Below are 352,446 nucleotides of genomic sequence, written 5' to 3'. Positions count from 1 at the left end.
CGCCGCCGGTGAAGGGGGTTCTAAGCCCACCAACCAAGACCCGCAACCCCTTTTTCAATATTTCAGGGAACCACAGGGCGTTTTCTTACATAACCAAACAAAAACAATAGGTTACTTAGAATTTTTTCTTTGGAATTATCGCTGAACCACCGCTCAACCCGCCCCGACACCCACATCAAACCGGCTTATCCACAGACTCAAGCCACTTACCCACAGAGACAGACAGGAATCAAACCCGACCCGCGCAGCCACCCGCCAGAACGAGTCATCGAAAACCAACGACAAAGAGCGCCGGACATCAGTCCAGCGCCCTCCGTTTGCACCCTCGCCAAAGCGGATCACTCTGCAGCGATCGTGCTTTTTGCCTTTTCCACCCGGACAGCCGAGAACTTGAATTCCGGGATCTTGCCATAGGGGTCAATCGCGGGGTTCGTCAGGATATTGGCGGCGGCTTCGACATAGGCGAAGGGGACAAACACCATATCCTCGGCGATCGCCCGGTCTGCCCGCGCCATGATCTCGATCGATCCACGCCGGGTCGACAAGCAGACCATTTCGCCAGGTTCCACCCCAAGGGCACGCAGGGTTCTGGGGTGGAGCGAGCAATTGGCCTCGGGTTCGACCGTGTCCAGCACCAAGGACCGACGCGTCATTGACCCTGTGTGCCAATGTTCCAGCTGCCGACCGGTGGTCATGATCATCGGATAGTCCGCGTCCGGGGCTTCATCTGGGGGGATGACACTGGCCGGGGTGAACTTCGCCCGGCCTTCAGGCCGAGGGAAGCCATCGCCAAAGACAATCGCCTGCCCCGGGTCGGTCTCGTGCAGCGACGGATAAGTGATCGTCTCGGTCTCCAGACGCTCCCAGGTGATATTGTCCAGCGACGACATGTTGAGCTTCATTTCGGCAAAGACCTCGGACACGTCACCATAGTGCCAGGGCAGACCAATGCGCTGCGCCAGATCCACCGTGATGCGCCAATCTTCGCGCGCGTCGCCGGGCGGCGCGACAGCCGGGCGGACCCGCTGCACCTGCCGGTTGGTGTTCGACACCGTACCGTTTTTTTCATAAAGCGTGGTGGCCGGCAGGATCACATCGGCGAAGTTCGCCGTCTCGGTCAGGAAGATGTCCTGCACCACCATCAGTTCCAGCTTGGCAAAAGCGGCGCGGGCGTGATCCACATCCGGGTCGGACATGGCCGGGTTTTCGCCCTGAATATACATCCCCTTGATCCTGCCCGCGTAGACCTCATCGACGATCTCGGTCACGGTCAGACCTTTTTCATTGGAGAAATCGCCGCCGCCCCAGACATCGGTAAACCGCTTGCGAATGCCGTCATCCATCACTGACTGGTAATCCGGCAGGAACATCGGGATCAGGCCCGCATCCGATGCGCCCTGCACGTTGTTCTGGCCCCGCAGCGGATGAAGGCCGGCGCCAGGTTTGCCGACATTGCCGGTCATCAACGCCAGAGAAATCAGGCAGCGGGAGTTATCCGTCCCATGAATGTGCTGACTGATGCCCATGCCCCAGAAAATCATACCCGCCTTGGCGCCTGCAAATAGGCGCGCGACTCGGCGCAACTGGTCCGGCTCGATACCGCAGATTTCGGACATGGCTTCGGGGGTGAAGGCGCGCAGGTGCTCTTTCTCCGCCTCCCAGTTTTCGGTCCAGCGGTGGATATACTGGCTGTCGTACAGCTCCTCTTCAACGATCACGTTCATGATGGCGTTCAGCATCGACACATCGGCGCCGGGGCGGAACTGCAGCATTTCGTCGGCGTAGCGCCGCATGCCAACGCCGCGCGGGTCCATCACGATCAACTTGCCGCCGCGTTTGGTGAACTGCTTAAAATAGGTCGCGGCGACGGGATGGTTCTCGATCGGGTTGGCCCCGATGATGATAGCCACATCCGCATTGACGATCTCGTTGAAGGTTGCGGTCACAGCCCCCGAACCGACGTTCTCCATCAAGGCCGCCACCGACGAGGCGTGGCACAGACGGGTGCAGTGGTCGACATTGTTGTGCTTGAACCCCTGGCGGATGAACTTCTGGAACAGATAGGCCTCTTCATTGGTGCATTTGGCCGAGCCGAAGCCGGCAACGGATTTCGGGTCAGCCTCGCGCAAGCGCACCAGCCCTTTGGCGGCCACCTCCAGCGCCTCGTCCCAGCTTGCTTCGCGGAAGTGGGTCATCAGGTTGCCCGGATCCACGTTGAGCCCCTTGGCCGGCGCGTCGTCCCGGCGGATCAGCGGTTTGGTCAGCCGGTGCGGGTGGTGGATATAGTCAAAGCCAAAGCGGCCCTTGACACAAAGGCGGCCTTCGTTCGCCGGGCCGTTGATGCCCTCGACGTATTTGACCTTGCCGTCCTTGACCTTCAGCGAAACCTTGCAGCCAACACCGCAGAACGGGCAGACGCTCTCGGTTTCGGTGTCAAAGTCCATGTGGTCGCCAACCTGGTTTTCGTCCACCACGGTGGCCGGCATCAGCGCGCCGGTCGGGCAGGCCTGGACGCATTCGCCGCAAGCCACACAAGACGACGCCCCCATCGGGTCGGCGATATCAAAGGTCGGATAGGCATCGTGGCCCCGCCCCGCCATGCCGATCACATCGTTGACCTGAACCTCGCGGCAGGCCCGCACACACAGGCCGCAGGAAATACAGGCATCAAGGTTGACGCTCATGGCGACGTGGCTGTCATCCAGCAGCGGGATACGCCCCTCTTCCAGCTTGGGGAACCGTGACTCTGAAACGCCATTCAGCGCTGCCATGTCCCACAGATGTGAGGACTTGTCGTGCGCGGTCTCCTGGACCGGCTGGTCGGCCACCAGCAGCTCCATCACCATCTTGCGGGCATTCGTTGCGCGGGCGTTGTTGGTGGTGACCACCATGCCCTCGGCAGGTTCCCGGATGCAGGAGGCCGCCAGTGTGCGCTCGCCTTCGATCTCGACCATGCAGGCGCGGCAGTTGCCATCGGGGCGATAGCCCGGTTGTGGCTTGTGACACAGATGCGGGATCTTCAACCCGCGCCCGTTGGCCACTTCCCAAATGGTCAGCCCCGCCTCGGCCGTAACCTGGTTCCCGTCGAGGGTGAATGTAACTTGCGTCGACATGGCTCAGATCTCCTCGGGGAAGTGTTTCATGGTCAAGCGGATCGGGTTCGGGGCGGCCTGACCCAGCCCACAGATAGAGGTGTCGATCATTGCGGCGCTCAACTCTTCCAGCAGGGATTGGTCCCATTTGTCCGCCTGCATCAGCTTGACAGCTTTTTCGCAGCCGACCCGGCAGGGGGTGCACTGCCCACAGCTTTCATCCTCAAAGAAGCGCAGCATGTTCAGCGCCGCATCACGGGCCGAGTCCTGATCCGACAGGACCACCACGGCAGCCGAGCCGATAAACGACCCATGCGGCTGCAACGTATCGAAATCGAGCGGGATGTCATTCATATGGGCTGGCAACAGGCCGGAGGACGGGCCACCGGGCTGATAGGCCTTGAAGGAATGCCCGTCGAGCATGCCGCCAGCGGCCTCGATCACGTCCAGAATGGTGGAGCCTGCGGGCAGCAGATGGACGCCCGGCTGCCTGACCCGGCCGGAGACCGAGTATGAGCGCAGCCCCTTGCGGCCGTTTTTCTCGACCGAATTCAGGCATTCCGGCCCCTCGCGGTTGATGCGCGCGATCCACAGCAGCGTTTCAACGTTGTGCACGAGAGTCGGACGACCAAAGATCCCGACCTGCGCCACAAAGGGCGGACGGTGGCGCGGCTCGCCGCGTTTGCCTTCGATGGATTCAATCATCGCGGATTCTTCGCCGCAGATATAGGCCCCTGCCCCACGGCGCAGATCAATATACCCGGCCTCGACGATTCCGGCCTGTTCCAGCGCCGCGATCTCACGCCGCAGGATCTCCAGCACCGCCGGATATTCATCCCGCATATAGATAAAGGCCTTTTCAGCCTCCACCGCCCAGGCGGCGATCAGCATGCCCTCCAGGAACAGATGCGGCCTGCGTTCCAGGTAATAGCGGTCCTTGAAGGTGCCCGGCTCGCCCTCATCGCCATTGACGGCGAGGTAGCGCGGCCCCTCGTTGGAGCGCACGAACCCCCATTTCTTGCCCGACGGGAAGCCCGCGCCGCCAAGGCCGCGCAGACCAGCCGACAACAGCTTTTCTTGCACCGCCTCCCAATCGCCCGTCCGGCGCAGATCCTTCAGAACGGAATAGCCGCCCTCGGAGTCGTAGGTGGCAAAACTCTCATACTCGGGCAGATGCGCGTGGGTGTCAGCGGCAGCAATCGCCGCCTCAACCTTTGCCACAGTGGCCTCGTCAATGTGGTTGTGACCGATCTCCAGCACCGGCGCCATGTCGCAGCGGCCCATGCAGGGCGCGCGCAGCACGCGCACCTCAGCGGGGTCCATCCCCGCCTCAAGCGCCTGCTTCAACTGCGCGGCCCCGGCCAATTCGCACGACAGCGAATCGCAGACCCGGATGGTCAGCGTCGGCGGTGGCGTTTCGCCCTCCCGAACCACATCGAAATGAGCGTAGAAACTGGCGACCTCATAGATCTCGGCCTGCCCGGTGCGCAGCTCTTCTGCCAGTGCACGGATATGGGCGGCGGAAATATGGCCGAACCTGTCCTGCACCAGATGCAGAAACTCGATCAGCAGATCGCGATCACGCGGGCGGTCGCCCAGCAGATCGAGGATGTCGGAATGGGCCTGATCGTCAAGCTGACGGCCCTTGGGGGTTTTGCGCCCCTTGCCGCGTCCAGATTTCCAAACGCCGGATGTTGTGTCCAGAGGTGCCACGGGTGTCTCCCAGATCAGGTGCCTTTGATCCGCAATTCCACTCCGGTCTTCATCGGTCAAATCTGAATACACAAAGGCGCAATAAGCATTGCTTATGATGCGTCGGCGGCGATCACATCTTTCAGCGCCCGAATCGTAGTCAGCTCGGTTTGTCGCTCCACCGATGCCAGACAAATGGGTCGGGTCGGCTCTGGCGTGATCAACCGCAGAACGCGGGTTCCCTCCAGCGGCCCGAGCGCATCGACCAATGCGCGCGGCAAAATGGTCGCCACGGACCCGGCACGCGCCATCACGATTGCCGCCATGAACCCGGTGGATTCCGACATGACCTCCGGGCGCAGGTCTAGTTCGTTGAAAATCCGATCCAGGATCCGTCGGTTCTGCATCTGTGGCTCCAGCAGGCTCAGTGGCAGGCCCGCCGCCTCCGTCCAGGTGATCTCATCCCCCGAATCTGCGACCATGCCTTCACTCGCCAGAAGAACGTAAGCCTCGTCGTAGAGGGGCAAAAGGCTGATATCGTCCCGCCCGAGGCTATCGCTATAGGTCACACCGACATCAATGGTACCATCATAAAGTCGCTGCTGAATACTGAGCGATGTCGTGACCTCGATCCGAGCAAGAACGCGCGGATGGGCCTGGTGCAACCGATTGATCAGCTGTGCCGCATAGGAGGTCGCGGTCGGGACCACACCCAGGACCAGCGTACCGGTCACGTCGCCGCGGGCGGCGGCGATTTCCTGATCCAGCGCCTTGGCCCCATCAAGGATGCCGCGCGCCCGGTCGACAATCATCTGGCCTTCGGCGGTGAGACCCTGAAACCGGTTGCCCCGCCGTACAATCGGCAGGCCCAGTTTGTCCTCAAGACTACGAATGCGCATGGAAAAAGCCGGCTGCGACATGTTGCAGGCCTCAGCGGCCTTCGCAAAATGGCGGTGGCGCGCCAATGCGGTCAACAACTGCAGGTCCTTGATTTCAATCATCGCGCCTCATCTTTCTCAGGCACCCGCATGCGGCGCAAGCCGGGCGCCTGCCCTCTATCGACGGCTGACCGTCAGATGAAGACGCTACACGTTTCAAAAAGGCACGACAATCTCTCGCCAAGACCGCGCCTCGCGGCATGTAACGTCACCTCTGCTAGAGCACTGATAAAATTTCATTTCTGGTGATCTTCCAAGCACCTCATGACGCGAATGCGGGCGCCGATTAATCGGCTGGTAAACTCTCTGCGATAGCCATTTGAGAAGGATCTTCACCGATGCCGCCGGCATGAAGGAGTTAAATCGTGCGTTTTGTAGTTTCTGTCGCAGCCCTGCTGCTTGGTTCTTATGCGTTTGCAGACGAATTCACCCCAAGCCTCCAGGCTTATCTGGATAATGAAATCAGCAGTTGGGCCAACAGCCCGGAAATCGTTGCCGCGATCAAGGCCCAGAATGAAGCCAATCAAGGCCTGACACAAAGCCAGGTCGACGCATTGGACAAGGAATGGCGCGCGAATGTCGGCGATCCGGCAAGCCCGCTGATCGAACCGGTCCTCAACAACCCGGTCGCAGACTCCCTCCGCGCCCGGATCGAGGCATCGATGGGCGCCATGACAGAAATATTCCTGATGGACCAACACGGCCTCAACGTTGCGGCGTCAGACGTGACCTCCGATATGTGGCAAGGCGACGAAGCCAAATTTCAGGATACCTATGCCAAGGGTGCCGGAAGCGTTCACATCAGCGAAGTCGAGCTGGATGAATCGACCCAACAGTATCAAGGCCAGATTTCAGTGACGATCGTCGACCCTGAAACCGGCGCGCCCATTGGTGCGATCACCGTCGGCGTCGACGCGGAAAGTCTTCTTTGATCCTTTTGATGTCAATGTAACGGGACGGTGCGCTTCATGCCGACACTGGCGAAACACAAGTCGAAACTCAAAGGCATGTCCGTATTTGCCAAGATTGGAACGCTGATCGCGGTTGCGACGCTCGTTACCGCGACCTTTATTACCATCGCGAACAAGGCGATCATCGACAAAGCGGTTCAGGAAGGCGTCTATTCGCTTGGCGCCAACGTGACCAGTTCCATCGCCTCCCGCAGCGGTGGGGCAATCCGGTTCGGGGATGTGGAAAAACTGACCAACGACCTGCAATCGGTCATCGAATCGTCTGACGGACGGGCCCTCTACGGTGTTGCCGTCAACATGGATGGGGAGGTACTCTCGTCCTTCGGCACCGCAAATGAGAGCGAAATTTCGGACCTGACGATCATTGCCCATACGGCTGCGCAAACCGGCCTGGCGGAAACCACCGGAGACGGCAGTTTCGCGGCAGCCCCTGCAACGACCTCCAAAGGCGCCTCCGTCGGAGGGGTTGCCATGCTCTGGTCCAGCAAAGCGGCAAAAGCAGCTGTGTTCAAGGACCAGTTGATCGCCTATGCCCTTGGAACCGGGCTTGTCCTGCTCATGTGCGTTTCCTCCGGGACATTGCTGCGCCGCATCATTAGCAGACCGCTCAGGGACCTTGGTAAGGACATCGATGTCATTGCCGAGGGGGACTATACACAGCCAGGCAAACATCTGACCCGCGCGGATGAAATCGGCCGCATCTCACGCAATGTCGAAAACCTCAAACAACAGTTGGCTATGGCCCGCGAGCTTGAGGATGAGCGGGAGAAACAGCGCATCGTGCAGAAGCATGTGGTCGATGCATTGAACCACGCGCTGAAACAAATGTCCGATGGCGATCTGACCCATGCCATCAGCGAACCCTTTACCGAAGAGTATGAAACGCTGCGCCGTCATTTCAACTCTACCCGGGCAACAATGGTCAGCATTATCGACTCTGTGATCGAAAGCTCCGAGCGCATTCGCGCCAGCGCCGAAGAGATCAGCGTATCGTCCAGTGATCTCTCGCAGCGAACCGAAAGCCAGGCTGCCACTTTGGAAGAAACCGCTGCCGCGATGGAAGAACTCAACGGAAGCGTGCGGTCCGCCGCAGAAGGCGCCCGTCAGGTCGAGGGCATCATGGAAGACGCGCGTTCCACCGCCCAGGAAAGCAGCCGTGTCGTTTCCGACGCCGTCAACGCCATGTCTCAGATCGAAAGCTCCTCCAGCAGGATTTCTCAAATCCTGACCGTGATCGACGATATTGCCTTCCAGACAAACCTGCTGGCTCTGAACGCCGGCGTCGAGGCGGCTCGGGCGGGCGAAGCCGGTCGCGGCTTCGCGGTGGTTGCATCAGAAGTCCGCGCGCTGGCCCTGCGGTCGGCCGACGCGGCCCAGGAAATCAAACATCTCATCGTCGAGAGTACCGAACAGGTTGAAGAAGGCGTGCGACTCGTTGGCCGCACCGGCGAAGAGTTGGAAAAGATCATCGGTCGTGTCGGGACCATTTCCAGCCACGTCAGCGGCATCGCGACCGGTGCCGAAGAACAATCCACCACGCTCAACGAAATCAATGGCGGCGTGTCACAGCTCGATCAGGTGACCCAACACAACGCAGCGATGGTGGAAGAAACCACTGCCGCCAGCCAGGTCTTGCGGAACGACGCCGCCCAACTTGCTCGCGTCGTCGCGGTGTTCAAGACGGATGGAACAGTGCGACGCCTCGATCGCAGCGAGAGCGAGGCGTCAGCCCCCACGATTGCTTCGGTCGAAGAACAAGATATTTCACTGGATCAGGATCTTGGGGCCTCAGAGGATTGGACCGACACGAATGAGCCGGAAACACCGCAGCCGAACGTCCTGAAACAGGCCTCTGGCTGGGACGATTTCTGAACCAGCTTTAATCCGTCATGATCCTGCGCCGACGACAGTTCTAGAATCTGACCGTCGGCGCCTTGTTTCCAGGTGCGGTTTCTCAAAGAAAACACGTTCCCTGAACCGATGCCACAATGCGTAACCGGCCCACCTTAATACGCCTTCGGGATGAGTTCCTCACCAAGCACTTGTTCGCCCGCCTGCGCCATCCCCGGGAGCGGATCGCGGTCATTCATCGAATGGTCAGGAACATGCCCGACTTGCTGAACTGCCCCAAGAGCTCTGGCAGACTGACCACAGACCCACCGTTCCTATAGGCGCATGCGGCCGAGGGAGATAAAGCAGTATCCGTCGATCTGAAGCCGAAGTTTATTCAGCAAAGACGTGTACGAGCTCTCGCAGCCCCCCTTATTGACGATCCAAGCGCCCCCTCGGCCCCTCTCGCTTTTTGGATCGACGCCGGACACGCCCCCACTCGCCGCAGTCGTTGTATAATTGATTTACGATGAAGGCCTGGCCAGACTTGTCGGCAAAGTCCCCATCATTACCGAAGTTGCCGTCTCCAGTTTACCCTCACAACCGGAACAGGCTGCTCGGCACCCAATAACACGCAGGGACCTCCGGCTTACGGCCCTTTGCCCCATTCCGCACCCTCCCCTCCTCTTCGGTATTTGAAACAAGTTGGAGGTTTGCCGCGCCGCAAGATCACAACTCCGCCGCATTTCGAACCCATGTCCGCCAAAGTCGTAAGAGAAACATGAACTTGTAGCTGACAAGAGCTTCCTCCGGTGCCGTGTGTTTCTGCCCCCACCAAGTGCACGGCACCGGGGTCATTCCAGGCACTTGCTGCATATGGGAGCGACCCGCGTTCGGTCTGTCTGAAACGCACAGCATACCCGACATTTTACGATTGCCTCCCGCCGCAGGACCTCTAGGCTTCGCGCCAAAGACCGGAGGACCTAAATGCGTGATTTTCAACTGCCAGGCCGTTCAGCCGTTTTTGCTCAGAACGGAGTTTGTGCAACATCACACCCATTGGCGGCGCAAGCCGCAATAGATATCTTGAAACGTGGCGGCAACGCGATGGACGCGGCCATCGCGGGCGCGGTCCTGCTGGGGATTTGCGAACCACAGATGACCGGCATCGGCGGCGACTGCTTTGTGCTTTATACCCGGCCGGGCGACACAACGGTTCATGCGCTGAATGGATCGGGCCGCGCACCGGCCGCGGCCACAGCGGAACGCCTGCGCAGCCAGGGGCTGACGACGGTGCCGCTCACGTCCGCCGACGCCGTCACCGTGCCGGGCGCAATGGACGCGTTTTGCCATCTGTCCGAAACCGAAGGCGTGCTTGGGCTTGATGCGATTCTGGCCCCCGCGATCCACTACGCCGATGAGGGCGTACCAGTGGCACCCCGCGTCGCCTTTGATTGGGGCAATGATGCCGAAACGCTTCAGGGCAGTGCGCGGCAGCGTTACCTTTTTGACGGCAAGGCGCCGCAGGTCGGTCAGATCTTCCGGGCGCCCGGCCAGGCAGAGGTTTTGCGCCGGGTGGCCAAGGACGGTCGCGATGCCTTTTATTCCGGCGAAATTGCCGAGGATATGATTGCGGCGCTGACCGCACAGGGCGGCCTGCACACGCAGGACGACTTTGCCCAAACCAGAGCGACCGCGACGACCCCCGTTTGTGGCCAGTACAAGGGCATCGACCTGCTGGAGCATCCGCCCAACGGACAAGGCGCGACCGCGATCCTGATGCTGAACATCCTGAAACATTTCGACATTGCGGGAATGGATCCATTGGGTGCCGAGCGCGCCCATATCGAGGCCGAAGCGGCCAAGCTCGCCTATGACGCCCGCAACCGTTTCATTGCCGATCCGGACCATATGTCCCGGCTGGATCATATGCTAGCGGCAGAAACAGCAGCCAAGCTTGCTGCATTGATTGACCCGAAACGGGCCATGGCCGCACCAAAAGATGTGAGCGAAGCCGTGCACAAGGACACGATCTATATCACCGTGGTGGACAAGGACCGGATGGCGGTCTCGCTGATCTATTCCATTTTCCATGGCTTTGGATCGGGTATTGCGTCCGACAAGTTCGGCATCCTTCTTCAAAACCGCGGCGCGGGGTTCTGCCTGGACGCCGGACACGCCAACGAGCTGGCCGGTGGCAAGCGCCCGATGCACACCATCATCCCCGCGATGCTGGCCGACGGCGGCCGGGTGACCATGCCATTTGGCGTTATGGGCGGAGCCTATCAACCCAATGGTCATGCCCGTTTCGTGTCGAACCTACAGGATTTCGGCATGGATCCGCAGGCCGCGATGGACGCGCCACGGGCGTTTTCAGATGCCGGTACGTTCAAACTGGAACGTGGTTATTCGGACAAGGTCCGCCGCGATTTGACCGAGATGGGCCATAAGGTCGAGATCCCGACGACCGCCATCGGTGGATCGCAGGCGATCCGCATTCATGAAAACGGTGTGCTGGAAGGGGCAAGCGACCCGCGCAAGGACGGCTGCGCGCTCGGCTACTGATCCTGGGGCGAACGAGGGTCTCCGTCCCGCCGGGAGGCCCTCGTTTCGCTGTCTCAGTTCAGCGGAAATTGAAGCTGGTAATTGCCATCGTCAAACCCGGTGAACATATCATGCACATCGGGGTGGCTGACCGGCTCGCCAGAGTAATCCGCAATCAGGTTCTGTTCAGACACGTAAGCAACGTAATAGGTCTGATCGTTTTCTGCGAGCAGGTGGTAGTAGGGTTGGTCTCTGACCGGGCGGCTGTCCTCGGGAATGGCTTCGTACCATTCCTCGGTGTTCGAAAACTCTGGATCCACGTCAAACACCACGCCCCGAAAGGGATGTTTGCGGTGACGCACGACCTGGCCAAGATTGTATTTTGCGCGTGTTCTCAGCATGTTTATTGGCCCTCTTCTATCCCTCTCATAACGTTTTCTGCCCTTGGTTGTCCAACCTCAGCGGACAGTTTTTATCGAAACAGTCTGTCAGGCTGTCTCATACAGTCCGGCAAAGCTATAGATTTAAACAAACTTTTCGTGATCAATGGCGCCCGCCTGGACCAGTCAATGGGGATTTCTTCCCACGCTTGATTTGAGTAGACTGAAAGAAAACACAAAGGCAGAGGCAAATGAGCAGAATCATAAGTGCCCTGGCGCTCCTGTTGACGTTATCCGCTTGCGGAGGAGGCTATAATTCCCCCCCGCGCAACCTGGACAACGCCTGCAGCATCATCACCGAGCGCCCCAAATATCTCCGTGCATTCCGCGCCACAGAACGGCGGTGGGGGGTGCCCGTGCACGTCCAGATGGCCACCATACATCAGGAAAGCAAATTCGACGGCGACGCGCGCACGCCTCATAAATATGTGCTTGGCATCATTCCAATGGGCCGGATTTCCAGCGCCTATGGCTATGGTCAGGCCCTGGATGGCACATGGGATGACTACAAGGCGGCGACCGGACGTCGCTTTGCCCGCCGCGACCGGATCGACGACGCCACAGATTTCATGGGCTGGTACATGACCCGCAGTTTTCAGCGCAACGGCATTGCCCTGGGCGACGCCCGCAACCAGTACCTCGCCTATCACGAGGGGCACACCGGGTACGCGCGCGGCAGCTATCGCAGCAAAAGCTGGCTGATCCGGGTCGCCAGCAGCGTCGAGGCCCGTTCCAACGCCTATCGCGTGCAACTGGAGGGCTGTCGGAAGTTTCGCTGACAGCCTGCCAAGGTGTGCGACTTAACGGTCGCGTTTCTGGCGTGAAATGCTGAACAGGCTGGAGCTGAAGCTCATGCCTGTTTCCATTTCGCCAAGGATCACGGTTGTCTCCTCGCCGGCGCTGCCATGGATCACCCATTTGCGCAGCTGTACCGGCTCATCCGTGAACATCAGCTCGATACTGCCATAGTCCGGGTTTTTCGGGTCCTGCGCCCGGACCACGGTCGACACGCCGTCAAACCCGTGCCCGACCACCATATTGGCCTGCGCAAGGTTCACGGTCCGCGCCAGGATCAACGACAGCGGCGTACGGCTGAGTGGATAGGTTTCCGGCGGTTGATTTGACTTTGGGTCCATAATCGCCACCGTGCCGGCCTCGGCCAGAACCAACCCACCGTTTGGCGGATCATATTCGAACCGAACCTTGCCGGGTCGCCGGATATAAAGCTGACCGGTGGACAGGCTGCCATCATCATTCACCTGGGTGAAATCCGCCTGCGCAGTCGTAAAACTGTTCAGATAGGCCGAAATCTCGTTCAGGCTCAGCTTTTCCGCCGCAGATGCGGTGGCAGCGGCCAATCCGGATGCGCCAAGCGCAAGTGCAAAGACAAACTGTTTCATACCACCTTAGATATACGCCTTTGCATCAATGTGAAGAGGCCGGGCAAATCACCCGGCCTTTTATCGCTCATTGCTCGGGAACGAGAATTTCCCTTTTGCCGACATGGTTTGCCGAAGACACCAGGCCTTCTTCCTCCATTTGTTCCACCAACCTCGCAGCTTTGTTATAGCCGATGCCAAGTTTGCGCTGGATATAGGAAGTGGAGCATTTGCGATCCTTGATCACAATCGCCACGGCCTGATCATAGAGCGCATCTTCGCCGCTCGTATTGCCGCCGGTGTTCAGTCCGAGCACGGCGTCGATGTTTTCGGCCTTGTCGTCATCCGGTCCGTCCAGCACGCTGCCGACATAGGTCGGCGGGCCGAACTGTTTCAAGTGGTTCACCACTTCTTCGACCTCTTCATCGGACACAAACGGGCCATGGCAGCGGATGGTTTTGACCCCGCCCGCCATATAAAGCATGTCGCCCATCCCAAGGAGCTGCTCTGCCCCCATTTCGCCAAGGATGGTGCGGCTATCCACTTTCGAGGTCACCTGGAAGGAAATCCGGGTCGGGAAGTTCGCCTTGATCGTGCCGGTGATCACATCCACCGATGGGCGCTGCGTCGCCATGATCAAGTGGATGCCCGAAGCCCGCGCCATCTGCGCCAGACGCTGGATGCAGGCTTCGATTTCCTTGCCCGCCACCATCATCAGATCGGCCATCTCGTCCACGATCACAACGATATAGGGCAGCGTCTTGGGTTCGAACTCTTCCGTCTCGAACACGGGTTCTCCGGTGTCGTCGTCAAACCCGGTCTGCACGGTGCGCGAGAACAATTCGCCCTTGGCCAGGGCTTCTTTCACGCGCCCGTTGTAGCCCGCGATATTGCGCACGCCCATCTTGGACATCTTGCGGTAGCGGTCTTCCATTTCGCCGACGACCCATTTCAGGGCCACAACGGCTTTTTTGGGGTCGGTCACAACCGGCGACAGCAGATGCGGGATGCCGTCATAGACCGACAATTCCAGCATCTTCGGGTCGATCATGATCAGGCGACATTCGTCCGGTGTCAGCTTGTAAAGCAGCGACAGGATCATGGTGTTGATCGCCACGGATTTACCAGACCCGGTGGTCCCCGCGATCAGCAGGTGGGGCATCTTGGCGAGGTTGGCAACCACACTGTCGCCGCCGATGTCCTTGCCCAGCGCCAGTGGCAGGTTCTGGGTGCCATCGCCGAAATCACGGCTGGCAAGAATCTCGCGCAGAACGACCTTCTCGCGATACTCGTTCGGCAGTTCGATCCCGATCACCGAGCGCCCGGGCACGGTGGACACCCGTGCCGACAGGGCCGACATCGAGCGGGCAATATCATCCGCAAGACCGATAACGCGCGACGCCTTGAGCCCCGGCGCCGGTTCCAGTTCGTACATGGTAACAACGGGGCCAGGTCGGACGGACACGATCTCGCCCTTGACGCCGTAGTCATCAAGGACCGACTCCAGCATCCGGGCGTTTTCTTCCAGCGCTTCGTCGCTCAGGTGCTGCCGTTCGATGTTCGACGGGTTGGTCAACAGCGACAACGGCGGCAATTCAAAATCGCTATCCGCCTCGTGGAACAGGTTTGGCTGCGCCTCGGCGCGGGCGCGGGTAGAGGGTTGAATGGGTTTGCGCTGCGGCTGTTCGACCACCGCCTTGCGCGGTTCCGCCACAGGAATGTCCATCGCCGGTTTCGGCTCGACCCGTGGGGTGATCTGAATGCGCGGCTCCGGGGCGGCGCTGGCCTGCTCCGGTTCGGTCACCGGCGCGCGCAGGACTGGCTCCTGAGGCAGGTCCTCTGTCGGCACCTGATCGGCAAGGAACGCCTCGGGCATCGCAGGCACCGCCACATCGTCAGAAGCGGTCGCGCGCGGGGACGGCGCAACCGGGATCGTCGGTGCGGACGGCTGGGCTGTGTCTTCAATCGGGGTCGCCGCACCAGAGGTGGGATTGAAAATCAACGGCTCGGCCCGTTTGCCGCGCCCCTTGGTCAGCGGCAGGCTCTCGTCAGGTTGTGCGGGCGCCGCCTGCGAGCGGCGAATACGAACCGCATTGGCAATTTTCTGCGCGATCCGTTCGTCACCCGGTGCCTCCGCCTCAAAGGCGAGCGGCGTCGGGTCAACCAGCTCAGGCTCCGGCATCTGCACTGGCTCGATGCGGCGGATCAGGTTGGTGGCGCGGCTGAACAGCCCGCCCCGATCCTCACCCGCAGTCACCATCGGGGCTTTGGGCGCGATGGGCGCCTGCGGATCGTCCGGCTGCGCATGCATCCCGAACTGCGGCTCTGCGCGGGCAAAGTCGCGATCGGTCATCGGATCGCTGTAGATCAGCGGCTCCTCTGCGCCATAGGTGCTCTCGGCCCGGCTGACCCGCTGGGCATCGCGCCGGGTTTTCCAGTTTTGCGCCGCTTTCATCCCGCCGCTGGCCCCCTGACCAAGCGCACGTGCCAGCGCCGCATAGGCCAGGATCAGACCAAGCAGGAGGAACCGGCCGAAGCGCAGCAATTCCGGGCGCGTGAACCCAAGCACAAAAGCGCCCAGCGCCAGCATGCCAAGGGCCGTCAGGAAGGACAGCGATTTCACCAGAAACGCAAGGCTGAACGGCAACAGCGCCAGCAACCCGCCCAACGCGGTATTGCCGATCATGCCCCCAAGACCGAAGTTATGGAACGCCCGCCATTCCGCCGCCGGCACCAGGGTTTCGAAATGGAGCGCGACGACGATCAGCCAGAACACCAGCATCAACGACGGCCACAGCACCCGCTCTTCTCCCTTGTGCAACAGGAAACGCGCCCCCCAGGCAAAGAGAAACACGGCAATCGCCCAGGATCCCTTGCCAAGGAAGGTAATCAACAGGAACGCGATCGAGGCCCCGGTCTGCCCAAGCATGTTCTGGACGGGCGCATCGGTGGACACCATCCAGTTGCTGTCATCCGGCGTGTAGGAGCCGATCATCGCGGCCACCAGCAGACCCAGCCCAAACAGCACAAGGCCGATCAGCTCCTTGCCACGTTTTTCAATGGCCGCCTGCATATTGCTGTCGAGCAACGGATCCCTGCTTCGGGTCTGAAATGCCATGCCTACCTCGGTTCCTTTTGCGGGGCCCTTGGCTGTTTCGCTCTTGGATCAGCCCCACGGTGGTGTTTCGTCTTGTTCTTGGCCCGCCCCCGACAATACGCCGGGGCGGACGGTTCGTCTTGTCAATAAAGGCAGCGCCTCAGCGTCAAAAGCGCCTGCTGCGTCTCTTGCGACGGTGCGACCAAGGCGACGCGAATGTAGCCCTGACCCGGGTTCTGCGCCCCCTCGCCCTGCGCCAGATAGGCGCCCGGCAGCACGCGGACCCCCGTCTCCTGCCAGAGCTTCAGGGTCGCCGCCTCGCCATCCGCGACCGGCAGCCAGAGGAAGAACCCCGCTTCGGGCGACATATACCCGTCGAGACCGGCAAAAACCTCGTCCGCGATGCGATATTTTTCCTGATATTGCGCACGGTTTTCCACCACATGCGCCTCATCTGCCCAGACCGCAGCGGCGGCGGCTTGTAGCGGACCCGGCATCGGCGCCCCGGAATAGGCGCGCAGTTTTTTCACCTGCACCAACGTCTCCGGCCCGCCTGCCAGCAACCCAGAGCGCAGGCCCGGCAGGTTTGACCGTTTGGACAGCGAATTGAACAGCACCACCCGCTCCGGGTCCGCACCGAGCGCATCCGCGACGGTCAATGCCCCCTCTGGCGCCACATCGCGGTAGATTTCGGAATAGCATTCATCCGCGAAAATCTTGAAGTCATGCTTTTCCGCCAGCCGGATCAATTGCTCCCAATAGGCCCGGCTGGCCACCGTGCCCTGCGGATTGGCGGGCGAGCAGATATAGGCCACAGCGGTCCGGTTCAGCACGTCGTCCGGCAGGGCGGCATAATCCGGCAAATGGCCGCTGGCCTCGGTCGCGGGCACAAAGACCGGCTCGGCTGCCACCGAAATCGCGGCGATCATATAGACCTGGTAGAACGGGTTGGGGATCAGAACGACAGGTTTCTGTCCGTTCTTTTCCTCCGGGCACAGCGCCATTGCGGCGTTATACAGCCCCTCACGGGTGCCGTTGAGCGCCATCAGACGGGTGGCAGGATCCAGCGTCACGCCATAGCGCAGCGCGATCCAATCCGCCATTGCGCCGCGCAGCGCATCGCTGCCTTCGTTCGGCGGATAGCTGTTAAACCCGGCGGCGTTGTCCATGATCACATCGGTGACCCAGCCCGGAAAAGCATGTCGCGGTTCGCCAATGGTCATTTGCACCACGTCGCCGCCAGGCGCGTGGTGGTCCAACAGCGCCCGCAAGCGCGGGAACGCGTAGGGCGGCAGGTGGGAAAACCGCTCGGGAAACTTCATGTCTGTGCCTCAATACCGGGATCGTTGTCGCCCCGTTTGGCCGTCAGGGTACAGGCCAAACGGGTTTGCGTCCAGCCACTGTTGGCGCCTGCGCAACAGTGTTGCTTTCAGGCCAATGCGGCCTCGACCCCTGCGCCGATCCGCAACAGCGCCTCTTCGCAATCGGGTTGCCCGATCACTTGCAGCCCGCAGCTGGGACGCCCCGTCGGCAGCGACAGGGCGCAGACCCCCATCAAATTGGCAACGCGGGTATTGCGCAAGGCCATCAGGTTCGAGGTCACATAATAGGCGTGATCGCTTTCCAGCCGGGCAAGGTTCGGCGGCAGGATCGGCGCCGCCGGGGCAAGCACTGCGTCATAGCCGGCAACCGCCTGATCCCAATCCAGACGCACCTGTTCCAGCTTGGCCCAGGCCGCGACATAATCGGCGCCCGAAAACTCCGCCCCGGTGCGGAACCGGGCCAGGATTTCAGGGAACATCAGCTGCGGCATCGCCTCGATCACGTCTTTCCACAGCCCATAGGCCTCCGTGGTGAACAGGATTGGGCTCAGCCCCATCGCCTCGGGCAGCGTCGGCACCTCCAGCGGAACAATCTCGGCACCCCCATCCCGCAGACGATCCAGGGCCATGGAATGCGCCGCAGCGACCTCGGGGGCCAGATCCTCCTGCACGATGGTGCGCAAATCCGCAAAGCGTTTGCCTTCGACCGAGACCCCGTCGAGATCGGGCGCCGTCGTGGTGCCCTCAATCAGTTGCAACAGCAGTGCGGCGTCCTCAACCGTCCGCGCCAGCGGGCCAATGGTGTCGAACTTCAAACAGAGCGGCACCACCCCTTCCAGACTGACACGCCCCGCAGTCGTCTTGAGCCCGACCAGATCGTTCCAGGCCGCCGGGATCCGCACCGATCCGCCAGTGTCAGACCCGATCGCCCCCGCCGCAAGCCCAAAGGCGACAGAGGTCGCCGCCCCGGAAGAGGACCCCCCCGGAACCGCCTCGCGATCATTGATGCAGGGCGGCGTTTTCTTGATCGGGTTCAAGCCCAGTCCCGAAAACGCCAGTTCGCTCATATGGGTTTTGCCAAGGCAGACAGCCCCCATCGCCGTGGCGGTTTCCAACACCAGCGCATCATGGTCCGGCACCCGCCCTTTCAACAGGTCAGAGCCGGATTCGGTCGCGACGCCGGCGCTGTCGAACAGATCTTTCCAGCTGATCGGCACCCCGTCCAGCGGCGAACGACGCAGGCCAGCCGTCGCGCGGTCCTGCGCGGCGCGCGCTTCCGCCAGCGCCCTGTCGCGGGTCACCTGTGTGTAGATGGTGTTGGCCACCGGATGGCTGTCAATCGCGGCCAGATAGGTCTCTGTCAGTGCCACCGGGTCGATCTCACCCATTGCGATGCCACGCCCCAGCTGCGCGGCGCTCATCTTCAGCCAGTCCTGCATGCCCATGCCTCCCTTTCGCGGCCACCTCAGAGGCCGAATGTCGTGGTTCGCGCGTACCGTAGCCGCCTCGCCGGTGCGGCACAATCCTGCCCGGCCCCGCGATGGACAACGCCCGACGCCACACGGGCCATCGGCACAAGCTAGCATCTGCGACAGCTTGCCCATGGACAATTGGTTCAGCGACAGCATAGTGCCGATATGACTGACGCACGAAATATCCTGATCGTGGGCGGCGGCCTGAACGGCCCTGCCCTTGCGCTCGCGCTGACACAAGCCGGCCATTCCGTGACATTGATCGACGCGCTGCCGGCACCGGTGCGAACCGAAACGGATTTTGACGGCAGGTCATACGCCCTGGCGCTCGCCTCGTCGCGGCTTCTGTCGCAGATCGGTGTCTGGGCACGGCTGGAACAGCATGCCCAGCCGATGACAGAGATCAAGGTCAGCGACGGCAGCGCCGGGCGTGGCGCCGCGCCGTTGTTTCTTCATTTCGAGGACAGCGATCTGGACGAGGGCCCGATGGGCTACATGGTCGAAGACAGGTATCTGCGGCGCGCCCTGTGTGATGCGATGGCCGAGGTGCCCGGCCTGACGCAGATCTCCGGGCGCCGGGTCGTCGCACAGGCGGCGGACGCCACCTCCATCACCCTGACGTTGGACGACGCGACACAGATCAGCGGTGCGCTGCTGGTAGGGGCCGATGGCCGACAAAGCGGCACAGCCAGCCGCGCCGGGATCAAGCGCACCGGCTGGGACTATGGGCAAACCGCGCTGGTCTGCGCCGTCGCGCATGACCTGCCGCACCACGGTGTGGCCCATCAGTTCTTCATGCCGCCCGGCCCGCTGGCCATTCTGCCACTGCCCGGCAACCGCAGTTCGATTGTCTGGAGCGAAACCCACGCGGAAGCCGCCCGGATCGAGGCGCTCGACGATCCGGCCTATCTGGCAGCGCTGCGCCCGCGCTTTGGTGATTTCCTCGGAGATATTGCGCTGGCAGGCCGTCGGTTTTCCTACCCGCTGCAGCTGAGCCTCGCCAATTCCTACTATGGCGAACGGCTGGTGCTGGTGGGCGACGCCGCGCATGGGTTGCACCCGATTGCCGGCCAGGGGCTGAATGCAGGGCTGCGCGATATTGCCAGCCTCGCCGAAGTGCTCACCGATGCAGCCCGCCGGGGCGAAGACCCATCCAGCCCGCTGGTTCTGGCGCGGTATCAGCAATGGCGCCGGTTCGACACCACCTCGCTCGCTGTGGCGACTGACGGTTTCAACAAGCTGTTTTCCAACGACAATCCTGTCTTGCGCGCAGCCCGTGACATCGGCCTTGGCCTGACCAACGCCTTGCCCGGCCTGCGTCGAAGCTTCGTCCGCGAAGCTGCAGGGCTGACTGGTGATGTGCCAAAGCTCCTACAGGGTCGCCCGCTCTAGCCGCGAGCAGCGCCCGGCCAACAGCCGTCACCCCGGCGACCGGCACGGCAAGGCCAGCCCCCGGGCGCATCACTCCAGCGTGCGGGCCTCGTCCGTCAGCATGACCGGAATGCCATTGCGGATCGGAAACGCAAGGTTCGCCGTGCGCGAGATCAACTCTTGCGCCTCCGCATCATACTCCAGAACACGCTGGGAGACGGGACAGACCAGCGCCTCCAGCATGCGGCGGTCAAAAGCGGCAACTCTGTCGGTCCGGTCAGTCATTGTAGTTTCTCCTCAAGAGAGCCCCCGCGGAGCGCAAATTCCATCAATGTAACAAGCGTTTCCCGCCGGGTTGTCAAGCTGGGCGCTTCCAACAGCGCCTGCTTGTCCTCGGGATCGAAATCCAGCAGCATCGAGAGCGAATTGACCAGCAATTCATCCTCTGCCTCGTCCAGCGCGCCCCAATCCGTGGACAGCCCCCCCGCCTCCAGATAGCGACCCAGCAGCGCCATCAATGCGCTCCGGTCAAAGGCGTCATCTCGTTCGGTTTTCCCCAGATCCGCTTCGAACCCGGCCCAATCTGCAGTGCAGCGGCGGTAGGGGGTGAAGCCGTCGATTTCCTGTTTCACCCGGTAGCGCGACACCCCGCAAAGCGTGATGAAATAGCGGCCGTCTTCGGTTTCTGAGAATTGCGTGACACGTCCGGCGCAGCCGATGGCCTGCAACCCGGTGCCGTCGCCCGTCCGACCGCCATTGGGCTGGATCATGCCAATGACCCGTTCCTTGGTCTTCAGAACGTCTTCCAGCATCTGCAGATACCGGGGTTCGAATATGTGCAAAGGCAACTTTGCCCGTGGCAGCAAAAGCGCCCCGGGCAAAGGAAATATGGGAATCGTTTCCGGCAGATCTGCGACTTTTATCATGGCTGATAACTTAGCGCCTCCGCCGCTTCAGGCAAATATCAGCGAACTCAGCTTGCGACGGCCATTCAGGACCACGGGATCATTGGGTTTCAGCGCATCAAAGATCGTAAAGAGCTGCGTCTTGGCGGCCCCCTCATTCCACTCCCGGTCGCGCCGGAACAGCTCCAGAAGCTCTGCAACCGCGGCCTCCGTCTCGCCCGCCGCATGCAAGGCCTGAGCCAGATCGAACCGCGCCTGATGGTTCTCTGGCGCCGCCTCGACGGTCGCGCGCAACTCGGCCACCGGACCGGCATTTTCGGCCTGCCGCGACAGTGCAATCTGCGCGTGGGCCGCTTCCAGCTCGGGGGCCGCCGAAATTTCGGCCGGCGCGCCATTCAGCACCGCTTCGGCCTGATCCAGATCGCCAAGTGCGATGTGGCAGCGCGCCAGACCACCATAGGCGGCCGGGTTCTTGTCATCTTCGCCGATGATGGCGGCAAAAACCTGTGCGGCATCTTCGGCCGCGCCGTCTTCCAGCATCTGTTCCGCCGTTTCCAGCGCTTCGGACAGGCCCCCATCCGCCGTGCTGCCGGCCGCCTCGGCAATGCGCTTGAGGAACGCATCAATTTCCGACTGCGGCTGTGCGCCCTGAAACAGATCCAGCGGCCGTCCCTGGTAGAATGCGACCACGGTCGGAAGCGATTGCAGCGGCAACCCCTGCTGCGCCAGCGCCGCCGTCAGGCGCTGGTTCTCATCCACGTTGACCTTGACCATTTTCACCGTGCCCTTGGCTTTGGTCACCGCCGCCTCGAGCATCGGGCCCAGGGTCTTGCAAGGACCGCACCAGGGGGCCCAGAAATCGACGATCACCGGCACATCCATGGAGGCATCGACAACGTCCTGCATGAACGTCTCTTCGGTTACATCCTTGATAAGGTCCGTTGCCGAAACGCCTGCGTTTCCACCACCCAGAATATCCACCATGACTCTGCTCTCCTTCATTCGAACTTGCCACCTATATGGAAGGAGATGCGCCAGAAACCAAGAGAGGAGTTTGCCCTCGATGCCAGAGCGCCCGACATCTTCTCCCCTCCATGCTCCAGAGGGGCCGACGCCACCTGCAATCCACATGCCACATGGCGGCGGGCCAGGCGCGTCATCGCCCGTACCCGCGCCAGTTCGCGGCCAGTTCGCGCAACGTCAAACGTGCCCGGTTTTGGTTCCGCGACCGCCCGCCGCGCCCTGGCGCGGCGCCCGGCCCAACGGGGGCAAGGGCATCTTTGATGCCCGCGCAACGGGCGGGGGCCCCCCGCCCGCGCTTCGGCTATGCGTCGGTCACAGGTCGAAGGTGGCGAAAACCGGTGCGTGGTCGCTGGGTTTTTCCCAACCGCGCGCGCCCCGCAGCACCCTGCTGGAATGCGCCGCCTTGGTGATATCGGGCGTGGTCCAGACGTGATCCAGACGGCGCCCCTTGTCCGCTGCATCCCAATCCTTGGCCCGGTAGCTCCACCAGCTGAACAGCTTGCCCTCGGGAATGTCATTGCGGGTAACATCCGCCCAGCCGCCAGCCTCCATCACCTGGTTCAGGTGCTCCACCTCAACCGGGGTATGGCTGACGATCTTCAACAATTTCTTGTGGTCCCAGACATCGTCCTCACGCGGCGCGATATTCAGATCTCCGACCAGCACCGATTTTTCCGGCCGTTCCGCATGAAACCAATCCCGCATCTCGGTCAGGTAATCGAGCTTCTGACCAAACTTGATGTTTTTCTCCCGATCCGGTTCATCGCCCCCCGCCGGGACATAGAAGTTGTGGATGGTGACGCCGTTTTCCAACCTTGCGGCCACATGGCGCGCATGTCCCAGGCTGGCGAAATCCATATCGCCCTGATCCACGATCGGCAGGCGGGACAGGATCGCAACGCCATTGTATCCCTTTTGGCCCCGCGCAACCATATGGGTGTAACCCAATGCGCGGAAGGCCTCGACCGGGATCTTGTCGACCGGGCTTTTGCATTCCTGCAGGCAAAGCACATCCGGCGCTTCTTCTTGCAGCAGCTTCAGCACAATCGGCTCCCGCAGGCGGACCGAGTTGATATTCCAGGTGGCGAGGGAAAAGGACATGCAGACTCTCATTCTTGACACAGGTTGGCCGGATATTGCCCGCCAGACGGGCCGGTGACCAGTGCTGCATCGCCGCTTTTCTGCGCATTCGCTCCACCAGCCTGCTTAGGGTCTGCTCCGGGGCCGCAAACCGAAAAAAAGGCCGGGCACGAGGCCCGGCCAGTCCAACAGGGAGGATGCATATCATAACCCGGATATGCACGGGGTCTCTTGTCCAGTCTGATCCGTAAACGCATCAGGTCACGAATTTGTTCCCGCGCCGCGCCCGCCTAGACAACCAGGCGATAGCCGCCCGACTCGGTCACCAGGAGGCGCGCATTTGACGGATCCGGCTCAATCTTCTGGCGCAGACGATAGATATGGGTCTCCAAGGTGTGTGTTGTAACCCCTGCGTTGTATCCCCAGACCTCATGCAGCAGCACATCGCGCGGCACCACGCCATCATTGGAGCGATACAGGAATTTCAGGATATTGGTTTCCTTCTCGGTCAGGCGGATCTTGCGCTCGTCCTCTGTCAGCAGGATCTTCATGGCCGGCTTGAACGTATAGGGGCCGAGCACGAACACCGCGTCCTCGGATTGCTCGTGCTGCCGGAGCTGGGCGCGAATACGCGCCAGAAGGACCGGGAATTTGAACGGCTTGGTGACGTAATCGTTGGCCCCGGCGTCCAGCCCCAAAATGGTATCAGCATCGCTGTCATGACCGGTCAGCATCAGGATCGGCGATTTCACCCCTTGCTTGCGCATCAAACGGCACAATTCGCGTCCGTCCGTATCCGGCAGTCCGACGTCCAGGATGATGAGATCATAGATGGCTTCTTTGGCACGCTCCATCGCGCCCTGCCCGTCGCTTGCCTCGAAGACATCGAAATCTTCAGTCATAACAAGCTGTTCGCTCAGCGCCTCGCGCAGATCTTCGTCGTCGTCCACGAGCAGGATTTTCTTCAGCTGTGCCATGGGTCATCTCCTGTTGTCTTGCCAAACAGATGTGAGCGCACTCACGAAAGAACAAGCTTTGCCGCTGTTGTCTCACGTCGACGTGTCCAACGGCACGTAAATATTTCACTTTTGCAGCAATAGGGCGTAGGAAAAACCTCTGATGTTACAGCCGGGACCCCGACGTCATGAGCCTACTGCCCACCATGCTAGAACGGATCGCCCGCGCTCGGATTGATCTGAGAATGGGTCTGCCCGTGGTCCTGACCGCTGCGGACAGGGCCGTGCTCGCCATCGCAGTCGAAAGCCTGACGCCCGCGCGACTGGCGGATCTGCGCGCCCTGGGTGCGGTCACTCTGGCCCTGACCGCACGGCGCGCGGCAACCTTGAAAGCCCGCGTCTACGACGATGGGCTCGCCCGCATCCCTGTCCCTGCGGATGTCGATCTGGACTGGATCCAGGCGCTTGCGGATCCGGCGGATGATCTGAACACCCCGATGAAAGGCCCCCTGTCCAGCCTGCGCGACGGCGCGGCGGACCTGCCCGCCCTGGCGCTGGCCCTGACGAAATCGGCGCGGCTGTTGCCAGCGGTCGCTTTCATTGACCTGCCGGATGCCGGCGGCTTTGCCCTGCGGCACGATCTGACATTGTTGCCGAAATCCACCGCCGAACCCCTGTTGAATTCCAGCTCTCCCCTGCATCCGGTGGCCGCCGCACGCTTGCCGATGTTCGCATCCGAGGTCGGACGTTTGCATATCTTTCGGCCCGACGATGGCGGCGAGGAACACTATGCGATTGAAATCGGACGCCCTGATCGCAGCAAACCCGTTCTGGCGCGGCTGCATTCCGCCTGCTTCACCGGCGATGTCCTCGGGTCGTTAAAGTGCGATTGCGGCCCGCAGCTGCAAGGCGCGCTGGCGCAGATGGGACGAGAAGCGACCGGGGTCTTGCTCTACCTCAATCAGGAAGGCCGCGGCATTGGGCTTGCCAACAAGATGCGGGCCTATTCGCTTCAGGATCAAGGCTTTGACACTGTCGAAGCCAACCACCGCCTGGGGTTTGAAGATGACGAACGCGATTTTCGCCTCGGCGCGTCAATCCTGCGGGAGCTTGGTTTTTCCGCCGTGCGGCTGATGACCAACAATCCCGGCAAGATCGCGATGATGCAAAATACTGGAATCGCCGTCACCGAACGGGTGCCGCTCAAGGTCGGAGAAAACGCGTTCAACCGCGCCTATCTGGCGACCAAAGCCGCCAAATCCGGGCATCTGCTATGACCCCGGCAGATCTGGTTCTCACTCCCGGTGGCCTGCGTTTTCAGGGTCGCCGCATCCCCTGCACGATCGGCAAGGGCGGGATTCGTCGCCACAAGCAGGAAGGTGACGGCGCCACCCCCGTCGGCACCCATCGGATCGTGGGCATGCTCTACCGACCGGATCGCATGCGCCCCCCTCAGGACTGCGCGCGCGCCATTCGGCCCGGGGACCTCTGGTCCGATGACATCGCTGACCGCGACTACAATCACATGGTGCGGGCCCCGCATGACTTCAGCCACGAACATCTCCGCCGCGCGGATCCGCTTTATGATCTTGTGTTGCTCACGGACTGGAACTGGCCTCATGCGATCAAGGGACGCGGTTCGGCGATTTTCATCCATCAATGGCGCAGACCGGGATACCCCACCGAAGGCTGTGTCGCCGTTTCACGCCCGGACCTGCGCTGGATCGCGACGCGGCTTACGGCCAATACCCGGCTTATTGTCCGGTCACGCTGACCCGCTTCGCGCCCCGAAAATCGCGGAGCCAACCCGCACATGCGTCGCGCCAAGGGCAATGGCCGTCTCGAAATCACCGCTCATCCCCATGGATAGCCCGCTGAGACCATTGCGCGTTGCGATCTTCGCCAGCAGGGCGAAATGCAGGCTGGCCTCTTCCTCCGCCGGGGGAATGCACATCAGCCCCTGGATCGGCAGATCCAGATCGCGACACTGCTGAATGAATGCATCCGCATCTTTGGGGAGCACCCCGGCCTTCTGCGCTTCTTCGCCGGTATTGACCTGAATGAAAAGATCCGGACAGTGGCCGGTTTCCTGCGCCAGCCGCGCCAGTGTGGTTGCCAATTTCGGGCGATCAACGGAATGGATGGCCTCCGCCAGCTCCATCGCCTGGCGCGCCTTGTTGGTCTGCAAGGGGCCGATCAGATGCAGCTCAATCCCGTCAAAACGGCTGCGGAAATCCGGCCATTTGCCGGCCGCTTCCTGCACACGGTTTTCCCCGAACACACGCTGGCCCTGGTCCAGGATCGCCTCGACGCGGTCGTTGGGCTGAACCTTGGACACGGCAATCAGTTTGACAGAGCCGGGCGCACGATCCGCGGCAGATTCGGCGGCAGAAATTCGGGAAGTGATCTCGGTCAGGGACATGTCGGCCTCATAGCAACGTTTGGCCGGAAGAAACACCGTTTATGCCCAAAAGAAAAGGGCGAGCTCGAAAGAGCCCGCCCCAAGAACCGTGTGGTTCCAATCTCCAATTAGAAGGAGAAGGTCACACCGAGGTCTGCTTTGGTCACGTCGTTGAGCGAACCAACACCACCGGCGAGGGTCACGCCGCCGCCGAGGCCGTGGCGGAAGCCCAGACCGTAGGAAGTGTCAGCGTTGTTGCCACCGTCGGACACAACCGCGCGGATGGAGGTCGCGGAGGACACTTCGTAGTTCAGGGACGCACCGATGGAGGTGTCGGTCTGGTTGTCGCCGTCACCAACGATGACAGAGTAACCGAACGCGCCTGCGGAACCGGCCAGGTTGATTACCCAGTAGTCGCCGGAGGAGTCAGTGTCGGAGTAAACCGCGCCAACGGACATGCCGCTGCCGAAGGTGTAACCGAGACCCAGTTGCATCTCATCGTCAGCTGCAACAGCTGCGGTGGTGGTGGTGGTGTCGCCGTTGGAGTCGGTGGTCACAACAGCCGCCTGAGCGCGTGTCTCTTTGTAGGACAGCGATGCGGAGAAATCACCAACGGTGTAACGCGCTTTGATGGTGGTCGCGTCTGCGTCGCCAGCACCGAAGCCAGTTGCCGGGCCGTTGAATGCGTTGTTGTGCTCGAGGAAGGCTGTGAAGCCTACGCCGTAGCCGAAGTAGTCAACCTGGTCACCGGAGTCGAGAACGTTGGAGACGTTACCAACGTCAACACGCAGGCCGCCGAAGGAAGCTGCGAAACCAGCTGCGCCCGGGCCACGACCGGAGATGTCGTTGGCGTGGGAGTCTTCGTTTGCTTCCAGACGGAAACGAACTTCGAGTTTAACGCCGGCGTCGGTTTCTGCGATACCGGTGATGTTGACGCGCATACGCTGCTCAACACGGGTCTCGTTGTCGGTTTGCGACTCGTCGTATGCGAGACCAAGACGTGCGGAACCGCCGATGGTCAGCTCAGCCGCAGCAACACCAGCAGAAGCGATCAGTGCGGTCGAAGCGAAGAGAATCTTTTTCATGGTTTTCCCTCGGGTTTGAATTTCGAAAGAAGCAGTTGGCTACAAGCCTCGTCGCTCCTCAAGTACGCACATCCTCTCGCTTGTTTTGGGGTCGTGGCGCAAGCGTGTGCTGAAAGTCGAAAACCTTTCGTCAACAAATTGATGCAACCGTGCCACAGTCCCTTCCGAGCCATTCCGTGCCCAGGCGGCACAGCCCTGCCGCCGACAAGAATAGGCTTGTTGGCGCAAGTCGCCTTGTCTAGGAGTAATACAACAGCAAATTCAGGAGCGGGCCCGGCCAATATGCGTGGTATCACGACCTTAGTCCTTATTTCTTCTCTGTCATGCGTGGCCGCCTGCGGCGCGATGCGTTCCCTTGATACAAGCACAGAGGTCAATGACCGCGACACCATCGTGCTGGCCGGCGAGGGCCGCGACGCACGGGAAGAGCGCACCACCATCTGGGAGGCCTTTGGTCCGAAAAAGAACGAACAGCGCGTTCAGGTGAACCGCTATCTCTGGGCCGCCAGCCTGGAAGTTCTGGATTTCCTGCCGATCCAGTCGGTGGACCCGTTCACAGGTCTGATTCTCACCGGCTATGGCACGCCTCCGGGGGGTGGCCGGTCCTATCGGGCCACCGTTCACATCAAGGATCCCGCGCTTGAAGCGCGTTCGCTCAACGTAGCACTGCAAAGCCGGGGCGGCGCAGTCAGTGACCAGACCGCACGTGCGGTGGAAGATGCGATTCTGTCCCGCGCGCGCCAGCTGCGCATCGCTGACAAGAAGATCTAAGTCGACCCGCACTGGAATAGAGAACGAATTACACGTATCAGAAACGCCGGGTCACCACCCGGCGTTTTCATGCAAAGGACCGCTAAGATGTCTCGTTACGAAGCCTCGGAAATCGAAGCTAAATGGCAAAAGGCCTGGGAAGAGGCCGGGATTTTCCAAGCAAAGACCGACCGGAACAAGCCCAAATACTATGTGCTGGAGATGTTCCCCTATCCCTCTGGCAAGCTGCACATGGGCCATGTGCGCAATTACACGATGGGGGACGTGATCGCGCGCTACAAGGCCTCCACCGGCCACAACGTGCTGCACCCGATGGGGTTTGACGCCTTCGGGATGCCTGCGGAAAACGCCGCCATGGCCTCGGGCGGGCACCCCAAGGATTGGACCTATTCCAACATCGACACCATGGTCGAGCAGATGAAACCCCTGGGGCTGTCGCTCGATTGGTCGCGTATGTTCGCCACATGTGACCCGGAATACTATGGCCAGCAGCAGGCTCTGTTCCTTGATTTTCTTGAAAAAGGTCTGGTCTACCGCAAGAACGCCGTGGTGAACTGGGATCCCGTCGACATGACGGTGCTGGCCAACGAACAGGTCGAAAACGGCCGCGGCTGGCGGTCTGGCGCCCTGGTCGAACGGCGCGAGCTGACGCAATGGTTCTTCAAGATTTCCGACTATTCCGACGAGCTGCTGACCGCGCTTGATACGCTCGACAATTGGCCCGCCAAGGTGCGCCTGATGCAGGAAAACTGGATCGGCAAGTCGCGCGGGTTGCAGTTCGGCTTTGAACGCACCGACGGCGGCGCGGCGATCGAGGTCTATACGACTCGCCCTGACACGCTGATGGGCGCGAGTTTTGTCGGGATTTCCCCCGATCACCCGATTGCCAAAGAGCTTGAGGCCGAATCGCCCGAGGTCGCGGCCTTTGTCGCCGAATGCCGCAAGGGCGGCACCACCGAAGAGGCCATCGAAACTGCTGAAAAGCAGGGCTATGACACCGGTATCCGCGTCAAACACCCGCTGGACCCCAATTGGGAACTGCCAGTCTGGATCGCCAACTTCATCCTGATGGATTACGGCACCGGCGCGATTTTCGCCTGCCCGGCGCATGATCAGCGCGACTTTGAATTCGCCACCAAATACGACCTGCCGATCATTCCGGTGCTGGAACCCGTCGAGGGCGCAGGCGCGCTGACAGAGGCCTATGTGCCGACGAAAGCCGAGAAAGTCCGCTATGTACGCGGCTTTGCAGGTGCGGAGGAGCAAACCGGCGAGGACGGCGTCAACACCGCCGTCGACAAGGCCGAAGCCGAAGGCTGGGGTCAGGGCGTCACCAAATTCCGCCTGCGCGACTGGGGTCTGTCCCGTCAGCGCTATTGGGGCTGCCCTATCCCTGTGGTCCACTGTCCCGATTGCGGCGTGGTGCCGGAGAAGAAAGAAAACCTGCCCATCGCCCTGCCCTATGACGAAGACGGCGCGGCGATTGATTTCTCGGTGCCGGGCAATCCGCTCGACCGTCATCCAAGCTGGCGCAACTGTGCCTGCCCTGCTTGTGGCAAACCCGCCCAGCGCGAAACCGACACGATGGACACCTTTGTGGATTCGTCCTGGTATTTCGCCCGTTTCACCGCTCCGCGCGCCGAAACGCCGACGGATCGGGACGCGGCTGAGTACTGGATGAACGTCGACCAGTATATCGGTGGGGTCGAGCATGCGATTCTGCACCTGCTCTACTCCCGCTTCTTTGCCCGCGCGATGCACATCTGCGGCCACCTGCCCGAGAGCGCAAAGGAACCCTTTGACGCGCTGTTTACCCAAGGCATGGTGACCCACGCGATTTACCAGACCGAGGGCGCAAATGGTCGTCCGGTCTACCACTACCCCGAAGAGGTGGAGCTGCGCGACGGCAAGGCCTTCCTCAAGGAGGGTGGCGCAGAGGTGAAAACCATCCCCTCGGCCAAGATGTCGAAGTCGAAGAACAACGTGGTCGACCCGCTGCACATCATTTCTGCCTTTGGTGCGGATACCGCGCGCTGGTTTGTGCTCTCTGATTCGCCGCCCGAACGGGATGTGGAATGGACCGCCTCTGGCGCAGAAGCCGCCTACAAGCATCTGTCGCGGGTCTACCGTCTGGCCACCGATGCCGCAGCCGCAACCGGCCCCGGTGAGGGCGACGAGGATCTTCTGCGTGAAATGCACAAGGCGATCCGCGACGTGACGCTGGGCGTCGAAAGCTTCGGCTTCAATGCCTCGATTGCGAAACTCTACGGGTTCACCAACACGCTGGCGAAATCCAAGGCCGGGGCCGAGGCCAAACAGACCGCCGCCAAGGTTCTGGCGCAGCTGATGTCGCCAATGACTCCCCACCTGGCCGAGGCGATGTGGGATATGCTGGGCGGCGACGGGCTGGTTGCCAACGCGCCCTGGCCACAAGCGGACGAGGCCATGCTGGTCGAGAACACCGTGACCATGCCGATCCAGATCAATGGCAAGCGGCGGGCCGAAATCACCGTCGCCAGCGATCTCGACAAGGCAGAGGTTGAAAAACTGGCGCTGGCACACGAAGCTGTGCAACGGGTGCTTGATGGGGCCACGCCCAAAAAAGTGATCGTTGTCCCCGGACGGATCGTCAATGTCGTTGCTTAACCGACGCGGGTTTCTGACCATCTGGCTGACGCTGACCTTCAGCGTTGGCCTGGCGGCCTGCGGATTTCAGCCGGTCTATGGCCCCGGCGGCGCCGCCTCTGCCCTGCGCGAGCGGGTGCTGGTCCAGGCGCCCGAATCTATTGGCCCCTCCACCGATGTGGACGCCTATTACCTTGTGCGGCAGCTGGAAACACGGCTCGGACGGGCGCAGGCGCCTGACTTTCGCCTGGATCTGACCCTGACGACCCGGGAAATGGGCCAAGCGATCACCGCCGACGGCAACATCACGCGGTATTCTCTGACCGGTGAGGTCGGCTACAGCCTGACGCGCCTGTCCGACGGGCAGGTCGCCGCCAGTGGCGAGATCAGCAACTTTTCCGGCTATTCCGCCAGCGGCACCACGGTCCAGACACTCGCCAGCGAGAAAGACGCCCACCAGCGACTGATGGTCATGCTTGCCGACCAGATCGTCACCCGCCTTTATGCGTCCCCTCAGCTGGGCGGAGCAGCGGCGCAATGAAGCTCAGCCCGCGTGAGGCAGAGGGCTATTTTGCCCGTCCAGACCCCAAAAAAACCGGGCTGCTGATCTATGGCGGCGATGCGATGCGTGTCGCGCTGAAACGGCAACAGATGCTGGCCGCCCTGCTGGGGCCTGCCGCCGAAGAGGAAATGCGCCTGACGCGGATGCCGGCTGCGGACCTTCGCAAGGATCCGGCGCAGCTGCTGGATGCGGTCAAGGCAGTGGGGTTTTTCCCCGGCATCCGCGCGGTTCTGGTCGAGGATGCCAACGACAGTGCCACCCCGGCGATCGTCACCGCCCTTGGGGAATGGCAAGCCGGGGATGCGCAGATCGTTGTCACCGCCGGACAACTCAAAGCCACCTCGAAACTGCGCAAAGCCTTTGAAACCCATTCCCAGGCCTATGCCACCGGGATCTATGATGATCCGCCGTCGCGGGCCGAGATTGAGCGCATTCTGGGCGTCGCCGGGCTGAGCACGCCGCCCAACGACAGCATGTCCGTTCTGACCGAGATTGCGAATGAAATCGGACCCGGCGATTTTTCCCGCATGATTGAAAAGCTCAGCCTCTATAAACATGGCGATGCCGGACCGCTGACACTGGACGACATCAGCGCCGTCGCACCGCAATCGACCGAGGCGGCGGTGGACGATCTGTTGAACGTGGTGGCCGAAGGACGCAGCGCCGAAATCGGGCCGGTCCTGCGCCGGCTGCAGGCGCAGGGCACCAATAGCGTTGCGCTTTGTATCGGGGCCACACGGCATTTTCGCACGCTCTATGCCATTGCAGCACATCCCGGCGGCCCCGCCCAGGGCATCGGCGCCCTGCGCCCGCCGCTATATGGCAAGCGCCGGGATCGCATGTTGCGACAGGCACAAGGCTGGGGCGCGCAAAAATTGCAGCTGGCTCTGACGATTCTGACCGACACCGATCTGCAACTGCGGTCCGCCGGACAAAGCGCGCCCGCACTGGCCCTGACGGAGCGGGCCTTGATCCGCCTCGCGATGCGGGCAAATTCTCGCTGAAACCGCCGCTGCGGAGCTTGGTCAAACCTGCACGCGGGCGCTTGACCTGGCGCTCCGTTGTCGCAACTCTGCCGCAGCTCTAGGGAGGACAAGTGATGTACAAGGTAATCGGCGCACCCCTGACCCGCACGTTTCGCGTGCTCTGGACACTGGAGGAGCTGGGGCTGGACTACAGCCATCAGCCCGCCAAGCCACAAAGCGATGAGGCGCGCAGCTACGACGCCGCCGGCAAGGTGCCAATCCTGATCGAAGGGGAGGCGGTCATCACCGATTCCCTCGCCATCATGACCTATCTCGCTGACAAACACGGCAGCCTGACAGCACCCGCAGGGACAATCGCGCGCGCGCAACAGGACTCCGTCATCAATCTGGTCAACGATGAGCTGGACGCGCTGCTCTGGGTGGCGGCGCGGCACAGCTTTGCCCTGCCCGAAGAATGGCGCGTCCCTGCGATCAAACCCTCGCTCAAATGGGAATTCGCCCGCTCGATCTCCCGCGTCGAGAGCCGCCTGACCGGGGAATACCTTGCCGGCGACCGCTTTAGCATCGCCGATATCCTGCTGACGCATTGCCTGAACTGGGCCTTCGGGGCCAAGTTCGAAATCGAAAGCCCGGCCCTGCTGGCCTATGGCAAGCGGATGCGCAGCCGCGCGGCGTTTCAGCGCGTCGCGGCCTTGTCCAAGTAGCGCGCGGCGGCCTGACCGGCCCAGCGCCCGGTCGCAAAACACGCGGTCAGAAGGTATCCGCCGGTCGGCGCTTCCCAGTCCAGCATCTCGCCCGCGCAAAAGGTGCCGGGGCGCGAGCGGAGCATGAGCCCGTCGTCCAGCGCCTCCTGCGCCACGCCACCCGCGGTCGAGATCGCCTCGTCCAGCGGTCGCAGGCCCGCGTGGGCAACGGGCAGCCTCTTGATAAGCTGGGCCAATGTTTCCGGATCCTGCGGCAGCGGGCGGCCAAACTCCTGCAGCAGCGCCGTTTTCACCGGGCCCAGCTTCAGCACCCGGCGCAAGTGGTTGGCCCATGTGGTCTTGCCGCGCGGCCGCGCCAGACGATCGGCTATGTCGGCAGCACTGCGGTCCGGCACCAGATCGAGATACAGCGGGAGCCCCTCTCGCAAGGCCGGCGTCAGGGGATAGAGCCCGCCTCCTTCGAGGCCACGGGCGGATAAAATCGCCTCCCCCCGCGCCTGCAGCGGACCCGCGTGCCACGCAACCGATTTCACCGCCGCGCCAAAATGCGGTGTCATATGCGGACTCCAGTCCAGCGCAAGAGCGGCGTTTGCGGGCGCGAACGGCGTCAGCCGCACGCCCTGTTCGGCCAGGATCACAGCCCATGCGCCATCCGACCCCAACCGCGCCCAGCTGGCGCCCCCAAGGGCAAGCACACAGGCGCGGGGCTTGACCAGCTGCACCCCCGCTGGCGTCTGGAACCGCAAGGCATCCGCCTCCCACCCCGTCCAGCGCCAGCCGACGTGGCGCACCACGCCCTGCCTGTCCAGCTCGGCCAGCCAGGCGCGCAACAGGGGCGATCCCTTCATGACCGTTGGGAAAACCCGTCCGGTAGAGCCGGTAAACAGGGTCTGCCCCAGCGCCCGCGCCCAGTCCTGCACCGCCTCCGCGTCAAAGGCGCGGATCATCGGTTCCAACCAGCGCTGTGCCCCGCCGTAATGGGATAACAGAACCTCGATGGGCTCGTCTTTGGTGAGGTTGAGACCGGACTTGCCCGCCATCAGGAACTTCCGGGCCGGAGAGGTCTTGGCCTCCACCAGCATCACCCGGTGGCCGGCCTGGGCAAGTTCACCTGCGGCCATCAGCCCCGCCGGGCCGCCACCGATCACCACTGCGTCTGCTTCGTTCATGCGTCTTTGCTTTCTCGCAAGGGTGAGGCCTCAGACCTCGACAAGCCATTTCGGTGATCTGAAAGAATCGTCCTTCGACCGGCACCCTCTGACCTGACACCCCCAAATTTCCACCATACTGGAGGCTCCGCCACTATCACGGATCACGATTCCACCATACCGGACACAATGCCATCATTACGGAATCCGGCAAGGCGGGGCCGGTTTCATTCCAAATCGCTGCCCTCCGCGCAGCTCCGCAGGATCGCCCGCGCCAAATCCGGTGGCGCATTGAGGGCGGCCTCTGCCAGCTCTTCCGCGACGGTCATCAGATCCTCCGGCGCCACGATCCTGTCGATCAGACCAAAGTCATAGGCCTCCGTCGCGCTGAGCTTTTGCGCGGCGGCCAGCACCAGTTTTGTGCGGGACGGACCGACCAGCGCCCGCATCCGCCGCACATCGGAGGGCTGAGGCATATAGCCCAACTGCATCACCGGATAGAACACCCTGGCGGTTGGAACCGCGATGCGGAGGTCGCAGGCCAGCACCATGCCATTGGCGCCCCCAGCCACGGTGCCGTTCAGGGCCGCGATCTTGAGCGCGGGCAAGGCGGCGAGCCGGGCCGATAGCGTCTCCCACAGGGGAGAGGTCGCCAATCCGGCCTTCGCGGCCGCCAGATCCGCGCCACCGCTGAACACCTTGCCCGCACCGGTCAAGATCAGCGCGCGGGCCTCTGCCGCGCGTTCAACCGTGTCGATCAGCGCCTCCAGCATGTCCGGCGTGAGGGCGTTTGCCTTCTCCGGCCGGTTGAGCCGCAGGATCCAGAGACCGCGCTCCGTCTGGCGACATTCGATCATATCAGGCCGACGCGTTTGCGAATGGTCTCGTCGCGCAACGAAATCTCGGTGCCGACAAAGGCGTCCGCATCCGCGCTGCACATCCACAGCAAGGTGCGGGCCGGCCAATCCGCCGGAATGTGATCTTCCCAGGCGAGTTTGCTGACAGGGTTCAGGCCGCTGGCCTTGATGTCGCGCTGCATCTGGGTGGCAACGGTGCCCGGTGACAGCCCCATCACCCGAATGCCATTGTCGCCTTCTTCAAGGTGCAGGGCCTCGGTCAGCATGGCCGCCCCCGCCTTTGAGGTGCAATAGGCGCTCCAGCCCTCCAAGGGACGTTGCGAGGCGCCGGAGCCGATGGTGAGAACGCTGCCACCCCCGGCCGCCTTGAGATGCGGAAGCCCCGCGTGCATCATGTTGAAGACACCGGTGATATTGACGTCAATCAGCTGCCGCCATGCGGCGGGCGATGCATCCTGCAGCCGCGCGATCGGGTCGATCAAACCGGCATTGCAAATCAGCACATCGAGGGAGCCGAACCGTTTGCGCGCGGCGTCAAATGCCGCCTCTACCGCCGCGTAGTCCGACACATCGCAGGCCAGAACCAGCGCTTTTTCGCCGATCTCGGCGGCCAGATCCTTCAGGGCCTCGGCACTGCGGGCCAGAAGCGCCACATTTGCCCCAGCCGCTGCAAAAACCCTTGCTGTGTCTGCCCCGATGCCCCGGCTGGCGCCCGAAATAACAACTGTTTTATCTGCCACGTTCATAAACCGTCTCCCATCCATCGTCTTTAACCGTGTTAGACTGCAAAGGGGGGACGGGTCCAGAGAATGGCTCCTTGACCGCACGCACGCGAACGCAGAGGTTCGCCCCAGTCTTCGTTAGGAAAGGTTCGTCCATGTCTTTTTCACCACTTCGCTGTTCGGGCCTGATTGTCCCGCTGTTTCTTGTCGCGCAGGCGGCGCAGGCGGATCTGAGCGCCCAGGATGTCTGGTCCGACTGGAAGGATTACTTCGCGTCGTCCGGCTACGATGTGTCGGCCACGGAAACGCCCTCTGCCGTGTCGCTGAAACTGTCTGACATCCAATTGTCGCATGAAACCGAAATGAGCAAAGCCACGGTCAGCATGGGGTCGCTTGAGTTTGTCGAAAACGGGGATGGCACGGTCAACGTCCTGTTCCCGGCCGAGGTTCCGATCACATTCACGACGGCGGTTGAGGACGACGAATTCAGCGGCCGGTTGATCTATGCCCACGACGGCAAGCCGATGATCGTGCGCGGCGATCCCTCCCGCATGACCTATACCTATCAATCCGAGGTTGCGTCCCTGGCCTTTGCGGAATTGATCATTGACGGCGACAAGGTGCCCGAAGACGACTTTAGCCTGACCATGGACCTGTCCGATGTCGCCTCGGAAACGGTGATGTCGAACACCGATGCGCGTGCCTACGACCAAACGTTGACCGCGGCCGCGCTCAACTATCAGTTTCAGTTCATGGACCCGCTCTCGGACGACAGCGCGAATGTCAGCGGCACCATGTCGGGGCTCGACTTTTTCGGCGGCATGTCGTGGCCGGAAGTCGCGGACCCGACTGACATCGCCGCATTGCTCAGGGCCGGGGCCACGTATATCGGCAAATTCACATACGCCGACGGCAATATGAATGTGCAGGGGACAGACGACGGCGACAGTTTTCTGATGCAGGCCCAGTTTCAGGGCGGCGAGAGCAATGTCGCCTTTGGTTCAGATGGTCTGAGCTACGACGTGGACCACAACGATATGACGCTGAGCGCGGCTGGATCGCAAATTCCGTTGCCGATTTCGCTGTCGATGAAGCAGTTCGGTATGAATTTCGCGATGCCACTGACGAAATCCGACGAAGATCAGGATTTTGCCCTGGGCGTGGCCTTGCGCGATTTCGCAGTGCCGGAAATGCTTTGGTCCCTGATCGATCCGACCGGCGAACTGCCCCATGATCCGGCGACCTTGGTCCTCGACCTGAGCGGGGCCGCAAAACTGTTCGTCGATCTTGTGGATGACGCACAAATGGCCGCGGTCGAAAAGGGCGAGCTGGCACCCGGCGAGGTGACCTCGCTTGATGTGAACGAACTGCTGCTGTCGGTGGCTGGGGCGGAACTGACGGGCACCGGGGCCTTTACCTTCGACAACAGCGATCTTGAAACCTTTGACGGCCTGCCGGCCCCCTCTGGTGAAGCCAACCTCAAGCTGGTCGGAGCCAACACATTGCTGGACAAGCTGGTCGACATGGGTCTTCTGTCCAACGAGGACGCGATGGGGCCGCGGATGATGATGGGCATGTTCTCTGTGCCTGGTGCCGGCGAGGACACGTTGACCTCCAGGATCGAAGTCACCGAGGACGGCAAGGTGCTCGCAAACGGTCAGCGGCTGAAGTAGGATTACCCTGCTGGTTTCGCCGGTCTCGCAAGGGCCGCTCCGTCCGGGGCGGCCTTTTTTATGGCGCACGGGCCTTGCGGTACGCGGAGGCTCTGTCTAGCTCTTGTTCATTCCTGCTCACAGGCGAAGGTGCTCATGACCCACACTCCGGAAACCCTCTGTCACGCTCTTTTGGATGCAGCGCGCAAAGCGGGCGCTGATGCGGCCGATGCGATGGCTGCCGAGGGCAGCTCTCTTTCAATCGAAGTGCGCGATGGCGCGTTGGAGCACGCGGAGAGATCCGAAGGCGTGGACATCGGGGTCCGGGTCTTTGTCGGCAAACGTCAGGCGCAGGTTTCATCGTCCGACACCCGCCCCGAAACCCTGACGGCCATGGTGGAACGGGCGGTCGAAATGGCACGGGAAGCGCCGGAAGACCCCTTTGCCGGTCTGGCAGATCCCGATCAGCTGATCCGGGACTGGGACCTTGCGGCGCTGGAGATGGCCGACCCCGGTCCCGAACCCGCCCCGGATGCGCTGCAAAAGGACGCGCTGACGGCCGAGGCCGCCTGTGCGGCGATTGACGGCATCACCCAGGTGCAATCCGCCGCCGCCGGCTATGGCCGTCACCAGATCCACCTTGCGGCAAGCAATGGGTTTTCCGGTGGCTACACACGGACCAGCCGGTCGGTGTCCTGTGTCGGGATCGCCGGCACCGGCACCGGGATGGAGCGCGACTATGACGGCGATTCTCGCATCTTTCAGACCGATCTGCGCCCCGCAGAGGACATCGGCCGCACCGCCGGCCTGCGCGCCGTCGAGCGCCACGGCGCCCGCCGCCCCAAGACCGGCGCCTATCCTGTGGTGTTTGACGAACGGATCTCATCCTCCCTGATTGGACATTTGCTGAGCGCCAGCAACGGATCCGCCGTCGCCCGCGGGTCGAGCTGGCTGAAGGACCGCCTCGGCACAGCCGTCCTGCCGGCCGCGCTTTCGCTGATCGAAGATCCGTTCCGCCCGCGCCAGACCGGCTCTCGTCCGTTTGATGGCGAAGGTCTGGCGACGCAGCGCCGCGCGATTGTCGACAACGGCGTTCTGACCGGCTGGACGCTGGACCTTGCCTCGGCCCGCAAGCTGGGCCTGACCAGCACCGGCAATGCAACCCGTGGCATTGGGTCGGTGCCGTCCCCGTCGAACTGGAATATCTCGATGACGCAGGGCAGCCAGAGCAAATCTGACCTGTTGCGCGACATGGGTACCGGACTGCTGGTCACCTCGATGATCGGTTCCACCATCAACCCCAACACCGGCGACTATTCGCGCGGGGCCTCCGGTTTCTGGGTGGAGAATGGCGAGATCGCCTATCCCGTCAACGAGGTCACCATCGCCGGCAACCTGCTGGACATGCTGAAAACCCTGGTGCCGGCCAATGATGCCCGGACGTATCTGTCCCGCATCGTCCCGTCCTTGCTCGTCGAAGGGATGACACTTGCCGGAGAATGATCTGTCTCTGCTTGTCTCGGCTGCGCGCTCTGCAGGTGAAATTGCGCTGCAGTATGTCGGCACGGAGGCCCGTAAGTGGGACAAGCCCGATGGGGCGGGCCCGGTCACCGAAGCCGACCTGGCGGTGAACCGGTATCTGGAGGATCATCTGAAAGCCGCGCGCCCCGACTATGGCTGGCTCTCCGAAGAGAGCGAGAATGAGCCAAGCCGTTTGTCCTGCCGCCGTGTCTTTGTCATCGACCCGATCGACGGCACCCGCAGTTTTGCGGATGGGTCGCGAACCTGGGCGCATTCGCTGGCGATTGTCAAAGACGGCGAACCGGTGACGGCCGTTGTCTACCTGCCGCAGCGGGGCCTGATGTTTGAGGCCGCCGCCGGTCAGGGCGCCGCCTGCAATGGCACGCCGGTCGCGGTCAGCGCCACCAGCGATGCGGAGGCCTCGCACGTGTTGAGCGCAACGCCCACCCTGGAGCCGCAGCATTGGACCGATGGCCAGCCGCCGGCCTTTCGCCGCAGCCATCGCCCATCGCTTGCCTACCGGATGGCGCGGGTGGCGGATGGCACCTATGACGCCATGCTGACGCTGCGCCCCACCTGGGAGTGGGATATTGCCGCCGGTGCCCTGCTGCTGCAAGAGGCCGGGGGATGTGTCTCGGATCGCAGCGGCGCGGCGCTGCGGTTCAACCGACCGGACGCGCTTCAGAACGGGGTTGTGGCCGGCGGGCGGGCCCTTCACCGGCAGCTTTTGTCGCGTCTGGTCTATCACACGGCGGAAGGCGACAGCTGATGCCGAGGCAGACCGACGACCTGGGCGTCAGCCTGACGCCACCGCTCCGGCCAAAGGGCGAAGTGGTCTGGGCCCATGCAACCACCCAGGAACGGTTGATGGGTCTGTGCGACGTGGGCAACCGGCTGAAGACGATGCGGCCCGACCTGTCGCTGATGCTGACCTGGGAAGAGGAAATGCGCCCGACGCAATTGCCCGAAGGCTGCGATATTCCGCTTGGCGTGCTGACGATCGAACAGCCCAATGACGTGCGTGCCTTTCTCGATCACTGGCAGCCGGATCTCTGTGTCTGGGCCGGGGGGCGGATGCGCCGCCTGTTGATGCGCCAATTGCGGGACCGGGACGTGCCTGCCCTGTTGATCGACATCGATGTCGAGGAACTGCCGGGCCGGGCCTCGCGCTGGCTGCCGGATCAGCGCCACCGGTTGCTGAACGGATTTTCCGAAATTCTGGTTCCAAACCCGGAGGTCGCGGACCGGCTGCAGCGCGCGGGCGTTGCCCCGGCCCGCATTCGCACGCTTGGGCGCCTCTACCAATCCACCAGCCCGCCAAACTGCAACGACGAAGAATTGACGCGACTGCAGGCGCACTTTGGCAGCCGGCCCCTGTGGCTGGCGGCGCGTCTGTCGCTGACCGAATTGCAGCCCATCCTGAACGCCCATCGTGCGGCGCTCCGGCTGCTGCACCGGCTTGTTCTGGTGCTGACGGTTGATACGTTCGAAGACCTTGATGCCGCCCGGCGGGCCTTGCGGAACACCGGGCTGTCCTTTGCCGACTGGGACACCGGCGAAGACCCGGACGATCACACCCAGGTGGTGATCGGTCTGACCGAGGATCTGGGTTTGTGGTATCGGCTGTGCCCGGTTGTGTTCCTTGGCAACAGTCTGATCCGGGGCGCGCAGGGCAGTAGCCCGCTGGATGCTGCGGCGCTGGGATCGGCGATCATCCATGGCCCCGGTGTGGTGTCCCATGCGAGGGCCTATGATCGCCTCGCCGCAAGCGATGCCGCTGTCCGGATCTACGGCGAGGAAGACCTCGCCGAGTCGGTTCTCCGGCTGTCCTCGCCGGATCAGGCGGCGGAAATGGCCTTTGCCGGCTGGCAGGTGGTGACGGAAGGAGCCGCGATGACAGATGCGTTGCTGGAAAAGGTGCAGGATATTCTGGACCAGAACGAAGCCCGCCATGCGTCCGCCTGAGTTCTGGAACATACCGCCGGACCGGTTCGATGTTCGCAGAGCCCTTCTGGCACCGCTGGGCTGGCTCTTTGCCCGCGCCACCGCTGCCCGGCTGCGCCGTGGCACACCGCTGCGTGTTGCTGTTCCGGTGGTTTGCGTCGGCAACCTGAATGCAGGTGGCACCGGCAAGACGCCCACCGTGATCTGGCTGCTGGAACATCTGGCGCAGCTGGGTCACACGCCGCATGTGGTGTCACGCGGCTATGGCGGTGCCCTCGACGGCCCGGTGCAGGTCGATCCCGGACGCCATAAGGCATCTGATGTCGGCGACGAACCCTTGCTGATGGCAGCCTTTGGCGAAGTTTGGGTGGCAAAGGATCGCGCTGCGGGTGCCGCGGCCGCCGCGCAGGCCGGCGCCAGTGTCATCCTGTTGGATGACGGATTTCAGAACCCGTCGGTGGTCAAGGATTTCTCGATCGTGGTGGTGGATGCCGCACGCGGGTTTGGCAACGGGCGCTGCCTGCCCGCCGGCCCCTTGCGCGAACCGGTCGATACCGGGCTGAAACGCGCCGATCTGGTGCTGAGCCTCGGCGACGAGACCGCGCAAACCGGTTTCGCCACACAATGGCAGGGGGCGATAGCCGTGCCGCATGTGACCGGATACGTGGCCCCCTTGCCCACCGGCATGCCCTGGGCCGGGACCAAAGTGCTGGCCTTTGCCGGCATCGGCTACCCGGAGAAATTTTTTGCCACACTGCGGTCACTTGGCGCGGATCTGTGTCGGACCGAGGCGCTGGACGATCATCAGTCGTTGTCGGCTGCGCTTTTGACCCGGTTGGAACAGGACGCCCAGCGCCTGCGGGCGCAGCTGGTCACAACGGAGAAGGATGCCGTGCGCCTGCCCGCCGCCTTCCGTCACAAGGTCATCACCCTGCCGGTGCGCTTGCAGATCCCCGAGGCCGAGGCCCTGCTGGACCGGTTGAAGACAATTGCGCCGCCTCCTCGGTGAGAGGAGCCGGCGCAAAGCAATTCCCAGAAACTGCGCGGTGCGCGCTTAACCGTCGAGCTCGGCCTCGATCAGGGCCTTGATTTCGGGGTAGGGCTGGTTGGACATCTTGGTGCCGTTCAACAGGAACGACGGGGTCGAGCTGATGTCATCTGCGGTGGCATTTTCCTGATACCAGGTCACCAGCGTCTGCGCCTTGGTGGCGTCTTGCATACAGACATCCAGCTGTTCGTTCTCCAGTCCGGCCAGGCGACCGATCTTTTTCAGCTCGTCAACGATTTCACCCGGCCCACCGGCACGGGTCCATTCGGACTGTTTTTCAAAGATCATATCGGTGATGCCAAAGAATTTCTCCTGGCCACCGCAGCGCGCCACCATCGACGCCCAGAGACCGAAGCGGTCGAAGTAAACCTCGCGGTAGACGAATTTGACCTTCCCGGTCTCGATAAAGTCCGCCTTGAGTTTCTTGTAGGAATCCGCGTGGAAGCTGGCGCAATGCGGACAGGTGTAGGAGGCATACTCGATCAGCGTGACCGGTGCATCCTCGGCCCCTTGCGCCATTTCGACGATCGTAGAGGTGTCGATGTCGGCCGCATCGACGGCTTCCTGCGCTTCGGCCATGCCGACGAGGTCCAGATCCAGCAGACTGGTTTCACCGGTGCGGGTCATGTAAGTGTTGATGGCATAGGCACCAGCGGAAATGGCAACTGCCGCGCAGATACCGGTCATGAGACGGGTCATTTCTACCCCTTTCGAGTTGTTTTTTGTCGTGTCAGTACATTGCGCCCAAGCCGTTCCAGGGCCGCGCGCAGCTCTTCGTTCTCAACGCCTGTGGTTCGTTTCTGTGCTTCGGCGATGTCTTCTGGCGCGGGCTCAACGGGCGGGCGCACTTTCGGCGCATAGCGAAAATCAACCTGGCCTTCGGAAAACCCTATCGGGGCTGTCTGGGTGATATGCAGCTTTGAAATCGCGTTATACCCATAGACCGCATTGACCTTGTCGCGCAGGGCGGTTTTTTGCATTTCGAGCATCGGCGCATAGGCCCCGGTGGTCAGAACCGTAAGCGTCGCCCCCATGCCGCCGCGCCCATAGCCGACCTTGACCGGGCGGGCCATGGCGGCCAGTTCCGGGCCGACGATCTCTTCCCAATGGGTCAGCAGCCGGGACACGGCAAAGCCACGGCTTTCGCCGGCCTTGCGAATCTGGTCGTTCAGCAAGGAGCCTGTGCGTTTGAAACCGCGTGTGGTGGGTCGTCTGAATGCCATGACTGTGGTTTTGCGTGACTGTTCGCCCTATTGTAAAGGGCCGGCGTCGAGAGACCAGCCAAACCCGTGACCAAAGGATAAAGAATGCGTGACCTCGCTCACTCCGCCGATGCGCTGAGCCGCGACTTGCTGGACTGGTACGATGTGCACGCGCGGGCGATGCCCTGGCGTGTCGCCCCCGCCGACCGGGCGCAGGGCGTGATCCCCGATCCCTATCGCATATGGCTGAGCGAAGTCATGTTGCAGCAGACCACGGTGGCCGCTGTCAAAGACTACTTTGAGCGGTTCACCCGGCGCTGGCCGACCGTCACCGATCTGGCGGCGGCACAGGACGCGGATGTCATGGGGGAATGGGCCGGGCTTGGCTATTACGCCCGTGCCCGCAACCTGCTGAAATGCGCAAGGGTCATCAGCACGGAGCGGGACGGCAGGTTTCCGGACAGCTACGAAGAGCTGATCGGCCTGCCCGGTATTGGCCCTTATACGGCCGCTGCGGTGGCGGCGATTGCCTTTGACCGCCCGGAAACGGTGCTGGATGGCAATGTGGAGCGGGTCATGGCCCGCCTGCATGATGAACACGCGCCGCTGCCGGGGGTGAAACCGATCCTCAAGGCCCATGCCGCCGCGCTGACGCCGCAGCATCGCCCCGGCGATTACGCCCAGGCCGTGATGGACCTGGGCGCGACGATCTGCACGCCGAAGTCGCCGGCCTGCGGGATATGCCCCTGGCGCGCGCCCTGCCGCGCCCGCACCGAAGGGACCGCAGCCGACCTGCCCCGGAAGACCCCAAAGAAACCCAAACCCACGCGGCATGGGATTGTCTATATCGCCCGGTCAGAGTGCGGTGACTGGCTGCTTGAACGTCGCCCCGACAAGGGGCTTTTGGGCGGGATGCTGGGTTGGCCCGGCACGGACTGGGAGGCGGCCCCCAGCGAGGCGGCACCCTTTGATGCCGACTGGACGCCCGCGCCTGCCGAAGTCCGGCACACCTTCACCCATTTCCACCTGATCCTGCAAATCCGCACCGCCACATTGCCCGCCGGGTTTGTCACAGAGGCAAACCAGGAACTGCTGCGGCGGCACGATTTTCGCCCCTCCGACCTGCCGACGGTCATGAGAAAGGCCTATGATCTGGTGCGGGACACCCTGTGCTGAACTGCCCTCTTGGGTTGGCCGCTGAACCGGTCTAGGCTCCGGCTCAAAGCCTTTGACCTTGCGGAGTTCCCCCCCCATGGCTCAGTTCATTTCTGCAGAACATTTGCGTGGCTGGCGTCATGCCATGCCGTTCTGGATGTCCCTTGCGCTGTTGCCATTGGTCTGGATCGCCGGGGTGTACGGCGGGTGGTGTATCCTGTTGCCCCCGCTGGCGACCTGGTACCTGTTTGCGGCGCTTGACGGGGTGCTTGGGCTGGAACTGGACAACGCCGATCCGCAGACCGCCGAGTCCGATCTGACCTGGTACATCCGCCTGACAACCTTTTGGGTGCCCCTGCAATTGCTGACCCTGTTCGGCCTGATCGCCTATGTCAGCCAGAGTGCGCATCTCGACAGTCTGGAAAAATTCGGGGTGTTTTTTGGCATGGGCGTGATCACCGGCACGATCGGCATCAACTATAGCCACGAGCTGATGCATCAGAGCAACCGGCTGGAGCGCTGGATGGCAGATATCCTGCTGGCCTCCGTTTTGTATTCGCATTTCCGCTCTGAACATCTGCTGGTTCACCATCGCTATGTCGGCACCCCGCGCGACCCAGTCAGCGCCCGCTATAACGAAGGATTCCACCGCTATTATCCCCGCGTTTTATGGCAATGCCTGACCTCAGCCTTTCGGGCCGAAGCCGCCCTGTTGCGCCGCAAGGGATTGCCCTGGTACCACCGGCGCAACCCGTTCCTGCGGTACTGGGCCCTGCAGGCCGGAATGCTGGCGCTGGCACTTTTGCTGGGCGGCTGGACCGGGGTGGCGCTGTTTCTCGTGCAGGCGGGGGTGGCGATCTGGCAATTGGAGCTGGTCAACTACATCGAACACTACGGGCTGACCCGCAAACACCTGGGCGAGGGCAGATACGAGCATATCAAGCCCCACCATTCGTGGAACGCGGCGCAAAAGGCATCCAACTGGCTTCTGATCAATTTGCAACGGCACTCCGATCATCACTACAAGCCGGATCGGCGGTTTCCGCTGCTGCAGAACTATAGTGATGCGGAGGCCCCGCAATTGCCGTTTGGCTATCCGGTCATGACTGTGGCGGCGATGATACCGCCGCTCTGGCGTCGGGTGATGAACCCGCGTGTGCGACGCTGGCGGCAACGCTATTATCCCGAAATCACCGACTGGGCGCCCTATAACAAGGCGCACAACCCGATGCCCCGCTGACGCGGCCAAGGCAGGCCGGTTCCGGGGGGATCAGGACGGGCGCTGCAGCGACCAGACCGACATCACGTCAGAGAGGCCGCGAATTTCCTGGTCCGGGTGAAAGGTAAAACCCTCCAGCAACACATCCGCCTCACCTTCGGACTGAACCTGCGTGCAAAGCGCGTCGCTCATGGCGATCCGGGCATTCAGCCGGCGGGTCATCGCCTCCAGCCGCGAGGCGACGTTAACCGCCGTTCCGATCACCGCATATTCCAGACGGTTGGCCCCGATATCCCCCTGGACCGTCTCGCCAAAATGGATGCCGATGCCGGCCTTGATCTCCGGCTCGCCGCGGGCGACGCGGTCACTGTTCCACTGTTCCAGTTCCCGGCACATGGCCCGCGCGCAGGCCAGGGCCCGAGAGGCGTCCTTCTCTCCCGGCAGGGGCGTGCCAAATGTCGCCATGAGACCATCGCCGAGATATTTGTCCAGGGTGCCGCCATGGCGAAACACTTCCTGTTCCATGCGGCCGTGAAAGCCGCGCAAGAGTTCGATCACCTTGACCGGATCCTGATCTGCCGCAAGTTTGGTAAAGCCGACGATGTCGATGAACAGGACCGCGATGTTTTCCATCCGCACCTGTTTCAGCGGTTCATCGTTCTGGCACAGCTGATCAACCACATTCGGCGAGAAATACCTGGACAGGTTGGCCTGCTCGCGCGCCAGCTCCGCGTTGCGTTCCAGCATCACGTAGAACCGCCGCGTGGATTGCGCCAGAATCGCCGCGACCATCAAAAAGATCATCGCCTCCTGAATGCGGAACCGGAAGCCGACATCATTGGGATCAAACATCTCCATCACATGCGGCCAGTCCGCCAGGGTGCTCTGCATCAGCTGGCCCAGCTCTTCGTTCGGGGTCATGAACAGCCAGACCAGAACCGCCCCGCCCAGCCAGATCACGCTGGCCCAGATGCCAATCCCCAACACGGTGCGCCAGCTATAGGCGAGCGTCCCGGTGGCAAGGATGAGGTAGAAATACATGAAATTGTCGTACCGATAGTTCATCGGCACCGAAATGTCCTTCATGTCCAAGGGGTTGGGCGCGACCATGCCGATTGTCATCAGCGTCAGGTCAAGCATGATCAACCCGACTTCGGCGCTGGATCGTCCGACGCGCGCGAAACGGCGAATAAAGAAACCATTGACGCAGAGCACCGCCAGCAACCCAACATAGTAGAGCTGTGAGTAATGCGGATAGGAAATCACCAGAAAGACCGCGACGATCGGCATGATGATCCAGCGCGCCAGAACCGCCATTTCCACCCCGTGGCGCTTGTGCTCCTCCAGCGCCTCGCGGATGTATTTCCTGTCCAAAGCCGCATCCTGCAGGATCGGATCTTCGGGACGACGGGCTGGTGCCACCGGTCCGGTTATGGTGGCCTCGGCCATCCTGCCTTCTCCTTTGTGTCTCGATCAACTCTGCCTTGCGAACGTAAAATAGGCAGCTGCCCCGCAAGTTGCACGCGCGATCCCTGATTTAACCCAAAAAACCCCGCCGGAAGGGCGGGGCAAGGTGCGACGCGCCGTGTCATCCAGCGGCGTGCCGTCGGCGTTCGATTGGACGAGACCTCAGGTTTCAGGCCTGAAGCTCGGCCCTGATCTGTTGACGGAGAACATCAATCGGGACGGTCTTGCCTTCCCGTTTGAAGCACCAATAGGTCCAGCCATTGCAAGACGGCGCATTTTCCAGATGGGCACCGACCTGATGGATCGAACCCTTGATATTGTCGCCAATCAAAGTGCCATCCGCCCGGACCTTGGCCTTGTGCCGCTGGTTCATCGAATAAAGCTCATCGCCGGGGCGCAGCATGCCGCGCTCGACCAATTGCCCGAAGGGGACACGCGGCTCTGCCCGTTTGGAGGCCGACACCTGCAGCGCGTCGCGGTCAAATTTGCGCACCGACCGGATCCGCTCGTGCGCGACCTTGCGATAGGCCTCTTCGCGCTCGATACCGATGTATTCGCGCCCCAGCATCTTTGCCACCGCGCCCGTTGTGCCGGTCCCGAAGAAAGGGTCCAGCACCACATCACCGGGGTTGGTCGATCCGACCAGAATGCGGTGCAACAGCGCCTCTGGTTTCTGGGTCGGATGGGCTTTTTCGCCGTTGGCATTCTTCAGGCGTTCATGGCCGGTGCAGATTGGCATGACCCAATCGGACCGCATCTGGATCCCTTCGTTCAAGGCCTTCAGCGCCTCGTAGTTGAAGGTGTATTTGGCGCCTTCTGATTTCGACGCCCAGATCATCGTCTCATGGGCGTTGGTGAACCGCTTGCCACGGAAGTTGGGCATCGGGTTCGATTTGCGCCAGACCACGTCGTTGAGGATCCAGAACCCTTCGTCCTGCAGCGCCGTGCCGACCCGGAAGATGTTGTGATAAGAACCGATCACCCACAGCGCGCCGTTTGGCTTCAGGATGCGCCGGGCTTCTTTCAGCCAGGCTTTGGTGAAGTGATCGTAGACACCGAAACTGGAAAACTGGTCCCAGTCATCGTCGACCGCATCGACCTTGGAGTTGTCAGGACGGTGCAGCTGTCCTTTGAGTTGGAGGTTATAGGGCGGATCCGCGAAGATCATATCGATCGAGTTGGAGGGCAAACCCGCCATAACCTCGATACAGTCGCCATCTAGAATCGTGTTTAACGGGAGCGCCGTTGCGGCGCCCGTCGTGATGGTTTTGTTCATTTGCTCTGCCTCGATAACCACGGCGCTTATGCACTCATTCTGGTTGTCCACAGGATGAGTCATCCCGGATTCGAGGTCAATTTGTTTTTTGAATCAGTGATCTGCGGTTCACTCTTGATACAAGATATTGTGCACCGGTTTAAACGACCGTCTATGGTGAGGGGTGACCCCCAGTTTCACTAAAGCTTCACGATGTTGTTTCGAGGGGTAGCCTGCGTTTTTCTCCCAGCCATATCCGGGAAACTGTTGCGCTAAATCCACCATGATCCGATCGCGGCATTCTTTTGCAAGGATCGAGGCCGCGGCAATCGACAAGGATTTGCCGTCCCCCTTGATGACGGCCTCGGCGGGGATCGCCAGATCACGAGGGATCAGATTGCCATCCACCAGGAGGAAATCCGGGGGCGGATCCAGCGCCTCAACCGCCCTTTGCATCGCCAGATGCGACGCCCGCAGGATATTGAGCTGATCAATCTCTTCAACGCTGGCGTGGGCGACGGCCCAGACCGCCCGCGTCTGGATCTCCGCCTCGGCCAGGGCGCGACGCTTTGCGCTCAACTTCTTGGAATCGTTCAGACCGACCGGGAGGTTGTCGGGGTCCAGGATAACAGCGGCGGCGGTGACTGGCCCGGCCAGGGGGCCGCGGCCAACTTCATCGACGCCGGCAATCCGCAGATAGCCCCGCGCCCGCGCCGCGTCTTCCAGCAAAAGATCAGGATCGTTCATGCCCTCCACAAAGCGGATCTGCACCGCCAAGGCAAGAGGGACAGAACGTCCGGACGCGGGCAAACCATCCCGCGTCCAGCCTCGCATGTCGCATGTCGCCTTGGTGCTCTCAGCCGCGCACCAGGCGGTAGCCCCGGCGTTGCAGACAGACCGGATTGTATCCCCGCACCTGCTGGTGGCGGTTGTCCAGTTGCACAAAGCAGGCGTCGGGCAGATCCGAAGCATGACGATACGTGTGGCGCAGGCAGCGCGCGCCAAGCACGGAGCGATCCTGCCCCCAGGCCCGCACGGTCCGAAGACATTGGGCAGGCAAATCATATCGGCGCACGCTTGGCGGCAGCGGCTTGGGCTTTGGTTTCGGCTGCGGTTTCGGCGTCACATGCGGCGGGCGATGGCGATCCTTGTTGTGGTCATGGATCGCGGCGCCGATCAGGCCGAGCACAGCAAGGCCCGCGATAATCTTGCCGACATCCTGGCTGTCTGCCCGCGCCGGAGCCGCCGAAACCCCGGCGACCGCGACCGATGTCGCCAGGATGAGAGCAATGAACTTGCGATGGAAATTACTGGGGCGTGCTGTCCGGTGGGTCATCTCAATTCTTCCTGTCTGATGGATACAAAACCGGCTGCGGGCAACCGGATGTACCCAGCCTGGTTTCCCCGGCTTCAGACAGGCAATATCGGCGGCGTGTTATCGGATATCACCGCGACATACCGGTGTTGATATTGAATACCCGCGCCGATCCTTCCATGGTTCCGGCATGAGACACATGACACGCACCCTCTCCCTTGTTCTGCTCCTTGCAACGGTTGCGCAATCTGCCGTCGCTGCGGACTGCTATGCCGATTACAAAGCCAAGCAGGACAAACCGCTGAAGCTCCATTACGGCGTAATGCAGCTGGCAGGCGACTGCTCGAAACCCGCCGCCGGGAAAGAGATCGCCAGACGTTTGAACGACGCAGGCTGGACACTGTTGAGCGTCCAGTCAATCTTTGGCCCCGATGGCCTCGACAAAAGGAAATCGGATGCCGGATCCTACTTTCTCCGTTTCTGAAGTGCGCAACGCCGGTGCCCGTGTGGTGGCATTCGGGATCGCCGCCATTGTGCTTCTGCTTGGTATTGCCGGGACGGTTCTGTTGCTGACCTTGCCTGACGCCAATGCGTTCAACGCCCGGGTGGAACGGCTTTTTGTCGAAACGGACCTGACCGGTCCGGCCGAAATCCGACTGCTGGAGATACTGGCCCAATCCGGCACGGCCTTTGCCGACACATTGGCGAGCTACCGGATGGTGATCTTTGTTCTGCTGGTTTTTGCAACTGCCATGATGATTGCGGCGCTGGTCGTGCTGGCGATGCTGGTGATGCTGAACCGGCGCATGGCGCAGATTGAACGGGCCGGCATTCAGGTCACGGAGCTGCTGATCAGCCGCGAGGAAAACACCGTCTACCTCAACAACATGGGGTTCAAACTGACCCAGGCGGCGATGGAAACCCTGGCTGTTCTGGCGGAGGCGCGGCTGGATGACGATGTGCTTTCAGGGGCCGAGATCGAAGCGGTGGTGACCGGTCGCAACAGCACCGATTGCGAAGAGGCCGCCGGCGCGACACGAATCAAACGCCTGCGCGACACGCTGGGCAACCAGATGATCAGCGAATTGCTGGTCAAGAACATTGCCCGAAAGGGCTATGTTCTGGCGATCAACAAAGACGTCATCCGGATGGTCTGAGGTCGCGTTCAGGGCGGGCGCAGCCTGGCCAGCAACCGCGCTGGCCGCAGCCTTTCTGCCCCAACGCGGTGCGCGGCGTCATCCCAATATTGGCCGTTGCGCGCGACGACCGGGTGCCGTCCCACAGAAGTGAGCACGGAAGGGGTAGAAATTTGTCCTCCCTGGCCCCATCTTAGGTCCATTCTTATAGCTTGAGCACACCCTCATGAACATTCAGGTCAAGCCGCGCAGCGGCTATGGTATACTCGTGGAGCAACTGGACGGTCCCGTTGCTGCCTATCACGGTGACACGTTGCTCGCGCAGAGCAACCGGGCCAAAGTGATGTATGAAACCCGGCTTGATCCGGTGGTTTACTTCCCCAAGGACGATCTGCTGGTTGGCCTGGACCAGACCTGCGGCAAGACGACGTTTTGCCCGTTCAAGGGCACCGCCCATTTCCGCGATCTGATTTTGCCATGCAAGACAGAGCTTTCAAATGCCGTCTGGAGCTATGACGACACCCTGCCCGAGGCGCATCAGATCCAAGGGCATATCGGATTTGTGCCGGACATGCTTGACCGGCTTGAATTGGGTCACAACCGGCTGCAACCGCCGGATTATGGCAATATTTCCGGCCCCTTGGTCGATTGGCTCCTGCGCGAAGCCGCCTTTCTTCCGACCCCCGAAGACTTCACCCTGGCGCTTGTGGACAAGCTCCGCGAACAGGGACTGCCGATCAGCCGCCTGACCATCCTGGCCTGGGCCCTGCATCCCCGCATCGCCGGCCATCACTATCTGTGGGAACGTGGCGAACCCGGGGTCAAAACGTTTTCACCGTCCTACGAAATCCATGAAAAGCCAGAGTTCAAGAACTCGCCCCTGCGGCATGTGTCCAGAGGGTTGGGAGGATTGCGCTATCGGTTGACGGGGAATGTTCCCTCGGAAGACTTTCCGATCCTGAAAGACCTGCGCGACAAGGGCGCGACCGATTACGTCGCGATGCCGCTTCCGTTCTCGGACGGGCGGATCAATGTGCTGACCGCCGCCTCGGATCAGCCCGAAGGTTTCAGCACCGCCGATCTGGGGCTGATTTTCGAATGCTCCGCTGTGATCGCCCGTTTCTATGAGGTGTTCATGCAACGCGAAAACGCGCAGGCAGTTCTGGAAACCTATGTCGGCAAACGCTCCGGCGCCCGGGTTCTGGGCGGCAACATCCGGCGCGGCGATGGCGACGAGATCGACGCCGCCATCATGTTCTGCGATTTGCGTGGATCGACCCTGCTGGAAGAAAAGCTGAGCCGGGAAAAATATATCGGCCTGCTAAATCGGTTCTTCGAGACGACATCGGATGTGGTGCACGCCCATGGCGGCGAAGTCCTGAAGTTTATCGGCGACGCGGTTCTTGCGGTCTTTCCGGCGGGGCAGGACCCCGCAGAAGCCCGCGCCCAGGCGCTTGCGGCGGCACGGGCGATTGTCGCCGCCTTGGCGGAAATCGAACCCTGCCCGTCCCTGCCCCATTTGGATTGCGCCATCGGCATTGCTTCCGGGTCGGTGCTTTATGGCAATATCGGCTCGCAGGAGCGTCTGGATTTCACCGTTATCGGCCAGGCCGCGAATATCGCCGCGCGGCTGGGCGATTATGGCAAAGTCTCGGGCCATCGCATTGTTGTATCCCGTGATATCTTGACCGAAACGGCAAACGTGACCCCGCTGGGGCATGTGAAATTGCACAATGTCAGCACCCCGGTGGAGAGTTTCGCGATCGCGGCCGACATCTAGACCGCCGTCATTGCCACGCTGGCAGCTGGCATCATCTGGTGGCGTCTGACCGGCCTGATCCGGCTTGCGAACTGCGGCGGCCGCCCCCGATGTATTGGCCGGGCAGGACATGTGCAGGCCGGGAACCGCTGCCAAGCCCTGGCCGTTTCGTTCCAATTTGCAACATTTTCGCCCCCTGCCCTGCCTCTGGATCGGGTAACAGATTAACGAATTTGTTGCGGTTGTCGGCATAGTTTCGACTGCGTTCCGCCAGTCACTAACCAAGCCGAGTATCGAGTTTTCATGCGTCCAGAAGTGATCAAGACCATCGTTCTGTGTGGCGCACTGCCAGTCATGGCCAGCCTTTCCCTGGATATGACCTGGCCAGACTGGCGCTGGATGAACTATCCGACCCATGCCGCGCTGGAGGCTCTTGGCACCGTCTCGGCCTTTGCCATTGCCGCATTCATCCTGATCCTGCTGCGCTATGGGGAGCTACAGCGGCCCTATGTCTGGATCGCCGCCGGATTGGCTGGCATGGGGGTTTTGGATGGCATCCATTCGCTTCTGCATGTCGGTCAGCCCTTTGTCTGGACACAAAACCTGGCAAGCCTGTTTGGCGGGCTGATGTTTGCCGCTGTCTGGCTGCCGGAGCGCTATACCCCAGACCGCCAGGCGACCGCCCTTGTGCTTGGCAGTGCCGTCTGTGCCGCCGTCATCGGGCTGATCATGCCAGAGCCCGCAACACCCCTCCCCGCCAACCTGTCAGAGGGTTTCTTCGCGGCCCTCCCGGCGGTGTTGAGTGTGGTCGGCGGGATCGGGTTTCTGTCCGCCAGCGCCTATTTCCTGCTGACACCAACGGACAGTGGCGATGCGGCCAGGGCTGTCTTTTCCACCTATGCCTTTCTCTTTGGTGTCGCCAGCATCCTGTTTGAGATCTCGACCCTTTGGGGCGCAACCTGGTGGCTGTGGCATGGGCTCCGAGCGCTGGCCTATCTCGTTGCGTTCAGGTACTTTTTCGGCATCTTCAACGCCCAGATGCAATCGCTGAAATCGACAGAGGATCGCCTGCAAGACGCCCTGGCGAATATTTTCGAGAACACGTCAGAGGGCATTCTGATCATCGATCATGCGGGGTTTGTCGGCAACGCCAACGCCGCCGCACAGACCATGTTTCAGCATGACCTCGAAAGTTTCAGCAGCCAGACGCTGGCGGATGTGCTCCCCGACATCGCTGGGCTGGACCCGACCCAATGGGCCGAGGCCCCCACCATCGACGGCTTGCGTCACGATGGCACTGCTTTCCAGGCCGAAGCCTCGCTCAACCCGCTCCACGCCGGTGGCCCCTATTCGCATTTCATCATCGTGCGCGACATTTCAGAGCGTAAACGGGCGGAACAACAGGTCTTCAACCTGGTGGACAAGTTGCAGGCCTCCAAGATCGAACTGGAACGCTCCAATGCGGAACTCGATACCTTTGCCTATGTGGCATCCCACGACCTGCGCTCACCGCTCCGAACGATCCAGAACGCGGTGCAATGGCTTGAGGAAGACCTGACAGAGCATTTCACCCAGGATACCCGCGATACGATGGACATCATCCTGCGCCGAACCCGCCGGATGGAGCAATTGCTGGAAGATCTGCTGCTGCATTCCCGTATCGGACGCAACCCTTCCAGCTCCGCATTGATTGCCGGCCCGGACCTCATCCGGCTGGTGCAGGATCTAGTGCCCCAAAAAGACGGCTTTCGCATTTTTGCCGACAGCACGTTTGATGAGATCCTTGTCGAGAAAACACCGCTGTTGCAGATCCTGCTCGGCCTGGTTGGAAACGCGATCAAGCATCACGACGGAACCTCGGGCTCTGTGTTTCTGAGTGTGAGCGAAACCGAAGACGCGCATGTTTTCACCGTCACCGACGATGGCCCCGGCATACCAAGCCGATACCATGACAGAATTTTCGAGATGTTCACGACGCTGCAACCCCGGGACAAGGTCGAAGGCAGCGGCATGGGGCTTGCCATCGTCCAGAAGTATGTCGACGTGGTCGGCGGCGCCATCTCGGTCTACTCCGAAGGACGCGGCTGCCGCTTTACCCTGACCTGGCCCAATGCGCAAACCTCCCGACAAGAACTTGACCGCAGCGCCTGACCCCAACCGAGCCAGATCACTTGTGACCATCAGACGTGACGTATCTCTTTGATTTAATGGTGACCCCGGCAGGATTCGAACCTGCAACCTGCCCCTTAGGAGGGGGCTGCTCTATCCAGTTGAGCCACGGGACCATCGCGAAACCCGATAGCAAATCGTCCCCGATACCACAAGCACGACCCGCGATCTGCGAGACCCATTGTGTCGCATAGCAGGACTGGCTAACTTCATAGCAACAAAGCAAAGAGGCCAAGCACGTGACCAACGACAACAAGCGCCCGCTAACGCTGCGCGACGTCTCCGATGCGACGGGCGTGTCTGAGATGACCGTCAGCCGCGTTCTGCGAAACCGGGGTGATGTGTCTGAAAAAACACGACAAAAGGTCCTGGGCGCGGCCAAGGAGCTTGGCTATGTGCCAAACAAGATCGCCGGGGCATTGGCCTCCAAGCGGGTCAACCTTGTGGCGGTCATTATTCCGTCGCTGTCGAATATGGTCTTTCCCGAGGTTCTGACCGGTATCAATCGGGTTCTCGAAGATACCGTTCTGCAGCCTGTTGTCGGCGTCACGGACTACCAGCCGGAAAAAGAGGAAAAAGTCCTCTATGAAATGCTCTCCTGGCGCCCGTCCGGCGTCATCATTGCGGGGCTTGAACATACCGAACCCGCCAGGGCCATGCTGGCAGCATCCGGTATCCCCGTGGTCGAGATCATGGACACCGACGGCAAACCGGTCGATGCGATGGTCGGCATTTCACATCGCCGGGCCGGGCGCGAGATGGCCCGCGCGATCCTGAAGGCGGGCTACAGTCACATCGGGTTCATGGGGACCAAGATGCCGCTGGACCACCGGGCGCGCAAACGCTTCGAAGGCTTTACCGAGGCATTGGCGAAAGAGGGAGTCGAGATCGAGGATCGCGAATTCTACTCGGGCGGGTCGGCTCTGGCCAAGGGGCGCGAGATGACGCAAGCCATGCTGGAACGGTCGCCAGAGTTGGATTTTCTGTACTATTCCAATGACATGATCGGCGCGGGAGGGTTGCTCCATTTGCTCGATCAGGGGATCGACGTGCCAGGTCAGATCGGGCTTGCGGGCTTTAACGGAGTAGAGCTGCTGGCGGGCCTGCCCCGCCAATTGGCCACGATGGATGCCTGCAGACGCGAAATTGGCATGAAGGCGGCGCAGATCATTGCAGCCCAGCTCGAAGATTCTCCCGCGCCGTTTGAGAAACACGTCACGTTGACCCCAACGATCAGCTACGGCGATACGCTGAAACGCCGCTAGGCGGGGCGTTGGTCCGCAGGATGTGAAACGCGCAGACCGCTGGTTCTGCGCGTTTTCTTTTTGCGCGATGGCGTCAGTAGAGCCACATCAGCGGCAACAGCGTGATCACGGGGAACAGCACCAGCAGGATAACCCGCAACAGGTCCGAGGCGACAAAGAACATCACCGCTTTGTAGGTGTCGACCATTCGTGACTTTGGATCCATCGCATTGATGACAAAGAGGTTCATACCGACAGGGGGCGTAATCAGCCCGACCTCGACGACGATCAACGTGAGAATACCGAACCAGATCGCGACGTATTCCGTTTCCAGCCGGTTGGCGATGCCACGGGTGACACGGATACCGAGCTCTTTCATCTGGTCGCGGGTGAGTTCACTGCCGGTTGCGATCGCGTCCTGAATGGACGCCAGCATCTCGGCCCCCATCCCCTCTGGCACGCCCAGACGGAGCACCTCCATCGCCGCGTCGGCCTGCATCGCGGGCAGCGACACCAACCCGAAGTCCATCGCTGAAATCACCGGATAAAAGATCGGGATTGTCAGGAGGATCATCGACAGGCTGTCCATCAGACAGCCAAGCAGCAAGTAAAACACCAGGATCAGCGCCAGCACCACCCAGGGGCTGAGGCCCTGCCCCACGACGAAATTTGCAAGTTCCTGCGGGACCTGGGTCAGCGCGAGGAAGCCGTTGTAAAAGCCTGCCCCCAGAACGATAAAGAAGATCATGGCAGTTGATCGGGCCGTGATCATGAAGCTTTCCGTCATGGACCTGCGCGTCAGGCCACCGTTCAGGAAGGCGATCAATCCGGTTCCGAGTGCGCCGACGGCCGCACCTTCGGTTGGGGTGAACCAGCCCGCATAGATGCCGCCAACGACAAGTCCGAACACCAGCAGCACCGGCCAGACCGCGATCAACAGCGCGAACCGCTGGCGCCAGGGGATCGCAGATCGCGTGCCCGCGCTTTCGGGAAAGAGGCGGACGTAGACGGAGATGGCGATCACATAGCCGATGGCCGCCAGAATGCCCGGAATGAAGGCCGCGAGGAAAAGCTTGGCGATGTTCTGTTCAGTCAGGATGGCGTAGATCACCAGCACCACGGATGGCGGGATCAGGATGCCGAGCGTCCCGCCGGCGGCAAGGGTCGCCGTGGAAAATCCGCTGGCATAGCCGTAGTTTTTCAACTCTGGCAGCGCCACGCGCCCCATGGTGGCAGCCGTCGCAAGAGAGGAACCGCAGATCGCGCCAAAGCCGGCACAGGCGCCAATGGCGGCCATGGCCACACCGCCCTTGCGATGGCCGATGAAACCTTCCGCGGCCTTGAACAGGGCAGAAGACATGCCGCCCAGCGTCGCGAACTGCCCCATCAAAAAGAACATGGGGATGATCGACAGCGAGTAGGATGAAAACGTGGAATAGGTTTCGTGTTTCAGGCGCCCAAAGGCGACGACAGTATCGCCGGTGACCATCACCAGCCCGCCGAGGCCGACCAGGAACATGGCCAGCCCGATCGGCACGCGGATAAAGATCAGTGCCATAAGAACCGGGAACGACCAGATGCCGATTTCAAGCGCGCTCATGACTTGGTCTCCTCGACACCGTCCCAGATCCGTATTTCGCCTGTGAACGCCTCATAACTGCGGACCCATGCCATATAGACCCCGACAATCGCTGCAACCACAGCGGCCACCAGGCTGGCGGCATAGGCCCACCACACGGGAAATTCGAGAAGGAAAGAGGTCTCTCCGTTTTGAAACTTGCTCAACGTGCCAGCCGCCAACCGCCATGCAATCAGCAATAGCACCAGCGCAAAAACGATCTCGGTGCCCATCCTCAACAGCCGGTTCACACGGGGAGACAGGTTGGTGACAAAGACATCGACCGACGCATGCCCCGCGGTGATCTGGCACAGCGGAATGAACGAAAAGATGGCAAAGGCGACCCCTGCTTCGACCAGCTCGAAGTCACCGTTCACAGGGCCGATACGGGCCGCAAGCCAATCGGCGAGCTGCGGCATGGTCGCTTCCATCCAGTCGCTGTGGAAAACGCCGTTCAGCAGTCGCCCGGCGATAGAGACACAGGTCAGAAGTATCAGCAGCGTCAGCACGGCGCATCCGATCATCGCCAGGGTCCGTGCCAGCGCGGTCATGTAGTTGTGCATGCCTTTGCCCACCTTTGTAATCTCAGTATCCTTGCATGCGACGGGGCCCGCGCTGCTCAGGCAAGGCGGGCCCCGTCAATGGAGGTGTCGATCAGTTCTGATACTGCGGTGTGTATTTTTCGATCAGCATGTTGGCTTCGTCCAGAAGCGCCTGCCCATCGATGCCGCGTTCAGTCATATCGGCCAGCCACTGGTCATAGATTGGCTGCGCGCGTTCGCGCCAAACGGCTGTTTGCTCTTCGCTGAGGCTGATTACATTGTTGCCCAGATCCAGCGCATTTTCACGCGCGGGCAGGTCCGCATCCGCCATCGTGCCACCGGCAAAGACAGACATCTCCAAACCGGAATTGTCGTCGATCACCTGCTTGAGATCGTCAGGCAGGCTGTCATACTTGTCCTTGTTCATCGCCAGCACAAACGTGAGCGTGTAAAGGGCGCGCCCCTCGAATTCGGTGTGGTTCTCGACGAGTTCTGGCACCTTGAGCGAGGTGGTGACCTCCCATGGAATGGTGGTGCCGTCGATCACACCCTTGGACATCGCCTCCGGGATGGCTGGAACCGGCATGCCGACGGGCGTGGCCCCCAGCTCTGTCAGCAGCGCGTTGACCGACCGGGAGCCGCCGCGAATTTTCATCCCCTCAAGATCCTCGGGCGTCTCCACCGGGTCCGAGGTATGGAACATGCCCGGACCATGCACCCAGCCTGCCAGGATTTTGAAATCCTTGAATTCCGTATCCAGCCAATGCGCTTCCATCATGTCCCAGTAGGCATGGCTATGCGCCCGGGCGTTGGTCATCAGGAAGGGAAGTTCGAAAACTTCGGTCGAAGGAAACCGTCCGGGTGTGTAGCCGACAACGGTCCAGACGATATCCGCAACCCCGTCCTGAACCTGATCGATGAGTTCTGGCGGCTTGCCCCCCAATTGCATCGACGGGTAACGGTCGATCTGAATGCGATCACCCGATGCGTCTTCGACCTTGTCAGCCCAGACATCAAGGATCAGCTTGGGCACATTCGCCTGGGCGGGCAGGAACTGGTGCATCTTCAGTGTCACCTCCTGCGCCGCGACGGGCAGCACGCCCATGGTTGACACCGCCAGCGCCGCTGCGGCACCAAGAATTGTTCTGCGACTGGTCATGCATTTCCTCCCTTTGACCGGGAACCTTTGCAGCTCCTCCGCGCCAACCATATCCTATGTCACTGGAATGTCTTGCCCGATTTTGGGGCAGACCCCATCCGGACAAACGCAGGTTTGGCAAGGCTCCCGTGCTCAGGGCTATTAGACGCTTTTGTAACTATCAACGGAAGACAGGATGCAATTTTGTGACGCGCGCAATCGTGGAAGTCATTGATCCGGCACGGGTCAGGTCGTGGCCCCGACACAGGCGTTTGGAACGGAGCCTTTCATCCAATGGATCGACAGATCATCGGCCGAAATCGGTCGGCTGTAGAGAAACCCCTGCGCTTCGGTACAGCCCAAGGCGATCAATCGGCTTTCCTGGGTCCGGGTCTCGACACCTTCGGCAATGACATCAATGCCAAGGCTGCGGCCCATCGCGACAACCGCGGCAACGATGCGGTCATCTTTGACATTGTGGGGCAGGTTCGTGATGAACCGGCGGTCCAGTTTAAGCCGACCAATCGGCAGATCCTTCAACAATGACAAAGAAGAATATCCGGTGCCAAAGTCGTCGATTGCCAGACTGATGCCGATCTCATGCAATTCGCGGATCAGCTCAAACGACGCGTTCATCCTCGGGAAAATTGTGCTTTCCAAAATTTCGATTTCGAGGCTGTGCGGATCGACACCGTGACGCGCCGTTGCCGTTTTCAGATCGGTCGCAAAGTCCGGGCTCAGCAGCGAGATCGCCGACATGTTCACCGAAATCTTCATCGGGGTGTAGCCCCGGTCTGTCCAACGGCCGATCTGGGCGCAGACCTCTTTCATCACGAATTGATCAATTGCGGCGGCAAGCCCGACGTCCATCGCCAGCGGCACAAATCCCCCCGGCAGCAACAGCCCCTTGGTCGGGTGCTGCCAACGCAGCAGGGCTTCGGCACCGACACATTGGCCGGTGCGCAGGTCAACCTGCGGCTGGTAGTACATGGTCAGCTCACCCGCCGCGATCCCGCGTTGCAGGTCATTGACCAACTGCGCGCTTTTCTCGCTGCGCTGCTCCATTGCCTCCGCATAAAAGGAAACCTGCCCACGACCCGCTGTCTTGGCATGACAAAGCGACGCCTCGGCGGCCTGCATCAGACTGCGACGGCAAATGCCATCCTTGGGAAACTGAGCAATTCCAATACTGGCGCTCAGCCGACAGGCCAATCCATCGACAGCCACATCCTCGCTCAGCGCGGTGGCGACCTCCTCGGCCAATTGGCTGAGCAGGCTGGGATCGGACACATGTTCGACCAGCAGGATGAATTCATCATCACCGATGCGCCCGACCTTGAGGTTCGGCCGGGCGATCGAACGCAGGCTGCGGGCCAGACGCGCGAGCACCTGATCGCCGACCTCATCGCCAAAAATCGCGTTTATGTCCCGAAACCGGTCCAGATCAATGACCATAAGCGCCAGAGATCTATTGGTGGATTGCGCGCGCGCGATGGCACTGTCGATTTCGGCGTTCATCGCCTGCCGATTTGGCAACACGGCCTGACTGCTGGCATGCAGGCTCGGCTTGCGGTTAAACTCGGCCCCGGCTTCCGGCTTTTTCTGGCGTTGAGAATGAAATTCGTAAGTCGCAGTCTGGTCTGCGTCTTTGCGCGCGGTGACCAGGATCACATGCGCTTCTGCCGCGCCACTGGGGTCAAGCGTGCGGGTCTCTCCCGACCAGGATCCAGAGGATTTCGCCTCGACCAGGACCCCTTCCCAGAACGCCTTTCCAAACCCCATTTTGTGCAACGCCCAAATGGGTCGCCCAAGGATTTGCGACAGGTTCAGATCAACATCCTTCTGGAACCGTGGATTGGCGTCGATCACCCGCGCCTCGGCATCCAGAAGCGCAACGCTTTTGAGATCCTCCGGCGACAGGCCAGCCCCTTCGGATATGGCAGCGGGTTTCATCCGGACGCGGCGGATGCGCTTTAAAACCTCGGCGATCAGAAAGAACAGAAACACTCCCGCACAAAAGACATACAGAAGGTTCACAGCAGCAGGCAGCGGCGACAGAAACGCCTCGTCAAACGAAGACTGAGAGGCAAAGGAAGGCGGATGCGGCACAGCGTCATCGAACTGCTCCGTCTGCGTGTCCAGCCTGTTTGAAAATTGCGCGTGTCCAGCCTGAGCCGAGAGACCAACCGGCAAACTGACAGCGAAAGATCGAAGTGAGAAATCGGCAATTTCTCGTGATCTCCGCTTCCAGAAGCGCCGCATGATCTCCTCCCCCCGCCAAGCTAAGGTTAACAAAGCTTAACAAGCCGGGAGGGTCTGTCAATCATAGCTTGATCCTGACTGCGAAAGTTCAGCTATTTTATTGATTTCTTTCCTTTTCGCAGTCTGCACTTTCGTATTTTTTATGACCGCTTAGACGTCAGGAAATTGACCTGAAGGCTTGCGCTGGAACGGTGGGCGCGGTGTTGAATTATTATTGACTGATCAATCAATAAACACTAGATGTACGTTTCAACGACCACGTTCAGCTTGCCTCTCGACGCCGATAGCTGACAATTTCCAGCGCGAGACGCCCGGCGAACCAAATACCTCGTTTCCCTGACGTCTCGGAACGACCGAAAAATCTGGAAGGTCTCGCATGCCAACGCCGAACATATTGATCATCATGGTTGACCAGTTGAACGGAACCTTGTTCCCGGACGGCCCTGCGGAGTGGCTGCATGCGCCCAATATCAAGGCGCTGGCGGAGCGCTCGACGCGGTTCAGGAATTGCTACACCGCCAGCCCGCTCTGCGCGCCGGGGCGGGCCAGTTTCATGTCCGGTCAGCTGCCCTCTGCCACCGGCGTTTACGACAACGCTGCTGAATTCGCGTCCTCCATTCCCACCTATGCGCACCACCTGCGGCGGGCGGGCTATTACACCTGTCTGTCGGGCAAAATGCACTTCGTCGGGCCGGACCAGCTGCATGGGTTCGAGGAACGACTGACCACAGATATCTACCCGCCAGACTTTGGCTGGACGCCGGATTATCGCAAGCCGGGCGAGCGGATCGACTGGTGGTATCACAACATGGGCTCGGTTACCGGTTCTGGTATTGCCGAAATCTCCAACCAGATGGAGTTCGACGACGAGGTCGCCTTTCACGCGACCCAGAAGATCTACGATCTGGCGCGCGGCAAGGATGCCCGCCCCTGGTGCCTGACTGTCAGCTTCACCCACCCGCATGATCCCTATGTGACCCGCAAGAAGTACTGGGATCTCTATGAAGATTGCGAGCACCTGATGCCTGACGTCGGCGATCTGGGCTATGACAATCAGGACGCCCATTCCAAGCGGATCTTTGATGCCAACGACTGGCGCAACTTTGATATTTCCGACGACGATATCCGGCGGTCTCGGCGGGCCTATTTCTCCAACATCTCCTATCTGGACGACAAGATCGGCGACGTGATGGAGGCCCTGCGCGCGACCCGTCAGGAGAAAGACACCATCGTGCTCTTTGTCGCTGACCATGGCGATATGCTGGGCGAGCGGGGGTTGTGGTTCAAGATGAGCTTTTACGAGGGGTCGTCCCGCGTGCCGATGATGATCGCCGCGCCCTCGATGACGCCCGGTCTGGTGAGCGACCCGGTGTCCAACCTGGATGTCTGTCCGACGCTCTGCGATCTGGCGGGCGTCAGCATGGACGAGGTGATGCCCTGGACCGCAGGAGAGAGTGTCGTACCGCTTGGACAGGGTGGCGTGCGGACAACGCCGGTTGCGATGGAATACGCCGCCGAAGCCTCTTATGCGCCGATGGTGTCGCTCCGGCAGGGACGCTACAAACTGAACTTGTGCGCATTGGACCCGGATCAGCTCTTTGACCTGGAGGCCGACCCACATGAGCTGACCAACCTCGCAGGCTCTGCCAACCATGCCGAGGCAGAAGCGGCCCTGAAGGAGATCGCCGCAGCGCGTTGGGATCTGGACCGGTTTGACGCCGATGTCCGCGCCAGCCAGGCCCGGAGGTGGGTCGTCTACGAGGCGCTGCGCCAGGGGGGATATTTCCCCTGGGACTACCAACCCCTGCAAAAGGCCTCCGAACGCTACATGCGAAATCACATGGACCTCAACGTCGTCGAAGAAAACGCCAGGTTTCCAAGGGGCGAATAACCCGTGCTCCCGATCTGGCAACGAGGGCCGCGTGCGCAACCGCACGGGTGACCGACGCGCCCTCCGTCAGTTCAGTGTGTTGCCCCGGCTCTGCGGGGGGGGGCGTGCTGCATCCCGGCGAGACACCCCGCCGGGACCTGCGCGTTTCGCTCAGATCAGATCGTCGAACGCTACGGTCTGGTCCGCAAAAACCAGCAAATCTATATCGACCAACCGGTCGCGACCTTCATAGACGCCATCCGCACCACCGTCTGCCGCATCCGTAACGATCAAACGGGTGACATCCTCGTCTCGGTACTGGTCAAAATAGATCATTGTCTGGAAGCTGAAATCGGCAAGATCACCGTCAAAATATGCCCGATCCCGTGGCGCGCTGCCGCCGTCATCTCCGCCGCCGCCAAAGATGTCGTCATCGCCGATGCCGCCGTACAACCGGTCGTTGCCATCGCCACCGATCAAGGTGTCATAACCGTCGCCACCATACAGAACGTCGCGCCCATCGGAGCCGAACAACCTGTCATCATCGTCTTCGCCCAGAAGGGTGTCCTGACCAGCGCCGCCATAAAGGGAGTCATCGCCTGTCCCCCCTTTGAGCAGGTCATCGTTGCCCATGCCCTGCAGCCGATCCATGCCACCTTTGCCGACCAAGACATCCGCCCCGTCGCCCCCGTTGAGCGTATCGTCGCTGCGCGAGCCCAGCTGGATATCGGCAACCCGGACCGTGAGGTTGTCAAAAGACGCAAATGCGGTCTCGGCCCACAACTCTGTCCCGTTCCCGCCTTTTTTCACAACAACGCTGCCGCCATCGCCGCGGGTGAAGTTGAAGGCATCGATATTCCGGTTAAAGTAGGCGTAGTCCTGTCGCGGATCGTCGCCAAACAGATCCTGCGCCGTCAACGCCTCATCAAAGATCTGCAGATCACTGATCGTGCCATCAAAATAGCTGTGGATGTTGTCCACCTCACCCGGCATATTGTTTTTGCCCGCAGCACCAACGATGAGGGCTTCGGTGTTCTGTGTCAGATCAAAGGCGATTTCCGTATCGTAGGCGACCCGGGCGCCGTTCAGGTACACTTCGACCCCATTTTCGCCAAAGCTGAGGCTGAAGTCATAGTCCTCGCCGACCGAAACGGCATTGCGCGTCACAAGGTAGTAGCTGTCGGTCGCGTCCTGGAACCGCACAACAAGCTTGCCGGTCATGTCGAGGTCAACAGACAGGTGGCCCCCGTCGCCATTGTCAGAAGCGTCTTTGGAAATCAGCCCCTGGTATCCGGACAGGCTATCGACGGTGAACCGGAATGCGATGGTGCCTGCGGACAACGCCAAGTTGTCGGTGTGGTCAAACACATAGGCCGCGCGGTCCTCGGCAGAAAACTGCTGGAGCCCGGTCAACCCAAAAACGCGATCACTCGCCCCTTGATAGCTGAAACCGTCAGAGTTCAGACGGCGTGATCCAGGCGCGGAAATCGTTCCCGCCTCGGCTCCATAGTCAAGCGGCGCAAGCGCCTCGTCCAGATCGTCGATTGTACGCACGATGCCATAGGCCGGGCCGGCCGTATGTTCGATATCCGACATCCGCACCAGATCGCCATATACGGTGATTGTGCCAAGCCGGTCGTCGTTATGGGCGCCGCCGTTGTTGCCCTGATCGGAGTAGAGTTCGATGACCGAGTGGTCCATCACACCGTTGCCATCGGCGTCGCCATAGGTGATCGAGGCGATCTGCGTCGTGTGCCCTTCAATCACCAGGCGGTCGCCTTCTGCCCGGCTGTAGTCTTTGACCACATCGTGACCCAGAACATCGACCCAGTGGTCGTGCAGATTGTCATTTTCCCCGGCGACCCCGTGCCAGTTGATCGTGCCATCCGCGCGGGTGTGCTTTTCAATAAAGCGTTCCTTGGCATTGATCAGGGTCTGGAAATAAAAGATGTCCGCGCCCTTGCCGCCGATCAGAAGGTCGTCCGCAGGAATAGGTTGATCCGGGTAAAGCTTGCCATCTGTCAACTCGTTCAGCGGGTCGCCTTCATCGCGATCCGGGTCGTAATAGATCGCCCCTTCGCGCCCATCTGCGCGGCTGATGAGCAAATCGTCGCCGCCGCCGCCCCGCAACGTGTCCTCGCCATGGCCGCCGTCCAGCACATCGCGGCCGCCGCCACCGACGACGACATCATTGCCATAGCCGCCTTGCAGGACATCTGAACCGCCCCGGCCCAGAACCTTGTCGTCGCCGCCACCGCCATTGAGGCCATCGGCCTCACCGGAGCCCCGAAGCCGGTTGTCGCCCCCGGTGCCCATTTCCATGTTCAGACCGCCCGCGACATGGCCATGATGGTTCACGCCGTAATCCGCGAGGATGTCGAGAAACGTATCGCTGGCGCCGTGCAATTGGCCAAAAACCGGTGCAAGGGACGCCATGGCTGCAGCCATCTGTGCCGACATCATCATGCCGGCAGAGGAGTCTGTCGCGACTGCCAGTTGTTCCGCACTGTCGAGCTGGCGATCAAAAATCATGACATCGCCAATCGTCCCCTGGAACAGGGAATGCGCATCGTCATCCTGGTCCGACCGCCAGGACCGCGTGCCGCCAACAACGATGTCATTGGTGTTGAGTTCGATACCCTGTTTGAATTCCGGGTCTGCGCCAACCAACCGACCATCAAGCCAGATCATCAGCCCGTCGTCCCCGAATGACAGTGATACGTGATAAGATTGCTGCGGCGACAACAGCACCTCAGGCACCCGAAGGTATTCCGTTTCGCCGCCCCCCGACTGGGTCACGACAAGCGCGCCATCCTTGACCCACAGCGTAAAATCACCATCGGTCTCTCCGTTTGCGTCCTTGGACACCAGGGCAACATCCCCCGGCAAACGGTCCATGGAAAAACTGAGCGAGATTGTTGCCGATCTCAGGGCATAAATATCAGAATGTTGAATATTAAGTAGGTCGTCCTGTGCACCGGTCAGAGTACGCTGGGTTCCATTGGAGTAGATCGGATTGGGCGTAGTCACCGCCATGTTCAGGTTCTCCTTGCTCGGCTGAGGTCGCATTTGCGGTTCTACCGCGCAATCTCGTAGTTATCGTGGCAGCAAAACGAAATCTCCCGCCGCGCCGGACTATAAGCGGAAAATTGCAACTACATTCTAAATGTCTGAAACTAAGGAGAATGACGCTGTAGCTAAAATTTTAGCGGTGCAGATTGTGGCGAGACTGCGGCGAAAACTTGCCACAGCGGGCGAAAATGCGCCGATTTTGCGGGTTCCTGCCGCAATTCCGACAGGGCCGAAACGCAGCTGCTCAACCAGGAGGTACTACCAATATCTGCGAATGCTTGAAATTTCATCGCTTTGGGCTGGCGCACCTCGCTGATTGATACTCAACCACAGGACGTGTCCGCCAGGCCTCGGCCAAGATCCCGCTTCAGCACGGGGCAGACAAAACAAAACGTGGCCCGCAACAGGTGCGGACCACGCTCGATTTTTTCTGGCAGGATGCTTTAGAACGGGCTTTCCGGGAAATAGAAATCCTTGGCATTTTCCGGCGTAACGCGCTGGCTGCCGATGATGAACCGGCCGGTCACAGGGGTATCAGAAACCATGGCCAGGGCCGTCAGTTCGATCGCCGTGGCAATCTGCGCGGGCGGATAGGTCACATTGATCGGCAGCTGAGGATCACCATCCATGATGCGTTTGATGATTTCCTTCATGCCGGCACCGCCAACGACCCACATTTCCTTGTCGCGACCAGCCTGGGCAATCGCTTCGAGGACACCGATGGCCATATCGTCATCCGACGCCCAAACCGCGTCGATCTTGTCGTACTTGGACAAGAAGTCTTGCATCACGTTGAAGGCATCATCCCGGTTCCAGTTTCCGTGCTGCATGTCCAGCACGTTGATGCCGCTGCCTTCGATTGCTTTTTCAAACGCCTCGACACGCTCATTGTCGAGCGTGGTCGGAATTCCGCGCAGAACAACAATGTCGTCGCCCTCGCCAAGTTGCTCGACGAAATATTCGCCGGCTTCACGACCAAAACCCGGGTTGTCGCCGGCAACATAAAGATCCTCGATCCCCGGAACAGACAAGCCCCGGTCAACGACGGTGACCCAAATGCCCTGCTCCTTGACCGCCTGAACCGGCGCTGTCAGGGGCTCGCTTTCGAACGGCAGCACAACCAATGCGTCGATATTGCGGGTGGCAACCATGTCTTCTACGTCGTTGACCATCTTGCCCGCATCGCCGGATGTCGCGAGGACAAATTCCAGCTGCGGATAGGTCGCTTCCAGACGCTCAATCGCTTCCCGCGCATGAAAGTTCAGACCCCCCATGAATCCGTGGGTCGCTGAAGGGATCGCGACGCCGATGGTGTAGCTCTCATCTTGCGCGGCAACTGCGCCCGCACTTGCGAGCCCTGCAACCAGCGCCGCACTCTTCAGGAAATTCCTGCGTATCATGTCATTTTCCTCCCAAAAATAGCCGTTTAATCGGCCGACTTGCGTCCCCGCTGCAGAACAACAGCGAGGATCACGATCACACCTTGGATCGCACCGTTCAGATACGGGCTGACGATCGAGGCGAGATTCAGAATATTGTCTATCAAGCTGAGGATCAGGACACCGGTCACGGTGCCCCAGACGCGGCCCGATCCCCCTTTGAGCACGGTGCCGCCGATAATCACGGCTGCAATCGCCTCAAGCTCCCACAGGACCCCGGTAGACCCCGAAGCCGATCCCAGGCGCGGCACATACATGATGGTTGCCAGCCCGACCAGCATCCCCAGGAGCACATAGGTGCCCATGCGAATCCGGTCGACCTTGACCGCGGAATACCGCGCCACCTGTTCGTTCGCGCCAAGCGCGGCGCAATACCGCCCGAACGGCGTATGGCGCATTGTCAGTTCTCCGAGAATGGCAACCAGTGCAAAGACCAGGATGGGCCAGCTGATGCCAAGAAGGCCATCATAATAGACGGGCCGGTAGAAACTGCGGGCCGCGTAATCCAGCGACAGGGTGCCACCATCGGCCAGCCATGTGGTCAGGCTGCGATAGATCCCCATCGACCCCAGCGTCACAATAAAGGCTTCGATCCCGACCTTCGATATCAAAAACCCGTTTAACAGGCCGGCCGCCAACCCTGTCACCAGGGCCACCGCCATTCCAGCAAGCACCAGCGGAACGCCGATCCCAAGCACCGGTATCAACGCATTCATCGCCAGGATCATCACACCGGCGACAAAGGCGGCCATTGACCCGACCGAAAGATCGATGCCGCCAGCGGTGATGACAAAGGTCATGCCCACCGCAATGATCCCGATAAAGGCGGAGCGGGCCAGAACGTTTGTCACGTTTCCATAGCTCAGAAAGTTGCTGTTCAGGAACGCGCCCAGCAGAATCAAGGCGACCAAAGCCAGGACCGGGCCAAGGACATGCAGGTTCACTTTGCGCTCACGCACCGGGTTCGGGGTGGCTGTCGTCTCAGTCATGCGGTTTCCTTTTGATCTTCTGCGACGCCCATCGCCAATCTCAGAATTGCGTCTTCACTAATTTGAGAACCGGTCAGTTCGCCGGCTATATGTCCACGTCCCATCACGACAATCCTGTCCGCCAGTCCGATAACCTCCGGCAGTTCGGACGAGATGACGATGACGCTCTTGCCACTGCGCGCCAGCTCGGCGATGAAATCGTAGATTTGTTGCTTGGTGCCGATATCAATGCCGCGGGTCGGTTCGTCGATGATGACAATCTGCGGGTCTGCCAGCATCGTCTTGGCCAACAGCAATTTCTGCTGATTGCCCCCGGAGAGGCTGCCGACCGCGACGGTCCGGTCCTTGGCGCGGATATCAAACTCCTCGATCGCCTGATCCAACGCGCGCTCCTCGGCGACACGATCTATTTTCAGGCGACCAAACCGCTCCAAGGCCAGCAAGGTCAGATTTTCCCTGAGCCCCTTCCCCAGCAGAAGCCCCTTTTCCTTCCTGTCTTCGGTCAGATAGGCCAAGCCCGCCTTGCGCGCCGCCTGAACAGAACCGAACGGCACCGATTTGCCATTGACCTCGAGCGTGCCTGTCGCGGCACGCAAGCCGGCGATGGCTTCCATCAATTCGGTCCGCCCCGCCCCGACCAGGCCGGAAAATCCGAGAACCTCGCCGCGCTTCAGGCGAAAACTGGCCCCTTCCACCAGCCCCGGCACGCTGACATCCCGTGCCTCCAACACCACATCCGGTTGGGGGGTTGGCTTCTGCGGAAAGAGATCGCTCAACTCCCGCCCGACCATCGCCTCTGCCATGGCATTTTCACCAAAACCCTCTGCGGCGCGGGTCAGGATATGGTGTCCATCGCGCAGGACCGTCACCCGGTCCGCGATATGCTGCACCTCGTCAAGCTTGTGCGAGGTGAAGAGAACGGCTGTTCCTTCTGACCGCAGGCGGTCAATCTGCTCCAGCAGGATTTCTGTTTCCCGGTTGGTCAGCACCGCCGTCGGTTCATCCATGATGAGAACCTTGGCGCGCCGCCCCAATGCCCGCGCGATTTCCACCATTTGCCTGTTCGGGACCGACATGTCCTGAATGCGCGTACGTGGATCGACGTGGCAGTTCAGACGGGCAAGCAGGCTGCGCGCTTCCTCCAGCATGGCGCGATGATCCAGGAAAATGCCGCGCCGACGTTCCCGCCCGAGAAAGATATTCTCGGCCGCGGACAATTGCATGGCGAGGTTGAATTCCTGATGGATCATCAGAATTCCTGCATCTTCGGCGCTTTGATGGCCGTTGAATTCGACAGGTTCGGATTCCAGTTCCAATCGACCGCCAGAGGGCGACAAAAAGCCCGCAAGAATCTTCATCAATGTGGATTTTCCGGCGCCGTTTTCCCCGATCAGCGCGTGCACTTCACCCGCACGCAGGGAAAAAGGCACGCCATGCAGCACCTGGACCGGCCCGAACCGACGTGAAATTTCAACGGCCTCAAGAACCGTCGGCGGCTCCCGACCCGACGCCACAGGTATAGACCCGGCCATGGCCGGGGTCTGTCGTTTATTTGCCGCCATTCTCCTCCCCACGCTCTTGTCGAGCGCGCTCCCTGGTTGTAGGTTGGCTGTAATCGTTTACAGGAGCACCTTTGCAAAAACCGTAATCGTTTACAATAGTTTTTCGATGAGGCATTCTGGGCGCCGTCAAAGGAAGGTCCATGGACAAGAAAATCGCCACGATTCAGGATGTTGCCGCAGAAGCTGGCGTTTCAACGGCAACCGTCAGCAGGACCTTGTCAAAGCCTTCGGTGGTCGCCGAAGCGACTCGGGAGGCTGTACTGGCTGCCGTAGAGCGGACCGGCTATCGGATCAACGCCACTGCCTCGAACCTCAGGCGGCAACGAACCGGGAGCGTCATTGCCCTTGTTCCCAATCTCGCCAACCCGTTTTTCTCGCAGATTCTGGCCGGGATAAACTCTGTTCTGCACCCGGTCGGCTATGGGCTTTTGGTTGCTGACACGCAGGCTGGGCCAAATCTCGATGATCGTTTGTCAGGCTACCTGCAGTCCGGCATGGCGGACGGGCTGATCCTGTTCGACGGCACCCTGCCGGTCGAGCCGCTGACGACACCAGGCCGCCCACCGGTGATTCTCGCCTGCGAGTGGATGGATGACGACCTGCCGTCGGTGCGGACCGAAAATGCCCGTGGGGCCTCGCTGGCGGTGACTCACCTGCTTGAAATGGGGCACAGGCACATCGGCCACATTACCGGCCCAAAGGGCAATGTTCTGTCGCAAACCCGGTTGAGCGGCTACGTTGAAACCCTGTCGCTGCACCAACACGAACAGCGTGACGACTGGATCTTTGACGGCGATTTCAGCATGGACTCCGGTGCGGCGGCTGCCCAGAAATGGCTACAGCTGAAAGACAGGCCCACGGCCTTGTTCTGTGCCTCTGATGAGATGGCGATTGGTTTCATGGGGGCGGTACAGCATCAGGGCATCCGGGTGCCGGAGGATGTCTCTCTCGTCGGTTTTGACAACATCGAGGTAGTCGGTCATCTGTCCCCTGCCCTGACAACGATCCGTCAGCGGCGCACGCAAATCGGCGAACAGGCCGCTCGTCTGCTGCTGGACATGATCGAAGCCGGCACATTGACCGGCGTTTCAGAGATCATCGAGGTCGAACTGATCTGTCGCGACAGTGTGGCCCGCATTCCAACCTAGGTGGACGAAAAAAGGCCGCGCATCATTTGCGCGGCCTCCCACAAGGGTCTTTGAACAAAGCACCAAAGCCAGATCAATGCTCACAAAGCGGCGTTGAACAGCTCTGTCAGGTTCTCTTCGGTCAGCGCAATCGGGTTACCGCCGCAGCTCGGGTCGATGATCGCGCCCTTGACCAGGTCCGGGATCGACGCCTCTGTCACCCCGAGATCGGACAAGGACCGTGGAATGCCAAAGCTGTCGTTGAACGTCTGGACAAAGGATTTGAACCCGTCAAACCCACCCTCGATCCCGAGGTAAGCGGCCGCCGAATTGAAACGATCCGCGATTGCCGGGGCATTGAACGCCAACACCGCAGGCATACAGACCGCATTGGTGGTGCCGTGGTGCGTGTTGAAATGGGCCCCGATCGGGTGGCTCATGGCGTGGATCGCGCCAAGCCCTTTCTGAAAGGCCGTCGCCCCCATGGCCGCGGCTGACATCATTTGCGCCCGTGCCTCGATATCGGTGCCATCCGCATAGGCCCGGGGCAAATAGTCCTTGACCAGCCGCATGCCCTCCAGCGCCATGCCCTGCGACATCGGGTGGTAATGCGGCGACGAAAACGCCTCGACACAATGCGCAAAGGCATCCAGGCCGGTCCCGGCGGTGATGAACTTTGGCATGCCCACGGTCAGCTCCGGATCGCAGATCACCACGGTCGGCAGCACTTTGGGGTGGAAGATGATTTTCTTCTGATGGGTCACGCTGTCGGTGATGACCGAAGCGCGCCCGACCTCAGAACCGGTGCCCGCTGTCGTCGGCACCGCAATGATCGGCGCAATTGCATCGGCATCAGCCCGCGTCCACCAGTCGCCAATGTCTTCGAAATCCCAGACCGGACGGGTCTGACCCGCCATAAAGGCGACCATTTTGCCAAGGTCCAGACCCGAACCGCCACCAAAAGCGATGACGCCGTCATGCCCACCCGCCTTGTATGCCGCAACGCCGGCCTCCAGGTTCTGCTCGTTTGGGTTCGGGTCGACCTCGGAAAAAATCCCACGCCCCAGCCCGGCCGCCTCGAGAATATCGAGCGTCGACTGTGTGACAGGCAGGCTGGCCAGCCCTTTGTCGGTCACAAGAAGCGGTTTCTTGATGCCCGCCTGAGCACAGGCTGCCGCGAGTTCCTTGATCCGGCCAGCGCCGAACTTGATTGCGGTCGGATACGACCAATTGCCGGTGAGAGACATGGATATTGCCTTTCGTCAGTGGCCCGCAGGCCAGAAATAGGGGGAGAGACCGAACCTGTAGGGGTCCGGAGACGCGTGTCAGCCCGTCACCTTTTTCAGGTGATAGGATTTTGGACGGGTCAGGTTCTGATAGCCGATCACCGACAAGCCGCCACCGCGACCAGTGTTCTTGCAGCCGGTCCAGCACAGTCCAGGATCCAGATAGTCGGCCCGGTTCATGAACACGGTCCCGGTCTCGATCTGGTCGCCCACCGCCTCCGCGCGCTCCAGATCCTTGGTCCAGATCGACGCCGTCAGGCCAAACTCGCTGTCGTTCATCAGCGCAATCGCTTCCTCGTCCGAAGCAACCTTCATGATGCCGACGACCGGGCCAAAGCTCTCGTCGCGCATCACCCGCATCTCATGGCTGACATTGGTCAGGATCTGCGGCGTCAGATAGGCGCCGCCATCATCTGCCGACATGGTATCAATGTGGGCCACGGCGCCCTGCTCTACCGCTTCGGCGATCTGGTCACGCACCTCCTGGGCAAACCGCACATTGGCCATCGGGCCAATCGTGGTCTCTTCGTCCAGCGGATTGCCAAGCCTGTACCCGTTGACCACGGCCACCGCCTTTTCAACGAAACGGTCGTAAAGGCTTTCATGGACATAGATCCGTTCGATCCCGCAGCAACATTGGCCGGAATTGAACATCGCGCCATCAATCAGCGTATCAACGGCCGCATCGACATCGGCGTCGTCCATGACATAGCCCGGATCCTTACCGCCCAGCTCGGTGCCAACACCGGTAAACGTGCCCGCAGCGGCCCGCTCCATCGCCTGCCCCCCGCCAACGGATCCGGTGAAGTTCACAAAATCAAAGGTCCTTCCGGCAATCAGCGACGATGTGGTTTCATGATCGAGGAAGACGTTCTTGAAAACATCCTCAGGCACGCCCGCACTGTGGAAGGCCGCGGCCATGCGCTCACCAACCAGCAGCGTCTGGGTGGCATGTTTCAGCACCACGGCATTCCCGGCAATCAGCGCCGGCGCAACCGTATTGATTGCGGTCATATAGGGGTAATTCCACGGGGCGATGACAAAAACCACCCCATGCGGAATGCGCTTGATGTAGCGTTTAAAGGTCGCATCTTCTCCGACCTCGATATCGGCCAGCGCCTCGGCGGCAATCGCAGCCATATGACTGGCCCGCTCGTTAAAGCCACCAAATTCACCGCCGAACCGGACTGGCCGCCCCATCATATGGGCCAGTTCCGGCACGATTTCATCGTTCATCGCGCCCACAGCGGCGACACCCGCCATCACCAGATCGACACGCTCCTGCAACGGGCGCGCCGCCCAGGCCTTCTGGGCCGCGCGCGCAGCCGCAACTTCGGCCTGCGCGGCCTCTTGGCCCAATGTCTCGCGCGTTGCAAAAACCGATCCGTCGATCGGCGAAATACACTTCAATGTCTTGCCCATAGGCCCACTCCTCCGAGGGCGCGTTTCGCGGCCCCGATTTCCTTCATCTTTTCCCAAATACCTCGGGAGCGCGAGGGCTGGCCCTCGCAAACCCCTGCAGCAATCAGGCTTTTTCAATTCCGCGCGCGATCTCGTAATCGGTCACCACGCGGTTGAATTCTTCGATTTCCCACTCGGCCGCACGGGCGTAGTGGGTGATGACCGTCTCGCCAAAGGCCTCTCGCAGCATGTCAGACCCCAAAAGCGCCGCGCGGGCCTCCTGCAGCGTGCCCGGAATATGTTCGCGCGCCTCGCCCGCATAGGCATCGCCTTTGTAAGGCGCCGACAGCTCCAGTTTTTCCTCGATGCCTTTGAGGCCGGCAGCCAGCATCGCAGCTTGCGCCAGATAGGGGTTCATATCCGCCCCCGGCACCCGACATTCAACCCGCACGCCCTTGGTTCCCTCGCCACACAGGCGGAAAGCAGCCGTGCGGTTGTCGACCGACCAGACCACCTGCGTCGGTGCAAAGGTCCCCTTGGCAAAGCGTTTGTAGCTGTTGATGTAGGGCGCCATGAAATAGGTGTAGTCACCGGCATATTTCAGCAGACCCGCCATGTAGTGATCCATCAGCCTGGACTTTCCAAGCGGCGCGCCCTCGTCGAAAAAGGCGTTCTTGCCGTCCTGCCACAGCGACTGATGCACATGCGCGGCAGAGCCGACGCGGTCCTTGTGCCATTTTGGCAAAAAGCTCGCCGCATAGCCCTGCTGATGCGCGATCTCCTTGATCCCGTGCTTGGCCAGCGTGTGATGATCGGCCGTCGCCAGCGCCTCGTCATATTTGACGTTCAGTTCTTCCTGGCCCGCTTCCGCCTCGCCCTTGGACCCTTCGATCGGGATGCCCATGGCACGCAGGTGGTTGCGGATCGGGCGCATCACCGGTTCCTCCTTGGAGGTCTGGAAGATGCTGTAATCCTCATTGTAGTTAGAGACCGGCTGCAGCTTGAACCCATTGCGCGCGATCTCGTCATGGGTACCTTCGAACAGGAAAAACTCCAGTTCGGTTGCCATCACCGGCGTCAGGCCCAGCGCCGCGCAGCGCGCGATCTGCGCTTTCAGCATCTCGCGCGGGGAATGCGCAACCGGCGCGTGGCTGTGGTGGTCAATCACGTCACACAGCACCATGGCGGTCCCTTCCAGCCAAGGAACGGGCCGCAACGTCGAAAGGTCCGGCTTCATGATGTAGTCGCCATACCCGCTTTCCCAGCTGGTCGAGGCATAGCCGTCCGGTGTCGCCATCGCCAGGTCGGTGGCCAGCAGATAGTTGCAGCAATGGGTCTCGCCATCCGCGATGTCGAGAAAGGCCTCCGCGTGGAACCGCTTGCCCATAAGCCGTCCCTGCATATCGACGATACAGGTCAGAACGGTATCAATCGTGCCGTTGCCGATTGCAGTTTTCAGGTCGTCAAAGGTCATGGATACGGGCATGGAGATCTTCCGGCAAAGGTGGAAACTGTGAGACGAGGGCCCGGTCAGGGGCCCTCGCGTTTTAAGTTTGCTCGAACAAGCAAGGCTTAGCCAAAGGTATAGGGCGGGCCAGCCTGACCGATCACATCGTTATAGTCACGGAAGATCTGGACGATCTTGGCGTTGATTTCGCTCTCGCCCGCGATCTCGGTCCAGAACTCCTTGGCGGCCTCTTCGACCTGCACCCACTCTTCCTGCGGGATCGACCGCAGCTTGAGCTTGTCGCCGGTGGCGCGCAGACGTGCTTCGCCGCCCCAATACCACTGGTTGCGATAGGTGTGGCCTGCTTCGATCCCCGCCATCACGATGGCTTTCAGGTGATCGGGCAGATCCGCCCAGACACCCTGGTTCACGAAGAAGGAGCCGATCCAGGCACCGGAGATGTTGTTGGTCAGGAAGTAGTCGGTCACATCTGCCCAACCGACGGTATAGTCTTCGGTGATGCCGGACCAGGCCATGCCGTCCAGCTCGCCGGTCTGCACCGCGACCTCTGCATCCTCGTAGGGGATGGTGACCGGCACAACGCCGAATTTGGACAGGAAGCGACCCGCTGTCGGGAAGGTATAGAGCTTCAGACCTTCGAGATCGGCCAGCGATGTGACCTCTTTCTTGGTGTTGAAGTTACAGGGATCCTGACCGGCGGCAGACAGCCACTGCACACCAACCTTAGCGTATTCCTCGCGCCAGATGTCCGCCAGACCGTATTGGTCAAACAGCACCGGCACATCGAGCGAATGCTTGGTCGCGAGTGGGAAATACCCACCAAATTGCTGCAAGGGTGTCGGCGACGCCATGGAGTCATCGTCAGAATGCACACCGTCAATGGTGCCGCGCTGCATTGCCCGGAACAGCTCGCCCGTGGGGACCAGCTGGTCGGCGTAGAACAATTCGATTTCCAGCTCGCCATTGGCGGCGTTGTTGATGTAGTCAATCGCCGGTTTGGTCACATGCTCGCCCAGGGCGGCGCCGGCATAGGTCTGAAAACGCCACTTGATGGCGGTGTCGGCTTTGACAATTGCAGGTGCGGCGAGCGATGCGGCGCCCCCGACAGCTGCCGTGCGCAGGAATGAACGTCTGGTGGTCATGTTAGTCTCCTAAATGTTGGATTAAACGCTCCGTTGTCGGAGTTCTCGGTCTTATTTGTTGTAAACATATTCCGGCAGCCAAAGGGCGATCTGCGGAAAGATCATGATGATGGCAAGCGCTCCCACCATAATGGCGACGAAGGGCACGATGGAGCGGTAGATGTCCATCAGGGATACTTCTGGTGGGGCCATGGCGCGCATCAGGAACAGGTTATAGCCAAAGGGCGGTGTCATATAGGCGATCTGGGTGGTGATCGTATAGAGCACCCCATACCAGACCAGATCAAACCCCAATGCACCAACCAGCGGCACATAAAGCGGCGCCACGATCACCAGCATGGCCGTATCGTCGAGGAACGTCCCCATCACGATAAAGGACAGCTGCATCAGGATCAGGATCACCCAAGGGTCCAGCCCCAGCTGGTCGGTGAACAACGTATCAATGGCCTTGACCGCACCCAGCCCGTCAAACACCGCACCAAACCCAAGCGCCGCGAGGATGATCCACATGAACATGCAGGAAATCGCCAGCGTTTGCCGTGTACAGACTTCCAGCGTTTTCCAGGTCATCCGGCGTTTCGCCAGCGAGGCCGCAAGCGCGGTCAGCGCCCCGATAGCAGAGCTTTCCACCAGGGAGGTCCAGCCGTTCACAAAGGGCACCATCATGGTGGCGAAGATCAACAAGGGCAGCGCCCCGGCCCAGAGCAGGCGCAGCTTCTCCGCCCGCGGCACGTCCTGCGTGTCCTTCATGGCGGGGCCAAGATGGGGTTGGAATTTGCAGCGCAGCCAGATGTAGACAATGAACAGGGCCGCCATCATCAGCCCCGGCAGAACGCCCGCCAGCCAAAGCTGGCCAACCGGTTGCCGCGCGATCATCGCATAGAGCACCAGCACCACCGAGGGCGGCACCAGAATGCCCAGGGAAGAGCCCGCCTGAATGACCCCCGTCACCATTGTCTTGTCATAGCCGCGGCGCAGCAGTTCCGGCAGCGCAATTGTCGCCCCGATGGCCATGCCCGCCACAGACAGACCGTTCATGGCCGAGACCAGCACCATCAAGCCGATGGTGCCAATGGCCAGTCCGCCATTGATCGGGCCCATCCAGACGTGAAACATCTTGTAGAGATCATCCGCCAGCCGGCTTTCGCTCAGCACGTAGCCCATGAAGATAAACATGGGCAGCGTCAGCAGCGGATACCATTTCATCAGTTTCATCGCGGCGGCAAAGGGGATGTCATACCCGCCCACGCCCCACAGCAACATGGCCGCAATCGCGCCCACGGCACCAATGGCACCAAAGACCCGCTGCCCGGTGAAGAGCATCAGCATCATCGAGGCGAACATGAAGATGGCGATATATTCCTGGCTCATGCGTCACGCTCACTTGGGATGTCGTGCCCTTTGATGCGGGCAATGTCTTTGAAAAGTTCGGAGAAGGCCTGCAGCAGCATCAGAAAGAACCCGAGCACCATGATGGATTTCACCGGCCAGATATAGGGACGCCACGCGGTGGAGGACCGCTCGACAAAACCGATCTCCTCGGTTCCGCTCACCAACCCGCCGAAGAAGCCGATTGGATTGGTCCCCCAATATCCCAGTGAATAGGCGGTCGACCCAATCCCGCCATAGAGCAGGATCGCCAGATAGATAATCAGGAACAGCACGGTGAAGGCATCAAACCAGGCTTTTCGCTGGTTGGTCCAGTTGTGATAGAACAAATCCATTCGCACATTGGACCCAAGCTGGATCGAGTAGGGGCCGCCGAGAATGTAGTAGGTGACCATGGCGAATTGTGCCGTTTCCAGGGTCCAGGGGGACGGAAGCAGAAAGGTCTTTGTGAAGGAAGACCAGAGCAGGACCGCCATTATTCCGAACAATCCCCACATCATGACCCGGCCGATCCGGTAATTTACCGCATCGACAACCCGCACGTAGCCCAGCATGGCGTTGATCATGCAAATACCTCCTCTAGGGTGGTCTTGATCCAGGGGGCAAGCTCTGCCGCCCAGGCCGCTTGCTGCTGCGGCGTGGCAATCAGATCATTGCGGATTTCCAGCATGACATTGAGCAACCCATTGTCGCAGCCATGCAGGTCAAGCGTATGCGCAACCCCATCGCTGGCACTATAGGGTTCGTTCAGGCGCACGTCCCATGTGGTCCCTGCCGGCTTTTGCGCCAGCATCGCCTTGGCGAAACGGTCATCGCGCCCATGCAGCAGGCCCAGCTCTACCGCGCGTTGGGCGCCTTTGAACACTGGCGTAAAGCTATGCACCGTAACCAACAGACGCAACGCGCCCTGTCGCGCGGCGATTTCCGCTGCCAGGGCGGCGCGGAACGGTTCGTATACCGCCTCCACGCGCTGCGCCCGCGCCGCGTCGCAAAGGTCGCGATTGCCTGGAATGTCGAAGATCTCTGATGTGACCGGCACCGCCGTCGGCGACTCCGGCGGGCGGTTCAGGTCATAGACCAACCGCGAGATACATCCCTCGACCATCGGAGCCCCCAGCGCCGAAGCCAGCTGACGCGACACGGCAAGCGCGCCCGGATCCCAAGCGATATGACTGGTCCGCGCGGCCTCATCCAGGCCAAGACCCGTCAGCTCCGGCGGAATCCAATTCGCTGCGTGCTCACACACCACAAGCACCTCGGCCGAAACCACGGACGGGGTCTTGGCAAAGGATGGTCCAAACGGAAGGGCAAATTTGTCAGTGCTCATACTGTAGCATGCTCTTCAGCCTGCTTGCTTCTGTCAATATACTTTCTGTAAAAATCCTTTCATCAAAAGTTGACCTGTAATAATATGCGAAAAATCTGTTCAGGAGGGGCGGCCCATGCCGACGATTGCCGAGAAGCTGAAATCCCGCGAATTAGACCTCACCCGCGCAGAACGTCAACTGTCCGCCGCGATACTTGAAAACTATCCGATTCCCGGCCTGGGCAGCATCACCGAACTGGCCGATCTTGCTGAGGTGTCCACCCCGACGGTCGCTCGCATGGTCCAGAAGCTGGGGTTCTCCGGCTATCCGGAGTTTCAGCATGCCCTCCGCGAGGAACTGCGCGAGATCATCTCCAATCCGGTTGAGAAGCGGGCAGAGCATGCGCCGGCCCTGCCCGAGTCGCATATGCTCAATCGCTATGCTGTGGGGGTCTACGACAATATCCGGGCGACACTGGAAAACGTGACTTTGGCGGAATTCGACGCGCTGTGTGATCTTCTGGCGGACACGGATCGCCGGGTACATATCGCCGGCGGGCGGCTGAGCGGCACGCTGGCGCAAACCTTCTACCTCCACCTGCAGATGATCCGGCGGGACGTTTTTATGATCCCGCCCCGCGCCTCCTGGGCGCATTCTGTTCTGGATCTGCTGCCGGGCGATACCTTGATCCTTTTTGACGTCCGGCGCTATGAAAATGCCACGCTTCTGCTCGCTGAAATGGCGCATGAACGCGGCGTCGATGTGGTCTTGTTCACCGACCAATGGCGCTCGCCGATTCAGAAACTCGCCAAATACACCTTTGCGGCCCGGATCGCGGTGCCTTCCGCCTGGGACTCTGGTGTCGCCCTGTTGCTGCTGGTGGAGAGCATGATTGCCAAGATCCAGGAAGACCACTGGGAAACGGTAAAGGCGCGCACGGACGAGCTGGAAAAGGCCTTTGACCGCACGCGCTTGTTTCGCAAGTTCACCTGAGGTCTGTTCGCCGCCCCTTTGCCGCGCTAGGTTCTGCGCTGATCCATTCGCAAGAGCCGCCCCATGTCTTTGACCACATTCCGCATGTCCGCGCAGACCTGTATCCGAACGCCCGACGTCGCCGGGCTGGCAGAGCTGACCGAGGCGTTGCGGACAGGAAAATCTATCCTGGCCCGGCCCGGAGAGAACCCCATTTCCGCCAAGGCCGAGCCGCAGCAAAAACTCTATTGTCAAAGCTCAGGCTCCACCGGGTTTGCCAAGACGATCCGCCGGGCACCGGAAAGCTGGACCAAGAGTTTCGAGATCGACCAACAGCTGTTTGGCCTGTCGGGTGCCGATACCTTCGCCAGTCTTGGTACGCTGTCGCATTCGTTGACGCTGTTTGCCGCGGTCGCAGCCTGCCATTTCGGGGCAGATCTGGCGATGCTCGGCGGCGCCGGGCCGCGGGCGCAACAGCAGGGGCTGGCAGAGTTTGCCGCCTCAGTCCTCTATGCGACGCCCGCGCAGCTGCGCCTGCTGGTGCGGGCGGCGGGCGCAACCCGCTTGCCATCGCTCAGGCTGATCTTTTCCTCCGGTGGCAAGCTGAACGAAGACCTGCGATCCGCCCTTGGCAGCCTGTGCCCCAATGCGCAGCTCTATGAAATCTTTGGAGCCTCTGAAACCAGCTACATCACCCTTGCCGGGCATGATGTCGCCGCGCACTCTGTCGGGCAGTCCTATCCCGGCGTCGAGATCCGCATTGCCGATCCCGATGCGCAGGGCGTGGGAGAAATCTGGGTGCAAAGCCCCTATTTGTTCGAGGGGTACGCGCAAGGCAGCAGCGCCGAAACCCGCTGGGATCGCGGCTGGCTCAGCATCGGCGAGATGGGGCGCCTTGATGCCAAGGGAAACCTGTTCTCCAGAGGGCGGCGCAACCGGATGGTGACCGTAGCGGACAAGAACGTCTTTCCGGAAGAGATCGAAGCCGTGCTGCTTGCGACACCGGGCGTGGTTGGCGCGGTCGCCCTGGGGCTGCCGGACCCCATGCGCGGGCACCGGGTTGTCGCTGTCATCGAAGGCACGGCCGACGCGGCCACCCTGCGCCAGCGCTGCCGAGACCAGATTGGCGGTCATGCGGTGCCAAAGCACATCCACAGGATCGACAAAATCCCGATGCTGCCAGCCGGCAAACCGGATCTGCAGGCGCTGAGGCAGTTTTGGGAGGAAGGCTGATGCCCCTTATCGTGGCAGCGCGGCGCAGCGCGGTGATGCCAAAAGGCGGACAATTTGCCCATTTAGAGCCACATGATCTGGTCACTCCCGTCCTGAAGGCCTGTCTCGCGGATGTAGATCTGGCCCCTTCGGACGTTGACGAGCTGATCCTGTCAAACGCCCTTGGCGGTGGCGGCAACCCCGCCCGCCTTGCGGCGCTCGCAGCCGGACTGCCCGACCGGGTTGCCGGGCTCAGCATCGACCGGCAATGCGCGGGCGGGTTGGATGCGATCCTGCTCGGCCACGCATTGGTGGCGGCAGGTGTGCATGATGTCGTTGTTGCCGGCGGCGTGGAAAGCTATTCCCGTCGCCCGCTACGGGCGCGCACATTTGCGGACGGACGCACGCCAGAACCCTATGATCAGGCCCGCTTCACACCCTGGGCCTCCAAAGACCCCGATATGGCCGAAGCGGCGGATCAACTGGGACATCGTTTGGCAATCGGACGCGCGGAACAGGACCAGTGGGCACAGCAAAGCCATGCCAAGGCGCGTCGGCATGGCGCGGACCGACAGGCGGAAATTGTTCCGGTCGGAGGTGTCACCGACGATGCCTTTCTGCGCGACCTCACGCCGCGCATTTGCGCCCGCGCGCCGGTCGTCACCGGCAGCATTACCGCTGCGAATATGGCCGTGGCCGCCGATGCCGCCGCCTGTGTTGTCATTGTCAGCGACAGGCGAGCACGAAACCTGAACCGGGCCGGGCTGCGCCTGCTGCAGGGGGCGACACGCGGCAGCGATCCACTGCAGCCAGGCCTGGCGCCACTCGTCGCGATCAAGGAGGTACTGGCGCGCGAAGGGATCGACCCGTATGCGCTCCACCGATCTGAGATCATGGAAGCTTTCGCGGTTCAGGCCCTCGCTTGCATCAAGGGCGCGCAGCTGCGCCCCGACAGCGTAAACCCGGCGGGTGGCGCATTGGCACAGGGCCATCCTGTTGGCGCATCCGGCGCAATACTTGCCGTCAAGCTCTTCCATGGCTTGCAACCCGACGACGGTCCGGCCCTCGCTGCAATTGCCGCGGCAGGTGGGTTGGGCAGTGCGGCCCTGTTCAAGGCCGTGCGCGCCGCGAACTGAAAAAGGGCGCCGTGACACACGGCGCCCTCTCGTCATGATCCGATATCGCGGATCAGTTCAGATCGAAACGATCCAGTTCCATCACCTTGACCCAGGCGGCGACAAAGTCTTTGACGAATTTGCCCGCATTGTCGTCCTGGGCATAAACCTCGGACAACGCCCGCAACTGCGAGTTGGAGCCAAAGATCAGGTCGGCACGGGTGCCGGTCCATTTCGCCGCACCGGTTGCGCGATCACGACCTTCAAACACCTCGCCAACGCCGTCGGTCGCCGTCCATTCGGTGCCCAGATCGACCACATTGACGAAGAAGTCGTTCGTCAACTGACCCTTACGGTCGGTCAAAACCCCGTGGTCACTCTCGCCATAGGTTGCGCCCAGCGCCCGCAGGCCACCAACCAGAACGGTCATTTCCGGTGCCGACAGGGTCAGCAGTTGCGCCTTGTCGACCAGAAGCTCCTCGGTGGAGACCGTAAACCGCGATTGCGCATAGTTGCGGAAGCCGTCGACCTTGGGTTCCATGACATCAAAGCTTTCGATGTCGGTCTGCTCCTGGCTTGCGTCTGTGCGACCCGGCGTGAAGGGAACCGCAACGTCAAAGCCGGCGTCCTTGGCCGCCTTTTCAACGGCTGCCGTGCCAGCCAGCACGATCAGATCGGCAATCGAGACCTGTTTGTCGCCGCTCGCCGTGCCGTTGAACGCAGACTGGATACCTTCCAGAACCTGCAGCACCTTGGCCAGTTTCGCGGGTTCGTTAGCCTCCCAGGACTTCATCGGCTCCAGACGGATGCGTGCGCCATTGGCACCACCGCGTTTGTCCGACCCGCGGAAACTGGAGGCAGACGCCCAGGCGACATAGACCAGCTCCTGAATCGACAGGCCAGAGGCCAGAATATCGGCTTTGAGCTTTGCGATATCCGCATCGTCGATCAACGTGTGATCCACGGCGGGAACCGGATCCTGCCAGATCAGATCCTCGGCGGGAACGTCCTTGCCAAGGTAACGCGCCTTGGGGCCCATATCCCGGTGGGTCAGCTTGAACCAGGCGCGCTTGAAGGCGTCGGCAAACTCTTCCGGGTTCTCGTGGAACCGTTTGGAAATCGGGCCATAGATCGGATCCATGCGCATCGCCATATCGGCGGTGGTCATCATGATCGGGACCTTCTTGCCGGATCCGTCAACCTCTGGGGCGTGGTCCTCGTCCTTCAGGTCCTTGGCATGCCAGATCCAGGCGCCCGCCGGAGATTTGGTCAGCTCCCAGTCATAGCCGAACAGCACATCGAAATACCCCATATCCCATTGGATCGGGTTCGGTGTCCAAGCGCCCTCGATGCCTGAGGTGATGGTGTCGACGCCCTTGCCGGATTTATGCGACGACAACCACCCCTGGCCCATTGCCTCGATCGGGGCCCCTTCTGGTTCGGGGCCGATGGCCTCGACCGGACCATTGCCGTGGGCCTTGCCAAAGGTGTGACCCCCTGCCGTCAGCGCAACGGTTTCCTCGTCGTTCATCGCCATACGGGCGAAGGTCTCGCGGATATCCCGCCCGGAGGCAATCGGATCCGGGTTGCCATCAGGGCCTTCCGGGTTCACGTAGATCAGACCCATCTGAACGGCCGCCAGCGGATCTTCCAGTTCGCGGTCGCCGGAATAGCGCGCCAGCTCGTGGTCGGAGGTGGCGAGCCATTCGTCTTCGGCGCCCCAGTAGATATCTTCCTCGGGTTCCCAGACATCGGCCCGACCCCCGGCAAAACCGAACGGCTTCAGCCCCATGGATTCGATGGCGCAGTTGCCTGCCAGGATCATCAGGTCAGCCCAGGACAGGGCATTGCCGTATTTCTTCTTGATCGGCCAAAGCAACATCCGTGCCTTGTCCAGATTGCCATTGTCCGGCCAGGAGTTCAGCGGCGCGAACCGCTGCGTGCCGGTGCTGGCACCACCGCGACCATCGGCCGTCCGGTAGGTCCCGGCAGAGTGCCAGGCCATGCGGATCATCAAGCCGCCATAGTGGCCATAGTCCGCCGGCCACCAGTCCTGACTATCGGTCATCAGGGCAAAAAGATCGTTTTTCACCGCGTCCAGGTCGAGCGCCTTGAAGGCTTCAGCATAGTCGAAGTCTTCGCCCAGCGGGTTCTGGCGCGCCTGATGTTGATGCAGAATCGCCAGATTCAGCTGGTTCGGCCACCAGTCGCGATTTGAGCGACGACCGTGATTTGTGTTGGCTCCGGAAAAGGGGCAGCCTGTGGCGCCGCTGTTTTGTCCGTCCATGTCTTCCTCCAGAATAGGTCCGTGGTGGGGACTGAGTTTCAGTGTGGGTCTACCGACGAGAACGCCTGCTTGGTAGCACGAATCTGCCGCCGTGGAATCGACCCTCGGGGACTTCTTACCAACAATTCAGAATTATTCTAAGTTGCGTTTTATGATAGTTCCGATAGGTTTTTCCTATGATGAACATCACCTTCAAACAGCTTCGTTACTTCGAAGCTCTGACCCGGCATGGCCACTTCGGGCGCGCCGCGGATGACTGCTCGATTTCCCAGCCTGCCTTGTCTGTTCAGATCAAGGAGCTGGAGGAAACGCTCGGGGTGGTGCTTTTTGAACGCAGCGCGCGCCAGGTACGGCTGACAGGGTTCGGACAGGAATTTGCCGAGCGGGTGCGCGACATCCTGCGCGCGGTCGACGAGCTGGGCGATCTGGCCCGGCTGGCAAAGGATCGCATGGTGGGCCGCTTGCGGATCGGTGTCATCCCGACAGTGGCGCCCTATCTGTTGCCGACGCTGATCCATCAGCTAAACGCCGTTCATAGTGGCCTGGATGTCCACATTCGCGAAACCTTGACGCAGAAATTGATCGCGGAGCTGCTCGAAGGGCGGCTCGATACGGCGATTGTCGCGCTGCCGGTGTCTGAACCCGGCCTGGTCGAAACCGCGCTGTTCGAGGAAAAATTTGTCCTGGTCCGCAGCGCAACCGATGCCAGCGCCCCGGTGCCCTCTCCCGAAGGCATGCGCGAAATGAAACTGCTGCTGCTCGAAGAAGGCCATTGCTTTCGCGATCAGGCCGTATCGTTTTGCAACTTTCGCTCACCGCTGCCGCGCGACGGGCTGGATGGCAGTTCGCTGTCGACCCTGGTGCAGATGGTGGGTGCGGGCATCGGAGTGACGCTGATTCCCGAAATGGCGGTCCCGGTCGAGACACGGTCGGCACCTGTATCGCTGGCGCGGTTCCAGGGCGACGAGCCGAGCCGCACAATCGGGATGATCTGGCGCAAGACCAGTCCGCTGGCGCCACGGCTCCTGGAAATTGCAGACGTCGTGCGCCAGGCTGCAGACCAGCTTCGTCAGCAGAATACGCATCTGCTGCCCGCCCGCCCGGTTTCGGCCGCTTAGCTGTCCCAGCGAATGCAGAGCTCTTCGCGAAACGCGAAACGCTCCAGGTGACGTACGACCACCGCTTTCCATCGCTCCAGATCGCCACGCGGACCCGTGCTTGCTGAAATCAGCAGCTTGTCAGGGTCTGCGATCATATCCACACGTTCGCCGCTTTCAAACACCACGGACCCCGAGTCCGGGGTGAACTCTGCTTTGGCCTTGTGGGCCCAGTGTTTGCACAGCTGTTGCAGGTATTTGCCCGCATGGGCCGTCTCGGCAGAGCCCTTGGCGTTCTGGTCAGGCAACAAGGCCAGCGCTTGCCGCGCACTGGCCCGCATATTGCGCGCAAACACGGTCACATCAATGTCGGTCGCGATAAAGGTCGCGCCGAGATCGCGACATTTGCGCTGCAACGCCACATCAAGCGTGAGAATACCCGCCGCCTTGCCGCTGGCGACAATCCGTTTGATCGCGTCCAGCACCGCCGCCTGCACCTCCGGTGCGTTGGTCTGACCGATGAACCCCATGTCGGCTGCCAGATCAGAGGGCCCGATGAAAACGCCGTCGATCCCCTCGACCGCCAGAATATCATCCAGCGCATCCATGCCCAGCTTGTTTTCCACCTGCGCCAACAGACAGATCTGGTCCCGCGCGGTGGTCAGATAGTCCCCAATGCCGGAGAAATCCGACGCCCGCGCCAGCGCCGCGCCAACCCCGCGAATGCCATGCGGTGGATAGGTCACCGCCGCCACCAGCGCCCGGGCCTGCGCCCCGCTTTCGACCATCGGAACCAGCAGGGTCTGCGCGCCCGCATCCAGCAACTGCTTGAGGATCCAGGCTTCGCCAATCGGGGGACGCACCACTGCATGCGCCGAACGGGCCGCGATCACCTGCAGCTGCGCCACGATGGAGCGCAAATCGTTCGGCGCGTGTTCGGCATCGACGACAACCCAGTCAAACCCGGCGCCCGCGCTGATTTCGGCGATATATGGATCGGCAAGGCCCAACCAGCAGCCGACCTGAAGCGCCCCATCGGAAAGGGCCTGTTTGAACGGGTTTTTCGGAGCTGGCATATCTTCTACCTACCTAGTCAAAAGAGACGGAGACCGCGCCGAACTCGGCAAAGTCTGCATGAATGCGCGTGCCCGAAGGACATTCCACCGGGCGGATAAAACTGCCCGACAGAATGATCTGACCGGGTTCAATGCTCTGACCGTACTGCGCCATGCGCCGGGCCAGCCAGACCACGCTTTCGACCGGATCATTCAGAACCCCGGCGCCAAGGCCGGTTTCCTCGACCGCGTCGTTGCGACAGGTTATGGCACCAACCCAGCGCAGATCAAAGGCATCCACCGCATGTTTCTGCTGGCCCAGAACGATCCCCGCATTGGCGGCATTGTCGCTGATCGTGTCAAAGATCTTGCGCGTCTGGCCAGTCTTTTCGTCCGCGCGGACGATCCGGGTATCCAGGATTTCAAGCGCAGGACAGACATAGTCCGTCGCCGCCAGGACATCCGCACGGCTGACATCGGCGCCACCAATTGCGGATTTCATCACAAAAGCGATTTCCGCTTCGATCCGGGGCTGAATGAACCGCCCCGCAGGCACCCGCGCGCCGTCTTCGAACGCCATGTCGTCAAACAGGATGCCGCTGTCAGGAATGTCGATGTTCAACGCATATTGCATCGCCTTTGATGTCAGCCCGATTTTCCAGCCGATGACACGGCGTCCCTCGGCCTGCTTGGCACGAAAGATGGCGGTCTGGATGGCATAGGCGTCATCCATGGTCATGCCCGGATGGCGCAACGTCAGCAAACCGATCTGCAGGCCGGTCTTTTCCGCCTGCAACAGGTCCGCAGCAGCGCGCGCGTGGTCTTCGGGGCTCATACCGCTTCGTCCTCCACCGTGTTGCGCAGGATGCCGATCCCATCCACTTCGACCTCGACCACATCGCCCGGTTTGAGATATTGCGGCGGATCGAGCCGCGCCCCGGATCCCGTCGGTGTGCCGGTGACAATGATGTCGCCCGGCTCCAGCGTCATGAAGGTGGAGATATATTCGATCTCGCGCCGGATCGGATGCATCATCCGGGACAGCACATCGTCCTGGCGGACCGCGCCATTCACACGAGTCACAATGCGCGCCTCATCGAGCTGCGCCGCCTCGGTAAAGGGCACCAGCCACGGCCCCATGGCGCCCGACTTGTCCCAGTTCTTGCCTTGGGTGACGTTGAACTTGGCATGGCGGACCCAGTCGCGAATGGTGCCTTCATTGCACAGCGTCAACGCCGCAATATGGTCATAGGCGTCGCTCTGTTTGATCCGGCGTCCCCCCTTGCCGATGACAATGGCCACCTCGCCTTCGTAATCGAGCGTTTGGTTCTCCGGTGGCCGGATCAGCGGGCGGTCATGCCCGGTGAACCCGCTGGCAAACCGGGGAAACAGCGACATGTATTTGGGCTGGGCGCTGCCGTCCTTGTATTCCGCATTGCGGTCGGGGAAATTCACCCCGACGCACAGGATCCGCCGCGCGTTGGGCAGAACCATCTCGTAGGTGACATCGCTGTGGGTCACGGGCCTTCCCTCTGCAGCCTCGGCCAGCTTGCCCAACCCATCCGCCTGCACCGCATCAAACAGCGTTGACCATTCGGGGAACCTGTCGTTCAGGGCAATCAGGCCCGCATCGGTGACGGCGCCGTAATAGGTGGCCCCCTCAGAGCTGTAGGTTGCGAATTTCATTCGGTCACTCCTGGGCACACTCATGGGGCGATGATGGGGCTGGCTTTGATGGTCGCGTCCTGTGTCGCGACCCCGGCAAAGGCGCTGCCGTGTTTGAACCAGCTCTCTGGCGCCGCCGCTCCCCAGAGCGTCTGGCGCTGCGGGTCCTTCAGGTCCCACTTGATCGGCTCCAGATCGGGATCAACCGTCTGATAGTCCGAACAGTAGATCTCTATCCGGTGACCATCCGGGTCCAGCACATACAGAAAGAACGCATTGGAAATCCCGTGCCGGCCCGGTCCACGCTCGATATTGCCGACATAGCCGGTCGTCGCCATCAGATCCAGAAGGTCGATGATGTTCAGCGGCGTCGGCACCCAGAAGGCAACGTGATGCATGCGGGGGCCGGTGCCATTGGTAAAGGCCATGTCATGCACGCCCCCCTTGCGATGCATCCAGGCCGCCCAGAGCTTTTTGCTGTCCTCATCTTCCGTGTATTCCGTCACCCGGAACCCAAAGTCGGAATAAAAGGCCACCGAGGCATCAACATCGTTGCTGAAGCAGTTGAAATGGTCGATCCGCAGCGGTTTCACCCCACGATAAAGCGCGTATTTCTGGTGGATCGGTGCCAGCCGGTCCATCTTGTGATAAAACTCCAGCGGAATTCCCATGTTGTCCGAGGTCAGCAACGTCCGGCCCTGATAGGCGCGGTCGACCCATTCGGTCGGTCGGCCCTTGGCCTTGAAATAGGCCTCTGCCTTCTCAAGGTCCTCCTCGTCAAACGTCTTGAAGCCCAGGACCTCCACCGTGCCCGGCTGGTCCGATTGCTGCAAGATCATGCAGTGATGGCCCCGCTCTTCCATCGCGCGCAGATAGACATGGCTGTCACTCTCATCCGTGACCTGAAGTCCCAGGATCTCGGTGTAAAAGGTCCGCGACGCGGCAAGATCCTGCACGTTCAGACAAACATGGCTCAGGCGGATCGTATTGAAATCGGGGTACAGATTTGGGGCGGGAACGGGCATTGGAGCCTCCTCAGATCCAAAGGTTCAGGTCGTATGGCAGAGGTGCACCCGGCACCGTTCAGGCCGGGTGCGGTCCGCCGTGTCCCATTCAGCTTGCGCCAAGCCTGGGGATTTTGTGCTGGCCGGTGGCAAAACCGATGTGTTTTTGTTCCATGTAGAACTCGAACGACCAATCGCCGCCATCCCGGCCGATGCCGCTGGCCTTGACGCCGCCAAAGGGGGTCGGCAGGTGGCGAACGTTCTCTGAGTTGACCCAGATCATCCCTGCCTCCAGCCGGTCAGTGAACCGCAGCGCACGGGTCAGATCGTTTGTCCAGACGTAGCCGGTCAGCCCGTAGGGAATGTCGTTGGCAATCTGCAGCGCTTCGTCTTCGGTCGCGAACGGGATCGAGGTCAACACCGGACCAAAGATTTCCTCCTGCGCGATCCGCATATGGTTGCGGGCCTCGGTGAACAGCGTGGGCCGGACAAAATAGCCCTCATCGCCGACCGTGACACCCCCAGCCGCAATCGTCGCGCCCTCTTCCTTGGCGATGTCGAAATAGCCGGTGACCTTGTCAAAATGCTCTTTGGTGACCAGCGGGCCGATCTCGGTCGCGGGATCCAGCGGATGGCCGACCTTGATGTTGTTGACCCGCTCTATCAACCTGGCTTCGAATTCGGCGCGCACGGTGTCCTGAATCAACAGCCGCGACGACGAGGTGCAACGCTCCCCGTTGATCGAATAGATCATGAAGATCGCCGCATCGAGCGCCCGGTCCAGATCGGCATCGTCAAAGACGATCACCGGGTTCTTGCCGCCCAGCTCCAGATGGTTGCGTTTTAATGTGTCCGCGCCCTGTTTGGTAATCAGGCTGCCGGTGCGGGATTCCCCGACAAAGGCGATCGCCCTGATCCTGGGATGTTCACAGAGCGCCTTGCCCGCCTCCTCGCCAAACCCGTTGACGGTATTCAGCACGCCGGGCGGCAGGCCTGCCTCCTCTGCGATCTCAACCAGCAGACGCGCGGTCAGCGGCGAGGCCTCCGCCGGTTTGTGCACAACCGTGCATCCCGCAGCCAGCGCCGGGGCAATTTTCCAGGTGGACAGCATGAACGGCGTGTTCCACGGGGTAATGACACCAACCGGGCCAATCGGAACGCGGGTGGTGATATTCATCAAAGTTGGTGACTTCAGGTGCTGGCCATCGCGCGCTTGCACCACCTGGTCGGCAAAATAGCGAAAGTTTTCCGCCCCGCGCAGGGCCGCTTTGGACATAAACCGATAGGCCTGACCGGTGTCCCAACACTCGCAAAGCGCGATTTCCTCAGCCCGCGCCTCGATCCCTTCGGCGATCCGGATCAGGATCTTTTTGCGCTCCAGCGCGGGCATGTCCCGCCATGCTGCAAAGGCGTCATGGGCCGCCATCGCGGCCGCGTCAATGTCTGCCGCCACGCCCCGGGCAACGTCGCAGATCACGCTTTTGTCCACCGGCGATGCGGACTGGAACACGCCCTGCGTTCCGGGCACGTCGCGGCCCGCAATCCGGTTCTGGATGCCCGTCGCGCGAAACCGCGCCAGATAGCCTTCCAGTTTTTCCAGGTTCTCTTTCAATACCGTCATACCGGGCCCTCCAGGTGATCTCTTACAGTGCCGAATTTCGGGGACAGATCCGCATCAATATCGCGCATCTCCGCCGAGAGCGCGATGGACCGCGTTGCCATCACCGGCGCCATGAACAGCTTGAGCACGGCGAAAATCCGGTTCACCGCATCCTTTTTGACATCCAGTGGCCGCCCAGCCCGCAGCCGGATCGACAGGTCAATGAACCCATGTTTCGGATCGCCATCCGCCATTGCAACATGATCCACCCGGATCGCCCGAACCCGGATGCCGGCCGTCGGAAAGGTTTCGATCTGCGCGGCTTCGGCCCGGATCGCTTCACAAAGTGCACCGATATTGACGGCGCCCTCAAGATTGCTGGAGTATTCGAGCTGAAAGTGGGGCATGTTGTCCTTAACATATCAATGATTGCTAAGTTAAATAAATCCATGTGGAAAAGTCAAGTGCATTTGGGCATAGGGAGGCGAGATTTGGCAAGGTCCGAGACGCTATGAAAAATGAGCTACCCTCAACATCCCGCTCGTTGCCGATTGCATTGATCCGGGCCCGCGAAGGTGTGATGGCCCCTATTCGCGACATGCTGAGCGCAACCGGCCTGACCGAGCAGCAATGGCGCGTCCTGCGGGTCCTGGCGGAATTCGGGCCGCTCGACTCGTCGACCCTGGCCGACCGCGCCAGCCTGTTGTTCCCAAGCCTGACACGCATTGTCTCTGCAATGGCCAAGCGAAACCTGATCACCCAGACCCGCGACAGTACGGACCGCCGCAGGCAAATCATTGAAATTGCCGAAGCGGGCCAGACCCTCATCGACGAATACGCCGATGAAGCAGCGCAAATCGCGGGCAGCTTCAGGGCGCGCCTTGGCGACGAGAACTACGAACAGCTTCTTGATCTGCTGGCGATGCTGGACCCGGCCCAGCGCGATTAGTCCCGTGTCATTCGACGGTGACGACTGCCTTTCCTTGCGACGACGACGTCAATCTTCAAATGGCCATGGCCCCGGGAATATGCCGGTGGGGATAACATCCGAAACCAGTCCCGCTCCGGGCTGCTCAACCCATCGATGGAGCGTGACGGCGCCAGGCTCTAACACGAGGTGGGGATCCAGCCCGGCCCGATGATCGGTCAGAACCGCATGGCAGGTCGCCGGGGAGATCTGGCAGGTCACCCGCCCGAGCTGCCCCGCGACCGCCCGGTGAACATGACCAGAGACCATGCGAACCGGTCCGGGATGCGCCTCAAGCCGCGCGATGACCCCGGCACCGTTGCGCAGATTGTCGGCATCCATCGCTGGAATGCCTGTGTGAATGTAAGGGTGGTGGGTGGCCACGATGGCGGGTTGATCGCCAATGGCCGAAAGCGTGGTGTCGAGAAACGCCATACCTGCGTCGCAAAGCATCCCGTGATGAGCACCTTCCAGAAGCGTATCGAGCCCGATCACCGAGAAGGGGCCGAAATCCCGGACCCAGTGCAGCGGGCCCGCATCGGGCAACCAGGACGCACCTGCCAGGGCCTTGCGCATCGGGTCACGCTGATCATGGTTGCCGGGAATGGCAAGCCACGGCAGGGCCAGCTCGTCCATGATCGACAGGAAATGCGCGTATTCTTCGGGCGTGCCATGATCGGTCAGGTCACCGGTGACGATCGCGCAATCGATCCCGCCCCAATGCGGCAGCTTGGCATTGATTGTCTCGACCGCGCGGCGCAGGGCTTCAGCGGTATCGGATCGGCTGTAGGCCAGCGCGCCGGGGGACACGATGTGCGCGTCAGTGATCTGGATGAAACCGGGCATCAGGCGGCCACCTCCCTCGGCAGGACCAAAAGCGCCTCGGGCGGTATAGAGAGACGGACCTCATCCCCCGGCCGTGGGGCGCTGAGACCGGAATGCAGGGCGAAAAGCGGCCCCGTCATCACCCCTGCAAGCGAAATGCGATAATGTGTGCCAAGGAAGGTCACGGTCTCGACCCGGGCTGTGAGAGGTCCCTGCGGATCGATGCGCACATCCTCGGCACGGACCAGCACCTGTTGGCCGCCCGCCACCTTCGGCAGACGCAGGATGCCGCCCAAAAGCTGAAGATGCGCACCTTCGACCTGCCCCTCCAGCGGCATGGCGTCGCCGACAAAGCGGGCCACGAAGCTGGTGGCAGGGTTGCGATAGAGCGCTTCGGGCGTGCCAATCTGCGCCACCGCGCCCTGGCTCATCACGGCCACACGATCCGCGATGGCCATGGCCTCGTCCTGATCGTGGGTGACAAAAATGGCGGTGATCCCGAACTGTCGCAAAAGCAGGGCCAACTCGTCGCGCAGCTGTCCCCGCAGCGCGGCGTCTAGGGCCGAGAGCGGCTCGTCCAGCAGCAGGACGCGGGGTCGCGGCGCCATCGCTCGGGCCAGCGCGACACGCTGCCTCTGGCCGCCCGAAAGCGCGGTGATGGCGCGGTCCGCGTAGTGCCCAAGGCGACAGAGGTCGATGACCTCGGCCACCCGCGCAGCGATCTCTGCCTTTGGCAGCTTCTGCATTTTTAGCCCATAGCCGATATTGCCGCGCACCGACATGTTGGGAAACAGCGCGTAAGACTGGAACACCATGCCGATTTTGCGGCGCTCGACAGACTGCTGGGTGACGTCCTCGCCGTCAAAGATGATGGACGCACCGGGGTCCGGCGTCTCGAGCCCGGCGATGATGCGCAGCAGGGTGGACTTCCCGCAACCGGAGGGGCCGAGCAGAGACAGGATCTCACCCTTGGCGATTTCCAGGTCGGTGGGCCGCAGTGCCGTGGTGCCGCCGGGAAAGGTCTTGGCGATATTGCGGAGTGTCAGAGTCATTTCATGATCCTTTGCGCGCGGGCGCTGGCCCATTGCATCGCCATCAAAAGCGGCACGATCATCACGAAGAAGACCAGCGTATAGGCCGAGGCCACTTCGAGCCGCATGGAGGCATAGCTGTCGGCGAGGCCAACGGGCAGTGTCTTGAGGTGGGGGGTGTGTAGCATCCAGGTCAGGTTAAACTCGCCGATGGACAGCGTGACCACGGTCAGTGCACCGGCCAGGATGCCAGGCATGGCATTCGGCACCACCACGTCGATGAAACGTCGCGCTGGCCCCGCGCCCAGCGAGGCGGCCCCCTCTTCCAGTGTCTTCAGGTCGATGGCGGCCAGCACCGACACGACAGAGCGGACCATGAAGGGCAGCGTATAGAGGATGTGGCCAACCAGGATAAACGTCCAGCTGGTGCGGAACCCATGAAACGAGCCGAAGAGTTGCAACAGCGCCAGAGCCAACGCGAGGCCGGGAATGGCCAGCGGCAACGAGATGAACTCTTCCAGCATGCGCGTGGCCCGGCCCGGATTACGCGCCAGCACATAGGCTGCGGGCACCCCGATGATCAGCGTTCCGGCCAGGCAGGCCAGTGCCAGTTTGATCGAAAGGAAGATGCTGTCAGCATAGAGCTCCCAGACCTGACCGATCCATTTCAGGGTCAGGCCCGAGGACAGACCGCGGAAGTAGTTGACGGTCAGACCGGCCAGAATCGACTGGATGATCGGGATCAGCAGGAAGGCGCAGGCGAGCAGCGTGACAAGCAGCGGAATATGGCGGGAGAGATGTCTCATCGGTTCAGCCCCCTGCCGCCACGGCGCTGCCCGAGAAGCTGCGCGCAATCAGCAGCATCGCCCAGGTCACCACCCCCAGCACCACCGACAGCGCCGAGGCCATGGCGATATTCGCCGACAGGGTGAATTCCGTGTAGATGACCATCGGCAACACGTCGATGTCGGTCGCCAGGGTAAAGGCCGTCCCAAAGGCCCCCATGGCAGTGGCAAAAGCAATGGCACCGGCCGCGATCAGCGCCGGCGCAAGCGCGGGCAGCAGCACATCCGTCACGATCCGCCACGGCGAGGCGCCGAGCGTGCGCGCGGCTTCCTCAAGCGCGGGGTCGATCTTTTCCGCGGCGGCCATGACCGTCAGCAGCACCCGCGGTATCGAGAAATAGAGATACCCCAGGAACAGCCCGAAGATCGAATAGGCAAAGACCCAATGCCCGGGCAACAGCTGGTTCACCAGACCCTGTCGGCCACCGAGCAGGATGATCATGAAGCCCACCACAACGCCGGGAAAGGCCAGCGGCAGGGTCAGGATCGACAACAGCGCGTTGCGCCCGGCGAAACGATTGCGCACCAGAAACAGCCCGGCGGTGGTCGAAATCGCCAGCGCAGCGACGGTGACGGCGAGCGAGACCGCAACCGTCTGCACCAGCGTGGACAGGTAGCGCGGCGTTTGCAGGATCTGAAGGTAGATCCCCCAGCCTGCCTCGCTTTCGCGCGATGCAAGGATCAGCCGCCCGAGCGGGATCGCCAGAAACGCCAGAGTGAAGATCGCCAGTGGCAACAGGCAGAGGAATATGAAGTGTCGCTGTGTCATCTTGGGTCCGATGCGCAAGAAACCGGGCAGGGAGATCTCCCTGCCCGGCTCACCGATGCCGGTTACTTGACGTCGTTGAGGTAGCGCTCACCGAATGCAGCCTGTGCGCGCTCCATCTCGGCGTAGTCGACCGCCACGGCCCGCTCGTAGTCGGAAGCAGGCAGGAACTTCTCGGCCACCTCTGCCGGCAGATCGACCGGGCGGGCCGGTTGCAGGTAGGCGTTGGTCCAGATCGCTTGACCCTCGTCCGACAGGATGAAGTCCAGCACGCGCTTGCCAGCCGCCTCGTTCGGTGCGCCGGCCACGAGGCTCATGACATAGGGCACACGCACCGAGCCTTCGCAGGGCAGCACGAATTCAAAATTGCCGTCTTCCTCGTATTTGCCACGATAGGCGTTGAAGTCGTAGTCGAACAGGATCGGGATCTCGCCAGAGACGACGCGCGCATAAGACGTCTGTTTCGGCACGATCGGATCGTTCTCGCCCAGGGTGTTGAAATATTCGATGGCCGGATCGAAATTGCCCAAATCCCCGCCGTTGGCCAGGTTCACCGCCACGGCGCCCGCATAGCCCACGAAGGCAGAGGACGGATCGAGATATCCCACCATGCCGCGGTACTCCGGCTTGGCCAGGTCTGCCCAGCATTGCGGCACCGGTGCCCCGGCCAGCGCATCGACGTTCACGAACAGGCCCAGGGTGCCGTAATGGATGGCGAACCACTTGCCCTCAGGGTCCTTCAGGCCTTCGGGGATGTCGTCGAAACCTTCGGGTTTATAGGGTTGGACGACGCCTTCGGTGCCTGCTTTGATGCCGGTGGTCACACCGTAATAGGCCACGTCGGCCACTGGCGACGCGCGTTCTGCCAGAAGCTGGCTGAGGGTCTGACCCGAGTTCTTGTTGTCGTGCGGCATCTGGATGTCGAGCGTCTCGTCGATAGCTTCGAGCATCGAGGCCCAATCCGCCCATTGCGGCGGGCAGTTGTAGCAGATGGCATCCTCGGCCAGAGCGGGACCGGCGATCGCGGTTGCGAAGAACGCCGAAAGAACGGTATGTTTCATTGGTTCATCCTTGTTTGAGATCGGTCTTGAGCGAGTGAACGGACGGCGGCCAGGTGGCACCCTGGTCGTCGTCGCGGCTTTCCACGCGAGGAGGAGCAAGTGTGCCCCCCGCGCGAAAATTAAAGGGCAAGGGCGGCTGCTGGATGCACGCCCCCCCTTGCATCAGGTCCAGCAAGGTTCGCGCGGCCTGACGCCCCATGGCATCCGGCGCGGTTTCGATTGTCGTCAGCGGCACCTCGAGCAGGCGTCCGATTTCAATGCCATCGAACCCGACCACCGAAAGATCACGGGGAACGCGCTTGCCCATCAGCTGCGCGGCTTTCTGTACCGCAATCGCGAGAAAATCGTTCGAGGCGAAGACTGCGCTCAACCCGTCGAGCGTGGCGAGGATGCTGGACAAAAGCTCAGGCGTGTTGGCCTCTGCCTCGCTCAACTCGATCAGCGCAGGATCCGGCAGGCCGCGAGCCCGGCATTCGGCATGGAAACCGGCATAGCGGTTTCGCGACCGATCCGAGGTGGCAAAGCGCAGCGCCAGAAAAGCCGTGCGCCTGTGGCCCAGGTCGGCAAATCGGCGTGCGACCTCACGGGCGGCTTCGAAATTGTCCACATGGGCGGTGGGCAGCCCATCAATCGGGTCATGGAACATGAGCGATACCGGCGTCCCGCGCTGGCGCGCACGCTTCAGCATGACGCTGCTGTCCGGCGCAGCCATGGTGACGATCAGGCCGTCCACCTCTTTCGCCAGCAGGGTTGCAATGGCGTCGTTGTCGGCATTTTCGTCATAGTTCGAGCTTGCGATCAGAAGCTGATATCCGCTACCCGTCAGCGCCTCCTGCACGCCCTGAACCGCCTCGGCAAAGACGGGGTTGGCGAGCGAGGGTACAAGGCATCCTATCGTCATGCTCCTGCTGCTCTGCAGGGCTCGCCCGATGGCGCTGAAGGAAAACCCCAGTTCGCCCGCCGCCTTCTCCACCCGTTCGCGCACCTCGGCGCTGGCCGGGCCGGAACGGTTGAGCACCCTGCTGGCCGTCGCGATGCCGCAACCGGCCTCGCGTGCGACGTCCTTGATCGTGATCTTCTGCCTCGTGCTCACGCGATTCATCCATGTGAAAACGTTTCCACCGCTGGCTAATGGAAGTTCGTCACAGGAGTGTGACAGCACGCCCCAGGTGCGGACCCGTTTCTTGCGCATTGCCCTGGTCGCGTCCCGCTAGCGCAAGAAACGGGTCGCTGGACCGCCGAGCAATGCCCTAGTCGATCAATGTCCAATCATCGAAAGGCAAAAAAATGGAACTCAAAGACAAAACCATCATCGTAACCGGAGCGAGCAGCGGGATTGGGGCAGCAACTGCACTTCTGCTCGCCTCAAAAGGGGCCAATGTCGTGCTCGGAGCCCGCAGGAAAGCTGAACTGGATCAGTTGGTTGGGCAGATCACACAAAGCAACGGCAACGCTGTTTGCCTTCCCGGTGACGTGAGTGATGAGACCTATGCGGCGGCCCTGGTGCGTTGTGCTCAGCAGAATTTCGGCGGCCTCGACGGCGCATTCAACAATGCCGGAATGATGGGAGATATGGCGCCCGTCCCTGACATGAAAACCAGCAACTGGCATGATGTTATGGCCGTAAACTTGAGCAGCAGTTTTTACGCGGCAAAATACCAGATACCTGCACTGCGCGAAAATGGTGGCGGGTCTATCGTTTTCACGTCCTCATTTGTGGGACACACAATAGGGTTGCCCGGCATGGCAGCCTATGCCGCGTCAAAGTCCGGCCTTGTCGGCCTGACACAAGTGCTGGCGGCAGAGCACGGCACGGAAAATATCCGTGTAAACGCCCTCCTTCCAGGGGGCACCATGACGCCAATGGCAGGCGAAGACGCTGGTTTTCACGAGGTCGTACGCGGTTTCCACGCGCTCAAGCGGATGGCAGAGCCGTCAGAAATCGCACAGGCGGCACTGTTCTTGCTCTCTGACAGCGCATCTTTTGTGACTGGCAGCGCCATGATCGCGGATGGCGGAAACTCTATTTGCAAAGTGTAAGTCAGCCAGAGCGGACATCGACGGAAATATGTCGATGTCCGTTTTATCCAGAGTGTCGCCGCTCAGGCACGGCACCGAGCGCGGGCTGGTCTGCCGACGGATCTGTGGATGATGGGCATCAGGGCGGGTGCCGTGACGGAAGCAAAGGATCTTTGCACGGATCCTTACCTGCTGCGCGATGCGGCCCAGCACCAGGAAATCAACACCACAAGGAGATACTCGTGGCCGCGCTCCGACTCAGTCAACACCGGGGTGAAGCTTTGGCAAGGGCGCGGATAACCGGACCATTCGGAATACAAACGATCCAATACCGAAACACCCAACAAGCCCGAAAGCTGTTTAAGTCATTGATTTGAGTGGTGAGCCGTGCAGGATTCGAACCTGCGACCCACTGATTAAAAGTCAGTTGCTCTACCAACTGAGCTAACGGCCCACTCTCTGGTGAAGACTTAAACCGGTCTTCGCGGATCGCCCTTAGAGCGGATTAATCTTAGAAGATCAAGCGCTTATTTCGGGCCAGAACCATGCGATCTTGGCGACCGTACCGTTCCGATAGGGGGGGCTTCTACGGCCAAGGCCAAAGGGGGTCAACCCCATTTTTCAAAGTTTTCGCAGCAATCTCTGGATTCATTATCGCCGCAGGTCTATATGCGGCCCATGACCTCCCAAAGAGACCCTCAGATGTTGCCGTTCATGAAAATGCATGGGCTTGGAAACGACTTTGTTGTCGTTGATTCCCGTGCTGCCCAACTTGAGATCACCACAGCCATGGCCAGGGGAATCGCTCATCGCCGGTTCGGGCTGGGCTTTGATCAGCTGGCTATCATCTCAAACGCGCGGCCCGATAGCGACGCGGACGCACATCTGACCTTTTACAACGCCGATGGGTCCACCTCCGCCGCCTGTGGCAACGCCACGCGCTGCATTGCCCGGCATCTGATCGACGAAACCGGCAAGACCGCGCTGCATCTGACCACGGATCGCGGCGATCTGCGCGCGCAGGAGGCCGGCCATGGGTTGACAGCTGTCAACATGGGCCCGCCGCAGCTCGATTGGAACGAAATTCCGCTGGCAGAGGAAATGGATACGCTCGAACTGCCGATCGAGGGTGGACCGACGGCAACCGGAATGGGCAATCCGCACTGCACTTTCTTTGTCGAGGATGCCGACGTTATTCCACTGGAAGAGTTCGGCCCCCGCTACGAGCATCATCCACTCTATCCCCAGCGCACCAATGTGCAGATCGCCCATCTCGTCGGGCCGGATCACCTGCGCATGCGCGTCTGGGAACGCGGTGTGGGCATCACCCTGGCCTCTGGCTCATCGTCCTGCGCCACCGCTGTCGCGGCCGCCCGCAAGGGCCTGACAGGGCGCAAGGTCCGCATTGACCTGGATGGTGGCACCCTCTGGATAGATTGGCGCGAGGATGGCGTCTGGATGACCGGCGAGACCATGCATGTGGCCTCTGGCAGCTTTACCCGTCAATTCCTCGAAAGCCTCGGTCAATGACCAACGCCCCCAAGTTCACCACCCTCGGCTGTCGTCTCAATGCCTATGAGACCGAAGCGATGAAGGAACTCAGCCGCCAGGCCGGGCTGCAAAACGCCGTGGTCGTGAACACCTGCGCGGTGACCGCCGAGGCGGTGCGCAAGGCGCGTCAGGAAATCCGCAAGCTGCGCCGCGACAACCCGGATGCGCCGATCATCGTCACCGGCTGTGCCGCCCAGACCGAACCGGAAACCTTTGCCGCGATGGAAGAGGTCACACAGGTTATCGGCAACACCGAGAAGATGCAGCCCGAGACCTGGCAACGCATGGCGCGCGGTCCGGATTTCATCGGCGCCACCGAAAAGGTGCTGGTCGATGACATCATGTCGGTGACCGAGACCGCGAGTCATCTGATCGACGGGTTCGGCACCCGCAGCCGCGCCTATGTGCAGGTGCAAAACGGCTGCGACCATCGCTGCACCTTCTGCATCATTCCCTACGGGCGCGGCAATTCCCGTTCCGTGCCCGCCGGTGTCGTCGTGGACCAGATCAAACGTCTGGTCGACAAGGGCTTTAACGAGGTGGTGTTGACCGGTGTCGACCTGACCAGCTGGGGGGCAGACCTGCCCGCCACGCCGAAACTCGGTGATCTGGTGATGCGGATCCTGAAACTGGTGCCAGACCTGCGACGGCTGCGTATTTCGTCCATCGATTCGATCGAGGTGGACGAGAACCTGATGCAAGCCATCGCAACCGAATCTCGCCTGATGCCGCATCTGCATCTGTCGCTGCAACATGGCGACGACATGATTCTGAAGCGGATGAAGCGGCGCCACCTGCGCGATGATGCCATCCGCTTTGTCGAGGACGCGCGACGTTTGCGGCCCGACATGACTTTTGGGGCCGACATCATTGCCGGCTTCCCGACCGAGACCGACGCCCATTTTGCAAACTCGCTGAAACTGGTCACCGAATGCGACCTGACGTGGCTGCATGTCTTTCCCTACTCCAAACGTGAGGGCACCCCGGCGGCCAAGATTCCGTCGCAGGTGAACGGATCGGTGATCAAGGAACGCGCGGCGCAATTGCGCGCGGCCGGCGATGCCCAGGTGGATCGCCATCTTGCGGCGCAAGTGGGACGCCAACATTCCGTTTTGATGGAAAACCCGCATATGGGGCGCACCGAACAATTCACCGAAGTCAGCTTTGCCGTGCCACAGACCGAGGGCGCCCTGATCGCCACACAGATCACCGGCAGAACCGCGACTCAGCTGGTCGCCTGACCCCGGGGACCGGACGGAAGCGATGGCGCTCATCCTCTTCCTCCACGGCGCCTCGAGCAGCGGCAAATCGACACTGGCGCGGGAGTTGCGCAAACAGGCGGACCGGCCCTTTCTGCACCTCTCTATCGACCATCTGCGCGACAGCGGGGCCTGGGATCGTGCCGCCTATCCCAATTGGCAAGCGGCGCGACCGGCCTTCTTTTCCGGGTTTCATCGCGCCGTGGCCGGGTTCGCGGAGGCGGGCAATGACCTGATCCTCGAACATATCCTCGATACCGCAGGCTGGCGGACAGAGCTGCAAACACTGCTCGCCGGGCAGGACCTCCTCTTTGTCGGGGTGCAGACCGGCCTTGCGGAGCTGCAGCGGCGCGAAACGGCACGCGGTGACCGCCCACAGGGCAGCGCTGCCCATGACTTCGCGCAGGTGCACCGGGGGCTGTCATACGACATCACGGTGGATGGTGCGGCATCGGTCACAGCAAATGCGACCCGCGTGCTGGAGGCGCTGAAACCACCGCGCCCGGTCTCAGCCTTCTTTGACGCCGGCTGATCCCTGCCGCCACTGCAGGCCCGCGAGGCCCCGCCAAACCCCGGCAGGGCCGAGACACGACAAACAAAGACCCCCGCACCTTATGGCACGGGGGTCTTTCAATTCTCAGCGATTCAGCAGTCGATCACCGGGTTCAGGCGGTCTTTTTGCCCTTGTGCGGTGCCCAGATACGCTTGTTGGTCAGGTAGAGCAGCACGGAAAGGACGGCAAGGAACAGCACGCCGACAAAACCGGCTTGCTTGCGCGCCATCATCTTGGGCTCTGCTGTCCACATCAGGAACGCCGAGACATCCTCGGACAGGTGATGCAGATCGTTGGCGTGACCGTCAATGAACTCCACCTGCTCATCCGCGAGCGGCGGTGCCATGGAGATCCAGCCACCGGGGAAGGCGGTGTTGCCATAAAAGGTGGTGCCGGCTTCTTCTTTGGTCTCACCCGTGTAGCCGGACAGCAGCGACGCGATATATTCCGCACCGCCCATGCCCTTGAACAGCTGGTTCAGACCCAGGCCGTAGGGCCCGTGAAACCCGGCGCGCGACTTCGCCATCAGGCTCAGATCCGGCGCGCCAACGCCGTTGTTTTCCGGAAAGTGGTCAACCGGAGTTGCCGGGCGGAAATCATCCAGCGCGGCGTCAAATACTTCGAAGTTATCAGCCGCATAGGCACGCACCTGATCTTCGGGCAGGCCGGGGCCACCCTCGTCAGAGAGGGTGCGCAGCGGAACCTGCTTCAACCCGTGGCAGGCAGAGCAAACCTCGGTAAAGATCTGCAAACCGCGCTGCAGCTGGTTTTGGTCGTAGGTGCCAAAGGGGCCTTCGAACGAGAAGGCAAAATCCTCCACGTGGCCCTCGCCCCCAGCCGCAAAGGATACGGCCGGGATGAGCGCCAGGGCAAAGGCAGCACCGGTTACAAGGTTCTTGAACATGGGTAGCTGTCCTTCTTCTTACTCAGCAGGAGTAGCTTCGGATTTCTTGCCATAGTGGGCGTCGAAATCTTCTTCGATGGTGGCGGGGATGGCATCCGGTTTCTCGATCACGCCAAGCAGCGGCAGGATCACCAGGAAGTAGCCAAACCAGTAGGCGGAGGCGATCAGCGAGAAGGACGCATAGGGTTCTTCTGCAGGCATGGCCCCCAGCCACATCAGGGCGAAGAAGTCGATGACCAGCAGCAGGAACCACCACTTGAACTGCGGGCGATACTTGCCCGACCGCACCCGAGAGGTGTCCAGCCAGGGCGCCAGCGCCATCACCGCAATCGCACCGAACATCGCCAGAACACCGAAGAATTTCGCATCGACGATGCCGCCGGTCACGAAGGACGCGAACTGCACGATCCAGACTTCGGAGGTGAACGCCCGCAGGATCGCGTAGAACGGCAGGAAGTACCATTCGGGGACGATATGCGCAGGGGTCTGCAGCGGGTTGGCTTCGATGTAGTTGTCCGGGTGACCAAGGTAGTTCGGCATGAAGCCGACAATGGCCCAGAAGATCAGCAGCACCACGGCGAGACCCAGGAAATCCTTGATCACGAAATACGGCCAGAAGGGCAGCGTGTCTTTCTTGGCTTCTTCCTTGGAGCCACGACGCACCTCAACACCCGTCGGGTTGTTGTTGCCGGTGGTGTGGAAGGCCCAGATATGCACGATCACCAGCGCCGCGATGACGAAGGGCAGCAGATAGTGCAGCGAGAAGAAACGGTTCAGCGTCGCATTGTCCACCGCGGGTCCGCCCAGCAGCCAGGTCTGGATCGGCTCCCCGATCAGCGGGATCGCACCGAACAGGCCGGTGATCACGGTCGCACCCCAGAAGGACATCTGACCCCAGGGCAGAACGTAGCCCATGAAGGCGGTGCCCATCATCATCAGATAGATCAGCATGCCGACAATCCAGGTGATCTCGCGCGGGGCCTTGTAAGAGCCGTAGAACAGGCCGCGGAAGATGTGGATATAGACGGCAACAAAGAACAGCGAGGCGCCGTTCGCGTGCAGATAGCGGATCATGAACCCGCCGTTCACGTTGCGCATGATATGCTCAACGGAGGCAAAGGCCAGATCAACATGCGGCGTGTAATGCATCACCAGCACGATGCCGGTGACGATTTGCAGCGCCAGACAGAACGCCAGGACGATGCCCCAGATCCACCACCAGTTCAGGTTCTTCGGTGTGGGGATCATGATGGTGTCGTAGATCAGACCGACGATGGGCAGGCGGCTGTTCAGCCACTTTTCTGCGCCCGTCTTCGGCTCGTAATGGTCGTGCGGAATACCAGCCATTCGCGCGTCTCCTTATCCCAGCTTGATGGTGGTTTCGTCGGTGAACTCGGCCACCGGGATATGCAGGTTCTCGGGCGCCGGACCTTTGCGGATCCGGCCTGCGGTGTCGTAGTGGGACCCGTGACAGGGGCAGAACCAGCCGTTGAACTCGCCCGCGCCATCGCCAAGCGGCACACAGCCGAGGTGGGTACAGACACCCATCATCACCAGCCATTCGCCGTTTTCGTCGAGGGTACGGTTTTGATCCGCCGCATCGGTGCCCGGCTTGTTCGGGTTTTCCGAGGACGAATCGATCAGATCCTGCATCTCGACAGCCCGCGCCTGGTCGATCTCTTCCTGGGTGCGGCGGCGGATGAACACCGGCTTACCGAGGAACATGACGGAAATTTGCGTGCCAACGTCCACGCCTGAGATATCCACTACGATGGAGGACAGGGCCTGAACATCGGCCGAAGGGTTCATCTGGTTGACCAGGGGCCAAACGGCGGCGCCCGCGGTGACTGCCCCTGCGCCAGCTGTGGCGTAGTAGAGGAAATCTCTCCGGGTTCCTTCGTGGTCTTCTGCGTGGGACACGAGGTTTTCTCCAATTCCAGCGCCCGTTTAGGGCAAACATGCGCTTACACCGCATCGTGATCGCGGTGACTCAGCCGCGTGTCTAGCGATGCAAACCGGGTTCGTCTAGCGGTCAAAGCAGCGCATGTCGTCCCGAAAGGCGTATCTTTCACGGAACCGTTGCATTGCTGCGCCTGTGTCGAGCCTGTTGCAGGTCCTATTTGCCACTTCCGGTTTAAGAGCAGGTGAAGCCCCGCGTCAAAGGATATCCGGGCGTGTCGCCTGCATGGCCGGGCGCGATTCGTAGGCCGCAAACCAATCTGTCAGCTGCGGATTGCCCGCACGCCACCCTGCATCCGGGTGACGAAAATCAATATACCCAAGCGCCGCTGCCATCGCCAACTGGCCAATGTTGACCGGTCCGGTCAGCGACGGCATCCACCGGGCTTCGACGGCGGATACCGCGCCGAGGATCTTGCGACGCTGGCCTTCCAGCCAGTCATCCCATTGTTTTTCCACCGGACGCAGGCGTTTTTCATAGGCCATGGACACGCCGGCATCCATGATCCCATCCGCTGTGGCCTCCAGAACCTTCATGTCCCAGCCGCCTTTATAAAGCGCGCCCCCCGCCCGGTGGTCGAGGAATTCGCAGATCACCCGGCTGTCATATAATGTCGGACCGCTGTCGCGCAGCAATGCCGGGATCTTGGCCAAGGGGTTGCTGGCCGCCAGTGCCGCATCCTGTTCGGTTACGGTTGTGCTGACCTGCAGCAACTCCACATCCTCGGTCTGACCGGTCTCGTGCAGGACCAGAACCACTTTGCGGACAAAGGGAGAGGCGGGGGAATAAAACAGTTTCATGATGCGGGAACTCCCTGATTGGCGCGAGCTTAGCGGGGGGATCGCCGCTTTGGGAATGGGCTATCGCAAAAAACTTCGACAAGCGGATCTATCGGTCCGGCGTGGCCCCCAGATAGGCCCGGAGCGCGGGCGGCGGGCTGTCCAGAATCGACGCCGTGGCGGCCGGAGGATGCGCCCGCCCGTCAGCAACCAGCACCACCTCGCGCGAAATACGGCGCGCGTCCTGTGGGTCGTGGCTGACCATCAGCAGGGTTGCCCCCGTCTCTTGCGCAATCTCGGAGACGAGATCCAGCATCTCGGATTTCAGCGCCGGCCCCAGGGCGGCAAAGGGTTCGTCAAGCAACAGGAGCGCGCGGTTCTGCACCAGAACCCGCGCCAGGGCTGCCCGGCTGTGTTGCCCGCCGGACAGGGCAGCGGGTTTGCGCCCCTCCATGCCAGCCAGCCCCACCCGCGCAAGGGCCGCCGTCACGCGCGCCTCTTCCTGTGGGCTGAGGCGGCGATTGGGATCAATCCCGAGGCCGACGTTCTGCGCCACCGTCAGATGCGGAAACAGATTGCCATCCTGAAACAGCATCGCCACAGGGCGCTCTCCGGGCGGCTGGCCTGTGACATCCTGCCCCTGCCAGCTGATCCGCCCGGCGGCGGGCGGCACAAAACCGGCCAGCGCCTCCAGCAAGGTGGATTTTCCCGCCCCCGACGGGCCGATTACCGCGACCTGGGCACCGGGCTGGATTTCCAGATCCGCCTGCAGGCGAAATGTGCCCTTTCTGAGATCCAGCGCCTCAAGCTTCAGCATGCCACCGCCCTCCGCGATCCAGGAGCCAGAACGCCCCCATGGACAAGACAAACAACACCAGCGCCGCCCCCTGTGCGGCCTCCATCCGGTAGGCCCCCATCAGACGGTAGACCTGCAGCGGCAGCGTGGCCACTTCGGGATCGGCAAAAAGCGCGATGACCCCCAGGTCCCCCAGCGACAGCGCCGCCGTCAGCCCCGCCGCAAAGCCGATCTGCGCCCGGCACCGGGGCAGCAGAACGCGGCGCCAAAAGGTTGGCGCAGACATGTTCAGCGCCAGCGCAAGCCGGCTGTTCTGCTGCAGGACCTGGCGCACCCGTGGCACCAGGATGCGCAGCGCAAAGGGCAATGCCATCACCATATTGACCAGCGCTGTCACCGGCACAGCAAACACAAACGGATCCGCGACAGGATAGACCAGCACAAACAGCCCCGTGCCGATCACCAGCGGTGAGGCGGCCAGACCGAGAATGCCCGCAACTTCGCCGGTTTTATGATGCCCCAGACCGATACTGACCGACATCGGCAAGGCAACCCACAGCAACAACAGCGTGCTCAACGCCGCCACCTGCACCGACACCCAGGTTGCCCGCCAGACCGAGGTCGGCAGATCCAGCAGACCCGGCGCGCCGGCCGCCACGACCGCCAGCAGCGGCAGCATCAGAAACAGGGTTGCCAGCCCGATCCAGAAACCGTCGATCGTCCGCGCCCATCGCCCAACCCCGTCCCAACGCGCCACCGCCCGGTCGAGACCGGCGCCAAACCCGTCGCCCACCGGCACCCGCAAGGCCAGAAGCGCCGCCGCCACGGTCAGGACAAGTTGCACCCCCGACAGCATCGCGGCCCGGCCAAGGTCGAAATCAAAGTGGAAGGCCTGATAGATCGCCAACTCCAGCGTGGTGGCCTTTGGTCCGCCCCCGAGGGTCAGGGCGACGGCAAAACTCGACAGGCAGATCGCAAACACCACGGCCGCCGCGCCCGGCAGGACCTGCCGCAGCATCGGCACCTCCAGCAACTGCCACATGGCGCGGGGGCCTGCGTTCAGCTGCGCGGCCAGACGGAACCGCTCTGCCGGGATTTCCTGCCAGCCTTGCAGGATCAACCGGGTGGCCAATGGCAGGTTAAAGAACACATGCGCGATCACCACCCCGTGCAACCCATAGATCTGAATCGGCGCCAGCCCGAACAGCGCCAGCCCGTCGCTGACCCAGCCCGACCGGCCAAACACTGCCAGCAGGCCAAGGATGGCAACAATCACCGGCAGGATGAAGGGGGCGCCCAGCAAGGTAATCAGGGCCCGCCGACCAAAAAACCGCCGCCGCGCCAGGGCACGCGCCACCGGCACCGCCAGGGCGACGCTGAACAGGGCCGACAGGCTGGCCTGCAGCAAGGTGAACCGCAAGGCGGACCATTCTGCCGCGCCAAGTCCCCTGCCCTCTTCCGCCCGCAGCGCCACGGCGACTAGCGTGCCCAGAACCAGAAGCGCCACCCCAAGGGCGGCGCAGGTTCCGGGCCAGCTTGCAACCGGCCGCAGGATTACTGGCTGAGCGCTGCGAGCCATTCGTCCAATGCTTCATCCCGCACCGCCGCGGCCTCATCCTCGGGCAAGAGCAACGCTTTTTGCGGCGCTACCAGCGTTTCAAACCCCTGCGGCAGCCCATCAGACGGGACCACCGCCGGATACATCCAGTTGGTGGTGGGAATGATCGACTGGAATGCATCCGAGACCATGAACTGCAGGAACTGGTCCGCCAGCTCCGACTGATCGCTGGCGGCCAGCTTGCCGGCGACCTCGACCTGCATGTAGTGGCCTTCGTCGAATACGGCTGCGGCCTTGGTGTCATCCTCTTCGGCAATCAGGTGATAGGCCGGCGAGGTGGTGTAGGACAGCACCATGTCGGCTTCGCCCTCCAGGAACAGACCATAGGCCTCTGACCAGCCTTTGGTGACCGTGACGATATTGTCGCTGAGACCCTCCCAGATTTCCGGGGCCTCGTCGCCGTAAGCCGCCTTGACCCACATCAGCAGCCCAAGACCGGGGGTCGAGGAGCGCGGATCCTGAATCACGATTTTGGCGTCACTGTCGCCCAGCGCCTTAAAATTCGCAGGCGCCGCCGCATCGGCGTTGTGCACAAAGGCGAAATACCCCCAATCATAGGGCGCGAACTTTTCGTCCTGCCAGGTCATCGGCAGCGCGTAGTCGGCGGTGACAGAGATCGGCGCGAACAGGCCGGTTTCCTTGGCAGCGGCGGTCAGGTTGGTGTCCAGACCCAGCACCACATCCGCATCCGAACGCGCGCCTTCCAGTTTGATCCGGGCCAGCAGGGCCGCGCCATCGCCGGCGCCTACGAATTTCAGATCGCAGCCACAGGTGGCCTCAAAGGCCTCTTCGACCGCCGGGCCGGGGCCCCATTCGGAGACAAAGCTGTCATAGGTATAAACCACCAATTCCGGGGTCTCTGCCACAGCCGCCGTGGCCACGACAGCGCCCAGAAGGCTGCTCGCAAGTGAGAGGGATTTCATGTCGTCCTCCAATGCGGCGGCAGGCAAGGAGACGATCGAGGCATAGGCCGCCTTTGGATCCGAAACCTTCCCTCCGCCGGTATGATCCGGTTCAGGTTCAGCGGGTTCGCCAGATGGCATCTCAGCGCAGTTGACTACGCACCCCGAGGTGGCTCGGACCCTAGGGCTGCCGGGATGACAATGCAAGGCGGGGAATGCGGCTCTGCTGTCCAATGGGACGGATCGGCGGCAATGACCGGCATAGGTCAGCAACTCTGACCCATTGTTTCGCGCGCGAAACAAAAGGGGAGTCCTTCTGTCCTTTCTTACCGGTTAATGCGGCGATCTCTTTTCCCGCGCGCCCTTTGCGGGTAAAGGGTCTCGCAAAGGAGACCCGCGCGCATGTCCATGAACTCTTTCGGCCACCTCTTCCGTGTCACCACCTGGGGCGAAAGCCACGGACCCGCGCTGGGCGCCACCGTGGACGGCTGTCCACCGAATGTGCCCCTGGAGCCGGAGATGCTGCAGCACTGGCTGGACAAGCGTCGCCCCGGTCAGAACAAGAACACCACCCAGCGCAAGGAGCCGGACGCGGTCAAGATCCTCTCCGGTGTGTTCGAGGGCAAATCCACCGGCACGCCCATTCAGCTGATGATCGAAAACACCGATCAGCGGTCCAAGGACTATGGCGACATCGCGCAGACCTTCCGCCCGGGCCATGCGGATATCACCTATTACCAGAAATACGGCAACCGCGACTATCGCGGCGGCGGACGCTCCTCGGCGCGGGAAACGGCGGCAAGGGTGGCCGCAGGCGGTGTCGCGCGCGAAGCGATCAAATCCCTGGTGCCGGGGCTGGAAATCAAAGGCTACATGACCCGGATGGGCGAAATGGAAATCGACCGCGCCCGGTTTGACTGGGCGGCGATCGACCAGAACGATTTCTGGATCCCGGACGCCGATGCCGTTCAGGACTGGGAAGACTACCTGCAGGCCCTGCGCAAGGACCACGATTCCGTCGGCGCCGTGGTCGAGGTGGTCGCGCGCGGCGTACCCGCCGGCATTGGCGCCCCGGTCTATGGCAAGCTCGACACCGATCTTGCCGCCGCGATGATGTCGATCAATGCGGTCAAGGCGGTGGAGATCGGTGAAGGCATGAATGCGGCCCTGCTGAAGGGGTCGGAAAATGCCGACGAGATTTTCATGGGCAACGATGGCCAGCCCGTTTACGCATCCAACCATGCCGGCGGTATCCTGGGCGGAATTTCCACCGGGCAGGATGTGGTGGTGCGCTTTGCGGTCAAGCCGACCTCCTCGATCCTGACGCCGCGCCAGTCGATCCGCAAGGACGGGACGGCGGCCGAGGTCATCACCAAGGGCCGCCATGACCCCTGCGTGGGCATTCGCGCCGTGCCCGTGGCAGAGGCGATGATGGCCTGTGTCCTCCTCGATCATCTGCTGCTGCACCGCGGCCAGATCGGGGAAAATCAAGGCCTTATCGGGTAGCGCCACCTCATGTTTGCGATCCTTGGGATTACCTTTCCGATCTATGCGGCGCTTGGGCTGGGCTATTTCCTGGTCTGGAAGGGTGTTTTTCGCCAACAGGACATCAAGAGCCTCGGCGCGTTTGTCTTCAACGTCGCATTGCCGGGTCTGATCTTTACCACCCTGGCGCAGCGGGATCCTGTGGAGGTCTTCCAGGCCGCCTATGTGCTGCCCTACCTGATTGGCGGGCTGCTCAACATCGCGGTGTGTTTCGTATTATTTTCCCTGCGCGGGTTTGACCCCATGCGGCGCGCTGTCGGTATTATGGGGTCGACCTGCCCCAACAACGGCTTTGTCGGTTATCCGGTGATGTTGCTGGCCTTTCCCGAGATTGCGGGCGTTGTTCTGACGCTCAATCTGGTAGTGGAAACTCTGATCCTGATCCCGATTTGCCTGATGTTGATGGAAGCTGCCTCCGCCGATTCGGCCCAACCATTGGGATACAGGTTACGCCGCATTCTGTGGAACGTTCTCAAAATGCCAACCATGATGGCATTGATGACCGGTCTCGCCATTGCTGTGCTGCATCTTCCGATACCCGCCCCGGTGTTTCGATTCACGGATATGGTCGCCGCCTCGGCTGGCGCGGTCTCTCTGGTGGTCATCGGCGGCTCACTGGCAGGACTACCCTTGCGTGGCAACAAGAGCCTCGCTGCACTGGCGACCCTGGGCAAACTGGTGATCCATCCGGCCATCGTCGCCTTGGTCGCGGCGGGCTTTGCGGTGACCGGGCTGCTCGATATTTCGCCCGACATTCGGACCGCGCTGATCCTGTCGGCTGCCATGCCGATGTTTGCCACCTATACCATCTTTGCCCAGGCCAAGGGACATGAGGGCGCGGCGAGCCTGGCCTCGCTGTCGGCAACCATTCTGGCGTATTTCACCCTCAACGGGCTGCTCTGGCTTCTGACCTGAGCGCGCAACCGGGTCAGTCGTGCTGACCCAGACACTGACTGTGATCGCCCAACGCGGTGAGCACCTGACAGGTACCGCCCGCGCCGTCGACGCACAGATGGGTGATCCGCTCCAGCTCCGTTTCCAGCCTGCGCAACCGGGCAATGCGGGCGCGCACTTTTTCAAGCTGCGCCCGCGCGAGTTCATCCGCTGCGCGGCAATCCTGCCCCAGCTCGCCATTCAGCGCCATCAGCTCCCTGATCTCTTCCAGACCAAAGCCAAGATCGCGCGCGTGCTTGATAAAACCGAGCCGCTCCAGCCCCGCCTGATCATAGCGCCGCTGGTTGCCTGCATTGCGGGTCGCGGGGGCAATCAGGCCGATCTGTTCATAGTACCGGATGGTGGGCACCTTCACCCCAGTGGATTTTGACAATGCGCCGATGGAAAACATGGGTCGCCCCTCTTGAAGCTCTAGTGGCTAGAGGCATTAGGTTGCTCTCGAATCAAAGAGATCTCAAGGCAAAAGGAGCGGGATCAATGGCCGGATGTTGCGGACAGGACGCCCAGTTTGAGGGTGTTTCAAAGGATTACAAACGCCGTCTCTGGGCGGTGATCGCCATCAACGCGGCGATGTTTCTGGTGGAAATGTCCGCCGGCGCGGCCGCGGGCAGTCAGGCGCTCAAGGCTGATGCGCTTGATTTTCTCGGTGATGCGCTGACCTATGGGATTTCGCTCGCGGTGATCGGCGCATCTGTGCGAACCCGGTCGCTGGCCGCGCTTGGCAAGGGGGTCAGCCTGTTGCTGATGGGGCTCTGGGTCTTTGGCTCCACGGTCTGGCAGGTGTTTGTCATCGGCGTGCCCGAGGCCCAGATCATGGGCGGGATCGGGGCACTGGCCCTGGCCGCGAACCTGGTGTCGGTCCTGTTGCTCGTTTCCTACAAGGATGGCGATGCCAACGTGCGCTCGGTCTGGCTCTGTTCTCGCAATGACGCCATCGGCAACGTCGCGGTGATGATCGCCGCCTTGGGGGTCTGGGGCACGGCCACCGGCTGGCCGGACCTGCTGGTGGCCGGGATCATGGCCGGATTGTTCCTCAATTCCGCGATGCAGATCCTGCGTCAGGCCCTGCGGGAATGGCAACAGGACACGGCATCTGGCCGGGCGCGGACTCCAGCGGGCTGAGGCCTGCGGGAAGCCCGTTCCCGCCAGCATCGGGCGCTATATTAATGTACCAATCCTGCGCCGGCCGCTTGCCAATCTGCAAGGATCGGCGCAGGGTCCGCGCATGGCAAAAAGCTTAACATCGCATCGACCATTGCTGGCAATCAGTCTCAAGGTGATCGCCATCGGCCTGTTCACCATCATGTCCGGGCTGATCAAGGAAATCACCCAGACGGTGCCGACGGGACAAGCGGTGTTTTTCCGGTCCTTCTTTGTTTTGCCGGTGATTTTTGTCTGGCTCGCGGTCCGGGGCGATCTGTCCAAGGGGCTCAGAACCAAGAGCCCGATGCTGCATTTCTGGCGCGGGTTGGTGGGCACCTCTGCCATGGGGCTGAACTTTGCCGCTTTGTCGATGCTGCCGTTGCCCGAGGTGACCGCGCTGGGCTATGTCACGCCGATTTTCACCCTGATCCTCGCCGCGCTCCTGCTGGGTGAACGCATTCGCATCATCCGCATCAGTGCCGTCGCCATCGGTCTGGTTGGCGTCCTGATCATGCTGTCGCCGCGCCTTGGAGGGGCCGAGACCCTGCAGGATACCGCGCTGATCGGGGCGCTTCTGGTGCTTGGGTCTGCGGCCCTACGGGGGTTCGTTCAGATCCATATCCGAAAGATGGTCCAGAGCGAGGAAACCTCCGCCATCGTGTTCTATTTTTCGGTCACAGCGTCGTTGCTGTCATTGCTGACCTTGCCCTTTGGCTGGGTGGTTCCCGATGCACCGATGTTGCTGCTGCTGATCAGCACCGGTTTCATCGGCGCGCTGGCCCAGATCCTTGTGACCTCGTCCTATCGCTTCGCCCCGGCGTCATTGCTGGCACCCTATGACTATGTCTCGATGCTGTTTGCACTGGTGATCGGCTACGTCTGGTTTGCAGAATGGCCATCGCTGGTGATGCTGGCCGGCGCTGCACTGGTCATCGCGGCCAATGGCATCGTGGTCTGGCGCGAAAGTCGGCTCGGGCTGGAACGAGGCAAGGCAAAACCGCTGACCGATCCAAAAGGCGGCTAGGGGTCACTGCTGCTCCAACCGGTCGCGCAGCGCGTGAAGCCGATCACGCAGTGCCGCCAGTTCGTCAAGATCCTCGCCCATTGCGTCCTGCACACAGGTGGTCAGCGCGCCAGCGTGGGATTGCAGATCCCGGCCTTTCGCGGTCAGCGTGACAATGAGGCTGCGCTCATCCTCGGGGTTGCGCTGACGGGTCACCAGCCCCGCAGCCTCCATCCGTTTCAGCAACGGCGTCAGCGTGTTGCTGTCCAGTTGCAATTCCGCGCCGAGATCGTTCACCCGCCGCTGGTCCCTGTCCCAAAGCGCAACAAGCACTAGATACTGCGGGTAGGTCAGCCCAAGCGGCGCCAGAAGCGGGCGATAGAGGCGGGAGATCGCATGGTTCACCGCGTAAACGGAGAAACAGAGCAGGTCATCGGTGGTCAGGCTACGGTCCATCGGATGAGATTAGGTCTGACACGATTTAATCGCAAGCGGTTGACATTGCGGGATCGGGCCCCACATTAATCGCACACGATATAATCGCCTACGATTTCAAATCACAGAGGAGTTCCCGATGTCTGTTTCCCCCGTTTATACCGCTCATGGATCCGCAACCGGTGGCCGGGACGGCCAGGCCGAGGTGGCCGGCACCGATCTTGTTCTCGATCTGGCGCCGCCAACCGAAATGGGCGGATCTGGCAAAGGCTACAATCCCGAGCAGCTCTTCGCTGCGGGGTATTCCGCCTGCTACATCGGCGCGATGAAATTCGCGACGACGCAGGACGACAGCCTGCCCAAAGTGCCGGATGACGTCTCGGTCGAAGCTGCCGTGGGCATCGGCCCGCGCGACGAAGGTGGGTTTGGACTGACCGTCAACCTGAAGGTTTCCCTGCCGGGCGTCGACAAGGCCGCCGCCGAGCGCCTGACCGAAGCCGGCCACAAGATCTGCCCCTACTCCAACGCGGTGCGCGGCAACGTGGATGTCACAACCGAAATCGCCTGACGTAGACCGACCCAGGTGTGCGCCTGCGGCGCGCACGCCCCGGGAGGTGAAAACCGCTGACGGCGCAACAGGCGCCAGAACGGCACCGCAGGTGCGAATACAGAAAAAGCGCGGGGCGGATGCCGCGCGCTTTTGCCGTTTAACAGCGATGATGGATCAGCTGCGGACCAATGCCTCGTACTCTTCAGCGATCTCGCGGGTCATCTGGCCGACTTCGAATGTGTAGGGGCCGATCTCGCCCACCGGGGTCACTTCTGCGGCGGTGCCGGTCAGCCAACATTGCTCGAACCCGTCCATTTCTTCCGGCATGATGTGGCGTTCGTGGACGGTGATCCCCTTGTCCCGCAGCATCTGGATCACGGTCTGGCGGGTGATCCCGTTGAGGAAGCAATCCGGCAGTGGCGTGTGAACTTCGCCATCCTTGACGAAGAAGATATTGGCGCCGGTCGCCTCGGCCACATATCCGCGATAGTCCATGAACAGCGCATCCGAACAGCCCTTGGCCTCGGCCTTGTGCTTGGAGATGGTGCAGATCATGTAAAGACCCGCCGCCTTGGCATGGACGGGGATGGTTTCCGGCGAGGGGCGTTTGAACTCTGCAATATCGAGCTTAGCGCCCTGCATCTTGGCATCGCCATAATAGGCGCCCCAGCCCCAGACGGCGACAGCCATCCGCACCGGGTTCTTGGCCGAGGCCACACCCATATCTTCACCCGAGCCGCGCCAGACCACCGCACGCACATAGGCATCGGTCAGGCCCGAGGCCTTGAGCGTATCCGATTTGGCCTTTTCGATGTCGTCCACCGAATAGGGCATCGGCATATCCAGGGCCTTGGCCGAGGCGATCAGCCGTTCGGAATGGGCGCGGCTTTTGAAGATCTTGCCGTTGTAGGCCCGTTCGCCCTCAAAGACGGAAGAGGCATAATGCATCGCATGTGTCAGAATGTGGACCTTGGCATCGCGCCAGTTCACCAGTTCCCCATCCATCCAGATCAGACCGTCACGGTCTTCGTATCCAGCCATTCTGCGTTCCTCTTCAGCGCCGTATCATTTTCGGTAATTGCGCAATACCCTGCAACTTCAGTCACATAATTGCGCCAAACCCGCGACTCGATACATCTCGGGTCTTGGAATGTCAACAATGCTGACATAAACTGCCCGGCAAAACAAAGGAGAGGCGACATGTCTGACGGGCGGTCCGGATCGGGGTTTGGTGGCGAAAGTCTGCTGTTCCTGACCGATGAACAGCTGCGCCAGGGGATCGAGGCGATGTTCTTCGCCTACCAGGGGTTTACCGCCGATCCTGATCGCATTCTGGCCGAGCTGGCCTATGGCCGGGCCCATCATCGCGCGATGCACTTTATCAATCGCGCCCCCGGCACCACGGTCAACAATCTTCTCAGTATACTCGGCGTTACCAAACAGTCCCTGAACCGGGTCCTGCGGGCGCTGGTCGAGGATGGGCTGGTGGACAGCCGGGTCGGGACCCTCGACAAGCGAGAGCGCAATCTCTACCTCACGGACCGGGGGCGCGAGCTGGAACAACGCCTGTCCGACGCCCAGCGCATTCGCATGCGGGCGGCCTATAAACAGGCCGGGCCCGAGGCGGTGCAGGGGTTCAAGAAAGTACTCGAAGCCATGATGGATGCCGATATGCGCCGTGCCTATGCCGACCTGCGCGAGGCGTCGCAATGACCACTGGCGACGCGCATCTGCTGATTGTCGATGACGATGAGCGGATCCGTGACCTGCTGAAGAAATTCCTGGTGCGGGCCGGGTTCCTGGTGACCGCGGCCCGCGATGCGGCCCATGCCCGCCGGGTTCTGTCGGGGCTCGATTTCGACCTCATCGTGCTGGATGTCATGATGCCGGGCGAGGACGGCCTGTCCCTGACCGCTGCGCTGCGCGAAACCCGGACGACGCCGATCCTGTTGCTGACCGCCCGCGGCGAAACGGGGGACCGGATCAAGGGGCTGGAGGCCGGCGCCGACGATTATCTGCCGAAACCGTTTGAACCCAAGGAGCTGTTGTTGCGGATCAACGCGATCCTGCGCCGCATGCCGGAAAACCGCCCCGAAGAGGTGACCCCCAAGTTTCTGCAACTGGGCGCGATCCGCTACGATATCGAACGGGGGGAGATGTGGCAGGGGGACACTCTGGTGCGGCTCACGTCGACCGAGGTCCAATTGATGAAGATCTTTTCAGCCCAGCCCGGCGAGGCCGTGAGCCGCGCCAAACTGGTCGAAGATCTGGGTCGCGACCGGGGCCAGGCACAGGAACGGGCCGTCGACGTCCAGATTACCCGCTTGCGCCGCAAGATCGAGTCGAACCCCAAGCAGCCGCAATACCTGCAAACGGTGCGCGGCGCGGGCTATATGCTGGCCCCGGATTAAGCGCGATCATCGCGGTCATCGTCCCTCCTGCCCCACCCGCTGCGGCCCGTGCGGTCTAACGCTGATCTAACGGTGGCCCCCTTGCATTGCGGCGGGCAAACAGAGATCGTTTCCCGACCGTTCAAAAGGGAAATTCCATGACCACCGCGCTCCTGACCCACGCAGATTGCCTGTCTCACAAGACCCCGCCGGGTCACCCGGAGCAGGTGGCCAGACTGGAACATGTGCTGCATGCGCTGGAGGGGCTCGACCTGCAACGGGTCACCGCGCCAATGGCTGCCGAAGACGATCTTCTGCGCATTCATCCGGCACGCTATCTGGACGATCTGCGCCGCGCCCTTCCCGGCGAGGGGATCAAGCAGCTGGACTCGGATACATGGATGTCGCCCGGATCACTCGACGCGGCCTTTCGCGGCGCCGGTGCGGCGGTGCGGGCCGTGGACATGGTGCTGAACGGCGACGTGGGCAATGCCTTTTGCGCCACGCGCCCGCCCGGGCATCACGCCGAGACCGAGACATCCATGGGGTTCTGCCTGTTCGGCAACGCAGCACTGGCGGCGAAACATGCGTTGGATCACCACGGGCTGAAGCTGGTCGCGGTGGTGGATTTCGATGTGCACCATGGCAACGGCACCCAGGATTTGCTGTGGGATGAAAAGCGCGCGCTGGTCATCACCTCGCAACAGATGCCGCTCTGGCCCGGCACCGGCGATCCGGAGGAAGACGGCGCCCATGGCAACGTGATGAACCTGCCGCTGGCCCCGGAGAGCACCGGCGCGGCAATGCGCGACGTCTATAGCGAACAGGCATTTCCCCGGCTCCGCGCCTTCAAGCCGGAGCTGATCATCCTGTCGGCCGGATTTGACGCCCACAAGGATGACCCTTTGGCGCAGCTGCAATGGGAAACAGAGGACTTCCGCTGGCTCACGGCGCAACTCTGCGCCCTTGCGCAGGACCTGTGTCAGGGTCGTATCGTCTCGACTTTGGAAGGCGGATATGATCTGAACGCGCTTGCCGAAGCCGCGAAGGCGCATGTGGAAGAATTGATAAAGGCCGCGACATGACTACCGAGACACCCGTCACCGATATGAGCTTTGAACAGGCGATGCAGGAACTGGAACGCGTTGTGGACCAGCTGGAACGCGGTGACGTGGCGCTGGACAAATCCATCGCCCTGTACGAGCGCGGCGCGGACCTGAAGAAACGCTGCGAGGACGAACTGAAGCGCGCCGAGGAAAAAGTCGCGGCGATCACGTTGGATGCCGGCGGCCAGCCCAACGGCACCCAGCCGCTCGACGCGGGCTAAGCGTCGTGTCAGCAGGGTTTGCCGCCGCGCTGAAAGAGGCGCAGGCAAGAATTTCGTCTCAGATTGACCAGCGCCTGTCGCCGTCTGACCGGCTGCATCAGGCGATGGCCTATGCGCTGCGCGGCGGCAAGATGCTGCGCGGATTTCTGGTGCTGGAAAGCGCCCGGCTGCACCATGTGTCACCTGAGGCCGCGCTGGAGGCCGCTTTGGCGATCGAATGCATCCATGCCTATTCGTTGGTGCATGACGATCTGCCCTGCATGGACGACGATGATCTGCGCCGGGGCCAGCCGACCCTGCATCGCAAATGGGACGAGGCCACCGCCGTTTTGGCCGGTGACAGCCTGCACACCCTCGCGTTTGAACTGCTGGCACAGGAAACGGTCGGCCCGCATGCGCTTTTGCTGATCCGCAGCCTGGCGGAGGCGGCGGGTCACAATGGCATGGTGTCGGGCCAAATGCTGGACATAGCCGCGGAAAGCACGCAAACCCCGTTGACGCTGGACGAGATCACGACGCTTCAGGCGCGCAAGACCGGCTGCCTGATCGAATGGTCTGCCTGCGCCGGGGCGCGGCTGGCCGGGGCTGACAGCACGGCCCTGCGACACTATGCGCAGGCATTGGGGCTGGCGTTTCAGATTGCCGACGACATCTTGGACATTGAGGGCGACGCCGCGACCGTGGGCAAGGCCGTGCGCAAGGATGCCGAGGCCGGCAAGGCCACGTTTGTCTCCCTGCTGGGCCTTGCGGGCGCGAAAGCCCGCGCACGGGAACTGACAGACCTCGCCTGCGCGGCCCTGTCACCCTATGGTAACGCGGGTGAGACCTTGAAGGATACCGCCCGCTTCGTTATTTCGCGCGACAACTGACCCGCGCCAAAGGAGCCAGGAACAATATGACCGACCGGCCACAGACCCCGCTCCTTGACCAGATCGCATCCCCTGCGGATCTGAAACGGCTGACCGACGGACAATTGACCCAGGTGGCGCATGAGCTGCGTCAGGAAACCATTTCGGCCGTGTCCACCACCGGCGGCCACCTCGGCGCCGGGCTTGGCGTGGTCGAGCTGACCGTGGCGCTGCATGCGGTTTTTGACACCCCCAAGGACAAGCTGATCTGGGACGTGTCGCACCAGTCCTATCCGCATAAGATCCTGACCGGGCGCCGCGACCGTATCCGCACCCTGCGTATGAAAAACGGTCTCAGCGGCTTTACCAAACGCAGCGAGAGCCCGTTTGATCCGTTCGGCGCGGCGCATAGCTCCACCTCGATCTCCGCCGCGCTTGGCTTTTCCGTTGCACGCGATCTGGGCGGCGTCGTCGAAGAAGGCCTGGGCGACGCGATTGCGGTGATCGGCGATGGCGCGATGAGTGCCGGCATGGCGTTTGAGGCCATGAACAATGCCGGTGCCCTCGGCAAGCGTCTGATCGTGATCCTGAACGACAACGAGATGTCGATCGCGCCGCCGGTGGGGGCGCTGTCGTCCTACCTCAGCCGTCTGTATACAGAAGCGCCGTTTCACGACCTGAAGGCCGCGGCCAAGGGGGCGGTGTCCTTTTTGCCGGAACCGTTCCGCGAGGGCGCGAAACGCGCCAAGGATATGCTCAAGGGCATGGCGATGGGCGGCACCCTTTTTGAATCCCTCGGGTTTTCCTATATCGGGCCGATTGACGGGCATGACATGAACCAGTTGTTGCCGGTGCTGCGCACGGTCAAAGCCCGCGCCACCGGCCCGATCCTGATCCACGCGGTCACCAAAAAGGGCAAGGGCTACCGCCCGGCCGAGGTGGCACGCGACAAGGGCCATGCAACGGCAAAATTTGATATGGTCACCGGGGAGCAGAAGAAATCGCCCTCCAATGCACCATCCTATACCTCTGTCTTTGGCGAAACCCTGGTGGCGCTGGCCGCGCAGGACTCCAAGATCTGCGCCGTAACCGCCGCAATGCCGGATGGCACCGGGCTGAAACTGATGGCCGAACGCTATCCGTCACGCACCTTTGACGTGGGCATCGCGGAACAGCATGGGGTGACCTTTGCCGCCGCCCTGGCCGCTGGCGGGATGAAGCCCTTTTGCGCCATGTATTCCACCTTCTTGCAACGGGGGTACGATCAGGTGGTGCATGATGTGGCGATCCAGCGCCTGCCGGTGCGGTTCGCCATTGATCGTGCCGGCCTTGTCGGCGCGGATGGCGCCACCCACGCGGGATCCTTCGATATCGGTTTTATGACCAACCTGCCTGGCATGGTGGTGATGGCCGCCGCCGACGAGGCAGAGCTGAAACATATGGTCGCCACTGCGGCCGCCCATACCGATGGCCCCATCGCCTTTCGCTACCCGCGTGGCGAGGGCGAGGGTGTCGAGATGCCCGACCAGGCCCAGGTGCTGGAGATTGGCAAGGGCCGCATGATCCAGACCGGCGCCCGTGTCGCGATCCTGTCCTTTGGCACCCGCCTGGGCGAGGTTAAAAAGGCCGCCGAGGCACTCTCTGCCAGAGGCATCACGCCGACGATTGCGGACGCGCGTTTCGCCAAGCCGCTGGACCGCGAGATGATCCTCGGGCTGGCGGACGATCACGAGGCTCTGATCACCATCGAGGAAGGCGCTGTCGGTGGTTTCGGCTCCCATGTGGCGCAGCTGCTGGCCGAAGAGGGCGTCTTCGATACCGGTCTGAAATTCCGCTCCATGGTGCTGCCGGATACTTTCATCGACCAGTCCAGCCCAGCGGATATGTATGCCAGTGCGGCAATGAATGCAGAGCATATCGAGGCCAAGGTGCTGGATGTGCTGGGCGTCGCCCAGATCGGCGAGAAACGGGCCTAGACCGACGCAACCCGTTGCCCCTGCCCCGGCCGCCTGTCACTCCGGCGACCCTGTCTCCCCGGCCACGATGCTGGCGCGCCAGTCCGCACTTACACCCCCGGCGGATCCGCGGGCGGGACAAAGCGGTCCATGTCCTCGACCTCCAGTACCGCCCGCAGCCCACTGCGGTAATCGGGGAACAGCAAGCGCACGCCGAGTTCATCCTTGATGCGGTCATTGCGCACCCGTTTGTTTTCCCCGTAGAAACTGCGCGCCATCGGGCTCATCCCCGCCTCGTCAAAGGGGACCTCGGCCGGCATCGGCAGGCCCAGAAGCTCTGCCGCGAAGCCCAGCACATCCTGCGGCGGCGCGGGTTCATCGTCACAGACATTGTAGATCGCGCCCGGATCGGGTCGCGCGATGGAGGCCACAAGCACCTGCGCGATATCGTCCACATGGATGCGCGAAAACACCTGCCCCGGTTTGACTATGCGCCGCGCCCTGCCCGACATCAGCTTGGCAAACGGGCCACGGCCGGGGCCGTAGATGCCGGCCAGGCGAAAGATATGCAGCGGCAGGTCAGCAATGGCCTGCCATCCCGCTTCGGCCTCGACCCGCAGGTCGCCGCGTCTGCTGGCCGGAGTCAGCGGCGTTGTCTCATCCACCCAGGCGCCGTTATGGTCGCCATAAACCGCTGTGGTCGACAGGTAGCCAACCCACTCCAGACCGGGCAAAGCGGCGATATCTTCGGCCATCGAGGCCAGCACCGGGTCGCCCTCTTCGGTCGGCGCGATTGACAACAGGACGTGGGTCACCCCCGAGAGCGGAACCGGGTCGCCCGGCCAGGTGCACAGCGTGACACCCGCCATCGGCGCGGCCTCCGCACGGTCCCGTGTGGTGCCGATAATGCGCCAGTCTGGTCCGGCCAGCGCTGCGGCCAACGCCCGCGCCGTATAGCCGAAACCGATACAAAGGAGGGTCTTGTGGCTGGATCTGGTCATATGCGGACCATGCGGCGCGTCCGGGCCGGTTGCAAGATGCTCAGCACATCCGGCGCCGAAAACCGGCCCATTTTCCCCGCCCTCGCGATGATCTGCCACATCAGACGTCACCCCGGCGCCGGCCTCGGTCGTCCGGACGCCGCGCGCCAGCGCGGCGCCAGGCCCAACGGGTTTGATCGTCCGCCAGGGCGGTGAAACCGGGCGGGAGCCTCCCCCCCGACGCGGCGCACTCAGGTCTCCCGACGGGCCGTCAGCGTCCCTTCCAGACCGGGTCGCGTTTTTCGGCAAATGCCTTGGCCCCCTCAAGGTTGTCCTCGGAGCCATACAGCACATCGACCGTGCGCAAATGCCGCCCGGTCACCCGGTTCATGGCGTCCTGGAACTTTGAATCCTCGGCGTCGCGCACGATTTCCTTGATGGCGGCGTAGACCAGCGGCGGGCCAGAGGCCAACAGCCGTGCAAGCTCCCAGGCGCGGTCCATCAGCTGATCGCCGGCCACGATTTCATTCACCAGCCCCCAGCGATGCGCTTCCTCGGCGTCGAACCATCGTCCGGTCAGCAACAATTCCATCGCGATATGGTAGGGGATGCGTTTCGGCAGCTTGATCGACGCGGCATCCGCCACGGTGCCGGAGCGGATCTCCGGCAACGCAAAGCGCGCATGATCCGCCGACAGGATCATATCCGCCGACAGCGCCAGTTCCAGCCCGCCGCCGCAGGCGATGCCGTTTACCGCCGCGATCACCGGTTTGTTGAGGTCACGCAGCTCCTGCAGACCGCCAAACCCTCCAACGCCATAGTTCCCGTCCACGGCGTCGCCATCGGCCGCCGCCTTGAGATCCCAACCGGGGCAAAAGAACTTCTCGCCGCCGCCGGTGACAATTGCGACCCGCAAGGTATCATCGTCGCGAAAGGCCTGGAACGCCTCGCCCATCAGGACCGAGGTTTTCAGGTCGATCGCGTTGGCCTTGGGGCGGTCCAGCGTTACTTCGAACACGCCGCCCTCACGACGGGTCTTCACCGGGTTTTCATCAGTCATCGCAACAGGTCCTTTCTGCGCATCAGCGCGTCCGCAGCCACCGCATCCGTCGGGGTGCAGAGCAATGGGTTGATTTCGATCTCCTCCAGGCCGTCCGCCTCTGCGATCACATAGGCCTCGACCGCGCGGATCGCGCGCAGGATTGCGGAGCGGTCGGCCGCGGACGCACCACGATAGCCGGCCAGAAGGGGCGCGATTTTGAGCCCGTCCAACGCCGCATTCAGCATCGCATCCGTTGCGGGCAAGAGGACAGAGGCACTGTCCTGCAGGATCTCGGTCAGGGTCCCGCCGGCGGCCAGCGTCATGACAAACCCATGGGCGGGATCCTTGACCACTCCGATCAACACCTCCGCCACGGCGCCGTCGATCATTTCCTCTATCAGGAAACGGTCTGTCGGCATGGCAACAGCGGCGTCGCTGACTTCCTGGCCGGAGCGAAGGTTCAGCTTTACCGCGCCGGCCTCCGTCTTGTGGGCGATGCCTTCCCCCTTGAGCACCACCGGATAGCCGATATCCGCCGCAACGGCGCGCGCCGCGACAACCGTCCGTGCAGGCTTGGCCCGGGGCACACGCAGGCCAAAACGCGCCAGCCAGGCTTTGGCCTCCCCTTCCGGCACCAGATCCGGATCCGGGGCGGTCCTGGTCGGCAACAGCAGCGGATGAACCAGCTCGGGCAAGGGCAGGCCCGCCGCTTCGATGGCGTTTATCGCCTCTGGAAGGCCCAGCATCGGCACCACTCCGGCGGCGAGCAACTGTTCGGCGACCGCCTCTGGCAGCAGCTCCGGCAAGGTCGCGAGCATGGCGATGTTCTGGCCTGTGCGTTGCCGCACTGCGATGGCAGACTGGATCGTGCAGTCCCAGTCCGAGGCGTCGCAGCGATCCGGGCGCGGAAAATCCACCACCAGAATTGTCAGCGCAAGTTGCGGGTCGACCATGGCGGAAAACGCCCGGGTCATCGCCTCCGTGTCGCGCCAGATATAGGTGTGGTAGTCGAGCGGGTTCGCCAGCGCCACCATCGGCCCCAGCGCCGCCCGCAGGTCGGTCCGTTGCCGGTCATTCAAGGGCGGAAAGCTGACGCACCGGCCCTGTGCTGTATCGGCCGACAGGCTTGCCTCGCCCCCTGAACAGCTGATGGTCGCAATGCGGGTCGATGGCAACCGTCCCGCCACATGCAACAACTTCAACGTTTCAAGAAACGACGGAAGGTCATGAAGACGCGCAATGCCGAGCCGGGCCAACAGCGCGCCGGCGCCAGCGTCACCGCCAGCAAGCGACGCCGTGTGGGATACAGTCGCCGCACGCGCCTGCGCTGAACGCCCGACCTTGAGCGCGACAATCGGCTTGCCGAGCGCACGGGCCTTTAGCGCCAATGCTTCAAACGCGCGCAGATCGCCAAAGCCTTCGATATGCAGCCCCAGCGCGGTCACGCGGTCGTCTTCCAGCAGCGCCTCGCCTATGGCGGCCAGGCCGGTCTGGGCCTGATTGCCACAGGTGACGACATAGGCCACCGGCAAGGCACGCATCTGCATGGTCAGGTTGACCGCGATGTTGGAGCTTTGGGTGACAATGGCAACGCCGCGGTCGGCCCGTTTGCCGCCATGCTGATCCGGCCACAGGAGCGCACCATCAAGGTAGTTGATGAAGCCGTAGCAATTCGGGCCCAGAACCGGCATTTCGCCCGCGGCCGCAATGAGCTTGTCCTGCAGCGCCGCCCCCTCGGCGTCCTCTGCCTCGGCTTCGAGGAAACCGGAGGCGAAACAGACCGCCCCCCCGGCGCCCCGCACCGCCAGCGCCGCGACGATCTCGACCGTGGCAAAGCGGTTCACGCCAATGAAACTGGCGTCCGGCGCCGATGGCAAGGCGACAACATCCCGAAAGGCAGGCAGGCCTGCGACCTCCTCCGCCTTGGGGTGCACGGGCCAGATCTCGCCTTCGAATCCCATCTTGCGACATTGTTCGATCACCGCAGCGCACCAGGCGCCGCCACCGATGACGGCAATGGATTTTGGCCTGAAAAGCCTATTTAGAGACAGCATAAGACCCTATTTTCTCAAAGTTTCGCCATCCAGATGCCCAAGGCTCTGATCCGGGTTGATCCGATCTCGCACCCGGGTTTTCAGTTCCTTGACGTCTGGAAATCCACCATCCCGCTTGCGCTCCCAGATCACTTCGCCATCCAGCGTGATCTCAAAACTACCGCCAATTTCACCGGGAACCAGGGTGACGCCCCCCAGCTGCTCCTGAAAGGTGGACAACAGTTCCTGGCTCATCCAGGCCGCCCGCAGCAGCCAGTTGCAGCCAATGCAATAGGTGATGGTCACATTGGGTTTTTGGATGGGATCGGTCGGGGTGGACATGGGTTAGCCTCCTAGCTGTCGCAGCATCTCGCGGCTGATGATGTGCCGTTGGATTTCACTGGTTCCCTCCCAGATACGCTCCACGCGAGCATCGCGCCAGATCCGTTCGAGCGGCAGTTCGTCCATCAGGCCCATACCGCCGTGAATCTGGATCGCCTCGTCCGCGACCATGGCGAGCATTTCGGTCGCCTTCAGCTTTGCCATCGACATATCGCTTTCGGTGACCGTGCCTTCGTCGAATTTCCAACCTGCCTCCCAGGTCAGAAGGTTCGCGGCTTTCAATTCCATCGCCATATCCGCCAGCTTGAAGGACACACCCTGAAACTTGCCGATCTGCTGGCCGAATTGCTTGCGCTCTGCGGCGTATTCCACAGCGTGTTGCAGCGCGCGTTCGGCCCGGCCCAGACAGGTTGCGGCCACTTGCAGACGGGTCGCACCGAGCCACGTATTGGCCACCTCGAACCCTTTGTCGACCTCGCCCAGAATTGCGGCGGACGGCAGGCGGCAGTCGTCGAACTCCAGCACGGCATTTGTGTAGCCCCGATGGGACACGTTGCGATACCCGTCGCGGACCGTGAAGCCCGGCGTGCCCTTGTCGACAAAAAAGGCGGTAATCTTTTTCTTCTTGCCGCGCGGGGTTTCTTCCTCACCGGTCGCCATGAAGACAATGGCGAAATCCGCCACATCGGCGTGCGAGATGAAATGCTTGGTGCCGTTGAGGACCCAGTCGTCGCCGTCCTTGCGCGCCGAGGCCGTCATCCCGCGCAGATCAGAGCCGGCCCCCGGTTCGGTCATCGCCAGACAGTCCCATTTTTCACCCCGGATGCAGGGAAAGAGATACTTCTCTTTCTGTTCATCGGTGCCGGCCAACAGGATGTTCGACGGGCGCGCAACGCCGGTCCAGTGCAACGCGTAGTTGGCGCGCCCCAACTCCTTTTCATAGAGCAGCCAGGAAAGCGTATCGAGACCGGCACCGCCGACCTCCTCCGGCATATTGGCCGCATACAGTCCGGCCTCGATCGCCTTGGCCTGAATCTCGCGCACCAGATCCATGTCCAGATGGCCACTGCGCTCGATCTCCAGCTCGTGCGGGTAGATTTCATTCTCGACAAAGGCGCGGGTGGTTTCGACGATCATCGCCTGTTCTTCTGTCATGCCGAAATGCACGGGCGTCTCCTGTTGATGTGTTCGCTTGCGGCTCAGGGTAACCGCACCCTAGAGTGGCGAACATGCAGAAACGGACAAATTCATGCAGAGATGGACAAATCATGTCGCGGCGGTGCAGCAGGTCGATGTCCTGTTGTTCGACGATTTTTCCGCCCATTGCCTCGCCAACACGGTAGAGCCGATGCGCGCGGCCAATACGCTGGCCGGGCAGGCGCTTTATCGCTGGCGTTTTGTGTCGCTGGATGGCGGTACGGTCGTCTCTTCCTCCGGTATGGAGGTCACCGCCCATGCAAGGCTTGCCGACTGCGGCGGGGACCTGTTGGCGATCATGCCCAGCTATCACTTTTTACGCCACGACACCGTAGAGACCCACCGGGCCTTGCGGGCGGCGACGACGCGCTATGGCGGTCTTGCGGGATTTGATACCGGCCCCTGGCTGATGGCCTCGGCCGGGCTGCTCGATCAGCGACAGGCGACGATCCATTGGGACGAAATCGCGCGGCTGGAAGAACGCTTTCCCGAGGTGGAGGTGCTGCGGGCGCGCTATGTGCGGGATGATGACCGGATCACCTGTACGGGCGCGCTTGCGGCATTTGATCTGATGCTGGAGCTGATCGGCGACACCCATGGCCAGGCCCTCCGGCTGGAGGTCGCAACACTGTTCATGAGTGCCGAAAGCGCCGGTGCCGCACCAGAAGCGATGCTGGCACGACATCGCGTTGTTGCACGGGCGATCGGCGTGATGCAGGCCAACCTTGAAACACCCCTCACCATCCCGGAAATCGCAGGGCGTATCGGCCGCCCGCGCAAAGATTTAGAAACCCGCATGAAGGCGGATCTAGGAGCAACCCCAGCGACCGTCTACCGCCGTTTGCGACTAATTCAGGCGCGAAAGCTTTTATTAGAGTCTGATATCAGTGTCTCAGAGGTCGCGATGCGGACCGGATACGACAACCCAAGCGCGCTGACCCGGGCCTTCAAGTCGGAATTTGCCACCACCCCGCGCGCCCTGCGGGGGTCACAGCGCTGATCTCTGCGCAGTTGTCCTATCCGGATCGCTTGCGGCAGCGGCGTTTGGATCTGACAAAATCAGCAGTAAAAAGACAAAACAGGCTCTAATAAGGGCACGATGCTCTCAATGACCTGCCAACCCGCATCCCGGACATCCCCCAGTCTCTGTGCCCGAGAGAGGCGATGCGAACGCTTGGGGACCGCGTTGTCCAAGGGTCCGGTATTTGTGCTGGGTCATGTCACTGTTATGATCGCGGATTAGGGGACTTGCACCCTCGTACGCAATCATTAACAGTAGGCCATGACACACAAGACCTTTCCAAGCTGGCCCGACGTCGCCCCCCAACTGATCGAAACCGCCGCCGGACGCGCGCCCGCCGACATGGTGATCCGCAATGGATCCTGGGTGAATGTCCACACGCGTGAAGTGCTGGACCAGCACGATATTGCGATCAAGTCAGGGCGGATCGCTTATGTGGGCCCCGATGCTTCGGCAATGATCGGTCCGGATACCCAAGTGGTCGAGGCCGAGGGACGGTACATGATGCCGGGGCTTTGTGATGCGCATATGCACATCGAAAGCGGCATGCTGACACCAGCGGAATTCGCCCGCGCAGTGATTCCCCACGGCACCACCTCGATGTTCACCGACCCACATGAGATCGCCAATGTGCTCGGTCTTGAGGGCGTGCGGCTGATGCATGACGAGGCGCTGCTGCAGCCCGTCAATATCTACACGCAGATGCCCTCCTGTGCGCCCTCGGCGCCCGGACTGGAAACCACCGGCTATGAGATCACGGCCGAAGATGTGGCAGAGGCGATGCACTGGCCCGGGATCATCGGCCTGGGTGAAATGATGAACTTTCCCGGTGTTGCCATGGGCGACCCCAAGATGCTGGCAGAGATCGCCGCGACCCAGCGCGCGGGCAAGACGGTCGGCGGGCATTACGCCTCTCCCGATCTGGGGCCGGATTTTGCCGCCTATGTTGCCGGCGGTCCGGCAGATGATCACGAAGGCACCTGCGAAGCGGACGCGATTGCGCGCATGCGGCAGGGCATGCGGGCGATGGTGCGCCTGGGATCGGCCTGGTACGATGTCGAGGCGCAGATCACCGCGATCACTGAAAAAGGGTTGGACCCGCGCAATTTCATCCTCTGCACCGATGATTGCCACTCCGGCACTCTGGTCAATGATGGCCATATGAACCGGGTTGTGCGCCACGCCATCGAATGCGGGTGCGACCCGCTGATTGCGCTGCAGATGGCCACAATCAACACGGCAACGCATTTCGGCCTGGAACGCGAGATCGGCTCCCTCACCCCGGGACGACGGGCCGATGTCATCCTGACCTCTGACCTCCGCTCGCTGCCGATCGAAGTGGTGATTGCTCGCGGCCAGATCGTCGCGGAATCAGGCTCTATCAAGGTGGAATGTCCACATCTGGACTGGCCCGAGAGCGCCAGAGGGACGGTGCATCTCGGCCATGAACTGGCGGCTGGCGATTTCGAACTCGCCGCACCGGACGGGGCAAATTCTGTCACCGCGAATGTGATTGGCGTGGTTGAAAACCAGGCCCCGACCAAAGCGCTCAAAGCGGAGCTTCCGGTGGTGGACGGTTTGGTTGAAGGGCGCGACGACATCTGCCAGATTGCACTGGTCGAACGGCATCAGGCGACGGGCGGTGTCACCAACGCCTTTGTCTCCGGCTTTGGCTATGCGGGCGATATGGCGATGGCCTCCACCGTGGCCCATGACAGCCACCATATGATCGTCGTCGGCACTGACCGCGCCCAGATGGCGCTGGCGGCCAACCGGCTGGCGGAGGTCGGTGGCGGCATCACCCTGTTCCGCGACGGCAAGGAGCTGGCGCTGGTGGAGCTGCCGATTGCCGGCCTGATGTCTGACCGGCCCGCAAGCGAAGTCGCCGCCAAGGCGCAGAAACTGGTCGAGGCGATGCAGGCGTGCGGCTGCACCTTGAACAACGCCTATATGCAGCACTCGCTGCTGGCGCTGGTGGTGATACCGGAACTCCGGATCAGTGACCTTGGGCTGGTGGACGTGCGCACCTTTAAGAAAATTCCAGTAATCGAGCCTTTTAATGAATGACATAACTTCCCCCGACGTCCCCGCAAGCGAAAGCTTTACCGATCCAAAAGCCGCGGTTGCGCGGTTGATCGCGCTGTATGATACGGCCACCAACTTTCTTTGCGACCAGTTCATCGCCGCGATGAGCGCGGGCGCCGCGCCGGGTTGCCGCATGCGCGCCTTCTACCCCGAGGTCCGTTTCACGACGACGACCTATGCGCAGGTGGACAGCCGCCTCAGCTTTGGCCATGTGGCAGACCCCGGCACCTATGCGACCACGGTGACGCGGCCGGAGCTGTTTGCGCATTACCTCGAACAACAGATTGGCCTGTTGATCAAGAACCACGACCAGCCGGTCACGGTTGGCGTGTCCAACACGCCGATGCCGGTGCATTTCGCGGTCGCCTCGCGCCCCGGTCTGACCGTCCCGCAGGAAGGCGCGGCGCGTTTCCCGCTGCGGGATGTCTTTGATGTGCCGGATCTGGCCACCACAAACGACGACATCGTCAACGGCACCTTTGTGCCTGTGAACGGTGTCGGTGCGCTGTCGCTCTTCACGGCGCAGCGGGTGGACTACTCGCTGGCGCGGCTGGCCCATTACACGGCCACCGATCCGGATCATTTCCAGAACCACGTGCTGTTCACCAACTACCAGTTCTATGTCACCGAATTCGAGGCCTATGCCCGCGCGCAACTGGCTGACCCCGACAGCGGCTATTCCAGTTTCGTGTCCACCGGCAATATCGAGATCACCGAGGCCGATGGCGAATTGCCGACCTCGCCCAAGATGCCGCAGATGCCGACCTACCATCTGAAGCGCAAGGACGGGAATGGGATCACCCTGGTCAACATCGGCGTTGGCCCGTCCAATGCAAAGACGGCAACGGATCATATCGCGGTGCTGCGGCCGCATGCCTGGCTGATGGTGGGACACTGCGCCGGACTGCGCAATAGCCAGGCTCTGGGCGACTTCGTTCTGGCCCATGCCTATCTGCGTGAGGATCACGTGCTGGATGACGACCTGCCAGTCTGGGTGCCGATCCCGGCGCTGGCGGAAATCCAGGTCGCCCTGGAAGAGGCGGTGGCGCAGGAAACCGGCCTTTCCGGCTATGACCTCAAGCGGATCATGCGAACCGGCACTGTGGCCAGCCACGACAACCGCAACTGGGAGCTGCGCGACCAGTCCGGGCCGGTGCAGCGGCTGAGCCAATCGCGCGCCATCGCGCTTGATATGGAAAGCGCCACGATTGCTGCCAATGGCTATCGGTTTCGGGTTCCCTACGGCACCCTCCTGTGCATCTCTGACAAGCCACTGCATGGCGAGTTGAAGCTGCCGGGCATGGCTTCCGACTTCTACCGCACCCAGGTTTCCCGGCATCTTTTCATCGGGGTCAAGGCCATGGAGCAGCTGCGGACGATGCCATTGGAACGGCTGCACAGCCGGAAACTGCGCTCTTTTGACGAAACCGCCTTCCTGTAGGGGCGAAAATATGCTGTTTTCCACCGAAAATCGCTTGATTGGCGCTTGATCTTGGTCGCTACGCGTTGTGTTGTCCCACAACATAACGCTAATGTTACGCGATGAGGCCCCACCACGTCGGGCAGTTTCAAGGAGAGCAAAGTAATGTCCAAACCGATGACCAAAACTCAGCTTGTGGCAGCACTGGCTGAGGAAATGGACAGCGACAAGAAGACCGCTGGCGCCGCGCTGGATGCCGTCTGCAACTTGATCACGCGCGAAGTGTCTGGCGGCGGTGCCGTGACCCTTCCGGGTGTCGGCAAGATCTACTGCCGCGAGCGTCCTGAGCGCGAAGTGCGCAATCCGGCCACCGGTGAAAAGTTCATGAAAGAAGCGGACAAGGTCGTGAAAATGACCATCGCCAAGGCGCTGAAAGACAGCGTAAACGGCGACGCCTGATCTGTCTCACGGATCTGTCTACAAAGCTTCGGGGCTGCCCAATCGGGCAGCCCTTTTGTATTGTACCAATCCCCCTGCAGGCTCTGTTCACCGCCAGAAGAACTGGCTAGCGTGCCGCCAAGATCCAGACCCGGAGACCTCCGGCACCAGAAAAGGGGCGAAGAATGGACCTGAAATCCGTCGCGATGGGGCTGGCCTTTGCCCTGATGTGGTCCTCTGCGTTTACATCCGCCCGGATCATTGTCGCCGACGCGTCGCCGCTGTTTTCTCTGGCGCTGCGGTTCCTCATCTCGGGGATGATCGGTGTGATGATTGCCCGTGCGATGGGGCAATCATGGCGGCTGACGCGCCCGCAATGGAAAGCAACGATCCTCTTCGGGGTTTGCCAGAACGCGCTCTACCTCGGGCTGAACTTTGTGGCCATGCAATGGATCGAGGCGTCGCTGGCTGCGATCATCGCCTCGACCATGCCGCTGCTGGTGGCGTTGGCCTCCCTGGCCTTCTTTCGCGAGACGATCCGCCCGCTTGGCGCCCTGGGGCTGGTGGCCGGAGTGCTTGGCGTGATGCTTATTATGGGCACCCGGATAAGCGCTGGCGTCGATCTGCTCGGCATCACCCTCTGCGGCGTCGGTGTGCTCGCCCTGACTGCTGCCACATTGGCCCTGCGCGGTGCCACATCTGGCGGAAACTTCATGATGGTTGTGGGGCTGCAGATGCTGATCGGCTCCGCTGTGCTGATCCCGGCGGCGCTCGTCTTTGGAACCATTCAGATCACCCCCTCCTGGCCGCTGTTGTTCGCCTTTGCCTATACCACTTTTGTCCCTGGCCTTGCGGCGACGCTGATCTGGGTGATGCTGCTGAACCGGATCGGGGCCGTCCGTGCAGCAACGTTTCACTTTCTCAACCCGGTGTTTGGTGTTGCGATTGCGGCCCTGTTGCTGGGCGAAAGCCTGGGCTGGCTCGACCTGATCGGCGTCGGGGTTGTCACCCTTGGCATTCTGGCGGTGCAACTGTCCCGCCAACCCCCACGTTCGCGCGGGGTGGCGCCGCAATCCGCACCGGGATGACCCCTGCGCAGGGATCACGGGCTGTCATACCTTGGTGACCGCAATCTTCTACTTGTGGTTCCGGGTTTGAAAGCGCAATCTGCGACCCCATCTAATGGTGCACAAGACACGGTGGGAGGGCCCCATGACGACATTTTTCAAAGATCCCGACGCAATCGCTGCATTGTCGGAAGAAGCGTTCTACGTCACGCAACAGTCTGGCACCGAGCGGCCGGGCACGGGCAAATTGCTCAACAACAAGGAGCCCGGTCTCTATGTTGATATCGTCTCGGGCGAGCCGCTGTTTGCCTCGGCCGACAAATACGAATCCGGTTGCGGTTGGCCAAGCTTCACCAAGCCGATCAAACCCGCCCATGTGCAGGAAATCGAAGATCGCAGCCTTGGCATGATCCGGACGGAAGTCCGCTCCACCCATGGCGACAGCCACCTCGGACATGTGTTCCCGGACGGTCCCGCCGACCGCGGTGGCCTGCGGTATTGTATCAACTCCGCCTCGCTTCGTTTTATCCATCTCGACGACATGGCAGACGAAGGCTATGGCGACTACATCAACCAAGTGGAGGATCACAGATGAGCAAGACCGAACGCGCTGTACTCGCTGGAGGGTGCTTCTGGGGCATGCAAGAACTGATCCGCGCACGCAAGGGCGTGATTGCCACGCGGGTCGGCTATACGGGCGGTGATGTTCCCAATGCGACCTACCGCGACCATGGCACCCATGCCGAAGGGATCGAGATCATCTATGATCCCGAACAGACCTCCTATCGCGAGATGCTGGAATTCTTCTTTCAAATTCACGATCCCACGACGGAAAACCGGCAAGGCAATGATCTCGGTGCCAGCTACCGCTCTGCGATTTACTATGTCGATGCCGACCAAAAGGCGGTGGCCGAAGATACCATCGCGGATGTCAACGCGTCCGGCCTATGGCCTGGACAGGTCGTGACAGAACTGGAACCCGTCGGTGCGTTCTGGGAGGCGGAGCCGGAACATCAGGATTATCTGCAACGGCTTCCAAACGGGTATACCTGCCATTTCATCCGGCCGGACTGGGTGCTGCCCAAACGAACGGAAGCAGCAGAATAGCCCTGTTTAGAGCCTGATATTGGTCTTTTCAGCCCTCCCCTGCACGGGCGAGGGCCGTTCTTTATCGTGAGAGGCGTTTCTCAATCCTGTGCCACGCGCGGGCGGGCGCTAGCCTCTACTGTCAGGACCGCTTCGACAAAAACCTCGCGCGATTCGACCTGAGCGGTGCGAATGTCCCGGCTAACATGGACGTGGATCTCTCCGGCACCTGCGGCGGTCACGGCGGCAACGACCTGCTGCCGGAGTGCCTCTTCCATGGCGTTCAAAGCAACGGCGCTTTCGCTAAAATCTTGTGGGCCCTGGTCAAAATGCACCCGGAACCGCCCCTCGGACGGGGCTGTCACGGTGCCACTACGCCGCTGGGTGATCCGCCCGACCACCGCGCCAATGGCATTGGCAACGTCCGCATGTTTGGGCAGGACCATGTTGCAGCCCAATCGTTTGCCCACCGCAGGATAGTAGGACGAGGCCGACGCGCCGAGACCAATCACATCCAGATTAAGCCGCGCATCCAGCGCGATGACACCCCGATGTTGCGCCAGCCCGCGATGCAGCAGGATATGCCGAGCGAGCAATTTGGGATCGCCGGGGATCAACTCTTGTTCTTCGGAAAAAACAGTCTCTAACAACGCCAAAGCGGTCTGTTCGGTCAGCTGATCCACAATCATCCGCGCAGCCGTCTTGGCATCTTGGGCAAGGCGGTCGCCGCTGCCCACGCGGCGGCGTGCAAAGATCTCCAGCGCTTTTTCGGCGGCATCCCGGTCCCAGTCGGCGGCTTTGTTCAGCACATGGCTCGCATCAGTGGGCGTGACACTTGCGACCTGAACCAGCCCGCGCTCCACCAGGCGGTTCAGCGCGCCCTGCTCTCTTCGGCTGCGCAGTATCGCCCCCATCGGATGCACGCCAACACCGATACGAGCCAGGATCTCGGCATCCCGTTCAGCGAGGCCCATGGTGGGCTGGTTGCCGACGTCACGCACAAAACGGCCATCATATTCGCCAACAACCGTCGCCCGCATCTGCGCATCAAGGGCGGCATGCACCACGTCTGGCGCGTCGGCCGCGATCAGCGCAATCGGCAAAACCCGGCGGGGTCCAAGCGTTACGCCACCGGACAGCCCATCGCTGTTGAGATGCACCTGACTGTCCCCGCCCAGGCCAGACGTCCGCATCGCCACTGCTTCGACCATCGTCCGAAATCCACCGACCTGCGCGCCCTCCGGGTCGATTTTAGGCAGCCCCCCTTCGATCAATGCAATGTCTGTCGTGGTCCCGCCTATGTCGCTCACCAATGCGGTATCGGCGCCGGTCAGCCAACGTGCCCCAACAATAGAGGCGGCGGGACCGCTGAGGATCGTTTCGATCGGGCGCAGACGGGCCTGAGCGGCAGACATCAACGCGCCGTCGCCCCGTACCACCATCATCGGTGCCTCGATCCCAATCGAGGTCAGCGTCTCTGCCGCGCGCCCGATTAACCGGTCGATCATGCCGACAAGCCGCGCGTTCAGCACCGCCGTCAGCGCCCGCTTCGGCCCATTGAGCTTTGCGCTCAGCTGATGGGAACAGGTGACAGGAATCCCGGTACGATCCTGTATGAGCCGCGCCACCTCAATCTCGTGAGCCGGGTTACGAGTCGCAAACAGCCCCGCAACGGCAAAGCCACTGACATTGGCTTTTTCAGTCTCTAAAAAGGCCAACAGCGTCTCTGCATCAAGCGGTGCCGCTTCGCTGCCGGCATGGGTGTGGCCGCCGCTGAGGATCAGGGCAGGATCGCCTTTCAAAGCGTCACTCAGCCCATGCCGATCCAGATCTTGCTCGGCAAAGCCAATATAGATCAAGGCCACGCGACCGCCCTGACCCTCTACCAGCGCGTTCGTCGCAAGCGTCGTCGACAGCGCCGCCATCGAGACCTCGGCAGGTCGCACGCCAGCCTCAGACAGAACCGCCTGGACCGCACCACCAATCCCGACAGCCAGATCCTGCCGGGTTGTAAGCGATTTTGCAGAGGCCACCACCTCGTTTTCGTCTCGGATCAGAACGGCATCCGTGTAGGTGCCTCCGGTATCGACCCCAAGCAACAGCGACATTGCGACCTCATTTCCGTCTTGCTGGGTCCGGTTTAGCGTCCAGCGGCGTCACGTCCACTCTGTTTGCGTCATGACAGGCGCATGACCGCCCATTGTGCCGCATCCGCGACCGTGGGGTCTGGATCCGCGCACAGCTCCTGGGCCACGGACCGCAGCCGAGCCTCGCCCGAATTGCCGATGGCATAAAGCACGTTGCGCACAAACCGGTCCCGTCCAATGCGTTTGATCGGTGACCCGGCGTAGCGAGCGCGAAACGTCGCATCGTCCAATCGCGCCAGCTCGGCAAGCGGCGGCGCGACAGTCCCCTCGCGCGCGGCATAGCGGACGTCCGACGCCGCTACGGCGAATTTATTCCATGGGCACGCGGCCAGACAATCATCACAGCCATAGATCCGGTTCCCGAGCTTTGCCCGCAGGTCCTCTTCTATCGGGCCCTTGTGTTCGATGGTCAGATAGGAAATGCAGCGTCGCGCATCGAGCTGGTACGGCGCGGGAAAGGCATCGGTCGGGCAGGCCGAGAGACACGCCCGACAAGACCCGCAATGGTCAGGCTCTGCTGGATCAACAGCCAGCTCCAACGTGGTGAAAATAGACCCTAAGAAGGCCCAATTCCCCCAGTCTCGACTCAGGAGGTTGGTGTGTTTCCCCTGCCAGCCCAGGCCAGCGGCTTGACCCAGGGCCTTTTCCGGCACCGGCGCGGTGTCCACGAACACCTTCACCTGGGTCGCGTCGCCCGCCTCGGCGATCAGCCAGCGGGCCAGCCGCTTCAGCCGTTTCTTGACCAGATCGTGATAGTCCTTGCCTCGCGCGTAGACCGAGATTGCCGCCCGGTCCGGCAGGCCGACCACATCCATCGGATTTTCGTCCGGAGTGTAGCTCTCAGCCAGCATAATCACCGATTTTGCCTCCGGCCACAGGGCTGCAGGGTCCGCGCGCCAATTCACCCGTTCGGCCATCCAGGACATCTGGCCATGAAAGCCGGCGTCGAGAAACGCGTCCAGCCGCGCCGGCACCTCCGGCACGTCCCAGGGACGACAGATCCGTGCAGAGACAAACCCTTCGGCGCGCGCCTCGGCGACCAGCCGCTGTTTGAGATCCGGAGTGTCCGTCATCTGGAAAACCCCCTTCGGAATCCGCCATCGCACCCAATTGGGGATCAGAAATCGAGATCCGCATAGTGCGAGGGTGGCCGATAGCCCGGCACCTGATCGGCCAGAATGGAGCGAAAGGCGGGGCGCGATTTGATCTTGGCGTACCAATCCTTGACCACGGCAGACCGGTTCCAGTCCACATCAGAGATGTAGTCGAGTGAGGAGAGATGCGCCGCGGCCGCAAAATCGGCCAAGGTCATGTTGTCGCCCGCCAGCCAGCGGCGATGGTCCAGCAACCACGACATGTAATCAATGTGGTACTTGATCGCTTTGGCGCCCGATTTCACATTCGTGCTGTCGGGATAGCCCTCGCCGGTCATTTTCTTGTTCACGCGCTCGTACAAAAGCTTTGAGGTGACCTCGTGGTGAAACTTGTCGTCGAACCAGCTCACCAAACGGCGCACTTCCAGCCGTTCGGTGGCTTTCTTGGGCATCAGCGACGGGTCCGGGCGGGTTTCTTCAATGTACTCACAGATGGCGGCGCTTTCGGCCATCAAGATCCCATCGAGCCGCAACACCGGAACCTTGGCCGCAGGATTCCGGCGCAGAAAATCTGCGTCCTTCTCCCAATACCGTTCTTCGACAAGCTCCACCTCGATCTTCTTTTCCGCAAGGGACAGGCGCACCTTGCGACAGAAAGGGGATAGGGGGACGTGGTAGAGACGAGCCATGGCTGTCCTGAGCTCTCCGAATTTGAGGGGCGTATTCTCCAGCAATGCCTTGCTACGGCGAAAACTTCAATGCTGGAAACACGCCGCACGCCCATCACGTTCTATCGTGGCGGCCCCATCGGCAATCTGGCGAGCCCTTTTGCGCATGAAATCGCCGGGCTGCGCGGCCGAGCGTTTTTTCGGATTGGGCAGAAGTGCCGCGATCAAGGCCGCCTGTTGCGCGGTCAGCGCGTCGGGCGTTTTGCCGAAATAATGATCTGCCGCCGCATTGGCCCCAAAAATCCCTTCGCCCATCTCGGCAACATTCAGATAGACCTCGACGATGCGCCGCTTGCTCCAGGTTGCTTCGACCACTGGCGTGATGAAAGTCTCCAACGCCTTGCGCAGCCAACTGCGGCCCTGCCACAAGAAGACATTCTTGACCACCTGTTGGGTGATGGTCGAGGCCCCGCGATTTGCGCCAGCCTCCAACGCGGATCGGATGGCATCGACATCGAACCCCCAATGTTCGCAAAACCGCGCGTCCTCGGCCGCGACGACGGAGCGTGCCAAAACGGGTGCGATTTCCTCGATCGGGACCCAGCTTCGTTCGACGCTGCCAAGGCGACGGTATTCGGTCCAGATCGTATGGGTGACGGGCGGGTTCACAACGGAGAACAATGCGATCAGCAGCAACAGGAACACGATGCCGCCCAGGAGGGTGCGCAGCACCCATCGCCGTAAACGCAGGATGGTCGCGCGCAGGCTGAACCGCGCGGCGTTCGATTTGGAGGACCGGGACGTTTTCTTGCGCGCTGCCTTTGCCATGCCCCTCTATAGAACGGAGACCGGAGTGGCTCCAACAGCGAAAAGCACGCCGTCGGCATCTTGCTGCTACATGCGCCCCTGACAACAAAAAGACCCCGCTGGCCTGGGGCACAGCGGGGCTTAGGTTCAGGAATAAGAAGAACTCTTATTCTCGGGGATGGTGTCAGTTACTCGGCAGGGACTGCCGATTGTTCGACTGCGATCGGATGCGCCAGCTTGTTCAGCATTTCCTTGGGGCAGATCTGCAGGAAGTTCGACTTCTCGCTGTCCCAGTGCTGCAGGATTTCGGCGGCTTTGCGGCTGCCTGTTTCCTGCTGGTGCTGCTCGATCAGCGTCTTCAGTTCGGCTTCCCAATGGTCAACGGTGACCGGGCAGGTGACGATGCTTTCCATGTTCATCAGGTCCTGTGCCGTCCCCGATGGATCATAGAGATAGGCCATGCCACCGGTCATCCCGGCGCCAAAGTTTGCGCCGATGGTCCCGAGGATCACCGCAACGCCGCCGGTCATGTATTCGCAACCATTGGTACCGCAGCCCTCGATCACCACCTTGGCCCCCGAGTTCCGCACGGCAAAGCGTTCCCCGGCGCGACCGGCCGCAAAGAGGTACCCATCGGTGGCGCCATATAGGACAGTGTTGCCGACGATGGTGTTCTCCGAGGCCTGCAGCGGGCTGACCTGCGGCGGACGCACCACAATGATGCCGCCCGACAGACCCTTACCGACATAGTCGTTGGCGTCGCCGGAAACCTCCAGTTTCAGACCCGGCGCGGCAAAGGCACCCAGCGACTGACCGGCAGAGCCTTGCAGCTTTACCGTCAGATGGTCGGGTTGCAGTTTGTTGCGCATGCCAAAGTTCTGCACGATATGGCTCGATGTGCGGGTGCCCACGGTACGATGGGTGTTCTGTACTGCGTAGGACAGCTGCATCTTCTCGCCGTCCTTGAGGAACCGCGCGGCGTCGCACACGATTTCCGCATCCAGCGTATCGGGCACCTCGTTGCGCGGCTTCTCACGGTTGTAGACGATGCTGGCAGAGCCATCGACGGTGATCAGCAGCGGGTTGAGGTCAAGATCGTCGAGATGCGCGGACCCGCGCGAAACCTGCGCCAGAAGATCCGCACGACCGATCACCTCATCCAGGCTACGGGCCCCGATAGAAGCGAGGATTTCGCGCACTTCCTGCGCGTAGAAGGTGATCAGGTTCACCACTTTATCGGCGTTGCCGGTGAACTTGCCCCGCAGAGCCTCATCCTGGGTGCAGACACCGACAGGGCAGGTGTTGGACTGACACTGACGTACCATGATGCAGCCCATCGCGATCAGTGCGGCGGTGCCGATGCCGTATTCCTCGGCCCCCATCATCGCCGCCATGACGATGTCACGACCGGTCCGCAGGCCGCCGTCTGTCCGCAGGGTCACACGCCCGCGCAGATTGTTCATCGCCAGAACCTGATGCGCTTCGGTCAGGCCCATCTCCCACGGCAGGCCGGCATATTTGATCGAGGTGGCAGGCGATGCGCCGGTGCCGCCGTTGTGACCCGAGATCAGGATCACATCGGCCTTGGCCTTGGCCACGCCGGCTGCAATCGTGCCAACGCCCGAGGAGGACACCAGTTTCACCGTCACCTTGCAGCGCGGGTTGATCTGCTTCAGGTCATAGATCAGCTGCGCCAGATCCTCGATCGAGTAGATATCGTGGTGCGGCGGCGGTGAAATCAGCGTCACGCCCTTGGTCGAGTGACGCAGACGGGCGATCAGGTCGGTAACCTTCATGCCCGGCAGCTGGCCGCCCTCACCGGGTTTGGCGCCCTGTGCGACCTTGATTTCCAGCTCTTCACACTGGTTCAGATACTCGGCGGTGACACCAAAGCGACCCGAGGCGACCTGCTTGATCTTGGCCGACGGGTTGTCCCCGTTGGCTTCGGGTACGAAATGCGCCGGATCTTCGCCACCCTCGCCCGAGTCGGACTTGGCACCGATGCGGTTCATCGCAACGTTCAGCGTCTTGTGCGCTTCGGGGCTGAGCGCGCCCAGCGACATGCCCGGCGTGACAAAGCGTTTGCGGATCGAGGTGATGCTTTCGACCTCTTCAATCGGGATCGCCTTGCCCAATGGTTTGATGTCCAGAAGGTCCCTCAGATGGATCGGCGGGTTCGACTGCATCTTGGCCGAATACTGTTTCCACAGCTCAAAAGAGGCACGGTTGCAGGCCATCTGCATCATGTGCATCGAGGTCGCTTCCCACGCGTGGGTCTCGCCGGATTTCCGCGCCTTGTAGAAACCACCGATAGGCAGGATGCCTTCCGGCATGTTCCAGCCCTTGGCGTGGATTTCTTCTGCCTTGACCTGAATACCCGAGACGCCGATGCCGGAAATGCGCGAGGTCATGCCGGGGAAATATTCCGCGACCATGGCACGCGAAAGCCCGACGGCCTCAAAGTTCAGACCACCGCGATAAGAGGAAATAACCGAGATCCCCATCTTCGCCATGATCTTCAGCAGGCCCTGGTCGATGGCCTCACGGTAGCGGGCGACGTTTTCGCTCAGCGTGCCGTCCAACAGGCCGCGTTCAATCCGGTCTGCCAGAGAATCCTCGGCCAGATAGGCGTTCACAACGGTCGCGCCACAGCCGATCAGAACCGCAAAGTAATGCGGATCAATGCATTCTGCCGACCGCACGTTGAGCGAGCAGAAGGTGCGCAGGCCCTGACGGATCAGGTGAGAGTGCACGGCGGATGTCGCAAGGATCATCGGCATCGCGACCTTGCCCACGCCAGAGAACTGATCGGTCAGAACAATATGCCCGGCCCCGGAGCGAACGGCCTCTTCGACCTCTGACCGGATGCGGGCCAAGGCGGTATGCAGCGACTTCTCGCCGGGAGCGAAGGTACAGTCGATTTCTGCCAGTTTGGCACCGAGGTTTTCAACCAGATTGTCCCACTGCGCGTTGCCGACAAAGGGGCTTTCCAGCACCACGATTTCGGTCTGGGAGCTGTCCTCGTCCAGCACGTTCTTGAGGTTGCCGAACCGGGTCTTCAGGCTCATCACCCTGAATTCGCGCAAGGAATCGATGGGCGGGTTGGTCACCTGCGAGAAGTTCTGGCGGAAGAAATGGCTGAGCGGGCGGTACTGTTTCGACAGTACGGCAGAGGGGGTATCGTCCCCCATCGATGCAAGGCTCTCCTTGCCGTCTTCGGCCATCGGCGACAGGATCTGTTCCAGTTCTTCGATGGTATAGCCGGCAGCGATCTGGCGGCGGCGCAACTCTTCGCCCGAGAACAGCGGTGCTTCGGACACGCCCCCCAGCACCTCGTCCAGGTCGTTGACCTTTTCGACCCAATCGCCAAAGGGCAAGGCGCGGGAAAGTTTGTCCTTGATTTCAACGTCGTGGTACAGCTGGCCTTTTTGCATGTCCACGGCGAGCATCTGGCCCGGGCCCAACGCGCCCTTTTCGACCACGGTGGCCTCGTCGATGGGCACCATGCCCGCTTCGGAGCCGGCAATCACCAGCCCGTCGCCTGTCACCACATAACGCATCGGACGCAGGCCGTTGCGGTCAAGACCAGCACAGACCCAGCGGCCATCGGTCATCGCAAGGGCTGCGGGACCATCCCAGGGTTCCATCACGGCGTTGCAATAGGAATACATGTCGCGCCAGGCCTGAGGCAGCTCTTCGGCCTGTTTCGACCAGGACTCGGGCACCAGCATGGTCTTCGCCATCGGCGCAGACCGGCCGGCCCGCACCAGAACCTCGAACACGGAATCAAGCGCGGCAGAGTCAGACGACCCGTTCGCCACGATCGGTTTGATGTCTTCGGCATGGTCGCCAAAAGTTGCGCTTGCCATGCGGATCTCATGGCTTTTCATCCAGTTGAGGTTGCCCTTCAACGTGTTGATTTCGCCGTTATGCGCAAGCATGCGGAACGGCTGTGCCAGCCACCACTGCGGGAACGTGTTGGTGGAATAGCGCTGGTGATAGATCGCAAAGGCGCTCTCGAACCGCGCATCCATCAGGTCGGGGTAGAACACGGCAACCTGCTCGGCCAGCATCATGCCTTTGTAGATGATCGACCGGCAGGACAGCGATGCGATATAAAGCGCGCCAACCTGCGCCGCGGCCGCGGCCTTTTCGATACGGCGACGGATGACATAAAGCTCGCGCTCAAACGTTTCCTCGTCGACCCCTTTGGAGTTGGAGATCAGGATCTGCTCGATCTCCGGGCGGGTGGCGTTGGCTTTTTCACCCAGGCAGGTCACATCCACCGGCACATGGCGCCAGCCGTAGATATAGTAGCCCATGCGCAGCACTTCGGCCTCGACGATGGTCCGGCAGGTTTCCTGTGCACCGAAATCCGTACGCGGCAGAAAGACCTGCCCAACGGCCATCAGCTCGTCCTTGCGCGGCTCGTGACCGGTACGCTTCACCTGATCGTGGAAGAAGGGCACCGGAATTTGCACGTGGATACCCGCGCCATCGCCGGTCTTGCCATCCGCATCGACAGCCCCCCGGTGCCAGATCGCGCGCAGGGCGGCGATGCCGGCATCCACAACCTGACGGCTTTTGGAGCCATCGACGGACACCACGAGGCCAACACCGCAGGAAGAATGCTCTTCCTGTTCGGAGTACAGCCCGTTTTCAGCCATCCATTTGCGCTTTGCCTCTTCGGCGCGGACCCAGCTCTCATCGTATTTGGTCATTGTCTTCTCCTCTGCCTGGCGGTGGCGCCGCGCCTTGTTTCAGGGGCGCCCGACCGCTCGGAAAATTCCGTGAATTACTCGGCCGCGACAGCCTGGGTGATGTTGAACCGGTCAAGGATCGCCTCGGCACAATCGCGCCCGTCCTTGATCGCCCAGACCACAAGGCTGGCACCGCGCACGATATCGCCGACCGCATAGACACCGTCCAGATTGGTTGCCCCGGTGCGGAATTCTGCCTTGATCGTCCCCCAGCGCGTGACTGGCAGGTTCGATTGGCCCCAAAGGGTCGGCAGGTCCTCGGGTTCAAAGCCAAGCGCCTTGATGACCAGATCTGCGTCTTCAACGTAATCCGCGCCCTCGATCACTTCCGGGGCCTGACGCCCAGAGGCATCCGGCTGACCCAGACGCATTTTCTGCACCATAACGCCCGCGACCTTGCCGTCTGTGTCGGTGAAGCCTTTGGGCGCCGAGAGCCATTCGAACACCACGCCTTCTTCTTCGGCGTTTTGCACTTCGCGCTGCGAACCCGGCATATTCGCCCGATCGCGACGATAGAGACATTTGACCGAGTTCGCGCCCTGGCGGATGGAGGTCCGCACGCAATCCATGGCGGTGTCACCGCCGCCGATGACGACGACGTTCTTGCTCGCGGCGTTGTAGGTTCCGTCCTCATACTCCGGCACGCTATCGCCAAAATTGGCAACCCGGTTGGAGGCGGTCAGGAAATCAATCGCCTTGACGATCCCTGTCGCCCCGGAGCCGGGCATGGTCAGGTCACGGGATTTGTAAACGCCGGTGGCAATGATCACCGCATCATGTTTTTCGCGAATATCGTCAAAGGACATATCCACGCCGATATTGCAGTTCATTACAAAGGTGACACCGCCGTCTTCCAACAGCTTGTTGCGACGCATCACCACGTCTTTTTCCAGTTTGAAGCCGGGGATGCCGTAGGTCATCAACCCGCCCGCGCGATCATAGCGATCATAGACCGTCACCTGAACACCCGCCTTGCGCAGCATGTCCGCCGCCGCCAGCCCGCCTGGGCCTGCGCCGATGACACCGACAGATTCCGGGCGCTCGACTCGCGGCGCATTTGGTTTCACCCAGCCTTTTTCCCAGGCGGTGTCGGTGATGTATTTTTCGACAGCGCCGATCGTGACGGTGCCATGGCCGGATTGCTCGATCACGCAATTGCCTTCGCACAGGCGGTCCTGCGGGCAGATGCGACCACAAATCTCGGGAAAGGTATTGGTGGCCTGGCTGGTGGCATAGGCCTCTTCCAGGCGGCCCGTTGCCGTCAGATGCAACCAATCGGGGATGTTGTTGTGCAACGGACAATGGGTCTGACAATAAGGCACGCCGCACTGGCTGCACCGGCTGGACTGCTCTTCTGCCTTCGCCGCCGCGAATTCCGCATAGATCTCGTCGAAATCTTCCCTGCGTGTTTCAGCAGTTCGCTTCTCGGGCATATCGCGACTAATGTTCACGAATTTCAGCATCGGTTGCTTGGCCACGGCGGAACTCTCCTTCTGGCTGGCGGCGATCGTTCAGAACCTTCAAATTCGATAAACGTCAGCAATGCTGACCTATTTTCAGGCCTCTCCGCTTTGAATACCTCTTTTGGAGCTATTGTACAGAATTTTTAGATCCGATTCGGACCTAAATTGAGACTTCCTATTAAAATCAACAGGCCTATACATAGAGTTATAGCAAATTCCCTTTTACTCCAGCACCTTCGGACGACTGATCCATGCCCGTGTTTCAATTAATACTTGTTGCCCTGATTCAGGGCATAACCGAATTCTTGCCTGTTTCTTCCTCAGGTCATCTGATTCTCCTGCCTCAGCTCACCGGTATGACGGACCAGGGTCAGGCCATTGATGTCGCCGTGCATGTGGGGACGCTGGCCGCCGTTGTCCTGTATTTCTGGAGCGATGTCCGTCAGGGGCTGGCCGGGCTGCCCAGAGCCTTGACCGGCCGGCTCGACACCCCGGGCGCGCGGCTTGCCATGGGGTTGATCGTGGCCACCATTCCGACGGTCATTTTTGGGGCCTTCCTGCATTTTACTGGTCTAAGCGACGCGCTGCGCTCGATGGCCGTGATCGGCTGGACCATGCTCGGTTTCGGGATTGTCCTTTATGCTGCGGACCAATGGGGCAAGACCCACAAGACGATGAAGGACTGGGGATTGCGCGATGCGTTCATCATGGGGCTGTGGCAGATGATTGCGCTGATCCCCGGCACATCGCGGTCCGGCATCACCATCACCGGGGCGCGCCAGCTCGGCTACAGCCGCGAAGATGGCGCCCGGGTCGCCATGCTGATGTCGATCCCGACCATCATGGCCTCCGGTCTCCTGCTTGGGACCGAGGTGGCGCTGGATGCCAATACCGCCCTCATGCGGGACATGGGGATCGCGGCCCTGCTGGCCATGCTGTCGGCCCTTGCTGCACTCACCATCATGATGCGCCTTCTGCGGTCGGTCAGCTTTACGCCCTATGTGATTTACCGGGTCCTGTTGGGCATTGTCCTGCTGGCAATTGCCTATAGCTGAAACAGGACCGGCGCAGGGCTAGGCTCCCCGCGCCGGTCACAGCATTACAGTATGGCAGTGGATGCCGGGTCAGGCATCGCCCCGCAGGTGACGAGCGGATTTGGTCAGCTCGTCATATTGACCACTCGGGCGGAATTTCCACAGGTAGTCCGGCAGCACCGACCCCATGGACACGGGCTCGATCCCGAGGTCAGAAATCCCCTTGGCAGTGTCCGCCACAACATTGTCGGACTGCAGGCTTTTCAGCTGATCGCGGGTCAGCAGTGAATTGGTGAACAGCCCGAACGAGGCGGATTGCGCAAGATCAAAGCTGAATGCCATCAGACCTGCGGCAAAATTCGGCAGCGGCAGCACCAAACGGCGGCGATTGATGACCTTGAGCATATCCTGCATCAGGGCAGAGAACGTCTTGACCTCCGGGCCACCCAATTCATAGACGCCGGGCTCCGATTGACCAAGAACGCCGGCAACAGCGGCCTGGGCCACATCGTCAACATAGATGGGCTGGAATTTCGTGCCACCTGCAGCGATGGGCAGAACCGGACCAAGGCGCGTCATCGCCGCGAACCGGTTGAAGAACTGATCCTCAGTACCGAAAATCACCGATGGGCGCAGGATCATCGCACTCGGGAAGGCCGCAAGAACCGCAGCTTCGCCTTCTGCCTTGGTGCGCGCATAGTCGCTTTCACCGTCGGCATCAGCGCCAATTGCAGAAAGATGGACCAGGGTCGCGACGCCGCCCTCGGCGGCGATCCGTGCGATACGGCCCGCACCTTCGGACTGAACCGCCGTGAAAGTATTCTTGCCCACCTCGTTCAGCACGCCGACACAGTTCACAACCGCGTCCGCACCCGCCATCACTGCCGCGACCGAGGCGTCGTCCCGGATATTACAGAACACAGGTTCGACCTGGCCCGGAACGCCATAGGGCTTCACATGCATCGCCTCGTTCGGGCGACGCACCGCAACGCGAACGCGCCAGCCCGCCTTGGCCATGCGGCGCGTAATATAACGACCGACAAACCCGGACCCGCCATAGATGGTGACCAGTTTGGACATGACTTGGCTCCTCTCGCGCTAGCTGTTGTCCCGATCTACCGCCCCAAGCCCTTTCAAACAAGGCGCAAAACGCCACGCGCAGGCCTCATCCCTGCGGAAACGGCCCGGACGCCACAGGATTCTCCGGAAAAACCGAAATATCCGTTTGACGCGTTCTGCGACTCGGATTATACGCCGCCCTCACGACATCTGTGCCCAGATGGCGGAATGGTAGACGCGCTAGCTTCAGGTGCTAGTGTCCGCAAGGACGTGGAGGTTCGAGTCCTCTTCTGGGCACCACTCTTTCCCAATCAAAACCCCCAATCGCAAATTCATGACCCTGAGTTTCGCTCGGGGAAAACCATCGCGAATTCTGCGGCTTATCCCGTCCCGCAAGGCGCAGTCTTTTGCGGCCTCAGTCAATTTTCCACTTGCAGCCGAGGCTGAACCTGCCTAGAACGCCTCACACCTCATCTGTGCCCAGATGGCGGAATGGTAGACGCGCTAGCTTCAGGTGCTAGTGTCCGAAAGGACGTGGAGGTTCGAGTCCTCTTCTGGGCACCACCCCCTACACATTGCCGAACAGCTCGCTAGACTGTCCCTCAGGTTTCAACACAGGGATGGATAACATGCAGGCAAACCTCGATCATTGGCCGGATCGCGTGGATATGGCTGCGGCTTTTCGCTGGACGGCACGGCTGAACATGCATGAGGCGGTCGCCAATCACTACTCGCTGGCGGTGAATGAGGACGGCAGCCGCTTTCTGATCAATCCGAATCAAAGCCATTTCAGCCGGATCAAGGCCTCAGATCTGCTAGAGGTCGATGCCAACGACCCCTCCACAATGGATCGCCCCGATGCGCCGGACCCTACTGCCTGGGGGCTGCATGGTTCCCTGCACCGGCTTTGCCCACACGCGCGCTGCATCATGCACGTGCATTCGATCCATGCCACCGTGCTGGCCTGCCTCGAAGACAGCACCCTGCCGCCGATAGATCAGAACTGCGCCACCTTCTTCAACCGGACCGTCATTGATGACGGTTACGGCGGGCTTGCCTTTGAGGATGAGGGCGCGCGCTGCGCGTCGATGCTGACGGACCCGAAGGTCAAGGTGATGATCATGGGCAACCACGGCGTGCTGGTCATCGGCGCGACTGTCGCAGAAACATTCAATCGGCTCTATTACTTCGAACGGGCGGCAGAAACCTATATCCGCGCGCTGCAGACCGGCCAGAAGCTGCGGGTTCTAAGCCCGGAGGTGGCGGAAAAAACCGCGCAGGAACTTGAAGACTACCCGGATGCCTCTCCCGCCCATCTGGCAGCGCTCAAGGCCATTCTGGACGACGAGGGTTCGGACTACGCCAAATAGCAGGGCTATCCCGAACAGCACGCAACCCAAACAAAAAGGGGTGCCAACGCACCCCTTTTATTCGTTCCGCTCGTAAAGGACCGGCTCAGGCGGCTTCTTCACCCGGCTTTTTGCCCAGGATGATCATCGACAACAGATCGTCATCCGTCACATCCTCAATGTTCACGGTGCCGACCAATTGGCCGTTTTTCATAACCGACGCGCGGTCACACAGCTGCATCACGGCATGCACATCGTGGTCGATCAGGAAAATCCCGATGCCTTGTGCCTTCAGCTGCTGGATCAGCTCCGCAACCATCTGGGTTTCATGCGGGCCAAGGGCAGCCGTGGGTTCATCCATGATCAGGATGCGGGCGTTGAAATAGACCGCACGGGCAATCGCGACCGACTGTCGTTGACCGCCCGACAGGGCTGAAACCGGCTCGTTGAACTTGCGAAAGTTCGGGTTGAGGCGGCCCATGATCTTGCGGCATTCGGATTCCATCGCGGCATCGTTCACAAGCCCCGTCCCGGTGACGATCTCGCGCCCCAGAAAAAGGTTCGATGCCGCATCGAGGTTGTCCGCCAGCGCCAGCGTCTGGTAGATCGTCTCGATGTTATGGCTGCGGGCATCGCGGGGATTGGTGATTTCCACCTTGTCGCCGTTGATGCGGATTTCACCGCTGTCCATCTGATAGGCACCCGAAAGCACCTTGATCAGGGTCGATTTTCCGGCACCGTTGTGGCCAAGCAGGCCAACAACTTCGCCCGGATGCAGGTCAACGCTAACCTGATCAACCGCCTTGATCCCACCGAAGGAAACAGAGATGTCTTTCATCTCGACCATCGGCGTTGCGCCCTGGGCGCGGAGTTCCTTGGGAGTGGTCATCACTTGGCCCCCACACGTTTGCGATAGACGATGTCGATAAAGACGGCTGCAACCAGCACGGCGCCGACAACGATGTTCTGGAACGGCGCGTCTACACCGACCATGGCCATGCCGGACTGAAGGCTTTGCATGATCAGCGCGCCGAGGATGGCGCCGTAGATGGTGCCAAAGCCACCCGACAGCGCGGTGCCGCCGATGACGGCTGCCGCAATGACCCGCAGTTCGTCCAATGTGCCGATGTCGTTGGAGTGGTTGGCCAACCGGGCCGAGGCCACAACCGCCGACAAGGCGCAGAGAAAGCCCATGATGCTGAAGACCTTTACGGTCAGCATACGCGTGTTGATCCCGGACAGCTCTGCCGCGTCGGGGTTGCCGCCGGTGGCAAAGATATAGCGCCCAAGGCGGGTGCGGCGGGCAATCACAGTCATCACAATCGCCACGGCGATCAGGATCAGCACCGAAATCGGCAGCCCGTAGCCCATGGTCAGCCCTTCGGGCATCACCTGGCCCTTGGCTTCGAACATACGTTCCAGGCGGCGCGACGGAATATCATAGGCGTTGAGGACGGCAACAAAGCCAAGGATCGCCCCCGATACCACCAGCCCCATGACGATCTCGGCCCAGACAGGTTTGACCGGGAAATCATGCGCCAGCTTGGCGCGACGGGAATTCCACAGCACCATCAGCGCCAGTGCGGTGGCGATCAGCCCCAGGATCCAGCTGAAGGTGGTGCCAAGGGTGCCATTGGTGCCCCCAAAGATCATGAAGGTGGAATCGAGCGGGCCGATGGTCTGGCCATCGGTCATGTACCAGGCGACGTTGCGCCAGACGAGAAACCCGCCCAGCGTCACGATAAACGCCGGGATCGTCAGATAGCCGATCATCCAGCCGTGAAAGGCGCCAATCAGGGTTCCGGTCGCCAGCCCGACGATCACGGCGACAATCCAGGTGATCGGATGGTTCAGCCCAAGACCAAGCACATGGGGCAGCAATTCGGTCTGTGTCATCGCCATTACGGCGGAACAGGTCGCCAGCAGGGCGCCGACGCTGAGGTCGATATGCCGGGTGACAATCACGAACACCATGCCGGAGGCCATGATCGCAACCGAAACCGTCTGGATTGTCAGGTTGAAGATGTTGCGCGGCGTCAGGAAACGCCCATCTGTCACCAGGTTGAACCCGATACAGAGGATGATAAAGGCGCCAATCATACCCAATAGCCGTACATCCAGCTCCAGTTGCTGGAAGACATTGCGCTTGTTTTGGGGAGTGATTGGCTGAGACGTGGTGTCGGTCATGTCCGGCTCCAGTATTCAGCGATTTGAGTAGCGAGGGGGGGGTGCCTGCGCCCCGGGACAGACCCGGGACACAGAACGAGGTAACTTTAGGTGATCAGTTGCAAGGTGCCGGGCCGCCGGACACACCCTGGCAGAGGGCTTCCTGCGTGATCCAGCCGGCGTCAACAACGGCCGAAAGGTTGTCCTTGGTCACCGGAACCGGGGCCAGGAACTTTGCCGTCATGGTGGTGCCTGCCGGAGAGGTCCAGGAGGTTGCGCCATCAACGTCCGCCATGGCGGTGCCACCGGCGAGCGCAACGGCGATGGAGCCTGCTTCGGCACCGAGGTCACGCGCGTCTTTCCAGACGGAGACGGTTTGGGTGCCCTTGGCAACGCGGTTCAGAGCAGCGTGATCGCCATCCTGACCGGAGACTGGAATACCTTCCATGCCCTGTGCGGTCAGAGCCGCAACAACACCGCCTGCGGTGCCGTCGTTGGACGCCACAACAGCGTCGACCTTATTGTCGTTCGCGGTCAGGATCTGTTCCATGTTGCGCTGCGCGTTGGCGGGCAACCAGCCATCGGTGTAGGCTTCGCCGACGATGGTGATGTCGCCGCTTTCAACAGCTGCGTTGATGATTTCCTGCTGGCCACCGCGCAGGAAGTCTGCGTTCGGATCCGTCGGAGAGCCCTTGATCATGACGTAGTTGCCCTTGGGCATCGCCTCGAACACGGCACGGGCCTGCATCCGACCCACTTCGACGTTGTCGAAGGTCAGGTAGAAGGCGCGTTCGTCTTCGATCAGGCGGTCATACGCGACAACCGGGATACCCTCGTCCGCTGCGGCCTGCACGGCGGGACCAATGGCCTGTGCGTCTTGCGCGAGGATGATCAGCGCATCCACACCCTGTGCGATCAGGCTCTCGATATCGGCGAGCTGTTTAGCGGACGACGACTGCGCATCGGCAGACAGATACGCCGCGCCGGCTTCGTCGAGCGCACCAACGATGGCTGCTTCGTCGGTCTTCCAGCGTTCTTCCTGGAAGTTGGACCAGCTGACGCCGATTGTCAGATCCGCAGCAAAAGCCGAGGATGCAGCGAATGCACTAAGTGCGATAACGGAAAGTCCGTTCAGAAATTTCATATTTTCCTCCCTTGACGTACGGGTCCGTTTCTTGCGTGGCCCCGTAAAGTAGATCCTGTGTAGCAATGTTTTTTTTGAGTTTCAAATTAAATCATGTATCCTTTCCAAATGGAGGCGCGTTTGGGGGGATTCATGATGGTAAATCATGATACTTGGGTGGCGTCCCATATAGGAGGAGGACCAACTTGGCACGATCAGGAAAGCTGTCGTCGACTGGCGATCAGCGGGAAAACGGGCGTCAGCAGATTCTCGATGTGATTCGCACCGCAGGACACATCGCGCGAATCGATATCGCCAAGGCGACCGGCGTCAGCCCCGCCACAGTGACCGCCATCACGGCCGAATTGCTCAGCGCCGGACTGATCGAGGAAGTTGCACCGGATACCACCTCAGAGATACGGCGGGGACGGCCGCGTGTTGCCCTGAAAATTCGCGGCGCAGCACATCGCATTGCCGGCCTCAAGGTGGCGCATCACACGATCTCGACCGTGATCACCGATTTCGTCGGCAAGGAATTGGCGAGCCACGAAATGCCGCTCATCAAGGGCAGGATGCCGCTGCCCGAGCTTTGCGCCCAGATCCGGCGGGCGCTGGAATTCACCTGTCAGAAGGGCGGGTTTGTGATCGAAGACCTCTCGGGTGTTGGGCTGGGCCTCGCTGGGATGGTCGATGCCGAACGCAAGTTCGTCTATTGGTCCTCGTCGCTGGAGGAGCGCAACGTCGACCTTGGCCAGGCCCTGGCCGAAGTGCTCCCCTGCCCAGTCTTCCTCGACAATGATGCAAATCTGGTCGCCAAGGCCGAACATCTGTTTGGCGAAGGACGGACCTGCGATAATTTCATCGTCATCACCATCGAACATGGTGTCGGCATGGGCATTGTGATTGATGGCAAGATCTACCGGGGCAAACGGGGCTGCGGCGCGGAATTCGGTCATACCAAGGTTCATCTGGAAGGCGCTCTGTGCCAATGTGGCCAACGGGGCTGCCTCGAAGCCTATGTCGGGGACTATGCCCTGCTGCGGGAAGCCAATATTTCCAGCGGCAACGAACGACACACCAGTTTGCTGTCCCTCTTCAAAGCCGCCGAAAACGGCGATGCCATGGCCAGATCCGTACTGGACCGCGCACGCCGGATGTTTGCCATGGGGCTTGCGAATGTGGTCAATATCTTTGATCCGTCAAAGATCATCCTGGCCGGCGCGCGGATGACCTTCGATCACCTCTATTCCGACAAGGTCATCGAAGAAATGCAGCAATGGGTCGTCCATGTTGATGCCCCCCTTCCCGAAGTCATCATCCACGACTGGGGCGACCTGATGTGGGCCAATGGGGCCGCCGCCTATGGAATCGAAGAAGTCACCTCTCAAACTGTGAAGGAATTCGCAAATGCTGCGGCCTGACCCCTTTTCGCTTTTGCTGATATCACTGGCCGGGAGCGTCCACGCAGAACAAAACCTTCCGACCTTTGCCCCGGTCCAGATTGCAGAGCATGTTTATGACGGCGGTTGGGAACACTACGTGGGCGGCGGGCTTGCGGTCTTTGACTGCAATGGCGACCAGATGCCGGACCTGTTTGCGGCCGGTGGCGCAAACCCCGCCGCGTTGTTTGTGAACGCAACCCCGGAGCCATCGGGTGACTTGTCCTTTGCCAGGCAAACGCCGGACCCGCTCGCCCTGACCGGTGTAACCGGCGCCTACCCTCTGGACATCAACGGCGACGGCATTCTCGATCTTGCCATACTGCGCGCCGGGCCCGATGCCCTGATGCAGGGCTTGGGAAATTGCCAATTCACCCCGTTTGCCGACCTCGGGTTTACCAGCGCCGAGCAATGGACCACGGGGTTCTCCGCCACCTGGGAGAAAGGGAACACGCTTCCGACGCTCGCCTTTGGCACCTACGTGGATCGCAGCGATCCGGATGGGCCGTTCGGCACGTGTGACGATACTCTGCTTTACCGTCCCGCCGATGGCAGCTACCCCGACGCACAGGCGCTGTCGCCCGGCTTTTGCGCACTTTCGGTGCTTTTCAGTGACTGGAACCGCAATGGGCAGGCCGACCTGCGGCTGTCGAATGACCGGCATTACTACGTTAAGGGCGGTCAGGAACAAATGTGGGCGATGGAACCGTCGCCCAGGCTATATACGCAGGAAGACGGCTGGCGGCCCTACGCGCTCTGGGGCATGGGAATTGCATCGCGCGACATCACCGGAGACGGATTTCAGGACGTCTATCTGACCTCGATGGGCGATCAGAAATTTCAGGTGCAGGACCCAAGCGCAGGCGGCCCGGTCTGGACCGATGTTACCTATGGCTATGGCACCACGGCGCATCGCCCCTATACCGGTGGCGATGGTCGCCCGTCGACAGGCTGGCATGCGGCCTTCGGCGATGTGAACAACGACGGGCGCGACGATATTTTTGTGACCAAGGGCAATGTCGAACAGATGCCGGACGCGGCGCTCAAGGATCCCAACAACCTGATGCTGCAACAGGCCGACGGGCGCTTTGTCGAGATCGGAACAGAAGCCGGCGTGGCCAGTCTGCACCGGGGCCGTGGGGGGGCGCTGGTGGACCTCAACCGGGATGGGTTCCTGGACATCGCCGTGGTGAACCGGCGCGCACCGATGGAAGTCTGGCAGAACGCGGCCACGACGGAGGGCAACTGGCTGCTCCTGCGGCTCGATGCGCCGGGGCCAAACACACGGGGCATCGGCGCCTTTGTCGAAGTCGAGGCAGACGGGCATATCCTCACCCGCGAGGTCACAGTCGGCGGCGGTCATGCCGGCGGCGACATTGGAGATCTGCATTTCGGTCTCGGCCATGCAACCGACGTCAAGGTCCGGGTCCTGTGGCCCGACGGGTCGGTCGGAGCATGGCAGCCAATCCCGGTCAACCAGCGGCTGACGCTGACGCCCTAGGCCCTAGCGGTCGACGGGCAAACCGCTGGGCACGGCGTCTGGAACGCCGAGCCGACCCGCAGCGGCGACATCATCCGTTAAACTGGACAAGAACGACACAATATCGGAAATCTCGGCATCCGTCAGCTGAATTGACGGCAAGGCCACTGCGGCGGCGAGAACAGTTCTTTCGGACTCATTATTATGAACACGCCAATCCTCCTTGCCCTCCAGTTCGGGCAAAATCGCCTCGGACTGGGGATAGGTGGTGAGGCTCGCCACCGGATCGACATGGTGACGGACAATCGCGTCCAAGGTCTGAAAGGCCCCCGTGTGCCCATAGGGAGCGGTCAGAGTGACGTTTCGCAACGAGGGCGTGCGAAAGGCAAAGGCATCCTCGGCCGCGCCAGTCACCCGAATCCGGCCTTCGTCCCGATTGTGCGCTTCGAACCTTGCCGCCTTGCCGGGGCCGAACTGCGGCACCCCCAAGGCGTGAAACCCATGATCGGATTGCAGCCAGCCGCTGTGGCATTCGCTACAGCGCGCAGCGCCATAGAATAGATCCATTCCGCGCAGGGCCGCGTCGGACAAGACGCCCTGACCCAGCATATAGGCATCAAAGGGGCTGTTGTCGGCGCGCCATTCAAAGCGAATGAAATCCGCCATTACATTGGCGATATCGGCAAATGTGATTGGCGCGCCGCGACCGAGCACCGCGTCAAATCGGCTGCGGTACTCCGGGATGTCGGCGACACGCGCTGAAATCCGGTCCCAGGCACCGCCGGGAGTGGAAAGCTGCCCGAGACGGACTGCTTCTGCCACTTCGTTTTCCGAATAATGCCCGGCCATCTCGTCAGCGGACAAGACCGGGAACATGGCCTGAGCCGACAGGGCGTCGTCGAAACCTGCAACCATATCTTCGCCCAGAGGCGTGCGAATTCCACCGGGATGATCCGGGTGATCCTCAAGACGCCCATCATGGAACATCACTGTGAATTCAGGTGCTCCGAGGTTCCACAGGCCGGGCGCGTTGCGCGGAATGCGTTGTTCGGGGAGGTTCTCTGGATCGGGCTTGCGTTCGGTCCCAAGCCCCACGCCCCCTTCGCCAAGTCCGAGCGAAACCGCGTCTCCCGTCCCGAATTTCGGGTGATGGCAGGTGGAGCAGGCAATATTGCGGTTGCCGGACAGAATGGGATCGTAAAACAGCAGCTGCCCCAGTTCGACCGCTGCCATATCCGGGTCCGGAAAAACCGGCCGTGGCCCGAGGTCCGGTTTGTCTGCCGCCTGGGCGACGGGCGCGCACAGCAGCGAAAGAAGAGCAAATAGACGCATCAGATCCACCCGAAATCCAGTCTGAGTTTCTGCACATATGGGCTTTCCGGCGTTGCGATCACGCTCGGAAAATCCCGTTGGTTGACCGCATTTGGAAACCCCTGCGGTTCAAAACAAAGCCCCATCGCCGGCCCCAGAGCCTGCCCGGGCAAACCGCCCTGGTGCGGGTCGAGCGAGGTCGCCGTGTAGATCTGTGCTCCGACCTGATCACTGGTCACGACCATCTGCAACCCGGTTGGCGCTGTCAGCGTCGCCACGGGCAAGCCCCGGTCCCGATCCGGATCAAATACGAGATTTACATTGCTGCCAAGATGCGTCGGGTCCAGCGCGCCAAGGCTGCGCCCAAACCGCATGTCATAGCGGGTGCCATCCAGCTCTGCGATCTCACCGTTCGGGACATTGGTGTCATCCGGCAACAAATAGCGGCTTGCGTCCACCTGAAGCCGATGGTCCCAGATCGGCGAACGACCCCCGGTCAGATTGTAATAGTTGTGTTGTGCGAGGCTGATCGGTGTTGGCGCGCTAACCCGCGCGGTCATGTCGTATTCTACCGCCAGCCCATCGAGCCGCACGGTGACACAGAACGCCACATCACCAGGAAAACCGTTTTCACCCGCCGGCGAGTCGTAGCGGAACCGGGCCTCGGTGTCCGAAATCGGCTCCACATCCCAAAGAACCCGCGCCAGCCCCCGGGGGCCACCATGCAGTTGATCGTTGCCTTCGTTTACGTCGAGGCGATAGTGCGTTTCGCCCAGCGCAAACTGGGCGTTCTTGATCCGACCGGCCACCCGGCCCGCGATCACCCCGAGGTATCCGGGATTGTCAAAATAGGCAGCCGGGTCGGAAAATCCCAATACAAGCGGCAGGTCCGCACCGTCCTGAAGGAGACGCAGATCGCGGGTCACCGCCCCGAGGTTCAGAAGGCTGAGGGAGAGCGCGCCATTGTGCAGGCGCACCTCCTTTAGCATCTGCCCCTCATGCAGGCCGTGATTGACGATCTGCGCCATGTTCATTCAGACGAACCTGTTGAGGACATTTTCCAGATATTCCTGCCGTCCGGAGCGTGGTTTCGGGTTGATCCCGTCGCCTTCCACCTTGGCAACAATGTCTTCGAGCGACAGCTTGCCGGCCAGCATGTCCTGCGCATCTGGACGCTGCCAGCCTGCGTAGCGCTCGGTCACGAAGCTATCCATGGTGCCATCCTCGATCATCGCGGCGGCGGCCTTCAGCCCACGGGCACAGATATCCATGCCGCCGACATGTGCCATCAACAGGTCTTCGGGGTCGATGGACTGACGACGCAGCTTCGCGTCAAAGTTGGTGCCGCCGGTGGTGAAACCGCCGTGTTTGAGGATGTGATAGTAGGCCAGCGCCACTTCGGGCGTGTTGTTCGGGAACTGATCGGTATCCCAGCCAGACTGGTAGTCGTTGCGGTTCATGTCGATGGAGCCAAAGATGCCCAGCGCCTGCGCTGTCGCGATCTCATGCTCGAACGAATGGCCCGCCAGAATCGCGTGACCCTGTTCGAGGTTCATCTTCACCTCGTTTTCGAGCCCGTGACGCTTCAGGAAGCCATAGACAGTGGCTGTGTCATAGTCGTACTGGTGCTTGGTCGGTTCCTGCGGCTTGGGTTCGACCAGGATCGCACCCTTGAAGCCGATCTTGTGCTTGTATTCGACCACCAGGTTGAGCATGCGCCCCAATTGCTGGTCTTCCTGCTTCAGGTCGGTGTTCAGCAGTGTTTCGTAGCCTTCGCGCCCGCCCCAGAGCACGTAGTTTTCGCCGCCCAGGCGATGGGTGGCATCCATGCAGGTCTTGATGGTTGCGGCCGAAAACGCAAAGACATCCGGGTCAGGGTTGGTCGCCGCACCGGACATGAACCGCGCGTTGGAGAACAGGTTGGCAGTGCCCCAGAGCAGTTTGACGCCGGTTTCTTCCTGTTTCTTCGCGAAGTAGTCGACGATCTCGTTCAGGTTGCGGGTGTTTTCGGCAAAATCCGCCCCCTCGGGACGCACATCGGCATCGTGGAAGCAGTAATAGGGCGACTGCAGCAGCGTGAACATTTCAAACGCCACGTCCGCCTTCAGCTTGGCCGCTTCCATCGAGTCCTTGAACCAGGGCCGGTCAAAGGTCTGACCGCCAAACGGATCGCCGCCTGGCCAGACAAAGCTGTGCCAGTAACAGGTTGCAAAGCGCAGATGGTCTTCCATCCGCTTGCCCAGAACAACCTCGTCCGGGTTGTAGTGGCGGAAGGCCAGCGGATTGGTGCTGTCCTCGCCTTCGTATTGAATTTGCGAGATATCGCCAAAAAATCCAGTGGTCATGTCATCAGTTCCTTCATCTTCGGGTAGAGGGCGCGGTAGCGGTCATAAGAAGCGTCAAAGGCTTCGGCCAGCTCCGGGCGTGGATCTATGGTGTGAGAGGTGGGCGGTGCGGTCATGACACTGGCCAAATCCGCACCTGTGGCGGCCATGGCCAGGCGCGCCGCACCGAGGGCGGCACCGAATTCGCCCTTGTCGGGCAGGTCCAGCGGGATGCCGAGCACGGTGGCCAGGGTTTCGACCCAATAGGGCGATTGGGTGCCACCGCCGACCGCAAGCAAGCGGGTCAGATCGGTCTGCGTCCCTTTAAGCGCCTCCAGACAGTCACGCAGGGCAAAGGCGACGCCCTCCATCACGGCTTGGGTCATTTCGGCCGGACCATCGCCAATGTCGAGCCCCACGAAACTGGCGCGGATGCTGGCATCATTATGCGGTGTCCGCTCGCCGGACAGATACGGCAGGAAGGTGATTGAAGAGGGTTTTTCGATCCGGCTCGGCAGTCGCTCGGCCAGGGTGGCGGGGGTCTGCCCCAGCGTGCGCGACAACCAGTTCAGGCAATCGGTCGCGGCCAGAATGACGCCCATCTGGTACCAGGTCTGGGGCACCGCATGACAAAATGTATGCACGGCCGAAGCCGGATCGGGGCGATAATGTCCCTTTGCCGCCAGCAACACACCGGATGTCCCGAGGCTGACGAACCCTTCACCCTCGCGAAAACAACCTGCGCCGCAGGCCGCCACGGCATTGTCGCCGCCACCGCCAGCCACAACCACAGCGGCCCGAATGCCCCAGTCCTGCCGGAGCGCGTCACGCAGCGTGCCGCCGGGAGCGGAGCCTTCGACCAGCTCCGGCATCTGATCCCGGCGCATGCCTGACGCCTCAAGAAGCTGCGAAGACCAGTCGCGCGCGCCCACGTCCAGCCAGGACGTGCCGGCGCTGTCGGACATATCGGAGATGAACTCGCCAGTCAGCCAGTAGCGGACATAGTCCTTTGGCAACAGCACTTTGGCGATACGTTGAAAGATCTCTGGCTCATGCGCCTTGACCCAGGCCAGCTTGGGCGCGGTGAAGCCTGGAAAGACAATATTGCCAGACAGGTCCCGCACGCCGTCGGTTCCATCCAATACGGCAGCCTCCGCCGCGGAACGGGTGTCGTTCCAAAGGATGCAGGGCCGCAAAACCTTGCCGTCACTGTCCAGCAAGGTTGCCCCGTGCATGTGACCACTAAGCCCGATACCGCGCAATTGCGCCAATGCGCCGGGGTGAGCGGACCGCAGAGCCGCGACAGCTGTCTCACAGGCCGTGATCCAGTCCTGCGGATCCTGCTCGCTCCACCCGGTGTGAGGGTGTGAAACCCCATAGGATGCATCCGCCACGCCAATGACATTGCCGCCCTCATCAGACAGCAACGCGCGCAGCCCCGACGTTCCCACGTCAAGACCCAAATACATAGTATCTCCTCCCAATCGCCAGCTGCGCAGGCCATTTGGCCCCACACAGATTTATTTCGGCAGGTAAAATAAAACAGAGGTGACAATCGTTGTCAATCTGCCTTAGATCGAAATGGAGCCCTCAAATGCAGATTTGCGCCGGTCCCTGTTTGCGGTTACGGCGCTGTGATGCCGCGCGGCGCCCTGTTGAGTTCAGACCTCAAAACTCCTATGTCCAGAACACCCGTTCCTGACAACAAGCGCCGAGGACAGCCACGTGGCCACCCATCTTTATCAGCACGACCTGCCCGACGGTCTGGATCTTGGGTCAGCTGTGGCGATTGATTGCGAAACCATGGGGCTGCATCCCCATCGCGACCGCCTTTGCGTCGTGCAATTGTCCAGCGGGGACGGCGAGGCGCATCTGGTGCAAATCGCCAAGGGACAGACGAAGGCCCCCAATCTCGCGCGTCTGTTGACGGACCCCGCTGTCCTCAAGCTGTTTCACTATGGCCGGTTCGACATCGCTGCCTTGTTTCATGCCTTTGGAGCTTTGGCGGCGCCGGTCTATTGCACCAAAATCGCAAGCCGTCTGGTGCGCACCTATACGGATCGGCATGGGCTGAAAAACCTGACCCAGGATTTGCTGGGGCTTGATCTGTCGAAACAACAGCAGATGAGTGATTGGGGCGCCCACACCCTGACCCAAGCGCAGCAGGATTATGCGGCATCCGACGTGTTGTACCTGCACCGGCTGCGTGACGCGCTGAACAAACGGCTGGAGCGGGAAGACCGCATGGCGCTGGCGCAATCCTGTTTTGATTTCCTGCCAACGCGCGCGCAATTGGATCTGGCCGGCTGGCCGGAAACGGATATCTTTGCGCATTCCTGACAGGGTTTCACCTGTCGCTTCGAATTCTTCATGCACCGCTGACACAACAGGATGGCCAAGAGATGGATCGCTACTCACGCATCATTGCCCTCCTCAAGGTCGTGTTGCCGCTGGCGGCTGTGGCGCTTCTGTCCACCTTGTTTCTGATCGCGAGGCAGGTCGAGACAGATCCGACAATCCCCTTTGCCCAATTCGAGATCGAAGACCGGCTTCGGAATCAGCAGATCACGGCACCGTTCTTTAGCGGCACAACCGAATCCGGACATGAGATCACAATTGCCGCCGCCAAGGCGGTTCCGGATCAGGAACAAGGCGTCGCCTCTGCGACCGACCTGGAAGCGGAAATCCGCACATCTCTGGGGAAAAGCATCCTGCTGCTGTCCGACGCCGGAACGGTTCACCCCCGCAACGACACCGCAACGCTGACTGGCAACGTGCGGGTTCTGACCTCGGACGGAACGCGGGTCGAAACAGAAACGCTTCTGGCGCGGCTCAGCGCCTCGGAAATTCGCAGCCCCGGACAGATCACGGCCACTGGCCCCTATGGCGATTTTACGGCTGGCGCGATGCGGATCTTCACAAATTCGATGAAAGGTGCCGTGCATATTGAGTTCACGGACGGCGTCAAGCTGGTGTACGATCCAGCAAAAGAAGAAAGATAACCTGTGCAACGACTCGCTTTTGTTTTCTGTCTCGGCCTTGCTGCCCTCTCTCTCGCCCCGGCCGCCGGCGCGCAGGGAACCGACATTTCCTTTGGCGTCCTGAAGACGGACACCTCGCAACCTGTCGAGGTCACAGCGGATGGGTTGAACGTCAATCAGGAAGACGGATCCGCCCTGTTCGAAGGGAACGTTCTGATCATGCAGGGCGATATGCGGCTGAGCGCCGATAGCGTGCTTGTGATCAACAAGGGCGAAGGCAGCAGCGGCATCGAACGGCTTGAGGCACGGGGCAATGTGCTTCTGGTGAGTGGCGAGGATGCCGCCGAGGCAGGCGAAGCAGATTACGCCATCGACAGCGGCACCGTCGAGATGCGCGGCGACGTGTTGCTGACCCAGGGCACACGAACATTGGGCGCGGAACGAATGCTGGTCAATCTGGCCACCGGCAATGCAACGCTCAGCGGACGCGTGCGCACCACCCTTTCCGGCGGCTCCAAGAACTGATGCCCCGCCCCGATCTGAAAGTAACCCCCGGCAGTTCTGGCCTGCGCATTGAAAAGATGCGCAAAAGCTATCGGAAAAAAGTCGTCATCCGCGACGTCTCCATGGAGCTGAACCGGGGCGAGGTGGTGGCGCTGATGGGGCCGAACGGATCCGGCAAGACAACCAGCTTTTACACGATTGCCGGACTTGTCTTTCCCGAGGCCGGCACGGTCAGCATCGACGGGCAACCCGTCACGAATCTGCCGATGTACCGGCGGGCACGGTTGGGGATCGGCTATCTTCCGCAGGAAATGTCGATCTTTCGCGGGCTTTCGGTCGAGGATAACATCTCGGCGGTGCTCGATATTGCTCTGTCGCAGGAACACAAGCGCCGTGAGCGGCTCGAAGAATTGCTGTCCGATTTCTCAATCGAACATTTACGGCGCGCTCCGGCGCTGGCGCTCTCTGGTGGTGAACGACGCCGGGTGGAAATCGCCCGCTGCCTGGCTGCGGATCCCAAATATCTACTCCTTGATGAACCTTTTGCCGGTGTCGATCCGATTTCGGTCGGGGATATCCGCAACCTGGTGGCTGATCTGAAGACTCGTGGCATCGGTGTGCTGATCACCGACCACAATGTGCGCGAAACGCTCGAAATCGTCGACCGCGCCTATATCCTGCATGATGGGCAGGTGCTGATGTCCGGCACGCCGGAAGAAGTGGTCGAGAACGAAAATGTCCGTCGCGTCTATCTTGGCGATAATTTTCGCATCTCTTAAACGCTATTTGTGACAATTTTCTAAGCAAAGCCTCGCTGATCCAGGGGGTAACCCGGAAAAATGCGCATGGAATTGCATTGACTCCGGCGGGCGATTGTCATCGAATTGACGCATGGCAAATGTGCAACCCGCTGCAGTCACCCATTTGGCCCTGTGTCCAGGGTCCGGTGCGCTGCTTGTTGCACACGCGGCCCATCCTTCCTGGCGTTCATAACACGGCGACCGCAGGTCAACTGCGTGTTTCCCTATGCATCCAGGCTTAACATTAAGGAGATCACATGCGTTACAAAGTCAGCGGAAAACAGATCGACATCGGCGAATCCCTACAAACCCACGTAGAGACAGAGCTGAGCGCGGTCTTGGAGAAATACGCCGGTCGGCCGACCGATGCCCAAGTCGTCTTCTCCCGCCACGCGCATGAATATGTCTGCGAAACCATTGTTCACCTATCGACTGGCCTGACCTGTCAGGCCAAGGCGCATGCCACTGAAATCTATATGTCCTTTGATGGATGTCTGGAAAAGATGGACAAGCAGCTCCGGCGGTACAAGCGACGGTTGAAAGATCACCACCGCGACCGGAGTGAGCCGGTTGAACTTATGGGAGCCAGCTCGTATATCCTCGCCTCTGAACAGGTAGATTCCGAAGTCGAACCGGACTCGTTGCAGCCTATCATCGTCGCTGAGATGGAGACCAAGATCCCGTCTCTGTCCGTTGGTGAAGCTGTGATGCAGATGGAACTGGCGGGATCTCCTGTTTTGGTGTTTCGAAGCGACACCAAAGATGGATTGAACGTGGTGTATCGACGGGACGATGGCAACATCGGCTGGATCGAGCCGTAAGGATTTGCGAAGGGGCCATACCACGGCCCCTTCACCCCGAATGGAGCAGAGCAATGCAGATTTCGAACATCCTCAAACAAGAGGCCGTGCGGGTCATTGGTGCAGCTTCCAGCAAGAAGCGCCTGTTCCAGGAAATCGCCGAAGTCGCCAATTTCGCCCATCGGCTGGATGCGCAAACCACTGTCGAAGCGCTGCTCGACCGCGAAAGCCTTGGCCCGACGGGTGTCGGGCACGGTGTTGCCCTGCCCCATGCGCGCCTGAACGGGATCGACCAGGTGGTCGGAATCTTTGTGCTGCTGGAGAAGCCGCTGGATTTTGGCGCCGTTGATCGCCAGCCGGTCGATATTGCCTTTGCTCTTTTCGCCCCGGTTGACGCGGGCGCAGAACATCTGAAGGCGCTTGCGCTTGTGTCCCGCACCCTGCGGGAACAGAGTCTGTGCACGAAATTGCGAGCGAACCCCGATCCCACAACGCTTTATACAATCCTGACAGAGAACCAATCCGTTCAGGCCGCCTGAGACCAGGATCCGGGCCTCGCCGTCGGTAACGCGCGTCGCGTCTAGGCCCAGGTTCCAAAACCGAAGGTCAGGTAGTCGCGCATGTAAATGGTCCGGCACAGCTCCTCGAGATCCGGATGATAGATCTGGCTGAGGCTGATCGGCGTATCATCCAACGGCATAGCCACGGAGGGGGACACCTCTTTGCCCAGTTTCCGGGCCAAACGTGGCAGGTCGTCCTGAAGTTCTGTGTCGCGCAAGATCAAATCCGGCAGGGCCAGTTCTGCAAACCCGTTCACGATCTGCGTCTGGCTGGCCCAGCTGGCATCGACCCGGATCGCGGTTTGCCCCGCCAGATTGGCCTTGAGAAATTCCAAAAACTGCGCAAACGCGATCAAATGCTGCTTGGCGCCGTAGGTGCCGTCAATCTCCTGCTCGGGAATATCCAGCTTGAACTGACGACGGAGCGTATTTCGGATCTGACGCAGGCTCCCCGGTCCCTTGCAGAGGATCTTGGTGCAAAACGCCGTATGCGCGCGTGCCAAAGGATGTCGCACCACAGTAAAGCTGCGATGACCGGGCGACGCGCGTCGCCACTGCCGCAGCTGTTTCTGGTTCATGCGCGTGGGCAGTGCCTCGGCCGAGACGCCATCAAGCTGAGCCAACCAATCCGTGACAAGATTGTCGATGCCGGTCTGTGCCGGCATAAACATCAGCGGCGTTTCAGCTCCGAGCACATAGGACGGCACGACTGGTCCGCGACGTGGTTCGAAATTGGGCGTGCGCGACAGGTTGAACCGGTCCACGCCCGCCAGCGCCTCGACCATCTCGTCCGGGTTGCTGACCTTGGAAATCGCCGGCGCGGGGTTCTGTCGTTTCAACGTATCGTCCAGCGCATCAAGGCGCGCCGATACACCTAGCCATTTTGCCAGACCGTTCATCACCTCCACATCCTGCAGATCCTCATAGGCGAGGTAGAACCCGGTTTGACCGGACCGCTGCAGGCGATTCAACAAGGTCACCTGAAACTGCTGCAGGGCGTCGACATGCGTCGCGAACTCTGCCGCGTCAAAAGGCGCACTCGCGTCCTTGCGGCGGGTGACATTGGTCAGCTTCCACTGCCCGGTCGCCTTGGCGATTTTCCAGGAAACATAGCTGTCGAGCGGATTGCGCGTGAGAATGATCTTGGCAACAGTCTCGTCATCGAGAATGGCATCCAGAACACGAGGGTCGTGATCGTGGAAATACCGGAAGCCACCGAGGCCCCCGGGCGCCGCACGGACGGCTTCAAGCAGCTGATGGGGATCGTTGTCGCGCATCTCCTGCGAGATCCCCAGCACCTCTGTCCGGTTGGGGTAGCCGATGAAATGCGGGTTGAACGCCTCACCATGACAACGGACCCCTTCGAGCGCGTTCAGGTTGGTTTCGAGAAAATTGGACCCGGTCCGCATTTCAGCAAAGACCACAAAGGAGGAAAAACGGTCAGCCATCGAGATCTATTTCACCAGGTAGGGTTTGCGGGGGCGTTGAGACGTTTGCGCCGGCGTAGGGTCGACCGGGAAATCGCCCATCAAATAGGGATGCATGCCCTGGTTTTTCAGGTTCTGCAGGAATTGGCCAAAACCAACAAGGTCGACCATTTTCGGAGCCTCGCTCAGGTGGCTGTTGGCAAGGGGGCCGATTTCATCGACGATGGTCTGCAGGTTTTCCATCGGGGCCTCGACAAACTCCGCCATACTCCAGATCCGAATACGGGCGGATACCCATTTTGACCGCAAGAGCTGCAGCTGATCAGATTCGATCTGCTGCAGGCGCGCCGCTTCGCGTCGGAGCTCAGTAAAATTCGCGTTGGACTTGAACAGCGGAATCGCCCAGGCGCCGGAGATGACCGAGATCTGTGCATTGGCGTCGCGGGCCATGAACCAATTGGCCTTCTGCGTATCGCGCGGTCCGAACTGAAAACATTGCCGCTCGCCCCGGGTGTTCCAGATCAAGTTGGACAAAAAACGTTCAGGATTATAGTCCCGCGACCTGGCATTGTCGCTGAGACAGCCATTGAACAACTGCTGATCATCCGAGAACACCGCACGCTCTGGCGCAAACAGATGGCCATGAACGCGGGCGCCGGTGGCCCGGGCAAACCAGGGTTCAAAATTCTCAAACAGTTCGGAGAACCCCTGCAGGATCGAATAGGGGCCAGAGGTCATCCCGTTTTCCGCACCTACATCAGGATAGCGGCTTTGCATATACAACCCTTTTCGCCCCCGCGTCCTGCGCTCGACAGCCTTGGCGAAAATCCGGTCAATTTTGCCCGGATTGGGCTCCGTCCGCTTCATCGCGCCTGACGCATCGGTCAGGAACGTCCGGTAGAGCCGGTCAGCCTGAGGCCAGATCTTACGCGCCACAAAACAATCGGACCGCCGCAGAAGTTGCAGGTGATCATCGTAGAAAACATGGGGTTTGCCCTGAAAATCAAACTTCGACAGGGTCAGGGAACGGCTTTCGATCTTGCTGGAGTATAGCCGTGCAAGCGTTTGGTAATAGCTTTCGTCCGGGATCCAGACCCGCCGGAAATAGGCATCATATGCCTTGCGGTTGGGATCTTCCAGGATGGCGGAAAGCGTTTGTCGCGTCAGGCACCACCATTGGCTGCCCATATGCGGGATCAAGCCATAGGGAATACGACGCCGGATACCGAGTTTGCGCTGCAGGGAGACATAGGCGTCAAAGGTCCTGCGCTGACGTTTCCATGAAAACGGAAACCGCAGGGTGAAGCGTTCGGTGCTGAGGCCCCCAACAATCCACGGCACATCGGCAGTGGTTGCGCTCTCGATGAAATCGGTGCGCGGGCGCGCCGCCAGATAATCAACCAGTTCCTGAACAGGGCGCAGAGGCAGACAGGATCCGGAGGCCAGAAAAACGTGCCGGACATCCGCGAATTGAGCCAGCATCAACTCGGACGCGGATTGAGAGGCCGCGACAATTCCCCAGGTACCCCATTCGCAGCGATGGCGGTTGGAAAACCGCACCAGCGGATCCTTCGTGAATTTGACCTTGAAGGCGCGAAACCGCGCATCGTCCACTTTGCGATCCACATGCAGGACAACCGGGCACCCGGCCGCCGTCCAGTGACGCACGACCTGTTCGGCGCGTTCCAGCGCGGTATGAACCAGCATGACGATGCCGACGCTGCTCATGCCCAATTGCCTTTTGACATCAGGCCGAGGATCTCCAGCTGGCGCCAGTTGATGTATTTCTCGCTCCATTTGCACCAAAGATCGGGCTGCGTCTTGAGCGTTTCTGCATAAGCGGCATATTCCACTGATCCCGCGTAATGCTGACGCCGCTTCAGTTCCTCCTGCGCCTTGCCGCTGAAGGTATCGAGAAATTTCGTATGCAGCAGAATGCCGCTAGCCTTTTCGCCGCCATCCGTTTCATAGACCTGATTGAGACCGCGCGGCAGCAATGCATGGGTCGAGCTGACATAGGCGTATTTGCGATCCCATTTCACCAGGGGTATTTTGTTCAGCGCAGGCGCCTGACGTGGTTTGTCGCCAAAGAAGACCCGCGCACGCGGCCCGCCCTGTATCCACAGATTGCCATAGGTGGCGTTGCGGGAAACGGTATAGTTCCCGCTGTCGAACCAATGGGCAATCTCCAACGGGTTCTGGCCGGCCTTGTAGGGAATTTCGTCAATCCGCCCCTTGGGATAGACATCCAGCAACATCGCCGAAAAACTGCGCAGCTGAGAAGAATCCAGCCAATCCGTCAGCGCCCGCACGGGCCGTGTGTCGCAGAAGGGATAGACAAAAAGCTCGTCTGGATCGACGATCAGGGACCAGTGCCCGTGGGCATATTTACGCAACAGGAAATTGCACCAGTCGACACCAAAGTTCGACGCCTTGTAACTGCCCTTCGTATGCCAAATCGATACATCGTCCATCTCACCCAGATAGCTCTGCATGCCGTCATTGGAGTCGTTGTCGACAAAGAGAAAGTGACTGACGCCTAGATCGCGATAATATTTTAAAAAATACGGGAGGCGGATCTTTTCGTTGCGGATCGTCGAGACAAGCAAGATGTCCTTGGGACGGATCCGGGACGTGTTGTCCTGCACACAGCGAAGCTCCCGCGACTTTCGCAGGGCGCGCAAAATCCGGCGTTTTCGCCGGAGCCGCATCCGATAAGAATCCCAAAGCCCCAAATTAAGTTCCTTGCCTTTCGGGACCGGCCCCTTGGCCCCAGCACGGACAGCATTGCATCCGCACAAGTGCGCGCAATATGTCACGTCCCTGTTTTGGAAACAATGCGTTTAGAATTGGTTACGCTGTCCCCTCGCGGGACGCTGACCAATCCATCGGACGACACAATCCAAGGGCAGCCAGCTGCTCTGGGCTCTCATAATGCACAGCCTCGGCATGCCACAGGTCAGGTCCCTGTGCCAACTCCCGATAGTAGTCATCAAAAAGATCAGGGTTGTGGAAATGCTGGCGCCGCTTGCGTTCGCTAGGGGATTTTTCCACCACCTCGGGCAGAAATTTCGTATGCAGCAGGACAGCCGAGGGCACCGGTCCGCCGGGCCCATCATATAGCGCGTTCAACTCTCGCGGCAGCGCGGCATGGGTGGAATTGGTATAGGCAAATCGGCGATTCCAGCGGATCAGCGGTATTTTGTTCAGAGTCGGCGCCTGGTCTGGCGTCTCGGCAAAAAATACGCGCGCCCGCGGCCCGCCTTGAAGCCAGAGATTGCCCTGCGGCGCCTGCCGGACCATTCGATAGGGCTTGGCATCAAACCAGCGGAGGAGGTCTGTCGGTGCCTGTTGAGCCTGTTCTTGGTGTTGATTCAATGGGCCTTTGGGAAACAGGTCGAGCATCAGCGCGCCCATCCCGCCCTGCCCTGAGCGATCCAGGCAGTCTGTCAACTCGCGCAGGTCGTGGCGTTCCATGCCCGGGTAAACGAACAACTCGTCCACATCGACGGTCATGCACCAGCGACCATGGCCATATCGCATCAGCAACCAGCCGGACCAGTCCAGTCCGAACCTGCTTTCGCGGTAGCTGTCCGATGTCTGCCAAAGCGACAGGTCTCCCCTTGAGGCTTCGGCCTGCAAATACGCAGCACTGCCATCATCGCTGCTGTTGTCAACGACGAGGAAGTGATCGGCCCCCAGCCGACGGTAGTGCGCGAGGAAAGACGGCAATCTTTTGATTTCGTTGCGCAGAACCACAACCACAAGCCGGGAGTCGCGCGACATCTGCGCGGTATTGTCCACGATGTTCTGTAGCCGCCTGCGCGCCCGAAATGCGCGCCAAAGACACCGCCGCCGCTTCAGGCGCAACCGATACGCTGCGCCTGTCGAAATCGCCGGGAGCGGCAGTGCTGTCACATTATTTCTCGTAGTGGCCGCTTTGATGCCAGCGCCAGGCGTCGGCAATCATCTGGTCCAGTGTCGAGCGGCTCGGCTCCCACCCCAATTGTTCGCCCGCACGGGTCGAACCGGAAACCAGTTTTGTGCAGTCACCCGCACGGCGGGCGCCGATGCTATGAGGCACGTCCTGATTGGTGACGGCGCGGGAATGTTCGATCACTTCCATCACCGAAAATCCGGTGCCGGTGCCAAGGTTGAACACTTGGCTGCCCTTGCCCTCTTCGAGCCACTTCAGACCCAACACATGGGCATCGACCAAATCGCAAACATGAACATAGTCGCGAATGCAGGTGCCATCAGGGGTATCGTAGTCGGTACCAAACACCGTCAGCCCAGCCCGCTCGCCACGGATCGCCTGGATCATCAGAGGGATCAGATGCGTTTCCGGCTGATGGAATTCGCCCACCTCGCCATCGGGATCGGCCCCGGCCACGTTGAAATAGCGGAAGATGACCGACCGCAACCCGTATGCAGCTTCGAAATCCTTGAGGATATCCTCAACCGCACGCTTGGAAGCGCCATAGGCATTCAGCGGAACCTGGGGCGTGTTTTCGTCCAGCACCACGTTGTCATGCTCGCCATAGGTTGCACAGGTCGAGGAAAACACAAAATCAAGGCATCCGGCCGCGACCGCTGCTTCGATCAGGTTGAGGGAGCCGCCGACGTTATTGGCCCAATACTTGCCCGGCTGGCTCATCGCTTCACCGACCTGGCTGAGCGCCGCGAAATGCATGACAGCGGCGGGTTTGTACTTTTCAAACACCTCATCCAGACGGGCGCGATCTGTCAGCTCTCCCTGTTCAAAGGGGCCGAATTTGACCGCATCCTGCCAACCGGTCACCAGATTGTCGTAGGTAACAGGGACATGCCCGGCCTTTTTCAATGCCTTACAGGCATGAGAACCGATATATCCTGCGCCGCCGGTTACAAGAATGTTGGCCACTTTTGATCGTCTCCCTGGGATCGGAAAAATGAGTTTCGACTATACTAAAAAGCTGCCCCCTCGTAAGGGAGCAAGCTGAAGATCTTGTGACAGGTCCAGACTTATTCGGCTGCGCGACTGACTTGTGCAACGTCAGTGATGTAATCCATCAGATCATCGCGCAATTCGTCGCGGGCCAGTGCAAAATGCACCGTTGCCTGCAAGAAGCCCGCCTTGGAGCCACAGTCAAACCGCTGGCCTTTGAACCGGTAGCCGTAGACCGGGACGTCATTTGCAATGTCCTCGGCGATGGCATCGGTCAGCTGGATTTCACCGCCGGTGCCCTGCTTGCGCTGGTTCAGGTTTCGCAGGACCGACGGAGACAAGATATATCGCCCGATAACCGCAAGGTTCGACGGCGCGTCTTCTTTCTTGGGTTTTTCAACCATGCCGTTGACGGAGACCACGGACCCCATGTCTTCCTTCACGTCCAGAACACCGTAGGCAGAAGCTTTCTCGGGCGCGACTTCCATCGCCGCGACCATATTGCCACCGGTTTCTTCGTAGGCCTCGACCATCTGCTGCAAGCAGGGTTTTTCCGCCGCAATCACATCGTCGGGCAGAATGACCGCAAAGGGTTCATTGGCGATCAGACGACGCGCACACCAGACTGCGTGCCCGAGACCCAGCGCCTTGTGCTGACGGATGTAGGCAATCGCGCCAGAGTCCATATTGGTGTGCTTCAGGATTTCCAGAAGGTCGTCCTTGCCCTTCCGGCGCAGTTCCTGTTCGAGGATCGGGGCGTGATCGAAATAATCTTCGAGGGCGCCCTTGCCACGCGAGGTCACAAAAATAAATTCTTTGATCCCGGCAGCGCGGGCTTCATCAATTGCATACTGAACCAATGGCCGGTCGACCAACGTCATGATTTCCTTGGGCACTGACTTGGTTGCAGGAAGAAAGCGCGTACCCAGTCCCGCCACAGGAAAAATTGCCTTTGTAACTTTTTTGCGCATCTCTACTCTCAATTCTAAATATCCTATTGAACCGGGGCCGTTGAAACTTTGCAATCGGCCACAACAGTTCTGTTTCTCACCACACTCGCGCCATGGATCGGTTGGGAGCCACCTTACCGATCATACCGCACCACAAACTAAAGATAGCATGTAAAATCTTATAAAAATCTAGGGAAAACCAGTTATTCAACGCTCATTTTCCGCATCATAGTCTCAATCTTTGGCACATCCTGAGGATTGTTCAGCTCCCAGAACTCTCGCCCCCTGGCTTCAACCTCAACGCAGAGGATCTTGCGCCCATTTTCAAGGAATCGCAATTGTTCCAGACCTTCCAATGTCTCTAACGGTCCCGTTGGCCATGCCGGATAGGCCGCCAGGGCGTCCGGGCGATAGGCGTAGACCCCCACATGGTGGTACACCGGGGTGGGCGCCTCAGCCGCATAGGTCTGGGAGGTAAAGGGCACGACTTCTTTCGAAAAGTAGAGCGCGCTCATATCTGTGGCGAAGACAGCCGTGGTGCCGCCCACGCGCCCGGCCTTGCGATCATCCAGCAGGCTGTTCAGTGTCGCGCCGTCACATTGCAGAACGGGTGTCGCCAGTTCCATTTCCGGAGCATTGCGCAGACCGGCGATCAGATCCTCGACAAACCAATGGGGGGTCAGCGGCGCGTCGCCTTGCAGGTTGACGACCACCTCATACCCCACCCCAAGCGCAGCCTGGGCTTCGGCGCAACGTTCAGTGCCATTGGCGCATTCGACCGAGGTCATGACGACTTCGGCCCCGAAGCCCTCCGCCGTCGCTTTGATTCTGTCGTCGTCCGTCGCAACCACCACCCGGTCGACGCCCGCGACACTCTTTGCCGCACGCCAGGATCGTTCGATCAAGGTGCGCCGTTCGCCAGTGGCCCCTGTCAGCTCGACCAGAGGTTTGCCCGGATATCGAGACGAGGCATAGCGCGCCGGGATGACAATCAGGACTGACACTCAGGCCTCTTTAAGGTCGACAGCAGGGGCAAAGGCGATGAAGAACGGGTTGGCAAATCCTTCCTTGCCATAGACCAGCGGGCTGTGGTCGTCGAACCGTACGACCTGACCGCCAGCGCCGTTCAGAACCGCATGACCGGCAGCGGTATCCCATTCCATCGTGCGGCCGACACGCGGGTAAAGATCCGCCTCGCCCGTGGCAACAAGACAGAATTTCAGCGACGAGCCGGCGCTCTTCATGTCGCTGACGTTGTATTTGTTGATGTAATCGTCGGTCGCCTGATCCCGGTGGGATTTCGACGCCACAACCAGAAGCGCGCTGTTGTCACTGTCCGCCACCCGGATCGGAGTGGTCGCACCGGGCGTTTCAATGTCAAAGGGCCCCGCCTCTTCGACAGAGGTCCCGTCAGCCAAGGTATAAAACATACGGTCCCGCGCTGGCGCGTAAACAACACCACGGGTGGGAACGCCTGCTTCGACCAGCGCGATATTGACGGTAAAGTCGCCACGACGATTGATGAATTCCTTGGTTCCGTCCAACGGATCGACGATGAGAAATGTATCGCCCTTGATGGAATGGGAGGCCGACTGTTCTTCGGTCACGAGCAGCACGTCCGGAAACGCTTTCCGCAGGCCTGCGGAGATCAGCGCATCTGCGGCTTCGTCCGCTTCCGTGACCGGGCTGTCATCAGATTTGACCTTCACGTCGAAATCATCGGCGTTGTAGATCTCCATGATCTTCTGCCCTGCTTCCAGCGCAAGACGGCGGGTGACGACGATCAGCTCATCATAATTCACGAAAAAACTCCCAAGGGACTATATGTTGCCACAATGATTTGCGCTTCTTATGATCGCTTAGCAATGGATCAGCAAGATTTCCATGGGATGATAAGCGACCAACTGCTGAAATTGAGGTCATGTTTCAATACCGCACCGATAGATCGGCGCTGTCGCGCGCCATAACGCTGGGTGAAGTTGTCTTTCACTCGATCGTGCGAAGCGTGCGTTCGAAGCACAACAATGCCTTTGTCGCCCTTGGCATGAACATCGTTCAGGCGGTGATGTTCGTGATGTTCTTCTATTTCATGTTCTCGGTTCTCGGCATGCGCGGCGGGGCCATCCGTGGTGATTTCCTACTTTACATGATGTCCGGTGTCTTTCTGTTCCTGACCCACACCAAAACGCTGGGTGCGGTAGTTGGGGCCGAGGGGGCATCCAGCCCGATGATGCAGCACGCCCCGATGAACACAACGATTGCGATTCTCTCGGCGGCGCTTGGGGCGCTTTACGTGCAGATTCTATCGATGCTGATCATCCTCTTTGCCTATCATGTGGCCTTTACCCCAATCTACATCGAGGACCCGGTGTCGGCATTTGGCATGCTGTTGCTGTCCTGGGCGTCCGGCGCGGCGATTGGCCTGGTGCTCTATGTTCTGAAACCGTGGATACCCGGTGCGATCGGCATCATCTCGACGATCTATCAGCGGTCGAACATGTTGTTCTCCGGCAAGATGGTACTCGCGAATTCCCTGCCCGGCTACATGCTGCCAATGTTCATCTGGAACCCCTTGTTTCACACCATTGATCAGGCGCGGGGCCATATTTTCATCAATTACAACCCCAAGGTCACTTGGTGGGAATATACCGCCTGGCTCGCCTTGATCTTTTTTGTTCTTGGGTTGATGGGCGAATTCTACACCCGCCGGGCGGTGTCCCTCAGCTGGAGCGCGCGTCGATAGACAGGGCGCCGCACTTCAATTTTACTGGTCAGATCCCAGGCGGACAAATCAGGTCACGACCCGCATTGTCAGGTTGACCCGACCGCCCTTTGGCAAAAGCCGCGAAGATTTGAACCGGATCCGATCGACCCCGTGGTAGGCCAGTCGCGCCGCGCCGCCCATCACCACCACATCACCGGAACTCAACCAGAGAGATTCGGTCTTCTCCTTGCGCGTGGTGCCACCAAGCCGCAACAGACCATCGTCCCCGAGTGAAATCGACACCACCGGATAAGAGAAATCCGCCTCGTCCTTGTCCTGGTGCAGGCCCATCCGTGCACCCTCACCATAGTAATTGAACAGACAACAATCCGGCAGCCTGTCGCCCCCAACCAGCGCGGTCCAGATCGACAGCACCTCGGACGGGATGGCCGGCCAGGGCTTGCCCGAGGGGTGACACGCGACATAGCGGTATCCGCTTTTGTCGCTAAACCAACCGAACGAGCCGGCCGAGGTCATCCGCACCGACATTTGACCGCCCCCGGGCACCTCCGGCGAAAAAAGCGGGGCCGCCTGGAGCACCGAACGCAGGGTCTGGATCAACGCCCTTTGCTTGCTCGGCGACAGAAATCCCTTGTGGATTTCGAATCCACGCACTGTCAGTTGTGCCATTAGCCTAATCTTAACTCCGTTTATCGCAAAAGCGTCCATATTTGCCTGTAGCGGGGCAATCGCGCGGTTGCAGGGGTCATTTTCGCTCCCTATATACGCCGAGAAGCGGTTCGGGTTGATACCCTACCGCAGCTGAATCGGGGCCGGAATGCCAAAACGGGTTCTGGCTTCGGGTAATCGCCTTGTGAAGTAAAAGGGATCGAACACAATGAGCAAAGTGATCGGGATCGACCTCGGTACAACCAACTCCTGCGTAGCCATCATGGACGGCTCGCAACCCCGCGTTATCGAGAACGCGGAAGGTGCACGCACCACCCCCTCCATCGTCGCCTTCACCGATGAAGAGCGCCTTGTTGGCCAGCCTGCCAAACGTCAGGCCGTGACCAACCCGGACAATACCATTTTTGGTGTCAAGCGCCTCATCGGTCGCCGGTTTGATGACAGTGACCTCGCCAAGGACAAGAAAAACCTGCCGTTCAACGTGATTGACGGCGGCAATGGCGATGCCTGGGTGGAAGCCAAGAGTGACAAGTACTCTCCCTCCCAAATTTCCGCCTTCATCCTCGGCAAGATGAAGGAAACCGCCGAAAGCTACCTCGGCGAAGATGTGACCCAAGCGGTCATCACCGTTCCGGCCTATTTCAACGACGCCCAGCGTCAGGCCACCAAGGACGCGGGCAAGATCGCCGGTCTCGAGGTGCTGCGGATCATCAACGAACCGACCGCGGCTGCGCTGGCCTACGGCCTCGACAAGGCAGACACGCAAACCATCGCGGTCTATGACCTCGGCGGCGGTACATTCGACGTCACCATCCTCGAAATCGACGATGGCCTGTTCGAAGTCAAATCCACCAACGGCGACACGTTCCTCGGCGGTGAAGATTTTGACATGCGGATCGTGAACTACCTCGCGGATGAGTTTAAAAAGAGCCACGGCGTCGATCTGACAAAAGACAAGATGGCGCTGCAGCGTCTCAAGGAAGCTGCCGAAAAAGCCAAGATCGAACTGTCCTCCTCCAGCCAGACAGAAATCAACCAGCCGTTCATCTCGATGGACCCCAGCACCGGCCAGCCGCTTCACATGGTGATGAAGCTGACCCGCGCCAAGCTGGAAAACCTGGTCGGCGACCTGATCAAGAACTCCATGAAGCCCTGCGCGGCCGCCCTGAAAGACGCCGGCCTGTCCGCGTCCGACATTGACGAGGTCGTTCTGGTCGGTGGTATGACCCGGATGCCGAAAGTCATCGAAGAGGTGACAAAGTTCTTTGGCAAGGAACCGCACAAGGGTGTGAACCCGGACGAAGTGGTTGCCATGGGTGCCGCCATTCAGGCCGGCGTTCTGCAAGGCGACGTGAAGGATGTGGTTCTTCTGGACGTGACCCCGCTGTCCCTGGGCATTGAGACCCTCGGCGGCGTGTTCACCCGCCTGATCGACCGCAACACCACGATTCCGACGAAGAAGTCGCAGGTCTTCTCCACCGCCGAGGATCACCAGAGCGCCGTGACAATCCGCTGCTTCCAGGGTGAACGCGAAATGGCGGCCGACAACAAGATGCTCGGCCAGTTCAACCTCGAGGACATCCCGCCGGCCCCACGCGGCATGCCACAGATCGAAGTCACCTTCGACATCGACGCAAACGGGATCGTGTCCGTGTCCGCCAAGGACAAAGGCACCGGCAAAGAGCAGAAGATCACGATCCAGGCCTCTGGCGGTCTGTCCGACGAAGACATCGAAAAGATGGTCAAGGACGCCGAAGACAACGCCGAAGCGGATAAGGAACGCCGCGAGCTGATCGAAGCCCGCAACCAGGCCGAGAGCCTTATCCACTCGACAGAAAAATCTGTCGAGGAGCATGGCGACAAGGTGGATCCGACCACGGTTGAGGCGATCGAACTTGCTGTTGCTGCGCTGAAGGATGACCTTGAGAGCGACAAGGCCAGTGCCGAAAAGATCAAATCCGGTATTCAGAACGTGACCGAAGTGGCCATGCGTCTGGGTGAGGCGATCTACAAAGCCCAGGCCGAAGAAGGCGACGCGGAAGAACCCGCAGCCGCTGACGACTCCGCCGCGAATGGTGCAGACGATGATATCGTTGATGCCGAATTCGAGGATCTGGACGACAACAAGCGCTAAGGGTGCACCTTGGCCAAAGGTGGGCCGGTCCGTACCCCGGACCGGCTCTCTTTCGTTGAGGCAGAAGGGATTTTCCGATGTCAAAACGTGATTACTACGAGGTGCTTGGAGTCTCCAAAGGAGCCAGCGCCGACGAAATCAAAAAGGGCTTTCGCACGAAAGCCAAGGAACTGCACCCGGACCGAAACTCGGACAATCCGGATGCTGAAGCGCAATTCAAGGAGGCCAATGAGGCCTACGACATCCTGAAGGATCCGGAACGCAAGGCCGCCTACGACCGCTATGGTCATGCGGCGTTCGAAAACGGCACCGGCGGTGGCGGCGGTGGTCGCCCCGGAGCAGGACATCCGGGCGGCGATTTCTCCTCCGCGTTCTCTGATGTCTTCGACGACCTGTTCGGAGATTTCATGGGCGGCGGCGGTCGCGGCAATGCCCGTCAGCGCGCGTCGCGTGGTGCAGACCTGCGCTACAACCTGCGTCTCTCTCTCGAAGAAGCCTTCTCCGGTCTGCACAAGACGGTGAATGTCCCGACGTCGGTCAGCTGTTCCTCATGCGAGGGGACCGGCGCCGAAGGAGGCGCAGAGCCTGCCACCTGCCCCACATGTTCCGGCATGGGAAAAGTGCGTGCGCAGCAGGGGTTCTTTACCGTTGAACGCACCTGCCCGACCTGTTCCGGACTTGGTCAGATGATCAAGAACCCGTGCAAGACATGTCATGGTCATGGTCGCGTGGAAAAGGATCGCTCGCTATCGGTCAATATCCCGGCCGGCGTCGAAACCGGCACCCGGATTCGCCTCGCTGGCGAAGGCGAGGCTGGATTGCGTGGTGGCCCTCCGGGCGATCTCTATATCTTCATCGAGGTCGCGCGCCACGAGTTGTTCGAACGGGAAGGCAATGACCTGCATTGCAGGGTTCCGGTTTCGATGGCAAAGGCCGCGCTTGGGGGGGCCATCGAGGTTCCGACCATTGATGGCGGGCGCGGTCGTGTCCAGATTCCCGAAGGCAGCCAGTCCGGTCGCCAGATGCGGCTGCGCGGCAAAGGCATGCCCGCCCTGCGTGGCGGCGGTGTCGGCGATATGTTCATCGAACTGGCCGTCGAAACCCCGGTAAGTCTGACCGCCCGCCAGAAAGAAATCCTGCGCGAATTCGATGATCTCTCGGAAGAGAACAACAACCCAGAAAGCCGCAGCTTCTTTTCCTCCGTCAAAAGCTTTTGGGACGGAATGAAGGGCTGAACCAATTGGCCGGGCCAGCCTTCTGGCCCGGCTCCCCCTGTAAAACGCCCCACGGGGCGTTTTTCTTTTTTCTAGCTTCACGCTTCACAGCCGACCGGTTAACGACTCGCTAACCAAGGTGAAGCCACCATGGACCCATGGGAAAATCGGGTCATTTCGAGGAACACATGCGATCGCTGTTTGACGACAGTGACGAGGCCCCTGCGGCTCCAGTCCCGCAAGGGCGTCTGCCCTCCTATATCAAGGACCATCGCGCCCGTCTGCGCGACCGTTTCATGAGCGGCGGCGCAGCGGCGATGCCTGACTACGAGCTGCTCGAGCTTATCCTGTTTCGCTCGATCCCGCGCAAAGATGTCAAACCGCTCGCCCGACTTCTGCTAAACCAGTTTGGCGATCTAAATCGCGTTATCAGCGCGCCACCTGAACGTCTGGCGCGTGTGTCGGGCGTTGCGACGGCAGTGATTTGCGACCTGAAAATCCTCGAGGCCGCTGCCCAGCGCATGGCCCGCTCCCGCGTCATGCAGCGTCAGGTGATTGCCAGCTGGGATGCCCTTCTGGACTATTGCCACACCGCAATGGCGCATAGGGAAACAGAGCAGTTTCGCGTGCTCTACCTCGACCGCAAAAATGTCCTTGTGGCGGATGAGGAACAGGGGCGTGGAACCGTCGATCACGTACCGGTATACCCGAGAGAAGTTGCCAAACGTGCCTTGGAACTGAACGCCAGCGCGCTGATCCTGGTCCACAATCACCCCTCTGGCGACCCAACACCGTCGCAAGCGGATATCTCCATGACCCGAAAAGTGGACGCCGCCCTGGAGGCGCTTGGCATTGTGCTGCACGATCATTTGATTATCGGCGCGTCAGACGAGCTATCCTTTCGGTCCGAAGGTCTTTTGTAACCGGCCTCAGCGCGGGCGACGCAAGACACCCGCAGCCGGCAAAAGGCCAACCTCCGTCTCGACAGGCGTGGCATTGTGGTTGAACCAGAACTCCTCCGTTGCAGTGCGGCGGGTGCGCACGCCGACCGGCAAATCACGCATCTCCAGACCCGCCGCTTGGCCAAGGACTTTTAGCAACCGATCCATTCCAACCGGGTCGAGCCACGCCCCGCAATAGGTCATACTCCCATCACGCACCGCAACCGCAGCACCGGAATCGGTTTGCAGCAGCGGCACCGCAGAACCTTCCAATTCCTCGACATAGTGCATGACGGCGCCGCCCCCTGCCAAAGGCCGCGGTAGATCGGGCCGCAGGCTTTCGACCCGCGCGACGGTTACATCCAGACCAGGCAGGTCCGGCGGTAGCGGTGAGGTCGGGATATTGAAATGCGCATCGCGCGCACCGCTGCGCGGACCCACCAGGATCTCCGCGTCACTCTCTGACAAGGCCTGTTTCAAGTCTTGCGGCATATGCATCAGGCCGGGTGCAAGGATCAAACGATAGCCCGAGAAATCCCGCGTTTCTGCCGGCAGGATATCAATCGTCACACCAAGACGGCGCAGCGCCTTGTAGTGATCAAGGATCAGACCAAAATAGCTCAACCCTGCGCCATGAGGTTGGGTCGACCAAGCCCAATCGGCATCATAGTCAAAGAGGATCGCGACAGGTGCTTGGGACGGTTGCAAATCCGGTGCATCCCGAAGCTCTTCGGCCACCTGGCGGGCTTCGATGATCGCAGGCGCGTCCTTGTGATCCGGTCGCACCATGCCCGCATGCATCTGCTCCTGCGCAAAGGGGGCCTGACGCCAGCGAAAATAACACACGGCCTCGGCCCCGTGGGCAAAGGCCTCCCAGGTCCAGAGCCGAACCATTCCCGGCAACGGCGACGGATTGTACGGCGCCCAATTCACAGGCCCGGGCTGTTGCTCCATCACCCACCAGCGGCCACGCCCGACCGCGCGGTACAGATCGTGATGCAGGGCCTGAAAATCCGGGTCCCCTTGCTGGGAAAAGGCACGTTGCTCCGCCGCGCTCGCGCCCGCCCGATCCTCCAGAAACCCAAGCGGGTAGCTGTCCCAGGTGGAAATTTCCAAATCCGCACCGAGCTTGAAATGGTCGAAATCCGTCACGCGACCCATGAAATTATGCGAAATCGGCGCGGCAGAGTGTTCCTTGATGATCTCGACCTGGGCCCGATTGAACGCAATCACCTGGTCCGAACTGAACCTTTTGAACGCAAGAACATGCGCTGGGTTCGGTTCTGTCACCGTGAGGTTGGGCAGACCGATTTCGGTAAAATCCCGATACTCCATCGACCAGAACACATTGCCCCAAGCGGCATTCAGGGCCTCGATGTCGTCGTCAAAGGCCGTGCGCAACCACGATTGAAATGCCCGACCAGCTGCATCTGAATAGCTGATCACCGTATCATGGCAGCCATATTCATTATCTGTCTGCCACGCGGCAACATGCGGATTGGCCCCGTAGCGCTCTGCCATCAGCCGCGTGATCCGCTGGCTTTCCGCAAAATACCCTTCATGGCTGAAGCAATAGTGCCGCCGCGACCCAAAGCCGCGTTTTTGACCAAATTGATTAACGGCAAACATATCCGGATGACGCTCCGCCATCCAGCGCGGCGGGGTCGCAGTTGGCGTTCCCAGAACAACCTTCAGGCCCCTGCTGCCCAGAACCTCGATCGCCTGGTCGAGCCAGTTCCAGCACAACTGCCCCGGAGTCGGCTCCAGTCGCGACCAAGAGAACTCACCGATCCGCACCCAGGTCAATCCGGCCTCCGCCATGCGCGTGGCATCGCTTTCCCAGATGTCGGTCGACCAATGTTCCGGGTAGTAGCAGGTTCCAAGGGTACGTTTCATCAAAATCTCACAGGATCACTGGGTGTTCGGGTTGGCCAGAGGCGCCGGTGGTAACGACGAAGGTGCATCCGGCGGGCGCTACGTCGATACCGTCAGCGGCCGACGTAATGTATAGCGTCGAAAGGGTCGTACCGCCGAATGCGGGGCATGTCGTTTGGGGCGTCGGCAGGGAAATCGTCTCTAATACGGCACCATTAGGGTCGTAACAGACCACGCGCCCTGCCCCCCACTGAGCATTCCAGAGATTTCCGTGACGATCCACAACAGCGCCATCCACGCCGAAATCCTCTGCACTCAGGTCCAGGAAAACAGTCGGATCGCCCTCGGGCCAGCCATCCTCCGCCGCCAGAGATTGCCGCATGATGCGCCCGACCTCTGTATCGACATAATAGGCACAGCTCCGGTCCGGCGCGAAACAGATCGCATTGGAAATGGTCACATCGGGCACAAGTTGACGTAGTTCACCGCGATAGAACCGATAAATCGCGCCGGCCTTGGGGTCCGCATTGAACCCCATCGTACCGATCCAGAACCCGCCCCAAGGGTCGGCTCTGCCATCGTTGGACCGTGTTGTCGGATTGTCCGCTTCCAGCGGGCACAAAAGAGTACGCTTTTCGGTCAGCAGATCAAACTGCCAAAGCCCGGTTTCGCTGGCCAGCAGGAGCGTGTCCCGATCCACCCAACCCGCCGCAGAGTGACATTCGTCAAACTGCCAGGTGCGTTCTGCGTCACCCTCCTTGGAAATCATTTTTTGGCCGAGAATATCGAACCAGAACAGCTGATTGCGCACAGGATGCCACAGCGGACCTTCACCGAGTTTACAGGGAACGGAGCTGAAAATTTCCACAGTCACAATGCGACCTCGTCATAAGCTTTGACCAGCGCCCGTGCATTGGCCGCGACCTCTTTGGCGCTTTGTCCCGGTTTATAAAGCGACGTGCCAATCCCGAACCCGGTGATGCCCGCCGCCTTCCATTCCGCGAAATTGCCGGGTCCGACACCGCCAACGGCATAGGTCTTGGTGTCCTGAGGCAACACGGCCTTGAGCGCGGTAAATCCGTCGACAGCCAATTTGAACGCCGGAAAGAACTTGAGCCCATCCGCACCGGCGCGCAGAGCGGAAAAGGCTTCGGTCGGGGTCAACACGCCGGGGTAGGACAACATGCCGGCCGCCTTGGTCGCCGCGATCACATCCGGATTGCAGTCCGGAGAGACCACCATCTGAGCGCCAATATCCTTAAGCCGTTGCACAGCGACGGTATCAAGCACCGTCCCCGCCCCGATCAGCGCCTGGTCCGAGGCGTGCAGGATCATTTTTTCGATGCTCTCAAACGGACGCGGAGAGTTCAGCGGCACCTCGATGCGCGTAATCCCCGCCTCCAGCAATCCATTCGTAACCGCTATGGCGTCCTCGGGGGGCAACCCGCGGAGAATTGCGATAATCTCTCGGCTCATATTCTGTTCCTTATGTCTTTGGCGCCCGAGCGGTCCGCAGCCCCGCAAGCGTGATCTCTTCGGCATCGGCGACGATCGTTTCGGCCCCTTGGCTTTGCAAGGCGACCGCATATGCTCTGGCAATCTCATTTTCGCCAACGATCACCACGGTCTTGTCTTGCCAGTTTCGTCGCATATCCTCGATCTCCAGCCCCAGCAGGTAGCCCGAAGCCCGCGAGCGGGCGATAATCGGGTCCAGATCGCTCAACAAAGCCTCTGCGCGCAGTCGGAACAACGCATTGGCGATCCCATGCGGCGACTTGATCGCAGCATGGCAGCCCGCCTCAAATGCGCCTTGGTCCCAGCCTTCGGTCGCAACAGAATGGCGCAACACCGATTGCTTGCTCACCAGTTGAAAAAGCTCTCCGGTGAGGAAAGTCGCAAAATGGGTGATCTGTCCGGCGCGCACCGAAACCCATTTGGTATGCGTGCCCGGAAGGCAAATCACCCCGTCCATCTCCGGCTCTGCGGCGAGAACACCGGCGATCTGGGTCTCTTCGCCCCGCATCACATCCGCCGGGGCGTGCTGCATCACGCCCGACAGGATGCGCACATCGAGCCGCTTGTCCGCTGTCACGACCCGGGTCGCTGTGTCGACGGAGGGGGGCGCACATGGGGCCACCAGATAAGGCGCCTCCACCCAACCCTGCCGGGATCCTGCCATCCCACAGCAGATGACCTCCAATTGTTCGCGCCCCTGAATATACGGCTCTAACAAGGTCAAAAGTGTCTCTTCATAGGCCGTGGGGGCCAAGACACCCATCCCCTTGTCAGAGTCAATTCTGCACAACGGACGGTCATCATCATCCATTGGCCATATGCGAAGATGCGACGTGCCCCAGTCAACGGCGATCCAGCTTGGCGTGCTGTGTGGTTCTTGGGTCATCCCGACACCACCACTCCGCCGTCGACCACCATGGCCTGGCCCGAAATCATTCGGCTCGCTCTGGATGCCAGAAAGAGAGTGGATTCGACGATGTCTTGCGGGGCGAGGTGATCCTTGAGGCACTGACGGTCGAGATGCGCGGCGAGCGCCTCCGGCGTGGCCCATTTGTCGAGTTGTTTTTCAGTTAGCACCCATCCCGGTGCCAGCGCATTGACGCGAATCCGGTCGGGGCCAAACTCTCGGGCAAGACTGCGGGTCAAACCATTGATGCCTGAATTGGCTGTGGTGTAGGCAGCGTATCCGCTATTGCCCATCATGTAGCTAATCGAGGTAAAGTTGACGATGGCGCCGCCACCCATTTTTTGCATTCCCGGAACCACGGCCTGGCAGGCAAAAAAGTAAGCCTTGAGATTGATCGCCTGCGACCAATCCCAGAACTCTTCGTCCACATCCAGCGTGGCATGGCGCTGATCGTTGGCAGCGTTGTTGACCAGCACACCAATGGGGCCATGCGCCTCTGCCGCCTCGGCAATCGCCGCCTTTAGCCCGGTGACATCGGTAATGTCGCATCGAATAAACAGCGGGCGATTTCCAGTCTCGCGCGCCATCCGCTCGACAAATGGGCTGGCATCCGAGCGCCCGACAAAGGCCACCTTGGCCCCCTGCCGCAGGAATCCCTCGGTCAGCGCAGCCCCGATACCGGATCCCCCGCCAGTGATGAAAACAGAAGCCCCCTCAAGGTCATGAAATGTTGCGTTCAGGTCCATTTCAATGGCTCTCCCTCGTAACGGGGCGGGTGTCTTTGCCCACCAGAAAATCCAAATCCGCACCCTTGTCGGCCTGCAGGACGTGATCGATGTACAATTTTGCATAGCCGCGGGTGTAATGCGGTGCGTCAGGGGTCCAGTCCGCGCGACGGGCCTCCATTTCCTCGGCCGAGATCAGCAATTCCAGCTCTCCCCCGGAGGCAGAGACCCGAATGCGATCACCCGTCTTGACCAGCGCCAGCGGCCCGCCCGCCTGCGCCTCAGGCGAGACATGCAGGATGACTGTGCCAAATGCGGTGCCGGACATGCGTGCATCCGACACGCGGATCATGTCTTTCACCCCTTGGGTGACCAGCTTGCGAGGGATCGGCATGTTGCCAACTTCGGGCATCCCCGGATAGCCCTTCGGACCACAGCCCTTGAGCACGAGGATGGTCTCTGCGGTGACGGGCAGATCCTCACGGTCGATATTGGCTTTCATGTCCTCGATGCTCTCGAACACAAAAGCCTCGCCTTCGTGTTCAAGCAGGTGATCCGATGCGGCGGAGGGTTTCACGATCGCCCCGTTGGGCGCGAGGTTACCGCGCAGCACCCGCAGGCCAGCAGCGGGCTTCACCGGTGCTTCGAAGCTGCGGATAACGTCCTCATTGAAACACTCTGCGCCATCCGCATAGGCGGTGATGTCACCGCCCAGGACCGTCTTTGCGGCGCGCAGATGCCCGTTGTCCTGCAACTGCTTCAGCACGACAGGCATGCCGCCCGCATAACAGAAATCTTCCATCAGGTATTTGCCGGAAGGCATGCAATTCACCAACAGTGGGATTTCCGACCCGATTTCAAAATCCGTCAAATCGAGATCGACTCCGACACGGCCCGCAAGCGCCAGGAGATGCACCACCGCGTTGGTTGACCCGCCCACCGCAGCATTGGCGAGAATACCATTCACAAAGGCGTCTTTGGTCATCACGTCAGACGGTTTCAGGTCCTCTTCTACCATCTCGACGATCCGCTTGCCGGTCAGATGCGCCAGCGCCATGCGGCGCGCATCAACCGCAGGCAATGCAGCATTGGTTGGCAGCGACATGCCCATTGCCTCAACGATCGAGGCCATGGTGGAGGCGGTGCCCATGGTCATGCAGACCCCTTTGGACCGGCTCATGCCGGATTCGGCGTTCATGAAGTCTTTCAGGGTCATCTCGCCCGCGCGGACGGCCTCTGAGAATTTCCACACGTCGGTGCCAGAGCCAATATCCTTCCCGCGATATTTGCCATTCAGCATCGGTCCGGACGACACCACGATGGCGGGCAGATCGACCGACGCGGCGCCCATCAGCTGGCCCGGCGTTGTCTTGTCGCACCCCCCAAGAAGAACCACACCGTCAATACCATAGGCACGAATGGATTCCTCGACATCCATCGCCAGAAGGTTGCGAAACAGCATCGCCGTCGGCTTCATCTGCGTCTCGCCAAGGGACATCACCGGAAACTCCACCGGGAACCCGCCCGCCTCCCAGACGCCACGCTTGACGCCTTCGGCCAGGTCCCGCAAACCGGAGTTACAGGGTGTCAGTTCCGACCACGTGTTGCAGATCCCGATAATCGGTCGTCCGTCAAACGCATGATCGGGAAACCCCTGGTTTTTCATCCAGGACCGGTGAATGAACCCGTCCTTGTCCAGCTTTCCGTACCACCCTTTGCTGCGGCGATCTTTCGTCATAGTTTTTCTCCCTCGATCACCCAGATCGTTTGCGGAAATTGCCACGGCAGGGTCAATCCCTGCTGCATGAGGACGTCACCACCAAGCACCATCGGACCGTCCTTCAGGGCGGTTGAGCCGCGCGAAAGATGGTGAAGATCCTCCCGATTGACGAGATTGATACGATAGCGCGCCTGTGGATCCAATTGGGTCAGTCGCAATGGTCTAGGCATGATCTGCCGAGCGGCCTGTGCGCGGCCCGCAAAGACCACAAACTTCGCCCCATCCTGGGCAAGCTGCTGTTCTGCAACCACCGTCGGATCGGCCGCATCCAAACGCAAGATATCGGCCATCAGCCGCCAATCCCGGTTCGTTTTCCACCATGTGGTTACCCGGCGCAGCACATCGGCCTCTTTGTCGGTCAATTCTCGCGGATCCATCTCAAAGCCAAGGTGGCGCTGTGCTGCGACCCAGGCCCGCATTGGCATGTCAATCGTCCGCCCCGAAGTATGGCAGGTCCGTGGCCCCACATGAGAGCCCGTCACGGACATCGGCAGAAGCAACGCCGCATCATGCTGAATGCGCAGCCGTTCCAATGCATCGTTGCTATCCGAAAGCCAGACCCGCTGCGTCAGGCTCAGAACACCCGCATCAATCCGTCCCCCACCCGACGCGCAGCTTTCAATCTCAACTTGGGGAAATTTGTGCCGCAGCTCCCGGAGCAACGCATAAAATCCCTCTGTCTGTTCGGCATCCGCAATGGGGAGCAATCGGTTGTGATCCCATTTCAGATAGTCGATCCGGTAGTCCGCCAGAAGCGCTGAGATCTTTTGAAAAAGATACGCGCGGACCACTTCCATCGACAGGTCCAGCACCCGCTGCTGTCGCCCCTCTATCTGGTCAACCGGCCCCAGAATCCAATCGGGGTGCGCGCGGGCGAGATCGCTGTCGAGGTTCACCATCTCAGGCTCGACCCAAAGACCAAAGACCATACCAAGCTGCTCAACATGTTCGATCAGCGGGGTCAGCCCGTCAGGCCATTTGCGCCGGTCGATTTCCCAATCGCCCAGCGAGGAACTGTCATCATCCCGCTTGCCGAACCAGCCATCGTCCAGAACGAAACGCTCCGCGCCCAGATCGGCCGCACGCTCGGCAATCTCTCCGAGGACGCTGAGGTCGTGCTTGAAATAGACGGCCTCCCAGCAGTTGTAATGAACCGGGCGCGGTGTTTCCGGCTTTGGCCAAACCACCACATGGTCACGAAGCAATCGCTGGAACGCCACGGCGCAACCGTTGAAACCATGTTGTGACACCGCAAGATAGAGCGGCGCCGTGCGGAACTTGGTTCCCGCCGCTCGCGTCCCCGTCGCGTGCCCCCATTGGATTTGTCGCCGCCCCGACGGCATCTCCTCCGCCAGCATCACATGCCCGCCGGACCAGCCGTAATGCATGGCAAAGACTGTGCCTTGGGTATTGGATGCCCCTGTTTCGGGGAAATAGGCTAGGGGCGGATGCTCATGTCCCGACCGGCCTGAACGCGCCTCACGCTTGTGAATGCCAGCCCGCCACCGGGCACGTTCCATTTGAAACTCGCCGATCCAGCGGCCAGAGAAGTCAACGATCTCCTGCCCCATTTGCGGCCCCGGAAGCACGGGGGCGGCCAGATGATGCAGGGTAACCTCGTCGTCGCTGATCAGCGTGGTGCCAGCCACGATCGTTTCACCCAGCACCTGGACATCAAAGATCAGGGTCAGCCTCTGGTCGTGATCACGGCAGGTAAAGGTATTGCCGTTTGCTTCTTCCAATCGAAACCGAGGGTAGAGCTGCGCCCCGTCCCGATAGACCACCATGCCCGGCTGGCCTTCAAACGACCGAGAGGTTTCGGGACATAGGGACAGTGGCGGCAATTGGTCGATCATGCCGCCCGTCACCTCTTGTTCGCAGGCACGGGCCAGTGCTGCGAGGTCCGTCTCCGGTTGCAACGCAGGGCCCCAGTAGATCGCGCCGGGAAGACCGCCATCAGACGCGAGAACCAGGGTTTGCCCCGGCGCATCAATCCGCCAGAGTTGCAACTCTTCGCTCATTTGACAGCCCCAAGGGTCAGACCTGCAATGAAATGTCGCTGCATCAGGAAAAACATCGCCACCGGCGGCAGGGCCGCGACAATCGAGCCCGCGCTCATCAGGTGATAGGCGGCACGGTATTGCGCGTTGAACGAGGTGATCCCCGCCGTGACTGGCTGGCTCTCTGCGCCCTGGGTCAGGACCACTGCCCAGAAGTAATCGTTCCAGATGAACGTAAAGATCAGCACCGACAATGCTGCAATCGCGGGCTTCATCAGTGGCAGCACCACGAACCAGAAGATCCGCCACTCTGCCACCCCTTCAACCCGCGCGGCCTCGATCAGCTCAAACGGCAAGGCACGGATAAAATTCCGCATGAACAGGGTGCAGAATCCGGTTTGAAACGCGACATGGAACAAAACCAGACCCGTCTTGGTATTGTAGAGCCCCATATCCAGCGTCAGATCACGAACCGGGACCATCAAGATCTGAAACGGCACGAAGTTTCCCGCTACAAACATGAAGAACAACAACAGGTTACCGCGAAATTTGTACACGCCCAGCGCAAAGCCGGTCATGCAGGACAATGCCACAGCACCGATCACCGTCGGCACCGTGATCAGTACCGAGTTCAGCAGATAGCGCGGCATATCGGATGCGAAGAAGACCTTGCCGTAGTTCTCGAACCCTTTGAACGAAGATGGCCAGCCCCAATAGTTGCCGGTGGTGAAATCCACATCCGGCTTGATCGAAAAGACCGCCACCGCGATCAACGGCAGCAACCACAGCACCAGCGCCATCGGCACCATGGCCTGATAGGTGGCGGCCCAGGCGGACGAGGATTTCTGAATTGGACGCGGGAACATCAGCGGCCGCCTTTCTCTTCTTCGTACATCGACCACAGGAAGTAGGCGATGAACAGGAGCATGATCAGGAACAGCACCACGGCAATGGCCGCGCCATAGCCCATGCGGAACCCATATTCAGACAGGGCTTTTTCAAACATGTAGAACGACAGAACGCGCGAGGACCCAAACGGCCCGCCATTGGTCATGATGGAAATCAGGTCAAAGGACCGCAAAGCGCCAATGATGGTCACCACAAATGCGATGAATGTTGCCGGTCGCAGCTGAGGGATGATCACGTACCAAAGCATCTTGAACCCTTTTGCGCCATCCAAACGGGCCGCTTCGACCTGCTCCGGGTCTACGGCGTTCAATCCGGTCAAATAAAGGATCATGCAATAGGCTGTCTGCGGCCAAAGACCTGCAAGGATGATCCCGTAAGTCACCAGGTTTGGATCGCCCAGGACATTCAGCGTCCCAAGCCCAAAGAACCCGAGGATTTGGTTCAGCAGACCGAATGTCGGGTCATAAAACCAACTGAACACCAGCCCGACGACCACTTGGCTGATCACGAATGGAAAGAAAAACAACGACTTATACAGTCGAATACCAACGACATTCTGATTGAGGAACAACGCTATCGCCAGCCCTGCAGGGATCGCCAGAAGATACATCAGCAACCATTTGAGGTTGTTCCAGATCGAGACCTCAAAGGCGCGGTCATCGAGCAGTTCGATGTAGTTTTCAGCGCCTATATAGACCGGCTCGCCGAGCCCATCCCAACGGTAGAAAGACAGGTTGAAACTCTGCAGGATCGGAAAAATCACATAAAACAGAAAAAACAGGACCCCCGGCAACAGAAACAAGAATGGCGCCAGCGCCTGCCGGTTGCGGCGAATCCAACCCGGAGCGCCGTCGGAGTTCGGCATCATCGTATCGGCCAAAGGAGTACCTCCCGGAACATCGCACCCGAACCAGTGTTACCTGGCATGTCGGGCAGAAAATTTCGTCCCTCGCTTGGCGGTCGCGCCCTCGGGTCACGGCGTCAAGCCAGGACACGGGCGAAGGAAACATCCTCCGCCCGGCCACATCACACTCAGTAAATCCGCTGGCGTGTTTTCTCGAGACGGTTCAGGATGTCGTCCAGGTTGTCCGGAAACACCATGAATTCCTGGAACCCTTCCATCGCGACCGATGCCATTTCAGCCGGCGCGTCGCGATCAAAGAACTGCGCGATCCCGCCTGGGCTGTTCGCTGACAACATGTCAAAACCCTGGTTCAGCATCTCGTCATCGTCCACCGATGAAGACGCGTTCACAGGGAGCTGGCCCAATGCATCGCCGGAGTTGATTTCGGTCTGCACGTCAGCCGAAACCACATACCGCAGGAACTCACGCGCGGCTTCCTTGTTCTGCGCGCCCGACGGGATGTGGAATGTGTCGGTTGGCGCATCTTCTGCCAGTTCAACATCCGGGTTGATCACCGGGAACTGATAGAAATCGAGCTGATCTTCACCCAAGCCCGCTTCGCGCAGGGGGGCAACCGCAAAGTTCCCCATCAGATAGGCCGCAGCATCGCCGTTGACCATGAATGGCAGCGCTTCCTGCCAGCTGTAGGACTGGTGGTTGTCGATAAATGCGCCCATGTCGATCAGTTCGCGCCAATTGGCAAAGGTCGCCTTGACGCGGTCGTCTGTCCACTCGACTTCGCCATTGGTCAGCGCCATGTGGAAGTCATAGCCGTTGGTGCGCATATTGAGGTAGTCAAACCACCCGCCGGCCGTCCAGAGGAACTTGGACCCGATGGTGAAGCATTTCTTGCCTGAATCCAGGATCTTCTGGCAGTTTGCTTTGAACGCTTCCCAGTCTTTGGGTTCTTCCAGACCGAGATCTTTGTAGATGTCCTCGCGGTAGTAGACGCCCCACTGGTAGTAGGTATAGGGCACGCCCCATTGTTTGCCATCCAGGGTCATCGCGCCCTTGGTGGAGGCAAGGTTGTCGGCGATTGCAGGCTCACCCCAGAGATCCGACACGTCCTCGAACAGGCCGGCAGAAACGTAAGGACGCATCCGGTTGGCGGCATACCAGTTGGCGACATCCGGCGCGTTTGCGGTCAGGAAGTTGCGGATTTGCGTCTTGTAGGCTTCGCGGTCGATGACGGTCAGTTCAACTGTCAGATCCGGGTGCAGGGCATCAAAATCCGCCGCCATTTTTTCCATCACCGCGCGCGGTGCCGGGTTCGACATATCCGAGAAAATTTTCAACGTCCCGGTCAGCTCAGCAGCCTGTGCGGATGCAGCCAGTCCAACGACCATTGCAAAACCTGCGGCCGTTCCTTTCAGAAACTTCATGGTATCCTCCCTATTTTTGATGTTGGCTTGGTTCCAAATAATGAAACATCTTTCCAACTATTGAAACCATGGGGGAACCGGTCTATGAATGTCAACAGTCTGTTCACCTCAGCGGGAACTGACGTGAGGGAGGACAACCATGACCACGCCGCAATTGCCGCAGCGCAGCACCGATGGAACTGTCGGAAAAGCATTGGAGATTCTGGATCAGGTTGCTGAGTTTGGTCGTCCGGTCCGTTTTGCCGAATTATTGGCAAACTCGCCCCACCCTAAGGCGACTCTGTACCGGTTACTTCAGACCCTGACGAATCAGGGGATGCTCCGTTTCGACGAACAGAGCCAAGCCTATGCGCCGGGCCTCCGCCTCGTTCGACTGGCGCATGCGGCCTGGCGCCAAAGTTCGCTCGCCCCCTTGGCACGGCCGCATTTGGACGCGCTGTCAGAAACGGTTGGCGAAACAATCCACCTCGCGCAGCTCGACCAGGGGCAGGTGCTCTATGTGGACAAACGCAACGCCCAGACCCCGATCGAAATGTTCAGCCAGGCGGGCAAAATTGGCCCCGGCTATTGCACCGGAGTCGGCAAGGCGATGATCGCCCATCTGGACGCCGACGGCCGCGAAGATGCGATCCGCCGGCAGGCATACCTTCGACACACCCCGCAGACCCTCTCGACAGAGGCTGAATTTCGGATCGAACTGGAGGCCATCCGGGCCGAAGGCGTGGCATTCGACAGAGAAGAGCACGAGCCCGGGATCATCTGTATCGCTGCCCCGATCCTGTCCGCCAATGGCCGGGTCATGGGAGCAGTCTCCATTACGTCGTCGCTGCAGCGGCGGTCCTTGGAAAGCCTCGACACGCTGCGCCCGCTGTTACTGAAAACCGCAAACGATATCTCGGAATCCGCCGAAAGCTGGCAGTTTCCCACCTGAGGAGGACCGACGTTCTGGGCAAAACGCTCTTGCGTCGCAGAAAGGATCACGAAAATGACCGGCGTCACGCTGACAAATACCATCAAGAAATATGGTGAAGTCCAGACCATCCACGACGTAAATCTTCAGATTGAAGACGGCGAGTTCTGCGTCTTCGTCGGCCCGTCCGGGTGCGGAAAATCCACCTTGCTGCGAATGGTGGCCGGGCTGGAAGAAACCACATCCGGCCAGATCCACATTGGTAATCGCGATGTGACCAATGTCGATGCCGCCGAACGGGGCGTTGCCATGGTGTTCCAGTCCTACGCACTTTATCCGCATATGACGGTCGAAGAAAACATGGGTTTCGGCCTTAAAATGACCGGCCATCCAAAAGCCGAGATCACCAAAAAGGTGTCTGAGGCCTCCCACATCCTGAAACTGGACGATTACCTCAAGCGCAAACCAAAGGCGTTGTCCGGCGGGCAACGTCAACGGGTTGCGATTGGACGCGCCATTGTGCGCGGGCCCGAAGTCTTCCTTTTTGACGAGCCGTTGTCGAACCTCGATGCCGAGCTGCGTGTCGACATGCGGGTTGAAATCGCCCGTCTGCACAAGGAAATCGGCGCGACCATGATCTATGTAACGCATGATCAGGTCGAAGCGATGACGCTCGCAGACAAGATTGTGGTGCTGCGGGCCGGGCGGGTCGAGCAGGTCGGCAAGCCGATGGACCTTTACAATGACCCCGACAATCGCTTTGTCGCGGGGTTCATCGGTTCGCCTGGGATGAATTTCGTTGCGGGTCAGGTGACGGACAAAGGTGTCGAGATCGCCGCGCTCGGTGGTCGCGTTGTTGCACCCAACGTCACCTTGCCCCCCATTGGCACGGAGGTGATTGTCGGTCTGCGTCCGCAATCCATAACCCTCTCAGCAGGGGATACCGCCCAGTTGGAGCTACGCGAACGCTTGGGCGCCGTGGCCTATGACCATCTTATCTGCACCGACGGTTCCAAACTGATCGTGGAGACACGGGGCGAGGATATGCTGGAAGAAGGCACCTCGGTGAGCCTGTCATTCAACGACGCCGATGTATTCCTCTTTGACAAGGAAACAGAGGCCCGGTTGCGCTAACGTTGACCGATCAAGGCCTGGTGCCGGGATGCGCCGGGCCTTGATTTTCAGCGAACCCAGACCTCCACGCGGCGATTGGCCTGCCGCCCCCAGGCGCTATCGTCGCATGCGATCGGCAACGCCTCGCCAAAGGCTTCGGTCTCGATCGAAATCCGATCCAGATTGGCCGTTTCTGCGGCTTTTTCAACAGCTTTCCTGACCGCCTCTGCCCTCTGTTGGGCAATCTCTCGGTTGCCAGCGGCTGGCCCCTCCCCGTCTGAAAAGCCGACAAACACCAACCGTTTGCTGTCATAGACGCCGGCCTCAACCTCGCGCGCCAACAATTCGATGTTGCTTCTCGATTGCGCATCGGGCCGTGACGAGCCGGCCTCGAACCGGAACGACATGGTCAACCGTTGCAACCCGTCGAGGGTTGTCACCATGCGTTGCAGTTCTTCCAGCGGAATGTCCGGCCCCGCGGATTTGATCGCGTTGGTCAACCGTTCCCCCTGCAACGCCATCGGGATACGTTCCGCCGCCTGATCGACGAAACCCGCACGTCGGATCACGATCTGAGCCGACGGCCCACGAAGATATGTCAGGAAATCGCGCGCCACCCGCGGCAGACGGCGGGCCGGCAAATAAAGGAACATGGGCGAGGTCAGGGGATAATCTTCCGTCTTGATCATCCGCCGACCGGCGCTGAGCGTAAAACCACAAGGGCCCGACAGAGTCAGCATGCGGGCCGTACCGGTCTCCGCAAAGCTGGCCAGACCAATTGCAAATGGATCGGTGACGACGCTCCGGACCAATGTGCTGCCTCGGTCATGTCTGCGGATCCCATCCGTGAGGCTCAACACCGCAGGGCCAAGAAGTTTGTCCTCGACCGCCTGCGCGAGACCTGCGCCTTCAACCGGTAAATGAACGGAAATCGGCGCGTCCGGTCCACCAAGCTCGATCCAGTTGGTGATCTGACCCGCGTAGATTTCCGCCAATTGCGTCAAAGAGATCCGCTTCACTGGGTTCGAGGGCGCCACAATGGGAACGATGGCATCCAATGCCAGGACACGGCCGCGATTGGCGCCGGACAGGTCGCCCATTCCCGCCTCTTTGGCGAGCACCCGCTCTGCCTCTCTGATTTCGCGCAAGGCCATCACCACGTCGGCCTGATTAGCCAGAAGATCGGCGAACCCTTCGTCTGTATTGCTGACATAGAAGTTGAACCGAGCCGCCGCACGGCCATCCCGCGACAAGGTATATTCGAACTGGCGCGCATCAAATTGCGTGCGCGCAGTCTGATAGCCGTTGCGCAGGGCAAAACCTTCAATCAAGGCAGGCAAAAGTACTTCTGCCATCGTCGATGATCCCGAAAGGGTCACCTCGGCCACAAAATCCGAAAGGCTCGGACACCCCGGGCCGTCGCACCGCACACCAGACCCATCAACGGTCAACTCACCGAATTGGGTGTCTACCCGATAGAATTCTCCATCGAATCCCAGCAAGTTCCCAACCACTTCGATCGCGCCGTCGGGCGATGAAAGGGTGACATCCTGTGCAATCGTCGGTCTGGATAGGCCAAATAGGCAGAGTGCGACGCAAATCGCCGCACGAAAATAACGCATGAGAAATCCCGGTGTATCGCCGTTTAGTTGCCGGTGAGTCTCAGCGTTTCCACAAGATTATTCAACACAAGAAAGTCGCCTCTCGCCGAACAGTCCGGCATGGTAAGCGAAAGATCCTGCACACGTATCTCGCCACGACGATGTTCAAACAGTTGCGCCACAACAGTCCGATCACAATTCTCGGCTGTCACCTCTGCTTCGACTGAAATTGCGACGGTTGAATTGGATTTGGGGGCTTCAGTCATCGGAAGGGAATAGATTTGCGCAAGATAGGGCGCCACCTGCGCCGGATCACCGAGCGATAACACCTGCCCCGCACCAAGGCCCGGAATCGCACCATGCCACACATGGCCCGCTTCGCCATAGGTCGCGCCAAATTCCAGGGCGTGGAGTTCAAACCCATTCGCCCCCTGCCACTGCAAGATCACGCGGTCGATGTTCTCCAGTCCGACGATCTGCGTCCTGGCCTCGAAATCCTGGCCAAACGGAAAATCAGCCAGCGCAACCGCATGCTCTGCAAGCGCGGGAAGGGTGCCCCTGTAGCGCCCCGCATCGTCAAGCCTCTGCGTCACCATCAGGCCCGCGTGGTGGAGCGTGAACCGCTCCCCCGCGTGACAGGGCGCGTCGATGTCCACCTGCATCAGCGCCGCAGGCATCGACCTGAGCTGCATGTCCCCGACACATCGCTGTGGCGTGTGTGACGGCTCCTGAGGTGGCGAGAGAGAGGGATCATCGGTCGGCGTCAGGGATGTGAAGGCCACATCCTGAAGGTCCAGCTCAGCCGTGTCAGGCTCAGCCGGGATTCCCGGAGCAAATTGCCGCGTCTCCTCCACAACCGTGTGCCGGAGATCCGCACGCTTTTGCATAAACAAACCAGTGGCCAACGCGCAGACAACAGTCGCTGCGACAGTAAGGGCCGTTACTCGTATACCCATCCTTCTCTCCTCACCCTGAAAGGTTAAGAAAGTATGACCATACAAGGCGGCTAGACTAAGGCAGCGCTCCGAAACAACCGTGGTTTTGGCATATTCAGGCCGGATTCAAATGACTTACCGAAGCGCTACGCCAGTTTACCATGACAATGTTTAAACTTTTTCCCGGACCCGCAAGGGCATTTGTCGTTGCGCGACGGGTTGCCCCAGGTGGTTGGATCATCTTCGACGAATCCCTCTTTCGGGGCCTCAACCGGCGCATCGGAGTCCGATGGTGTCGGCTGGGCCCGCAGCCCCTGACGCGCCGCCATCTGCATCATCATCTCTCGCTGCTCCTCCTCGCTGAGGGGACGCACACGCGACAGTTGCTGTGTTACTGCTTCCCGCAGGGAATCGAGCATGGTCTCAAAAAGCTGGAAACTCTCGTTCTTGTACTCGTTTAGAGGATCGCGCTGCGCGTAACCGCGGAATCCGACAACGGACCTGAGGTGTTCAAGCGTCAGGAGATGCTCCCGCCATTTGGCATCAATGGCCTGCAACAGAACCTGCTTTTCGATGTTGCTCATGCCTTCTTCACCAAAGGCTGCAACTTTTTCGGCCATCAACTCGTCCGAAGCCGCAATCAGCCGCTCGCGAATTTGATCATCGTCGACGCCCTCTTCGGCCGCCCAATCCGCAACCGGGGCATCAATCCCGAGCTTTTCCTTCACCGCCTCTTGCAGTCCAGCGGTATTCCACTGATCTGCGTAGGTTTTTGGCGGCATGTAGACATCCAGAAGATCGTCGATCACTTCGTGACGCATGTCGGTGACGATTTCGTTGGTATCAGTTGACGCCATGATCTCGCGGCGCTGACCAAAGACAACTTTCCGCTGATCGTTCATCACGTCATCGAACTTCAACACGTTCTTGCGCATATCAAAGTTGCGACCTTCGACCTTTGCCTGGGCACGCTCCAGCGACTTATTCACCCAAGGGTGGATGATCGCCTCGCCTTCTTTCATGCCAAGGCCGGACAGCAGTTTGTCCAGGCGTTCGGATCCGAAGATCCGCATCAGGTCATCTTCAAGGCTCAGGTAGAACCGCGTGCGACCGGGATCCCCCTGACGCCCAGAACGACCGCGCAGCTGGTTGTCGATACGCCGGCTTTCGTGCCGTTCAGATGCCATGACATAAAGACCGCCTGCATCGAGAACCTTTTGCTTTTCTTCTGCGTGTTTGGCTTCTTCTTCCTTGCGCAACGCCACCGGATCAGCGTCTGGATTTGCTTCCAGGGCATCCATGACCTTCAGGTCGACGTTGCCGCCAAGCTGAATGTCAGTGCCCCGGCCAGCCATGTTCGTGGCGATTGTCACGGCGCCAAAACGGCCCGCTTCGGCGACGATCTTGGCTTCCTGTTCATGATGACGCGCGTTCAGGACATTGTGTTCGATGTTCTCCTGCTGCAGCAGGTGGCTCAGCAGTTCTGACTTCTCAATCGAGGTCGTCCCCAACAGGACGGGCTGTCCCTTTGCGTGGGCTACCTTCGTCTCGGCGATCATGGCTGCGTATTTTTCGCTGGCGGTCCGATAGACCTGATCGTCCTCGTCCACCCGGGCGATGGGACGGTTGGTCGGGACCTCTACGACACCCAGGCCATAGATTTCATTGAACTCTTCTGCCTCTGTCATCGCCGTGCCGGTCATACCGGCCAGCTTGTCGTAAAGGCGGAAGTAGTTCTGAAAGGTCACCGACGCCAGAGTCGTGTTTTCCGGCTGGATCTGGGTGCCTTCCTTGGCCTCGATCGCCTGGTGCAGCCCCTCGGAAAGCCGCCGACCCGGCATCATGCGACCGGTGAATTCGTCGATCAGAACAACGTTGCCATCGCGTACGATGTAATCCTTGTCGCGCTGGAAGAGTTTATGCGCACGCAGTGCCTGGTTGACGTGGTGCACCACCGTGGTGCTTTCCGGATCATAAAGGCTGGCACCCTCATCCAGGAGCCCCGCCGCCAGCAGGGATTGTTCGAGGAATTCGTTGCCCTCATCGGTAAAGGTCACGCCCCGGGTTTTTTCGTCAACTTCGTAGTGCTCATCATTGAGCGTTGGAATCAGTTTGTCGATGGTCTCGTACAGCTCGGAACGGTCTTCGGCCGGGCCGGAAATAATCAGGGGTGTCCGTGCCTCGTCGATCAGGATCGAGTCGACCTCATCGACGATGGCAAAGTTGTGATACTTTTGGAAAACCTGATCGAGCGAAGGCTTCATGTTGTCGCGCAGATAGTCGAAGCCAAGCTCGTTGTTGGTCGTATAGGTGACGTCACACCCATAGGCCGCCATTTTCTCCGCTTCAGGCTGGTTAGCGTAGATCACGCCGGTGGTCATGCCCAGCGCATCGAAAACCTTGCTCATCCATTCGCTGTCGCGTTTGGCAAGGTATTCGTTCACCGTGACAACATGCACGCCTTTGCCGGTCAGGGCGTTCAGGTAGGCCGGAAACGTCGCAACAAGGGTTTTGCCCTCGCCGGTTTTCATTTCCGAAATATTGCCCTGGTGCAAAAAGGCGCCACCCATCAGCTGGGTGTCAAAGGCGCGCAGGCCAAGGGATCGCCGGGCCGCTTCGCGCACGTTGGCGAAGGCTTCCGGCAAAAGGTCGTCGAGGCTCTCGCCGCCGAGTGCGCGTTTGCGCAGCTCTTCGGTCTTTTCCTTCAGCCCATCGTCACTCAGCGCCTCAAAGTCAGGCTCCAGCGCATTGATCTTTGCAATCAGCGGCCGTGTCGCCTTTACCTTGCGGTCGTTCGGCGTGCCGAAGACCTTTTTGGCGAGTGTTCCGATACCCAGCATGTGCGCTCCAAAAGTCTAGTTCTCGACCTATGTGTGCGGCAGGCTTGCCCGCCGTGTTCTCAACCCATAAACAAAGGTGGAAAGACGGTCCTGCCACAGGCCTCATGGCGATGTAAGGGGCAGGAAAATAAGTGTCAACGCCGCGACCCGTCGCGGCACCAAGATAGGATGGTTTCCATGCGCAAAGGTCTCACTTTTTTGCAGGGCGTCGTGATCGCCGCTGTTGTTGGCGTCGCGGTTCCGGCCGTGGCCGAGCAACATGCCAACAGTGTCGTCGCAAAAGTGAATGGCGAAGAAATCACGGTCGGGCATATGATTGTGGCGCGCACCAAGTTGCCGGCGCAATATCAAAGCTTGCCGGATGACGTGTTGTTCAATGCTCTGCTGGATCAGCTGATCCAGCAGACCGCCCTCAAACAGCAATTGCACGGCGATATGCCCGAGCATGTCCGGCTGACCGTCGAAAACGAAACCCGGTCTCTGCTGGCCTCCGAAGTGATCCAGTCGATCATGGAACAAGCCCAGAATGAGGATGCCATCCGCGACGCCTACGATGCCCGCTATTCGACTGGGGATGGCGGCGATGAATTCAATGCCTCGCATATCCTTGTCGAGACCGAGGCCGAGGCATTGGAAGTCAAAGCACAGATTGACGAAGGTGCCGAATTCGCCACCATTGCCAAGGAATCCTCGACGGGTCCGTCCGGGCCAAACGGTGGCTCGCTCGGGTGGTTCACAAACGGCAGCATGGTGCCCGCATTCGAAGCTGCGGTTGCAGAAATGCGTCCGGGCCAGGTGTCCGACCCGGTTGAGACGCAGTTTGGCTGGCATGTCATCAAGCTGAACGAGCGTCGCAAGCTCGAAGCCCCGGACTTCATCGACGTGCGCGATGAAATTGCTCAGGAAATTGCCCGGGATGCGGTCGAGGATCGGGTGAATCAACTCACATCCAATGCCCGGATCGAACGGTCCGGTGTCGAGGAATTTGACCCCTCCATTTTGCGCGATTTGAGCCTGATCAAGAACTGACCAGCGTTCAACCTTAGCTTCTAGGAACACCGATATGGCAAAAACAATGCCCCGCTCTCCCCTCGCTCCCGCCGGGTTTCCGGCTTTGCCGGAAATCGCCGGGGTGCGTTTCGCAGCTGTCGCGGCCGGGGTCCGATACCAAGGGCGGACCGATGTCATGCTTGCAGTCATGGACCCAGGCACATCTGTTGCGGGCGTTTTCACCCGCTCGGCCACCCGGTCCGCGCCCGTTCTGGACTGTCAGAGCAAACTGGGCGGCGCGCCCACCAAGGGCGCAGCGATTCTGGTGAATTCCGGAAACTCCAACGCTTTTACCGGGCACTACGGGCAGACCTCTGTCTCCGAGATCACCGCTGCGGTGGCCGACATTTCCGGCGTCCCTCAGGAGCGGGTTTTTACCGCCTCGACCGGCGTGATTGGCGAGCCGCTGCCCCATGATCGGATCGTTGCAAAGCTTGAAACCCTGCATGGGGCCTTGGCAACGGATGCGCTGCAATCCGCAGCCGAAGCGATCATGACGACCGATACCTTTCCCAAAGGGGCAACGGCCGCGGTCGAAATCGATGGCAAGACGGTTCAGATTTCCGGCTTTGCCAAAGGATCCGGTATGATCGCGCCCGATATGGCGACAATGCTCGTCTATATCTTTACCGATGCGGTCTATGAACAATCCGCATTGCAGGACTTGGTTTCGGATTTGAACGAGACCTCGTTCAATTGCATTACCGTCGACAGCGATACCTCCACGTCAGACAGCCTAATGCTGTGTGCAACCGGCGCCTCCGGCGTCGATGCGACCGGGAACGCCAGCTTTGGCGAGGCGCTTCGTGGCGTGATGCTCGATCTGGCACATCAGGTGGTGCGGGATGGCGAGGGTGCCACCAAATTCGTTGAAATTCAGGTCACCGGCGCAGCTACCGATGCAGATGCCAAGGTTCACGGGCTCTCTATTGCCAACTCCCCCCTGGTCAAGACCGCCTTTGCCGGTGAAGATCCGAACTGGGGTCGCATCGTGATGGCCATCGGTAAATCAGGCGCTCAGGCTGATCGCGATCTGTTGTCGATTTCCTTCGGAGACATTCTGGTCGCAGAAAAAGGTTGGGTTTCCCCCAGCTACCGCGAAGAGCTGGGTGCCGCCGAGATGAAAAAGGACGAGATCACAGTCAAGGTTGACCTGGGTCTGGGCACAGGCAAGGCGACAATCTGGACCTGTGATCTAACCCATCAATACATCACGATCAACGCAGACTATCGGTCATGACCGAACCGAAGAAACTGGTTCTGGTCTCGGCGGTTGCCCTCATCGACGTTGAAGGCCGCATCCTGTTGGCGCAACGTCCTGAGGGGAAGTCCATGGCCGGGCTGTGGGAGTTTCCCGGCGGAAAGATCGAACCGGGGGAAACGCCCGAGGCCGCTTTGATACGGGAATTGCTAGAGGAACTGGGAATCAACACCTGGTCCAGTTGCCTCGCGCCGCTGACTTTTGCCAGTCACAGCTACGACAGTTTTCACTTGCTGATGCCCCTGTTTGCCTGCCGCAAGTGGGAGGGCATACCGCAATCTCAGGAAGGACAGACATTGAAATGGGTGCGTGCCAAGGATTTGCGGGACTACCCGATGCCTGCGGCAGATGTTCCCCTGATCCCGATCCTGCGGGACTGGCTGTAACTGCCTGATCCGGGCGCACTGCCACGCGCCATGCCCGTTAAAACCAAAAACGCCCCCGGCCATCGCTGACCGGGGGCGTTTTTATGATGATCGTCGAGGATCAGTCGAGGGAGCGGGTGACTTCTTCGCGTTCGAAAATCTCGATGACATCCTTGGCGCGGATATCGTCGTAGTTCTCAAATGCCATACCGCATTCCTGACCGGACTGGACTTCGGCAACTTCGTCCTTGAAGCGCTTCAGCGTTTTCAGCGTGCCTTCGTGCACAACAACGTTGTCCCGCAGCAGGCGAACACCGGCAGAGCGGCGCGCCACACCTTCGGTTACCAGACAGCCCGCAACCTTGCCGACGTTGGACACTTTGAAGACGTCCTTGATCTCTGCATAGCCGATGAAGTTCTCGCGGATCTCCGCAGAAAGCAGACCGGAGGCCGCAGCTTTCACGTCGTCCACCAGATCGTAGATCACCGAATAGTAACGGATCTCCACACCCTTCTGGTTGGCTGTGTTCCGCGCAGAGGTATTGGCCCGCACGTTGAACCCAAAAACAGGGGCGCCGGAGGCTTCGGCAAGACCAATATCGGTCTCTGTGATCGCGCCAACGCCCGAGTGCAGTACCCGCACGCGCACTTCGTTGTTGCCGATTTTTTCCATCGCTTGAACGATGGCTTCGGCGGAGCCCTGAACGTCGGCTTTGACCAGGATCGGCAGTTCGGAGACGGTTTCGTCGTCCTTTGCCTTCTGCATCAGCTGTTCCAGGGTCGTCGCCGCACCTGCCGCGGCGCGTTTGTCCTTGGCCGCCTGTTCGCGGTACTCGGCAATTTCGCGCGCCTGTGCTTCGGTCTCGGTGACGTTGAGCACGTCGCCCGCTTCTGGTGTCCCGTTCAGGCCCAGAACCTCGACAGGAACCGAGGGTCCGGCTTCCTTGACGCGTTCGCCCTTGTCGTTGATGAGCGCGCGGACTTTACCGTATTGTTCGCCGACGACAAAGATATCGCCCTGACGCAAGGTGCCCTTCTGGATCAGAACGGTCGCAACCGGACCGCGACCCACGTCGAGCTGCGCTTCGATCACCGCACCCTGAGCGGCCCGATTCGGGTTCGCTTTGAGTTCGAGGATCTCGGACTGCAGCGCGATTGCTTCGAGCAGTTCGTCCAGGCCCTGCCCCGTATGGGCGGAAACTTCGACGTCCTGCACTTCACCGGACATCGCTTCAACGACAACTTCATGCTGCAGCAACTCTGCGCGCACTTTTTGCGGATCGGCTGCCGGTTTATCCACCTTGTTGATCGCGACGATCATCGGAACCTTGGCGGCTTTGGCGTGGTTGATCGCCTCAATCGTCTGCGGCATGACCGAGTCGTCTGCGGCAACGACCAGAACCACGATGTCTGTGACCTGTGCCCCGCGCGACCGCATGGAGGTAAAGGCAGCGTGGCCGGGCGTATCAAGGAAGGACAACACAGCGCCGCTGTCGGTTGTCACCTGATAGGCACCGATGTGCTGGGTGATCCCGCCGGCCTCGCCCGCCACAACCTTCGCATCGCGAATGGCGTCCAGCAGAGAGGTTTTACCGTGGTCCACGTGCCCCATGATGGTGATCACAGGTGGCCGCGATTTCAGCTCATCGTCGTTGTCTTCGATTTCCTTGATGACGTCCTCGACGTCGGAATCCGATACACGCACGACCTTGTGGCCAAATTCTTCGATGATCAGCTCGGCCGTGTCGGCGTCAATGGTCTGGTTCTGCGTGACCATCATCCCCATGTTCATCAGGGATTTGACAACATCACCGACACGTTCGGCCATACGGTTCGCCAGTTCGGAGACCACAATTGCCTCTGGCAACTGCACGTCACGAATGACCTTTTCCCGCTCGATCTGTCCCATGGCTTTCTGACGCGCACGCTCTTGCTTACGCTTCATCGAAGCCATGGAGCGCTGACGGCCGCCCTCGCCACCACCGGTGGCCTGGCTGAGTGTCAGTTTGCCGGACCGGCGACCTGCGTCGTCCCGACCCTTGGCGCTCCGACCACGTTCTTCGCGTTCGCGCTCTGCCTTGCGAGGCGCGGCAACACCGGGTTTCGGTGCACCAGGACCACCCGCCGGGCGGGCCGCGGCAGGGGCGTTGGCCGGTTTGTCAGAAGCAGCAGGGCTTGCGGATTTTTCAGCCGCAGCCCGTTTGGCCGCGTCTTCTTCTTCCTTGCGCTTGCGTTCTTCTTCTTCAGCCTTCTGGCGGACGCGTTCTTCAGCTTCGCGCTGTTCGCGTTCCTTGGCTTCGATTTCCGCACGACGACGCTCACGCTCTTCAGCGCGGGCTTTTTCTTCGGCTTCGCGCTGCGCGATTTCACCCGCCTCGCGGGCTTTGGCGGCTTGCAGCGCCTTCAGTCGGCGTTCCATTTCCGCATCGCTGATGCCTGCAGGGCGTCGCGAAGCGTCGCCAGCAGCAACGCCACCGGCGCCACCCTTGCCAGCGCCCGGCTTGGGGACAACCACGCGCTTGCGCTTGGTTTCCACCACGACATTCTTGGTCCGACCGTGGCTGAAACTCTGTTTGACATTCCCGGGCCGAGACCCACCACCACGCAGACCCAATGTCTTTTTGCCGTCACTATCGCTCATAAAGCTCTTTATCCTTCCGTGCGGCCCATGCCGCCCTTTTCGCGCAAACCCTGCAATCGCTGGGCTTCCTCTACAACACGTTGGCTGAGTCCACCAGAGGAGAGCGCGGCATGTATGACAGTTTCGCGCCCAAATGCCATTCCAAGCTCGTCCGCCGTCAGGCATCCGATGTATTTTCCCCGATGTGGGGTGCTCAGTTTGGACTTCCCTCGTCCGGAGCCATCAGAGGCCTGGATCAGAACCCGGGCTTCCTCTTTGGCCAGCCAATCCTTGACCTTTTCATACCCTCCGATCGCATGACCCGACTTTCGGGCCAGGCTGATCAGCTCAATGGTGCGCCGCAACACCTGGCGCGCCACCTCATCTACGATGCCCTCTGGCACGGTAACCTGTGCCTTGAAGCCCCGGGCAAAGAGCTTTTTCTTCACCGCCAATTCCAATGCGGCACGGTTGGCGGACACATAGACGCCACGCCCGGGGAGTTTCCCCAGAATATCGGCGACGACCTGACCGTCCGGTGCCATCACGAACCGGATCAAATCGGATTTGGCAAATGTTTCGCCTGTGACGATACATTTGCGCTCCGGCCCGTCTTGACGGTCTTTTTCTGCACCACCGCGCGTCATTTAAGTCTCCAGTAGGAGGGGGAAGCCTATCAGGCTTCCGCGTCCTCTTCCGCCTCGGCTTCGAGGTCTTCTGCGCCTGTCTCAAGTTCGGCCGGATCGACCCAACCCAGCATGATGCGGGCCGTCATAACCAGCTTCTGTGCCTCTTCGAGGCTCATGTCGAAGGGCTCGAGAAGTCCATCGTCCTTCACCCGCTCGCCGTTGACCGTGGTCCAGCCGCCTGCCAGTTCCCAGTCCGCGCAAGTGGCAAAGTCATCCAGCGTCTTGACGCCATCCTTGGCCAATGCTTCGACCATTTGGGGTGTGAGACCCTCAAAGTCAATGAGGCTGTCCTCGGCGCCAAGTTCGCGCGCGGTATCGAGCGCTGCCTTGGCCTGTGCTTCCAGGTAGTCGCGGGCACGGGCCTGCAACTCTTCGGCCGTGCTGTCATCGACACCGTCGATCACCAGCAATTCGTCCACTTCGACATAGGCCACTTCTTCGAGGTTGGTGAACCCTTCGGAGACCAGAAGCTGTGCAAAGAACTCGTCCAGATCCAGCGTTTCCATGAAGAGGCCGGTCCGGGCTTCGAATTCCTTCTGACGGCGGGCGGATTCTTCTTCCTCGGTCATGATGTCGATATCGAGGTTGGTCAGCTGCGACGCCAGACGCACGTTTTGGCCCCGACGGCCAATCGCCAGCGAGAGCTGCTCGTCCGGAACCACGACTTCGATCTTGCCGGCCTCTTCGTCCAGAACCACCTTGGAGACTTCCGCAGGTTGCAGCGCATTCACAAGGAAGGTCGGCTGGTCTTCATTCCAGGGGATAATGTCGATCTTTTCGCCCTGAAGCTCGTTGACCACCGCCTGCACGCGCGACCCGCGCATACCGACACAGGCGCCGACCGGATCAATCGAACCGTCATAAGAGACCACAGCGATTTTCGCGCGCGAACCGGGATCACGGGCCACGGCCTTGATCTCGATGATCCCATCATAGATTTCCGGCACTTCCATCTTGAACAGCTCGGCCATGAACTCTGGAGCGGTACGGCTGAGGAAGATCTGCGGCCCGCGGGGTTCACGACGGACGTCTTTGATGTAGCAGCGGATGCGGTCGTTCGGGCGGTAGCTCTCGCGGCCGATTTTCTCGTTCCGGCGCAGGATCGCTTCGCCAGAGCCGACATCGACGATGACGTTGCCGTATTCTTCGCGCTTGACGAGACCATTGATGATGGTGCCGTTGCGGTCCTTGAATTCTTCGTACTGACGATCCCGCTCTGCTTCGCGTACCTTCTGAAGGATCACCTGCTTGGCGGACTGGGCGGCGATCCGCCCCATTTCCACTGGCGGTACCTCTTCAGAGAACGTGTCACCGACGGCTGGGTTCTCCAGATACTGGCGCGCCTGTTCGACGGTCAGTTCAGACTGGTAGTTTTCCAGTTCCTCATCGGCCACCACGGTCCGCACGCGGGTAAAAGTCGCCTTGCCCGTCTTGCGATCAATCGAGACGCGAATGTCCATTTCGCTGCCGTAGCGGCTCTTGGCTGCCCGAGCGAGGGATTCTTCCATCGCTTCGACCACCAGACCGGGATCGATCATCTTTTCGCGCGCCACGGCCTCGGCGGTTTGCAACAGCTCCAGCTGGTTTGCAGAGGTGATAGCCATTACTCGTTCTCCTCTTCGGACCCTGTGGTCCCTTCTGCGGACCCTTCGGTCTCGATGTCGTCAAAGGTCTCTTCGTTCAAAACGCCAGCGGCCTTGCGCTGACGCAGCATTTCCTTGATCAGATCGTCTGTCAGAACCAGCTTGGCATCGCTCAGCCAGTCGAATTTCAGACCAATCGTCACCTGTTCGCCCTGTTCTTCAATGTTGATGAGAACTTCGTCCTCTTCAACACCGGCCAGTTGTCCCTTGAACCGCCGACGACCGTCGATCAGCTCTGCGGTTTCCAGCTTGGCCTCGTAGCCTTCGAACATATCAAAGTCTTTGAGCCGGGTCAGCGGACGGTCGATGCCGGGGCTCGACACCTCAAGCGCATAGGCATCAAGGATCGGATCTTCCACATCGAGCGTCGCACTCACGGCATTGGAAATCGCCGCACAATCATCGACTTCGATGCCACCATCAGGGCGATCAGCCATGATCTGCAACGTTGTCGTTTTGCCAGACATCAATCGAATGCGGACCAGCTCGTAGCCAAGATCCTCGATAACCGGGGTGATGATCTCAGCCAGGCGCCGGTCGATCGCGGCTTTGGCAATAAGGTCGTTGCTCATCAGACTTCCAAACACAAAAAAACGGGCGCGCGGCCCGTCGAAATTAATCGTTGGTGCTTCAGGCCCAGAGCCCGACGCGCCGCTGTTGAGCGACGATATACGCGGGCAAGCCCGGATTTGCAAGCCCTACCTCAAAGGCGGCAGATCAGCTTCGTTCGAGACGGGTTTTCATTTCCTCGGCAAAGGCTCGCGTGCGCGCCTGATCTGCGCCACCGATCACAAGGTAACCAACCCCGTCAGACACCCATGAGGTCGCTGCCAACCCCTGCGCCATCCGATCGCTAAAGGCGCTGTCTGCATTCGCGGTCTTAATCACGCAAAGCGCAAAAGGCGTGCCATCTTCGCCAAGATAAGCCATTTGCATGAGCGGTTTGTTGTTGAAACCAAGCACCTGCGCACGCCTGAAATCCAACCCCTCAACCGAAGTTGCGGCTGACAATTCGACGCCACTGCGGGTTTGGAATTGCGCCAGCACACCCTGTGCCACCTCCGGGTCCTGCGTCGTCTGGACAACGGTTTCGGTCATATAGAGCGACTGATAGCTGGCAACGACGTCAATCCAACCGGGCGCGGTCGCCTGAGGCTGCAACAGGTATCCACCTGAAATTCCTATACCAAAAGCGAGAACGACCGAAGCCACCAGCCGAAGGGGCATCGCGGTTCGTCCCGGTGTCGGGCGTTCGATCACCGGCAAACTGGCAGGCCCCAACCGCTCGATTGCGAAGGCCTCTCGCAACGCGTCCATGGGGAGCATCAGGGAGTCCAACCGGCGCGACAGCTCCTGATCGGTTTCCAGCGCGCGATCAATACGGTCAGCCAGCTGCGCATCCGCCTCCTGATCGAGGTAGGCAGTCAGCTCTTCGTCCGAGATAGATTCGTTAGCCTTCGTCATTGTCCAGCCTCCACCACAGACAACGCGCCTGCGACTTTCTTTCGCGCGCTGGCCAAACGGCTCATTACCGTGCCGATTGGGATACCCAATGTGTCAGCCGTCTCCTGATAGGTAAAGCCTTCGACATATGCCAGAAGGACGACAACACGCTGCCCCTCTGGAAGCGCCCCTATCTTAGAGAACACCTCAGCCAAGAAAATATTCTCTTCTGATGTCGCAGAATCATCTGAAATTTCGGTTTCTTCGAGCGCGACGAGGCCGCCGCCTGTGCGGACCGCGGTCGCGCGGATCTCGTTCAGCCACAAGCGGTGCGCCATCCGGAACAGCCAACGATCCAGATGCGTCCCAGCCTGATAGCTTTCGTGTTTTTCCAGCGCCCGCAAGCACGTCATCTGGGCCAAGTCATCTGCGCGATCGCGCTTGCCGGTCTGAACAAGGCAATATCGCCAGAGACGGGGATAGATCGGCTCTATCCCGTCCCGGATCTCATCAAGAGAAGATTTTTTCCAAAGGCCGAGAATAATCTCTACTCCAACCGTATTTTCAAATGTGACGTGTCAAAACGAAATGACGCCACCATAGGGCTAAGATCCGATTTCACTCAACATCAACTTTGCCCGACCGACTGTATCGCACGGCCTTGCCCAGAAAACAGACCGTTCGTCACGCCATCCACCAGCGCTCCGCAATGCGATGATCGTCAAAGGACGCACGTTTGGAAATGCGCGACGGCAGCGCGATTTTCTGCGAGGCCGCCAGCACCATGTCAGATTCTGATGGATAGTAGGAGAACTCGCTTCGGTTCGGGAGCCCGTCTGGCAGCGGAAGCGCCGCAATATCGACATAGCCGTCGCGAAGGGCTTCGGCGCGCACCCCGGCGTCGGGGATAACGACAAACTCCAGCGCATCAAACCACCCGGCCAGACCATCCTTGTAGTGCTGGTCCACCCTGAGCGCCCGAAGATGACGATCTTCTTGCGCTCTTTCGACCCGGTACAGACCGGTTCCGGTCATCTCTGACAGGGGCGCAGTCACCTGCCCGGCCGGCGCGATGATCAACCCCGCGTCTGCCAGCCTGTAGGGCAAGTCCGGATTTGCGTCATGCAGGCTAAGGACAACATCGCCGTCGCCCGACACTTTCAAATCCCGCAAACCTTTCAAGGACGCATTTCCACTGTGGACATGGGCTTCCAGCGAAGACGCGACATCCTCCGCGGTCAAATCAGCGCCATCGTGAAAGGTAATGTTCGCCTGAAGTTCAATCCGCCATTCGCGGGCGGTAACATCGCTTTCCCAAGCTGCGGCCAGCTCTCCCCGCAAAAGCCCGTCCGGTGCGACCTCGGTCAACTGATCGTAAATGGCGCTACGTGCAATGCGCGACAACAGCTCCCCCTCGCGGGGAACCGCCATCCGAAGCACCCCACCCCGTCGTGGCTGATGCGCCAGCGACGTACCCGTCGCGGCAAGCAGCGCAGCCGCGGCACCAGTGGCAAAAAGCGCACGACGATCCAGTCGCTTCATCCGGAAAAATCCTCTGCCAGCTGATCCATTGCTTTGACCAATGCGGCACTGATGCCCGGTTCAGAAAGGGCATGCCCCGCGTTGCGCACCATGATCAGGTCGGAGTTCGGCCATTGCTCGTGGATGCTGTAGGCAGAGGCCGGCGGGCAGATCATATCAAACCGGCCCTGCACGATAATCCCCGGAATATGCGAAATCCGACCCATATTCGCCAGGATCTGGCCATCCATATGTAGGAACCCCGCGTTAGAAAAATAGTGATTCTCAAGCCGGGCAAACGCACGTGCGTAGTCTCCGGGGCTCTCGCCCGACATGCCGTTGGAATAAACGGACGCCAGTGCATTTTCCCAAGCGGACCAAGCCCGGCCAAAGCGGACCTCTTCGTCTCGGTTTCCCGAAAACAGGCGCTTGTGATAGGCGGCGATCAGATCGCCCTGCTCATCTTCGGGCACAAGAGCGGTGAATTTCGCCCAGGTTTCCGGCCAGAACTTCCCGGCCCCACCACCGTAAAACCAGTCGAGTTCAGCCTGGGTCATCAAAAAGACGCCGCGCAGAATCAGATGTGTGACCCGATCCGGGTGGGTCTGAGCGTAGATGAGCGCAAGTGTCGCACCCCAGCTGCCGCCAAACAGAATCCAGCTGTCGATCTCAAGCAGATCGCGGATCATTTCCATATCCGCAACCAGATGCCAGGTTGTGTTGTCTTCGCAGGAGGCATGCGGACGAGATCGCCCGCATCCGCGTTGATCAAAAAGGACAATTCGATAGACACGAGGGTCGAAATAACGCCGCATCGCCGGGCTCGTCCCTCCGCCAGGGCCCCCGTGGCAGACGATGACCGGAACACCGTTGGGGTTGCCGCATTGCTCGACATAAATCCGGTGCCCCTGCCCAACATCCAGCATCCGCTGATCAAAGGGTTCGATCGGCGGATAGAGAAACTGAACGGCGCGCTTTTGATCCGGGTATTTGTCCATTACTGACCTAACTGACGACTAGACGTACAAGAAAACACACGGAGACAGGAATGCAAGCGCAACAGTCCACGGTTGACCCTTCCGAAGTCGCCAAGTTCGAAGCGATGGCCGCTGAATGGTGGGACCCGAACGGAAAATTCAAGCCTCTGCACATGCTAAACCCCTGTCGGCTTGACTACATTACCCGCCAGATCGCGGGTGAATTTGACCGGGACCTGTCCGCGCCTGCGCCTTTTGCCGGCCTCAGGCTCCTCGACATCGGTTGCGGCGGCGGGTTGCTCAGCGAACCCATGGCACGGCTTGGAGCGGACGTCGTTGGCGCCGATGCAGCAGCAGGTAATCTGCCGGTCGCCCGTGTCCATGCGGAACAGTCCGGGCTTGCTATCGACTATCGTCACACCACCGCCGAAGCACTGGCCGAGGCCGGTGAGCAATTCGATATCGTCCTCAATATGGAAGTTGTTGAACATGTCGCGGAGCCGCTGAGCTATCTCACAGCGACCCAGCAACTCTTGAAGTCAGGCGGGTTGCAAATCTGCTCTACATTGAACCGCAACCCCAAGAGTTATGCAATGGCAATCGTCGGCGCTGAAATCGTGATGCGCTGGTTGCCACGGGGCACGCACGACTGGTCGAAGTTCATCACACCTGATGAATTGTACGATTTGCTGAGCCAGGCCGGCCTCACGCCCGTTGACCGCAAGGGATTCGTTTTCAACCCGATTCTGTGGAGTTGGTCAATTTCTGAGCGCGATTTGAGCGTGAACTACGTCACAGCCAGCACAAAACCCTAGGTTGTCCCTTTGAACCGGCCTTGAAATACGGAATAACCTCAAAACACTTGCCTTCGAAGGTCGCCTATACTTTAGTATACATCAGGCATCCGAAGGAGGCGTTGTCTGTGTTTGGCAACCTGCATAGGGTCGCCGCTACGCACCGCCTAAATTGAGACAAGCACACCACACCACTCGCTTGGTTCTTCCGGCAGGACGCGTATTTGGGGCGCATTCACACCACTCACGGCCTCACCAAAGAGAACCCGCACACATCCGGGATTCTTCGTATCTGACGCGTCGGTTATTTTGCCGACGCGTCAGTCTTCCGCTTCCAGCTTGACCCTAAATTCGCGCAGGATGGGCAATGCGGAACGGACCCGGTCTCCGCCAAGTTCGGAGACCACTTCGGAAATCATAGGAATGATCGATGCAAGCGCCGCATCCCGCGCTTTGCGACCCGCGGGACTGATCGCGACCATTTTGCGACGTGCATCATCCCAGTCCGGCCGAACGTGAACGTAGCCTGCAACTTCCAATTTGTTGATCGTATTGGTCATCGCGCCCCGTGTGACATGAAATGCCTTGGCCAGTTGGGCCGGTGATCGCTCCAGTCCCGCGCGGGCGAGGTGGTTCAGAACCGAGAAATGCGACAATTCCATTCCCTTGGGCAACGCCTTGCTCAGCCGGGAGCGCGCCAGTTGATCCGCCATCAGGATCTCACTGAACAGCGAAATAGCAAGGGAGTGGTTCTCATCCATCAGGGTTCGTCAAACTCTCGGTCATGGGTGAGCGATGGCACCCGGCTTCGTGCCTTTTTCACCTCTTCAAGGTCGAGGTCAACGCATGTCACCCCCGCTTGTGTACCGGCATCGGCCAGCACTTCCCCCCAGGGGGACACCACGAGCGAATGGCCATAGGTCTTTCGTTGGCTGCCGCGCGTGGCAGGGTGCGTTCCCGTTTGAGCTGCCGCCAGCACAAAACATCCCGTTTCGATGGCCCGGGCCTGAAGCAGGCTGTGCCAATGCGCTGCCCCTGTCACAGGAGAAAAGGCTGCCGGCACCGTCAGGATCTCTGCACCGGCCTGCGCCAGCTTGCGATAAAGCGCCGGGAAGCGCACATCATAGCAGATGGTAAGACCAATGCGAGCAAAGGGCGTATCCGCGACGACAGCCTTCGTCCCCGGACGATAGCCATCGGATTCACGGTAGGTTTCGTCCTGCGAGACTGCGACATCAAACATATGGATCTTGTCATAGCGGGCTACGATTTCGCCCGCAGGAGAGATCAGGAATTGCCGGTTGGCAAATCGTCCATCCGGGTCCTGTGTCTTGAGCGCCAGTGACCCGATCGAAATCCAGATCCCGTGCTGGCTTGCTGCCTGCCGCAATCCGGACAACGTCGGATCGTCTGCTTCAATGCTCAGGACCTCCTGTTGACGCGCCCGGCTTGTCGACAGGCAATTTGTCACTTCTGGTGTCAGAACAAACTCAGCACCCTGGCCGACGGCCTGCTCAATCATCTCACAGACACCAACGAGGTTGTCCGCGGGACTGTCCGAAGACGTCGTCTGAAGCAGAGCAGCGCGCATTGTTGACATCAAGCCGCCAACAAGGGGTCGAGCTTGCCTGCGCGGTCGAGCGCATAGAGGTCGTCACAGCCACCGACGTGGATCTCACCGACAAAAATTTGCGGCACGGTCCGACCGCCATTTGCCCGCGTGATCATTTCCGGTTTACGATCAGGGTCCGCAAGGATGTCGATCTCGGAAAACTGTACGCCCTTCTGGGTCAACAAACGCTTGGCAGCATGGCAAAAACCGCAAAGCGGCGAGGTATAGATTTCAACCGGTTGCATATCGGTCTCCCTTCGATTTTGTTCACGGGTCTTGCGCGATGTGGGGCCGTTTTACAAGCTTTGCCAGTGTTTTCACAGTGCCGTGACCCGAGCGAGGACGACGACGCTCACTCTCTTTGCACCGGCAGCATAACATGCCCGTGCACAAGCAGAGAGCGTGGCGCCACTGGTCAGCACATCATCCACCAACAGGATGTCGCGTCCCGTCATCCGTTCCCCCATGCGGGGGTGCGGACGGATGGCGTCTGCCAGTAGATCTGTTCGCTCCTGACGGCTGCGCCCCTCAAGCATCGGGGTCTGAACGGAGCGTATCAATGAATCCGGGACCCAATCGCAGCCGGCACGCGCGGCCAGGGCCTGCGCCAATAAGGCCGATTGATTGTAGCGACGGCGCAGCAACCGGGACCAATGCAGAGGGACCGGAACCACCAAGGGGGCGGGTTCCAGGAGTGCCGCCGCAGCCCGGAGCATCCAGGCCGACGCAGGATGCGCCAGGTCGGTTCGGTCGCCATGTTTGAGCGCCAGAACCAAACGTCGCCCCTGCCCTCCGTATACAAGTGCCGCCCGCCCTTGCGACCAATCCCGCTGGGACATGGCGCAGTCGTCACATTCAACAGGCTGCCCGTCATCTTCACCGGCGACCGGCACGCCACATCTGTCACAGACAAGCCCGGATATGAATTCCGTTTCCCGCCAGCAGGCGCTACACAATCCAAAATCACTTTCGACCAAGCCGCCGCAATTCAGGCAGCGCGCTGGGTAGACAAGAGTAACTGCAGTTTGAATCCGCGCGCGCAACGTCATAGGTACACCTCATGACTCAAGAACCGATGGCTCATCCCCAGATCTTTGACCACGATACACTTCGCCTGCGCCGCGCCCGGCGTCAGCCGGATGCGATGTTCCTGCACGATATGGCCAGAGACGAGGTCGAGGATCGCCTCAGCATGGTTAATAGAGTCTTTACCAAGCCTGCGATTGTCGCGCCTTTTGCGGAACCCTGGGAGGGAATGCTGCCCGGTGCCAAACTGGTTCCTGACAGCGAGGTGATAGATCTCAAACCGGGATCTCACGATGTGCTGGTGCATGTCATGGGGCTGCACTGGGCCAACGATCCTGTTGGCCAGCTGATCCAATGCCGCAGAGCCCTGCAAGACGATGGATTGCTGCTGATGGTAACCCTTGGCGGACAGACCTTGCATGAACTGCGGTCCGCGCTGGCGGAGGCCGAGACCTATATCAGCGGAGGCCTGTCCCCGCGCGTTGCCCCAATGGGGGAGATTCGCGATCTTGGGGCGCTGTTGCAACGTGCGGGTTTTGCCCTGCCTGTCGCCGACGTGGTGCCCTTGACCGTCCAATATCGCGACCTGACCCACCTGATGCACGATTTGCGCGCCATGGGAGAAACCAACACGATGTCCGCCCGACTGCGCAAGCCGACACCGAGGAGCCTCTTCGAGCTGGCAAATCACATCTATAGACAGAATTTTTCTGCTGAATCGGGCAAGCTGAATGCGACTTTCGAACTTGTATGCCTGACGGGCTGGTCCCCCGCCGAATCGCAACCCCAACCCCTGCGCCCCGGATCTGCAAAGATGCGACTCGCGGATGCTTTGAGGGTACCAGAGGGCAATCTGCCCGAGGAGGAGTAGCGCATGATTTCCGATAACCTGAGCGAATGGTCGCAGTCAGATGATCCAATTGGCCTTTGGCCGCGTAGAGACTTATCTAACCCCGAACATTCCACAGCGACATAACACTAGGATCTTTGCCAATGCTGGATGCCAGCCCCACCGCGACCCGACCTGCACATGCTACGGAAGATCATCCAAAGGTAGCCAAAGAGAGGGTGGGCGTTCTGCTGGCGAACCTCGGCACCCCGGATCACTACAGCTATTGGCCAATGCGGCGCTACCTGAGTGAGTTTCTTTCGGACCGGCGCGTTATCGACTATCCCGCGTGGAAATGGCAGCCGCTGTTGCAACTGATCATCCTGACCAAACGCCCCTTTGGCTCGGGCGCGGCTTATAAATCCATCTGGAATCACGACAAGGGCGAGAGCCCCTTGATGACGATCACGCGGGACCAGACCGAAAAAATGGCTGCGGCGATGCGGGAGACTTACGGAGATCAGGTTATCGTCGATTTCTGCATGCGCTACGGCAATCCCTCGACCAAATCCAAGGTCGAAGCGCTTGTTGCGGCCGGGTGCCGGAAGATTCTGTTTGTGCCGCTCTATCCGCACTACGCCGGGGCGACCTCCGCGACGGCAAATGACGCCTTCTTTCGCGCGCTGATGGAACAGACCTGGCAACCTGCGGCGCGGACGGTAGAGCCATATTTCGACCAGCCGGATTACATTGATGCGCTCGCGCGGTCGGTCGAGGAAAGCTACTCAAAACTAGAGAAGAAACCCGACATCCTCGTCTGCTCGTACCATGGAATGCCGCAACGCTATCTGATGCAGGGCGATCCCTATCACTGTCAGTGCCAGAAGACGACGCGACTTCTGAAAGAACGCCTGGGCTGGGCCGACACAGATATCGTGACCACGTTCCAGTCGGTCTTTGGCCCGGAAGAATGGCTGCGTCCCTATACGGTTGAACATGTCGCGGAGCTTGCAAAACAGGGCAAGAAGAACATCGCCGTGATCGCCCCGGCTTTTTCGGCGGATTGCATCGAAACACTTGAAGAGATCAACGAAGAGATCTGCGAGAGTTTTGAGCATGCCGGCGGTGAGACATTCACCTACATCCCCTGCCTCAACGATCAGGAAAGCCACATCGCTGCGCTGTCGCAGATGGTGCGCAGGAACCTGAAGGGATGGCTGGACTAGCCCGCTATCCCCGGCTGCGGCGGACCGAAAAACAGGCCTGTCAGAAACAAGAAAGGCGGCTGATTGCTCAGCCGCCTTTCCTCATTTCTTAAGCAACGATTAGTTGCCAGCAGCAGCAGCGGCCACGATGACCAGCAGCAGCAGCGGAAGCAGCATGCCGGAAGAAGAACCGGTTGCTTCTTCAATGATAACCGGCGCTTCGACGATCGGTTCTGCCAAGTTGCCGGCGGATGCGGCGGAAGCAGCAGCGACCAGAGCGGCAGCGATAACGAGTTTCTTCATATTATAACCTCCAGAATACGCGCATAGCACACATATGGTATGCGCACTCAAGACTTACCTCGTGAGGTTTTTCTAAGCAGTAAACTCACCAGATTGCAAATGCTTGTTAAATCTCAAGTGCAGCCCCACACGCAGTTGTGGTCAAATTAGCAACACCTGTGTTCCGTTCCGGGCCAGTTCAAAAAGTTCGGCGATATGTTCGTTGTAGAGGCCGATGCATCCGTTGGAAGATCGACGCCCAATCTTGCGCGTGTCGTGGGTTCCGTGGATCCGATAGTACTTCCAACCAAGGTATAACGCATGGGTCCCCAGCGGGTTGTCCGGTCCCGGTGGAATGTAGGACGGCCACTCCGGGTTGCGCTTGAGCATATTGGGCGTTGGCGACCAACCGGGACCCTCGACCTTGCGCACAATTTTGGTCCGGCCACGGCGTGTCAGATCATCACTCAGCGGAACGGACGATGGGAAGAGCTTGTAGACGGCCTCGTCCGCCGACCAGAAATGCAACGCTCGGCTGTCAATATCGACGAGAATCGCGCCGCCACGGAGGCTGTCAAAATAGGGGCGCCAGTCCTTTGCTCTGAACGCCGAAATATTGCGCGCCACACTGGGTTCGGGTTCTGGCGGCGGTCGGAGCGGATCATATCCAGAATCATCCTCACTCGCGAGATCCTGCGCCGCGGCTGGCAGGGCAAAAAGCGATGACGACCCTGCAAGAAATTGCCGACGGGTCGGTATCAAAATGGGTTTACGTGTCATGACAAGCTACTCTGCAATGAATGGGTCGGTCTCGCCGCGTAGTTTATGGCCGGAAAGCCGCAGTCGCAATTCAATCCCCTGGAATCGCACCATTGTGACCGGACCGGGTTTGCCTATAAGTCACAGGAGCGATAAGGGACGCAGTAACGCAACACCTAGGGCATAGAATGAAACGCGTATTTCTGATTTTGACCGTTCTGGCATCTTTCATCGTTTCCGCCTGCGCGACCGGCAACGACGGCACCGCCAGCGGATCGGGCGTCTACAAGATTCGCAACGACGAGCGCGTTCAGTTTCGAATGCTTGATTCGGTCAATGCCCTGCGCCAGGCCGCCGGCAGCCGGAACGTCCAATTGAATGCCCAACTGAATGCCGCTGCCGCGACACATTCCCGCGATATGTCGGTTCAGAACCGCCCATGGCATTTTGGCTCTGACGGGTCGTCGCCCTTGGATCGCATTGCCCGCGTTGGCTACACTGGTACCTTGCTTGGTGAGACGATCTCCGAATCTTATGAAAACGAGCTTCAGACTCTGACAGCCTGGATGGAGAATAGCACAACCAGGTCGGTGATCATGGACCCCAAGGCCGTCAACATGGGATTCTCCTGGTTTCAGGAGCCAAACGGCAAGATTTGGTGGACATTGGTGATGGCCAACTGAGCCCCACCTACGGCAGGGTTTCCCCCTGCATCGCATGAGAGTTAAAAGAGGCCGCATTCAAATATGATGCGGCCTTTGTTGTGTTCAGCGGACAGGGCTACCCCAGGGGCTACTGGCGCAATGTAATGAGGGTTCCATCCTGAACCATCGCCCAGATTTCCTCAATCTCTTCATTGGTAACGGCGATGCAGCCGGCGGTCCAATCCTTGACACGGGCAGCCCGCTTCCGGCTTTCAGGATCGTTTGGCTCGCCGTGGATGAAAATATCACCGCCTGGTCGCGCGCCCAGCGCCTGTGCACGGACCCGGTCCGCCGTATTCGGGTAGGACACACCGAGTGACAGATGGAATTGGCTGCGCGGATTGCGTCGATTGATCAGATAGCTGCCTTCGGGGGTGCGCCCGTCGCCCTCGATCTGTTTGTGCCCGACAGGCGCAAAGCCCAGCTGTACGGTATACTCCCGCAAGATCCTGGTATCGTGCAGCAGGTACATCTTGCGCGCGCCCTTATTGACCACAATGGAGGTCACAGGAGGTCCGTCATACCGTCTGATACGCGGTCCGCTGGAACAGCCCGCTGTTGTCCCGATGGCGGCCAGCAAGCCTACCCCGAATGTTCGCCTGTGCATGTGTCTGCTCTGTCCGCTCTAATTTAGCTTTTGTTTGTTTCGGCCAGAATACAACAACCCGCCCCGGGATTGAAAATCACTTTTGTGTCGGCTGATCGTTGGCCTGGGCGATGCTCTTTTCGATGGCTTCAAGTCGGGCCAGAACCTGATCGCGATAGGCATCGGTTCGCTCGCCCTCTTCCTGCGAATGGCCTTCTTGCATCGAGTTTACGATCAAACCGACAAGCAGGTTCACAACGGCAAAGGTCGTGACCATGATGAAAGGAACAAAGAAGGCCCAAGCGTGCGAGTAAACCTCCATGACCGGGCGAACGATTCCCATGGACCAGCTTTCCAGGGTCATGATCTGAAACAGTGAATAGGCCGACAAACCAAGTGTGCCAAACCACTCCGGAAAGGTGTCGCTAAAAAGCTTCGTCGCCATGACAGAGCCGATGTAGAAAATGATCGCCATCAGCAGGAACACCGACCCCATGCCTGGAAGTGCGGTGATGAAGCCCTCGACCACGCGCCGCAAGCTCGGCGCGACGGAGATGACCCGCAGAACCCGCAGGATACGCAGCGCTCGCAAGACCGAAAACCCCTGGGCCCCCGGCACCAGAGCGATACCGACAATCAAGAAGTCGAAAATATTCCAGCCATTGACGAAGAACTTCAACCTTTTGCAGATCAGCTTGGCCGCGATCTCAAGGATGAAAATCAACAGACAGATTTCGTCGATCAGGTGCACGATGCCACCAAATCTGGCCATGACGACATCCGAGGTTTCCAGACCCAACGTGACGGCGTTCACCAGGATCACCGCAGTGATGAAACGACTAAAGGCCTCACTTTCAAGAGTTGAATTCAGACGGTCGATCATCAGCGGCATCTCTCTTTTGGCATTCAACGAGACCAGGTCAGGCTCGCTACCAGTTCCGTATGCGACGACCAACGGAACTGGTCAACGACCTGTACCCAATCAAGAGTATATCCCGCCTTAACAAGCGTTTCCGCATCACGGGCAAAGGTGATCGGATTGCAGGAAACATAGGCCAGTTTTGGCGTTCGCGCCTGCGCCAGCTCGGCGACCTGCGCCTCTGCACCGGCGCGTGGCGGGTCGATCACAACCGCATCATAGGCCGCCCCAAATGGGTTGAGGTCCTCCGGCAGAAGTGGATTGCGAAACAGGTCCCGTGTCTGGGTGGTGATTTTCTTCAGTCCACGCGCCTGACGCCAGCCTTGCTCCAGCGACACGAGCATCTCGCGTTCCCCTTCCACGGCAAGCACCTCGGCGTCTTCGGCCAAGGGCAGGGAAAAAGTCCCGCAGCCCGCAAACAGATCAGCAATCCGCCGCGCGCCCGAAACGATTTCGCGAACCGACGCAACAAGCGCGGCCTCGCCTTCCTCGGTTGCCTGCAGGAATGCCCCAGGCGGAGGACAGATCAGGGCGCGGCCAAATCGTTGCACCGGCGCTTGTTCCATCCCCATGGGTTCGTCGTCCCACGTCAGTCGGGCCAGTTTGTGGCGCTCGATGATCTGACCTAGCTCGATCCGCAATGGACCGTCCAGGGGTTTGCCATTGCGGACAAGAACATCCAGCCCGGCGGTCGAGGTTGTGATCGTAACGGCAAGTGGCGCCTTGCGGCTGGCCCCGATCGTGGCCAGATCCTCGGCCATCGGAATCGCAGCCAGCAATTCCGGCGCGAGCAGGTGACAGTCGGGAATAGCGGTAATGACATCCGATGCACGGCCGTGAAAACCGGCCATCGCGCCTTTTTTGGTCCGCTTCACCGAAAATGTCGCGCGTCGACGGGACCGGGCAGGTGACGTCAGGATCGGGCGAAACACAGTCGTCAATCCGCGCGATTTCAATGCGCTGCGCACGATATCGGATTTCCACTCTGCGACGAAGTCATCACTTGCGTGCTGCATCTGGCATCCACCGCAGGATTTGTAATGCCTGCAGGGCGCTTGCACACGTTGATCAGACGGATCCTCGATCCGAATGTCACCGAGCGATTGCCCCTCCACAACACCTGTGATGGTTTCCCCCGGGAGCGTGCGGGGAGCAAACAGAGGGCCCGGGGCGATTCCATCGCCCTGGTGTCCCAAACGTTCGATCGTGGCTCTGGTTCTGGCTGCGTCATTCATACCTCTGCCATAGCGCGGCTGGGCGGACGGCAAAAGGTACAAATGCGCCTGAATTCTGGAAAGGCAGTGCTATTCGGCGGCAGCAGAGGCGTCGTCATCCGTACGAATAAACCCGCCTGACTGGCGCGACCAGAACCGCGCATATTGGCCGCCCTTTGCCAACAGGGCATCATGGCTGCCTTGCTCGACGATCCGGCCAGCCTCCATCACGATGATCCGGTCCATCTCTGAAAGAGTCGAAAGACGGTGGGCAATGGCAAGGACCGTTTTACCTTCCATCACCCGAGACAGCGCCGATTGGATCGAGGCCTCGACCTCCGAATCCAATGCCGATGTCGCTTCGTCCAAGACCAGAATCGGCGCGTCCTTCAGGATCGCTCGCGCCAGCGCAATCCTTTGGCGCTGCCCCCCAGACAGTTTGACCCCCCGTTCGCCCAGATAGGCGTCATACCCTTTGCGGCCCTGGCCATCCTCAAGATCGACGATGAAACCATCCGCCTCGGCCGCTTTCGCCGCCGCGATGACCTCTTCTTTTGTGGCGTCTGGACGACCGTATAGAATGTTGTCCATCGCGGAGCGATTGAACATGGCCGTTTCCTGCGTGACCATTCCAATTTGACTACGCAGACTGTTCTGGCTGACCATCGATGTGTCGGCGCCATCTATCCGGATGTTTCCCTTTTCCGCTTCATAGAGCCGCAACAAGAGAGCCACGAGGGTCGATTTCCCCGCACCTGATGCACCAACGATGCCAAGCTTCTCGCCCGGTTGAACGGTCAAGGAAACATCCGTGATCCCACCAACGTCGCGCCCATAGCTGAAACTGAGGTCGTCAAATTCGATGGTGCCATCGGTGATTTCGAGGTCTTGCGCATCTGGCGTGTCCTCAATCCGATCCGGATGTGCGAGGGTTTTCATGCCGTTTTCGATTTCTCCCACGTTGGAATAGATCCCCATGAGGGTGAAACTGACCCAACCGGTCATCTGGGCAATCCGGATCGAAACCGCACCCGCTGCAACAATGTCGCCCTCGCTGGCAATCCCGCCCTGCCAAAGCAGCAAAGTCGCGCCGATCAGCAAAACCGGAAGAAGACCGGCCAGGCTCATCAGGCAAAATCGAAAGGACGCGGACAAATAGCCAAAGGCAAGCGCCTTGTCGCGGAACGTCACCATCGCGTCCTGCGCGCCACGTTCTTCATGGTCCGCATGGGCGAACAATTGAACCGTCTTGATGTTCGTGATGGTGTCGACCACCTGCCCGCTGACATTGGCCCGCGCTCCGGCTCTGCCGGCCGCACGGAGGCGAATCCGGGGCAAGAACCAGCGGATCATCGCAAAATACCCGATCAGCCAGACCAGAAAAATCCCCGTGATCCGCAGATCGACAGACCCCAGCAGAAGCAGGGCACCGGCAAGCGAGGCCAGAGCAAAAGCCACCACGTTGATCAGCTCCACCACGACGGTGGTAACCGCATTTGAGGTTTGCATCTGTTTCTGCGCAATGCGGCCGGCGAAGTCGTCATCAAAGAACCGCACCGACTGGCCCAGTGTCCACCGGTTCAGACGCGATAGAACGAGCGGGCTGACGTTCGGCTGAACGATAATGGCATTTGTCGCTGCCGAAAGCCCGAACAGCACCGGGCGCACCAGCAGGAAAAATGCCAGCGCCGCCACAACAATCCCGAGATTATCCGCAAAGAACCCCTCCGGCCCACCTTGCAACGCGGTGTCAATGACCAGCCCGAGGATAAAAGCCGTCCCGGCTTCCATTGCCCCGGCCAGGGATGAAAACACCGCCGCAATGCAGAGCATCGGCCAAGCGCCAGCCAGACACCAACGCAGAAAAGGTCCAAGCGTCTGTGGGGGCGGTCCATCCGCCGGTTGGAACGCATTGATCAGGTTGCCGAGCTTCATTCTGCCGCCTCTACATTCAAGAACCCGCCCGACTGGCGCGCCCAGAACTGTGCATATAGGCCATTTGCGGACAAAAGCGCCTCATGCGTGCCTTCCTCGACGATCTTTCCCTCATCCAGCACCAAGATCCGGTCCATTTGTGCGATCGTAGAAAGACGGTGGGCGATTGCTATGACGGTTTTGCCCTCCATCATCCCGTAGAGCGTTTTCTGGATCGCGGCTTCGACTTCGGAATCCAGCGCCGATGTCGCTTCGTCCAAAAGCAGGATCGGCGCATTCTTCAAGATGACGCGCGCCAAAGTCACGCGCTGGCGTTGGCCGCCGGATAGCTTCACGCCACGTTCACCGACATGGGCATCATAACCTGTCCGTCCCTGCGGGTCTTCGAGATCGAGAATGAAATCATGCGCATGGGCCTTCCGCGCGGCGGCCAGCATTTCCTGTTCGGTGGCCGACGGCCGCCCATAGAGCAGGTTGTCACGGACGGAGCGATGCAACAGCGAACTGTCTTGCTGCACCATGCCGATCGCTTGGCGCAGACTGTCCTGCGTGACCTGCGTGATGTCCTGACCATCAATCAGAATGCGGCCGCTTTCAGCGTCGTAGAACCGCAACAAGAGCTTGACCAGTGTCGATTTTCCGGCCCCCGACCGCCCGATCAGGCCAACCTTTTCACCGGCGTGGATCTTCAGCGACAGGTTATCCAGGCCACCTGCGTCACGTCCATAATGGTGTGACACCCCATCAAAGATAATCTGACCCTCGGGCAGCGACAGGGGCTTGGCCTTGGGCGAATCCACCAGATCAATCGGCTGTGCAATGGTTTCCATGCCCTCGGCAACAACGCCAAGCTGGCGGAAGAACGTCGTCAGCGCCCACATGATCCATCCGGTCATGGCGTTGAGGCGCAGCGTCAGGGCGGTAGCCGCCGCGACAACGCCAACCGACGCGGTGCCCTGGGTCCACAACAGGATGCCCCAGCCCACAACGCCGACGATCAGCAACCCGTTCAACACCACAAGAGCACCATCCATGATGGTGTAAATGCGCATTTCGGTCTGGAACGTCTCGCGGGTTTTCTCGATAGCGTCTTTGGCGTAGTCCAGCTCCCGACTATGATGCGCAAACAGTTTGACGGAGTGGACGTTGGAATAACTATCCACCACCCGGCCCGTTACCGTGGAACGCGCATCCGAAGCGGCCTGGCTCGCAGGGCCGACCCGTTTTACGGTCCATTTGATCAACGCGCCGTAAAGGGCAAACCAGATCACCAGCGGCAACAACAGTCGGGCATCGGCGCTCCACAACAGAAACGCGGCCCCCACGAGGTACGCCAAGGCGAAGGTGATCGCGTCAAAGATCTGAAACACAACTTCACCCGCAGCGGGCGGTGTTTGCATGATCCGGTTCGCTATTCGTCCGGCAAAATCATTCTCAAACCAACCAACTGATTGACGCAAAACATGTTTATGTGCCCGCCAGCGAATAAGCGTGCCAAAGTTTGGCAAGATCGTATTGTTCAGCAGGAGAACATCAAGAAGCTGAAGGATCGGCCGGAGAAACAGGATGAACAAGGCCATCAGGATCATCTCGACCCCGTGGTTGTGCCAGAATTCTTGCCGCGGCCCGGACAACAGATCGACGACACGCCCCATATAAGAGATCAACCCAATCTCGACGGCGGCAACCACGACAGACATGACTGCGGTTGCCCAGAACACCTTTTTGAAGGGCTGCGCATACTCCAGCATAAATGGCCAAAGGCGGGTCGGCGGACGGTCTGTTTCAGGATAGTCGCAATAAGGATCGACAAGATTTTCAAAGAAACGAAACATAGCGGTGCTCCATAGTTGAGCAAATTCAGAAATGCGATGCGCAGGCCGAACCACAGAGATTAAAATCCCTGCGTCACGTCCTCGATTAGGTCAAGACGTCAAACGTCCTTCCAAATCCCACGATACATCTGCATTCCTCCCGCTTCGTCAGCACGCAAATGGGTAGCGCGCTTTTTCTTCTTTGTCACGCCCTCCAAACGTGAAATTTTTCCGACACCGGCCTGACCGGTCACACAACTTGAGATTGCAAACTGTCCAGGCTTGCTTCAAACACCTGTGTTCCGGGATAGGTCCTTCGCCGCCGTTCAGGCAACGGGCTCTTCGTTCAGCACATCGGCAAAGGATTTGAAGAACTTTGCTGCCAGTTTTTTGGCAGTACTCTGGATCAATCTGCTGCCCAATTGGGCAAGCTTGCCGCCAATATCCGCCTTGGCGTCATAGCGCAGGATGGTTTGGTCTCCCTGCGCGATGAGGGTCACGTCCGCGCCCCCCTTGGCATGTCCGGCCGCACCGCCATTGCCCTGTCCCGTAAGCGAAAACCCATCCGGCGCATCGGTGGTGTCGAGCTGTACCTGCCCCGTGAACCGCGCCTTTACCGGGCCGATCTTGAGCACAACCTTCGCTTCAAGTTCGGTGTCGGAATGCTTGATCAGCTCTTCGCATCCGGGAATACACTGCCGCAGGATTTCCGGGTCATTCAGGGCCGCATAAACGCGGTCCTTCGGCGCGTTGATGAGGATTTCGTCTGTGAGTTCCATAGTAAGTCCTTCTTTAGCAACAGGGGAATCTGATTTGATCGACATGCTCGGGCTTGAGAGCCCATTTTCTGCAAAAACGGCGCAAGCCAGAGATCAGATGTTTCATTTCGTGGGGTCCTCCTGCATTCGGCAGGCAGCAATGGCAGCGGGCGCACTCAGATCAGTCATTGACGCGTTCCGACAAGAAACTGCGCCGTTGCAGGACAAGCTCGGCCAGGATCGACAGCGCGATTTCCTCGGGTGTGATCGCGCCGATATCCAGTCCTGCTGGCGCTTTGACGGAGGCAATCGCCTCTTCCAGAACCCCAGCATCCCGGAGCCGTCCGGCAAGAACCGCGAATTTCTTCTGGCTCCCGACGAATGCAACGAAATCCGGTTTTGAATTCAGGGCCGCCGTCAGCGCATCCAGATCGCCCTGACCCTGGGTGGCAACAACAATCGCATGATGTTGGTGGGAGACCCTTTGATGGATTGCACCGGTGACATCCCATTGAAAATTAGGAGCGAGCGAGCTTAGCGCACGGGCAACCGGGGAACTGCCGATGACCGCCAGCATTGGCATCGGCAGGCACGGCTCGATAAAGATATCGATACTGCCCCGAGACGGACACCCGTTCCGCGCAAAGAGGGTACCGTCAACTTCGTCGCCGGCCATGACACCTTTTTCTGCCAATAATTCCTCTGGCGCGATGGACACCAGTTGCGGCTTGCCTGACTTGAAAGCCTCGACAGCGGCCCGTTTGACAGCCGCGCGTGTGCAACCGCCACCAAGCCACCCATGCACAATGCTCCCCTCCTGATCGAGGAGCGCCTTTGCGCCCGGTTTCGCCGCTGTCGCACCCGCCGTCCGCACGATCGTTGCAAACGCAAAGGCCTCCCCCTGCGCACGCAGAGACTTTGCGGCTTCTGCCAGATCCATGGGCAGGTTCTCGATCAATGTCATAGTGCCACCAATTCTGACTCTAGCGCCGCCAGATCGTTCAGCGTGCTCGCCGCAGCAAAAAGGTCGAGATAGGGTAGTGCCGCAGCCATACCGCTGGCCACCGGCGCGTAATCTTGCCAAGATTTCAGCGGGTTGAGCCAGATCACTTTGCATCCACGCTTTTTCAGTTCGGACAGGGCGGCGTCCAACGTTTCAGCGGGCGCAGTGTCATACCCATCTGACAGGATCAGGACAACGCTGCGCCCGTCCACAAAACGTTTGGCATAGGTTTGCGCGAAGGTTCGCAACGAAGGCCCGATCTGCGAACCGCCACCAAAACCGTCAGCCATTAACGACATCCGGCCAATTCCCCGCAGGGTATCCTTATCGCGCAAGGCTTCGGTTATACGTACAAGACGGGTGTGAAACAGATAGGCATCAGCATGACGGTCACACCGCATCAATCCAGCCAGAAACGCCAGAAAGACCCGTGAATAGAGGGTCATAGACCCTGACACATCGCAAAGCGCGACGATTTTATGCGGGCGCTCCGGACGCTGTTTGCGGAACAGGCGCAAGGGTTCGCCACCCGTTGCAAGGCTGGCGCGGATGATCTTGCGAAAATGAAGCCGGTCCCCACGATGTGCGGCGCTTCTGCGGCGCGACCTGCGATCACGCAACGCCGCGCCAAGACGGCGAGCGACGTCCTCTGCCTGCGCAATGTCGTCGGGTGTTACCAAATCCCGCAAATCCTTTTGCATCAGGTTCTGGACCGAGGTCGCAACCAGGCGGCCCTCGCCATCACTCACGGCTTCTCCTTCGCCGCCGTCAGGCGCAGTCGCGGTCCCTGCTCCGCTGGCGTCCTTGCCTTGGGCGTCTCGCGATGACTGCACACCGCTGTCATCGCTTGTGGGCGGTGTCGGTACGATCTTTTGTTTCACACGGCCTGCGTCGAGCCAGTAGCTGTCGAACAGATCATCAAAGCGATCTGCCTCGTCTTTGCAGCCTGTACAGATCGCCCGCCAGGCAAGGCGCGCGTGTTGGGCTTCTACAGCCTCGACGGCACAAAGCGCTTCCATCGCGAGGTTGGTTTCGCAAACGCCAAGTTGCAACCCGTTGTTGCGCAGGTGGGCCATGAACCCGGATATGCGCGCCATCGCTCCGGGGTCACGGGCTGCAAAGCGAGTCACCCGGCTCATGCGGCGCGTCCCGCAATACGTGCCGCCACCTCGGGCGTGATCTGCGCGCGGTCGTTCTGCGTCTTCAGCAATGTGCTCAACGTATGTTGCAGGACCGCCGGGTCGCGGGTGAGATCTGCGATCCCAAGCCCCATCAGGGCCGCAGCAAAATCCAACATCTCGGCGATGCCAGGGGTCTTCTCCAGGTCTTCTTCACGCAGTTTCTGCACAAAGCCGACGATCTGTTGCCCCAGCCTCGTCTCGACCGTCGGATAGCGGGCGCCGAGGATCGCCAGCTCGGTCATTCGATCCGGGTACTCCATATAGGAATAAAGACAACGACGGCGCAGGGCGTCCGACAGGTCGCGCGTCCCGTTTGATGTCAGGATCACAACCGGTTTGGTCGTTGCCGTGATGGTGCCCAGCTCTGGCACGGTGATCTGGAACTCCGAGAGGACCTCCAGAAGGTAAGCTTCGAACGCCTCATCCGCGCGATCAATTTCGTCAATCAGCAGAACCGGAGCCGTGTCTTGCGTGATCGCGGCCAGCAAGGGCCGCTCCAGCAGGAATTCGCGCGAGAAAATCCGTTTCTCTACAGCGTTTCCTGTCTCGCCATTCTCGGCGGCAGCGCGGATCGACAGAAGCTGCTTTTGGTAATTCCATTCATAGATCGCCTGCGCGGAATCAAGCCCCTCGTAACATTGCAGCCGGATCAGCTTGGCCCCGCGCGCGATCGCCAGACTGTGGGCAAGCTGGGTTTTCCCCACGCCCGCCGACCCCTCAAGCAGAAGAGGCCGTTGCAATGAGAGGCCAAGATGCAGCGCCACTGCCAGATCGTCAGAGGCAACATATCCCTCTGCCGCCAGAGCGGATTTAAGATCGGTCCAGGTCATTTTGCATTCCCTTGTCGGGGGCATCCGTTGCCCGGATGCCCCATCGCGGAGGTCCTAGTCGTGCAGCCCCAATTCATTTGCCGTACGCCAGATCCGCCAATGGTCATGCGGCATATTGGTGTGCCGGTTGCCAAAAGGCCGGAAGGCGTCCTGCACGGCATTTGAAAAGCACGGGACGCCGCCGACGTGCGGACTTTCCCCGACGCCTTTGGCGCCAATCGGATGGTGCGGGCTGGGGGTCACCGTGAAATCGGTCTCGTAGTTGGGCACTTCCCATGCCGTCGGCAGGAAAAAGTCCATCAACGTGCCCGTTTTGACATTGCCCATATCATCGTAGGCAATTTCCTGCCCCAGGGCGACAGCGAGCGCTTCTGTCAGGCCGCCATGGATCTGGCCTTCGATGATCATCGGGTTGATCCGTGTCCCGCAGTCATCCAATGCGTAGAACCGGCGGATGTCTGGAACGCCCGTGTCCACGTCAATATCCATGACACAAACATATGCGCCAAAGGGATAGGTCATGTTCGGGGGATCGTAGTAACTGACCGCCTCCAGCCCCGGCTCGAGCCCCGGGATCGCTTGATTATAGGCGGCAAAGGCGATTTCCTTCATCGTCTTGAACCGCTCGGGCGCGCCCTTCACCACAAACCGGTCGACATCGAACTCGACATCGTTGTCGTGCACTTCAAGCAGATAGGCCGCGATCATCTGTGCCTTGGCGCGGATCTTGCGACCAGCCATGGCAGTGGCCGCTCCCGCCACCGGCGTTGAGCGCGACCCGTATGTCCCGAGCCCATAGGGCGCCGTATCGGTGTCGCCTTCTTCGATGGTGATACTATCCGCAGGCAACCCGATCTCGGACGCGAGGATCTGCGCAAAGGTCGTGGCGTGACCCTGCCCTTGCGAGATTGTACCAAGCCGGGCGATGGCGGAGCCGGTCGGATGAATACGGATCTCACAACTGTCGAACATGCCCAGCCCAAGGATATCACAGTTCTTGACCGGACCCGCGCCGACAATCTCGGTGAAAAAGCTCAACCCGATGCCCATCAGTTTGCGCGTTTTGCCAGCTTTGAAATCCGCGACCCGCTGCGCCTGTTCGGCACGCAATCCGTCGTAATCAACAGCCTTCAGCGCCTTGTCCCACGCGGTGTGGTAGTCGCCGCTGTCGTATTCCCAGCCCAGCGCCGCCTTGTAAGGGAATTGTTCCTTCTTGATGAAGTTGATCCGGCGCAACTCGGCCGCGTCCATATTCAATTCAATCGCGAGCACCTCGATCATGCGCTCAATGAAATAGACCGCCTCGGTCACCCGGAACGAACAACGATAGCTGACTCCGCCTGGGGCCTTGTTGGTATAAACCCCGTCCACCTCAAGATACGCGGTCGGAATATCGTAGGACCCCGTGCAGATATTCATAAACCCGGCCGGAAACTTGGTCGGATCGGCGCAGGCATCGAACCCACCGTGATCGGCGGTGACATGACAGTGCAATGCGGTGATCTTGCCCTCTTTGGTGGCTGAAATCTTGCCGGTCATGTGGTAATCCCGCGCAAAGGCGGTGGTCATGAGATTGTCCATGCGGTCTTCGATCCACTTCACCGGCTTGCCAGTGACAATCGACGCCACAACCGAGCAGACATAGCCCGGATAAGCCCCAACCTTGTTGCCGAAGCCGCCGCCGATATCGGGCGAGATCACACGGATGTTGTGTTCCTCGATGCCAGAGATCAAAGAGACCACCGTGCGGATCGCATGGGGCGCCTGGAACGTCCCCCAGAGGGTCAATTTTCCATTGACCTTGTCCATCGAAGCCACGCAGCCGCAGGTTTCCAGCGGGCAGGGATGGGTGCGGTGATAATACATGCTTTCGGTCGCTACGACCTCGGCATTCGCGATCACCTCTTCTGTGGGTGCCTTATCACCGGCCTCCCAGGTGAAAATGTGGTTCGGGTGTTTGCGCGGTCCATGCGCACCGGGGGCCTTGGGATCCAGATCCTCCCGCAACACCACGTCTGATTTCAACGATTCAAATGGATCGACGATCACCGGAAGCTCTTCATACTCGACCTCGACCAGCTCGATGCCGTCAGCGGCGGCGAAACGATCTTCGGCCACGACAAAGGCGACTTCCTGCCCTTGAAACAGGACCTTTCCGTCCGCCAGTACCATTTGTTTGTCGCCGGCCAGGGTCGGCATCCAATGCAGCCCAAGGGGTTCCAGGTCGGCAGCGGTCAGAACCGCCAGCACGCCAGGGACCTCCATGGCCGCCGCGGTGTCGATGCTCTTGATCCGCGCATGCGCATAGGGCGACCGGACAAAGTCACCAAACAGCATCCCGTCCAGCTTTATGTCGTCAACGTAATTGCCCTTGCCTTGGGTAAAGCGCGCATCCTCGACGCGTTTGCGCGAGCAACCCAAACCCTTGAGGTTGGCAACGCGTTCGTCTCTGTTGTCGATCTCGTCTTTCATTCTGCAGCCTCCTTGGCGGCATTCATTTCCGCGGCAGCGGCCTGAATGGACTTGATGATGTTCTGGTAGCCCGTACAGCGGCAGATATTGCCGGCCATTCCAAAGCGGATCTCCGCCTCGGTCGGATTCGGGTTTTCCTGCAGAAGCTTTGCTGCGCGTGTAATCATGCCCGGCGTGCAAAACCCACACTGGAGCCCATGATGCTCCTTGAAGGCGGATTGCAGCGGATGCAGATCATCGGGACCACCAATCCCCTCGATGGTGGTGATCTCCTTTCCATTCGCCTGGGCGGAAAAGAGGGTACAGGATTTCACGGACTTGCCGTTGATCGTCACAGTGCAGGCTCCGCAATGGGACGTGTCGCAGCCAATATGCGGACCGGTGATGTTCAGCCGTTCGCGCAGAGTATAGATCAACAGTTCACGCGGCTCTGCCAGGAACTCTTCTTCCTTACCGTTCACCGTCAGCGTAATGTGCATTTTCTTGGACATGGAAATTCCTCCCTCAGGCGCGCGACCAGGCACGTTCGATGGCGCGGCGCAGAATGACGCCAGCCACATATTTCTTGAATGCGATCGGGCCGCGGTTATCTTCGGTTGGGTCAATGTCGTTCAGCATCGCCGCAACTGCGGCTTTGAGCGCGGCATCATCAACAGAGGTGCCAACCAACGCCGCACCTGCGGCCTCGGAAAAGATGGGCGTATCGCTCAGGTTCGTCATCGCGATCGACGCAGCGCTACACCCGTTTTGATCCTTGGAAATCTGAACTGCCGCCGCAGCCGTGGCATAGTCCCCGATCTTGCGCTTCTGCTTCTCATAGGCATAACCGCCTTTGGGAAGCGGGATCGTCACGGCTGTCAGCACCTCTTCGTCTTCGCGCGCGGTCATGTAGGCGGCCTCGTAAAAGTCCCGCGCCGCGACCGCGCGTTCGCCATCCGGTCCGATCAGGACAAAGGTTGCGTCAAGGCATTGCATCAGCCCCGGCATGTCGTTTCCGGGATCCCCATTTGCAACATTGCCACCGACGGTTCCCATATAACGCACCTGAGGGTCGGCGATTTGTAGGGCTGCTTCGCGCAGGATGGGGGCAACCTTTGCCAAAGCGGCATCGTCGATAAGATCAGATTGCGTGACCATCGCACCGATCCGGACACGATCAGGGCCGATTTCGATGTCCGACAAACCACCGACGTCCTGCATGTCGATGAGATGCGGAACTTCCGCCATGCGCAGCTTCATCATCGGGATCAGGCTGTGGCCCCCCGCAAGCACGCGCGCCTCGTCCCCGTGCTCCTGAAGGATGGCGATGACGCCCGCCATATCCTTCGGGCGATAGTATTCAAATGACGCTGGAATCATCGGCTTCCTCCCTAAAGCGATTACTCTTGCTGGGGGGAGACTGCGCCCGACGCGCGACGGATGGCTTCAGGAATCTGATGAAATACAGGGCTTCTGCACGAAATGCGCCCTATTCTGCACCAATTGCGCCGCGCTCCGGGCAGAGCACATCCTGAATGGATTTCAGCTTGGACCGGCTGACCGGCGCCGGCGGAAGGTCTGGTTTTTGAAAGACGCAACGTCCCTTGTCCTTCGCCCGCTCGAAGCGCAGAACCTTGTTCGAATTCACCAGATAGCTGCGGTGCGTCTGCAAGAAACCCACGGGCACCAACCGCTTTGACGCCTGCGTGATCGGCCAGACACAAAAGAGTCGATCCCGGTCGGTGTAGACCTGCGTATAATGCCCATCAGCGCGCATCAAAATAACGTCTTCCGGCGCGATGAAGACCTTGATGCCATCCCGCTCGCAGGGGATTTGCAAGTCATGGGGCGCGGCCTTTGGGCGTGGTGCCGGAGTTTGGATCTGCGGTTCTATGACACGGTCTTGCGGCACCAAAAAGGTAACGCCAACCCAAAGAAACGTCCCGAACAGAACAAAGCTTGAGAAAATTACGCCTATCGCCAGAACTTCGTTGCTCATCGTCAGGCCAAATTCCGCTAAGCTTGGGACGGCGACAAAGCTGGTTCCGGCCATCGCGAGAAAATGCACGGAGCAAACCGCGACCGCGAAACACAAAGAACCAAGATAGATGTTTCGGATCCTGCGTTTCCCATACGCAAGCCAGATCGCCAACACGCATAGCCCGATGGCCACCACCGAAGAAACGATCAGCCCAAAAGGGGTATAGATCGCGCGACACTGCTGCAAACCCGCCATACCGATATAGTGCATGGCCAGGACACCAATTCCAACAATGCCACCTGCGCTGCTTATGACCAGCGGCGTCCGTTCGACAAAATGCAACAACACAAGCGCGACCCCGACAATCAGGATCGCGGTCAGCGCCGAGACCAGTGTGAGCGCAGCATCGTAGTAGAACAGGATTGGCAACTGCAAACCCAGCATGGCGACAAAATGCATCGACCAGATGCCACCGCCCAGCGCGATCGCGGCCAGTGAGATCGAGATTTTGCGTTGCAGAACAGGTTTCTTTGCCAACTCTCTCGTCAACGACAGCCCCGTGAATGCGGCAACGGTCGCGACCAGGCAGGCCATGATCACAAGCGTGAAGTTGTGTTGTGCAAGAAGCGTTTCCATCCCCGGTAATCTTAGGGATGGGGGTGGGATTCGCAAACGATGATTGCTGTTTCCAGCACGAAAGGATCACGGCCACTCGCTCTGAACAAATCGCCTATGGGTTGCACCTGGACCGTATGCTGGAAAATGCAGTTAACAGTCTGGAGCCAGACACAATTGCGACTGGCGTGGCCCGGTCCAGTTGCAGCCATCAATCCGGCCGCAAGGTCGCGATCAGTTCCTCCCGCGTGAGGACAAAGCCGGATTCGATCCACTCTGCCTCGAGGGCTCGCAGCGCCCGCCCCAGAGCCGGACCCGAGACACGCGGCATCAAATCTTTGGCTGCTACGGGAAAAATGGCCGCCGCCCCAATCGAAATATCAGTCTCTAACGTGGGTTGAAGTGATGTTTCCAGCAAGGCAGCCCGCAAAATCAACGCACGTTTCGCGGTCTCTGCGCCATGTCGGTAGGCAAGTTCACTTGGCGAGGTCGACCCCACTGCCAAATCCCGCAACAGCCGGATGCGCTCGGACATGGCCTTGCTCAGCCGCAAGTCCGCCTGCAACGTTTCACTGCCTAGTGTTGCCAGACGCGTCTCTGCCTGCGGGGCCAGATCGCCTTCCAGATGGATCAGCGGCGCCAGAGCCCGGTCATTTGCTCCTGGCAAAACACGCGCCAGAACGCCAATCTGCCGCATCGCCGCCACGCAGGGCGCTGGATCGTGCGCGGACAAAAGTTTGACGATTTCAACCCCGACGCGTTCCCGGGAAAGCTGCTCCAGCCCGTCCTGCGTTTCTGCAATCGCGGCAAGCGCCTCGGGGTCAAACCCGTCTTCAGGCTTGCCGTACCAGCAATGAAACCGAAAATACCGCAGGATCCTCAGGTAGTCTTCTTTGATGCGTGTCGATGCATCGCCGATGAACCGGACCCTGCGTGCATGCAGATCGCTCAAGCCGTCAAGCGGATCGACAACCTCGCCATCGGGGCGTGCATAGATCGCGTTCATCGTGAAATCCCGCCGCTGCGCGTCCTCCCTGACCGAGCTGGAAAATGCAACCACGGCACGTCGCCCGTCTGTCGCCACATCCTTCCGGAAGGTTGTGACTTCAAATGGCTGACCTTCTGACAAGATCGTCACAGTGCCATGCTCAATCCCCGTCGGAACCGCTTTGAGCCCAGCGCGGTTTGCCCGCTCCAGAACATCCTGCGGCGACAGGGACGTGGCGAGATCAAGATCCGAAACCGGTTCTTTCAGCAGCGCATTGCGCACACATCCCCCAACAAAGAAAACCTCCGCCCCGCCGTCGCTCAGGGCAATGCAGACGTTTCTTGTGGCAGGGGTTCGAAGCCACGGCTGATCAATTTTCATTCCCCCGCCCCCATTGCTGCCGCAAATCCACGGAGCATGCGCGCGGTCGCACCCCAGATATAGTAAGGACCGAAGGGAACGACAAAGTAGTGTCGTCGTGCCCCTCGCCAGTGACGCGATTGGATCTGATAGCGTGACACATCCAGGAGATGATCCAGCGGAACCCGGAAAACCTCTGCCACTTCCCCAATTTCGGCGCGCGTATCAAAGGGACGTTCAATCAAGGCCACAACCGGGGTGACCTGAAACCCGGTGACCGTCTCATGCGAAGGAAGGTGACCGAGAATCCGGGGCAGCATTGGTGGCAGCCCAACTTCCTCCGAGGCTTCTCGCAGCGCCGCAGCAGTCGCATCGCGGTCTGTTGCATCAACTTTTCCACCCGGAAATGCGATTTGACCCGGGTGATGCCGCAATGCAGAAGACCGTTTGGTCAACAGAACTCTCGGTCGGTCGGAAAAGGTTTCGATACCGAGCAGCACCCCTGCCGGACGCAGGGTGCGCCCGGCAGGGAGGACGACCTCTGGGTTCAGGTCGAAATCAGTGGTCTGTCCGACATTGCGTCGCAACGCTTCGGTAATGCTCGCCGCAAGCGCTGACACGGTGTCACTCCTCTTTGGCCTCAAAACCGACGGTTGCCGGATCGAGATCGTAATGCGCGCCGCAGAACTGGCAATCCGCCGTCACGCGCCCCTCATCCGTTGTCATCGTCGCGATGTCCTTGGCGGAATAGATCGACAAGCTCTGACGCACGCGATCTTCGGAACAGGTGCAGCCAAACCGGACCGATTGCGCATCATAGACCCGTGGTTGTTCCTCGTGAAAGAGACGAAGAAGCAGTTCGCTCGGTGAAATCGACGGGCCGATCAGTTCCAGGTCCTCAACCGTCGCAAGCAGGACGTTGACCCGGTTCCAGTTTTCTTCTTCGTCACCGGACACCAGATCTGTCGCGCTCAGGACCTCGCCGGTGCCCTGCCCCTGCGCCGCAAATGGCGATGCTTTTGGCATATGCTGAAGCATGACCCCCCCAGCGCGCCAGGACTCACCCTTGCCCGGTTCAGATGATTTCCCAAAACTGAGCTGGAATCGCGTCGGCAGCTGTTCAGACTGGGCAAAATACGCCTCGGCACAGTCCGACAAGGACGTCGCCGACAGTGGCGTGATCCCCTGGTAAGGCTGTGTCCCCTCTCCCTGGTCGATCAGGATTGCGAAATAGCCTTCGCCGACCAGATCAAACGGAGCGCCATCAATGACGCGATCCGCATCATAGCTGGCATAGGCCCGGATGCGCGCGGTGTCACCTTCGTGTTCGGGCGCATAGTAATCCGTCGCGATCATGCGAACGGCCCCTTTGGACTGCACTTGCAACGACAGTTTCCATCGCAGACTCATGGTTTGCCCGATCAATGCGGTCAGCAAAGCCATCTCCGCCACCAGCGCTTCGACTGCGGGGGGATAATTGTGTTGCTCCAGAATACCGTCCAACACGCCATCAAGCCGCGCCACGCGGCCGCGCATGTCGGATGCATCAAGCTGGAAGGGCAGGACGGTATCGTCCCACGCGATTTTTTTACCAAGTGTCATGGGGTTTCCTTAGAGGCCGGCTATTGGCATACCGACGCTATATAGGATTTTGGGTCTGAGAGGAAAGGGGCTGCCCGTGATCAGACGTTTCGGAGAGCCGCCACAACATCATCGTAATTACCGGGTACGTGTCGGCGCCTATGCGCTGTTACCCCGAAACGGGAAGCTGTTGCTGACCTGTCAGTCCGATCCAGCCCCCGACATCCAATTGCCCGGCGGCGGTTTGGACGCCGGGGAATCGCCCGTTCAAGCATTGCACCGTGAAGTATTTGAAGAGACGGGATGGAAGATTGGCCAACCTCGAAAGGTTGGAACCTTTCGGAGGTTCGTTTTTATGCCCGAGTACGATCTCTGGGCCGAAAAAATTTGCCACATCTATGTGGCCCGGCCCGTGCTCTGCCTAAGTGACCCAACGGAGCCAGCCCATCGCGCGCTCTGGTTGTCCGCCAGTGACGCCGTAGATGTGCTTGGCAACAGCGGCGATCAGCATTTCGCGCGGCTCCTGATCGGAACGATCTGACGGTTTAAGGCGCGATCAAGGCCCCTGAAATTCAAACAGCGTGGCCGAGATATCGTCCTCTAGGCCCTTGTCATCCCCCATGACCTCGGTGAGCTTCAGGTAAAGCTCATCAAGGAAATCCTTGCCGTTCTGGCGCGCGTTGCAACGCTTTATCAGCTCAACAAAGCCATCGGTGTCTAGCATGGAGCCGTCCTTCAGATGGGCTTCGGTAAACCCGTCTGAATAGAGGAGCAAGCGATCGCCTTTCTCCATGACGAACTCTTCCTGATCGTAGGTGATATCAGGAACCAACCCGACTGGAACGCCGCCTTTCCCGATGAACTCCATAGATCCATCGGCACGTAACAAAAGCGGGTGAGGGTGGCCGGCCTGGACCATTTTGATCACACCCGTGCGAAGATCCGCGATGCAATAGGCCATGGTGAAGTATTCTTCGATGCCAGTATCGGCGATCAAGCGGGCGTTCAGCACGCTTGCAACCTCTTCCGGGGGACGCAACGCATAGAAGCGGTTGAATTTCTTCTCCATCCCTACGTTCTGATCGAAATAGGTCGAGGAGAGGTAGCCGCCCAAACGCGCGGTCATCATGGCAGAGGTGATACCGTGGCCGGAGACGTCGATGGAATAAAAACCCATCCGGTTGATCCCCGGAGAGAACATTCCAACCAGATCGCCGCCAATATGGCCGCAAGGCTTCAGCAGCAGGTTCACCTCGGAGGCCCCAAACGACCGAGTCAGCTCGGGCACGAGGGATTCCTGAATTTTCCGCGCCTGAATCAGATCCTTGTCAATCGCATCATAGACGGTTTGCAGCTCGCCAAGCGTCTCGGACACGATGCGGTTCTTTTCGAACAATTCCCGCTGCATTCGCAAAATTCGCTCGCCGGCAGAGATGCGGGCGCGCAATTCATCGGAACTGACGGGTTTGGTCAGAAAATCATCGGCACCGGCGTCCAGGCCTTCAGCCACTTCATTCTTCTCACTCTTGGACGTCAGGAGAATGAAATAGCTGTAGGCCTCGTTGGATTCGGCGCGAAACATACGGCAGAATTCAATGCCGTTCATGCCCGGCATCATCCAGTCACTGAGAATCAAATCAGGCGGATCTGCCCGACAGATCTCCATTGCCTCTTCGCCGCCTTCGGCTTCGACAACTTCGAACCCCCACTTTTTGAGTGAGGCGACGAGGATACGGCGCTGCAGGCGGCTGTCATCCACGACCAGCACACGCCGGATGGACCCGCTTACAGGCAAATCTTCGCCATTAATTGAATGCTCTGGCAGCACCGACAATCCCTCATAAACGCGGCGTGTCCCCTCGTGACTGTCTTAGAAAACACTTGTTCGACTTAATAGCTGATGAAGAATACGATTTTAGATTAGTTTTTTCTGTTTACTATGCTTTTACTGGCTTTGACATAGACTTAGCTAGGACTTCTCGAGAATCTTGGAAGAAGGCAATGATAGACTGGCCGCGTGTAAGAGAACTAAAAGACGAAGTTGGCGAAGACGGCTTTGAAGAAGTGATCGAGCTCTTCCTTGAAGAGGTCGAAGAAGTGATTGAGAAGCTGGCGACCGGAGACCGGTCCCAACTTGAGCAAGATTTGCATTTCCTCAAAGGCAGCGCGCTCAACCTCGGGTTTCAGAATTTCTCCAATCAATGCTTGGAGGGAGAACGTATGTCCGCAAACGGGGCTGCGGCAGATGTCGATCTTGCAGGGGTGATTTCTTGTTATCACCAATCCAAAGCGACATTTCTGGCAGACGTTGCAACCCACGCCTGATAGAAGAACCCACCTTCAGATGACGAACTGCGCCAGCGTTTCATCATTGGTGATGTCGGTATAGGTGAACCCGGCGGCGTCAAGTTGGGCGAGAAGCGGCAGGAAATTTTCTGATCGCTTGGTCTCGATACCGATCAGAACAGAGCCAAAATTGCGGGCCGATTTCTTCATATATTCAAACCTGGCAATGTCGTCTTCCGGCCCGAGGAAATTCAAAAATTCCTTCAACGCGCCCGGACGTTGGGGCAAACGTAGCAAGAAATACTTTTTGACGCCGGAATAGCGCTGTGCCCGCTCCTTGACCTCTGGCAAACGCTCGAAGTCAAAATTTCCGCCAGACGTCACACAGACCACGGACTTTCCCTTGATCCAGGTTCTGAGGTCGCCCAGCGCCTCGATCGCCAGAGCGCCAGCAGGTTCAAGCACAATCCCTTCGACGTTGAGCATTTCGAGAATGGTCGTGCAAATCCGATCTTCGGCAATCGTCAGAACGTCAGGTAAGGGCACATGTCGCAACAGATCAAACGGGCGCGCGCCAAGCCGCCCCACCGCGGCGCCATCGACAAAGGTATCGACTTTACTGAGTGCGACCGGGTGTCCGGCCTCCAGCGCCGCACGCAAACAGGCGCCGCCGCTTGGCTCGACAAACAAGGCATGCACATCGTCACCAAAATATTGTGCCACGCCCGACGACATGCCGCCGCCGCCAACCGGCAGGACAATATGGTCCGGCGCAGCCCCCAGCTGGGTCTCGATTTCGACCGCGATAGAGGCCTGACCTTCTATCACATCGACATCGTCAAAGGGGGACAGGAAATATCCGCCCTCTTTTTCGCTCCAGGCCTGAGCAGCAGCCAGCGTGACATCAAAGTAGTCACCGACCAGATGAATTTCGATATTGTCACCGCCAAACATCCGCGTTTTCTGGATCTTTTGCTGTGGAGTCGTAACGGGCATGAAGATCACGCCCGACTTCCCCAGATGCCGGCACATATAGGCCATGCCCTGAGCGTGATTGCCCGCAGATGCGCAAACAAACAGGTTTTTGTCCGCCTGCTTGCGCATCGCATTCAGTGCGCCCCGGATCTTGTAGGACCGAACCGGGCTGAGATCCTCGCGCTTGAGGTAAATGTCCGCACCAAAACGGTGAGACAAAAGTTCATTGCGTTGCAGCGGCGTGGGCGGGAAGACATCGCGCATCGCCACCTCGGCCGCCTGGGCCTGGGTTCGGAAATTGGTCATAAGTTTTGGTGGCGCAAAGCTGCGCCCAAGGCAAGAGGGCGCACCAATGCATTCTGTTGAATACCCGACAGACATGATCAGATCGGGCGTTTCTCGACGTAGTATCCGTAGAGGGTCGTCAGGATGCTGACCTGAATCAGGCCGAGTATCAAACCCGCGCCCAGCGTCCAGATCACCGCAAGGGGACCGGCCAGCAGAAACGCTACGCTTTCTGCCACAAATTGCATCACAACTGTGATCAAGGCCAATCCGATCACCGGACCAAAGGCGCCGGATGTGGCTTTCCAGCCTTGCAACAGGGACATACTCGGTTTTCCCGTGGCAACGTGAGGCAAAGACACTGACAGTCGCAGGAAAACCCACGCGGGGAACAGCGTAAGCCCCGGCTCAAAAATAAAAGAGAACGTCCTGAAAGCTGACCCCATCACCGCCATCAGAGCCACGAGGACGATCATAACGGGGATCATGCTCAATACCACAAGAAGACTGATCAGGATCACCTGAAGCACATAGGCCCCGATACGTTTCATCCGCAGGGGCGGAATGAACCCAACCACGGGTTCCTCGTTCAATACATAGCGGTGCCAAGCCACGACCGACCAGATAAAAACAAGAAAAACGATGATCGCCGAGACCAGAATAGTACCCAGAAACCCGGCTGGCTCCGTCGTGTTGGGAATGGGGGCCTCCATGACCATCGTGAAAACGCCGGTGCGCTGTGCAGCGAAGCCAACGATGCCAACCGAGATCAAAGTCGGCACGAGAAAAATACGCAGCACGTCTTTCCAGTTTCGAACAAGCATCTTTATAGCATGTTTGAACAGCGACCAACTGGTCATGGAAATACTCCTAAAAAATGCGCTTCTGTGTTGTCCTCCCTTCATATCGGACGCATTCTCTGCACAAAACCAGAAAACCTTGCACCTTCGTGCAAAAGGCGCTACGGCGCTTGTCGTTCTGACCAAGAGGAAAATCCATGTCCGCGCCCAAGAAAGTTGTGTTGGCCTACTCCGGTGGCCTTGATACTTCGATCATCCTGAAATGGCTGCAGACCGAATACGGCTGCGAGGTGATCACCTTCACCGCCGATCTCGGTCAGGGCGAGGAGCTGGAGCCTGCGCGACAAAAAGCGGAGCTTTTGGGCATCAAGCCGGAAAACATCTATATCGAGGACATCCGCGAAGAGTTTGTTCGTGATTTCGTGTTCCCGATGTTCCGCGCCAATGCCGTCTATGAGGGGCTCTATCTGCTGGGCACCTCCATCGCGCGCCCGCTGATTTCCAAACGCCTGATCGAGATTGCCGAGGAAACCGGTGCCGATGCCGTGTCCCATGGCGCGACAGGCAAGGGTAACGACCAGGTACGGTTTGAACTGTCAGCCTATGCGCTGAGCCCTGAAATCAAAGTGATTGCGCCCTGGCGTGAATGGGATTTGTCGTCGCGCACCAAGTTGCTGGAATTCGCAGAAGCCAACCAGATCCCGATTGCCAAAGACAAACGCGGCGAAGCGCCGTTTTCGGTCGATGCGAACCTGTTGCACACCTCCTCCGAGGGTAAAGTGCTGGAAGATCCCGCCGAAATGGCCCCCGACTATGTCTACCAGCGCACCGTGAACCCCGAAGATGCGCCCGACACGCCGGAGTTCATCGAAATCACCTTTGAGAAGGGTGACGCAGTGGCCATCAACGGCGAGGCGCTGAGCCCGGCAACAATCCTGACTCAGCTCAACGAATATGGCCGCAAGCATGGCATCGGCCGTCTCGATTTTGTCGAGAACCGGTTCGTCGGCATGAAATCCCGCGGCATCTACGAAACCCCCGGCGGCGACATCCTGCTGGAAGCGCACCGTGGCATCGAACAGATTACGCTCGACAGTGGCGCAGGCCACCTGAAGGATTCGATCATGCCGCGCTATGCGGAACTGATCTACAATGGCTTCTGGTTCAGCCCGGAACGCGAGATGCTGCAGGCCCTGATCGACGAGAGCCAGAAGCATGTCACGGGTACCGTTCGTCTGAAACTCTACAAAGGTTCAGCGAAAACCGTTGGGCGCTGGTCTGATCACTCGCTCTATTCCGAGGCGCATGTCACCTTCGAAGAAGACGCCGGCGCGTATGACCAGAAAGATGCGGCAGGTTTCATTCAGCTGAATGCGCTGCGCCTGAAACTTCTGGCCGTCCGCAACAAACGAGTGAAGTCTTGACCTACGACGACGACCCGTTTGAAGAGGACCTGGACGAAGAACTCGACATGTTTGTCGAGGCTCAAGACGCTGTCTGGTCAGAGGTGATCGCAGAATTGACTGCGGGCAAGAAAACAAGCCACTGGATGTGGTTTGTTTTCCCCCAATTGGCGAGCCTGGGGTCATCGCCAATGGCGCAGCTTTACGGCATCGAAGATCTGCGCGAAGCGGAGCTGTTTCTTAAACATGACGTGCTGCGGGAACGGTTGATCACGGTTTGCCGCCTTCTTCTGGCGCGTAAGAGCATAAAACCAGACACGATTCTGGGAAAGGTCGACGCCAAGAAACTCCGTTCGTCGATGACGCTGTTTGCCGCTGCCCCCAATGCTCCTTCAGAATGCCGGGATGTGCTTGTGCAATTTTTTGATGGCAAGGTGTGTCCGCATACGGCTGAGGAAATCGCACCGTCCTAGCCCCTGGGCACGATCCTGCGAATGGAGACATTTGCGCGGAAATCACATGTCGCCCCGGCGTGAAAAATCGCTAAACTCCGGCGTAGAAACACCGAAGTCCGGAGGACGCGATGAAGCTATATTTCCTGACGGGTTTGTTGGTTTGTCTGGGCACACCCTTGCTTGCTGACTTTCGAATTTGTAATGAAACCGACACTCAAGCTTTCGCGGCGATCGGGTACAAGGAAGGCGAACAATGGGTCTCCGAGGGATGGTGGACCATCGAACCGGAGCACTGCAGCACACAAATTGTTGGCGACCTTACAAACAGGTTCTACTACATTCTGGCAAAGAGCACTTCGGGGTCCTGGACCGGCGAATACACCTTTTGCTACACCGACGATGAGTTCAAAATCATCGGCGATACCGATTGCACCGCGAGAGGGTTCAAGACAGGTGGCTTTCTCAAGGTCGATACCGGTGGCAACGACGTGCGGGACTGGACTCAGAACCTTTCAGACTGATCCTCATGCCTGATCGGGGATAGCTTCCCTTCGGTCACGCTTGCTCTGACGCGCCAATGCCGCCTATGGCTGGTTTAACGCGCCGTGGGAGGCAAAAGTGCTCGAAGCAATAGCTGCAGATATCCGTAAAGGACTCGTCGGAAAGAGCTTTGAAGGCTCGATGACCTTTGATTGCGGCGCAGATGGCGTCGTGGTGCTGGATAACGGTCGTGTTGACACCCAAGCGCAACCGACGGATTGCACGCTGCGCCTCAGCTCTGACAACCTCAAAAAACTGCTTCGCGGTGACTTGAACCCGATGACTGCGGTTATGATGGGCAAGATCAAGGTTTCGGGCGACATGAGTGTGGCGCTTCGCCTTGGCAAGCTGATCGGCTAGCCGCCAGAACCGGCTTCGTCACAGCTTAATCGCCTGCATGTCTTCATAATAGCCCATCGCCGCCTGAAGAACGGGTTTCAGGGCGTCTGGCACCTCGGGCAGTTCGGCTTCGGGACCGGCAAAACCAGTTGAATTCCATACAGCTCCATACCAATGCGCGGCCCAGACCCCGTCATCGCGATGACCACCTTTTGGCCAGCCGAGCATCTTTGGCGAGAATGGCAGGCTGATCGCCTCGCAGAGTTGCTCCAATCGCATCGCGGGATCTTGTCGTATGTCATGACTGTCAACAACCGTCACATCGGACCCCCAGTCCCTGAGCTGTTCGATCAACGCCCATTGCTGTTGGAAACCGATGTCCTCCAGGCTGATGTCCGCATATTTCGCGGCAAAGGATGCAATCACCCGCGCCGGATGGCGGATCAAGAATACATTGGTGACATCGCGCATCCATTCCCGCGGCACACCAGCAATCATATGTTGCGTCATATGTTTCTGATAGAAATGCGGTTTTGCGCCAGGAATAGGCCCTAACAAGGCCTTTTCGACTTCAATGGGGTCTTGGGATTGGCTCTCTAGTATCTCGTCCCGCATCGGATGCAATAGACCGGTCTGCGCCAGATAGGCCGCATAGAAAGGTTCATCGACGACAGCGCAGTCACTGCGTGCACCAAAGGCATACATCATAGCGGTGGAAAGATTTCGCGGCCCCGACCACATTGCAATCCGCATTTTCTAGTCCCCAGCTCATTCCAATTTCGTCGACGCTAGAAGAAAGAACCGCCTGATCCAAGCAGTAAACTAGCGTCATGGCTGCCTGTTGTTCGTCGGCTATGTATCGATTGGAATACCGCTCTCTGGGAAAATTCTGATGGGAAGCGAATGAGGAACATTCGCCAATCGCGCACGGACCGCCCCAGGGATACGCGATCAGAATTTGGCGTTCTGGACCTCTTTCAGGTCTGGAATGACGTCGGCTGCCCCATGGCGCGTCACCATCAGCGCGCCAGCGCGAGAGGCAAGCCCCATCGCCTGTACCATCGGCATACCACGATCGAGCGCGGCCAGAACATACCCCGTAAAAGTATCCCCTGCCCCGGTCGTGTCGACAGGCACCACTTTCAGCGCGGGCACATCCGTGACCACCCCGGTTTGCCCGTCGTAGTGACGCGCTCCCTTCGCGCCGAGCGTCACAATAACGTCCTTGACCCCCATGTTCTGTGGCAGGGTTCCGGTCGCCTGTTCCAGTTGCGCGGCTTCAATCTCGTTCAGGAACAACAGGTCAAGATCCGGGAGCACCGCCTGTACCGCATCGCTGTCAAAGGGAGCCGCAGCATAGGCGACACGCAACCCCAGCTGTCGCCCGATCCGCGCGGCCTCCGCTTGCATATTTGTCTCATTCTGCAGCAACAATATGTCGCCGGCATTGGCTGCCGACAGGGCTTGTCCGACCTGCGCCTCTGTCAATGCCCGGTTGGCACCGGGGAACAGGATGATCTGGTTTTCGCCGGCGGGGTCGACCGCAATGATGGCATGTCCCGTTGGCGCCTCGATCCGAGCAATATGTCGGGTATCAACGCCATATTCGGTCAAGCGATCCACGGTCCATGTCCCCTGGGGGCCAACGGCCCCGATGTGACAAGCATGCGCGCCAGCCCGCGCAGCGGCCACGGACATATTGGCGCCCTTGCCGCCCAGACCTTGGTCAAAGGACGTCGCGGCAAGGGTTTCACCCGGTTCCGGCATGTGCGGCAGAGCATAGACCATATCGATATTGATCGAGCCGAGGTTCCATATGGCCATCTCGTGTCCCCCCGTCAGCCTATGTTACAAGCCGCAAGCACGGCCATATTGAGAATGTCGTTGGCGGTGGAACTGGTCGAGCAGATCTGGATCGGCTTGTCGACACCCGCCAGAATCGGTCCGACGATCGTGGCCCCACCCATTTCCTGCATCAGTTTGACAGAGATCGATGCAGAATGCCGCGCGGGCACCACCAGGATGTTTGCCGGCCCTGAAAGCCGCTGAAAGGGATAATGCTCCTGCGCTTTCGCGTTCAGCGCCACATCCACGGTCATCTCGCCCTCGTATTCGAAGTCGACGCCGCGTTTGTCGAGCACACCCGGCGCAATATGCATTTTTTCGGCTCGTTCGGACACCGGATAGCCAAATGTCGAAAAGCTCACGAATGCGACGCGGGGGTCCAGCCCCATATGGCGGGCAACGCCGGCTGCGCGTTCAGCGATGGTCGCCAGATCGTTTTCATCGGGCCATTCATGCACCAGCGTGTCCCCGATCAGCACGATCCGGCCCTTGTGCAGCAGAGCGGTCACCCCGGCGGCACCATGTTGGGCATCCGCATCAAAGACATGGTTGATCTTTTCCAGCACATGGGCGGATTTCCGTGTGGCACCCGTCACCAGACCATCGCCATGCCCATGGGCCAGCATCAAGGCCGAAAACACATGCCTGTCACGCCCGACGAGACGATGAATATCCTTTCGATCAAACCCCTTACGGTTCAGGCGTTCGTATAGAAAATTCTTGTAGGTCTCGAAATGTTGGGTCTTGGCTGCATTGACGATTTCCAATTCTCGGACCGCATCGCCCAGGCCGGCTTCTTCTAGTTTAGCCTTCACATCCTCCTGACGTCCGACCACCAGAGCCTTACCAAACCCCGACCTTTGATAGGTGACGGCAGCGCGCAGGACCCTCGGATCATCACCTTCGGCAAAGATCATTCGGGATTGCGCGGCACGGGCGCGGGCATTCAGGCCTCGCAGGATGGACTGCGTCGGATCCATACGACCCCGCAAACCGTGCTCATAGGCATCCATGTCGATGATCGGCCGTCGCGCAACACCCGTATCCATCCCTGCCTTGGCCACGGCCGGCGGGATACGATGGATCAGGCGTGGATCGAAGGGCGTCGGAATAATGTAGTCGCGCCCAAAGGTCAGCGATTTTCCATAGGCCAATGCGACCTCATCCGGCACATCCTCGCGCGCCAGGCGCGCCAGCGCATGGGCACAGGCGATCTTCATCTCGTCGTTGATCGCCCGGGCGTGAATATCAAGCGCCCCACGGAAGAGGTAGGGAAAACCCAGTACATTGTTGACCTGATTGGGATAATCCGAGCGACCAGTCGCAACGATTGCATCCACACGAACCTCATGCGCCTCTTCCGGCGTGATTTCCGGATCCGGGTTGGCCATCGCAAAGATAACCGGATTGTCGGCCATGGATTTGACCATCTCCTGGGTCACGGCCCCTTTGACCGACACGCCGAGGAACACATCTGCACCCTTCATCGCCTCTTCAAGCGAGCGCAGCTCTGTCTTTACAGCATGAGCTGACTTCCATTGGTTCATGCCCTCGGTGCGCCCCTGATAGATCACACCCTTGGTATCGCAGACGATGCAATTGTCATGCTGCGCCCCCATGGATTTCAACAGTTCGATACAGGCGATACCGGCGGCGCCGGCTCCGTTCAGTACGATTTTAACGTCTTCGATCTTCTTGTCTGACAGATGCAGCGCGTTGAGCAGGCCGGCGGCGCAGATCACGGCGGTTCCGTGCTGATCGTCGTGGAAGACGGGAATGTCCATCTCATCCTTGAGGCGCTGTTCAATGATGAAACATTCCGGCGCCTTGATGTCTTCGAGGTTTATGCCGCCAAAGGTGGGCCCCATCAGCCGTACCGCCTGACAGAAGGCATCCGGATCTTCGGTGTCCAGCTCGATGTCGATAGAATTCACGTCCGCGAAGCGTTTGAAAAGGACGGATTTCCCTTCCATCACCGGCTTGGATCCCAATGCACCGAGGTTCCCGAGCCCCAGCACTGCGGTGCCGTTCGAAATCACCGCAACGAGATTTCCTTTGTTGGTATAGTCATAGGCCGTTTCTGGATTGGCGGCGATCGCTTCGCAAGGGACAGCCACCCCCGGCGAATAGGCCAGAGAGAGGTCGCGCTGCGTGGTCATCTGGACCGTCGCTTGCACCTCCCATTTGCCGGGCGATGGCTCCAGATGAAAGGCCAGTGCTTCATCGTCGGTGATCTTGGCATTTGGCATCTTGGTCCTCGTCCTCTCCTGGTCAGACCCTGTCATATCCCAGCCGAAGGATCCTCTCAATCCACCGCTTTCACGATTCAGCATTTTGATTTTCAGTCAAATCCAGAGTTAAAAGATAACAGATAGTCAAAGTTTCGCCCCACTTCAGACCCCGGTTTGCTACAATTGCGTGGTGTTTCTTAACGGCGCTTGAACGCCAGGTGGCGCAGCGACTTCGTTGTTGACTGCAATTGTCAGAATGGCATCCCCCGCTGCTCCCGACCCGATCGGGACCGGCCAAATGAAACACTTGAACCAGGTAATGGGTTATTTAGGGGTGCATGCATGACCAGTATCAATACCAATCCAGGAGCCGAGATCGCGCTCCGGGTCCTTTCGAACAACCAGGTGGAAAAAGAGGACGTCCAGGACGATATCTCCACCGGCAAGGACGTAGACGAAGCCAAGGACGCGCCGGCGATCTGGGCGATTTCAGAAATCATGGGGTCGGATCTGGCCGGGTTTGAGGCCACATCCAACGGCCTGAACATCGGTGAGGCCACTGTTTCAGTTGCCTCTGCCGGCGCGGAGCAGATCACCAATCTGTTGACCGACATGAAGGAACTGACGATCCTCGCCAGCTCTGGCACTGCTGATTATTCGATGGTCGAAGAACAGCTCGCCCAGAAGACCGAGCAGATCAACACGATCATTTCCTCGTCGAGCTTCAACGGTGTCAACCTGCTTGCGACCGACACGGACGGTAGCGGTGGGACCGGCTTGAACGTCGCAGCGTCCCAGGACCGTTCTGGCAGCGATGCGCCGACCCTGTCCACGATCAGCATCGGCGGTGTCGATTTCGAAAGCAGCACCAGCTTTGACATCAACAACCGCACAACCGTCACCGATGCAGCCTCTGCGCGAACGGCCTTGACCGAGATCGAAGGTTTCCTGCGATATGCGACGGACAGTGCCGCGGCCCTCGGCGCCGGTGCGCAGCAACTTGCTGAGCAGGATGTCTTTATGGACAAGCTGAGCGACGCGATCCAGATGGGGATCAGCGAGCTGACCGATACCGATATGGAAGATGCAGCCGCCCGTTTCGAAGCCCTCAGCGCGCAAGAACAGCTTGGCGGTTTGTCGCTGTCGATCGCCAATGCCTCGCCGGGATCGCTGCGCTCTCTCTACTCCTGACGCACCCCAGAATTTGATCCTGGACCGAATTCCGTACTTTCGGGGTTCGGTCTTTTCATTGCTGGGTTTTCCTCGCGACTCCAGCCATGTAAACGTCATGCGACGTGACCGATGGGGGCCCGCATGACCGTTACGCCGATGATGGCGCAATATCTCGAGATCAAAGCACAGTATCCAGATGCGCTGCTTTTCTATCGCATGGGCGATTTCTATGAGATGTTCTTTGAGGATGCGGTCAATGCTGCTGAGGCATTGGACATTGCGCTGACAAAACGGGGCAAACATGAAGATCGGGATATCCCGATGTGCGGTGTCCCGGTGCATGCCGCCGAGGGCTATCTCCTGACGCTGATCCGCAAAGGTTTTCGTGTTGCCGTCGGTGAACAACTGGAAAGCCCGGCCGAAGCGAAGAAACGCGGCGCCAAATCGGTGGTCAAACGAGATGTCGTCCGTCTGGTGACGCCCGGCACCCTGACAGAAGATTCCCTTCTGGAGGCGCGCCGCCACAACTTCCTCGTCTCTTATGCAGAGTTGCGGGACCAGGCGGCACTTGCCTGGGCGGATATTTCCACCGGTGTTTTTCACGTGATGCCAATTGCACGTGTTCGGCTCAGCCCAGAGCTGGCGCGGCTGGCACCGTCGGAGCTGATCGTCTCAGATGGCCCGGTTTATGACCAGACACGAGCCCTGGCCGACGAATACCAGATTCCACTGACACCATTGGGAAAGGCGAGCTTTGACAGCACCGCGGCCGAAAAACGGCTCTGCGCTCTGTTTCGCGTCGGCGCGCTGGATGGGTTCGGAACCTTCAGTCGCGCCGAGGTTTCCGCCATGGGCGCGCTTGTGGACTACCTTGAAATTACCCAAAAAGGCAAATTGCCGCTGCTGCAGCCTCCACAGCAGGAATCGGAGGACCGCACGGTCCAGATTGACGCCTCGACACGCCGTAACCTTGAACTGACCCGCTCCCTGTCTGGCGGTCGAATGGGGTCGCTGCTGTCGGTCGTGGATCGGACCGTGACGCCGGGCGGGGGACGCCTGCTTGAACAACGATTGTCTAGCCCATCGCGCAACATGGACGTCTTGACTGCAAGGCTCAATGCGCTGACATCCGTCATCGAGGATCCAACACTCGGCGATGACTTGCGGGATTTTCTGCGCAAAACACCGGATGTCGACCGCGCTTTGTCCCGCCTCGCACTGGAGCGGGGCGGTCCACGTGATCTCACCGCCATTCGGAATGCCCTCACCCAAGGCGAAGCCATAGAACAGCGGGTTCGCTCGCTCGACCTGCCACCGCTGCTGAGCGAGGCCGTATCTTCGCTCCATGGTTTTGACCCGCTGTTGCACCTGCTAGATATGTCGCTGGTTGCCGAACCGCCATTGCTTGCCCGCGATGGCGGTTTCATCGCGGCCGGCTACGATGCGGAACTTGACGAAGCACGAACCCTGCGTGATGAGGGCCGCTCTGTTATCGCGAGTTTGCAGCGGAATTATTCCGAGCATACCGGCATCAGTTCCCTGAAGATCAAGCACAACAATGTCCTCGGGTATTTCATCGAAACGACGTCGACCCACGCAGAGAAAATGCAGTCTGCGCCAATGTCCGAAATCTATATCCATCGGCAGACCACGGCCAATCAGGTGCGCTTCACAACGGTAGAGCTCAGCGAAATCGAGACCAAGATCCTCAATGCCGGAAATCTGGCGCTAGAGATCGAAAAGCGGCTCTACAAAAGGATTTCTGATGAGATTTTGGACAACGCGGCGCGGCTCAATCAGGCTGCGCGTGGGTTTTCCGAATTGGATCTCGTCACCTCTCTTGCGGATCTGGCGCGAGCCGAGAACTGGACCCGACCAAAGGTAGATACCTCACGCGCATTTCGTGTGGAGGGAGGACGCCACCCGGTTGTGGAACGAGCGCTGCGGCAACAGGGCGGCGAAAGCTTTGTTGCCAACGACTGTGACCTGAGCGCCGAAGACGGTGCCGCGGTGTGGTTGCTGACAGGCCCGAATATGGCGGGTAAATCAACATTTCTACGCCAGAATGCCCTGATCGCCATATTGACCCAGATGGGGAGCTACGTGCCGGCCGAGAGCGCTCATATCGGGCTCATTAGCCAGTTGTTCAGCCGCGTCGGCGCATCGGACGACCTCGCACGTGGACGATCCACCTTTATGGTGGAAATGGTGGAAACGGCAGCAATCCTCAACCAAGCTGATGACCGTGCATTGGTGATCCTGGACGAGATCGGACGCGGGACGGCAACCTACGACGGTCTGTCCATTGCCTGGGCAACGCTTGAACACCTGCACGAAGTCAATCAATCGCGCGCACTCTTCGCCACCCACTACCACGAACTGACACAACTGGCCGCCAAGCTCCCCGGGGTCGACAATGCTACGATCACCGTCAAGGAATGGAACGGCGAAGTCATTTTCCTTCATGAGGTGAAAAAAGGGGCTGCGGATCGCTCCTATGGGGTTCAGGTCGCACAGCTGGCCGGGCTGCCCGCCACTGTGGTTGCGCGCGCGCGAAATGTGCTCGATATGCTGGAAAAAAGCAGCCGGGAAGAAGGCGGATCAGGCAAGATTGCTGTTGATGATCTGCCCCTTTTCGCCGCTGCCCCGCCGACCCCAGCACCCGCAGCTACGCCAACGTCGTCAGCTGTCGAAAGCTTGTTGGAGGAGATCCATCCAGATGACCTCAGTCCACGTGAAGCACTGGACGCCTTGTATCGCCTGAAAGAAGCCGGTGAGCAGGCAAAATAGACATCAGGTCTAGGTGCTCGGATCGACCACAGTGCGTGTATAATTATCGGCTTTTGACATAAAATCGGGCCGCCCAGATTGAGCGGCCCGTATAGAATTCAATTATGCCTGCGAAATCACGAGGCAGGCGTGGACGACACCCCGACCTGGGCCGGCCGCAACAGCCGATCGTGCAGCATGAAACCTTCAGCAGAGACCTGGATGATGTCGCCTGCCTTGGTGCCGGGCACTGGCGCTTCGAACATCGCTTCATGTACCTGAGGATCAAAGCGGTCACCAACCTGCGGTGCAATCACTTGCATGCCGTGCTTCTGGAACACGTCCAGCAACGCGCGCATCGTCAGCTCGATCCCTTCGATCAGCGCTGCTGACACAGCCTTCTGTTCTTCGGTTGCCGCTTCAAGCGCCCGTTTCATATTGTCATAGACTGGCAACATGTCGCGCGCCAGCTTCGACCCGCCATATTGCTCTGCTTCCCGCCGGGCCTTGTCGCCCCGCTTGCGGGCGTTCTCAGCATCGGCAAGGGCCCGCATAAAGCGGTCTTTGTATTCGTCACGTTCCGCGCGCAAAGAGTCCAGCTCCAGCGCCTCGTCATCGTATTCCTCGGTTTGCGCCAAGCGCTCTTCGGCCTCGGCTGCTTCGATATCGTCCAAAAAATCTTCGTTCTTGGGCTCTGCCATAATCCACCTCTAACTCTGGTCGGATACCATTTTTCCGACCAGCTGTGCCGTGTAGTCCACGATCGGCACAATCCGTCCGTAGTTCAGGCGCGTGGGGCCGATGACCCCCACCGCACCGATGATCTTTCGATCTGCGTTCATATATGGAGACACCACCAAAGAGGAACCCGAAAGTGAGAAAAGTTTGTTCTCTGAGCCGATAAAAATGCGTACACCATCGCCCTCTTCGGTCAGTTCGAGGAATTCGGCGATGTCTCTTTTGCGTTCCAGATCATCAAACAGGGTTCTGATTTTCTCCAGCTCGTCCGGGGCGCCATCTTCGGACAGGAGATTCGCGCGTCCCCGAACGATCAGCCGCGCCTGATCGTTGCCATCCTGCTCCCAGGCGGCAAGCCCGCTCTCTATCATATCGCTGGCCAGCGTATCAATTTCCTGGCGTCGCTTGTTGATCTCTGCCTGCACATCCTGTCGCACTTCGCTCAGGGTCCGCCCCTCGATCAACGCATTGAGAAAATTTGCAGCCTCTCGCATCGAACTGGGCGTTTGCCCCGGCGGCGGGGTGAACAGGCGGTTTTCCACGTGCCCGTCAGAGAATACCAGCACAACCAGCGCCCGATCCTGTGCGAGCGAGACAAATTCGATATGACGCAGCTCGGCCTCGTATTTGGGCGTCAAAACAAGCGACGCCCCCTGTGTCACCCCGGATAGCGCGGCGCCAACACGATCCAGCATACCGCCAACATCGCTGTTGCTCTCTCCCAACGTCCGGTCGATGCGGGCCCGATCTTGCATATTGGGATCGCCCATTTGCAACAATCCATCGACAAACAGACGCAACCCCATATGGGTCGGAACGCGGCCCGCACTAGCATGAGGACTGTCGAGCAATCCGAGATATTCCAGATCCTGCATGACATTACGAACAGTTGCCGCGCTGACCTTTTCATTCAGTGAGCGGGTAAGCGTTCGGCTCCCGACCGGTGTACCCGTGTCCAGATAGCTTTCGACCAACAACCGAAAGACTTCGCGCGATCGGTCGTTCATATCTTGCAGGATGGTATTGGCGTTGGTCATCTCTCACTCGGTGCATCGCTGAAGTTACCCGAACGGTACCTCTCTTTGTCACTAAAGCGCATCCCTAGATCTGGTCAATGACCCTTGCATCGCCAAGGCCACGAACGGTATCGACAGGCAACAGCAAAAGGATATCCACATGCGACCCTCTGGACGTGCCCTGAACGAAATGCGCGCGGTTTCTTTCGAAACCGGCTTTACCAAACATGCAGAAGGCTCTTGCCTGATCAAGATGGGCGAGACCCATGTGCTCTGCACTGCGACGATTGAAGACCGGGTGCCACCGTTTATCAAGGGGTCAGGGCTTGGCTGGGTAACGGCAGAATACGGCATGCTGCCGCGGGCAACGAATACTCGCATGCGGCGCGAAGCGACGACGGGAAAACAAGGCGGCCGTACGGTCGAAATCCAGCGCCTGATTGGCCGCGCTCTGCGCGCCGGCGTTGACCGGGTCGCATTGGGAGAACGGCAGATCACGGTCGATTGCGATGTGCTTCAGGCCGATGGCGGCACGCGTTGCGCCTCCATCACCGGCGGTTGGGTGGCGTTGCGGCTGGCCGTGAACAAGCTGATGAAGATCGGCGACGTCAAGATCGACCCCCTTGTCGATCCGGTCTCCGCGATTTCCTGCGGTATCTATGCCGGTCAGCCTGTGCTTGATCTCGACTACCCCGAAGATTCCGAAGCCGGCGTCGATGGCAACTTCATCATGACCGGTTCCGGCAAGCTGATTGAAGTGCAGATGAGTGCCGAGGGATCTGTCTTTTCGCGGGACCAGATGAACCAACTGATGGATCTTGCAACGCAGGGCACGGCGGAATTGGCCGAGATGCAAAAGGCAGCTGCATCATGACGCGGAAGTTTGACGGCGACCGGTTGCTGGTCGCCACCCACAACAAAGGTAAATTGGAGGAGATGGCCCATCTCCTCCAGCCGTTTGGTGTTACAATTGTGGGCGCCGCAGAGCTGAACCTGCCCGAACCGGACGAAACCGAAGACACCTTTGTCGGCAACGCCCGGATCAAGGCCCATGCGGCAGCGCAGGCAACCGGGCTCCCTGCCCTTTCAGATGACAGCGGTATTACAATTGACGCCCTGGACGGCGCGCCCGGGGTCTATACTGCCGATTGGGCCGAGACCGGAAATGGTCGTGACTTCATGCAGGCAATGACCCGCGCCCATGACGCATTGCAGCAGGCAAAAGCGGATCAGCCGTGGTTGGCACAGTTTCGCTGCACCCTCGTCCTCGCCTGGCCGGATGGCCACGACGAAGTCTTTGAAGGCGTTGCGCCGGGTCATCTGATCTGGCCTCCACGCGGACTGGATGGATTCGGCTACGACCCCATGTTTGTCCCCCAGGGCCATGAGGTCACATTTTCCGAGATGGATCGATGGGAGAAAAACAAGATCAGTCACCGCGGCGATGCGGTCGCAAAATTTGTCAAAGGCTGTTTCGGTGGATGATTGGCGCAATGGGGGCTTTGGCCTCTACATCCATTGGCCCTTTTGCCAGGCCAAATGCCCCTATTGCGATTTCAACAGCCATGTTGTCTCAAAGATCGACCAATCCGTCTGGGTTGAGGCCTATCAGAAAGAGCTTCATCGCATGGGCGCGCTGGTTCCCGGCCGTGTTCTGAACAGCATCTTCTTCGGCGGCGGCACCCCCTCCTTGATGCACCCGGACACCGTTGCCGCGGTGATCGAAACCGCCAAGGAAATTTGGCCCTTTGCCAACGATATTGAAATCTCGCTTGAGGCAAACCCTGGCTCGGTCGAAGCAGGCCGTTTCAATGGGTATCGTGACGCCGGCGTAAATCGCATTTCGATGGGCATACAGGCCCTGAATGACGAAGATCTACGGCGACTGGGTCGCATCCATACCGTCGCGGAGGCGACGAAAGCCTTTGATGTCGCCCGGTCCTGCTTTGACCGTGTGAGCTTTGACCTGATCTATGCGCGTCAGGGGCAATCTCTGCAAAGTTGGGAACGCGAACTGTCAGAAGCCCTCAACATGGCGATTGACCACTTGTCGCTCTATCAACTGACAATCGAAGACGGCACTGCCTTTGGTGATCGCTATGCGCGGGGCAAGCTCCGTGAACTGCCGACAGATGACAATGCAGCCGACATGTATATTGCGACGCAAGACATCTGTGCGGCCCATGGTTTGCCAGGATATGAAATCTCGAACCATGCCAGGCCCGGTGCGGAAAGCCGCCACAACAAAATCTATTGGCGATATGGAGATTACGTCGGCGTTGGCCCGGGGGCGCATGGACGATTGACCCTGAAGAACCAACGCTATGCAACGGAATCGCCTCGTGCACCGGGTGCGTGGTTGAAAGCTGTCGAGAACAACCAGGGTACATTTCCCTTCGAAGTACTGACACCAGAAGATCAAGTGGTCGAACACATGATGATGGGTATGCGACTATATGAAGGTCTAGATATTGAAAGACACCAGATCCTCTCCGGTAGACCGCTTTCCTCAGTTAAGTTGAATGAACTGAGCGACTTGGAAATGGTTGTCGTCGAAAACAACCGGCTTCGCGCAACGATCAAGGGACGTGCGGTTCTCAACGCTGTTCTCCGTGAACTCCTAGTGGATTGATTATGAAGGTGATATACCTCTTCCTCGGTCTCATTTCGTTGCTTCTCGCAACCCTTGGGGTGATCCTTCCGCTCCTGCCGACAGTTCCGTTTTTACTCCTGTCAGCCTTCTTCTTTGCACGGTCGTCGGAACGCCTGCACCGCTGGCTGATGGAGCATCGCGTTTTTGGTCCGCTCATTCTCGACTGGCAGCAACATGGCGCGATCTCGCCGCGTGCAAAAAAGGCGGCCACCGTATCGATCGCCGCCGTATTCACAATTTCTCTTGTTTTACAGGTCCCAGCACCGTTGCTTTTGATTCAAGCTGCCGCCCTGAGCCTTGTCACCTTGTTTATCTGGTCACGGCCTAACGGCTAAGAAGATTACAAAGTTCGTCCAGCTGATCCAGCGTCTCATAGGTGATTGTGACCGTACCAGATTCACCGCCAGGTTTGTGGTCAATCGACACCTTCATCCTCACCATCGCCGAAAGATCAGATTCAAGCGCGCGCGTATCTGCATCTTTCTCAGCCTGCGATTTCGGCTTTTTCGCCGAACTGGATCCCGCGACACCTGCCGCGTCTTTCTTGACCAATGCTTCGGTTGCGCGAACAGACAGCCCGCCTTTGACGATCCGCTTTGCCAGCTCTGACGCGTTGTCAGAGGTGATCAATGCGCGCGCGTGCCCCGCTGAGAGCTTTCGATCAAGTACCAAGGTTTGAACGTCGGTCGGCAAATGCAATAAACGAACCAGGTTGGCAATGTGGCTGCGACTTTTCCCCAGCGCCTCCGCCATTTTCTCCTGAGTATGTCCAAATTTGTCCATCAGCTGCTTATAGCTTTGCGCTTCTTCCAACGCATTCAGGTCGGAACGTTGAATGTTCTCAATAATCGCAACTTCCAACATTTCCACATCGGAGTAGTCGCGAATAAGAACAGGAACCTCATGCAATTGAGCAGCCTGTGCTGCACGCCAGCGGCGTTCGCCTGCGACAATTTCATACATTCCACCATCGCGTGGCCGTACAATAAGGGGCTGCAATACCCCCTTTTCTTTGATGGAAGCTGTCAGATCATCAAGATCTTCCTGCAAAAATTGACGTCGCGGCTGATCCGGGTTCGCCTGTACTTTTTCGGTCGGAACCAGGATTTCGGCATTTCTAGGCGGTCTACCGCTGTCCGTGCTTACCGGTTCTGCGTTGACATCTGCCATAAGAGCGGAGAGCCCGCGGCCCAATCCCCGAGGTTTGGGTTTTTTATCTGACATTACTCGCCCCTTTTATTCGGCCGCTACTTCTTGGTTGTTGGCAATCAATTCTCCGGCAAGCTGTCGGTACGCCTTGGCTCCCAGAGAGGTAGAATCGTAGCTCAACACAGGCATGGCATAGGATGGCGCCTCGCTGACACGAACATTGCGTGGGATTTTGGTTCGAAACACCAAATCTCCCAGGTTTTCCCGCGCATCTTGCTCAACCTGTTGAGACAGGTTGTTTCGACGATCATACATTGTCAACACAACGCCTTCGATCCGAAGTTTGGGATTTGCAGCCTGTCGAACTTCTCGAATAGTCAGCATCAGCTGTGACAGGCCCTCCAAGGCAAAAAACTCACTTTGAAGCGGAATCAGAACCGAATGCGCGGCAACCATAGCGTTGACGGTCAGAAGATTGAGAGATGGAGGGCAATCAATCAGAATATAGTCCCAATCATATTCTGCCATTGCCGGTTGTCGCAAAGCATCATGTAGCAGGTAGCTTCGCTTCTCATTTGAAATAAGCTCGATATCCGCAGAGCTCAAATCGACGGTTGCAGGAATAATACAAAGGTCATCTAGATCGGTCTGTCTGATCACATCGGACAAATCCGCTGATTCAACGAGAAGGTCATAGGTGGTGTGTTCGCGTGCATCCGCTTCCACACCCAAACCTGTCGATGCGTTGCCCTGAGGATCCAAATCAACAAGTAGGACGCGCATCCCCTCTTCTACCAAGGCTGCCGCGAGGTTTATTGCTGTGGTTGTCTTACCTACCCCACCCTTCTGGTTTGCAATGGCAATTATGCGGGGGTCTCCCAAACGGGACATGTCAGACACGCTCTACTCCCTTGATCTTGAGAATGACAGCCTCAGGCTCAGTTAGACTTGTAATCTCTTCGCATTCAAACCGCCATCGTTCGCGAGCGTTATCCACTTCTTTTTTCCAGCTTTCGCCTTTTGGAAAGACTGAAACGCCACCTTGTTGAAGATGTCGTTTTGAAAACGACAAAAGGGTATCTAAATCCGCAAGGGCACGCGCGGAAATCACATGTGCGTTCTCTGGATCAGCTGTCTCAATGCGTTCGGACTTCACCAAGACTGAGATTTCACATTCTCTAGCTACATTTCTCAAAAACGCACATTTTCGTTGGTCACTTTCAATCAAGGTGATCAAGGTTTTGGGCGAAAGTTCGGCAGCAAGAATGGCAACGATCAAACCTGGCAGCCCTCCTCCGCTTCCAAGATCCAGCCACGACGGTGGCGTCTCCACCGCATGGAAGACCTGGATACTGTCCAGGATATGCCGCTCCCACAGACATGTCAGACTGCCTTTAGAAACCAAATTTATCTTTGGATTCCACTTTTTCAGCGTTGCTGCAAAAATATCCAGCCGCTCCGATGTTTCACGTGAAACATTGAAATGGGCTCGAACAAGATCGACGCTCATGCTGATTTCGCCTCAAATCGCTCTCTTCGCTTAAGTGTCCCAAGAACCAAGGCCAGCGCCGCGGGCGTGATGCCATCAATTCGTGCAGCTTGCGCCAAATTTTCAGGCTTTACCCTATTAAGCTTCTGCCGAAGTTCCGTCGACAGGCCTTCAATTTGATAGTCAAAATCACCAGGAATTATATGTTGTTCGTCCTTTTTCAACAACGAAACCTCCCGGTTTTGACGCTCAATATAGTTAGCGTATAACGCCTCTCGCGTCACTTGTTGGCGAATATCGCCACTCACGCTGGACAATGATGGGATTAACGGCACCAAGTCCTCAAATGCGACATCAGGAAATGCCAAAACCTCTCGTCCACTCCGACGTTTTCCATCCTCGTTGGCTCGCACACCCACATCATTCAACTGTTTCGGAGTGAACGATGAGGAAGCCAACAGAGCGGTAGCAGATTTCAGCGCTTCAATTTTCTTTTCGAATTGTCGACTGCGCGCTTCGGTAACACAACCCAAATTCTGGCCTATCGGCGTCAGACGTTGATCAGCATTATCCGCCCGCAACGACAGCCTGAACTCCGCCCGTGACGTGAACATCCTGTAAGGCTCAGATACGCCATTCGTCACCAGATCGTCGATCATAACGCCGATGTAGCTATTGGATCGACTAAACTCTACCTGCTCTTTACCAAGGCTTTTACACGCCGCATTCAGCCCGGCAACGAGACCTTGCGCGGCTGCTTCTTCATAGCCAGTCGTACCATTGATTTGCCCTGCAAAGAAAAGCCCGCCAACACTCTTCAATTCCAGTGTCAATCGCAGAGATCTGGGATCGACAAAGTCGTACTCGATTGCGTAACCGGGCTGTGAGATCTTTGCGTTTTCAAGGCCAACGATAGAGCGGACATATTCAACCTGTACAGACTCAGGCAAACTGGTGGAAATTCCGTTCGGATATACCGTCGAAGTATTTAGCCCTTCCGGCTCCAGAAAAATTTGATGGGATGTCTTTTCTGCAAATCGCACGACCTTATCTTCGATCGAGGGACAGTATCTCGGTCCAATTCCCTCAATATGACCGCCGTACATAGCTGAGCGTTCGAGATTTTCCCTGATGATTTGGTGAGTTTTTTCGTTTGTATGGGTTATTCCACAAGAAATCTGGTCGACAGACACTTTCGAAGTGAGAAAGGAAAAGAAGGTCGGATCATCATCACCAGGTTGGGTTTCAAGTCTCTCCCAATCGATGCTTTTTCCATCCAACCTCGGCGGAGTCCCTGTTTTCAACCGTCCTAGCGGAAGTTCGAAATATTTGAGCCGCAGTGCCAAACGGATGGAAGGTTTATCTCCCATGCGACCGCCGGCATGCGAAACATCGCCGATATGAATTACGCCGTTCAGGAAGGTACCAGATGTAAGGACCACGGCTTTAGCAGTCACTTCACTTCCATCTGCAAGCTCCACACCGGTCACCTGATGAGCACTATGTCCGAGAAAATCTACAACTTCTCCCTGAATGATATCAAGGTTGGATTGTGATTCGGTAGCATTGAGAACCGCGGACCGATATATCGCTCGGTCTGCCTGCGCTCTTGGACCTTGAACTGCCGGTCCCTTGCGGCGATTCAGCAATCGAAACTGAATTCCGGCGAGATCAGCCACGCGTCCCATAACACCGTCCATCGCATCGATCTCTCGAACAAGATGTCCCTTTCCCAAACCTCCGATGGCTGGGTTACAAGACATCACTCCGATGCTATCTTTGGACAGCGTAATCAAAGCCGTCTTCGCGCCCATTCTAGCGGAAGCGTGTGCGGCCTCGGTTCCGGCATGACCACCGCCGACGACGATTACATCGTAGTTTGAATGTTTCACGTGAAACAGTCCTCATTTACCCAAGCAGAAACTCGAAAAAATCTCATCCAGTAGGTTTTCTACGCCTATCCGGCCGATAAGCCCTTCGATCGACCGAATAGCGGATCTCATTTCTTCGGCCGCAATATCATAAAATTCCGGGCCATCTTTCAGGACGTGGATTGCGCGATCCAAACTCTGAGAACAGCGGTTTAGTGCGTTCCGATGTCGCGCACGAGTAGAAATTCCAGCATGGACGGACCGATTCTTCAACGTCTCAAAGACATGTTGAACCAAATAATCAATCCCCTCCCCCGTTTTCCCAGAAATTGCCCCATCCGGTGACTGACGCATATCTGCTTTTGGAAAAAGTCGAATGTCCCCGTCTACAAAACGAACATCTAGTACTTCATGCTCATTCGCCAAAAACACTCTTAGATCAGCTTGTTCCGCCCGATCCCGGGCACGCTGAATACCGATACCTTCAACATGATCATCAGTATCACGAAGACCGGCGGTATCAAGCAGGGTCACCGGAAGACCATGGAGATCCATTCGGACTTCAATAACGTCACGGGTCGTACCAGCATATTCAGACGTGATCGCAGCATCGCGCCCGGCAAGAGCATTCAGAAGTGTTGATTTTCCAACGTTGGGCGCTCCGATGATAGCGACTTCAAACCCGGATCGAATGCGTTCGGAAACAGAAAATCCTTCAATTTCCCTATTTAAATCAAACATAACTCCAGAAAGAAGCTTGTTCACTTCTGGGGTAACATCGACCGGTACGTCCTCATCCGCAAAATCAATCGTTACTTCGATAAGAGACGCCGCGCGAATGAGATCGGATCTCCAGCGATCGGCTATCTTTCGCAAGCCCCCTGACAGGATAACTTGAGCTTGCTTTCGCTGCATTTCTGTTTCTGCATCGATGAGATCGGCAAGTCCTTCGACCTGAGTAAGATCCAACTTTGCATTGTCCATCGCGCGGCGTGTGAATTCGCCAGGCTCCGCAAGTCTAACGTTGCTCAGCTTCTCCAGCTCATCGAGCATTGCGGCGACAACGGCGTTGCTGCCATGAACTTGGAACTCGACGACATCTTCCCCGGTAAAACTTTCTGGCCCGCGAAACGACAATACAAGCGCTTCGTCCAGAATCTCACCAGTATCACTTTTCAAAATTGAAAATGTCATACCACGATCAGGAAGTGTTTTACCTGACAGCGTTGACCCAACCTCAAGCGCGCTAGGGCCAGACACACGTATTACAGCAACACCGGCCTTACCCTGGGCACTGGCCAATGCAAAGATTGTATCCATGATTTGGCCTCTTGATCGCCCTGCCTGATCTAGGTGTTCATTGAGTCGAAGAATTCCGTATTTGTCTTTGTTTGCTTGAGCTTAGAGAGCAGGAACTCGATGGCGTCCGTTGTCCCCATCGGGTTCAGAATACGCCGCAGAACAAAGGTTTTTGCCAGATCCACCTTGTCGACCAGGAGCTCTTCCTTCCGGGTTCCAGACTTGAGGATGTCGATTGCGGGGAACACCCGTTTGTCGGCAATCTTGCGGTCCAGAACGATCTCGGAGTTGCCCGTACCTTTGAATTCTTCAAAGATAACTTCATCCATCCGACTGCCGGTGTCGATCAGAGCAGTCGCGATAATCGTCAGAGATCCGCCCTCTTCGATGTTCCGTGCCGCCCCAAAGAACCGTTTTGGACGTTGCAGCGCATTTGCATCAACACCACCTGTCAGCACTTTGCCGGAAGATGGCACAACAGTGTTGAAGGCTCGGCCAAGTCTTGTGATGGAGTCCAGAAGAATAACAACATCTCGTTTGTGTTCGACGAGCCGTTTCGCTTTTTCGATCACCATTTCAGAGACGGCCACGTGACGCGCAGCGGGTTCGTCGAAGGTAGAGGAGACAACCTCACCTTTGACCGAACGTTGCATGTCTGTCACCTCTTCGGGACGTTCGTCGATCAGCAAAACGATCAGATAGCATTCCGGGTGATTTTGCTCGATCGAATGCGCAATATTCTGCAACAGAACCGTTTTACCGGTCCGTGGTGGCGCAACGATCAGGGACCGCTGGCCCTTGCCTATCGGCGCAACCAGATCAATCACTCGCGAAGACCGATCCTTGGCAGAGTGATCTTCGATTTCCATGGTCATCCGCTCGTCAGGATAAAGCGGCGTCAGGTTATCAAACGCAATTTTGTGGCGTGCCTTTTCAGGCTCTTCAAAGTTGATTTTGGTGACCGTTGTCAGCGCAAAATAGCGTTCGTTTTCAAGCGGCGCCTTGATCTGACCCTCGACCGTATCGCCAGTGCGCAGCGACAACTGTCGGATCATGTCAGGAGAAACGTAGATATCATCCGGACCAGGCAGATAGTTGGCCTCTGGCGACCGCAGAAAGCCGAAACCGTCTTGAAGCACTTCCAAAACGCCATCGCCGGCGATTTCCCATCCCTCATCGGCGCGTTCGCGCAGGATCTGGAACATCATCTCGCCCTTGCGCATGGTCGAGGCATTCTCGATCTCCAGCTCCTCAGCCATGGCGAGGAGGTCCTTGGGGCTTTTGGCCTTGAGATCAGAAAGATTCAGAGATTGCTCGGTCATTCACAAACGGCCCTTGTTCCCTCTGCCAGCAGAGGACATCACGATAAAGATACGGAAATGGCGGGAATCCCGGACGGGTCCGCTGGGCCGTTAGTACTGGGTCTGCTGGTCTGTGTCAAATGACACGTCAGAACTTGAAAACGACCGATACAACGATGATGACCATCAGAAGGGTCGGGACCTCGTTCATCAACCGATATTGCCGCCCAGTGAGCTTGTTTTCACCCGTAGCGAAGGCTGCTTGACGTCGTATCAGCCAGTGGTGAAACCAGGTCATCGCAAGCACGGATGCGCCTTTGGTCCAGGGCCAGACGTAGGACCAATCAACGATCCCTGGTGTGAAGACCATGAACAGCCCTGCAGCCCATGCCACAATGCTGGCTGGTCGCATGATCAGTTTCAACAGCTTCTGTTCCATCGTCACGAAGATCGGCTGGATCTGTTCATATTTCTGAGCTTGCTCGACGTGATACACAAAAAGCCGTGGAAGATAGAACAGCCCTGCCATCCAGCTCAGCACTGCCATGATGTGAAGAGATTTCGCATAGGGGTAGAGGGTGAACATCAGATCTGTCAGGTCCATGATCGGGTTCCTTGTTCCGAACAGGACCCATGGGCCCCCCTTAAATATTAATTAGTTTTATAAGGATGATGTTTTTGTAGTGCACCCTGTTTTCGGTGGATTATCGAGTCATTCGCACTGCTACTCACAACGTGGACAGATTTTGCGCCACATTCCTGACACAGACCTGAATAAATGGTTAACACCCTGAAAAATATGGGTGTTAACCATATGTTTACCTTTCCACTCTTGTGGATAAGACCGGGACAAACCGGGATGAGCCGAGTTATCCACGCTCTGAAAGTTATCCCAATCCCCCATGGAGGAATCATGGAGAATTTTCATCAAAACCGGGGTTTAGTCCAAGCCTTGCGCTGAGCGGTGAAATGCATACAAAACGTCCCAGAACCATCAGACGCTTTCCCATAGGGTTTTCCACATGAGTACCCACATCGTTCTGGCCTCCGGATCTGCCATCCGTGCACAGTTGCTCCGTCAGGCAAATGTTAACGTAGAGGTAGAACGTGCCCGCGTCGATGAAGGCGCAATTAAGGCAGCATTGTTGTCGGAAGGCGCGTCACCGCGAGACATCGCTGATGCCTTGGCTGAGGCAAAGGCGCGCAAGGTTTCCGGGCGCCACCCAAACCGGCTTGTACTGGGATGCGATCAGGTGCTGGATTTCGAAGGCCGCCTGTTGTCGAAACCTGTGACACCGGAAACTGCGCTGGAACAGTTGAAGGACATGCGGGGGAAGCGCCACACGCTATTGTCCGCGGCAGTCATCTACCGGGATGGTATGCCGCTCTGGCGGCACGTCGGGCAGGTTCGGATGGCGATGCGGCAAAGTAGCGACAGCTACCTAGAGGATTATGTGGCACGCAATTGGGACAGCATTCGACATGCCGTCGGAGCCTATAAATTGGAAGAAGAGGGTGTCCGGCTGTTTACAACCATTGACGGCAGCTACTTTAATGTTTTGGGATTACCGATGTTGGAAATCATAAGTTACCTAGGTCTGCAGGGGATAATCGAACAATGACAGAGCAGAAAATCCCGCTCGCAGGTGTGATAGGCTGCCCGATTGCGCAGTCGCGCTCTCCTTTGGTGCACCGACACTGGCTCGATACACATGCGATAAAAGGGCACTATGTGCCGATGCATGTGGAAGCGGACGACCTTGAACAGATCATTCGAATGCTGCCAAAAATGGGGTTTGTGGGGGCGAATGTCACTGCTCCCCACAAGGAAGCAATCATGACGATTGCTGACAAGGTGACCGATCGCGCGAAACTTATGGGTGCGGCGAATACATTGATCTTCCGTGAAGACGGGACAGTGGTCGCTGACAATACGGATGGTTACGGATTCATCACCAACCTGCATCAGGGCGCGCCGGATTGGGACCCAAAATCCGGGCCAGCGACAGTATTTGGCGCAGGGGGGGCAAGCCGCGCCGTGGTCGCGTCGCTGATAGAAGCGGGCGTACCGGAAATCCGTCTTACAAATAGAACCCGCGCCCGCGCGGAGACCTTTGCCAGCATGTTCGGCAACAAGGTCAGGGTCGTCGATTGGGCACAAGCAGGCAATATCATCGAGGATGCAGCACTGGTTGTGAACACCACGTCTCTCGGAATGGTTGGCCAGCGCCGCTTGCGGGTACCGCTGGACGGGTTGCAATCCTCAACGGTTGTTGCCGATCTGGTCTATGCGCCGCTAAAGACCGAGCTTTTGCTAGCAGGCGAACAGGCGGGTTGTACGACCGTTGATGGGCTTGGAATGCTATTGCATCAGGCTGTGCCAGGGTTTGAACGTTGGTTCGGGCATCGGCCAGAAGTTGATGAGGCCTTGCGGGAAGCAGCGCTTAAATGAGGTTCTCGCTCGGCCTGACCGGTTCCATCGGTATGGGCAAATCCACTACCGCAAAAATCTTTGCAGAATTGGGTTGCAAGATCTGGGACGCGGATGCTGCCGTTCATCGGCTCTACAGTTTGGGTGGTGCGGCCGTCGGTCCGATAGGTGATGCCTTTCCAACTGCAATCAAAAACGGAGCGGTTGACAGAGGTATACTCAAAGATTTGATTTTGAATGATAAATCTGTACTGGATCAGATCGAATCCATTGTCCATCCGCTGGTTCAGGCCGACCGGCAGGCCTTTCGGTCGAGCATAAAAACAGGTATCCTGGTCTTCGACATTCCCCTGCTGTTTGAGACAGGCAGTGACACGGAAATGGACGCGGTTGCATGTGTCTATGTAGATCCGAAAACGCAACAAGGTCGCGTCTTGGCCCGTGGCACGATGAGCGCCAGCCAGTTTGATCAGATCCTCTCGAAGCAGCTTCCGATCGACGAAAAACTGAGAAAGAGCGACTACAAGATCGAAACCGATAGCCTGCCACATGCACGGGATCAGGTTTCAGCTGTCTTGGACGACATCAGACGGAGGATGGGTCATGCGTGAAATCGTACTCGATACGGAAACCACAGGTTTTGATCCGTTTTCAGGCGACAGAATTGTCGAGATCGGCGCGGTGGAGCTGTTCAACCACATGCCGACCGGCAAGACGTTTCACGAATATATAAATCCGGAACGCTCCATGCCGGCCGAGGCCTTTGGCGTTCACGGGATTGGGCCTGACCTGCTGGAGCCGCCACAACAACCGTCTCCGGGGGCTGTGACGCTGCGGGATAAACCGGTTTTCGCCAAAATCGGCCAGAAGTTTCTGGATTTCGTCGGCGATGCAAAACTTGTGATCCACAACGCCAGTTTTGACATGAAGTTCTTGAACGCGGAACTCGGCTGGCTGAACCTGCGTCAACTGCCGATGGATCAGGCCATCGACACCCTGGCGATTGCGCGCAAACGGTTCCCCGGTTCTCCTGCCTCGCTGGATGCGCTTTGCCGCCGGTTCAGCATCGACAATACCAACCGAACCCTGCACGGCGCATTGCTCGACTCGGAAATTCTCGCGGATGTGTATCTTGAGCTGATCGGCGGACGGCAACCGGATTTCGGATTGTCGACCCAATCATCCAACGGCCCGCGCGAGGTTGACAGTGATTGGCGTCCGCAGCCGAGACCTGTGCAATTGCCGACGAAATTGACCGCAGAGGAAAAAGCAGCGCATGACGCCTTTGTCGCCAAACTCGGCGAAGACGCGCTTTGGAACGCTGGTCAGAACTGAAAAAGCGCCGCTCCCAGAGGGGGCGACGCTCCTGAACACTGATGCGATGTGTCGCTTTAGTTCACTGTTTCGTCAGCGGGGGTCTGACGCCGCGCAAGCTCGTTGCGGTAGATGCCGACAAAGTCGATGTTGTCCAGGTTCAGCGGCGGGAAACCACCGTCACGGCTGATGTCGGACACGATCCGGCGCAGGAATGGGAACAGCATCCGCGGGCATTCGATCAACAAGAACGGGTGCAACTGATCCTCTGGCACGCCTGAGATGTTGAAAATACCAACGTATTCCAGTTCCAGCACGAACAGCGTCTCGCCACCGGCCTTGTTCTTTGACTCGATTGTCAGCTTGGTGATGACTTCGTACTGATTTTCGGTGCTGCGCTTTTTGGCATCCAGCGCAACTTGAACGTTGACGTCTGGCTGGACTTCGCCACCGACGCCTTTTTGGGCCATCACGTTCTCAAACGACAGGTCGCGGATGAACTGCCCGAGAATATTCATCTGCACCGGCGGCTGACCTGTACCCTCTGCGGTTGCGCCATTTTCGGCCATGGAACTCTCCTGAATTTTGCGTGTCGCAGCGTGCTTACCAGCTTGGGCGAGCTTCCTCAAAGTCTTATTTTTGGTCCTCCACCCAGCCGGATGGACCTTTGTGACGGGGGCGCGGGGTGACATCTTCGAATTCACCATCGATGACCCCGTTGCCCGGCTGCGGTCCCGTGTGTGTTGGTCGGTTTGCCGGTCCGGTCCCCATCTGAAAAGATGCCACCGTTACCTTGCTGCGCAGATAGGCAAAGGCCCGACTGCGAAACCCGGGGACGAGCAACACAAACCCCATGGCGTCGGTAAAAAATCCGGGTGTGAGAAGCAGCGCGCCTGCCAGCAAAATCATCGCGCCGTGGGCAAGAGGCTCCGTTGGATCCGACAATTGTTCAAACGAGCCGCGCAACTGCCCAAGGGCCAGACGGCCCTGAGTCTTGACCAGCCAGGTGCCCAAAATTGCCGTCAATATGACAATCCCGAGGGTCGGCCAGAGACCGATCACGCTGCCGACCTGAATGAACAGGCCGATTTCAATGATAGGTACCAGCAGAAAAGCCAGAAAAAGTGGCATGATAGGCGTCCTCTCCATAGGGCAGAACGGTGGACTTGGTCCCGCCTGTCACCTACATAAGAGCAGAACACGTTGGTTTCAAACCAACAGGTCCTGGTGGACAAGAGGTATGAATGGAGTCGCCCTTGATAGAGCTTTTGGTCCTGGCCGGCATCGCGGTTTTTCTGATCCTGCGCCTGAAGAGCGTTCTGGGTACACGTGAGGGCTTTGAAAAGCCGCCACTGTCCGGGTCCGAAGTCCGCGCGCCCCAGCGCAAATTCGAAGTAATCGACGGGAGCCCCGATGATGATATCGTGGCCTTTGTCGATGAGGGAAGCCCGCAAGCCCAAGCGTTTGCAGCAATGAAGCGCGCGGAACCGTCGTTTCACGTGGCGGAGTTCGTGCAGGGTGCCCGCGGTGCCTACGAGATGATCCTGATGGGGTTTGAAACCGGAGAGCTCGACGGTATTCAGCCGTTTATCTCTGACGAGATTTTTCAAAGCTTTGTCGATGCGGTTTCCAATCGCGAGGATCAGGGCCTGACCATCGAAGCGGAATTCATTGGCGTGCGTGAAACCTCAATCGCCGACGCCACTTTTGACGAGGCGACCGGGACGGCTGATATCACCGTACGGTTCGTTGGCGAGTTGACCTCCGCCGTTCGCAACCGCAGCGGCGAAATCGTCGAAGGTGATCCAAAGGCCGTGAAACGCCAGAAAGATACTTGGACCTTCTCTCGGCACATGGGTGGCGACGATCCGAACTGGCAGCTGGTGGCAACGGACGCATGACAGAGGCGCTTCGGCGGGGACTTGGCGCGGCTTTTCTGGCCGCGGCCCTTTGTTCCGGTGTCGGAGCGCAAACTGCGGACTCGGTTTCTCATCGTATTCTTGAATTCGGAGATCTTTCCGATTGGGACCTCGACAATCATGTCGAGGCGCTTCGTGTTTTTCGGAACACCTGCATGGATATGGATGCGGCGGACTGGCAATCCCTCTGTGCGATGGCTCAGAGTGCAGATGACAGCGGCGCCCGCAGTTTCTTCGAGCTGTTTTTCCGCCCTGTCATGATCGAGGATGGTCATGAGGGGCTGTTCACTGGCTACTTCGAGCCCGAATTGCAGGGATCTCTGGTCCCAACCAGTCGCTATCGTTATCCGGTCTATAGAATGCCACCTGAGGCCCGACAAAATTCGCCCTGGCTCACCCGACGGGATCTTCTCACCAGCGGCGTGATGGAGGGGCGGGGACTGGAGATCGCCTGGGTCGATGACCCGGTAGAGCTTTTTTTCCTGCAGATCCAAGGCTCTGGTCGGATCAAGCTTACCAACGGGTCAACCATAAGGCTCGGGTATGGCGGTGCGAATGGGCACCCTTATCGGTCGATCGGCCAGGAATTGGCGCGGCGTGGAATTTATAACCTGCACCAGGTGAGCGCACGGGTCATCAGCAACTGGGTGCGCAGAAATCCAAAGATCGGCAACGAGCTTTTGATGCACAATCCGTCTTATGTCTTTTTCCGGGAAGTGAACCGTGTTGCACCAAACAAAGGGCCGCTTGGTGCCATGAACCGGTCGATCACGCCGTTGCGCTCGGTCGCGGTAGATCCGGCCTATACCCCGCTTGGGGCGCCTGTCTGGCTGGAAAAGAATGGTGAAACCAAGATGCGTCGCCTGATGATCGCGCAAGACACCGGATCGGCGATCAAAGGGGCGCAACGGGCCGATATATTCTTCGGAGCAGGGGATGAGGCCGGACGCCAGGCCGGTCAACTCAAGGATCCTGGCCGGATGTTTGTGTTGATGCCGATCCAACGGGCCTATGCATTGTTGCCGGATGATATCTGATGAGCCGCCGCAAGCTGACATCAGACGAGATCGACCTTTGGAAAAAGGTCGTGGCTCATACCGAAAAGTTGCAGACGAGCCGAGCAGAAAAGGCGGGGAGCCATGCCGAACCGCCACTTCCGTCACCCAAACCAAAGCCTCATCGGACATCTGTCCCGCTGTCGGAGTTTAAGGTCGGCAGCAAGACCTGTGCGCCCGCACCACGCCACGATCTGAAGCCAAGTCTGGGACGAAAACTGGCCGCAAATCCGTTGCGGATGGATGAAAAAGCCTTTCGCCGGATGAAACGGGGCAAGCTGAAGCCGGAAGGAAAACTTGACCTGCACGGGATGCGGATGGATGCCGCACATGGCGCATTGGTCCGGTTCATTCTAAATGCCCAAGCCTCTGAAAAACGGTTGGTTCTGGTGATTACCGGAAAGGGTAAAGATCGCGATGAACCGGGACCGATGCCCGTGCCGCGCGGGGTTCTGCGGCATCAGGTACCACAATGGTTATCCCTGCCGCCGCTGGCGCAGGCCGTGCTGCAAATCACTGCGGCGCATATCAGCCATGGCGGGGACGGCGCCTATTATGTTTATTTGCGTCGCAACCGGTGAGTGGTCCGCCTGATGGGTCTCCTGTCCCACCCCGGTAGACGGGCGGGACAGGACCAGTTGTTCAAAGCACGTAGCGGCTGAGATCTGTCGATTTTGTCAGCTCTCTGAGGTTCTTGTTCACAAAGGCGGCGTCGACGACGATTTCGGTTCCGGGACAGTCCGGTGCTGTGAAAGACAATTCCTCGAACACCCGCTCCATGACGGTATAAAGACGACGGGCACCGATGTTCTCGACGCTGTGATTCACTTCGGCAGCAATCTGAGCGAGCCCGTGGATCCCATCGGTCGTGAACGTCACCTTGACCTTCTCAGTGCCCAACAGCGCCTCATACTGGCGGGTCAGGGCATTGTCGGTTTCGGTCAGGATGCGAACGAAGTCCTCTTCATTCAAGGCCCGCAGATTGACGCGGATTGGCAGTCGCCCTTGTAGTTCCGGCAACAGATCAGAGGGTTTCGCGATGTGAAAAGCGCCGGATGCGATAAACAGGATATGATCCGTTTTCACCGGCCCGTGTTTGGTGCTGACTGTCGTGCCTTCTATCAGAGGCAAGAGATCGCGTTGCACACCCTCGCGGCTGACATCACCGCCACGAACATCGGAGCGGACACAAACCTTGTCTATCTCGTCCAGGAAAACGATGCCGTTTTGCTCCACCGCTTCAAGCGCGGCTTTGTTGACGGTTTCATCGTCTAGCAGCTTGTCCGCTTCTTCGCTGACGAGAACGTCATAGCTTTCGGCAACTGTCAGTTTTTTCTTGGTGGTCCGGTTGCCCATGGCCTTTCCGAACAGATCACCGAGGTTCATCATTCCCATATTACCACCGGGCTGGCCGGGAATTTCGAACATGCCGCCCATCGGATTGGAAGAATCTGTCAGCTCAAGTTCGATCACGGTGTCGTCCAGCTCGCCGGATTTGAGCTTCTTGCGAAACATCTCCAGGGTGCTCTCGCGGGCGTCAGCCCCGGCGATGGCTTCCAGGACTCTGGCTTCTGCGGCTTTGAGCGCCCTTGCTTTGACCTCATCGCGCATGCGGTCGCGGGTCTGCACAATTGCCGTATCAACCAGATCACGAATGATCTGATCCACATCACGGCCCACATATCCAACTTCGGTGAACTTGGTGGCTTCGACCTTGATAAAGGGCGCGTTGGCGAGCTTTGCCAGGCGGCGGGAAATCTCGGTCTTGCCGACGCCGGTGGGGCCGATCATCAGAATGTTCTTTGGATGGACCTCATCGCGAAGATCATCGGGCAGTTGTTTGCGACGCCAGCGATTGCGCAGGGCGACCGCGACGGCACGTTTTGCGTCCTTCTGGCCAATAATGAATCTGTCGAGTTCGGAGACGATTTCCCGGGGGGTCAGATCAGTCATGTCTATCCCTTGTTCAGTGTGAGGGCGGAAGGCGGTGAAGCGGCAGCACGCCAGAGAGCAGTGAGAGCAGCGCCGCGCGGATTCTCGCCCAGAAAGCGCCCAGGAAAACCAGCGCAACACCAAGTGCCAGGATGCTGAAGCCGGTGCCTTCGCTGTCAAAAACAGTTGTGCTGAGCGCGACAATATACCCGATTGCGGTTATGAGAAATGACCGGCGATCAATGACGATGGCGACAAGCGCAAAAAGCCCAAGAACCACCGCAAGTATGAACCCCTGATCGTTGTCGAGCAGCGTCAGCGCCGTCGTGTTCACCAATGCGGGTGCTGCAACCACATGCAACCAAAACCCCTGTGCGGATCTGCGTGTGACGCGATGCGGATCGCTGAGATCAAAGATCATCGCAACGCCGAACACCAGCATCCCCACAAGCAGCGTGATCCAGGCAAACGGGCCATTGGCGCTCAGTAGAAACAGGTCGCCGATTTCCGTTGGTGCGCCGGATTGATCTGCTGCGAGTATCAAGGCAACGGCAAAAAGCCCCAGCGCAATCAGTGCCATCGCAAAAGGCACGCGAAACCGCCACCAGTAGATCAACAGGGCCAAAGTTGAGAGACTGAGTGCGAGCGGCAGCGACGAATAGTCTTCCTGTGCGATCATGAAGGGCTGCGCAAATTGCGCCACCAGCCCCATCGCCGCATTCGCGCCAAACAGCACAGACAGAGCTATCGCCGGGGCGATCATGCGGCGACGGCGAATGAAATATTCGGACAATCCCCAGAGGATTGCCGCACCGATGAGGGCTGCGGTCGTCATCTGGGTCTTGTAGTTCACGATTTCCGTCAGCATCGAGGCCGTCACCACCGCGATCCAACCCATGGTCAATATGCCAAGGCCAACGACGATAAATATCTCGTTGAACCCTTTGAACAGTTCAAAGGGCTCGTCTCCGGGCGCGAGATGTTCACGCGCGCCCCGTCTGCTGTCGGCCAAGGCTGTCAGGGACGCAGCTTGCGCTTCGGACACAAGCCCGGACCCGACTGCCGCACGGAGATCGTCTTTCGAGATCACTTGGAGATGCTTTCTACCGTCAGGTTGCCATTGGTATAGACGCAGATATCGGCCGCGATCGCCATTGCGGCGCGGGCGATCTGTTCTGCATTGCGGTCACTGTCGATCATGCCACGGGCCGCAGCGAGGGCAAAGTTGCCGCCCGAACCGATGGCGGCCACATCATGTTCCGGTTCCAACACGTCGCCGGCGCCGGTGATAACATAGAGATCCTTGCCGTCTGTCACGATCAGCATTGCCTCGAGTTTTTGCAAATACTTGTCCGTGCGCCAGTCTTTCGCCAGCTCCACACTGGCGCGCTGCAGCTGACCGGGCGTCGCCTCAAGCTTTGCTTCGAGCCGCTCCAACAGCGTGAACGCATCAGCGGTGGAACCGGCAAAACCCGCCACCACGTCGTAGCCGCCCGGCGAAAGCCGTCGCACCTTGCGCGCGCTGCCTTTTATCACGGTCTGACCAAGCGAAACCTGACCATCCCCCGCGATAACAACTTCATCGCCCTTACGTACGCCGATGATGGTTGTCCCATGCCAGCCAGGAAATTGTTCCTCTGCCATAAATGCCTCCGTTTCGTTGCTGCCTATATGGAAGCAACCACAGGTTGGCACAAGGGTTCCGGCGCCGACATGGTCCGGGCACTATGGTCAATTAAGCAAAGGAGCGGGTGCAAAGGTTTGAGAATTCGTTTCCAAACTGCACAAATGCTATGCGTGGCGCGCAATTCAGGGCTGATAAATGGGCAATTGTGAGACTCAGTTTGCGGCCTTAGATGAGCATCAACAACCGACATGGTGTCGGCTGGCTCTATCAAGGAACACGATCATGGCAAACGCAAGCACCGCTATTGCACCGGCCGGCTCCGTCGCAGTTCTGCGCGCAGTCGATTTCTTCTTCAACCTGCGCTCGACTCTGGTGGACTGGAACGAAGCGCGCAAAACGCGCAAAGCTCTCTCTGCTCTCACCGCGGCACAGCTCGAAGACATCGGTCTGACCCGCGCTGAAATCGAGGCGCTGTAGGTCTCAATGACATATCCAGCAAAGTAAGAGCCGTCCTGACGCAGGGCGGCTTTTCTTTTGTCCCGATCTGACCCCAGCCCGGTCGCGAACGACATGTGAGCCATGGAAAAAGCGCCCCGCAGTGGAGGCGCTTTCCAGTTATCAGGTCAAATTTCGGCGTCTTAGATGGAGTCGTCGATCCAGCTTTTCAGTGCCGCTTTTGGAGCGGCGCCTGCCCGGTTCGAGACCACTTGACCGTCCTTAAAGACAAAGAGCGCCGGAATACCGCGCACACCCATGGCGGCCGCGGAGTTCGGGTTACTGTCAACGTCGACTTTCGCCACTTTGATCTTGCCGCCGTATTCTGCTGCCAGCTCCTCAAGAGCGGGGCCGATCTGTTTACAGGGGCCGCACCATTCGGCCCAGAAATCCACCACTACGGGGACATCGGAATTCTTGACTTCAGCGTCGAAAGTCGCGTCTGTGACGGCTACGGTGGACATTGGAATGTCTCCTGAGTGTTTGGCAGTTGGACACGGAACGTAAGTAGGTGTGAAGGAGACGTCAAGGTTCCAGAAGCTGGAACCCGGCACGTTCACGCGCCTGTGTGATCAGGGTTTCGGGCAGCACCATCAAATCGGCCGTGCGTGTCCATAAAATAGCCAGCTCGATACGGCGATCCGGATAGAGGGCGCGCAGGGCCACGGCATAGGCCCCCATTTGCCGCAACAGTCCCTCCGGGCAATGCTCGGGCTTGGTCGGAACAATGGCGTTGGTTTTGAAATCCACCGCCAACACATGATCTTGTGATACAACCAGCCGATCAATCACCCCATGCAGGCGCTGGGACCCAAACGGGGCACTGACGGCGACCTCTGCCAAAGTATCTGGCGCAAAAACCTGTGCGCAGGATGGGGTTTTCAAGACTCGCCGGGCTTCGTTCAGAAGCTCAGGCCAGTCTGGATGGTGCACGAGGGCTTCAGCGACGGTGTCCCAATCCGATTCCGGCAGTGCAGGCAGGTGTTCCAATAGGGCATGAAGCGCCGTGCCGCGCGCTTTGGCTGCGGTTTCGTCCAGACCACCATCACCAGGCAAGGCCTTGGCGCCACCCAGATCCTCCGACGGTCGCAGCGTGGCAGGCGTTGGGACGAACGCGGGGGCAGGGCGCTGAAACATGGTGGGCAGAGTGATCGGGTCCGCCTCGGTCACATCCGAAGGGACGAAGGGCAGGCCTGTCCAGTCGCCATGTGCAAGCCGGAGCCCTTCGCCGCCTGGCGCATTCACGGGCACGGCGGCCATTTTGCGCATGGCCGCCTCTACCCGTTGATACCAACTGTCACCCGCCTTATCGAGATCCCCCGCGCCGGCCACGATCAGCCATTTTTCCGCTCGCGTTAGCGCAACATAGAGCAATCTCAGCCGTTCGTTGGCTTGTTTTTCTTGCAGCCTGTCCTTGGCAGTGACCATTGCCGGGGGCATCTGTTCGCCGGCGACACGCCAAACGGGGGTACCATTGACCTCCATCACTTCGGGGGCCGGGGAGGGGCGCCGTTTGGTGGTGTCTGGCAAGATGACAATCGGCGCTTCCAACCCTTTGGAGCCATGTACCGACATCACGCGGATCATCGCGCTTGCCGCGCCCATTTGACGTTTGATTTCCAGATCATCGGTCTGCATCCAGACCAGAAAGCCGGTGAGGCTGGGCACCTCTGTCCGCTCATAGGCCAGAGCTTGCGACAGCAGCGCGTTGATGCCGTCCTCGGCTTCGGTCCCAAGGCGACCAAGCAATTTCGCTCGCCCTTGATGCCGGGTCAGGATCCGTTCGATCAGATCATAAGGGCGCAGAAAATCGGCCTGGCTGCGCAGATCGTTTAAAATGGCCATGGTCTCGGGGAACTCTGTGTCCCGTTTGCGCAGCGCCGACCAAAGATGCTTTTCTTCACGCCGATGCGCGAGGTCAAACAGCATTTGCTCGCTCCAGCCGAACACGGGGGACTTTAGCGCCTCGGCCAGAGAAAGAGAATCTTCGGGCAAGGCAAGAAACCGCAGCAGCGCGGCAATATCCTTTACCGCCAGCTCTGCCCCGACCTTCAGGCGGTCGGCCCCGGCAATCGGCAGACCGACGGCTTTGCAGGCGCGGATGATCTCGGAAAAGAGGTCGGACCGGCGCTGCACCAAGATTAAAAAATCACCAGCATGGACCGGTCGGCATTGAAAACTGCCCCGCTCTGGTCCGTCTTCGGGAATAGTGACGCCGGTCTCGATCATTTGCTTGATCTCGCCGGCGATACGCTCCGCAAGTATGACCGCGTGGTGCCGGGGACTGGGACGGTCAACTGGGTCGGTCCAGTCGCGCTCGTCCTCGTCCTCGGTCTTTTCGACAACTGGCCACAGGTCCACCCGACCGGGCAGATCGGATTTGAAGGCCTGGTGCTTTGCCTCCTGGGCAAAACCGGCGCGATCTTCACCATCGAAAACCACATCGACCAGCCCCAGGATTGCAGCAGAAGAGCGGAATGAAAACGCAAGATTGGCCGTTTGCAGCCCGTCACCGGTTTCCTGCAGGCGCTGTTGGAACTCGGCCTGCATTTCATCAAATGCGTCGGGGTCAGCGCCCTGAAAGGAATAGATTGACTGTTTCTTGTCGCCGACGACAAAAATGGTACGCTCTATTTCCTGGCGTGCGCCCAAACCGGAGGTAAACTCCTGTGCCAGCTTTTCGACCACGTCCCATTGCACCGGGCTGGTATCTTGCGCCTCATCGACCAGAATATGGTCGATGCCGCCATCCAGCCGATAGAGCACCCAATTGGCAACATCGGGATCGTTCAGCAGGTTGCGCGCCTTGACGATCAGATCATCAAAATCGAGCCAGCCCCGGGCCTGCTTTCGCCGTTCATACTCCGGCAGGAAGACGCGGGCGAAATCATGCAGTGCGCGGGATTTTCCGATCGCCTCCAGCGCCAGCCAGCGCGGCCGGGCGAGTTCTACCCGTGCCATAAACGGCTCCAGCTGGTCCATCAGCTCAGGATGGTCGGCTTGCAGCTTTTTCGTTGGGAAGCGACCGATCTTGGCTTGACCGGCCTTCTCGCCTGTTGCGTAAAGAAACACGCGTTCCAGCTGCGCCAGATTCTCAATTGAAATCTCGCCAAGGAGAGCGAGCCGTTCGGCGTCCTTGTTGTCCTGTTTGCCGCCAGTTTGCAGCATTGCGATGGTGCGGTTCAGGATATCGCGTTCATTGCCGAGGAAAACATCAGCTTTCAGGGCGTCCAGATCGTACCCCTCGGGCAGATCGAACACCGCAGCCAGACCGTCGTGATCAAGGTCGGGATTGAAATCTGCCTGTCGGCGGCAAATATCAGCGGTGAGGTCGTCAAAATCCAGACCGCCGATGTAGTAGGATGCGGCCTCTACCACAGAGGCCTGCGCGCTTTGGGCCATATGGTCCACGACTTCGGCGCGCAGCATTGTTGCGGCGCGATCTTCCATTTCAGAGAATTGCGGGCTGACACCGGCCTCAAGCGGGAAACGTCGCAGCAGCGAGGCGCAGAAGGAGTGGATGGTCTGGATTTTCAGACCTCCGGGCGTTTCGATCGCGCGGGCAAAAAGCGTGCGGGCCTGTGACAAGCCATCTGTGGTGGCGGTCTTCTCTTCGCCCAGATCAACCAAAGCGGCGCTGAGCGATTGATCCGACAACATTGCCCATTCGCCGAGCCGCTGGAACAACCGGTTTTGCATCTCGCTTGCTGCGGCTTTTGTGTAGGTCAGGCAAAGAATATGCTGTGGTTCGACCCCACGCAGCAACAAGCGGGCCACACGGTCCGTCAGGACCTTGGTTTTGCCAGAGCCGGCATTTGCGGCAAGCCAGGTCGAAGCGTCGGGTCGGGCAGCGCGAAACTGCGCTTCGGAGGCGGCATTGCGGTTCATGTCAGGTCCTCTGGCCGAGGCTCGGCACTGCGGTCCCATTCACCAAAGCGCGCCAGATGGTCGTAGTCGCCTGCAATGTCATCACGGTGGACCATGCGTCGGCTGCTGTAGCCCTGTTCGTAGTCAAAGTAGGCCTCAATCAAGGCATGCAACTCTGCCCAGACCTTTGTTGGCGGCTCATCATGCAAGGGTGCGGCGACTTCTTTCATCGGGGGCTTCAGACCAATATAGAGCGCGCGTTCCACCTGCGCGGCACCATAAACCGCAAAAGCGCCGTGTTCCGCCATCGCGGCTTCAATCAGCAGCTGCTTTTCAAAGGCTTTCTGCTGGTTTTCTGACGGGGGATCTCCGGTCTTGTAATCGTAAATGTAAAGCCCGCCGCGTTCATCCACGTCAATCCGATCCGCCTTGGCACTGATCTCGAAATCGAGGGGAGACAGACGAACCGAGCCGGAGGTTTCGAACCCGGAGGGCCGCGCCCGTGTCAGCCGAATGCGTTCACCGGAGACAAAATCCTCCGCCACCTTGCGTAGCCGTGTCAGCCAAAGCAGCCGGGCAACGGGCCAGGGCACCTCTTGTTCGAGTATGGTTTTTGCATGGTCCAGAAAGCTCTGCGCCGAAAGCGTTTCCGGATCCTGTTGAGCAGCCTTGATAAAATCTTCGAGCACTTTGTGGATAACCGTGCCGCGCAACAATGCATCCGGTTCCTGAAGCAACGCATCCAGCCGGCGCAAGCGGAGGATATGTTTGGCGTAGATTGCATAAGGGTCCCGGATCAGGCGTGGAATTTCGGTCACCGTCAACCGGCGAGGGCGTGCGATCAACGGTGGCCTGGGTGAGGGGCGGGGGCTTGCGGGCGAGGGCACTGGCGTGTCCAGCACACTTGCCCAGTTTAGCCAGACCTCTCCCCTTCGCCGCATTTCAGCCAGTGCCGTGACTCCGCCTTGATCGGGCAGGCCACCGAGGAGGTTCACTGTCCGGTTCAGCCAGCGAGACGGCACGGTATCTGCCTCGTCAGATCGCTTGGCGCGGGTGAGCCACACCTCTGGCGCAGCCACCGCTTGTTGAAAATCATGCGCCGACAGGCCGATCCGACGTTCGGGCAACAGCAGACCCGCGTCGTGTCGCAGCTTTCTATTCAGCCAGGGATCTGGGTTCGCGGCCTCCGGCCAGCTGCCTTCGTTCAGCCCGCCAAGGATGACCAGATCTGCGCCCTGCACGCGCGCTTCCAGGGTGCCCCAGATCATGATTGACCCATAGGGCGCGTCGCGATCCCGGACCTCACTCTGGCCGAGCAGCGCGCCAAGAAGATCAGCAAAATCCCTTGCATTCATTTCGCCGCCATGGGGCGCCTCGGCTTCCAGATCGTCCAGTACGGCGCGCGCGGCGATCCCGGCGTTCTTTTCCCACAACTCTCCCGACCCAGAGGTTTGCGACCCCGCAGCGAGCGTTTCTGCGGTGTGGCGTAGGGTTGCAACCCACGCAGAGAGCGGCCTTACCCCGAATTGGTTCTGATTGCTGAGGTTGTCTGCCAACCAATCGGCCCAACCTGTCAGAAGATCGCGCCCCAGGCCGAAATTCCGAAGCGCGTCACCATCGGGAAAAGGCGGTCCATAGCGACGCATATGCAGCTCAAGATCGCGGGCGTGTCGCAGATGCGGTCCGCGCGATGCACCGGAATGGGTCAGCGGGTGCTTGAGAATCGTCAGCACCATATCCGCCTGCAAAGGGCGACAGTAGAGATCTGCAACATGTCGCAGGAACCGGCCCGGAGGCGACAGTTGCAGCGGCAACCCCGCAGAATCGTCGGGAAGAATGTTCCACCGATCAAGTGCCGCCGATACCTGACGCGTCAGCATTCGATCCGGGGTGATCAAGGCCGCCGTTTGCCCGTCTTCGGCGGCTTGACGCAGGCGCAGCGCGATGGCCAGGGCCTCGCTGCGGGGGGTATCGGCCTCAACAAGTGTCAACGCTTCGGTGGCCTTGTCCAATTCACGCAACGAAGGACCTTCGCTCATCCAGGCATCGGTCACGGGTGCAGGGCGCAAAGCGAGTGATATCAGCCGGTTACGTGCCGGTGCATTCGGCGGAGTGTCGGTCCACCGGTGTATGTCCTGCGGCTCAAGGTCAAGATCGCGCATCAGTTTGCAAAAGCGGAACTGGGGGTGATCTTCGGCCACCAAGGCATCCGACAGACTGTCCCAGACAGCGTCCGGCTGATCAAAGTCGTAGCCCGGCAAGATAACGGCCCCTTGGGGCAGCCGTGCGATGGCTTCCATCAGCAACAGCGTCGTCCCGCGGGATCCGGTGGAGCCTGCAAGAAGGACCGGATGTTGGGGTGGTGAATGCGACCACTCATCGATCAGGTTCAGAACCATCTGCCGCTGCCGGGCGTTCACATCCAAAGCGCCGTCGTGAAGATCGACAAATTCGTCAGCGATGCCGATAAAAGACTGTGCCCGCGCCCAATGCCCGGACATATCAGAGACATCCAAAGCCCGAATTTTATCAGTCGTCACACCCTCGCTCTGCATTTCGTCAATCAATGCGGCAAGGCTATCCGACAGATCGTATAGCGACGCGCGGGCAGCGAGATCGGGCTGTGCATCCAGTAGTTTCGCGATCAGCTGGGACAGTTCCAGACGGCGTCGCAGCGGGGGCAGGGCAGGCGGTAGCCCCCGGAGATCGGCATGCCTGCTCAGTCCCGAGAGCAGTGAGACCCGGGGCAAAAGTGCGGCGGGCCCGCTGTCAAAAAGCTGTCTGACACGGCGCTGCATCCGTTCGGTATTGAGGATCAGTTCCACCCGCGCGAGCGCTTCCGGTGGCTGCCCGGCAAAGCGTTGCAACAGGCCGGTTACCAGCGCTTTTGGAAAGTCAACGCCGCATGGGACAGCAAAAATACGCGGCTTTCCGCCTTGCGAGTCAAACATCGACGTTCCCCAACATATGTTCCGCTCGCACGATCCCGTCGGGTCGCCCGACGTCGCACCAGGTGCCAGGATACTCCGCCGCCGCCGCGCGGCCTTCGTTGATCAGAAGATCCCAGAGAGTGTTCAGGGAAAAAACCGGCTCCGAGATGCGATCCAGCAGCGCGGGTTTTACAATCTGTGCGCCGGTATAAACAAGATCGCCCCCACGTGAGATCCGCGCCTGTATATCGGCGGAAAAATCGCCACCTCCGATACGACCAATCGCGCGGGATGTCGGCACGCAAAGCAGCAGCGCGTCCATGTCGTGAGCGTTCCAGCACGACAGCAGTGTTGTCAGCGGGTTGGGGCCCTTCCATGCGACGTCGGGATTCAATGTGAAAACACAGTCGCTGTCCAGAAGCGGACGGGCGTTTTTCAGTCCACCGCCGGTATCAAGAATCTGATCGGCCTCATGACTGACCAATACGCCATGAGATTTCAGGTGTTCGTGCAGAACCTCGGCCTTGTAGTGTGTATTGACCACGATGCGCCGGGGCTTCACCGATTGGGCGAGGTCGAGCGCGTGATCTATCAACGGTCTGCCGGCCACAGAAATCAATGGTTTTGGACGATCTGCCGTCAGGGCACCCATTCGGGTGCCGAACCCTGCGGCAAAAATCATGACGGCATCTGGTTGCGTCATTTGCGTAGCCTTTCCAGAGCGACAGCCGTTGGTGCCGGGAGGATCTGAAGCAGATCCTTTGCAACCGGAGAAAGCGCCGGATGAGACAGTCCGCGTTCGACATGGGCCCAGACGCGCGGGATCAAATCAATGTACTGAGATTTTCCGAAATCTCGCGAAAGGCGCGCAAAAACTCCGAGGATACGGAGGTTGCGCTGAACGCCGATCACCGCATAGGCCTTGTGGAACCTGTCGGCATCAACGCCAGTCGCGGCGATGTAGTGCGCGATGACGTCAGCTTCGATCGTAGTGGGCACATCCCGACGTGCGTCCTGCAGGAGCGAGACCAGATCATAGGCCCTGTGGCCGACCTTGGCGTCCTGAAAGTCAATCACCCCGACCCGAGCAACCCCCTGCCGCATTGGCAGCCAGAGCAGGTTTTCAGCATGGAAATCACGATGGACAAAGACCATGTCGCCCGACAGACAGTCGGTCAGCAGATCAGTGAACCGGGATGTGAACTGGCTGAAGTGATCATCCGCTGGGTCGCCAGAGATCGCATTTCGGTATTCGCTGAACACCAGAGACGTCATTTCAGACAATATTTCCGGGGTTAGAACCGGCAGGTCAGGCGGTCGGCGACGATGAAGATGGATCAGCAAATCCGTCGCAGCCGCGTAGAGCGTTTGTTCCAGCTGTGGATCCGTTTCCATGACCCGGGCAAAGACTGCATCGCCGAGGTCTTCAATCAGCAGCAGACCGCGTTCCGGGTCCTGCGCGATGTGTCCGGGCGCAGAAACCCCGATGTCGAGAAGGTAATTGGCCAGACTGACAAAGGGACCGATGTCACCACCTGTGTCAGGGGGCCAATCCATCAGGATGCGGGTTTCGCCCGCGCTCGAGGTCAAACGATGATATCTGCGCACAGAGGCATCGCCGGCCAGCGGTTGTGACTCCCAGGTCCGCAACCCATTTGCGTCGAGAAAATGTGCGATCTCCGCCGCTCGGGAGGTCATGATCGCAGTCCCTCAAGCTTTTGATCCCAGGTTTCGGACGTCCAGAACACTTCGACCCGCCTGGCATCGTCTCGGTCCGAAACCAGGGAAAATCGGACGTTCAACGCTGTGTCTGGTCGTAGCTCTTCCAGCCGATCAGGCCACTCGACCAGGCAGATCGCCTCTTCAAAAGCGGCAAGGAGTCCCAGCTCTTCGATTTCATCTACATGAGACAGGCGGTACAGATCCGCATGCCAAAGTTCGCCGACCGCGACATCGTAGATCTGCACGATCGTAAATGTTGGCGAGGGAACATCCTCTGGCGCCAACAGAAGCGATTGGATCAGGCTGCGCGCAAAATGGGTCTTGCCGGCACCAATTGGACCCTCAAGCAAGAGAACATCGCCCGGACTGAGGGTCCGAGCGATGTTCTGGGCCAGAATTGTCGTCGCGTCGCCGTTATCCAGAGTGAAAGTGGCAAGGCGCTGAGGGTCGTGGTGTGTCATGGCGCCACAATGGCCCCGAGTGTCACCCTCTGCAAGCGCGTTTCAGGTCTCTTTGCTGACGGTGAAACGCTCCTGTTCGGGGGGCGCAATCGGTACACTTGCCTGCTGGAACCGAACCATGGTGGAGCCATTCTGAAGCGACTGCGTGCGGCATATCAGTTGTTCGCCGTTGCGCAGGGTTACGCGGGACCACCACGGCCCCCGGTTCTCCGTTCCACCAGCAACAAAGTCGCGAATTTCTCCCCATGCCGGGGTTGGGCCGGAGAGCTCCTGCCAGATTTTACAGGCGTCGGTGATCGAAATCTTGGCAAAGCTGGCGTCAGGGTTCGTCTTCCACATCTCATGGTACGCCGTGTTGGAGTACACCATGCTGCCATCCGCGCCAAACACCGCGAACGCGTCATCAATATTGTCCAGAATGGATTGCCCAAGTTCCAGCTCCGAGCGGAACTGCCGCGTCAGCGTGATCTCTGCGGTGATATCTTCGAACAGAAAGGCAATCGCCCCATCCGGGTGGGGACGCCCGGACACGGAATAGACGGAACCCGAAGGCAGCGACCATGTTTCCTGGTAACGGCCCTCTGCCGCCGCTTCCAGCAAGTCCGCCATCTGGTGGCGCCAGCTCGAATAGTTCTTTGGTTCTGGCATCATACGCTGATCGCGCAAACGATCAAAAAAGGACATCAGGTTCGGTCTGGAGCTGAGAAAACTTGCCGGCAGGGCAGTCAGGTCAATCAGGACCGGGTTGAACAGGACCAGTTGACGATTTCTGTCAAAGATGGCCAGGCCGATGGATAGCTGGGCAAAGGTTTTGGCGAGGGTCTGCACGAAATTCCGCTGGGCGACCTCGGCATCGACAACCGCATTCACATCCATGGCATGACAGAGCCAGCCGGCCTCCGTTTCCGTGGTCGACACGTTGTACCAGAGCTTTTTTTCCAGCTCCGGCAGCTCGATCGAGATGCGCTCGGCCCGTCCGCTGGTCATCGGAGCATCCAGATTTGGAAACAACGGGGCAGAGGTGTCATTGCCGCGACCGCAGATTTTCTGGTTCAGACGGTCGTAGGCAAGGTTGGTCCAGGTCACACGGGCGTCGTCGGATTGCAGCCAGACCGGGTAGGGCGCCTGATGCACGGCGGCGCGGAGCGTTGTCAGTTCCTGGTCATCAGCAACTTCGCCCAGCTCGGACGCGGCCCGGCGCAATTGCACCCGCGTGATGCCATCAATCCATTCGCAATGGGCTTCGCGATTGTCCGCTTCTGCGGTGCCGGTCAAAGTCAGCGAACCGACATCGCGCAAAAAACCCGGTGATTGGGGCAGGCCGGGATAGCTGCGGGAGAGTTTGTCTCGAAGTTTCGTCCAGCTGAATTCCTCTGCATTTTCGCCGAGGAACTTGCGCGCGCCGGAGGACCACGCAATCAGGGTCTGGTCATCAAACAAGAACACCGCATCCGTGCGCCCGTCCGCGACAAGAAGGTCGTGATCCATCCCACGACGTTCAGGTTTTGGGTTCAGGAACCAAACCGCGACGGCTGCGCTGGCCACACAAAGGGTCGCCAGAACGAACCATTCAACCGACATGAAATACTGCATCGACACCGCCTCGATTATTCTCATCGTCGTCATTTTCTGCGACAATAGTTAAACGAAGTTTAATTGGTTTACTAAAAATGAACATCTAAAATTGTAACGGCTGGTTCTGACCGGTCGGGACCGGGGTGTCACCCCTGACGGCGTCGATTGTTTTCCGTGGCCACGTGACGGTGACCAAAGCACCCTGTGGCGTCATCGTGGCTTGGGCGGTCCGCTTGTCGCCGCCGTTCGCAAAGCCCAGTCTTGCCCCGGTGCGCTCCAGCAGGGTTTTGGCGATAAAGAGACCCAATCCCATGCCTTCGTATTCCGGACGCTGTTTTGGATTCACCAAAGTTGAGCGCCGCCGCATGAAAGGGTCACCAAGACGCCCAAGCAGATGGACGGGGAAGCCTTCGCCATCGTCGCAAATCTGAACGGTGATCCAGGCGTCGTTCCAATGGAGTTCGATGCAAACGCTTGAATGGGCGAAATCCACTGCGTTCTGGACCAAATTGCGCAGCCCATGGATGATCTCGGGCTTGCGAAGGATGCTTGGCTGGTTGAGCTGGCCTTCATCACCGGGATGTTCGCTGAAACGGATGTCCTTTCCGCGTCCGAAATGGGGTTCCGCGGCTTCGTGCACCAGGGCCGACAGCGGTGCCTGCCGCAAATGCAGATCGTCATTTCCGACTCGTCCCATGTTCCGCAGAATATAGCGGCATCGATCCGCCTGTTCCCGGATCAGTCTGGCGTCTTCCTGCAAATCCGGGTGATCCTCCAATTCATCGATCAATTCCGAACTGGTCAATTTGATCGTTGCCAGAGGTGTGCCCAGCTCATGCGCGGCTGCCGCGACGACGCCGCCAAGGTCGGTCAGTTTCTGTTCTCGGGACAGGGCAAACTGAGTGGCGGCCAGGGCGTCAGACATCGACCGGATTTCCGCGCTGATCCGATAGGAATAGGCCCCTAAAAACAAGGTTGCGATGACCAGGGCGCTCCAATGCCCAAAGACAAAGAGCGTTGGCATTTTCAGGATCTCGCCATCGGCCGTTTGCAACGGAACATGAAACGGGACGAGCAATGACGTCAGAAGGATCGCGGTTGTCCCAATGATCAGGGTCGGGCGCAATCCCATCACCGAGGCCGAAATCGTGACGGGGCCGATGATCAAAAGCGCAAACGGGTTGTTCAGCCCGCCTGTCATATACAGGAGAAAACAGAGCTGAAGCAGGTCGAACAGAACCATGAGAAAGTTCTGAAACTCCGTCAGACGCTTGTTTTCAGGAAAAATAACAAGCGCAATCAGGTTGGCCAGGGCCGAGACACCTATTGCAAAGTAACAGGGCAGGATGGACAATCGTAAGTCGTATTGAGTCTGCGCGACGCCAATAGCTGTGGCTTGACCAAAGATCGCAACCCACCGAAGCAAGATCAATGTGCGCAACCGGATCCAGTTGCTACGCTCCTGTCCGTTCAGTAGCCCAAGCCTTGAATCGCCCATGTGACGTTTGCTCCCGTTGCATCGCGGATATTAGTTGATAGGTCTGACCCAGACCCGGATCAACTGCGGCACATTTACCGCGGCGGCACAGGACGGGCGTGTCAAAGAGGATAAAGAGAGATGGTTCGAAATTTTGCAATTCTGGGGATTGCCTGTATCGCGGCGCTGCTCGGCGGTCTTTGGTACCTGACATTGCGGGGAGAAGGCAGCGCGGATGCCTTTGCAGAATGCCGGTCCGGTGCAGTTGCCGGCGGCTCTGGTGCGATTGGCGGTCCGTTCGAGTTGGTGAACGCGGCAGGGGTGACCGTTACCGACGCGGAGGTCATCACCGAGCCGTCCCTTGTATATTTCGGGTATACTTTCTGCCCGGATGTCTGCCCGATGGACACAAGCAGAAATGCCCAGGCGGTGGATGTGCTGGCGGAGCGGGGCTATTCCACCACGCCGGTCTTTATTTCGATCGATCCAAAGCGGGACACGCCAGAAGTCGTCGGTGACTTTGCGTATAACATGCATGAAAAAATGATCGGGCTGACCGGATCTCCAGAACAGGTCAAGGCCGCCAGCAAGGCCTACAAGACATATTACAAGGCTCATGACGAAGAGGACGATGACTATTACCTCGTCGATCATACGACCATGTCCTACCTGGTCTTGCCGGAGCATGGGTTTGTGGAGTTTTTTCGCCGGGATATATCTGCTGACATGATGGCGGATCAGGTCGCCTGTTTCATCGACAACAGCTGAGCCTGTGAGAAGAATTGACCTCCGAAGGTTGCCACTTACACTCTTCGGACAAACTGTGGCGCTTGACGCTGAAAGGAAATTGAATGGTCGAAGCTGCTTTGCCCGAGATCGGACCCGATGCCTCGCTCTTGCTGGTCGATGACGATGAACCCTTTTTGCGGCGGTTGGCCAAGGCGATGGAAAAGCGCGGATTTGTGGTCGAAACGGCCGGGTCCGTTGCGGATGGCAAAACGGCCGCCCTGGCCCGCCCCCCGGCCTATGCTGTGGTGGATCTGCGGCTGGAAGACGGCAATGGGTTGGATGTGGTCGAAGCCCTGCGTGAAAAGCGTCCGGATAGCCGCGTTGTGGTGCTGACCGGATATGGCGCGATTGCGACAGCGGTCGCGGCCGTCAAGATCGGGGCCACCGATTACCTGTCCAAACCCGCCGACGCCAAGGACATCACCGATGCGCTTCTGGCCAGTGATGATGCGATGCCACCGCCGCCCGAAAACCCGATGAGCGCGGATCGGGTGCGGTGGGAACATATCCAGCGGGTTTACGAGCTTTGTGATCGCAACGTTTCGGAAACCGCCAGGCGGCTAAACATGCACCGCCGGACCTTGCAACGCATTCTGGCCAAGCGCAGTCCCAAATAAGGTTTCCACATGTCCACTCCCGGCTCCTGCGATCCGACGACCATCCCTTCGCCCAAAGGGGGGTGGTCCCAGAGCATGACAACCGTAAACGATGCGATTGTCGTGCCTCCGGTCATCAGCGATATGGTGCAGCCGACGGGCATTTTGCACCCGGACGGCACCTATTGTCCGGAAGGCGCGTTGTGGCGGCGCCACCGTCCCATTTCGACGGAGCCGGAGAGACCTGCCGAAATAGTGCAGAAGGTACAGGGGAGGTGGCTTTGGGGGGGCGTCCTCTGGGCTCACTTTGGGCATTTTCTGGTGGAAAGCACCGCGCGGCTCTGGGCGCTTGCGCATCTTGATCGGCCGATTGACGGTGTCTTGTTCGTTCCCAAACGTCCCGCCGTCGGTGAGCAAATTCGCGGATTTCATACCGAGTTTCTGGGGTTGATGCACAAGGACCTTCCCATTCGTGTCGTCGCCGACCCGTCGCAGGTCGAAGAACTGGTGGTGCCGGGGCAGGGGTTTGGCCTTGGCGAAATCATCGCCGGTACCCCCAACTATCGCAACGCGATCCATTCTTCCTTTGCGCGCGATATCCGACCCAACGGGCCGGACAAACTGTATATCTCGCGCTCCAAGCTCGGGCTCGGCAAGGGGGGATTGTTGGGCGAGGAGATGTTGGAAACCTATCTCGCGGCCGAAGGGTATCAGATCTATCATCCCCAGGATCACAGCCTTTCCGATCAGCTCGCCCGGTATAAAGCGGCGAAGAAAGTGATCGCCGCCGATGGCTCGGCGCTCCATCTTTATGCAATGGTCGGGCGCCCGGACCAGAAAGTTGCGATGATCCAACGGCGCCAGTCTTCGGCGCATACCCTGCTGACTGACAATGTCCGTCATTTCTGCAAATGTGATCCTTTGGTGATCGGCGCATTGCGGATGGAATGGGTGCCGGTTGACAAACAGCGGTCAAGCCGCCTGAGTTTTGGCGAATTGAATCATGCGGTTATCGGTCGTGAACTGCGCGAAGGCGGCTTTATCACCGGCGGCAAAGATTGGCCGGTGTTGAGTGAAGAGGAGCGCGCCAAGCTTCTCGATGAAAAGGGGATCAAGCGCGACAGATTTGTCGAGTCGCCGGATTTCGAGCGGGAGCGCATCCATATGGTGCGGACCGCTCGTCGTGCCCGCCGCGCAGCCAGAGAAGCAGAGCGCGCGGCAAGAGAAGCGACCTAAAGTTCGTTCAGTAGCGTTTCGTGTCGGCTGACAAAATCACGGCGCGCCTCAACCGGCGGGCGCAGACGAATATCCAGATCTGCAATCATTTCCGCGTTTGGGCGCCCGAAGAACTTCGTCGCTTCAGCCTCCGAGAAACCGGCGATTTGAACGGCTTCCATCCAGGCAGAGATCCTGTCAGCTCTTTTGATCTGGGCTTTGACCGTCTTCGGGAGCGCGGCTGGCAACCCAAACCGGATGTGAATGGCCGCAGTCAGCCGAACATCCAGATCCTTGTACCCTGGTCCGACGGCGGCCTTCACTGGCGAAATCATGTCCCCGATGACGTATTCCGGCGCGTCATGTAGCAGCGCGGCAAGCTTCCATTTGGTCGGGGCTTTGGGATTGAGCCGCCCATAAAGAACCTCGACCAGAAGCGAATGTTCCGCGACAGAATAGGCAAAGTCACCGTTGGTTTGCCCGTTCCAGCGGGCGACGAAAGCCAGCCCATGGGCAATGTCTTCAATTTCGATATCAACGGGCGTCGGGTCCAGAAGATCCAGGCGACGGCCTGACAGCATGCGTTGCCAGGCACGAGGAGGGTGTGGGGCCATATTGGGTTCCAGGTCTCAGTTTTGGTGCCTTGCTAGCCCCTGACGAGCGCAGAGGCAAACCGGCAGCGCCGCAAAATCCGAAGTTCTGCGGACCCATCTTCGTTGCTTGTCAACTATTGCGGTGGTACCTCCCGAACGAAGACAACTGTGGACCTTTCATACGGAGCAAACAATGGCCGAAGACTATATCGTCAAGGACATCGCGCTTGCGGGCTTTGGCCGCAAAGAGCTGGATATCGCCGAAACTGAAATGCCGGGTCTGATGGCGCTGCGCAGTGAATACGGTGAGGCCAAACCCCTGACCGGGTCGCGCATTGTCGGCTCCTTGCACATGACCATCCAGACGGCTGTTCTGATCGAAACATTGGTCGCCCTGGGCGCTGATGTGCGCTGGGCGTCCTGCAACATCTATTCCACTCAGGATCACGCTGCCGCGGCTATCGCCGAATCCGGTGTGCCTGTGTTCGCAATCAAAGGTCAAAGCCTGGAAGAACACTGGGATTATCTGGACCGGTCGTTCCAGTTTCCCGAAGGGCCGAACCTGATCCTTGATGATGGCGGCGACGCCACCCTCTACGTGCTGCTGGGCGCACGCGCGGAGGCGGGCGAGGACGTGATTGCGGTGCCGACCTCGGAAGAAGAAGAAGTGATCAAGGCGCAGATCAAGAAACGGATGGCGGCATCGCCGGGCTGGTTCACCAAGATGCGCGACCAGATTGTTGGCGTGTCGGAAGAAACCACGACGGGCGTTCACCGTCTGTACGAATTGGTCAAGCAAGGGCAGCTTCCGTTCCCGGCGATCAACGTGAACGATTCTGTCACCAAGTCCAAGTTCGACAATAAATACGGCTGTAAAGAGAGCCTCGTGGACGGTATCCGCCGCGCCACAGATACCATGATGGCGGGCAAGGTTGCGGTGGTTTGCGGCTATGGCGACGTCGGTAAAGGCTCTGCAGCATCCCTGAGCGGCGCTGGTGCACGCGTCAAGGTTACCGAAGCAGATCCAATCTGTGCCCTTCAGGCGGCAATGGATGGTTTCGAAGTTGTGTTGCTGGAAGAGGCCCTGGACGCGGACATTTTCATCACCACCACGGGTAACAAGGACATTATCCGCATCGAGCATATGCGCGAGATGAAGGATATGGCCATCGTCGGCAACATCGGCCACTTCGACAATGAAATTCAGGTCGCGAGCCTGAAAAACCACAAGTGGACCAACATCAAGGAACAGGTGGATATGATCGAGCTGCCTTCGGGCAATCGGATCATCCTGCTGTCTCAGGGCCGTTTGTTGAACCTCGGCAATGCCACGGGGCATCCGTCCTTCGTGATGTCGGCTTCCTTCACCAATCAGGTTCTGGCCCAGATCGAGCTGTGGACCAAGGGCGATGACTACAAAAACGACGTCTATATCCTGCCGAAGCATCTTGATGAAAAGGTTGCGGCCCTGCACCTTGATCGTGTTGGTGCCAAGCTGACAAAGCTGTCACCGGAGCAAGCGGCCTATATCGGCGTCAAACCTGAAGGCCCGTTCAAGCCGGAGCACTATCGCTACTGAATTTGCGAACGAACTGAATGTGTTAAACCCGGCCTTAGCGCCGGGTTTTTTCATGGCGAATAAAAAGGTGTGACTTTGCGCATCGGCTTCTCCGTCCAGATTGAAGACAGAAAATCCTTTGTCCGTCTCCGAATTCGCCGTACCGTCAGACTACCGAAATATACGCCAGAAGGGCGACTGCTTGATAGACGGGAGAGTGAGACAATGGGAAAGCGTGAAGAGTTGATTGCGCAATATGCAGATGACCTGAAGTCCAAATGCGGCATGGAGCCGGATATGGATCTGCTGACAAAAGTGACAATCGGCTGTGGACCGGCCATCTACAACGCGGATGCGTCTACTGTCGCATCGAGCCAGCCGGGCGAACTGGAAACGGTGAAAAACAATTTTCTCATCAAGAAACTGGGCCTTTCGGATGGGCCAGAGCTGATGGATGCCATTGCAAAAGTGGTTGAGACCTACGGCCAGTCGGAGCGGAACAAGTATCGCGCTGTCGTCTACTACATGTTGACCAAGCACTTTGGAAAAGAGGCGCATTACGCCTGAGCTCTCGGTGGTGTCTCAAATCACCTGATCTACAACCAAGAGCTGAGATGGGTAGGCTTTTATAGATATTGTACAAGTTAAATACTTGCTCGTTCTGATACCTTCAGCGTAGATTTTAGTGAAGAGATTGTTTCTTGCTGATCTCGAACGCACATGTGGGAGTGGGCGTAGTGGAAAAAGGCCGCAGTTTAGTCTGCGGCCTTTTGCGTCACCGTCGGGTCTGTCGCGCGAGATGCCTGCAGCAGGCCTCAAGAGAAACGCCAGAAGTCCATAGTCGGCCATGCCGACGACAATAGCTGCGTTGGGCGCGGCCGGCGCGCTTCGAGTAGACCCCATCTCCGCCCCATTCTCCCGAATGGTATAGGGTGAGAGTGTCGCGCTAGTCGGCTTCTGTCTGCCCCATTTTGCAGATTTCACGCCATTCCTGCTCGGTCACCGGTTGAACCGACAGGCGCGAGTTTTTCACCAGGACCATCTCGGACAGGGCGGCGTTGGCTTTGATCTCGTCCAGCGAAACCGGCTTGGTGAAGGGTCTGACCGCCTTGATATCCACGCATTCCCAACGGGCGTCGTCGGTCTTGCTGTCTGGATGCGCGGTGGCGCAAACCTCTACAATACCGACGACGGATTTCTCCTTCAGCGAATGATAGAAAAACCCCCGGTCCCCCAGCTTCATCTCACGCATGAAATTGCGGGCCTGATAGTTGCGGACACCGTCCCATTCTTCGCCCTCGTCGCCTCTGGCAACCTGGTCGTTCCAGCCCCAGTTATTGGGTTCGGACTTGAACAACCAATAGGACATCAGCCGATCACTCGCTTCCAGGTAATTAGTTCTACCGCTTCGAACAGACCGGCCTTGTTGTAGGGATCGTTGGCTGCCCAGGCTTCGCCCGCGGCCATGTCTTCCACGTCGAGGATAATCAAGGATCCAACCATGTCGCCGGCTTGATCCAGAAGCGGTCCGGCCTGCGCTACCACACCGGTTTCTTCGAGGTAGGTCAGATGGGCAGCGCGATTGTCGAGACGCGTCTGCAAATGGTCCGGTTTGTCGCGTGCAATCAATGCAATGAGCATTTTATTCCTCTTTTAGTGGTCTTTTATGTAATTGATCCGCAGCCTCGGCGATCGTCAACCGTCGATCCAGCAAATTGGTTACCGTTTGGGTGATTGGCATATCAAGACCGGCAATGGCAGCCGCTTTTGCGGTGGCCCGCGCGGTTGCGGCACCTTCGACTGTCACGCTGGGGTCAAATTCCTCACCGCGCCCAAGGCTGAGGCCGAGTCGGAAATTGCGAGATTGTTCCGAGGTGCAGGTTAGCGCCAGGTCGCCAAAGCCGGACAGCCCCGCGAGTGTCTCTGGTTGGGCGCCACGAGCCAGTGCAAGGCGCTGCATCTCCGCGTAGCCCCGCGTCATCAGAGCCGCCCGAGCACTATTGCCCAGTTTTGCACCGATCACGGCACCACAGGCGATGGCGATCACGTTCTTCAGCGCGCCACCAATTTCGGCGCCGATCAGATCTGTCGTGCGATAGAGGCGCAGATTGTCGGTGGACAGTTCGGTCTGATGCGCCGTGCCCTGTTCGCGATCGGCGCAGGCAAGTGTCAGGGCCGTGGGCAATCCCCGCGCAATATCGGCGGCGAAACTCGGACCGGTCAGGAGCGACACTGACGCATGGGGCAGGACGTCCTGAATAACCGACGCCGGACCAAGCCCGGTGTCCAGCTCAATCCCCTTGCAGCAGGCCACGATACGCGCTTGTCGAAGCCGGGTTTGGTTCTCTTCCAGAAAGCGACGGATTTGCTGCATGGGAACTGCCAGCAGCAGTGTTTCATGGTCCTGCACGTCATCCAGGGCCGACGTGATTGCCAGCGCATCTGGGAATGGCGCACCAGCAAGGCGGCGTGTGTTTTCGTGGTTGATCCGCATATCGTTGGCGTGATCTTCGCTGCGACACCACAGGGTGACCGGTGCCTTTTTCGCCAGCGAGATTGCCAGCGCCGTGCCAAAGGCACCGGCACCCAGCACGGCGACGCTCATGCTTTTGCACCTTTCTTGCCACTCCCGAGGAGGGCAGGGCTTGTTTTGTCCAACGGCCATCTTGGGCGTGCTGATAGCGCCATGCCATCACGGGCGCCGGCGCGAAACCGTTCTATCCCGGCATAGGCAATCATTGCAGCATTATCTGTGCACAAGGCGAGGGGCGGCGCGAGAAAATCAGTCTCTAATTGGGCGCAAAGGGTCATCAAACCCTCTCGTATCGCCGTATTGGCAGCGACACCACCCGCAACGGCGAGGGTCGGATTTCGCGGGCTTTCGGCCAGATACAGGGTTAACGCACGTTCGGTTTTCTTGATCAACGTATCGACGACCGCAGATTGAAAACCGGCACAAAGATCCGCTCTGTCCTTTCGGGTCAGCCCGCCCTGCTCGGCGACGATCTGATCGCGCATGCGCATCAACGCGGTTTTCAGACCCGAAAATGAAAGGTTGCAATCCGGTCGGTTCAGCAATGGGCGCGGAAATTTAAAACGGTCGGGGTCGCCCAGCTTAGCGGCGGCCTGAACCGAAGGTCCACCCGGTTGTGGCAAACCAAGCAGCCGTGCCGTTTTGTCAAATGCCTCGCCTGGGGCATCGTCGATCGTGCCGCCAAGCCGGGTAAAATCTTCTGGCCCGCGCGCGATCAGATACTGACAGTGCCCGCCCGAAACAAGAAGCATGAGATAGGGATAGTCTATCCCATCCGTCAAACGGGGTGTCAGCGCGTGCCCGACCAGGTGGTTGACGCCAATCAATGGCAGGCCTTTGGCAACAGCAATCCCCTTGGCGCACATAACGCCAGACAACACACCCCCAATAAGTCCGGGACCTGCCGTCACCGCCACCGCGTCCAGGTCATCTAGCGTCAGATCCGCCTGGACCAGGGCATCACGCACACAGGTATCGAGCTTTTCTGCGTGGGCCCGTGCCGCGATTTCCGGAACCACGCCGCCAAAGGCGCTGTGCAACTCGGTCTGACCGAAGACCACAGAGGACAGGATTTCGGCCGGAGCGGTCCCACATTGCCGCACCACAGCGGCCGCCGTGTCGTCACAGCTGCTTTCCAGCCCGAGAAATGTGAGCGTTTGCGTCATGGGACTATCGTTGCATCCTTTTTGTTGCGGGGCTACCACCTAGAGATGCCGCAAACAATCCCGGGAGCGCACAGGTGATGAGGACCGGAGCCACCCTTTTGATGACCCGGCCTCGGGATGCGAACACCCGGTTTCTGGGTCTGCTGCCAGAAGATATGCTGAGCCGCCTCGCGGTGATCCAGTCGCCGCTGCTGGACATTGTTCCCGTCGCGGATGGTCTGGATTTGAACGCATGTTCTGCGGTCATCTTCACCTCTGGGGAAGGGGTGCGCGTGGCGAGCGAAAAAACGAATCTGCGGCCAAAGGCATTTTGCGTCGGGCGTCGGACCACCGAATACGCGCATGCTGCCGGCTGGGCTGCGGACTATGTGGGCGCACAGTCCGATGATCTGGTAGACTGGTTCCTGACGAACCGCCCTGTGGGAAAATTCATCCATCTTCATGGCGAATGCACCCGAGGGAAGATTGCGCAGCGATTGGCGCAGAGCGGGCTGAATTGTCACGACCAAGTCATCTATCAGCAGAGGCTCAGAAATTTTACACCAGAGGCAATGGCAGCGGTAACGGCCCAAATCCCTTTGATTGTGCCTCTCTTTTCGCCGCGAACAGCTGCGCATTTTGTCAGCTTGTGTCCAGATATGTCCCATTTGATCCTGATTGCGATGAGCGATGCGGTTGCCGAAGCTTTGCCGCGCTTGCAAAGTCACTCTGTACACGTAAGTAAAGCTCCGACAGCAATAGCGATGGCGGAGTTGCTGCGCGACGTTGCTGCGCCTTTCGTGCGGGTTGAGACCGGTCAGCCCGGCGACTAGGGTCGCAGATGATCGGGACGTGTATGTTTTGGGGAATCGGGGGACGCCACTGTGGCTGAAGACAAGAAAACCGAAGAGGCGCTGAACAAGACCCCGGAGGGTTCGGATGACAGCGGTCCAAGCGACCCCCTCTCTCAGGACGAGCTGAACACCCGGCTTGCGACGGAAGAGCTTGACGACTTTGCTGAGGTCGAGGTGCCTGTTTCCGAGACCGAGACCGAGACCGAGACCGAGACCGAGACCGAGACCGAGACCGAGACCGGCGATCAAGCGGTGGAACCAGATGCGCCATTGCCCGTCATTCAGGAGCGGATCGTGGAACGGCGTGGCGGTTTTGGCGCTGCGCTGCTGGGCGGGGCCATGGCGGCGTTGATCGGGTTCATTGCAGGTAAATCGCAGGTTTTGGACAACTTTTTACCCCCCTCCATGCGGACGCCAACCGTCACGCTAGAGCCGCTTGAAGCCGCACAATCGGATTTGGAGGCAGAATTGGCGCGTCTGGAGGGTCTCTTTGCTGAGATAAAAATGCCCGAGACGGCGCCTATCGTCGCGCGTGTCGAGGTTTTGGAGCGTGAGGTGCAGAACCTTGGAACAGCGCCCGAAGACACCGGTATTGGCAGTGAAGTCGAACAGCAGCTGCAATCTCTGGCACAACGCATCGATGCCCTGGAATCCCGCCCTGTAAGTGAAAACCTGTCCGATGAGGTCGTTGCTGATTTCGAGGCGGAGCTGCAGCGCGTGCGCGACAGCCTCAGCGATCAGCAGGCCGAGGTCGAGCGTATGGTTCGCGAAGCTCAGGAAATGGAACGTGTCAGCGCCGAAGCCGCAAGAATAGCCGCCGCGCAGTCGGTGGTCGCGCGACTTCGCTCCGCGCTTGATGCCGGAACGCCATTTGTCGATCATCTGGCAGAGTTGCAGCGCCTGAAGGTGTCCGTACCAGATGCCCTGACCAACGCTTCGGAAACAGGGGTGGCGACTTTGTCCAGCCTGCAGGATCAATTTCCTCCCGCGGCACGATCCGCGCTCGCGGCGGCCCGCGAAGAAACGAAAGGCACCGGCGGTCTTGTGGCCTATCTCAACAGGCATCTTGGCGCACGGTCGGTTGCTCCGCGCGCCGGGGATGATCCGGATGCAATCCTCTCGCGCGCTGGGGCGGCGGTCGCTGAGGGCAGGATCGCCACGGCGCTGGATGAACTGTCGGCGTTGCCCGAAACCGCTCAGGGGGCGGTTGCCAGCTGGCAAACCTCTGCCCGCACGCGTCTGGAGGCAGAGGCTGCCACTGATGCGCTGTCGCAAAGCCTGAACGCCAACTAAGGACGCCATCATGCTCTGGTCATTGTTGAAGATACTTGTTTTTGTTTCGCTCGTCGCGCTCCTTGCCTTTGGCGCGGGCGTCCTGATGGAAACGGCGGGGGGGGTCCAAGTCACCGTCGCAGGCACCGAATATACGCTTGGTGCATTGACCTCTGTCCTCGCGCTGCTTGGTCTGATGGCGCTGACATGGTTGTTTTTGAAACTGCTGTCGCTGCTTTTCGCGACGTTGAGGTTCCTGAACGGGGACGAGACCGCGCTGTCTCGCTACTTCGACAAAGGACGGGAGCGTCGCGGCTACCAGGCCCTGGCTGATAGTCTGATGGCCTTGGCTGTTGGTGAAGGCCGGAGCGCGCTATCCAAAGCCGCGCGCGCCGAGAAATACCTGCAAGATCCAGCCCTTACAGATTTGGTGGTGGCCCAGGCAGCCGAAATGGCGGGCGACACCCGCAGAGCGTCCGAAGCCTACAAACGCCTGTTGTCGGATCAATCCACCCGGTTTGTGGGGGTGCGGGGCATCATGAAGCAAAAGCTGTCGGAAGGGGATACGGAGACCGCCCGGCAATTGGCCGAGAAGGCGCTCGCCCTGCGTCCCAAACATGAGGAAGTGCAAGATACGTTGCTGCGTTTGCAGGCTCAGGCAGAAGATTGGGCCGGCGCACGTCAAACACTGGCGACAAAGCTCAAGACCGGAACCCTGCCACGCGAGGTTTTCAAACGGCGCGATGCGGTCCTGGCGCTGTCCTCGTCCAAGGCGCTTCTGGCGGAAGATGCAACGCCAGAGCAACAAGACCAAGCGATCGAGGCGAACCGGCTATCGCCCGATCTTGTCCCGGCCGCAGCACTGGCGGCGCGGGGCTACATTGCCAAAGGCAAGCCCCGCAACGCGGTGCGGATCCTGAAAAAAGCCTGGGAGGCCCAGCCTCATCCGGACCTTGCCCATGCATTTGCGGAAATCGAACCGATGGAAACGCCCGGTGAGCGGGTCAAGCGTTTTGAACCGTTGCTTCGGTTGAAGCCGGACCATGATGAGACACGCCTCGTCAGAGCTGAACTTCTGATTGTTGCTGAAGATTTTCCCGAAGCACGCCGGGCGCTGGGTGATCTCGTGGATCGGGCACCGGACGCCCGCGCGCTGACCTTGATGGCTGCGATTGAAAAGGGAGAGGGCGGCGCAGATGCGCTTGTGCAGGGGTGGCTGACCCGAGCGCTGAGCGCACCGCGCGGCCCGCAATGGCTGTGTGACAGTTGCAATCACATTCACGCCGACTGGATGCCGGTCTGTGAGAATTGCGCAAGTTTCGATACGCTGAGTTGGAGACGTCCGGATACACCTGAATATAGCTCTGCAACCGGCGCGGCGATGTTGGCCTTGATGACGGGCGCGTCCGCGTCGGTCGGGCACGGCCCGCTCACAATTATCGAGCCAGAACTGGCAGCGCCATCCCAGCCCGTGGGACCAAATCCGGACGGCCCCGAACATACTGACGCAACGGCGGGAGAAGATATCAAGTAGCCAAGTGCCTTCGTGACGTTGCAGGCGGTCCGCGACAAGAGACACGCGCCCTGATCTGCAACGAAATGCGAGGCCGCGCCGGCACAACAGCCCCTGTAGCAGTCTGATCCGGCTGGTTTTTGGTATCGGTATCGACAGAAAACCTGTTGTGTTCCGGTGTCAAACTGACTTGAACGGATCGCAGGTTGCGTTTAAACCGTCGCGGCACCGCCTCAATAGCTCAGCTGGTAGAGCAAGTCCTTCGTAAGGACAAGGTCGGGGGTTCGAGTCCCTCTTGAGGCACCACAATCTTCTTCCAGCTGTGGTAAGTAACGTCTTCTAATAAAATGAATTCGTAGGAAATGCCGGACCTGTCGCCGGAGTTTTTCCAGAGCGATCCAGCCCAATCTACCCAGTGTGGCGGACGCTTGATTTTGCGTGATGTTGACACTGTCTAACGTAATGCGCCAGTCGTCGACAGCCGATCATGGCGTCGACATCTGCCGGAATGGCGGGATTTCCACGGCCCGTTGATCGGCGTTGTCAGGCCACGCGATCTGTTGGGGCTTCCCAGGTGTCGTGGTTTGCAACAGAGTCGCTATCTTTTTCGATCTTGAAGCGTTTGACCGATTGAACCAGCTTGGCCGCTTCGTCCCGAAGGAGTTGGGTCGATGCTGCGGTCTCTTCGAGCATCGCTGCGTTTTGTTGAGACCCTTGATCGAGGTGGGTGACCGCCGAATTGACTTCGGTCAAACTGCTGGACTGATCCACGGCCGCTGCGGCGATTTGGTCGATCATCAGAACCATACTTCCGACAGTGTCCTTGATCGCATCCAATTCACTGCCGGTACGACGCATGAGTTCAACCCCCTGGAGGACCTCGATGCCGCAATCTCGGATGAGCTCGTTGATCTCTTGAGTGGCGGTGGCAGAGCGTTGTGCAAGCGCGCGAACTTCGGATGCGACAACGGCAAATCCTGCGCCGGCCTCCCCCGCGCGGGCGGCTTCAACGCCGGCATTCAGCGCAAGCAGGCTGGTCTGGAACGAAATGCCTTCGATGAGGCCGGTGATCTTGCTGATCGCTTCCGAGGCGTCCTTGATCCGGTTGATTGACTCGGTTGTTTCCGCGGCCACTGCAAGCGAGGAGGTCACACGGGTTTGCGCATCCTGAACATATTCATGCGCTTGCTTGGAGTTCCCGGCCGTATCATTCACAGCATTGGTCAGGACCTGAATAGCGCCGGCCGTTTCTTCCAGAGACGCGGCAGAATCTTCACCTCGTTTAGACGCTTCCAGGGCTGCGGCCGCAATTTCATTGGCTGTATTGTTGAGGGTCATACTGCTGTCGGCCAATTGCTTGATGACATCTGTCAGCGTCAAGCTAAGGGTATTCACCGCAACCGAGATTTCAGCAAAAACACCCTTGTGATCCGGAGGCATGCGTTCTGTCAAATCGCCCTGTGCCAGTGCGTCTACGGTTTCACGGACGTCACTCAGCCCCTTTTGAACCACGTCGCCGATGGAGTTGATTCCGTGCCCCAGGACCGCGAAGTCGCTTTGGGTGTCCAGGATCTGGATGCGTCGCGAAAAATCACCTTCGGCACAGGCGCTGATGACTTTGGAAATCTCGCTGGAGAGGCGGTCTTTTTCGACCTGCGCCCGGCGGAAGTTTTCAATCGCAACGCAGACCGCCTTGATTTCGCGAATGGATGATTTTGGGGGTTCTTCGTCAAACCGACCATCGATCATGTGTTCGAGAACCGTTTTGACCCGCAGCAGGGGCCCGGCAATGCGTTGTGACAAGATCACCGCAAGCAGGACAAAGACGAGCAATCCACAGACCCCGGCCAATGCGGATCTTTGCACCAGATCTTGCTGTGCGGCCCTGGATTGGGCCCCTATTTCTCTGGCCTGCTGGCTGATTTGCTCGCGCAAGGAACTGAGCATGGGTTCTGCCGCCGCATAACGGGCTGACAGGATTTTGGTCAGCTCGCTGACGGCAAGCGACTCTTCGACAAAGGAGGAAAAAGCGGATTGATACTGGCCAAGGAGGGTATCAATTTCTGCTTGCTGTGCGGCGCTGTTGAAATAGGCGGCAGGGAAGGCGCGGAACTCTTCAACACGGGCGTTCAGCCGGTCGAGGTATTTGGTATCGCCGCGCATGATGAAATCCTTTTCATGTCGGCGCATCATCAGCATTTTGACCTGCAACTCAGGATAGCTCGTTGCCTTAAGGCTTTCCTCGACCTCATGAACGGACTGTCGCAATTGGCCCTGCAGACCCAGAGTTTCGTCAAATCCGAGCGTTTGATAGCTGGCCACCACGTCTGCAAAACTTGCCGCGTAGTCGTCGATTGCAGGTTCCAATGCCTCCAGCTGAACCAAATCTTCGGCGATAGCGGGCAAGGCCGCTATCTGCGCGTTGGCGGATGCCAGGATGTCTTTTAAGTCGACGATGACCTGAGCGTGGCGGTCTATGAATTTTTCGTCCAAACGCAGCAGGAAATCTTTTTCCGCGCGACGGGCCTGCAGGAATGAGATCTCCAACTCCGCGACCGTCGCGTCCAGCTGTTCGATCCGTTCGATTCTCGCTTGAAAAGTGTCTCTTTCAGTATGGGTATAAAAGGACAGACCGATGAGGGCGAACATGATCGCTGCCGCCAGGCCAACGATCGACAAAATGGCAATTCGGATTGAAACTTGGAAAGTCATCGCGGCCCTCGAGTAGAGTTTATCTGCTCCGTCGCTATCAAAAGTGGGTTAAACGTTCGTTCAAACCGCTTGAGTTGCGGCGCTAAGGTGTTCTATTTTCAATAGTTTTACGGTGGATCGGGGGGCCGCGGGGCGAGAAGAGTTTCGGAAATTGATATTTCGCGAGAATGCTGGCGGTGCCCCCGTATGACGTACCGTAAAAGTGGACAGCCGAACCGTTTCACGTGCAGGCCGGAGAGGTGGAAAATGCAAGCTTCGACAGCTTGGACGTCTCTGCGCCACACCTGCGTTGGACCGAAGCGTTGGAAGTGACAAAAAGGAGGAGCCCAGATGTTGGGACATATGATGACGCAGCCCCTGACCATCAGCTCGCTGATTGAGCATGCCGGGAAATACCATGCGGGGACAGTGGTTGCCTCGGTCGAGACGACTGGCGGTGTCAGCCGTTCGACATGGGCAGAGGTGGCCAACAACGCCCGCAAGCTGGCAGCGGCGCTTGACCGGCTCGGGCTGAAACCCACGACCCGTTGCGGAACCATCGCCTGGAATAACCGTCGGCATCTGGAAATCTATTTTGGCGTCGCCGGGGCAGGTTATGTGTGCCACACATTGAACCCCCGCCTGAAACCCGAACAGTTGATCTACATTCTCAACCACGCTGAGGATGAGGTGCTGTTTATCGACGCGACCTTTGTTCCTGCGGTGGCTCAACTGCGCGCCCATCTCCCCAATCTGCGGCATATCGTGTTGATGGGGCCCGAGGACGCGTCTGCTTCGGCGCAGATCGAGGACCTCTTGTTCTATGATACGCTGCTGGAGGCGGAGAGCGGCGACTACTGCTGGCCGGAACTGGACGAGATGACGCCGTCCAGTCTTTGTTATACTTCGGGCACCACGGGAAACCCCAAGGGCGTTCTCTATACGCACCGGTCCACCGTGTTGCACACCCTCGGGGGCAATCAACCGGATGGGTTGGCGCTGGCCGCCCGGGACAGTGTGATGGCCGTTGTCCCGATGTTTCATGTCAATGCCTGGGGTGTCCCATATATGGCGGCGGCTGTCGGCTCGAAGCTGGTTTTGCCGGGCCCGAACCTGGATGGTGAGAGCCTCGTGCGCCTGATCGACGCCGAAGAAGTCACCATTGCATTGGGCGTGCCAACCATCTGGATGGGGCTGTTGAAGGCGCTGGAAACCACGGGCAGCAAGATCCCAAGCCTGGAACGGACCGTGGTGGGCGGCTCTGCTCTGCCAACGGTTATGATCCCGGCCTTCCGCGACCGCTACGGGGTGGACCTGATTCATGCCTGGGGCATGACCGAAACCAGCCCTCTTGGAACTCTGAACCAACTCTTGCAAAAACACAGCCATCTGAGCGACGCGGAACAGCGGAACATCCGGGAAGGTCAGGGGCGCCCGCCGTTTGGCGTGGAGTTGCGTCTCGTGGACGAAACCGGCACCCAACTGCCCGAAGACGGCCAGACCCAGGGTCGCCTGCAGGTTCGTGGTCATTGGATCATCGGCAGTTACTTTGGACAGGAGGCCCCTTGCCTGACCCCGGATGGCTGGTTCGACACCGGCGACGTGGCCACCATTGATCCGGATGGTTACATGATCATACGGGATCGCGCCAAGGATATCATCAAGTCCGGCGGCGAATGGATTTCGACCGTGGAGCTTGAAGACATCGCAATGTCGCATCCCGGTGTTGCCCAGGCCGCTGCTATCGCTGCGCGTCATCCCAAGTGGGATGAACGCCCTGTCCTGATCGTTGTGAAATCCGACGAGCGCCTGACCGAGGTAGAGCTTCTTAAACACTATGCTGGCAAGGTCGCGTCTTGGCAGGTCCCGGATGCAGTTGTGTTCGTCGAGATGCTGCCCCTCGGTGGAACCGGCAAGGTCCAGAAAAACAAGCTCCGCGAATCGTATGGTGAAATACTCCTGTGAGGGAGGCAAAAGAGGCGGGAATTTGACCCGCCTCACACCCCGCCTTGAAGCTGCCACATTGCTGCCTGAAGTTTGCCTTGACCCGACCCCGAAAAAGCCAGGATGGCCTCGATTTTGCCTTATAAACCAGTGATTTACGGTTGATACTTGGGGCAATTTTATCTGTTAAGACCTAGTTAAGAAACCCCTCTGTATCCCAGTTTTGGGTGAACAGAAAAGGTGGTGGGAACATGACGGCTCAAAGCAACGAAGCTCCTATTATTATCAAGAGAAAAAAGGTTGTCGGTGGTGATGGACACCACGGTGGCGCATGGAAAGTGGCCTATGCTGACTTCGTGACAGCAATGATGGCCTTCTTCCTTCTGATGTGGCTGCTGAACGCAACCACGGAAAAACAGCGCAAGGGTCTGGCGGACTATTTTTCTCCGTCTATCCCTCTCAGCCGCGTGTCCGGCGGCGGCAACGGCGCCTTCCAGGGCGACACGATGTTTACAGAAGACGTGAAGCCGCAGAACGGCATTGGCGCCACCAAGGAAAACCCGACAGATGCCTCCAGGGCGCAGGGTGACTCCGGTGTTGCTGACAATCAGAAGAACGACACGGCTGAAGAAGCCAGCTTCCGCGAGATCGCCGAAGAGCTGAAAGGCCGCGGTGGCGAGAGCATGGTCAGCATTGATATGGCGCGCCACATCGTGACCCGTGTGACCGACGAAGGTCTGATCATCGAGCTTTTCGAGACCGAAGATGCCAAGCTGTTCGAAGATGGCACCGAGCGTCCGACCGCTCTGCTGCGTGACCTGCTGCGTATGGTGGCCCGTGTCACATCCTCGGTCGAGAACAACGCCGCGATTGGGGGCCATGTTGCTTCGACGCCGGTTGTGATCGCCAAGAACCCTGTCTGGGCTCTGTCCCATGCCCGGGCCGACACCACCCGTGAGTTGCTGGAAACCGGTGGCCTGAAAGCCAAGCGAATCTCCCGCGTCACAGGCCATGCTGATCGCGATCTGTCCTCTGCGAACCCGATGTCGGTCCGCAACAACCGGATCGAAATCACGCTCCTGCGCAAGTAATCGCGCCATCCACCACTGAAAAAAGCGGCTAACAGATTGCATAGGATTTTATCTGTTAGCCGCACGTTAAGTACCAACGCGGTAAGCCTTTCTGTGAAGAAAAATGAAGATGCAGCAGAAAGGCGTATCTAATGACTATTTCCTCTTCGCTGAATGCCGGTGTATCCGGATTGAATGCGAACGCCAGCCGACTGGCAGCAATTTCCGATAACATCGCAAACGCATCTACCGCTGGTTACAAGCGTGTTTCGACGACCTTTGAGTCAATGGTTGTGTCGCAATCCGGTGGGACCTACGCCGCTGGCGGTGTCTCGGTCAGCAACACGCGCATGATCGCTGACCGCAGCTCTCTGATCTCGACAGCCAATGCAACGGACCTTGCCATTTCAGGTCGCGGCTTCCTGCCTGTTGCAAGCATGGCCGAAGTCGAATCCGGTGAAACACCTGAGATGATGCTGACCACCACGGGATCGTTTGAAACCAATGACGAGGGGTATCTGACCACCTCCTCTGGCCTGGTTCTGATGGGCTGGTCCGCGGGCGATGATGAGACCATCCCAACCGTGGCGCGCGATACCTCTGAAGAACTTGAACCGATCCAGTTCAATGTGAACCAGCTAACCGGCACGCCAACGACGCAAATTCGCCTGGGCGTCAACCTGCCTGCGACGGATGGTGTTGCCGGGTCGACAGCTGATCCGCATACAATGTCCACCGAATACTACGATAACCTTGGCAAGGCTGAGAGCCTCGATATCGAGTATCAGGCCACCGGTAACGCCAACGAGTGGACCATGACCATCACCGACTCGGCCACAAATGCCGGTGCGACGGTGATCGGGGAATACACGGTGACATTCGCAGACAGCCGCACCGGCGGCGGCACGATTTCGTCCGTGGTGACCACGACCGGCGGCACTTATGACGCCACCGAGGGGACAATTATTGTAACCGTCGACGGCGGCCCGATCGAGCTGGAAATCGGCATCCCGGGTGAGGACAATGGTCTGACCCAATTGTCAGATACCTTTGTGGCAGCCACGATCGAGAAGGACGGCTCCGAAGCGGCGAGCTATTCTGGTGTCGAAATTGACGACGGCGGGTTCGTCAGCGTTCTCTACAACAACGGCACCAGCCGGATCGTCTACCAGGTTCCGGTCGCCGATATGCCGAACGCCAATGGCATGCTTTCCATGGGCAACCAGACCTACATGCCCTCTACCGGAAGCGGCCCGTTCTACCTCTGGGATGCGGGAACCGGTCCAACCGGGACAGTGGCAGCCTACCGTCAGGAAGAATCCAATACGGACGTTGCGGGGGAACTGACCTCGATGATCCAGACCCAGCGCGCCTATTCTTCCAACGCCAAGGTCATTCAGACCGTTGATGAGATGCTGCAGGAAACAACCAATATCAAGCGCTGATAAAGTCAGCGCCTGACACTCCGCCATAAACAATCACAGAAGGTGATATCGGATGTCCCTATCGTCCGCTTTAAGCAATGCGATGACCGGTCTGTCGGCCGCCGGCAGATCGACTTCCGTCGTATCGGACAACCTCGCGAATGCCCTGACCGAGGGGTATTATCGCCGAACGCTTGACCTGCAGTCCAACGGTGATGCAGGCGGCGTGCGTATCGGCTCGGTCCAGCGAAATGTTGATCCTGCGATCCAGAAGAGCGTCCGATCAGCGGAAGCAAGCTACGCATCGACCACTGTGTCGGCGGATTTCTATTCGCGGCTTTCCGACCTCGTCGGAACCGTGAATGATGGCTACTCCATCGCACAGCGAATGAACGACATGGAGGCGGCGCTGATCGAGGCGACGTCACTGCCAAACTCGGATGCACGCCTCCATGACTTTTCGATGCAAGCGGAGGAGCTTGCTGAATCGATAAAAGAAGCCGCAGACGGGTTGTCCGATCTGCGCAACAAGGCAGAGGATTCCATCGCGTCCCTGATCGCGGGCCTGGAATCCGATCTGGAAGATCTGGACGAGATGAATGGTCAGATCCTGGCGGCGCGTGTCCGTGGCCTGGATACCGCTGGTTTGGAAGATCAGCGTGACAACCTCATCGACTCGATCAATGAGGTCATTCCGGTTCAGATCTACGAACGCGACAACGATCAGATCGCCCTTTATACTCAAGCCGGTGTCAAACTTCTGGACGGCTCCGTGGCGGAATTCACCTTTGATGAAACATCTCTCGTCACGCCATATATGACAGTTGACAACGGTCAACTTTCTGGACTGGAAATTGACGGAAACCCCATCAACACGTCGATCAATGGCAAGATCGGCGGTGGCAGCCTGGCGGCACAGTTCCATATCCGCGACGTTTCAGCCGTCCAGGCGCAGGAAGATCTTGATACGATGGCCGGGGATTTGATCCTCCGGTTCCAGGATCCGACGGTGGACACCACTCTTGGCGCTACGGATCCGGGCATATTCACGGATGAAGGTGGTTTCTACGACACCTCCGATGAACTGGGTATCGCCAACCGGATCGTGATCAACAGCACGATTTCAATGAGCGGCGATGCAGAGACCTGGCGATTGCGGGATGGTTTGAACGCCACTGCAGTCGGCGAGCGGGGCGATACCACCATCCTCAACAACTACGGCGATGCATTGGAAGCCACCAATACGATTTCATCACCGGGTCTCGGCTCGGGTGATTTCAGCGCCTACGCGATCGCCGCAAACCTGATGACGAGTTTCACGCAGGAGTTCACCTGGGCGGAGCAGGAGCAAGCATTCTCCTCTGCCATATTCTCCGACATGCAGTCCCGTGAATTAGAACAAGGCGTCGATACCGACGCGGAGCTTCAGACGTTGATGATGCTCGAAACCATTTACGCTGCGAACGCCCGGATGCTCCAGGCGATCGATGAAATGATGCAGGAATTGATGAGGCTCTAAGCTATGAATGTGACGTCTTTTGGTGACATGGCGCAGTATCTCTTCCTGCGCAACAGATCCGTCGATCTGACCAAGCAACTGGATACTCTGACGCAGGAAATGAGCACCGGTATTGCCTCTGACCTGCCGACCAAACTGGGCGGGGATCTTGGGTTCGTCGCGGATCTGGAACGGTCGATTTCAAAACTCGACAGCTACCAGGTGGCCGCGCAGGAATCGGCGCTATTTGCTTCCACCGCGCAGGGCTACATGGAGCGTATCAATAACAATGCGCTTGATCTTGGCTCCGATATCCTGGCGCTGACCAGCACCGCCAATGCCACCACGGCTGAAGAACTGGCGCAGCAGTCGGTGTCCTTTCTGAAAGAGACCATCAACAATCTGAATGGTCAGCTTTCAGGACGCAGCTTGTTTGCAGGGACCGACACCAGCACCGTCCCGTTGGAAAGCGCGGATACGATGATGGCGGCGCTTGTCACGGAAGTCGGTACTTTGACCGATGTCGATGACATTGCCCAAGCGGTGCAGGATTGGTTCGATGATCCAAGCGGATTTGATGCGATCATGTACAACGGGTCGACCAACAGCATGAGTTCCGTCCGTATCGGTGCCAGCGAAGAGGTCAATTTTTCGCTCCGCGCGGATGATGAGGCCTTCAAACAGGCAATGAAAAGCTTCGCTCTTGGCGGTTTGGCAAGCGGCGATTACCTCAGCCATCTGTCGACGGTTGAAGCCGCGGATCTGGTTGCGCGGGCAGGCGAAGAACTGATGACCACCCAATCCGAGCTGACTGATATCCAGTCCAACATCGGCTTTATCGAGGCCAGGATCGAGGAAACGCAAACCCGAAACTCTGCGGCTCTCACGTCGCTCGGGACCACGCTGAATGACTTGATCCTCGCCGATCCGGCAGAAACCGCGAGCCGCATCGAAGAGGTCCAGTTTCAACTGGAGGCGCTCTATACGGTGACGGTCCGGTCCTCGCAACTTAACCTGCTGAATTACATGTAATGCGTAAGTTTATCCAAATATTCCTCACCTGCCTGCTCCTGCCAACGCTGGCGCAGGCCAATGCAATCCGCCTCAAGGATCTCGTTGAATTTGACGGGGTCCGAGGCAATGATCTCGTCGGCTATGGTCTCGTTGTCGGCTTGAACGGCACCGGTGACGGGCTGCGAAATTCGCCCTTTACCGAAGAGATCATGACCAACATTCTTGAACGGCTCGGCGTCAACGTGAGCGGCGAGCAGTTCCGCCCCAATAACGTGGCGGCCGTCTTTGTCACCGCAACCCTGCCCCCGTTTGCGCGCGTCGGAGGCACGATCGATGCAACCGTTTCCGCGATCGGCGATTCAAGCAGTCTGTTGGGCGGCACATTGATCATGACGCCGCTGAATGCCGCGGATGGTCAGATTTATGCCGTTGCACAAGGGACAATCCTGGCCGGCGGGGCGGTGGCCGAAGGAGAAGCCGCGACTGTGACAAAAGGTGTGCCGACCTCGGGCGTCATTCCCTCCGGTGCTCGCGTCGAACGGGAGATTGATTTTGATCTTTCGTCTCTTAGTTCAATGAGGCTCGCCCTGCGTGAGCCGGACTTTACGACCGCTGGCCGGATCGAACAGGCTATTAACTCCGAGTTTGGCCGCAATGTCGCGGTGATGAAAGATTCCGGCACGGTCGAGGTCAATATCCCGCGGACAAATGCCAGATCGACCGCGCATGCCGTCGGCCGGATGGAGAACGTCCTGGTCGAGCCTCAGCGAAAGGCGCGAGTGGTGGTTGATCAGAGCTCCGGAACAATCGTGATGGGCAGCGATGTGCGCATTTCGCATGTGGCTGTGGCGCAGGGCAATCTGACACTCAGGGTTGAGGAAAGCCCGCTTGTCTCGCAACCCAACCCCTTTGCGGATGGCGAAACGGTTGTGGTGCCGCGGACCGGTGCCGCTTTGGAAGAGGATCCCGGCATTCAGTTGGCGGAGGTGCGGGAGACGACATCCCTGTCGGAAGTCGTTGGCGGCCTGAACGCGCTGGGCGTTTCACCACGCGACATGATCGATATTCTAAAGAGCCTCAAAGCGGCAGGTGCCTTGCACGCGGAATTCATCGTGCGCTAGCAGAACCCTGTAAAACGAATGTAGTAAAGACACCCCGGGGGCCGTCCCTGGGGTGTCTTTGTGTGTGGGGGGGGGCGCTCCTGGCGGCCTGTTGTCCGCTGGTATGATCGCGCCACCCTGTTCCTTGGAAGGTCGGTCCGCGCTACGGAACCCAAAGCCCCGAGGGGTGGAGCCGGACGGCACAGATGCTGGGTGCGCTGGTATGCAGCCCGGCCCGGATGTGAAGACAATCGGATTAGCGGGTTGAGTTTTCCTGTGGGATGCGTGTCCTCGGTTGGCGGTTGGCGGTTGGCGGTTGGCGGTTGGCGGTTGGCGGTTGGCGGTTGCCACCAGGCACCGACGGGATCTTAGGCCGTGACGGCGGAAACCGCATGGGTACCAACAAAAAGCCCCGAACCATTTCTGGGACGGGGCTATTGGTACTCACCTATCAGTCTTGATCAGTTGGGATAGTAGCTTCGAACAAGGGCGCTCGCGATCAGGCTCCAGCCGTCAGCCACGACAAAAAAGGCCAGCTTGAACGGCAAGGAAACCAAGGCCGGGGGCACCATCATCATACCCATCGACATCAAGGTCGCCGCTGTCACCAGGTCGATCACAAGAAACGGGAGAAACACCAGGAACCCGATCTGGAAAGCGCGGGTGATTTCCGAGAGCATGAAACTTGGTATCAGGACCGAAAGGGGCGCCTCTTCTGTGGGATCTATGCCCTGTGTTCCCGGCCGCAGATCCGCAATGGCATAGAATGTATCCGGGTCGAGCCGGTTTGCCATGAAGACACGGAATGGCTCGACGGCACGCTCCAGGGCGGGAACAACCTCGATCTGCTCATCAAGAAGGGGGGCAATTCCGGTTTCCCAGGCTTCAGTAAAAACCGGCTCCATCACAAAGTAGGTCAGAAACATCGCCAGGCTGATCATCAGCATATTTGGCGGCGCTTGTTGCAGACCGATTGCCTGGCGCAGGATCGACAAAACCGTGACCAGGAACGGAAAGCAGGTGATCATGATCAACAGGCCAGGCGCGACGCTTAGCACGGTGATCAGGAGAATTAGCTGGATGGTACGGGCCGAAATCGATTGACCATCGGCAAGGTTAAGGCTCAATTCTTGCGCCAGCGCTACCTGGGGCTGCATCAGCAGCAGAACTGCTGCCAATGCGCCCAGAGCGAAAAATTTCCGTGTCATCCCAGCCCGCTTTGCAAATCGGCGATTTCCGTCAGGCGAACTGCCAGTTGCCCGGCTTGATCGCCTTCCATTTCTTCCAATTGGCCCCGCGCCACCAGGCGGTCGCCGACATAAAGATCGACAGGATCTTCGACCTTTTTGTCGAGGGTCAGGATCGCGTTCTCGCCCAGATTGACCAAATCACGGATCAGCGGGCGCGCTTTGCCAACGGATACTATGACCTCGACCGGAACGGAGACAAACGGATTGCTGGTATCGGCGGATTTCGGGTTCAGATCGCCGGTCTCATCCATAGTTGCTTTCCTCTTTGAATTGATAGGAGAAGGCGTCAATCGAATCACGAATGGCTTCGATCAAGGCCTCGGAGTTCAGTTCTCTTTCGCTCTTGCCGACACGGAGTTGCGCCTGGCCGGACGACAGGTTTGCGTCCTCACGGACGCGCGCTTCGACCTTGGGTTCGTCGCCAAGAAGTGCACGGACCGCATTGCCTTCGCCCGCTGCGACGACGATTTCCATCGGCTCGTTGATCTGGCCTTTTGCCATATCGTTGAGTTGATCGATGATATGATGGCCAAAGGTTGCTGCCATCGTGTCTGGCAAGATCACGGAGGTCAGTACCTTGAACATCGGATCCAGCGAATCGATCAATTGAGTCTGTGCTTCATGATAGGTGAAGCTGAGGTCCTCGAGAGAGCCCGCCAACGTGGCAGAAACACGGGTGACCTCCTTGTCTTTTGCGTCGATTGCGTCGTCCCAGCCAGCCGTATACCCCTTCTCAAAGGAGACAAGCTTGGCATCCTCGATCACCTCCTCGGAAAAGGTGCCCGCTGGTTCAACAGGCATTTTCATACCAAAGTCTTCTAGAAGATGCGCAATTGTCATCAGGCACGCTCCTCGTTGTTTTCTTCCAACCACCCGCGCAGGATCTGCACGGTCTCTTCTTGGCGGTCGCCGATCATGGAGCGCAACCGGTCTACCGGATCACCTCCCATGCCGCCGCCGCCGGCACCAAAGTTGGCCAGGCCGTCACCCATTCCGGGCAAGCCGCCCATGGGTTCAAATTGGCCAGTGTCACCGTTCTCGATTTCACCATCCAGGGCGATATTGGCACCGAGATTCGGATTCATCATGAAGCCGCCGTCCCCACCCGACATATCTGGGAGATCCGGCAATCCTGCGCCTGCAGCCGCGCCATTGGGTGACGGCAGAGCCATAACGTTCGAGCCGTTTCCAGCCAGGATCGGGCGCACCACGAAGAGCCCCAGCACCAAGGCAACGATCGCGAGGGCAGCCATCTGAATGATCGACATGGCATCGAAGTAAAGATTGTCGAACATAGAAGCCACGGCAGCGGTGCCCTTGGGTTCAATGTCCGGCAGGTCCATTGATTTCAGTGTGATCACGTCACCCCGCGTCGAATCAAAGCCAATGGCGGCAGAGATCAGATCCCGCAGGGCATCCAGTTCATCCTCTGGGCGCGGCTCAAACTGGTCCGGCCCATCAGCAACTTCGGTTCTCACACCGTTCACAAGGACAGCTACGGTCAGTCGTTTGATCGCACCAGGGCCACGAATGATCTCCTTTTCGGTTTCAGAAACCTCATAGTTGATGCGTTCGCGGGTGGCGTTGGTGTTCGCACGCGACCCTTCGCCGGTGCCCGCATCGCCGTCGGGGATATTCGAGGCCACGGTGACTTCACCGGCCTGATTCTGCGAGGTGTCGGTCCGCTCTTCGACATCGGTGCTGACGGCGACGCGGCTTTCCGGGTCAACGGTCTTTTCACGAATCGACTCGGTATCGGTTACCGTTTCGACACTGACCTCGACGACCGCGTTGCCTTGGCCCACGCGCGCTTCGACGAGACGCAACACACGTTCCCGAATCGATTGGGTCCGGTTATCTGTGCCGGCCCCAGCGGCCGCGGCCGCCTCGGGAGAGCCGATCAGCGCGCCGTTTGCGTCAATCACTGCGACATTGTCGACCGCAAGCCCCGCGACAGCCGAGGCAATCAGGAACCGCACGGCATTGGCCTGCGCCGGTGTGATCGGTGTGCCCATTGGCGTGACCGATACCGACGCTGTCGGTTCGATGGTCCGTTGGAATGGGTTATTGCCAGTATTGGCAATATGTACGCGGGCCTGACTGATATGTGGGTTTGCCACGATTGTTCGGGCCAATTCTCCTTCTTTGGCGCGCCAATAGGCTGCGTCAAACATCTGAGAGGTGGTTCCGAACCCGCTGAGCGAATCAAGCAGCTCATACCCTTTGCCGCCGTTCGCAGGCAGACCCTGGCTGGCGAGCGTCATTCTCAGTTCATCCCGTCTTGCGCCAGGGACATAGATGGATCCCCCGCGCACTTCATAGTCGACACCGCTCTGTTCCAGAGCGGAGACAACATCTCCGGCCGTGCTGCTTTCCAGCCCGGCATATAATAGTTGCATGGTCGGCTTGTTGGCCACCATGGACATGAGAAGAAAGGTCAGGATCACGGCGATTGTCGCCCCGATTGCCATCATCCGCTTCCGCGTGTCCAAACCTGCCCAGACATTCTTGATCTGCTGCACATTAACCTCCGTCGCACCGGCGTTCTCTCCGGCCTGCAACCCTTTTCTCCGATTGGCCTTAACATTCGGTTAGTTCCTGTCGGGTTATGAACGAGTTGCACGACGTTTTAGGGATAGCCATGACAGACGCTGTAGCTGACATAGAAACAGATGGATCCGCGAAGAAGAGCAAATTGCCCCTGATCATAGGGCTTGTGCTTTGTATTGCGGGTGCAGGGGGCGGTTTTTTTGCCGTTCAGTCAGGCCTTCTTCCCTTTGGCAACACAGCAGCACCAAGTGCTGAAGATGTCGCCAAAGCGGCGCCAGAAGGCGTGGACAAGGGTGAGTCGGCGGAGGAAATCGCCAACTTAGCCTTTATCGAAATGGAGCCAATTGTGATTACGCTGCGCAAAGCCAGCGGAATCAGCCAATTGCGGTTCCGTGCGCAACTCGAGGTCAACCTGGCCGATCAGGTCGAGGTTGAAAAAGTCCTCCCCAGAGTTGTCGATGTCCTCAACAGTTACCTGCGGGCGCTGGAGCTTGACGATCTTACAGATCCGATGGCTCTGCCCAAGCTGCGCGCACAGATGCTACGGCGGATCAACATTGCGACCGGTCAAGGACGCGTGCGTGATCTTCTGATCATGGATTTCGTACTCAACTAGGAGGACAGGATGGAACTTATAGCTGATATCCTGCTTGCAGCTGGAGCACTTGGTGCCGGGTTTTATTGCCTGGTGCTGTCGCGCCGATTGAAGCGGTTCAACGACCTTGAAAAAGGGGTCGGTGGGGCTGTCGCGGTGCTTTCTTCGCAAGTAGATGACTTGAATAAATCGCTGGTCGCCGCGCGGCAGATGTCCGACGGATCCAGTAAGGCGCTGGAACAGTTGACCGGGCGCGCCGAATCGGTGTCGCAGAAGCTCGAACTGATGATGGCTTCGATGCATGATATCGCGCCGCAGTCACAGGCTTCGACACGGTCTCAGGCCGAATCGCCGCGTACCGAGGAGAACGATGCGCTTGCAGTCGCTTATGACGAAGATGTGCCAGAAACTGTACCTCAGGCGGCCGAAACGCAGGAAGAAGCCAAGCCGTCCGGACTGATGTTTGTGCGTCACAACCGAAATCAGAATCGGGTAGCGTGATGGCCAAGGCAGACAAATCCAAGAAGATGCACAAGGCCAAGCGCGGCACTTTGATGTTGCTCGCTGTCTTCCTCATGGCGTCTGCGGTTGTCCGGATCGCGCTCGAAGCGGCGCCTGCGATCGCACGGGAGGTCGCAGGTATGAAATCCGAAACCGATCCTACCCTTGCGCGCCAGGCGGGCAATTCCGACGTGCCCAACTCTGCCGAGATGCAGGCGATGATCGCTGCGTTCAAGAAACGTGAAATGATGCTGGCGGATCGCGAGGCCGAGATCGAAGATCGCATGAAGGCGCTCGAGATCGCGGATCAGGCGATTGAAAAAAAGCTCCAGGATTTGCAGGATGCCGAAGCCAAATTGCTTGCAACCCTCTCGTTGGCTGATGGCGCCGCAGAGCAGGACGTGTCGAAGCTGACAACTGTTTACGAACAGATGAAGCCCAAGGATGCCGCCGCGCTGTTTGAAGAGATGGACCCAAGCTTTGCCGCCGGTTTTCTGGCCCGGATGCGCCCGGAGGCCGCCGCTGGCGTGATGGCAGGACTTAGTCCTGAAGCCGCATATACCATCAGCGTGGTCCTGGCTGGACGAAATGGTGAAGTGCCGAAGGAGTAACTCGGCTTCTCACTCAGCCTTTTTTAACATGACTGGCCTACCTTCAAACCAGTGACAATATTTGGAGCTTACCCATGATAGGGATTGTAGGGATCATTGTGATCTTTGCCATGGTGTTTGGTGGCTACCTGCTCGCAGGTGGCAAGCTGGGCATCATCGTCAAATCATTGCCTTTCGAGATGATGATGATTGGTGGCGCTGCGGTCGGGGCTTTTCTTATCAGCAACGACATGGGCGGGGTGAAGCATACGATCAAGGATATGGGCAAGGTCTTCAAAGGGCCGAAATGGCTGCCCGAAGATTACAAAGATCTGCTCTGCCTGCTGTTTGCTTTGATCCGAATTGCCCGAGCCAACCCGGTTGAGGTTGAGCAACACATTGAAGACCCTGAAAACTCCCCGGTTTTTGGAAAGTACCCCAAAATTCTCGCTGATAAAGAAGCGATCAACCTGATCAGCGATACCATGCGGTCTGCGTCGATGAACTACGACGACCCGCACCAGGTTGAAGAGGTGCTGGAAAAACGGATCGAAGCAAACCTGCATCATGCGCTGCATTCCAGTCATGCCTTGCAGACCATGGCGGACGGCTTGCCCGCCCTCGGGATTGTTGCGGCTGTTCTTGGTGTGATCAAGACTATGGCCTCGATCGACCAGCCCCCTGAAGTTCTTGGCAAGATGATTGGTGGTGCCTTGGTCGGGACCTTCCTCGGGGTGTTCCTGTCTTACGGTCTGGTTGCACCTTTTGCGGGCAAGGTAAAAGCCGTCGTTGAAGAAGACGCGCATTTCTACCAGCTGATCCGCGAGGTTCTTGTGGCGAACCTTCATAACCACGCCGCAGCCATCTGTATCGAAGTGGGGCGTCAGAATACGCCATCCCACATCCGGCCCGGGTTCTCCGAGCTGGAGGAAGCCTTGAATTCGGTGAAACAGGACGCAGCATGATACCGCGAGCAATCGCATTTGCCGCCGCAGTAGTGGTGGCCGGATATGCAGAAGCACAAACGATCGTCACGCGCTCGGGAGAGCATGATGACTTCACACGACTGGTTATGCGAATTCCAGACGGGGTGGAATGGTCGCTGACGCAAAGCGACCGAATCGCCACCGTCAATCTCGGTTCGCCGACTGCAGTCTTCAATACCCGGGGCATCTTTGACCTCATCCCGCGCACGCGCATTCAAACGGTCTCTCAAAACGGTCCGGGGCAGCCGCTCCGGATCGAATTGGGCTGTGAATGTGTGGTCGATTATTACCAGCAGGCGGATGGCTACCTGGTGCTCGATGTCAGGGAAGGGCGTCCTTTGGCGCTGGCGGAACCGAGCGACCCGGCCAGCTTGCCACTGACCTTTCCGGTTCGAAACAATAGCTTCAGCTTCAACCTGGGGCGGCAGGATCTGGCCAGTGCCCGCGTCGCAATGGACCTCGAAGATGCTGTGGAGGCTACCTTTGGGTCATCTCAGCAGCGACCCTCGCAAACGGGGCCAATCGAACTGCCACTTCTGATGCAGTCAGAGGCGCGAACCCTCGGTGACGTCTCCGCCGAAGGTGACACAAAACAAGTCGCAGAGGCGCAGCCCAAAGAGCCAAAACCGACAAAGTCCGAAGATGGTAAATCCGAGCCTGAAGCCATTGGCGCAGATGCAAGCCTTCTCATGGATTTCGACGAGAATCGGCGCGCAGCGATGGTGAATGATTCAGAGTCTCGCTTGCTACAGCAAATCGGCCGGGCCAGCGAACAGGGGCTGCTCAAAACGACCGAAGAGAGCGGCGAAAACAGTCAGCTCAATCCACGCGGCAATCAAAACCGACCGCTTAACCCCTTGGACAACATCTCTGTAACGTCTGCCATCGACCGCGAGACCGGATTGCTTGCCATTGGTGGGGACGGGGATTCTGAAGACACGCACTGCATTCAGGACCGTGAGGTTGCAATCCACAAATGGGGCGGTGAGGCTGCGTTTGCAGAGCAGATTGGCGCGCTCCGAAGCAAGATGCTCGGTGAGTTCGACCAGGTTGACCGCAATGTCGTGCTGAAATTGGCTCGGACCTATCTATACTTTGGATTCGGGGCCGAAGCCCGCGCCACGATGCGGATGATCCCCGAAGATCGTTTCGATGAGACGTCTCGCGAAATCATGATGACAATGGGAAGCATTGTTGATGCCGCAGACCTGCCGGTGAATACGATCTTTACCGGCCAACAGACCTGCGGCGGAGACTCTGCTTTCTGGGCGGCAATGGCCGATGGTGTTGTAAAGAAGAGTGCAAATACGGATGCCATTCAGCAGGCATTTGCGAAGTTGCCGCCTCATCTGCGGGTTCAGCTTGGCCCCCGCATGAGCACGCTTTTTGCGACGGCGGGCGACCCTCATGTGGCAAAAGCAGCCTTGCGCGCGGTTGACCGGACCGGCATTGAAACGGTCCCGGACCGCAATCTGGCAGAAGCAGCGATTGCTGAACTTGAAGGCAACACAGAAGCCGTGGCGCGAAACCTGACAGAAGAAGTGGCGGAGCAAAGCGAAAATACTCCGATGGCTTTGATCGAACTGATCAATCTTAGCTTTCGGGAGCGCCGGGCCCTGTCGCCAGATGTCCCGGATCTGACGGCGTCCTACGAACTGGAAAGCAGAGATACTGCACTGGGGGCAGAGCTGCGTTTGGCCGAAGTGACGGCACTCGCCCTGGCCGGCCGTTTTGACGAGGCGTTCTCCAGATTTGATAAACTGGAACGCCGAGATGGAATCGGGGCACGCAACAGCGTTAACGCGCCACTCATGATCCTGCTGACCGAGAATGCCAACGATGTGACATTTCTGAAGTATGCCCTGATTTTCGCCGAAGAAGCGGGTGCGACACGCGCTGGCCAAGTCGGAGATTTGGTGGCGGAGCGTCTGCTGGATTTGGGGTTCCCGCAGCAAGCCGAGACGCTGTTGCGGAAAATGAGCTTGGAACCTGACAATGAAAACCGCCGCATGATGAGTGCCGAAGCGCTGCTTGCGATGGATCAGCCACAGCGGGCCCTGGTCGAACTGATGGGGCTGGAGGGGGAGCAGGCAGACCGCATGCGCGCCCGTGCTTTGTGGCGGAACAAGGAATATGAGCGCGCGAGCGAATACATGATGTCTGCCCAGGATTTGAACGCAGCAGCGCGGGGTTTCTGGCATTCGGAGAATTTGGAATCGGCGGAAAGTCTGGACACGGAAGTGGCCCCCTTTCGGGCGGTGGCGGATTTGACAAACCAGATCGATACTGCGGTGCGTGAGCCTGAAGGTTTGCCTCCTCTTGCCGAAGCACGTGCATTACTCGAAAGCAGTGCCGGGGCCAGAAGTTCCATCGAGGAATTGCTGCGTCGCGTCGAAAGAACACCACCAGAAGAGTAAGTATTAAGCCTGATACTGGTTGATTGGCCGTTCCTAGGGGCGGCCAATTCCTTTTGCGCTGATAACACTTTGTAAAGGCTCGCAGCCTAGCGTGGGGGACAGGGAAGAATCCTGATTTGGAACAGGCAGAATGCCAGTGAAACCGAGTATAAAAACCGGGCAACCGCCCGCCAATCCTGTCGCCGTGCAACACGCTCCTCGCTTGTTGACGCGGCCTTTGGTCGTTTCGCTACAATATTCTGCACGTTTTGAGAGTTGGGTCGCTTTCCTGAACCGCGTTTTCAATCCCGGACGACCGGGACCGAAAAGGCAGGCTTCACATTGGCCGGGTCGTCCGGCCTGCTCCTGATCGCTTTCAAATAAGAGAAAAAATCCGTGCCGAAACTGTCAGTCAAAGAGCTTTTCAACCCGACCATACTGCTCGCCATGGCGCTCATGGCGATCATTGTCATGATGATCTTACCGATGCCAGCCTGGGTATTGGATGTTGGTCTCGCGACCTCTTTCGCGCTCGCGATCCTGATCTTCACGATCACGCTATTCATTGAGCGCCCATTAGACTTCTCATCTTTTCCGACGATCCTCTTGGGGTCGTTGATGCTTCGTCTCTCGTTGAACGTTTCGTCAACAAAACTCATCATCGGCCAGGGACATAGTGGGACCGACGCGGCCGGCAACGTGATCGAGGGCTTCGCGAACTTCGTGATGGACGGCAATGTCTTCCTTGGACTTGTGGTCTTCGGGGTCCTGTTGATCGTCAACTTCATGGTGATTACCAAAGGTGCCGCGCGAATGGCCGAAGTTGGCGCGCGCTTTGCGCTCGATGGCATGCCTGGCAAACAGTTGGCGATCGACAGTGACATGTCCGCCGGGGCAATTGACCACGCGACGGCCAAAGAGCGCCGCGAGACAGAACAACGTGAAACGACGTTCTTCGGCTCGTTGGATGGTGTGTCAAAGTTTGTGAAAGGCGACGCAATTGCCGGCCTGCTGATCACCCTTTTGAATTTGATCGTCGGGCTGATCATGGGTCTTTTGGTCCACGGCATGCCGATTGGGACCGCTTTTGAGACCTATGCGATCCTCACCGTGGGCGACGGACTGGTGTCGCAGATACCCTCGGTCATCATTTCAATCGCGGCGGCTTTGTTGCTGGCACGTGGCGGGGCGACCGGTGCGACTGATACAGCGATCTTTTCCCAATTGGGCAAACACCCCGGGGCGCTGGCGACTGTCGCCGTCCTGATGTCGCTCTTTGCGCTGGTGCCGGGCCTTCCCTTTTTGCCGTTTATCTGCGGCGGTTCGGGGCTCGGTTATCTGGCCTACCGCATGTACCAGAAGAAAGCGGCGGATGAGCAGAAAGAAATCGACGCAAAAGTCGAAGAGATAAAATCTCCGGAAAAAACCAAGGCTCTTGGCGATATCCTTGATCTGGATGATCTGCATCTCGAATTCTCTCAAGATCTCGTCTCAATGGTTCTGGATCCAGGCACGGGTCTGGATGCGCGAATTGCCAATATGCGGACCCATGTGGCGACGACGTTTGGCCTGATCCTGCCGGAAATTCGACTGACGGACGAAGCGGAGCTGGACAACGGAACATATGTCATTCGGATCCAAGGCGTGGAACAAGCCCGTGGAGAGCTGCATCCCGACATGGTCCTGGCTTTGATGCCCGACAACCATGCGGCGTTGCCGTCTGGCAACGACGTGACGGAGCCGGTCTATGGCGCGCCTGCGCGCTGGATCGCCACCAAACATCAGGAAGACGCGGCCTTGATGGGCGCCACCGTTGTGTCGCCACCAGAGATTCTCGCGACCCATCTTCTGGAAGTTGTGAAGCAAAGTTTCCCGCGTTTGCTGACACTCAAAGCGCTGCGCCGTCTGCTGCGTGAGATGACAGAACTGACTGACGAGTTCCGGGCCAACGGCAACAAGAAACTGCTTGAAGAGCTTATTCCGGACAAGGTGCCGATCGATACGCTGCATTCTGTGTTGCGCTATTTGCTCGAAGAGCGCGTTTCGATCCGAAACATGCCGCTCATTCTGGAATCCATTGCCGAAGCCCGCCTGCGTACCACCGCGCCTGAACTGATCACAGAACACGTGCGGCAGCGGCTTGGGTTCCAATTGGTTGCTGAAATGAAGCGCGATGATGGGACTATTCCCTTGGTGCAACTCGCGCCGGAGTGGGAAGATGCGTTTAACACTTATCAGGTCGAAACCCAGTCGGGCCTCGATATCGCGCTGCCGCCTGACACGTTCAACAAGTTGGTTGACGCGATGAGCGAGAAGATAAATCAGGTGACCGAACAAGGCATTTTTGCCGCGATTGTTACCTCGACCCGCCGTCGCCGGTATCTGCGGACCATCCTGAGATCGCGTGGCATCCAAAATCCGGTTCTCTCCTTCGAGGAAATCGGCCTCGAGGCACGTCCCGCATTGGTCGGCATGGTCGCCGCATGAATTTCGTTGGCATCACTCCGGAACTTATGGCGCTGTTCGGCGCCGGGTTCTGGCATGCCGCCATTGTCTTCCTGCGGGTCGGTGCAATGACCTCGATCATGCCGGCATTTGGCGAAACGTTTGTTCCAACTCAGATCCGTTTGGTGATTGGGCTGGTGTTCACGGCGATCGTCGCACCGGCGATCCAACAAATACCGATGCCGCAGACCGTGATGCAATACGCCGGGCTTATCGCGACAGAGGTCGTGGTCGGCCTCGGCTTCGGAATGGCGCTGCGTATGTTCATGCACATGTTGCAAACGGCAGGGTCTATCGCAGCCCAGAGCACATCTCTCAGTCAGGTTCTCGGCGGTGCGGGTGCCGATCCAATGCCTGCATTGGGCGCCATTTTGTGGATTTCCGGGATAACGCTGGCTGTGATGCTGGACCTTCACATTCGCGCCGCAGAGTTGTTGATCCGATCCTATGACTTGTTCCCTGTTGGAGAGTTTCCCGACGCGGCAAATTTTTCACGGTGGGGCGTCCACAGGGTCTCGGAAACCTTTTCCATCGCCTTTACGCTCGCGGCCCCGTTTCTGATCACCGCGGTGATCTACAACTTGACCCTTGGCGTGGTGAACAGGGCAATGCCACAGCTTATGGTTGTTTTCATCGGGGCGCCCGCCATTACCTTTGGTGGTTTGGCGCTGTTGATGATCGGCGCACCCATGATTCTTGAGGTGTGGAGCCGTAACCTTCTGATGTTCTTTGCAGATCCAGGTGTGGGAATGCCATGAGCGACGATTCAGACGACTCAGACAAGTCATTTGAGCCAACACCGGAGAAATTGCGAAAAGCGCGACTTGAAGGGGACGTTCCAAAGTCGAACGATCTTCTTCAGGCTGCAGGCTATATGGGGACGCTGATTGCGTTCTATACTGCTGGAAGATCCAGTATCGAGCAACTTGGTACGGTCTTGATGTCGATGATCGACCAGCCAGACCGTTTGGCGCCCGTCTTTTTTGGCGAGGGTATGGCGGCGCCGATCTCGGGTCAGTTCATCACCACCGCGTTCAAATCCGTCTTGCCGTGGTTCGTCATGCCCGCGGCTCTTGTGTTGTTGGCTGTCTTTGCGCAACGCGCAATGGTCTTTGCACCAAAGCGGATCGAACCAAAACTGTCTCGATTGTCCATAATCAAAAACGCCAAAAACAAATTCGGACGTGGTGGTTTGTTCGAATTCGCAAAAAGCTTTGCCAAGCTGCTGCTTTATTCTGTCGCGCTTGGGGTGTATCTGAGCTGGCGCGTGCCGGAAATGATCGCATCGGTTGGGACCAGCCCCTATACGGTGGTGCCGTTTCTTGTTCAGCTTGGTATGGAATTTCTTCTTCTGACGTTGATCATTTCGCTTGGGATCGGACTGATCGACGCACCGTTCCAGCAGGCCGAGTTCATCCGCAAAAACATGATGTCACGCAAAGACGTCACGGATGAAATGAAGAACTCTGAAGGTGATCCGCATACCAAGGGGCAGCGCAAACAAAAGGGTCGTCAGATCGTGGCAAAACAGATCAAGGCAGCGGTGACGACTGCTGACGTCGTGATCGTGAACCCGACCCATTATGCGGTTGCTTTGAAATGGAGCCGCATTTCCGGCAGCGCGCCCGAATGTGTTGCAAAAGGCGTCGATGACGTTGCTGCAATCATCCGGGAGATCGCCCAGGAACACGGGGTGCCGCTGCACAGCGATCCTCCAACCGCACGGGCCCTCTATGCGACGGTCGAGGTTGGGGAAGAGATTGCGGAAGAACATTATGCGCCAGTTGCGGCAGCGGTCCGGTTTGCGGAAGAGATGCGAAAACGTGCAAAGGATAGCGCGCTATGAAACAGGACAAGATGCTTGCTCAGATGAGATCGGTGACCAATGCGGTCTACCTGCGTGAGCATGCCAAGGTGAAACCAATCCTGGACCACGAGGCAAAGTTGCGGGGCCAGCTGACGATGCTGAAGCAACAGGTTGAGCAATCCCGGGAGCTGATCGACAAGAGCCATGAAATGAAAGCGCTGGGCGTCGATTTGCAGTGGCAGAAATGGCATACGAACGCCCGCCGCGATATCAACTCGGAACTGGCGCAGGTAACGGCGAAAAAACTGCGCGCTATGGACAAATTGCGCCAGGCTTTTGGCCGAAAACACGCTGTCGAGACGATGGAAAATCAGCATAAGAGCAACGCGAAAGAACGGCGCAACAAGATGCTGTTTGATCGGTTGATGAACCTGGACTGATATCGACATCTATTGAAATTCAAAGTCCCGACCGCAAAAAGCCGCCTTCGACAAAGAAGGCGGCTTTTGCTGTTGGCTGGGTGGCGTCCTCAGGGACCGAAGAACATTGGCGGGCCCTCGGGATCAAACGTCCTGACGGGTAATTTCCAGAATAAGAACGTCAATCAGATCCTTGCCGAGATAGCGGCGACCTTCTTCACGCAAAGAGGTGCGGAGCGGGTCGAGCACTTCAGACCGGGTAAACGCGCCGCGAAAGCCTCCCATGTTTGCGTGGTCGAACAAAACTCTCAGGAATACATCCCGCAGCTTCGGTTCAAAGGAATGAACCTTGGACGCCATGCCGGGTTTGGTTTCCAGGCTGAGAGAGACAACAACAAGCGACGCGAGTTGATCACGTTCGACCACCGGAATCACGAACTGGCTGTTGATCTTGATAAACTCGTTTGGAGTCGTCTCTTCACCCGAATCGCCGGTGTCGTCGGCATGATCCTCGTCCATTTCGCCTGAGGTTTTGTCATGACCCTCGGCGTCGCCTGCCATTGCATGCTCCATCTCCTCGGGCGGTGGGGCGAGCATGATGCCCGCTCCGATACCGCCACCAAGGCCAATGATCAGCATGAGTATCGGGAGCAGTTTTGACATATTCGTGATCCTTAGAAGGGCAGGACAGCGTCAAGAACCTGCTGACCGTAGCGGGGTTGCTGCACATCGGTGATCTGACCACGTCCGCCATAGGATACGCGGGCTGACGCAATCTTATCATAGGTGATTTCGTTTTGACGGGAAATGTCGTCCGGGCGGACATAGCCTGAAACGAGGAGCTCCCGCAGTTCGAAGTTCACCCGCAGTTCCTGCGATCCATTGATCGCGAGTACGCCGTTTGGCAGCACGTCAACCACGGTTGCGGCGACCCGCAATTCCAATTTTTCGCTCCGGCTTACCGATCCGCTGCCGCCGGAGGACGAGGAGCTACCAAGATCGACCAGTTCCGCACTGCTGGCACCGGTTGGCAGATCTTCGTTCAGGCGCTGCGGCAGTCCCAGGAGTTGCGGAACCTGCAAGCTTTCTGAAGCGTTGCGCGAGCGGGAGGTATCGTTGGAAATGGAGGCTTCTTCGTCGATTTCGATAACGACGGTCAGAATGTCGCCTTTCTTCGTGGCGCGCCGATCCCCGAGCAAGGATTGACGCGAGCCACTCCAAAGGGACGCACTGTCGACAGCCCGCTGAGTCTGCGAGGTCAAAGGCAGCCCCTGGTAGAGCATCGCCACATGTTCCTGGGTTTCATTTCCAGGTGTGAAACTTGGCGGTTTGCCAATGTGATCCATGCGCGCGCATCCACCAAGGAGCCCAAGGCCAACAACTGCACATTTCACTGCGAGAATGGGTTTCATCAATTTACCTCAATATTGCCGTCCGCCCTGATCCGGCCGGTGACCGTGGTGCGCGAGGACAGGTTCATGACGCGGATGTATTCGCCTTCCGCGCCGCGGCCGAGCGAGCGGCCTTCTGTGGTGATTTCCAGTCCACCCTGACGGAAAACCAGCTTGACCAGATCATTGCGGTCGACAATCGCTGGCGGGCCGATATCTCCGGCGTGGATGGGGCGGCTTGCATAGAGCGCGATGCGCGCTTCCTGCCCGATCACCTCCTCGGGGTCGCTCAGCGCGCCGGGGGACTGGACATTCTTGAACATCAAATCCTCGGCGGTGATGGTTTCCTTGGCCCGGATCGTCCGGACCGGCACGAGGATCTCGGCCAGAGCGGATTGGGCAAGGAACGCCCCAATGATGATGGCGAGCAGGTATCTCATTTAGCGCACCTGCGTGGTTGCCGACATCATCTGGTCGACGGCCGAGATGACCTTGGAGTTCATTTCGTAACCGCGCTGGGCTTCGATCAGTTCGGTAATTTCACGCACCGCATCAACCGAGCTGTCCTCCAGATACCCTTGCCGCATCGTGCCAAGCCCATCTGTGCCGGGGTCCGTCGTGACTGGCTGGCCAGAGGCTTCGGTCTGTTTGAACAGGTTGCTGCCCACCGCTTCCAGCCCCTTGGGGTTGGTAAAGCCGGAGATCGTGAATTGCCCCAGCAGTTCGGCTTCGATGCTGTCATCGAAATAGGCGTAAAGCTCCCCGTCTGCGTTCACAGAGATGGAGGTCGCGTCGTCTGGAATGGTGATTTCCGGCGACACGGGGTAGCCATCGTTGGTCACGACCAGACCTTCGGCAGAGCGTTTGAACGACCCGTCGCGGGTATAGGCGGTGTCGCCAGAGGGCAGGGTGACCTCAAAATACCCATTGCCGTCGATGGCAATATCCAGGTCGTTGCCCGTTTGGGACAATGCACCTTGCTTCAGATAGATCGAAACCGCAGAGGTCCGCACACCGAGGCCCACCTGAACGCCTGTCGGCAAAACCGTACCGTCGGAAGCATTCACGGTGCCCGCGCGGGAAACCTGTTGATAGTGAAGGTCAGCAAATTCCGCGCGCCGCGCATTGTACGCCGTGGTGTTCATATTCGCCAGGTTGTTGGAGATCGTTTCGACGCGCAGTTGTTGCGCGCTCATCCCCGTGGCGGCAATTTTAAGTGCACGCATGTTTATCTCCTATGATTTCATAAGGTTGTCGATGGCCGCGCGGATGCGTTTATCCTCGTGGTCAAGAAAGCTCTGGCCCATTTCATAGGCCCGCTGCACTTCGATCATGCGGGCTAGCTGATGAATGGTGTTGACGTTTGACCCTTCGACGAAGCCCTGCAGCACCTTTGCTTCGGTCGCGGCAACAGTTTCACCTTCGACGCGGAACATCACACCGTCCTCGCGCAGGATCTGAGCTTCCTCTTCCGGGAGAAACAGACCGATCTGGCCCAATTGCTGGCCGTCGGCGCTCAGGGTGCCATCGGCACCGAAGGAAACCGAACGCGCATCGCCGGGAATGAACAGCGGAGCCTGGCCGTTGTCCAGCACCCGATACCCGTCAACGGTGACGAGATCGCCCTGTGCGTTCGGGGAAAAGTTGCCCGCACGGGTCAGACGATTGCCCGCCGGTGTTTCCACCATGAAGAAACCATCGCCCTCGATTGCCAGATCGAAGGTGCCATTGGTCTGGCTCAGGGTGCCCTGTTCCAACGAGGTGTTGCGAATGTTCGCACGCCCCATGGAAACGCTTTCCTGGCCCGGAGCCGATTGCACGTACTCCGAGAAAATCAGCCCTTCCGAACGATAGCCGGTGGTTGCAGAGTTCGCGATGTTGTTCGCCACCAGCCGCATTTCATTCAGCAGGCCGGATTGACGCGATAAGGTGGTATAGCCGATCTCGCTCATCAGAAACCTTCCTGGATAAGTGGGATAATTTGCCCGTCAAAAAAACCTACGAGCGCTTGCGTCATGACCCCCATCGTCAGCCAGAAGACGACCATGATCGTGGCCAGCTTTGGCACAAACGTCAGTGTCATCTCCTGGATCGAGGTCAAAGCCTGGAACAGTCCGACCATCAAGCCAACGACCAGAGCCACGATCAAAATCGGCAGGGCCATAGTGATGCCCGTCAGAATGGCCTGGCGCAGGGTGTCGTAGAAAACGCCTTCGCTCATCATGGCCTAGACCGGCATCCGAAGAATTTCTTGGTATGCTTCAACAACTTTGTTGCGCACCGTTACCGCGGTTTCCACTGCGAGTTCGGTCTGGGCGAGCGCCTGCACAAGAGCGTGAGGATCAGCGTTTCCGGTCATCGCCTGAACAGAAACCTGTTCGCTATGCGCGAGCGTGTTGGTGAAATCTTCAAAGCTGGTCTTGGCCTGTTCCTGGATTGAACCCGGGGTGTATTCTGGGTCAACCTGCGTGGCAGGGCGTGCAGCGGTATAGCCGGATGTGGCGGCAATCGAACGAATATCCATTCTGGATCTCCAATCAGTTCAGGTTAGCGACGCAAAAGGTCCATCAGTGAGGCCGACATTTGCCGGGTCTGATCGAACATTTTCAGGTTTGCTTCGTAGGTACGCTGCGCTTCGCGCGCGTCCGCGATTTCGATCATCAGATCGACATTTGATCCTTCGTAGTGACCGCTTTCGTCGGCCAGGGGGTGCGACGGATCGTAGATTTCTTCGAGGTTGCTGTTGTCCAGTGAAACCCGGCCAACGCGGACTTCGCTGACATCGGTGGACAGATCTCGCACAGACTGGAACGACACCGTTTTGCGGCGATATCCAGGTGTGTCAGCATTCGAGATATTCTCGGATACGTGGCTCAGGCGTGCAGCCTGGGCACGCAGACCGCTTGCAGTGACGGCCAGGGATTTTGCAAAATCGCTCATCTATCTACCTCCGGATCAGCTGCGGCCAAGGCTGGCGCGCAGGATGTTCATGGATGACCGGTACACGGCGAGGGCACGATCGTGCTGCCGCTTGGCCTCGACGCCGTTGAGGATCTGCTCTTCAACGGAAACGGAGTTGTCGTTGGGATTGACGTTGGACTCGTCGGTGATGACAGCCCAATCAAGACCGTTGGCATCGGTTCCATGCAGGTGCGATCCGCGAGACGAAACCATGTCGCCTTGCGTGTTGCTTGCTGCAAAAACCTCTTTGAACGGTTTGATATCCTTTGCGTGATACCCGGGGGTATCCGCATTCGCGATATTTTCCGAGACAAGCGCCTGACGCTTACCTGCATGGGTCGCCATGGAATAGGCGATATTAAAAACATTCAGTCTTTCGAACACCGGGGCTTCTCCCTCGATCAATTTCAATCAAGGCTTAACCCTGATTCCTTTAGAAATTGTTTTCAGAGGATGGTTGGAGAACCCACAGATGATGAAATCGATCCAAGCGCTCAGCCAAGAGCTGGCAAATACCCGGCTCTCTGCACCGATGGGCCGCGTGACTGGAATTGCCGGCGGAGAGATCGAGGTGTCGGGTCTGGAGCGACAGGCCCGGATCGGCGACAGGCTGGTCCTGCGGCGCGGAAAAAAGGACGATTTGCACGGCGAAGTGCTCGCAATTGGTGCCGATCATATCCGTATGTTGCCTGACACAGCACCTGAACGCGCCTCGATCGGGGATGCGGTCTTGCTGTTCCCGACGCCGGATTTTGCACCGGATGACACCTGGATCGGGCGCCTGATTGACCCATTTGGGGAGCCGTTGGATGGCAAGCCGATGTTGCGTGGGGTCGAGAATCGGGACCTGATGGCCGGCCCGCCAAAAGCGGCGTCGCGCCGGGGTTTGGGGAAACGTCTCTCCAGTGGCCTCTCGATTCTGAACACCGTTTTGCCCATCGTCACGGGGCAGCGTGTCGGGCTTTTTGCGGGCTCTGGCGTGGGCAAATCGACGCTTATGGCGCAACTGGCCCAGAACATGGAGGCGGATGTCGTCGTCATGGCGCTGATCGGGGAACGGGGGCGCGAGGTGAACCACTTCGTGAAAGAGGTTCTCGGGCCTGAAGGGATGAAGCGGGCGGTGGTGATCGCGGCGACGTCGGATCAATCCGCGCTGGTCCGCCGCCGCTGCGCCTGGGCGGCAATGACTGTTGCGGAACATTTCCGTGATCAGGGTCTCAACGTGTTGTTCATGGCGGATTCTATTACCCGATTTGCTGAAGCGCATCGTGAAATCGCGGTGGCATCAGGCGAAGCCCCGGCGTTGCGTGGGTTCCCGCCCTCCGTGACGCCGCTTATCACCGGTTTGTGCGAGCGTGCTGGACCGGGTGCCGACGGGCAGGGCGACATCACGGCGGTGTTCAGCGTGCTTGTCGCGGGGTCCGACATGGACGAGCCGATCGCAGATATCCTGAGGGGGGTTCTGGATGGGCATATCGTTCTGAACCGGGAGATCGCCGAGCGTGGTCGTTTCCCGGCAATTGACGTGTCCCGCTCTGTCTCGCGGAGTTTGCCATCCGCCGCGACAAAAGAAGAGAACGAAATGATTCTCGCCGTTCGCAAATTTCTGGGCGCCTATGAGCAATCCGAGGTGATGATCCGTGCGGGTCTTTACTCCGAGGGCAACGACCTAGTGCTCGACCAAGCCGTGAAAATCTGGCCAGAGCTGGACGCGTTTTTTGGTCGCGCGGAACCGGAAGGGATCAAGGGGAGCTTCAACCGGCTTGCGCTGTTGTTGCGACGCGCCGGGTCGGGCCGCTAAAGGCGCAGTTTGCCCAAAGGCGGGGATGCCAACGAGCCTGCGCTTCGGTAGCGCTCCTGCAGATTTAATGCCCCCGGTTTGTCCGGGGGCATTTTCCAATCTGGCAAAGGGTGTTACCGGCGCAGCATCATCAGCGCGGCGCTGCCAGAACTGTAGCCGCTGCCAATAGAACGCATCTGGGAACGTGTCAGGTAGAGGTTGACCAGGTCATCCATCTTGTCGCCGGAAATGAACTCTGATGGCTTGTCAGTCCCAAGGACTTGCTCTGCCTTACGTTTATAGACCTCAACCGCCTGGTCGATATCCATCTGCCCAACTTCCTTTGGCAACCCAAGAGCGACCTGCATGAAATCGGTCATGGCCTGCTGTCCCATGATGGTGAACCACTGAGAATTCGCACTCGGGCCGTCGTCTTCGTCATTCATGGTGCGAAGGCGCTCCAACGCCTCCTCAAAGGCCTGCTCGGCATCCGTATCGTCGGATTGGAACAACACATCCAGCTCGCGCTCTGCAATTTGCGCGTAGTAGTTGATGAAGAATGAGCTTTCACCGTTGGCGGCCGCATTGGTGCGATAGGTATCGCTTACGATACCGATCTGATAGGGGCCGGTCAGCTCCTTCAGGTCGTCTGTGCCAAAGAGCTCTGTGGCTTTATCTTTGTAAATGCTCAGTTTTTCATCGATGCTAAGCCCATCAAAGGTAGAGCCCGCCTCCAGATCACCTGCGGCAATCAGGTCGTCTACGGCGCCATTCACGTCAAGCGCGGTGTTCAGAAAACGCGGCACGCCGGTTTGGCCCATGACACTGAACCAGCCAGCATCGATTTCAGCTGTTATTTGTTCAGGGCTGTCATTCGTGATTGCGTCTTCATCCCCATAGGTGAATTTGAGGATCGTTTCCACTGTCCGCACATTGGAAGAAATTTCACTGTTGCGCATGCCCGACTCGGAGGCCTTTTCGCGGTAGATCGACAGAACTTCGTCCACATTGGCATCATTGGCGAAAACGTTCGGATCGTCTGTGCCGAAAATCTCGATCGCCTTTTCGCGATAGATCCGCATGGCTTCGCTCGTGTCTCGGTTGGCGATGTCGTCAGGCAGATCCAATGCGATCTTCATGAAATCCGCCAGCGGTTCCTGTCGGGAAATGAAATCCCATTCCTCATTCAAGGCAGATCCGCGTGCGACCAGCTGATCGAGAATGCGCTCTGACAGATCAGACGTCTTGGCAATATCTGCACTCGTTTCGCCCGCGACAGTTGCCCGTGAACGATAGGCCGACAGGACGGCCTCCTTATTGTCTGGCGAGAAGAAAACCGTTGGGTCGTCGCTACCAAAAACGATCGTTGCGCGGTCGCGATAGGCCTGAACCTTTTCATCATCGTCGAGACCCGCCGTCGCGACTGGCATCCGCAGCGTCGTGTTGAGGAAATCGGTCAGTACATCCCGCTGGACAATCTCTTTCCATTGATCCTCAACAGATTTTACGCCCAGTTCTTCGTCTTCATCGCCGTTGATTTCCTGCAATGTCAGATCGAATTCCCGAAGCGCACGTTCCTTGACGCTGAGCTGAGAAACATCGTCTTCGTCCGGCTCGCCAAACACTTCGAGCATTGCGCGCTTTGCAAAAAGCGCGGTGCGCATGGTCTCGTCTACATTGCCGACCGCTTCCTCAAAGGAGGCTGATTGAAAACTGTCGATGACTTCTTGCATAGCTTTGGAGTCCGCCGTCTTTGCAGACTGTCCGGGTCCAAAACCAAACGCTTCGGAAAATTTCACATAGCGTTCGTCGTTCATTTTGTTTGCAAGCGCGTCGTCGGCTGTTGTGCCCTCGTTCAAGGTGCGCTGCAGCAACGCGCGATAGTTGATTTCTTCCTCCAATCCGAACGCCTTGACCGCCACCTGAAGCAGGCGGCGGTCGTTTAGAAGATCATCGGATGAGGTGACTTTGCCGATATTCTCGGCAAAGTACTCTGTATCGTTTTTTAACTGACCGGCCTGGACAAAAGCCTCGTACTGCCGGTCATAGGTCGATTGCAAAAAATTCCAGCCCGCGACCCCCGATGACGGAATAAGCGGTGTGTAACTCATTGCGATCTGACGGCCATAAGCCGTTCCTCCCGCGGCAACAGCGCGCGCAAGGCTTTGAGGCAGCGATAGTGGTTGTTGCCAATCACCGATTCAGTTGCTTCCGCAAGCGCGGCCCGGCTGTCTGAGTCTGTAAACACCTGGCTCAGCTCTTCGATGCGACGCAGCATCGGCAAACGGTCTTCCTCAGGGTCGACGTCCCCGGAGAGAACCAATTGGGCCGCATAACAGACACGGCGCACCGGCGTATTCGCTTGTTCTGGATGGATCGCGTCCCGCAGACGCAGAATATGCGCATCAGGGGTTACGATCGACAAGCGACTGCGGCGATCTCCGTTCTCGATCACGGCACCATTGACCAAGACGCGCTCTTTTGGCGCGAGTTTAAGGACCAATCCACTCATTTTCAGGACGCTCCGCTTCTGAGGCCACGCATAATGGCCGTGTTGATCTCTACAAGCGGCTGGACTGTGGCCTTTCGAGCCAAGACCTTGCTGCTGTGCTCACGCGTGAAGCGGGCCAGATGAAACAAGCGTTGTTTCAGCTCGGGCGGCAGCTTGTTGCCTTCCTTGGCCAGATCCGAAGTGAAGAGTGTCCAGAGTTTTCGGTTATCGGAAACCGCTGCGACAAGCTCCTTGAAACCGTCCGAACCTTTGCTGTTGGCCACAATCATACGATGAGTGAGGCGTGCAAGGATTTCGTACTCTGTGTTTCGTGCTGTACGGGTCGGGGCTTTTGCCGCCGCATAGGCGCTCTTCGCCTTTAGAAGGGCATTCACGAGTTATCCTAACGTATTATTTTCACTGATTCTCAGGATGTAAGAACCTGGGGCGCGCGAGAGCGCCCCAGGTGAAAGGCTATTATCGGAAGAGCTGCAACAGCGAGCCCGGCGCTTCGTTCGCAATCGTTAGCGATTGAACTGCAAGTTCTTGTTGGGTTTGCAGCGCGCTCAGTCGTGCGGATGCTTCTTCCATGTTGGTGTCGGTCATTGTCGAAACACCCAAGGTCATGGAGTCGACGAGATTTGCCACGAACATGGACTGATCTTCCAGACGGGCGGCGGACGCACCGAGAGCAGCAGCGCCGGTGATGGCGGTCTGCAGGAAGGTTTCGATGTCTTCGAGCGCGGACGCGGCAGTGTCCGTGTCAGAGATCGACGTCAGATCGGCGGTCAGATCCAGACTGGATTCGAAGTCGACAGTTGCGATGGTGATTTCCACAGCTGTCACGGTACCGCCGGCACCTTCACGGTCGAGAGACGCAAGAACACCCATTTGAGTAGTGGTGTTGCCGTCGATGTCACTTGCCAGCAGGTTTGCACCGTTGAATTGCGCTGCGGAAATGATGGCCTCGACCTGCTCGACTTTCGATGTGATATCTGTCTGAATCTTCTCGTGATCGACGTTCTCGGACTGTGCAGAAACGATCAGTTCCTTGATTTCTGTCAGCTTTTCAACGATCTGCTCGGCACCGGCGGAGGCAACCGCAACAGTGGCTTCGCCGATCGCAAGGCCTTCCTCGATCGCTTCAAAACCGGCGATGTCGGATTCCATGGTTTTGGAGATCGCCCATACAGCGGAGTTGTCTTTTGCGGAACCAATTTCTTTACCGGTGGAGATATTGGACTGGGTGGTGTTCAGGTCATCATTGACAGACTTCAGTGTCTGCAGTGCAACCATTGCGCCATTGTTCGTCAGAATGCTGGACATAGCATGAGTTCCTTTGATGTAGGGCAATTTAGCCCCAGATTTTTAAATCCCAGCTTCGTTGCCGAAGCTCTCTCTGTCGTCTTTCTGACCGTGCTTCACCTTTCGGTATCCGCGCCACCTCAGTCGAGATGCAACGCGACCTTGTGCTATCAGGTGCTAAGAGAGTGCTAATGGTCCAATTTGCATTTTTAAAATTGTCTCCAATTCCCGGTGGTTTATGCGCGCTTTTCGAGACGCACACTGCCTCTGGTTGTGTACCGCGTTTTCTGTCCTGCGTAGTTATAGACCTCCAACCCACGGCGAACCTTGCGCAACTCTGACATCCGGTTGGCCACGGCCTTGATCCCCTGCATCGCGCTGCTCAACAGCTCCTGGTTGCGGGAAACTTTGTTGTTCACACCGATGAGCGCCGCCTGCTCCAGATCCTGGATTGCGTTGAGCTGGTCGAACAAGATCTCTTTGCGGGCAACAAGTGCTTCCAGTTTGTGAAGTTCACCCGCTTTAAGGGCGGCGCGTTCCTCATCCAGAATCTCGTCAAGTGCGAGGATGAGGGCCTGTGGGGTTTGGTCAGTCAGCATGGTCATTCCTGAGTGTCCTTCAGTGAGTTGTAGATGGATTCGGCGAGTCCGATGCCGCCGCTCTCGGCCATGGCGCGGGCCTGTTCATTGACCAGAAGCCCGGCAAACTGATCTTCGCCAGCGCCACCGCCAAAGGCTTCTGGCGCCTTGCCAAGGCCGGCTGCTTTTAGCATTTCGGAAAGAAAGGATGCTTCTAGGTCGAGTGCAGCCTGTCGAAGAGCTGCATCTTTTTGATCTGCGGCGTTCTGCAACGGGGCGACCGACGCGGGGAGCGAAACACTTGGTATAGGCATTTTTGCCTCTGTCCTTCATTTGTGTCGAATTCTTCGATTTTTCAGTTTTCGCAAAAAGCGGTTAAAAATAACGTAACTGATTTGCGATAATCATGGGTCACACGAGATAGAACATCCGGTGGAAAATGATTACGAATATCCTTTCGACACAGTCGGTTGGCAGTACGCCAGGCGAGTCGACGCAACGCTCCCAGTCGTCCCGCCGCTCCGGCGAGTCGTTCGAGGCGGTCGTGAACCGTTCGCCAGATGAAGCAAAGCAAAATCCCGAAGCCGCATCATTTGAGCCAGAATCTAAGGGCAACAGCGCGCCCGCTTCTGATGGGTCTGAAAATCCCCCACCGCATGAAGAATCGAGACACGGCGATCCTGCACCTGAAAAAACCGGGAACGGGCTGGCGGATGATCCTGCGGCCGCAGAGCTGTCTCACGACGATTTCGCGTTCACAGGGCAAGATCCGCAGCTGACAAAGGCTCAGCCCGAAGCCGCGGGCGTGGGAGTCAGGATCGACGCCGCTGCCGGTTCATCTGAAACGGCTCTGGCATGGCAGGCGGGTGATGTGGATGCCCCCGAAGAGGCAGACGCGATCACGCGACTGCCGGCTGACACCGTAGCCCCGAAAGGGGGCGAGGGCGGCAACATTCAGCAAGGGCAAATGACGGCCGCTGATAGAGAGCCGTCGAATGTTGCAACGTCGCCTGCCGAGCTGGCGGATAAATCCACAGCGGATCGCCCAAACATTCAGACCGGTGAAGATGAGCGCGCCCAATCCGGTGCCATGGCTGCGTCAAACACGCCTGCGACCGGCGTGGCCGGGCGCGGCGGCGGACTGGATGGCGCCAATGTCGTTGCCCTCAATACGCAATCAGCGGCGGGAAAAACGCCCGAGGGTTCGTCCGCGCTGCTTGCCGGGACCCTCGTTGATGACGCTGCGGCGACCGACGGCCAGCCCGACAGCCGTGCACAGGCCTTGTCCAAAGGAACCCCGCTTGGTGGGATGCCGAGTGAGGGGCGCGACTTACCGAAAGGGACGCCGCTTGGTGTAATGCCAACTGAGGGGCAAAATACGTCCGGGCGAAAGCCGGACGTGACAGCCGCCACAGCCACGCCCATTCCAAATGAGGCCCGACCCCCGACCCCGTCGGCGACAACACCGGCGTTGACGCCGGGTTCTGGGCGTACCGGTGACCAGGTCCCGGCGGCAGCTGCCGCGCAAGCGTCCGGTCAGGCACAGACATATGCGGCGTCATTTGATGTGCGGACCCAGGCCTTGGCGTCAAATCGGACCACGGGAGGTGTATCGGCCAACACTAGCCTGCAAACGGCGCAGCAGATCAATGCAGAAGCGATGTTGAAAAACACGTCCGCCGTGGTGTCCGAGGTCTTTGCGAATGCAGACGGTGGCGCGACGGGCGACGATGTGCTGACCCAGCGGGGCGCGGAGAGTTTTGCGCTTCCGCAGTTGCTGGCCGAGGCTTCGGTGCGTTCGGGAGCGTCGAGTTTTCGGGCCGAAACACCCCGTCATGTCGCCCAACAGCTTGCTGAGGCGGTTGCAACCAATGGCAAACGGAATGTGGATGTTTCTCTGAACCCGCGGGAACTTGGCCACGTCAATATGCGTGTGTCCACCACCGACACCGGTGTGATGGTTTTCATTCAGGCGGAACGGCCTGAGACAGAAGATCTGATGCGTCGTCATATCCAGGATCTTGCACGCGAATTCAAGGAAATGGGCTTTTCCGATATTTCCTTCCAATTCGGCTCTGACACCCGTCCGGGCCAGTCTGATGATACGGAAACCTCCGGCCGCTCCGGTGGATCATCCGGATCGGGCGATGGCGACGCCATGGAGGCGGACACGCTGCCTCTGGCACAACACCTCAACATATCGGCCGACGGGCTGGACATAAGGATTTAGTAGAATGACTGACGTTTCCGCTTTGACCGCCGCGACCGCTGCCGGTGCGACGAAATCGACCGCAACCCAATCGGCAACTGCGGCGCTGACCTCTGATTTTCAAACGTTCCTCAACCTGATGACGACACAAGCTAAATATCAGGATCCGCTGGAGCCGATGGACGCTTCGGATTACACGGCCCAGCTGGCGCAGTTCTCCTCGGTGGAACAGCAGGTCCTGACCAATGACACGCTCGGCAGCATGCTGACGCAATTGTCCCTGACCAACATGTCTCAGCTGACCGGCTGGGTGGGCAAGGAAGTGCGGGCACAGGCCGCGGCGCATTATGATGGGTCGACACCCATCGCCGTGGCTCCGAATCCTGCTGCAGTCGCAGATACTGTCCAGCTCGTCATTTTTGATGAGGCCGAATCAGAGGTTGGTCGTATCGATCTGCCTGTCTCCGCAGAACCCTACATGTGGAATGGCGAAGGCAAGGATGGCGATATGCTGGAGAAGGGCAATTATACCTTCGTCGTTGAAAGCTACTCGAAAGACAAAGTGATCCTCTCCGAGATTGCCGAAGTGTATGGTCTGGTAAAGGAAACCCAGAACATTGAGGGCGAGGTCGCCTTGATCATGGAAAGCGGAAGCGCCATTCTGGCCACTTCGGTCACGGCCCTGCGGGAACGCGACACCCTCGCGGGTGCTTCCTGAATACAGGCGTTTGGGACCGATCCCCATGATCGCCGGGGAGAGGCGGAGATCCGATGAGGGAGTGACCCGCTGACAGCCCCGACAGACGCAATCGATGACACAGAAACAGCCCTGTTTCGCTATTTGGCGCAGCAGGGCTGGCGCCTTTGTGACCCCCGGCGTCTTTCTGGAGGGCGCAGCAATCAGGTCTGGCGTGCGGGCCGCGTGGTGGTCAAACTCTACCAGCCTGACCGACAAAACCCATTGTTTGCAAATGATCCGAGCCGGGAACGCCAAAGCCTGAGGGAGTTGAGCGGTACGGGAATGGTGCCGCGCTATGTGGCGCACGGTTACTGGCAAAATCGGGACTGGCTGATTTACACCCATCTGGCGGGTGGCCCTTGGACCCAGGATACCGCGCATGTTGCACGCCTGTTGGGGATCTTGCACGATCAGGCCGTCTTTGCCGGACTGCCGGATGGGGTCAATGGGTCGGTCGCGCTAGAGGCGCAGACGGAGGCGATTCTGGCCGTCACAGATTCCGCTGAAAGCGCAGAACTGATGACACAGCGCCCGCTGGGTCGGGTGCCGGAGACCCTGCAGACCGGGCTTATCCATGGCGATCCCGTGCCGGGAAACCTGATGGTGCACGACGGAACCCTGGCACTGATTGACTGGCAATGCCCGCAACGGGGGGACCCGGCGGAAGATCTGGCGTTGTTTCTGTCTCCGGCGATGCAGCTTTTGTACCGCGGCAGACCGTTGAGCGCGCTGGAGGAGACAGAATTCGTGGCCGCCTATCCGGATCGACGGGTTGTGTCCCGGTATTTCGCCCTAAAGCCTTGGTTCCATTGGCGTATGGCGGCCTATTGCCTGTGGCGTAACGACCGCCGGGCGCTGGCGCTGGAGCGGGCGGCGCTTCAATCCATCAGGCCGAGAACGGCATAGGCCGGGGGCATCAGCAGACGGCGGGCCCGCCCCAGGGGGAACCGGGGCAATCGCTGCATGAGCTTTGAATAGGGCACGTCAGGAGTCTTGTTCCGAACCAGATCCGCCAGCAGGTAGCCGGCATAGCTGCCCATCGCCACACCGTTGCCGTGGTAGCACAGGCCGGCAAACAAGCCGGGATGATCCGGCACCGCGCCAACAAAGGGCATCAGGGTGCGGGACAGGCAGACCATGCCGGACCAGCTATGTGTCGTCTCGATGTGGGACCAGGCTGGAAACAGCCCGTCAAAATGGCGGCGCAGAAGCGCGCGGATTTTTTCTTCTGATCGGGGGGATGAAATCAGGCCACCCCGCATGCCAAACAGGAACCGCCCGTCTGGCATCAGGCGAAAATAATGCAGCATGTGCCGGGTGTCATAGGCCATCTGGGCGCTGGTCCAGCCCTGCGCGGCCTGTTCCTCGGCTGAGATCGCACGGGTTACCATGACGGTGGATTGCGCAGGCATGTAGCGTCCGGCAAGCCAGCGCGGCAGGTTTTCGCTGGAATAGCCGTTGGTGGCGATCACCAGACGCGCGGCCCGAAGATGGCCCTGAGGGGTTTTGATCTGCCAACCGCTGGCATCCTGCGTGATGTCCGCGGCCGGGCTGTTCTGGTAAAAGCGTGCCCCGGCTGCCTGCGCGGCACGACCAAGACCAAAGAGATACTTGCGCGGGTTGAGCGCGAAGCCAACCGGGGTCGTGAGCGCGCCGTGAAACCCGCTGCCCAACCCCTGCGCGGCAAGATCCTGCCGCGCGACGAAATCGCCACCCGATGCTTCGGCCTCCGCCTGCAACGCTTTGCCAGACTTGGCGGAATGGGCCATCACGGTTTCCCCGTGCGAATGGGTATCGGCGTCGATCCCATGGCGGGCGATCAGGCGTTGCACCAGATGGACCGCTTCTTCTTCGCCCGCGTGATAGGTCTGCGTCTCCCTAGACCCGTGCAGCCGTGCCATTGTGGCCGCACCGAGTTTTGCACCGCCGAGACAGCAAAAACCACCGTTGCGCCCCGAAGCACCCCACCCGGGTGTTTCTGCTTCCAGTACCGCCACTTCCAGCCCGGCCTCTGCCAGGTGCAGGGCGGTAGAGGTTCCGGTGAAACCTCCGCCGATCACGGCGACATCGACGTGTTGGGTGCCGTCCAGTTCTGGCCAGACCGGCGCCGGGCAGGTTTCGTCCCACCAGCAACCGTGCCGCGGGCCAGGGCCATAGGCGTAGTCAGAAAAAATGCGGCGCATCATCAGCTGGTTCGCACCGCTTCCTGTTCTTCTTGTCGCTGTTTGACCAGCGCCCGCTTGCTGACCAGCGAGGCGCTGATCACACCTACGGTCACAATCCCGATCATGATGGTCGAAAGCGCGTTGATCTCTGGCGAAACGCCCAGACGCACCGCCGAAAAGATCTTGATCGGCAGGGTGGTGGCCGCAGGACCGGTGGTAAAGGAGGCAATGACCAGATCATCGAGCGACAGGGTAAAGGCCAGAAGCCAGCCGGAGACGACGGCGGGGGCGATGATCGGCAGGGTGACCAGCCGAAACGCTTCTGCCGCCGAACAGCCCAGATCCAGCGCCGCTTCTTCCAGCGACCGGTCAAAGGTTGCCAACCGTGAGGAGACCACCACGGAGACATAGCACATGGCAAAGGTCGTATGGGCCAGAACGATGGTCAGAACGCCACGATCCAGGCCGATGCCGATGAACAGCAGCAGCAAAGACAGGCCAGTAATCACCTCAGGCATCACCAACGGGGCATAAATCATGCCGGAGAACAGCGTCCGCCCCAGGAAGCGCCCGCTGCGCACCAGAACATAGGCCGCCATCGTCCCAAGCACGGTCGCAATGGTGGAAGAAAACACCGCGACCTTGATGGTGACCCAGGCGGCCTGCAGCATCGCCTCGTTCTGCATCAGCTCGCCGTACCATTTGGTCGAGAACCCGGCCCAGACGGTTACCAGCTTGCTTTCGTTGAAAGAAAACAGGATCAGGATCAGCATCGGAATGTAAAGAAAGGCAAATCCGAGGGTCAAGGAGACCACGTTGAAGGCGCTTAGACGTTTCATGTGTCGCTCTCCTGTTCCTTTTGCTGGTTGCGTTGGAACAACACGATCGGGACCACCAGAATCAGCAGCAGGATCACCGCCACCGCGCTTGCCACCGGCCAGTCACGGTTTGAGAAGAACTCTTCCCACAGGACCTTGCCGATCATCAGCGTGTCGGATCCGCCCAGCAGGGAGGGGATCACGAATTCACCCATGGCCGGGATAAAGACCAGGAAACAGCCGGCGATGATGCCGCCTTTGGACAGCGGAATGGTCACCAGCCAGAAGGCAGACATGCGCGAACAGCCCAGATCTTCGGCTGCTTCGATCAGGCTGTCGTCCATCCGGTCCAGTGCCGCATAAATCGGCAGGATCATAAAGGGCAGATAGGTATAGACGATGCCGATATAGACCGCCGTGGTGGTGTTGAGGATCTGCAAGGGTTCGGTGGCCAGACCCGTCCACAGCAGGAACTGATTGAGAAAACCCTCATTCGCCAGAATGCCCTTCCACGCGTAGACGCGGATCAGAAACGAAGTCCAGAACGGCAGAATCACCAGCATCATCAGCATCGGACGCCACTCTTCCGGGGCGCGGGCCATGCCATAGGCAATCGGGTAGCCCACAAAGAGGGTCAGGATGGTCGAGGTGAGCGCGATCTTCAGGCTGCTTAGATAGGCCTTCCAATAGAGGTCGTCCTCGATCAGCCAGGTGAAGTTTTCAAGGTCCAGCTGAGACAGAAACGCCCAGATCCCCTCGGCCCAGTCAAAGGTGGGCATATAGGGCGGACGGGCGATGGCCGCATCCGAAAGCGAGATTTTCAAAACGATGACAAAAGGCACCAGAAACAGCGCCAGCAGCCAGATGTAGGGGACGGAGATCAGGAGGAACCGGCGCATCAGTTCGCCAACAAGATGCCGCCAGAGGCGGTCCAGGACAGCCAGACGGTGTCTTCCCAGGTATAGGCCCGCCGCGAGATCCGGCGAGTGTTTGCGGTTTGCGCCTTGATCACATCGCCGGTCGGCAATTCAACGTGATAGGTCGACAGGTTCCCGAGATAGGCGATATCCAGAACCTTGCCCTGCACCGCGTTGGCGGCCTTGGCAGGACGGTCCGCGCTGATGGTGACCTTTTCCGGCCGAATCGCAAGATGCGCGGTTTGCCCGTCGGAAAAGATGTTCTGCGATTCCACGGTCAGCGGCTCGACCCCATCGCGCCAGTGCAGCGCGTAGCTGCCTTTGCCCGTCGCCGTCGCCTTGCCCTCGATCAGGTTCACATCACCAATGAAATCAGCAACATAAACTGAATTCGGCGCCTCGTAGATATCCGCCGGGGTTGCGACCTGTTTGACCTGGCCGTTGTCCATCACGGCGACGCGGCTGGCGACGGTCATCGCCTCTTCCTGATCGTGGGTCACGATGACGAAGGTGGTGCCGGTCTTTTCCTGGATGTCCATCAGCTCGAACTGGGTTTCTTCGCGCAACTTGCGATCCAATGCGCCGAGGGGTTCATCCAGCAGCAGCAGTTTCGGTGCCTTGGCGAGGCTGCGCGCCAGGGCGACCCGCTGGCGTTGACCACCGGAGATCTGATGCGGTTTGCGGCGGGCAAATTTTTCCAGTCGGGTCAGCCGCAGCATTTCATCAACCCGTGCGTTGATTTCGTTGCGGGGCATGCCTTCGCGTTTCAGGCCAAAGGCGATGTTTTCCCAGACACTCAGATGCGGAAACAGCGCGTAGGACTGGAACATCATGTTCACTGCGCGCTGGTTTGGCGGAACCGGGGCAATATCCTGACCGGCAAGGAAAATCTTGCCCTCAGTCGGGGCTTCGAACCCGGCGAGCATTCGCATCATCGTCGTCTTGCCACAGCCCGAAGGCCCAAGCAGCGCGAAAAATTCGCGTTCAAAGATGTCGATGGTGAGGTCGTCAATCGCCGTGAAATCGCCAAAGCGTTTGCTGACGTTCTGGAACTGGATCAACGGTTTTTCGTCGGGATCGTTCCAGGGTTCAAATACCGGTGTAGCCAAGTCTGCCCCCAAGCGGGCAGCACAATGGTCTACCCGTCGTCGTATGTTTGAAACGGCAGGACGACGTGCGCCCTGCCGGATGGATCAGCCTGAAGCGATCAGGTGCCGGATTTCACGCGGGTCCACAGACGGGTGACAACGCGCTGCACCTTCTGCGGGTAGGGGCCTTTGATGTAGGTGTTGTCCAGCGCCGCCGGGGTCGGGTAGATCGCCGGATCGCCGATCACGTCCTCGGCCAGGAACTCTTGCGAGGCCTTGTTGCCGTTGGCGTAGTAGACGTAGTTCGAAGCGGCCGCCATGTTCTCTGCATCGAGGATGAAGTCGATGAATTTATGGGCGGCTTCCGGGTTCGGGGCGTCAACCGGGATGGCCATTTGGTCAAACCACATCAACGCACCCTCGGACGGGGCGTTATAGGCGATTTCGACGCCATTGTCGGCCTCGGCGGCACGGTCACGCGCCTGCAAAATGTCGCCGGACCAGCCGAACGCCACGCAGATGTCGCCATTCGCAAGCGCATTGATGTATTCGGAGGAGTGGAATTTCTGAACATAGGGGCGCACGGCTTCGAGAACGCCGGCCGCTTTTTCCAGATCGTCGCTGTCCTGGCTGTTCGGGTCGAGGTCCAGATAGGTCAGGGCCGCCGGGATCATTTCATCCGGGGCATCCAGGAAATGCACGCCGCATTCGCCCAGTTTTTCCATGTTGGCCGGATCGAAAACCAGCGACAGGCTGTCGATGGGGGCATCTTCGCCCAGGGCTTCGGTCACCTTGCCGACATTGGCGCCAATGCCTGTGGTGCCCCACATGTAGTTGATCGAATAGTCGTTGTTGGGGTCAAACCGTGCGGTGCGGTCCTGGATCACATCCCAGAGGTTGCCGTAGTTTTCCAGTTTGTCCTTGTCGAGCGGCATGAACACTCCGGCCTGGATCTGACGCTGCAGGAACGATCCGGTCGGAACCACCACGTCATAGCCAGAGCCTCCGGCCAGCATTTTGGTTTCCAGCAGTTCGTTGGAATCAAAGACGTCGTAGATCAGGTTGATCCCGGTTTCTTCTTCGAATTTTGCCAGCAGCGATTCGTCGATGTAGTCCGACCAGTTGTAAACCCGCACTTCGTCCGCCGACGCGACGGCGGCGCTCAATGCGATGGTGGACACGATGGTGACCGTTTTCAGTGTCATGAGAAACTCCCCTGTGAGTGCCAGTGTCTTTTTGACCGGCTATGGGCTATTTTGATCAAGTTTTGCCTCATCCGGCAAGACACTTTATGTTTTCATCTGTAATTCCTTCGTGCAAGCTGCCCAAAAAATGGAAGGACCCAAGCCCGGTGACTGTGTCAAATCCACCCTCCGTTCAGGCCGCTGATGGGGCCGCAAAACAGCCCGCGCACGAACAGGTCTATCAGCGTCTGCGCGCCCAGATCCTGTTCGGGGAACTGGCACCGGGGCAGGCGGTGACGATACAAGGGCTGGTTGACGCGCTGGACAGCGGCATGACCCCGGTGCGCGAGGCCATCCGACGGCTGATCTCGGATGGTGCGCTGGTGTTTCAGGGCAACCGCCGTGTTTCGGTTCCCGAATTGCGCGCCGAAGATATAGATGAGCTTGTTTTTGCAAGAAAAACAATTGAGTGCGAGCTTGCCCGCCGGGCCGCGACGCGGATCCCAAGGGCCGAGATTGATGCGCTGGAGCAGTTGGATCTGACCCTGGACAAAGCCATCGCAACCGGCGACGTGGCAGGCTACCTGGCGTTGAATTACCAATTTCACACTGCCCTGAACCAATATGCCGACGCGCCCATTCTCGCGGATCTTGCGGACCGGCTGTGGCTGCGGTTCGGACCATCGCTGCGGGTGGTCTGCGGTCGCTTTGGCACCCAGAGCTTTCCGGACCGGCATAAGGACATTCTGGAAGGGCTGCGTAAAAAGGATGCGGATCTGGTTGTTCTGGCGATGGAAAGAGACGTGTTGCAGGGCATGGAGCAGGTTCGGGCCGGTCTGACGCCGGTCATCTGATTCGATTGACAGCTTCGTTTTTGATCATATTCTGGTCAAAACTGGCCCGCTCTGGAGTGACTCGAATGACTGACCTAACCAACCACCTGCCCACGGCAGAGCTGCAGGCGCTTGATGCCGCCCACCATATGCACCCGTTCACCGCCAACGGTGAATTGGCCCAGAAAGGTGTCCGCGTCATCACCCGGGCCAAAGGCGTGACCCTGACCGATAGCGAAGGCCACGAAATCCTGGACGCCATGGCAGGCCTGTGGTGCGTCAATGTTGGCTATGGGCGCGAAGAACTGGCCGATGTTGCGGCCCGTCAGATGCGCGAACTGCCCTATTACAACACGTTCTTTCAAACCACCCATGTGCCGGCCATCGCGCTGGCCGCCAAGATCGCCGAACTGGCGCCGGGAGACCTCAACAATGTGTTCTTTGCCGGTTCCGGCTCTGAGGCGAACGACACGAATATCCGCATGGTGCGCCACTACTGGGCGATGAAGGGCAAGCCGACCAAGTCCATTCTGATCTCGCGCAAGAACGCCTATCATGGCTCCTCTGTCGGGTCCGGGTCGCTGGGCGGCATGTCGGGCATGCACGCGCAGGGCGGGCTGCCGATTCCGGACATTCACCATATCAACCAGCCGAACTGGTGGGCCGAAGGCGGCGATGCAACGCCCGAGGATTTTGGTCTGGCCTGCGCTCAAGAACTGGAACAGGCAATTCTGGAACTGGGTGAAGATCGCGTGGCGGCCTTTATCGCCGAGCCGATCCAGGGGGCCGGCGGTGTTATCGTGCCGCCCGCGACCTATTGGCCGGAAATTCAGCGCATCTGCGACAAGTACGAAATCCTGTTGATCGCAGACGAGGTGATTTGCGGCTTTGGGCGCACGGGGGCCTGGTTCGGCAGCGAAACCATGGGCATACGTCCTGATATCATGACCATCGCCAAAGGTCTGTCGTCCGGCTACGCGCCCATCGGCGGCTCCATCGTTTCGGACGAAGTGGCGAGCGTGATTGCGCAGGGCGAGTTCAACCACGGTTATACCTATTCCGGTCACCCGGTCGCCGCCGCGGTGGCGCTGGAGAACCTGCGGATCCTCGAAGAGGAAAAGATTGTTGAGCGCGTGAAGACCGTAACCGCTCCCTACCTCAAGGAAAAATGGGAGGCACTGGTGGCGCACCCGCTGGTGGGTGAAGCGAATATTATCGGCATGATGGGGTCGATCACCCTGACGCCGAACAAGTCCACACGGGCCGCATTTGCCGCCGAGGCCGGCACGGTGGGCTACATCTGCCGCGAGCGGTGCTTTGCCAACAATCTCGTCATGCGCCACGTCGGCGACCGGATGATCATCTCTCCGCCGCTGGTCATCACCGAAGCAGAGATCGACACGTTGATCGCCCGCGCCACCACGTCGCTGGACGAATGCCTGGCCCAGATCGAGGCTGAAGGTCTGAACGTTTCAGCCTGATTTTCGGGCGTTCCGAAACGACAGGATCAACCAGAAACATGTCGTTTTTGGTTGATCCGCGGGCTTAATCCGGCCGAATCTTTTGATTTTCCGGTCAAGCCCGCCTTCATTTTGATTTCAGATTTCAGGCCATACGCGCAAATGCGGCATCAAACAGGCGCAATCTGAACTGTATTGCCTGCTTTTTAGAGACGAACGGCCTGCAATAGCGGAATTGAACAGGGGACGGTTGCGCCGGGTCACCCATGTGTGCTTACAATTCCAGCAAGAAGCGCGGAAACATATCCGGCAAGAAGAAAAAATCACGGGGAGCCTGCTTTTGGCTGATGCGTCTAATTCCGATGCGTTCGTAGAGTTCGAACGCGTTCAAAAGAGCTATGACGGCGAGACTCTTGTCGTCAAAGACTTGAATCTCTCCCTGCCGAAGGGTGAGTTCCTGACAATGCTCGGGCCCTCAGGGTCGGGCAAGACCACATGCCTGATGATGCTGGCGGGGTTTGAAACGGCGACCCACGGCGATATTCGCCTTGATGGGACGTCGATCAACAACATCCCGCCCCACAAGCGCGGCATCGGGATGGTCTTTCAGAACTACGCGCTGTTCCCGCATATGACGATTGCCGAAAACCTCAGCTTTCCGCTGGAAGTGCGCGGTTTGGGCAAATCGGATCGCGAGGCCAAGGTCAAACGCGCTCTCGACATGGTCGAGATGGGGACATTTGGGGGCCGCCGTCCGGCCCAGCTTTCGGGGGGGCAGCAGCAACGTGTGGCCCTTGCCCGTGCATTGGTGTTCGAACCGGAGCTGGTGCTGATGGACGAACCGCTCGGCGCGCTCGACAAGCAGCTGCGCGAAAAGATGCAGTTTGAAATCACCCATCTTGCGCATCAGCTTGGCATCACCACGGTCTATGTAACCCACGACCAGACCGAAGCCTTGACGATGTCGGACCGTGTTGCGGTGTTCAATGATGGCCGCATCCAGCAGCTCGCGCCGCCGGATCAGCTGTATGAAGAGCCCGCGAACAGCTTCGTGGCGCAGTTCATCGGCGAGAACAACACGCTCGAAGGTGTGATCAAGGAAATCCGCGAAGGTCACGCCCTGGTGCAACTGGATGGGGGCGAGCTGATCGCCTGCACCCCGGTCAACGTTTCCGAGGCCGGGCAGCGCACCCGCGTGTCGATCCGCCCGGAGCGTGTCGAATACAACAAGGAACGCCTGCAGGAAGGCGCACACACCCTCAAGGCCGAGGTGCTGGAGTTCATCTATATGGGTGACATCTTCCGCACGCGCCTGCGGGTGGCGGGCAACAAGGACTTTATCATCAAGACCCGGAACGCCCCTGACCAGGTTCGGCTTCAGCCCGGACAGCAAATCGAAATCGGTTGGCTGCCCGAGGACTGCCGCGCGCTGGACGCCTGACGCGCGCCCAGCACCGCATAGGAACCCCTGGCGACGTTCAATGGACCGGGGGGCCAATCACCTGAACAATCAGTGTCTCAACAATGGAGTATACACTTATGAAACTGCGTAACCTGACGGCACTTGCCGCCACGACCGCCCTCTGCGCGCCGATGGCCTTTGCTGCAGATATGGCTGACGAAATGACCATCGTGTCCTGGGGTGGAGCCTACTCCAACTCCCAGATCAAAGCGTATAGCGAGCCCTATGCCGAAAAGACCGGCGTCACCATCATCAACGATGAAAGCTCCGCCGAAGCGGTCGCCAAACTGCGCGCGATGAACGAAGCGGGCAATGTCACCTGGGATGTGGTTGACGTTGTGGCTGCCGACGCGATGCGTCTGTGTGACGAAGGTCTGGCGATGGAAATCGACCCGGACGAGCATCTGGCCCCCGCGCCCGATGGCACCTCTGCCGAAGACGACTTTGGCGACCTGCTGGTCTCCGACTGCTTCATCCCGCAGATCGTTTATTCCACCACCTTCGGCTATCGCACCGATCTGGTTGGCGATACCCCGCCCTCCAAAATCTGCGATGTGTTCGATCTCGAAGCCTATCCGGGCAAGCGCGCGCTGGAAAAGCGTCCGATCAACAACATGGAATGGGCTCTGCTTTGCGACGGTGTCGCCAAGGAAGACGTCTATGACGTGCTGGAAACCGAAGAAGGTCAAGAGCAGGCGCTGGCCAAGCTCGACACCATCAAGGACAGCGTGATCTGGTGGTCCGCCGGTGCCGACACACCGCAGCTGCTCGCCGATGGCGAAGTTGTGATGGGCTCCACCTACAACGGCCGTCTGTTCTCCGTGATCGAAGAGCAGGACCAGCCCGTTGCGATGCTCTGGGACGCGCAGGTGTTCGACCTTGACGGTTGGATCATTCCTGCCGGTCTGTCCGACGAGCGCAAGGCCCGCGCCCTGGACTACATCTACTTCGCCACCGACACGCAGCGTCTTGCGGATCAGGCAAAGTACATTTCCTACGGTCCGGCCCGTGCCTCCTCCGCTCCGCTGGTGGGTCAGCACGCCGAACTGGGTATCGACATGGCGCCTCACATGCCGACCGATCCCGAAAACTCCAAGAACACGTTCCTCTACAACTACGAGTTCTGGGCTGACTATCGCGACGACATCGACGCGAAATTCCAGGCGTGGCTGGCCAAGTAATCTGGCCTGATGCCTTTGCCGGAGAGCGTATCGCGCTCTCCGGCCTCCTCTCTGGCACAGCAGTGCCACAGCCTGCGGATGGCAGAGAGACCAAGCCCGAGACACTGAGATCTGCGGGAAAAAAACAGGGACAATCATGAGTGACACAACTCAATCCGGCCCGGTCCTTTCGGCTGACGGCACGCCGCTGAAACGCAGCCTTGCACGCGCGTTGCGGATGCAAAAGGTCCGCGCGCTGATGCTGATCGCGCCGCTGCTGATCTTTATTCTTCTGACCTTCATTCTCCCGATTGCGGATATGTTGTTCCGCTCGGTCGAGAATCGCATCGTTGCCGATACGCTGTCTGAAACCGTCGTGACCCTCGAAGAGTGGGACGCCATGAGCGGCGACGCGCCGGGCGAAGCGGTTTATGAAAGCCTGTATTACGATCTTTTCGTGGCGGCCGAAGCCAAGGAACACACGAAACTGGGCACCCGCCTGAACTACGAACAAACCGGCATTTCATCCCTGTTCCGCAGCAGTGGTCGCAAGATGGATGATTTTGGCGAAGACCACGTCGAAGCGATCGAAGACGCCAGCGACGGCGCCCTCAAGGACGCGGCGCTGTGGTACGAGATCATGACCGGCGGCAGCTCCGATGCTGGCAATACCGAACTGCTCAAGGCGCAGCGCAGCAAGATGGCGCAGCTGACCGGCGAAGGGTTCGGTGGTGATATCGGATTTGTGCCCGGCGCAGACATCTCCGAGACATTCCCCCGCCTGGCCCGCGCCTACACGGATTTCGCACTCTTCGTTGCTGTGATGGACGGCGATGTGGTCGCCGAAGAAGACCCCTGGGAAAGCGTCTTTGTCGCCTTCGCACAGGAAGTCCAAGCCCCCGGTGGCGCTGAAAAGATCGCGGGATATACAGGTCCGGGCGCTGCCGAACTGCAAGCCGCAGCCGCAGCTCTGGCCGATCTGGAGCCGATTTCTTTCAAACAGACCTTTGTCGATATCGACGAAGACTGGGAAGATGTCGGCAACTGGCGCACCATCCAGACCTACAGCCCGAAATACACCAGCGGTTATTTCCTGAACTCCATCGACATGCAAAAAGGTGTCGACGGTGCCGAAGCACGGCCCGAGAACCAGCAAATCTATATCACGCTGTTCAAGCGCACGATGTTCATGTCGCTGGTGATCACCGGGTCCTGCATTCTTCTGGGCTACCCGGTGGCCTGGATCCTGGCGAACCTGCCGACACGCACGGCGAACTTGCTGATGATCCTGGTGCTGCTGCCGTTCTGGACCTCGCTGCTGGTACGGACCTCCGCGTGGAAGGTGATGCTGCAACAACAGGGCGTGATCAACGACGTGCTGGTCTGGCTTGGCCTTGTTGCGGATGACGCGCGGCTTGTGATGATCAACAACCAGTTCGGGACTATCGTCGCGATGACCCACATCCTGCTGCCGTTCATGATCCTGCCGATGTATTCGGTGATGCAGACCATCAACCCGACGTATCTGAGGGCGGCCAAATCGCTGGGCGCGACCAACTGGACCGCTTTCTGGCGGGTCTATTTCCCGCAGTCTGTGCCGGGCATTGGCGCGGGGTCGATCCTCGTGTTCATCCTGTCCATCGGGTACTACATCACGCCGGAAATCGTTGGCGGCACCAAGGGTGTCTTTATCTCCAACCGGATCGCCTACCACATTTCGTCCTCGCTCAACTGGGGTCTGGCTGCGGCGCTCGGGACCATCCTTCTGGCGGTCGTGCTGCTCCTGTACTGGGCCTATGACAAGATCGTCGGCATCGACAACGTGAAGCTGGGATAAGACAACATGGCACTGACACCTGTTCAACACCAAACCCCTGCCTTCACCGCCGCCGTCGCGGCCGGGGCAGGGGCGCTATTCGGCCTCTTTGTCGGCACTGCCCAAGGGTCCGGTATCCTCGGCCTCATCGTCGGCGCGATTGTGCTGGGGGCGATGGGCTTCGTGCTGACGGGCATGATCTCGCAGGCCAAACCCATTCGCTGGGCCATTCTCGGAATCTTTGCCGTGCTGGGGTTTCTGGTCGGCGGCATGCCCGCGATGGTGCTTGGCGCCTTGTTCGGCTGGTTCACGGGGTGGTTCATCTTCTGGATCGCCACCTCCAGCTATCGCAAGCGCCTGCCGCCCTATCTGACACCGGGGCAAGTCCTGTGGCACTTTAGCTTCCGGGTGATCTGCGGCGCGATCTTCGTGTTCCTGATCACACCGATCCTCGTGGTGATGCCGCTGTCGTTCAATGCCGAGAACTTCTTTACCTTCACCCCAGAGATGCTGCGGTTCGATCCGGCGGGCTATTCGCTGAAACACTATCGCGATTTCCTGTCGAACGATGGCTGGCAGCAGGCGTTGTGGAATTCCCTGCGCATCGCGCCGATGGCGACGATCCTGTCGGTGGGCTTTGGCACCCTGGCGGCCATCGGTCTCAGCCAGCCGCATGTCCCGTTCCGCCGGGCGATCATGGCGATCCTGATTTCGCCGATGATCGTGCCGCTGATCATCTCTGCTGCGGGCATGTATTTCTTCTACAGCCGGATCGGTTTGCAGGGCACCTATATGGGCGTTGTTCTGGCCCATGCGGCGCTGGGCATTCCCTTTGTCATCATCACGGTAACGGCAACGCTCGTTGGCTTTGACCACTCGCTGACCCGCGCGGCGGCGAACATGGGGGCCGGTCCGGTGACGACGTTCTTCCGGGTCCAGATGCCGTTGATTCTGCCCGGTGTGATCTCTGGTGGTCTCTTTGCCTTTATCACCTCGTTTGATGAGGTGGTGGTGGTGCTCTTTGTGGGGTCGGCCGGACAAAAAACCCTGCCCTGGCAGATGTTCATCGGCCTGCGCGAACAGATCTCGCCGACCATTCTGGCGGTGGCGACCATTCTGGTGGGGATTTCGATCTGTCTGCTGACCACGGTAGAGCTGCTGCGGCGTCGGTCCGAACGGCTGCGGGGCATGTCGCCCAGCTGACGGAACCCACCCGGGACACGGCTATAACAACAAAGCCCCGCCAACCGGCGGGGCTTTGTCGTTGCGGGGGGCAAGAGGGATCGGATCAGCGCAGCGTCTTCAACAGGTTGAGAGAGGCATAGCCATCGGGCACCAACCCTTTGGCGCTTTGAAAGTCGCGAATGGCGGCAATGGTCTTGGGCCCGATCCGGCCATCCACCCCTTGCGTGTTGAACCCGGCCCGGGTGAGCCGCCGTTGCATTTCCTGCCGTTCCGCGAAGGTCAGCGCCCGGTCGCCGCGCGGCCAGTCTCCCTTGATGCGCGGCCCGCCTTTCAGCCGGTCGCTGAGGTGGCCAACGCCTATCACATAGGCATCGGCCGTGTTGTAGCGTTCAATCACCGCAAAGTTCCTGAAGATCATGAAGGCCGCGCCCTTGCCGCCCGCAGGCAGCAGGATCGAGGCCGCGCCGTGATCCGCCACGGGGGCGCCATCCATATCAAGCACGCCGAGTTTGGCCCAGTCTGCGGGGCTTTTCTGGATCTTGCGATTGGCGAGCCTGTAGTCAAACCCTTGCGGCAGCGCGACTTCTACCCCCCAGGGCTGGCCAGTGACCCAGCCGAATTTCTTCAGGTAGGCGGCGGTTGACGCCAGCGCATCGCTGGGATCGTCCGACCAGATGTCGCGTTTGCCATCGCCAGTGAAATCCACTGCATAATCGAGGTAGGAGGTGGGGATGAACTGGGTATGTCCCATCGCGCCGGCCCAGCTGCCGATCATGTCGCGGGGGTCCACATCGCCGGCTTCGATGATCTTCAGCGCCGCCACCAGCTGCGCTTCGAAAAAGGCGCCGCGGCGGCCGTCAAAGGCCAGGGTCGCCAGCGATTGCACGATATCGTCGTCGCCCCGATAGCTGCCATAGTTGCTCTCCAACCCCCAGACCGCGACCACGACCTCCTTGTCGACGCCATAGGTCTGCTCGATCCGGTTCAAGAGCGCTTGGCGGGCCGCCAGCGCGCTTTTGCCATTGGTAACGCGCGCGTCCGAGGCGGCGCTGTCGAGATAGTCCCAGATCGTCTTGGTGAATTCGGATTGGTTACGGTCCCGCTTGATCGCCTTGGCGTCGTAGGTGACCCCCTTAAACGCCGCATCGAGCGTCGCTGTGCTGAGGCCTGCCGCCCGGGCCCGGGTCCGAAAATCGCCGATCCAGTCCTGCAGCAGGCTGTTTGCCGTGGCCTCCGCCACATTGGTTGCCCGGCTCGCCTGCAGCGGCGCAGTCCCGGCAGCGCGCGCAACCGGGCGCGGCGTGACCTGAACCGCTGCCAGCGTCAGATCGTCACCGCTGCCCGATCCGGCACCGGGCCGGTCAGGACGCAGAAGCGGCCGGGGGGCCTCTTGCGGCGCGGCATTCTCCGGCGTCGCAGCATTGATCGCATCTGCCTGAAGGGCGACCCCGAGACAGAGCGCCGTCTTGACCCAATTGCGCATCCTAAACCTCAACATCTGTTTTTCGTTGCCTCCACCCTATCTGGCGCGGGCCTGTGGAAAAAGGGGCGTCCGGTTGTCGGCGACCCCTGCGCGCCGCTTTGCCCATCAGCGGGCATTTTGTCGCTGCAGGTGATCCAGCGCATCCCGGTAAAGGACGACCCGTTGCGGGCGAAAGGAGGTCGCGGTCACCACAAGCTGCGTCATCCGGTCGAGGCGAAAGACCCGGACTCCCTGTCGCAAGTGGCACCAGGCGATGAGGACCGAGGAGGTGTCGAAATAGACCAGGCCAAGCGGCCTGACCTGACGCTGGCTTTCTGCTCCCTTGGCATCGCGATAGGCAAAGGTGACTTCCCTTTCCTCCCAGGTCGCCTGCCGCAAGACCGCTGGGTCGACGGTCGGCGGCGCGGGGGGCGTGAAACTATGCGCCGAAAGCACCGCATGTTGCAGCCTGTCCGCCTGGCTTTGCGGCAATCTGGCGCGCAGTTTCTTCAGGGCGGTGCGCGCCGCCGCCGCCAGATCGGGATCGCCTTTTTGCTGCACCTCGCAGAGGCCCAGCACCAGGGCCTCCAGCTCTGTGGCGTGAAAGCCAAGCGGCGGCAGGACCGCATCCTCGATCAGGGTAAAGCCAAAGCCCGCCGCCCCGTCGATCACCGCGCCGAGGCTCCGTAAGGCGTCGATGTCGCGGTGTATGGTCCGGGGCGACACCCCGAGGTCGTCCGCCAATTGCCCGGCGGTGACCGGCGGCGGATATTGTCGCAGGCTTTGCATCAGCCGAAAGAGCCGCTCAGTCTTGGTCATGGCTGTGATCGCTTTGTCGTGATGGGGTCAGGTTAGCCGAACCCTAATGACAGAAACTGTCAATAGCGGCTTTTAGTACGGACGACATCACATCCCAAACTGGAGATCACAGATGTTGACCCTATTGAGCCACGGCGGCAGCGGCGAATTCTACAGCTACAGCATGTTCTGCACCAAGGCGGCCTGCCTTTTGCAATTGTCCGGCCAGCCCTGGCAGCGGCAGGATATGTTTGACCCGCAGGAAATGGCGGCAATGCCCTTTGGCAAATTGCCGGTGCTGCAGGATGAACAGGGCGCCCTGATCCCCGACAGCGAAGGCATCCGGGGCTGGCTGGAAGCCCGCGGTATCGACTTTGACCCGGGGCTCGATGCCCGTCAAAAGGCGCAGTCGCGGCTGGTTATCCGGATGCTGGACGAAGCGCTCTGGGTGCAGGTGCTATGCGCGCGATGGCTGGAGCAGGACGGCTGGGAGGCCATGTTGTCGTCGGTCTTTGCAGGCGTGCCGGAGGCGGCGCTGACCGATTTTCGCGCGGGCGTCCTGGCAGGGTTGCATTTCGTCGGCCATGGGCGGTTTGCGCGGGACGAACGCCTCCGGCGGCTTGATCAGGATCTGACGGCGCTGGATGGAGTCCTGGGGGACAAACCCTATTTGTTCGGTGCGGCGATGACAGCAGCAGACTGTTCCGCGATGCCGATGCTGGAGGCAGTGTCTCGCGCCCCGGCAAGCCCGTCCGTCGTTGCGGTCGCACAGAAATACCCGCGTCTTCTGGCCTATGTGGACCGGGTCAGAACAACGGTGGCGCTGACGTTACCACAGGTGGCCTGACGCAGGCGACGGTGTGCAACAGGGCGCCGGGCGGGGAGGGGGGCGCTCCCCGCGCGCCCCTCTTGCATGGAACATGCAAACGGGCCCTTTGGGCCCGGCAGGCCGCGCCAAAAGGCGCGGCCTGCCACCGCGCACCGGAAACCGGGGCGCAATCCCTGGGGCGTGGCACCGCATCAGGCACTGGCGGCCGAGCGGCTCAGGTCCGTTTGCGCGCAACCTTGCGTTTGACCTTGGCGGCCTTGTGCTTGGACTTTGCCGCCTTGCCACGCGGCACCGTTCGCCCTGCGGGGCTGCGACGTCGCCCGCCCGTGCCAGAGCCGCCGCCGCTGGGCAGGTCGGCTCCC

At 59.5% G+C, this 352,446-nt stretch carries 324 protein-coding genes, 5 tRNA genes and 1 riboswitch; of the genes, 133 read left to right on the top strand and 196 right to left on the bottom strand.

All coding sequences use genetic code 11. From position 1 onward, the window contains the following. Positions 1 to 338: 338 nt before the first annotated feature. The 3 genes from fdhF to TRIHO_RS01930 form a co-directional block, all read right to left on the bottom strand. A complete protein-coding gene (gene fdhF / locus TRIHO_RS01940; RefSeq protein WP_068239877.1) occupies positions 339 to 3,113 on the bottom strand; it encodes a formate dehydrogenase subunit alpha in 2,775 nt (924 codons plus the stop codon). Between the two features lie 3 nt (positions 3,114 to 3,116). Next, a complete protein-coding gene (locus tag TRIHO_RS01935; protein ID WP_068239957.1) occupies positions 3,117 to 4,805 on the bottom strand; it encodes an NAD(P)H-dependent oxidoreductase subunit E in 1,689 nt (562 codons plus the stop codon). Between the two features lie 92 nt (positions 4,806 to 4,897). Further along, the gene (locus TRIHO_RS01930; RefSeq protein WP_068239872.1) at positions 4,898 to 5,785 is read right to left on the bottom strand and encodes a LysR family transcriptional regulator; all 888 of its coding nucleotides are present in this window, start codon (positions 5,783 to 5,785) and stop codon (positions 4,898 to 4,900) included. 302 nt (positions 5,786 to 6,087) lie between these two features. Here TRIHO_RS01930 and TRIHO_RS01925 point away from each other — a divergent pair, with 302 nt between their 5' ends. The 3 genes from TRIHO_RS01925 to TRIHO_RS01915 all read left to right on the top strand — a co-directional run bounded on the left by TRIHO_RS01925 (position 6,088) and on the right by TRIHO_RS01915 (position 11,088). Then, positions 6,088 to 6,654 carry a hypothetical protein gene (locus TRIHO_RS01925; RefSeq protein WP_068239869.1) on the top strand — a complete coding sequence of 189 codons (567 nt, stop codon included), beginning with the start codon at positions 6,088 to 6,090 and terminating at the stop codon, positions 6,652 to 6,654. A gap of 36 nt (positions 6,655 to 6,690) precedes the next feature. Further along, the gene (locus TRIHO_RS01920; protein WP_068239867.1) at positions 6,691 to 8,565 is read left to right on the top strand and encodes a methyl-accepting chemotaxis protein; all 1,875 of its coding nucleotides are present in this window, start codon (positions 6,691 to 6,693) and stop codon (positions 8,563 to 8,565) included. A 945-nt stretch (positions 8,566 to 9,510) separates the two neighbouring features. Continuing rightward, on the top strand, positions 9,511 to 11,088 hold the full coding sequence (locus TRIHO_RS01915; RefSeq protein ID WP_068239864.1) for a gamma-glutamyltransferase family protein: 1,578 nt from the start codon (positions 9,511 to 9,513) through the stop codon (positions 11,086 to 11,088). 53 nt (positions 11,089 to 11,141) lie between these two features. Here TRIHO_RS01915 and hspQ read toward each other — a convergent pair whose 3' ends face one another. Continuing rightward, positions 11,142 to 11,468 carry a heat shock protein HspQ gene (gene hspQ / locus TRIHO_RS01910; protein ID WP_068239862.1) on the bottom strand — a complete coding sequence of 109 codons (327 nt, stop codon included), beginning with the start codon at positions 11,466 to 11,468 and terminating at the stop codon, positions 11,142 to 11,144. A gap of 230 nt (positions 11,469 to 11,698) precedes the next feature. Here hspQ and TRIHO_RS01905 point away from each other — a divergent pair, with 230 nt between their 5' ends. After that, positions 11,699 to 12,286, top strand: a complete 588-nt coding sequence (locus TRIHO_RS01905; protein ID WP_068239859.1) for a transglycosylase SLT domain-containing protein — start codon at positions 11,699 to 11,701, stop codon at positions 12,284 to 12,286. Between the two features lie 21 nt (positions 12,287 to 12,307). Here the strand turns inward: TRIHO_RS01905 and TRIHO_RS01900 are convergent, their stop codons facing one another. From TRIHO_RS01900 to TRIHO_RS01885, 4 genes are all read right to left on the bottom strand, one after another. Then, complete coding sequence (locus tag TRIHO_RS01900) at positions 12,308 to 12,907, bottom strand: LolA family protein (protein WP_068239857.1); 600 nt, start codon at positions 12,905 to 12,907, stop codon at positions 12,308 to 12,310. 67 nt (positions 12,908 to 12,974) lie between these two features. Further along, positions 12,975 to 16,004: a DNA translocase FtsK gene (locus TRIHO_RS01895; RefSeq protein ID WP_068239852.1), complete on the bottom strand. Its 3,030-nt coding sequence runs from the start codon at positions 16,002 to 16,004 to the stop codon at positions 12,975 to 12,977. A gap of 122 nt (positions 16,005 to 16,126) precedes the next feature. Further along, positions 16,127 to 17,305 carry an aminotransferase class I/II-fold pyridoxal phosphate-dependent enzyme gene (locus TRIHO_RS01890; protein WP_068239849.1) on the bottom strand — a complete coding sequence of 393 codons (1,179 nt, stop codon included), beginning with the start codon at positions 17,303 to 17,305 and terminating at the stop codon, positions 16,127 to 16,129. Between the two features lie 107 nt (positions 17,306 to 17,412). Next, positions 17,413 to 18,744 carry an amidase gene (locus TRIHO_RS01885; RefSeq protein ID WP_068239953.1) on the bottom strand — a complete coding sequence of 444 codons (1,332 nt, stop codon included), beginning with the start codon at positions 18,742 to 18,744 and terminating at the stop codon, positions 17,413 to 17,415. A 198-nt stretch (positions 18,745 to 18,942) separates the two neighbouring features. Between TRIHO_RS01885 and TRIHO_RS01880 the strand changes: the two genes are divergently transcribed. Next, positions 18,943 to 20,169, top strand: coding sequence for an FAD-dependent monooxygenase (locus tag TRIHO_RS01880; RefSeq protein WP_068239846.1), 1,227 nt, complete (start codon positions 18,943 to 18,945; stop codon positions 20,167 to 20,169). A 69-nt stretch (positions 20,170 to 20,238) separates the two neighbouring features. Here TRIHO_RS01880 and TRIHO_RS01875 read toward each other — a convergent pair whose 3' ends face one another. The 5 genes from TRIHO_RS01875 to TRIHO_RS01855 form a co-directional block, all read right to left on the bottom strand. Next, positions 20,239 to 20,433, bottom strand: coding sequence for a Trm112 family protein (locus TRIHO_RS01875; RefSeq protein ID WP_068239843.1), 195 nt, complete (start codon positions 20,431 to 20,433; stop codon positions 20,239 to 20,241). Beyond that, positions 20,430 to 21,074, bottom strand: a complete 645-nt coding sequence (locus tag TRIHO_RS01870; protein WP_068239840.1) for an LON peptidase substrate-binding domain-containing protein — start codon at positions 21,072 to 21,074, stop codon at positions 20,430 to 20,432. Before TRIHO_RS01870 ends, TRIHO_RS01875 begins: the two co-directional genes overlap by 4 nt. A gap of 27 nt (positions 21,075 to 21,101) precedes the next feature. Next, positions 21,102 to 22,037, bottom strand: coding sequence for a thioredoxin family protein (locus TRIHO_RS01865; RefSeq protein ID WP_068239837.1), 936 nt, complete (start codon positions 22,035 to 22,037; stop codon positions 21,102 to 21,104). Between the two features lie 351 nt (positions 22,038 to 22,388). After that, the gene (locus TRIHO_RS01860) at positions 22,389 to 23,177 is read right to left on the bottom strand and encodes an exodeoxyribonuclease III (protein ID WP_068239834.1); all 789 of its coding nucleotides are present in this window, start codon (positions 23,175 to 23,177) and stop codon (positions 22,389 to 22,391) included. Positions 23,178 to 23,446: 269 nt separating this feature from the next. Continuing rightward, a complete protein-coding gene (locus TRIHO_RS01855; RefSeq protein ID WP_068239833.1) occupies positions 23,447 to 24,133 on the bottom strand; it encodes a response regulator transcription factor in 687 nt (228 codons plus the stop codon). A gap of 167 nt (positions 24,134 to 24,300) precedes the next feature. On the opposite strand from TRIHO_RS01855, the gene ribA reads away from it, so the two are divergent. Together ribA and TRIHO_RS01845 are read left to right on the top strand one after the other, a co-directional pair. Beyond that, entirely contained in the window at positions 24,301 to 25,389 is a 1,089-nt protein-coding gene (gene ribA / locus TRIHO_RS01850; RefSeq protein WP_068239826.1) for a GTP cyclohydrolase II, read from the top strand. Then, positions 25,386 to 25,886, top strand: coding sequence for a L,D-transpeptidase family protein (locus tag TRIHO_RS01845; protein WP_068239825.1), 501 nt, complete (start codon positions 25,386 to 25,388; stop codon positions 25,884 to 25,886). The genes ribA and TRIHO_RS01845 overlap by 4 nt, the downstream gene beginning before the upstream one ends. Here TRIHO_RS01845 and TRIHO_RS01840 read toward each other — a convergent pair. Both TRIHO_RS01840 and TRIHO_RS01835 read right to left on the bottom strand, forming a co-directional pair. Then, positions 25,878 to 26,534, bottom strand: coding sequence for a YggS family pyridoxal phosphate-dependent enzyme (locus TRIHO_RS01840; protein ID WP_068239824.1), 657 nt, complete (start codon positions 26,532 to 26,534; stop codon positions 25,878 to 25,880). The two genes, TRIHO_RS01845 and TRIHO_RS01840, sit on opposite strands and share 9 nt — an antisense overlap. A 107-nt stretch (positions 26,535 to 26,641) precedes the next feature. Next, entirely contained in the window at positions 26,642 to 27,598 is a 957-nt protein-coding gene (locus TRIHO_RS01835; RefSeq protein WP_068239823.1) for a porin, read from the bottom strand. Positions 27,599 to 27,880: 282 nt separating this feature from the next. Between TRIHO_RS01835 and TRIHO_RS01830 the strand changes: the two genes are divergently transcribed. From TRIHO_RS01830 to TRIHO_RS01810, 5 genes are all read left to right on the top strand, one after another. Next, positions 27,881 to 28,369, top strand: a complete 489-nt coding sequence (locus TRIHO_RS01830) for a DUF3576 domain-containing protein (RefSeq protein WP_068239822.1) — start codon at positions 27,881 to 27,883, stop codon at positions 28,367 to 28,369. A gap of 87 nt (positions 28,370 to 28,456) precedes the next feature. Further along, complete coding sequence (gene leuS, locus TRIHO_RS01825; RefSeq protein WP_068239819.1) at positions 28,457 to 31,015, top strand: leucine--tRNA ligase; 2,559 nt, start codon at positions 28,457 to 28,459, stop codon at positions 31,013 to 31,015. After that, complete coding sequence (gene lptE / locus TRIHO_RS01820) at positions 31,002 to 31,535, top strand: LPS assembly lipoprotein LptE (RefSeq protein ID WP_068239818.1); 534 nt, start codon at positions 31,002 to 31,004, stop codon at positions 31,533 to 31,535. Before leuS ends, lptE begins: the two co-directional genes overlap by 14 nt. Next, on the top strand, positions 31,532 to 32,560 hold the full coding sequence (holA, locus tag TRIHO_RS01815) for a DNA polymerase III subunit delta (protein WP_068239817.1): 1,029 nt from the start codon (positions 31,532 to 31,534) through the stop codon (positions 32,558 to 32,560). The genes lptE and holA overlap by 4 nt, the downstream gene beginning before the upstream one ends. A gap of 95 nt (positions 32,561 to 32,655) precedes the next feature. Beyond that, positions 32,656 to 33,246 carry a glutathione S-transferase family protein gene (locus tag TRIHO_RS01810; protein WP_068239815.1) on the top strand — a complete coding sequence of 197 codons (591 nt, stop codon included), beginning with the start codon at positions 32,656 to 32,658 and terminating at the stop codon, positions 33,244 to 33,246. Here the strand turns inward: TRIHO_RS01810 and TRIHO_RS01805 are convergent. The 3 genes from TRIHO_RS01805 to TRIHO_RS01795 form a co-directional block, all read right to left on the bottom strand. Further along, positions 33,219 to 34,415: a TIGR03862 family flavoprotein gene (locus TRIHO_RS01805; RefSeq protein ID WP_068239814.1), complete on the bottom strand. Its 1,197-nt coding sequence runs from the start codon at positions 34,413 to 34,415 to the stop codon at positions 33,219 to 33,221. The two genes, TRIHO_RS01810 and TRIHO_RS01805, sit on opposite strands and share 28 nt — an antisense overlap. Positions 34,416 to 34,621: 206 nt before the next feature. Beyond that, positions 34,622 to 35,251: an enoyl-CoA hydratase/isomerase family protein gene (locus TRIHO_RS01800; RefSeq protein WP_068239813.1), complete on the bottom strand. Its 630-nt coding sequence runs from the start codon at positions 35,249 to 35,251 to the stop codon at positions 34,622 to 34,624. Continuing rightward, positions 35,248 to 35,997 carry an SDR family oxidoreductase gene (locus TRIHO_RS01795; RefSeq protein WP_068239812.1) on the bottom strand — a complete coding sequence of 250 codons (750 nt, stop codon included), beginning with the start codon at positions 35,995 to 35,997 and terminating at the stop codon, positions 35,248 to 35,250. Before TRIHO_RS01795 ends, TRIHO_RS01800 begins: the two co-directional genes overlap by 4 nt. A gap of 131 nt (positions 35,998 to 36,128) precedes the next feature. Between TRIHO_RS01795 and TRIHO_RS01790 the strand changes: the two genes are divergently transcribed. From TRIHO_RS01790 to lpxK, 5 genes are all read left to right on the top strand, one after another. Beyond that, positions 36,129 to 37,646, top strand: a complete 1,518-nt coding sequence (locus TRIHO_RS01790) for a DUF2125 domain-containing protein (RefSeq protein WP_068239811.1) — start codon at positions 36,129 to 36,131, stop codon at positions 37,644 to 37,646. A gap of 135 nt (positions 37,647 to 37,781) precedes the next feature. Continuing rightward, positions 37,782 to 39,128: a TldD/PmbA family protein gene (locus tag TRIHO_RS01785; protein ID WP_068239809.1), complete on the top strand. Its 1,347-nt coding sequence runs from the start codon at positions 37,782 to 37,784 to the stop codon at positions 39,126 to 39,128. Next, a complete protein-coding gene (locus tag TRIHO_RS01780) occupies positions 39,115 to 39,915 on the top strand; it encodes an inositol monophosphatase family protein (protein ID WP_068239807.1) in 801 nt (266 codons plus the stop codon). Before TRIHO_RS01785 ends, TRIHO_RS01780 begins: the two co-directional genes overlap by 14 nt. Then, positions 39,915 to 41,111, top strand: coding sequence for a 3-deoxy-D-manno-octulosonic acid transferase (locus TRIHO_RS01775; protein WP_068239806.1), 1,197 nt, complete (start codon positions 39,915 to 39,917; stop codon positions 41,109 to 41,111). The genes TRIHO_RS01780 and TRIHO_RS01775 overlap by 1 nt, the downstream gene beginning before the upstream one ends. After that, positions 41,098 to 42,099 carry a tetraacyldisaccharide 4'-kinase gene (lpxK, locus tag TRIHO_RS01770; RefSeq protein ID WP_068239803.1) on the top strand — a complete coding sequence of 334 codons (1,002 nt, stop codon included), beginning with the start codon at positions 41,098 to 41,100 and terminating at the stop codon, positions 42,097 to 42,099. Before TRIHO_RS01775 ends, lpxK begins: the two co-directional genes overlap by 14 nt. A gap of 45 nt (positions 42,100 to 42,144) precedes the next feature. Here the strand turns inward: lpxK and TRIHO_RS01765 are convergent, their stop codons facing one another. Continuing rightward, positions 42,145 to 42,837 (bottom strand): DsbA family protein, encoded by a 693-nt coding sequence (locus TRIHO_RS01765; protein ID WP_068239800.1) that lies wholly within the window; start codon positions 42,835 to 42,837, stop codon positions 42,145 to 42,147. A 2-nt stretch (positions 42,838 to 42,839) separates the two neighbouring features. Next, positions 42,840 to 43,361 carry a DUF721 domain-containing protein gene (locus TRIHO_RS01760; protein WP_068239798.1) on the bottom strand — a complete coding sequence of 174 codons (522 nt, stop codon included), beginning with the start codon at positions 43,359 to 43,361 and terminating at the stop codon, positions 42,840 to 42,842. A gap of 84 nt (positions 43,362 to 43,445) precedes the next feature. On the opposite strand from TRIHO_RS01760, the gene mutY reads away from it, so the two are divergent. Next, on the top strand, positions 43,446 to 44,516 hold the full coding sequence (mutY, locus tag TRIHO_RS01755) for an A/G-specific adenine glycosylase (RefSeq protein WP_068239796.1): 1,071 nt from the start codon (positions 43,446 to 43,448) through the stop codon (positions 44,514 to 44,516). 76 nt (positions 44,517 to 44,592) lie between these two features. After that, entirely contained in the window at positions 44,593 to 45,735 is a 1,143-nt protein-coding gene (locus tag TRIHO_RS01750; protein WP_068239794.1) for an alkane 1-monooxygenase, read from the top strand. Positions 45,736 to 45,765: 30 nt separating this feature from the next. Here the strand turns inward: TRIHO_RS01750 and TRIHO_RS01745 are convergent, their stop codons facing one another. From TRIHO_RS01745 to TRIHO_RS01730, 4 genes are all read right to left on the bottom strand, one after another. Continuing rightward, the gene (locus TRIHO_RS01745; RefSeq protein ID WP_068239792.1) at positions 45,766 to 47,163 is read right to left on the bottom strand and encodes an adenylate/guanylate cyclase domain-containing protein; all 1,398 of its coding nucleotides are present in this window, start codon (positions 47,161 to 47,163) and stop codon (positions 45,766 to 45,768) included. 187 nt (positions 47,164 to 47,350) lie between these two features. Further along, on the bottom strand, positions 47,351 to 48,457 hold the full coding sequence (locus tag TRIHO_RS01740) for a site-specific DNA-methyltransferase (protein WP_068239789.1): 1,107 nt from the start codon (positions 48,455 to 48,457) through the stop codon (positions 47,351 to 47,353). Positions 48,458 to 48,565: 108 nt separating this feature from the next. Further along, the gene (locus TRIHO_RS01735; RefSeq protein ID WP_068239952.1) at positions 48,566 to 49,183 is read right to left on the bottom strand and encodes a ribonuclease HII; all 618 of its coding nucleotides are present in this window, start codon (positions 49,181 to 49,183) and stop codon (positions 48,566 to 48,568) included. Positions 49,184 to 49,292: 109 nt separating this feature from the next. Continuing rightward, positions 49,293 to 49,772 (bottom strand): hypothetical protein, encoded by a 480-nt coding sequence (locus TRIHO_RS01730; protein ID WP_068239787.1) that lies wholly within the window; start codon positions 49,770 to 49,772, stop codon positions 49,293 to 49,295. A 169-nt stretch (positions 49,773 to 49,941) separates the two neighbouring features. Between TRIHO_RS01730 and TRIHO_RS01725 the strand changes: the two genes are divergently transcribed. The 4 genes from TRIHO_RS01725 (at position 49,942) to TRIHO_RS01710 (ending at position 54,797) form a co-directional block, all read left to right on the top strand. Beyond that, positions 49,942 to 50,235: a hypothetical protein gene (locus TRIHO_RS01725; RefSeq protein WP_068239785.1), complete on the top strand. Its 294-nt coding sequence runs from the start codon at positions 49,942 to 49,944 to the stop codon at positions 50,233 to 50,235. After that, entirely contained in the window at positions 50,207 to 50,908 is a 702-nt protein-coding gene (locus tag TRIHO_RS01720; protein ID WP_068239782.1) for a winged helix-turn-helix domain-containing protein, read from the top strand. Before TRIHO_RS01725 ends, TRIHO_RS01720 begins: the two co-directional genes overlap by 29 nt. A gap of 205 nt (positions 50,909 to 51,113) precedes the next feature. Beyond that, positions 51,114 to 52,667 carry a DUF427 domain-containing protein gene (locus TRIHO_RS01715; protein ID WP_068239779.1) on the top strand — a complete coding sequence of 518 codons (1,554 nt, stop codon included), beginning with the start codon at positions 51,114 to 51,116 and terminating at the stop codon, positions 52,665 to 52,667. Between the two features lie 282 nt (positions 52,668 to 52,949). Then, the gene (locus TRIHO_RS01710) at positions 52,950 to 54,797 is read left to right on the top strand and encodes a sensor histidine kinase (protein WP_068239777.1); all 1,848 of its coding nucleotides are present in this window, start codon (positions 52,950 to 52,952) and stop codon (positions 54,795 to 54,797) included. A 57-nt stretch (positions 54,798 to 54,854) separates the two neighbouring features. Here the strand turns inward: TRIHO_RS01710 and TRIHO_RS01705 are convergent. Then, positions 54,855 to 54,931 (bottom strand) — tRNA-Arg (locus tag TRIHO_RS01705). 123 nt (positions 54,932 to 55,054) lie between these two features. On the opposite strand from TRIHO_RS01705, the gene TRIHO_RS01700 reads away from it, so the two are divergent. Continuing rightward, positions 55,055 to 56,080, top strand: coding sequence for a LacI family DNA-binding transcriptional regulator (locus TRIHO_RS01700; protein WP_068239775.1), 1,026 nt, complete (start codon positions 55,055 to 55,057; stop codon positions 56,078 to 56,080). 73 nt (positions 56,081 to 56,153) lie between these two features. On the opposite strand, the gene TRIHO_RS01695 is transcribed toward TRIHO_RS01700, so the two are convergent. From TRIHO_RS01695 to TRIHO_RS01680, 4 genes are all read right to left on the bottom strand, one after another. Further along, complete coding sequence (locus TRIHO_RS01695; RefSeq protein WP_068239772.1) at positions 56,154 to 57,659, bottom strand: TRAP transporter large permease; 1,506 nt, start codon at positions 57,657 to 57,659, stop codon at positions 56,154 to 56,156. Beyond that, a complete protein-coding gene (locus TRIHO_RS01690) occupies positions 57,656 to 58,240 on the bottom strand; it encodes a TRAP transporter small permease (RefSeq protein WP_068239770.1) in 585 nt (194 codons plus the stop codon). The genes TRIHO_RS01695 and TRIHO_RS01690 overlap by 4 nt, the downstream gene beginning before the upstream one ends. 91 nt (positions 58,241 to 58,331) lie before the next feature. Then, positions 58,332 to 59,378 (bottom strand): TRAP transporter substrate-binding protein, encoded by a 1,047-nt coding sequence (locus tag TRIHO_RS01685; protein ID WP_068239767.1) that lies wholly within the window; start codon positions 59,376 to 59,378, stop codon positions 58,332 to 58,334. A gap of 225 nt (positions 59,379 to 59,603) precedes the next feature. After that, on the bottom strand, positions 59,604 to 61,466 hold the full coding sequence (locus TRIHO_RS01680) for a sensor domain-containing protein (protein WP_232367675.1): 1,863 nt from the start codon (positions 61,464 to 61,466) through the stop codon (positions 59,604 to 59,606). A 529-nt stretch (positions 61,467 to 61,995) separates the two neighbouring features. Between TRIHO_RS01680 and betC the strand changes: the two genes are divergently transcribed. Then, entirely contained in the window at positions 61,996 to 63,510 is a 1,515-nt protein-coding gene (gene betC / locus TRIHO_RS01675; protein WP_068239761.1) for a choline-sulfatase, read from the top strand. A gap of 150 nt (positions 63,511 to 63,660) precedes the next feature. Here betC and TRIHO_RS01670 read toward each other — a convergent pair whose 3' ends face one another. The 4 genes from TRIHO_RS01670 to TRIHO_RS01655 form a co-directional block, all read right to left on the bottom strand. Next, positions 63,661 to 66,525 (bottom strand): LamG-like jellyroll fold domain-containing protein, encoded by a 2,865-nt coding sequence (locus TRIHO_RS01670; protein ID WP_068239758.1) that lies wholly within the window; start codon positions 66,523 to 66,525, stop codon positions 63,661 to 63,663. Positions 66,526 to 67,004: 479 nt separating this feature from the next. Further along, a complete protein-coding gene (locus TRIHO_RS01665; protein ID WP_068239755.1) occupies positions 67,005 to 67,961 on the bottom strand; it encodes an ABC transporter substrate-binding protein in 957 nt (318 codons plus the stop codon). Positions 67,962 to 67,987: 26 nt separating this feature from the next. Further along, the gene (locus tag TRIHO_RS01660; RefSeq protein WP_068239752.1) at positions 67,988 to 68,989 is read right to left on the bottom strand and encodes an ABC transporter permease; all 1,002 of its coding nucleotides are present in this window, start codon (positions 68,987 to 68,989) and stop codon (positions 67,988 to 67,990) included. Beyond that, the gene (locus TRIHO_RS01655; RefSeq protein WP_068239749.1) at positions 68,986 to 70,521 is read right to left on the bottom strand and encodes a sugar ABC transporter ATP-binding protein; all 1,536 of its coding nucleotides are present in this window, start codon (positions 70,519 to 70,521) and stop codon (positions 68,986 to 68,988) included. The genes TRIHO_RS01660 and TRIHO_RS01655 overlap by 4 nt, the downstream gene beginning before the upstream one ends. A 170-nt stretch (positions 70,522 to 70,691) precedes the next feature. Between TRIHO_RS01655 and TRIHO_RS01650 the strand changes: the two genes are divergently transcribed. After that, positions 70,692 to 71,699 carry a LacI family DNA-binding transcriptional regulator gene (locus TRIHO_RS01650; RefSeq protein WP_068239747.1) on the top strand — a complete coding sequence of 336 codons (1,008 nt, stop codon included), beginning with the start codon at positions 70,692 to 70,694 and terminating at the stop codon, positions 71,697 to 71,699. 80 nt (positions 71,700 to 71,779) lie between these two features. Here the strand turns inward: TRIHO_RS01650 and TRIHO_RS01645 are convergent, their stop codons facing one another. The 7 genes from TRIHO_RS01645 to TRIHO_RS01615 all read right to left on the bottom strand — a co-directional run bounded on the left by TRIHO_RS01645 (position 71,780) and on the right by TRIHO_RS01615 (position 79,691). Then, on the bottom strand, positions 71,780 to 72,925 hold the full coding sequence (locus TRIHO_RS01645; RefSeq protein WP_068239744.1) for an iron-containing alcohol dehydrogenase: 1,146 nt from the start codon (positions 72,923 to 72,925) through the stop codon (positions 71,780 to 71,782). A gap of 78 nt (positions 72,926 to 73,003) precedes the next feature. Beyond that, positions 73,004 to 74,386 (bottom strand): aldehyde dehydrogenase family protein, encoded by a 1,383-nt coding sequence (locus TRIHO_RS01640; RefSeq protein WP_068239742.1) that lies wholly within the window; start codon positions 74,384 to 74,386, stop codon positions 73,004 to 73,006. Between the two features lie 103 nt (positions 74,387 to 74,489). After that, positions 74,490 to 75,851 (bottom strand): glutamine synthetase family protein, encoded by a 1,362-nt coding sequence (locus TRIHO_RS01635; RefSeq protein WP_068239740.1) that lies wholly within the window; start codon positions 75,849 to 75,851, stop codon positions 74,490 to 74,492. Between the two features lie 86 nt (positions 75,852 to 75,937). After that, entirely contained in the window at positions 75,938 to 76,975 is a 1,038-nt protein-coding gene (locus TRIHO_RS01630; RefSeq protein WP_068239737.1) for a TRAP transporter substrate-binding protein, read from the bottom strand. Positions 76,976 to 77,026: 51 nt separating this feature from the next. After that, positions 77,027 to 78,346: a TRAP transporter large permease gene (locus tag TRIHO_RS01625; RefSeq protein ID WP_068239734.1), complete on the bottom strand. Its 1,320-nt coding sequence runs from the start codon at positions 78,344 to 78,346 to the stop codon at positions 77,027 to 77,029. Then, positions 78,343 to 78,930, bottom strand: coding sequence for a TRAP transporter small permease subunit (locus TRIHO_RS01620; RefSeq protein WP_068239732.1), 588 nt, complete (start codon positions 78,928 to 78,930; stop codon positions 78,343 to 78,345). Before TRIHO_RS01620 ends, TRIHO_RS01625 begins: the two co-directional genes overlap by 4 nt. After that, positions 78,927 to 79,691 (bottom strand): N-formylglutamate amidohydrolase, encoded by a 765-nt coding sequence (locus tag TRIHO_RS01615; RefSeq protein ID WP_068239730.1) that lies wholly within the window; start codon positions 79,689 to 79,691, stop codon positions 78,927 to 78,929. The genes TRIHO_RS01620 and TRIHO_RS01615 overlap by 4 nt, the downstream gene beginning before the upstream one ends. A gap of 115 nt (positions 79,692 to 79,806) precedes the next feature. Between TRIHO_RS01615 and TRIHO_RS01610 the strand changes: the two genes are divergently transcribed. The 3 genes from TRIHO_RS01610 to TRIHO_RS01600 all read left to right on the top strand — a co-directional run bounded on the left by TRIHO_RS01610 (position 79,807) and on the right by TRIHO_RS01600 (position 82,991). After that, entirely contained in the window at positions 79,807 to 80,664 is an 858-nt protein-coding gene (locus TRIHO_RS01610) for a MurR/RpiR family transcriptional regulator (RefSeq protein ID WP_068239727.1), read from the top strand. Between the two features lie 63 nt (positions 80,665 to 80,727). Then, positions 80,728 to 81,876: an AMP-binding protein gene (locus TRIHO_RS01605; protein ID WP_068239725.1), complete on the top strand. Its 1,149-nt coding sequence runs from the start codon at positions 80,728 to 80,730 to the stop codon at positions 81,874 to 81,876. Then, the gene (locus TRIHO_RS01600) at positions 81,876 to 82,991 is read left to right on the top strand and encodes an acetyl-CoA C-acyltransferase (RefSeq protein WP_068239722.1); all 1,116 of its coding nucleotides are present in this window, start codon (positions 81,876 to 81,878) and stop codon (positions 82,989 to 82,991) included. Before TRIHO_RS01605 ends, TRIHO_RS01600 begins: the two co-directional genes overlap by 1 nt. A 52-nt stretch (positions 82,992 to 83,043) precedes the next feature. On the opposite strand, the gene katG is transcribed toward TRIHO_RS01600, so the two are convergent. After that, positions 83,044 to 85,257 carry a catalase/peroxidase HPI gene (gene katG / locus TRIHO_RS01595; protein WP_068239719.1) on the bottom strand — a complete coding sequence of 738 codons (2,214 nt, stop codon included), beginning with the start codon at positions 85,255 to 85,257 and terminating at the stop codon, positions 83,044 to 83,046. A gap of 176 nt (positions 85,258 to 85,433) precedes the next feature. On the opposite strand from katG, the gene TRIHO_RS01590 reads away from it, so the two are divergent. Continuing rightward, entirely contained in the window at positions 85,434 to 86,375 is a 942-nt protein-coding gene (locus TRIHO_RS01590; RefSeq protein WP_068239716.1) for a hydrogen peroxide-inducible genes activator, read from the top strand. Here the strand turns inward: TRIHO_RS01590 and TRIHO_RS01585 are convergent. The 6 genes from TRIHO_RS01585 to TRIHO_RS01560 all read right to left on the bottom strand — a co-directional run bounded on the left by TRIHO_RS01585 (position 86,372) and on the right by TRIHO_RS01560 (position 92,085). Further along, entirely contained in the window at positions 86,372 to 87,430 is a 1,059-nt protein-coding gene (locus TRIHO_RS01585; protein WP_068239714.1) for an aldolase/citrate lyase family protein, read from the bottom strand. The genes TRIHO_RS01590 and TRIHO_RS01585 overlap by 4 nt on opposite strands. A gap of 13 nt (positions 87,431 to 87,443) precedes the next feature. Beyond that, the gene (gene hpaH, locus TRIHO_RS01580; protein WP_068239711.1) at positions 87,444 to 88,244 is read right to left on the bottom strand and encodes a 2-oxo-hept-4-ene-1,7-dioate hydratase; all 801 of its coding nucleotides are present in this window, start codon (positions 88,242 to 88,244) and stop codon (positions 87,444 to 87,446) included. Next, a complete protein-coding gene (locus TRIHO_RS01575) occupies positions 88,241 to 89,095 on the bottom strand; it encodes a fumarylacetoacetate hydrolase family protein (RefSeq protein ID WP_068239708.1) in 855 nt (284 codons plus the stop codon). Before TRIHO_RS01575 ends, hpaH begins: the two co-directional genes overlap by 4 nt. A 20-nt stretch (positions 89,096 to 89,115) precedes the next feature. Continuing rightward, positions 89,116 to 90,099: a 3,4-dihydroxyphenylacetate 2,3-dioxygenase gene (hpaD, locus tag TRIHO_RS01570; RefSeq protein ID WP_068239705.1), complete on the bottom strand. Its 984-nt coding sequence runs from the start codon at positions 90,097 to 90,099 to the stop codon at positions 89,116 to 89,118. Positions 90,100 to 90,187: 88 nt separating this feature from the next. Further along, positions 90,188 to 91,699, bottom strand: coding sequence for a 5-carboxymethyl-2-hydroxymuconate semialdehyde dehydrogenase (gene hpaE, locus TRIHO_RS01565; protein ID WP_068239702.1), 1,512 nt, complete (start codon positions 91,697 to 91,699; stop codon positions 90,188 to 90,190). Further along, the gene (locus TRIHO_RS01560; protein WP_068239699.1) at positions 91,696 to 92,085 is read right to left on the bottom strand and encodes a 5-carboxymethyl-2-hydroxymuconate Delta-isomerase; all 390 of its coding nucleotides are present in this window, start codon (positions 92,083 to 92,085) and stop codon (positions 91,696 to 91,698) included. Before TRIHO_RS01560 ends, hpaE begins: the two co-directional genes overlap by 4 nt. A 104-nt stretch (positions 92,086 to 92,189) precedes the next feature. Between TRIHO_RS01560 and hpaR the strand changes: the two genes are divergently transcribed. Beyond that, entirely contained in the window at positions 92,190 to 92,627 is a 438-nt protein-coding gene (hpaR, locus tag TRIHO_RS01555; RefSeq protein WP_068239696.1) for a homoprotocatechuate degradation operon regulator HpaR, read from the top strand. A 48-nt stretch (positions 92,628 to 92,675) separates the two neighbouring features. Here the strand turns inward: hpaR and TRIHO_RS01550 are convergent, their stop codons facing one another. The 6 genes from TRIHO_RS01550 to TRIHO_RS01525 all read right to left on the bottom strand — a co-directional run bounded on the left by TRIHO_RS01550 (position 92,676) and on the right by TRIHO_RS01525 (position 98,365). Then, complete coding sequence (locus TRIHO_RS01550) at positions 92,676 to 93,491, bottom strand: phosphodiesterase (protein WP_068239693.1); 816 nt, start codon at positions 93,489 to 93,491, stop codon at positions 92,676 to 92,678. Then, a complete protein-coding gene (locus TRIHO_RS01545) occupies positions 93,491 to 94,522 on the bottom strand; it encodes an ABC transporter ATP-binding protein (RefSeq protein ID WP_068239947.1) in 1,032 nt (343 codons plus the stop codon). Before TRIHO_RS01545 ends, TRIHO_RS01550 begins: the two co-directional genes overlap by 1 nt. Beyond that, positions 94,519 to 95,307: an ABC transporter permease gene (locus TRIHO_RS01540; protein WP_068239691.1), complete on the bottom strand. Its 789-nt coding sequence runs from the start codon at positions 95,305 to 95,307 to the stop codon at positions 94,519 to 94,521. The genes TRIHO_RS01545 and TRIHO_RS01540 overlap by 4 nt, the downstream gene beginning before the upstream one ends. A gap of 4 nt (positions 95,308 to 95,311) precedes the next feature. Beyond that, positions 95,312 to 96,115: an ABC transporter permease gene (locus tag TRIHO_RS01535; protein ID WP_068239946.1), complete on the bottom strand. Its 804-nt coding sequence runs from the start codon at positions 96,113 to 96,115 to the stop codon at positions 95,312 to 95,314. A gap of 62 nt (positions 96,116 to 96,177) precedes the next feature. Continuing rightward, positions 96,178 to 97,173, bottom strand: coding sequence for an ABC transporter substrate-binding protein (locus TRIHO_RS01530; RefSeq protein ID WP_068239688.1), 996 nt, complete (start codon positions 97,171 to 97,173; stop codon positions 96,178 to 96,180). A 4-nt stretch (positions 97,174 to 97,177) separates the two neighbouring features. Next, positions 97,178 to 98,365, bottom strand: coding sequence for a LacI family DNA-binding transcriptional regulator (locus TRIHO_RS01525; RefSeq protein ID WP_232367674.1), 1,188 nt, complete (start codon positions 98,363 to 98,365; stop codon positions 97,178 to 97,180). A 95-nt stretch (positions 98,366 to 98,460) separates the two neighbouring features. Between TRIHO_RS01525 and TRIHO_RS01520 the strand changes: the two genes are divergently transcribed. Beyond that, entirely contained in the window at positions 98,461 to 99,213 is a 753-nt protein-coding gene (locus tag TRIHO_RS01520) for an SDR family oxidoreductase (protein WP_068239682.1), read from the top strand. A 357-nt stretch (positions 99,214 to 99,570) separates the two neighbouring features. Here TRIHO_RS01520 and TRIHO_RS01515 read toward each other — a convergent pair. Then, a tRNA-Lys gene (locus tag TRIHO_RS01515) sits at positions 99,571 to 99,646 on the bottom strand. A gap of 248 nt (positions 99,647 to 99,894) precedes the next feature. On the opposite strand from TRIHO_RS01515, the gene dapF reads away from it, so the two are divergent. The 3 genes from dapF to TRIHO_RS01500 are packed head-to-tail and all read left to right on the top strand — an operon-like array spanning position 99,895 to position 102,534. Next, positions 99,895 to 100,722: a diaminopimelate epimerase gene (gene dapF / locus TRIHO_RS01510; RefSeq protein ID WP_408646152.1), complete on the top strand. Its 828-nt coding sequence runs from the start codon at positions 99,895 to 99,897 to the stop codon at positions 100,720 to 100,722. Beyond that, on the top strand, positions 100,719 to 101,984 hold the full coding sequence (mtaB, locus tag TRIHO_RS01505) for a tRNA (N(6)-L-threonylcarbamoyladenosine(37)-C(2))-methylthiotransferase MtaB (protein WP_068239676.1): 1,266 nt from the start codon (positions 100,719 to 100,721) through the stop codon (positions 101,982 to 101,984). Before dapF ends, mtaB begins: the two co-directional genes overlap by 4 nt. 22 nt (positions 101,985 to 102,006) lie before the next feature. After that, on the top strand, positions 102,007 to 102,534 hold the full coding sequence (locus TRIHO_RS01500; protein WP_068239673.1) for a chloramphenicol phosphotransferase CPT family protein: 528 nt from the start codon (positions 102,007 to 102,009) through the stop codon (positions 102,532 to 102,534). Between the two features lie 133 nt (positions 102,535 to 102,667). On the opposite strand, the gene TRIHO_RS01495 is transcribed toward TRIHO_RS01500, so the two are convergent. The 7 genes from TRIHO_RS01495 to thiB all read right to left on the bottom strand — a co-directional run bounded on the left by TRIHO_RS01495 (position 102,668) and on the right by thiB (position 109,535). Beyond that, complete coding sequence (locus TRIHO_RS01495; RefSeq protein WP_068239670.1) at positions 102,668 to 103,459, bottom strand: cytochrome c1; 792 nt, start codon at positions 103,457 to 103,459, stop codon at positions 102,668 to 102,670. Positions 103,460 to 103,477: 18 nt separating this feature from the next. Beyond that, the gene (gene petB / locus TRIHO_RS01490) at positions 103,478 to 104,806 is read right to left on the bottom strand and encodes a cytochrome b (RefSeq protein WP_068239667.1); all 1,329 of its coding nucleotides are present in this window, start codon (positions 104,804 to 104,806) and stop codon (positions 103,478 to 103,480) included. 12 nt (positions 104,807 to 104,818) lie between these two features. Then, a complete protein-coding gene (gene petA, locus TRIHO_RS01485; RefSeq protein WP_068239664.1) occupies positions 104,819 to 105,379 on the bottom strand; it encodes a ubiquinol-cytochrome c reductase iron-sulfur subunit in 561 nt (186 codons plus the stop codon). Between the two features lie 237 nt (positions 105,380 to 105,616). Next, positions 105,617 to 106,219, bottom strand: a complete 603-nt coding sequence (locus tag TRIHO_RS01480) for a glutathione S-transferase (RefSeq protein ID WP_068239661.1) — start codon at positions 106,217 to 106,219, stop codon at positions 105,617 to 105,619. An 88-nt stretch (positions 106,220 to 106,307) separates the two neighbouring features. Beyond that, on the bottom strand, positions 106,308 to 107,015 hold the full coding sequence (locus TRIHO_RS01475) for a thiamine ABC transporter ATP-binding protein (protein ID WP_068239942.1): 708 nt from the start codon (positions 107,013 to 107,015) through the stop codon (positions 106,308 to 106,310). Continuing rightward, positions 107,002 to 108,573: a thiamine/thiamine pyrophosphate ABC transporter permease ThiP gene (locus tag TRIHO_RS01470; RefSeq protein WP_068239658.1), complete on the bottom strand. Its 1,572-nt coding sequence runs from the start codon at positions 108,571 to 108,573 to the stop codon at positions 107,002 to 107,004. Before TRIHO_RS01470 ends, TRIHO_RS01475 begins: the two co-directional genes overlap by 14 nt. Beyond that, complete coding sequence (gene thiB, locus TRIHO_RS01465; protein ID WP_068239936.1) at positions 108,549 to 109,535, bottom strand: thiamine ABC transporter substrate binding subunit; 987 nt, start codon at positions 109,533 to 109,535, stop codon at positions 108,549 to 108,551. Before thiB ends, TRIHO_RS01470 begins: the two co-directional genes overlap by 25 nt. A gap of 51 nt (positions 109,536 to 109,586) precedes the next feature. Then, a riboswitch (TPP riboswitch) is annotated at positions 109,587 to 109,691 on the bottom strand. 225 nt (positions 109,692 to 109,916) lie between these two features. On the opposite strand from thiB, the gene aroC reads away from it, so the two are divergent. Continuing rightward, complete coding sequence (gene aroC / locus TRIHO_RS01460) at positions 109,917 to 111,020, top strand: chorismate synthase (RefSeq protein WP_068239654.1); 1,104 nt, start codon at positions 109,917 to 109,919, stop codon at positions 111,018 to 111,020. A gap of 9 nt (positions 111,021 to 111,029) precedes the next feature. Further along, on the top strand, positions 111,030 to 111,974 hold the full coding sequence (locus tag TRIHO_RS01455; protein ID WP_068239651.1) for an AEC family transporter: 945 nt from the start codon (positions 111,030 to 111,032) through the stop codon (positions 111,972 to 111,974). A 13-nt stretch (positions 111,975 to 111,987) separates the two neighbouring features. Here the strand turns inward: TRIHO_RS01455 and TRIHO_RS01450 are convergent, their stop codons facing one another. Continuing rightward, on the bottom strand, positions 111,988 to 112,404 hold the full coding sequence (locus tag TRIHO_RS01450) for a MerR family transcriptional regulator (RefSeq protein WP_068239648.1): 417 nt from the start codon (positions 112,402 to 112,404) through the stop codon (positions 111,988 to 111,990). Positions 112,405 to 112,490: 86 nt separating this feature from the next. Between TRIHO_RS01450 and TRIHO_RS01445 the strand changes: the two genes are divergently transcribed. Next, positions 112,491 to 113,135, top strand: a complete 645-nt coding sequence (locus TRIHO_RS01445; RefSeq protein WP_068239646.1) for a cation transporter — start codon at positions 112,491 to 112,493, stop codon at positions 113,133 to 113,135. Between the two features lie 103 nt (positions 113,136 to 113,238). Continuing rightward, complete coding sequence (locus TRIHO_RS01440; protein ID WP_068239643.1) at positions 113,239 to 114,180, top strand: DMT family transporter; 942 nt, start codon at positions 113,239 to 113,241, stop codon at positions 114,178 to 114,180. Positions 114,181 to 114,183: 3 nt separating this feature from the next. Here the strand turns inward: TRIHO_RS01440 and TRIHO_RS01435 are convergent, their stop codons facing one another. Further along, positions 114,184 to 114,615, bottom strand: coding sequence for a MarR family winged helix-turn-helix transcriptional regulator (locus tag TRIHO_RS01435; RefSeq protein WP_068239640.1), 432 nt, complete (start codon positions 114,613 to 114,615; stop codon positions 114,184 to 114,186). 118 nt (positions 114,616 to 114,733) lie between these two features. Between TRIHO_RS01435 and TRIHO_RS01430 the strand changes: the two genes are divergently transcribed. Next, positions 114,734 to 115,162, top strand: a complete 429-nt coding sequence (locus tag TRIHO_RS01430; protein WP_068239638.1) for an organic hydroperoxide resistance protein — start codon at positions 114,734 to 114,736, stop codon at positions 115,160 to 115,162. A gap of 156 nt (positions 115,163 to 115,318) precedes the next feature. Here TRIHO_RS01430 and TRIHO_RS01425 read toward each other — a convergent pair whose 3' ends face one another. Further along, a complete protein-coding gene (locus TRIHO_RS01425; protein ID WP_068239635.1) occupies positions 115,319 to 116,185 on the bottom strand; it encodes a branched-chain amino acid aminotransferase in 867 nt (288 codons plus the stop codon). Between the two features lie 159 nt (positions 116,186 to 116,344). On the opposite strand from TRIHO_RS01425, the gene TRIHO_RS01420 reads away from it, so the two are divergent. The 6 genes from TRIHO_RS01420 to dxs all read left to right on the top strand — a co-directional run bounded on the left by TRIHO_RS01420 (position 116,345) and on the right by dxs (position 121,685). Then, positions 116,345 to 116,857 (top strand): MarR family winged helix-turn-helix transcriptional regulator, encoded by a 513-nt coding sequence (locus tag TRIHO_RS01420; RefSeq protein ID WP_068239633.1) that lies wholly within the window; start codon positions 116,345 to 116,347, stop codon positions 116,855 to 116,857. Beyond that, complete coding sequence (locus TRIHO_RS01415) at positions 116,854 to 117,555, top strand: response regulator (RefSeq protein WP_068239631.1); 702 nt, start codon at positions 116,854 to 116,856, stop codon at positions 117,553 to 117,555. Before TRIHO_RS01420 ends, TRIHO_RS01415 begins: the two co-directional genes overlap by 4 nt. Positions 117,556 to 117,692: 137 nt before the next feature. Further along, a complete protein-coding gene (locus TRIHO_RS01410) occupies positions 117,693 to 118,619 on the top strand; it encodes a histone deacetylase family protein (protein WP_068239628.1) in 927 nt (308 codons plus the stop codon). Then, complete coding sequence (locus tag TRIHO_RS01405) at positions 118,616 to 118,861, top strand: exodeoxyribonuclease VII small subunit (protein ID WP_068239625.1); 246 nt, start codon at positions 118,616 to 118,618, stop codon at positions 118,859 to 118,861. Before TRIHO_RS01410 ends, TRIHO_RS01405 begins: the two co-directional genes overlap by 4 nt. Before the next feature lie 5 nt (positions 118,862 to 118,866). Beyond that, a complete protein-coding gene (locus TRIHO_RS01400) occupies positions 118,867 to 119,730 on the top strand; it encodes a polyprenyl synthetase family protein (protein ID WP_068239622.1) in 864 nt (287 codons plus the stop codon). A gap of 26 nt (positions 119,731 to 119,756) precedes the next feature. Then, positions 119,757 to 121,685, top strand: coding sequence for a 1-deoxy-D-xylulose-5-phosphate synthase (dxs, locus tag TRIHO_RS01395; protein ID WP_068239618.1), 1,929 nt, complete (start codon positions 119,757 to 119,759; stop codon positions 121,683 to 121,685). Positions 121,686 to 121,774: 89 nt separating this feature from the next. On the opposite strand, the gene TRIHO_RS01390 is transcribed toward dxs, so the two are convergent. From TRIHO_RS01390 to TRIHO_RS01365, 5 genes are all read right to left on the bottom strand, one after another. After that, positions 121,775 to 122,665 (bottom strand): SDR family oxidoreductase, encoded by an 891-nt coding sequence (locus TRIHO_RS01390; RefSeq protein ID WP_068239615.1) that lies wholly within the window; start codon positions 122,663 to 122,665, stop codon positions 121,775 to 121,777. A 250-nt stretch (positions 122,666 to 122,915) separates the two neighbouring features. Then, on the bottom strand, positions 122,916 to 123,704 hold the full coding sequence (locus tag TRIHO_RS01380) for a carnitinyl-CoA dehydratase (protein ID WP_068239610.1): 789 nt from the start codon (positions 123,702 to 123,704) through the stop codon (positions 122,916 to 122,918). Further along, complete coding sequence (locus TRIHO_RS01375; RefSeq protein ID WP_068239608.1) at positions 123,701 to 125,740, bottom strand: acetate--CoA ligase family protein; 2,040 nt, start codon at positions 125,738 to 125,740, stop codon at positions 123,701 to 123,703. Before TRIHO_RS01375 ends, TRIHO_RS01380 begins: the two co-directional genes overlap by 4 nt. Positions 125,741 to 125,746: 6 nt before the next feature. Beyond that, on the bottom strand, positions 125,747 to 126,061 hold the full coding sequence (locus TRIHO_RS01370; protein ID WP_068239605.1) for a SelT/SelW/SelH family protein: 315 nt from the start codon (positions 126,059 to 126,061) through the stop codon (positions 125,747 to 125,749). Between the two features lie 3 nt (positions 126,062 to 126,064). Further along, positions 126,065 to 127,228 (bottom strand): acyl-CoA dehydrogenase family protein, encoded by a 1,164-nt coding sequence (locus TRIHO_RS01365; RefSeq protein WP_068239602.1) that lies wholly within the window; start codon positions 127,226 to 127,228, stop codon positions 126,065 to 126,067. A gap of 82 nt (positions 127,229 to 127,310) precedes the next feature. Here TRIHO_RS01365 and TRIHO_RS01360 point away from each other — a divergent pair, with 82 nt between their 5' ends. The 7 genes from TRIHO_RS01360 to msrA all read left to right on the top strand — a co-directional run bounded on the left by TRIHO_RS01360 (position 127,311) and on the right by msrA (position 134,396). Beyond that, entirely contained in the window at positions 127,311 to 128,258 is a 948-nt protein-coding gene (locus TRIHO_RS01360) for a GlxA family transcriptional regulator (protein ID WP_068239599.1), read from the top strand. A gap of 282 nt (positions 128,259 to 128,540) precedes the next feature. After that, positions 128,541 to 130,346: an adenine deaminase gene (ade, locus tag TRIHO_RS01355; RefSeq protein ID WP_068239596.1), complete on the top strand. Its 1,806-nt coding sequence runs from the start codon at positions 128,541 to 128,543 to the stop codon at positions 130,344 to 130,346. Then, the gene (locus TRIHO_RS01350; RefSeq protein ID WP_068239593.1) at positions 130,339 to 131,805 is read left to right on the top strand and encodes an AMP nucleosidase; all 1,467 of its coding nucleotides are present in this window, start codon (positions 130,339 to 130,341) and stop codon (positions 131,803 to 131,805) included. Before ade ends, TRIHO_RS01350 begins: the two co-directional genes overlap by 8 nt. A 144-nt stretch (positions 131,806 to 131,949) precedes the next feature. Next, positions 131,950 to 132,243 carry an HU family DNA-binding protein gene (locus TRIHO_RS01345; protein WP_005618395.1) on the top strand — a complete coding sequence of 98 codons (294 nt, stop codon included), beginning with the start codon at positions 131,950 to 131,952 and terminating at the stop codon, positions 132,241 to 132,243. A gap of 164 nt (positions 132,244 to 132,407) precedes the next feature. Beyond that, positions 132,408 to 133,310, top strand: a complete 903-nt coding sequence (locus tag TRIHO_RS01340) for a DMT family transporter (protein WP_068239590.1) — start codon at positions 132,408 to 132,410, stop codon at positions 133,308 to 133,310. 124 nt (positions 133,311 to 133,434) lie between these two features. Continuing rightward, on the top strand, positions 133,435 to 133,884 hold the full coding sequence (gene msrB, locus TRIHO_RS01335) for a peptide-methionine (R)-S-oxide reductase MsrB (protein WP_068239930.1): 450 nt from the start codon (positions 133,435 to 133,437) through the stop codon (positions 133,882 to 133,884). After that, the gene (gene msrA, locus TRIHO_RS01330) at positions 133,881 to 134,396 is read left to right on the top strand and encodes a peptide-methionine (S)-S-oxide reductase MsrA (protein WP_068239587.1); all 516 of its coding nucleotides are present in this window, start codon (positions 133,881 to 133,883) and stop codon (positions 134,394 to 134,396) included. The genes msrB and msrA overlap by 4 nt, the downstream gene beginning before the upstream one ends. Positions 134,397 to 134,476: 80 nt before the next feature. Here msrA and TRIHO_RS01325 read toward each other — a convergent pair whose 3' ends face one another. The 6 genes from TRIHO_RS01325 to TRIHO_RS01300 all read right to left on the bottom strand — a co-directional run bounded on the left by TRIHO_RS01325 (position 134,477) and on the right by TRIHO_RS01300 (position 145,329). Beyond that, positions 134,477 to 136,483, bottom strand: a complete 2,007-nt coding sequence (locus TRIHO_RS01325) for a hydantoinase/oxoprolinase N-terminal domain-containing protein (protein ID WP_068239584.1) — start codon at positions 136,481 to 136,483, stop codon at positions 134,477 to 134,479. Positions 136,484 to 136,551: 68 nt separating this feature from the next. Beyond that, positions 136,552 to 137,595 carry a tRNA epoxyqueuosine(34) reductase QueG gene (queG, locus tag TRIHO_RS01320; protein ID WP_068239579.1) on the bottom strand — a complete coding sequence of 348 codons (1,044 nt, stop codon included), beginning with the start codon at positions 137,593 to 137,595 and terminating at the stop codon, positions 136,552 to 136,554. Between the two features lie 44 nt (positions 137,596 to 137,639). Further along, the gene (gene fzlA / locus TRIHO_RS01315) at positions 137,640 to 138,305 is read right to left on the bottom strand and encodes an FtsZ-binding protein FzlA (protein WP_068239576.1); all 666 of its coding nucleotides are present in this window, start codon (positions 138,303 to 138,305) and stop codon (positions 137,640 to 137,642) included. Between the two features lie 66 nt (positions 138,306 to 138,371). After that, positions 138,372 to 139,112, bottom strand: a complete 741-nt coding sequence (gene mtgA / locus TRIHO_RS01310; protein WP_068239574.1) for a monofunctional biosynthetic peptidoglycan transglycosylase — start codon at positions 139,110 to 139,112, stop codon at positions 138,372 to 138,374. Positions 139,113 to 139,279: 167 nt separating this feature from the next. Beyond that, complete coding sequence (gltB, locus tag TRIHO_RS01305; protein ID WP_068239571.1) at positions 139,280 to 143,812, bottom strand: glutamate synthase large subunit; 4,533 nt, start codon at positions 143,810 to 143,812, stop codon at positions 139,280 to 139,282. Positions 143,813 to 143,886: 74 nt separating this feature from the next. Continuing rightward, positions 143,887 to 145,329, bottom strand: coding sequence for an NAD(P)-dependent oxidoreductase (locus TRIHO_RS01300; RefSeq protein WP_068239567.1), 1,443 nt, complete (start codon positions 145,327 to 145,329; stop codon positions 143,887 to 143,889). 236 nt (positions 145,330 to 145,565) lie between these two features. Here TRIHO_RS01300 and TRIHO_RS01295 point away from each other — a divergent pair, with 236 nt between their 5' ends. Next, on the top strand, positions 145,566 to 146,369 hold the full coding sequence (locus TRIHO_RS01295; RefSeq protein WP_068239564.1) for an undecaprenyl-diphosphate phosphatase: 804 nt from the start codon (positions 145,566 to 145,568) through the stop codon (positions 146,367 to 146,369). A gap of 69 nt (positions 146,370 to 146,438) precedes the next feature. Here the strand turns inward: TRIHO_RS01295 and TRIHO_RS01290 are convergent, their stop codons facing one another. After that, positions 146,439 to 147,428 (bottom strand): complex I NDUFA9 subunit family protein, encoded by a 990-nt coding sequence (locus TRIHO_RS01290; RefSeq protein WP_068239561.1) that lies wholly within the window; start codon positions 147,426 to 147,428, stop codon positions 146,439 to 146,441. A 193-nt stretch (positions 147,429 to 147,621) separates the two neighbouring features. Here TRIHO_RS01290 and TRIHO_RS01285 point away from each other — a divergent pair. The 3 genes from TRIHO_RS01285 to TRIHO_RS01275 all read left to right on the top strand — a co-directional run bounded on the left by TRIHO_RS01285 (position 147,622) and on the right by TRIHO_RS01275 (position 148,777). Continuing rightward, positions 147,622 to 147,707, top strand: a tRNA-Leu gene (locus TRIHO_RS01285). A gap of 178 nt (positions 147,708 to 147,885) precedes the next feature. Beyond that, positions 147,886 to 147,971 (top strand) — tRNA-Leu (locus TRIHO_RS01280). A 65-nt stretch (positions 147,972 to 148,036) separates the two neighbouring features. After that, entirely contained in the window at positions 148,037 to 148,777 is a 741-nt protein-coding gene (locus TRIHO_RS01275; protein ID WP_408646151.1) for a class II aldolase and adducin N-terminal domain-containing protein, read from the top strand. A gap of 85 nt (positions 148,778 to 148,862) precedes the next feature. On the opposite strand, the gene TRIHO_RS01270 is transcribed toward TRIHO_RS01275, so the two are convergent. The 3 genes from TRIHO_RS01270 to xylF all read right to left on the bottom strand — a co-directional run bounded on the left by TRIHO_RS01270 (position 148,863) and on the right by xylF (position 152,066). Further along, a complete protein-coding gene (locus tag TRIHO_RS01270) occupies positions 148,863 to 149,645 on the bottom strand; it encodes an ATP-binding cassette domain-containing protein (protein WP_068239555.1) in 783 nt (260 codons plus the stop codon). Continuing rightward, a complete protein-coding gene (locus tag TRIHO_RS01265) occupies positions 149,645 to 150,943 on the bottom strand; it encodes a sugar ABC transporter permease (RefSeq protein ID WP_068239552.1) in 1,299 nt (432 codons plus the stop codon). Before TRIHO_RS01265 ends, TRIHO_RS01270 begins: the two co-directional genes overlap by 1 nt. Positions 150,944 to 151,037: 94 nt before the next feature. Further along, positions 151,038 to 152,066, bottom strand: a complete 1,029-nt coding sequence (gene xylF, locus TRIHO_RS01260; RefSeq protein WP_068239550.1) for a D-xylose ABC transporter substrate-binding protein — start codon at positions 152,064 to 152,066, stop codon at positions 151,038 to 151,040. 185 nt (positions 152,067 to 152,251) lie between these two features. On the opposite strand from xylF, the gene TRIHO_RS01255 reads away from it, so the two are divergent. Both TRIHO_RS01255 and TRIHO_RS01250 read left to right on the top strand, forming a co-directional pair. Continuing rightward, positions 152,252 to 153,466 carry an ROK family transcriptional regulator gene (locus tag TRIHO_RS01255; protein WP_068239547.1) on the top strand — a complete coding sequence of 405 codons (1,215 nt, stop codon included), beginning with the start codon at positions 152,252 to 152,254 and terminating at the stop codon, positions 153,464 to 153,466. After that, positions 153,453 to 154,985: a CRTAC1 family protein gene (locus TRIHO_RS01250; protein ID WP_068239544.1), complete on the top strand. Its 1,533-nt coding sequence runs from the start codon at positions 153,453 to 153,455 to the stop codon at positions 154,983 to 154,985. Before TRIHO_RS01255 ends, TRIHO_RS01250 begins: the two co-directional genes overlap by 14 nt. 3 nt (positions 154,986 to 154,988) lie before the next feature. Here the strand turns inward: TRIHO_RS01250 and TRIHO_RS01245 are convergent, their stop codons facing one another. Genes TRIHO_RS01245 through xylB form a run of 4 tightly spaced genes read right to left on the bottom strand, consistent with a single transcriptional unit; the run spans position 154,989 to position 160,068 of the window. Beyond that, a complete protein-coding gene (locus tag TRIHO_RS01245) occupies positions 154,989 to 156,296 on the bottom strand; it encodes a cytochrome-c peroxidase (RefSeq protein WP_068239926.1) in 1,308 nt (435 codons plus the stop codon). Then, on the bottom strand, positions 156,296 to 157,309 hold the full coding sequence (locus TRIHO_RS01240; RefSeq protein ID WP_068239541.1) for an aldose epimerase family protein: 1,014 nt from the start codon (positions 157,307 to 157,309) through the stop codon (positions 156,296 to 156,298). The genes TRIHO_RS01245 and TRIHO_RS01240 overlap by 1 nt, the downstream gene beginning before the upstream one ends. Then, positions 157,310 to 158,620: a xylose isomerase gene (gene xylA / locus TRIHO_RS01235; RefSeq protein WP_068239539.1), complete on the bottom strand. Its 1,311-nt coding sequence runs from the start codon at positions 158,618 to 158,620 to the stop codon at positions 157,310 to 157,312. Further along, entirely contained in the window at positions 158,617 to 160,068 is a 1,452-nt protein-coding gene (gene xylB / locus TRIHO_RS01230) for a xylulokinase (RefSeq protein WP_068239536.1), read from the bottom strand. Before xylB ends, xylA begins: the two co-directional genes overlap by 4 nt. Before the next feature lie 256 nt (positions 160,069 to 160,324). Here xylB and TRIHO_RS01225 point away from each other — a divergent pair, with 256 nt between their 5' ends. The 6 genes from TRIHO_RS01225 (at position 160,325) to TRIHO_RS01200 (ending at position 164,223) form a co-directional block, all read left to right on the top strand. After that, the gene (locus TRIHO_RS01225) at positions 160,325 to 160,939 is read left to right on the top strand and encodes a ribonuclease D (protein WP_068239533.1); all 615 of its coding nucleotides are present in this window, start codon (positions 160,325 to 160,327) and stop codon (positions 160,937 to 160,939) included. A gap of 62 nt (positions 160,940 to 161,001) precedes the next feature. Continuing rightward, on the top strand, positions 161,002 to 161,601 hold the full coding sequence (lptC, locus tag TRIHO_RS01220; protein WP_068239531.1) for an LPS export ABC transporter periplasmic protein LptC: 600 nt from the start codon (positions 161,002 to 161,004) through the stop codon (positions 161,599 to 161,601). A gap of 3 nt (positions 161,602 to 161,604) precedes the next feature. After that, a complete protein-coding gene (locus TRIHO_RS01215) occupies positions 161,605 to 162,105 on the top strand; it encodes an LptA/OstA family protein (protein WP_068239528.1) in 501 nt (166 codons plus the stop codon). Next, positions 162,105 to 162,863, top strand: coding sequence for an LPS export ABC transporter ATP-binding protein (lptB, locus tag TRIHO_RS01210; protein ID WP_068239526.1), 759 nt, complete (start codon positions 162,105 to 162,107; stop codon positions 162,861 to 162,863). The genes TRIHO_RS01215 and lptB overlap by 1 nt, the downstream gene beginning before the upstream one ends. Positions 162,864 to 163,141: 278 nt before the next feature. Further along, complete coding sequence (gene hpf / locus TRIHO_RS01205) at positions 163,142 to 163,705, top strand: ribosome hibernation-promoting factor, HPF/YfiA family (RefSeq protein WP_068239523.1); 564 nt, start codon at positions 163,142 to 163,144, stop codon at positions 163,703 to 163,705. Positions 163,706 to 163,758: 53 nt separating this feature from the next. Beyond that, positions 163,759 to 164,223 (top strand): PTS sugar transporter subunit IIA, encoded by a 465-nt coding sequence (locus tag TRIHO_RS01200; protein ID WP_068239521.1) that lies wholly within the window; start codon positions 163,759 to 163,761, stop codon positions 164,221 to 164,223. A gap of 41 nt (positions 164,224 to 164,264) precedes the next feature. Here the strand turns inward: TRIHO_RS01200 and TRIHO_RS01195 are convergent, their stop codons facing one another. From TRIHO_RS01195 to cysQ, 8 genes are all read right to left on the bottom strand, one after another. Then, positions 164,265 to 165,692: a sulfotransferase family 2 domain-containing protein gene (locus TRIHO_RS01195; protein ID WP_068239518.1), complete on the bottom strand. Its 1,428-nt coding sequence runs from the start codon at positions 165,690 to 165,692 to the stop codon at positions 164,265 to 164,267. Positions 165,693 to 165,698: 6 nt separating this feature from the next. Next, a complete protein-coding gene (locus TRIHO_RS01190; RefSeq protein ID WP_068239515.1) occupies positions 165,699 to 167,399 on the bottom strand; it encodes a DUF5927 domain-containing protein in 1,701 nt (566 codons plus the stop codon). Next, positions 167,396 to 168,382 carry a glycosyltransferase family 2 protein gene (locus TRIHO_RS01185; protein WP_068239512.1) on the bottom strand — a complete coding sequence of 329 codons (987 nt, stop codon included), beginning with the start codon at positions 168,380 to 168,382 and terminating at the stop codon, positions 167,396 to 167,398. The genes TRIHO_RS01190 and TRIHO_RS01185 overlap by 4 nt, the downstream gene beginning before the upstream one ends. Before the next feature lie 142 nt (positions 168,383 to 168,524). After that, positions 168,525 to 169,430, bottom strand: a complete 906-nt coding sequence (locus tag TRIHO_RS01180; RefSeq protein ID WP_232367673.1) for a glycosyltransferase family 2 protein — start codon at positions 169,428 to 169,430, stop codon at positions 168,525 to 168,527. Positions 169,431 to 169,590: 160 nt separating this feature from the next. After that, positions 169,591 to 170,574: a UDP-glucose 4-epimerase GalE gene (gene galE, locus TRIHO_RS01175; protein ID WP_068239505.1), complete on the bottom strand. Its 984-nt coding sequence runs from the start codon at positions 170,572 to 170,574 to the stop codon at positions 169,591 to 169,593. Positions 170,575 to 170,675: 101 nt separating this feature from the next. Then, positions 170,676 to 171,569 carry a UTP--glucose-1-phosphate uridylyltransferase GalU gene (gene galU / locus TRIHO_RS01170; RefSeq protein WP_068239502.1) on the bottom strand — a complete coding sequence of 298 codons (894 nt, stop codon included), beginning with the start codon at positions 171,567 to 171,569 and terminating at the stop codon, positions 170,676 to 170,678. A gap of 182 nt (positions 171,570 to 171,751) precedes the next feature. Next, positions 171,752 to 172,552, bottom strand: a complete 801-nt coding sequence (locus TRIHO_RS01165; protein ID WP_068239500.1) for a 3-deoxy-manno-octulosonate cytidylyltransferase — start codon at positions 172,550 to 172,552, stop codon at positions 171,752 to 171,754. Then, positions 172,553 to 173,350: a 3'(2'),5'-bisphosphate nucleotidase CysQ gene (gene cysQ, locus TRIHO_RS01160; protein ID WP_068239499.1), complete on the bottom strand. Its 798-nt coding sequence runs from the start codon at positions 173,348 to 173,350 to the stop codon at positions 172,553 to 172,555. A gap of 119 nt (positions 173,351 to 173,469) precedes the next feature. On the opposite strand from cysQ, the gene TRIHO_RS01155 reads away from it, so the two are divergent. After that, positions 173,470 to 174,291, top strand: a complete 822-nt coding sequence (locus TRIHO_RS01155; protein WP_068239496.1) for an ABC transporter permease — start codon at positions 173,470 to 173,472, stop codon at positions 174,289 to 174,291. 48 nt (positions 174,292 to 174,339) lie between these two features. Here TRIHO_RS01155 and TRIHO_RS01150 read toward each other — a convergent pair whose 3' ends face one another. Next, the gene (locus tag TRIHO_RS01150; protein WP_068239494.1) at positions 174,340 to 174,942 is read right to left on the bottom strand and encodes an alpha-ketoglutarate-dependent dioxygenase AlkB family protein; all 603 of its coding nucleotides are present in this window, start codon (positions 174,940 to 174,942) and stop codon (positions 174,340 to 174,342) included. Between the two features lie 208 nt (positions 174,943 to 175,150). On the opposite strand from TRIHO_RS01150, the gene dnaK reads away from it, so the two are divergent. From dnaK to radC, 3 genes are all read left to right on the top strand, one after another. After that, positions 175,151 to 177,076 (top strand): molecular chaperone DnaK, encoded by a 1,926-nt coding sequence (gene dnaK / locus TRIHO_RS01145; RefSeq protein ID WP_068239492.1) that lies wholly within the window; start codon positions 175,151 to 175,153, stop codon positions 177,074 to 177,076. Positions 177,077 to 177,153: 77 nt separating this feature from the next. After that, a complete protein-coding gene (dnaJ, locus tag TRIHO_RS01140) occupies positions 177,154 to 178,311 on the top strand; it encodes a molecular chaperone DnaJ (protein WP_068239490.1) in 1,158 nt (385 codons plus the stop codon). Positions 178,312 to 178,448: 137 nt separating this feature from the next. Next, complete coding sequence (radC, locus tag TRIHO_RS01135; protein WP_068239486.1) at positions 178,449 to 179,213, top strand: RadC family protein; 765 nt, start codon at positions 178,449 to 178,451, stop codon at positions 179,211 to 179,213. Positions 179,214 to 179,219: 6 nt separating this feature from the next. Here the strand turns inward: radC and TRIHO_RS01130 are convergent, their stop codons facing one another. The 10 genes from TRIHO_RS01130 to TRIHO_RS01085 form a co-directional block, all read right to left on the bottom strand. Next, on the bottom strand, positions 179,220 to 181,127 hold the full coding sequence (locus tag TRIHO_RS01130; RefSeq protein WP_068239484.1) for a beta-galactosidase: 1,908 nt from the start codon (positions 181,125 to 181,127) through the stop codon (positions 179,220 to 179,222). A 7-nt stretch (positions 181,128 to 181,134) separates the two neighbouring features. Then, positions 181,135 to 181,980, bottom strand: a complete 846-nt coding sequence (locus TRIHO_RS01125; RefSeq protein WP_068239481.1) for an SMP-30/gluconolactonase/LRE family protein — start codon at positions 181,978 to 181,980, stop codon at positions 181,135 to 181,137. After that, the gene (locus TRIHO_RS01120; protein ID WP_068239478.1) at positions 181,977 to 182,582 is read right to left on the bottom strand and encodes a 2-dehydro-3-deoxy-6-phosphogalactonate aldolase; all 606 of its coding nucleotides are present in this window, start codon (positions 182,580 to 182,582) and stop codon (positions 181,977 to 181,979) included. The genes TRIHO_RS01125 and TRIHO_RS01120 overlap by 4 nt, the downstream gene beginning before the upstream one ends. A gap of 10 nt (positions 182,583 to 182,592) precedes the next feature. Next, a complete protein-coding gene (locus TRIHO_RS01115) occupies positions 182,593 to 183,507 on the bottom strand; it encodes a 2-dehydro-3-deoxygalactonokinase (protein ID WP_068239475.1) in 915 nt (304 codons plus the stop codon). Then, positions 183,504 to 184,274 (bottom strand): SDR family NAD(P)-dependent oxidoreductase, encoded by a 771-nt coding sequence (locus tag TRIHO_RS01110; protein WP_068239472.1) that lies wholly within the window; start codon positions 184,272 to 184,274, stop codon positions 183,504 to 183,506. The genes TRIHO_RS01115 and TRIHO_RS01110 overlap by 4 nt, the downstream gene beginning before the upstream one ends. 1 nt (position 184,275) lies before the next feature. Then, positions 184,276 to 185,991 (bottom strand): IlvD/Edd family dehydratase, encoded by a 1,716-nt coding sequence (locus TRIHO_RS01105; RefSeq protein ID WP_068239469.1) that lies wholly within the window; start codon positions 185,989 to 185,991, stop codon positions 184,276 to 184,278. Next, entirely contained in the window at positions 185,988 to 188,054 is a 2,067-nt protein-coding gene (locus TRIHO_RS01100) for an alpha-galactosidase (RefSeq protein WP_068239465.1), read from the bottom strand. Before TRIHO_RS01100 ends, TRIHO_RS01105 begins: the two co-directional genes overlap by 4 nt. After that, complete coding sequence (locus tag TRIHO_RS01095) at positions 188,051 to 188,899, bottom strand: carbohydrate ABC transporter permease (RefSeq protein ID WP_068239461.1); 849 nt, start codon at positions 188,897 to 188,899, stop codon at positions 188,051 to 188,053. The genes TRIHO_RS01100 and TRIHO_RS01095 overlap by 4 nt, the downstream gene beginning before the upstream one ends. Continuing rightward, a complete protein-coding gene (locus tag TRIHO_RS01090; RefSeq protein WP_068239922.1) occupies positions 188,899 to 189,810 on the bottom strand; it encodes a carbohydrate ABC transporter permease in 912 nt (303 codons plus the stop codon). The genes TRIHO_RS01095 and TRIHO_RS01090 overlap by 1 nt, the downstream gene beginning before the upstream one ends. 164 nt (positions 189,811 to 189,974) lie before the next feature. Further along, positions 189,975 to 191,228, bottom strand: coding sequence for an ABC transporter substrate-binding protein (locus TRIHO_RS01085; protein ID WP_068239457.1), 1,254 nt, complete (start codon positions 191,226 to 191,228; stop codon positions 189,975 to 189,977). Between the two features lie 139 nt (positions 191,229 to 191,367). On the opposite strand from TRIHO_RS01085, the gene TRIHO_RS01080 reads away from it, so the two are divergent. Together TRIHO_RS01080 and TRIHO_RS01075 are read left to right on the top strand one after the other, a co-directional pair. Beyond that, positions 191,368 to 192,159, top strand: coding sequence for an IclR family transcriptional regulator (locus TRIHO_RS01080; RefSeq protein WP_068239455.1), 792 nt, complete (start codon positions 191,368 to 191,370; stop codon positions 192,157 to 192,159). 54 nt (positions 192,160 to 192,213) lie between these two features. Next, entirely contained in the window at positions 192,214 to 193,272 is a 1,059-nt protein-coding gene (locus TRIHO_RS01075) for an ABC transporter ATP-binding protein (RefSeq protein ID WP_068239453.1), read from the top strand. A gap of 47 nt (positions 193,273 to 193,319) precedes the next feature. Here TRIHO_RS01075 and TRIHO_RS01070 read toward each other — a convergent pair whose 3' ends face one another. From TRIHO_RS01070 to secA, 3 genes are all read right to left on the bottom strand, one after another. Further along, the gene (locus TRIHO_RS01070; protein WP_068239450.1) at positions 193,320 to 194,873 is read right to left on the bottom strand and encodes a phosphate ABC transporter substrate-binding/OmpA family protein; all 1,554 of its coding nucleotides are present in this window, start codon (positions 194,871 to 194,873) and stop codon (positions 193,320 to 193,322) included. Positions 194,874 to 194,896: 23 nt separating this feature from the next. Next, the gene (locus TRIHO_RS01065) at positions 194,897 to 195,544 is read right to left on the bottom strand and encodes a hypothetical protein (RefSeq protein ID WP_232367672.1); all 648 of its coding nucleotides are present in this window, start codon (positions 195,542 to 195,544) and stop codon (positions 194,897 to 194,899) included. 389 nt (positions 195,545 to 195,933) lie between these two features. Further along, positions 195,934 to 198,627, bottom strand: coding sequence for a preprotein translocase subunit SecA (gene secA, locus TRIHO_RS01060; RefSeq protein WP_068239446.1), 2,694 nt, complete (start codon positions 198,625 to 198,627; stop codon positions 195,934 to 195,936). Between the two features lie 177 nt (positions 198,628 to 198,804). Between secA and TRIHO_RS01055 the strand changes: the two genes are divergently transcribed. Genes TRIHO_RS01055 through mutT form a run of 3 tightly spaced genes read left to right on the top strand, consistent with a single transcriptional unit; the run spans position 198,805 to position 201,324 of the window. After that, positions 198,805 to 199,656, top strand: a complete 852-nt coding sequence (locus TRIHO_RS01055) for a peptidylprolyl isomerase (RefSeq protein WP_068239921.1) — start codon at positions 198,805 to 198,807, stop codon at positions 199,654 to 199,656. Positions 199,657 to 199,690: 34 nt separating this feature from the next. After that, positions 199,691 to 200,917, top strand: coding sequence for a bifunctional glutamate N-acetyltransferase/amino-acid acetyltransferase ArgJ (gene argJ, locus TRIHO_RS01050; protein WP_068239444.1), 1,227 nt, complete (start codon positions 199,691 to 199,693; stop codon positions 200,915 to 200,917). Continuing rightward, entirely contained in the window at positions 200,914 to 201,324 is a 411-nt protein-coding gene (gene mutT, locus TRIHO_RS01045) for an 8-oxo-dGTP diphosphatase MutT (RefSeq protein WP_068239442.1), read from the top strand. The genes argJ and mutT overlap by 4 nt, the downstream gene beginning before the upstream one ends. A 100-nt stretch (positions 201,325 to 201,424) precedes the next feature. Here mutT and infB read toward each other — a convergent pair whose 3' ends face one another. The 8 genes from infB to pip all read right to left on the bottom strand — a co-directional run bounded on the left by infB (position 201,425) and on the right by pip (position 210,217). Beyond that, on the bottom strand, positions 201,425 to 203,944 hold the full coding sequence (infB, locus tag TRIHO_RS01040) for a translation initiation factor IF-2 (protein ID WP_068239440.1): 2,520 nt from the start codon (positions 203,942 to 203,944) through the stop codon (positions 201,425 to 201,427). Between the two features lie 8 nt (positions 203,945 to 203,952). Continuing rightward, positions 203,953 to 204,570 (bottom strand): RNA-binding protein, encoded by a 618-nt coding sequence (locus TRIHO_RS01035; protein ID WP_068239438.1) that lies wholly within the window; start codon positions 204,568 to 204,570, stop codon positions 203,953 to 203,955. Positions 204,571 to 204,599: 29 nt separating this feature from the next. Beyond that, positions 204,600 to 206,216: a transcription termination factor NusA gene (gene nusA / locus TRIHO_RS01030; RefSeq protein WP_068239436.1), complete on the bottom strand. Its 1,617-nt coding sequence runs from the start codon at positions 206,214 to 206,216 to the stop codon at positions 204,600 to 204,602. After that, positions 206,216 to 206,827 carry a ribosome maturation factor RimP gene (gene rimP / locus TRIHO_RS01025; protein WP_068239434.1) on the bottom strand — a complete coding sequence of 204 codons (612 nt, stop codon included), beginning with the start codon at positions 206,825 to 206,827 and terminating at the stop codon, positions 206,216 to 206,218. Before rimP ends, nusA begins: the two co-directional genes overlap by 1 nt. A gap of 145 nt (positions 206,828 to 206,972) precedes the next feature. After that, positions 206,973 to 207,719, bottom strand: a complete 747-nt coding sequence (locus tag TRIHO_RS01020) for an anti-sigma factor family protein (RefSeq protein WP_068239431.1) — start codon at positions 207,717 to 207,719, stop codon at positions 206,973 to 206,975. Beyond that, entirely contained in the window at positions 207,716 to 208,192 is a 477-nt protein-coding gene (locus TRIHO_RS01015; RefSeq protein WP_106406137.1) for an RNA polymerase sigma factor, read from the bottom strand. The genes TRIHO_RS01020 and TRIHO_RS01015 overlap by 4 nt, the downstream gene beginning before the upstream one ends. A 190-nt stretch (positions 208,193 to 208,382) precedes the next feature. Then, complete coding sequence (locus TRIHO_RS01010; protein WP_068239427.1) at positions 208,383 to 209,240, bottom strand: ABC transporter substrate-binding protein; 858 nt, start codon at positions 209,238 to 209,240, stop codon at positions 208,383 to 208,385. After that, the gene (gene pip, locus TRIHO_RS01005) at positions 209,237 to 210,217 is read right to left on the bottom strand and encodes a prolyl aminopeptidase (protein WP_068239424.1); all 981 of its coding nucleotides are present in this window, start codon (positions 210,215 to 210,217) and stop codon (positions 209,237 to 209,239) included. The genes TRIHO_RS01010 and pip overlap by 4 nt, the downstream gene beginning before the upstream one ends. Positions 210,218 to 210,267: 50 nt before the next feature. On the opposite strand from pip, the gene ubiG reads away from it, so the two are divergent. Then, positions 210,268 to 211,011 (top strand): bifunctional 2-polyprenyl-6-hydroxyphenol methylase/3-demethylubiquinol 3-O-methyltransferase UbiG, encoded by a 744-nt coding sequence (gene ubiG, locus TRIHO_RS01000; RefSeq protein ID WP_068239421.1) that lies wholly within the window; start codon positions 210,268 to 210,270, stop codon positions 211,009 to 211,011. A 299-nt stretch (positions 211,012 to 211,310) separates the two neighbouring features. Here the strand turns inward: ubiG and TRIHO_RS00995 are convergent, their stop codons facing one another. The 4 genes from TRIHO_RS00995 to TRIHO_RS00980 all read right to left on the bottom strand — a co-directional run bounded on the left by TRIHO_RS00995 (position 211,311) and on the right by TRIHO_RS00980 (position 213,651). After that, a complete protein-coding gene (locus TRIHO_RS00995; protein ID WP_068239417.1) occupies positions 211,311 to 211,751 on the bottom strand; it encodes a MarR family winged helix-turn-helix transcriptional regulator in 441 nt (146 codons plus the stop codon). Next, positions 211,751 to 212,581, bottom strand: coding sequence for a carbon-nitrogen hydrolase family protein (locus TRIHO_RS00990; RefSeq protein ID WP_068239916.1), 831 nt, complete (start codon positions 212,579 to 212,581; stop codon positions 211,751 to 211,753). Before TRIHO_RS00990 ends, TRIHO_RS00995 begins: the two co-directional genes overlap by 1 nt. Before the next feature lie 8 nt (positions 212,582 to 212,589). Next, entirely contained in the window at positions 212,590 to 212,847 is a 258-nt protein-coding gene (grxC, locus tag TRIHO_RS00985) for a glutaredoxin 3 (RefSeq protein ID WP_068239414.1), read from the bottom strand. A 72-nt stretch (positions 212,848 to 212,919) separates the two neighbouring features. Continuing rightward, positions 212,920 to 213,651: a ComF family protein gene (locus TRIHO_RS00980; RefSeq protein WP_068239411.1), complete on the bottom strand. Its 732-nt coding sequence runs from the start codon at positions 213,649 to 213,651 to the stop codon at positions 212,920 to 212,922. 11 nt (positions 213,652 to 213,662) lie between these two features. On the opposite strand from TRIHO_RS00980, the gene TRIHO_RS00975 reads away from it, so the two are divergent. Continuing rightward, positions 213,663 to 214,499, top strand: a complete 837-nt coding sequence (locus TRIHO_RS00975; RefSeq protein WP_068239408.1) for a methyltransferase domain-containing protein — start codon at positions 213,663 to 213,665, stop codon at positions 214,497 to 214,499. A gap of 122 nt (positions 214,500 to 214,621) precedes the next feature. Then, positions 214,622 to 215,683: a ferrochelatase gene (hemH, locus tag TRIHO_RS00970; RefSeq protein ID WP_068239405.1), complete on the top strand. Its 1,062-nt coding sequence runs from the start codon at positions 214,622 to 214,624 to the stop codon at positions 215,681 to 215,683. A gap of 99 nt (positions 215,684 to 215,782) precedes the next feature. On the opposite strand, the gene TRIHO_RS00965 is transcribed toward hemH, so the two are convergent. Then, the gene (locus TRIHO_RS00965) at positions 215,783 to 215,965 is read right to left on the bottom strand and encodes a ferrochelatase (RefSeq protein ID WP_068239402.1); all 183 of its coding nucleotides are present in this window, start codon (positions 215,963 to 215,965) and stop codon (positions 215,783 to 215,785) included. A 141-nt stretch (positions 215,966 to 216,106) separates the two neighbouring features. Further along, positions 216,107 to 216,724 (bottom strand): L,D-transpeptidase, encoded by a 618-nt coding sequence (locus TRIHO_RS00960; RefSeq protein WP_068239399.1) that lies wholly within the window; start codon positions 216,722 to 216,724, stop codon positions 216,107 to 216,109. 167 nt (positions 216,725 to 216,891) lie between these two features. Here TRIHO_RS00960 and dalA point away from each other — a divergent pair, with 167 nt between their 5' ends. After that, positions 216,892 to 217,386 carry a divisome-associated lipoprotein DalA gene (gene dalA / locus TRIHO_RS00955; protein ID WP_068239397.1) on the top strand — a complete coding sequence of 165 codons (495 nt, stop codon included), beginning with the start codon at positions 216,892 to 216,894 and terminating at the stop codon, positions 217,384 to 217,386. A 109-nt stretch (positions 217,387 to 217,495) separates the two neighbouring features. On the opposite strand, the gene TRIHO_RS00950 is transcribed toward dalA, so the two are convergent. The 16 genes from TRIHO_RS00950 to hslO all read right to left on the bottom strand — a co-directional run bounded on the left by TRIHO_RS00950 (position 217,496) and on the right by hslO (position 235,644). Then, the gene (locus tag TRIHO_RS00950) at positions 217,496 to 218,014 is read right to left on the bottom strand and encodes a L,D-transpeptidase family protein (protein ID WP_068239394.1); all 519 of its coding nucleotides are present in this window, start codon (positions 218,012 to 218,014) and stop codon (positions 217,496 to 217,498) included. A 76-nt stretch (positions 218,015 to 218,090) separates the two neighbouring features. Continuing rightward, positions 218,091 to 218,876: an ion transporter gene (locus tag TRIHO_RS00945; protein WP_068239913.1), complete on the bottom strand. Its 786-nt coding sequence runs from the start codon at positions 218,874 to 218,876 to the stop codon at positions 218,091 to 218,093. Positions 218,877 to 218,899: 23 nt separating this feature from the next. After that, positions 218,900 to 220,147, bottom strand: a complete 1,248-nt coding sequence (locus tag TRIHO_RS00940; protein ID WP_068239391.1) for a class I SAM-dependent RNA methyltransferase — start codon at positions 220,145 to 220,147, stop codon at positions 218,900 to 218,902. Between the two features lie 69 nt (positions 220,148 to 220,216). Beyond that, complete coding sequence (locus TRIHO_RS00935) at positions 220,217 to 222,061, bottom strand: ABC transporter ATP-binding protein (protein ID WP_068239387.1); 1,845 nt, start codon at positions 222,059 to 222,061, stop codon at positions 220,217 to 220,219. After that, positions 222,058 to 223,896 (bottom strand): ABC transporter ATP-binding protein, encoded by a 1,839-nt coding sequence (locus TRIHO_RS00930; protein ID WP_068239384.1) that lies wholly within the window; start codon positions 223,894 to 223,896, stop codon positions 222,058 to 222,060. Before TRIHO_RS00930 ends, TRIHO_RS00935 begins: the two co-directional genes overlap by 4 nt. 305 nt (positions 223,897 to 224,201) lie before the next feature. Next, positions 224,202 to 224,654 (bottom strand): CoxG family protein, encoded by a 453-nt coding sequence (locus TRIHO_RS00925; RefSeq protein WP_068239381.1) that lies wholly within the window; start codon positions 224,652 to 224,654, stop codon positions 224,202 to 224,204. A gap of 160 nt (positions 224,655 to 224,814) precedes the next feature. Then, positions 224,815 to 225,597 (bottom strand): XdhC family protein, encoded by a 783-nt coding sequence (locus TRIHO_RS00920; protein WP_068239378.1) that lies wholly within the window; start codon positions 225,595 to 225,597, stop codon positions 224,815 to 224,817. Next, complete coding sequence (locus TRIHO_RS00915) at positions 225,594 to 226,775, bottom strand: vWA domain-containing protein (protein ID WP_068239376.1); 1,182 nt, start codon at positions 226,773 to 226,775, stop codon at positions 225,594 to 225,596. Before TRIHO_RS00915 ends, TRIHO_RS00920 begins: the two co-directional genes overlap by 4 nt. Continuing rightward, entirely contained in the window at positions 226,772 to 227,647 is an 876-nt protein-coding gene (locus TRIHO_RS00910) for an AAA family ATPase (RefSeq protein ID WP_068239374.1), read from the bottom strand. The genes TRIHO_RS00915 and TRIHO_RS00910 overlap by 4 nt, the downstream gene beginning before the upstream one ends. A 54-nt stretch (positions 227,648 to 227,701) precedes the next feature. Further along, entirely contained in the window at positions 227,702 to 230,119 is a 2,418-nt protein-coding gene (locus TRIHO_RS00905; RefSeq protein ID WP_068239371.1) for an aerobic carbon-monoxide dehydrogenase large subunit, read from the bottom strand. Further along, on the bottom strand, positions 230,116 to 230,610 hold the full coding sequence (locus TRIHO_RS00900; RefSeq protein ID WP_068239368.1) for a (2Fe-2S)-binding protein: 495 nt from the start codon (positions 230,608 to 230,610) through the stop codon (positions 230,116 to 230,118). The genes TRIHO_RS00905 and TRIHO_RS00900 overlap by 4 nt, the downstream gene beginning before the upstream one ends. A gap of 13 nt (positions 230,611 to 230,623) precedes the next feature. Then, the gene (locus TRIHO_RS00895) at positions 230,624 to 231,478 is read right to left on the bottom strand and encodes an FAD binding domain-containing protein (RefSeq protein WP_068239364.1); all 855 of its coding nucleotides are present in this window, start codon (positions 231,476 to 231,478) and stop codon (positions 230,624 to 230,626) included. 109 nt (positions 231,479 to 231,587) lie between these two features. Then, complete coding sequence (locus TRIHO_RS00890) at positions 231,588 to 232,715, bottom strand: MHYT domain-containing protein (RefSeq protein WP_068239362.1); 1,128 nt, start codon at positions 232,713 to 232,715, stop codon at positions 231,588 to 231,590. A gap of 190 nt (positions 232,716 to 232,905) precedes the next feature. Next, positions 232,906 to 234,063 (bottom strand): CCA tRNA nucleotidyltransferase, encoded by a 1,158-nt coding sequence (locus tag TRIHO_RS00885; protein WP_068239360.1) that lies wholly within the window; start codon positions 234,061 to 234,063, stop codon positions 232,906 to 232,908. After that, complete coding sequence (locus TRIHO_RS00880; RefSeq protein WP_068239357.1) at positions 234,060 to 234,662, bottom strand: CoA pyrophosphatase; 603 nt, start codon at positions 234,660 to 234,662, stop codon at positions 234,060 to 234,062. The genes TRIHO_RS00885 and TRIHO_RS00880 overlap by 4 nt, the downstream gene beginning before the upstream one ends. 4 nt (positions 234,663 to 234,666) lie before the next feature. Further along, entirely contained in the window at positions 234,667 to 235,644 is a 978-nt protein-coding gene (gene hslO / locus TRIHO_RS00875) for an Hsp33 family molecular chaperone HslO (protein WP_068239355.1), read from the bottom strand. Between the two features lie 76 nt (positions 235,645 to 235,720). Here hslO and TRIHO_RS00870 point away from each other — a divergent pair, with 76 nt between their 5' ends. After that, on the top strand, positions 235,721 to 236,164 hold the full coding sequence (locus tag TRIHO_RS00870) for an NUDIX hydrolase (RefSeq protein ID WP_068239352.1): 444 nt from the start codon (positions 235,721 to 235,723) through the stop codon (positions 236,162 to 236,164). A 15-nt stretch (positions 236,165 to 236,179) separates the two neighbouring features. On the opposite strand, the gene TRIHO_RS00865 is transcribed toward TRIHO_RS00870, so the two are convergent. After that, a complete protein-coding gene (locus TRIHO_RS00865) occupies positions 236,180 to 237,451 on the bottom strand; it encodes a PP2C family protein-serine/threonine phosphatase (protein WP_068239909.1) in 1,272 nt (423 codons plus the stop codon). 173 nt (positions 237,452 to 237,624) lie between these two features. Between TRIHO_RS00865 and TRIHO_RS00860 the strand changes: the two genes are divergently transcribed. Continuing rightward, complete coding sequence (locus tag TRIHO_RS00860; RefSeq protein ID WP_068239349.1) at positions 237,625 to 237,948, top strand: Hpt domain-containing protein; 324 nt, start codon at positions 237,625 to 237,627, stop codon at positions 237,946 to 237,948. Between the two features lie 15 nt (positions 237,949 to 237,963). On the opposite strand, the gene ilvA is transcribed toward TRIHO_RS00860, so the two are convergent. Both ilvA and TRIHO_RS00850 read right to left on the bottom strand, forming a co-directional pair. Then, positions 237,964 to 239,190 carry a threonine ammonia-lyase IlvA gene (gene ilvA, locus TRIHO_RS00855; protein WP_068239346.1) on the bottom strand — a complete coding sequence of 409 codons (1,227 nt, stop codon included), beginning with the start codon at positions 239,188 to 239,190 and terminating at the stop codon, positions 237,964 to 237,966. Between the two features lie 77 nt (positions 239,191 to 239,267). Beyond that, positions 239,268 to 240,029, bottom strand: coding sequence for a hypothetical protein (locus tag TRIHO_RS00850; protein ID WP_068239343.1), 762 nt, complete (start codon positions 240,027 to 240,029; stop codon positions 239,268 to 239,270). A gap of 137 nt (positions 240,030 to 240,166) precedes the next feature. Here TRIHO_RS00850 and TRIHO_RS00845 point away from each other — a divergent pair, with 137 nt between their 5' ends. From TRIHO_RS00845 to TRIHO_RS00830, 4 genes are all read left to right on the top strand, one after another. Next, entirely contained in the window at positions 240,167 to 241,393 is a 1,227-nt protein-coding gene (locus tag TRIHO_RS00845) for an argininosuccinate synthase (RefSeq protein ID WP_068239340.1), read from the top strand. Next, positions 241,390 to 241,845 carry a DUF1810 domain-containing protein gene (locus TRIHO_RS00840; protein WP_068239337.1) on the top strand — a complete coding sequence of 152 codons (456 nt, stop codon included), beginning with the start codon at positions 241,390 to 241,392 and terminating at the stop codon, positions 241,843 to 241,845. Before TRIHO_RS00845 ends, TRIHO_RS00840 begins: the two co-directional genes overlap by 4 nt. A gap of 110 nt (positions 241,846 to 241,955) precedes the next feature. Further along, positions 241,956 to 242,348 carry a DUF1036 domain-containing protein gene (locus TRIHO_RS00835; protein ID WP_068239335.1) on the top strand — a complete coding sequence of 131 codons (393 nt, stop codon included), beginning with the start codon at positions 241,956 to 241,958 and terminating at the stop codon, positions 242,346 to 242,348. 97 nt (positions 242,349 to 242,445) lie between these two features. After that, a complete protein-coding gene (locus TRIHO_RS00830; RefSeq protein ID WP_068239332.1) occupies positions 242,446 to 242,727 on the top strand; it encodes an SCP2 sterol-binding domain-containing protein in 282 nt (93 codons plus the stop codon). Positions 242,728 to 242,745: 18 nt separating this feature from the next. Here TRIHO_RS00830 and TRIHO_RS00825 read toward each other — a convergent pair whose 3' ends face one another. The 3 genes from TRIHO_RS00825 to TRIHO_RS00815 form a co-directional block, all read right to left on the bottom strand. Continuing rightward, positions 242,746 to 243,459 (bottom strand): sulfotransferase-like domain-containing protein, encoded by a 714-nt coding sequence (locus tag TRIHO_RS00825; RefSeq protein WP_068239329.1) that lies wholly within the window; start codon positions 243,457 to 243,459, stop codon positions 242,746 to 242,748. A 198-nt stretch (positions 243,460 to 243,657) separates the two neighbouring features. Next, a complete protein-coding gene (locus TRIHO_RS00820; RefSeq protein ID WP_068239326.1) occupies positions 243,658 to 244,530 on the bottom strand; it encodes a ribokinase in 873 nt (290 codons plus the stop codon). A gap of 14 nt (positions 244,531 to 244,544) precedes the next feature. After that, a complete protein-coding gene (locus TRIHO_RS00815; protein ID WP_068239323.1) occupies positions 244,545 to 246,800 on the bottom strand; it encodes an NADP-dependent malic enzyme in 2,256 nt (751 codons plus the stop codon). A 324-nt stretch (positions 246,801 to 247,124) separates the two neighbouring features. Between TRIHO_RS00815 and TRIHO_RS00810 the strand changes: the two genes are divergently transcribed. After that, positions 247,125 to 247,973, top strand: coding sequence for a flagellin (locus tag TRIHO_RS00810; protein ID WP_068239320.1), 849 nt, complete (start codon positions 247,125 to 247,127; stop codon positions 247,971 to 247,973). 123 nt (positions 247,974 to 248,096) lie between these two features. Next, positions 248,097 to 250,745 (top strand): DNA mismatch repair protein MutS, encoded by a 2,649-nt coding sequence (gene mutS / locus TRIHO_RS00805; RefSeq protein WP_068239895.1) that lies wholly within the window; start codon positions 248,097 to 248,099, stop codon positions 250,743 to 250,745. Positions 250,746 to 250,861: 116 nt separating this feature from the next. Here the strand turns inward: mutS and TRIHO_RS00800 are convergent, their stop codons facing one another. Together TRIHO_RS00800 and hrcA are read right to left on the bottom strand one after the other, a co-directional pair. After that, positions 250,862 to 251,425 carry a nucleotide exchange factor GrpE gene (locus TRIHO_RS00800; protein ID WP_068239317.1) on the bottom strand — a complete coding sequence of 188 codons (564 nt, stop codon included), beginning with the start codon at positions 251,423 to 251,425 and terminating at the stop codon, positions 250,862 to 250,864. Between the two features lie 9 nt (positions 251,426 to 251,434). Next, entirely contained in the window at positions 251,435 to 252,499 is a 1,065-nt protein-coding gene (gene hrcA, locus TRIHO_RS00795; protein ID WP_068239316.1) for a heat-inducible transcriptional repressor HrcA, read from the bottom strand. Between the two features lie 139 nt (positions 252,500 to 252,638). Here hrcA and rph point away from each other — a divergent pair, with 139 nt between their 5' ends. The 4 genes from rph to TRIHO_RS00775 are packed head-to-tail and all read left to right on the top strand — an operon-like array spanning position 252,639 to position 255,466. Further along, a complete protein-coding gene (gene rph / locus TRIHO_RS00790; RefSeq protein ID WP_068239315.1) occupies positions 252,639 to 253,352 on the top strand; it encodes a ribonuclease PH in 714 nt (237 codons plus the stop codon). Beyond that, on the top strand, positions 253,349 to 253,963 hold the full coding sequence (gene rdgB, locus TRIHO_RS00785; protein WP_068239313.1) for an RdgB/HAM1 family non-canonical purine NTP pyrophosphatase: 615 nt from the start codon (positions 253,349 to 253,351) through the stop codon (positions 253,961 to 253,963). The genes rph and rdgB overlap by 4 nt, the downstream gene beginning before the upstream one ends. Continuing rightward, a complete protein-coding gene (gene hemW, locus TRIHO_RS00780) occupies positions 253,956 to 255,110 on the top strand; it encodes a radical SAM family heme chaperone HemW (protein WP_068239310.1) in 1,155 nt (384 codons plus the stop codon). The genes rdgB and hemW overlap by 8 nt, the downstream gene beginning before the upstream one ends. A 2-nt stretch (positions 255,111 to 255,112) precedes the next feature. Further along, a complete protein-coding gene (locus TRIHO_RS00775; RefSeq protein ID WP_068239308.1) occupies positions 255,113 to 255,466 on the top strand; it encodes a YbaN family protein in 354 nt (117 codons plus the stop codon). On the opposite strand, the gene TRIHO_RS00770 is transcribed toward TRIHO_RS00775, so the two are convergent. The 7 genes from TRIHO_RS00770 to TRIHO_RS00745 form a co-directional block, all read right to left on the bottom strand. Beyond that, positions 255,456 to 256,355: a ParB/RepB/Spo0J family partition protein gene (locus tag TRIHO_RS00770; RefSeq protein ID WP_068239305.1), complete on the bottom strand. Its 900-nt coding sequence runs from the start codon at positions 256,353 to 256,355 to the stop codon at positions 255,456 to 255,458. The genes TRIHO_RS00775 and TRIHO_RS00770 overlap by 11 nt on opposite strands. A 12-nt stretch (positions 256,356 to 256,367) precedes the next feature. Beyond that, the gene (locus TRIHO_RS00765) at positions 256,368 to 257,180 is read right to left on the bottom strand and encodes a ParA family protein (RefSeq protein ID WP_068239302.1); all 813 of its coding nucleotides are present in this window, start codon (positions 257,178 to 257,180) and stop codon (positions 256,368 to 256,370) included. Further along, a complete protein-coding gene (gene rsmG, locus TRIHO_RS23065; protein ID WP_082704972.1) occupies positions 257,173 to 257,790 on the bottom strand; it encodes a 16S rRNA (guanine(527)-N(7))-methyltransferase RsmG in 618 nt (205 codons plus the stop codon). The genes TRIHO_RS00765 and rsmG overlap by 8 nt, the downstream gene beginning before the upstream one ends. Next, complete coding sequence (gene mnmG / locus TRIHO_RS00760; protein WP_068239300.1) at positions 257,787 to 259,661, bottom strand: tRNA uridine-5-carboxymethylaminomethyl(34) synthesis enzyme MnmG; 1,875 nt, start codon at positions 259,659 to 259,661, stop codon at positions 257,787 to 257,789. The genes rsmG and mnmG overlap by 4 nt, the downstream gene beginning before the upstream one ends. Before the next feature lie 12 nt (positions 259,662 to 259,673). Further along, positions 259,674 to 260,960, bottom strand: a complete 1,287-nt coding sequence (gene mnmE, locus TRIHO_RS00755) for a tRNA uridine-5-carboxymethylaminomethyl(34) synthesis GTPase MnmE (RefSeq protein ID WP_068239297.1) — start codon at positions 260,958 to 260,960, stop codon at positions 259,674 to 259,676. Between the two features lie 29 nt (positions 260,961 to 260,989). Continuing rightward, positions 260,990 to 262,261, bottom strand: a complete 1,272-nt coding sequence (gene rho / locus TRIHO_RS00750; protein ID WP_068239295.1) for a transcription termination factor Rho — start codon at positions 262,259 to 262,261, stop codon at positions 260,990 to 260,992. Positions 262,262 to 262,388: 127 nt separating this feature from the next. Then, complete coding sequence (locus TRIHO_RS00745; protein ID WP_068239293.1) at positions 262,389 to 262,844, bottom strand: CopD family protein; 456 nt, start codon at positions 262,842 to 262,844, stop codon at positions 262,389 to 262,391. Between the two features lie 418 nt (positions 262,845 to 263,262). Between TRIHO_RS00745 and TRIHO_RS00740 the strand changes: the two genes are divergently transcribed. The 4 genes from TRIHO_RS00740 to dnaQ are packed head-to-tail and all read left to right on the top strand — an operon-like array spanning position 263,263 to position 266,006. Next, the gene (locus TRIHO_RS00740) at positions 263,263 to 263,862 is read left to right on the top strand and encodes a Maf family protein (protein WP_068239290.1); all 600 of its coding nucleotides are present in this window, start codon (positions 263,263 to 263,265) and stop codon (positions 263,860 to 263,862) included. Further along, positions 263,859 to 264,692, top strand: coding sequence for a shikimate dehydrogenase (locus TRIHO_RS00735; protein WP_068239289.1), 834 nt, complete (start codon positions 263,859 to 263,861; stop codon positions 264,690 to 264,692). The genes TRIHO_RS00740 and TRIHO_RS00735 overlap by 4 nt, the downstream gene beginning before the upstream one ends. Beyond that, positions 264,689 to 265,282, top strand: coding sequence for a dephospho-CoA kinase (coaE, locus tag TRIHO_RS00730; protein ID WP_068239288.1), 594 nt, complete (start codon positions 264,689 to 264,691; stop codon positions 265,280 to 265,282). The genes TRIHO_RS00735 and coaE overlap by 4 nt, the downstream gene beginning before the upstream one ends. Then, positions 265,275 to 266,006 (top strand): DNA polymerase III subunit epsilon, encoded by a 732-nt coding sequence (gene dnaQ, locus TRIHO_RS00725; protein WP_068239286.1) that lies wholly within the window; start codon positions 265,275 to 265,277, stop codon positions 266,004 to 266,006. The genes coaE and dnaQ overlap by 8 nt, the downstream gene beginning before the upstream one ends. Before the next feature lie 56 nt (positions 266,007 to 266,062). On the opposite strand, the gene secB is transcribed toward dnaQ, so the two are convergent. Then, complete coding sequence (secB, locus tag TRIHO_RS00720; RefSeq protein ID WP_068239282.1) at positions 266,063 to 266,554, bottom strand: protein-export chaperone SecB; 492 nt, start codon at positions 266,552 to 266,554, stop codon at positions 266,063 to 266,065. A 64-nt stretch (positions 266,555 to 266,618) separates the two neighbouring features. Further along, on the bottom strand, positions 266,619 to 267,116 hold the full coding sequence (locus tag TRIHO_RS00715; protein ID WP_068239279.1) for an FxsA family protein: 498 nt from the start codon (positions 267,114 to 267,116) through the stop codon (positions 266,619 to 266,621). A gap of 113 nt (positions 267,117 to 267,229) precedes the next feature. Here TRIHO_RS00715 and TRIHO_RS00710 point away from each other — a divergent pair, with 113 nt between their 5' ends. Genes TRIHO_RS00710 through TRIHO_RS00700 form a run of 3 tightly spaced genes read left to right on the top strand, consistent with a single transcriptional unit; the run spans position 267,230 to position 269,540 of the window. Further along, positions 267,230 to 267,886 carry a Tim44/TimA family putative adaptor protein gene (locus TRIHO_RS00710; RefSeq protein ID WP_068239276.1) on the top strand — a complete coding sequence of 219 codons (657 nt, stop codon included), beginning with the start codon at positions 267,230 to 267,232 and terminating at the stop codon, positions 267,884 to 267,886. After that, the gene (gene mltA, locus TRIHO_RS00705) at positions 267,883 to 268,941 is read left to right on the top strand and encodes a murein transglycosylase A (RefSeq protein WP_068239274.1); all 1,059 of its coding nucleotides are present in this window, start codon (positions 267,883 to 267,885) and stop codon (positions 268,939 to 268,941) included. The genes TRIHO_RS00710 and mltA overlap by 4 nt, the downstream gene beginning before the upstream one ends. Further along, a complete protein-coding gene (locus TRIHO_RS00700) occupies positions 268,941 to 269,540 on the top strand; it encodes a Smr/MutS family protein (RefSeq protein WP_068239272.1) in 600 nt (199 codons plus the stop codon). Before mltA ends, TRIHO_RS00700 begins: the two co-directional genes overlap by 1 nt. A gap of 61 nt (positions 269,541 to 269,601) precedes the next feature. On the opposite strand, the gene hslU is transcribed toward TRIHO_RS00700, so the two are convergent. Genes hslU through hslV form a run of 3 tightly spaced genes read right to left on the bottom strand, consistent with a single transcriptional unit; the run spans position 269,602 to position 272,535 of the window. Continuing rightward, positions 269,602 to 270,912 (bottom strand): ATP-dependent protease ATPase subunit HslU, encoded by a 1,311-nt coding sequence (gene hslU / locus TRIHO_RS00695; RefSeq protein WP_068239270.1) that lies wholly within the window; start codon positions 270,910 to 270,912, stop codon positions 269,602 to 269,604. A gap of 13 nt (positions 270,913 to 270,925) precedes the next feature. After that, positions 270,926 to 271,981, bottom strand: a complete 1,056-nt coding sequence (locus TRIHO_RS00690) for a hypothetical protein (RefSeq protein ID WP_068239267.1) — start codon at positions 271,979 to 271,981, stop codon at positions 270,926 to 270,928. Continuing rightward, the gene (gene hslV, locus TRIHO_RS00685) at positions 271,978 to 272,535 is read right to left on the bottom strand and encodes an ATP-dependent protease subunit HslV (protein ID WP_068239264.1); all 558 of its coding nucleotides are present in this window, start codon (positions 272,533 to 272,535) and stop codon (positions 271,978 to 271,980) included. The genes TRIHO_RS00690 and hslV overlap by 4 nt, the downstream gene beginning before the upstream one ends. A 265-nt stretch (positions 272,536 to 272,800) precedes the next feature. Here hslV and TRIHO_RS00680 point away from each other — a divergent pair, with 265 nt between their 5' ends. Further along, complete coding sequence (locus TRIHO_RS00680) at positions 272,801 to 272,995, top strand: DUF1127 domain-containing protein (RefSeq protein ID WP_068239263.1); 195 nt, start codon at positions 272,801 to 272,803, stop codon at positions 272,993 to 272,995. 161 nt (positions 272,996 to 273,156) lie between these two features. Here TRIHO_RS00680 and trxA read toward each other — a convergent pair whose 3' ends face one another. The 8 genes from trxA to regB all read right to left on the bottom strand — a co-directional run bounded on the left by trxA (position 273,157) and on the right by regB (position 285,066). Then, on the bottom strand, positions 273,157 to 273,477 hold the full coding sequence (trxA, locus tag TRIHO_RS00675; protein WP_068239262.1) for a thioredoxin: 321 nt from the start codon (positions 273,475 to 273,477) through the stop codon (positions 273,157 to 273,159). A gap of 61 nt (positions 273,478 to 273,538) precedes the next feature. After that, on the bottom strand, positions 273,539 to 276,901 hold the full coding sequence (gene addA / locus TRIHO_RS00670; RefSeq protein ID WP_068239260.1) for a double-strand break repair helicase AddA: 3,363 nt from the start codon (positions 276,899 to 276,901) through the stop codon (positions 273,539 to 273,541). After that, positions 276,898 to 279,831 (bottom strand): double-strand break repair protein AddB, encoded by a 2,934-nt coding sequence (gene addB / locus TRIHO_RS00665; protein WP_068239257.1) that lies wholly within the window; start codon positions 279,829 to 279,831, stop codon positions 276,898 to 276,900. The genes addA and addB overlap by 4 nt, the downstream gene beginning before the upstream one ends. Further along, positions 279,824 to 280,492, bottom strand: a complete 669-nt coding sequence (locus TRIHO_RS00660; RefSeq protein WP_068239892.1) for a nucleotidyltransferase family protein — start codon at positions 280,490 to 280,492, stop codon at positions 279,824 to 279,826. Before TRIHO_RS00660 ends, addB begins: the two co-directional genes overlap by 8 nt. Positions 280,493 to 280,509: 17 nt before the next feature. Continuing rightward, positions 280,510 to 281,508, bottom strand: a complete 999-nt coding sequence (locus TRIHO_RS00655; RefSeq protein WP_068239254.1) for an aminoglycoside phosphotransferase family protein — start codon at positions 281,506 to 281,508, stop codon at positions 280,510 to 280,512. Next, complete coding sequence (gene tsaE, locus TRIHO_RS00650; RefSeq protein ID WP_068239251.1) at positions 281,505 to 281,993, bottom strand: tRNA (adenosine(37)-N6)-threonylcarbamoyltransferase complex ATPase subunit type 1 TsaE; 489 nt, start codon at positions 281,991 to 281,993, stop codon at positions 281,505 to 281,507. Before tsaE ends, TRIHO_RS00655 begins: the two co-directional genes overlap by 4 nt. Positions 281,994 to 282,035: 42 nt before the next feature. Continuing rightward, on the bottom strand, positions 282,036 to 283,586 hold the full coding sequence (locus tag TRIHO_RS00645) for a PAS-domain containing protein (protein WP_068239250.1): 1,551 nt from the start codon (positions 283,584 to 283,586) through the stop codon (positions 282,036 to 282,038). An 85-nt stretch (positions 283,587 to 283,671) separates the two neighbouring features. Next, positions 283,672 to 285,066, bottom strand: coding sequence for a sensor histidine kinase RegB (gene regB / locus TRIHO_RS00640; protein ID WP_068239249.1), 1,395 nt, complete (start codon positions 285,064 to 285,066; stop codon positions 283,672 to 283,674). Positions 285,067 to 285,186: 120 nt separating this feature from the next. Here regB and TRIHO_RS00635 point away from each other — a divergent pair, with 120 nt between their 5' ends. From TRIHO_RS00635 to TRIHO_RS00625, 3 genes are all read left to right on the top strand, one after another. Beyond that, the gene (locus tag TRIHO_RS00635; RefSeq protein WP_068239248.1) at positions 285,187 to 285,813 is read left to right on the top strand and encodes an SCO family protein; all 627 of its coding nucleotides are present in this window, start codon (positions 285,187 to 285,189) and stop codon (positions 285,811 to 285,813) included. Between the two features lie 83 nt (positions 285,814 to 285,896). Then, positions 285,897 to 286,451 (top strand): ActR/PrrA/RegA family redox response regulator transcription factor, encoded by a 555-nt coding sequence (locus TRIHO_RS00630; protein ID WP_068239247.1) that lies wholly within the window; start codon positions 285,897 to 285,899, stop codon positions 286,449 to 286,451. Positions 286,452 to 286,526: 75 nt separating this feature from the next. Beyond that, positions 286,527 to 287,666, top strand: a complete 1,140-nt coding sequence (locus TRIHO_RS00625; RefSeq protein WP_232367670.1) for a glycosyltransferase 61 family protein — start codon at positions 286,527 to 286,529, stop codon at positions 287,664 to 287,666. Here TRIHO_RS00625 and TRIHO_RS00620 read toward each other — a convergent pair. Beyond that, a complete protein-coding gene (locus TRIHO_RS00620; protein WP_068239243.1) occupies positions 287,663 to 288,259 on the bottom strand; it encodes an HD domain-containing protein in 597 nt (198 codons plus the stop codon). The genes TRIHO_RS00625 and TRIHO_RS00620 overlap by 4 nt on opposite strands. 172 nt (positions 288,260 to 288,431) lie before the next feature. Between TRIHO_RS00620 and ahcY the strand changes: the two genes are divergently transcribed. Then, entirely contained in the window at positions 288,432 to 289,817 is a 1,386-nt protein-coding gene (ahcY, locus tag TRIHO_RS00615) for an adenosylhomocysteinase (RefSeq protein ID WP_068239240.1), read from the top strand. Between the two features lie 204 nt (positions 289,818 to 290,021). Further along, positions 290,022 to 290,363 carry a DUF2853 family protein gene (locus tag TRIHO_RS00610; protein ID WP_068239239.1) on the top strand — a complete coding sequence of 114 codons (342 nt, stop codon included), beginning with the start codon at positions 290,022 to 290,024 and terminating at the stop codon, positions 290,361 to 290,363. A gap of 379 nt (positions 290,364 to 290,742) precedes the next feature. Here TRIHO_RS00610 and TRIHO_RS00605 read toward each other — a convergent pair whose 3' ends face one another. From TRIHO_RS00605 to tsaD, 4 genes are read right to left on the bottom strand one after another with little or no spacing between them, the layout of a single operon-like run. Beyond that, positions 290,743 to 291,165, bottom strand: a complete 423-nt coding sequence (locus TRIHO_RS00605) for an EVE domain-containing protein (RefSeq protein ID WP_068239238.1) — start codon at positions 291,163 to 291,165, stop codon at positions 290,743 to 290,745. Continuing rightward, complete coding sequence (locus TRIHO_RS00600; protein WP_068239237.1) at positions 291,165 to 291,437, bottom strand: YciI family protein; 273 nt, start codon at positions 291,435 to 291,437, stop codon at positions 291,165 to 291,167. Before TRIHO_RS00600 ends, TRIHO_RS00605 begins: the two co-directional genes overlap by 1 nt. 1 nt (position 291,438) lies before the next feature. Further along, positions 291,439 to 292,401, bottom strand: coding sequence for an NAD(P)H-dependent glycerol-3-phosphate dehydrogenase (locus tag TRIHO_RS00595; protein ID WP_068239236.1), 963 nt, complete (start codon positions 292,399 to 292,401; stop codon positions 291,439 to 291,441). Continuing rightward, positions 292,398 to 293,495, bottom strand: a complete 1,098-nt coding sequence (tsaD, locus tag TRIHO_RS00590; RefSeq protein WP_068239235.1) for a tRNA (adenosine(37)-N6)-threonylcarbamoyltransferase complex transferase subunit TsaD — start codon at positions 293,493 to 293,495, stop codon at positions 292,398 to 292,400. The genes TRIHO_RS00595 and tsaD overlap by 4 nt, the downstream gene beginning before the upstream one ends. Positions 293,496 to 293,596: 101 nt before the next feature. On the opposite strand from tsaD, the gene TRIHO_RS00585 reads away from it, so the two are divergent. The 4 genes from TRIHO_RS00585 (at position 293,597) to TRIHO_RS00570 (ending at position 297,419) form a co-directional block, all read left to right on the top strand. Next, positions 293,597 to 294,307 (top strand): uroporphyrinogen-III synthase, encoded by a 711-nt coding sequence (locus TRIHO_RS00585; protein ID WP_232367677.1) that lies wholly within the window; start codon positions 293,597 to 293,599, stop codon positions 294,305 to 294,307. 51 nt (positions 294,308 to 294,358) lie between these two features. Next, positions 294,359 to 295,621 carry a COG4223 family protein gene (locus TRIHO_RS24025; protein WP_068239232.1) on the top strand — a complete coding sequence of 421 codons (1,263 nt, stop codon included), beginning with the start codon at positions 294,359 to 294,361 and terminating at the stop codon, positions 295,619 to 295,621. Positions 295,622 to 295,631: 10 nt separating this feature from the next. Beyond that, positions 295,632 to 297,134, top strand: a complete 1,503-nt coding sequence (locus TRIHO_RS00575; protein ID WP_068239230.1) for a heme biosynthesis protein HemY — start codon at positions 295,632 to 295,634, stop codon at positions 297,132 to 297,134. A gap of 209 nt (positions 297,135 to 297,343) precedes the next feature. Then, positions 297,344 to 297,419 (top strand) — tRNA-Thr (locus tag TRIHO_RS00570). A 237-nt stretch (positions 297,420 to 297,656) separates the two neighbouring features. Here the strand turns inward: TRIHO_RS00570 and TRIHO_RS00565 are convergent. Then, entirely contained in the window at positions 297,657 to 299,825 is a 2,169-nt protein-coding gene (locus tag TRIHO_RS00565) for a methyl-accepting chemotaxis protein (protein WP_068239227.1), read from the bottom strand. A 330-nt stretch (positions 299,826 to 300,155) separates the two neighbouring features. On the opposite strand from TRIHO_RS00565, the gene TRIHO_RS00560 reads away from it, so the two are divergent. The 6 genes from TRIHO_RS00560 (at position 300,156) to TRIHO_RS00535 (ending at position 307,875) form a co-directional block, all read left to right on the top strand. Further along, the gene (locus tag TRIHO_RS00560; protein WP_068239225.1) at positions 300,156 to 301,769 is read left to right on the top strand and encodes a long-chain-fatty-acid--CoA ligase; all 1,614 of its coding nucleotides are present in this window, start codon (positions 300,156 to 300,158) and stop codon (positions 301,767 to 301,769) included. Between the two features lie 230 nt (positions 301,770 to 301,999). Then, on the top strand, positions 302,000 to 302,839 hold the full coding sequence (locus TRIHO_RS00555; RefSeq protein WP_068239222.1) for a flagellar motor protein MotB: 840 nt from the start codon (positions 302,000 to 302,002) through the stop codon (positions 302,837 to 302,839). Between the two features lie 131 nt (positions 302,840 to 302,970). Continuing rightward, positions 302,971 to 304,263, top strand: coding sequence for a flagellar hook protein FlgE (locus TRIHO_RS00550; protein WP_068239219.1), 1,293 nt, complete (start codon positions 302,971 to 302,973; stop codon positions 304,261 to 304,263). A gap of 52 nt (positions 304,264 to 304,315) precedes the next feature. After that, positions 304,316 to 305,761, top strand: coding sequence for a flagellar hook-associated protein FlgK (gene flgK / locus TRIHO_RS00545; protein WP_068239216.1), 1,446 nt, complete (start codon positions 304,316 to 304,318; stop codon positions 305,759 to 305,761). Positions 305,762 to 305,764: 3 nt separating this feature from the next. Further along, positions 305,765 to 306,772, top strand: coding sequence for a flagellin N-terminal helical domain-containing protein (locus TRIHO_RS00540; protein WP_068239209.1), 1,008 nt, complete (start codon positions 305,765 to 305,767; stop codon positions 306,770 to 306,772). Further along, positions 306,772 to 307,875 (top strand): flagellar basal body P-ring protein FlgI, encoded by a 1,104-nt coding sequence (locus tag TRIHO_RS00535; RefSeq protein WP_068239206.1) that lies wholly within the window; start codon positions 306,772 to 306,774, stop codon positions 307,873 to 307,875. The genes TRIHO_RS00540 and TRIHO_RS00535 overlap by 1 nt, the downstream gene beginning before the upstream one ends. 440 nt (positions 307,876 to 308,315) lie before the next feature. On the opposite strand, the gene fliP is transcribed toward TRIHO_RS00535, so the two are convergent. The 4 genes from fliP to fliF are packed head-to-tail and all read right to left on the bottom strand — an operon-like array spanning position 308,316 to position 311,626. Beyond that, complete coding sequence (fliP, locus tag TRIHO_RS00530) at positions 308,316 to 309,062, bottom strand: flagellar type III secretion system pore protein FliP (RefSeq protein ID WP_068239203.1); 747 nt, start codon at positions 309,060 to 309,062, stop codon at positions 308,316 to 308,318. Beyond that, on the bottom strand, positions 309,059 to 309,355 hold the full coding sequence (locus tag TRIHO_RS00525) for a FliM/FliN family flagellar motor switch protein (protein WP_068239201.1): 297 nt from the start codon (positions 309,353 to 309,355) through the stop codon (positions 309,059 to 309,061). The genes fliP and TRIHO_RS00525 overlap by 4 nt, the downstream gene beginning before the upstream one ends. Continuing rightward, the gene (locus tag TRIHO_RS00520) at positions 309,348 to 309,944 is read right to left on the bottom strand and encodes an ABC transporter ATP-binding protein (protein ID WP_068239199.1); all 597 of its coding nucleotides are present in this window, start codon (positions 309,942 to 309,944) and stop codon (positions 309,348 to 309,350) included. Before TRIHO_RS00520 ends, TRIHO_RS00525 begins: the two co-directional genes overlap by 8 nt. Beyond that, positions 309,944 to 311,626, bottom strand: coding sequence for a flagellar basal-body MS-ring/collar protein FliF (gene fliF / locus TRIHO_RS00515; protein WP_068239890.1), 1,683 nt, complete (start codon positions 311,624 to 311,626; stop codon positions 309,944 to 309,946). Before fliF ends, TRIHO_RS00520 begins: the two co-directional genes overlap by 1 nt. 119 nt (positions 311,627 to 311,745) lie before the next feature. Between fliF and TRIHO_RS00510 the strand changes: the two genes are divergently transcribed. The 5 genes from TRIHO_RS00510 (at position 311,746) to TRIHO_RS00490 (ending at position 316,743) form a co-directional block, all read left to right on the top strand. Further along, positions 311,746 to 312,270 (top strand): flagellar basal body-associated FliL family protein, encoded by a 525-nt coding sequence (locus tag TRIHO_RS00510; RefSeq protein WP_068239198.1) that lies wholly within the window; start codon positions 311,746 to 311,748, stop codon positions 312,268 to 312,270. Positions 312,271 to 312,279: 9 nt separating this feature from the next. Continuing rightward, complete coding sequence (locus TRIHO_RS00505; protein ID WP_068239197.1) at positions 312,280 to 312,750, top strand: hypothetical protein; 471 nt, start codon at positions 312,280 to 312,282, stop codon at positions 312,748 to 312,750. Then, positions 312,750 to 313,361: a MotE family protein gene (locus TRIHO_RS00500; RefSeq protein ID WP_068239196.1), complete on the top strand. Its 612-nt coding sequence runs from the start codon at positions 312,750 to 312,752 to the stop codon at positions 313,359 to 313,361. Before TRIHO_RS00505 ends, TRIHO_RS00500 begins: the two co-directional genes overlap by 1 nt. A gap of 74 nt (positions 313,362 to 313,435) precedes the next feature. Further along, positions 313,436 to 314,305, top strand: coding sequence for a flagellar motor stator protein MotA (gene motA, locus TRIHO_RS00495; protein WP_068239195.1), 870 nt, complete (start codon positions 313,436 to 313,438; stop codon positions 314,303 to 314,305). Then, complete coding sequence (locus tag TRIHO_RS00490) at positions 314,302 to 316,743, top strand: hypothetical protein (protein ID WP_082704969.1); 2,442 nt, start codon at positions 314,302 to 314,304, stop codon at positions 316,741 to 316,743. The genes motA and TRIHO_RS00490 overlap by 4 nt, the downstream gene beginning before the upstream one ends. A 281-nt stretch (positions 316,744 to 317,024) precedes the next feature. Here TRIHO_RS00490 and TRIHO_RS24100 read toward each other — a convergent pair whose 3' ends face one another. Next, positions 317,025 to 317,288 carry a hypothetical protein gene (locus TRIHO_RS24100; RefSeq protein WP_232367681.1) on the bottom strand — a complete coding sequence of 88 codons (264 nt, stop codon included), beginning with the start codon at positions 317,286 to 317,288 and terminating at the stop codon, positions 317,025 to 317,027. On the opposite strand from TRIHO_RS24100, the gene flhA reads away from it, so the two are divergent. The 4 genes from flhA to TRIHO_RS00470 are packed head-to-tail and all read left to right on the top strand — an operon-like array spanning position 317,170 to position 321,474. Further along, on the top strand, positions 317,170 to 319,209 hold the full coding sequence (gene flhA / locus TRIHO_RS00485; protein WP_232367676.1) for a flagellar biosynthesis protein FlhA: 2,040 nt from the start codon (positions 317,170 to 317,172) through the stop codon (positions 319,207 to 319,209). The two genes, TRIHO_RS24100 and flhA, sit on opposite strands and share 119 nt — an antisense overlap. Beyond that, positions 319,206 to 319,985 carry a flagellar biosynthetic protein FliR gene (locus TRIHO_RS00480; RefSeq protein ID WP_068239191.1) on the top strand — a complete coding sequence of 260 codons (780 nt, stop codon included), beginning with the start codon at positions 319,206 to 319,208 and terminating at the stop codon, positions 319,983 to 319,985. The genes flhA and TRIHO_RS00480 overlap by 4 nt, the downstream gene beginning before the upstream one ends. After that, complete coding sequence (gene flhB, locus TRIHO_RS00475; RefSeq protein ID WP_068239189.1) at positions 319,982 to 321,073, top strand: flagellar type III secretion system protein FlhB; 1,092 nt, start codon at positions 319,982 to 319,984, stop codon at positions 321,071 to 321,073. Before TRIHO_RS00480 ends, flhB begins: the two co-directional genes overlap by 4 nt. Continuing rightward, positions 321,070 to 321,474, top strand: a complete 405-nt coding sequence (locus TRIHO_RS00470; protein WP_068239188.1) for a hypothetical protein — start codon at positions 321,070 to 321,072, stop codon at positions 321,472 to 321,474. The genes flhB and TRIHO_RS00470 overlap by 4 nt, the downstream gene beginning before the upstream one ends. Before the next feature lie 123 nt (positions 321,475 to 321,597). Here the strand turns inward: TRIHO_RS00470 and TRIHO_RS00465 are convergent, their stop codons facing one another. From TRIHO_RS00465 to TRIHO_RS00425, 9 genes are read right to left on the bottom strand one after another with little or no spacing between them, the layout of a single operon-like run. Further along, on the bottom strand, positions 321,598 to 322,116 hold the full coding sequence (locus tag TRIHO_RS00465) for a flagellar basal body-associated protein FliL (protein ID WP_068239184.1): 519 nt from the start codon (positions 322,114 to 322,116) through the stop codon (positions 321,598 to 321,600). Between the two features lie 11 nt (positions 322,117 to 322,127). After that, a complete protein-coding gene (gene flgH, locus TRIHO_RS00460) occupies positions 322,128 to 322,865 on the bottom strand; it encodes a flagellar basal body L-ring protein FlgH (protein ID WP_068239181.1) in 738 nt (245 codons plus the stop codon). Next, positions 322,865 to 323,284 carry a flagellar basal body P-ring formation chaperone FlgA gene (flgA, locus tag TRIHO_RS00455; protein WP_068239177.1) on the bottom strand — a complete coding sequence of 140 codons (420 nt, stop codon included), beginning with the start codon at positions 323,282 to 323,284 and terminating at the stop codon, positions 322,865 to 322,867. Before flgA ends, flgH begins: the two co-directional genes overlap by 1 nt. Beyond that, positions 323,285 to 324,070, bottom strand: coding sequence for a flagellar basal-body rod protein FlgG (gene flgG / locus TRIHO_RS00450; RefSeq protein WP_068239175.1), 786 nt, complete (start codon positions 324,068 to 324,070; stop codon positions 323,285 to 323,287). A gap of 9 nt (positions 324,071 to 324,079) precedes the next feature. Further along, the gene (locus tag TRIHO_RS00445) at positions 324,080 to 324,796 is read right to left on the bottom strand and encodes a flagellar hook-basal body complex protein (protein WP_068239169.1); all 717 of its coding nucleotides are present in this window, start codon (positions 324,794 to 324,796) and stop codon (positions 324,080 to 324,082) included. After that, positions 324,796 to 325,068, bottom strand: a complete 273-nt coding sequence (locus TRIHO_RS00440; protein WP_068239168.1) for a flagellar biosynthetic protein FliQ — start codon at positions 325,066 to 325,068, stop codon at positions 324,796 to 324,798. The genes TRIHO_RS00445 and TRIHO_RS00440 overlap by 1 nt, the downstream gene beginning before the upstream one ends. A gap of 3 nt (positions 325,069 to 325,071) precedes the next feature. Further along, the gene (fliE, locus tag TRIHO_RS00435) at positions 325,072 to 325,368 is read right to left on the bottom strand and encodes a flagellar hook-basal body complex protein FliE (protein WP_068239167.1); all 297 of its coding nucleotides are present in this window, start codon (positions 325,366 to 325,368) and stop codon (positions 325,072 to 325,074) included. A gap of 23 nt (positions 325,369 to 325,391) precedes the next feature. Continuing rightward, complete coding sequence (gene flgC / locus TRIHO_RS00430) at positions 325,392 to 325,784, bottom strand: flagellar basal body rod protein FlgC (RefSeq protein ID WP_068239166.1); 393 nt, start codon at positions 325,782 to 325,784, stop codon at positions 325,392 to 325,394. Positions 325,785 to 325,799: 15 nt separating this feature from the next. Next, positions 325,800 to 326,189 (bottom strand): FlgB family protein, encoded by a 390-nt coding sequence (locus TRIHO_RS00425; protein WP_068239886.1) that lies wholly within the window; start codon positions 326,187 to 326,189, stop codon positions 325,800 to 325,802. Between the two features lie 88 nt (positions 326,190 to 326,277). On the opposite strand from TRIHO_RS00425, the gene TRIHO_RS00420 reads away from it, so the two are divergent. Next, positions 326,278 to 327,606 carry a FliI/YscN family ATPase gene (locus TRIHO_RS00420; protein WP_068239164.1) on the top strand — a complete coding sequence of 443 codons (1,329 nt, stop codon included), beginning with the start codon at positions 326,278 to 326,280 and terminating at the stop codon, positions 327,604 to 327,606. Between the two features lie 113 nt (positions 327,607 to 327,719). On the opposite strand, the gene TRIHO_RS00415 is transcribed toward TRIHO_RS00420, so the two are convergent. The 6 genes from TRIHO_RS00415 to TRIHO_RS00390 all read right to left on the bottom strand — a co-directional run bounded on the left by TRIHO_RS00415 (position 327,720) and on the right by TRIHO_RS00390 (position 332,273). Then, positions 327,720 to 329,696, bottom strand: a complete 1,977-nt coding sequence (locus tag TRIHO_RS00415) for a DUF1217 domain-containing protein (RefSeq protein ID WP_068239162.1) — start codon at positions 329,694 to 329,696, stop codon at positions 327,720 to 327,722. After that, positions 329,693 to 330,097: a flagellar biosynthesis repressor FlbT gene (gene flbT / locus TRIHO_RS00410; RefSeq protein WP_068239155.1), complete on the bottom strand. Its 405-nt coding sequence runs from the start codon at positions 330,095 to 330,097 to the stop codon at positions 329,693 to 329,695. Before flbT ends, TRIHO_RS00415 begins: the two co-directional genes overlap by 4 nt. A gap of 2 nt (positions 330,098 to 330,099) precedes the next feature. Continuing rightward, positions 330,100 to 330,471: a flagellar biosynthesis regulator FlaF gene (gene flaF / locus TRIHO_RS00405; protein WP_068239153.1), complete on the bottom strand. Its 372-nt coding sequence runs from the start codon at positions 330,469 to 330,471 to the stop codon at positions 330,100 to 330,102. Positions 330,472 to 330,553: 82 nt separating this feature from the next. Beyond that, on the bottom strand, positions 330,554 to 331,402 hold the full coding sequence (locus TRIHO_RS00400) for a flagellin N-terminal helical domain-containing protein (protein WP_068239151.1): 849 nt from the start codon (positions 331,400 to 331,402) through the stop codon (positions 330,554 to 330,556). Between the two features lie 215 nt (positions 331,403 to 331,617). After that, positions 331,618 to 331,986: a flagellar biosynthesis protein FlgN gene (locus TRIHO_RS00395; protein WP_068239149.1), complete on the bottom strand. Its 369-nt coding sequence runs from the start codon at positions 331,984 to 331,986 to the stop codon at positions 331,618 to 331,620. Next, positions 331,983 to 332,273, bottom strand: a complete 291-nt coding sequence (locus TRIHO_RS00390) for a rod-binding protein (protein WP_068239146.1) — start codon at positions 332,271 to 332,273, stop codon at positions 331,983 to 331,985. Before TRIHO_RS00390 ends, TRIHO_RS00395 begins: the two co-directional genes overlap by 4 nt. 491 nt (positions 332,274 to 332,764) lie before the next feature. Between TRIHO_RS00390 and TRIHO_RS00385 the strand changes: the two genes are divergently transcribed. The 3 genes from TRIHO_RS00385 (at position 332,765) to TRIHO_RS00375 (ending at position 335,813) form a co-directional block, all read left to right on the top strand. Then, positions 332,765 to 334,189 (top strand): flagellar hook-length control protein FliK, encoded by a 1,425-nt coding sequence (locus TRIHO_RS00385; RefSeq protein WP_165595872.1) that lies wholly within the window; start codon positions 332,765 to 332,767, stop codon positions 334,187 to 334,189. Between the two features lie 4 nt (positions 334,190 to 334,193). After that, a complete protein-coding gene (locus TRIHO_RS00380) occupies positions 334,194 to 334,886 on the top strand; it encodes a flagellar hook capping FlgD N-terminal domain-containing protein (RefSeq protein ID WP_082704967.1) in 693 nt (230 codons plus the stop codon). A 123-nt stretch (positions 334,887 to 335,009) separates the two neighbouring features. Further along, positions 335,010 to 335,813: a phosphotransferase family protein gene (locus tag TRIHO_RS00375; protein WP_269745347.1), complete on the top strand. Its 804-nt coding sequence runs from the start codon at positions 335,010 to 335,012 to the stop codon at positions 335,811 to 335,813. On the opposite strand, the gene TRIHO_RS00370 is transcribed toward TRIHO_RS00375, so the two are convergent. The 5 genes from TRIHO_RS00370 to TRIHO_RS00350 all read right to left on the bottom strand — a co-directional run bounded on the left by TRIHO_RS00370 (position 335,786) and on the right by TRIHO_RS00350 (position 341,100). Continuing rightward, positions 335,786 to 337,093: an NAD(P)/FAD-dependent oxidoreductase gene (locus TRIHO_RS00370; protein ID WP_068239139.1), complete on the bottom strand. Its 1,308-nt coding sequence runs from the start codon at positions 337,091 to 337,093 to the stop codon at positions 335,786 to 335,788. The genes TRIHO_RS00375 and TRIHO_RS00370 overlap by 28 nt on opposite strands. After that, a complete protein-coding gene (locus TRIHO_RS00365; protein WP_068239137.1) occupies positions 337,093 to 337,911 on the bottom strand; it encodes an ABC transporter permease in 819 nt (272 codons plus the stop codon). Before TRIHO_RS00365 ends, TRIHO_RS00370 begins: the two co-directional genes overlap by 1 nt. Next, complete coding sequence (locus TRIHO_RS00360) at positions 337,908 to 338,789, bottom strand: ABC transporter permease subunit (RefSeq protein WP_068239135.1); 882 nt, start codon at positions 338,787 to 338,789, stop codon at positions 337,908 to 337,910. Before TRIHO_RS00360 ends, TRIHO_RS00365 begins: the two co-directional genes overlap by 4 nt. Then, complete coding sequence (locus tag TRIHO_RS00355) at positions 338,789 to 339,916, bottom strand: ABC transporter ATP-binding protein (RefSeq protein WP_106406138.1); 1,128 nt, start codon at positions 339,914 to 339,916, stop codon at positions 338,789 to 338,791. The genes TRIHO_RS00360 and TRIHO_RS00355 overlap by 1 nt, the downstream gene beginning before the upstream one ends. Before the next feature lie 98 nt (positions 339,917 to 340,014). Further along, on the bottom strand, positions 340,015 to 341,100 hold the full coding sequence (locus TRIHO_RS00350) for a polyamine ABC transporter substrate-binding protein (protein WP_068239129.1): 1,086 nt from the start codon (positions 341,098 to 341,100) through the stop codon (positions 340,015 to 340,017). Between the two features lie 86 nt (positions 341,101 to 341,186). Between TRIHO_RS00350 and TRIHO_RS00345 the strand changes: the two genes are divergently transcribed. From TRIHO_RS00345 to TRIHO_RS00320, 6 genes are all read left to right on the top strand, one after another. After that, positions 341,187 to 341,933, top strand: a complete 747-nt coding sequence (locus tag TRIHO_RS00345; RefSeq protein WP_068239126.1) for a GntR family transcriptional regulator — start codon at positions 341,187 to 341,189, stop codon at positions 341,931 to 341,933. 65 nt (positions 341,934 to 341,998) lie between these two features. Next, positions 341,999 to 343,393 carry an aspartate aminotransferase family protein gene (locus TRIHO_RS00340; RefSeq protein WP_068239125.1) on the top strand — a complete coding sequence of 465 codons (1,395 nt, stop codon included), beginning with the start codon at positions 341,999 to 342,001 and terminating at the stop codon, positions 343,391 to 343,393. A gap of 319 nt (positions 343,394 to 343,712) precedes the next feature. Beyond that, entirely contained in the window at positions 343,713 to 344,813 is a 1,101-nt protein-coding gene (locus tag TRIHO_RS00335; RefSeq protein WP_068239880.1) for an ABC transporter ATP-binding protein, read from the top strand. A gap of 98 nt (positions 344,814 to 344,911) precedes the next feature. Beyond that, entirely contained in the window at positions 344,912 to 346,015 is a 1,104-nt protein-coding gene (locus TRIHO_RS00330) for an extracellular solute-binding protein (RefSeq protein WP_068239124.1), read from the top strand. 136 nt (positions 346,016 to 346,151) lie between these two features. After that, positions 346,152 to 347,831 (top strand): ABC transporter permease, encoded by a 1,680-nt coding sequence (locus TRIHO_RS00325; RefSeq protein WP_068239123.1) that lies wholly within the window; start codon positions 346,152 to 346,154, stop codon positions 347,829 to 347,831. A 6-nt stretch (positions 347,832 to 347,837) separates the two neighbouring features. After that, on the top strand, positions 347,838 to 349,013 hold the full coding sequence (locus TRIHO_RS00320) for an ABC transporter permease (RefSeq protein WP_068239121.1): 1,176 nt from the start codon (positions 347,838 to 347,840) through the stop codon (positions 349,011 to 349,013). An 85-nt stretch (positions 349,014 to 349,098) separates the two neighbouring features. Here TRIHO_RS00320 and TRIHO_RS00315 read toward each other — a convergent pair whose 3' ends face one another. Further along, positions 349,099 to 350,493: a lytic murein transglycosylase gene (locus TRIHO_RS00315; RefSeq protein ID WP_408646148.1), complete on the bottom strand. Its 1,395-nt coding sequence runs from the start codon at positions 350,491 to 350,493 to the stop codon at positions 349,099 to 349,101. A 90-nt stretch (positions 350,494 to 350,583) separates the two neighbouring features. Further along, complete coding sequence (locus TRIHO_RS00310) at positions 350,584 to 351,276, bottom strand: helix-turn-helix transcriptional regulator (protein ID WP_068239117.1); 693 nt, start codon at positions 351,274 to 351,276, stop codon at positions 350,584 to 350,586. A 112-nt stretch (positions 351,277 to 351,388) separates the two neighbouring features. On the opposite strand from TRIHO_RS00310, the gene TRIHO_RS00305 reads away from it, so the two are divergent. Beyond that, positions 351,389 to 352,102: a glutathione S-transferase family protein gene (locus tag TRIHO_RS00305; RefSeq protein WP_068239114.1), complete on the top strand. Its 714-nt coding sequence runs from the start codon at positions 351,389 to 351,391 to the stop codon at positions 352,100 to 352,102. The last annotated feature ends 344 nt before the right edge of the window (positions 352,103 to 352,446 follow it).

Origin of the sequence: Tritonibacter horizontis, from assembly GCF_001518015.1 — a bacterium.
In the GTDB taxonomy this organism is placed as follows: domain Bacteria; phylum Pseudomonadota; class Alphaproteobacteria; order Rhodobacterales; family Rhodobacteraceae; genus Epibacterium; species Epibacterium horizontis.
Note: the sequence above shows the minus strand (reverse complement) of the source record. Positions and strands in the feature narration are given on the sequence as shown.

Coding starts and splice junctions, on each gene's coding strand:
- fdhF (WP_068239877.1), bottom strand. CDS start 3,113: ATGTCGACGCAAGTTACATTCACCCTCGACGGGAACCAGGTTACGGCC.
- TRIHO_RS01930 (WP_068239872.1), bottom strand. CDS start 5,785: ATGATTGAAATCAAGGACCTGCAGTTGTTGACCGCATTGGCGCGCCAC.
- TRIHO_RS01920 (WP_068239867.1), top strand. CDS start 6,691: ATGCCGACACTGGCGAAACACAAGTCGAAACTCAAAGGCATGTCCGTA.
- TRIHO_RS01915 (WP_068239864.1), top strand. CDS start 9,511: ATGCGTGATTTTCAACTGCCAGGCCGTTCAGCCGTTTTTGCTCAGAAC.
- hspQ (WP_068239862.1), bottom strand. CDS start 11,468: ATGCTGAGAACACGCGCAAAATACAATCTTGGCCAGGTCGTGCGTCAC.
- TRIHO_RS01905 (WP_068239859.1), top strand. CDS start 11,699: ATGAGCAGAATCATAAGTGCCCTGGCGCTCCTGTTGACGTTATCCGCT.
- TRIHO_RS01900 (WP_068239857.1), bottom strand. CDS start 12,907: ATGAAACAGTTTGTCTTTGCACTTGCGCTTGGCGCATCCGGATTGGCC.
- TRIHO_RS01895 (WP_068239852.1), bottom strand. CDS start 16,004: ATGGCATTTCAGACCCGAAGCAGGGATCCGTTGCTCGACAGCAATATG.
- TRIHO_RS01890 (WP_068239849.1), bottom strand. CDS start 17,305: ATGAAGTTTCCCGAGCGGTTTTCCCACCTGCCGCCCTACGCGTTCCCG.
- TRIHO_RS01885 (WP_068239953.1), bottom strand. CDS start 18,744: ATGCAGGACTGGCTGAAGATGAGCGCCGCGCAGCTGGGGCGTGGCATC.
- TRIHO_RS01880 (WP_068239846.1), top strand. CDS start 18,943: ATGACTGACGCACGAAATATCCTGATCGTGGGCGGCGGCCTGAACGGC.
- TRIHO_RS01875 (WP_068239843.1), bottom strand. CDS start 20,433: ATGACTGACCGGACCGACAGAGTTGCCGCTTTTGACCGCCGCATGCTG.
- TRIHO_RS01870 (WP_068239840.1), bottom strand. CDS start 21,074: ATGATAAAAGTCGCAGATCTGCCGGAAACGATTCCCATATTTCCTTTG.
- TRIHO_RS01865 (WP_068239837.1), bottom strand. CDS start 22,037: ATGGTGGATATTCTGGGTGGTGGAAACGCAGGCGTTTCGGCAACGGAC.
- TRIHO_RS01860 (WP_068239834.1), bottom strand. CDS start 23,177: ATGTCCTTTTCCCTCGCCACCTGGAATATCAACTCGGTCCGCCTGCGG.
- TRIHO_RS01855 (WP_068239833.1), bottom strand. CDS start 24,133: ATGGCACAGCTGAAGAAAATCCTGCTCGTGGACGACGACGAAGATCTG.
- ribA (WP_068239826.1), top strand. CDS start 24,301: ATGAGCCTACTGCCCACCATGCTAGAACGGATCGCCCGCGCTCGGATT.
- TRIHO_RS01845 (WP_068239825.1), top strand. CDS start 25,386: ATGACCCCGGCAGATCTGGTTCTCACTCCCGGTGGCCTGCGTTTTCAG.
- TRIHO_RS01840 (WP_068239824.1), bottom strand. CDS start 26,534: ATGTCCCTGACCGAGATCACTTCCCGAATTTCTGCCGCCGAATCTGCC.
- TRIHO_RS01835 (WP_068239823.1), bottom strand. CDS start 27,598: ATGAAAAAGATTCTCTTCGCTTCGACCGCACTGATCGCTTCTGCTGGT.
- TRIHO_RS01830 (WP_068239822.1), top strand. CDS start 27,881: ATGCGTGGTATCACGACCTTAGTCCTTATTTCTTCTCTGTCATGCGTG.
- leuS (WP_068239819.1), top strand. CDS start 28,457: ATGTCTCGTTACGAAGCCTCGGAAATCGAAGCTAAATGGCAAAAGGCC.
- lptE (WP_068239818.1), top strand. CDS start 31,002: ATGTCGTTGCTTAACCGACGCGGGTTTCTGACCATCTGGCTGACGCTG.
- holA (WP_068239817.1), top strand. CDS start 31,532: ATGAAGCTCAGCCCGCGTGAGGCAGAGGGCTATTTTGCCCGTCCAGAC.
- TRIHO_RS01810 (WP_068239815.1), top strand. CDS start 32,656: ATGTACAAGGTAATCGGCGCACCCCTGACCCGCACGTTTCGCGTGCTC.
- TRIHO_RS01805 (WP_068239814.1), bottom strand. CDS start 34,415: ATGAACGAAGCAGACGCAGTGGTGATCGGTGGCGGCCCGGCGGGGCTG.
- TRIHO_RS01800 (WP_068239813.1), bottom strand. CDS start 35,251: ATGATCGAATGTCGCCAGACGGAGCGCGGTCTCTGGATCCTGCGGCTC.
- TRIHO_RS01795 (WP_068239812.1), bottom strand. CDS start 35,997: ATGAACGTGGCAGATAAAACAGTTGTTATTTCGGGCGCCAGCCGGGGC.
- TRIHO_RS01790 (WP_068239811.1), top strand. CDS start 36,129: ATGTCTTTTTCACCACTTCGCTGTTCGGGCCTGATTGTCCCGCTGTTT.
- TRIHO_RS01785 (WP_068239809.1), top strand. CDS start 37,782: ATGACCCACACTCCGGAAACCCTCTGTCACGCTCTTTTGGATGCAGCG.
- TRIHO_RS01775 (WP_068239806.1), top strand. CDS start 39,915: ATGCCGAGGCAGACCGACGACCTGGGCGTCAGCCTGACGCCACCGCTC.
- lpxK (WP_068239803.1), top strand. CDS start 41,098: ATGCGTCCGCCTGAGTTCTGGAACATACCGCCGGACCGGTTCGATGTT.
- TRIHO_RS01765 (WP_068239800.1), bottom strand. CDS start 42,837: ATGACCCGTCTCATGACCGGTATCTGCGCGGCAGTTGCCATTTCCGCT.
- TRIHO_RS01760 (WP_068239798.1), bottom strand. CDS start 43,361: ATGGCATTCAGACGACCCACCACACGCGGTTTCAAACGCACAGGCTCC.
- mutY (WP_068239796.1), top strand. CDS start 43,446: ATGCGTGACCTCGCTCACTCCGCCGATGCGCTGAGCCGCGACTTGCTG.
- TRIHO_RS01750 (WP_068239794.1), top strand. CDS start 44,593: ATGGCTCAGTTCATTTCTGCAGAACATTTGCGTGGCTGGCGTCATGCC.
- TRIHO_RS01745 (WP_068239792.1), bottom strand. CDS start 47,163: ATGGCCGAGGCCACCATAACCGGACCGGTGGCACCAGCCCGTCGTCCC.
- TRIHO_RS01740 (WP_068239789.1), bottom strand. CDS start 48,457: ATGAACAAAACCATCACGACGGGCGCCGCAACGGCGCTCCCGTTAAAC.
- TRIHO_RS01735 (WP_068239952.1), bottom strand. CDS start 49,183: ATGAACGATCCTGATCTTTTGCTGGAAGACGCGGCGCGGGCGCGGGGC.
- TRIHO_RS01730 (WP_068239787.1), bottom strand. CDS start 49,772: ATGACCCACCGGACAGCACGCCCCAGTAATTTCCATCGCAAGTTCATT.
- TRIHO_RS01725 (WP_068239785.1), top strand. CDS start 49,942: ATGAGACACATGACACGCACCCTCTCCCTTGTTCTGCTCCTTGCAACG.
- TRIHO_RS01720 (WP_068239782.1), top strand. CDS start 50,207: ATGCCGGATCCTACTTTCTCCGTTTCTGAAGTGCGCAACGCCGGTGCC.
- TRIHO_RS01715 (WP_068239779.1), top strand. CDS start 51,114: ATGAACATTCAGGTCAAGCCGCGCAGCGGCTATGGTATACTCGTGGAG.
- TRIHO_RS01710 (WP_068239777.1), top strand. CDS start 52,950: ATGCGTCCAGAAGTGATCAAGACCATCGTTCTGTGTGGCGCACTGCCA.
- TRIHO_RS01695 (WP_068239772.1), bottom strand. CDS start 57,659: ATGAGCGCGCTTGAAATCGGCATCTGGTCGTTCCCGGTTCTTATGGCA.
- TRIHO_RS01690 (WP_068239770.1), bottom strand. CDS start 58,240: ATGCACAACTACATGACCGCGCTGGCACGGACCCTGGCGATGATCGGA.
- TRIHO_RS01685 (WP_068239767.1), bottom strand. CDS start 59,378: ATGACCAGTCGCAGAACAATTCTTGGTGCCGCAGCGGCGCTGGCGGTG.
- betC (WP_068239761.1), top strand. CDS start 61,996: ATGCCAACGCCGAACATATTGATCATCATGGTTGACCAGTTGAACGGA.
- TRIHO_RS01670 (WP_068239758.1), bottom strand. CDS start 66,525: ATGGCGGTGACTACGCCCAATCCGATCTACTCCAATGGAACCCAGCGT.
- TRIHO_RS01665 (WP_068239755.1), bottom strand. CDS start 67,961: ATGATACGCAGGAATTTCCTGAAGAGTGCGGCGCTGGTTGCAGGGCTC.
- TRIHO_RS01660 (WP_068239752.1), bottom strand. CDS start 68,989: ATGACTGAGACGACAGCCACCCCGAACCCGGTGCGTGAGCGCAAAGTG.
- TRIHO_RS01655 (WP_068239749.1), bottom strand. CDS start 70,521: ATGGCCGGGTCTATACCTGTGGCGTCGGGTCGGGAGCCGCCGACGGTT.
- TRIHO_RS01650 (WP_068239747.1), top strand. CDS start 70,692: ATGGACAAGAAAATCGCCACGATTCAGGATGTTGCCGCAGAAGCTGGC.
- TRIHO_RS01645 (WP_068239744.1), bottom strand. CDS start 72,925: ATGTCTCTCACCGGCAATTGGTCGTATCCGACCGCAATCAAGTTCGGC.
- TRIHO_RS01640 (WP_068239742.1), bottom strand. CDS start 74,386: ATGGGCAAGACATTGAAGTGTATTTCGCCGATCGACGGATCGGTTTTT.
- TRIHO_RS01635 (WP_068239740.1), bottom strand. CDS start 75,851: ATGCCCGTATCCATGACCTTTGACGACCTGAAAACTGCAATCGGCAAC.
- TRIHO_RS01630 (WP_068239737.1), bottom strand. CDS start 76,975: ATGACCACCAGACGTTCATTCCTGCGCACGGCAGCTGTCGGGGGCGCC.
- TRIHO_RS01625 (WP_068239734.1), bottom strand. CDS start 78,346: ATGAGCCAGGAATATATCGCCATCTTCATGTTCGCCTCGATGATGCTG.
- TRIHO_RS01620 (WP_068239732.1), bottom strand. CDS start 78,930: ATGATCAACGCCATGCTGGGCTACGTGCGGGTTGTCGATGCGGTAAAT.
- TRIHO_RS01615 (WP_068239730.1), bottom strand. CDS start 79,691: ATGAGCACTGACAAATTTGCCCTTCCGTTTGGACCATCCTTTGCCAAG.
- TRIHO_RS01610 (WP_068239727.1), top strand. CDS start 79,807: ATGCCGACGATTGCCGAGAAGCTGAAATCCCGCGAATTAGACCTCACC.
- TRIHO_RS01605 (WP_068239725.1), top strand. CDS start 80,728: ATGTCTTTGACCACATTCCGCATGTCCGCGCAGACCTGTATCCGAACG.
- TRIHO_RS01600 (WP_068239722.1), top strand. CDS start 81,876: ATGCCCCTTATCGTGGCAGCGCGGCGCAGCGCGGTGATGCCAAAAGGC.
- katG (WP_068239719.1), bottom strand. CDS start 85,257: ATGGACGGACAAAACAGCGGCGCCACAGGCTGCCCCTTTTCCGGAGCC.
- TRIHO_RS01590 (WP_068239716.1), top strand. CDS start 85,434: ATGATGAACATCACCTTCAAACAGCTTCGTTACTTCGAAGCTCTGACC.
- TRIHO_RS01585 (WP_068239714.1), bottom strand. CDS start 87,430: ATGCCAGCTCCGAAAAACCCGTTCAAACAGGCCCTTTCCGATGGGGCG.
- hpaH (WP_068239711.1), bottom strand. CDS start 88,244: ATGAGCCCCGAAGACCACGCGCGCGCTGCTGCGGACCTGTTGCAGGCG.
- TRIHO_RS01575 (WP_068239708.1), bottom strand. CDS start 89,095: ATGAAATTCGCAACCTACAGCTCTGAGGGGGCCACCTATTACGGCGCC.
- hpaD (WP_068239705.1), bottom strand. CDS start 90,099: ATGCCCGTTCCCGCCCCAAATCTGTACCCCGATTTCAATACGATCCGC.
- hpaE (WP_068239702.1), bottom strand. CDS start 91,699: ATGACGGTATTGAAAGAGAACCTGGAAAAACTGGAAGGCTATCTGGCG.
- TRIHO_RS01560 (WP_068239699.1), bottom strand. CDS start 92,085: ATGCCCCACTTTCAGCTCGAATACTCCAGCAATCTTGAGGGCGCCGTC.
- hpaR (WP_068239696.1), top strand. CDS start 92,190: ATGAAAAATGAGCTACCCTCAACATCCCGCTCGTTGCCGATTGCATTG.
- TRIHO_RS01550 (WP_068239693.1), bottom strand. CDS start 93,491: ATGCCCGGTTTCATCCAGATCACTGACGCGCACATCGTGTCCCCCGGC.
- TRIHO_RS01545 (WP_068239947.1), bottom strand. CDS start 94,522: ATGACTCTGACACTCCGCAATATCGCCAAGACCTTTCCCGGCGGCACC.
- TRIHO_RS01540 (WP_068239691.1), bottom strand. CDS start 95,307: ATGAGACATCTCTCCCGCCATATTCCGCTGCTTGTCACGCTGCTCGCC.
- TRIHO_RS01535 (WP_068239946.1), bottom strand. CDS start 96,115: ATGACACAGCGACACTTCATATTCCTCTGCCTGTTGCCACTGGCGATC.
- TRIHO_RS01530 (WP_068239688.1), bottom strand. CDS start 97,173: ATGAAACATACCGTTCTTTCGGCGTTCTTCGCAACCGCGATCGCCGGT.
- TRIHO_RS01525 (WP_232367674.1), bottom strand. CDS start 98,365: ATGCGCAAGAAACGGGTCCGCACCTGGGGCGTGCTGTCACACTCCTGT.
- TRIHO_RS01520 (WP_068239682.1), top strand. CDS start 98,461: ATGGAACTCAAAGACAAAACCATCATCGTAACCGGAGCGAGCAGCGGG.
- dapF (WP_408646152.1), top strand. CDS start 99,895: ATGTTGCCGTTCATGAAAATGCATGGGCTTGGAAACGACTTTGTTGTC.
- mtaB (WP_068239676.1), top strand. CDS start 100,719: ATGACCAACGCCCCCAAGTTCACCACCCTCGGCTGTCGTCTCAATGCC.
- TRIHO_RS01500 (WP_068239673.1), top strand. CDS start 102,007: ATGGCGCTCATCCTCTTCCTCCACGGCGCCTCGAGCAGCGGCAAATCG.
- TRIHO_RS01495 (WP_068239670.1), bottom strand. CDS start 103,459: ATGTTCAAGAACCTTGTAACCGGTGCTGCCTTTGCCCTGGCGCTCATC.
- petB (WP_068239667.1), bottom strand. CDS start 104,806: ATGGCTGGTATTCCGCACGACCATTACGAGCCGAAGACGGGCGCAGAA.
- TRIHO_RS01480 (WP_068239661.1), bottom strand. CDS start 106,219: ATGAAACTGTTTTATTCCCCCGCCTCTCCCTTTGTCCGCAAAGTGGTT.
- TRIHO_RS01475 (WP_068239942.1), bottom strand. CDS start 107,015: ATGCTGAAGCTTGAGGCGCTGGATCTCAGAAAGGGCACATTTCGCCTG.
- TRIHO_RS01470 (WP_068239658.1), bottom strand. CDS start 108,573: ATGGCTCGCAGCGCTCAGCCAGTAATCCTGCGGCCGGTTGCAAGCTGG.
- thiB (WP_068239936.1), bottom strand. CDS start 109,535: ATGAAATCCCTCTCACTTGCGAGCAGCCTTCTGGGCGCTGTCGTGGCC.
- aroC (WP_068239654.1), top strand. CDS start 109,917: ATGTCCATGAACTCTTTCGGCCACCTCTTCCGTGTCACCACCTGGGGC.
- TRIHO_RS01455 (WP_068239651.1), top strand. CDS start 111,030: ATGTTTGCGATCCTTGGGATTACCTTTCCGATCTATGCGGCGCTTGGG.
- TRIHO_RS01450 (WP_068239648.1), bottom strand. CDS start 112,404: ATGTTTTCCATCGGCGCATTGTCAAAATCCACTGGGGTGAAGGTGCCC.
- TRIHO_RS01445 (WP_068239646.1), top strand. CDS start 112,491: ATGGCCGGATGTTGCGGACAGGACGCCCAGTTTGAGGGTGTTTCAAAG.
- TRIHO_RS01440 (WP_068239643.1), top strand. CDS start 113,239: ATGGCAAAAAGCTTAACATCGCATCGACCATTGCTGGCAATCAGTCTC.
- TRIHO_RS01435 (WP_068239640.1), bottom strand. CDS start 114,615: ATGGACCGTAGCCTGACCACCGATGACCTGCTCTGTTTCTCCGTTTAC.
- TRIHO_RS01430 (WP_068239638.1), top strand. CDS start 114,734: ATGTCTGTTTCCCCCGTTTATACCGCTCATGGATCCGCAACCGGTGGC.
- TRIHO_RS01425 (WP_068239635.1), bottom strand. CDS start 116,185: ATGGCTGGATACGAAGACCGTGACGGTCTGATCTGGATGGATGGGGAA.
- TRIHO_RS01420 (WP_068239633.1), top strand. CDS start 116,345: ATGTCTGACGGGCGGTCCGGATCGGGGTTTGGTGGCGAAAGTCTGCTG.
- TRIHO_RS01415 (WP_068239631.1), top strand. CDS start 116,854: ATGACCACTGGCGACGCGCATCTGCTGATTGTCGATGACGATGAGCGG.
- TRIHO_RS01410 (WP_068239628.1), top strand. CDS start 117,693: ATGACCACCGCGCTCCTGACCCACGCAGATTGCCTGTCTCACAAGACC.
- TRIHO_RS01405 (WP_068239625.1), top strand. CDS start 118,616: ATGACTACCGAGACACCCGTCACCGATATGAGCTTTGAACAGGCGATG.
- dxs (WP_068239618.1), top strand. CDS start 119,757: ATGACCGACCGGCCACAGACCCCGCTCCTTGACCAGATCGCATCCCCT.
- TRIHO_RS01390 (WP_068239615.1), bottom strand. CDS start 122,665: ATGACCAGATCCAGCCACAAGACCCTCCTTTGTATCGGTTTCGGCTAT.
- TRIHO_RS01380 (WP_068239610.1), bottom strand. CDS start 123,704: ATGACTGATGAAAACCCGGTGAAGACCCGTCGTGAGGGCGGCGTGTTC.
- TRIHO_RS01375 (WP_068239608.1), bottom strand. CDS start 125,740: ATGCTGTCTCTAAATAGGCTTTTCAGGCCAAAATCCATTGCCGTCATC.
- TRIHO_RS01370 (WP_068239605.1), bottom strand. CDS start 126,061: ATGTCCACCCCGACCGATCCCATCCAAAAACCCAATGTGACCATCACC.
- TRIHO_RS01360 (WP_068239599.1), top strand. CDS start 127,311: ATGCAGAGATGGACAAATCATGTCGCGGCGGTGCAGCAGGTCGATGTC.
- ade (WP_068239596.1), top strand. CDS start 128,541: ATGACACACAAGACCTTTCCAAGCTGGCCCGACGTCGCCCCCCAACTG.
- TRIHO_RS01350 (WP_068239593.1), top strand. CDS start 130,339: ATGAATGACATAACTTCCCCCGACGTCCCCGCAAGCGAAAGCTTTACC.
- TRIHO_RS01345 (WP_005618395.1), top strand. CDS start 131,950: ATGTCCAAACCGATGACCAAAACTCAGCTTGTGGCAGCACTGGCTGAG.
- TRIHO_RS01340 (WP_068239590.1), top strand. CDS start 132,408: ATGGACCTGAAATCCGTCGCGATGGGGCTGGCCTTTGCCCTGATGTGG.
- msrB (WP_068239930.1), top strand. CDS start 133,435: ATGACGACATTTTTCAAAGATCCCGACGCAATCGCTGCATTGTCGGAA.
- msrA (WP_068239587.1), top strand. CDS start 133,881: ATGAGCAAGACCGAACGCGCTGTACTCGCTGGAGGGTGCTTCTGGGGC.
- TRIHO_RS01325 (WP_068239584.1), bottom strand. CDS start 136,483: ATGTCGCTGTTGCTTGGGGTCGATACCGGAGGCACCTACACGGATGCC.
- queG (WP_068239579.1), bottom strand. CDS start 137,595: ATGACGGACACTCCGGATCTCAAACAGCGGCTGGTCGCCGAGGCGCGC.
- fzlA (WP_068239576.1), bottom strand. CDS start 138,305: ATGGCTCGTCTCTACCACGTCCCCCTATCCCCTTTCTGTCGCAAGGTG.
- mtgA (WP_068239574.1), bottom strand. CDS start 139,112: ATGGCAAAGGCAGCGCGCAAGAAAACGTCCCGGTCCTCCAAATCGAAC.
- gltB (WP_068239571.1), bottom strand. CDS start 143,812: ATGACCAAATACGATGAGAGCTGGGTCCGCGCCGAAGAGGCAAAGCGC.
- TRIHO_RS01295 (WP_068239564.1), top strand. CDS start 145,566: ATGCCCGTGTTTCAATTAATACTTGTTGCCCTGATTCAGGGCATAACC.
- TRIHO_RS01290 (WP_068239561.1), bottom strand. CDS start 147,428: ATGTCCAAACTGGTCACCATCTATGGCGGGTCCGGGTTTGTCGGTCGT.
- TRIHO_RS01275 (WP_408646151.1), top strand. CDS start 148,037: ATGCAGGCAAACCTCGATCATTGGCCGGATCGCGTGGATATGGCTGCG.
- TRIHO_RS01270 (WP_068239555.1), bottom strand. CDS start 149,645: ATGACCACTCCCAAGGAACTCCGCGCCCAGGGCGCAACGCCGATGGTC.
- TRIHO_RS01265 (WP_068239552.1), bottom strand. CDS start 150,943: ATGACCGACACCACGTCTCAGCCAATCACTCCCCAAAACAAGCGCAAT.
- xylF (WP_068239550.1), bottom strand. CDS start 152,066: ATGAAATTTCTGAACGGACTTTCCGTTATCGCACTTAGTGCATTCGCT.
- TRIHO_RS01250 (WP_068239544.1), top strand. CDS start 153,453: ATGCTGCGGCCTGACCCCTTTTCGCTTTTGCTGATATCACTGGCCGGG.
- TRIHO_RS01245 (WP_068239926.1), bottom strand. CDS start 156,296: ATGCGTCTATTTGCTCTTCTTTCGCTGCTGTGCGCGCCCGTCGCCCAG.
- TRIHO_RS01240 (WP_068239541.1), bottom strand. CDS start 157,309: ATGAACATGGCGCAGATCGTCAATCACGGCCTGCATGAGGGGCAGATG.
- xylA (WP_068239539.1), bottom strand. CDS start 158,620: ATGACCACTGGATTTTTTGGCGATATCTCGCAAATTCAATACGAAGGC.
- xylB (WP_068239536.1), bottom strand. CDS start 160,068: ATGTATTTGGGTCTTGACGTGGGAACGTCGGGGCTGCGCGCGTTGCTG.
- lptC (WP_068239531.1), top strand. CDS start 161,002: ATGGATCGCTACTCACGCATCATTGCCCTCCTCAAGGTCGTGTTGCCG.
- lptB (WP_068239526.1), top strand. CDS start 162,105: ATGCCCCGCCCCGATCTGAAAGTAACCCCCGGCAGTTCTGGCCTGCGC.
- hpf (WP_068239523.1), top strand. CDS start 163,142: ATGCGTTACAAAGTCAGCGGAAAACAGATCGACATCGGCGAATCCCTA.
- TRIHO_RS01200 (WP_068239521.1), top strand. CDS start 163,759: ATGCAGATTTCGAACATCCTCAAACAAGAGGCCGTGCGGGTCATTGGT.
- TRIHO_RS01195 (WP_068239518.1), bottom strand. CDS start 165,692: ATGGCTGACCGTTTTTCCTCCTTTGTGGTCTTTGCTGAAATGCGGACC.
- TRIHO_RS01190 (WP_068239515.1), bottom strand. CDS start 167,399: ATGAGCAGCGTCGGCATCGTCATGCTGGTTCATACCGCGCTGGAACGC.
- TRIHO_RS01185 (WP_068239512.1), bottom strand. CDS start 168,382: ATGCGGCTCCGGCGAAAACGCCGGATTTTGCGCGCCCTGCGAAAGTCG.
- galU (WP_068239502.1), bottom strand. CDS start 171,569: ATGCGCAAAAAAGTTACAAAGGCAATTTTTCCTGTGGCGGGACTGGGT.
- TRIHO_RS01155 (WP_068239496.1), top strand. CDS start 173,470: ATGTTTCAATACCGCACCGATAGATCGGCGCTGTCGCGCGCCATAACG.
- TRIHO_RS01150 (WP_068239494.1), bottom strand. CDS start 174,942: ATGGCACAACTGACAGTGCGTGGATTCGAAATCCACAAGGGATTTCTG.
- dnaK (WP_068239492.1), top strand. CDS start 175,151: ATGAGCAAAGTGATCGGGATCGACCTCGGTACAACCAACTCCTGCGTA.
- dnaJ (WP_068239490.1), top strand. CDS start 177,154: ATGTCAAAACGTGATTACTACGAGGTGCTTGGAGTCTCCAAAGGAGCC.
- radC (WP_068239486.1), top strand. CDS start 178,449: ATGGGAAAATCGGGTCATTTCGAGGAACACATGCGATCGCTGTTTGAC.
- TRIHO_RS01130 (WP_068239484.1), bottom strand. CDS start 181,127: ATGAAACGTACCCTTGGAACCTGCTACTACCCGGAACATTGGTCGACC.
- TRIHO_RS01120 (WP_068239478.1), bottom strand. CDS start 182,582: ATGAGCCGAGAGATTATCGCAATTCTCCGCGGGTTGCCCCCCGAGGAC.
- TRIHO_RS01115 (WP_068239475.1), bottom strand. CDS start 183,507: ATGACCCAAGAACCACACAGCACGCCAAGCTGGATCGCCGTTGACTGG.
- TRIHO_RS01110 (WP_068239472.1), bottom strand. CDS start 184,274: ATGGACCTGAACGCAACATTTCATGACCTTGAGGGGGCTTCTGTTTTC.
- TRIHO_RS01105 (WP_068239469.1), bottom strand. CDS start 185,991: ATGACGAAAGATCGCCGCAGCAAAGGGTGGTACGGAAAGCTGGACAAG.
- TRIHO_RS01100 (WP_068239465.1), bottom strand. CDS start 188,054: ATGAGCGAAGAGTTGCAACTCTGGCGGATTGATGCGCCGGGGCAAACC.
- TRIHO_RS01095 (WP_068239461.1), bottom strand. CDS start 188,899: ATGTTCCCGCGTCCAATTCAGAAATCCTCGTCCGCCTGGGCCGCCACC.
- TRIHO_RS01090 (WP_068239922.1), bottom strand. CDS start 189,810: ATGATGCCGAACTCCGACGGCGCTCCGGGTTGGATTCGCCGCAACCGG.
- TRIHO_RS01085 (WP_068239457.1), bottom strand. CDS start 191,228: ATGAAGTTTCTGAAAGGAACGGCCGCAGGTTTTGCAATGGTCGTTGGA.
- TRIHO_RS01080 (WP_068239455.1), top strand. CDS start 191,368: ATGACCACGCCGCAATTGCCGCAGCGCAGCACCGATGGAACTGTCGGA.
- TRIHO_RS01075 (WP_068239453.1), top strand. CDS start 192,214: ATGACCGGCGTCACGCTGACAAATACCATCAAGAAATATGGTGAAGTC.
- TRIHO_RS01070 (WP_068239450.1), bottom strand. CDS start 194,873: ATGCGTTATTTTCGTGCGGCGATTTGCGTCGCACTCTGCCTATTTGGC.
- TRIHO_RS01065 (WP_232367672.1), bottom strand. CDS start 195,544: ATGCAGCTCAGGTCGATGCCTGCGGCGCTGATGCAGGTGGACATCGAC.
- secA (WP_068239446.1), bottom strand. CDS start 198,627: ATGCTGGGTATCGGAACACTCGCCAAAAAGGTCTTCGGCACGCCGAAC.
- TRIHO_RS01055 (WP_068239921.1), top strand. CDS start 198,805: ATGCGCAAAGGTCTCACTTTTTTGCAGGGCGTCGTGATCGCCGCTGTT.
- argJ (WP_068239444.1), top strand. CDS start 199,691: ATGGCAAAAACAATGCCCCGCTCTCCCCTCGCTCCCGCCGGGTTTCCG.
- mutT (WP_068239442.1), top strand. CDS start 200,914: ATGACCGAACCGAAGAAACTGGTTCTGGTCTCGGCGGTTGCCCTCATC.
- infB (WP_068239440.1), bottom strand. CDS start 203,944: ATGAGCGATAGTGACGGCAAAAAGACATTGGGTCTGCGTGGTGGTGGG.
- TRIHO_RS01035 (WP_068239438.1), bottom strand. CDS start 204,570: ATGACGCGCGGTGGTGCAGAAAAAGACCGTCAAGACGGGCCGGAGCGC.
- nusA (WP_068239436.1), bottom strand. CDS start 206,216: ATGGCTATCACCTCTGCAAACCAGCTGGAGCTGTTGCAAACCGCCGAG.
- rimP (WP_068239434.1), bottom strand. CDS start 206,827: ATGAGCAACGACCTTATTGCCAAAGCCGCGATCGACCGGCGCCTGGCT.
- TRIHO_RS01020 (WP_068239431.1), bottom strand. CDS start 207,719: ATGACGAAGGCTAACGAATCTATCTCGGACGAAGAGCTGACTGCCTAC.
- TRIHO_RS01010 (WP_068239427.1), bottom strand. CDS start 209,240: ATGAAGCGACTGGATCGTCGTGCGCTTTTTGCCACTGGTGCCGCGGCT.
- pip (WP_068239424.1), bottom strand. CDS start 210,217: ATGGACAAATACCCGGATCAAAAGCGCGCCGTTCAGTTTCTCTATCCG.
- ubiG (WP_068239421.1), top strand. CDS start 210,268: ATGCAAGCGCAACAGTCCACGGTTGACCCTTCCGAAGTCGCCAAGTTC.
- TRIHO_RS00995 (WP_068239417.1), bottom strand. CDS start 211,751: ATGGATGAGAACCACTCCCTTGCTATTTCGCTGTTCAGTGAGATCCTG.
- TRIHO_RS00990 (WP_068239916.1), bottom strand. CDS start 212,581: ATGCGCGCTGCTCTGCTTCAGACGACGTCTTCGGACAGTCCCGCGGAC.
- grxC (WP_068239414.1), bottom strand. CDS start 212,847: ATGCAACCGGTTGAAATCTATACCTCGCCGCTTTGCGGTTTTTGCCAT.
- TRIHO_RS00980 (WP_068239411.1), bottom strand. CDS start 213,651: ATGACGTTGCGCGCGCGGATTCAAACTGCAGTTACTCTTGTCTACCCA.
- TRIHO_RS00975 (WP_068239408.1), top strand. CDS start 213,663: ATGACTCAAGAACCGATGGCTCATCCCCAGATCTTTGACCACGATACA.
- hemH (WP_068239405.1), top strand. CDS start 214,622: ATGCTGGATGCCAGCCCCACCGCGACCCGACCTGCACATGCTACGGAA.
- TRIHO_RS00965 (WP_068239402.1), bottom strand. CDS start 215,965: ATGAAGAAACTCGTTATCGCTGCCGCTCTGGTCGCTGCTGCTTCCGCC.
- TRIHO_RS00960 (WP_068239399.1), bottom strand. CDS start 216,724: ATGACACGTAAACCCATTTTGATACCGACCCGTCGGCAATTTCTTGCA.
- dalA (WP_068239397.1), top strand. CDS start 216,892: ATGAAACGCGTATTTCTGATTTTGACCGTTCTGGCATCTTTCATCGTT.
- TRIHO_RS00950 (WP_068239394.1), bottom strand. CDS start 218,014: ATGCACAGGCGAACATTCGGGGTAGGCTTGCTGGCCGCCATCGGGACA.
- TRIHO_RS00945 (WP_068239913.1), bottom strand. CDS start 218,876: ATGATCGACCGTCTGAATTCAACTCTTGAAAGTGAGGCCTTTAGTCGT.
- TRIHO_RS00940 (WP_068239391.1), bottom strand. CDS start 220,147: ATGAATGACGCAGCCAGAACCAGAGCCACGATCGAACGTTTGGGACAC.
- TRIHO_RS00935 (WP_068239387.1), bottom strand. CDS start 222,061: ATGAAGCTCGGCAACCTGATCAATGCGTTCCAACCGGCGGATGGACCG.
- TRIHO_RS00930 (WP_068239384.1), bottom strand. CDS start 223,896: ATGTTTCGTTTCTTTGAAAATCTTGTCGATCCTTATTGCGACTATCCT.
- TRIHO_RS00925 (WP_068239381.1), bottom strand. CDS start 224,654: ATGGAACTCACAGACGAAATCCTCATCAACGCGCCGAAGGACCGCGTT.
- TRIHO_RS00920 (WP_068239378.1), bottom strand. CDS start 225,597: ATGACATTGATCGAGAACCTGCCCATGGATCTGGCAGAAGCCGCAAAG.
- TRIHO_RS00915 (WP_068239376.1), bottom strand. CDS start 226,775: ATGAGCCGGGTGACTCGCTTTGCAGCCCGTGACCCCGGAGCGATGGCG.
- TRIHO_RS00910 (WP_068239374.1), bottom strand. CDS start 227,647: ATGACCTGGACCGATCTTAAATCCGCTCTGGCGGCAGAGGGATATGTT.
- TRIHO_RS00905 (WP_068239371.1), bottom strand. CDS start 230,119: ATGAAAGACGAGATCGACAACAGAGACGAACGCGTTGCCAACCTCAAG.
- TRIHO_RS00900 (WP_068239368.1), bottom strand. CDS start 230,610: ATGTCCAAGAAAATGCACATTACGCTGACGGTGAACGGTAAGGAAGAA.
- TRIHO_RS00895 (WP_068239364.1), bottom strand. CDS start 231,478: ATGATTCCAGCGTCATTTGAATACTATCGCCCGAAGGATATGGCGGGC.
- TRIHO_RS00890 (WP_068239362.1), bottom strand. CDS start 232,715: ATGGAAACGCTTCTTGCACAACACAACTTCACGCTTGTGATCATGGCC.
- TRIHO_RS00885 (WP_068239360.1), bottom strand. CDS start 234,063: ATGAAAATTGATCAGCCGTGGCTTCGAACCCCTGCCACAAGAAACGTC.
- hslO (WP_068239355.1), bottom strand. CDS start 235,644: ATGACACTTGGTAAAAAAATCGCGTGGGACGATACCGTCCTGCCCTTC.
- TRIHO_RS00860 (WP_068239349.1), top strand. CDS start 237,625: ATGATAGACTGGCCGCGTGTAAGAGAACTAAAAGACGAAGTTGGCGAA.
- ilvA (WP_068239346.1), bottom strand. CDS start 239,190: ATGACCAATTTCCGAACCCAGGCCCAGGCGGCCGAGGTGGCGATGCGC.
- TRIHO_RS00850 (WP_068239343.1), bottom strand. CDS start 240,029: ATGACCAGTTGGTCGCTGTTCAAACATGCTATAAAGATGCTTGTTCGA.
- TRIHO_RS00845 (WP_068239340.1), top strand. CDS start 240,167: ATGTCCGCGCCCAAGAAAGTTGTGTTGGCCTACTCCGGTGGCCTTGAT.
- TRIHO_RS00835 (WP_068239335.1), top strand. CDS start 241,956: ATGAAGCTATATTTCCTGACGGGTTTGTTGGTTTGTCTGGGCACACCC.
- TRIHO_RS00825 (WP_068239329.1), bottom strand. CDS start 243,459: ATGCGGATTGCAATGTGGTCGGGGCCGCGAAATCTTTCCACCGCTATG.
- TRIHO_RS00820 (WP_068239326.1), bottom strand. CDS start 244,530: ATGGCCATATGGAACCTCGGCTCGATCAATATCGATATGGTCTATGCT.
- TRIHO_RS00815 (WP_068239323.1), bottom strand. CDS start 246,800: ATGCCAAATGCCAAGATCACCGACGATGAAGCACTGGCCTTTCATCTG.
- TRIHO_RS00810 (WP_068239320.1), top strand. CDS start 247,125: ATGACCAGTATCAATACCAATCCAGGAGCCGAGATCGCGCTCCGGGTC.
- mutS (WP_068239895.1), top strand. CDS start 248,097: ATGACCGTTACGCCGATGATGGCGCAATATCTCGAGATCAAAGCACAG.
- TRIHO_RS00800 (WP_068239317.1), bottom strand. CDS start 251,425: ATGGCAGAGCCCAAGAACGAAGATTTTTTGGACGATATCGAAGCAGCC.
- hrcA (WP_068239316.1), bottom strand. CDS start 252,499: ATGACCAACGCCAATACCATCCTGCAAGATATGAACGACCGATCGCGC.
- rph (WP_068239315.1), top strand. CDS start 252,639: ATGCGACCCTCTGGACGTGCCCTGAACGAAATGCGCGCGGTTTCTTTC.
- rdgB (WP_068239313.1), top strand. CDS start 253,349: ATGACGCGGAAGTTTGACGGCGACCGGTTGCTGGTCGCCACCCACAAC.
- TRIHO_RS00775 (WP_068239308.1), top strand. CDS start 255,113: ATGAAGGTGATATACCTCTTCCTCGGTCTCATTTCGTTGCTTCTCGCA.
- TRIHO_RS00770 (WP_068239305.1), bottom strand. CDS start 256,355: ATGTCAGATAAAAAACCCAAACCTCGGGGATTGGGCCGCGGGCTCTCC.
- rsmG (WP_082704972.1), bottom strand. CDS start 257,790: ATGAGCGTCGATCTTGTTCGAGCCCATTTCAATGTTTCACGTGAAACA.
- mnmE (WP_068239297.1), bottom strand. CDS start 260,960: ATGGATACAATCTTTGCATTGGCCAGTGCCCAGGGTAAGGCCGGTGTT.
- rho (WP_068239295.1), bottom strand. CDS start 262,261: ATGACCGAGCAATCTCTGAATCTTTCTGATCTCAAGGCCAAAAGCCCC.
- TRIHO_RS00745 (WP_068239293.1), bottom strand. CDS start 262,844: ATGGACCTGACAGATCTGATGTTCACCCTCTACCCCTATGCGAAATCT.
- TRIHO_RS00740 (WP_068239290.1), top strand. CDS start 263,263: ATGAGTACCCACATCGTTCTGGCCTCCGGATCTGCCATCCGTGCACAG.
- TRIHO_RS00735 (WP_068239289.1), top strand. CDS start 263,859: ATGACAGAGCAGAAAATCCCGCTCGCAGGTGTGATAGGCTGCCCGATT.
- coaE (WP_068239288.1), top strand. CDS start 264,689: ATGAGGTTCTCGCTCGGCCTGACCGGTTCCATCGGTATGGGCAAATCC.
- dnaQ (WP_068239286.1), top strand. CDS start 265,275: ATGCGTGAAATCGTACTCGATACGGAAACCACAGGTTTTGATCCGTTT.
- secB (WP_068239282.1), bottom strand. CDS start 266,554: ATGGCCGAAAATGGCGCAACCGCAGAGGGTACAGGTCAGCCGCCGGTG.
- TRIHO_RS00715 (WP_068239279.1), bottom strand. CDS start 267,116: ATGCCACTTTTTCTGGCTTTTCTGCTGGTACCTATCATTGAAATCGGC.
- TRIHO_RS00710 (WP_068239276.1), top strand. CDS start 267,230: ATGGAGTCGCCCTTGATAGAGCTTTTGGTCCTGGCCGGCATCGCGGTT.
- mltA (WP_068239274.1), top strand. CDS start 267,883: ATGACAGAGGCGCTTCGGCGGGGACTTGGCGCGGCTTTTCTGGCCGCG.
- TRIHO_RS00700 (WP_068239272.1), top strand. CDS start 268,941: ATGAGCCGCCGCAAGCTGACATCAGACGAGATCGACCTTTGGAAAAAG.
- hslU (WP_068239270.1), bottom strand. CDS start 270,912: ATGACTGATCTGACCCCCCGGGAAATCGTCTCCGAACTCGACAGATTC.
- hslV (WP_068239264.1), bottom strand. CDS start 272,535: ATGGCAGAGGAACAATTTCCTGGCTGGCATGGGACAACCATCATCGGC.
- TRIHO_RS00680 (WP_068239263.1), top strand. CDS start 272,801: ATGGCAAACGCAAGCACCGCTATTGCACCGGCCGGCTCCGTCGCAGTT.
- trxA (WP_068239262.1), bottom strand. CDS start 273,477: ATGTCCACCGTAGCCGTCACAGACGCGACTTTCGACGCTGAAGTCAAG.
- addA (WP_068239260.1), bottom strand. CDS start 276,901: ATGAACCGCAATGCCGCCTCCGAAGCGCAGTTTCGCGCTGCCCGACCC.
- addB (WP_068239257.1), bottom strand. CDS start 279,831: ATGTTTGACTCGCAAGGCGGAAAGCCGCGTATTTTTGCTGTCCCATGC.
- TRIHO_RS00660 (WP_068239892.1), bottom strand. CDS start 280,492: ATGATTTTTGCCGCAGGGTTCGGCACCCGAATGGGTGCCCTGACGGCA.
- TRIHO_RS00655 (WP_068239254.1), bottom strand. CDS start 281,508: ATGACCTCCCGAGCGGCGGAGATCGCACATTTTCTCGACGCAAATGGG.
- tsaE (WP_068239251.1), bottom strand. CDS start 281,993: ATGACACACCACGACCCTCAGCGCCTTGCCACTTTCACTCTGGATAAC.
- TRIHO_RS00645 (WP_068239250.1), bottom strand. CDS start 283,586: ATGCAGTATTTCATGTCGGTTGAATGGTTCGTTCTGGCGACCCTTTGT.
- regB (WP_068239249.1), bottom strand. CDS start 285,066: ATGGGCGATTCAAGGCTTGGGCTACTGAACGGACAGGAGCGTAGCAAC.
- TRIHO_RS00635 (WP_068239248.1), top strand. CDS start 285,187: ATGGTTCGAAATTTTGCAATTCTGGGGATTGCCTGTATCGCGGCGCTG.
- TRIHO_RS00630 (WP_068239247.1), top strand. CDS start 285,897: ATGGTCGAAGCTGCTTTGCCCGAGATCGGACCCGATGCCTCGCTCTTG.
- TRIHO_RS00625 (WP_232367670.1), top strand. CDS start 286,527: ATGACAACCGTAAACGATGCGATTGTCGTGCCTCCGGTCATCAGCGAT.
- TRIHO_RS00620 (WP_068239243.1), bottom strand. CDS start 288,259: ATGGCCCCACACCCTCCTCGTGCCTGGCAACGCATGCTGTCAGGCCGT.
- ahcY (WP_068239240.1), top strand. CDS start 288,432: ATGGCCGAAGACTATATCGTCAAGGACATCGCGCTTGCGGGCTTTGGC.
- TRIHO_RS00610 (WP_068239239.1), top strand. CDS start 290,022: ATGGGAAAGCGTGAAGAGTTGATTGCGCAATATGCAGATGACCTGAAG.
- TRIHO_RS00605 (WP_068239238.1), bottom strand. CDS start 291,165: ATGTCCTATTGGTTGTTCAAGTCCGAACCCAATAACTGGGGCTGGAAC.
- TRIHO_RS00600 (WP_068239237.1), bottom strand. CDS start 291,437: ATGCTCATTGCATTGATTGCACGCGACAAACCGGACCATTTGCAGACG.
- TRIHO_RS00595 (WP_068239236.1), bottom strand. CDS start 292,401: ATGAGCGTCGCCGTGCTGGGTGCCGGTGCCTTTGGCACGGCGCTGGCA.
- tsaD (WP_068239235.1), bottom strand. CDS start 293,495: ATGACGCAAACGCTCACATTTCTCGGGCTGGAAAGCAGCTGTGACGAC.
- TRIHO_RS00585 (WP_232367677.1), top strand. CDS start 293,597: ATGACCCGGCCTCGGGATGCGAACACCCGGTTTCTGGGTCTGCTGCCA.
- TRIHO_RS00575 (WP_068239230.1), top strand. CDS start 295,632: ATGCTCTGGTCATTGTTGAAGATACTTGTTTTTGTTTCGCTCGTCGCG.
- TRIHO_RS00565 (WP_068239227.1), bottom strand. CDS start 299,825: ATGACTTTCCAAGTTTCAATCCGAATTGCCATTTTGTCGATCGTTGGC.
- TRIHO_RS00560 (WP_068239225.1), top strand. CDS start 300,156: ATGTTGGGACATATGATGACGCAGCCCCTGACCATCAGCTCGCTGATT.
- TRIHO_RS00555 (WP_068239222.1), top strand. CDS start 302,000: ATGACGGCTCAAAGCAACGAAGCTCCTATTATTATCAAGAGAAAAAAG.
- TRIHO_RS00550 (WP_068239219.1), top strand. CDS start 302,971: ATGACTATTTCCTCTTCGCTGAATGCCGGTGTATCCGGATTGAATGCG.
- flgK (WP_068239216.1), top strand. CDS start 304,316: ATGTCCCTATCGTCCGCTTTAAGCAATGCGATGACCGGTCTGTCGGCC.
- TRIHO_RS00540 (WP_068239209.1), top strand. CDS start 305,765: ATGAATGTGACGTCTTTTGGTGACATGGCGCAGTATCTCTTCCTGCGC.
- TRIHO_RS00535 (WP_068239206.1), top strand. CDS start 306,772: ATGCGTAAGTTTATCCAAATATTCCTCACCTGCCTGCTCCTGCCAACG.
- fliP (WP_068239203.1), bottom strand. CDS start 309,062: ATGACACGGAAATTTTTCGCTCTGGGCGCATTGGCAGCAGTTCTGCTG.
- TRIHO_RS00525 (WP_068239201.1), bottom strand. CDS start 309,355: ATGGATGAGACCGGCGATCTGAACCCGAAATCCGCCGATACCAGCAAT.
- TRIHO_RS00520 (WP_068239199.1), bottom strand. CDS start 309,944: ATGACAATTGCGCATCTTCTAGAAGACTTTGGTATGAAAATGCCTGTT.
- TRIHO_RS00510 (WP_068239198.1), top strand. CDS start 311,746: ATGACAGACGCTGTAGCTGACATAGAAACAGATGGATCCGCGAAGAAG.
- TRIHO_RS00505 (WP_068239197.1), top strand. CDS start 312,280: ATGGAACTTATAGCTGATATCCTGCTTGCAGCTGGAGCACTTGGTGCC.
- TRIHO_RS00500 (WP_068239196.1), top strand. CDS start 312,750: ATGGCCAAGGCAGACAAATCCAAGAAGATGCACAAGGCCAAGCGCGGC.
- motA (WP_068239195.1), top strand. CDS start 313,436: ATGATAGGGATTGTAGGGATCATTGTGATCTTTGCCATGGTGTTTGGT.
- TRIHO_RS00490 (WP_082704969.1), top strand. CDS start 314,302: ATGATACCGCGAGCAATCGCATTTGCCGCCGCAGTAGTGGTGGCCGGA.
- flhA (WP_232367676.1), top strand. CDS start 317,170: ATGGCGCTCATGGCGATCATTGTCATGATGATCTTACCGATGCCAGCC.
- TRIHO_RS24100 (WP_232367681.1), bottom strand. CDS start 317,288: ATGAATAGCGTGATCGTGAAGATCAGGATCGCGAGCGCGAAAGAGGTC.
- TRIHO_RS00480 (WP_068239191.1), top strand. CDS start 319,206: ATGAATTTCGTTGGCATCACTCCGGAACTTATGGCGCTGTTCGGCGCC.
- flhB (WP_068239189.1), top strand. CDS start 319,982: ATGAGCGACGATTCAGACGACTCAGACAAGTCATTTGAGCCAACACCG.
- TRIHO_RS00470 (WP_068239188.1), top strand. CDS start 321,070: ATGAAACAGGACAAGATGCTTGCTCAGATGAGATCGGTGACCAATGCG.
- TRIHO_RS00465 (WP_068239184.1), bottom strand. CDS start 322,116: ATGTCAAAACTGCTCCCGATACTCATGCTGATCATTGGCCTTGGTGGC.
- flgH (WP_068239181.1), bottom strand. CDS start 322,865: ATGAAACCCATTCTCGCAGTGAAATGTGCAGTTGTTGGCCTTGGGCTC.
- flgA (WP_068239177.1), bottom strand. CDS start 323,284: ATGAGATACCTGCTCGCCATCATCATTGGGGCGTTCCTTGCCCAATCC.
- flgG (WP_068239175.1), bottom strand. CDS start 324,070: ATGCGTGCACTTAAAATTGCCGCCACGGGGATGAGCGCGCAACAACTG.
- TRIHO_RS00445 (WP_068239169.1), bottom strand. CDS start 324,796: ATGAGCGAGATCGGCTATACCACCTTATCGCGTCAATCCGGCCTGCTG.
- TRIHO_RS00440 (WP_068239168.1), bottom strand. CDS start 325,068: ATGATGAGCGAAGGCGTTTTCTACGACACCCTGCGCCAGGCCATTCTG.
- fliE (WP_068239167.1), bottom strand. CDS start 325,368: ATGGATATTCGTTCGATTGCCGCCACATCCGGCTATACCGCTGCACGC.
- flgC (WP_068239166.1), bottom strand. CDS start 325,784: ATGAGCGATTTTGCAAAATCCCTGGCCGTCACTGCAAGCGGTCTGCGT.
- TRIHO_RS00420 (WP_068239164.1), top strand. CDS start 326,278: ATGATGAAATCGATCCAAGCGCTCAGCCAAGAGCTGGCAAATACCCGG.
- TRIHO_RS00415 (WP_068239162.1), bottom strand. CDS start 329,696: ATGAGTTACACACCGCTTATTCCGTCATCGGGGGTCGCGGGCTGGAAT.
- flbT (WP_068239155.1), bottom strand. CDS start 330,097: ATGAGTGGATTGGTCCTTAAACTCGCGCCAAAAGAGCGCGTCTTGGTC.
- TRIHO_RS00400 (WP_068239151.1), bottom strand. CDS start 331,402: ATGTCCAGCATTCTGACGAACAATGGCGCAATGGTTGCACTGCAGACA.
- TRIHO_RS00395 (WP_068239149.1), bottom strand. CDS start 331,986: ATGACCATGCTGACTGACCAAACCCCACAGGCCCTCATCCTCGCACTT.
- TRIHO_RS00390 (WP_068239146.1), bottom strand. CDS start 332,273: ATGCCTATACCAAGTGTTTCGCTCCCCGCGTCGGTCGCCCCGTTGCAG.
- TRIHO_RS00380 (WP_082704967.1), top strand. CDS start 334,194: ATGACTGACGTTTCCGCTTTGACCGCCGCGACCGCTGCCGGTGCGACG.
- TRIHO_RS00370 (WP_068239139.1), bottom strand. CDS start 337,093: ATGATGCGCCGCATTTTTTCTGACTACGCCTATGGCCCTGGCCCGCGG.
- TRIHO_RS00365 (WP_068239137.1), bottom strand. CDS start 337,911: ATGAAACGTCTAAGCGCCTTCAACGTGGTCTCCTTGACCCTCGGATTT.
- TRIHO_RS00360 (WP_068239135.1), bottom strand. CDS start 338,789: ATGCGCCGGTTCCTCCTGATCTCCGTCCCCTACATCTGGCTGCTGGCG.
- TRIHO_RS00350 (WP_068239129.1), bottom strand. CDS start 341,100: ATGACACTGAAAACGGTCACCATCGTGTCCACCATCGCATTGAGCGCC.
- TRIHO_RS00345 (WP_068239126.1), top strand. CDS start 341,187: ATGTTTTCATCTGTAATTCCTTCGTGCAAGCTGCCCAAAAAATGGAAG.
- TRIHO_RS00340 (WP_068239125.1), top strand. CDS start 341,999: ATGACTGACCTAACCAACCACCTGCCCACGGCAGAGCTGCAGGCGCTT.
- TRIHO_RS00330 (WP_068239124.1), top strand. CDS start 344,912: ATGAAACTGCGTAACCTGACGGCACTTGCCGCCACGACCGCCCTCTGC.
- TRIHO_RS00325 (WP_068239123.1), top strand. CDS start 346,152: ATGAGTGACACAACTCAATCCGGCCCGGTCCTTTCGGCTGACGGCACG.
- TRIHO_RS00320 (WP_068239121.1), top strand. CDS start 347,838: ATGGCACTGACACCTGTTCAACACCAAACCCCTGCCTTCACCGCCGCC.
- TRIHO_RS00315 (WP_408646148.1), bottom strand. CDS start 350,493: ATGTTGAGGTTTAGGATGCGCAATTGGGTCAAGACGGCGCTCTGTCTC.
- TRIHO_RS00310 (WP_068239117.1), bottom strand. CDS start 351,276: ATGACCAAGACTGAGCGGCTCTTTCGGCTGATGCAAAGCCTGCGACAA.
- TRIHO_RS00305 (WP_068239114.1), top strand. CDS start 351,389: ATGTTGACCCTATTGAGCCACGGCGGCAGCGGCGAATTCTACAGCTAC.